Consider the following 363458-nt stretch of genomic DNA (forward strand, 5'->3'; position numbering starts at 1 on the left):
TCGAGAACGGCGAATGGAAGATCTCCCGCTGCCACGTGAAGGTGCTGTGGTCGATCCAGCGGGCTCTCACCGACGACGTGGAAGTGGTGCAGTGATGGCAGAAGCCAAGGTTGCGCTGGTCACCGGCGCGAGTCGCAGCGTGGGCAAGGGCATCGCGTGCGCGCTCGGCTCCGACGGCTGGACCGTCTACGTCACCGCGCGCGGTCCCGTCGGTGTCGACGGACCGCTCGACCACACCGCGGCGGAGGTCACCGAACGCGGCGGACGAGGTATCGCCGTGCAGTGCGACCACCGCGACGACGCACAGATTCACGAACTGTTCGGCCGGATCGCCGACGAGCAGGACTCCCGCCTCGACCTGCTCGTCAACAACGTGTGGGCGTCACCGCCGGGGTTCGCAGGTTTCTCCGAACCGTTCTGGAAACGCCCGATCGGCGACTGGGACAGACTGATCGGCGTCGGTCTCCGCGCGCACTACGTCGCCTCCGTCGAGGCCGCGCAGCTGATGGTGCCACGCAACAACGGGATGATCGTCAACATCTCGTCGTTCGGCACCCGCGGGTACCTGCATTCGGTGCTGTACGGCATCTCGAAGGCCGGCCTGGACAAGATGGCCGCCGACATGGCCGTCGAACTCAGGGGCACCGGGATGACCACCCTGTCGCTGTGGCCGGGACTGGTGAAGAACGAAGCCATGCTCGCCCGAGGCATCGACAACTTCGAGGGCTTCTCGTTGGCCAACGCCGAGACACCGGAGTTCATCGGACGGGTGATCGTCGCGCTCGCAGCCGACCCCGAGGTGAACGCGCGCAGCGGCCGCACCCTCATCACCGCCGAGACCGCACTCGACTACGGCATCGTGGACGTCGAAGGCAACCAACCCGATTCACACCGGGACATCTTCGGAGGCGGGCCGTTGTTCTGATGGGTGCACGTGGCAGGCGACCTGTCCCCCTCCTGCCACTTCGGTGACAGCCGGTCGACTCTCCCGGCACACCGGCATGACCAGTGGGCAACGGGTGCTGAAGGCGCACCCTGTCGGCGGGTTCGCCGGATCGGGCAGTTCTCCACTCAGGCGAATGCGCTCTCGGCGGCGTTGCCGTGCCGGGTCCGGGACGGGGACCGCGGACAGCAATGCTTGCGTGTACGGATGCGCCGGTTCGGTGAACAGACGTTCCGTCGGTCCCCATTCGACGATTCGCCCGAGATACATCACGGCCGTGGTGTGGGCGATGTGACGCACCACCGCCAGATCGTGCGCTATGAACAGGTAGGCGATGCCCAGTTCCGCGGAGAGCTGTTCGAGCAGCGCGATGACCTGATTCTGCGTCGAGACGTCGAGCGCGCTGACGGCCTCGTCCGCGATCACCAACTTCGGTTCCACGGCGATGGCACGCGCGATGGCGATGCGCTGGCGCTGTCCACCGGAGAACTCGTAGGGATACCGATCGGCGTGCTCCGCGCGCAAACCGACCTGCTCGAGCAGCCGACCGACCTTGCGGCGTCGGTCGTCATCGGAGAGATCGGTATGTACCTGCAGGGGCTCGGCGATCGCATCCCCGACCGTGTGCGAGGGATCCAACGAGGAATAGGGATCCTGGAAGACCATCTGCATATGGCGTCTGGCGGTGCGGAGTTCACTTCTGCTCAGTGCGGTCACGTCTACACCGTCGAGCACGACGGATCCCTGAGCGACATCGACGAGCCGCAGGATTCCACGGGCCGTCGTCGACTTGCCCGAACCCGACTCACCGACCAAGGCGAACGTTTCACCAGGGAAGATGTCGAAATCGACCCCATCCACGGCGCGTACTACCTGCTTCCGGCGCGCCGTTCGGCGACCGACGGGGAACTCCACGCGCAGCCCACGCACCGTCAGCAATGGTTGCTTCGTCTCGACGGCGGTGAGTTCGACGGTCATCGGTTTCCCTCCAGCATCAGATCGGTCACCCGTGCACAGCGAGACATGCGCTCGTTCTCCAGCACGTGGAGCGGTATCACGGCATCGCATTCGTCGCGGCGATGCGCACAGCGCGGTCCGAAGCGGCACCCCCTCGGCATCGATCCGGGTGCGGGCGGAGCACCGGGGATGGTGTGCAGATCGCTGCGACCGTCGATGGTCGGGACCGACCGCAGCAGACCTTGTGTGTACGGGTGCTTCGGAGTCGCGAACAGTTCTTCGGTGCGGGCCTTCTCCACCACCTGTCCGGCATACATGACCACCACCTCGGTGCACAGATCGGCCACCACCCCGAGATCGTGTGTCACGAACAGCACGCCCATCTCGAACCGTTCTGCCATGTCCCTGATCAGATCGAGCACCTGAGCCTGGATGGTGACGTCGAGTGCCGTTGTGGGTTCGTCCGCGATGAGGAGGGACGGTTCACACGCGAGCGCCATCGCGATCATGACCCTCTGACGCATACCGCCCGAGAACTCGTGCGGGTACTGACGCACTCGGCGGGTCGCATTCGGGATACCGACGAGGTCGAGCACCTCTACGGCGCGCGCCAGTGCCACCTTCCGGTTCACGCCTCGGTGTCGCCGCACCACTTCGGAGATCTGGTCCCCGACCGTGAAGACCGGGTTCAGACTCGTCATCGGTTCCTGGAAGATCATCGCGATGTCGTTGCCGCGTACGTCCGCGAGTTCGCGTTCCGGCATCGTCAGCAGATCACGTCCGCGGAACCGGATACCTCCGGAGACGATGCGGGACTGATTCGCCGGCAACAGTCGTAGGACGGACGAACAGGTGACAGATTTGCCGGAGCCGGATTCACCGACGAGCCCGACGAGTTCGCCGGCCGCCACATCGAAGGAGACGTCCTGCAGGACCGATGTCCAGCCGGAGCCGGTCGCAAATTCGACGCCGAGGCCGTCGACGCGCAGCAATGGTTCGGTCATCGTTCACTCCGGTTCTCGCGGCCCACCGAGTCACGGATGCCGTCACCGAGGGTGTTGCAGGCCAGAACGGCCAGGATGATCACCAGGGCCGGAATCACCACCGGCCAGGCCGTGTAGTTCCACGCTTCGCGCCCTTCTGCGAGCATGCGACCCCAACTCGCCTCGGGCGGCTGGACACCCAACCCGAGAAAACTGAGCGACGACTCGGCGAGCAACGCGAACCCGCACGCCAGGCTGATCTGGACGATCAAAGGGGACAGCGTGTGCGGGAGTACATGCATGCGCACGATCCGCGCGGTCGGAGTGCCGATACTGCGGGAGGCCTCGATGAAGGTGCTCTCACGTACTCCGATCACAGCCCCGCGTACCACGCGGAAGAATCTGGGACCGAACACAATTCCGATCGCGATCATCGCGTTGGTGAGGTTGGTGCCCATCACGCCGACGATGGCCATCGCGAGCAGCAACGGGGGGAAGCTGAGAAAGGCATCGGCGACCCGCGAGAGGATCGTGTCCCACCAGCCGCCGAGGAACCCGGCGATCAGGGCAGGCACGACACCGATGAGCAGTCCGACCGACACCGAGATGAGCGCCGCCGAGACTGCGACACGCGCACCGTAGAGCAACCGGGACAGCGTGTCACGACCCAGATTGTCGGTGCCGAGCAGATATCCGTCGGACAGTGGAGGCAGTCGGCGTGCGGTCAGCTCCTGCACGATCGGGTCGTGCGGAGCAATCAGAGGCGCAAGTAGTCCGAGAACCGCGATGAGGACGAGAAAGACGGCAGCGACCACGGCTCCCGGACGGTTCCGGAATCGGCGAAGGAACCTGTGACGTGGGGATTCGCCGACGGCTACGATCGTGTCGCCTGCCGGCTTCGTCGAGACGGTGATGTCGCTCATGCGGCGCTCCTTGTTCTCGGATTGAGGTAGCCGTAGGAGATGTCGACGAGCAGACTCATGATCACAGTGGCGAACACACCGAAGATCACGACTCCTTGAATGGCGGGCAGGTCTCCGGAGAGCACCGATTGCACCGCGAAATCTCCGAGACCCTTGAGACCGAAGACGGACTCGATGACGGCCGTACCGCCGAGCAGGAAGGCGATCTGCATGCCCAGGACGGTCGCCGTCGGGATGAAAGCGTTCTTCAGAGCGTGCTTCCACAGGACACTGCGCCGGCTCAGTCCCTTCGCTGTGGCAGTACGAACGTAGTCCTGCTGCATCACTTCGATCATGGAACTACGCAATTGGCGTGCGATCTCGGCGGCCGCGGCCAACCCCAGGGCGATCGCCGGCAACAGCAGGTGGCTGAGCCACGGCCACAACCCCTTTGCGAGCGGGGTGTATCCGGTGGCCGGGAGGGCTCGCAGGGTCAGGGAGAAGACGAGCACGAGGAGCAGACCCAGGACGAAGTTGGGTGTAGCGACGCCGAGTGTCGACCCCACGCCGGTGGCACGGTCCTGCCAACTTCCGGGCCTGCTTCCTCCGATGATTCCTGCCGGAATACCCACGAGAAGTGCCACGACCACGGCCACCATCGCCAACGAGAACGTCACCGGCAGACGATCGACGATCATCTCCAACACTGGGGCCTGGTACGTGAAACTCGTACCGAGATCGCCACGCACCAGTCCGAACAGGAAGTCGAAGTACTGCACAAGGACCGGTTGGTCGAGGCCGAGCTCCTCACGGACCGTCTCGATCTGCTGAGGTGTCGCCGACTCTCCGGCGATCCGGTGTGCCGGATCGCCGGGAATCAGGAAGATCAGACCGAAGGTGATGGCCGTGGCGATCATCAGCAACGGGACGACCGCCAGCAGCCGCTGTCCGATGAGTCGAAACATTCTGTGCTCCTTCGATTCACGATCCGTGTGCGATCACGGTCGCGAGGCTGTCCGTCGCGCCGTACGTCACGGGGCGGCCACTCCGACACCACGCCACTCGTCGACCACCCGATTGGGCTCGTAACCCGAGAGCCGATCCGATGCGACGGCACCGAGTTCGGCGAAGGCGATCGGCAGCATTGCCGCGTAATTCATCACCACGGCGTTCACCTCGCCGAGCAGCACCGAGCGCTCCTCGGGGTCGGTGGCGCGGTTGGCCGCTTCCATGGCTTCCCGGAATCCCGGAATCGCGTCACGGGAAGGATTCTGGGGCGAATCCTGACCGTAGAAGGAGGTCAGCAGTAGCGAGGGGTCCGCGCGGCCGACGAGCGTGGTGAGAATGGCATCGAGCTCACCGCGATTGAACGCGGGGTTGAGGTCAGTCGGCGTCATGGACCGGATCTCCATGGTGATACCGACGCGCGCCAGCTGCTCCTGCAGGATCTGCCCGATCATCTGGTTCTCGGGAAGATTGGAAACACCTGCTACGAAGGCGAATCCGTCCGGCACACCTGCTTCGTCGAGCAGCTGCTTCGCTTTGTCGGGATCGAAGGCGTATTGACCGTCGAGGGCCTCGTTGTGGGCGAAGTAGCCTGCCGGGAAGTTCTGGCTCGCGGGTTCACCGTGCCCCTCGAGCGCCGTCTCCACGACCGACTCCCGGTCCACTGCGTGGGCCAGCGCCTGTCGTACTTCGAGTTTGCCGAACTCGCTGCGAGTGCGGTTCAGGTTGAGCACGTAGTTGTTGAGGCTCGTCTGCACGTGCGTCTGCAGGCCCTGTTGTTCGGCAGGGTCGAGCGACATCGGTGTCGCCATGGCGGCGTCGAGCTGGTCGGAGGCGACCGCGTTCACGCGGGTCTGCGGATCGGTCATGACGACCCACTCGAATTCCGCGGCTTGTACCGCTTCCCGATCCCAGTAGTCGTCGCGGGCGGCGAAGCGGTACTGGGCACCCGGCTGGGACTGGACCACGGTGTACCGGCCGGCGCCCGCGGGGTCGAGTACGAGTGCGGCGTCCTTGTCGGGAGTTCCGAAAGCATTGGGGTTGACGATCATTCCCGGAAGGTCCGACAACGTGAGAACGAGTTGCCCGCCCGGACCGTTCAGGCGGAGCGCTACGGTGTGTGCGTCGACCGCCTCCACAGACTCGACGCCTGCGAGCATCGCGGCCGTGATCGAGTCGGGCTCCAGTGCGCGGCGCAGGTTTGCCACCACTGCAGGTGCGTCGAGCGGGGTTCCGTCCGCGAAGGTCACGTCCTGACGCAAGTTCAACGTCAGAGTGGAGCCGTCCTCGGAGAACTCCCAGGATTCAGCGAGCCCGGGCACCGGATCCGCATTTCGATCGCGATGTACCAGTCGGTCGTAGACGAGGTTCAGCATCGTCGAGTCACTGGTGATCCGGGTCTTGTGGGGATCGAACGACGACGCGCCATACGTCGTGGCATAACGCAGGGTCGCCTGCGGGTCGATCTCTGCGGTGGCGTCGGTTGCTGCCGACGTTCCGCAGCCGGCGAGAAGCAGTGCGGTCGCGAAGGCAGCAACGACCGAGGCCAGCGATCTACGAGACATGGGATTCCTTCGTTTCTGGGGTGGGCGGCCGGTCAGGAGGAAGCGATACCGACGCCACGCCATTCGTCGATCAACAGGTTCGTCTCGTATCCGACGACCTGGTCGGAGAGCGTCGATCCGAGTTCGAAGAAGACCAAGGGCACGGTGAGGACGTTGTCCATGGCGGTTTTCGAGACCTCTCCGAGCTTGTCCCCACGGGTCTGCAGGTCGGTCTCGCGGTTGGCGGAGTCGAGCGCCTCCTGGAAGCCCGGCGCAGTGGTACGGGAGGGGTTCTGAGGCGAATTCTCACCGTAGAGCGCGGACAGCAACAACGCCGGATCGGAACGACCGGTGAAGGTCGTGAGGAATGCGTCGGCGTCCCCTCGATAGAAGGTCGGTGACGCATCCGACGGGGGCAACGGTTCGAGTTTCATCTCGATGCCGACCTGTGCAAGTTGTTGTTGCACAATCTGCGCCACCTGCACGTTCTCGGGCAGATTCAGCAGGATGGCCGTGAACGAGAATCCTTCCGGCAGCCCCGCATCGGACAGCAACTGTCGTGCCCGGTCGGGATCGTACGGATAGTCGTCGGCGAGATCCGGGTCGTACGCGAAGTAGTCCTCCGGAAAATTCTGCGTGGCCGCTTCGGCGTGACCCTCCATCGCTGTGTCCGCGATGGCCTGGCGGTCGATCGCGTGAGCGATGGCTTTGCGCACGTCGAGGTTGCCGAACTCGCTGCGGTTCCGGTTGAAGTTGAGCGCCATGTGGTCGAGCCGAAGTGCTGTCTCCACCCGAAGACCCTGCTGTTCGGCTGCGTCGATCGTCAACGGCGTGGTGATTGCGACATCGATGTCCCCTGCCGACACGGCGCTCAGACGCGCCTGCGGATCGGTCATCACGGTCCAGACGAAGGTTTCGGTGCCGATCGCGTCGGGGTCCCAATAATCAGCTCTGGCGGTGAACTCGTACTCGGCACCCGGTCGGGACTCCGCGAGGACGTAGCGCCCTGCACCGGCGGGTGTGAGCGCGAGTTGGGTGTCCTTCTCCGGACTTCCGAATGCGTCCGGGTCGACGATCATCCCAGCAAGGTCGGACAACGCCAGCACGTACTGCGCGCCCGGACCGTCGAAGGTCAGCACGACCGTGCGGTCGTCCGTTGCGTCGACCCCGACCACGCCGGCCAGCATGGGTGCCGTGATCGAGTCGGGCTCGAGAGCACGTCGGAGGTTGGCGACCACAGCATCGGCGCCGAGGGCGGCGCCACTGGAGAAAGCCAGCCCGTCACGCAGGTGGAGTGTCAGCGTGGTCTCGTCGATTTCCCACGACTCGGCGAGCCCTGGGATCGGTTGGCCGGCTGCGTCACGGTGGACGAGGCGGTCGTAGACCATGTTGAGCATGGTGGCGTCGCTCGTGATCCGCGTCTTGTGCGGATCGAACGACGAGACGCCGAAGACGGTGGCGTAGTGCAGCGGAAGCGCAGGATCACCGACTCCGGAGTTCTCGGTGGCGGTCGACCCGCATGCGGTGAGCAGCACCGCACAGGTCCCGATCACTGCACCCAATGCACGGATCGGCGACCTCCTCGACACAGCAGGCATGCCGCCCCTCTCTCGAAATTGTTCGTGCGGACCGGTTTCGAGGCAGCCGTGACACGGCGACCTGGTTACGGACCGAAACTATGGGCCTGTGACGCGGCACACTCCGCAGGTCCCGCTGATCGAGATCGGCGAACCGGAAGGGAGGCTTCGGAGTCGAATCGAGGGGGAGGTTGTGTGCGTCGAATTCGCGAAAGTCGCACACAACCTCCTCTCCGATTGGGTGGCCCGGGGGAGGGGTGGTCAGAGCACCCTCGGAAGTCGTGTATGGTTGGACATGCAACGCGGGGTGGAGCAGCTCGGTAGCTCGCTGGGCTCATAACCCAGAGGTCGCAGGTTCGAATCCTGTCCCCGCTACCACTGACCGGCCCGGACTCACACGAGTCCGGGCCGGTTCTTTTGTGTCTGCCCCTCGGTCTCGGTACCGCTCCCCCCGGCAGCGCCCACCGAGTACATTTCGCCACAGAGTCTCTGCAGAGCGGAGGGTGTGATGACCAAGCGCGCAACCGTCGCCGATCGTCCACGAACTCCCCGCTGGCTCCGGCCCACGATCGTCGGTGTTCTGCTGGCCGTCGCCTTCTATCAGATGTCGGGTTGGCTCTTCCACAACCTGAAGGGCTTCCTCGGCCTGCTGTTCCTGGCGTGGTTGTTCAGCATCACCATCGAACCGATCGTCGACCGCCTCGAGCGGTTCGGGATGCGTCGCGGGGCCGGGACCGGCCTCGTGCTGTTCTCCCTGATCATGCTCACCGTCGGGTTCTTCGCGGTGTTCGGCACGCTCCTGTTCGAACAGATCGCTCAGTTGCTCACCACACTGCCGGACGCGCTCACGCGCATCACCGACTGGGCGAACCGCACCTTCGACACGAACTTCAAAACCGGGGACGAGCTGCTCAAGATCACTCCCGATACGCTTCGCGATCTCGCGCAACGCTTCACGCCCGGTGTCCTCGGTGTCCTCAGCACTCTGGTCGGTGCCCTGTTCCAGATCCTGACGATGCTGCTGTTCGTCTTCTACATGTCGGCCGAAGGGCCGAAGATGCGCCGGACGATCGCGAGCTGGTTCCCGGCCCGGCAGCAGCAGCTGATCGCGAACGTGTGGGAGACCTCGGTGGAGAAGGCCGGCGGCTACGTCGTCTCCCGATTGATCCTCGCCGCCGCCGCGTCGATCTTCACCGGAATCTTCTTCCTCATCATCGGGGTTCCGTACTGGCTGCCCCTCGCGATCTGGACCGGGGTGGTCTCGCAGTTCATCCCGACCCTCGGTACCTATCTGGCGATCGGGCTCCCCGCGCTCATCGCCGCGGTGCAGCATCCGCTCGACGGCGTGTGGGTGATCGCCTTCGGCACGGTCTATCAGCAGATCGAGAACTATGTGCTCCACCCGCGCATCACGGCCCGCACGGTGTCGATCCACCCGGCGGTGGCGTTCGGTTCGGTGATCGTCGGTGCCACACTGTTCGGCCCGGTGGGGGCGCTGGTGTCCGTGCCGGTGGTGGCGATCCTGCAGGCGCTCGCCGAGTCGTTCGGGCATCGCTACGAACTGATCCCGGAGGTGGGTGGGGAGGAACCGGAGCCCGACGCCCCGGAGCTCACGGCCGACAACGACGACTACGACTGAGGAACGAGAACGGGGCCGTACGCGAGATCTCCTCGCGCACGACCCCGTCGTCGATATCCGATCAGACGATCAGCTTCGCTGCCGTCGCTGCGACGACGTCCTCGGTGGTCACACCGGGCGCCGTCTCGACGAGCTTCAATCCCTCTTCGGTGACGTCGATGACCGCGAGGTCGGTGATGATGCGCTGCACGCATCCACGACCGGTGAGCGGCAGCGCGCACTCCTCGAGGATCTTCGGATCACCCTTCTTGGTGACGTGATCCATCATCACGATGACGCGCTTGGCGCCGTGGACGAGGTCCATCGCGCCACCCATGCCCTTGACCATCGCGCCGGGCACCATCCAGTTGGCGATGTCGCCCTTGGCGGAGACCTGCATCGCGCCGAGGACGGCGACGTCGATCTGGCCGCCGCGGATCATGCCGAACGACTGCGCCGAGTCGAAGTACGACGCACCGGGAATCGCGGTGATGGTCTCCTTGCCGGCGTTGATGAGCTCGGGGTCGAGTTCGTCCTCGGTCGGGTACGGGCCGACGCCGAGCACACCGTTCTCGGAGTGCAGGATGACCTCGACGCCGGGCTCGAGGTAGTTCGGCACGAGGGTGGGCATGCCGATTCCGAGGTTGACGTACTGGCCGTCCTCGAGTTCCTTGGCGACGCGTGCCGCCATCTCCTCGCGGGTCAGCCCCTTCTTCGTTGCCTGTGTCATGAGCGCACCGTCCGGTTCTCGATGCCGACCTCGACGGGGCCGACGTGTACGACACGCTGCACGTGGATGCCTGGCGTGTGGATTTCGTTGGGGTCGAGTTCGCCGGGTTCGACGAGGTGCTCGACCTGCGCGATCGTGATGCGACCCGAGGCGGCGGCCGGCGGGTTGAAGTTGCGGGCGCTCGCGCGGTAGACGAGGTTGCCGTGGCGGTCGCCCTTCCAGGCGTGTACGAGTGCGTAGTCGGCGACGATGCCGCGTTCGAGCACGTAGGTCTCGCCGTCGAACTCTCGGGTCTCCTTCGGCTGCGACGCGAGGGCGATGCCGCCGTGACCGTCGTAGCGCAGCGGAAGTCCACCCTCCTCGACGGCCGTGCCGACGCCGGCCGGGGTGAAGAAGGCGGGGATGCCCGCGCCACCGGCGCGCAGGCGCTCGGCGAGCGTGCCCTGCGGGGTGAGCTCGACTTCGAGTTCGCCGGCGAGGTACTGGCGTGCGAACTCCTTGTTGGAGCCGACGTACGACGAGATGGTGCGCCGGATGCGGCCCTTCTCGAGCAGCAGGCCGAGCCCGAAGCCGTCGGTACCGCAGTTGTTGCTGACGGTCTCGAGGTCGGTGGCGCCCTGTTCGAGCAACGCGTTGATGAGGATCTCGGGGATGCCGACCAGGCCGAACCCTCCGACGGCGATCGTGACGCCGTCGGGGATGTCGGCTACGGCCTCGGCGGCGGAGGCAACGACTTTGTCCATGTGTGCCACGATACCCTCAGGTGTACGTCATGTGAACTCCCGTCCGCAATGCGAACAAATCCGCGTAGGATCGTTGCGAGCGCAGAACTGCCGCACTAGCCTGTTCGCATAGCGTCCATCCGTCCACATAGCGAACGTTTCGGATCGGAGGTCCGTGTCCCCCTCATCCCCCGGCGTCGGATATCGGGGCCCGCTGTTCGATCCCGTCTTCGGCGCGGACGAACTCGGCGTCGCCCTGTCGGATCGCGCGTGGATCGGTGCCCTGCTCGACGTAGAGGTCGCACTGACCCGAGCGGCCGCCGCACTCGGCCGCGTCGAGAACACCCACGCCGACGCCGTCGCGGCAGCCGCGGCTTCCCTCGCCGAGGAACTCGATCCCGCCGACCTGGGTCGACGCTCCGCGGCGGGCGGCAACGCCGTCATCCCTCTGGTCTCCCTGTTGCGCGAGCGCGCCGACGCCCCCGCGCGGGCCGTGCACGTCGGCGCGACCAGCCAGGACGTGCTCGACACCGCGCTGATGCTGCTCGCCCGCCGCGCCGGAGGAATCGCCCTGGCAAACCTGCGCTCCGCGGCCGACGGCGCAGCCCGTCTCGCCGCCACCCATCGCGAGACACCGATGGTCGCGCGCACGCTCGGTCAGCAGGCGCTGCCCACCACCTTCGGTGCACTCGCAGCCGGCTGGCTCCTGTCCCTCGACGACGCCGTCGTCGAACTCGACCGCGTCCTGTCCACCCTGCCCGCCCAGTACGGCGGGGCCGCCGGCACGCTCGCCGCCGTCCATCCCGACGGTTTCGCGTTCGCCGACACCGTCGCCGATTTACTCGGACTCGTGCGTCCCGTCGCCCCGTGGCACACCGCCCGCACCCCCGTCACGACCCTCGCGAGCGCACTCGGTGTCGCCGCAGGCGCGGTCGCGAAGCCCGCCACCGACGTCGTACTCATGGCGAGCACCGAATTCGGTGAGGTGAGCGAGGATGCGCCCGGCGGGTCGTCGGCCATGCCGCACAAGCGCAATCCCGTCGCGGCGATCACCGCGCGTGCCGCCGCCCGGCGCGTTCCCGGTCTCGTCTCGACGATCCTGTCGTCGACCGACCACGAGTTCCAGCGCGCCGCCGGCGCCTGGCACGCCGAATGGGAGACGCTCGCCGACATCCTGCGCCTCACCGGCGGTGCCGCGCACCAGCTCTCGACGAGCCTGAACGGCCTGCACGTCCACACCGACGCGCTCGACCGCAATCTCGCCCTCACCGGCGGAGCGATCCTCGCCGAAAAGGTCACGGCCGCACTCGCCGAACACACCGACGACGCACGCTCGATCGTCACCGATGCGGCGGTCGCCGGCAGGTCGCTCGACGAGGATCCCGCCATCACCGACCATCTCGACCCGCAGGACGTGCGCGAACTTCTCGATCCCACGCGCTATCTCGGCCATGCCGCAGACATCGTCGACCGCGTTCTCGCCCGTCACGACAGCACGAACCGAACCACAGGAGATGCCCGATGACCGTCACGCTCAACTACGAACAGTACGGCGACCCCACGAAGCCGACCGTCCTGTTCCTCGGTTCGCTGGGTTCGGACCTGTCGATGTGGGGACCGCAGATCCACGCCCTGGCGACCGACTGGAACATCGTCGCGGCCGATCATCGCGGGCACGGCGCGTCCCCTGCCCCGTCCGGTCCCTACACGATCGAGGAGCTCGCCGGTGACGTCGTCGCCCTGCTCGACTCACTCGGACTCGACGCTGTGCACTACGTCGGCCTGTCGCTCGGCGGTGCCGTCGGACAATGGCTCGCCGCGCATCACCCCGAGCGCGTACACACGCTGACACTGCTGTGCACCTCGCCGGCCTTCCAGCCCGCCCAGCCCTGGTACGACCGGGCAGCATCCGTCCGCAACGACGGCTTGGCCTCCATCGCCGATTCGATCGTCTCGCGGTGGTTCACTCCCGAACTGGCCGAACACGATCCGGAGCTCGTCGCCCGCCACGTCGAGATGGTGAAGGGCACCACAGACGAGGGCTACGCCGCGTGCTGCGAGGCACTGGCGACCTGGGACGGCCGTCCCGACCTCGCCCGGATCGTCGCGCCCACGCTGGTGATCGCCGGTGAGCAGGATCCGGCCACCCCGCCGTCGACGATGCAGCAGCTGGCCGACGGGATCGCCGACTCGGACTTCCACGTCCTCTCCCCCGGCGCACACCTCGCCAATGTGGAACAGGCGGGACGGGTCACGAAGCTGATCCGCGAACACATCTCGTCGCGCGCCACGCCGTCCGCCGCGCACCGCACCGCGGTGTTCGAAGAGGGCCTGCGGGTGCGTCGTTCCGTCCTCGGCGACGCGCACGTCGACCGGTCCATCGAGTCGGCCACCGAATTCACCCGACCCTTCCAGGATTTCATCACCCGCACTGCGTGGGGCGACATCTGGGCACGCCCGGGTCTGGACCACCGCACCCGCCGGCTGCTGACCCTCGCGATCCTCACCGCGGTCGGCAACGAGCACGAACTCGACATGCACATCCGTGCCGCCCTGCGCGCCGGGATCGATCCCGACGATCTCGTCGAGGTCTTCCTGCACACCGCGGTCTACGCGGGTGTCCCCAACAGCAACCGGGCGTTCGCGCTCGGCAAGCAGGCACTCGCCGACACCGAGGGAGGCGCGGGCTCGTGAGCACTCCCGACCTCACCGCTCCCGAGGTCGTTCGCGAGAACCCTGGGGCGTCACCCGATTACGTACAATCGCTGGCGCGTGGCCTCTCGGTCATCAAGGCCTTCGGTGCGCACGCCCCGCGGCAGACGCTCTCCGACGTCGCCCGCGCGACCGGTCTCACCCGCGCCACCGCGCGTCGATTCCTGTTGACGCTCATCGAACTCGGTTACGTCCGCACCGACGGATCCCAGTTCTGGCTCACCCCACGGGTGCTCGAACTCGGCTACAGCTACCTGTCGGCATTGACGCTGCCGGAGGTCGCACGACCGCACCTCGAAGCGCTCGCCGAGAAGGTCAAGGAATCGACCTCGGTCTCGATGCTCGACGGCACCGACGTCGTCTACGTCGCGCGAGTTCCCGTCAGCCGCATCATGACCGTCACCATCACCCTCGGCACCCGCTTCCCCGCGTACGCGACCTCCATGGGACGCGTGTTGCTCGCCGGCCTCGACGACGACGAACTCGACGCCTACCTCGCACACGCCGAGTTCGCGCCCATCACCGGCAACACCGTCACCACCGCCGAGGAACTGCGTGCCGAGATCGCCACGGTGCGACGCAACGGATACTGCATCGTCGACCAGGAGCTCGAAGAGGGCCTGCGCTCGCTCGCCGCACCCATCCGCGACGCGTCGGGAACCGTTGTGGCGTCGGTGAACCTGTCGACCCACGCGGCCCGCTACCGGATGGAAACCGTGCACGACGAGCTCGTCCCGGCGTTGCTCGCCACCGCCGGAGCGATCTCCACGGATCTCGCCCGCACCCAGACCCACCAGTGAACAACCCCGATCGAGGTACATCATGACCGACGTAGTGATCTGCGAACCCCTGCGCACCCCGGTGGGCAGGTTCGGCGGTGTCCTGAAGGACATCGCACCCGAGGATCTCGCGGCCACCGTCATCCGCGAACTCGTCGCACGCACCGGCATCACCGGTTCCGACATCGACGACGTCTTCCTCGGCCAGGCCTCCCCCAACGGTGAGGCCCCCGCCCTCGGCCGCGTCGCCGCCCTCAACGCCGGTCTCGGCGTGGACGTTCCGGGCCTGCAGGTCGACCGCCGCTGCGGCTCGGGTCTGCAGGCGATCGTGCAGGCCGTCATGCAGGTGCAGACCGGCGCGAGCGACCTGATCCTCGCCGGCGGTGCCGAGTCGATGAGCCAGGCCGAGTTCTACGCCACCGGCATGCGCTGGGGCGTCAAGGGCGAAGCCGTCGCCCTGTCCGATCGTCTGGCCCGGGCCCGCGTCACCGCCGGTGGCCGTGACTTCCCCGTGCCCGGCGGCATGATCGAGACCGCCGAGAACCTGCGCGCCGAGTTCTCCATCAGCCGCGAGGACCAGGACGCCCTGGCCGTGCAGTCGCACCAGCGCGCCGTCGCCGCCCAGAAGAACGGTGTGTTCGCGCAGGAGATCGTGCCCGTCACCGTGCCGCAGCGCAAGGGCGATCCGCTCGTCGTCGACACCGACGAGCACCCCCGCGCCGACACCTCGATGGAGACCCTCGCCAAGCTGCGCCCGATCCGCGGCAAGGTCGATCCCGAGTCGACCGTCACCGCCGGCAACGCCAGCGGCCAGAACGACGGTGCCGCCCTCGCGATCGTCACCACCGCCGAGAAGGCCGCCGCGCTGGGTCTGCGTCCGCTCGCCCGCCTCGCAAGCTGGGCGGTGGCCGGTGTGCCCCCACGCACCATGGGCATCGGCCCGGTGCCCGCCAGCGAGAAGGCCCTCGGCCGCCTCGGACTGACCCTCGCCGACATGGACGTCATCGAACTCAACGAGGCGTTCGCCGCCCAGGCCCTCGCGGTCACCCGCTCGTGGGGCATCGAAGCCGACGACCAGCGCCTGAACCCCAACGGCTCCGGCATCTCGCTCGGACACCCGGTGGGCGCGACCGGCGGACGCATCCTCGCCACCCTGCTGCGCGAACTCGACCGCCGTGAGGGTCGCTACGGACTCGAGACGATGTGCATCGGCGGCGGCCAGGGGCTCGCCGCTGTGTTCGAGCGCATCGCCTGACGGCGACCGACGGCGTTCGAGCGCATCGCCTGACGGCGACCGACGCCGTTCGAACGCATCGCCTGATGTGACCTACGGTGCTCGCGACGCGATCCCCGTCGCGAGCACCGTACAGTCCGTACGCTCGTGATCATGAGCGATGTACAGATAACTCCACCGACCGAAGCCCCTGCTCCGCCCACGACACGAGCCCGGACCCTCGCGCGTTATCTGCTGGCCGCCTCACTCGTCTTCGCCGGGCTGAGCCATCTCTTCTGGGCCCGCAAGGACTTCCAGGCCCAGGTGCCCGATTGGGTGCCGATGGACAAGGACGGCGTGGTCATGGCATCCGGCGGTGTCGAGATCATGCTCGGCGCCGGACTCGCCGTGGCGAACCGGGACCGCGTCCGTGTCGGCCGCCTGGCCGCACTGTTCTTCGCCGCCGTCTTCCCGGGCAACATCGCCCAGTATCTCGGCAAGCGCAGCGCCTTCGGTCTCGATACCGACCGTAAGCGCCTGATCCGCTTGTTCTTCCAGCCGGTGCTCATCCTGTGGGCCTTGTGGTCCACCGGAATCCCCCGACGCTGACGCGGCCGGCGCCGGAGGGCGGACCGGTGTCCGTCACTCCGGCGCGACCCGCACGAGCATCTTGCCGAAGTTCTTTCCTTCGAGCATGCCGATGAACGCCTCCGGGGCGTTCTCGAGTCCGTCGACGATGTCCTCGCGGTACGCGAGCTTTCCGTCGCGGACCCATGCCGAGGCCTCACGCAGGAAGTCGCCGTACATCTCCTTCACGAACTCGCTCTGGATGAAACCGCGGATCGTGAGGCTCTTGGTGAGGATCGAATTGAACAGTCCCGGAAGACGGTCCGTGCGGTTCAGATCCGCACCGTTGTACTGCGCGACCAGCCCGCACACCGGGATCCGCGCATAGGTGTTGAGCAACGGCCACACCGCTTCCTGGACGGGACCGCCGACGTTCTCGAAGTACACGTCGATGCCGTCGGGCACCGCCTCCGCCAGCTGGTCGGGGAAGTTCGGGTCGCGGTGGTCGATCGCCGCGTCGAAACCGAACTCCTCGATCAGTGCGCGGCACTTCTCCGGTCCGCCGGCGATGCCGACCGCGCGGGCGCCCTTCAGCTTCGCGATCTGCCCCACGGCCGATCCCACCGGCCCGGTGGCGGCAGCGACGACGACGGTCTCTCCCTCCTTGGGCTGTCCGATCTTCAGGAGCCCGGAATAGGCTGTGAATCCGGGCATTCCGAGCACGCCCACCGCGGTGGAGATCGGCGCGGCCTGCGGATCGAGCTTGCGTACGGTGGAGCCGTCGAGGACGGCGTGCGACTGCCAGCCGGCTCCGGCCAGGACGTAGTCGCCCGGCTCGAGACCGTCGTACCGCGATTCGACGACCTGGCCCACCGTTCCGGCGACCATCACGTCCCCGAGTTCGACGTGCGCGGCATACGACTTCGCGGTGCTCATCCGACCGCGCATGTACGGGTCGAGGGACAGGTAGACGACGCGCAGGTGGATCTGGCCGTCGCCGACCTCCGGCAGATCCACCGTCTCGAAACGGAAGTTGTCGGCAGTGGGCGCCCCCTCCGGACGCGACGCAAGAACGATGCGGGTGCTCTGACTCGTCGTGGCTTCACTCATGCCGACAGTGTGCCGCACGCGCAGATGTCCTGAACGCTGCGCGCGGGCACTCCGGCAGGCACGATGTCAGGCCGGAGAGTCTCTCGGTCAGGCGCTGCGCTGTACCTGTCCGCGAGGCACCTGGTAGTTCGAGAACAGCTGCGAGTGGATGACCTCGGTGAAGGACGGTCCGTCCTGCTCTGTCCGGGCAGGACGGCGAGTGGACGAAGCGGTGCGCGAGGCACCCATCTGCGACGTGGAGCGGATCGCCATGTCGATCTCCTCTCGGAAGGCGGGGAGAGGTGCCACCGGCACCGTACAGAAGGTGCAAATCGGGTGAGCGACCCCTTGGGAGATACATATACCCCGTCGATGCCCGATATGCACCTGTCGATTTCGGCGCGCCACACACCGCCCCGCCGGGAGCCTCGGGAAGCTACCCCTCGACCTCGTGGCCGTCGGAGGCGGGAAGCACCCGGATCGGCACGCTCGTGGCCGAGTTCAATGCCCCCACCCGACCGATCGGCGTCGCGGCCGGATCACAGGCCCGCACGGTGATCGTGCGAGAACCTCCGGGAGGCAGGTGGAACCAGGAATCCTGCAGGTCACCGCCGGTGACGTCGAGGTGCACGTACTGCGCCGCACCCTCGGTCCGCACCTCCACGCTCCACCCATCGGGGACGGGTCGAGCGGTCGCCGTGAGACCGATTCCGCGCTCGACGGGCCGTGCCGGACCACCCACGAGATGCACCGACTCCGCCAGCACCGCACCGGCGTGATCCACCAACCGGGCGGTCGCCGCGTCGAAAGTGCGCGGCCCGAATCGATACGCAAAATTGACATCGGTGAAACCGCCCGTCACCGATGCCCACGAGGTCACCCGGGTCTCGTGCGGGGCGAGATGCAGCGGCACGGACACGTCCACCGGTACCGCACCCGAGGGGGTGTGGGCCTGCAACTGCAGCGTGACGTCGAGAACGTCGGCGGTGTCGTTGATGGCGTCCACACGCAGGCCGTCGAGGCCGTCGTCGGTGAGGAGGACGGTGACGGGCGCGAACACCCGGGCCAGCACCCACCACGGAGCCTTCGGGTTCCCGTCGGCGTCGAGCACGCCCCATCCGGCACCCGGCTGCAGGTCGCGGGCGGACAGGATCAGGGCACCGCGACATCCTGATCCGGACCGTCGCCAGTACTGCAGCACCTCGGTGAACGCTTCGCAGATCGCCGCCCGCCCGAGCGCGAGATACCGCGCGGGGTCGGACCACCGCACCTCGGCGGGGTCGACCCCGAAGAGCGTGCGCACATAGTGGTCTCGTACGTCCTCGAAGTCCCACGACGCGCCGTTGTCGCGCGGCACAACCGACTTCCACCGCGGATGGTGACCGGCGACATTCACACTGCCGAACGCAGTCTCGATCGCCGTGTCGGAGGGTGGAATCGAGAAAGCGAGGCATTCGGCGGCGAAGCGCACGCCGGCAGCGCGCACATCGGCGAGAGGACGACGGTAACCCCCGACACCGAAGTAGTGCGCCACACCCGAACCCACCGCGATCGACAGTGCGTCGCTACCCGGGGGTGCGGACGGTGACGACGACACCCACACCGTGCCCGGTAACTCGCGGTCGACGATCGCAGGCAACCAGTCGTCGAGTGCCGGGATGGATGTCTCCGTCAGACCGAGCATGGCCGGTTGCTGCTCGGTCTCGCTGCCTCCGCACATCACGACGGGTGCCGGGTTTCCGCCCCATCGGCGCGCCAGTGCACGGACCTCGTCCTCGAGCAGCGAGCGGAAGTGCGGGTCGTCGGGTGGATCGGTCGTGGCGAGCATGACGTCCTGCCACACCATGATGCCCAGTTCGGCACACGCCGAGTAGAACTCGTCGTCCTCGTAGACCATCGTGCCGGGGATGCGGATCGTGTCCACGCCCGCCGACACGCAGCGTTCGAGGATGCGCCGGGTTCCGGCCGAGTCGTTCAAGGTGATCGGGTCGGTCGGTGTCCACACCAGTCCGCGGCAGAAGATGTCGACGTCGTTGATCCGCAGGCCGAATCCGTCGCCCGAAATTTGCTCCACCGATCGGAAACCGATAGTGCCCGGTTCCATCCGATGCCCGTCCAAGAGGATGTGTGCCGCGTACAGGTTCGGGTCGCCGTAGGTATGCGGCCACCACCGCTGCACCTCGGGGAGCGTCACCTGCATCCGCACGCGCGCTGTCCCGTCGGGCCCGTATTCGGGCCGGGCGTGCGCCGCCGCCCCGCCGATCTCCACAGCGACCTCGGAGACGACGGCTCCTGCCAGCACGAGATCGACGTCGACGATCCCGTCGGATCCGCGTACACGCGTTCGTATCCCGCGTCCCAGCACGACGGGTTCGCCGGAATCGACGAGACGAACAGGGCGCCACGGTCCGACCGGTGCCGGAGCTCCCGCGTAGACCGGGGCGCGCCCGAGCATCGTGGTGCGGAACCACCGCAATCCCTGGGCCGATACGAGCGACGAGCGCCACCGTCCGCGCGGCCGACGCTTGCGGAGTGCAGCCTCGAGCGAGGCACACCGGATCGCGATCCGCGTAGTCGACGGCAGGCGGTCGAGGACGACGGTCAGCGGCGCGAACATCGATTCCGACGTCGCGACGCATGTCCCGTCGACCCATACCTCCGCGAGGGTCGCGAGCCCGTCGAAGGTCAGATGCCACGGTCCGTCGCCGGACACCTCGACGTCGGTGACGAACCACCAGTCGTCGCTGTCGGGTGACGACGCCCGGGCCGCCGCGACTCCGTCGGTCTCCCGAATCGCGCCTGCCGCCGTCCCGGGTATGCGGACCGGCAACCAACAATCGTCCTCCGGAAGGTCGCCGGGATGCTCGACCGACCCAGGAGCGATAGGGAGACACCGCCATCGCGCATCGTGCAGGAGATCCATACGAGTCGAGTCCCGTCACCGCACCCCGGCGGCGCGGACGACGGTCGCCATGGCGTCCTCCCAGGCGTCGGCCATCGCCGTCAACTGGTCGCCGGGATCGACGCTGCGGCCACGTGCCGCACGCGCCATCCGGAACTGCACGCTCTTGGCACCCTCGGCGACCGCGCGGAATCCGTCGGCTGCGGCGGCCGCACCGGGATATCCGCGACGGTCCATGTAGACGCTCACGTCCGCGGCGAGTTCGGCCGTGGCACCGCACTGGCGGAGCACCCCGAACGTCCACGGATGGAAGACGTCCATCCCGCCGGTGCGGATCGAGTCGATGTCGGCGAGCACCCGCTTCCCGAGTTCGCGCACCGGATTCGAGTCCGCACGCATGCGCAGATGCCGGAACACCATCGTGTCGAAGGCATCACGCTGCGGTTGGGCCGCGTCGAGGCGCACCTGTTCGAGATAGGGAGGCCAGGTGGGCACCGGTTCGTCGAGGCCGAACACTCCGCGGAAGTCCTCACCGGTGAGGACGTGATAGCCGCTGTTGTGGAAGTACTCGAGCGTCTCGGTGTCGCGGTCGATGACGTTGGGCACGATCGTCGTCTTCGAACGACTCTCCCGGTATCCGGTGCCCTCGGTGTCGGGCAGCCAGAAGGCGTCCACCTCGATCGTCGACAACAGACCGGCGGCGGCGTTGTCCTCGAGGTGATCCACCGGACGGCGCCAGACGTTCATCTCCGCGACGTCGATCCCGTACAGCGCCAACAGGTCCTCGGGACGGAACTTGAGGAAGGTCCACTGGGCGCCGTCGAACCGCGCCGAGAACGCGCACGCGGCCGCGGGGACCGGATCGTGGCCGAGCGAATGCAGCACCTCGACCCACAGGTCGACATAGCAGTTGGTCTCGGTCCAGATCCGGTCGGCAGCGTGCACGAAGTGCGGTGAGTACCCGTCGACGCGGACGTCGATGAGCCGATCGCTCACGGGAACAGCCTGTCGCGTACCGAAGCGGGCCAGCGGTCGACGTCGAGCCCGTGGGTCCGCAGCAGTGCCAGGGCGATCCGCTCCATGCCGAATCCGACGCACGCGCTGTGCGCGACTTCGCCGTCGGCGGTGCGGATCTCGAAGGTCTCGCCGAAGTGCTCGCGATGGCAGTTGCACGAGACCACGGCGGTGCCGTCGTCGAGGTCGCCGTAGAGCCGGACGGTCAGCTCGGTCTTGAGGTTCTCGGTGCGCTGGTTGACGGCCAGCATGCGCCCGGCCCGTCCGAAGAAAGGATCGTTGGCGGGCACGGCGGTCGCGTCGAGACCCAGAGAGCCGAGCACCTCGAGTCCTCGCTCCACCCAGGAATCACGATGCTGCGCAGCATCGTTCTCGGTGCCGATGCGCACGAACTCGTGCATGCGGAAGGCCTGCATGCGAGCGGGGTCGACGGCAGGTTCGTGCCGGAAGCAGTAACCGAGGACGTCGAGCAGTTCGCCACCCTCGCGCAGCGTGCCGGTGTACCGCGAGTAAGCGGGATGACATGCGGCGGAGACGAGCACGGTGTCGGCGGGTTCGAGCCACGGATCCCACGCCTCTCCCCGCGACCGCGCGGCGAGCAGTTCGGCGTGCTCGGCGTTGCTGCCCGCGAAGGTGTTCACCGCTCCGGTCAGGTGCGGGAAGGAGGCGATGTAGTCGGTGCGCTCGAAGCTCGTCCGCGGAAAGACCGGAGGGAAACGCAGGCGCGTGGCCGCCCGGCCCGGACCCGCCGCGACCACCACGCGGTCGATGCCGTCGACGATGTCCTCGAAGACACCCGAGCGTCCGTAGAGGCCGGGAACACCGGTCTCCACGAGCAGTTCGGCCTCGAGCAGCTGCTGCTGGAAGTCGAGGCGGGCGCGCTCGAGTTCGGACAGCTCGTCGGTTGCGGCGCTGGTAATGGCTGTACTTGTCACAGCGTCCCCCGGTAGGCGATCGACAACTGGGCCGAGTTGTTCATGATGCGGTCGTTGTTGACCATCACGGCGGCGCCGTGCGCGTCGCGCAGGTGGCGGCCGAGCGAGTACTGCGAATCCTCGCGGTATCCGGCGATCCCGCAGATGAGCATCGCGCGGTTCACCAGATCCACGACGAGCGTGGACGCGGTGACCTTGAGGTTGTTCATGGCGAGCGAGAAACCCATGCTCGACATCGATTCCTCCTGCGCCGACGCGGCTGCGTCGAACCGGGCGGCGGACCCGGCGACGAGATCGGAGAACTGCTGGTGCACGGCGGCTGCTTCGGCGAGTCGCAGCGCACCGGGCGGGGTGACCCCCGGGCTGCGGCGGGCCGCCGACCGCACGAACGAGCGGGCCTTCTCCATCGCCGCGTCGGCGATTCCGAGCCACACCGCCGACCACACACTGTGCGAGACGGGAAGCATGGTGCGCGACGAGATCTCGGCGTAGGCCGTGCCGACGACGAGATCGGCGGACGTCGTGGCAGTGAGGACGAATCCGGGACTGCAGGTGCCGCGGAGTCCGAGGGTGTCCCAGCTGCCGGTGGGTTCGAGGTTCACGTCGTCGCGTCGGCATACGACGAGCACCTGGTCGCTGGGCGGGCTGTCGGCGGTGCGACGCGCGGTCACCAGGATCGCGTCGGCGTATTCGCCGTACGAGATGACCGGTGCGTTCTTCGTCAGGGTGACGGTGTCGCCGTCGCGGGCCACGGCGCAGACGCTGCTGCGCACGTCGCCGCCGGTGCCGAGTTCGGTGGTCGCCGAAGCGATCAGGTAGTCATTCGCCACCGCTTCGGCGACGAAGGCCGCCACACCCGGGGTGGAGTGATGCACCAGCGACAGGATCTGCGTCTGGTGCATTGCGAAGATCATCGCGGTGGAGGCGCAGTACCGGCCGAGGATGCGGGCGACGGCGCACAGCTCACCGAGGGACGCTCCCTCCCCGCCCTGATCGACAGGGACGGCGCAGTTCAGCAGCTTGTGGGCGCGCAGCGCGTCGACGGCCTCGTGCGGAAAGCGTCCTTCACGATCCACCTCGGCGGCCGCGGGGCCGGCGCTCTCGCGTCCGACGAGTTCGGCACGGGCGAGCAGCGACAGCCCGGCATGCTCCGCGACGGTGAGGGGCGCGGACGGGGACGTCACGCGACGCCCAGTTCCGTCAACGCCGACCTGATGGCGCCGACGCTCGCGAAGGTGCTCTTGCGCAGCAGTTCGTCGGGGAATTCGACGTCGAAGGCGTCCTCGAGGGCGAGCATCACGTTCACGCTGGCGTGCGATGTCAGGCCGAGCTCGTAGAGGTCGGCGGCGGGATCGAGCGCCGTGCTGTCGACCGACAGCTTCGCGTGCTCACCGAGGACCTTGCGGATCACCTGTTCCGTCATGGATGTTCGCCAGTTTCTGCTTCGTCGACGCGGGTCGCCACGACCGTCGCGATGGCGTATTCGAGCTCGTGGGAAATCGAGACCTGAATGTCGGTCACCTGTTCATCTCGCGCCAGGGTGGCCGCGTTACCGGCCAGTACGACAGTGCATCCGCCCCAGTCCGCGCGGCGGATCTCGATGGCCCGCCAGGGAACTGCGTGCTCACGCGGACGCAGGACCTTCATGACGGCCTCCTTCGCGGCGAAGCGTGCCGCGAGGCGTTGGGCGCGACCCGATCCGGTGCACATCTCCAGCTCGTGCGGGGTGAACACGCGCTGCAGGTAGCGGTCGCCGAACCGGTCGATGCTCGACGCGATGTCGCGGACGGTGACGACATCGCAGCCGACGCGTGTCGTCGCGACGCGGGGGCCGCTGTCATCGTTCATGGGTCACTCCTCGGGATGCGCTGCACACGCTAGCCGCAGGTCGGCGGATCTACACCACTCGAACGTCTCTGGCTTGCAGGACATCCCGGAAATCACCCCGGCTTTCACCCGCCGGTCGCAGCAGTGCGCGCGGTGAATCGGGACTCGCTACCGCAACATGCCGCGTCGATCCCGGTTCGGCGCGCGAACGACGAAAGGCCCCGACCGGGCGGTCGGAGCCTTTCGGGGGTCTGTAGTTATGCGGACGTCCGCACGGGTTCCTTGTCGCTCTCCGGCTCGTCCTTCGCTGCCGACTCCTTCTCCACAGCGGGCACCGGGACGGTGTCCTGCGCGTAGTAGAAGTGCGGGCGACGGTGTCCGAGGAAGGAACCGCACCAGGACATGACCGCGATGTACCGGTTGCGGAATCCGACCAGGTAGACGAGGTGGACGGCGAGCCACAGCACCCAGGCGATGAAGCCGGTGAGCTCGATCTTCCCGACCCGCGTGATGGCGCGGAACCGGTTGATGATCGCCATGCTGCCCTTGTCCTTGTACTGGAACGGGGTGCCCATCGCGACCTTGCCGGTGATCATCTTCGCGACGTGGCGGCCACCCTGCATGGCGAACGGCGACTGCGCCGGCAGGTTGTCGAGGGTGACCATGTCGCCGATGGCGAAGATGTTGTCGCTGCGGCCGACGGTGAAGTCGGGGTCGACGAGCAGGCGTCCGCCGCGGACCGTCTCGCAGCCGGTGCGCTCGGCGAGCACGTCGGCGAAGTCGTTGGCCTGGATTCCGGCCGACCAGATGATGGTCTCCGCGGTGAGGCGGCGGGTCTCCTCGGTCGTGGGCGTGGTGAGCATGGCACCGTGCTCGTCGATGTCGGTGACCATCGTCCCGAGGACGACGTCGACGCCGCTCTTCTCGAGCGACTCCTTGGAGTACTCGCTGAGCTTGCCGCCGAACGGGGGCAGCACCTTGTCGGCGCCCTCGACGAGCGTGACGGTGACGTCGTCGGCGCGGATGTTGCCGATGTTCTCGGCGAAGTAGCGCTGCGCGAGTTCCTTGATCTGTCCCGCGAGCTCGACGCCCGTCGGGCCGGCACCCACGACGATGAAGCTGAGCAGATTCTTCCGGCGCTCCGCATCGGTGGTGACGTGTGCTTCCTCGAAGCACCGCACGATCTGGCGACGCAGCTTCTCGGCGTCCTCGACCGTCTTCAGCGCGTACGTCAGGTCGGCGAACTCGTCGCGTCCGAAATACGCCTGGCGCGCGCCGGTCGCGGCGACGAGGTACTTGAAGCCGAGGCGGAGACGCTGGCCGCCGGCCTCGTAGACGACCGTGTTCTCCTCGGGGAGCACGTCGACGACGCGGCCCAGGCGGACGTCGGCATTGGGGTACTCGGCCAGGATCGCACGCACGGAGGGGGCGATCTCACCGGGCGAGAGGACACCGGTCGCAACCTGGTAGAGCAGAGGCTGGAAAAGATGCTCGGTGGTCTCCGAGATGAGAACGAAGGGCGTGCCGGCCTTGGCGAGCTTCTTGGCGGTGGCCAATGCTCCGAAGCCGGAACCCACGATGACTACATCCGTCCGATCGACCAGGGTCACTGTGTCCGCATCGTCCATGCTGCCGTAAACCTCCACGTACTTGTCATCTCCGTTGATGTATGACTCCCAAGGTAGGTACGAAGGACCCTTGTTCTCCACTAACCTGGGATATTCGAAAAACTGTTATCTGTTTCGCTCATAAATGCAGATGGCACGTTCCCCGGAGGAGACATGGATTTCCGTCAGTTGCGCTACTTCTTCGCCGTCGGCGAGGAGGGCAGCTTCTCCCGTGCCGCCCAGCGCTGCTTCATCTCGCAGTCGGCGATCAGCCATCAGATCGCGAAGCTCGAGCACGAACTGGGCACCACCCTGTTCGACCGTACGACCCGCTCGGTCAAGCTCACCTCGGCCGGCCAACGCCTGATGCCGATCGCCGCCGAAGTGCTCAGTCTCGAAGCGAAGGCCCTGGAAGTGGGCCACGAACCGCGGGAGAGCATCCGCATCACGGCGAACATGAGCTTCGCGTCGCAGAGCCTCGACGCCATCTCGAGCGTCCGCGAGCGTCACCCCAAGATCGACGTGGAGTTCGTCATCAAGGACTTCACCGACCGCGTCAACGCCGTCGCGTCCGGGGATGCCGATCTCGCGCTCATCCGCGGCGACGTCGACCGCCCGGGGCTCGAGGCGATCCGTCTCGGCATCGAAGAGCTCGTCATCGTCACGTCGAGCGAGCACCCGCTGTCGGCTTTCTCCACCGTCGATCTCGGCGACCTCGCCCACTACCCGCTGCTGCTGCCGCCGCGCGGCAACCAGGTGTTGTTGCACCGCGTGGTCGAGGACGCCTTCGTCGAGGTCGGTCGTCGCGTGCGCCTCGGGCCTCCGATCGCGAGCGACCACACCGCGACTCTCGAGGTGCTCACCAACCCGAGGGCGTGGACCGTGCTCTACGCCGGCACCGCGGCCGACACACCCCGCAAGGGGCTGAAATTCATGCGCGAGATCCACCACCGGCTGCAGGTGCCGGTGTGCGGGGTGGTGCGGAGCAACGCGACGCCCAATCCCGAACTCGAGTTCCTCATGCGGGCGCTCGCGCATTCGATCGTGCCGCCGACGGACAGCACGCCGTGATCAGACCACCGACGTCGGAGCGCGAAACGGTCATCGGTGCGCGCAATTCCGCGCTCCGCTGACCAGTTCGCGCGTCGCTGCGGTCCCGGGCGACTCAGTTACGCGGCGACAGCTTGTCGAGGAGTTCGAGGCCCTGGCGTGCCCACGCGATCTCGGCCTCGCCCCGGCCGATGAGACCGTCGTACGCGAACGCCTTGAACGCGATGATCCGCTCGTGGTCCTCGGCCGGATACTTCTGCACGCGTCTCGCGATGGTCGCGTTGCTGAGGTCGAGGATCGCGTCGCGCACCGTGGTCCACTGGGCGATCTGTTCGGTGTAGTGGTCGATGTGCCGTTGCAGGCACTCGCGAGCACTGCGCGGGTCGGCCCATTCGAAGTAGGCCGCGCGCATGTGGGCGGCGTCGCGCACCGGGGCGTAGTCCAGCGGGGTGGACATCCACTCGCGGAAGGCCCGGATGCCCTCCTCGGTGATCGAGTACCGGGTCTTGGTGCTGTTGGGACCCCAGCGCACCTGTTCGCCCTCGACGAGGCCCTCGCGCTCCATCCGGCGTAGTTCGGGGTAGATCTGCGAGTCGGGTGCATGCCAGACGTGCCCGACCGACCCGCCGAACCGTTTCGCCGCGTCGTAGCCGGTCAGAGGCTCGGCGGTGAGCAATGCGAGCAGCGCGTATCGCAGGCTCATGGACCACCACCTTTCCCCGGGCGAGTATTCCACCCTTGCGAATAACTATATCGATAGATAGTCTGTGCCCCAGCTCACCAACTATCTATGTAGATAGTTATTTCACCTTCAGTGTTCGGAGGATCCGACATGACCGATCTCGGCCCCACCGGGGCGACCGCGAAGAACATGGCCTACCCGCTCGACGCTTGGTACGTCGTCGCCTGGGATCACGAGGTGGGTCGACGCGAGATCCTCGCCCGCACCATCGCCGGCAAACCGATGGCCCTCTACCGCACCGAAGAAGGCCGTCCCGTCGCCCTCGCCGACGCCTGCTGGCACCGCCTCGCGCCGCTGTCGATGGGCAAGCTCATCGGTAGCGAGGGCATCCAGTGCCCCTACCACGGTCTGCAGTACAACTCCGCAGGTCGCTGCACGCACATGCCCGCCCAGCAGACGATCAATCCGTCCGCGATGGTGGCGTCCTATCCCGTCGTCGAGCGGCACCGTTTCGTGTGGGTCTGGCCGGGCGATCCGACGCAGGCCGATCCCGATCTCGTCCCGGACATGTTCCAGATGGACTCCCCCGACTGGGCGGGCGACGGACGCACGATCGACGTGCAGGCCAACTACCAGCTCGTCCTCGACAACCTCATGGACCTCACCCACGAGGAGTTCGTACACTCGTCGTCCATCGGCCAGGACGAACTGAGCGAGTCCGACTTCGTCGTCACCCACGACGACCGCACCGTCACGGTCACCCGCTGGATGCACGACATCGACGCACCGCCGTTCTGGCTGAAGAACATGCGCGACAAGTTCCCCGGCTTCGAGGGCAAGGTCGACCGCTGGCAGATCATCGAGTTCCAGGCACCGTCCACGATCCGCATCGATGTCGGTGTGGCCAAGGCCGGAACCGGTGCCCCCGAGGGCGACCGCAGCCAGGGCGTCAACGGCTTCGTCATGAACACCATCTCGCCCGTCGACGAGCGCACTGCCCTGTATTTCTGGGCGTTCATGCGCAACTACCGTCTCGACAGCCAGCTCATCACCACGCAGCTGCGCGACGGCGTGCACGGCGTGTTCGGTGAGGACGAGGCGATGCTCACCGCGCAGCAGAAGGCCATCGAGGCGAACCCGGATCACGAGTTCTACAACCTCAACATCGACGCCGGCGGCATGTGGGTGCGACGCCTGATCCAGCGCATGGTCGAAGCGGAGCGGAACCTCACCTCGGCCACCGCCGTTCCCGAGGGAGCCCACTGACATGAGCAACAACCAGATCCGTTGGCAGCGGGCCCGAGTCGTGGGTGTCGAGCGGGCCGCCGATTCGATCGCCGAGATCACCCTCGTGGCCGACACCGCCCACCGCGTCGAACCCGGCGCCCACATCGACGTGCGTCTCCCCTCGGGCGACACGCGTTCGTACTCCCTCGCCGCGGGTGGTCCGGACGGTCGCCTCATACTCGGCGTCCACCGCTCCCCCACCTCGCGCGGTGGTTCCGAGTACATGCACTCGCTGCGCCCCGGCGACGAACTCGAGATCACCGAGCCTCTCCAGAACTTCCCGCTGCGGGTCGGCGCACCGCGATATGTCCTGCTCGCCGGTGGCATCGGCATCACCGCGGTCCGCGCGATGGGGGCCGTGCTCCGCCGCCTCGGTGCCGACTACCGCTTCGTGTATGTCGGTCGCAGTCGCTCCGCGATGGCCTTCCTGCCCGAACTCGAAGCCCTCCACGGCGACCGTCTCGACGTCCACATCGACGACGAGGGAACGGGATTGGACGTCGCCGCGCTCGTCGACGGCGTCGATCACGGCACCGAGCTGTACATGTGCGGTCCGATCCGCCTCATGGATGCCGTGCGGCGCCGGTGGCACGACCGCGACCGGCCGATGCCGAATCTCCGCTACGAGACCTTCGGCAACAGTGGATGGTTCGACGCCGAGGAGTTCACGGTCACCGTGCCCGAACTCGACGTCACCACCACCGTCGGTTCCGACGAATCGATGCTCGACGCCCTCCGGCGTGCCGGTGTCGACATGATGTTCGACTGCCGCAAGGGCGAATGCGGCCTGTGCGAGGTCTCCGTCTCCTCGCTCGACGGTCGCGTCGACCACCGCGATGTCTTCTTCAGCGAGGAGCAGAAGCGCTCCTCGCGTCGGATGTGCGCCTGCGTGTCCCGCGTGGTGCGCGATTCGGCGTCGTCCCGTTCGACGACGGGTGTCGTCACGCTCGACCTTCCCTGACCACCGCGCATTTCACACCACGAGGAAACACGATGGATCTTCGCGCACGCATCGACGCCTCGCCGATGCATCCCTACCAATGGATGGTCGTCGCCCTGTGCGTCGTGCTGAACATCCTCGACGGGTTCGACGTCATGGCCCTGGCGTTCACCGCCAAGAGCATCGGCAGCGACTTCGGCCTCGGCGGATCGGAACTCGGCGTGCTGCTCAGCGCGGGTCTGATCGGCATGGCCGTCGGTGCTCTCGCTCTCGCCCCGATGGCCGACCGGATCGGCCGACGGCCCCTGATCCTGATGTCCGTCGCGCTCGCCACCGCCGGCATGGGCCTGTCCGCGAGCGCCGGATCGGCGTGGGAACTCGGCATCTGGCGGGTCATCACCGGACTCGGCATCGGCGGCGTCCTCGCCTGCACCACCGTCATCGCGAGCGAATACTCGTCGGCCCGCTGGCGTGGTCTGGCCATCAGCATCTACACCGCCGGATACGGCGTGGGTGCCACGATCGGTGGTATGGCCGCCGTCGGTCTGCAGAGCGAATACGGTTGGCGCGCAGTCTTCGTCACCGGCGCCGTCCTCACCGGCCTGGTGCTCGCTCTCCTCGTCGTGCTGCTGCCCGAATCCCTCGATTTCCTCACCAGCCGGGGACGCTCAGGCGATCTCGACCGGGTCAACAGCATCGCGCGACGCATCGGCCAGAGCCCCGTCTCCGAGCTCACCCGCTCCGGCGACAAGGCGGCACCGCGGGCAGGACGGATCTCGGACCTGTTCTCCGGAAGCAACACCCGCTCGACGGTGCTGCTCTGGGCGGCTTTCTTCGCCACCATGTTCGGCTTCTACTTCGTCAACTCGTGGACGCCGTCGCTGCTCGAGACCGCCGGTCTCACGAAAGACCAGAGCGCCACGGCGGGCATGATGCTCACCCTCGGCGGCACCGTCGGGTCGGTGCTCTTCGGAGTGTTCGCCAGCCGATGGGCCACCCGATCGGTCCTGCTCACCTTCACCATCGCCGCCGCCGCGACCATGACCGTCTTCATCATGTCGATCTCGACCCTGATGCTGGCGTTCGCGCTCGGCATCCTGATCGGCGGACTCATCAACGGGTGCATCGCCGGTCTGTACACCCTCGCGCCGTCCCTCTACGGACCGCAGGTGCGGGCCACCGGCGTCGGTTCCGCCATCGGTATCGGCCGAGCGGGTGCCATCCTCGCACCGACCGCGGCCGGTGTGCTCCTCGATGCGGGATGGACGCCCGAACAGCTCTACTTCGGAGTGGCCGGAGTGGTCGTGTTCGCCGCGGTGGCACTGTTCGCGCTGCGCCCGGCACGCTCGGCGGACGCCTCGTCCGAGCCGGTGCCCGCCGCCGTCTCCACAGAGTCGCGGAGCTGACCGACGGCCAGGAATCAGAGCGCGAAGTGGTCATCAGAGCGCGCAATTCCGCGCTCCGATGACCACTTCGCGCGTCGCTGCGGTGGTCCCTGCGGTGAACAACTCCGCGGCACCCGGACGCTCATGTCTTCGGTCCTTTCCGGGTGCATTCCTTCGGGGCGAGCCCCAGCGCCAGGTGCGGCCAGTGGGCGATGTCGCGTCGCATCTGCCGGTCGTGGGTGGCCACGGCGACCGCGGCGTCGGTCGCCCCCAGGGCGTCGGTCAGTTCGTCGACCAGCGTGATCGACAGGTGGTTGGTGGGCTCGTCGAGCAGCAGCACGTGCGGTCGCGCGGCGAGCACCATCGCCAGGTCGAGGCGTCGTTGCTGTCCCATCGACAGGTCACGGACCCGCTTGCCGAGGTCGCGTTCGGTGAACAGTCCGAGTTCGTCGAGATCGACGGCTCCCTGGTCGGGGACGAGTCCGGCGACGATCAGTTCGCCGACGTGCGCGTCGTAGACCTGTTGCACCCGCGCCGCCGACGGTGCCGGCGATTCCTGGGCGAGCCGCCCGATCCGCACGACGGGATCGCTCTCACGGGTCCCCGACGTCGGTTCGACCTCACCGGCCAGCACTGCGAGCAGCGTCGACTTGCCGGCGCCGTTGGGTCCGGTGATGACGAGTCGCGAACCGGCGAGGACGGCCAGGCTGACCGGACGGTCGAGCCGGCCGCGCACCATGACGTCCTCGACGCGCACCAACGGTGTGTCCGGGTCGATCCCGTCGGCCTCTGCACCGAGCGCCGGCATCGAGAACTGCAGCGGCGGTACCGGTACCGCCACCGCGTGGTCGTCCAGCGCTTCCTGACGGCGGTGCACCGACTGCACGAGCGCCGGCGCACGGGTGGCACGCTGGTGCTTGCCGGTGCCCTTCTCCGGCCGCCAGCCGGTGACGAGCCGATCCTGCGCGGATTCGAGATCGGACTCCAGCCGGGCCCGCTCGGCCTGCTCCCGGGCGTATTCGCTGACCCAGCGGGCGTATTCGGCCTCGCGTCCCGTCCGGAAGCCGGCATATCCCCCGCCGTACAGGCGCGGACGACCGTCGCGGCTCGGGTTCAGGTCGAGGATCGACGTGGCGACATCGGTCAGCAGGGCGCGGTCGTGGCTGACGAGGATCACGCCGCTGCGGGTCTGCTGCAGGCGTTCGGTGAGATAGTCGAGTCCCGACGCGTCGAGATGGTTGGTCGGCTCGTCGAGCAGCAGGAAGTCGTGTTCGGCGCCGAGCAGTGCGGCCAGGCGCACGCGGTAGCGCTGCCCGACCGACATCTCCGCCAGCGATCGCGAACGGTCGGTGACGGCGCCGAGCGCTTCGAGGGCGGTGTCGACGCGACGGTCGGCATCCCACGCGTCGAGTTGCTCGGCGATCTCCAGGGCGTCGGCGTACGCGTCGGCGGCGCCCGGACGCTCGTCGGCGAGCGCTGCGGTGCTCTCGTCGAGCGCCCGCAGAGCCGCGCGGACGTGGGCCAGCTCGATGTCGACGAGATCGCCGACGGTGCGCCCCTGCGCGACGGTCATCTCCTGCTCGGCGATGCCGAACGAGCCGAACCGACGCACGGTCCCCGAGTCCGGTTCGAGGCGGCCGGCGAGGACGTGCAGCAGTGTGGATTTGCCGCGTCCGTTCTCTCCGACGACGCCGAGCCGGGACCCCGGTGTGACCGCGAGGTCGACGCCGCGCAGGACGGGATGGCCGTCACGGGCGAGGTGGACGTCGACGGCGCCGAGTTGGGCGCGGGAGCGCCGGGGCAGGGTGATGCTGATGGTCATGTGGTTTCCTCCGTGCGGAGGCGCACTCGTCCCCGGATCACGGGTGGGAGGATGCGCTCGCTGACGAACGGCCGGACACTCGGCCGCATTCGGGTACGGCTCGAACCGCGACCTCGGAGTACGTCCCGAGTCGCGGAGTGGGTGTCGTCAGTGGAAGTAGAGCGCCTGGATCATGATCTCCAGGGTACCGAGCGCCCGACCACCGTCAATCGAATTTCCGGCTGCGATCGCGGAGTGCCTCCGCGGACCGGTACTCGTGCGAGGATGCGAGGAACAGCTGTCGACGAGGCCGCAGGAGGCGCTCATGGAGCACACCGAATCGTCGTTCACCGGCGTCGGCGCGATCCCGATCGTGTACGACGTGTGGTCGCCGGAGGCTCCCACCGGCGTGCTGATCCTCAGCCACGGACTGGGTGAGCATGCGCGTCGCTACGACCACGTCGTCGCGCGGCTCACCGATCTCGGTCTCGTCGTGTACTCCCCCGACCATCGCGGTCACGGACGGTCGGGCGGCAAGCGTGTGCGCGCCCAGGAGATGCGCGAGTTCACCGACGACCTCGACAGCCTGATCGATCTGGCGACCCATGCGCATCCCGGTCTGCCGGTCTTCATGCTCGGTCACTCGATGGGCGGCGCGATCGCTCTGGCCTACGCGCTCGACCATCAGGACCGGCTCGACGCGCTCGTGTTGTCGGGGCCGGCGGTGATCGTCACGTCGGGCACACCGAAGCCGGTCGTGGAGATCGGCAAGCTGATCGGGCGTTTCCTGCCGGGTGTGCCGGTGCAGAAGCTCGACAGCAAGGCGGTCTCGCGCGATCCCGCGGTGGTCGCGGCGTACGACGCCGATCCGCTCGTGCACCACGGTCTCGTGCCCGCCGGGCTCGCGCGGGTGCTGGTGCTCAACGAGCAGAGCCTCGAGCGGCGCCTCCCGAATCTGACGCTGCCGCTGTTGATCATGCACGGAACCGCCGACGCTCTCGCCGATCCGGCCGGGGCACAGCTCATCGCCGACCACGCGGGTTCGAAGGATCTGACGCTGAAGTTGTACGACGGGCTGTACCACGAGGTGTTCAACGAGCCGGAGAAGGACCGTGTGCTCGACGATCTGACGGGTTGGTTGAAGGTCCGGCTCGACAGCTGAGAGGAGGAGTGATGTCGTCACGCATGCCGGTCGCGTTCGTCGGCCACGGCAGTCCGCTCAACGCGCTCGAATCGAATCGGTACACGCAGGCCTGGGCGGCGTTCGGGCGATCCGTGCCGACGCCCCGCGCGATCCTGGCGATCTCCGCCCACTGGTTCATCAATGCCACCGCGGTGACTGCGATGCGGTCGCCGCGCACGATCCACGACTTCTTCGGGTTCCCGCAGGAGTTGTTCGACGTCGAGTATCCGGCGCCGGGTGCTCCGGAACTGGCGGAGGAGATCGCCGATCTCGTCCATCCGACGTGGGTGGGTGCCGACGTCGACTCGTGGGGTATCGACCATGGGACCTGGTCGGTGCTCACCCACGCCTTCCCGGAGGCGGATGTCCCGGTGGTCCAGCTCAGTCTCAACGCCTACAAGTCGCTCGATTACCACGTCGAACTCGGGGCCCGTCTCGCCGGACTCCGCGACCGCGGGGTGTTGATCGTCGCGAGCGGCAACGTCGTCCACAATCTCGGCGCGATGGATCCGCGACGCCCGGCCGCGGGGTTCGATTGGGCACATCGATTCGACGAGGACGCTTTCGCCGTCCTGCGCGACCGTCCCGGTGACGCCGCGGCGCTGGGTGAGCACCCCGATTTCCGGCACGCGGTGCCGACCCCCGACCATTTCCTGCCGTTGCTGTATGTCGCGGGTCTGGCCGCCGAGTCCGGGGAGCAACCGGCGACCCTCGTCGACGGTGTCGAATACGGATCGCTGTCGATGACGTCCTACGCCGTCGGCGGAAACTGTCCGCCGCGCGACGGGGACGGCCACGGCGCCGGACTGCCCGAGAGCCCGGAGCCGCCCGACACCAACCTGTGAGCGCTCAGGCGGCGTCGTCCACGGCGACGATCGCGCGTCGCGCGAACCGGGTGCTGAGCCCGATCAGTTCCATGGCCTCGGGGATCGCGCGGGCCAGGACCGGCCACGCGTGGATCTGCCCGCGCCACAGATGTGTCTCCACGGTGCGTCCCGCCGACGCGAGTCGCTCGGTCATGATCTCCACGTCCGGCCTGGTCAGCTCGTATTCGGCGGCACACATGAACATCGGAGGGAACAGCGCCGGATCGGCGTCGACGGGGTTCCTCTCGCCCTCGATCGCCTCCTCGCCGGCGAACCAGCGCGGACTGATCTTCCCGAGTGCCTTGATGGGCAGGTAGGCGTCCCTCGCCATGTACTTCGGGTCGTGCTTGTCGAGGTCGAGGTTGAGCAGCGGCGAGTAGCCGATCACCGCGGCCGGTCGCTGGATGCCGCGACGCGCGGCGAGTTCGGCGACCTTCGCCGCGAGATAACCGCCGGCCGAGTCGCCTCCGACGACGATGCGGGTCGGGTCGTCGGCCACCTCGAGCAGAGCCGTGTACGCGTTCATCGCGTCCTGCACCGAACCTGCGATCGGCACGGCGGGCACCTGCCGGTAGTCCATCGAGTACACCGGGGCGCCGGAGTCGAGCGCGAGCTGCACGCACAGCTGACGGTGGGTGGACGGGCCGCAGAAGATGAAGCCTCCGCCGTGGAAGTAGAGGATGGTGGCGTCGTCGAGCGGGTCGTCGACCGGCTTCGGGGAGATGATCCGCTCACCGGGCACTCCGCCGAGTTCGGTCGGCGTGACATGCACGGCGCGCGGCGTGGGCGTGATCCTGTCGACCACCCACGACAGCCGGCCGAGCACGGCGATGCCGAAGTCGTTGCTCGGCCAGAGACTCAGAATCGGCTTGAAGAGGATCCGGACCACCCACAGGAGGATCAGCGCGACCCTGCTGCTGCGGTCGTGCCAGGTCACCGCATCGGTACGCATGTGCACACACTATGTGACCGATATGTTTCGGGCATCGAGAGTTCCGACACCCGGCGGCCCCGGACCTCGAACGCGTCACCCGATCCGCAGCAGCGGCACGAGCAGTTCCTCGTCGGTCAACGCCCCGTGCTGCCCGGGAAGGTTCGACATGACCTGCTCGCCGTCGCTGCGGATCACCGTCGATTCGCCGCGTCCGACGGCCACGATGTCGCCGATCCGCTTGGTCAGCGCCGGATCGGGATCGGATCCGAACAGGCACGCCGCGAACGCGTCGTCGCGGGTGCCGACCCACGCGTGGTCGCCGAGTTCGTTGCGCCAGCGTTCGAGGACCCGGTCGACGTGGTCGGTGTAGATGTGGCGGCACCGCGGTTCCCCGGCGATGACGGTGACGTCCTCACCGAGACCGGGGGTGTGGTCGAAGTCGATGCGGCGACCGCGCGAGGCGTCGACCATGCCGTGATCGGCGGTGACGAGCAGGCGGGTGCCGGCCGGCAGCGCGTCGGCGAGTTGCTCGACGAAACGATCGACCACCGTGAGTTGCGCGAGCCATGCCGCGGACTCCGGCCCGTAGACGTGCCCGAGGGTGTCGACCTCGCCGATGTAGCAGTAGACGAGACTGCGGTCGCCGGCGCTCACCGCGGCGACGACCTGGGCGAGCAGATCGCCGTAGGCGGAGACCCCGACGAAGTTGCCGCCGCGCAGCACGGCCCGGGTGAGGCCGCTGCCCTCGAAGGCCTTCGGCACGACGGTGGTGACGGTCAGGCCCGCCTCGCGGCCGCGTTCGAACACCGTCGGGTGGGGCTGCACGGTCTCGGGGACAAGATCGTCGCGCTGGTCGATCGCGGTTCCGGCGAGGGTCCAGCGGAGCCAGTTGACCGGGGCCTCGATCTCGTCGACGTACGACTGGTAGCCGGTGATGCCGTGGAGGCCGGAGGGCAGTCCCGTCCCGAGGGAGGCGAGGCTGACGGCCGTGGTCGTCGGGAAGCCGGCACGCATCGGGCTCCCCGGCGCCTGCGTCAGATACGGAGCTGCTTTCGCGTTGCGCTGCAGCAGTTCCCACCCCATTCCGTCGACGAGCAGGACGACGGTGTGATCGACGGGGGTGAGATCGAGTCGGTTGGTCTCACCGGCGACCCCCGCGGACGAGAGCACCGACGGCATCAGGTCGGCGAGGGTCGGCTCGGCGTAGACGTCGCGCAGCGGCAGGCTCATATCCCGAGTATGAGCCACGCGCCGGCGCCGAGGGTCACTTGATGTCGGAGCCGTGCTTCGTCAACGGCATGACCTCGATGTTCATGTAGGGGAACAGCGGCAGGTTCCACAGGATCTCGTGCAGTTCGTCGGCCGACTCGACGTCGAAGATCGAGATGTTGCTGTACTGGCCGACGATCCGCCAGATCTCCCGCCACTTGCCCTGGCGCTGGAGATCCTGGCTGTAGGCCTTCTCCTTCGCGACGGTCTCGGCGCGCACGTCGGGGTCGAGATCGCGGGGGATGTCGACATCCATCCGAACGTGGAACAGTGCCATGATGTTTCTCCTTCTTCTGTTCTGACGAGAGCGCGGATCAGGAACGCGCGTACTTCTTCACGACGTCCATGTCGAGTTCGACGCCGAGTCCCGGCCCCTCGGGCAGGTGCACCTGCCCCTCGGAGTAGTCGAGCGGCTTCTGCAGCAGTTCGACGGCGAACAGCTGCGGACCGAACAGTTCGGTGCCGTAGTCGATCCCCGGTTCGGCGCACGCGAAGTGGATGGACGCGGCGGTCCCGATGGGACCTTCGATGGAGGTTGCGCCGTGGCACCGCAGGCCGGCTGCCTTCGCGACGGCGACGACCTGCTTGCTGCGCTGCAGTCCGCCGCACTTGGTGGTCTTGAGCGCGACGACGTCGGCGGCGCCCAGCTTGGCCACCTCGTACGCGTCGTGCGGGGTCTGCACGGACTCGTCGGCCATCACCGGCGCCGAGACGCGTCGGTTGATCTCGGCGAGCACGTCGAGTTGATCTGCGGGAGTGGGCTGTTCGATGAGTTCGACACCGCCGTCGACGAGCTGCGGGACGTGGCGCAGCGCGGTGAAGCGGTCCCAGCGGGCGTTGACGTCGATGCTGAATCCGACCTCGCCGCCGAACGCCTCGACGATCTTGACGACACGATCGGTGTCGACTACCGGGTCGAGCGCACCCATTTTGAGCTTGAAGGAGTAGTTCAGGCGCTGCTCACGCTTGTGGGTGACCTCCTCGACGATCTCTTCGAGGGGCGCGGCGCCGAGCGCCCACCGCACGTCGACGCCGGTCCGGAAGGCGCCGCCGAGCAGCGAAGCGACCGGCACACCCAGCGCGCGTCCCCATGCGTCGTGCATCGCTACGTCGACGGCGGCCTTCGCGAATCGCGCGTTGGCGACGATGCGCTCGATATCGACCATGACGCCGCTGATCTCGTCGACTCCACGCCCGATGATGTAGGGCCCGATGTAGCGGTCGACGATCTGCTGCATCGTCTCGACCGATTCGCCGCCCCACCACGGTCCGCCCGGCACGACGCCCTCACCGTAACCGGTGACGCCGCCTTCGGTGGTCACCGCGACGAGCAGGATCGGCTGCGCTTCCGCGGTGGTGGTGGCGAACTTGTGGGGTCGGATCAGCGGTACGTCGATGATCGTCGTGGTGACGGAGGCGATCTTCAGATCGGGGTCGGACATCGGAATTGCTCACAATCGGATCGGGGTGTGACAGGGGGTAGGCCGCCGCGCATTCAGCATGAATGCCGGTGCCCCAGAGGGACACCGGCATTCACGATGCGAACCGCACTCTCATTCGGGTTGATCAGGCCGCATCCGCGGTCCGGATCACGCTTCCGGGTCGAGCACGAAGTTGTAGGTCACTTCGGCGATGCCGTCGGCGTTGGGCTGCGGGTCCAGAATGAGCTCGGGCTTGACGGCCGTTGCGACATCGTCCTCGACCCACTCGCCGCCCTGGAAGTACAGCTGGGTGGTGATGGCGCGCTTGCCGGGGGCCTTCACCATCAGGTGCAGGTGGGCGGGACGCCACGGGTGCCCGCCGTAGGACTTGATGAACCAGCCGGTCGGGCCGTCGGACGGGATCTGGTAGGGAGCCGGCTTGAGCGTGGTGATCTCGAAGTTGCCGTTCTCGTCCACCTCGACGGTGCCGCGCAGGTTCCACTCGGGGATGCCGGGGGCGAACTGCGAGTAGTAGCCCTCTTCGTCCGCGTGCCACAGCTCGACGGTGGCGCCGGGCAGACCGTTGCCCTCGAGGTCGGTGACCTGGCCCTTGAAGATCAGCGGCGGTGCGACCTTGTCCTTCTCGCGCATCGGCATCGTGCACTTCGACGGGAGCTTGGGGCTGTCCGGGACGTAGTAGGGGCCTTCGATGGAGCCCTTGGTGCCGGTGAAGCCCTTGCGGTTGTAGTGCACCTTCTCGATCTCGTGCTCGAGGAAGACGTCCAGCCACAACGGCCACTCGCCGTACTCGCCCACGTCGATGAGCCACTGCTTGAGCACGCGGTACTCGTCGTAGGTCACCTGGTGCTTGTCGACGATGCCGGCGAGCGCTTCGAGCAGGTCTTTGTAGATCGCCGACGCGCGCTCGACCGAGGTATCGGACGTGACCCGCTCGGACTTGAACTTGTCGGTCGCAGCATTGCCGGACCCGTGAGCGGTGGGGTTCTCCATGGTGGTCATGGCTCTCCTCGTGAAGGGCTGAACTATCGGAAAGTGCGGGGCCGGTGCGACACGGGGGCTGCGGTGATCACCGGTCGGTACGCTGTGCGTACTTGTGTATCGCAGTGCGTACACCACATACTGTGCGTGGTGTCACACGGCTTGTCAACACCGGATCGGGCACCATAGGCGAGTGCGCAGGTAGGAGGCGGGATGTCGAGCATCGACCTAGGTAATGGTCCTAGCAGCGAACGGGACTTCATCCAGAGCATCGAACGCGGTTTTGCGGTATTGCACGCTTTCGACGACGAGGACCCCAATCCCTCACTCGCCGAACTCGCAGCCAAGACCGAGCTGTCTCGACCGGCAGTTCGACGCATCCTGCTGACACTGCAGAGGCTCGGCTACGTCACCTCACGCGGGACACGATGGTCGCTCACCCCGCGCGTGCTCAGCATCGGTCAGCACTACACCGCGTCCCATACCCTCGTGGACTCGGCGCTCCCCAAACTCGTCGAGATCGCGGAATACGCCAACGAATCGGCGTCGCTCGGCGTGCTCGACGGCACCGAGGTGGTCTACGCGGCGCGCGTTCCGGTCCGCAGGATCATGAGCATCAACGTGTCCGTGGGCACCCGCGTCCCCGCCTACGCCACCTCGATGGGCCGGGCACTCCTGGCCTGGTCACCGCGCGAACAGGTGGATCACGTACTCGACCGGACACACTTCGAGCGACTCACGAGCGCGACGATCGACAACCCGGCCGACCTGCGCGCCGAGCTCGCCCAGGTACGCAGTCGGGGATACGCGATCACCGCCGCAGAACTCGAAGAAGGGCTCATCACGATCGCCGCACCCGTCTTCGACCCCACGGGCCACGCGGTCGGAGTGCTCGCATGTTCGACGTCGACCGGCCGGCACACTCTCGACTCGTTCCGCGATCTCACTGCGAAACGGGTGGTGGACTGCGCAGAGCGGCTCAGCAGCGAACTCGGCTACCGCCACCACTGAGAGCGGCCCACCTCATCCACGCAAGGTCGCCGACGGCGCGACCCCGTACTTGCGCTTGTAGGCCGCCGCGAACCGGCCGGTATGGGTGATGCCCCATTTGAGCGCCACATCGGTGACCGACAGTTCTGCCGCGTCACCCACCGCGAGTTCCTCGTGGATGCGCTCGAGGCGCAGGTCGAGCAGATAGTCCCGCGGACACACCCCGAGATACTCACGGAATCCCTCCTGTAGGCGCCGCACGCTGACACCGGCCACCTCCGCCATCTCGGCGGTGGTCCACGCCGAGGCGGGATCCTCGTGCAGCCGATCGAGGACGCGCTTGATGATGCGCGGACGCGCACCTCCGGTCGGATCCGCATCCTCCGGCATGACCGCGAGGATGAACGAGGTGGTCAGAGCGCCCGACAGTTGCTCCGCGACAAGCGGATTCCGCCACAGTGATTCGTCCGCTTTGAGCTGTTCCACAATCGAACGCAACAGCGTCATCCAACTCTCCCCCGCCGGGGTCGTCAGATCCACCCGGCTCGGAAGCTGCAGATCGGGACGGGCGAGGATGCGCGACATCTCGCGCTGCAGATAGTCGCGCTCGAGCTTGATCCCGACGATCTCGCAGTCGTTCGTCCACTTCTGCTCCGGAGCTGCGATGTCGGGACGGAAGACGGCGGCGTGACCGACCTCCGACACCACGCCGTTTCCGGCGGCGATCCGACCGGAGAGCGGAATGTTCACCGCGTACGCCCCGGGATGCTCGCTTCGGATCGACACCGCCGCTCCCCAGCCGATGCGCGCGAGACGGATCGGCCCGAGCGGCAGCGTGCGGAGCCGGAGCGAGGGCGCGACGTCGTCGAGCGGCGTCAGGTCGTGCTCGAAATAGGCATTCGAAACGACCTCTTCCACCTCTTCCCATTCGACCGGCCCCGGAGTCGGCTCCATTGCCATCGGCCCCTCACCTTCGTTTCCAGCTCGTCGTCGGCGTCCCGACCTGCGCATCCGTGTGATTCGAGCGCGTGCGATCCAGTGTGATGCGGAACACAGCCCCAGGCAAACAGGGCCCTTCGGCCCACTCGTCGCGCTAGGTGGATAGTGACCGCGCTCACCGGATCGCACAAGCTTCTCGACGTCCATATGGTCTGTGTCACATCGAATCGAAGTCCATCACCACGCACCGGACAGGAGGACGCAGACATGGATCAGCGCACACTCCGCAACATCTTCGGACAGTTCGCGAGCGGCGTCACCGTCATCACCTGCGCGAACAGCGACGGAGAGCCCCACGGCGCGACCGTCACCGCCTTCACCGCCGTCTCGCTCGAGCCCCGCCTGTGCCAGGTCACCCTGACCCGCACGTCCAAGGCCTGCCGGTTCCTGTCCGACGCGCCGTTCGCGGTCAACATCCTCGCCGCAAACCAGCTCGACACCGCACTGCACTTCGCGGGACGCCCCCAGTCGCCCGAGCCGGTCTGGGAGCAGGGCCCCACCGCCCCGATCCTCGCCGGCACCGCCGCGACACTGTCGTGCACGCCCTGGCGCGAATACGACGGCGGCGACCACATCATCTACATCGGCGAGATCGTCGACGCCACCTTCGACGAGACGGTCGACCCGCTCCTGTTCTACCGCAGCACTTTCCACGATCTCGGTGCGCCGAGCACGTCGACTGCGTGGAACGGCTGCCTGGACGACCCGCACAGCGGCTGGTTCGACTCCCAGACCCGTTTCGTGCCGTTCCACGCACTCGCCACCCACGCCTGAAACTTCACTCCCACCGGACAAGGAGACATTCCATGACCACCACCGAGCCCCGGCCCACCGACACCCTCGACCGTTCGAAGGTGAACGTCGCCGCTGACTCCCCGGCCAACAAGCAGCAGAACTTCGCATCGAAGCCCATGACGGGCGACGAGTACATCGCCTCCATCGACGATGGCCGCGAGATCTACCTGCACGGTGAGCGCGTCAAGGACTTCACCAACCATCCGGCCTTCCGCAACTCGATCCGGATGACCGCGCGTCTCTACGACGCCCTGCACACCGGCGAGCACGTCAACACCCTCACCACCCCGACCGACACCGGCAACGGCGGCGTGACCATGCCGTTCTTCCGGACCCCGAAGTCCGCGGACGACCTGCGGGCCGACCGCGACGCCATCGCCACCTGGGCGCGACTGACCTACGGCTGGATGGGCCGCAGCCCCGACTACAAGGCGTCCTTCCTCGGCACGCTCGGCGCGAACGACGAGTTCTACTCGCCCTTCCAGGACAACGCGAAGCGCTGGTACCGCGAATCGCAGGAGAAGGTCCTGTACTGGAACCATGCGATCATCAACCCGCCGGTCGACCGCCAGCTGCCGCCGGACCAGGTCGGCGACGTGTTCATGAAGGTCGAGAAGGAGACCGACGCCGGCCTCATCGTCTCCGGCGCCAAGGTCGTCGCGACCGGCTCGGCCATCACGAACTACAACTTCATCGCCCACTACGGTCTGCCGATCAAGAAGAAGGAATTCGCGCTGATCTGCACGGTGCCAATGGACGCACCCGGCATCAAGCTCATCTCGCGCGCCTCCTACTCGCAGAACGCGAACATCGTCGGCTCGCCGTTCGACTACCCGCTGTCGTCGCGGATGGACGAGAACGACGCGATCTTCATCTTCGACAAGGTACTCGTGCCCTGGGAGAACGTCTTCATGTACGGGGACGTCGAGAAGATCAACAACTTCCTCGGTGGTTCCGGCTTCCTCCAGCGCTTCACCCTCCAGGGCTGCACGCGACTCGCGGTCAAGCTCGACTTCATCGCCGGTCTGCTCATGAAGGCCCTCGACGCCACCGGCGCCGGTGGATTCCGGGGCGTGCAGACCCGTGTCGGTGAGGTCATCGGCTGGCGCAACCTGTTCTGGTCGCTCACCGACTCCATGGTGAACAACCCGGAGCCGTGGATCGACGGCACCGTAATCCCCAAGCTCGAATACGGCCTCACCTACCGCATGTTCGCGATGCAGGGCTACCCGCGCATCAAGGAGATCATCGAGCAGGACGTCGCCTCGGGCCTGATCTACCTGCCCTCCTCCGCCGCCGACTTCAAGAACCCGGACGTGCGTCCTTACCTCGACAAGTATGTCCGCGGCTCCGACGGCATCCAGGCGGTCGACCGCGTGAAGGTCATGAAGGCACTGTGGGATTCGATCGGCTCCGAGTTCGGTGGCCGCCACGAACTGTACGAACGGAACTATGCCGGCAACCACGAGAACGTCAAGGCCGAGCTGCTGTTCGCGGCCGAGAGCCGTGGCGACGTCGCCTCCATGAAGGGCTTCGCGGAGCAGTTCATGAGCGAATACGACCTCGACGGCTGGACCGTGCCCGACCTGATCGGCAACGCCGACGTCAGCGCGTTCTACAAGTAGAAACCCGCACTCCGCGCGCGGGCGGATGATCTCCGTTCCCCTGCCCGCCCGCGCGCGGCCCCAAACATCCACCCACCGCGAAGGAGCGTCCGAGATGACCACGACCGCTTCGAACTCCGTGTCCCATCCCCCTGCACCGGAATTCGACGCAGTGGTCCTCGGACGCTCCTTCGCCTCCCAGCGGGTCTCGGCCCGGTTGCGCGACGAACTACGGCTGGCGGTCCACGAGATCGGCACCGCGAGCGCCGTCCGCTACGACGACATCGACCATCGGTGGGAGATCCTCATCGGCGGCACCGTCGTCGGCCGAGCGAAGTTCGTCGTCGACGGACACGGCGGTCTCACACTGCAGGGCCGAGACGGCGCCGCGCTCGAGCGCGATGCCCTGACGGTGCACGGATTCCCGAACCTGTTCCGCCCCATCGTCGGTACGCGCACGGACCCCGTCGGGTACACGGTGTCCTGCATCGAGTACATGCGCAGCAACGGCCTGGACTACGTCGAGCGGCGGCTGCGGACGCCGGTCGCGGACGACGACTTCCCCGAGTTGTCGTTCGATCGGCCCACCCCGATCCTCTGGTTCGGTTGAGCAGTTCGGGGAGGACGCACGCAGGCGGGTGACGACCACGTGGTCGTCACCCGCCTGCGTGCGTCCGTGTCCGCATGCGCTCAACCCCTCAGGACCTCCGTGGGGGTGACGCCGTACCGCTTCCGGAAGGCGGCGGCGAAACGTCCCGGATGGCTGAAACCCCACCGAAAAGCTACATCTGCCACCGTTGTTCCCCCGGCAGCGAGATCCGCGTGGGCGCGATCGAGCCGGATGTCGCGCAGGCACGCGGACGGACTGCTGCCCACGTACTCGGAGAATGCCTCCTGCAACCTGCGCACACTCGTCCCGGCGATCTCCGCCATGTCGGCTGCCGTCCAGACGCGACCCGGATCCTCCTGCAGAGCGTTCAACACCCGCCGAACCATGCCCGGGCGGGGTGCCGGTGACACTTCGTCGACCGGCGCGACCGCCAGGACGAACGCCGCGGTGACCGCACCGCCGAGCTGGGCCGACACGAGAGGATTCGTGAGCAGCCGGGTCGGCCCGGCGAGCTGCTCGCTCAGCGATGCCACGAGACGGTGCCATTCCTGCGCCGAGCCGCGCAGATCGAGGCGGTCCGGGAGTTCGAGGCGCGACCGCAACGGACCACCGAGAATGCGGTCCGCTTCGCGTTCGAGATGATCTCGATCGAACTTGATTCCGAGGACCGAACATTCGGCACCCCACCTCGTGATGAGCGACGGGGTGTCCGCGCGGAAGACCGTCGCCGAGCCGGGTTCGGAGACGACAGTGCCCGAGCGCCCCTGCGATTCGAGCCGCCCGCTCAGCGGAATGTTCACCTCGTAGGCACCGGGATAGTCGCATTCGATCGCGACCTCCGCTCCCCAGCTCATCCGGCCGATCGTGACGCTTCCGAGATCGACCGAGACCAGTTCGAGCTCAGGACGATCCACCTTTCCGAGGTCCGTCAGCCGGTGCGGGAAGTACACGTCCGCCACGACGCGCGAGGCGTCGTCCCAGTCCTCGATCTCGGGCACACTCACGCCTTCGAGACTAACCGCTTCCGAGACCTGGATCACATAGTCGCGTGATTCGTCCAGGGACCGCGCAATGTGCATCGACCGGCCGGTCGGCGGACTCGTATGGTCCTGGCCACGTCAACAAAGGTCCGGCCGTCGCCGGACGGCTCCCGACCCGGAGGTACATCGATGACCAGCACCCTTTCGTGGCTCGACGAGATCACCATGGAAGAACTCGAGCGCAATCCGTACCCGGTCTACGAACGCTTGCGCGCCGAAGCTCCGATCGCCTTCGTGCCCGTCCTCGGCGCCTACGTGGCGTCCACGACCGAGGCGTGTCGTGCGGTCGCGGCCGGCGACGACTTCGACGGCATCATCACCCCCGCCGGTGGCCGCACCTTCGGTCATCCCGCGATCATCGGCGTCAACGGTGACATCCACCGCGACCTGCGGTCGATGGTCGAACCCGCCCTCCAGCCCGCCGAAGTGGACCGCTGGATCGAAGATCTCGTCCGCCCGATCGCACGACGCTACGTCGAGGCGTTCGAAGCCGACGGCAGGGCCGATCTCGTGGCCCAGTTCTGCGAGCCCGTGAGCGTGCGGTCGCTCGGGGACCTGCTCGGACTGAAGGATGTCAGTTCGGACAAACTGCGCGAATGGTTCCACAAGTTGTCGGATTCGTTCACCAACGCAGCGATGGACGAGGACGGAAACTTCCTGAGCCAGGAACGTTTCGACGAGGGCGACCGCGCCAAGGACGAGATCCGCTCCGTCGTCGATCCGCTGATCGACCACTGGATCGAGCATCCCGACGACAGCGCCATCTCGCACTGGCTGCACGACGGGATGCCCGAGGGACAGACGCGGGATCGCGACTACATCTACCCGACGCTGTACGTCTTCCTCCTCGGTGCCATGCAGGAACCGGGACATGCCATGAGTTCCACCCTGGCAGGCCTGTTCACCCGCCCCGAACAGTTCGAAGCCGTGGTGGACGAACCGGGACTCATCCCCCGCGCGATCGCCGAAGGGATGCGCTGGACCTCCCCGATCTGGTCCGGCACCGCACGTATCGCCAAGCGCGACACCGTCGTGTCGGGAATCGAGATCAGCGAGGGTTCGGTGGTGATGCTGTCCTACGGGTCGGCGAACCACGACATCGACGTGTTCGACGCCCCCAGCCGCTACGACCTGACCCGCCCGCCACTCCCCCACCTCGCCTTCGGTGCCGGCAAGCATGCCTGCGCGGGAATCTACTTCGCGAACAACGTGAGCCGCATCGGTCTCGAAGAACTGCTCGAGACCATCCCCAATCTCGAGCGGGACACCTCCGAGGACGTCGAATTCTGGGGTTGGGGTTTCCGCGGCCCGAAGACCCTGCACGCCCGGTGGGAGATCTGACCATGCCGTACACACTGACCGCGGGCACCGGTGTCGTTCCCTGCGAACCCGGCCGGACGGTGCTGGAAGCGTTCCTGCGCAACGGCAACTGGATGCCCAACTCCTGCAACCAGGGCACCTGCGGCACCTGCAAGATCAAGGTCCTCGACGGCGAACTCGATCATCGGAACTCGCCGGAGGAGACGCTCACCGCCGACGAACTCGCGGCCGGATTCGTCCTCGCATGCCAGGCCACCCCTCGCGGCGACGTCGTCTTCGAGACCCCCGCAACGGAGGAATCCGCCGGCACGCATGTGCTGCGCGACGTCGTCGCCACGGTCGCCGAGGTGCGCGACATCGCTGCCGACACGCGCAAAGTGTTGCTCACCGCCGACGAACCACTCGAGTTCTCGGCCGGGCAGTACGTGGAGGTGACGGTTCCCGGAACCGAGATCCGACGGCAGTACTCGCTCGCGAATCCGCCCTCCGAGGCCAAGCAGCTCGAACTGCACATCCGCCGGCAACCCGGTGGAGTCGCGAGCGAATGGGTCTTCGAGCGCATCGAGGTGGGTGAACGCGTGGCCGTCACCGGTCCGTACGGCGACTTCACCTTCGATCCGGACGGCACCGGCCCGATCGCCCTGCTCGGCGGTGGGACGGGCCTCGCCCCTCTCGAGGCCATCGTCCGGCAGGCGCTCTCCCTCGTCCCCGACCGGCAGATCCTGCTCTACCACGGGGTCCGTACCTGCGCGGACCTGTACGACGTCGACTTCCTCCGCGAACTGGAGACCCGCCATCCCGGCTTCCGCTACATCACCTGCGTGAGCAGGGAGAGCGGCGGAGACCACGAGGGCTACGTCACCGACGCCTTCCTCGAGGACGTCGCGTCCGCGAAGGAGTTCACCGGTTACATCTGCGGATCGGAGGCGTTCGTCGAGGCATCGGTGAAGGCGTTCAAACGTCGCCGCATGTCGCCGCGGCGCATCCGGCGTGAAAGGTTCACCCCGGCCGGCTGAATACCCTCACCCCGTACCGCTCGTGCGCCCGCGCTGCTCCGGCACCGCGATGCGCTCGAGCGGTACGGCCGTGTCGAAGGGTCTTTCCGCCTCCCGGCCCCGAGGGCCTTTCGACCCCCCCACCCAGGGGTCCTAGGTATCCCTAGGCATTTGCCTGGTGTGACCGTAGCCACAGGCTGTCATCGTGGAGATATCGCCGGACACATCGCGTCGAGCCGGACCGGAAACCCGGTCACCACGAATCTTCAGTACAGGCTCGGCCGCGTCGGACACCGCCCCGTCCGTCCCGGGAACGAAGCCGATACCTGGAGGATCCCATGACCGACATCGTGGAGCACGTGCGCACTCGCCTCGACGGCGCACTCGTCGAAGACCCGAGCACCGGGCGGTACCAGATCCGCCGCGACGTCTTCACCGACGAGGAGATCTTCGAACTCGAGATGAAGCACATCTTCGAGGGCAACTGGGTGTACCTCGCCCACGAGAGCCAGGTCCCGAACGTCGGTGACTACTTCACCACGTACATCGGCCGCCAGCCCGTCGTCATCAGCCGCGACAAGGAAGGCGAGCTGCACTGCCTGATCAACGCGTGCAGCCACCGCGGTGCGATGCTGTGCCGTCGCAAGACCGACAACCGCACCACCTTCACGTGCCCGTTCCACGGCTGGACGTTCCGCAACAACGGAAAGCTGCTGAAGGTCAAGGATCCCCGCGACGCCGGCTACCCCGAGCAGTTCAACACCGACGGCAGCCACGACCTGCGGAAGGTTGCTCGTTTCGAGAGCTACCGCGGTTTCCTGTTCGGCAGCCTGAATCCCGACGTCAAGTCGCTCGAGGATCACCTCGGCGACACCACGAAGATGATCGACATGCTGGTCGACCAGTCGCCCGAGGGCCTCGAGGTGCTGCGCGGTTCGTCCACCTATACCTACGACGGCAACTGGAAGCTGCAGGCGGAGAACGGCGCCGACGGCTACCACGTCTCGGCCACCCACTGGAACTACGCGGCGACCACCGCGCGTCGCACCGCCGGTGAGTCCAGCAACGAGACCAAGGCGATGGACGCCGGCACCTGGGGCAAGCAGGGCGGCGGCTACTACTCGTTCGACCACGGTCATCTGCTGCTGTGGATGTGGTGGGGCAACCCCGAGGACCGTCCGCTGTACCCGCGCAAGGACGAGCTGGCGAAGGAGTTCGGCGAGAAGAAGGCCGAGTTCATGGTCGGGGCGTCGCGCAACCTGTGCCTGTACCCGAACGTGTACATCATGGACCAGTTCTCTTCGCAGATCCGGCACTTCCGTCCGATCTCCGTGGACAAGACCGAGGTGACGATCTACTGCATCGCGCCGAAGGGTGAGAGCCCCGAGTCCCGCGCCAACCGGATCCGTCAGTACGAGGACTTCTTCAACGCGACCGGCATGGCCACCCCGGACGATCTCGAGGAGTTCCGCTCCTGCCAGAAGACCTACCTCGCGACCGCCGCACCCTGGAACGACATGAGCCGTGGCGCGACCCACATCCTCAACGGACCCGACGAGGTCGCGAAGGATCTCGGGATGACGAAGGTGCTGTCGAGCGGTGTCAAGACCGAGGACGAAGGCCTGTACCCGATCCAGCACGGCTACTGGCTCGAAACGATGCGCGAGGCCATCGCCGCCGAGAGCTCCGCCGCCGACCCGTCCGCGCTCTGAGAGGACCCGGAATCATGACTGCTGTACGCGAATTCACGCAGACCGACATCGAACAGTTCCTCTACCGCGAGGCCCGGTTGCTCGACGACCGCGAGTTCGAGCAGTGGCTCGAGTGCTACCACCCCGACGCCGAGTACTGGATGCCGGCCTGGGACGACGCCGGTGCTCTCACCGAGAACCCGCAGACCGAGATCTCGCTGATCTACTACCCGAACCGTGGTGGCCTCGAGGACCGGGTGTTCCGCATCCGGACCGACCGTTCGTCGGCGACCTCGTTGCCCGAACCCCGCACGGGACACAACATCACGAACGTCGAGATCCTCGAGCGTCGTGGCACCGAGATCGACCTGCGGCACAACTGGTTCTCGTTGTACTTCCGCTACAACACCACCGACACCTACTTCGGGACCACCTTCCTCACCCTCGACGTCTCGGGCGCACAGCCGGTGATCAAGAAGAAGAAGATCGTCCTGAAGAACGACTACATCCACCACATCGTCGACGTCTACGTCGTCTAGTTCCACCCCGATCACGAAAGGAGGCACGTGCCATGGCTTACCAGGTGGCATTGAGCTTCGAGGACGGGGTCACCCGCTTCATCAAGGTCAACCCGAACGAGACCGTCGCCGACGCCTCGTACAAGGCACGCATCAACATTCCGCTCGACTGCCGTGACGGTGCGTGCGGAACCTGCAAGGCCTTCTGCGAATCGGGCAGCTACGACGGCGGCGACTACATCGAGGACGCTCTCACCGACGAAGAGGCCGAGCAGGGTTACTGCCTGCCGTGCCAGATGATGCCGGAATCCGATTTGGTGGTGCAGATCGCGAGCACCTCCGATGTCGCGAAGACCGCGGCTGCGTCGTACACCGCGACCATCACGGATCTGCGCCGCTTCTCCGAGAGCGTCGTCGGGTTCACCGTCGAGATCGACAACCGCGACGATCTGGTGTTCCTGCCCGGGCAGTACGTCAACATCGGCGTGCCCGGCAGCGACGACGGCACCGGCAAGCCCGCGACCCGCTCGTACTCGTTCAGCACCGGTCCGAACGAGAATTCGCTCGCGTTCCTGGTGAAGATCACCGAGGGCGGTCTGATGTCCGAGTACCTGCGCGACCGCGCGCAGGTCGGCGACACCCTCGAGTTCACCGGCCCGTTCGGCAGTTTCTTCCTGCGCGAGCGCAAGCGCCCGTCGCTGCTGCTCGCCGGCGGCACCGGCCTGGCGCCGCTGCTGTCGATCCTGTCGAAGATCGAGGCCGACGGCTCCGACCATCCGGTGCACCTGATCTATGGCGTCACCTTCGATCACGACCTCGTCGAACTCGACAAGCTCGAGGAGTACACGAAGAAGCTTCCGAACTTCACGTTCGACTATTGCGTGGCCGACGAGTCGTCGTCCGCTCCCAACAAGGGATACGTGACGGGCCTGTTCGAGCCGTCGCATCTCAACGACGGCGATGTCGACATCTACCTGTGCGGTCCGCCGCCGATGGTGGAGGCAGTTCGTAACCACCTGTCGGACAACGGCATCAATCCGACGAACTTCTACTTCGAGAAGTTCAACACGTCCGCGACCCCGGGCGGGGCAACCGCCCCGGTGGCGACGGACGCGGAGAAGGCCGCTGCCGAGAAGGCTGCCGCCGAGACCGGCCGTCCGGTGGTGCTCGAGAACCCCGAGCCCGGCAACTACGAAATCGGTGAGGAGCATCCGCCCGTCGCCGAGTCCGACGAACAGTTCGATGCCCGTATGGCTCTCGAACTCGGCGTCGTCGAACTGACGATCGGCCGGCTCACCCCCGAGCAACTCGTCGAGTTCCGCATCCTGGCCGAGGCGTCCGGCGCCTCGGTGGAGGGTGATCACTTCACCGACGCCGCGGCGTTCACCGACACCAACGCGGCCTTCCACGAGTTCCTCTTCCGTTGCTGCACCAACCCGGTCCTGCTCGAGGCCTACAACAAGCTCGAGGTGACCCGGCTGATGAAGCAGGTTCTGCGCGACGCGCAGTGGGTCGAGGAGCACATCGTCGACGAGCACATGAAGATCGTCGAGGCGTTCGAGAAGGGCGACAAGGCCGCCGCGCGCGACCTGATCGTCGTCCACTCGCAGCACGCCAAGGAGACGATGCGCCGCGCCATCGCCAGCGGCGCCCCGGCAGGTGCCTCTTCATGACCGAGACGAAGATCTTCCCGGGCCGGTTCGACGGCCGGTGCCTGACGATCACCGGCGCCGCGCAGGGCATCGGTCTCACGGTGGCGACCCGCATCGCCGCCGAGGGCGGTGAGGTCGTGCTCGTCGACCGCGCGGACCTCGTCCACGAGGTGGCCGAGCAGCTGCGCGAGGCCGGCGGCAAGGCGCATTCGGTGACGGCGGATCTCGAGACCTTCGAGGGCGCGGAGGAGGCGATCTCCCACGCCGTCCGCACCACCGGCCGCATCGATGTGCTGATCAACGTCGTCGGCGGCACGATCTGGGCCAAGCCGTACGAGCACTATGCGCCGGAGGAGATCGAGAAGGAGATCCGGCGGTCGCTGTTCCCCACCCTGTGGACGTGCCGCGCCGCCGCTCCCCATCTGATCGAGCGACGCGCCGGCACGATCGTGAACGTCTCGTCGGTCGCGACCCGCGGCGTCAACCGCGTGCCGTATTCGGCGGCGAAGGGTGGGGTCAACGCGATCACCGCGTCGTTGGCTCTCGAACTCGCCCCCTACGGGGTCCGCGTGGTGGCGACCGCACCGGGTGGCACCGTCGCTCCCGAGCGGCGGATCGCGCGCGGTCCGTCGCCGCAGTCCGAGCAGGAGAAGGCCTGGTACCAGCAGATCGTGGACCAGACCGTCGATTCCTCCCTGCTCAAGCGGTACGGCACGCTCGACGAGCAGGCCGCCGCGATCTGTTTCCTGGCCTCCGAGGAGGCCTCCTACATCACCGGCACGGTTCTCCCCGTCGCCGGAGGCGATCTGGGCTGACCGCCCCTCGCTCGGCCTCACCGGAGGCGCCAGTCCCTCCGGTGAGGCCACTTTTCTCCCCGAATCAGCTTGTGACTCCCCTCACAGACCGGAGCAGCTCATGACCCATGCCACGCAGACCTGGGCCAGTCCACAACATCGGCGCAGCGTCGTCTGGATCGTCGCGCTCGCCACCCTCGCGATCATCTTCGACGGCTACGACCTCGTCGTGTACGGCACCGTCCTTCCCACCCTGATGGCCGATCCGACCCAGCTCGGGGAGATCTCCGCCCAGCAGGGTGGTGCCCTCGGCTCCTACGCCCTCATCGGCGTCATGGTCGGTGCACTGCTGACCGGAGCGTTCGGTGACCGCGTCGGCCGGCGCAAGATGATGTTGATCAACATCGTCTGGTTCTCCGTCGGCATGGGTGCGGCGGCCTTCTCCACGAGCATCACGATGTTCGGCGCGCTCCGCTTCTTCACCGGCATCGGCGTCGGCGGTCTCGTCGCCACCGCCGGAGCCGTGGTCGCCGAGTTCGCTCCGCCCGGCAAGCGCAACCTGTTCAACGCCATCGTCTACAGCGGTGTCCCCGCCGGCGGTGTGATGGCTTCGCTGCTCGCGATCCTGCTGCGCGACGCCATCGGCTGGCGCGGACTGTTCCTCATCGGCGCGTTGCCCCTCGTCATCCTGCTTCCACTGGCACTGATGAAGCTTCCCGAGTCGCCGGCCTGGCTGCAGTCGCGGGGACGCTCCGACGAGGCGCAGCAGGTGTGCGAGAAGTTCGGTTTCCCGCTGCCGTCCGCAGCACCTGTCGCCTCCACCGAGAAGATCGGTTTCGCGGCACTCGCGACCCGCAAGTACGCCCTCGGTACGGGACTGCTCGGCATGATGAGCTTCGCCGGTCTGCTGCTCACCTACGGCCTCAACACCTGGCTGCCGAAGATCATGGCCGACGCCGGCTACAACGCCAACGGCTCGCTCGCCTTCCTGCTCGTCCTCAACGGCGGCGCCATCATCGGCGGCCTGCTCGCGTCGAAGGTCGCCGACGGCCGCGGACCGCAGTCCGTCATCGTCACCACCTTCTTCCTCGCGGCCGTCGCCCTGGTGCTGCTGACCCTCGGTTTCCCGCTGCCGGTGCTGCTCACCGCCGTCGCGATCGCCGGTACCGGCACGATCGGCACCCAGGTGCTCATCTACGGGTTCGTGTCCAACTACTACGACACCCCGGCTCGCGCCGCAGGTGTCGCATGGTGCGCCGGCTTCGGTCGCCTGGGCGGCATCGTCGGCCCGGTCATCGGCGGTCTGCTCATCGGTGCAGGCTTCGCGAACAACGTGAACTTCTACATCTTCGCAGGTATCGCACTCGCCGGCGGTCTGGTCACCTGGTTCGTGCCCCGTCCGGCCGGCACCGTCTCGCCGGTCCGCAGTTCCGACCGCCCCGCGCCGACTACCGTGGATGTGTGACGGACAACAGTGTGCTGATCGGCCGGAACTCCGAGTTGATGCAACTCGAACGCCTCCTCGACGAAGCCCGCGCGGGTGTTCCCTCGCTGGTCCTCGTCGAGGGGGCATCCGGCGTCGGAAAATCCTCCCTCGTCTCGTATTTCGTCGCTCGCCACGACGACCTCGTCGTCCACGACGCCACCGGGGCACGCTGGGAGGCCGACCATCCCTGGTCCGTGCTCGAACAGCTGCTCGGTGAGACCGTCACGGCCGGCGACCCGGTGGAGGCGGCACGCACGCTCCTCGACCGGATCGACGACGTGACGGTGATCGTCGTCGACGACGCGCACTACGCGGATGTCGAGTCGCTGCAGTCGCTGTCGTCGTCGCTGAGGCGAGCGCACGGACGTCCCCTGCTCATGATCTGGATCGTGCCCGACGTGCTTCCCGACGACGTCGCTCCGGCGACCGCAGACCTCCTCTCGAACAGCCACCGTGTGGACACCCTCCACGTCGGCGCTTTGGCGCCACCGGATGTCGCGCAACTCGCGCTGCATCGCATCGGCGTCGATCTGTCCGCGTGGACGGCACGTCGCCTGCAGGAACACACTCTCGGTAACGCCCGCTCGATCCTGCAGCTCCTCGACGAGATCCCCCGCGACGAATGGCACCGCTGGCAGGCACGTTTCCCTGCACCGAGACAACATGCGGGGAAGGTGAGTCGCATCCTCGCCCGATGCTCACCGGACACGCGCGCCCTCGTCGAAGCGGTCGCCGTCCTGGACACCGCCGCGACGCGGGGAGCCACCGAATCGCTCGCGCTCGTCGCCGAACTCGCCGAGGTCGGTGATACGACCGGACCGCTCGACGAGGCCCACCGGCTCGGCTTGCTCACGATGCGTGAGCAACGGGGCGTGGTGTCGCTGTCGTTCCCCGATCCCATGACCCGCGCCGCCGTGGCCGACGAGATCGGCCCGGCGCGCTGGCACAGCCTGCACGAGCGCGCCGCTTCGCTCGTCGACGACGAGGGCGCCCGGTTGTTCCACCTGGTGTCCGCGACACCGACCGGCAACGAGGAACTCGCCGCCGACCTCGACGCCTACGCCCGACAGTGCGCCGCCGACGGCGCCTGGTCCCAGGCGGCCGAAGCGCTCATCACCGCGAGCCGCATCACTCTCGACCGAGAATTGCGGACCCGCAGGATGATCCGCGGTGTCGACGCGCTGACCGGTGCGGCGGATCTGCCCCAGGCACAGACGTTCGTCCCCGAGATCGAAAGTGTGCCGAGCGGGCCGATGCGCAACGCCGTACTGGGCTATCTCGCCATCCAAAGGGGGCGAGCCGCGGAAGCGCATCACCTGCTCAGCGAAGCGTGGTCGATGCTCGACGATCCGAATTCCGAACCCGAACTCGCCGCGACGATCTCCCAGCGTATGGTGCTGCACTCGCTGGCGAGGCTGCGCGGCGACGATCTCGTCCTGTGGGCCGATCGCGCGGCGGACACCCTTCCCGAGACGGCTCCGCCCGTCGTCGAGTCGCGGGCCATCCGCGGACTCGGACTGGCGATGACCGGTCGCGTCGATGACGCCGTAGAATCGTATTCTGCTCTGTCCGAAGGTATTCGGCTCGGGGCACAGAGTCAGCGCATCCGCATGGCGGAGGGGTGGCTCGCGTTGGTGCTCGACCGGCCCGATCTCGCACGGACCGAACTCGAGGCGGCCGAACCCACCACCTTCCGCGGCGGGTCACTGCGTATCTCGCTGTGGGCGCAGGCGTGGCTCGCGCGAACACAATTCGCACTCGGTGCGTGGTCCGACGCGCTGCGCACCGTCGACCGCGCGGCGGCGCAACTCGATGCGACTCAACTCGATCTGCTCCGGCCGCTCGTCCACTGGACCGGCGCCCAGGTCCAGGCGCTGCGTGGGAACTGGACCGCCGCACGTGAACACGCCCATCGTGCCCGCGCCGGGAACAACGACTATTCGCTCATGCTCGTACCGGCCTGTCTCTGCCTGGCGCAGTGCGCCGAAGTGGTATCCGACTACACGAGCGTGCTGCGTTATCTGCAACCGATCGTCACCCTGCGCGAGCGGGGAGCGGTCGACGAACCCGGTCACTGGCCGTGGCCGGATCTCTACGGCAACGCACTCGTGATCACCGGGCGCGTGGACGAGGCCGACGAATTCCTGCGGCGGCACGAGGAACTCGCCGCCGAACGCGGTCATCGGTCCGCCAAGGCGCGCCTCGGTTACGTGCGCGGCCGGATCCTCGGTGCCCGCGGCGACATCGACGCCGCCCGCGATGCGTTCGAACGGGCGCTCGACGAGATCGACACGCTGCCACTGCCCTACGACCGTGCGCGCATCAACTTCGCGTACGGCCAGACGATGCGCCGCGCGGGGCGTCGCCGCGACGCCGACGCGGTGATCCGCACCGCCCGCGAACTGTACTCGTCGCTCGGTGCCGTCTCGTACGTCGAACGTTGCGACCGGGAACTCAAGGCCGGTGGTCTTCGCACCGGCAACGGCGAGACCGAGACCCCGCGTTCGGATTTCACGACCCTCACTCCACAGGAACGCGCCGTGGCCACACTCGTCGCCTCGGGCCGCACCAACAAGGAAGTCGCCGGTGAGCTGTTCCTGTCCGTCAAGACCGTGCAGTACCACCTGACCCGCGTGTACTCGAAATTCGGCATCCGCTCGCGCAGCGAGCTCGCCGCGAAGTTCCGACAACAGGATCGAGGTTGACCATTGACCGCCGTGGACGATCGCCCCACCGACGAGACCGATCTGTTCGAACGCCCCGTGCGTCCCGTCGTCGGACCGCGCGGGATACTCCGGGATCTCGGCCCACGATACGCCGCGAACGGCTTGATCGGGCTCATCTTCTCGTGCACCGGACCGGTCGCGGTGATCCTCGCCGCCGGCGCCGCGGGCGGGCTGAGCGCACCGCAGTTGGCGTCGTGGATCTTCGGGGTGTTCGTCCTCAACGGGCTGCTCACCATCGTGATGAGCGTCGCCTACCGGCAACCGCTCGGGTTCTTCTGGACCATCCCCGGCACCGTGCTGGTCGGCGGGTCGCTCACCCATCTGAGCTGGGCGGAGGTGGTCGGCGCGTTCTTCGTGACAGCGGCCCTCGTGACGGTGCTGGGGGCGTCGGGACTGGTACGCCGAGTGATGGAAGCGTTGCCGATGCCCATCGTCATGGCGATGGTCGCGGGAGTGTTCCTGAAGTTCGGCATCGATCTGGTTTCGGCGCTCGGTTCCGACGTCGCCATCGCCGCACCGATGGTGATCGTCTTCCTCCTGCTCAGTTCCGTTGCGGTCCTCGGTAAGTGGATGCCTCCGATCCTCGGCGCTCTGCTCGCCGGGGTGGGCGCGGTCGCGCTGTCGGGCCGGTTCTCACCGTCCGGGACCGACAGCGCGGTCTTCGCCGCACCGGTGTTCACCGCGCCGCAGTTCACGTGGTCGGCGATCCTCGAACTCGTCGTGCCGCTCGCGATCACCGTGCTGGTCGTGCAGAACGGGCAGGGCATCGCGGTGTTGCGCTCGGCCGGGCACAACCCGCCCGTCAACGTCTCGGCGATCGCGTGCGGACTGTGGTCCTTCCCTGCCGCGTGCGTCGGCGCGGTGTCGACCTGTCTGACCGGACCGACCAACGCGCTGCTCGTGTCGTCGGGCGAACGGTCCCGTCAGTACACCGCGGCGATCACGTGCGGGACGCTGGCGATCGTCTTCGGACTGTTCGCACCGCTGTTCGTCCGGTGGATGATCGCCGCACCCGTCTCGTTCGTCGCGACCCTCGGCGGCCTGGCGATGCTCAAAGCGTTGCAGGGCGCCTTCGTGGCCGGGTTCGCGAGCAAGCACACCATGGGTGCGCTCGTCGCGTTCGTGGTCACCGCCTCGAACATCACCGTCTGGAACATCGGCGCGGCGTTCTGGGGGCTCGTCGCGGGTGTGGCCGTGTCGTGGCTGATGGAGCGTCCGGACTTCAGCCGCTGATCCCGACCCCGACGTACTCGGCGAGGTGCTCGCCGGTGAGCGTCGACCGCTGCTCCACCAGTTCGCTGGGGGTGCCCTCGAAGACGATGCGTCCGCCGTCGTGGCCTGCGCCGGGACCGAGGTCGATGATCCAGTCGGCGTGGGCCATCACGGCCTGGTGGTGTTCGATGACGATCACCGACTTGCCGGACTCGACGAGCCGGTCGAGCAGACCGAGCAGCTGTTCGACGTCGGCGAGGTGCAGGCCCGTGGTGGGTTCGTCGAGGATGTAGGTCTCCCCCTTCTCGGCCATCGCGGTGGCGAGCTTGAGACGCTGCCGCTCACCACCCGAGAGCGTGGTCAGGGGCTGGCCGAGCCGCAGATACCCGAGGCCGACGTCGGACAGTCGCTGCAGGATCTTCGACGCCGCCGGGGTGCGCGCCTCACCGTCGGCGAAGTACTCCTGAGCCTGGGCGACGGACATGCCGAGCACCTCGGCGATGTTCTTCCCCGCCAGGGTGTACTCGAGCACCGCGGCCTGGAAGCGCTTGCCCTCGCAGTCCTCGCAGACCGATTCGACGGTGGCCATCACCCCGAGGTCGGTGTAGACGACACCGGCACCGTTGCAGGTCGGGCAGGCGCCCTCGGAGTTGGAACTGAACAGGGCCGGCTTGACACCGTTGGCCTTCGCGAACGCCTTGCGGATGGGTTCGAGCAGACCCGTGTAGGTCGCGGGGTTGCTGCGACGCGAACCCTTGATGGGGCTCTGGTCGATCGTGACCGCGCCGTCGCGGTCGGCCACCGAACCGTGGATCAGCGAACTCTTGCCCGACCCGGCCACGCCGGTCACCACGACGAGCACGCCGAGCGGGATGTCGACGTCGACGTTCTGCAGGTTGTGCGTGTCGGCGCCGCGGACCTCCAGGGCGCCGTTCGGGGTGCGCACCGTCGGTTTCAGCGACGCCCGGTCGTCGAGGTGGCGACCGGTGAGGGTGTCGGCACGCCGCAGTTCGTCGACGGTGCCCTCGAAGACCACCTGTCCGCCCTCGGTGCCGGCGCGCGGGCCGAGATCGACGATGTGGTCGGCAATCGCGATGGCCTCGGGTTTGTGTTCGACGACGAGCACGGTGTTGCCCTTGTCGCGCAGTTGCAGCAGCAGGTTGTTCATCCGCGCGATGTCGTGCGGGTGCATGCCGATCGTCGGTTCGTCGAAGACGTACGTGATATCGGTCAGCGACGATCCGAGATGGCGGATCATCTTGATGCGCTGCGATTCTCCACCGGACAGGGTGCCGGTGGGGCGGTCCAGCGACAGATATCCCAGCCCGATGTCCGCGAAGGAGTCGAGCAGATGACGAAGGTTCTTCAGCAGCGGAGCGACCTGCGGAAGATCCAGTCCGCGCACCCATTCGGCGAGATCGCTGATCTGCATCGCGCACACGTCCGCGATGCTCCTGCCGTCGATCTTCGACGACCGCGCCTCGGGGGCGAGACGCGTCCCTTCACAGTCCGGGCATGTGGAGAAGACGACGGCCTTCTCGACGAACGCACGGATGTGCGGTTGCATCGCGTCGAGATCCTTGGCCAGGAACGACTTCTGGATCTTCGGGATCAAACCCTCGAAGGTGACGTTGACGCCCTCGACCTTGACCTTGGTGGGTTCCTTGTAGAGCAGGTCGTGGAGTTGCCGCTTGGTGAACTTCGCGATCGGCTTGTCGGGATCGAAGAAGCCGCACCCGCGGTAGATCCGGCCGTACCAGCCGTCCATGCTGTAACCGGGGATCTTCAGGGCACCCTCGTTGAGCGAGAGACCGTCGTCGTAGAGCACGGTCAGGTCGAAATCGGAGACCGACCCCTTGCCCTCACATCGCGGGCACATGCCCCCGAGCCGGTTGAAGGTCACCTTCTCGGCCTGGGTCTTCCCCGCGCCCCTGTCCACCGTCACCGCACCGCTGGCCCGCACCGACGGCACGTTGAACGAGTAGGCGTTGGGCGGACCGATGTGCGGCTCCGCAACCCGGCTGAACAGGATGCGGAGCATCGCATTGGCATCGGTGGCGGTGCCCACCGTCGAGCGCGGATTCGATCCCATCCGTTCCTGGCCGACGATGATCGCCGCGGTGATGCCGTCGAGCACGTCGACGTCCGGGCGGGCCAGGGTCGGCATGAATCCCTGCACGAACGCGCTGTACGTCTCGTTGATCAGACGCTGCGACTCGGCGGCGATCGTGCTGAACACCAGCGAACTCTTGCCCGAGCCGGACACACCGGTGAACACCGTCAACCGCCGCTTGGGGATCTCCACACTGATGTCGCGGAGGTTGTTCACGCGCGCTCCGTGGACCCGGATCGCGTCGTGGTTGTCGGCGACGTGCGCTGCGTGTGCCGGTGTGTCCTTCGTCGAGGTCATGTTCGAAGACTCCAGTGGTCGTATGGATGCGGGCGGAACGGATGCGACGATCGGAGAGTAAGGCCGATCGTGGGATCGGTCAGCGCAATTGCTGGATGCGGACCATGTTGCCCGCGGGGTCGCGGAGGGCGCAGTCGCGGACGCCGTACGGCTGGTCGGTGGGTTCCTGGACGATCTCGGTGTCGCCGGCCTGCAGTTGCTCGAACGCGCCGTCGAGATCCTTCGTCGCCAGGATGATCGACGCGAAGGTGCCCTTGGCCATCATCTCGGCGATGGTGGCGTTCTCCTCCTCCGTGATGCCGGGGTCGGCGTCCGGCGGGTACAACACCAGGGACGTACCGGGAGTGTCGCTGCGGCCGAGGGTGATCCAGCGCTTCCCGGCGTAGCCGACGTCGTTGAGGACCTCGAAGCCGAGGGTGTCGCGGTAGAACGCGAGGGACGCCTCGGGATCGGTGTGCGGAAGGAATGTCTGGTGAATGGTGATGTCCATGCCGATCACGGTATGACCGGCGGACCCGTCCGCGCTTCTCGATTCCTGATCGGTCTGGTGACATTCTTCGCCACGCACGACGGGATGCCGTTCGTCTCCTCGGCCGCCTGCTTGCGGTACACGCTCGGGGGCACGCCGACGAGTTCCGTGAACCGGGTACTGAAGGTGCCGAGCGACGAACAGCCCACCTCGAAGCACACCTCGGTGACGGTGAGGTCGCCGCGTCGCAGCAGCGTCATGGCCCGTTCGATGCGCCGGGTCATGAGATACGAGTAGGGCGACTCGCCGTACGCGAGCCGGAACTGGCGGCTGAGGTGGCCGGCCGACATGTTCACGCCGCGGGCGAGGGCCTCGACGTCGAGGGGCTGGGCGTACTCGCGGTCGATGCGGTCGCGGACGCGTCGCAGCAACGCGAGGTCGCGCAGGCGCTGATCGGTGACGGGTTTACCGGGCACGGGTCCGATCGTGCCACGATGCGCCGCCTCGATCCTGTCGTCGTGCGCTTCCACAGCACACCCGCCCCGTGCGGATCCCGGGACCACAAATCGGACCCGCCGGGACCGGAAAACTGACACTCTGTCGATACCTGCTCGTACGGACGAAAGGTCACCGATGGCTCGTGCGGTTCGCGTCGTCGTTCTCGGATCGGGATCGTGGGGAACCACGATCGCGTCGTTGGCCGCACGCAATACCCCGACGACGTTGTGGGCCCGCAACGACGACATCGCGCGCGAGATCGACACCGAGCACCGCAACCGTCGTTATCTCGGCGAACGTCCGCTACCGCAGAGCCTGCGCGCGACCTCCGATCTCGAAGAAGCCGCGCGCGAGGCCGACGTCCTGGTGGTCGGTGTGCCGTCGCACGCGGTGCGCAAGACACTCGAGCAGGTCGTCGACGAGATCCGCGCGTGGGTCCCGGTCGTCTCGCTCGTGAAGGGTCTCGAACCGGGCACCCGCCTCCGGCCCACCGAGGTGATCGCCGAATGCCTTCCGGGGCACCCCGTCGGGTTGCTCGCGGGTCCGAACATCGCCGGGGAGATCGCCGACGGCATGGCCGCCGCGTCGGTGGTCGCGATGCAGGACGAAGCCGTGAGCGCGGCGCTGCAACCGCTGTTCGCCACGTCGTTGTTCCGCGTCTATCGCAACACCGACGTTCTGGGCTGCGAACTGGGCGGGATCCTCAAGAACATTGTGGCGATCGCGGCCGGCATGGCCGAGGGGCTCAGCGTCGGCGACAACACCCGCGCGATGGTCCTTTCCCGCGGGCTGGCGGAGATGACGCGCCTCGGCGAGGCCATGGGCGCGGATCCGCGGACGTTCGCGGGCCTCACGGGGATGGGCGATCTCATCGCGACGTGCACGAGCCCGTCGTCGCGGAATCGCCGAGTCGGTGAGGCGCTGGCGCGCGGGCTCAGCATCGATGAGGCCGTCGAGGCGCTGGGGCAGGTCGCCGAAGGGGTGAAGACCGCGCCGACGGTCATGGAACTCGCCCGCGAGTACGGGGTGGAGATGCCGATCGCTGCCGAGGTCGCCGCCGTGGTGACCGGGAAGAGCACCCCCACCGACGCCTATCGGGGATTGCGGCGCGTCACTCCCGGCGACGAGAAGGACATCGTCTGACCTTCTCTACAGTTTTCTCGGGAGAATCGTAGAGAGCTGAATACTCACCTGTCGTGTGCTCGCGACCGACTGAACGAACGCTCGGTGAAGTGATGTGCCATCGTGGTGGCATGACTTCTGCCGCCGACACGCTGTCGTCCCTGCTCGACACCCGTTTCAGCTGCCGCGCGTTCCTGACGAAGCAGGTCCCGCGCGAGGACATCGAACGCATGCTGCGGATGGGTCAGCGCACCGCGTCCTGGTGCAACTCGCAGCCCTGGCAGGTGCACATCGTCAGCGGCGACGCCACCGACCGCCTGCGCGACGCCGTCTACGCGCAAGCCACCTCGGGGAACATGGACCCCGACATCCCGGGACCGGCCGAATACCGCGGTGCTTACGCCGAACGTCGCCGTGGCGCCGGCTACGCCCTGTACAACGCGCTGGGCATCGCGCGCGACGACTACCAGCGCCGCACCGAGCAGATGCTCGAGAACTACCGCTTCTTCGGCGCACCCCACGTCGCGATCATCACCTCCGACAAGGCCCTCGGCGTGTACGGCGCCGTCGACTGCGGCGGTTACGTCTCGACCTTGCTGCTCGCCGCCGAATCGCTCGGCATCGCTGCCGTCCCGCAGGCCGCCGTCGCGATGACGGCCACCGCGCTGCGACACGAACTGAACATCGGCGACGACCGCGACATCGTCTGCGCCATCTCGTTCGGCTACGCCGACGAGGCGCACCCGGCCAACGCGTGTCGCACCGATCGCGCGTCGCTCGACGAGACCGTCGAGTGGGTCGACTGAACTCTCGGTGGCTCCGGCTGGGTCAGTCGTTCTGGGCGCGCAGATAGCGCCCGAAGTGCGGAACGGTGAACCCGATGAACCCGCGCTCGGCGGAGTAGATCAGGCCCTTCTTGATCAATCCGTCGCGCGCGGGTGACAGGGAGGCAGGCTTCCGTCCGAGTTCGACGGCGATCTTCGAGGTCGCGACCGGCCCGTCGTCGCCCGACAGATCCGCCATCGCCCGCATGTATTCGCGTTCGGCGGGAGTCGCCCGTTCGTAGCGGGAGCCGAAGAAGCCGACGGCGAGTTCCTCTTCCGCCGTGGGTGCCGCGACCCGCACGTCGTCGACGGTGATCGGCGAATCCGCCGCGACGTCCCAGGTCGCCTTGCCGTAGGCCTGCACGAAATACGGGTAGCCGTCGGCGGTTTCGTACAGCAGGTCGAGGGCGTCCTGCGTGAACTCGACGTCCTCTCGTGCCGCGGGCGCGATGAGAGCGAGATCCGCTGCCGCACGGTCGAGTCGGTCGATGCGATGGTAGGTGAACAGCCGCTCGGAGTAGGACTTCGATGCCGACAGCACGGCGGGCAGGTGCGGCAGACCGGCCCCGACGACGATGAGCGGCGCGGCGTCCTGGCTCAGCTCGTGGCAGGCACCGCAGATCGCCGAGACGTCGTCGGGTCCGAGGTCCTGCATCTCGTCGATGAACAGCGCGATGCCCACGCCCACGTCGCGCGCGAGTCCTGCTGCGTCGACGAGCAGTTCGACGAGGTCGATCTCGATGTCGCCCGAATCGGCCCGCCCTTTCACGGCCGGGGCGTCGATGCCGGGCTGCCAGCGTTCGCGCATTCCCTTGTCGGCGGTGGCCCGCAGCGCGAACGACTTGAGCACGCCGAGGAAATACTCGACCGATTCCGGATCCGGATGCGCGGCGGCGATCTCGCGGACCGCCATGTGCAGCGCGGACGACAGCGGGCGTCGCAGTCCTTGATCGGGACGGGCCTCGATCTTGCCGGTGCCCCAGCTCTTCGCGATGGCGGCGGAGCGCAGATGGTTGAGAAGGACGGTCTTGCCGACACCGCGGAGTCCGGTGAGGACGACGCTGCGTTCGGGTCGTTCCCGGGCGATCCGTTCGAGGACCACCTCGAACGCGGTGAGTTGCTTCTCGCGGCCGGCGAGCTCGGGCGGGCGCTGTCCCGCGCCCGGGGCGTACGGGTTGCGGACAGGATCCATCCGTCGATGCTAACGGCGAGCTCATCGGATTCTGAGCTCATCTAGTGCGTGTCGTAGACAGCCGTATTCGCGTATGTCCGAGCCCGAAACCGCAGTTGTTGTCGACTTTTCGGCGAATTGTCGACAACAACTGCAACCTCGGCGGCCCGGAGCGGCATGCACGCATGCGCATTTCAGACTTTGACATTCATTTTCGTTAGGGGCTATTCCTTTCCCCATGACAACGCTCTCCCGCTACGGTGGCGCCGCCTTCACCGTCGTCGCTGCAACCTTCGCCGCCGCATGCGGCGGCACCACCGAAGCCGACACCACTGCGGCCGACACCATCGAGACGACGACCACCACCGCCGCTACTTCCGAAGTGGCGACGGCACAGCCGCGCCTCGCCCTGACCTACGACGGTGGCGTCCTCGTCGTCGACGAAGAAGAACTCACCGTCGTCGACGACTTCGCACTCGACGGCTTCAACCGTCTCTCCCCCGCCGGCGACGGACGCCACGTGCTGATCTCCACCGAGGGCGGATTCCGCGCCCTCGACACCGGCAGCTGGACGGAGGCCCACGGCGACCACGGTCACCACTACGCCGGCGCACCCGCCCTCACCGACCTGACGTTCGCCGCCGAGAAGCCCGGGCACGTCGTGCCGCACGCCGGGGTCACCGCCCTGTTCGACGACGGCACCGGACGCATCGACGTGTTCGACCCCGCCGACCTCGCCTCGACGACCGACCTGCCGCATCTCGACAGCCGCACACTCCCCGAGGCCCACCACGGCGTGGCCGTTCCGATGCCCGACGGCGGCATGCTCGTTACCCTCGGCGATTCCGAGGAGCGGACCGGTGTGGCACTGCTCGACGAGAACGGCACCGAGATCACGCGCACCGAACAGTGCCCGGGCGTGCACGGTGAGACGGTCGCGGCCGACGGGGTCGTCGCCTTCGGATGCGAGGACGGCATGGCGATCTTCCGCGACGGAAGGTTCACGAAGGCGTCGGTGCCCGACCCCTACGGCCGGATCGGGAACCAGGCCGGCAGCGAGGATTCGCCCGTCGTCCTCGGCGACTACAAGACCGATCCCGACGCCGAACTCGAGCGTCCCGAGCGCGTCGCGCTCGTGGACACCCGCACGGCGTCGGTGCGCCTCGTCGACCTCGGCACGAGTTACACCTTCCGTTCCCTCGGCCGCGGACCGGCGGGTGAAGCGCTCGTTCTCGGCACCGACGGCAACCTCCACGTGATCGATCCCGAGTCCGGCGAGATCCTCCGGCGGATCGAGGTGCTCGAGCCGTGGACCGAGCCCGAGGAGTGGCAGGCACCTCGACCCGCACTCGAGGTGCAGGGCGGAACGGCGTTCGTCACCGATCCCGCCACCGATTCCCTGTACGCGGTGGACGTGGCCTCAGGTGAGATCCGTACGGCCGAACTGCCGCACACCCCGAACGAGATCAGCGGTGTCGCCTGACTCCGCTACCTGAGTATTCGGCTTTCTAGCGTTACTGCTAGAAAGCCGAATACTTTCCTCACATCCACCGGATCGAGACATTTGCGCAACGTGATCCGCCTCACTCCACAAGTGCACGAAACGGAAATCTCCGTCAAAACGGTTGGGGAGACGATATTCTCGTCGCCTGATCCCGAAGACAACGATTGTGTAACGTGGCGACGCACCTGTTTCCGATCGGGAGGTACCGCCCGTGCTGTTGACCGAAGTCCGTACCCGACCTGTTCGATCCTTGTTGATCGCCATCGGGCTGACGGTCTCGGCCCTGGCAGTCGCCGGATACCTGCGCGACGCGGTGAACGAGTACCTCATGGATCTCGACGTCTTCCGCGACGCCGGCTGGGCCTTCCTGCACCACACCCCGCTGTACACCGAGGGGTTCTTCAGCCATTCCGGTTTCCGGTTCATCTACCCACCCTTCGCGGCGTTCCTCTTCGCCCCGATGGCGTTGGTGGGCAGCACCGCCCTGCAGGTGTTGTGGACGATCGGGCTCATCGCTCTCGTGTGGTGGGTGCTGAAGGTCGTCTATCAGCGACTCGACATGTCGCAGCCGAGTCTGATCGCGGCCGCGTCGCTCGGACCGGTGCTGTGGCTCGAGCCGTTCCGCTCCAACTTCACGTTCGGCCAGATCAACATCGTGCTCATGGCACTGGTGGTTGCCGACCTGCTCGGCGTGATCCCGAAGCGCTTCCGCGGTGTCGGCATCGCGCTGGCCGCCGCCATCAAGGTGACCCCGGCCGCCTTCGGCCTGATCTTCCTGCTGCGCCGCGACTGGCCGTCGGCATTCCGTGCGCTGGGCGCCTTCGCCGCGACCGTCGCGTTCGGCTACTGGCTGCGCCCCGATTCGACCGTCTACTTCTGGACCACGGAGTTCTTCGCGACCGACCGCGCCGGCGACCCGTCGTTCTTCCGCAACCAGGCGCTCACCGGTCTCATCGCCCGTTTCGACTTCTCCGACGGCACCGCCAAGGCGCTGTGGCTGGCCGGTGCCCTGGTCGTCGTGGCCGGTACCGCGTGGGCCGCGTACCGCTTCCTGCGTGCCGACGAACCCGTGGTCGCGGTGGCCCTGGTGGGCCTGGCGTCGCTGCTCGCCGCTCCGATCGCCGTCACCCACCATTGGGTGTACGCGCTGTTCCTCGTGCCGCTGCTGGTCGCGCCGGCCTACCGCCGCTGGTGGCCCGTGCTGGTGCCCGCGACCGTCGTCTTCCTCATCGGACCCAACCACCTGCTGCGTGAGGCGTCCTCCGGCGGTTGGGTCGAGCAGTTGCTCCTCGAAGTGCTCGGCACCTCGCAGTGCCTGGCCGCGATCGCGGTCTTCGTCGCCGCGATGATCGCCGCGCGCAGCCGCCGCCCCGGGGCCGAGGCTCCTATGGAGGCCCGCCCGGTGGATGCACAGGAGGCCGTCCTGGAATCCGGCGAGAGTGCCGAGACCGCTCAGGTCCAGAACGCCGACGCGAACAGGTAGAGGCCCGTCCCGACGACGGTGCTCAGCGCGGCGTTCCGTCGCCACAGGTGCACGGCGATCGTGCCCGCGAGACCGGCGGTCGCCGGGAGCCAGGTCGACTGCCCCACATCGCGCAGCGTGTACATCACGAGGATGACCATGACCCCCGCGGGCATCGTGCGGCCGAGGAAGTCGACGAAGGCGGAGTTCTTCAGTGCCGACAACGCGAGGAACGGCGCCGCGCGCAGCGCGACCGTCACGACGAACATCACCGCCAGGGCGCCGAGGACGTACGCGGCGCCGGGCACCGACTCAGGCACGGGCCACCTTGTTCCGGTAGACGAACCGCACGAACAGGCACACCACGAACAGCCCGAGGCCGACGACGAGCATCTGCTCCTTCGCGACCAGCAACGCAACGAGACCGCAGACCAGCGCGATCACCGGTGCCGGCACGTCGCGGTTGGCGCGGAAGGCATCGATGGCGAGGACCGCGAACAGCGCCGTGAGCGCGAACTCGAGCCCGGCGAGTCCCTCCGGGAGCACCGCGCCGATCAGCGCGCCGACCGTGCCCGACACCACCCACATCAGTTGGCACAGCACCTGGACCGTGAGGATGCGGGTTCCCGTCAGCTGCTCACGTGCCTTGGGCGCGACGATCGCGTACGACTCGTCGGTGAGCGCGTACACGCCGTAGAGACGCCCGAGCCTGCTGCGGATGCGGTGCAGGGGGAACGACAGGCCGTAGAAGACGTGCCGGAAGTTCACGAGCAACGTCGCCGCCGCGACCGACGCGAGCGGGGTGACCGCCGCGATGAGACCGATCGCGAGGAACTCCATCGACCCCGCGTAGATGACGGTGGAGAAGATCGGTGCCCACCACCAGTCGAACCCGCCCTGGGTGAGCACCACCCCGAACGCGAGCCCCAGCGGAATCAGTCCGAGACCGACGGCCCAGGAGTCCGCGATACCCGCGCGGATCTCGAGGGAGCGACGGTCGGGCATGCTCATCAGGCTATCGCCGGGGCAGTGGTCTCTACGCCCGGCCCTGCCGGACTCGGAGCCACCCGTGTCCGGCCCGAAGGAAGGTGATCTGTGTCCACCTCGTTCACGGAGGTCGTGTCCTCCGCGTGGCAGGCCGTGTCGACCGTCGACGAGCCCGCACCGACGATGGTCGTCGTCGGGACGGCGATCGTCGCGCTCGTGCTCGTGACCGTCCGTCCGCTGTGGTTGAAGACCCGCCATGTCATCACGCAGGCGCACGAGGGGTCGCACGCGCTGGTCGCAGCGCTCGTGGGCCGCAAACTGTCGGGTATCCGCCTGCACAGCGACACCTCGGGGGTGATGGTGTCGTCCGGCAATCCGCGCGGTCCCGGCATGGTCGCGACGACCTTCGCGGGGTACACCGGCCCGGCCGTGCTCGGTTTCGCCGCGGCGACGCTGTTGACGCTGGACCGGCCCGCCGCGGTCCTGTGGTCGATCCTCGCCGCGCTCGCCGTCCTGTTGCTGCTGATCCGCAATCTGTACGGCTTCGTCTCCGTGGTGATCGCGGGAGCGCTCGTCGGCGCGGCCGCCTATCTCGGTGATCCGGTGGTTCGGTACACCGCGGCATACCTGATCACCTGGGTGCTGCTCCTCGGCGCGACCCGCCCGGTCCTCGAACTCGCCCGCACCCATTCGCGTGGTCGCGGCCGGGGTTCGGATGCCGACCAGTTGCGCTGGCTCACCCGGCTCCCGGCCGCGGTGTGGATCGCGCTGTTCGCGATCGTCACAGCGGGTACCGCCTTCTACGGCGTCACACGGATCGTGGTGACCCAGCTGTCCTGAATCGTCAGGGCGCCGGCGACACCTCGTCGTAGCGGGCGAGCAGGGCCCGGCGCAGGATCTTGCCGCTGGGCAGTCGCGGAACCTCGCCGAACTCGATCGTGCGCGGCACCTTGAAGTGCGCGAGGCGTTCGCGGGTGTACTCGACGAGTTCGGCCGCGAGGGCGTCGTCCGCCCGCACGCCGTCCACGGGTGTGATGACGGCGTGGACGCGTTGGCCCATCTCCTCGTCGGGCAGGCCGACGACGGCGACGTCGAGGACGGCTGGGTGCACCGTCAGCACGTCCTCGGCCTCGACGGGGTAGATGTTGACGCCGCCGGACAGGATCAGATCGGCGCGCCGCGCCGAGAGGTACAGGTAACCGTCCTCGTCGACGTGCCCCAGATCGCCGAGGGTCGTCCAGCCCTTGTCGTTGTAGGCGGCGGCGGTCTTCGCCGGATCACCGTGGTACTCGAAGTCCAGGCCGTCGCCGATCCACACCTGGCCGATCTCGCCGGGCCCGAGTTCGCGGCCGGACTCGTCGCAGATGTGCACCTGACCCAGGGTCGGACGGCCGACGGAACCGCGGTGCTCGAGCCATTCCGGTGTCGTGATCATGAAGAAACCGTTGCCTTCGCTGCCCGCATAGAACTCGAGGATCTTCGGCCCGAACCACTCGATCATGCGTTCCTTGACCTCGACCGGGCACGGCGCCGCCGCGTGGACCACGACACGCAGGCTCGACACGTCGTAGCGCGTGCGGGTCGGTTCGGGGAGCTTGAGCAACCGCACGAACATCGTCGGGACGAACTGGGCATGGGTGACGCCGTACCGCTCGATGGCGTCGAGTGTGCGTTCGGCGTCGAAGGTCTCCATCACCAGCGCCGTGCCCCCGTTGCGGACGGTTCCCATCGTCCAGCCGAGCGGTGCCGCGTGGTAGAGCGGTCCGGGGCTGAGGTAGACGGAGTGCGGACCGAATCCGAAGGCGTCGCGCATCGTCGAGTCGATGGCCAGGCCCGTGCCGAACGGGGCGCCGGTGAGCGCGGGCAGGATTCCCTTCGGACGTCCCGTGGTGCCCGACGAGTACAGCATGTAGTACCCCTCGAGTTCGTCGTCGACGGGTGTATCGGGCAGGGCCGAAACAACGTCGGCGAGGATCTCGGCGCCGCTCGGCGAGCTGTCACCGGTGGTGAACCGCGCCCCGAGGACGGGGTTGCCGCCGCCGACGACCGCTCCGAGGCGGTCGAGACGTTCCGAGTGCACGAGCACACGCGCACCGCAGTTCTCGACCACGTAGGCGGCCTCGTCGTCGGACAGGTGCCAGTTGACGGGCGTGTAGAGCAGGCCGGTGCGCTGCGCCGCCCACACCACGGGGAAGACGTCGAGGCAGTTCTCCATGAGGATCGCGATGTGGTCGCCGGCCCGCAGGCCGCGCTGCCGGAACAGGTGGGCGATGCGGTTGGACGCGGATTCGAGTTCGCGGTAGGTGAGTGTTGCACCGTCCTCGACCATGACGATCGCGGGCTTGTCGCCGAAGGCGGCGGCGAGATCGGTCGGGTTCATCGACGGCATCGTCATCGGTCACTCCCTCGTGGACATCGGCGACAAGTATTACCTGTATAACGATGTGTCGGCCAGGCTTCGTCGAAAACTCTTCCGATATCGCGAGCAGTTCCGAGGGGTCCACAAACTTCGGCACACATGGTTAACTACGTTGACGACCACATCGAAGGAGCGTCATGGACTTCGCGTTGAGCGACGAACAGGTGGCCCTCGGCGAGAGCGAGCGCGCGTGGCTCACCAAGAACGACCCGATCACCGCGCGCAGACCGGGCATCGACGACGGACCCGCGCACCTCCCTACCGACGGACTCCGCCACCTCGCGCACTCGGGCTCGATCGGGCTGCTCACCACCGAGACGGGCGGCACCCACGTCGATCTGGCCGTGCTCGTCGAGGAACACGGACGGGCCGGCAGCGCGCTTCCCGTCGCTGAACTGGCAGTCGCGGCAAGTCTTCTCGAGACGATCGGTCATCCCGCGGCCGCAGCGGCGGAGAGCGGTGAGCGCGTCGTGCTGCCCGCCCTGTCGTCACCCGAGAAGTCCGGCCTGCAGGCACGATTCGACGGGGACGCACTGGTTCTGAGCGGTACGACGGCACCGATCACCGGCCTGATCGATGCGCACGACATCCTGCTGGTCGCGGTCACCGACACCGGCGCGGAGATCGCGGCGGTCGTGCCCGTGGAGACGCTCACCGTGCGACCGCTCGACGCGCTCGACCTCACACGCTCGTGGGCCGTCGCCGACCTCGACGTCACGCTTCCGCAGGATTCGTGGTTCTCCCTGCCGACCGGCATCGCGGCCTTCACCCACGACCGTCTTGCGACCTTCCGAGCGGTCGATGCTCTCGGTGCCGCTGCGCGTCTCGTCGACCTGAGCATCGACTACGTCGGTAGCAGAACACAGTTCGGCACGGTGATCGGCAGCTTCCAGGCCGTGAAGCACCACTGCGCGAACATGGCGACGACGACCGAGGCCTCCCGCGCGACACTCTGGGCCGCCGCCGTCGCACTCGACGGGGACGATCCCGTAGCACGCGCTCGGGCGGTGTCCGCCGCGGTCGCGTTCGCATGCTCCGGAGCGTCCACCACCGCCCAGACGGCTCTGCAGGTCCACGGCGGGATCGGTTTCACGTGGGAACACGACGTGCACCTGCTGCTCCGCCGCATCAAGGTCGACGAACTGCTCGACGGTTCGGTGTCGTACCACCGCCGTCGACTCGCCGTCGCCTGAGACACCGAAAAAAAGGGGGCGGGATCCATCCGGATCCCGCCCCCTTTCCTGTGCACTATCGGGCGCGGGACGATTCGATCTCGTCCACCATCTCCAGCAGCCGACGACGGTCGACCTTGAGCGACACACTGCGGGGCAGGGCATCGACCCTGTGGATCTCCACCGGGATCTCGTAGGCCGTCAACCGGGTGCGCAGGAAGGTCTTCAGTTCGTCGACGTCGACATCCTCTGCACCCTGGACGGTTTCGATCACGGCGACCGGTACGTGTCCGAGCCGCTCGTCGGGACGGCCGAAGACCGACGCATCGAGAATCGACGGGTGGGCCCGCAGTGCGTTGCAGACGGTTTCGGGCTGGATTTTGAAACCACCACGGACGATCGCGTCGTCGGCCCGGCCGTCGATGTAGAGGAAACCGTCCTCGTCGAGATGCGCGAGATCGCTGGTGCGCACCCAGTCGCCGACACCCGTGCCGGTCTGCGGTGAACTCACCTCGAGGCGACCGGTGCTCCCCTCGGGCAGCACCGCGCCGTTCTCGTCGACCGTGCGCATCCGCACCCCCGGGAAGGGCCGGCCGACGCTGCCACGTTTGTGTTCCCACCACTGCTTGATGAGGGGCTTCGTCCACCCCGCTACGGCACCACCGAATTCCGTTGCCCCGTACATGATCATGATGGGAATGCCGTACCGGTCGGTGAACTCGTCGGCCAGTTCCGGGCTGACGAAGGTGGTGCCTGCGGTGATGGCCCGGAGGGTCGCGAGCTTCTCCTTCGGCACGTCGGCGTTGAGCACCGACCGCATGGCCGCCGGCGGGAGACCCGCGACGATCATCCGGTGCTCGTAGACCGCGTCGACCCAGCCCTCGACGGTGAAACGGGGCATCAGCACGATCGGGCGTGCTTCCGACAGCGACTGGATCACGCCCCACAATCCGCCGATGTGCACCATCGACAAGGAGATCAACGCCACGGGGCCGGTGAAGGGTTCGTGATCGCCTCTCCCCTTGCCGGTGTGCCCGTGCACGGCCTCGAGGGCGGCCTCGAGTTGGCGCCAGGTCAGTGGAACCCGCTTCGGCGGGCCGGTGGTACCGGAGGTGAACATCTCGACGGCGACCGGGTCCTGCTCGTCCGGGCGGGGCGGGACGGGAGCGTCGCCGAACACGCGTGAGACGTCCGAACCGTCCACGGCGACACCGACGATGCCCGCTGCGGCGATGGGTGCGGCGAACTCCTCGTCGGCCCAGTACTCGCGCGGTGCGAGGATCACATCCGGGTGGGCCCCGACCGCGTCCTCGACGATCCGCCGCGACGGCTGGGCCGGGTTGAGGGTGAGCAGCACCCGGTCGTGTCGCAGAATCGCGATCAGGGACGCGATCGATTCGGTGCGGTTGATCAGCACGACGCCGATCCGGCTGCGTGGCCCGCACCCGAGTCGTTCGAGCTCCGCGTCGATTCGCTCGGCCGTGTCACGCACCTGCGCCCACGTGTGCCAGGTCTTGTCCTCCTGCACCATGTTCGCACTGTCGGGGGTCGACCACAGCAGGGTCAACGCCTCTCTGATGCCCGTCATCGCGGAGCCTCCTCTTCGGTCGACCCGAAGGTGTTCGTAGTGCCGGCCGGCGATCCGGCCGGGAGCGCGCCTCAGCGCGGAAGACCGAGCCCTCTCTCGGCGATCATGTTGCGCATGATCTCCGAGGTGCCGCCGGCGATGGTGTACGCGCGGGCGTACAGGAATTCGTCCTGCCACCGGCCCCCGTCGACGACCTGCGGGTCGCCCTCGACGAGGATGCCGTCCTCACCTGCGAGTTCCAGAGCGAATCGTGCGGTCTCGACGCCGATCTCGCTGAACATCAGCTTGGCCATGGCGGCGTCGTGGGGGCGTTCGGTGCCCCGCGACCAGCGGCCGATGTTCGCGTACACCAGTGCCGACAATGCTTCGACGGACGCCTGGAGTTCGCCGATCCGTTCCTGCACCGCACCGTCCTCGATCGCGGGACGTCCGTACCGGATCGTCCTGCGTGCGAGTTCCTTCAGCGCGTCGACGTCCTGCTGCAGGCGCACTGCTGCCGACGCCACGGCGCTGCGTTCGTGGGCGAGACTCGAATTCGCGATCAGCCAGCCGTTGTCGAGGTCGCCGATGAGCGCGTCGGACCCGACGGGAACGTCGTCGAGGAAGATCTCGTTGAAATCCGAGGTTCCGGTCATCTCCCGCAGCGGCCGCACGTCGACGCCCGGCGACCGCATGTCGAGCAGGAACGCGCTGATACCACGGTGTTTCGGTGCGTCGGGATTCGTCCGGGCCAGGAGGTAACCGTAGTCGGCCCAGTGTCCGTTGGTCGTCCACACCTTCTGGCCGGTGACGGTGAACCCGCCGTCGGCCGGCACTGCCTTCGTGCGCAGGGACGCGAGGTCGCTGCCGGAACCCGGCTCGCTGAACAGCTGGCAGAAGACGAGTTCGCCCGATCGGATACCGGGCAGATACTTCTCGCGCTGTTCCTCCGTGCCGAAGTCGATCAGCGCATGTGCGACCAGCAGTCCGGCTCCTTGCACCGCGGCCGGAGCCCGGCCGCGTGCCAGCTCCTCCCCGACGACGACGTCCTTCTCCGGTGAGTGTGCTGCCCCGGCACCGCCGTAGCGCTCCGGCCAGTCGGCACCGATGTACCCGGCTTCGAAGAGTGTGCGGGTCCATTCCTTCAGCACCGCGAGTTCGTCGGCGTCGTCGGCGCTGCGCACACCCGCCTTCACCGGCACGTCGGGTTTGTGGGTCTCGACGAACTCGCGTACCTCTTTGCGGAACTGCTCGAGTTCGGGTGTCAGTCCGTAGTCCATGTCAGCGCACCTCGTAGTCGCGCGTGGGGACCTGGGACCGATCGACCTGAGCCAGGCCGATGGGATTGCCGAGATCGGTGTACATCATCCCGGCGGCGAGAGCGTGTGATCGTGTGCGGTCCTTGGACTCCCAGATCGCGCGAATGCTGCCCTGGATCGCGGCCGGCGGTTTGGCGGCGATCCGTTCGGCGAGCTGCTGCGCGCGATCCCACAGCGCGTCCCGGGCGACGATCTCGCTGACGAAGCCGATCTCGTAGGCCCTCTTCGCGGACATGCGTTCGTCGAGACCGAGCAGCACCATGCGCAGCACCTCACCGATGGGGATGCGGTGTGCGAGGCCGATCGGTTCGAGTGCGGCGACCATGCCGTAGGAGACGTGCGGATCGAAGAACTGGGCGTCCTCGCTCGCGACGATGATGTCGGCCTCGTTGAGCCAGTAGAGCGCGCCGCCGGCGACCATGCCGTGGACCGCGCACACGAGCGGTTTCCAACAGTTGTTCTGTTTGGGCGACAGGTCGACACCGGGATCGCGACGGCTGAAGACGTTGTCGGACAGGAAGGTCCCCTCGTGGACATCGACGCCGGTGCTGAACGCGCGCTCACCGTTGGCCCGGAGGACGACGACGTGCACGTCGTCGGTCTCGGAGGCGTAGTGCCACAACTCCCGGAACTCGGCGCGCATCGTGTCGGTGAAGGAGTTGAGCTTGTCGGGGCGATCGAGCGTGATGGTCAGGACGTGGTCCTTCAGCTCGGCGATCACCGTGGTCGTACCGGTCAGATCCACAGGTCCTCCTCGAGCCGCTCGTTGCGCGTCGCCTCATCCTGCCCCGCTGCCGGCAGGGACGGGTGGCCTTTCACGACGCCGCCCCGTTTCCTGCCCGCCGCTCGCGGCGCAGCTCGGCGTCGCGTTCGAGCATCCGCGCTGCGAGCTGTTCGAACTCGGCGGGAGCGGCGGGCAGCGCGACCGCGCCGCCGACGCGCGACGGGAGTGCGATGGTGGCGGTGGCGGGGCAGGTGACCTCACCGCGCTGGCTGGTGCCACGCAACTCCACGTCGACGAGATGACGCCCGCCCTCGGTGCGCTTGCCGACGACCTCACCGGTGAAGGTGTGGGTGTCGCCGAGGTAGTTGAACTTGCGCATCTGACTCGACATCGATTCGAGCCAGGCGTCGTCGCCCATCCAGTCGGTGAGATAGTGGCTCAGCCAGCAGTCGCGCATCATGCCGTAGTCGTAGGCGGCCGGCAGGCCGATGGAGCGGGCGTAGCCGCTGTCCCAATGGATCCGCTGCGCGACGTCGGGCACGCCCTGCTCGTTCGGGATGTAGAACGGCGCGATGCGTTGGCGGTTCTTGTAGGCGAGGCGGCTCGCGCACGGGGTGTACGGGGCGAAACCGTATCCGCCGGAGTGGAAGACGACCATGTCGGTGGTGGTCAACGGCCCCTTGGCCATCGTGCCGAGACTCTCCCCGACCTCGACGTCCTCCCAGTAACGGGTGTTCGTGCCGCGCACCTGCTCCTGCGCGTAGATCTCGTCGATCCTCGCGATGTCGTCGGGGGTGTAGGAGGCCGGTTCGATCGAGTCGTACTTCTTGCGCTTCTTCGACTCGTGGCGCTCGGTGTGGATGGTGATGACCCGCTGGGTCTGGACCACCTCGGCGCGCTGGTTGAACTGCACCTGGAGGCCGGTGATGATGAGCGAACGCCCGGCGAACTCGGATTGCTTCTCCTCGACCTTCTCGGTGCCGTGGAAACCGTACAGGGTGTCGCCGTCGAGGACCGGCCGGTACCAGTGGGTCGTGGTGCCGGAGACGAACACGTGGATCCCTCGGAAGGAGGGTCGGCGCTGCTCTCGGGGCACGGGATCTGCCAGCAGTTCCTTGCGGACGGCGATGTTGACCATCGGGGGCGCGATCTGGCCTCCCCACCGGGTCGCGGCACCGTATTCCTCGTCGGTGAACAGCGGATTGTCGTCGCCGTAGCTACGCGCGAAGTTCCGCATGATGTCGGGTGAGGCGCGTGTGTACTGCTCCCGCTGCGTCATGGCGTGGTAGACGCCGACGAGATCTCTCGCCCGTGCAATGTCTTCATCGCGGAAGGTGTAGATCTCCGAAGGCTTCTCGGTCTTCTCCGACGTGGTCATCGACTACCTCCGTATAGGGGACGACGCTCGACGCGAGCGGCCCGTGTCACCCACAGTAGGGCAACCTAGTTATACATGTAAAGACCTGGCGAACCTCATGCCCGGCCGGACACTCCGTCGCCGGCCAGACGTTCGACGACATGCCGGCGCACCAGCTTTCCCGTCTCCGTGCGCGGCAGCTCGTCCCAATAGACGATGCGGTCGGGCGTCTTCGACCCGCGCAGCGTCTCCCGCACGAACGCGCGCAGCTCCTCCGCATCGACCGACTCGTCGGGGCGCAACACCACCACGGCCTCGATGCGTTGTCCCCATTCGTCGTCGGGTACCCCCACGACCGCGGTGTCGGTGACGGCGGGATGACGCAGGATCACGTCCTCGATCTCGGCCGGGGCGATGTTCTCGGCACCGCGGATGATGGTGTCGTCGCTGCGCCCACCGATGAACAGATAGCCGTCCTCGTCGACGAATCCGGTGTCACGTGTGTCGAAGAATCCGCGGTCGTCGACGAGCTTGCCGACTCCCGCGTATTCGGCCGAGACCTGTTCTCCGCGAACCCAGATGCGTCCGGGCACGCCGGCTTCGACGACGCGGTCGTCGGCGTCGCGGATCTCGAGGTCGATGCCGGGGACCGGCCGGCCCACCGATCCGAGGCGGGCGCGGATCCGCTCGTCGGTGCCGGTCATCGCCGCCCGGTGGTCGTCGGGGCCGAGGACGGTGATCGTCGAGCTGGTCTCGGTGAGTCCGTAGGCGTTGACGAAGTCGACCTGCGGCCAGGTCTCGAGGGCTCGTTCGACCACTCGGCGGGGCATCGGCGCACCACCACTGGCCAGGGAGCGCAACGTCGGCACCGAGGTGTCGGCACCGGAATCGAGGATGCGCGCGAGCATCGTGGGGACGACGAGAGCATTGGTGATGCCCTCCCCACGAACGGTGTCGAGCCATTCGGCGGCGGTGAACTGCTCGAGCACCACCGTCCGGCGACCTGCGTAGAGATTCGTGAGGACGTTCGCCACCGCGGCGATGTGATAGGGCGGGACGCTCACCAGCGCGGCGTCGGTGCCCTCGGCCGACGCGAACTCGACGGATCCGAGCACATACGACACGAGGTTGTGGTGATGCAGCAGAACACCTTTCGGCGCCGACGTGGTGCCGGAGGTGTAGATCACCACGGCGGGTGCGTCCGGGTCCGGATCGTCGGCTTCCACGACCTCCGACCGTCCGAGCCGGTCGAGCCGGTCGAGCCAGGTCGCGGGAGAGAGCACACCCGGTGCGTCGCCGGCGTCGTCCGCGATCACCAGGGCGTCGGGATGGTGGGACAGCAACGCCGCACCCTGCTCCGCGCCGAGCCGATAGTTGATCGGTACGAGCGGGACGCCCGCGCGCGCCGCAGCGAACAGGGCCACAGGGAAGGCGGGGCCGTTGACCGCGCGGTAGACGAGGGCATCGGCGCCCGCCTCGCGGATCACGGCGGCTCCGGCGACGGACAGATCGCGCAGGCGCCGGGCGGAGATGCCGCCGCCGCGGCGCCCCACCACGATGCGGTCCTCGAGCCCGTCCGCGGCCATATCGAGCAACATCGTGAGGTTCATGGAAGCCCCTGGTGCAGTTGTGATTCGGTGGTCGAGTCTCGGGTCAGTCGGAGGCCGGAAGCGGCTTCGCCGTCTTCAACGACAGCGGAACGCCGTCGACGGCGAGAGCGCCGGTGCCGGGTGTGGTGCACAGCAGTTCCACCGTGCCCTCGGCGTCGGTGTACCGCTTCCCCAGCGCGGTGGGGCCGTGATGCGCGTCGTCGATGGCCGCGCCGTCGCCGGTTCCCTTCTTTCCCGGCACCATCTCGGCGCCTCCGCAGGTGAGTGCGACCTCGTCGCCGGGCGCTCGGACGACGACCACCGCGGTGCCGTCGACGGTGCTGGCCCAGGATCGACCTACTTCGAGTTTCACGATTCCTCCGATCGAGCGGTACTGCGCTGTGGCTTCCCAAAGTAGCGTGCGTCACATAGTTTAGATAGTGCTACAAGTGAACCGACCCGTGCACGGCCGAGGAGACCTCCCATGCCCCTTCCCCTGACCGACGATCACCGCGCCGTTGCAGAGGCCGTCCGATCGTTCCTCGGCGGCCACGACGCCGGCAGCCTCGCCCGGCAGGTCACCGACGACCCGACCGCCGATACCGGAAAGCTGTGGAAGCAACTCGCCGACCTCGGATGGCTCGGCCTGCACCTTCCCGGTGAATTCGGAGGATCGGACGCCGGCCTGCCCGAGGTGGCGGTGGTGGCCGAGGAACTCGGGCGGCTCGTCGTCCCCGTCCCCTACCTCGCGAGTGTCGCCGTCTCCGCCGCGCTCGCCGCGAAGGGCAACGACGAACTGCGCTCCACCTGGCTCCCGAAGTTCGCGGACGGCTCGGTGCTCCCCGGTCTCGGCCTGTCCGGATCCCTGACGAGCGGCGACACGATCAGCGGTGACGTCGACCTCGTCGTGGGTGGTGCGGGCGCCACGCTCCTCGCCCTCGTCGCAGGTGACGACCTCGTTCTCGTCGATCCCGGCCACGCCTCGGTGTCGGTGACGCCCACCGGCGACCTCGACCCCACCTCCAAGACGGCGAAGGTCGCCCTCCGCGAGACACCCGTCCTGGCCGTCGTCCCGGGCGCCGGTCCCCACGCGAACCACGTCGCCCGCACACTGGCCGCAGCGGAAGCATCCGGCGGCGCCCGCGCGACCCTCGAGGCCGCCCTGGCCTACGCGAAGGTGCGCGAACAGTTCGGCCGCCCGATCGGTTCGTTCCAGGCGATCAAGCACCATCTCGCCGACATGCTCGCAACGAGCGAACTCGCGACCGGCGTGGCCTGGGACGCAGCACGCGCCGGGGCCGACGGTGAGCAGGCGCGACTCGCACTCGACGTCGCACGGGTCATCGCGTTCGACTCGTACATCGCCAATGCCCAGAAGAGCATCCAGATCCACGGCGGTATCGGTTTCACGTGGGAGCACGACTGCCATCTGTTCCTGCGCCGTGCCCACGCCCTGCGGGTCCTGTTCGGCGAACCGACCGCCGCGCTCGACTCGCTCGCCGAATCGGGAACCTCCGGGCTGCGCCGTCACTATGCCGTCGACCTTCCTCCCGAGGCTGAGGACCACCGCGTCGCCGCCCGCGACTTCGTCGCGAAGTACACCGCGACCGCCGAATCCGAGCGACGTGCACTGCTCGTCGACTCCGGCTACCTCATGCCGCACTGGCCGCCGCCGTTCGGCCGTGGGGCCTCCCCGGTGGAGCAGCTCGTGATCGACGAGGAGTTCACCGACGTCGAACCGCACGGTCTCGGTATCGGCGCGTGGATCCTGCTCACCCTCACCCAGCACGGCACGCCGGAGCAGATCGAACGGTGGATCCGTCCCGGTCTGCTCGGTGAGCAGGTCTGGTGCCAGTTGTTCTCCGAGCCCGGTGCCGGTTCCGACGCGGCTGCCGTGTCGACGCGCGGGATGAAGGTCGACGGCGGGTGGCGCGTCACCGGCCAGAAGGTGTGGACGTCGAACGCGCAGAATTCGACGCGCGGTCTCGCGACCATCCGCACCAACCGCGACGTGCCGAAGCACAAGGGCATCACCACGATGGTCATCGACCTCACCGCGCCTGGCGTGACCGTCCGCCCGCTGCGCGAGATCAGCGGCGACTCCGCCTTCAACGAGGTGTTCTTCGAGGACGTCTTCGTCCCGGACGAGGACGTGGTGGGTGCCGTCGACAACGGCTGGACCGTGGCCCGCGCGACGCTCGGGAACGAACGCGTCTCGATCGGCGGTGGCAAGACCGACGAGACCTATTCGGCGTTCGCGCTGCTCGACCTCGCCGCGAAGCACGCGCCCGGCGACGTCTCGGTCACGCGCCGGATCGCGTCACTGATCGCCCGCGAACAGGCTTTCGCGGTCCTCAATCTGAGGCAGGTCGTGCGGGCCGTCGCCGGTGGCGATTTCGGTCCGGAGGGCAGCGTGACGAAGATGCTCATCGCCGAACACACCCAGCACGTGGGCGAACTCGCGATGCACATCGCCGGTCCCGCAGCGTTCCTCGGGGATGAACCGGTGTGGACCCACTACTACCTGCTGGGCCGTGCGATGACGATTGCCGGCGGCACGTCGGAGATCAACCGCAACGTCATCGCCGAGCGGTTGCTGGGCCTACCTCGCGAGCACATCGCCAACTAGATCGCCGAAAGCAGCGGACCCGGCATCCTGCACCGGGTCCGCTGCTTCGTCCGTCACCCCGTCGATCCGCCCGCTCGGCTCGACCGCGCCAGCACCTCTCCCACCGCGCGGTCCCGCAGCACCTCCGGGCGGGCGATACGCGCCTCGTCGGCGACCGCGCGACGGAGCAGCAAGTGGGCGGGATGTTCCCACGTGAAGCCGATTCCGCCGTGGATCTGGATGCAACCCTCGGCGTTGGATACAGCGGACCGCAGCGCCGCCGCGGTCGCCAGGTGCACCGCCGCGGCCTCCTCGGGTTCCTGCGGTGAACGATCGGCGGCCGCCAGCACCAGTCCCCGCGCGCCCTCGGCTGCGACGAGCATGTCGGCGCAGCGATGCGAGATCGCCTGATACGAACCGATGGGACGGCCGAACTGTTCACGTTGGCCCGCCCAGTCCACCGCCATCGCCAGAGCCCGGTTCGCGACACCCACCGCATCAGCAGCGACCAGCAGTTCCGCGACACGGAAGGACGATTCGAGTGCGGCATCGGCGTCCACCCCCGATACGAGCACGGTCGCCGCGGCGTCCTCGAAGGAGACGATCCCCACGGTCCCGGTCGGATCGAGCGACGTCTGCACGGTGACGGATGCATCGGCCCGGTCGAGGGTGAGCAGGACGTGTTCGCCCGTCGCATCGTCCGTCGCGAGGACGACGAGTACCTCGGCGACGGGTGCACCCGCGACCCGTTCCACGCGGCCGGTCAGCCTGCCGTCCCGGAGGACGGGGAGATCGGCGGTGTCCCACCCACGATCTCCGACGGGCACGACGAACGCTGCAGGTGAACCACCGATGATCCGTCGCGCGTCCTCCTCGGCGCCGGCCGCGACGAGGACCTCCAATGCGATCGCGGTGGGGACGAGGGCGACCGGTCCGAGATGGAAGGCCACCTCCTCGACCGCCGCGCAGAGCATCCGCAGCGACCTGCCGTCACCACCGAGATGCTCGGGAGACGACAGACCCGGAAGACCGAATTCCACGAGCGTGGACCACAATCCGGCGTCGTGTTCGCCTGCGGAGTCGACGCCCACGAGCAGCGAGACGGTATCGACGCGGGCGGACAGGATGTCGCGCAGAGCCTCCCGTAGATTCGCCTCGTCCTCCGGTGGGGGCGTGAGGGGGCGCCCCGGCACCACGGCCGGTGCGCGGGTGCCCTCCCCCCGGTGCGAAGGCAGACCGAGAACGTTCTCTGCGATCGTATTGCGTTGGATCTCGGAGGTTCCGGCACCGATGGTCGCGGCGCGGGACATGAGATATCCGTACGTCCAGCGCCCCTTCTCCACCACACCTTCCGAACGGGTGCCGAGAACTGCGGCCGAGCCGGTCAATCGCAGCGCGAGCCGGTGCATGTGTTGCTCGAACTCGGCCTTCACCAACCGGTTGACCGACGCCACCCCACCCGGATCGCGTCCTGCGAGAACGGCATCCAGCGCGCGTGCGCTGTTCGCGGCGATCTGACGCACCCCGGTCTCGACGGTGGCGAGTTCCTGCCGGATCAGCGGATCGTGCGCATAACCGTGGCCGACGGCCAGGTGGAAGACCTTGTCGACGGTCGAGCGGTAGCGGAACTCGTCGGCGAGGAAGGCGGTGGCGCGCTCGTGTCCGAGCGAGGTCCGCATGATCGACCAGCCCTGCCCCTCCTCCCCCACCCGGTTGTCGACCGGCACCTCGACGTCGTCGAAGAAGACCTGGGCGAAGTGGTGCCCACCCGCGGCGTCGCGCAGGGGTCGCACCTCGATGCCGGGCGAGTTCATCGGAATGAGCAGGTAGGTGATGCCCGACGTGCTCCGTCCGGACGGACCGGTGCGCACGAGCGTGAAGATCCAGTCGGCGTGGTCGGCCATCGTCGTCCAGATCTTGCTGCCCGTCACCCGGTAGACGTCGCCGTCGCGGACCGCACGCGTGGACAGCGACGCGAGGTCGCTGCCGGCGCCGGGCTCGGAAAATCCTTGGCACCAGAACTCTTCCGCGCGCAGCAGCGGCTCGAGGAAACGTTTCTTCTGTTCGGCGGTGCCGTGGACGATAATCGTGGGCGCGACGATGAACGACAGCGGGCACGGATGCTTGGGTGCACCGGCATCGGTGATCGCGCGGTAGTAGTCGAGTTGATCCTCGAGCGAGAGTGCCATACCGCCGACCTCTTCGGGCCAGCCCGGCGCCGCCAGAGAATGGTCGACGAGTTCGGACTGCCACGCGATCGCGGCCTCGAACCGTGCGCGGGACGTCTCGGGACGGGAGCGCCGCCGGAAGTCGTCGAGCAGAGCGGACAGTCGGGGACGCCAGTCGCTACGAGCGTCGGACTCGAGCGTCACCGTGGGCTTGCCTTCCTCCACGTCACCTCCCGGGTGATGGTGCTGTAGGTGCCGGAACCCGACTGCGGCTCAGTCGGTTGTCGGAATCCGGCTGTTGCTCAGTCGGACTGCGCGCGGCGCTTCGCGTATCGGGCACCGATGTCCGCGCCGTCCGCGCGATAGGTGGCCGCCGCTTCGGATTCGAGGGCGAGGGCGTGCGCGAGCGACGTGCCCGCACCCTCCTTGAGCAACCGGAGCATCCGCCGGATCGCACCGGGATGCCCCCCGGCGATCCGTTGCGCGACGGCCACGCTGCGGTCCAGGAGTTCGTCGTGCGGAACAACCTCGTTCGCGAGGCCGATGCGCGCGGCGGTCGCGCCGTCGATGGGCTCCCCGGACAGGATGAACTGGATCGCGGCGGGTAGACCGATCATCCGCGGCAAGACGGCACTACCGCCCCAGCCGTTGAGCAGACCGATCTGCGCGTGGGTGTCGGCGAACTCGGCGCGTTCGGAGGCGATGATGAACGAACAGTTCACGGCGAGTTCGTAACCGCCCGTGTAGCAGGGGCCGTTGACCGCCGCGATGACCGGTTTCGAGATGCCACGGAGCACGTGTGTCGGGGTGGGCCCTTCGGCGGCGGGAGGCGGACCCGACAACGCCTCGGGCAGATCCACACCCGCACTGAAGGACGTGCCCGCACCCGTGAGGACGACGACGTTCACCTCGTCGTCGGCGTCGGCGCGCCACAGTTCCTTCTTCAGCGCCTTCCGCATGGCGCGGTTGATCGCGTTGCGGCGGTCGGGACGGTTGAGGGTGAGGATCGTGACGGCACCGTCGCGTTCGACGAGCACCGGCGCGTCGTCCTCCCGCACGTCCTCGGCGGTCTCGGCCTGTCGTGTCATCGGTTTCTCCTCAGGGGACGGGAACGGAGTCGACGACGATGTCTGCGGTCAGGGAGCGCAGCTTCGCCTCGGCCTCGGCGGCGATCCGCTGCACGAGCTCACCGGCCGGCGGGATGTCGCGGATGAGACCCTGCGACTGCCCCACCGTCCAGATGCCGGCCTCCGGGTCTCCGTCCTCGTAGACGGTGCGTCCCCGCGATCCGGCGACGAGGTCCTTGACGTCCTTGAACCGCCCGCCCTTGCCGAGAATGTCCACGACCTCCTCGCTCACCGAGTTCCGCGCGGTCCGCATGGTGTTGCGCAGTTGCCGGAAAATGAGCTGGGTGTCGAGTTCGCTCGCGTCGACGATCTGCTGCTTGATGCGTTCGTGGATGGGACTCTCCTGCGTGCACATGAAGCGGGTGCCCATGTTGATGCCGTCGGCACCGAGGGTGAGAGCGGCGGCGAGTCCGCGACCGTCGGCGAACCCACCCGACGCGATGAACGGGATGTCGAGGGCGTCGGCGCAGGCGGGGATCAGGACGAGCCCGGGGACGTCGTCCTCGCCAGGATGACCGGCCGCCTCGAAACCGTCGATACTCACCGCATCAGCGCCGATCCGCTGAGCTTTGAGGGCGTGCCGCACGCTCGTGCACTTGTGAATGATCTTGATGCCGTGCTCTTTCAGATGCTCGACATGCTTGGTCGGATCGGAGCCCGCGGTCTCGACGATCGTCACGCCGGAGTCGATGATCGCCTGCCGGTACTCGGCGTAGGGAGGCTGATTGATCGACAACGTGAGGGTGAGGTTGACGCCGAACGGCTTGTCGGTCAGTGCGCGGCACCGCTCGATCTCCGTGACCAGGTCTTCCGGGGTGGGCTGGGTCAGTGCGGTGATGATCCCGAGCCCGCCGCCTTCGGAGACGGCCGCGGCGAGTTCGGCGCGGCCGACCCACATCATGCCGCCCTGGACGATCGGGTGTTCGATTCCGAATTCCGCTGTGAACCGCGTGTTCAGCATGGATGCTCCTGTCCGAGGCCCGCCGGGCGATACATAGGTAACATAGTTCACTATGTGAGCATCAGCAATAGTCGTGGACTCGCCGCCTCGACCCACGGCGACCGGTTACCTGTGAGTACGATGAGGCCGGAACTTTCACCAAGTAGTCGAAGTGATCTCGGAGCAGGAGGCCGTTCCCGTGACCGACGAAGTGTTGGCGACCGGATTCGACGCGCGTTCGGGAGTCGGATTCGACACTCGCGCGGGCGGTGGCCGGGCCATTCGCACCCCCAAGACCGCAGAACTCGTCGCCCGGAAGCTCCGCCGCATGATCGTCGACGGTGAGCTGAAGGACGGCGACCACCTGCCCCACGAGGCGTCGCTCATGGAGCACTTCTCGGTGAGCCGGCCGACGTTGCGCGAGGCGGTTCGCGTCCTCGAGGCCGAACGGCTCGTCGAGGTGCGACGCGGTTCGCGCTCGGGCGCACGGATCTGCGTGCCGGGCCCCGAGGTGGTAGCGCGACCGGCGTCCCTGCTGCTCGAACTCGCCGGCGCGACCGTCGCGGATGTCTACGTCGCACGTGAGGCCGTCGAGCCCGCCGCTGCGCGACTGCTCGCGGAGAACGGCAGCGAAGAGGCCTTCGACGAACTCGAACGTCTGGTGGACGAGACGATTCCGTCGTCCTTCGCCGACGGCACCTTCGGCCAGGCCGCGGCGATGTTCCATCTGCGGATGGTCCAGCTCGCCGGCAACTCGTCACTGTCGCTCATCGCGGGCATGCTGCACGAGATCTACGAGCGGCACACCATGAACGTCACGCGCGAGAGCATGCAGCGCGACGCGGAGAAGTACGAGGACCACTACAAGGTGTTCGTCCGCTCGCAGCGCAAGCTCATCCGGCTGCTGCGCGCCCGGGACGGCGAAGGCGCCTTCACGCACTGGCAGAAGCACATGGCCGCCGCGCGCGAACTCGTCGTCGGCGGACGCGAGGACGTCGAGGTGCGCGACATCCTCGACTGACCGGACCCGTTGCCGCCGTTCAGTTCTCGATCTGCATGGCGACGGCCCGCACCGGTGCGCCGTCGATGCCGGCGAACGGGATCGGCAACAGCGAGACGAGCGGATCCGGGAAGTCGACCGCTTCGAGGTTACGCAGGTTCTCGCAGATGATCGCGCCCGCGTCGGCGAGCACGTGGTGCGCCGCGAGCGTCTCGTCGGCCGTGGGATCCACGCTCGGCGCGTCGATTCCGATTGCGCGGACGCCGCGGTCGAGCAACCACCGGCAGGCCTCGACGCTCAGGGCCGGGTGCTCGAAATAGCGTTCGGTGCCGAAATACTGCGACCAGCCGGTGAGGACGAGCGCGATATCGCCGGAGCCGATCGCGGGCTCACCCCACATATCGGGGGTGACGAGCGCACCGGCGTCGACGCGGGCGCGCACGTCGAGCACCACCCCGCGTCCGACGAAGTTCTCCGGTGGCACCGCATCGATCGCGGCGCCACCGCTGCGCACGTGTCGCGGCGCGTCGACGTGGGTGCCGGTCTGCGATCCCATGTCGATGCGCATCAGGTCGAAACCGTCGGCCTCGACGGTGGCGTGCGGCGTGAAGGTCGGTGCCGGATCTCCGGGATAGACCTGGATGTCCGGGGAGACGACGTGGGTCAGGTCGACGATCCGCCGTACACGCATGACATCACTCCTGTTCGGGTCAGCCGAAATCGACCTGCCGATGCGCATTCGCGAGCGCGGTGACCACACCGGTGCCGAACGCCCCGAGGCGGTCGAACAACACCGCCGTCCCGACCGCGATGCCCTCGCTGCTGATGTGGTTGTCGGCCTCGATACCGACCTCCGGCCCCTCCGGCAGGCGGGACAGCGCCAGGGTGACATCGGAATTGATGTAGCCGACACCCTTGTCCGACCAGTTGGTCACGAACGACGTGCCCTCACCGACGGTCGCGGTGTTGACGAACGGCGACAGTTCCTCACCGACGATGATCGGCAGCTGCCGCGACCACAGCCGCTTGCGATCGGAGTTCTGGTGCTCCGACCGCACCCGCGTCCACCCCGGACCGTCACTGCCGTACCAGGACGAGTACTCGAGCGGTCCGGGCTGCGTCTCCAGGGAACCGGGAGGGGGCGTCGGGGACTCGCCACGCAGCCATACCGATCCGGGCGGCGGGGCCGACTTGCGGAGGAAGGTGAGCGTCGCGCGCGCCGACACCTCGCCACCCTGCATCAGGTTCGCGTCCGCGACGCGGATGCGGTTGCCGTCGCGAACCCGGGTGGTGATGAAGGTGATCGGCTCGTTGCGGACCGGCCTGAAGAGATCGAGCGTGAACCGGGACGGGACGAAACCCTCGACGGCATGGTGGATCTCGAGCTCGCGTGCGACCAGACCGCTCACACACGGCCCGTTGAGCATCGTGTCCGACCACGGGCTGGTCGCGTACTTCGTGGGCAGGTAGACACCGTCGTCCTCGGTGAAGTAACCGCGGTTCTTGCGCTCGTGCATTCGGGAATTCTCCCAGCACCGGCCGCGGCGCGCTCATCGGGATGCCCCAAGATGGGATCGTGCACGTACACGAACCCGATGTTCCGGCCGCCCGTACCCGCCTGATCGTCGACGTCGACACCGGCATCGACGACGCTCTCGCCCTGCTCTATCTCGTCGCGAGTCCGGAAGCCGAGATCGTCGCCGCCCTGTGCACGGCGGGGAACGTGCCGGTGGACCAGGTCACCGCCAACACGCTGTCGTGGCTCGAGGTGTGCGGCCGGTCCGATATCGAAGTGGCTGCCGGATCGCAGGTTCCGCTGGTCGCGCCGCTGATGACCACCGAGGACACCCACGGTCCACAGGGGATCGGGTACGCAGAGCTTCCCGCTGCGTCGCGATCGCGGTCGTCGCGATCGGCCGCGCAGGCGTGGGTCGATCTCACCCGCGAGCACCCGGGAGAGCTCACCGGGCTCGTCACCGGTCCGCTCACCAACCTCGCCCTCGCCCTGCGCATCGATCCGGAACTGCCGTCGCGGTTGCGTCGCCTCGTGATCATGGGTGGGTGTTTCCACCATCCCGGTAATACGACGCCGACCTCGGAATGGAACGTCGCGGTGGATCCGGAGGCCGCCAAGGTCGTGTTCGACGCGTTCTCGATCGCGCCTCCGGACCGGCGGCCGATCGTGTGCCCGCTCGATGTCACGGAGTCGATCGAGATGCATCCCGAGCATGTCGCGCGGATCGGGGACGTCGTCGGTGTGCCCCGCTCCGGGGAACTCTCCCCGGATGCTCCGCGCGGTACGCGGTCGACGGCCGATGTCCCTCTCGTCCGCCACATCTCCGATGCACTGCGGTTCTACATGGAATTTCATCGTGACCAGGGCCTGGGCTTCCTCGCGCACGTGCACGACCCGTTCGCCGCGGCGGTCACGCTGGGCACGGTTCCCTACACCTCCCGGCCCGCGACGGTCGACGTCGAGCTCGACGGACGGCTCACCCGGGGCACGACGGTCGCCGATCTGTCCGGTATGTGGCAAAGGACGCCGAACGCGGATATCGTGGCGGGCACCCGTCCGGCAGAGTTCTTCGATCATTTCGTCGAGCGGGTGGGATCGTACATTCGCGACTTGAACCTACCCCCGAGTAAGAACTAGCGTCGACAGCGCACAGTTCGGGGACAAGGAGATAAACGTGGCACAGAAAGTGCGCGTCCAATATTTCGACGATATCGACGGCCAACCGATCATGGACGGCCTGGCGCAGTCGTTCCGCATCACGGTCGACGACGACGAGTACGAAATCGACCTGCGGCCGGCGAACGCAGACAAGTTCCTGGCGGTACTCCGCCCGTGGCTGCACGAGAAGGCACCTGAGAAGCCCGCATCGAGCACCCGCACCATCACGCCGAAGCAGACGGTGACAAAGGCCCGCACACGGACGGCGGGGACCCACAAGGTGATTCCGCCCACCCGGTCGCCGGAGCAACTGGCCGCGATCCGACACTGGGCCCGTAACAAGGGCTACGACGTCAGCTCGCGCGGCCGGATCCCGCGGCACATCCTCGAGCGGTTCGAAGCCGCTCACTCCTGAGCATCACCCCGCCGCCTTCCGCGGCGGGCCATGAACGCCACCGACGACCGGTGCCGCCTCGTCACGCGACGAGATGGTGCCGGTCGTCGCGTCGGATGGTCACCGCAGCGACGATCACGCCCACGACCACGCCGATGACGGTGTCGGCGACCCGGTTGGCGGCGAGACCCGGACCCGCGTGCTGCCCGAGGCCGGTGAGCAGCAACGCCATCGTCGTCACCCCGACCGAGGCGAGCCCGTAGTTCCGGGTCACCGTGAGTTCGGTGAGCGTCTGGAACAGCACGGCGGCCGCGACCACCGGCCAGTAGCCCAGGTCGAGCGCGAGCAGCACGGCAGCGATCAGTGCGCCGCCGACATTGCCGATCAGACGCTGGATGCCGCGCTGAACGGTGTTGCGGTAGTTCAATCCCTGCAGCGCCGCCATGGCACCCATCGCAGCCCACAGCGGATGGTCGAGCCCGATCAGTGCTGCGAACGACGCGGCGAGCAACGACGCCACGAAGATCCGGGCCGCTCCGATCAGCACGAGACGGTCGAGCAGACGACTGCATCCTTCGCGGACGAAGCCGGGCGGCGTCGGCAGCACCGGCCGACCCTCGGCATCGACACGCGGAATCTCGATGTCGCGCCGCGCCTTCCGAAGTTCCTTCTCGAACCGGGCGAAGTCGTCGCGGCGTGCGCGGGAGGTGTCGTGCGATCTGCTGTCGAGAACCGTCTCGGCCGCGTCGAGCAGGGCGACCAGTTCGTGGACATGGGCGTCCGAACGTCGCGGGGTGTTCAGTGCGACGGTCTCGCGCGCCTTCCGGATGCTCTGTCTCGCGGCGGGAACGGCGTCCGCACCGCGGATTTCGACGGCGGAGACCGCCGCGAGGGCGCGCGCGACCGCGAGGCGAGCGGGCGTATGGGGATGGGAGAGCGCGGGCAGCATCGCGATGACATATCCGAGCAGCGCACCGATGGTCGCCGCGACGGTGACCAGGCCCGCGTCACCCCATCCGTCGGAGAAACCGGCGGCGCCGGCGGCGGCGAAGATGAGGATCACCGGGCCGGGGCCCATGAGCGAGAAGGCCGTGAACACCCAGTACGCGACGGCCGAGCCCACCGAGAGCGCGACGATCTGCACCCACAGTGGGGCGCCCATCGCGCCGAGTGCAGCCCCGAAGGCGGTGTAACCGGCGATGCCGAGACCTACCCACGGAAGGCGCACCGCGAGACGCGGATACGGCTCGTATCGCAGGAAGGCACTGGTGAGTGCGCCGAGAGCGGCGAAGCCGGCGACCTGTCCGTAACCGAGCAGACCGCCGCCGACGAGAGCGAGCATCGTCGCGAATCCCACGCGCAGCGCCACGGCCACGGTCGGGTCGCCACGCCGCACTTCGAGGGCGTCCTTCCACGCGCTCGTCGAGAGCGGATGCGCGAGCGCTCCCCGGGTGTGACGGAGCTGGGGACGGTCGTCGAGTCGGCGGTCGAGCATCCGTCCACCGTATTACTTTACTAATAAAATATCTATGAAATTGTTCGTCCGATACCGTTAGACTTGCCACATGCCCTCCGAGACACCCCAGCCCGATTACGTCGATCGCGTACGTCTCGGATGGACCGCTCACTACCCCGACCTCGACCTCCGCCCCATCGACGTGATCGGCCGCATCACCCGCATCGGCTCGCTCGCGCTCACCTACTTCGATCGGGAACTCGAAGCGAGCGGCATCAGCCGCAGCGAATTCGAGGTCCTCAGCGCGCTCGCCCGCAGCGACCATCCGTTACGCGCCAGCGAGGTCACCTCGATCACGGGCATCTCCGGCGCGTCGACCACGAAGCACACCGAGCGACTCGCCAAACTCGGTCTCGTCGAACGCAAACGACTCGAACGCGACGGCCGCGTCGTGCTGCTCACCCTCACCGACGACGGGCGCGCACTCGTCGAGAAGGAATTCCCGCGACGCCTGGCGCGCGAGCGGCAGATGCTCGACGGGCTCGACGACGACGAGGTGCAGGTCCTGTCCGATCTGTTGCGCAAGGTCGTCCGCAACGTCGAGAACCACTATCCGGCCTGACCCCCGGAAGAGCTCAGGGCATCTCCTGCGTCTCGGCCCGTTCGATCTCGCTCACGGCGCGACGCAGATACGCTTCGGGAGCCACGCGGCGCGCAGCGACGAGATCGGCGACGACGAGCAGGCCCGCGGCCAGATACTGCTCGGGGCGGATCCTCGGGCGTTCGGCGTCGGGATCGGACACGCCGAGCGCACCCGTGAGCACGGCGACGACGGCCTCGGGTTCGAGCGACGGCAACCATCGCAGACCGGAGCGGACGGAGCGTTCGAGCACGGCCTGCACGTCCTCACCGGCGAGGCCGTCGGGATGCAGTTCCTCGAGCAACTCCCGGACCATGCCCGCGTGCACGGCCGTGACCTGCTCGTAGGGCAGGTCGACGAGCACCGCAACCGCCTCGTCGAAGGGCTCGGCCGACTCGCTGCGGGCAGCGGCGAGCGCATCGGCGGTGGCCGTCGCGATCTCGCGCGGCGTTCTCGGCCAGTGGTCGGGCCACACAGCGATCTCCTGTCCTTCCTCCGGACGCCCGGGTCACAGGCGTTCCTGCAACGCGAGCGCGTCGTGCGGTGCACAGCCTTTCATGTCGTTGTCGAAGTACACGTAGACGTCCCTGCCGTCGCCGAGCCACCGGCGGATCCGCTCGGCCCACACGTCGAGGACCTCGGGGGTGTACCCGCTCGCGTACAACTCCTTGTCGCCGTGCATCCGCACGTAGACGAAATCGCTCGTGACGTCGGTGAGGAACGGGAACCTGCCGGCCGTGTCGGCGACGACGAGCCCGATATCGTGCGCGCGCAGCAACTCCACGGCCTCCGGGCTCGCGAGGTCGGGGTGCCGCACCTCGACGGCGTGCCGCAGCGGACGCTCGGCATCCACCTCCACCCACACCCGGTCGTCGGCGAGTTTGTCGGTGTGCCGGCGGGCGAGTTCGCCGGCGGCCGTCGTCGTGCGGGGCAACCGGTCGAAGAAGTCCGCGAACCTGTCCTCCTCGAAACCGAGGGTCGGCGGGAGCTGCCACAGCACCGGACCGAGTTTCGGGCCGAGCGCGAGTACGCCGGAGGCGAAGAAATTGGCGAGGGCGTCGTCGACACCCGCGAGCCGCTTCATGTGGGTGACGAACCGCCCGCCCTTGACGGCATAGACGAAGTCGTCGGGTGCGGCGTCCCGCCACGCGAGATAACTGCTCGGGCGCTGCAGCGAGTAGAACGAGCCGTTGATCTCGATCGACCCGAACCGCTGGGCGGCGTATTCGAGTTCCCGGCGCTGGACGAGTCCTTCCGGATAGAAGTCTCCGCGCCAGCCCGGATAGCGCCATCCCGATATCCCGATCCTCGCCCCGGCCACGTTTCCGAGCGTAACCTCGGCTTCGATTCGGCACGCGAAGCAGCACAACCGCGCTTATCCTCGGGGCTACAAGATCACATCACACGCCAGGAGCCGTCATGTCCACGAGCTCGGTTTCTTCCAACGATCCGTTCCGATCACTGCTGAAGCAGATCTGGTGGGTGGTGCTGCTGCGCGGCATCCTCGCGGTCCTCTTCGGTGTCGTCGCGCTCGTCTGGCCCGGCATCACCGTGTGGGCGCTGGTGGTCGTCTTCGCGGCCTACGCGATCATCGACGGCATCGTGCTGGTCGTTCAATCGATCCGCGACAAGCCCGAGGGCTGGGGTTGGTGGCTCGCCATGGGCGTCGTCTCCGTCCTCGCCGGTCTCGTCGCGCTGTTCTGGCCCGGCATCACCGCACTCGCACTGCTGTACGTGATCGCGTTCTACGCCATCCTGTTCGGCATCACCGGCATCGTCGGTGGTGTCCGCTTCCGGAAGGTCCCCGAGTCCGGATGGGTGTGGTCGGTGCTCGCGGGCGTCGTCGCCGTCCTGTTCGGCATCGTGCTGCTGATCTTCCCCGGCGAGGGCATCCTGAGCCTGATCGTCCTGCTCGGCATCTACGCGATCCTGTTCGGCGTGCTGCTCGTCATCCTGGCGTTCCAGGCACGCAGCGCGGCGAAGAAGGCCGGCGTCATCTGACAGCCGGCCTTCTCCCCGATCGATCTCAGGCGTTGCGCAGACGACCCCACGCGTGCCAGCGGTCGATCTCGATCCACGCGTTGACGCGCTTGCCGTCGCGCGCGTGGTACGGCTTGCCCGTGTAGTGGCGAGCGATCCGATCGATGTCCTCCAGGGACGGATCGTCGGCGAGTTCGACGACCCGCCCCTGGAGGCTCACGTGCGTGACCCAGTCCTGCGGATCCATCGCCGACAGGCTCACCCGCGGATCGTTCCGCAGGTATTCGAGGCGCTTGCGGGTCGAATCCATGTTGACGAGGATGCGGCCGTCCTCGAAGACGTACCAGGTCGGAACGGACACCGGATGACCGTCCGGGCGCAGTGAGCTGATCGTGGCGTAATTGGGCTGGGCGAGGAATTCGGCGACGGCCTCGGGTACGGGTCGTTTCGGCACGGCACTCCCTTTCGATGCGGCGGACAGGGTCTCGATATCGAGCCTAGGCCGCGATTCCCGGCGAAACCGTCCCCGGTGACGCGGGATGGACCGACCATGGAGGTCGGGATCCTCGAAAGGAGACGATCATGCCGCGATATCTCTGGCAGGTGAACTACACCGCGGACGGCGCACGCGGGCTGCTCACGGACGGTGGTACGTCCCGACGCGACGCCATCGTCCGGATGGTCGAAAGTGTGGGCGGGACGGTCGATTCGGTGCACTTCGCGCTCGGTGGTCACGATCTGTACGTGCTCGGCGAGGTGCCCGACGAGATCGCGGCCGCGACACTCGAGCTCCGCACGATCGCCTCCGGTGCCGCGCGCTCCACGCCGATCGCCCTGCTCACCCCCGAACAGGTCGACGAGGCCGCGCGCCGCGACGCGAGTTACCGGACGCCGGGGAGCTCGGGCAACTGACCGCTCGCCTCCCGCGACGAGCTGCTGGGTATCGTCTGCTCATCCTGTTGCTTTCTCGAAGAAAGTGAATTCGTGATGAGTGTGCGCCCGGCCCAGCGCAGCGACCGCCGCCCGGCCCGGATCCACCCGGCATGGTGGGTCGCCGCGGTGGCCTTCCTCGCGTTGTTCGGCGCCGCAGGCTTCCGGGCGGCACCCGGCGCGCTCATGGTGCCGCTGCACGACGAGTTCGGCTGGTCGACGAGCGTCATGTCGCTCGCGGTGAGCATCAACCTCGTCCTGTTCGGACTCGTCGCACCGTTCGCCGCCGCCCTGATGGACCGGTTCGGCATGCGCCGGGTGATCTCGTCGGCGTTGTTCCTGGTGGCGCTCGGTGCTGCCGGCAGTGTCGCCATGACCGCCTCGTGGCAGTTGCTCGTGTTCTGGGGACTGCTCATCGGTACCGGCACGGGGTCGATGGCCCTGGTCCTGGCGGCGACCATCGCCGACCGATGGTTCGTCGAGCGTCGCGGGCTGGTGATGGGCATCCTCACTGCGGGTTCCGCGACCGGCCAACTGGTGATCCTGCCTCCCGTCGCCGCGCTCGCGGAGAACGTCGGGTGGCGGCAGGCATCGCTCGTGATCGCCGCGGCGGCGATTGTCGTCGTCCCGCTGGTGTGGGCGGTGATCCGCGATCATCCCGACGAGCGCGGTGTCCTGCCCTACGGTGCCGACCCCGAGACCTACCTGGCGCCGACGCGAGCGACCGGCGGTGCCGTCACCCGCGCTCTCGAAGGGCTGGCCTTCGCGGTGCGTCACCGGGCGTTCTGGGCGCTGGCGATCGCCTTCGCCATCTGCGGGGCCACCACCAACGGACTCGTCGGCATCCACTTCATCCCGTCGGCCCACGACCACGGCATGCCCACGACCACCGCAGCGAGCCTCATGGCCGCCGTGGGGATCTTCGACATCGTCGGCACCATCGCCTCCGGATGGCTGACCGACAAGTTCGACCCCCGCAAGCTGCTGGCCTTCTACTACACCTTCCGCGGCGTGGGTCTGCTCCTGCTGCCCTGGCTGTTGCAGGAGTCCGTGCACCCCAGCATGATCCTGTTCGTCGTGGTCTACGGTCTGGACTGGGTCGCCACCGTGCCGCCGACCGCGATGCTGTGCCGCCGGATCTTCGGCGACCGCGGAACCATCGTGTTCGGCTGGGTGTTCGCCTCCCACCAGATCGGTGCCGCGGCGGCCGCTTTCGGAGCCGGGGTCATCCGCGACAGCCTCGGAACCTACACCTACGCGTGGTGGGCCGGAGCGACCCTGTGCGCGGTCGCCGCCTCGCTGTCGATCCTCACCAGAGGCAGTGTCGCCGTGAAATGTCGCAATTGAACGAATCGGCTGTTTCCGCCTGCGCGGAGCTGTCACACTTTCGGCATGCTGATCGGACGAAAGGCTCCGGCGCTGATCTGTGCCGTCGGAATCCTGTGCGCCTGTTCGCCATCGGGTGACGATCCGACCGCCCAGGCACAGCCGACGAACAGCGCCGGGACCGACGCGATCGTGCAGATCGTCGACGAAGCCATGGCCGACCGGCACCTGCGCGCCGTCCTCGTGCGGGTCTCGCAAGGCGGCGAGGAGATCGTCACCCGTGCCTTCGGAGAGTCGATGACGGGTGTTCCGGCGACCACCGACATGCACTTCCGCAACGGTGCCGTCGCCATCTCGTACGTCGCGACCGTGCTGCTGCAACTCGTCGACGAGGGCGTGGTGGGTCTCGACGACAGGGTGTCGCAGTGGCTGCCCGATCTCGCGCACGCCGACCGCGTCACCCTCGGTCAGCTGGCGCAGATGACGTCGGGTTATCCGGATTACGTGCTCGGCAACGACGAGTTCGCCGACGCGAGCTACGCGGATCCGTTCCGCGCGTGGACCCCGGACGAACTCCTCGCGTACGCGACGTCGAAACCGTTGCTCTACGAGCCCGGCACCAACTGGAACTACGCCCACACCAACTACGTGATCCTGGGCTCGGCGCTCGAGGAGATCACCGGCCGGCCGATGGACGAACTCGTTCGGGAACGAGTGCTCGAACCCCTGGGATTGGACGGCACCGCGGCCTCGCAGACGGCCGCGATGCCCGACCCGGTACTGCACGCCTTCTCCTCCGAACGGCGCGAGTTCCTGGGTGTTCCCGCGGGCACCCCCTTCTACGAAGAGAGCACCTTCTGGAACCCGTCGTGGACCATCACCTCCGGAGCCGTGCAGACCAGCACCATCTTCGACCTGCACGACACCGCCGTGGCGATCGGCACCGGTGAACTACTGTCGGAAGAGTCGTATGCGGCCATGGTCTCGACCGATCTGCGCGGTCGCACCCATGCGCAGCCCGACTGTTCGACCTGCTTCGAGCAGTCGGAGGCGTACACCTACGGGCTCGGTGTGGTGATCACCGGGGACTGGCTGATGCAGAACCCGATGTTCGGTGGTTACTCCGCCGTCGAGGCGTATCTGCCCGAGCAGGAGGTGGCGATCGCACTCGCCGTGACCTACGAACCGGAGGCCTTCGACGACACCGGCGGATACGTGAACGAGGCAGACGCCCTGTTCCGCAGGATCGCGGCGGAGGTCGCCCCCGATCACGCACCGCCGACGCACGAGCGCCCGGCCGGCAACTGAGCCGGCCGGGCGCATCGGGTGCGTCGCGGGGTTGGTCAGGTGTTTCGGAAGTCGCGTTCGGAACCCGCCCACTCGCCGGCCCACTCGCGCAGTTCCACGGCGCGGATCTTCGATCCGTTGCCACCGACAGTGGTGGGCATCCGTTCGATGACGTGGATCGCCGTGGGCACCTTGAAGGCCGCGAGGGTCTCGCGGCACCAGGCCCGAAGGGTCCCCGAGGTCGTGTCCGCGGGTGCGTCGTCGGTGGGGACGACGAAACCGATCGCCTCGGTGTAGCCGCCGTCGCCGGTGATACCGACGACCTTGGCCGTGGCCACGCCGGGATGCTCCGCCAGACGAGTCTCGATCTCGGCGGGGTCGACGAGGAAGCCGCGCAGGCGCAGGACGTCGCCCATCCGGCAGATGTAGCGGAAGCCTCCGTCGCCGAGGTCGACGGCGAGGTCGCCGCTGCGGAACCAGCCGTCGGCCGTGAACGCGCGCGCGGCGGCGTCGGGGTTCCCGAGATAAGCGTCGACGACGTTCGGGCCGCGGAACTGCAGTTCGCCCTGCTCACCGGCCGGGAGGACCCGATCGTCGTAGGGGTCGGCGACCCGCAGTTCGATCGCCGTGTCGACCGCGCGGCCGCCACCGTTCCAACGCACCGATTCCGGATCGTCGGCATTCCACAGCATCGCGAGAGCGAACACCTCCGACGAACCGAACACACCGGAGGTGTGGGTGCCGAATTCGTCGCGCAGCCATCGGGCGATCTCGTGGGAGCGGCCGAGGAAGTCGGCGATACCGACCCAGCGCAGTGCCGACAGGTCGACGCGTTCGCCATCGTGCCAGGCGTCGTAGAGACGGCCGAACAGGTCGTCGGCGCCCACCGCGTGCGTGACCCCGACCTCCCGCATCCGGCGCAGGACCGCGCCCGGATCGAAGACCGTCTCCATGAGCAGCGCTCCCCCACCGGCGAGCGCGGCCATCGCGGTACTGAAACCGAAGACGCCCGAAACGGGGAGCACGCACAGCGCCACGTCGCCCTCGACGATCTTCATGATCGCGGCATCGGCGCGTCCGTGACGGACGACCGCGTTGCCGCGGTGCGCGGCGAGTTTGGGCACACCGGTGGAACCGGACGTCGTGAACGCCACTGCGATCCGGTCCTCGGGATCGTCGTCGATTCCCGCCGGGGTGAGTGTCGCGGTGTCGGGTGTCCCGGGTGCACTCGCGCCACGCGTGTCGCCGCTGCCGGCCGTCCACGCGCCGCCGCCGAGGTCGAAGTCGGCCGGGGACGCCGACGCGTTCGCCGGTCCGGGCACCACCGCGACCACCGGGGTGGCCACGTCGGGGACGGACGCCGCGGCCTCGGTGAGCCGGCCGAACAGGTCGAGTCCGTGGAAGGCGGCCGGCACGGCCACGACGGCAGGTCGCGCAGCAGTGAGGATGTGCGCGACCTCGCGGGTGTTGTAGCGGGTGTTGACACCGATGACATGGGCGCCGAGCGCGGAGGCTGCGAACTGCCACACGAGTGCGTCGGACCAGTTCGGCAACATCACCGCGATGCACTGGCCGGCGCGCAGGCCGATTCCGTCGAGTTCACTGCGCACGGCCTCGACCCGGTCGCGGAACTCTTCGCGGCTGCGGGCCACCGCCACGTCGTCGACGATGTCGTAGGCGATCGGGGCGTCCGCATTCGCGGCGACGAGGCCGTCGAGCAGTGCGGGCAGGGTGTCGGTGCGGGTGGTGGTCACAGCGCTGCCTCCTCGGGAACAGCGACCCGGCGCAGCTCACCGATCCAGGTGTCGGCGAGCGCGGCGAAGTCGTCGATCTCCTCCATCGGATAGTGCCCGATGCCGGCCAATGCCGTGAAGCGGGCGCGTCCGGGAAGTGCGTCGTTGATGGTCTCTGCGGCCCGGGCCACGGCGTCGGGGTCGATCCACGGGTCGTCGACGCCGGCGACGAGGTGGATCGGTGCGGTCAGGCGGTCGAGGCGGTCGCGCACGTCGTGGGTTCCCCAGCCGATCAGATCGGACGACGAGATCTCCGGGTCCTCCCGCTTGTGCATGAGCGCGATCGTGTGCGCCTTCGCCTCCGGAACCGAGCGCCCCACGGATGCAAGGGTTCCCAGATAGGTGCGCTCGGAGCGCGACGGTCCGGCGACGTCCTCGAGTTCACGGCGCAGACCGGCGACGTTGACGCGGCCCGGGCCGGGTTCGGCTTCCATCGCGACGGCCCCGGACAGCGGACGGTCCGGGCGGGTCGCGAGTTCGAGGGTGAGCTTGCCCCCGATCGAACAGCCCATGACGAACGGCCGGTCGATCCCGAGCGCGTCGAGCACCTCGCACAACCAGTCGCCGTAGGTGATCAGGCTTGTGACGGGGCCCCCGGGTGCGGGTTCGGAACGTCCGTGGCCGGGCAGGTCGGGGACGATCACCCGGTAGCCGCGGTCGGCGAGATCACGGGCCACGTGGCGCCACTGCACGCCGCTCTGGCCGGCGGTGTGGATGCACAGGACGGTGGGCAGGTCGGTCGCGTCGAGCGCGTTGCCGGATCGTGCGTCGGGAGTGACGATCTCGACGAAGCCGAGCGCTCCGCCGATCTCCAGGTAGCGGGCCTCGATCATGAGCGGGCCTTTCGGGCGAGGGCACGGGCGTGCCCGATGATCGTGTTGAGCGGCTTTGTCAGGCGCAGGTACTCGTATCCGTCTCCGGTGGAGGAGAATTCGCCGCGGATGGCGCGGCGCATGAAGTCGTTCTCCTCGGACAGGACGAGATCGGCCCAGGCGTGGTCGGGTGCGACGAAGGTGAACGTCGCGCCGTGCGGGGTGCGCCGGGTGACGTCGACGATGCGCCCCTTGTAGATACGCAGGTGCAGTTCGGTCTCGCCGCTGCGCAATCCGATGGTGCCGTCCCAGGTGGACAGCGACGAAGTGAATTCCCGGTCTTCCGAGAGGCTCTCGGTGAGCAGCGCTCCCCAGGCCGGTGCGCAGAAGTCCAGTTCGGGAACCGCCGGCTGTTCGTCGTCGAAGGTCCATGTCTCGGTGCCGGATTCACGCACCGTGCCGGTCCCGTCCACGAGCCGGATGTAGCGGCGCGCGGTCCGTCCGGATACGCGGGTGATCACGGTATCCGCAGACACGACGTCCGAGACGGAGACCGGATCGTGTGCGTTCCAGTCGAATCCGGTCGGGACGCCACCGGGAACGGGCGGGACGAGCGAGGCGACGGCCAGGGCACCGAGGACGGGTGAGTTCGGCGGTGCCACCGCACCGGAGCCGGTCAGGACATCGGCCACGGTGCGGGGTTCCGAGGAGGTGCGGTCCCCGACGGTGAGCGGGCGGGTGACGGTGTGTGCGCTCATGCCTGCTCGGGCCTTCCCAGGAGTTCGTCGGAGATGATGCGCATCTGGATCTCGCTGGTGCCTTCGAAGATCTTCGTCAGACGCGCGTCGCGCCAATGGCGTTCGACCTGGAAGTCGGTGGTGTAGCCGGCGCCGCCGTGGATCTGCACGGCCTCGCTGGTGACCTGCTCGGCCATCTCGGTGGCAACGAGCTTGCACATCGACGCCTCGAGCGAGCACCGCCGGCCGGTGTCGATGTCGGTGGCGACCGAGTACATCAGCTGACGTGCAGCCTCGATGTCGGCGGCCATCTTCGCGATCTTGAACCTCAGATGCTGGAAATCACCGATGGGACGGCCGAACTGACGGCGGGTGTGCACGTACTCGATCGAATCCTCGAGTGCGGCGCGGGCGAGACCGATGGCGCGGGCGGCGGTATGGGCGCGCCCCACCTCGAGACCGGAGACGGCGAGATAGAAGCCCTTGCCCTCCTCGCCGAGCATCTTGTCGGCCGGGATGCGGAAGTTGTCGAAAGACAACTCCCAGGTGCTCCACCCGAAGTAGCCGATCTTGCGGACCTTGGTGCCCGAGATGCCCTCGGGGAAGACGCCGCGTTCCTTCTCGACGAGGAAGGCGCTGATCCCGCGGTGTGGCTTGGCCGGGTCCTTGTTCGGATCGGTGCGGGCGAAGAGCACGAGGTAATCGGCCTCGTCGGCATAGGTGCACCACATCTTGGTGCCGTTGACGACCCACTCGTCGCCGTCACGCACGGCACGGCACGAGATGTTCGCGACGTCGGATCCGGCCTCGGCCTCGGACAGGGCGTACGCGCCGAGGTATTCACCGCGGGCGACCTTGGGCAGCAGTGCCGCCTCCTGTTCGGGGGTGAAGCCGCCGCCCATGCCGTTGCCGCGGGCGAGCAGACCCGACACGCTCATCCATGCCCGCGACAGTTCCTCGGCCACGAGGCAGTACTCGAAGACGCCGAGCCCGAGGCCGCCGTGTTCCTCGGGGATCATGATCCCGAAGAAGCCGGTCTCGGCCATCTCCTTCTTGAGGGAGTCGGGGATGGTGCCCTGGACCGGGTCGAGTTCGTTGGCGACGGGCAGCACCTTCGTCATCGCGAAGTCGCGGGCGAGGTCGCGGATCGCGAGGCGTTCCTCGGTGAGATAGCGCGGGGAATCGGTGCGCGGCTGCGAGGGGCGGTGGGTCATGGGAGGTGCACTCCTTCGATGGACCGGAGTAGGTCATTAACGCTTGTTCACCCAGTACAGCACGGCACCCATGACCCGTCAACGGTTCAGCGCGAATATCCGACCAGATTGAGCGCGTATCCAGCGAAATCATCGGCGACCTCCTGCGCCGAGAGGGGGCCGCTCTCCCGGAACCAGAGGGGGATGCCGGCGCACATCGTGAGCACCGCCGTGACCCCCTGATGCACCCGCTCGATCGTGAAAATCGCCTGCGCTACACCGTCTTCCGCGATGTCGACGAAGAGTTGCTCCTGCGCGTCGCGCGAGCCCACCACGCGCTTGCGGTCGAGCGGACCGAGATAACGCAGTTCAGAATTCGCCACCAGACACGCCCGCGGATTCCGCGCGGTGTACAGAGCGTGGGCTGCGACCGCCGCGCGCCACCGTTCGGCCGGATCGTCACCGACCTTGCGCAGGGCGTTGCGGGTCGCCGTGAACTGCTCGTCGCTCGCACGGCGGAGAATTTCCACGAGCAGTTCCGACTTGTTCTCGAAGTGGTTGTAGACGTTGGCAGCGCTGCAACCTGCGGCGTTGGCGATATTGCGCATCGTCGCCCCGTGGAATCCGCACTCGTAGAACTCGTCGAGCGCGGTCTCGAGAATCCGTTCCCGAATGGACGAGGACGCACCGTTCGACCGGCTGTTCATCCCTGCACAGTAGGCACACATCGCACGGACCAGCAAGAACCCTCCCGTTGACGACGATGCGCACCGTTGTTATGGTCCACATCACATGAACGGTTGTTAATAACCACGCACAACGGAGGATCTGCTGTGTCCAGTCCCCACCCCGAGTCGTCCCTGCTCGACCGCATCACCCGCCTCGAAGACCTCGAAGCGATCCGGAAGCTCGACGCGCAGTACTGCCGCCATCTCGACGACGGCAACTGGGACGCGCTCATGGAGCTGTTCACCGACGACGGCGAGTTCGACGGCCTGTCCCACCCTCGAGGAAAGGAGGAGATGCGCACCTTCTTCGCGGGACTCGCCGACGGCGGCCTGACCTCCTTCTGGCACTTCATCACGAACCTCGAGATCGACCTCGACGGTGACCGTGCCACGGTGCGCTCGTTCCTGTGGCAGCCGTGCGTCACCGACGGTGCACCCGCGATCGCCGCCGGTCGCTACAACGACCAGGTCGTCAAGATCGACGGCCGTTGGCTCTACAAGGTCAAGCAAGTGCGCTTCCACTTCTTCGGCCCGCTCGAGGCCGGCTGGGACGAGAACCTCTTCGCGCTCGACAGCGCCCGCGGTGCGGCGGTACGGGCATGACCGACACCGCGCACGGCACCGTTCCTGCATCCTCGACGGACGAATTCGTCTGGACGCGGATGCTCCACCTTCCCGAGATCGCGGAACTGCGTCGCCGACGTGCCCGGGTGACCAACACGCTCGGCGGCGTCACCGTCGTGCTGTTCACGTCCTTCCTCGTCGCCTTCATCGGGTTCCCCGACCGATTGGGAACCACCGTCGTCCTCGGCATCCCGCTGTCGCTGTGGGTGGTGTTCTCCCAGTTCGTCGGAACCTGGGTGCTGGTCTGGGCGTACTTCCGCCTCTCCCGCACCTACATCGGCCCCGCCGTCGACGACGCCGTCGCAGCCGTCGAACGGAACCGTCCCGCATCCGAGGAGGTCGCATCATGACCGGTGACGCCGATTATCTCGCCATCGCGATCTGCAGCGCCGTCATCTCACTGACCCTGTGGGTGACCTTCGCTGCCTCCCGCCGCGCGAAGAGCGCCGACGGATTCTTCGCCGCGGGCCGCTCGATCTCGAGCTGGCAGAACGGATTCGCCATCGCAGGTGAATTCATCTCCGCCGGCAGCTTCCTCGGCACCACCGGCCTGATCTTCTCCAAGGGTGTCGACGGCACCGTCATCCTGTTCACGTCCGTCATCTCGTTCCTGCCGGTGCTGTTCCTCCTCGCGGAGAAGATGCGCAATCTCGGCAAGTACACCCTCGCCGACGTTCTCGTCTTCCGAACCGACTCGCGGAACGTGCGGGTCGCGGTCGCGCTGAGCACGATCGCCACCGGCACCTTCGTGCTGCTCGCCCAGCTCGTCGCCGCGGGTGTGCTCCTCGAATCCGTCTCGGGCATCCCGTTCTGGCTGTCGGTGGTGGTCGCCGGATCACTCATGGGCATCTACGTCTTCGTGGGCGGCATGCTCGCCACCACCTGGGTGCAGGTCATCAAGTCGACGATCCTGTCGGTGCTCGCGATCATCGTGTGCTTCGGCATCCTGGCGCAGTTCGGGTTCGCATTCCCGAAGGTCCTCGACGCCGCGACCGACAACGCCGTCGCGGGCGACGCGATCCTGTCGCCCGGGTTGATCTTCGGCCAGACCAGCGCGATCAACCTCGTCTCCTACGCGCTCGCGTTCGCCCTGGGCACTGCCGGGATGGCACACATCCTCATCCGGTTCTTCACCGTCCCCGAGGCCACGACGGCCCGTCGCTCGCTCGGCTGGACCGTCGCGCTGTGCAGCCTGTTCTACCTGATCGTCATCGTGATGGGCTTCGGCGCCGCGGCCGTGCTCGGACCGAACGGCACCGACCTCGTCGGGCCCGGTGGCAACCTCGCGGCACCCGTGCTCGTCACCGAACTCGGTGGCGGCGCCGGCACGGTCGGTGGTTCCATCGCGCTCGCACTCGTCGCCGCGGTCGCCTTCGCGTCCATCGTCGCAGTGGTCGCCGGTGTCGTGATCTCCGCTGCCGGTACCTTCGCCCGCGATGTGTGGCCGGCGGTCACGCGGAAGGAACCGATCGAGAATCTCGACGCGGACGAGCAGGCTCGGGAGGACCAGGCCCAGGCCCGCATCGCGCGGTACGGAGCCGTATCCTTCAGCGTCCTCGCCATCGGTCTGGCCATGCTCATCGGTGACGACACGAACATCACCTTCTTCATGGGCATGGCGTTCATGGTGGCCGGCAGCGCGCATCTGCCCGCCCTCGTGCTGAGCCTGAACTGGCGACGGTTCAATGCCACAGGCGCGGTCTGGGGTGTGCTCACCGGTCTCGTCTCGACCGTCGTGAGCCTGATGTTCACCGAGGCCCTGTGGATGGGCAGCGGGCCCGCTCCCCTGACCATCCAGCTCCCGGTGATCGTCACCATGCCGCTCGGTATCGCGGCGTGTGTGATCGGGTCGATCGTCGGCGAGAAGCGTCGGGGACGAGGCCGCCTCGAGGACGAGAAGTTCGCGGAGATGCTCGTGCGTGCCGAGACCGGCATCGGCGCGGAGGTCGCCGCCACGCACTGATCCGTCAGCGATATTTCGGGTTCGCGACCTTCAGCCGGTTCGCGGCCAACCCCCTGATCACCTCGGCGACCTGCGGGTCGTCGAGGTGATCTCGTCCTGCACGCACACCGAGGGCGAGTTCGGCTTCGGAGCGGTAGCCGAGCCCGGCGAGTCGCACCCGGTAGGTTTCCCGCACCCCAGGGGCGAGGGTGGCCTCCCGCGCGGCGATGCCGAGGACGTGCGCCGCCACCCGGCTGCGGTAACGGGTCTTCGCGTCGGCGCCCGCCCCGACTTCCAGGACGAACTCGCGGACCGCCTCGAGCAACTCCTCGACGGGCGGCGCCCCGAGGAAGGGTGGAGTGGCGGGAGGAGTCTCCGTCTCCTCGTGGGGAGCGACGCCGAGCAGGTCCAGCAGGTCGTGTTCGCACTCGGCGACGCGCCGTCCGATGGCGAGCAGTTCGAGGGTGTTGTCTCCTCCCGTCGCCGCTGCGGCGGCCTGCATCCGGCAGATCACCGCCCACCGCAGCGAGCCGTAGACCTCCCACCAGTGGACGACCTCGGGGTCGGGACTCTCCCCCGATTCGTCGGCGTACCCGCGGAACAGGTCGTCGCGGGAGCCGAACCCGCCGACCGGGTGCGGCGAGCCGAAACGCCACGTCCGGGTGCACAGCCACCCGAGGTCCTCCATCGGGTCCCCGACGTGCGCCAGTTCCCAGTCGAGCACCCCACGCACGCCCTCTGCGTCGACGAGGAGGTTCCCGTTGCGGAAGTCGCCGTGTACGAACGCTTTCCCGGTCGCCGGTGGACGGTTGCGGGTGAGCCACGCGAACGCGGCCTCGAGCGCCGGCACGGGGTCGCCGTTGGTGAGGTACTCGTCGAACAGGGAGGTCAGCGGGTCGTGTTCCGGCAGGTTCGGTACGGCCTCGATGTCCATGCGGTGGATCCGGGCGAGGATGCGTCCGAGTTCGTAGGGCAGTGCGGCGCGGGCCTCGGCCAGATTCTCGTCGCGCAACAACTTCTGTGGGAGTGCTTCGCCGGGCACCTTCGACATCACGAGGTAGGCGCCGATCCCGGGGTGCGGTTCGTCGCCGCTGCGGTCGATCACGTCGGGCACGGGCACGCCGACGCGGGCGGCCTCGTCGAAGGACGCCGCTTCCATGGCGATCCTGCGCGCGTCCTCGCGTCCCGGCGGGTCGCGGCGCAGGATCAACTCCCGGGTGTCGCCGGTGGCCGACGCCGCGGTGATCGCCCACGTCTCGCGGCTCGCACCACCGGTGAGACGTTCGATGCGCCGCAGCGTCCAACTTCCGTCGAGTACCGACGAAAGACGCTTCGTCAGTTCGTTTTTCAATTCACCGCTGACGCCACCCACCGCGACCTCCCTGTTCGGTTTCCTGCGGTGGATACTCCCACGGTGATCGGCGGTGTGCGAGCACTTCCACCGCGACGTCGCGAAGTGTCAGGCCGCGAACCCCACCGCCCCGATGACCGGGATGATCGTCATGAAGACGATAGCGATGACGAAGAGCGTGATGGTGATCTTCTTGTCCCAGCGCGATCGCGTGCCCGTCGCGGCGAGCATGAAGAAGACGAACCCCACGCAGATCGATCCGATACCGATGACGACGGGTGTTTCCAACATGCCTTCCATCATCACCCATGCCGGTTCCGTCGTTCCGCCGGTCTACCGCCGATGACCGGGCTCCGGCCGGAAGGCACCGTGGAAGGTCATCGGCACGTGGTGCTGCAGGTTCACCGCCGCGACCGGCCCGTCGCCCGGTCGATCGGCGCGCAGGACGACGAGTCTGCTGGTCCTGCGCGCGGGCCGGTGCTCGAGTGTCAGCAACCAGCCGTCGCCCTCGGCGTCGCCGCCCGGCGCGAAGAGCGGTTCGCAGACGGTGTCGCCGGCGGCGGCCGTGTATCGGCTCACGGCTCCGGCGCGATGATCGATCGTGGTGACCGAGTCGGGATCGCCTCCCGGGACCGATGCCGACGCCGTGTAGCTGTAGCGATGCTCGGTGGTAGCGAACCGCTGGTCGAGCTGGGGGAACTCACATCCGTGATCGTCGAGTTCGATGGTGGTGACGTGGCGGGTCCGCCGGTCGACGGACAGCCGGGTGAGGGTGCCCCCGAAGGCCGGCCCGGCGGACTCGCGATAGTTGCGCAGGTGCCTGTTCCACCCTCCCCAGCCATCGGCGGGATCGTGTGCGACGAGTTCGACGACAGTGCGGTCCCCGTCTTCATGGGCATTGGTGACGTGGAAATGGAACAGCGCATCGTGTTCGACGGTGGTCGGCCTGCCGCCGTCGCGCGGGACCAGGACGATGGTGGTGCCGAGTTCCGGTCGATAGGACAACGCATCGTCGAAGGGACGCAGACCCAGGGCGACCGGGATCGGATTCCGGACCACCAACGGCCCGAGCACGAACACCAGGTGCCGTTCGGTCAACGCGAAGTCGTGGACGAATCCGAGTTTCGGGATCGGGACGGTCGCGAGTCCGTGGAGGCGACGGCCGCGATCGAGTCGATAGCAGCGGATCATCGGTCGCGGGAAGAAGTCGAGCCCGAAGTTGAACACCTCGCCCGTCGCGGGGACGGTCTTCGGATGCGCAGAGAACGCTCCGAGCCGTTTCAACGCGCCACCGAAGGATTCGGGTCCGTAGGTCTGCAGGGTCTCGGCGTCGAGCCGGTGCGGTCGTCCCCCTTCCCAGAGGGCGTAGAGCACGTCGTCGTGCAACAACACACTCGTGTTCGCGAGATTCTCAGGGAACCTCAGCGCGTTGGCGAGCGACCCGCCGATCCTCTGTGTACTGAATCCTTTTGCCGGACGACGTGTCTCGTTCGTCCTCGCGAAGCTCTTCGTCCGCACGTACCGATTCCGGTAGTGGACCCCCTCCGGCCCGATGTCGATGCGGGAGACCATGCCGTCACCGTCGAAGATATGACTCAGGGGATGACCGTCGACGTCGAGACGGCCGGGCCCGATCCGGTAGAGCGCGCCCCGCAGGCCCTCGGGGATCGCGCCCTCGACGTCGTCCAGGTCGTAGTCGAACTCCCGGTGCTGGGAGTCCCACGGTGACGCCCCGAGTTCCTGCGCTTGTTGTTCCGACGCCCCCGTTGCAACGGTCATATACCGACGGTCGCACAGATGAGACACATTGGGAAGAACTGTCTCATTACCGTCCGCGACATCGGCGGATCAGCGATTGAGCTGTGTGATCCGCCCGGTCAGCAGCGTGGCGAACGCCGTCCACGCCGAGTACGGAGCCAGCGCAGCCCCCGCAGTCGGATTCGCCTCGGCCGTCCGGCGCGTCAGATCCGCGGTACTCGCGGCGAGCAGTGCGGCCACCACGGTGGCCGGCATCAACCGATGCCACTTGAAGAACACCCACGACCACGACGCGTTGAGCACGAGATTCGTGGCCAGAGCCGCGATGTAGTTGCGACGACCCACATAGTCGTCGGCATCGGTGTACTCGTCGATCGCGACGGCCGAGGTGACAGCGATATCGGCATACAGCGCCGTCCAGACGATCGGGAACGCCGCGGCCGGAGGCTGGAAACCGGGCTTGCGCAACTTGCGGTACCACCGGGAGTTCGTGTCCTGGGAGGCGATCGACCCGACGATCGCGGTGGTCGTGGTGGCAGCGGCGGTCGCGAGGACGGTACTGAGTCTCATGTCTGTCGGCTCCTGTAGAAGACGGTTGATCGTCGGCTACCCGAGCCGAAGGCGCACGAAACGGACACCTCGGTAGGGTGGCGGGCCGGGAGGTCGACATGAGTGGATTGCAGCAGGTCGGCGACGGGGTCTGGGCGTTCGTGCGCACACCCGGCGGCTGGGGTGAAGCCAATACCGGGTTGGTCGTCGCGCCGGGAACGGCGTCGTTGGTCGTCGACACCGCATGGGACGTCGCATGGGCTCAGCGCATCGCCGAGGCGCAGGCACCGCTGGTCGCGGATGCTCCGATCACCGACGCGGTGAACACCCACAGCGACGGCGACCACTGGTGGGGCAACGACACGCTGCCGCCCGACGCGCGGATCACCACCAGCGCCGCCGCACTGGACGGGATGCGCGAGGATCTTCCACCGCGCGCCCTCACCGTGCTGGCCGCCACGGGCTCCCTGATCCGGCGCGTCCCCGGTCCCATCGGTGCGGCCGGTGCCTATATGGCGCGGGTGCGCGGCGGTGCCCGATTCCCGCGCCGCACCCCGCGGATGCCCGACACGACCTTCGCGACCGCCACCTCCCTGGACATCGGCGGTCGCACGATCGAACTCGAGCAACTCGGACCGTGCCACACGGCCGGCGACCTCGTCGTCCGCGTGGCCGACGCCGGGGTCGTCTTCACCGGCGACCTGCTGTTCATCGGGTCGACACCGATCCTGTGGCACGGCCCGCTCGACAACTGGCTGTCGGCGCTCGATCGGCTGCTCGACTGGGACGCCGTGGTGTACGTACCCGGCCACGGACCGACCTGCGGCGCGACGGAGATCCGAGCACTGCACGACTACTGGCTGTGGCTGGGCGACGCCGCCCGCGACCATCACCGGGCCGGACTCACCCCGCTCGAGACAGCACGGAAACTCGTGCGCACGAGAGACTTCGATGCGTGGCGCCAGTGGGAGTCGCCGGAACGCATCGCGCTGAGCCTGAGCACGCTGTTCGACCAGTGGAACGGCAACCCACCGGCACCACCCACCGTCACACGTCGCGCCGCAGCCTTCATCACGGCCGAAACACTGCTGCGTGAAGGAGCATTCGAGACGTCCTGACCGTCGATCAGGACAGGTGCTTCGGCTCCGGGGTCGTCTTGTGCGACCAGTCCGACCCCACGGGCGCGGTTCCGAGCGCGTCCGGGCACTCGTCGCGTCCAGCGGGTGCCAGGGAGATCACGATCGACTTGTAGGTGGGGCAGTTGCTCTTCAGCGCAGTCGAATCGAGCGGGACGAGAGGGTTGGTCTCCGGGTAGTAGGCGGCAGCGCTGCCCCGTGGCAGGTCGTATTCGACGATCCGGAACCTCTTGGCGCAACGGTCACGGTCGTCGCCGTCCCATCGTGTGAACAGGTCGACGAAGTCTCCGTCGTCGAAACCCAGTGCGGCGATGTCGTCCCGGTGCATGAACACCACACGGCGGCCGCCCGCGATCCCGCGATAGCGGTCGCTGAGGCCGTAGATGGTGGTGTTGAACTGGTCGTGGCTGCGCATCGTCTGCAGCAGAAGATGACCCGGCGGTACCTGAACCACCTCCACCGGCGAAACCGCGAATTCCGCCTTGCCCGAATCGGTATCGAAGGACCTGGTATCTCGGGGAGGGTGCGGCAGGATGAATCCTCCCGGACGCCGGACGTTGACCTCGTAGCCTTCACAACCCGGGACGACGCGGGAGATGCGCGATCGGATGTTCGCGTAGTCGTCGCGCATCGCCTTCCAGTCGATCCCGTAGCGGTCACCGATCGTGGCCTCGGCGATGCCCGTGATGATCGCGACCTCCGAACGCACCTGTTCGCTGGGCGGTTTCAACGGCCCTCGGGAGGCGTGGACCGCGCACGTCGTGTCCTCGACCGACACGAACTGCGGTCCGGATGCCTGGACGTCCTTGTCGGTGCGCCCGAGCGTCGGAAGAATCAATGCCGTTCTACCGCAGACCAGATGGGAACGGTTGGGTTTCGTCGAGATGTGCACCGTCATGTCGATTCCGGCTATCGCCTCGGCGGTGACGCCTGTGTCCGGCGCCGCCTGCACGAAGTTGCCACCGAGGCCGAGGAAGAACCGCACCTTGCCGTCGCGCATCGCCTTGATCGAATCGACGGTGTCGTAACCGTTCTCGCGAGGCGGATCGAAACCGAACTCCTCCTCGATCGCGTCGAGGAAGCTCTGCGGCGCGCGTTCCCAGATCCCCATCGTGCGGTCGCCCTGGACGTTCGAATGTCCGCGCACAGGCATGAGCCCGGCACCGCGCTTGCCGATGTTACCCTGCGCGAACGCGAGATTGCAGATCTCCTTGATGGTCGCGACGGCGTTGCGGTGCTGGGTGATACCCATGGCCCAGCAGAAGACCGTTGCCTGCGAGCGTCGCAGCATCTGAGCGGCTTCGGTGATCTGCTGTCGCGACAGGCCGGTCGCGGCGACCACCTCGTCCCAGTCGATGTCCCGGACATGTTCGACCCATTCTTCGAATCCCTGGGTGTACTGCTGCACGAAGTCGTGGTCGAGCGCGTCCCATTCGACGAGCAGCGACCCGAACGCCTGCAGCAGCGCGAGGTCCCCGTTGACCTTGATCGACAGATGCAGGTCGGACAGATCCGTTCCCCGCCCGAGCACGCCGCGCGGCGTCTGCGGGTTACGGAAGTTGACCAGGCCCGCCTCGCGCAGCGGGTTGATCGTCAGGATCTTCGCGCCGTTCTGCTTGGCCTCTTCCAGTGCGGTGAGCATGCGCGGATGGTTGGTGCCGGGGTTCTGTCCCTGCAGAATGATCAGCTCGGCGTTGTGCACGTCGTCGAGCGTCACGCTGGCCTTGCCGATGCCGATCGATTCCTGCAGCGCGATGCTCGTGGACTCGTGGCACATGTTGGAGCAATCGGGCAGGTTGTTGGTCCCGAACGCCCGCGCGAACAGCTGGTACACGAAAGCGGCCTCGTTCGACGCACGCCCGGAGGTGTAGAAGGTGGCCTGATCGGGACTGTCCAGCGACTTCAGCTGCTCGCCGATGAGGGAGAAGGCCTCCTCCCATTCGATCGGGGTGTAGTGCGTGGCACCGGGCCTCTTGACCATCGGATGCGTGATGCGGCCCTGCTTGCCGAGCCACAGTTCACTGTGGGCAGCGAGCTCGGCGATGCTGTACCTGGCGAAGAACTCGGGGTCGGCGCGTCGCTTGGTGCCCTCCTCGGCGACGGCCTTGGCACCGTTCTCGCAGAACTCGGCGATCTTGCGATGCCCGGGGTCCGGGTCGGGCCACGCACAGCTCGGGCAGTCGAACCCTTCGGTCTGGTTCAGCTCGAGCAGCGTCTCGGCCGAACGCACCAGTCCCATCTGTTCGAGGGATCGCTTCATCGCCACGGCAACGCCGGTGACGCCGGCGGCAGCCTTCTTGCGGTCTCCGACCTCGAGGTGGGCCTCGTCGTAGTCGGACTGCAGGTCGCTCTTCTGCATTCGCTCACCTCTCACCGAGCACAGTTCTGCGCGGCGGGTACCCGTGATGTCCACTCGGCCAAACCCGGATCGGTTCCCGCTCCGAGACCGCTGATCGGACGTACCCTCGGAGAATGGGATGGTCGAAAACGCTCGGTATCCCGGCCGCTGCGGCGGCCGCCGTCGGTGCCTACGATCTTGTGCAGAAACGACATTCGCTGCTGCGGAACTTCCCAATTCTCGGGCATGCGCGTTACGTCCTGGAGTCGTTGGGCCCCGAACTGCGGCAGTACATCACGACGAACAACGACGAGGAACGTCCGTTCAATCGCGACCAGCGCAGGTGGATCTACGCGTCGTCGAAGAACGTCACAAACACCTTCGGTTTCGGCAGCGACAACGACATCGAGTACACCGACGGGTACACGATCATCAAGCACCGCACCTTCTCGGACCTGCCGCCGTCGGCCGCTCCTCACGGTGGTGAGAAGGTCTCCATTCCGTCCGCGAAGGTCCTCGGCGCCGCGCGCGGGCGTGCCCGTGCCTTCCGTCCCGGATCGTTCGTCAACATCTCCGCGATGAGCTTCGGCTCGCTGTCCGGTGCCGCCGTGGAGGCACTCAACCGAGGTGCCGGCGCGGCCGGGTGCCTGCAGAACACCGGCGAAGGTGGTTTGACGAACTACCACCGCAACGGCGGAGAGTTGATCTTCCAGATCGGCACCGGCTACTTCGGGTGCCGCGACGAGGACGGCCACTTCGACCTCGCACGGCTGAAGCGGGTCGTCGAATCGGCACCCATCCGTGCTCTGGAGATCAAACTCAGCCAGGGCGCCAAGCCCGGACTGGGCGGACTACTCCCCGGAGCCAAGGTCACGCCGGAGATCGCCGAGGTCCGCGGAATCCCCGTCGGCAAGGATTGTGTGAGCCCGTCCCGGCACACGGAGTTCCACGACATCGACAGTCTGCTCGACTGGGTCGAACTGCTCGCCGCCGAGACGGGCCTTCCCGTCGGGATCAAGTCCGCCGTCGGCGACACGACCTTCTGGGACGAACTCACTCGGCGGATGAGCGAGACCGATCGCGGCGTCGACTTCGTCACCATCGACGGCGGCGAAGGCGGAACCGGCGCAGCACCATTGGTGTTCGCCGACGCGGTCTCCCTACCGTTCCGCAGCGGCTTCGCGCGGGTCTACGCGACGTTCGCCGAAGCCGGTCTGACCGACGACGTCACCTTCATCGGCGCCGGCAAACTCGGTCTACCCGACAACGCGGTGGTCGCGATGGCACTCGGCTGCGACATGGTCAACGTCGCACGCGAACCGATGTTCTCGATCGGATGCATCCAGGCACAGAAATGCCACACCGACCGCTGCCCCACCGGCGTCGCCACACAGAACCGCTGGCTCACCCGAGGACTCGACGTCCCGTCCAAGGCCGACCGCGTCGCCGACTACATCGGAGCCCTACGGCGCGATGTGTTCAAGATCGCGCAAGCGACCGGGGTCGTGCATCCGGGCCTGATCACCGTCGACGACATCGAGATCGCCGACGGCAACCGGCACGCGGTCACCCTACGCGAGATGTACGGCTATCGAGACGGATGGGGACTGCCGTCGCAGGCGGACCGGGAGGAGATCACGCGGCTGATGACCGCGGAAGCGGTGACGACGCCGGGTGGGACGGAGGCGTCGACGGCGACATCGTAATCACTTGTGGATCAAGCGATCGAAAGCACCCCGACGGATAAGATCTCGTTATATCAACTAGCAACTTCAAGCACGCGTATATCGACTTCTCAACAACCAATATGATGGACAATCGCGGTTATCCATGATTATCGCAATGGCGGAACTGCGCGAAGATGACCGTGTTCATCAGCGCCATCCTGTGACTTGAAGGACTCCACGTCGAGAGGCCGTCAAGCCCGCTGGGCACGTGCGAGTTGCTACCCCGCAGGAATCCTCTGGGGTCGGAGAACCCGGGTTCTGGACCACTGTGCGTGATGGTGTGACACTGCGACCCAGTGTAGGGATCCCGGCAATTCCGCCTGGCAGACTTCGACCATGGACCGGAACCGAGGCACCGGAATTCTGCACCCAACAAGGTATTTCGTTGTTGGTCAGTGGTGATGCGGAGGCCAATGTGTACGCCCCGTGAAGGTTGCCGACCCGGGCGCTGCTCTATACCGATCGGTTCGTCGACCTGAGCGCCGCCGGCTTCAGTCCCGCCACCGCGGCCGAGCACACCCTGGCCGTGCAGGTCCCGGCCGACCCGACGCTGTGGCGCACCGGCGGCGCCGACGCCGCCGAAGCGGCCGATCATGTGCTCGCCGTGGCCCAACAGAAGGCCGCCCCATGAGTGATGTGACCGAGGTGGAGATCCTCGCCGCGGCCGATGCCACCTTCCACACCGCGCTGCTCGCCCGTGGCTATCGGTTGGTGACCGGCAACCACTACGAGGCGCCCTCCGGGGACGACACTCCCCTGTCGGTGGATCTCCTGGTTCCCGGCACCGGCGGTGGCCGACTCGAACGCATCAAGTACGCCGGGCGCGGCTTCGATGTCATCCCCGGTTGACTCTCGCGCTCGCCTCCGATCCGATGCAGGTGCGGGTGCGGGCACGTCTGACGACCGGCGAGACCGTGCGTTTCGGATCTCCCCCCCGAGCAGGGGTTGACCACCATGCAGGTCCTCGAACTCGCCCGCATCACGAGACTCGATGCACCCCGTGCACCCTTCTTCGGGAGCCAGTCGATCTTCTCGACCTCGTGCGTGCTGGGCGTGCAATGCGTGCACGCACAGCACGCAGGGGGATGACTCGGTTCAACATCCCGGAATCCGAATGATTTCTGCAGGTCACCCTGCTCCGTCCGCCACCGCTCGACCCCGGGAATACCTCGTCTTCGGGTCGTGGTGTGCTGAGCGGATCGGGGGCGTCTTCGTGTCCCCCGGGCTCAACCCAGTTGCCTTCACGGATTTCCGTTCGGCTGGAACCGTGCTGCACCTTTCGCCGAGAGGCGACCGAACCCACCCGATCCTTCTTCGTTTCCACCCGGCATCGACATCCCTGCGGCGGTACAGACCGCGGGCTTGCCACCCGACTGATGTCCCCGGATTGGGACGCAAGAGACGATCGCGATTCCGCACGCCGAGGGCGTGCATGATCGTTCCCGGGATCCTTGTGCCCGGAGCCAAAGGATCCGGGCACAAGGAGGGTGCCGCTCCGAGGGGTGAGCTGAACACCCTGAAACCTGCCACCTTCACCAGATGACAAGTCCGGTGCCGTAGCCCGAGGGGGAGTGAGCTACAGCGCGACCACACCTTGCGAGGGGATGAAAGTGTGGTCGTTTACCGAGCGTACAAAACCGGCAAATCCACCTGGTTCTTCACCCGAAGCCTTCACCCCGAAATTCCCTCCTCCGAATGTCACCGGGCCAAGAGCACGGTCGACAACACCGGTTGCCACAGCGAACCGGTGTCGGAGCCGGCCGACACATCGGCGTGACGGCGATCCGGGCGTACTCGACCGAACGTGCCGTGCGGGGCAACCAGTCCTGATGGGCTACCGACCACGTCTGGACTTGCGGCCGGGTCGGTGCGGGAAGCGGCTGACGGGACAACACTCCTCAGACCCGATACGGATCCCCACGGAGGGGAACCCCGATGTCTGAAGTCAAACCGTGTACTCGCCGGTCGTGAGGGAAGTGGTGATCGTTGATGGGGTGACGTACCCCGCTGCCGGCCGGTAGCGGCACACGGTCTCGATTCGGCGCAGCGCTTCGGCCAGAACATCGTAGGAGGCCGCGAAGGACAATCGAACGCGGCCCTCACCTCCCGGACCGAAGACCTCCCCCGGCGTTACAGCGACCTGAGCCTCCTCCAGCAGCCAGGAAGCCGTGTCGACACCGGTTCCCACGCCGAGCTCTTCGACGGAAGGAAATGCGTAGAATGCCCCTTCCGGCAGGGCGCATCGAATTCCGGGAATCCTGTTGAGACCGTGCACTACAAGGTTGCGGCGCCGTTCGTATTCACGAGTCATGTCAGTGACGGCTTCTTCTGTTTCGGTAAGGGCAGCCAGCCCTCCACGCTGAACGAAGGAACTTGCACACGACACGGTGTGTTGGTGAACTTTCAGCAGTTGCTGTATGGCGAAAGAGGGTCCGGCGACATACCCGAGTCTCCACCCGGTCATGGCGTACCCCTTGGAGAATCCGTTCACAGTGAATGTGCGGGCTCCCGCCTTCGGATGCGCTGCGAGACTGCGGTGACGGTAGCCGGAGTAGATGACTTTCTCGTAGATCTCGTCGGAGATGATGAAGAGGTCGTGTCTTTCGGCGAATTCGGCGATCGTCTCGACTTCTCGGACAGTCAACACGTTCCCGGTCGGGTTGTTCGGCGTGTTCACCAGGATTGCCCGAGTTCGGGAGTTGACCGCCGCCTCCAGCGCTCCCTGGGTCACGCGGAAGGCACCGTCGCGCGCTTCCAACGGGACCTTCGCAATCGAGCCGCCGGCCAAGGACACCATGGACTCGTAGCTCACCCACCCCGGTGTCATGATCATCAGTTCGTCTCCAGGATCGAGAACGGTCATGATCGCAGCGAACAGAGCGTGTTTCGCGGAGGGGGTCACACAGATTCCGAACTCGGGATCGACGATCACCCCGTTGTCGGTGCGCAGTTTGTCGGCGATCGCGGCCCTGAGTTCGGGTACACCGCTGCTCGACGTGTAGTGGGTGAATCCGTCGCGCAGAGCTCGGACAGCTTCATCGACCACCGCCGCGGGAGTGTCGAAATCCGGCTCTCCCCCAGTGAGATCGATGATGTCGGTGCCGGACGCACGCATAGTGCGGATCCTGTCTGCCAACTCGACGGTCGATGACGACGCCAGTGCAGCAACCCTGTGCGCAACACGCATTTCAGATCCGTTCCCTTCCTCGGACGTCACGACTTCGCTCTCAGGCACCCCAACGTCTCGATGCTGCCGCGGCACTTCGGCCGGCAAGAAATCCGAAGGTCATTGCTACAGCGATCGGAGAACCACCGGACGGGTAGAGGTGTCCGAAGACACCGGCTGCCACGGTTCCTGCAGCGAACAGTCCCGGAATCGGGACACCCTCGTGTCGAAGTACTTCGCCACACGAGCTGATTCGAGGACCACCGGTGGTGGTGAGTGTTCCTGGATGAAGGCGGAGCGCGTAGTAGGGCGCCGTATCGACCGGGGCCAGGGCGCGCCGGCCGAACGTCGGGTCCATCCCGTGCTTCGCGAAGTCGTTGTACTCCGCGACCGTTGCCGTCAAGGCTGTGGCGTCGACGCCGATCCGCTGCGCGAGTGCGTCGAGATCGCTCGAAGGGTGCAGCCAGTCCGGGTCGGGCCCACCGGGGGCCGCGGACAGCACCGCGATCCGGGAACGGGCAGTGGAATCGAAGATCAGCCACGAGGCACCGAGATTGGGGAGCCCGGGCCCTCGCGTGTCGTGATTGCCGAAGACCTTCGGAAAGTCGTTGTAGCGGGTGTGTTCGTTCACGAACCGCTCACCGCGAGTATCGACGATCAGCGAGGCCGCATGGGTGCGGATCGGCAGGCCCGCCTGGGCAACCGGTTCGCCCGCCTCGGTCAGCGCCGGGTCGTATGCGACGACCGTGCCGAAATACGACCGCATGTTCGCCACCGACGCGCCGGCCTCGAGCACCATTTTCAGTCCGTCGCCGGTGTTGGTGGATGCACTGACGGGCACGACGTCGTATCCGATGAAGCCGCGCACCGATTCGGAATCCCACTCGAAACCGCCGCTGGCCAGGACGACAGCCTGCCGCGCACCGAGGTCGACGCCGCAGGATCGCACGCCGACCACGTCGTCCCCCGCGATGATCAATCCGTCGACAGGGCTGGAGGCGCGGACGACCACCCCGCGATCCAGAAGTCCCCGCAGCAGTCGTGCCACCAGTGCGACGCCCTTGACGCGCACGTCGGCGGCCGTGCGCCGCGCGATCTCCGCGGCCAGTTCGTCGGGGTCCTGCCGAGTGCGTTCCTCGGCGTGAGTCGTTCTCTCCCCCAGGATGTTCAGGGTGGACCGCACCGGTAGAGCATCGGCATGGTCGGGCAGCTCGTCCCGAACGGGAAACGGCAGTGCCTCGACCGCGCGGCCACCCGACGTTCGTCCCGGTATCTCCTCGAGGTGCAGGTAGTAGTCGGGAAAGCCCGGGATCGCCGCCATCTTCAGTGGCGTGTGCTGCTCCAGATAGTCCAGCATCTGCGGTGCCGTATCGACGAAGACGTCGATCAGTTCCGGGTCCGGCACGTCGTCACCGGCCAGGGCCTTGATGTAGGCGAGGGCATCGGCCCGGGAGTCGGTACCGCCCAATTCGCCGACGTGACCGTTGGCCGGGATCCACGCCGCTCCTCCCGACAGCGCGGTGGTTCCCCCCAAACGGGCACTCTTCTCGAGCAGCAGCACGGAGGCGCCTCCGTCGGCGGCCATGGTGGCCGCGACCAGACCCGCCGCACCACTTCCTACGACGACGACGTCGAACACCTCCTGCCACGGATGGGTCGCGGCATCGTCGATCAGTCGGTTGCGCACGAGACGGTCTCCTTCGCCGAAATCCGTGGTTGCGCAAGGGCGGCGGATGCCCCGGCGCGTCGTCCGAAGAAGGTGCAGTCGCCCAGCGATGCACCACTGACATATCCGGTGGCCGGGATACCCGACGTGATGCGACCGGCCGCGTAGAGCCCGGGCACGGGCGCACCGTCGTGGTCGAGCACCGTCCCGTCCGGGGTGGTCTTCAATCCGCCGAGCGTGAAGGTGCGGAATCGTCCGCTCGCGTCGATCGCCGCGAACGGTGATCGCAGGGGCGCGAGCCAACGCGGCGACTTTCCGAAGCGTTCGTCGTGCCCGGTTTCGGCGGCGCGGTTGTAGGCGGCCACGGTGTCGGCGAGGGCGCCGGCCGGCAGACCTGTTTCCTCGGCGAGTTCCTCGATGGTTTCGGCGACGAATCCGGGTTGGACAGGACCGCGGAATTCCTCTGCGGCGTCGAAGATCTCCTCGTCGAGGATCAACCACACCCGTCCGTCCTGACGGAACAGTCCGTGCTGTCCGACGCGGCCGAGATAGGCGTCCTCGTTGATGAAGCGCTGCCCCGAAGCGTTGACGAGTACGCCCGGTTTGACCAGAGCCGGCGGTACCGAGAACGCGGCTTCACCGGCGTCCATGCGCACCGTCGCCGCGCCCACTGCCATGGCCGCGCGGAGAACCGATCCGTCGTTGTCCTCCACGCCCAGCTTGTCGGTGCCGACCAGCGCGGGCGCGTGATCGGCGAGCAACCGTTCGTCGTAGATGAACCCACCGGCGGTGAGAACGACCCCGCGACGGGCCGCCAGCAACAGGTCCTTACCGAACCGGCGGGCGAGGACCCCCACCACCGCTCCGTCGTCGTCGACGACGAGCCGTCGCACCCGGGTGTTGTTGCTCTGCTCGACACCGAGTTCGGTGGCGCGACGCGCGAGCACCTCCATCAACAGGAAGCCTCCGGCGCTGCCGTGCCGCGACGCCGACGGCGCAGCAGGGCAGTGACCGCGAGGTGCCGGTTTCGCGAGGCCGGCGAAGGGCGCGGCGTCCTCGCCTCCGGAGAACATCAGGCCGTCGTCGTTCCACGGTTCGGCAGTGGGAGCCGACCAGAAGGACGGCTTGAACGGCACACCGCAGTCGACGAGCCAGTCGTAGTGCGCCACACTGCCTTCGCAGTAGATCCGCACCTTCTCCTCGTCGGCGTGCGGCCCGCAGGCCGCCATGAGGAAACGGGCCATCTCCTCGGGCGAGTCCTCGAATCCGCAGGCCTGTTGCAGGGCTGTGCCACCGCCGAGATAGATCAGGCCGCCGGACATCGCCGAGGTGCCGCCGGGTTCACCGGCGGCTTCCAGGGCGAGAACCTCGGCCCCCGAGACGCGGGCCTCGATCGCAGCCGAGACACCGGCGGCACCGCATCCGACGACGATGACGTCGACCTGCCGGTCCCACTCGGTGATCTCGGATGCCTTCAGAGCTGCGAAGTCGTTCACCGGACTCCTCGTGGTCGGGTCAGTCGGACGAAGGCAGCGGCTGCGGGGGACGTTCGGGCAGAACCCGATCCCCGAGACTCAGAGAGCCCGGTCCCGCCGAGGTGCACACGACCTCCAGGCCGGTCTCCTCGTCCCAGTACCGCTTCCCGATGATCGTGCCCTGGTCGTAGCCTGCGGCGGGGCCCGGACGCGAGTCCACGTCGGTGCCGGCGGCCACCATCGCCGTGCCACCGCATTTCAGGTCGATATCGGAGGACGGTCCCTTGACCACCACGATCGACGTTGCACATACCGCGCTGACGTAGCGCTGGCCGGATCGAACTTGCATCATCTACCTCCGTTTCACGCCACGGACGTGGCGACTGGGCGGGTCAGGAACTCCATGACCACGCGCTCGAACTGCTCGCGCTTCTCCGTCATCGCCCAGTGACCGCAGCCCGAGAAGACGTGCAGTTCCACTTCGCGCATCTGACGCAACGGAAGCCACGCCATCTCGAGCGGGGTCACGCGGTCGTCGCGACCCCAGGTGATCAGCGTCGGCGCAGCGATCTTCGGCACCTGCGCCCACAACGGGATCTCTTCGGTGGGGCGCTTGCTCTTGCCGCCGACGTGCGAGAAGAACAGGCGCAGCCATTCGATGGCGCCGGGTTCGGTGGCGTTGCGCCAGCGTTCCTCGATCAGTTCCTCGGTGATGAACGCCTTGTCGCTGACCATCGTCTTCATCCACGCCACCAACTTCTCGCGGGTGGGGTCCTGGGCGAATTCGACGAGGCGGCCGAGCCCCTCCGGCGGGGACGGCGACAGGATCGCCGCGCCGACGCCGCCCGGGCCCATCAGAACGAGCTTGCCGAGACGGTCGGGATGGTCGAGAGCGAAACGCGCTGCGACGCTGCCGCCCATCGAGTTACCGAGGACGTGCGCCTTCTCGATTCCCAGTTCGTCGAGCAGGGCCGCGATAGCATCCGACGAAATCCGATGGTAGGGGCGGTCCATCTCGGGACGAGGGCTCGCGCCGAAGCCGGGCTGGTCGGGAATGATCGTCCGGAAGTGTTGCGAGAACAAGGGCAGGTTCGCACCGAAGTTGCCCCACCCCGAGACACCGGGGCCCGAGCCGTGCAGCATGACGAAGGCTTCACCCTCGCCGGCGATGTGGTAGCTCAGCGGGGTGGGGCCGTCGAAGGTGCGCCGGGTTCCCTCGCGGGTGATGTCTACCGTGTCCAGCATCTGGTCTCCTATCGAGGTGGGCGGGAAGTTCAGGAAGCAGTAGGGGCTGCGTCGACGATGGGAAGCAGCACCGCCGAGGCCGCAACTCCCCCGCAACGAACGGTCTGGGTGCGCACGGCGCCGTCGATCCCCCCGACGATGGGGTGACGTGGCGAGGAGCTACCGGCGATGTGCACCCGGATGCGGTGCCCGGCCCGGAACCGCTGGGCGGTCGCGCCGAGGCTGATCCGTATCGGAGCCTCTGCCGTGGCTGCACCTGCCCGAACGTGCAGGTAGCCGTCGCAGACGTTGTAACTGCGACCGTCCGGGTGGACGTCGCTGACGGTGATCGAGTAGTCGGCATCGACCGCGCTGCCGTCCACCCACAGTTCGGCGTCGACCCAGCCGATGACGTCGAGGTCCTCGGTCAGTTCGGGGCCGGTGAATACGAGCACGTCGTCCCTCTGCTGCACCTCGGTCTGTTCGATCGGTCCGGCCGGGCAGACCGCCTCCGGGGTCATGTGGGCGCCACCGGAGGTGGGCACGGGGTCGGTGGGATCGTGCTGCCAGCTGTCGGCGACTTCCCGCTCGGGTGCATCCCACGACAGCGTCCCGTCCTGTCGGGCGGCGGTACCGTTGCCGACGAGATGCAGGCGACGCGTCTGCGCCTCTGCCGGGGGCCACTGCGAGTAGTTGCGCCAAGCGTTCTCACCCATCATGAACAACCGGACCCGCTCGGGGTACGGCCATGTCGCGGGTTCGCCTGCCAGAGCGCTGCGGAAGAATCCGATCTGGAGGTTGTCCATGTCGAACATCGCGCTCGTCCCGAAGTAGAGATCGCCGATTTTCAACTGGCCGAGCGTGCTTCCTCGGGGAACGCGGTGCGCCCACGGGCCCATCAGCAGGAACTGCTGGTCGCGTACGGATTCGGGGGCTCGGCTCGTCATTCCCTCGAAGTTGCGGAGCGTCCCCACGTGCGCCTGGTCGTACCAGGAGCTCAGGTGAAGGACCGGTACGGAGACGTTCGGGTACGACGATTCCACCGAGAGCGAGGTCCAGACCTCGGAGGTGGGATCGTCGGCGGCGGCCCAGTCGAAGAAGAACGGCGCGATGTCTCCCAGGACCGTCTCGCGCAACTTCTCGATCGGTGCGGTCCGGGCCCAGGGTGCCAGGTCGTTGACCGCTTCGCGGGCCTCCCGCGCTGCGGACGGGCGCAGCTCGCCACGCTTGATCATCCGGTGAGCGATTCCTCCGCCCAGCGCGTTGAGCGAAACACCCAGCAGCGCGCCGAGTTCGAAGGCGCCGCCGCGGTAGCTGCGTCCCTCGAAGTAGTCGCTGCTGGCCTGGAAGGGTGCCAGTGCCATCAGTCCTTCGGGGGATCGCTTGGCAGCCTGCCAGGCGGCCGCGGCCATGTACGAACTGCCGTACATGCCGATGGCACCGTTGCACCAGGGTTGCGCTCGCACCCACGCCACCGCGTCTTCACCGTCCTGGGCTTCGGCGGTGAAGGGGTAGAAGTCGCCGTCGGAGCGCCCGCGTCCCCGGACGTCCTGCACCACGACTGCGAAACCGGCGGAAGCGGCTTTGATCGGGTCGAGCACGACCCACAGGCCGGGGTTGAAGTCCTTGCTGTACGGCGTGCGCTGCAGCAGCGTCGGGAAGGGTCCTTCGCCGGCGGGTCGATAGAGATCGGCTCGCAGGATCGTGCCGTCTCGCATCGGCACTTCGACGTTCCGCTGAACGATCAATTCCGCAGTGTGCGTTCCCATGTGAGGAAACCTAAGAGTCGAAAGGCCATGCCGACAGAGGTCTGTGCCGGGGGATGGGACCGGATTCTGCTACCGACCGCATCCCCCGGACACCGTGTCCTTCGGTCAGACGTAGCCGCCGTCGAGACGCATCACTGCTCCCGTGGCGAAGCTCGATGCGTCGCTGGCGTAATACAGTGCTGCGCCGATGATCTCCTCCGGCCGGCCGCCGCGTTGCAGTGCCATGGTCCGCTGTGCGCGTTCTTCGAATTCCTCCATGTCCCATGCCTCGGATACCTCGGTCAGGAACGGGCCGCACAGGATCGCGTTGACCCGAACCTCCGGGCCGAAGGCATGGGCGAGGCCTTCGGTGATCGCGTTCAGTCCTGCCTTCGCAGCCGCATACGGAAGAGCGTGCGGACGCGGCTTGATCGACTGGGTGGAGGTGATGTTGATGATCGAACCACCGCGGCCTTCGGCCATCCTGGTCCCGGCCAGCACCGAGAGCCGGAACGGGCCTCGCAGGTTGACGCCGATCACCTTGTCGAACAGCGCCGCCTCGACCTTGTCGAGGCTCGGATACAACGGCGAGAGCCCGGCATTGTTGACCAGCACATCGAGTTGGCCGTACCGCTCGTGCACCGCGTCCATCAGGTCGTCGCATTGCGACCAGTCGCTCACGTTGCAGGCATAGGCACCGGCGTCGACGCCGTAGGTGTTGCGCAGTTCCGCCGCGGTTTCCTCACAGGCCTCGATCTTGCGGCTGGCCACGATCACGTTCGCGCCCCGTGCCGCGAAGGCGTGTGCCATCTGCAGGCCCAGGCCGCGGCTGCCCCCGGTGATCAGCACCGCCTTGTCGCGAACGTCGAACAACGGGTCGGTCTGTACGGGTGAGGAGGTCGTGGTCACGAGACGATTCTTTCTGCGCGGCGGAACAGGGCTTGGCTCATCCGGTGGAGTCGGGCGCCGACGGCCGGGTCGGCCAGTCCCGCGCACGAACGAGCGTGGGTTCCTTCGAGGATGACGCCGATCTTGAAGCAGGCGAGCACGATGTACCAGTCCACCGCGCTCACGTCGAGAGTGCTGGTGGCCCGGTACCTGTCCACGAGTTCGTCGGCCAGGGGCAGACCTTCGGTCCGGTAGATGGGGCCGGCGGTCCCGATGGGTTCCTCGGCCGACGGCCAGGTCGCGAGGAATCGGCCCAGGTCGAGTAGTGGATCGCCGATGGTTGCCATCTCCCAGTCCACCACGGCCAGGACACGTGCATCGTCCTCGGAGAAGATGAGATTGGCGAGGTGGTAGTCCCCGTGCATGATGCCGGGTCGGAAGAATGCGGGCCGGTTCTCCCCGAGCCAGGTCACGATGCGGTCGAGTCCCGGGAGTTCGACACCCTCGTAACCGTCCAGTGCGCTGAACGACTCGAGTTCCCGCAACCATCGAGGCACCTGGCGTTCCAGAAATCCTTCCGGTTTACCGAACTCTTCGAGGCCCACACTCCGGTGGTCCAGATTGCCCATCGTCGCGAGCACGTCCATCGCATGGAAGGCGAGATCGCGCCTGAGATCACGGGAATCGGCGAAACGTGGAGGAACGACGACGGCCGGATTGAACCCGTCGACCATGTCCATGACGTAGAAGACCCATCCGGTGACATTGTCGTCGGTACATGCGGCGACCAGGCCGGCATGGGGAACGTCGGTGCCGTTCAGCGCCCGGAGGATCTCGATCTCTCGCAGCAGCACCGAATTGCTGCTCTTGCGCAGATGCAGCGGTGGGCGACGAAGGACGAGGTCGCGACCCGCATGGGAGTAACGGATGAGGATGTTCTGGGTGCCGCCGGCGAGTACTTCGACGCGACTGTCCTCGTCCGGCCCGATACCACGCTCGCGGAGCCAGTCGGCGAGCCGATCCCAGTCGGCCAGACGCGGATCCTGGTCTTCACTCGAGAATCCCGCGGTGTCGGGCGACGGCAGTCCGGTCCGGTTCATGCCGCCATCCTGTTCACCATGTGTCGGGCCGCGAGATAGCCGAAGACCATGGACGAACCGATCGGGGCGCCGGGACCCGGATAGCAGGAACCCGTCCACGACGCCATGATGTTTCCGGCGGCGTACAGACCCGTGATCGGCTCGCCCGATTCGTCGAGTACGCGAGCATGCGGGTCGGCGCGTAGCCCGCCTTTGGTACCCAGATCGCTGAGCACCATCGGTAAGGCGTAGAACGGACCCTTTTCCAGTGGTGAGAGTGCAGGGTTCGGGTACACGTCGGGATCGCCGAAGAACGCATCGAACGCATTGTCGCCGCGACCGAACTCCTCGTCGACACCGGTTTCGGCGAATTTGTTGAACCGCTCCACGGTCTCGACGAAATTGTCCGCGGGTATCCCCAAGGAACTTGCGAGCTTTTCGAGCGTGTCTTCGCGATACGCGAAGCCACCCGCAAGCCACTCTTCCGGAACCGGCGCACGGGGCGGCACACCATTGAGACCGTAACGGTCCACGTACGACTGATCGACAATGAACCAGGCGGGCAGTGTCAAGGTGCCGTCGAGCACGCCGGCGCGAAACGCCCGCCCGATCCGGTCGTAGGGTAGCGATTCATTGCAGAAGCGACGTCCGTCCTGATTGACGACGATCGAGCCAGGGTGTCCACGTTCCCGGACACGGAAGGACGGACCGAGCGGAGTGTGAAAGGCCGGTGTCCACCAGGCTTCGTGCAGCAACTCGGCCCCGGCACCGATACGTCGGGCCTCGGCGAGAACTTCACCGGTACTGCCCGGAGCGCCCATCTGCCATCCCGGCTCGACCGGATGCCCCTCGCGCTTACGCATCTCGATGTCATGGTCGAAACCGCCCGCTGCCAACAGAACCCCGGCACGCGCACGTACGCGCATGTCACCGTCGCGTCCGCCCAGGCGTGCACCGACGACCGTGCCCTCCCGGGTTTCGAGCTCGAGCAAGGGCGACTCGAGTTCGATCCGAACACCGGCACGCATACAAGCCTGGATGAGGCGGCCCAGCAGGACACGTCCCCCTTCGACCGTCTTGCCGATCTTGTGGCCACCGCGGATCAGCGGAAGTTCCGGTCGGATCATCCGCATCACACCACTCAACGCGAAGGCAGGTAGCGGCTTCGGGAAGATTGCGCGTCCTTGCGGCTTGTACCCCGGGGCGTCGGGGTAATAGTCGGGGAAGGCTCGCCAGTAGAAATCCAGAGAGCGATCCTGCAGGAGGAAGTCGATCATCTCCGGCGCGGCATCGAGATACGCTTCGCGCAGGTCGGCGAAACCGGTGTCATCGGTTGTCGCGGCGACATACGCATCGACTTCCTCCCGGCTATCTGCGAAGGCCGCGGCGGAAACCTTGTTCAGTGGTAACCACAATCCGGCTCCGGCGTAAGCGGCTGTACCGCCGAGGTACTCGGTCTTCTCCGCGAGAATCACGTCGAGTCCGAGGGTCGCGGCGGTGAGAGCGCCTGTGAGTGCGCCCGCACCGCCGCCGACCACGAGGACATCGCACTCGAGCGACGATGTCATGCACTTACCTTTCTGTGCCCCCAGTAGCTGGTGGCAGTGGTTTCGTAGGTCGGTGTCCCGGGTTCGATCAGGCGCCCTTCGCATCCGACCTCGACGGTGAAACCATCGGGGGTCGTCGAATAGAACGAGACCATCCCGTCGTTGCTGTGCCGGCCCAACGAAAGGCGCTGCGGGATACCGGAGTCGAGTGCGCGGTCGTACGCACGGCCGACGTCGTCGATCGAACCGACCTCCACCATGAAGTGGATCAACTGCGCGGGCGCCGGCCGTTTCATCAGCGCCACCGTGTGATGGCGACGGTTGCAGCCGAGGAAGGTGATCCGCTCGTCACCCCGTCTACCATCCGGCCCCATCGCACGCATGGTGTTGCGGTCGACGAAGCCGAGAACGTCCCGGTAGAACGTCAAGGCGTCATCGGCCTCGGGGCCGCCGAAGACGACGTGGCCCATTCCGAGATCACCGGTGACGAACTCGCGCACATGACGGGTTTCGAGCGGATCGTGCACCAGCGAGGGCCCACTGTACAGCTCGAGCGGCATTCCGAACGGGTCCTTCACCAGCCGCACATCACGCACTCTGCGGGCGTCGCATTCCGCGGAGGTCCCGCTCCGGACCTCGAATCCGCGGCTCGTCAGATCGGCGGCGAGAAGGTCGAGCACCCCGCGGTTTTCCACTTCGAAACCGATACCGGCGACAGCGCTCGCATCTCCGGGAACGATCTCCAGGCGAGCAGCGTGCTCGTCCATCCGGAAGGCGACCCCGCCCTGGGGAGACCGTTGCGCGGTCATCCCCAGGACGTCGGTCCCGAAGCGAGTCCACGCGTCGACGTCGACCGAAGTGAGACGGAGATAGCCGAGCGAGTGGATCGTCATCGATATTTCCTTGTCACCGCGCGAGGGTCTGCATGGCGTCCTGGAACCACTCGCAGTCACGCGGGTAGTCCTCGGAGGCCAGCGGAACCCTCAGTTCCTCGACACTGGGACCGACCCGCTCGGCGATCTTGTCGAGCGCAGCGAGATCGAACCCGTAGAGGTTGGCGCAGGTCTCGCCGAGCAGACGGCGGGCGTCTGCCTCTTCCACGTCGGCCAGCGCGACACGGAGGTGCTCGCGGGTGTAAGGCGCGGTTCCCTCACGGTGCGGGTAGTCGCTGCCCCACATCACGTTTCCGGGACCGAGGCCGAGGGCCGGCTGAACCTCGCCGGGTCGGATGGTGCTGGCACCGACGAAGCAGTTGCGGGCGAAGTACTCGCTCGGGCGCAGCGTCAGCTTGTCGAACGCCTGCTTGACGAACATCTCCAACCACGGCCGATCGGAGACTGCGGAGAACTGCACCTCGAGCTTGTGCAGCGTCTCGAGGACCCACTTGACGCCCTGCTCGGTCATCGAGAACTTCAGGTTCGGGAACTTCTCGAAGACACCGCCGATGAGCATGTGCGAGAGAGTGCGGTTGGTGAACAGACCGAACTCGTAGAGCATGACGGCCGACGTGGCCGGGTCCTCCGGGTACTCGGGCTCACCGGAACCGGAGTGGGTGCCGACGACGAGACCGGTCTCCTCGACTGCGCGCCAGACCGGGTCGTAGTGGCCGGTGTAGTGCGGAAGGACGGTCGGGTGGTTCGGCGGGCTGGCGGGGATGACCACGCCACCGATGACGCCGGTCTCGGCCGCCCAGTAGATCTCCTTGACCGCGTCCTCGACCTGGTGCGGGAACACCTGGATCATGCCGCGACGCTGGACCGGGAGCTCCTTGCAGAAGTCGACGAGCCAGCGGTTGTGCGCCTGGATGCCGGCCCAGCGGCGGTCGTACTGCTCCTGCGTGGTGGGCAGCGGCACCACGTTGACGATCGACGGGAAGAAGGGCGGGATGGTGTTCGGGAAGATCACCTCGCCGACGACGCCGTCCTCTTCCATCTGCTTGCGGCGAAGTTCACTGTCCCAGTTGCGGGCGGCGGTGTCGTTGACCAGGTCGTCCCAGGGGCTCGAGTATGCCTTGGCCCACTCGTCGAACTCTTCGTGCCAGCTCGAGGCGAGGTACTGCTTGTATTCCCACAGATCTGCGCCGGCATGGGTGTCGGCCGAAACGATGGTGTAGTTCTTCTTGGTGCTCATGACTTGTCCTTCTTGCTCAGACGATCGATTCGCTCGGGCCCAGCCCCATGGCGTTGTGCGCCCAGCTGTGCAGGGTTCGTTCGTTCGTATTGATGGTGTGATGCTTGGCCGTGTGCGCGTCCCGCCAGAAACGGGCCATAGGGTGGTCTTCGCGGATCACCGCGGCACCCTGGCGGTCGTAGATGTCGTCGATGGCGGCAACACACCGAACGGTGCCGAGCACTTGATCCCGGCGTGCCGTGGAACGCTGGTCGGTTGTAGGGGTTCCACCCGCCATCAACGTCTCGTAGATGTCACCGATGTTGCCGAGCAACTGCCGCCGGCACGCATCGACGATGCTCGCGGCTCCACCGAGAGCGGCCACCGAGTAAGGGTCGGCGTCGAGCATCTTGCCGTGTGCCCGGCTGACACGAGTGCCCTGGTACTCCAGCGCGAGGTCGATGAGGCCCTTCGCCATACCGATGACGGGGCTGGTGATTGCACTGGGAAACAGTGTCGTGAACGGCATGCCGAACAGCGGTGAGGTGTTGAGCGCGCGTCCCGGTGCATCGTTGGTGTAGACCTGCGTCTTGGTCAGTGCCCGGTAATCCGGGACGAAGGCACCGTCGATGACGATGTCGTTACTGCCGGTGCCACGCAGACCCACTGTGTGCCAGACATCCTCGACGACGTAGTCGGTTCGCGGCACCACCACGTTGTAGGTGGTCGGCGGGCCGTCCTCCTGCATCTCGAGAGCTCCGAGGATGGCCCACTGGCAATGGTCGCTACCCGAGGAGAAGCTCCATCGACCCGTGAGCTCGAATCCGCCGGGCACTCGCGTCAATTTGCCACCGGGCATGTAGGACGAACTGGTCCAGGTGTCCTGGTTCTCTCCCCAGATTTCCTGCTGGAGCTTCTCGTCGTAAAGGCCGAGCTGCCAGTTGTGTACACCGACAACGCCGGTCACCCATGCGGTGGAACCGCAACGCTCGGCAATCGCAAGCACTGCTTCGTAGAACGCTACCGGGCTTGCTTCGTATCCACCGAATGCCTTGGGCTGCAGCAGACGCATCACACCGCTGTTCGCGATCTCCTTCACCGTGGCGTCCGGGAGACGACGCTCGGCATCGGCCTGAGCGGTACGCTCGCCGATCCCGGGAAGCATGCCTTCTACGGCCTCCAGCACGGTGGTTACCGCAGCCTCGTGACCGACTCCTGAACCTGGATGCGGGTCGCCTCGTCTTGGCATCTTTCCTCCTCTGTTCCGGGCTGCGCGATAGTTGGACCCTAGGCGCAGGAGGGAAGGTTGCAGGAGGGGAAAGTGCCATTGGATGAGATCCGGTTCACAGGAGTTCCGAGATCTTCCCGGTCACCGAATTCGGTTATGCAGCAATGGAAGGTCGCGGGTCAGACCCATTCGATGACGGAGTCGAGAGCCATCGCGTAGTGCGTCTCGACGTACTCGGCGAGATCGGCCATGTGCTTGACCATCAGTTCCTCGGCACGCGTTCCGTCGCCGGCGGCCACGGCCTCCGCGATGGCCCGATGCTCGGCGAGGATCTCGGGACGATCCGCCGGTTCCGTACTGGGGCCTTCCGCGCGGATGAATTCCCGATAGATCTGGCAGACAGCGCGTGCGAACAGGCTCAGCACCGGGTTCGCCACCGAGTAACTGGCGATCAGGTCGTGGAATCCGTGTGCTTGCGCACGAAAGATGGCCCCGGGTTCCGGGTTTCGGCTCGTGATGTCGAGCAGAGCCCGGCGGACTTCCGGGGCGCTGTCGGTTGCCAGCTCGCGCACCAGTATCGGCTCGAGTGCCTGCCGCGCGCCGATGATGTGGCGGTAGGTGACGCCCATGATCTGGCAGTAGAGGCGGATGACCGAGCTGAACTCCGCGCCGTCGCGATCGTTGACGACCGGTCCACCGTTGGGTCCGGGCCGGACCTTGATCAATCCGATCGATTCGAGCATGCGCAGAGCTTCGCGAACCGAGGCGTATCCCACCCCGTAGTGCTCGGCCATGGAAGCCACCGCGGGAAGCCGGTCGCCGGCGCCGAGACCCGACTCCACGATGTCGGCCACCACCTGACGCGCGGTGTACTCCGACATCTTCTGCGGGCGGCGCAGGGAGGGTACGGGACTCGATTCGCTGCGTACCGGCTTCCGCGTGGTGGGCTTGTTCGCCTCTTCGGCAGGCATCTCTCTCCTCTGATCGCATGCGCGACCAGGGTGGGAGTCAGGCCTGCAGAGAGTCGAGTACCTCTGCGGTGTGCTGTCCGAGGGTGGGTCCGGGGCCGGTCTTCCGACCGGGCGTCTCGGACAACCTCACGGTCAAGCCCACTTCCCTGATGTAACCCCAGTCCGCGTGCTCTAGGTGTTCGAAGACGTGACCCGATTCCACCGCCCATTCCTGCCAGAAGAATTCCGGCATATAGGGTGTGTCCCGCGCCACTTCGTTGGCAATACTATGCGAGTCGAGCCATTCGGTCGCGGAGGTCGTGTCCAAACCGGACAGGTGGGTCTCCAGGGCCGCACCGAGTGCTTCTTCGCCGTTCGGGCCGCCGGTATCGGCGCCCACCGAGCGCAGTGCGTCGCGCAGGCGATCCTGCGCGCGCTGCCCGACCGCTGCGACGCAGACCCAGCCGTCGCTCGTCTCGAAGAGCCGGTAGGTCGGCGAGAGCCCCAGCTGGTGTGCGTCGAGACGAGCCGTATCCAACGGCTTGTGATCGCCGTCGGTCATGTGCTCGCTGACCGCGAAGAGGCTGGCGTGCAACTGCGGGGCCAGGATGAACTGGCCTTCTCCGGTGCGGGCGCGGTGTTCGAGGGCCATCAGGATGCCGGTGGCTCCCAGGAATCCGCCGTAGTAGTCCTCGCTCGCTCGCGCCCGGCGCACGGGCTTGTTGCCGGCTCCGGAGGCAACGTACATCAGTCCGGTCAGTGCCGAGAGCAGCGGGGCGAAGCTCTTTTCCATCGCCCACGGTCCGTCGGCGCCCCAGCCGGGCTGGTAGCAGTAGATGAGGTCGGGCTTGATCTTGCGCAGTGTCTCGTAATCGACGCCGAGCTTCTCGGCCTTGCCGGGACGCTGGTTGTGGACGACGACGTCGGCGGTGTCGAGCAGACGCAGGAAGTGACTCTTGCCTTCCTCGGTCGTGAGGTCGAGGACGATGGCGCGCTTGCCTCGCTGGCAGGCCTCGAACGGGTCGGGCAGCGAGCGCATCGTATCGCCGATGGGCGGTTCGATCTTGATGACGTCCGCGCCCAGATCCGACAGATACTTCGCGCCGTAGGCAGCAGCCATGAACTGGCTGAGATCGAGGATGCGCAGGCCCGTCAGCGGATGATCGAGGTCTCGGCCCGACTCGGCCGCCTTCGGTTCGAGACCGAGCAGCTCGGACAATTTCTCCTGGTGCTGCCCGACCGCCGGGGCGGGTTCGGGAAGTTCGGGGGCGGCGGTCGAGAACTTGATCACCGGCGCGACCTGCCGCAGTGTTCCGTGTTCGTCGTCGGGCATGTCCATGACGAGGCCGGCGTGCCGCACCTGCTCGTGTTCGAGGATCTCGCCGGGACGCAGCACGGGGACGACCGCCACGTCACGAGCGCGCAGCAACTCGAGCCATTCGTCGCGAGGACGTGTCTTCCAGATCTGCGGCACCTCCTGCCGGGCGATCCGGAACTCCTCTTCGTTCAGCGGCACCGCCATCTCGACCTTGCCGGTCACCGTCTGGAAGTGCTCACCCACCCCCAGTACCTCCATGGCGGCCTTGAAGGCTCCGTTGCCGCCGGTGTGGATCATGAGGTACTCGCCGTCACCGCACTCGAACAGGTCGATGAGCACGCGGCGATGACCGAAGTGGCCTTTTTCCTCGGTGTCGAGGTAGGACTCGTCCTTCGAGGTGAACCACCAGTTCATCGGTGCCTGCCCGAGCACACCGTCGAGGATGGAGACGTCGACGCGTTGTCCTCGTCCGGTCACGCGACGGGCGCGCAGGCCGGCGAGAATGCCGATCGCTCCGAGGAATCCGGTGGTGTACCCGATACTGGGGTGCCCCAGGAAGATCGGACCCTTCCGGTGCCCGGGCTGCTCGGCCATGAATCCCATCCGGGCGGCGACCAGCGCTTCGTAACCGGGCCGGTCCTGCCACGGCCCGGACCGGCCGTATGCCGTGGTGGACAGGTGGAGCAACCTCGGGTTGAGGACACGAAGGTCCTCGTAGTCGAGGCCGAGCTCCTTGCTCCGTGCGACACCGTAGGACTCGATGAAGACATCTGCGCGGCGCAGCAGTTGCCGCAGAGTCTCGGCGTCGTCGGGGTTTTCGGGATCGAGCACGATGCTCCACTTGCCGCGATCCCACATCTTGCGTTCCGGGGCGGTGGCGTCGATACCACCGCCCGGCCGCTCGACCTTCACGACATGCGCGCCATAGTCAGCCAACAGCAGCGAGGTTATGGAGGAGGGCATCCCCCATGAAGCATCGATGACGAGCAGTCCGTCGAGCGGCCCGGGCATGTGAGTACTCCCCTCTTACTTCGAAACCAAGGTCGGAATATGGGCTTCGCGAGCCCATTCCGGGATTTCCGGGACCTTCCAGTTGAACATCTTCTCGGCGTTCTTGTAGAGGATCATCTCCGCTTCGTCGTCGGGGATGTCCGCGAAGAGTTCCTCCACCTTCGGCTGAGTTTCGTCCCAGATGCAGTTGGCGTGCGGGTAGTCGCACTCCCAGAAGATCTTGTCGAGACCGATCTCGTGGCGGTTGGCCAGGCCGTACGGCTCGTCGATCATGCAGAACCACATGTTGCGCTTGCAGATCTGCGACGGCGTCAGGCTCTGGTCCAGGTCGCCCCAGTACTTGTGAAGACCGTACTGGCGATCGGCACGCTCGAGAGTGACCGGCACCCAGCCGATTCCACCCTCGGAGTACACGAGCTTGATCTTCGGGTACTTACGAGCCACCGGGCCGTACATCATGCCGACAGCGTGGGTGATGGTCTGCGTCATGCTCAGTGCGATCTCGAGCGCCGCCGAGGACTCCGGCGGGCGGTACGCCTTCCAGCCACTGGACGCGATGTGCATGCAGACAGGAATGCCTTCGGATTCGCAGATTTCCCAGATCGGGTTCCAGTAGTCCGAGTAGTAGGACGGCAGGCCGAGGTTGCTGGTCTCCTCGGGGATGGTGATCGCCCGGAAGCCGCGCTCGAGGTTGCGCTTGATCTCCTTGACGGCAGCTTCGATGTCCCAGAGCTGGATGATCGCCATCGGCACATACATCTCGGGTGCGACGAGGTGCCAGTCGTACATGAAGTCGTTCCAGGCCTTCACGCAGTAGTCTGCGAGTTCCTTGTCCTGGAAGTTGATGAACAGGGCACCACCGAAGCGCGGAAGGGTCGGGAAGCTCAGGCTCGACATGATGCCGGCCCGCTCGAAGTCCGTCTTACGAGCAGCCGCGTCGTAGCAACCCGGGATCATGTCCTCGAATCGCATCGGCTCCCGGCCCCACTCCTCCTGCGGCTTGCCCGCAACGGCGTTGAGACCCAGGTAGGTGTGGCGAGTGTCCTCGTACATCCAGTACTCGGCACCGTTCTCGTCCTCGAGAACACGTGGGGCGCGGTCCTTGAACCGCGCGGGTACCCGCGAAGTCCAGGTGTCGCGCGGTTCGACGATATGATCGTCGACGCTGAACAATTTGCGCATTGACCTTCCTTCTTCCTTCATTGATTGCGGAACCGGTTGGCTCGTCAGATATGTGAGGCCGCGAGTTCCGTTGCCAGGTCGTGTAGTCCGAGGTCGATGAGGACATCGACGGTGTCGGCTCCGAGTTCCGGAGCCGCAGTGAGGCCCGCTCCGCGCTGTCGACGGCGTGCGGCCATCTCCTCGCTTCCGGGATGATCGCCGTCCACGGGAACGACCGCCACCGGAGTCAACGGAACGGTGTACGTCGCGTCGGGCAGCGACACCGGAACGCTCACTCCGAGATGATGAGCATGATCGGTGGCGACCGCTTCGCGGACGGTGCGGACCATCGCGGCGGGAACTCCCGCCTCGGTGAACATCTTCTCCCAGACGTGCGCGGGGCGGGCACCCAGAGCAGCTGCGATCACGGCTGTTTCGTCGTCGCGACCGGCACCGTAGTCGGCTCCGCGTTCCCACGAACCGACGGTCCGGTAGGACTCGGGCAGGCCCACGATGTCGACGAAGCGTTCCCAGTACTTGCGTTCGATGGGGCAGATGAGCAGGACCCGTCCGTCGCCACAGGGGTACATCCGGTAGCGCGAACCCATCGCCTGGAAGGAGGGGCGCGACGGCAGGTCGTTCAGGCCGGCCTGCGCCTCGCGCCACATCCAGGACAGCGCCGCCTCCCAGATGGAAACGGTGACGACCTGACCGGATGCGCCACGTAGGCGCCGGAGCAGGGCTGCCTGGATGCCCAGGGCCGCCCAGATGCCTGCGAGAGCGGTGCCGTGTGCCTGGTACGACGCGGGCACACGGGGCATCCCGTCGTGCCATTCGACCTCGACCAGTCCGGCCATGACGTCGGGCTGGAGGCCGTGGGCCGGCATCGCGGCCCAGGGACCGTCGTCGCCGTATCCCGTCACAGAGCAGTACACGAGCTCGGGATTGGCAGCCAGCAGCGTCTCGGCGTCCACGCCCCGCTTGCGGGCATCTTCGGGTCGGGCACCGACGATCACCACGTCGGCCCACCGGGCCAGGGCCGCCACGGCGGTCGGCCAGGTAGCGGAGCGCCGGTCGAGTGCGATGCTGCGCGTGCCGGCGTTGAGTGCGTGATGCACGTCGGATGTTCCCGCGAAGGGATTGCCGACCTGCCGGTTGCCGTCGCCGCCCCGCGGATTTTCGACCTTGACCACGTCGGCGCCGAAGTGGACCAGTGCCCGGCTCGCCATCGGACCACTGAAGTGGGTGGAGAAGTCGACGACGCGCGGCCAGCCGCGGCCCGAGGGGTTCGAGTGTGACACGGATGAATCGAGTTGTCCCACCATGAATCTCGCCCCCCCTTTCTCGGTTCGTGGAGATGGTGTGTATCGGTATGCATGAGTTGTATCAGCGGCGACGGTGCGGTTTCACTAGCTCCGTCCCATCTCGTGAAATCGAAGTTCGGGGATTTCGACGGAACGAGGCAGTCCCGGCCACGGAAGTGACCGGGACTGCCTCGTCGCCAGGTTCGGAGCCCTCTCGGGCGGGGTTCAGTTCTTCAGGAACGCCTTGTCGAACAACATGATCGAGTCGTTCAACGGGGTGACGCCGTACACGTTCGGTGTCCAGGCCACGAAGTTGATGCCCGCGCCCCACAGCGGCATCGGCTGGTCGACATTCATGAGCTCCTGGACCTTACCGATGGCAGTGCGCTTGGTTTCCTCGTCGGGAGCCGACAGCACCTCGTTGAGCAGTTCGTCCATCTGCGGGCTGTTGTACGCGAGGATGTTGTTGGTCGATGCGCTGTGGAGCGCACCGTAGAGCCGGATCTCCGGGTCCACGTCCGACATGCTGAAGCCACCGAAGCTCAGATCGAAATCCTTGTCCACGAAGCGGCGCTTGACCAGGTCGGTCGAGCTGCTGGCGTACTCGACCGCGGTATCGAAGCCGACAGCATTGAGCTGGGCCTGCACCGCCAGCGCCAGCTCCTGGGAGTCGGGATTGTTGACGCTGAGGAACGTGATCTTGCCGTCGTAGCCGTCGGCCTTCGCCTCGTTCAACAGTTCGGTGGCCCGCTCGGGAGAGGGGGTGATGCCGTCGACGTCGCCGTGCCATGTGGACCACGGCTGGAACATGTCGGTTCCGGGCATGCCCTTGCCTTCGCGGACTCGTTGGTCGATCACCTCGGGATCGACGGCGAAGGCGATGGCCTGACGGACGCGCGGGTCCTCACCCGGACGTCCCGGAGCGGCATTGATCTGGCCGAGAAGCTTGAGGTTGACCGGCTCGGCATATCCCGGGAACTCCGCCATCGCTGCTTCGACGGCCTCTGCGTTGCCCAGGTAGGCCATGTTGATGCCGTTGGTCCGGAGCGCTTCGATCTTGGGCTGGTCGCCGGCGATGGCGACGAACTTCAGGCCGTCGAGGTTCGGCTCTCCGCCCCAGTAGTCGGGGCGTGCCTTCAGTTGCAGCTCCTGCTGTGGTTGCAGGCCGACCACCGTGAACGGCCCTGCACCGATGGGGGTGAACGTGTCGCCCTGCTGGGACGACGGCGCGACGACCATCCCGTGGCCGTACGACAGCAGGGCCGGGAAGGTGGACCATGGGCGGTCCAGGCTGAACACCACGGTCGTCGGATCCGCAGCGGTCGTACTCGTCACGATCTCCTGGTAGAGCTGTGAGTGCGCACCGCGCCGGGTGTTGTAGCGGTCGATGCTGGCGACGACCGCGGCGGCATCGAGCGGAGTTCCGTCGCTGAACGTGACGCCTTCACGCAGCGTCATCGTCCACGTCAGTCGATCGTCGCTTTCTTCCATCGACTCGGCGAGGTGCGGCTCGAACTGTTCCGATTCGATGTCGTACCGCATCAGGACGTCGTAGACGGCGGCCATCTCGGTTCCGCCGGTCGGGCCGGTGGCCTGGGTCAGCGTCGGATCGAGGTTGGTCACCGGCGCGAGCGACGCAAAGGTGAGAGTTCCGCCCTTCACCGGCGGCCCGCCGTCACCCTGGTCGCCGATGACGCCGTGGACCACCTCCCTTTCCGATGAGGAACTTGCCGACGCTTCGTCCGATCCGCCGTTGCTCGCGCACCCGGTGAGCGCCACGGTACCGACCGCAACCGTCGCCAGTATTCGACCGAACCTTCTCGAGAACCTGCTCATGAACAACCTCCTAGAGAGAGGATCGGTCCCCACACCGACGGCGTCGCCCGACCCGCTGCGTTGCGGACTGTATGCTGCATCTCAGCTGTGCCACAAGATCTTTCGATAAAAAAGCGTTTTTCCGATATACGGAATGCCGTTGACGGACCGCACATTACGGCCGAGGCTGCAAGTGCGTCTCCCTACCGACCGTAGGGGGACGGCCCGTATGTTTCGGCCACGCGTGTGGTCACGCCCGTGATCTCGCCAATCCGTACCGCAGCATCGCCCCTTCGGACAAGACCCGACATCCCGGTTCGGGGACCTCCGGGAGCCCCTGCGGCAGAGCCGTCGGAGAGACCCGGAACAGCTCCGGCGCCCGGCGCGACATCCACACCCGTAGCCTCGCCCCTCGGTGCCGCGCCATCGGACGCGCGCGCTCGACGAGCCCGAGGCCGGCCGGGACACCGGACGGCGCAGCTCCCGAACACTGCCCTGCCGGTGTGCCGAATGGCCGATGATCGAGCCTTTGATCAGCGGTTTCACCGTTCGATGGTTCGCGCTTGGGCCATTCGTCCGAGAATCGGCCATGCCCGTCGACACCAGGCTCTCGGGTCCGGCGGCCGGGAGGTCGCCTCGCGATTCGGCCGGCGCGGGGCCGCGAAGAGCTCGCTTCTCTACGCCGCAGATACAGACCGACGGGTCCATTCCCACCATCGGCAGGCGGTCTCACGACGCCGTTCTGTCGCACCGGCAACTCGATGCCATTCAATGGGACCAGCGCTCACGGCTTCGGATGTGGCGGAGGCTACATTCGAGTCGCACCCGGTCGGGTGGTGGCCGGCAATCGGTTCGCGAGCCGCTCTCCCTCGATCCCGCATCGATGCGCATCCCAGGAGGGTGAGTATGTGATCCGCCGAAGATGCTCTTCACCACCCCGGCAGGACACGGTCCGGTGCAGTTCGCTTCCGTCATCGTCTTCCGGCACAGGTCCGGCCACGTCGGAGATCGATCGTTCACGAAAATAGGAAGGAGGCGGTGACGCGGTGGCACGAACAGTGATCGACAAGGTGATCGAACTGGTCGTCGTGCTCTTCATCGTCAGTCTCGGCACGTTCGCCCTCGTCTCGCTCATCCCCGGCGACCCATCGGTTGCTGTTCTCGGCGAAGGGCGTGCCCCGGAGGAGTACGCCCGGGTTCGCGCGGAGATGGGTCTCGACGACCCCTTCCTGACGAGGTACTGGGGCTGGCTGTCCGGGGCGCTGCAGGGCGACCTGGGGCAGTCGATGGTCCCGCCTCAGGGTGAGGTCACCGAGAGCATCGGCCTGGCACTGCCGGTCAGCTTCCAGCTGGCTCTGATGGGCCTCGTCATCGCCATCGCGGTGTCGATTCCACTCGCGATGTACTCTGCCCGGCACCAGGGCGGCTGGATCGACCGCATGATCAGCGCCGGCACGTTCGGCATCCTGTCGGTCCCCAGCTTTCTCGCCGGGCTCCTGCTCATCATGGTGATGGTCAACTATCTGGGCTGGTTCCCACGTTCGCAGTGGGTGCGCATCTCCGAGGACCTCGGCCAGAATCTGTACCACGCCTTCCTGCCGGCCCTGACCATCAGCCTGCTCGAACTGGCGATGTTCACCCGTATCCTCCGTAGCGACCTCGTGACCACGCTCAAGGAGAACTTCATCCTCGTGGCGAAGGCGAAGGGGATGTCGAACGCCCGGCTGCTCTTCAGCGATGCTCTGCGGCCGTCGTCCTTCTCCCTCATCACCATGATCGGCGTCGTGATCGGCTCGATGATCGGCAGCACCGTGATCGTCGAGACCCTGTTCTCCCTGCCGGGGATGGGCTCGCTCATCGTCCGGGCGGCGCAGCAGGGTGACATTCCGATGGTGCAGGGAGCCGTCCTCGTGATCGCGGCGATCTACGTCATCGCGAACGCGGTCATCGACCTCTCCTACGGATACCTCGACCCAAGGAGTCGGCGTGCCCATGTCTGAGACGACCATCATCGAGAACCCGACGGACACCGGTCCCCTCGCCGAGGAGACGACGTCGGAGACCGCAGTGAACCCGACCGACCGAGAGGAACTGCGCCGGCTCTATCGTGTCGGCTCGGTCCTGACGGTCGTGGGCGCGCTCGCTGCGGGCCTCGCCGCGGCGCCGTTGCTCATCGTCCCGGTTCGCGTGCTGATCTTCCTGGCCGCCCTCGTGTTGCTGTACACGGGCGTGCGGCGGCTGGGACTGGCACGCTTCGGCCCCGACTTCGATCTCACCTTCATCCTGTCCTGCACCTGGCTGGCCGTGTTGGCCGCAGCCGCGCTGCTGGCCCCGCTCCTGCCCCTGGCCGAGCACGAGGACACCGCCAAGACGCTGACCTCGCCGAGCTACGCGCAGCCGAGCCTGTTCTCCGACCACCCGCTGGGCACCAACAATTTCGGTCTCGACCTGTTGGCCCGATCGGTCTACGGGGCCCGGTACTCGCTGGTGGTCGCCATCTCCGCGGTGCTGATCGGCATGATCGTCGGCGGCGCGATCGGTGTGCTCGCCGGGTACTTCGGTGGGTGGATCGATCGGATCGTCGGTGTGCTCACCAACTCGCTCCTCGCGGTTCCCTCGTTGATCCTGCTCATCGCCCTTGCGTCGGTCCTCGAGACGAACCTGCGCAACATCTCGTTCGCGCTCGCCATCCTCGCGATTCCCAGCATGGCCCGCATTGCACGAGCCAATACGCTGGTGTTCTCGCAACGAGAGTTCGTTCTGGCAGCACGCGCGATGGGTGCCACCCGGTTGCGGGTGATGGTCCGAGAGATCGCCCCCAACGTCGTCCTTCCGCTGGCTTCGATGGGCATGGTCCTGATCTCCGCGATGATCGTCGCGGAAGCCTCGCTGAGCTTCCTCGGCCTGGGCATCCAGCCCCCCACCCCCACCTGGGGCAACATGATCGCCGAAGGTCAGGGCACCGTATTCGAGCAGTATCCGCACATCGTCTGGGTGCCCGGATTGTTCCTGTTCCTGACAGTGTTCTCGTTCAACCTCGTCGGTGAGAAGGCGCAGAAGCGCACCGGCGGTACTCGGGAGGTGAAACTGTGACCCGCAACGAACCGCTGTTGACGGTGAGCGAGGTATCCACACGGTTCCGTACCAAGCGAGGCCGGCTCAGAGCCGTCGAGAACGTGTCGCTCAGTCTGGAACCGGGTGAGACCCTGGGGTTGGTCGGTGAATCGGGCTCCGGAAAATCCGTTCTGGGCCAGACGATCATGGGGCTCGTCTCGCACGGCGGGAAGACCACCGTGACCGGCACCGTGCTCTTCGAGGGCCGGGACATGCAGAAGCTGACCCGCAAGGAACAGCAGCAGGTGTGGGGCAAGGACGTCGCGATGGTCTTCCAGGACCCGATGTCCGCCCTCAACCCGTTCAAGAAGATCGGCACGCACATCACCGAATCCCTGCGCGCCCACCTGGGCCTGGACAAGGCCCAGGCGCGTGAACGGGCCATCGAGATGCTGCGCAAGGTCCGCATTCCCGAGCCGACCCGGCGCATCGACCAATACCCCCACGAACTGTCCGGTGGTATGCGTCAGCGTGTCGTGATCGCGATGGCCCTGGCCTGCGATCCCAAGTTGGTCATCGCCGACGAACCCACCACCGCACTCGACGTGACGGTCCAGAAACAGATCCTCGAGCTGCTCGATGCACTCCGCACCGAGACCGGTATGGCGGGGATCCTCATCAGCCACGACCTCGGAGTCGTGGCAGGGCAGACCGATCGGGTTGCGGTGATGTACGCGGGCCGGATCGTCGAGACCGCGCCCACGCGGCAGTTGTTCACCTCGCCCCGGCACCCGTACACCGAGGCACTGCTCGCCGCGGTCCCCCGCATCGAGCAGGACCCGCACACCCGGCTCGAATCGATCGAGGGCGGACTGCCCGACATGACCGCCCCGCCCCAGGGCTGCGCGTTCGCGTCGCGGTGCAAGTACAGTCGGCAACAGTGCCGGGAGACGGTCCCCCATCTCGTTCCGTCCTCGGATACCGTCGGAGCCCCCCATCCCCACGAGGTGGCCTGTCATTTTCCTTTGGACGGTCGACCTGCAACCGATCTCGGTATGCCCCGCCTGGAAACACTCGATGATCGCGTGCTGGAAATGGAGGCAATCTGATGGCAGGTAGTGGAGTCGCGCACCTGCGCACGAACGACGAGCCCGTCCTCTCCGTCGAGAATCTGGTCGTCGAATTCCCGGCCGGCCGTCATCAGACGGTCTACGCGGTCTCGGACATCAGCTTCGATCTCCTGCCGGGGGAAACCCTCGGGATCGTCGGCGAATCCGGGTGCGGGAAGTCGACGGCAGGTCGGGCCGTGATGCAGCTACCGGCTCCGAAGTCCGGCAATGTCCGGATCGACGGGACAGAGTTGTCTTCGCTCAGTGCCTCTGCGCTGCGCCGGATCCGCGCGAAGATGCAGATGATCATGCAGGATCCCATTTCGTCGCTGAATCCGCGCCGCAAGGTCAAACATCTGGTGACCGAGGGGCCTCGCATGTGGGGCCGGCAGGACAAGGAAGCACTCGAGAAGCGTGGTCGGGAGCTGCTCTGGGCGGTCGGTCTCGATCCGGACATGGTGTGGGAGCGACTGCCCGGAGAGTTGTCGGGTGGTCAGTGCCAACGGGTGTGTATCGCGCGAGCGATGATGCTCGAGCCGAAGTTGCTCATCTGCGACGAGCCGGTGTCGAGTCTCGATGTCTCGGTGCAGGCGCAGATCCTCAATCTGCTCGAGCAGACGAAGGCCGAGTTCGACCTGACGATGATCTTCATCGCCCACAACATGGCCGTGGTCAAGAACATCAGCGACCGGGTCATGGTGATGTATCTGGGCAAGGTGTGCGAGATCGCACCCAGCCGGAACATGGAACATCAAGCGCGGCATCCATATACGCGTCTGCTGCTGGCTTCCATTCCGGATCCGGATATCCATCGTGAGGAGACCGAGGCCACGCCGGTGATCGAAGGCGACCTTCCGTCGCCGCTGGATCCGCCGTCCGGCTGCCGCTTCCGCACGCGTTGTCCGCTGGCGACCGAGCGCTGTGCCGCGGAGGAGCCGCTCCTCCGCGAGGTGAACGAGGGGCACTACGTAGCGTGCCATCACGTCTGATCGATTCTCCCCGGGTGGCCGGATCACCTGCCACCCGGGGGAACAGTCAGTCGCCTATGCTCACCGAATCGGCTACGGACGAGCGAACGTCGAAACGGTCCTCGAGCATCTGCAGGATCTCCCGTCGGCCGGCAAGGATCTCGCGCCGGACCACCGCGACCTGATTGTCGCGGTCGGTCGTTACCGACCATTTGTCCCACCATGTCTCCAGCGAAGGTTCGGGAGCACGTACGGCAACCGAGAACTTCAACCGGACGGCATGATCGGAGCCTTCCACCGGCCGAGTTCGCACGACGAAGTCGGACTCGGGGAACAGGACCCACATCTGATCTTCGTTGATCTCGATACGGCAGTCTTCGAGCAGGTGAGGGTGCCCGCTGAAAGCCGCGGCCAGCTGGGGGTCCAGGCCGGTGCGGACAGGTTGGGAAGGACAGGCCATGGTGGCAACCTCCGATCGAGGGGGAGAAACAGTTGTCGAACTTGTCGGGAGCGTCATTCGACGACGAACCCGGTGGTCGTGAGACAACGATTTCCGATGTCTCCGAGAGACGGGCTCACAACGCACGCATGTAATCGGCCAACTTCGCATGAGTCTGCTCGTGCAGATCTCCTGCTCGGCGGACGCCGCCGCGCCCCTTCGGGGCAGCAGGAACCAAGCGTGTGGCGATGGCTTCTGCCGTCTGCTTGACCACGCGTGCATGTGCTTGGAGTGTCGCGCGATTGGTGGTGGCCGGCCCGGTGATCGACACGGCACCGACGACGCCCGACGAGGAGAGGATCGGCGCGGCGACACACGACAGTCCGCTGATGGAATCACCGAAGTCGGTTGCGATGCCGGTGCGCCGCGCGGTCTCCAGGATCGATGTCAGGCTCGGCGCACCGGGGCGGGTGGGAATGGTCGCGATATCGACGAGGATTCGCTTCCAGGCGCTTTCCGGCTGTGCCGAGAGGAGGGCGCGCCCGATGGCCGTGCGGTGGGCGGGCAACCGGCCGCCGATGCGGGTCGGAACCTCGCTCCGAGCGGGGCCCACCTTGTCGATGTAGACGACCTCGTCGCCGTCCAGGATGCCCAGATGCACGGTTTGCGCACACTGCTGCTGTGCCTGGAAGAGCCAGGTTCCGGCCTGGGCGCGCAGTCGGGAGGCATCGGCGGCCAGACCGCCGACCTCGAAGAGGCGCAACCCGATTCGGTATCCGGCGGCTACTCGCTCGATCCATCCGACCTCGCGCAGTTGCTCGGCGAGTCGATAGACGGTGGAGCGCGGCAGGCCGGTGCGCACGGTCAGGTCGTCGAGGGAGAGCGCGCGGCCGTCGTCGAATGCATCGATCACCACCGCCGCGCGTCCGAGCACCGAGCGGTGCCCGCTCCCGCGGCGTGGAGCGGTCTCGATCTCGAAGTCTTCGGGGGTGTTCTGCAGGACGGTCATGGCCACTCCTAGACAAACATCATCATTGCTTTGATCTATGCATAGAATATTTGGAATGTGATCTGCGTCAAGTCGATTTCGGATGAAAAACGTTGACTACCAGGACTTTCGGAGATCACGCAGGGTCGGGGCGCCGCCTCCGACGTCACCCGGTCTCTTATGCGGCCGATTCGACCGCAGCGCACGATATGGGCTATCCACCTCGCGTCATCGCGTCGGACCATTCGACGAGTTCGTCGGCGAAGCGCTGGAACAACATCGCGAAGTCGAGAACCTCCTGATCGAGGAAGTCCCCCAGCCGAGCAGTGATCAAGCCGTGAAACTGTTGTTCGATCCGGCGCGCGGCCTGTTTACCCGAAGGGGTGGCCGCCAGAATCGTCACGCGGCGATCGTCGGCCGGGACGGTGCGTTCGACCAGCCCGTCACGAACGAGGCCCTCGACGAGCCGACTGGCGTGCGAGACACCGAGATTGCTGGCCATGGCCAGATCTCCGAGGCGACGCGGTCCGTGCTGGTCCAGCTCTCGGAGCATGGTGTAGGCAGGGCGCTCGAGACGAACGCCCGGAATCCCCGTATCCACGGGATACACGCCGGCAGCCGCGAAGGCGCGAGCGGCGCGCACCCATGCATCGAGCACTCCTGCTACTGCTGCCTCGCGGGCACGAATCTCGCGGGTTGTGACTGAGGTCATATGAGAAGCACACCACAATTCATTCTCATTGACAACTATTGCGGCCGGAAACTTTTGTCGTCCGGAAAATTTGTCATGCTTCCAGCGACGCATGGGTGCCGAAAACCCGACGGTGATAGACCAACGGGGACCCCTCGCAGGTCTGGACCGACACCACTCGCCCGAGAGCGATGATGTGGTCGCCACCTTCCACCAGATCGACGACATCGCAGGCCAGCCACCCGACCGAGCCCTCGAGCCGAGGAAGACCGGAGTCCGCCTGCCAGCCGATGCCGTCGAACTTTCCGACACCACGACTGGATGCGAACCGCAGAGCGGTCGGGGCCTGGGCGGCCGAGAGAATGTTGACACCGAACCGGTTCGCGGACCGGATCGCGGTGAGCAGGGTCGAGCGGTGGTCGAGGGAGACCAGGACCATGGGAGGGTCCATCGAGAGCGACGAGAACGCACTCACGGTCGCTCCGTAGTGCTCGTCCTCCCATGTGGTGGTCACCACCGACACCGGTGTTGCCACCGAGGCCATCGCCTCGCGGAAACCCCGCTGAATTCCGGTTTCGAGTTGCGCAGTCATAGCGTGCCTTCCGTGTGGTCCTCGTCGCGGCACGACGGCACCGTGCCGCATTTCCGGGAGCCGTACAGACGTTCTCCGAACGGCCCTGTCGCTCAAAACCTTTCTTCTCGTCGAGGCGCCGCGAATCGCCGGTCCTGCGGTGCCGGATCGAACTGTCAGGACACCGTGGCCCGCGGCCTGTAGAACACGGCCATCAGTCCCGCTGCCGCGAGCACCCCCACCGCAACCGAGAGACCGGCCCAGCCGAGTCCGAAGAACTCGAATCCGATCGCGTGATCGAGCGACCAGCGACCCGGACCGACGAGCGCCGGCACGACGGCCACCATGCCCACCAGCAGGGTGTACTCCCAGCCGCCCTTGAAGACGAAATAACCCTTGCCACGATGGTCGGTGAGTGCCGCGACCAGCATCAGGCCGATGAATGCGGCCGACGCGACCGGCGTGAGGAGCCCGAGCAGAAGCAGTGCGCCCGCGCCGATCTCGGTGTAGGCGGCGAGCGCGGCGTGCAGGCGACCCGGACGCAGGCCGAGGGATTCGAACCATCCCGCCGTGCCGGTCAGCCCTCCGCTACCGAAGATCTTGTTGGCGCCGTGCACGATGAGCATGCCGCCCAGCGCGATCCGCAGCACCAGCATCGCCAGGTCGAGTTCCGTATCCACTCCAGTCCTTTCACCTCGCTGCCCGCCGCAACGGTGCGGTCAGCGCCATTCGATGACCCGGTCGAGGAGTTCGGGGATCCGCTCCTCGCAGTAGTCGTTGATGTCCTGTTGGTGCTCGTGCGACAACCGATGAGCGTCCTCGGGACGGCCCTCGATGATCGCCGCCGCGATCTGACGGTGCGCATCGAAGAAGTCGTCGTGTTTCGGAGACAGGTCGATCGCCGCGAGCACCTGTTCCCGGAAGATCGCCGACATGGCACTTGCCGACGTGCTGAGCACGAGGTTGCCGCTCAGCGCGTAGACCGTCTCGTGGAACTGAGGTGTGGCGCGCCAGATTCCGCGGGGCCGAACGGCGTCGTCGATCTCGGTCTCACCCTCACCGAAGGTGGCGAAGAGCTGGTTTCGCGCCTGCTCGGGATCGGAGCGTCGGGCGGCGAGGTCGGCGAGCCACGGTTCCAGGGCGACCTTCGACTCGGCGAGTTCGCGGTAGGTCGCCCCGGCAAGCCGGTAATACAGTGCCGACGTGCGGCCCAGGTCCGAGGCGTCCACCGCGGCCATCACCGGCCCGCCGCCCCGGCCCTGCTTCACGACCACGAGTCCCTGCGCCTCGAGCAGCCTCAGCGCTTCGCGCAGGGTGGTCCGGGCGACGCCGTAGTTCGCCATCATCGTGACCTCGGAGGGCAGCACATCTCCCGGCTCGACGCCGTCCTCGATCATCGCCTCGACGATCTCGCGGGCGAGCACCTCGGCGAGTTTGAGCGGACGCATGCGAGGCGGCAGCGGCTTGAGCAACGTCCGGTTGCCCCGCTGCACGCGCTCACCTTCGACTCCGGTCGCGTGTTTCATGGGTCCACTCCTCGCCTCGAATTTCCTGGGTGCCCACCCAACGTCTCACGCGTTGAGCGCGACCTGTTCCAGGAGGTCCGTGAAATTCTTCTCGGCGTCGGCACGGCGGGTGGGCACGTGCTCGCTGGGAACCTCGCGCGGCTCGTACTCGCGCATCAGCAGCCGGGCCACGGTGACCTTGTGCACCTCGTCCGGGCCGTCGTACAGGCGGGCTGCGCGGGCGCGGCGGTACATGTATTCGAGGGGCAGGTCGGACGAGTAGCCCAGAGCGCCGTGGATCTGGATCGCCCGGTCGAGGACGTCGTAGAGCACCCGGCCGCCCCAGAACTTGATCAATCCGATGTCGAGGCGGGCATCGCTGTAGGGCCGGCCCTCGTCGTGGAGGCGATCCATCCGCCAGGCCGCCTGCAGGGTGAGCAGACGCGCCGCCTGCATCGCCGCATACGATTCTGCGACCCAGTCCTGGATCATCTGCTTGTCGCTGAGCAGCGAGCCGTGGGCCGTGCGGCTCACCGCACGCTCGCACAGCATGTCGAAGGCCCGCTGGCTCTGGCCCAGCCAACGCATCGCGTGGTGGATCCGGCCGGGTCCGAGGCGGCCCTGGGCCAGGGCGAATCCGCCACCGCGTTCACCGATCAGGTTTTCGCGGGGGACTCGGACGTCGCGGTAGATCACCTCGGCGTGTCCGCCGTAGTCGTCGTCGCGGACGTCCGGCTCGGCCATGGTCGGGATGTTGCGGACGACGTCCACGCCTGCCGTGCCCGCGGGCACCAGGATCATCGAGAATGCCTTGTGCGGACGGATGTCCTCGCCGAACTCGGTCCGGACCATCACGATGTGGAAGTCCGCCAGCGCCGCATTGGTGATGAACCACTTGTGGCCGTTGATCACCCACTCGTCGCCGTCGAGGTGGGCGGTGGCCGCCATCAGTTTGGGGTCGGCGCCGGCTCCGGGTTCGGTCATCGAGTAGCAGGAGGTCAGCTCGCCGGCCAGCAGGGGCTCGAGGTAGTCCTTGCGCTGCTGTTCGGTGGCTCCGAGGGCCAGCAGTTCCGTGTTTCCGGAGTCGGGGGCGTTGTTGCCGAAGATGTGCGGAGCGAGGTGGGACCGGCCGAGGATCTCGTGCATGAGGCCGAGTTTGACCTGGCCGAAGCCGGCACCGCCCAGCGACGGCGGCAGGTGGGCGGCGAACAGGCCCTGATCCTTGACCTGCTGCTTGAGCGGCTGGATCAGGCGGAGGTAGTCGGCTCGCCCTTCGCGGCCGCGGAAACGCTCACCGAGCGTCTCGAGGGGAAGGATTTCCTTGTCGACGAACTCTCGCATCCAAGCGAGCTTCTCTTCGAAATCCGGATCGGTCGAGAAATCCCAGGCCATAGCGCGCGGTCCTCATCGGTACGGGTGGCTGAGCGCCACAAGCAAATTCATGCCGTCCCGCTCGACGGCTGAAAACAAACGTACACAAAACCTCCAAACATGTCTATGTTTAGATAGAACCTCTTCTCCATGCGCCTTACCCGACCCATCCGGAGGCCCGAGCATGAATCTGACGACGATCCTGGACATGGCCAACGCCAGCCATCCCGACCGCAACGCCCTCGGCTCGTGGTACGGCGGTACCACCTACCTCGAACTGGGCGAGAAAGCCGCGCACGGCAGCCGCGTGCTCACCGACCTCGATGCAGGCACCGTGGTCTTCCTCGGGATCAACGGGCCGATCCTGCCTGTCCTGACCTTCTCCGCCGCCTGGGCGGGAATACCGATCGCCCCCCTCAACTACCGACTCCCCGGCGACCAGCTCCTCGCCCTCGTCGGACGACTCGAACGCCCCGTGGTCGTCGCCGACAACGACTATCTGCCCACCTTCGCCGGGAGTAGCATCACCGCGATGTCCGTCGACGAGTTCGAATCCCGGCTCGCCGCCACCGAACCTTCGGCCGCCCCCGCGGAAGTCGACGAGGATGCCGTCGCTGTCGTCCTCTTCACCAGCGGAACCACCTCGGCCCCCAAGGGCGTGCTGCTCAAGCACTCCAACCTGGTCTCCTACGTGCTGCAGACCGTCGATCTCGGCAGCGCCGAGGCGACCGACGCCGCCCTCGTGAGCACTCCCCCGTACCACATCGCCGGTATGGGAACGATCCTCACGAACGTCTATGCGGGCCGGCGCATGGTCTACCTGGCCGACTTCTCCCCCGCCGGATGGCTCGACCTGGTCCGCACCGAACGGATCACCAGCGCCATGGTCGTCCCGACCATGCTCGCGCGTATCGTCGAACACCTCGACGGAGCCCCCGCCGACACCCCCGACCTTCGTTCCGTCGCCTACGGCGGGGCCCGGATGCCGCTGCCCGTCCTCGAGCGCGCGCTGACCGCCTTCCCCGACACCGGTTTCGTCAACGCCTACGGCCTGACCGAAACCAGTTCGACGATCGCGCTTCTCGGACCCGACGATCACCGCGCCGCGATGGCCGACGACGACCCGTCCGCCCGGGCACGGCTGACCTCGGTCGGACGTCCCGTGCCCGGAATCGAAGTCCTGATCCGGGACGAGAACGGAAACGCCACCGCCCCCGGCGACACCGGTCTGCTCTGGGTCCGCGGTGCCCAGGTGTCCGGTCACTACCTGGAACAGGGCTCCGTGCTCGACGACGAAGGCTGGTTCCCCACCAACGACCGGGCTCGCCTCGACGAGGCCGGGTACCTGTTCATCGAAGGACGAGCCGACGACACGATCATCCGCGGGGGCGAGAACATCGCACCCGCAGAAGTCGAGGATGCCGTCCTCACGCACCCGGAGGTCTCCGAGGTCGCCGTGGTGGGCCTGCCCGACGACGAGTGGGGCGAACGCATCGTCGCCGCGGTGATCCGCACCCCCGGCAGCGACCTCGGTGCCGACGAGGTGCGCAGCTGGGCACGCAAGCAGGTGCGCGGATCCCGCACCCCGGATGACGTCGTCTTCGTCGACGACCTGCCGCGGACCCCGACCGGCAAGGTCGTCCGGCGACAGTTGATCGCCGAACTGACCGAGATGTCCACCGCCACGGCAGGAGCACTGTGATGTCCGGTCCGCTCAGCGGCGTGCGGGTCGTCGAACTCGCCGGTCTCGGACCCGCCCCGTTCGCAGCGATGATGCTCGCCGATCTCGGGGCCGAGGTCGTCCGCGTGGACCGGCCCGGCCGGCAACCGCACCGCCCGCACACCGACGTGCTCAACCGCAACCGCAGCCACATCGTGCTGGACCTGAAGAAACCGGAGGGCGTGACCGCCCTGCTCGACCTCGTCGACCGGGCCGATGTCCTGCTCGAAGGCTACCGGCCGGGAGTGGCCGAACGACTGGGCTTCGGGCCGGACGTCTGCCTCGACCGCAACCCCCGGCTGATCTTCGGCCGGATGACCGGATGGGGACAGAGCGGACCGCTGGCCCACACCGCCGGACACGACATCGACTACATCGCACGCACCGGGGCACTGCACGCCGTCGGCCGAGCAGATGGACCACCACAGATCCCGCTCAACAGCATCGGCGACTTCGGCGGCGGCGGAATGCTGCTGGCGTACGGCGTCGTCACCGCCCTGTTCGAGCGAACGAACTCCGGCCTCGGACAGGTGGTCGACGCCGCGATCGTCGACGGAGTCGCAGCGCTGATGGCGATGCAGTACGGCTTCATCGCCGACGACTACTGGCGCGACGAGCGAGGCGTGAACACTCTCGACTCCGGTGCTCCCTACTACGACGTCTACGAAACCTCCGACGGACGCTGGTTCGCGGTCGGCGCCGTCGAAGCCCAGTTCTACGCGCAGCTTCTCGACGCTCTCGAACTCACCGGGCTACCCGACCGCACCGACCGTGCGAACTGGCCGGTAATCCGCGAAGCCTTCGCGAAGCGCTTCGCCGAACGCACCCGCGACGAATGGACGAAGGTCTTCGAGAGCGTCGACGCATGCGGTGCACCGGTGTTGTCCCTGCTCGAAGCACCCCACGACCCGCACAACATCGCACGGGAGGTGTACCTGGACATCGACGGCGTCGTGCAAGGTGCACCGGCACCGCGGTTCTCCCGTACCCGCCCGTCCGCGGTCCGTCCGGCGGGCTCACCGGGGCGGGACACCCGGGCAGTCCTCGAAGCCTGGGGCGTAACGGATCCGGAGAAACTGATCGCGTCCGGAGCGGCGGTCGACGACTCGGCGTGACGGTTTGCGGTGCACATCACACCGCGATCCCATTGGACGGCATTTCGCCATTCCCCCTCGAACACCTCGCTGAATAGATTGCAGATCAACAGATCAGGCGACGCCGAAGCGAGGTGCTCGAGGCGATGGACACGACAACGTCCGCAGATTCGGCCGTGGTGGAGATACGCACTCTCCGAAAGAGTTTCCAGCGCAGGGACGGTGCCACGATCACGCCGGTCGACGACATCTCACTCGAGGTTCGTGCCGGTGAGTTCGTGGTGCTGCTCGGCCCGAGCGGGTGCGGCAAGACCACCCTGTTGCGCTGCGTCGCGGGGCTCGAACAACCCGACAGCGGCGAGATCGAGATCGGCGGAAAAACGGTATTCTCCTCCGCCCGCGGCATTCTCACCCCGCCCGAGCGGCGCTCGGTCAGCGTCGTCTTCCAGAGCTACGCGCTGTGGCCCCACCTGACGGTGTTCAAGAACGTCGCCTATCCCCTGCGTCGGCGTCGTCTCGGCACCGCCGCCGTCGCCGAGCGCGTCGCGCAGATGCTCGAACTGGTCGGCGTCGGACATCTGGCGCAGCAGTATCCGGGTCAGCTCAGCGGCGGTCAGCAACAGCGGGTCGCACTGGCCCGGGCGCTGGTGGCCGGCAACGACCTCGTCCTCTTCGACGAACCCCTGTCGAACGTCGATGCCAAGGTGCGCGACCAGCTTCGCGGCGACCTGCTGGAGATGCAGCAGGAACTCGGCTTCGCCGCCCTGTACGTCACCCACGATCAGACCGAGGCGATGGAACTCGGGCATCGCATCGCCACGCTCCGGGACGGCGTGGTCGAGCAGCTCGCGCCACCGCGCGAGGTCTACCTGCGACCGGCCAACCGTTACGTCGCCAACTTCGTCGGCCGGACCAACGAGTTCGACGGGCCCGTCACGCAGGTCTCCGGCGAGACCATCGAGTTCAAGTCCGCGATCGGACCGATGGTCGGCATGTCGAGCCGCGAATTCCCCGTCGGCGCACACGTGCTCGGGGTCGTTCGGCCCGAGGCGATCCGGATCACGGACACCGCCCCGGCCGCCGGGACCAACGTCCATTCCGGCACTGTGCGTTCAGTCGTCTTCGGGGGCGCTCAGGTGCGGATCCAGATCGACCTGGACGGCGCCTCGATCGAGGTGTGGCGTCCGAGTGACACCCCCGCCCCCGAACTCGGTTCCACCGTGTGGATCGACTTCGACGCCGGAAATTGCTGGCTCATGGACGGCACCGAACTGAGTCCGGCTGTCGGACAGGACGACCGGTGAGCGCCCCGTCGCCGGTTGCAGATCGTCCCGCTCCCCTATCCGGGACGGAACCCGAGACGACCGCACCGCAGCGGTATGCCCGCTGGGCACAGCAGGTTCGGCACCGGCCATTGCACGCGATCACCGCCGCGGTCACTCTCGTGCTGTGCGCCCTGTTGCTGTATCCGCTGGTCATCATGATCTGGCGGACCTTCGTACTCGACGGCGACGTGATCGGCTTCGACGAGTTCGAACGCGTCTTCACCGACCCCCGGACGCGATCGGCGATCGTCAACACCGCGATCATTCTGTTCACCGCGGGCCCGCTGGCCCTGGTCGTCGGTGGAATGCTCGCATGGTTGAACGAACGCACCGATGCGCGATTCGGTATCGTCGGCGAACTCCTGCCCATCGCCTCGCTGCTGGTGCCGCCGATCGCCGGATCGATCGCGTGGACCTTTCTGCTGTCGCCGAACAGCGGGTTCGCCAACGTACTCATCCGCGACGGCCTGTCCGTTCTCGGTATCCAACTCGAGGACGGTCCGTTCGACGTCTTCAGCTGGTACGGAGTGATTCTCGCGTACACGGCCTACATGGTTCCGTACGCCTACCTGCCGCTGGCGGCATCGCTTCGTTCCCTCGACCCGGCGCTGGAAGAGGCCGCCCGCATGGCGGGTTCGTCTCCGCTCCGGACCTTCGTCACGGTGACGCTGCCCGCCGTCAAACCGGCCGCGCTGTCCGCGGTCTTCCTCGTGACGGTCGTCGGTCTCGGAATCTATTCGGTTCCGAGCATCCTCGGCACCAGATCCGGTATCGACGTGGTGTCCACCCGCATCGTGCAGGCGATGAAGTTCTCCTATCCACCCGACACGCGCACTGCCCTGCTGCTCGGCCTTGCGATGCTCGTGGTGATCGGTGTCGTCTGGATTCTCCAGTCCCGCAGTGCCCGCAGCAGCAACTTCGCGCGGATCTCGTCGCGTGGACAGTCCGATGCTGTCGTGACACTCGGCCGGTGGCGTCCGGTCGCTCGCATCGGCATGCTCGGCTACCTGCTGATGATGTCGGTGGTGCCGTTGTCTGCGATCCTGTTCGTCTCGCTGCAGCGTTACTGGACCCCGGACGTGAAGTGGGACGAACTCGGCCTGCACAACTATCGCGCTCTCCTCGCGAGCAGCGGGCCCGCCGGCGAAGCGCTGCGCAACAGCCTGTGGCTCGGCGTGGTGGGTAGCGTCATCGGTGTTCTCGCAGCTGTTTTCGCTGCGCTGTACCTGCACCGCAGTACGGCGTGGCAGGCGCGGGTGGCCGACGGCGTCCTCAAACTGCCCGGCAACATGTCGCACATCGTTCTGGCCGTCGCATTCGTCCTCGCCTTCGCCGGTGACCCCTTCCGGCTCGGGAACACTCGCTGGCTGCTGCTGATCGCTTTCATCGCGGTGTACCTCTACCAGGCCGTGTTGCAATCGTCCGACGCGTTGTCCCGGGTCGGCAACGACCTGATGGATGCCTCGTACACCTCCGGCCACGGGGAAGGCCGCACTCTGCGTTGGGTGACGCTGCCGCTGATGGCGCCCGGGCTCGTCTCCGCCGGGATCCTGTTCTTCGTCCACATCATCGGGGATGTCAACGCTGCCGCAATCCTGGCCGGGTCCCGTAATCCCGTCGTCGGTTCGACGCTCGTCGACCTCTACGAAGGCGGCGATCACGCTCAACTCGCAGCGCTCGCAGGCATTCTCAGCCTGATCTCGGTGCTGTTCGTGCTCACCGCCCTGTCGCTCGCCCGGTTCCTCGGCCGCCGCCGATAACTCCACGCGGCCCACATCTCAGAGAGGTACAGTCCCATGCCTTCATCGATCCGACGCCGACTCCACCTCGTCGGCGCCCTCAGCACCATCGCCCTGCTTCTCGCTGCCTGCGGTGAGAGCACAGGGGAGGGCCCCACCGAAGCGATGGACTCCTTCGACGCGATCGTCGAGGCAGCGCAGGAGGAAGGCAGCGTGGTCGTCTACAGCGCCTACAACGCCGAGCTCACCCAGAGCCTGGCCGACGCGTTCGAAGACGAGTACTCCATCACCGTGCAGGTCGTCCGCCAAGCGAGCGCCGACCTCAACGCCCGGTTCGCCGCCGAATCCGAAGCCGGATCGCTCGGCGCCGACGTCCTGTGGCAACCCGACCCGGTGTTCGCCGGAGACGTCGCCGAGAAGGGGTGGCTGGCACCGCTGGATCCCGCGCAGATCCCCAATCTGGAACGGGTCGATGCGGCCGAGCAGACCGAGTACACCGTGCCGGTGCTGGAGCAGCCGTGGGGCATCGCCTACAACACCGACCTGGTCACAGGGACCCCTCCGACTTCGTGGGAGGACCTGATCACCGGTGACGCCATCGCACGCGGATTGCTGGTCGCTGCACCGCAGAACAGCGTCGCCACCGCCGGTGTCTACAACTTCTGGCTCGACACCTTCGGCGAGGAGTTCTTCACCGAACTCCAGCAGACCCAGAACTACTCCATGGGTGATTCGGTCAGCAACGCCATTCAGCAGGTCGCGGCGGGCGAGGTGGGCGCATTCGTGCCTGCTCCGCTGAGCACGGTGTCGACGGTGCAGAAGGCGGGGGCGCCCGTCGAGGTCGTCGTCCCGGACAACACCACCGGCTTCGCGATGCTTGCCTCCATCAGCGGCACCGCCCCCAATCCGAACGCGGCCCGGTTGTTCGTCGAGTTCCTCCTCTCCGATTCCGGACAGGCGATCGCGGTGGGTGATCTCGCGGTGCCGGTCGTCGAATCGGTGACCACCGGAGTGTCGCGTCCGGCCGAGTACGTTCCCACCGACAACGTGGCGACCAGTTCCCGCCTGGACGAGATCGTCGAGCTGGTCACGCCGTGACGGTGGGATCGATCACCTTCGGGGTGAAGCTTCCCAATCTCAGCCCACTCGCGTCGCGCGACGCGATCCTGACGACGGGAACGACCGCCGAGCGACTCGGATTCGACGCGGTGTGGGCCAGCGACCACGTCGTCTTCACCCCGACCACCGAACACGATCACCCGGATCGGCGTTTCCCCGTCGGGTTCGACACGCCGGCCGTGGATCCGCTGATCGCGCTGTCGCTGGTGGCCGGCGCCACCGAGCGGGTCGAACTCGGCACGTCCGTCCTGGTGCTGGCCAACCGTAATCCGGTGGTGGTGGCCAAGTCCTGGGCGTCGCTCGATCTACTCGCTCCGGGACGTGTGGTGGCCGGTATCGGTACCGGCTGGCAGGAGAACGAGTTCCAGGCTCTCGGTGCGGGTGAGAGGTTCCGTCGGCGTGGCTCGGCAACCGCGGAGTTCATCGACATTCTGCGGACCTGCTGGAGCGACCCTTCGGACGGATTCAGCGGTGAGTTCTACTCGTTCGGTCCACTGTTCTTCGAACCACGTCCCACGAAGGAGATCCCTATCCTGCTGGCAGGTCGCACCTCGCGCGGGTTGCGCCGCGTCGCGAGCCACGGCGACGGCTTCCACGGCACGAACCTGAGCCCGGAGGCAGCGCGGGAAGCGATCACGCGCATCGAGGAATACGCGGTGGAGTATGGGCGCGAACATCTCTCGCGCCGGTACACCACGCTGTGCGAACTCGACCTTCGCGACCGCCCGGTCCGTCCGGACGAGGATTACGACGGCATCCACCTGGTGGGTACACCCGAGCAGGTCGCCGAACGCGTCCGGGCGTTCGCCGCCGCAGGCATCGCACACCTGGCCCTACGGGTGCGGGCGCTGTCCGGCAGTACCCGCAAGGAGGTTTCGAACGAGCTGTCGGTCTCCGCCGGAACGGAGCAGCTCGAACGGTTCGAGGCCGAGGTCACGCCGCTCCTCGCGTGAGCTTCCGGCTTCGGCCGAGTCATCGGATCCCGATACGCACCGAGAGTGATCGCTACTGGCGACCCGTCTGCCACTTCATTCCCATCGCGGTATCGGTGCCCAGTGTGCAGCGGTGCGCCATCCGGTACCGAGCTACGGGCGACAGTTCGAACCGTTCGGAAGCGAGGTGGTGAAGAGCAGTCGTGCTGCGCGGGTGATCGTATGGCGGATGTCGGTGATGTTGGCAGGATCGGTCGTCAGGTCGAGCAAGCAGGTGGTCAGGACGTGACCGAGGACCAAGGCTCGATCGTGGTCGTCGGTCCAGTCGGGGTCGGCGAGGGCGGCGCGGACCAATTCGGTGAACAGGGGGCGCCAGACCCTGATGCCGGGTCCGTCGCCGGAGTGCACAGAGTTCATCCCGGCTTGCAGCAGATTGCGGTCTTCGGCGGCCCAGTCGATGAATTGGGAGAACGCAGCAGCAATCCGGTCGGCGGACTCGGCGCCGGGATCGACCGGTAATCGGGCGAGGCGCTCGAGGGTGCCCAGGGCCCAGTCCGCCATGAGGTACTGGATCAGGCCGTCTTTGGACCCGAAGTAGCGGTAGACGGTGACCGGAGTGGTACCGGCCTGGGCCGCGACCTCGCGGATCGTGACGCCCTTGTAGCCGTGCTGGGAGGCCATCATGCGGGCGGCCGCGGCGATCTCGGCGCGGCGCGCGCGTTCGGCGGGCCCGAAATCGCGAATCACGCGCAACGAGTCACGGGACTCACGCAGCAGGGAAGCAGTGTCATCGACCACCACTGGAGGGTATCGCAAGACCGGAACACGTTGTATAACACGTTATACAACGTGCGAAAGGACGGTGCCGCCGATGACCACTGCCGATGTGTTCTCTGCCGATGTGTTCTCTGCCGAGGCATTGCAGGACCCCTATCCGCTGTTCGAGCGATTGCGTAACGCCGGGGATGTGCATTTTCTGGCTGATCAGCAGGTGTATGTGGTGCTCGGGTTCGATGCGATCCGCACCGTGCTGGCCGATCCGCACACCTATTCGAGCAATCTGGTCGCGGTGTTGTCGGCGGCGTCGGGGTCAGCGACCGTGTCGGTGGCCGAGGCCGGGGCCGGGGTGGATGTGCTGGCGACCGCGGATCCGCCCGCGCATACGGCGCAGCGGGCGCTGGTGATGTCGCGGTTCAGCCCGCGGGCGGTGGCCGAGACGACCGAGCTGATCGATGCTGCGGTCGCTCCGGCGGTCGCCGGGCTGGTTGCTTCCGGCGGCGGTGACTGGATGACCACGGTCGCCCACCGGGTCCCGGTGCAGGTGATCGGTGAGCTGATCGGGCTCCCGCGCAAGGACCATCAGCGCCTCGCAGCCTGGTCGGACGCTGCGATCGACTTGGTGTCCGGTGTCGCCAGTCCCGAACGCGCGGGGCAGGCCGCGCTCGCGGTGCTCGAATTCGCCGGCTATCTGGGCGAGTGCCTCGACCAGGCCGGCCCGGACGCGGACGCGGGGGTATTGGGCAGCGTCGCCGCGGCGGTCGCGGCGGGAACCCTGACCCGTGATCAGGGAGCGATGCTGCTGGTGCAGCTGGTCACCGCGGGCGCGGAATCGACCACGAGCCTGCTCGGCACCGCGGTACGGCTGCTGGCCGACGACCCGCAACTGCAAGCCACCCTGCGCGCCGAACCCGACCGGATCGGTGCGCTGGTCGAGGAAGCCGTGCGCATCGAGAGTCCGTTCCGCGGCCATTTCCGCGTCACCACCGCCCCCACCCGCCTCGCCGGTGTCCGCCTCGAACCAGGCGCACGACTGATGTTGATGTGGGGCGCCTCCAACCGCGATCCACGCATCTTCGACCGCCCCGACCAGGTCGACCTCGACCGTGTCCAGCCGAAACTGCACCACAGCTTCGGCCGCGGCATCCACTTCTGCCTCGGCGCCCACCTTGCCCGCAAAGAAACCACCCAAGCCGTACGCGCACTGCTCGCCGCGACCTCCACCATCTCGCTCGACGGCACCGAACCCGTCTACGTCCCCAACCTGATGGTGCGTCGCCTGGCGCACCTGCACCTGTCGCTCACCCCGGTCGACTCCAGGCCGGGTTCGTCCTGATCCGGCTGCATTTCGGAGCACACCGACTGCGCGGACACCCGGGTGGCGTGGTCGATCTCCCTCGCGGTGAGCCGTCGGTCGAGCACGCCCGCAGGGACCGTGTACGTCTTCGCGAGCAAAGGGGGTGCACCTTCCCACCCGGCCTGGTACTACAACCTCACCACCGCCGGTCGAGCGGAGGTCGAGATCGGCACCGAGACCTTCGAAGTCACGGTAGAAGAGATCACCGGCGCCGAACGCGACCGTATCTATGCCGAACAGGCTCGCCGCTACACCGGCTTCGCCGAGTACGAGGAGAAGACCCGCGGGGTGCGCACCATTCCGGTCCTCGCTCTCCACCGAAACTGACATTCCGGTTCGACAATCGACATCCCGCCCGAGAGAACCGGACGCACACACCTCGGTGTCTTCGACCCCGCTGAGCGGGGTCGGAACCACCGAGATCCCGCCGGCACGCGCCGACGGGATCTCCGTGACCGGCCACCCGGGCCGGGACGACTTCTGGGGTAGGCCTACTTACGCCCCGCCTGCCACTGCATGCCCCACCCGAACGCGCGGTCGAGGTCGGACTGGCTGCCGTCGATGTACTGCACGAGACGCTCGACGGTGATGCCCTGCCCGGTGTTCTGCAGCATCGCGATCGCGCAGATCCGCGCGCCGTTGTTCGGCGAGTCCAGACGCACCTCGATCTGCGGCCCCGACGGCGGGGTCAGGGTGACGACGCCGTCCACGGCAGCCCAGTTCGGCGCGCCCTCGTAGATCATCGCGAAGATCAGCACACGCTTGAACAGTTCGGGGCGTTCGAGGTTGACGGACATGTTCTCGCCGCCGGTGTTCGAGCCGGTGCGGTCGTCACCGTCGAGGTGGATGTACGGCGGGGTGTTCAGCGCGCCGAAGCTGTTGCCGAGCGCCTGGATGACACCTTTCGATCCGTCGGCGAGTTCGAAGAGGCAACCGAGGTCGAGGTCCACACCACCGCTCGCGCCGGTGAGCTTGGCGAGGAAGCCCTTCTTCTGCTCACCGCGCGACCAGTTGAGGTTCACCCGCGTGACGCCCTGCCCGGACCCGGCCTTCGACAGGCTCACGGTGGGCGATTCCTTGGTGAGGTTGATCTTGCTCAGGTTGACGCCGCCGGCGTTCTGCTCGGGCTTCTTGTTGTAGTCGATGGCCATGTCGAGCCTTTCGTCGGAGTTGCTGCGCGCGGTTGCGCACGGGATGGGAAAGCGATGGGAGCCCCCGATCCGAGGTGTCGGATCGAGGGCTCCCATCGGCATGTGGTTCGAACTGTCGAGGATCAGGGGATGCTGGTCTTCACAGCATCTTCGCCTTCCCTCGCCGCGATCTTGCGGTTGCGGTAGATGCTCGAGGCGAATGCCGCACCGATCAGGGCGACACCGACGAGGCCGGTGATGACCTCGGGGACGTGGGTGCCGATCGAGTACAGCAGGATCAGTGCCAGCGCACCGATGGCCCAGTGAGCACCGTGCTCGAGGTACACGTAGTCGGACAGCGTGCCCTTGCGCACCAGGAAGATGGTGATCGAGCGGACGAACATCGCGCCGATGAAGCCGAGGCCCAGGGCGATGATGATCGGGTCGGACGTGATGGCGAAGGCGCCGATGACACCGTCGAACGAGAACGACGCGTCGAGCACCTCGAGGTAGAGGAACAGGAAGAAGCCGGCCTTACCGGTGGCCTTCGCGAGGCCGCTCGGTCCGCCGCTGGGCTCTTCGCCTTCCTCGGGGATGTGGAACATCTCGCCGAGCCCGTTGACCGCGATGTAGGTGATCATGCCGAGCGCGCCGGCGATCATGACGGTCGAGACCTTGTCCTCGGGTGCGATGACGGTGGCCGTGATGAGCAGCAGCGCGGTGGCGACGACGACCTCGAGCTGTTCGAGCTTGCCGGCCTTGGCGAGGGGACGTTCGAGCCATTCCAGCCACTTGATCTCGCGCTCTTCGAGGATGAAGTGCAGGAAGAGCATCAGCAGGAACATGCCGCCGAACGCCGCGATCTGCGGATGCGCGTCGGTGATGAGGGTCTCGTAGCTGGGGCTGCCGTCCGGGAAGTAGGCAGCTCCGTCGGCCGGCGGATTGAGCGCCAGATTCAACGCCTCGATCGGTCCGAGTCCGGACGCCACCCACACGATCGCGAGGGGGAACACCAGACGCATACCGAAGACGGCGATGAGGATGCCGATGGTGAGGAAGATCTTCTGCCAGAACTCGCTCATCCGCCGCAGCACGGTCGCGTTGATGACCGCGTTGTCGAACGACAGCGAGACTTCGAGGATGCCGAGGATCACGCAGAGGAACAGAGCTTGCGGGCCGCCGTAGAGGAAGGCGACCACGAGGGAGACGACGGTGACCGCGAAGGATGCACCGAATATTCGCAGAACCACGAAGCGTGGCCTTTCTAATCGGAATCAGGGCGTTGCAGGGTGGTTACTGCACGGAGGTTCCGGCTTCGGTACTGCGACCGAAGCCGGAACCCGGAAGAAACGAACTAGACGTTGACGCCGTAATCGCGGGCGATACCCGCGAGACCGGACGCGTAACCCTGGCCGATGGCGCGGAACTTCCACTCCGCACCGTTGCGGTACAGCTCGCCGAAGACCATGGCGGTCTCGGTCGAGGCGTCCTCGGACAGGTCGTAACGAGCGAGTTCGTTGCCGTTCGCGCGGTCGACGACGCGGATGTACGCGTTGCGGACCTGGCCGAACGACTGGCTGCGGGAATCGGCATCGTAGATCGAGACCGGGAAGAAGATGCTCTCGATGTTCGCCGGGGTGGCGGCGAGGTCGACGTTGATGACCTCGTCGTCGCCTTCGCCCTCACCCGTGCGGTTGTCGCCGGCGTGCTCGATGGCACCGTCGGGCGACTTGAGGTTGTTGAAGAAGACGAAGTGCTGGTCGGAGACGACCTTCTTGTCGGCCCCGGTGGCGATGGCGCTGGCATCGAGGTCGAAGTCGGTGCCGGTGGTGGTGCGAACGTCCCAGCCCAGGCCGACGGCCACTGCCGTCAGGTTCGGAGCTTCCTTGGTGAGGGAGACGTTTCCGCCCTTGGTCAAGCTGACGCCCATGCGGGGTCCTTTCGATCGTTCCAACGGTCGACGTACCGGTATAGGGCACGCCCGGTGTGCGTTTCTCCCCACACTAGTTGTTGCCGTGGGGTACGCCCATATCCACTATGCCCGGTCCCGCGCCTCACTTCCGTGACCCGCACGAACCACGGTTCCGACCGGCGGAAAGGTGACGGATCGGCCCGGTGGACGTGCGCCCAGTACCATTCGGTTCTGTGGCGACCCGATGGACGCGCCGCCTGTTCGGCGGGGGAAACACGGAAGATCCCGCGGCTCGTCGTGCACACGATGCGATGGTCGCGGCGTTCCTCGACATGGACAAGCGCCAGTCCGTCATCGAGGCCGGTGTGGCCGCGTCGTACGAGCTCGAACCCGAACGGCACCTGCTGCGTCAGTGGGATCCCATCCGTCAGGCGTGTTATCGCGCCGGTGAGACGTATCTCCAACTGGCAGTGACGGATCCGGAACAACCGCTCGCACCTGCTCCGGCCTACGAGCAGGCGCTGCGGCAGATAACCGAAGCAACACGAACACTTGATGAATTCTTCGGAAACAACCGGGGGCACCTCGAGCACATGACGGCCGTGGCGAACACGGTGCCCGAGTTGGCGCACCGGATGCGTACCGAAGCGCGCAACACCCTCGCCGCGACACAGACCCCGGATTTTGTTGCCTTTGCGAACTATCCGTCGGTTCGATCCGCCACCGAAGCGCTCGAGAAGGCCCTGAACAGCCTCGATGCGGCGCACGGCGTAGGCGCGACCCGCACGGCGGCCCTCCGAGTCGAAGAGGCGACCACCGCTCTGCTCGACGCCCTCGCCGCAGCACCGGGGCGCCGCGACGAGGCCGCTCGCACCCTCGCTTCGGTGACCACCAGGATCGGAGCGGTCCGGACCCGCACGGACGGTCTCGCCCCGGCCTTCTCCGCGCTGCTGCGCGAGTTCAATGCGGCCAGCTCCGCCGACCTGTCCGGGAACGAGAAACAGGCCGCCGAACTGCTCGCTCGCGCCGAGGACCAGCTCGGACGCGCACGGGCGGCGGCGAAGGACGGCCGCCCCGAGGAAGCCCTCGAGCTGGTCGCGGCGATCCGCGCCGAACTGTCGCGCGCCGAAGAACTCGTCGACGCCGTGACCGCACGACTCGCTACGCTGCGTTCCGTCCGGCAGAATCCGGGGGCCAAGGTCGACGAGGTGCGGTTCCGCCTCCGTGACGCACAACACCTGGCCGTGCAACGCGGTCTCACCGCAGAATGGGGTTCCGTTCTCGACTCGCAGTTGAGCCGGATCGACAGGGCCGTCGACGCACTCACCGGTGTGCACCCCGACTACTGGGCCTACGTCAGAGATTTGGATGCGGTGTCTACCTTCATCGCAGGAGTGGTCGATCGGATGAGAGGACGGACCGAGAACGCATGAGGGGGGCCACGCTTACCGAAGTGCGCGCCATGCAGCACTTTCGGCATCTCGACGGCGCGACGATGGAGGAGTTGTTCCTGCACCGTCCCGAGCCGTTCGGGCACAGCGACGATCGCGACCGCCTGGCGACCGCTCTCGGCGCCACGCTCTACGTACCCGCGACGCGCGGCGATCTCGTCGCGACCATCTCGAAGCGTGCGACCGAGGGTGTGACGTCGATGGTCCTCGACCTCGAGGACGCCGTCGCCGACGACGAGGTCGAGCAGGGCCTGCAGAACGCCGTCGCGACGCTCGATGCGCTCGCCGAACACGGACCGTCGCCGATGATGTTGTTCGTCCGTGTCCGCACAGCCGACGGCGTCGGACGGATCGCGTCGATGCTCGGCGCCGGCAAGGCCGTGCTGACCGGATTCGTGGTGCCCAAGTTCACCGCACACACCGGGCCCGCCTTCCTCGAGGCGGTGGCCGCGGCGTCGGATCTGCTCGGCCGTCACCTCTACGCGATGCCCGTCATCGAGTCGGCCGAGGTCGTCCACCGCGAGACCCGCGACGGCGAATTGCGTGCGATCTCCGGCATCCTCGCCGAACATCGCCACCGTGTCCTCGCCGTCCGGATCGGTGCGACCGACATGTGCGCGACCTTCGGTATCCGGCGCGACCGCGACCTGACGATCTACGACGTCCGCGTCGTCGTCGACGTGATCGCCGACATCGTCAACCACCTCGGGCGTACCGACGGAACGGGTTTCGTCATCACCGGGCCCGTCTGGGAGTACTTCGCCGATCACGAACGCATGTTCCGCCCGATGCTGCGCTCGACGCCCTTCGAGGAGCAGGACGCCGTGCTGTTCCGTCAGCAGCTCGTCAGCCGCGATCTCGACGGTCTGCTGCGCGAGATCGCCCTCGACCGCGCCAACGGTATCCAGGGCAAGACCGTCATCCATCCGTCGCATGTCGCTGCGGTACATGCCTTGTCGGCCGTGACCCACGAGGAGTTCCACGATGCGACCGACATCCTCGATCGCGACACCGGCGGTGTGCAGGCCTCGGGATACGGCAACAAGATGAACGAACGGCGACCCCACCGCACGTGGGCCGAGCAGACCCTGTTGCGCGCGTCGGTGTTCGGTGTCACCCGTAAGGGGATCACCTTCGTCGACCTGCTGACGGCGCTGGTGGACCGATGACCGATATTCTCGATATTCCTTGGGCCACCGCAGAGCTCGGATTCGCTCTCGAACATGTGGAGTCGCCGTGCGGTTACACCGTTCCCGAACTCGTCCGACCGGGGCTGCGACGCAATCCACGACGCGCGCACCTGCTCGTCTCCACGGTTCTCGGTAAGCACATCCCCACCGAGCCGGCCGCGGTGCGCGGTGCCGGTCACCGGCTCGGCCGGCTCGTCGCCGATCTCCTCGGCGATGCAACATCCGACGCTGTCGTCATGGGATTCGCCGAAACCGCAACGGGTCTCGGTCACTGCGTGGCCGACGCCCTCGACGCCGCATGCTACCTGCACTCGACGCGACGCCAGGTTCCCGGAGCGGAGGTGCTCACCGGATTCGAGGAGGGGCACTCGCACGCGACCTTCCACCTGCTCCAGCCGACCTCCGGCGCACTGTTCGCCAACGCTGCGCCGCTCGTCCTCGTCGACGACGAGATCTCCACGGGTGCAACGGCCCTCGACGCCATCCGCGCGCTGCACCGCGATCATCCGCGTGATCGTTACGTGCTCGCCTCCCTCGTCGACATGCGGTCGGAGCAGGATCGCCGCCGGACTGCGGAGGTCGCGGCGGAACTCGGCACGACCATCGAGCACGTGAGCCTGGCCGCCGGACGATCCGTCGTCCCCGACGATCTCGTCGCGCGGGTCGCGGCATTGCCCGACCCTCTCCTCAATCCGGTGGGCGATCGACGCGGCGACGTCCGGTTCCTCCACGCGGCGTGGCCGTCCCACGTGCCCGACGGTGGGCGGCACGGGATGCTGCGGGCCGACGCGGCGGCCTTCGACGCGGCGTTGTCGACACTCGCCGACGCGATCGCGGAGGTGCGCGATGCCCGGCGTCCCGCCGTCGTCGTCGGACACGAGGAACTGATGTACCTGCCGCTGCGACTCGCGGAGGCGCTCGTCGAACGCGGCACCCCCGCCCGGTTCCAGACCACGACCCGCTCCCCCGTCCACGTGATGGACGTCGACGGATATCCGTTGCGCCGCGGATTCCGTTTCACCGCCCCCGAACACATCGACAGCGAGTTCGAGAACGAGGTGCCGCGTTTCCTCTACAACGCGCAGTGGCCCACGCCGACCGAGGTCCGCGCCGAGCTGATCCTCGTCATCGATTCGCCCGCCGACACCGACCGTCTGCGCGCACCGGGAGGCGTTCTCGACGTGCTCACAGCTGCCGGCGAGGACGTCCTCGTCGTGATCGTGCCCGCCACCGATCCGACGGTGCTGCGCACCCACAGGGAGACCGTATGACCGTGCCACTGACCGGACCCGAGTTCGGCTCCTACGCGCCCGACGAGGTGACGTGGCTGCTCAAGGACCTCTCCCACGCCGACCTCGAGGGCGACATCGCCGAACGTGAGGCACGGATCCAGGCGGGTCTCGCGCACTACGCGGAGTCCCTGCCGATCGAGTACCAGCCCGACGCCGCCTACCGCGAACTGTTCGACAAGGCACTGGCCGGCACAGCGGGCCGGTTGGCGCACGCGGTGGGCACGGTCACCGAACTGCTTCTCTCCGAACGCGGAACCGACCTGACCCTCGTGTCGCTTGCGCGGGCGGGCACCCCGATCGGCATCCTGATCCGCCGGTGGGCGCTGCACCACCACGGGTTGACGCTGCCGCACTACGCCGTGTCGATCGTCCGGGGCCGCGGAATCGACTCCGCCGCCCTCGATCACATCACCGCGCGGCACGATCCCGCGTCGATCGTCTTCGTCGACGGCTGGACGGGTAAGGGCGCGATCGCGCGTGAACTGTCCGCTGCGCTCGCCGAATACACCGCGCGAGGCGGTCCCGTCCTGTCCGACGATCTCGCGGTACTCGCCGACCCCGGCCACTGCGTCCGCACCTACGGCACGCGCGACGACTTCCTCATCGCCTCGGCCTGCCTGAACTCCACCGTCTCCGGACTGGTCTCGCGGACGGTCCTCAACGACAGCCTGATCGGCCCCGGAGAGTTCCACGGCGCCAAGTTCTACGCCGAGCTGGCCGCGGACGACGTGTCGAACCATCTGCTGGACGCCGTCACCGCAGAGTTCGACACGTGCGGCGACGTCGCATCGGCTGCGCAGACAGTGCTCGAATCCGACCGCACCCCTACCTGGGCCGGCTGGGAGTCCGTCGAGCGGGTGCGGGCGCAGTACGGCATCTCGAGCGTCAACTTCGTCAAACCCGGTGTCGGAGAGACCACCCGTGTGTTGCTACGCCGCGTTCCCTGGAAGGTTCTGGTACGCGACATCACCGCCGACGAGCACGCCCACATCCGGATGCTCGCGGCCGCCCGCGACGTTCCCGTCGAGGAGGTTCCCGACCTGGCCTACTCCTGCATGGGCCTGATCAAGGACCTGCCGTGACCAGCACTGCGCCCGCCCTGGTCGCCACCGACCTCGACCGCACCCTCATCTATTCGCGCGCCGCGATGACCGGCGACCAGTTCGACACGCAGGCTCTGCTGTGCGTCGAGTACTACGAGGGCGCACCGCTGTCGTACGTCACCGACACTGCTGCACAACAGCTTCGGACGCTCGCCGACGAGGTCGCGATGGTGCCGACGACCACGCGCACACCCGAACAGTTCCGCCGCATCGACCTCCCCGGCGGTCCGTGGCGGTATGCCATCGCGAGCAACGGTGGGTCGATCATCGAGGACGGGCATCTCGACCCGCACTGGCGCAGGACCGTGGAAGCAGCGGTACGCGATGGGGGCGCGAGCCTCGACGAGGTGACGACCGAACTGCGTCGCCGCATCTCCGAGGACTGGGTGTCGAAGTTCCGCATCGCCGACGAGTTGTTCTGCTATCTCGTCGTCGACGTCGCAGCGCAACCGGTGGGATTCCTCGACGACTGGCACGAGTGGTGTTCGACGCGCGGCTGGAACGCCTCGCAGCAGGGCCGGAAGATCTACACGATGCCGAACAGCGTGTGCAAGAGCCGCGCGGTGGCCGAGGTGCACCGGCGGCTCCGCGACCGCGGGGTGCTCGCCGAGGATGCCCCCGTCTTCGCCGCGGGGGACGGTGCGCTCGATGCGGAGATGCTGAAGGCCGCCGACGCCGCGATCCGGCCTCGCCACGGCGAACTCGAACTGATGGACTGGCGCCACCCGACCGTCTCGGTGACCGCCGCCGCGGGCGTCACCGCCGGGGAGGAGATTCTCACCTGGTTCGCCCGATCCGCTCGTCTTCCGGTCGCTTCGTAGAGTAGAAGGTGCCCGGTCACCGAACACAGTGAGGACACATCTCTTGTCGACTCCGCTCTCCAAGGGTCAGAACGGACCGCTCACCGCGTCCGACGTCGTCGTCTCGCTCGAGCTGACCACGCCCGCCGATCTGTCCGCACTGCTCGTCAAGGCCGACGGCAAGGTGCGCTCCGACGCCGACTTCGTGTTCTTCAACCAGCCCACCGGGCCGGGTGTGCGTCTCGTATCCGGCGCGCCCGGACAGGCAGCATCGCTCGCCGTGTCGCTCGCGCAGGTTCCCGCCGACATCGATCAGGTACGCGCTGTGATCACCCTCGACGATGCGTCGAGCAACTTCGGTCGGTTCGCACCGCCCACCGCGCGCGTGTCCGACAGTGCGGGAACGGTGTTGTACGAGTACCGGATCGACGGACTGAGCACCGAATCCATCGTGATCGCGCTGGAGTTGTACCGGCGCCAGGGCGCGTGGAAGGTCCGCGCCGTGGGCCAGGGATATGCGGGCGGATTCGCGGCGCTGGTGACCGATCACGGCGTCAGCGTCGACGACGCACCGGCCCAACCTGCTGCCGCACCGCAGCCTGTCGCTCCCACGCCCGCTCAGGCTCCGCCCGTTCAGCAGACTCCGCCTCCGCCGGTGCAGCTGACCCCACCTCCGGCATATCCGGCGCAGCCGGCACCTCCGGCACAACCGACGGCTCCGGCACAGCCCGCGGAGGTCAGCCTCACGAAGAACCGCCCGGTGAGCCTGGTGAAGGGCCAGAAGGTCACCCTCCGCAAGGACGGCGGCGTCGCGTTGACCTTCCTGCGCATGGGGCTCGGCTGGGATCCGGTGGAGAAGCGCGGCCTGTTCGGCAACCGCTCCGCCGACATCGACCTCGACGCCTCGGCCGTGATGTTCGCCGACAACCAGATCGCCGACGTCGTGTACTACGGCCAGCTGCAGTCGAAGGACGGTTCGGTCCAGCACCAGGGCGACAACCTCACCGGTGCCGGTGAGGGCGACGACGAGGTGATGCTCGTCGACCTCACGCGGGTCCCCGCCCATGTCACGACGGTGATGTTCATCGTCACCTCCTACAAGGGCCACACCTTCGAGCAAGTGAAGAATGCGTTCTGCCGTCTCATCGACGGCACGATCGACACCGAGCTGGCCCGCTACACGCTGCAGGGTGGCATGCCGTTCACGGGCATGGTCATGGCGAAGGTCTACCGCCAGGGCAGCGAATGGAAGCTGCAGGCCATCGGCGAGGGCATGCAGGCGAAGCATCCCGGTGAGGCTGCGCCGCAATTGGGCCGGTTCCTGGCCGTCTGACCGGTGGGCGAGCTCTTCACAGCGGGGCGCAACGCCCCGCTGCCGACCCGCACGGCCCGTTTCACGGCGACCGCATCCGTCCCGCTCGACGTGTTCGCGTTCGTCGTGGACGACGGCCTGCAGGTGGCGTCCTCCGACGACGTCGTGTTCTACAACCAGCCCGGCACGCCCGGCATTCGACTCGAGGGCGAGGTGATCGTCGTCGACGTCGACTCGGTCCGTCCCGGTGCACGCGTGCTGTGCGCGGTCGGCTGCGAGCGACCCGCAGCGGTGTCGACCTCGTTGTCCGACGCGGCGGGCACCGTCCTCGCGTCGTTTCACGTGGAACCGGCGGTCGGTACCGAGACGGCGCTGCTGTGCTGGGAGATCTACCGTCGTCACGACGAATGGAAGATCCGCGCCCTCGGCCAGGGATACGCCGGTGGACTCGCCGAGATGTTCACCGCGCACGGAGTGGATGTCGAGTCACCCTCCGATGCGGAGAAGGTGGCCGCTCCCGGGGCCGATCCCGTCATCGGCCTCTCACCCCTCGAGGTGTTGTGGCGGATCTTCGAGGACGCCGCCCGGTCGGCCGCCGCGTACACGTCGAGTGTGGAGTTCGCCCAGCACCGCTTCGACGACGAACTCTCGGCAGCCGTGGCCGATCCCGCCCGGCGCATGGAGCCCGAGGCCGACCGTGCCCGGGCACGTGCGCAGCAGCGCTACGACGAGCTCGTCGGTGTCGCCGAGGCCCGCTACCGCGACGACAGTGCGGTGCTCGCCGCCGAGCTGCTCACCGTCGACGCGACGTTGCCGCCCGCACTCGCATCGTGGATCTCCCCGGCCTGGATGCACCTGCACCTGCCGAGCGACGGCGTGCGGGTGGGTGAGGTGACGGCGCCCGATCTGGGTCCACTGCGCATCCCCCTGTGTCTGCCGGCGCCGCTCACGCGACCGTTGTGGATCGACGGTGATCCGGCCGAACTCGGTCCCGTCGTGTCGTCCGTGGTCGTGCGGCTGCTCACGGCCCGGCCCGGCACCCTGTTGCACCTCGTCGATCCAGGGCGGACGCTGCCCGCACTCGAACCCCTCACCGCAGCCCGACTTGCCGGACCACCCGTCCACGACCGGTCACAGGTCTCCGCCAAACTCCGAGGGCTGGCCGACGCGGCGGACCTCGACGCGCTCGCCCGGCAGGTCGACGCGGAGACCGCCTCACCCGTGTTGCTGGTCCTCGCCGGGCTCCCCTACGGCTACGACCACGACGACCTGATCGAGATCGTCCGGATCGTGCGTACCGGCAGTGCCGGTCGGGTCTCGGTCGTCCTCGCGGGCGATCCATCGGACGATCAGGTCGCGGAGATGCTGTGGGACGAGGCGCAGAAGCTCCCCGTCGACGGGGAGCTGGCCGATCCGTGGACGGGCGGCCGGTGGACGTTCGTTCCCGACAGCCTGCCCACCGAGACCGAGCATCTGCGCGGCGCGCTGGGTGGGAGCTCGCTCCTGGAGTGATCCAATCCTCGGACGACGGGGTCAGCGCCGGTCGACGAGCGCCGTGACATCAGGCGCGTACACGGTCATCCAATGCGGATCCAGGCGGTAGTAGACCACCTCCTCGTCCCAGTCGAACGCGTCCCCGCCGTAGAACGACTGAAGGTAGGCGAGCAGTTCGGGCCAGTCGTCGGCCGGCTCACCGCCGCACGGGTTGAGAATCTCCACGTGACCGTGCGTGAACACGCCGAGGTCCTCCCCGCGTATGTGCGCCGCGCTGACTGCGGGACGTGCGGCGAGATGCCGGGCCTTGGCGGCGTTGGGGGCCGTGCCGAAGTACCACTTGCCGTGCAGGAAGTGTCCGTCCACACCGCTGATGCGCGGTTCACCGCCGGCGGTGACCGTCGCCAGCGAGAGGACGCACATGCCCGTGAGCACCTCGACGAGCTGCTCGGCCGTGAGGGTCCGCGACGCGTCGACGATCGACCTCAGATGGGATGTGGACCGGGACAGCGACGTGTCGAGGAGCACCTGGAGTTCGGCGAGTTCGGTGGGGGTTTCGTGCATGACTCCATGCTCACATCACCGAGGCCCACGGGACCCGACAGTTCTTGCTCTGTTCCACCTCGCCGCTCCATGCTCTCGGGGAGACCACCGAGCGCCGGGTCACCCGCATGGAGGACCCGCCATCCCCCGGTCGGCCGACGCGCACCGCACCCTCCGCGTCGCATGGTGAGGACCATGACGGTCACCGATCCGACGACGCGACAGCGACGCATCCTCGCCCTCGACGTGGCCCGGGGAATCGCCATCCTCGGCACCTTCGCCGCCAATGTCTGGATCTTCACCGATCCCGCCGGCATCGTCGGCTATCTCGCCTCGGTCGGCACCGATCCGTGGCCGCAACGCATCCTCATGCAGCTCACACAGGGGAAGTTCCTCGGGCTACTCACGCTGATGTTCGGGATCGGCCTGGCCGTGCAGGCGGCCTCCGCACAGCGAGCGGGGCGGCCGTGGCCCGGCGGCTACCGGGTACGCGCCGCCCTGCTCCTCGTCGACGGGCTCGTGCACTACCTGCTCGTCGCCGAGTTCGACATCCTCATGGGATATGCACTGACGTCCATGCTCGTGTGCGGGCTCGTGATCTCCTCCGGTCGTGTGCGGTTGTGGGTCGCGGGTGCGGCCGTCGCTGTGCACGCGCTGGCCGTGACCGCGCTCGTCGTGGCGCTCGCCGGTTCACCGCCGAATCCGGAGACCCCCGAGTTGACCACCGCCACCTGGTGGGACATGGTCGTCTTCCGCGTGGACAACGCCGCTGCGTTCCGCGCCGAGGTGATCTTCGTGATCCCGATGACGGTCGCGCTGTTCCTGACCGGTGCCGCACTGTATTCGACCGGTCTGTTCGACAGCAGAGGTGCGGTGCTGCGCCGACGGCTGATGGTGGTCGGCGCGATCGCGGCGCCTCTCGATCTCGCCGCAGGTCTGTTCGGTGGTGCCGCAGGTGTATTCGCAGCGCGCTACGGCATCGCACCGTTCGTCGCGCTCGGCCTGCTGGCGTGGATCGCCCATTTCTACATCGGCAGGTCCACGACCGGCACGGTCGGTACCGCCTGTGAACGCATCGGGCGGACCGCGCTGAGTTGCTACATCCTGCAGAACATCGTCGCGTCGGTGCTCTGTTACGACTGGGGATTCGGCCTGGCGAAGGCCGTGGACGCCGACATGCGGGTCCCGTTCACGATTGCGGTGTACGTTGCGGTGGGAGCGGTGATGGTGGTCGGATCCCGGTGGTGGCTCGGCCGATTCCGTCAGGGTCCGGTCGAATGGGCGTGGCGGGCGTCCTACGAGCGGCTGTCGGAACGTCGTCGACGTGTCGTCCGCTCCCGTTTCGAAGCGCGGCCGAATTCGATTCCGTACTCGCGGATCTTGCGGTAGATCGTCGCGCGCGACATCCCCAGAGCATGTGCCGCGGCGGCCTTGTCGCCGTTGTGGAGCGCGAGGGCGTCGACCACCGCGTCGCGTTCGAGCGATTCGATTCTCGTCAGGCGCCGGCGGGTGGCCGACCGGCACTCCGCGGGCAGATCGTCGAGCTCGATCGTGCCGGACCGTCGGCGCCTGAAGATGTCCTCGAGCACCGTTCGAAGATGTGTCACGTTGCCCTGCCACGACAGTCGCGCGAGCTGGTTCGCCGCGGCGCGGGACAACGTCAGGTTCTCGGCACCCATCGAATCGAGCAGGAAGCGGGACAGTTCGGGCAGATCGTCGACGTGGTGACGCAACGGGGGCACCGGCACGGTCTTGGGGAACAACCGCAACAGCGGATGCGTATCGGGCAGGCCGTCGGTCGAATCCATCGTGACCGTCACCCAGGAATCGTCCGCAATGGAGTTCGACGCCGCATCGAGCAGGAAATCGCTCACCGCATCGAGGGTGTCGCCGTCGAGTCCGTCGACGCGGCGGATCAGCAGATCCGCTCCCTCGTCCACCGCCGCCGCGATCCGCTCGAGGAGCTCGTCGACGCTCACCGTCGACGCATCCGCCGAGACGAGAAGGCGCCCGCTCCTGGCGTATTCGTGCACCGCACGGACCAGGGCCGACCTTCCGGAGCCCGGCTCGCCGTCGACGACGATCCACTCGGTCCGCGCGCAGGCGTCGAACACCTCCTCGACGGCGCGCGTCCACGTGGCGCTCGTACCGACGACGGATCGCAGAACCGGAGCGCCACCGCGACCGGCCGTCCGTGCCCGCCCGCGGCTCACCTGTTCCTTGATGTGCACGATCCCGCCTGCGAGCCTGTCGTCGACGAAGGTGGGCCGGTAGGACAACCGTGCGGTGACGCCGCTCGGCAGGTCGGCGAGGAGCGTGAACGGTTCGGACCTGCCCCGCGAGTCGCGGGTGCGGTCGATGATGGCCGCCTGGTCACGCGAATCGAACACGCGCTGCGTGAGGTCGTTCATCATGAGCACTTCGTCACCGATCGCGATGACCGGCCGGCCCGAATGCTGGCAGGCGAGGTGGTAGTCGCGCAGCAGCGCCCGGTCGAGCTCGCCGGCTTCCTCGAGGATCTGTTCCCGGATCCGCTGCGCGACCATCTTCGCGAACGACAGCAGCAGCGCATTGGTGTTCTCCGCCAGGGTGGTCAGGTCCACGGCGCCGAGCACCGCCCCGGTCACCGGATGGGTCACCGGAGCGCCCGCACACGAGAACCGGCGTAGACGTCCGTTGTAGTGCTCGTCGCCGCGGATGAGCAGGGGTGCGCCCACCTCGAGGGAGGTGCCGATGCCGTTCGTGCCGACGCTCGTCTCGGCGTACCGGAACCCGGGGGCGAGATGGACGCTGTCGAGCGCAGCGGCGAGACCGGGGTCTCCGAGGTGCCGGCGCAGCACGGTTCCGGAGGCGTCGGTGAGGATGAGCGAGACGGGTTCGCTGTCGATCTCCTGGGCCATCGCATCCAGCACCGGCGCCGCAGCGCGGGTGAGCACGGTGTCCACCGTGTCCGGGTCGACGTAGTCGGCGCCCGGCTGGTCGGCGTCGACGTTCGCCTGCGCCGATCGCAACCACGACACGCGCAGCCAGTGCCTCATCCGACCGATATCGCCCGGTGCGATCGCACTACCTCCGGCTCCGTCTCGGGATGCTGCGCGTTTCGACGCAGCACCCGGTCTGTCTGCACTCACCGTCGATCTCCCGATTGTCGGTCGCGCGGGTCGCTCTTCCGAATGTTTCGAACGCAACTTTAACGCTTCAAACTGTGATCCACGTCTCAGAATGAGACAGATTGTGTGTTTCTTCCGGGGTTGTATCGACATCACCCCCGATCTCCCGACGGCCGGCGCCAGCCGGCTCCCGATCCAGGAGGCACACATTGAGCAGGCAGAGCCTCACCAAGGCGCATGCGAAGATCACCGAACTGTCGTGGGAACCCACCTTCGCGACACCCGCGACCCGCTTCGGCACCGACTACACCTTCGAGAAGGCCCCGAAGAAGGATCCGCTCAAGCAGATCATGCGGTCGTACTTCCCGATGGAGGAGGAGAAGGACAACCGCGTCTACGGCGCCATGGACGGCGCCATCCGCGGCAACATGTTCCGTCAGGTCCAGCAACGCTGGCTCGAATGGCAGAAGTTGTTCCTGTCGATCATCCCGTTCCCCGAGATTTCCGCGGCCCGCGCGATGCCCATGGCCATCGACGCCGTGCCCAATCCCGAGATCCACAACGGGCTCGCGGTGCAGATGATCGACGAGGTTCGTCACTCGACGATTCAAATGAACCTCAAGAAGCTGTACATGAACAACTACATCGACCCGGCCGGCTTCGACATCACGGAGAAGGCGTTCGCGAACAACTACGCGGGCACCATCGGCCGGCAGTTCGGTGAAGGATTCATCACCGGCGACGCCATCACCGCCGCGAACATCTACCTGACGGTGGTCGCCGAGACCGCCTTCACCAACACGCTTTTCGTCGCGATGCCCGACGAGGCCGCCGCAAACGGCGACTACCTGCTGCCCACGGTCTTCCACTCCGTGCAGTCGGACGAGTCCCGGCACATCTCCAACGGCTACTCGATCCTGCTGATGGCCCTCGCCGACGAACGCAACCGCCCGCTCCTCGAACGCGACCTGCGGTACGCGTGGTGGAACAACCACTGCGTCGTCGACGCCGCGATCGGCACCTTCATCGAGTACGGCACGAAGGACCGCCGGAAGGACCGCGAATCCTACGCCGAGATGTGGCGACGGTGGATCTACGACGACTACTACCGCAGCTACCTGCTCCCGCTCGAGAAGTACGGGCTCACCATCCCGCACGATCCCGTCGAGGAGGCGTGGAAGCGCATCACCGAGAAGAGCTACGTGCACGAGGTGGCACGGTTCTTCGCGACCGGCTGGCCGGTGAACTACTGGCGGATCGACGCGATGACCGACGCCGACTTCGAATGGTTCGAGGAGAAGTATCCCGGCTGGTACTCGAAGTTCGGCAAGTGGTGGGAGAACTACAACCGTCTCGCCCATCCCGGACGCAACAAGCCGATCGCCTTCGAGGATGTGGGATACCAGTACCCCCACCGGTGCTGGACGTGCATGGTGCCGTGCCTCGTCCGCGAGGACATGGTGGTCGAGAAGGTCGACGACCAGTGGCGCACCTACTGCTCGGAGCCGTGCTACTGGACCGACGCGGTCGCCTTCCGCGGCGAGTACGAGGGCCGCGAGACCCCGAACATGGGTCGTCTCACCGGTTTCCGTGAATGGGAGACGCTGCACCACGACAAGGATCTCGCCGACATCGTCCAGGACCTCGGTTACGTCCGCGACGACGGGAAGACCCTCATCGGCCAGCCGCACCTCGATCTCGACCCGAAGAAGATGTGGACCCTGGACGACGTGCGGGGCAACACCTTCCAGAGCCCGAACGTGCTGCTGAACCAGATGTCGGACGCGGAACGGGAAGCGCACGTCGCGGAGTACCGCGCCGGTGCCACTCCGCTCTGACACACCCCGGTCCGGCCGGCGCGGTCACACCCCCTGCATCCGCGCCGGCCGGGTCCCCCTACCGAAGTACAGGAGGTTCCAGTGGCCGACACCCACCGCATCCACTTCGAACCCGTCGACATCGAAATGGACGTCGCCGAGGACGAGAAGATCCTCGACGCGGCCTTCCGGCAGGGCATCCACCTGATGCACGGATGTCGTGAGGGGCAATGCTCGGCCTGCAAGTCCTACGTCCTCGACGGCGACATCCAGATGGACCGCTACTCCACCTTCGCCTGCAACGACGCCGAGGTCGAGGAGGGATACGTCCTGCTCTGCCGTTCGCATTCGTTCAGCGACTGCACCATCGAACTGCTCAACTTCGACGAGGACGAATTGCTCGGCGGCGTGCCGATCCAGAACGTCCGGACCGAGGTGGTCTCGATCGAACCGGTTACCCGGGACATCGTCGCGCTCGAGGTCCGGCCGATCGAACCGGAGGTCTTCGAGTTCAAGGCCGGCCAGTACGCCGATATCACCATCCCCGGAACCGAGGATCACCGGTCGTTCTCCATGGCCACCACCCCGGCGACCACCGATCGGGTGCAGTTCCTCATCAAGAAGTATCCCGGCGGTGTCTTCTCGGGCCTGCTCGACGACGGTCTGCACGTGGGGGACGAACTGGCACTGACGGGTCCGTACGGATCGTCGACGCTCAAGGACGGTCACGTGCTGCCGATCGTCTGCATCGGTGGCGGGGCCGGGATGGCGCCCATCCTGTCGCTGTTGCGGCACATGAGCGAGACCTCCGATCCGCGCCCGGTGCGCTTCTACTACGGTGCCCGCACCGCCGCCGACCTGTTCTACCTCGGCGAGATACGAGAATTCTCGAAAAGCTTACGGGACTTCGTCTTCGTGCCATGCTTGTCGGAGAGCGCGGACTGCCTTCCCGACGATCTCACCGGGGTGGAGACGGGCATGGTTCCGGACGTGGTCGGTGCGCACGAGACCGAACTCCACCGGTGCGAGACGTATCTGTGCGGCCCGCCCCCGATGGTGGACGCCACCCTCGAGCTTCTCGAGAGCAGGAACGTCCCGAAGGACCAGATCTTCTACGACAAGTTCACCAGCCCGACCTTCGAGTGATCGAAGCTCCCCACTTCGTCCCAGCGACAGGAGAATCCACAGATGACCGCCACTGCAGAGCCCCAGAGGCGCAGTTTCCCGCGCATCGAGTTCACCGATGCCGAGGCCGGCGCACTGGAGTTCCCGAGTTCGAAGAGCCGCACCTACAACTACTACAAGCCGGCGAAGCTGCGGGCGACGACCTACGAGGACGTCACCGTCGACGTGCAACCCGACCCCGAGCGGCACCTGAGCCAGGGCTGGATCTACGGATTCGGCAACGGCCCCGGAGGCTACCCGAAGGAATGGACGGTCGCGAAATCATCGGACTGGCACCAGTTCCGGGATCCGAACGAGGAGTGGGACCAGTCGATCTACCGCAACAACGCGGCGGTCGTCCGGCAGGTGGACCTGTGCCTGAAGAACGCGAAGCGGGCACGCGCGTACGAGGTGTGGAACACCCCCTGGCTCACGTTCATCGCCCGGAACCTCGGTGCGTGGATGCACGCCGAGAACGGTCTCGGTCTGCACGTGTTCACGTCGATCCAGCGGTCGGGACCGACCAACATGATCAACACCGCGGTGGCGGTCAACGCGGCACACAAGCTGCGGTTCGCGCAGGACCTGGCGCTGTTCAATCTCGACCTCTCCGAATCCGGTGTGCCGTTCGACGGATCGGCCCACAAGGAGGTCTGGCAGTCCGCCCCCGAATGGCAGCCCACCCGCGAAGTGGTCGAACGCCTGACGGCGGTGGGCGACTGGTGCGAACTGCTCTTCGCCACCAACATCGTCTTCGAGCAGCTGGTGGGATCGCTCTTCCGGACCGAGCTGATCATGCAGATCGCCGCCCGCAACGGCGACTACATCACCCCGACGATCGTCGGCACCGGTGAACACGACTACGACCGCGACCTCTCGTACACCCGGGCTCTGTACCGAATGCTCACGCGCGACGAGGAATTCGGTGAATCCAACAAGGAACTGTTCTCGTCGTGGATGAGCACGTGGGTGCCGCGGTGCATCGACGCGGCACGGGCGTTGCAGCCGATCTGGTCGCAGCCGTCCGACAAGGCGATCACCTTCGCCTCGAGCCTCGAAACCGCCCAGTCCAAGTTCCGGTCCCTGCTCGAGGAGATCGGCCTGGAAGCACCGAAGGAGTTGGACCAGTGAGCATGAATTTCGGATCCTCCACCGAATTCTCCAACAAGTGCGGAGTGACGCTCATGAACACTCCGATCGGCCGCGTCGTCGCCGACGTCATGGGTGCGAAGGAGGGAGTGGAACTGACGGAGTACCCGTCGATGATCCGCGTCGACGGCACCAGGTTGCTCGAGTTCGACTACGACGAGCTCACCGAGGCCCTCGGCAGCGAGTTCGACGGATCGATCTTCGAGGAGATCAGCTCGACCCACTACGGACGCATGGTGCATCTCGACGACAGGACCATGTTGTTCGCCAGCCCCGAGGACGCCGCCGAGTACATCGGCTTCGACCTCACCGCGCCCTAGGAATCGAGGTACGACATGTATTCCAAGAACGACGAGAACTACTTCATCGTCGACGCTCACGTACACATCTGGGACGCACGGGCTTCCAACCTGAAGAACATCCACGGCCAGCAGTTCATCGACTGCTTCTACGACTACCACAGGAACCTCAGCCCGCAGGAGGAGGTGTGGGACTTCGACACCTACGCCTACTACGGCAGCGAGAGGTTCATGAAGGACCTGTTCGTCGACGGCTACGTCGACCACGCGATCTTCCAGGCGACGCTGCTGAGCGAGTTCTACAAGACCGGCTTCGGGCAGACCGAGGAGTGCCTCGCCCTCACCCGCAAGCATCCGGGCAAGCTCACCTACAACCACGCCTACGATCCGCGTCACGAGGAGGCCGGCCTCGAACAGTTGCGGCGCGACGCGGAAAGCATGAACCTGCAGGGCGTCAAGCTCTACACGGCCGAATGGTTCGGCGACTCCCGCGGATACAAGCTCGACGACAAGTGGTCGCGCCGTTATCTCGAGGAATGTATCGAGCTGGGCATCAAGAACATCCACGTGCACAAGGGCCCGACCATCAGGCCGCTCGACCGTGATGCCTTCGATGTCGCCGACATCGACAAGGTTGCCACCGACTACACCGACCTGCGGTTCGTCGTCGAGCACGTCGGACTGCCCCGCCTCGAGGACTTCTGCTGGATCGCGACGCAGGAATCCAACGTGTACGGCGGTCTGGCCGTGGCGATCCCGTTCATCCACACCCGCCCGCGCTATTTCGCGCAGATCATCGGCGAGCTGATGTACTGGATCGGCGAGGACAAGATCCTGTTCTCGAGCGACTACGCGCTGTGGACACCACGCTGGCTGATCGAGAAGTTCGTGGACTTCCAGATCCCCGAGGACATGACCGAATACGCACCGCTGACCACCGACCAGAAGAAGAAGATCCTCGGACTCAACGCGGCGGCGCTGTACGACATCGATGTGCCCGCGGAGTTGCGGCTTCCCGAACCGGCCGGACAGGAAGGGGTCGAGGTCGCCGCGGGAGCGCAGGAAGCGGTGTCGTCATGACGGTCGGACCGGTGACGGCCGACGACGTCCTGCGGGCGTTGTCGGACGTCACCGACCCCGAACTGGACGAGCCCATCACCGATCTCGGGTTCGTCCGGTCGGTGGTCCTCGACGACGAGGGCGTCACCGTCCACTTGCGTCTTCCCACGGCCTTCTGCTCACCCAACTTCGCGTACCTGATGGCCTCGGACGCGCAGGACGTGCTCGAGGCCGTCGAAGGGATCGGGCAGGTGCGGGTGCTGCTCGACGACCACCACGACAGCCACAAGATCAACACCGGATTGGCGGCGAACGCCGGCTACCGCGGCACCTTCGGGGTCGAGGCCGTCGACAGCCTCGAGGATCTGCGGCACACCTTCCTGCGCAAGGCCCATCTCGCGGCGCTCGAACGCTGCGTCGAGGCGCTGCTCCGCACCACCGAGCTCACTCTCGACGACCTGCCGTCGCTCACCCTGAGCGACATCCCGCCCGGCCGGTACCGGTCGGCCCTGATCCGGCGACGCCTGGCGCTCGGCCTGACGCTGTGTCCTGCGGGACGGGTCTTCGTCGACGACGACGGCAGAACGATTCCGGCCGAGAAGATTCCGATGCGACTGCGGTTCGCGAAGTCCGTGCGCATCTCCATGGAGGGCAACTCCCACTTCTGCCGGGGACTGCTCGCCACCCGCTACGCCGACGACGACGGGACCGCCGGCCCGCGGATCGTCGACGCCAGATCCACCTCGTCCGTTCCAGTCAGGAGGGTGTCATGAAGGCCGTCCAGGTCGTGGGTTACCACACGAAACTGCAGCTCACCGAGGTGCCGGAACCGAAGATCGAAGGTCCCCTCGACGTGATCGTCCGCATCGGCGGTGCCGGGGTGTGCCGCACCGACATCCACATCCTCGAAGGACAGTGGGCGGAGAAGAGCGGCGTCGAACTGCCGTACACGATCGGCCACGAGAACGCCGGATGGGTGCACGCCGTGGGGAATGCGGTCACGAACGTCGCGGTGGGCGACAAGGTGATCCTGCACCCGCTCATCACGTGCGGTCAGTGCCGCGCGTGCCGCTCCGGCGACGACGTGCACTGCGAGAACAACGCCTTCCCCGGTATCGACACCCACGGTGGCTACGCCGAATACCTGAAGACGACCTCCCGCAGCGTCGTCCGTATCGACGATTCACTCGAACCCGCGGACGTCGCTGCTCTCGCCGATGCGGGCCTGACGGCCTACCACGCAGTCGCCAAGGCAGCCAAGCTTCTTCACCCGGGCGACACCTGCGTGATGATCGGCGCGGGCGGTCTCGGCCACATCGGCATCCAGGTGCTGAAGGCGATCTCGGCGGCCACACTCGTCGTCGTCGACCGCAATCCCGACGCCGTGGAACTCGCCGCCGAGATCGGCGCCGACCACGCGATCGTCGCCGACGGCACCCACATACAGCAGGTCCTCGATCTCACCGGCGGCAACGGAGCCGAGGCCGTCGTGGACTTCGTCGGCGAAGGCGGCGCCACCAAGGAAGGCGTGGCGATGCTGCGACGCGCCGGCAACTACTACGTCGTCGGCTACGGCGAGAACATCGACGTCCCCACCATCGACATCGTCTCGACGGAGATCAACTTCATCGGCAATCTCGTCGGCTCCTACAACGACCTGCAGGACCTGATGGTCCTTGCCGCGCAGGGCAAGGTCACGCTCCACACCACGAAGTACCCGCTCGACCAGTTCCAGCAGGCCATCGACGATCTCGATGCCGGTCGCGTCCGCGGTCGCGCGATCCTCGTTCCCTGATCCCGAACCGCATCGACGAAAGGAAACCGCCATGGCCAAGGATCTGCGGTTCGAACAGGAAGCCCGCACCCTGCTCGAATACGGCGTCAACGCGCTCGCCGACGCGGTGAAGGTGACGCTCGGCCCCAAGGGACGCAACGCCGTCCTGGAGAAGCTCACCGGCCCGCCGACCATCACCAACGACGGCGTCACCATCGCCCGGGAGATCCAGCTGCGCGACCCCTTCGCGAACATGGGGGCGCAGCTGGTCAAGGAAGTCGCGATGAAGACCAACGGGACGGTCGGCGACGGCACTACCACCGCCACCGTGCTCGCGCAGGCCATGGTCCGCGAAGGGCTCCGGGCGGTCGAGGCGGGCGCCAACCCGATGCGTGTGCGTCGCGGCATCGAACGCACCGTGCCCGTCGTCGTCGACGCCGTGCGGGCCCACGCCGTGCAGATCCGCGACCGGCAGGATCTCGCCCGCATCGCGACCCTCGCCGCCAGCGACGACGACGCGATCGGTGAGGTCATCGCCGACGCCGTCGCGCATGTGGGACGCTCCGGCATCGTCACCACCGAAGAGTCCGACACGCTCGGCATGTCGGTGGACGTCGTCGACGGCATCGAGTTCGACCACGGCTACATCTCCGGCTACATGGTCACCGACCCCGAGCGCATGGAGTCGGTCCACGAGAACCCGTTGGTGCTGCTCACCAACAAGAAGATCAGCCAGGTGCAGGACATCATGCCGAGCATCGAGGCGGCCAAGCGCGCCGACCGGCCGCTGGTGGTGCTGGCGGAGGACGTCGACGGACCGGCGCTGCACCTGCTCGTCGGCGGCAACATGCACAAGACGATGCAGTCCGTCGTCGTGCGCGCCCCGGGCTTCGGGCACCGGCGGGTCGCCGAACTCGAGGATCTCGCGGTGGCGCTCGGCGGTCACGTCGTCGCCAAGGACACCGGTATCGAACTGTCCGAGGTCACGCGTGAGCACCTGGGCTCGTGCGATCGCATCACGGTCACCGAGAACGACACGACGATCGTCGGGGGTCACGGCGATCCGAATCTCGTGCAGGCCCGCATCGCGCAGCTCGAGACCCAGCTGCGGCGCGCCCGCATCGACGCCGATCAGGACGCGCTGCAACTGCGGCTGGCACGGCTGACCGGCAGTGTCGCGGTCATCAAGGTCGGTGGCGCGACCAGCGTCGAACTCAAGGAGCGGATGCTGCGGGTCGAGGACGCACTCGCCGCGACCCGCGCGGCTCTCGAGGAAGGTGTCGTCGCCGGTGGCGGCACGGCGCTCGGGCAGGCACACCGGGCACTGGCCGACCTCGACCTTCCGGGCGACGAAGCGGTCGGACGCGACGTGGTGCGGCGGGCGCTCGCCGAACCGATGCGCCGCATCGCGATCAATGCGGGCTTCGACGGCGACCAGGTCGCCGAGGTCGTCGAGGGTCTGCCGCTCGGTCACGGATTCAATGCCCTCACCGGTGAGTACGGCGATATGTTCGACGAGGGCGTGATCGACCCGTTCAAGGTCACCCGGGCGGCCTTCGAGAGCGCGGCGTCGATCGCGGCCCTGCTCATCACCACCGAGACCGCCGTGGTCGAGGAGGTCATGGGTAATCCCGGGGCGATCCCCGCGCCGGGCTTCGGCGACCTCGCCGAAGGCATGATCCGTCCCTCGAACATCTACTGACCGGAGGCGAGATGATCTTCATCGTGGTCCGTTTCAAGGTGAAGCCCGAGTACCAGGACAGCTGGCTCGAGACCACCGCGGAGTTCACCGAAGCAACCCGGGGCGAACCGGGGAACCTGTGGTTCGACTGGTCCCGCAGCGTGGACGATCCGTCCGAATTCGTTCTCGTCGAGGCGTTCCGCGACGGAGATGCCGGAACCGAGCACGTGAAGTCCGATCACTTCCGCAAGGGACTCGACGCGATGCGGCCGGCGCTGAGCGAGACCCCGCGCATCCTCAACACGGAGATCCCGGGCACCGAGTGGGCCCGGATGGGCGAACTCCGGATCGACTGATCGACCGCATCGAGACCGACGTCGTGTGCGAGATTCGTCGGGGATTTCGCACACGACGTCGGTCTCGGTGTGCGCCCATAGGTTTGTCCTAACGTTTCGTACGGCTGCAGGTCTTTGTGGCAGCAGTCACGGTCGTGATCGACTGGACCGGCGTGGACGGCATGTCCGCGCGTCGGCCGTGTCGATCAGGAGCGTGATGTGAGCGAGTTGCACCTTCCCAACCGAATCCGGCAGCTGGCAGTCGAGCATCCGGATCGTGCGGCGGTCAGCTCCGGCGGAACGACCCTCACCTACTCCGAGTTCGACGCGCTCACCAACCGCGTCGCCTCGGCACTCGCGACCGTTCCGGCGACGTCCATGCGCATCGGTGCGCTGCTGCGCATGGGCCTGCCCGGCGCGGCCTCGTTCGTCGGCTGCGCCAAGGCCGGGCTCGTCTTCACCCCGCTCAACTGGCGCCTGAATCCGGACGAGATCGCCGACATCGCCGACGACGCGCAGCTCGACGTCCTGATCGTCGAGGACGAGTTCGCCGCATCCGCCCGTGCTGCCACCGCGGTCCTGCCCGACGCACAGATCGTCGTGGTCGGCGACGCCTCCACCGTTCCCGGCGCACGCTCGTGGGACGACTTCGTCGCCTCCGGTGACGACATCGATCCCGGCTTCGGCGACGACCCACGGACCGAGGTGCTGCAGCTCTACACCTCGGGCACCACCGGTCGTCCCAAAGGTGTTGTGGCGACACATCACAACCTGTTCAACGAACCGCAGAACTTCGCGCTGTACGAGTTCACCGAGGACTCGGTGTCCCTCGACGCGCTGCCCCTGTTCCATATCGCCGGCGCCGGCTGGATGAGCACGACCCTGTCGGCGGGTCTGCACCTGGTGCTGCTCGGCGAGATGCGCCCGAACCTTGTGGCGGCAGCCATCTCCGAGCACGGCATCACCCACGCATTCCTCGTGCCGTCGGTGATCAACATGCTCGTGGAGATGCCCGACCTGTCGGACTACGACCTGTCGACGCTGCGCCTGGTGGCCTACGGCGCCTCCCCCATCACGCCCACCCAGCTCGCCCGCGCCATGGACACCCTCGGCTGCCGCTTCGTCCAGCGTTACGGCATGACCGAGACGATGGGTGCCCTCACGGCCCTGCGTGCCGACGACCACGACCCGCACGGATCCCGCTCGTACCTGCTGCGTTCGGCCGGCAGCCCGCTCCCCGGTGTCGAGGTCGAGATCCGCGACATCGCTACAGGTGAACCGCTTCCCGACGGTCAGACCGGCGAGATCGTCTGCCGGTCGCGCAACAACACGTCGGGCTACTGGCGTCGCGACGCCGAGAACGCGGCCCTGTTCACGGCCGACGGTTTCCTGCGCACCGGCGACGCCGGACACATCGACTCCGACGGCTACCTGTTCGTCACCGACCGCGTGAAAGACATGATCATCTCGGGTGGCGAGAACGTCTACCCGATCGAGGTCGAATCCGTCCTGTCCGAACACCCCGCCGTCGCGGAGGTCGCCGTCGTCGGTGTGCCCGACGACCGTTGGGGTGAGGCCGTCACCGCCGTCGTGCGGGTCGCGCCGGGCGCATCCCGCCCGACCGAGGACGAACTCCTCCAATTCACGGTGGAGCGACTCGCGTCCTACAAGAAGCCCCGGCACATCCACTTCGTCGACGAACTGCCCCGCAACGCGAGCGGAAAGATCCTCAAGCGCACACTGCGTAACGAGTTCGCTCCCGTGCAGGAGGGAACGACGCCATGATCGTCACCGAGGACCTCGGCGCCGTCCAGCGTGAAGCATGGGCCGCCGGAGTACTGCCGCCCGTCGAGGAAGTGCGTCCGGGACTGTGGTCGATCCCGGTCCCGATGCCGAAGAACCCGCTGCGGTACGTACTCTCGTACGCGCTCGCACTCGACGACGGTCTCGCTCTGATCGACCTCGGTATGGACACCGAGGAGTCGTGGGACACCCTCGTCGCCGGTGTCGCCGCGACCGGCCACCACATCACCGACGTGCGCTACGCGGCGATCACCCACCTGCATCCCGACCATTTCGGTCTGGCACCCCGCCTGAAGGAGACGACCGGCGCCGTCATCGCGATGCACGCCGCCGACGCCACCGCCCTCGGGCACTTCACCCCGGAGGATGTCGCCGCCGACAAGGAAGCATGGCGCGTGGACCTCACCGGGCTCGGCGCACCGTCCGAGGTGGTCGAAGCCGCCCGCTTCGAACTCGTGCGCTTCCCCGAAGGCGAGAGCGCCGATGTAGTTCTCGCCCACGGTGATCGACTCGATCTCCCCGGATGGAACATCGAAGCGGTGTGGACACCCGGCCACACACCCGGACATCTTGCGTTCGTCGACCGCGACCGCGACCTGCTGTTCAGCGGCGACCACATGCTCCCGCGCATCAGCCCCAACATCTCCTCGGGCCCCGGCGAACTGGGCGACCCACTGCACCGCTACCTGTTGTCGCTGCACGCGACGACGGCCCTGCCGGACTGCGAGGTACTACCGGCTCACGAGTACCGCTTCCGCGGAATCACCGAGCGTGCACGCCAACTCATGGACCACCACGAGGTCCGTCTCGACGAGATCCGCGAAGCCGTCGCCGTCCGGCCCGAATCGACGGCCTGGGAGATCACGACCCGCGTCACCTGGTCGCGCCCCATCGACGCGATGGATCCCCGGCTGCAGCGCCTCGCCGTCCGCGAGACCCAGGCCCATCTCATCGTTCTCGCCGATCGAGGCGACATCCGTTCCGACGGCGGAACTCCCGCCCGCTGGACTCTCTCCGCTCCGACCGATACGAAGGAAAACTGACATGAGCGTTGTCCTCACCGAATTCGCCGACGGCGTCGCGGTGTTCACCCTCAACCGCCCCGAGGCCAAGAACGCCGTGAACCTCGAGGTCTCGGAGGCGCTGGCCGCGGCCATCGACGAGTTCGAGGCACGTCCCGACCTGACCATCGGCATCCTCACCGGCGCCGGCGGAACGTTCTGCGCCGGAATGGACCTGAAGGCGTTCGCGCGCGGTGAGAAGCCGTCGATCCCCGGTCGGGGATTCGGTGGCATCACCGAGGCACCGCCGAGCAAGCCGCTCATCGCCGCCGTCGAGGGCTGGGCTCTGGCCGGTGGATGCGAACTCGCCCTGTCCGCCGACCTGATCGTCGCGTCGCGCGAAGCGAAGTTCGGTATCCCCGAGGTCAAGCGCGGACTCGCCGCGGCGGCCGGTGGCCTGCTGCGCCTGCCGAAGATCCTGCCCTACCCGCTCGCGATGGAGCTGGCCATCACCGGTGACCCGCTCACCGCCGAGGTCGCCCACCAGCACGGTCTGGTCAACCGCGTCACCGAGCCCGGTGAGGCACTCACCGTGGCAAAGGAACTCGCCGCCCGCGTCGCGGTGAACGGCCCCCTCGCCGTCAAGGCCACCAAGCAGGTCGTCGCGATGGCCGCCAACTACACCGACCCCGATGCCTTCGTCGCGCAGCGCAAGTTCATCGACCCGGTCTTCGCGTCGGCCGACGCCAAGGAAGGCGCTCGGGCGTTCGCCGAGAAGCGCGCACCGGTCTGGAAGGGCGAGTAGGAATGTCGGACGTGCTGGTCGCGCAGGACGGCTCGGTCGCCACGATCACGCTGAGTCGACCGGAGCGCAAGAACGCGATGACGCTCGATGCATGGCGATCGTTGCGTGAGACGTTCGGTGCGCTCCAGCACGACGACTCCGTCCGCGCAGTGATCCTCACCGGCGCCGGTGGCGACTTCTGCACCGGCGCCGACATGGAACGGCGCGACTCCACCCATCCCCTCGACCGCATGCGGGAGATCAACGCGACGGCGCTCGCCGTCGCCGAGTTCTCCAAACCGCTGGTCGCGCAGGTCGAGGGGTATGCGGTGGGCGCCGGATGGAACATGGCGCTGCTGTGCGACGTGGTCGTCGCCTCCCGGACGGCGAAGTTCAGCCAGATCTTCGCGCGGCGCGGACTGTCGGTCGACTTCGGCGGATCGTGGATCCTGCCGCGCCTCGTCGGATTGCACCAGGCGAAGCGTCTGGTCATGCTCGCCGACATCGTGAGCGCCGAGGAAGCGTACGGCCTCGGGCTGGTGACCGAGCTCGTCGAGCCCGACGCCCTCGCCGGTCGCGCCGCCGAACTGGCCGCGCGACTGGCCGCCGCCCCACCGGTCGCGGTGAGCATGTCGGCGCGGATGCTCGAGCAGGGTTCGTCGCTCACGCTCCGCGAGGCACTCGAGAACGAGGCGCGTTCGCAGGCGGTCAATCACGCCACCGACGCGCCCGACGCGATGCGCGCCTTCGTCGAGAAACGCGAGCCGTCGTTCACCGGCGGATGGCAGGTACCGCGCCCGGTCGACACCCCTTCCTGACGGTTACGTGCGGGACGATTCGGGGCGTCACCTACGATAATCGGGTGGACCTGCACCTCGTGACCTATTTCGTGGCCGTCGTCGACCACGGCGGAATCACGAAAGCTGCTCAGGCACTCTATATTTCGCAGCCATCGTTATCGCAGGCCATCCGCACCCTCGAACGACGGCTCGGCACGACCCTGTTCGACCGCACCGGCCGACGGCTCACCCTCACCGAGGACGGTCGTGTCCTCGAGGTCGCCGCGCGCCGCATCCTGGCCGACGTCGAGCGGGCGAAACAGAAGGTCGCGGCGGTGCGCGACCTCGAGGCCGGTCGCGTCGAGATCGTCACCTTCGCGACGTTCTCGATCCACCCCGTCATCGAGTTCGTCCAGCGCTTCCGTCAGCGCTACCCCAACCTGACCGTGCGGGTGAACGACGCCGAAGGGCCTCCCGGGGTCCACGCGGCGCTGCGCCGCGGCGAGGCGGAGATCGGCATCACCGACCTGTCGGTCGAGCACGCCGGCATGATCACCGTCCCCGTCCTCGAGCAGGAGATGGTGCTCGCCCTGCATCCCGACCTCGCCGCCGACGTGCCCGACCCGGTCACCCGGGCCCAGGTCCGCGACTTCCCGCTGGTCCTCGACCTCGGCTCCCGGGCAAGCGCCGCGCGGACCGGTGAACTGCTCGGCGAGCAGAACGTCGTCGTCGACTGCGCCAACCAGGCCGCCCTGTGGCAGTTCGTCGAGCGCGGCACCGCCGGGACGGTCGTTCCGCGTCGCGTCGCCGAGAAGCAGATCCCCGGTGCGGTCATCCGGCCGCTGGACCCGCCGTTCCGGCGTCCCGTCGGGTTGGTGATGCGCCCCGGCGATCTGTCCCCCGCTGCCGCCGCATTCGTGGCGACCACCACCGGCACCTCCTGGGAAGCGTGACGACATGGAGTTCCGTCAGGTCGAATACTTCCTCGCCGTCGTGGAGAACGACGGCATCAACGGCGCGGCCGCCGAGCTCGGCGTCGCCCAGCCCACCGTCTCCCAGGCACTGCGCAGCCTCGAGCGCGAGCTGGGCGTGCAACTGTTCCACCGCATCGGGCGCGGCATGGTGCTCACCGCGGCGGGCAAGGCGCTGATCGGCCCGAGCCGGCAGATCCTCCGCGATGTGAACGCGGTCGAGGAGCTGCTCACCGTGTCGACGACCGAGGTGACGGGCCGACTGGATCTGATGGTCTTCCCCGCTCTCGCGACCGGCCCGATCGTCGACCTGGTCTCCGAGTTCCGCCGCCTCCATCCCAAGGTCACCGCGCGCCTCGGTGATCTGCGTGCGGAGGAGTTCACCGCGTCGGTCATCCACGACGGACACTGCGAGTTCGTCGTCACCCACCTGCCCGTCGAGGACGAGGTGGGTCTCGAGATCATCGAACTCGGACAGACCGAATACTGGCTCGCCTATCCCCCCGGCACCGACCTGCCACCCGGGCCGCTGTCCTTGGCCGAACTCCCCGACATCCCGATGGTGTTCGTTCCCCGGGGAATGGGATCGGTGAGCGACGCGATCGACTACGCGATGCGACAGGCCGAGGTGCGCCGTCCCATCTCCGTGCTCACCGATCATCGCGAGGCCCGCCTGCCGATGGTGCTCGCGGGGCTCGGCGGGTCGTTCGTCGAACGGTCCCTCGCCGAGTCGGTCCAGGACATCGCGGTGGTCCGTCCGTGCGAGCCGGCCTTCGCGCAGTCGTACGGACTGGTGTTCGACCCGGTTTCACTGTCGAGAGCGGGACGCGCCTTCGTCGACTTCGTACGGTCGTCCGAGGAGACAGCCCCGGTCGAGTGAGTTCGTCGGGACGGTGACATCCGGAGGTCCGGGCGCGACCATAGGTGGGTACGACGTCCACTTCCGTCCTCGGGAGATGATCCGTATGTCCACTTCGACCTCCTCCCCCGTCCACCTCGACTCCGTCGACACCTACGCGCAGCGCGTCCTCGATTCCGTCCTCGGCACCATGGACACCCTCATGATCCTGATCGGCGACCGGCTCGGCTGGTACCGAAGCCTCGCCGACGACGGGCCTGCGACGGCCGACGAACTGGCCGAACGCACCGGCACGCACCCGCGGTACACCCGTGAGTGGCTCGAGCAGCAGGCCGTGACCGGTCTGCTCGACGTCGACGACGGCGATCCCCCGCGCTTCGCTCTGTCGTCGGCCGGTCGCGAAGTGCTCACCGATCCACGCAACCTGGCGTACATGGCGCCGCTCGCCCGGATGATCGTCGGCGCGACCATGCAACTACCCGGCCTGCTCGAGGCCTACCGCAACGGCGGCGGAGTGAGCTGGAGTCAGTTCGGCCGCGACGTGTGCGAGTCGCAGGCCGACGCGAACAGGCCGCTGTTCGAGAAGGCCCTGCCCGATGCCCTGCGGTCGGTACCGGAGGTCGACCGGGTGCTCGGACAACCGGGCGCGCAGATCGCCGACATCGGCTGCGGCGGAGGATGGTCGACGATCACGATCGCACGCACCTATCCGGAGGCGAAGGTGCAGGGCTTCGACATCGATGCCCCGTCGGTCGAGATGGCCCGGTCGAACCTCGCGGAGAATGCCGATGTGGCGCAACGCGTCACGTTCACGCAGTGCGACGCGTCCGAACTGCCCGGCGGAAACTTCCACGCGGCCTTCGCGTTCGAATGCGTCCACGACATGCCGCAACCGGTCGAGGTACTGGCTGCCGTGCGACGTTCGCTCGCACCCGGCGGGTTCATGATCGTCATGGACGAAGCGGTCGCCGACACCTTCACCGCACCCGGCGACGACGTCGAACGGCTCATGTACGGCTACAGCCTCACCATCTGCCTCCCCGACGGCATGAGCCACACACCGAGCGCCGGGACAGGCACCGTCATGCGTCCCGCGACCCTGCGCCGCTACGCCCTCGACGCCGGTTTCACCGAGGTCGACGTGCTCCCCATCGAGGACTTCGGCTTCTTCCGCTTCTACCTCCTCCGCACCGAATAGCGGCGCCCGCCGGAACTTCGGGGAGGTTGTGGTCGCGTTTTTCGAAATGCACGCACACAACCTCCCCGAAGTTCGGCTCAGACGGGCGCACCGGCCGCTCCCAGAGCACGCCGCACCCGTTCGACGAAGACTTCGGGGCGCCGGTAGAGGAGGTCGGCACCGACCCTGATGACCGTCCACCCCAGTTCGGGCAGCACCGCGTACCGGTCGATGTCGCGGGTCCGCTGAGTGGGGTCGGTCCAGTGCTGCACGCCGTCGTACTCCACGAGCACCCGCCACCGCTTCCATCCCATGTCGGCTCGCGCCACGAACTCGTCGCCGTCGAAGATCTCGATCTGGGTCTCCGGCGGTGGGAGACCGGCACGGACGAGAAGCAGACGCGTATGGGTCTCGGGTGGTGACGCAGCTCCACCGTCGACGAGGGCAAGTACCCGCGGCACGGCACCGATACCGTGTGCCCCCTTGCTCCTCGTCGCGAGTTCCTCGATCTCACGAACCTTCAGGCCGGTCGCGTTGCAGAGCGCGTCGATCGTTTCGACGGCCCGGTCGAGCGGCATTCGTCGGGCGAGATCGAAGGCGGTCTGCGCAGGTGTGGTCGCGACCATCCCGCCGACCACGCAGGTGTCGAGCTTCGGCGCGCGTCGGACCGAGATTCCCGGCACCGACCGGACGTGATCGGAGCGGACGAGTTCGGCCGCCGCATCAGGGTCGAGCCACCGAGTGCCGTGCACGGCAGCGGCAGAGACTCCCGCGAGGACGCCACGGCTCTGCGACCACAACCATGCCGCCTTCGCGCGCAGCAGCGGGGTCGCCGGTATCCCTCGTCGGATGTAGACGTCGCGGTGGAGGTGGACGAAGTCGCGTGCGAGCCGATGCCGCGTGACGAGGCCGGCTACGAGTGCCGCACGCCCCGAGAACGGTTCGTCGAAGTCGATCACGCGCCGAGCATGCCGGGCGCGACTCCCGTCCGGACGCCGCATCGGGGCCCGGTTGTGGACAACCCGACGTCATCCCCAGGCCGGTCATCTGCGACGAAAGAAGTTCGGGGAGGTTGTGTCCAGGTTTTTCGAAGAACCGGACACAACCTCCCCGAACCCGGGAGCTGTCTGCTTACGCGACGCGCTCGAAGATCGCTGCCAGACCCTGGCCGCCGCCGATGCACATGGTCTCGAGGCCGTAGCGGGCCTCGCGACGGTGCAGCTCGCGGGCGAGGGTGGCGAGCATGCGTCCGCCGGTCGCGCCGACCGGGTGGCCGAGCGAGATGCCGGAGCCGTGGACGTTGGTGCGCTCGAAGTCGGCCTTGCCGAACTTCCACTCGCGGGTCACGGCGAGGGCCTGCGCGGCGAACGCCTCGTTGAGTTCGATGAGGTCGACGTCGGCGAGGGTGATGCCCGCCTTGGCGAGGGCGACCTCGGTGGCCGGCACGGGACCGATGCCCATGACTTTGGGCTCGACGCCCGCCACACCCCACGAGACGAACCGCACCAGCGGGGTCAGGCCCAGCTCGGCGGCCTTCTCCGGGGTGGTGACGATCGCCATGGACGCGGCGTCGTTCTGGCCGCTGGCGTTGCCGGCGGTGACGGTGGCCTCGGGGTCCTGCTTGCCCATGATCGGCTTCAGCTTGGCGAGGGTCTCCAGGCTGATGTCGGGGCGCGGGTGCTCGTCGGTGTCGATGACCTCGTCGCCCTTACGGCTGCTGACCGTGACGGGGATGATCTCCTCGGCGAGGATGCCGTTCTTCTGGGCGTGGACGGCACGCAGGTGCGAGTTCAGGGCGAGCTCGTCCTGCTCGTCGCGGGAGATCGAGTACTCGCGACGCAGGTTCTCCGCGGTCTCGATCATGCCGCCGGGCACCGGATAGAAGCGGCCACCGGCGGTCGAGCGAGCGCGGACCAGACCGTCGTGCATCTGCACGCCGGTGCGGGCGCCGCCCCAGCGGATGTCGGTGGAGTAGAACGCGGCGTTGCTCATCGACTCGGTGCCACCGGCGACGACGAGATCGTGGTCGCCGTTACCGACCTGGAAAGCGGCCTGGATGACGGCCTGCAGGCCCGAACCACAACGGCGGTCGATGTGCATGCCGGGCACCGTGATCGGCAGACCGGCGTCGAGGGCGACGACGCGGCCGATGGCCGGGGCCTCGCTGTTGCCGTTGCAGTGGCCGAGGATGACGTCCTGAACCTGTTCGGGTGCAACACCGGTGCGCTCGAGCAGACCCTTCAGTGCCGCGACACCGAGATCGACTGCGGTGAGGGACTTGAACATTCCGCCGTAGCGGCCGATCGGGGTACGGACCGGCTCGCAGATGACTACTTCGCGCATGATGACCTTTCGGGAAGAGAGTGAGATGACGGGCGGACCGTCACATGAAGCGGCCGCCGGTGACCTCGAGGACGGTGCCGGTCATGTAGGAGGACATGTCTGACGCCAGGAACAGTGCGACGGAGGCGATCTCGTCGACCTCACCGGGGCGGCCCATGGGGATCTCGGCCATCTTCTGGTCCCACGCCTTCTGCGGCATGGCCTCGGTCATCGCCGAACGGATCAGGCCGGGCTGGATCGCGTTGACCCGGACGCCGTGGTGCGCCATTTCCTTGGCGGCGGCCTTGGTCAGGCCGACGATGCCCGCCTTGGCGGCGGAGTAGTTGGTCTGGCCGACCATGCCGACCTTGCCGGACAGCGAGGAGATGTTGACGATCGCGCCACGCTTGGCCTCACGCATGATCGCGGCGGCCTTGCGGGTGCCGTGCCAGGTGCCCTTGAGGTGCACCGAGATGACCAGGTCGAAGTCCTCTTCGGTCATCGTGCGCATGGTCGCGTCGCGGGTGATACCGGCGTTGTTGACCACCACGTCGAGCGAACCGAACCCGTCGACGGCCTCGGCGAGGAGGGTGTCCCAGTCGGCGGACTCGACGACGTTGGCACGCACGGCCCGGGCGACGTCGCGGCCACCGAGCTTCTCGGCGGCGGCGGTGGCGGCATCGAGGTCGAGGTCGCCGATCACGACGCGAGCGCCGGCGTCGACGAACTCCTGCGCGATGGCGAAGCCGATTCCCTGAGCGCCACCGGTGATCACGGCAGTGCGGTTCTCCAACAGAGACATCTACGATTCCTTTCGGCGGGGCTCGGGACGGCCCCCAGACAAGTCGATGCTCCGAATATAACGGCGATCCGGCCCGCGGAACGGTCTCGATCCATCGACAATGCCTATACGGGAATGGCGCCATTCGTATTGGACACCTCCCGGCGGCCGCACGAAGGTTGTAGACATGACACTCTCCATCCCGGCCCCCGAGGTCGACGAAGACGACTTCCGCGAGATCCTCGCGCAGACCCGCGCGTTCGTGCGCAACGTGGTCGTGCCGCGCGAGCAGGAGATCGCCGAGACCAATGCGATTCCCGAGGACATCCGCCAGGCCGCGAAGGACATGGGCCTGTTCGGATACGCCATCCCGCAGGAGTGGGGCGGCCTCGGCCTGAATCTGCAGCAGGACGCGGAACTCGCGATGGAGCTGGGTTACACGACCCTGTCGCTGCGCTCGATGTTCGGCACCAACAACGGCATCGCCGGCCAGGTGCTCGTCAACTTCGGCACCGACGAGCAGAAGAAGCAGTGGCTCGAGGGCATCGCCTCCGGCGAGGTCGTCGCCTCCTTCGCCCTCACCGAGCCGGGCGCCGGCTCGAACCCGTCGGGTCTGCGCACCAAGGCCGTGCGCGACGGTGACGACTGGGTGATCACCGGCGAGAAGCGGTTCATCACCAACGCGCCGCTGGCGAACCTGTTCGTCGTGTTCGCCCGCACCCGTCCGGCGGACGAGAACGGCACCGGCATCGCGGTCTTCCTCGTCCCCGCCGACACTCCCGGCCTGACGGTGGGCAACAAGGACGCGAAGATGGGCCAGGAAGGCGCCTGGACCGCCGACGTGCACTTCGACGGGGTGCGTGTGCCGAACTCCGCTCTCGTCGGCGGCAGCGAGGACGTCGGCTACAAGGCGGCGATGGTCTCGCTCGCCCGTGGTCGCGTGCACATCGCCGCGCTGTCGGTCGGCCAGGCCCAGCGGGCGCTCGACGAATCGGTGGCCTATGCGGCCGCGGTGACCCAGGGCGGCACTCCCATCGGCAACTTCCAGTTGGTGCAGGCGATGATCGCCGATCAGCAGACCGGTGTGATGGCCGGCCGTGCCCTCGTCCGCGACGCCGCGAAGGCGTGGGTGGAGGAGACCGACCGCCGCATCGCACCGTCGGTCGCGAAGCTGTTCTGCACCGAGATGGTCGGCAAGGTCGCCGATCTCGCGGTGCAGATCCACGGTGGCAGCGGCTACATGCGCGAGGTCGCCGTCGAGCGGATCTACCGCGACGTGCGTCTGCTGCGTCTGTACGAGGGCACCAGTGAGATCCAGCGTCTGATCATCGGCGGCGGACTCGTCAAGCAGGAACAGAAGAAGAACTCCTGATCTTTGCGGCGTGGTTCCGGAACGGGTACATCCGGAACCGCGCCCGAAGCGATTCTCTCGAATCGCCTTCCATCGCATACGAAGAAACCCCCGGCATTCGATGCCGGGGGTTTCTCGTGTGCGGGTCAGGAGATCGTCAGGCGCGATCGCAGATCGGTCTTGAGGATCTTGCCCGCGGCGGAGGTCGGCAGTGCGTCGACCACCACCACTTCACGGATCTTCTTGTACGGCAGGACCCGTTCGGCGACGTACGCCTTCAGTTCCTCCGCGTCGGGCTCCTCGCCGGCGACGGGGACGACGAAGGCGACCGGCTCCTGACCGATCGCGCCCGCCTCCCGGCCGACGACCGCCGCGGTGGACACCTTCGGGTGGGTCACCAGGATCTCCTCGAGCTCACGCGGATACACGTTGTAGCCCTTGTAGATCAACATGTCCTTCGCCCGGTCGGCGATGTACACGAATCCGTCGGCATCGCGGTAGGCGATGTCACCGGTGGCGAGCCAGCCGTCGACGTACTGCTCCGCAGTGATCTCGGGGTGTCCGAGATATCCGTCGGTGACCTGCGGTCCGCGGATCCACAGTTCGCCACGCTCCCCCTCGGGAAGGACGACGCCCGGATCGATCTGCGACCGGATCTCGAGCTCGGTGTCGAAGACCGGAAGGCCGACGCTGCCGAGGCGGTACTCCGAGTCGACGACGAGCGGCATCGCCGTGACGACGCAGGTGCCCTCGGTGAGCCCGTAGCCCTCCGCGATACGTGCGTTGGGGAAGGCGCGCTCGAGATTCTCGAGGGTCACGTGGTCGATCGGCGCGGCACCGGACGCCACGACCCGCACGCTCGACAGATCCCGAACCTCCACATCGGGGTGTTCGGCGAGCGCGTGCCACATGGCCGGGCTGCCGGTGATGTAGCTGGCCTCGTACCGCTCGATCAGCTCGAGCATGCGCCCCGGGTCGAACCGTCCCGCGAGCACCTGGGTCAGGCCGCACGCGAGAAGGAACGACGTGTTGATCAGCGCGTGCGCGTGGAAGAGCGGGGACACCACGATCGTCGATCCGTGGCCCGGAACGACGCCGGCGATCTCCAGATCGTCGATCGGCTCGAGTAAGATCCGTCCGTCGACATCAGCGACCAGTTGATGCCCGGCCCGCCACGCGCACATCTGGGTGACGTTGCCGACGACGTTACGGTGCAGTACCCGAACACCCTTCGAAATGCCGGTCGTGCCACCGGTGTACGCGATGTGCGCAATGTCGTCCGGGCCGGTCACGACCGGTTCGAATGTCGTGGGACGTTCCTCCAGAGCATCGGCGAAGTGCACCGCGCCCGCCGCGGTGACCGCCGCGTCGGAGACGACGGCGATCAACCGGACACTCGTCCCCTCCGCGGCCCGCAGCAGCGTGTCCGATTGGGCGGACTGCGTGACCGCAACCGCCGCGGAAGTCTCCTCGATCTGGCGGCGCAGGCCCGGCTCGGGCTGGAGCGGATTGACCAGCGTGACCGCCGCTCCGACGCGGAGCGCGCCGTAGTAGGCGATGTGGAACTCGACGCAGTTACCGAGGTGCAGGAGCACCACGTCGCGGGCCCGCACCCCGGCCTCGTGGAGCACGCCGGCGAACTGCGCCGAGCGTGCGTCGAGGTCGTTGTAGGTGAGCACCCGGTCGCCGTCGATCACCGCGGGACGGTCGCCGTACACGGCGGCGAGGCTCGGTGCCCACACCGCCATCGTCGTCGCCGGGTACGACAGCCTGCGCTGTGCGAGGTCGGAAGCCGAGGTCATGGTCGACGCCCGGCTCAACGCGGTGCCATACGGATGGCGCCGTCGAGGCGAATGGTCTCGCCGTTGATGTAGCCGTTCTCGAGGATGTTCGTGGCCAACTGACCGAACTCGTCGGGGCGGCCGAGACGCGACGGGTTGGGCACGGTCGCCTCGAGCGACTTTCGGACGTCCTCGCGCAGGCGGGCGAGCAGCGGGGTGTCCATGATGCCGGGGGCGATGGTGTTGACGCGGATGCCCTTGCTGGCGAGGTCGCGTGCGGCGACGATCGTCATGCCGACGATGCCGGCCTTGGACGCCGAGTAATTGATCTGTCCGATCTGGCCCTCGAAGGCCGCGACGGAAGCCGTCATGACCACGGCGCCACGCTCGTCCTCGATGAGGTCGAGTTCGGCCATGCGCTCGGCACCGAGACGCAGCGCGTTGAACGAGCCGATGAGGTTGAGGCGGATCACGAACTCGAAGTCCTCGAGCGAACCGGCCTTGCCCTCCTTGTCGAGGACACGCATCTTGCGTCCGGCGCCGGCGCAGTGCACGACACCGCGCAGGCCGCCGCGCTCGTGCGCGACGTCCAGTGCTGCCGCGAACTGCTCCGAATCGGTCACGTCGCCGGGAGCGAAGACGGCGCCGTCGCCGAGTTCCTTGGCGATCTCCTCACCGTTCGAGCCGGGAAGGTCGATGAGGGTGACGTTGCCGCCGGCAGCCAGGACGCGACGTGCCGTGGCGAGGCCGAGACCGGACGCTCCGCCGGTGACGGCAACGGACAGACCCTTGAGTTCCATGGTGTTTCCTTCGAATTCGTAGCAGCTTGGGTGATGAGCAGGATCAGAGCAGTTCGAGGATGGTCGCGTTGGCCATGCCGCCGGCCTCGCACATCGACTGCAGGCCGTAACGGATGCCGTTGTCGCGCATGTGGTGCACGAGGCGGGTCATGAGGATCGCACCGGAGCCGCCGAGCGGGTGGCCGACACCGATCGCGCCGCCGAGCGGGTTGAGGCGGTCGGGCTTCGCGCCGGTCTCGACCTGCCATGCGAGCGGCACCGGTGCGAAGGCCTCGTTGATCTCGAAGGCGCCGATGTCGTCGATGGACAGACCGGAACGCTTGATGGCCTTCTCGGTGGCGGGGATGGGGCCGGTGAGCATGACGACCGGGTCGTCGGCAGCGACGACGGCGGTGTGGATGCGTGCGAGCGGGGTCCAGCCCTGGGCCGCGGCGTATTCGCTGGTGGTGATGAGCAGGGCGCCGGCACCGTCCGAGATCTGCGAGGAGTTGCCGGCGTGGATCACGCCGTCCTCCTTGAAGACGGTCTTGAGCTTGGCGAGCGACTCGACGGTGCCGCCGCGGCGGATGCCCTCGTCGGTGGCGAAGTCGCCGACCGGGGCGATCTGGCCGGTGAACGCGCCCGCGTCGGTGGCGGCCGCGGACAGCTCGTGCGAGCGCAGCGCGTACTCGTCGAGCTGGGTGCGGGAGAAGCCCCACTTCTCGGCGATCATCTCGGCGCCGATGCCCTGGCTGAAGCCGCCGACCTCGAAGCGGTCGAGCACGTTCTGCGGGAAGTGCTGGCCGTCCTTGCTGGCGCTGCCCATGGGCACGCGGCTCATGGACTCGACACCACCGGCGATCACGACGTCGTTCTGTCCGGAGATGACGGTCGCGGCGGCGAAGGACACCGCCTGCTGGCTCGATCCGCATGCCCGGTTGATGGTGGTGGCGGGAACGGTAACCGGCCATCCGGCCGCGAACACGGCGCTGCGCGAGACGATTCCGGCCTGGTCGCCGACCTGGCTCACGCAACCCCACTGGACGTCGTCGATCGTGGCGGGATCGAGTCCGGTTCGCTCGGCCAGTGCGGTCAGCACATGGGCGGACAGGTTGACGGGGTGGATCTCGGACAGTGCACCACCGCGACGTCCGATGGGGGAACGGACGGCGTCGACGATCACGGCATCGCGCATGCGAATCGGTCCTTTGCTGTTGCGGGTCACGGTTGCCGGGCAACCGTGGTGGGAGAAAAGACGACCGGCCGGGTGGTGGTCCTCACATTCGAGGAGACCATGCACCCGGCCGGTAGGGGAAAGTCTTTCCGCGGAAGCTTCCGTTAGGCGGAAGCTATGCCGAACTGGTCAGGCCGCGGCCCGGATGAGCTTGCGATCGCGTTCCGGGTTCGCCAGGAACAGGACCAGGATCGCAGCGAGCGCACCGAGTGCACCGATGACCTGGAAGGCCGTTGCGTAGCCCTCCGCCGCGGTCGCGGCGTTGTCGACGAGGACACCCGTGCCGTAGGGGGCGACGAGGCCGCCGACGGCCATCAGGGCGAGGAAGACACCCATCGTGCCGGCGGTCTGCTGCGGCGGGCACAGCTCGGAGATCGCGGCGTTGATCAGCGGGAACGCGATGGCACCGAAGCCGTAGCCGATGGAGACGACCGCGACGGCCAGGGCCGGCGTACCGATGGACGGGAGGAAGACCAGGATGGCACCGCAGATGAGCACGCCGACGGCGGGCACGATGATCCGGACGACCCGCGAACGGTAACCCTTGGCGCTGAGACGGTCGGTGACCGTACCCGAGCTGATCATGAGGAACAGACCGATGATGGACGGCAGGGCGAACATCGAGCCGGCCTGCAGGGCGCTGTAGCCGAGGCCGACCTCGAAGTAGGACGGCAGCCAGGTCAGGACGACGGTGGTGAGCGCGTAGACGACCATGATCAGGATCGCGCAGCTGATGAACGTGCGGGTGAGGAAGATCTTGCGCCACGGCACGGACGGTTCGGTCTGTGCAGCGGACGCAGAGGTCTCGGCGCCCTTGACGGCCTTGGTGGTGTAGGGGCCTTCCTTCCAGCCGAGGAGCCAGGAGCCCATCCAGACCGCTCCGAGGATCGACAGAGAGATCAGCGCGGCACGCCATCCCCACTCGACGGTGATGAAGGTCAGAACCGGGGCGAGGGCGATCTTCGCGACGGAGGCGGAACCGGCCAGGAAGGCGCCGGGCAGGCCACGCTTGGCCGGCGGGTGCCACGAGTACGCGGCGGTGTGCATGAGGGCCGAGCTCGGTCCTTCGGCGAGACCGAGCAGCATGCGGGTGACCACCAGCATCGCGAAGCTCGCGCTGACGACGAGCGGCAGCATCACCACCGACCAGATCAGGCCGAGGGCCAGCAGGGCCCAGCGGAGGGTCAGGTACTTGTTCAGCGGCCCGGCGAAGAATCCGCCGACGGTGAATGTGACGAAGAACAGCGATCCGACCAGGCCGATCTGGGAGGAGCTCATGCCGAGCTCACGCGCCAGGGGCTGGGCGATGATGCCGAGGACGGCCTTGTCGGCGTAGTTGACGACGTAGAGGAAGATGACCAGGCCGGTCATGCTCCACGCGCGGCCGGGAGTCACGAGAGGCGCGCGACCCGTTTCAGCCGGTCCGCCCGGAGAACCCAATTTTTCGTGCACGATTTCGCCTGTAGTCACTGAGAGTCCCTTCAGAACTCGGATGGGAGTCGACGGACGAATCCCCGTGGAATGCACCGCCGGTAAAAATGTCAAGCCTGATGTCCCAGCCATTGAACGTGAGCAAGCTCACGATTGGCAAAGTGCAGGAAGTGAACGAATCGATCACCAAAACCTATGACCCCTCACAAGCCGCTCCACTCGCGGTCTGTACCCACCGGTGATATTGGTCTGCGCTAACCGTGGGATAGCCGATCGGTGCTGTTCCCGGGCGCGAGAGCTGGGGCATGCTGACAGTGCATCCTCCGATTCGGGTCACCGCTGTACCCGACGAACCGCGACGAGAACAGGCGAGCAGCATGAACTCCACCGCTTCCACCGACGAGCTGCCCTCGTCCACTGCGCCCCTCGCGGGAGTGCGCGTTGTCGAGGTGTCCAGCTTCGTGGCCGCGCCCCTGTGCGGCATGACCCTGGCCGCTCTCGGCGCCGACGTGATCCGTGTCGACCCGATCGGCGGCGCCGCCGACTACCGTCGCTGGCCGGTCACCGACGACAACGAGTCGATCTACTGGGCCGGCCTGAACAAGGGCAAGCGGTCGTTCGCAGCGGATTTCCGTAACCCGGACGCGCAGAACCTGATCCGCGACCTGATCATCGATGCGGGGGTGCTGGTCACCAACGCTGCCGGTCGCTCGTGGCTCGACTACGACGAGCTCGCCGCGATCCGCCCCGACCTGATCCACGTGCAGGTCCTCGGCCGCGCCGACGGCACCGGCGCTGTCGACTACACCGTCAACGCCGCCGCCGGTTTCCCGCAGGTCACCGGCGCCGAGAACGTCTCGACCCCGGTCAACCACGTGCTGCCCGCCTGGGACGTCTCGTGCGGCCTGTACGCCGCGTTGTCGGTCGCCTCGGCCGTCTACCGCCGCGAGATCACCGGTGCAGGAACGAAAGTCGTACTCCCCCTCGAGGACGTTGCGTTCGCGACCGTCGGCAACCTCGGCTACATCGCCGAGGCCCAGCTCGGCCGCCCCGTCCGGGAGAAGGTCGGCAACTCCGTCTACGGCACATACGGCGCCGACTTCGCCACCAGTGACGGCGCACGCTTCATGCTCGTCGCGCTCACGCCGCGGCACTTCCGCGACCTCACCGAGCTCACCGGTACCGCCGAGGCCGTGGCCGCACTCGAATCCGCCCTGGGCGTCGACTTCCGCGACGAGGGCACCCGGTTCGAACACCGCCACGTGCTGAACAGCCTGTTCGGCGCCTGGTTCTCGCGCCACACCGCCGACGAGGTCGAGACGGCGCTCGGTGGTACCTCGGTCCTGCACGAGCGCTACCGCACCTTCGCCGAACTCGCCGCCGACCCGCGCGTGACCGACAACCCGATGTTCCACAAGCTCGACCAGCCGCGCATCGGCAGCTACCACGCCCCGAGCACCCCGATGTCCTTCGACGGCTGCTACCCCGAGGTCCGCCCCGCGCCGGCCAACGGCGACGACACCGCCGAGGTGCTCACCGAACATCTCGGGCTGACCGACGACGAGGTCGACGCCCTCGCAGCTTCCGGCACCATCCGCATCTCCCAGAAAGAGCCCGCATGACCCGCCTCGCCCAGACCCTCGGTCTGACGGAATTCCAGTCCGAGATCCTCGACACGGTCCGCACCTTCGTCGACCGCGAGATCATCCCGAACGCTCAGGAACTCGAGCACTCGGACACCTACCCGCAGGCCATCGTCGACCAGATGCGCGAGATGGGGCTGTTCGGACTGATGATCCCCGAGGAGTACGGCGGACTCGGCGAGTCGCTGCTGACCTACGCGCTGTGCGTCGAGGAACTCGCCCGCGGCTGGATGAGCGTCTCCGGCGTCATCAACACGCACTTCATCGTCGCGTACATGATCCGCCAGCACGGCACCGAGGAGCAGAAACAGTACTACCTGCCGCGCATGGCCACCGGTGAGGTCCGCGGCGCGTTCTCGATGTCCGAGCCCGAACTCGGCTCCGACGTCGCCGCCATCCGCACCAAGGCCAAGCGCGACGCCGACGGCAACTACGTCATCAACGGCCAGAAGATGTGGCTGACCAACGGCGGCAGCTCCACCCTCGTCGCCGCCCTGGTCAAGACGGAGGAAGGCTCCGACAAGCCCCACAAGAACCTGACCACCTTCCTGGTGGAGAAGCCCGCCGGCTTCGGTGAGGTCGTCCCGGGTGTCACCATCCCCGGCAAGATCGACAAGATGGGGTACAAGGGCATCGACACCACCGAACTCGTCTTCGACAACTACAAGGCCTCGGCCGATTCGATCCTCGGCGGCGAGCCCGGCAAGGGCTTCTTCCAGATGATGGACGGCGTCGAGGTCGGCCGCGTCAACGTCTCGGCCCGCGCGTGCGGTGTCGCGATCCGCGCGTTCGAGCTCGCCGCCCGGTACGCCCAGCAGCGCACCACCTTCGGCAAGCCCATCGCCCAGCACCAGGCGATCTCGTTCTCCCTCGCGGAAATGGCCACCAAGGTCGAGGCCGCCCACCTGATGATGGCCAACGCCGCGCGCCTGAAGGACTCCGGCGAGCGCAACGACGTCGCCGCCGGTATGGCCAAGTACCTCACCAGCGAGTACTGCTCCGAGGTCACCCAGGCCAGCTTCCGCATCCACGGCGGCTACGGCTACTCGAAGGAGTACGAGATCGAGCGCCTCATGCGCGAGGCTCCTTTCCTGCTCATCGGTGAGGGCACCAGCGAGATCCAGAAGACGATCATCAGCAAGGGTGTGCTGCGTAGTTACGCGCTGTAAGGTCCACCCCCGCAATCACATTCATCCCTGGAAGGACAACGCGTGAAGCGCACGCTGTACAACGAGGATCACGAGGCGTTCCGGCAGACCGTCCGCGACTTCATCGCGAAGGAGGTCGTACCCGTCTACCCGGAGTGGGAAGAGTCCGGCCATCCTCCGCGCGAGTTCTACAACCGCATGGGAGAACTCGGGCTCCTCGGTATCCAGGTTCCCGAAGAGTACGGCGGAGGCGGCGAGACGTCGCTGAAGTTCAACGTGATCCTCGCCGAAGAGGCGTCGGCGGCCGGTGTGTCGTTCGGTTCGTCGTCGGTGCACTCGAACCTGATCCTGCCGTACATCATGCAGAACGCCACCGAGGAGCAGAAGCAGCGCTGGCTCCCCGGGTTCGCCTCGGGTGAGCTGATGTTCGCCATCGCGATGACCGAGCCGGGCACCGGTTCCGACCTCGCCAACATCGCGACCACCGCGAAGCTCTCGGAGGACGGCAGCCACTACGTCCTCAACGGCGCGAAGACGTTCATCACCGGCGGTGCGCTCGCCGACCGCATCCTCGTCGTGGCCCGCACCTCGCCGTACAACCCCGAGGACCGTCGCGGTGGCCTGTCGATTCTTGTGGTGGACACCAGGAGCGAGGGCTTCGCGGTCGGGCGCAAGCTCCACAAGATCGGTCTCAAGGCCTCGGACACCGCCGAGCTGGCGTTCGACGACGTGAAGGTGCCGGTCGCCGATCTGCTCGGCAAGGAGGGCGAGGCGTTCTCGTACCTGACGCAGAACCTCGCGCAGGAGCGTCTCACCATCGCGTTCGGCGCTGCCGCCACCGCGGCCGCGGCGATCCAGCACGCCATCGCATACACCAAGGACCGCAAGGTCTTCGGCAAGCCGGTCGCCGCGTTCCAGAACACCAAGTTCGTGCTCGCCGAATGCTCCGCGGAGCTGCAGGCGCTGCAGATCATGGTCGACAACGCCATCGAGCTCAACGATCGCGGTGAGCTCACCGTGCCCGACGCCGCCCGCGCGAAGCTGTTCGCGACGGAAACCGCCGGCCGCATCATCGACAAGTGCCTGCAGCTGCACGGTGGCTACGGCTACATCACCGAGTACCCCATCGCCCGCCTCTACGCCGACACCCGCGTGACCCGCATCTACGGCGGCACCAGCGAGGTCATGAAGACGATCATCGCCAAGGATCTGGGGCTGTAGATCTTCTGTCGTTCTTCGGTGGAGTGAACCCCGCTACCCGGGGTTCACTCCACCGAAGGCGTTTCCGACTATCGTTTCCCGCCATGCGGTTAGTCGTGAAGACCAAGAGGGTGATCGAAGCCCACCTGAGCAATTCGTCCGTCCGGGCCCTGTCGGGGTCGATGGTGGCGTACGAAGGGCAGGTCAGCTTCAAGTCCGCCGGATTCGGTGGTGGCGAGGGTGTTCTCTCCGGGCTGCGGCAGCGCGCGACGGGTGAGGGGCTCTCGCTCATGGAGTGCAGCGGCACGGGCGTCGTCTACTTCGCGCATCAGGCGCAGGACGTGACGGTGCTGGAGCTGAACAACGAGACCCTGCAGGTCGAGTCCGAGCAGCTGCTGGCACTGAGCGGGAACCTGAACACGAACGTGACGTTCGCGGGTCTGCGCGGCGGTATGAGCGGCCAGGGTTTGTTCACCACGACGGTGACGGGGACCGGGCAGGTCGCGCTGCTCTCGGCCGGGGGCCCGCTCATCCATCTCGAGGTGTCGCCGCAGTATCCCCTCGTCGTCGATCCCGACGCCTTCGTGTGCGCGAAGGGTCAGCTCACGCAGTCGTTCGTCACCGACGTGTCGTGGCGCTCGGCCATCGGTCAAGGTAGCGGCGAGGCGTTCTCCCTGAAGTGGGACGGCGTGGGCGTGGTCTCCATCCAGCCGGCGGAACGGTAGGAACAGATGAGCTTCACGAAGATCAACGGCAAGGTCGTGCGCGTCGACCTGCGGCAGTCCGGTTCCGTCGTGGCCCGCCGCGGCGCGATGCTGTTCTACACCGGCAACGTCCGGTTCTCCCCCCACGGCGTTCCCGGCGGCACGGGAGGCGCTCCCGGTCTCGGCGGTCTCGCCGGTATGGCGGGACGCATGCTGCAGGGTGAACACGAGGCCACGATGCTCGCGCAGGGCGACGGTGTCGTGCACTACGGCTTCCGCGGTCTCGAGACGCACATCGTCGACATGTCCGCGGGCGGTGAACTACGCGTGGAGGCGTCGCGCCTGCTCGCCCACACCACCGGTCTGCAGTCCACTGTCGTCTCGGTGGCCGCGGCCTCCGGTGGGGGCGGTGGCGGCGGGGGTCTGTTCGGGGCGCTACGCGGCGCCGCCACCGGCGCGATGACCGGCACCGGCATGTTCACCACGCAACTGACCGGCCAGGGTGCGGCGGTGCTGCTCGCCCATGGGGGCGTGTTCGAGCTTCAGGTGGGCGGCCCGACGCCGGTGGTCGTCGACCCGCAGGCGTTCGTAGCGTCCTACGGCCCGGTCCGCACCGAACTGAAATCGTCGATGAGCTGGCGGAACGTCGGTCGCACCGGCGGGGAGGCCATGCAACTCGAATGCAGCGGACAGGGCATCGTCTACGTGCAGGCATCGGAGGAGAAGCTGTGAGTACCGTTCTGAACCCGTCGAGCTTCGGCGGCAGCGACAACGTGCCGGGCAACCCCTATGCCTACTGCATCGACCTGCAGACGCCTTGGTTCCTGTCGAAGGGCGCGATGATCGCGTACTACGGCCAGGTGCAGTTCTCGGCGCTCACCCACGGACTGCAGGGACACCTGCTGCACATGGTGGCCCAGCAGTTCTCCGCTCCGCTCTATCTCGGCGACTACGTCGTGGCCGAGGGTTTCGGGAAGCTGATCATCGGCGACCGCGGATACGACATCAACTCGTACGACCTCGACGACGGCAACCTCACGATCCGGCAGGCCAATCTGCTGGCCTTCGAACCGGGCCTGTCGCTCAACCAGTCGATCGTCCCGGGTTTCCTCACCCTCATCGGTACGGGCCGTTTCCTCGCGTCGTCGAACGGGCCGGTGATGTTCGCCGAGCCGCCCCTGAGGGTCGACCCGGAGGCACTCGTCGGCTGGGCCGACTGCCCGTCCCCCAGTCACCACTACGACGAATCGTGGATCACCGGGTTCGTCTCGGCCGGGGCGCGGCGTTTCGGCGTGCAGTCGGGGGAGGAACGGCAGTTCGATTTCACCGGGGCGGGCACCGTCCTGATCCAGTCGAGCGAAAAGGTCCTCGACGATTCGTCGCTGGTGCGCACGATCGAGAACCAGATCCCGGGCCTCACCTCGCCCGGTCTGCACCGGATCAACCAGGTGGTATCGCAACACCTGCAACAGCAGTAGCTGCGGTAACACCCCCTGGGACGGACCTGGGTATAACACGGATCCGGCCCTCTCTTTGTGTGACTACGATCACAAGCTAGGCTAGCCTAAGCCGATGTAAGGTTTGGACAACCTAAGTGAGTGTTCCCTCAGTCGCAGAAAGGTGGCTCTGATGATCGTCTGCAGTTGCCACGCTCTTACCCACCACCACATCGAGGCAGAGGTGGCTGCGGGAGCACGCTGTACCCGCGAGGTGAGCGCCAAGTGCCGCGCCGGTACCGACTGCGGGAATTGTGTACGCAATATCTCGGCGATCATCCGGCAGGCCCGGCAGCGGAATGAGACCATCGAACTCGAGACCGCCGTGTAGCCAGCCCCTACCCGGCGGTAAACCTGATGGTTCACCCCGGGAGGTGCCATGAAGGGCGACAAGAAGGTCATCGAGTTGCTCAACGAACAACTCACCGCCGAGCTCACGGCGATCAACCAGTATTTCCTGCATTCGAAGATGCAGGAGAACCGCGGATGGTCGAAGCTCGCGAAGCACACGCGCGACGAGTCGTTCGACGAGATGCGTCACGCCGAGAGGCTTACCGATCGGATCCTCTACCTCGACGGACTCCCCAACTACCAGCGCCTCGGCGCACTACGTCTGGGGCAGTCCGCCAAGGAGATGCTCGAATCCGACCTGCAGGTCGAGATCGAGGCCCGCGATCGCCTCCGCAAGGGGTCGGAGTACATGCGCTCGGTCAGCGACATCACCTCGGCCAACATCTTCGAGGACATCCTCGCCGACGAGGAAGAACACATCGACTATCTCGAAACCCAGCTCGACCTGATCGAGCAGCTCGGCGAACCGCTGTATCTCGCCCAGCACATCTCACCGCCGGAATAACCCGGCACCGCAGAACGGGCCGCGGCATTGCGCCGCGGCCCGTTCTCTATGCTGTGGGACACACCCGCTTGTCGACGGTGAGAGGAAGACCATGAGCGATTCGTCCGTGACCGTGGTGCACAACGCCGAGAAGCAGAGATACGAAGTCCGCGACGACGACGCCGTCGTCGGGTACACGCAGTACCACCCCGACGACGACGGCCGCCTCGTCTTCGACCACACCGAGATCGACAAGGGCTACTCCGGTCAGGGACTCGGAGGCAAGCTCGTCGGTCACGCCCTCGACGACGTCCGCGAACGCGGCAAGCGCATCGTCGCGATCTGCTCGTACGTCGACAAGTTCATCGAGAAGCACCCGGACTACCGGGATCTGACCGACTAGACATGCACACGGGCGCGGCACGACCGGTGGGTCGTGCCGCGCCCGACGCGGCTGTTCCGGCTCGATGCGGCCGGGGATCAGTTCCCTGTGCGGTTGCGCAGGTCGAGTGCGACGTCGGTGATCATGTCCTCCTGTCCACCGACGAGGCCGCGACGACCGATCTCGACCAGGATGTCGCGGGTGTCGAGGCCGTAGATGCTCGCTGCGGTCTCGGCGTGACGCAGGAAGCTCGAGTACACGCCGGCGTAGCCGAGGGTGAGGGTTTCACGGTCGACCTGCACCGGACGGTCCTGCAGCGGGCGCACCAGATCGTCGGCGGCGTCCTGCAGACCGAACAGGTCGCACGAGTGCTTCCAGCCCTTGAGGTCGGCGACCGCGACGAACGGTTCGATCGGGCAGTTGCCCGCACCGGCACCCTGGCCGGCGAGCGACGCGTCGACGCGGATCACGCCCTCCTCGACCGCCACGACGGAGTTCGCCACCGACAGCGACAGGTTCTGGTGGGCGTGGATACCGATCTGAGTGCTCTCGTTCAGCACGTCCCGGTATGCACGGATGCGCTCGCGGACACCGTCCATCGTGAGGCGGCCACCCGAGTCGGTGACGTACACGCAGTCGGCGCCGTAGGACTCCATGAGCTTCGCCTGCTGGGCCAGGGCGTCTGCGGAAGTCATGTGCGACATCATCAGGAAGCCCGACACGTCCATGCCCAGTTCCTTCGCCGCCGCGATGTGCTGCGCGGAGACGTCGGCCTCGGTGCAGTGCGTCGCGATGCGCACCGACCGCACACCGATCTCGTAGGCGCGCTTCAGCTCGTGGACGGTTCCGATACCGGGCAGGAGCAGCGTCGTCAGGGTTGCCGAATTGATGGCTCCCGCTGCGGCTTCGAGCCACTCCCAGTCGGTGTTGCTGCCGGGACCGTAGGTCAGCGAGTGACCGGCGAGGCCGTCACCGTGCGACACCTCGATGGCGTCGACACCCGCACGGTCGAGTGCACCGGCGATCGCCGCGACGTTCTCGGGGGTGATGCGGTGACGGATGGCGTGCATGCCGTCGCGCAGGGTCACGTCCTGGATGTACAGCGCCGTTCCGTCGCTTGCGAATTCACGTGCCGTAGTGGTTGCCGCGGTCATGCCGTCACCTGATCCTTCTTGCGTGCCGCCACGGCGCGTGCGACCTGCAGCGCCGCGGAGGTCATGATGTCGAGATTGCCCGCGTACTCGGGCAGGTAGTGCGCTGCGCCCTTGACCTCGAGGAACACCGCGACCTTCCACAGGGGGCCGGTGTGGTCGGTGAGCGTCTCCATGGGCTCGGTGACCTCGGTGAACTGCACCTCCTGCTTGAGGGCGTAACCGGGCACGTATTCCTGGACCTTCGCGACCATCGCCTCGACGGACGCGACGATCTCGTCCTTGCGGTCCTCGCCGACGAGCGCGAGCACGGTGTCGCGCATGATCATCGGCGGCTCGGCCGGGTTGAGGATGATGATCGCCTTGCCGCGCGTGGCGCCACCGATCTTCTCGATGGCCTGCGAGGTGGTCTCGGTGAACTCGTCGATGTTGGCGCGGGTGCCGGGGCCGGCCGACTTCGAGGAGATCGAGGCGACGATCTCGGCCCAGTGCACCTTGGTGACCTGGGAGATGGCCGCGACGATCGGGATGGTGGCCTGGCCACCGCAGGTGACCATGTTGACGTTCGGAGCGTCGAGGTGCTCGGTGAGGTTCACCGGCGGCACCGTGTACGGGCCGATCGCGGCCGGTGTCAGGTCGATGAGCATCTTCCCGTGCGGGCGCAGGACCTTCTCGTTGTACTCGTGGGCCTTCGCCGAGGTCGCGTCGAAGACGATCTCGATCTCGTCGAAGCGCGGGTGCTCGACGAGTCCTTCGACACCGTTCGAGATGGCGTCGATGCCGAGGCGCTTCGCCCGTGCGAGACCGTCGGATTCGGGATCGATACCGACGAGGGCGACGGTCTCGAGTTCGGCGTCGGCCAGTCGCTTGATCTTGATGAGCAGGTCGGTGCCGATGTTGCCCGACCCGATGATGGCAACCTTGATGGTCATGAGTTCTCCTGTGCGGTGGAGCTTTCGGAAGAGAAACGCGCAGTGACGGTGCCGAGCGAGGAGATCTCGGCGCGGACCGTCACGCCGGGCGGCGCCGGGACCATCGGGCCGAGTGCCCCCGACAGCACGACCTGCCCTGCGCGTAGGGGCTGGCCGAACTCGCGTGCCGTGCGCGCGAGCCACAGCAGGGCGTTCAGCGGATCGCCGAGGCAGGCTGCGCCGTTGCCCTCGGAGACGAGTTCGTCGTCGACGTACATCCGCATGGTGGCGTCGATCGGCTCGAACTCGTCGAGGGTGAGCGTCTGCGAGCCGAGCACGTACAGGCCGCTGGATGCGTTGTCCGCGACCGTATCCGTGATCTTGATGTCCCAGCCGGCGACGCGGCTGTCGACGATTTCGAGAGCGGCGACCGCATGTCCCACGGCGACGCGGACGGTCGCGAGATCGAGATCGTCCGAGTCGAGGTCGGCGGAGAGGACGAAGGCGATCTCGGCCTCGGCCTTCGGCTGCAGTAGGCGCTTGCTGGGCACCTCGTCGAGATCGGTGACGTCCATGTCGTCGAAGAGGACACCGAAGTCGGGGCGGTCGACACCGAGCTGCTGCTGCACCGCCGGGGAGGTCAGGCCGATCTTGCGTCCGACGATGCGGGCACCTTCGGCGAGCCGGCGGTCGGTGAGCTGCTGCTGCACCGCGTACGCCAGGTCGATGTCGGTCTCCCCGAGCAGGTCGCGGACCGGACCGCACGGGGTGGAGCTGCGTGTGGCCTCGATGAGACGGTCGGCCGCCGCACCGGCGATGCGGGTGCGATCCGCCGCTGATGTGGTGTTGGAGCTGGTAGTCATCACGTCCTCGTCGTTCGATGGATTACGACCATCCTGGCGGCGAGGTCCGTACCCGCATAGGGGCGCGTTCCGGTGAGTGGAACGTGAGACTCAGAGGTTGCGGATGGCTTCGCGCCGGGCGTGGGTGGCAGCGATGCCCGCGGCGGCGGCCTTCACCGCGCCCTCGTGCTTCTCCGGACGGAACCGGGTGACGGGACCGGTGACGCTCACCGCCGCGATGGGACGCTCGTCCGCGTCGAAGATCGGAGCGGCGACGCAGGCGAGGCCCACCGCGGACTCCTCGAACTCGAACGCCACACCGCGCTCGACCACGGTCGCGAGATTCGCCCCGAGCCGGCCGGGTGTCGTGATGGTCCGGGGAGTCTTGCGCGCCAACCCGGCCTCGACCACACCGGCCAGCAGCTCGGGCGGGGAGAACGCGAGAAGGGCCTTGCCGATTCCGGTGCAGTACATGGGCATCCGTCCACCGATCCGGGACGGCGTGGAGGCGGGGCGATGTCCGCCGATCTTCGAGACGTAGACGACCTCCACACCTTCGGGGACGCCGAGGTGCACGGTCTCGTGGGTGCGCTCGTACAGGTCTTCCATGAACGGGATCGCGACCTCGACCAGGCCGCGCTCGAGAGAGGCGCGCAAACCCAGTTCGAAGAGCTGACCGCTCAGGCGGTATCCCGCCGGATCCTTGTCGAGCAGCCGGACGGCGACGAGATCGGTGACGATGCGGTGCAACGTCCCCTTCGGCAATCCGGTACGCCGGCCCAGTTCGGCGAGGGTGAGGACGTGGTCGTCGGCGGTGAACGCCCACAGCACGGTGACGACCTTGCCGAGCACCGTGTTCGTGTCCACCCCGTCGCCCGGCGGGCGGGCATGCACCGGCGACTCGCGCTGTCCTTCCACGTGGCTCAGGTTAGGACACCACGCACCGCACCCGGGACGGGCGCCCGCGCTGGCATCCTGGATGTGTGACCGAGCGCAAGCGGTGGGACCTGACGTTCGAGACGTGGATCGAACGGCAGATCCGCGTGGCGCAGGACCGGGGCGATTTCGACGATCTGCCCGGTTACGGCAAACCCATCCCCGACCACGGCGACGACGATCTGTGGTGGGTGAAGAGTTATCTGGCGCGTGAGGGCCTGTCGACGGAGGCGCTGCTGCCGCCCGAACTGCAGTTGCGGCGCGAGATCGAGCGGCTGCCCGGCACGGTCGGCTCGGCTCCCAGCGAGAAGGTGGTGCGCGACATCGTCTCCGATCTCAACCGGCGGATCGCCGACTGCCTGCGTTTCCCGAGCGGCCTGCCCGTACCGATCCACAAGGTCGACGCCGAGGAGATGGTGGAGGTGTGGAAGGTCGAGCGGGCACGTCGTCGCGAGGAGGCCCGCACGGCCCTGAACTCGACGCGACCCCGGCTCGAGACGGAGTCCGAGACCGGGGTCGCGCGGAGACGGTGGATCTTCCGGTGGCTCCGCAGGCGGAACCGGCCGGTCGTCAGAGAAGGGTGAGCGGCGCTCCGGTCGCGGCGCGCACCTGCTCCTCGGTGACGCCCGGGGCGCACTCGGTCAGGACGAGGCCGTCGGCGGTCACATCGATCACCGCGAGGTTGGTGATGATGCGCTGCACCACGCCCTCACCGGTGAGCGGCAGCGAGCACTCCGAGACGATCTTCGGGTTGCCCTGCTTGTCGGTGTGCTCCATGAGCACGATGACCTTGCGGGCACCGTGGACGAGATCCATCGCCCCGCCCATGCCCTTGACCATCTTGCCGGGCACCATCCAGTTGGCCAGATCGCCGGTGGCCGAGACCTCCATGCCGCCCAGCACGGCGGTGTCGATGTGGCCGCCGCGGATCATGCCGAAGCTCAGCGCCGAGTCGAAGAAGGCGGCGCCGGGGTTGACCGTCACGGTCTCCTTGCCGGCGTTGATCAGGTCCGGGTCGACCGCGTCGTCGGTGGGGTACGGCCCGGTGCCCAGGATGCCGTTCTCACTGTGCAGGGTCACGTGCACACCCTCGGGTAGGTAGTTGGGGATCAGCGTCGGCAGGCCGATACCGAGGTTGACGTACTCCCCCGGCGAGAGTTCCTGCGCGGCGCGCGCGGCCATCTGCGTGCGCGTCCAACCCTGTGTCTCGACAGCTGTGGTCATCTTCTACGCTCCCTTCGCGGCGCTGACGGTGCGCTTCTCGATCTGCTTGTCCTGGACACCGGTGTGCACGACCCGGTTCACGAAGATTCCCGGCAGGTGCACCTCACCCGGATCGATCTCGCCCGGCTCGACGAGTTCCTCGACCTGGGCGATGCACACGCGGCCGGCCATCGCGGCGAGCGGGTTGAAGTTCATCGCGGCCTTGTTGAACACCAGGTTGCCCTCGGTGTCGCCCTTGAGGGCGTGCACGAGCGAGAAGTCGGCGGTGATGGACTCCTCGAGCACGTACCGCTTGCCCCGGAACTCGCGGATCTCCTTCGCAGGGGATGCCACGGCGATCGAACCGTCGGCGTTGTACTTCCACGGCAGTCCGCCCTGCGAGATGGGCGTGCCGACGCCGGCGGGGGTGAAGAAGGCGGGGATGCCCGCACCACCGGCGCGGAGCTTCTCGGCGAGAGTGCCCTGCGGGGTCAGCTCCACCTCGAGCTCGCCGGAGAGGTACTGCCGGGCGAATTCCTTGTTCTCCCCGACGTACGATGCGGTGACCCGGCGGATGCGCTTGCTGCCCAGCAGGATTCCGAGGCCGTGGCCGTCGACGCCGCAGTTGTTGGAGAACACCTCGAGGTCGGTTGCCCCGGTGTCGGCGATAGCCTGGATCAGGATGTCGGGAATGCCGCACAGTCCGAATCCGCCCACCGCGAGCGTCGCACCGTCACGGATGTCGGCGACGGCCTCCGCCGCCGTCTCGAACACTTTCGCTGCCAACTCTCACCTCTCGGATTCCGGGGGGCCGCCTGGGCTCCGCTGGACGAATCACGTCCACTGGATGAACGCGGTCACATTCTCGGCTTCTACTAAAGATCCTGCAGGTGGCGAACACAAGTGCCCGTCCGAATCTCTCTGAAATTGGTCGTTCATCGAACGGAGACGCCATATGCGTTCACTGAGTGGACGTAGAATCGAGGCATGTCGTCCGATGCACGGGGTCAACTGGTCACGCGGATCGCCGCTCTGCTGCGCACCGTCTCGTCGCACGAACCGAAAGGGGTGACGACCTCGGAGGTCGCCCGCAGCACCGATCTCGCCCGGCCCACGGTGCATCGGCTGCTCAGCTCGCTCGCCGACGAGGGGCTCGTCGACCGGGATCCGGCGTCGGGACGGTGGGCCCTCGGACCCGAGCTCTACCTGCTGGGATCGCTCGCCTCGGTGCGCTACGACATCACCGATCTCGCGGGCGACGTGCTGCGCGATCTGGCGCGCGCGACCGGCGAGAGCGCCTTCCTCTCCGCGCGACGGGGCGACGAGACCGTGTGTCTGGCGATGGAGGAGGGCAGCTTCCCGCTGCGTTCGCACGTGCTCCACATCGGGATCCGGTTCCCGCTCGGGGTGGCGTCGGCGGGGCTGGCGATCCTCGCGCACATGCCCGACCAGGAGATCGAGGCGTATCTGTCGCGGGCGGATCTCACGGAGAACTGGGGGCCGGACCATGCGCGACCCGCACTGGAGAAGCGCATCGAGGCGACACGGCTGGCCGGCTACGCCGTCAATCCGGCGCTGATCGTCGAGGGCAGTTGGGGAATGGGCGCCGCGGTGTTCGATCACCGCGGCGCCCCGACCTGGGCGTTGAGTCTGACCGGCGTGGAGAGCCGGTTCCGGCCCGATCGTGTGCCCGAACTCGGTGAGGCGCTGCTCGACAGCGCCCACCGTCTCACTCAGTTGTTGCGTCACCGTCCCCGGTGACGCGCGGTCATGCCGAGGCGGCAGCCGACGCGCGCTGCAGCACGCGCTCGGCGTGACGCAGCACCGGGGCGTCGACCATCTTCCCTTCGAAGTCGAAGACGCCGCGCTCCGATTCGGCGGCCTCGAGGACACGTCGCGCCCACGCCTCCTCCTCGGGGGTGGGCGCGTACGCCCGGCGGACGACGTCGACCTGGCTCGGGTGGATCGACACCTTGATGTCGAATCCGACCGCCACGGCGTCGAGGGCCTCCTCGTGGAGACCGTCGGTGTCCTTGATGTTCAGGTACACCGAGTCGAGCGCCCAGCGGGCGTGACCCTTCGCGGCGAGCAGGGTCACCGACCGGGCGTGTTGCGCGACCGCGCGGTACGTCCCGTCGGCGCGGCGGCTCGCGTTGCCACCGAGTCCGGCGACGAGATCCTCGGCACCCCACATCATTCCGAGTGTGTTCTCGGCGACGGCGATGTCTTCGACCGCGAGCACCCCGAGGGGCGACTCGATGAGCGCGACCACCTCGAGCGGTGCGAGCGAGCGCACCTCGTCGCCGCTCTCGCATTTGGGCAGCATGACCCGCGTGTACGACGTGCGGCGCAGCGCCTCGAGATCGGCCTCGTGGTCGGCCGTGCCCACCGGGTTGACCCGCACCACGGTGCGTTCGGGGTCGAGCGGCGTGGCGATCAGCGCCTCACGGGCGGCCTGCTTGTCGGCCGGTGCGACGGCATCCTCGAGGTCGATGATCACCACGTCGGAACGTTCGGCGGCCTTGGCGTAGCGCTCCGGGCGATCGGCGGGACAGAAAAGCCATGCGGGGCCGGGGAGTTCCCAGGTCATGTCGTGGGCCTCTTCTGGACGAGGGTCTTGCGCACGGCGACGGCGACGACATCGCCGTGCTGGTTGCGACCGGTGTGCTCGAGGGTGACGATGCCCTCCCCCGGCCGGCTCTTCGACTCGCGCTTGTCGACGATCTTCGTCTCGGCGTAGAGCGTGTCGCCGTGGAAGAGCGGCTTGGGGAAGGAGATCTCGGAGAATCCGAGGTTCGCGACGATCGTGCCCTGCGTGAGCTGGGCGACCGACAGTCCCACGATCGTCGAGAGCGTGAACATCGAATTGACCAGACGCTCACCGAAACTGGTCTCGGCGGCGTAGGCGGCGTCGAGGTGCAGCGCCTGCGTGTTCATCGTCTGCGTCGTGAACAGCGTGTTGTCGGCCTCGGTGATCGTGCGGCCGGGGCGGTGCTCGTAGATCGCGCCGAGTTCGAATTCCTCGAACCACAGGCCGCGCTGGACGATCCGCTTCTCCACGGTGGTGTCGGTTTCGCTCACAGTCCCAGCTCCCGTCCGATGAGCATGAGCTGCACCTCGGTGGTGCCCTCACCGATCTCGAGGATCTTGCTGTCGCGGTAGTGGCGCGCCACGGCGTATTCGTTCATGAAGCCGTAGCCGCCGTGGATCTGCGTCGCGTCACGCGCGTTGTCCATCGCGGCCTCGGACGCGACGAGCTTGGCGACCGCGGCCTGCTTCTTGAACGGCTTGCCGGCGAGCATCGCGGCGGCGGCGTCGTAGTAGGCGGTGCGTGCTGCGTGCGCACGTGCCTCCATGCGGGCGATCTTGAAGGCGATGGCCTGGTTGTTGCCGATCGGGCTGCCGAATGCCTCGCGTTCCTTGGCGTACTTCACCGATTCGTCGACGCAGCCCTGCGCGGCGCCGGTCGACAGCGCGGCGATCGCGATGCGGCCCTCGTCGAGGATGCGCAGGAAGTTGGCGTAGCCGCGGCCCCGCTCGCCGAGGAGGTTCTCCTCGGGCACCCGCACGTCGGCGAAGGTGAGCGGATGTGTGTCGGAGGCGTTCCAGCCGACCTTGTTGTAGGCGGGTTCGGCGGTGAAGCCCGGCGTGGAGGTCGGCACGAGGATCGTGGAGATCTCCTTCTTGCCGTTCTCCCGCACACCGGTGACGGCGGTGACGGTCACCAGCGAGGTGATGTCGGTGCCGGAGTTGGTGATGAACTGCTTGTTGCCGTTGATGATCCACTCGCCGTTCTCGAGCTTGGCGGTGGTCTTCGTGCCTCCGGCGTCGCTGCCCGCACCCGGCTCGGTGAGACCGAAGGCGGCGAGGTTGCGACCGCTCGCGAGCTGCGGCAGCCACTCCTGTTTCTGCTTCTCGTTGCCGAAGCGGTAGATCGGCATCGCACCGAGCGAGACACCGGCCTCGAGGGTGATGGCGACGGACTGGTCGACCTTGCCGAGTTCCTCGAGTGCGAGGCACAGCGCGAAGTAGTCGCCGCCCATGCCGCCGTATTCCTCGGGGAACGGCAGGCCGAACAGGCCCATCTCGGCCATGCCCTGCACGACCTCGTAGGGGAACGAATGCTCGGCATCGTGCTTGGCCGCGACCGGCGCGACCACCGTGCGGGCGAAGTCCGCGACGGTCTTGCGCAGCTGCTCGTACTCGTCGGGAAGTTGGCCGGTGGCCAGGTATTCCGTCATGACTGTGCCTCTTCCGTGTCGGCGTGCGGGGTGACCCGCGCGAGAAGTTGATCGACCTTGACCTGCTCACCGGCGGCCGCGAACAGTTCGACGGTGCCGTCGATGGGGGCGGTGAGCGAATGTTCCATCTTCATGGCCTCGACGACGACGAGCGTCTGCCCGGCCGTGACGGTGTCGCCGGATGCGACGGACACCGCGATGACGGCGCCGGGCATCGGGCTGGTGATGTCGGCGTCGCCGGCGTGCGCGTCGTCGCCGCGCACCGATGCCTCGCGCACCTCGCGGACGGCGACGCTGCCGTGGCCGTCGGAAAGCCAGACCACACCGTCGGATTCGCCGACGCGGTAGCTGTGACGCCGGCCGTCGAGCACGACCGCCAGATCGGAGCCGTGCAGCACGGCGCTGAACCGGTAGGTCTCGCCGTCCTCGACCTCGGCGACACCGGCCGCCGGGGTTCCGGTCAGGCGCACGTGTGCGGTGCGGTCGCCGGAGGTGAGCCGCGACGTGACGGGGCGGTGGGCACCGACGCGCCATCCGTCGGGCACGGCCCACGGATCGGTGGTGTCGCCCGCCCAGCGGTCGAGCCACCGCAGGATCGCCGCGGCGACGAGCGTGGAATCGGCGGTCGTGGGGGCGGTGTAGTCGCCGACCCGGCGGTCGAGGAGTCCGGTGTCGAGCGCACCGGCCACGACGTCGTCGTCGGCGAGCAGGAACCGCACGAAGTCGACGTTGGTGACGACGCCGAGCACGGCGGTCTGTGCGAGCGCCCGGTCGAGGCGTCGCAGCGCTCCGGCGCGGTCGTCGGCGTGGGCGATGACCTTGGCGAGCATCGGGTCGTAGTCGCTGCCGACCACGGTGCCGGCGCGGATGCCGGAGTCGACGCGCACGCCGGGACCGGTGGGTTCGACGACGTCGGCGATCTCACCGCCGGTCGGGAGGAAGCCGCGGGCCGGATCCTCGGCGTAGACGCGGGCCTCGATCGCGTGGCCGGTGAGGGTGATGTCGTCCTGGGTGAAGCCGAGCGGCTCGCCGGCGGCGATGCGCACCTGCCACTCGACGAGATCGAGGCCGGTGACCATCTCGGTGACCGGATGCTCGACCTGCAGTCGGGTGTTCATCTCCATGAAGAAGAACTCGTCGGGCTTGTCGGCTGAGACGATGAACTCGACGGTGCCGGCGCCGGTGTAGTCGACGCTGCGCGCGGTGTTGCACGCGGCCTCACCGATGCGGGCGCGGGTGGCCTCGTCGAGCAGCGGCGAAGGTGCTTCCTCGATGACCTTCTGGTGCCGTCGCTGGAGGCTGCACTCGCGCTCGCCGAGGTGGACGACGTTGCCGTGCGCATCCGCGAGGACCTGGACCTCGATGTGCCGGGGGCGCTGCACGAACCGTTCGAGGAAGAGGGTGTCGTCGCCGAACGCCGACGCCGCTTCGCGACGGGCGGATTCGAGCGCGGCGGGCAGATCCTTCGGGTCCTCGACGAGGCGCATGCCCTTGCCGCCACCACCGGCGGAGGGCTTGACGAGCACGGGATAGCCGACTTCCTCGGCGCCCGCGATCAGTTCGTCGTCGCTCAGTCCGGGCCGGGAGATGCCGGGCACGACGGGAACGCCGAACTCCGACACCGCGGCCTTGGCGGTGATCTTGTCGCCCATGGTCTCGATCGCGTGGGCGGACGGGCCGAGGAAGGCGATACCGGCGGTGGCGCATGCGGCGGCGAAAGCCGAGTTCTCCGAGAGGAATCCGTAGCCGGGGTGGATGCCCTGCGCGCCGGTGGCGAGCGCCGCGTCGATGACCTTGTCGATCACCAGGTAGCTCTCGCGCGCCGCCGCGGGTCCGAGCAGCACCGCGGTGTCGGCCTCCTGCACGTGGCGGGCGTCGCGGTCGGCCTCGCTGAACACGGCGACCGAGCGGATGCCCATCGCCTTCAGGGTGCGGATGACGCGCACCGCGATCTCGCCGCGGTTGGCGACCAACACCGTGTCGATCCGAGTCGTATCAGTCATGGGTGCACTCACATCCGGAAGACGCCGTAGGAGACCGGCTCGAGCGGGGCGTTGGCGCACACCGACAGTGCCAGTCCGAGAACTTTTCTGGTGTCTGCGGGATCGATGATGCCGTCGTCCCACAGGCGCGCGGTCGAGTAGTAGGGGTTGCCCTGCTCCTCGTACTGGGCGCGGATCGGAGCCTTGAACTCCTCCTCCTGCTCGGCCGTCCAGGGCTTACCCGAGGCGTCGAGCTGGTCGGAGCGCACCGTGGCCAGCACCGAGGCGGCCTGCTCGCCACCCATGACGGAGATGCGGGCGTTGGGCCACATCCACAGGAAGCGAGGCGAATACGCGCGACCGCACATCGAGTAGTTGCCGGCGCCGTACGAGCCGCCGATGACGACGGTCAGCTTCGGCACCCGCGCGCACGCGACCGCGGTGACCATCTTCGCGCCGTGCTTGGCGATGCCGCCGGCCTCGTAGTCGCGGCCGACCATGAAGCCGGAGATGTTCTGCAGGAACACCAGCGGGATCGAACGCTTGTCGCACAGTTCGATGAAATGCGCTCCCTTGACGGCGGATTCGCCGAAGAGCACGCCGTTGTTCGCGATGATGCCGACCGGGTGACCGTGGATGCGCGCGAAGCCGGTGACGAGCGTTTTGCCGTATTCGGCCTTGAACTCGTGGAAGCTGGATCCGTCGACCACACGGTCGATGACCTCGTGCACGTCGTAGGGGATGCGCGAGTCGGTGGGCACCACGTCGTACAGCTCGGTGGGGTCGGCCTCGGGCGGGGTGGTGGGTTCGACGTCCCACGGGCGCGGGGTGCGCGGACCGAAGGTGGAGACGATGTCGCGCACGATGCGCAGCGCGTCGCGGTCGTCCTCGGCCAGGTGGTCGGTGACGCCGGAGACCTTCGAGTGCAGGTCGCCGCCACCGAGTTCCTCTGCGGTGACGACCTCGCCGGTCGCGGCCTTCACCAGCGGCGGGCCACCGAGGAAGATGGTGCCCTGGTTGCGGACGATGACGGCCTCGTCGCTCATGGCGGGGACGTAGGCGCCGCCGGCGGTGCACGAGCCCATGACCGCGGCGATCTGCGGAATCCCCTTGGCGCTCATGGTGGCCTGGTTGTAGAAGATGCGGCCGAAATGCTCGCGGTCGGGGAAGACCTCGTCCTGCCGCGGCAGGAAGGCGCCGCCGGAGTCGACGAGGTACAGGCACGGCAGGTTGTTCTGCAGCGCGACTTCCTGCGCCCGCAGATGCTTCTTGACCGTGATCGGGTAGTAGGTGCCGCCCTTGACGGTGGCGTCGTTCGCGACGATCACGCACTCGCGGCCGGCGACGCGGCCGATGCCGGCGATCATGCCGGCGCCGGGGCACTCGTCGTCGTACATGCCGTCGGCGGCGAGGGGCGACAGTTCGAGGAACGGGCTGCCCGTGTCGAGCAGTTCGTCGACGCGGTCGCGGGGAAGCAGCTTGCCGCGCGCGACATGCCGCTCCCGGGCTTTCTCGCTGCCGCCCAGTGCTGCGGCAGCGAGCTTGTCTCGGAGCTCTCCGACCAGCTGTTCATGCTGGTCGCGGCTGGTTGTCGAGGCCGTCTCAGCGGTTGTCACGCACACCATCCTCGGTAGATCGACTAATCGCCATTAACTGAAATCTAGGTTAGTTATGATTAACCGAGTTGTCCAGACCACACCGAGCGGAGATTTTCATGACCGAGTCCGCGATCGACGTCTCGACCGCATCGGGACGCCCGACGCGGCGTAGCCTCGCCAAGGCGGAACGCCGACGGGACCTCCTGCGTGCCGCGGCGCACCTGATCGCCGAACGCGGATTCCCCGGGGTCCGCCTCGAGGATCTCGGTGCGGCCGTGGGGATCAGCGGACCCGCCGTGTATCGGCACTTCCCCAACAAGGACGCCCTGCTCGTCGAGATCCTCGTCGAGATCAGCCGCCGCCTCCTCGCAGGTGGCACGCAGGTCGCCGAGACGACGCCCGACCCGCGCGACGCCCTCGAGGGGCTGGTCGACTTCCATCTCGACTTCGCGCTGGGCGAGCCCGATCTCATCCGCGTGCAGGACCGCGAGTTCACGTCCCTCCCCGACGAGGGGCAGCGGGAGGTGAGGGTGACCCAGCGGCGCTACGTCGAGATCTGGGTCGACGTCCTGCGCCGCATCGACCCCGCACTGCCCGAATCCGACGCGCGCACGATGGCGCACGCGACCTTCGGACTCATCAACTCGACACCGCACAGTGCCGACCCGCGTTCCCCCGAAGGCACCCGCGCGGTGCTGCGACGCATGGCACTGGCAGCTCTCGCCACGACCCCCTCGGCTCTCGCGGCAGAGCCGGCACGAACGGAGACCGCATGAGCTACTTCGAACGACTCGGCCCGACCTCCTTCCGCGCCACCGAACACGTCGGTGGGGCGTGGAACGAGGCGGAGCAGCACATCGCGCCCGCCCTCGGGCTGATCGCCCACGTCGTCGAATGCGACCGCGACGCGCGGCGCGACGACGACCTCGCGATCGGACGCCTGTCGTACGACATCCTCGGCACCGTGCCCGTCGGTCCCGTCGTCACGACCGTCGAGGTCCTGCGGCCCGGACGCACCATCGAACTCGTGGAAGCGACACTCGCCTACGACGGGCGCGCGATCGTGCGTGCGCGCGCGTGGCTGATGCAGACCGGCCCCACCGCGGAGATCGCCGGCACCACGCTGCAGCCGATCCCGTCGCCCGAGGACTGCGAACCCTGGGACCCGACGACGCTGTGGCCGGGAGGATTCATCGACTCGGTGGAGGTGCGTCGCGTCTCGACCGCACCCGGACGGGCCTCGTTCTGGGTGCGTACCGATCTTCCGCTCGTGGAGGGCGAGAAGGTCAGCGATCTCGCCGCCACGGCCGGCCTGTTCGACATCGCCAACGGCATGGCGGTGCGTGCCGATCCGAGGACGGTCGCCTTCCCCAACCTCGATCTGACCGTGCACCTGTTCGCCGAACCCCGCGGTGAATGGGTCGGCTTCGATACGTCGGTCTCGTTCGGCGCCGACGGCATCGGCCTGACGAGCACGGTGCTGCACGATGCGACCGGCCCGATCGGCACGATGTCCCAGATCCTCACGGTGCGGCCGATCTGAGCGGCCGCACCGGTCCGGAGGTCTCGGAGTCCGGTGACCTCGAGGTTCGGTGACCTCGGGGTGCGGCGCCCTCGGGGTTCGGTGGCCTCAGCTCAGCAGCGCGGACGCGAGCTGCCGGTAGCCCTCGCTCGGGAAGGTGAACGGATCCGCGGTGAGCACCTGGATGGCCACCTCGTCGGCACCGGCGGCGTAGTGCTTCTCGATGCCGGCGACGACGCTGTCGAGATCACCCCACGGGATGAGCACGTCCATCAAGGCGTCGCTGCCACCGTCGGCGAGGTCCTCGTCGGTGTACCCGAGACGACGCAGGTTGTTCGAGTAGTTCGGCAGCGCGAGATAACCGCGCATGTACTCGCGGGCGATGCCGCGCGCGACGGTCTCGTCGGTTTCGAGGACGACGGCCACCTCGGGCGCGAGCAACGGCTCCGAGCCGAGGGCCTCACGCGCGACCGCCGTGTGCTCGGGCGGAACGAAGTACGGATGGGCTCCTGCCGCGCGCTCGGCGGACAGCTTCAGCATGCGCGGGCCGAGCGCCGCGAGGACCCTACGATCGGTGGGCACCGGCGTCGACGCCGCATCGAGACCGTCGAGGTACTCGACCATCCGGCTGTAGGGCTTGGTGTAGCTGGTGTTCTCCCGCGCGTCGACGACGGGAGCGTGACTCGTTCCGACTCCCAGCAGGAAACGACCGGGATACCGCGACTCCAGATCGGCGACCGCAGCGGCCGTGGTCTCCGGGTCGGCGTGCCAGATGCTGATGATGCCGCTCGCCAGCTCGAGCGTCGTCGTCGCCGCGAGCAGTTCCCCGTAGACGGACGGGAAACCGTCCCGGAATCCGCCGGACGTCCACAACCGGGAGTACCCGAGCTCCTCCAGTTCGCGGGCAGCGCCGAGCGCCTGCTCGCGAACCTTCCGACCGAGCCAGAACGCGCCACCCCACACACTCACTCGTCGTGTCATGCGACCGACCCTAGTCGCGTTCCGGCACTCGGTGCAGCCGCTTCGGCCCGTGGCCGGATCGGGACGGCTCCACCGGTCGGCTACAGTTCGCATTCGGGTTCAACAGACAGCCCGACCATACGTGTGTTCGCAGACCGACAGGTCCGGGACCGCACCGCCGTCGGGATTCGTCGCCCGTAGGCGCGAATCGGGCACGGACCGGGAAGCTGGGGTGGATGTGATCGGTTTCGTGCGTTCCGCCGAAGTCGGAGCGACGGTGCAGCGATGAGGGATCCTTCGGTTCCCGAACCGCGTATCGAGCGCATCTCCTCGCGGCTGGCCGTGCAGAGCTGGTTCCAGTTGGCGTTCGCGCTCCTCGCGGTGTTCGCCGTCGTCGGTTCGATCGTGGGCGGGATCTTCATCCAGCGCACCGTGCAGATCACCGACGAGGTGACCGAGCGGATCCAGCCGGCGATGACGCAGGCCTTCAACTTGCAGACCGCTCTGCTCGATCAACAGACCGCGGTCCGCGGGTACGCGCTCACGACCGAACCCGTCTTCCTCGGGCCGTACCGTGCGGGTCAGGAGAACCAGCAGGTCGCGCTCGATCGTCTTCGCGTGCTCCTCGCCGGGCATCCGGATCTGCTCGCCGACATCGACACGATCGAGGCCGCCGCTGCGCAGTGGCGGACGCAGTACGCAGAGCCGATCATCGAGACCGTCGTTCCCGGGGAGCCTCGTCCCGTCGATCCGGCCCTGGCCGAGCAGGACCGGCTGGCCTTCGGTGAGATCCGGTCGATGTTCGCCCAGGAGAACAACGCTCTCTCCGATGTCCTGGCGGAGGACCTCGACGAACTCGCGGAGTCCCGCACCATCCGCAATTCGGTGTTGATCGCGATGGTGATCACGTTCATCCTCACCGGTCTCGCCACGGTGGTTCTCGTCCACAACCTCGTCGCCGTGCCGCTCGCAAGGCTTCGCCGGGCCAGCCGCCGGGTCGCGCTGGAGGAGAACTTCTACCAGCACATCTACCCCCAGGGACCGAAGGACATCCGGGCACTCGCCCTCGATGTCGAGACGATGCGCGGTCGTATCGCGGACGCGTTGGCGGACTCCCGGAAGCAGCAGACCCTGCTCGCGAAACAGACCGAGGATCTCGATTCCCAGGCCGAGGAACTCCGCCGCTCGAACACCGAACTCGAGCAGTTCGCCTACGTCGCATCGCACGACCTGCAGGAACCGCTGCGGAAGGTCGCGTCCTTCTGCCAGTTGCTCGAGAAGCGGTACGGCGACGTCCTCGATGATCGGGGACGGCAGTACGTGGAGTATGCCGTCGACGGCGCGAAGCGGATGCAGGTGCTGATCAGCGATCTGCTCGCCTTCTCCCGGGTCGGACGCGTTCACGACGCCTACGTCCGGGTCGACCTCGGCCGACCGCTCGAGAAGGCGTTGTTCAACCTCTCTGCCTCCATCGAGGAGTCACAGGCGCAGATCGAACGCCCCGACGACCTCCCCGAGCTCACCGGCGACCCCACTCTGCTGACGATGCTGTGGCAGAACCTGGTCGGCAACGCCATCAAGTTCCAACATCCCGATCGCACCCCGGTGATCAGGATCGAGTGCGAAAAAGTCGAGGACGAGTCGGACGGTCCGCAGTGGCACTTCTGCGTCACCGACAACGGCATCGGGATCGACAGCGAGTACGCCGAGAAGGTGTTCGTCATCTTCCAGCGGCTGCATCCTCGCGACGATTACCAGGGCACCGGTATCGGACTGGCGCTGTGCAAGAAAATCGTCGAGTATCACGCGGGAAGAATCTGGATCGACACCGAGTACGGCGATACTCATACCGAGGGCACTCGAATCTGCTTCACCCTCGGAACCGCATCACGCCCCGTCGAGCAGAAGCAGGGGACCACGGCCTGAGGAGCACGATCGTGACATATCCCCCTGCCCGACCGGTGGACGTCCTGTTGGTCGAGGACGATCCCGGCGACGAGCTGATGACCCGTGAAGCATTCGAGGACAACAAGATCGGCAACGCCCTCCACGTCGTCCGCGACGGGGCGGAAGCACTCGACTTCCTGTACCGCCGGGGCGACCACGAGGGCGCGCCGCGCCCGGATCTGATCCTGCTCGATCTGAACCTGCCGAAGTACGACGGCCGGCAGGTGCTGACGAAGATCAAGTCCGATCCGGAACTGTCCGACATCCCGATCGTGGTGCTCACGACCTCGTCGGCCGAGGAGGACATTCTCCGCAGCTACAAGCTGCACGCCAACGCGTACGTCACCAAGCCGGTCGATCTCGACCAGTTCATCGGTGCCGTGAAGCAGATCGACGAATTCTTCGTGCAGGTCGTGCGGCTACCGCGTCGCGGACGCTGACGAGAAGCTCCGCGGCGCGGCTCCGGCCGAACCGTCAGGACAGGATGCCGAAGATCGCGACCACGAAGATGATCACGATCACCGCGACGGCGAGCAGCGTGAGCCACCCGCTGATGGGGAACCGCTTCCTCGTGTCGGGTTCCGGGGCGGACAGCCCGGACGTCGTCCCCGAATCGGGGGGCGTCGATCCGGGCGCTACGCCACCGCCGGGTTCCAGATCCGGGGTACGTGCAGGGTCGGGATCCTGGTTTCCATGATGTTCGGGGTCCGACGTGGTCACCTGACCTCCTTCTGTGCGGCTGCGCTCCCGTGGAGCGGCCGCAGACGTGTGTCGCGGTGAATTCGGTTCTACGGCGACATACCTCTCCCCCGCACTCCGCAAACCCCGCACTCCGCAAACCTGCCTTCTGCGGCAGGCGACCTCTTCCGGTCCGGCGTTTGCCCGCTCCGAGCGCGGGTAGGCATCGAGGGACACGTGCCGGGTACGACCCGACATTCCTGCACCCGAGGAGCCGAGGAGCGACATGAAGGCAGTGACATGGCAGGGGCGCCGCAACGTGAGCGTCGATACGGTGCCCGATCCGACGATCCAGGAGGCCGGTGACGCCGTCATCCGCGTCACCACCACCAACATCTGCGGCTCTGACCTGCACCTGTACGAGGTGTTGGGAGCCTTCATGACTCCTGGCGACATCCTCGGTCACGAACCGATGGGCATCGTCGAGGAGGTCGGCTCCGGCGTCACGAAACTGAAGCCCGGCGACCGGGTGGTGATTCCCTTCCAGGTGTGTTGCGGCCAGTGCTTCATGTGTTCCCACGGCCTGCATTCGCAGTGCGAGACCACGCAGGTCCGTGAGGAGGGCACCGGTGCCGCGCTGTTCGGCTACTCGAAGCTCTACGGCAGCGTGCCCGGCGGGCAGGCCGAATACCTGCGCGTCCCCCATGCCGACGCCACCCACATCAAGGTCCCGGAAGGGCCGGCCGACGACCGTTTCGTCTACCTCTCCGACGTGTTGCCCACCGCGTGGCAGGCCGTCGAATACGCGGAGATCCCCGACGGTGGGAGTGTCACGGTGCTCGGCCTCGGCCCCATCGGTGAGATGGCCGCGCGCATCGCGGCGCACAAGGGTGCCCGCGTGATCGGCGTGGACATGGTCCCCGAGCGACTGGCCCGCGCGGCCTCCCGCGGCATCGAGGTCGTCGATCTGCGCGAGGTCGACAACAACCCCGGCGACATGATCCGTGACATGACGAACGGGCGCGGTACCGATTCGGTGATCGACGCCGTGGGTATGGAGGCGCACGGCTCACCCGTCGCGAAGCTCGCCCAGAGTGCCGCCGGTTTCCTGCCGTCGGCGATCGCCGAGCCGTTCATGGAGAAGGCCGGAGTGGACCGTCTCCACGCGCTGTACACCGCGATCGACGTCGTGCGGCGTGGTGGTGCGGTCTCGCTGAGCGGCGTGTACGGCGGGGCGGCGGATCCGATGCCGATGCTCACCCTGTTCGACAAGCAGATTCGTCTCCACATGGGTCAAGCCAACGTGTTGAACTGGGTCCCGGAGATCCTGCCGCTCCTGACCGACGAGGATCCGCTGGGGGTCGACGACTTCGCGACCCACCGCCTCCCGCTCGACGACGCACCGCACGCGTACGAGATCTTCCAGAAGAAGCAGGACGGCGCCATCAAGATCTGTCTGAAACCGTAGTGGACGCAGCCGAACCGGGCCCGGGAATCACCCCGGACCCGGTTCGTCGTAGCGGTTCACTTCTCGATCGCGGCCTGTCCGTTGCTTTCCGCGTCGATCACGGAGATCTTGCGGGGCTTCGCCTTCTCTGCGACCGGAATCGTCAGGCGCAGAACACCACCGCGATACTGTGCTTCGATCCGATCGGTGTCGAGAGTGTCACCGAGGAACAGCCGACGAGTGAAGACGCCTCGCGGCCTCTCGGTGGAGACGAATTCCTTGTCCCGGTCGACTTCCGGACGTTCCGCGCGCACAGTGAGCACGTTGCGTTCGACATCGAGGTCGATCGAGTCGGCGTCGACGCCCGGAAGGTCGAACTCGGCGACGAAACGGTCGCCTTCTCGCCATGCATCGAGCGGCATCACCGCGGGCCGTGCCATGGTGCCGAGCACCTGCTGCGTGAAGCGATCGATATCGCGGAAGGGGTCGGTGCGCATCAACATCGGTCTGTCACCTCCGACTGTCCGGCCGTTCGTGACGGCCACACTCTGTTTGATTATCTGTGTCTGTAGACACAGATTTATTATGGCCCTGTGATAAGGTTCGGTCAAGACCGCGGGTGACCGCGGCGCGACCCGAGAACACCGACTCCGGAGGAAACGATGACGCCAGATCCGTTACGCGCCCGGCGCGGGGTCTACGGCATCTCGGTGGCCGCCGAACTGTCAGGACTCGACCCGCAGACCCTGCGCCTGTACGAACGCCGAGGGCTGCTGAACCCCGAACGCACGGCAGGCGGAACGCGCCGCTACAGCGACAACGATCTCGAGATCGTCCAACGGATCGTCGAACTGGTGGGCTCCGGAATCAATATCGCCGGAATCGCCCGGATCCTCGAACTCGAGGCGAACAACGCGGCCCTCAGGGAGGACAACGACCGTCTGCGCTCCACTCTGGACAGCAGACCCCCTCCCCCGCCGCATACTTCCTAGACCTCCTCTACCTGCGCAAACAGCAGAAAGACCGGGCCGGTTCAGGAGAACCGGGCTAAGATTCAAGAACGCCTCAGAGGTGCGTAGGAGTGCGTCCGCCAAGTGACGCACCGATAGCAATAAGGGGTGACCTCAGTGCGCAATGCACAGCACGATTCACCGAATATCGGACAGGGACAGCAGGACACGGTATTCCGGCCTAATCACATCGCAGACGACACGATCCGCTGGCCCGATCCGAGCCCGTTGGACGGATGGTGGGCCCGCGTCATGGGCAAGTCGGTTCCCTGAGAGGAACCGGCACGATCCGACCATTCCACGACATCGATTCGCGGATACCGAGTTATTGACCGAGTTATTGATATCGAGGTGGACATGATGCCGCACCGCGACCCGCTCTCCGGTGGCCGGTGGGTCTTCCGTTGCGACCATTGCGATCACTGCTACCGCACTGCCGCACAGAGCAAGCTGCAGGCAGAGCTCTATGCCCAGATGAACGGCTGGGCCACCCATCCGACGACGTTGTGCCCCGGATGCGCAACACTGTTCACCGGCGAGTTCGCGCCGCTCGCGCACGCCGACGGTTGAGCCGATAGTTGTCGCAGTCGCCGGTCGGGAGGCGGGTGAGCATCTAGGCTCGCTTCATGACCGGCGACGCGACGCGTATCGATTCACCCGAGAAACTCTCGGCTGCTCTCGAGACCACGGGATATCTCGCCGACGACGGACTGGCGACCGTCGTCTTCCTTGCGATGCGTATGGGCCGGCCGCTCTTCTGCGAAGGCGAACCCGGAACCGGGAAGACTTCGCTCGCAGCGGCTCTCGCTCAGGCCCTGGATCTGCCGATGGTCCGGTTGCAGTGCCACGAGGGCATCGACGCCTCGCAAGCCCTCTACGACTGGGATTTTCCCCGGCAGTTGCTCCATCTGCGCTCGCTCGAAGCAGCGAGCGACGGTGTGCTCGATGCGGATACCGCCGAGCGTTCCCTCTACACGGAGCGTTACCTCCTCGTCCGCCCGTTGCTGCAGGCGCTCACCGACTCGCCGTGCGTGCTGCTCGTCGACGAGATAGACCGCGCCGACGACGAGTTCGAGGCCTTCCTGCTCCAGCTGCTCGACGAGAACGCGGTGACGATCCCCGAACTGGGCGAGATCCGCGCGGAGGTCCCACCGCTGGTGGTGCTCACCTCCAACCGGACCCGCGAGGTGCACGACGCGCTCAAGCGCCGCTGTCTGTACCACTGGGTGGAGCATCCCGATCTCGAACGCGAAGTCGCGATCCTGCAGCGGCGGTTGCCCGGTCTGGGGCACCCGCTCGCCGAGCAGATCGCCCACGCGGTGCGCTCGCTCCGCGAACAGGACCTCCTGAAGCCACCGGGGATCGCCGAATCCCTCGACTGGGCGCGCGCACTGATCGCCCTCGACCGCGACGTCCTCGACGCGGCGACCGCTGCGGCGACACTCGGTGCCGTACTGAAGTACCGCGAGGACATCGACCGGGTCACCCGCGCCGGACTCGACCTCTCGAGCGCCGGATGACGACCGCCCCCGGTCCGGTCGTCGGGCTGGCCGGCTTCTGCCGCGCCCTCGCTGCCGCCGGTCTGCCCGTCGCCCTCGATGCCACCGCTACCTATCTCGACGCCCTCGCACACGTCGACGTCGGGGATCCCGTCCAGGTCTACTGGGCGGGCCGCGCGACGCTGTGCCGCACCCCGGACGACACGGCCCGCTACGACGCGACCTTCGTCCACTGGTTCGGCGACACCGTCCCCACCGGCTCGCGCACCCACGGGCAACGCACCCGCACCGCACGGATCGCGGCGCTGTCCCGCGGCGAGGGCGCCGACGGCGACTCCGGCGACGACGCGCCACGACTGCAGGTCGCGGCGGACGACACCGACGTCCTCCGGCACCGCGACGTGGCCGAACTGACGACCGCGGAACGCGCCCACCTCGCCGAACTGCTCGCGCGGCTTGAGCCCCGTCCGCCGACGCGTCGGGGATTGCGGTCGAAGCCCTCCCGCCGCGGACCGGTGGACCCGCGGCACACCCTGCGCGACATGCTGGCGAGCGGAGGCGAACCCGTCCGACCACGGCATCGTGCACGGGCGACGAGACCGCGCCGGGTGGTGTTGCTGATCGACGTGTCCGGCTCGATGACTCCCTACGCCGACGCGCTCCTGCGGTTCGCGCACGTCGTCACGCGTGCCGCACCGTCGTCCACCGAGGTGTTCTCCCTCGGCACGCGGCTGACCCGCCTGTCGCGGGCGCTGCGTGCCCGCGACCCGCAGATCGCGCTCGCCGGGGCCTCGCGTGCGGTTCCCGACTGGGCGGGTGGGACACGTCTCGGCGACACGCTCGGTGCGTTCCTGGACCGTTGGGGGCGAAGGGGTTTCGCGCGCGGCGCGGTGGTCGTGATCTTCTCCGACGGCTGGGAGCGCGGCGACGCCTCGCTACTCGGGGAACGCATGGCGCAGCTGCATCGCCTCGCGCACCGCGTGCTGTGGGTGAACCCGCACGCCGGCAGCGCCGGATACGAACCGATCCAGTCGGGTATCTCCGCGGCCCTGCCGCACATCGATCGTCTGCTCGCGGGACACAGCCTCGCGACACTGGAAGAACTTCTCGAGGAGGTTCGGCGTGCGTGAAATTCTGGACGAGCTCGACCGGCGGTACCGGGACGGAGAGGCCGTCGCGGTGGGCACCGTGGTCTCGACCTTCCGTTCGGCGCCCCGGGGACCGGGTGCATCGATGCTGGTCGCGCAGGACGGCACCGTCACCGGCAGCGTCTCGGGTGGGTGCGTCGAAGGCGACGTCTACGAACTCGGCCGGTCCGTCATCGACAGCGGGCTGCCGGTGCTGCAGCGCTACGGGGTCTCCGACGACGACGCCTTCTCCGTCGGCCTGACCTGCGGCGGCATCATCGACGTCTTCGTCGAACGGATCGACGCCGCGTCCTTCCCCGCCTTCACCGACCTGCTCGGCTCCGTCCGCGCGGGCGAACCCGTCGCGCTCGCGACCGTCACCGCCCATCCCGACCCGGCGGTACGGGGACGACGGATGGTCGTGTGGCGCGACCGCGCCGACGGCCGGCTCGCCTCGTCCCGCATGCACGACGCCGTCGTCGACGACGCGCGCGGCCTGCTCGAGGTGGGACGCTCGGGCACCCTCCACTACGGCACCGACGGTGAGCGTCGCGGCGAGGGGATGTCGGTGTTCGTCAACGTCTTCCAGCCCCCACCGCGGCTGATCGTGTTCGGGGCGATCGACTTCGCGTCGGCGATGGCCCGGCTCGGCTCGTTCCTGGGTTACACGGTGACCGTGTGCGACGCGCGTGGAGTGTTCGCCACCGAGGCCCGCTTCCCCGGCGCCCACGAGGTGATCGTCGACTGGCCGCACCGCTATCTCGCCGCCGAGGCCGAGGCCGGACGCGTGGACGCCCGCACAGTCATCACGGTGCTCACCCACGACCCGAAGTTCGACGTACCGCTCCTCGAGGTCGCGCTACGGCTCGACGTGGCCTACGTGGGAGCGATGGGGTCGCGCCGCACGCACGACGACCGGATGGAGCGTCTGCGGGAGACGGGACTGACCGAGGAGGAACTGGCACGCCTGTCGTCGCCGATCGGCCTGGACCTCGGGGCCCGCACCCCGGAGGAGACGGCGGTGTCGATCGCCGCCGAGATCATCGCGCTGCGCTGGGGTGGAGGCGGCGGCCGCCTCGCGGAGACACGCGGACCGATCCATGCCCACGAGGAGCACATCGGCGCTCAGAAGTACTGAGCACCACCGTCGATCGCGAAGCTCTGGGCGGTGACGAAGGCGGACTCGTCGGACGCGAGGAAGGCGACCATGTTCGCGATCTCGTCCGCCTCGGCCATGTACTTGTTCAGGAAGGGCATGGTCATGCCGCCGAGCCGGGGGTTGCTCTCGGCCGTCTGCGCGATGCGTTCGCGCATCGAACCCGATCCCATGGGCGTGTTCACCGCGCCCGGATGGATGCTGTTGACCCGGATGTCGTGCTGTCCGAGTTCGGCGGCGAAGGCCCGCGCCATCCCGACGAGGGCGTGCTTGCTGGTCGTGTAATGCACCATGAACGGCTGCAGCTTCACGCCGGCGAGCGAGCTGGTCACGACGATCGAACCGCCGCCGCGGGCAATGAGGTGTGGGGCGGCCGCGGTGATCGTGTTCCACACCCCGGTGACGTTGATGTCGAGGGTGTCGCGGAAGCTCTCGGGGGTGATCTCGTCCCACGTCTGCGGGATGCAGATCCCCGCGTTGGCGACCACGACGTCGAGACCGCCGAACTGCGCGACACCCTCTTCGAGCACCGCCTTCGTACCGTCGAGATCGCGGACGTCGCACTGCACCAGATGCGCCTTCGCGCCCTCCGCCTCGACCAGCCGGCGCGTCTCGTCGAGGTCATCGACCGTGGGGGAATCGTAGGGAACACCCGGCAGCGGACCGGCGAGATCGATACCGACGATCTGCGCGCCCTCCTGCGCGAGCCGGACCGCGTGGGCGCGGCCCTGACCACGCGCGACTCCGGTGATGAAGGCGACCTTGTCCTCGAGGCGACGGGTCATGCGGTTCCTCTCGTGGCGGCTTCCGCCTCCGATCGACGCGAGCACGAAGGCGATTTCGGCGATTCGGGTCCTTTCTACGCGCGATATGCAGCAGAGTGTCAGTGATCTGTATCACTGCGCTACGCGAGGTACTTGGAGGACCGATGCGCATCACTGTCACCGTAGACGGAACGCAGTACACGGACGACGTGGAACCGCGACTGCTTCTCGTCCACTACCTCAGAGATCGACTCGGGAAGGTGGGCACGGTGGTCGGCTGCGACACGAGCAACTGCGGCGCCTGCACCGTGTTGCTCGACGACCACAGCGTCAAGTCGTGCTCGATGCTCGCGGTACAGGCCGACGGACACGCGGTCACCACCGTCGAAGGGCTCTCCACGAACGGCAGCCTGCATCCGGTCCAGGAGGCGTTCCGCGAGAAGCACGCCCTGCAGTGCGGCTTCTGTACGCCCGGGATGATCATGGCGACCATCGACCTGCTCTCCGAGAACTCCGATCCGAGCGACGAGGACGTCCGGCACGGCCTCGAAGGAAATCTGTGCCGCTGCACCGGATACCAGAACATCGTGGCCGCTGCGCGTGACGCCGCCCAGCGACTGCGCGAGAACCCGGCCGCCACGCAGGAGGTATGACGATGACGAGCACCGTGGATCCCACCACCGACGAGGGAACCGGCGAATCCGAACTCGGCCGGGCACGCCGCCGCAAGGAGGACGAACACCTCATCACCGGCCGCACACGCTGGACCGACAACATCGTGCTCCCCGGGATGCTGCACGCCGCGATCCTGCGCAGCCCGGTCGCGCACGCCCGCATCACCGGCCTCGACGTCTCCGAGGCCCGGGGCAAGCCGGGGGTCGTCGCCGTCTACACGGGTGCCGACCTCGCCGAGGAGCAGGGCAGCCTGCCGTGCGCGTGGCCGATCACCGAGGACATGAAGACCCCGAACGCCCCGGCCCTCGCAGTCGACACCGTGCACTTCGCGGGTGAAGCCGTCGCAGTCGTGGTGGCCCGCAGCGCATACGAGGCCCACGACGCCCTCGATGCGATCGATGTGGACTACGAGGACCTGCCGGTCGTGCTCGATCTCGAGAGCGCGGCGCAGGACGGCGATCTCGTCCACCCCGATCTCGGCACCAACGTCAGCGCGACGTGGGTGTTCGACTCCGCCGAGGCCGGTAGCGGTGGCAACGTCGAGGACGCGATCCGCGACGCGGAGGTGATCGTCGAACGGACCTTCCGGCAGCAGCGGCTCATCCCCGCTTTCATGGAACCGCGGTCGGTCGTCGTCGACCCCACCGCCTCGCAGATCACCATGTGGTCGGCCACCCAGGTCCCACACGTGCTGAAGCTGATGCTCGCGATGACACTCGGTCTCCCCGAGCACAAACTGCGCGTCATCGCCCCCGACGTGGGCGGCGGTTTCGGTGGCAAGCTGCAGGTCACCCCGGAGGAGGTGCTCACGCTCCTCATCGCGCGTCGCCTGCACAAGCCCGTCAAGTACACCGAGACGCGCAGCGAGTCGATGCTCGCCGCGCACCACGGCCGCGACCAGGTCCAGAAGCTGACCCTCGCCGCGCGCCGCGACGGCACCGTCACCGGCCTGAAAGTGGAACTGCTCGCCGACATGGGCGCCTATCTGCGTCTCGTCACCCCGGGTGTGCCGATCCTCGGCGCATTCATGTTCAACGGCATCTACAAGTTCGACTCGTACCGGTTCGCGTGCACCAACGTGTTCACCAACAAGGTGCCCACCGACGCCTACCGCGGCGCCGGACGCCCCGAAGCCACCTTCGCGATCGAACGCATCATGGACGAGCTCGCCGTCGAACTGTCCATGGATCCCCTCGAGCTCCGCGAGAAGAACTGGATCAAGCACGAGGAGTTCCCGTTCGACACCGTCGCGGGTCTGACCTACGACTCGGGCAACTACGAGGCCGCGACCGCCAAGGCACGAGAGTTGTTCGACTACGACGCATTACGACGCGAACAGGCCGAACGACGCGAGCGCAACGACCCGGTGCAGCTCGGTCTCGGGGTCTCCACGTTCACGGAGATGTGCGGCCTGGCCCCGTCGCGGGTGCTCGGTTCGCTCTCCTACGGCGCCGGCGGCTGGGAGCACGCCGCGATCCGCATGCTCCCGACCGGCAAGGTGGAGGTCGTCACCGGTTCGTCCGCCCACGGTCAGGGCCACGAAACGGCGTGGAGTCAGATCGTCGCCGACCGGCTCGGAATCCCGTTCGAGGACATCGAGATCCTGCACGGCGACACGCAGAGTTCACCGCGCGGTCTCGACACCTACGGTTCCCGCTCACTCGCCGTCGGCGGCATCGCGGTCGTGAAGGCCGCCGAGAAGGTGGTCGCCAAGGCCCGGCCGATCGCCGCACACCTGCTCGAATGTTCCGAGGACGATCTGGATTTCGAGGCAGGACAGTTCCGTGTGAAGGGCACCTCGAAGTCCGTCGGGCTCACCGACGTCGCGCTCGCGGTGTTCGCCGCGCACGACCTGCCCGACGGTGTCGAACCGAACCTCGACTCCGAGGCGACCTACGATCCCGACAACTTCTCGTTCCCGCACGGCACCCACCTGTGCGCGATCGAGGTCGACACCGAGACGGGGCACGCGCGAATCCGCAAGTACGTGTGCGTCGACGACGTCGGCCACGTCGTGAACCCGCTCATCGTCGAGGGTCAGGTGCACGGCGGACTCGCCCAGGGCATTGCCCAGGCCCTGTACGAGGAGGCGGTGCACGACGAGTCGGGCACGTTGCTGAGTTCGTCGTTCGCGGAGTATCTGCTGCCCACCGCGGTGGATCTGCCGCCCTTCGTCACCGATCGCACCGACACCCCGGCACCCGGTAATCCGCTGGGTGTCAAGGGTGTCGGCGAGGCAGGAACCATCGCCTCCACCCCGGCCGTCGTCAATGCCGTACTCGATGCGGTCCGGCCGTTCGGCGTCACCGACGTCGAGATGCCCTGTACACCGATGCGGATCTGGAACGCGCTCCGCGACGCCCGAGGAGGCACGAAATGATTCCGGCTCCGTTCGACTACGTCGCCCCCTCGAGCGTCGACGAAGCGGTCGCCGCGTTGACGGAGGCCGGTGAGGACGCGAAGGTCATCGCCGGTGGGCAGAGCCTCATGCCCGTCCTGCGACTGCGGATGGCGGCACCGACCGTGCTCGTCGACCTCGGCAGGATCCCCGAACTGCGGGGCATCCGCGACGACGGCGACGCCCTGGTGATCGGCGCGACCACCACCCACCACGACGTGCTGCACGACCCGCTCGTCGCGGAGCACGCACGGTTGCTGGCCGAGGCGACGGCGACCGTCGCCGATCCTCAGATCCGGCACCGCGGCACGTTCGGCGGGGCGCTCGTGCACGCCGATCCGGCCGGAGATCTCGCCGCGCCGGCCGTGGCGCTCGAGGCGACCTTCACCGTGGCGGGTCCGTCAGGGCGTCGCACCATCGCGACGGACGACTTCTTCCAGGACTACTTCACGACCGCGGTCGAACCCGGAGAGATCCTCGTCGAGGTCCGGATTCCCAAGCACACGGGCTGGTCGGCGCGCTACGAGAAGTTCCATCGCGCGGCCCAGCAGTGGTCGATCGTCGGAGTCGCGGCGACCCTGCAGGCGTCCGGCGGCACCATCGAGCGGGCGAGGATCGCGCTCACGAACATGGCGGCCGTCCCGGTCCGGGCACGCGGCGTCGAGGAATCGCTGGTCGGCAAACCCGCGACGGCAGAGACGATCCGCGAGGCCGCCGAGCTCGCCACCGACGGCACGGCTCCCATGACCGACGGGAATGCCGACGCCGAGTATCGGAGCCACCTCGCCCGGGTACTCACCCGACGAGCGGTCACCACTGCCTCCGGGGTCTAGGCGTTTCCACGCCGAACACCGAGATCCCGGACCACTTGTTCGGAAAGGACCTCATGCAACTCGAACACACACTGTCCGTTCCCGCCCCGGTCGACGAGGTGTGGACCGCCCTGCTGAATCCGGAGAAGGTTGCGCCGTGCATGCCGGGCGCGACGCTCACCGGGGTCGACGGCGACACGTTCACCGGGACCGTCAAGGTGAAGCTCGGACCGGTGGCGCTCACGTTCAAGGGCACCGGCGTGTACGTCGAGAAGGACGAGAGCGCCCGCCGGGCGGTCATCGAAGCCAATGCGAAGGACACCCGGGGCAACGGCACGGTGGCCGCGACCATCACCGTCACCCTCACCGGCGACGGCGACCGCACCGACGGCATCGTGAACACCGACATGAAGATCACCGGCAAGCCCGCCCAGTTCGGACGAGGGATGATCTCGGATGTCGGTGGGAAGATCCTCGAACAGTTCGCGGACTGCCTGTCGAAGAAGCTCGGACCCGAAGCGGCGGCCTCCTCCACGTCCTCCTCCGCGGCGACCGCTGAGGCAGCCGAGTCGCAGCCCAACGAATCCGTGCCGGCGAGCCCGCCGCTCACCGCCGCAGGTTCGGGCGACGAGCCTGCCGGTGGAGCATTCGTCGGGCCCGGCGCCGGGGACGACGACTCCGCGCAGGCGCGGCCGAACGAGTCGGTGCCGCCCAGCCCGGTGAGCGCCTCACCGGCACCGACAATGACCTCGACGCCTCCCACGCCGTCGACGACTCCCTCCCCGGCCGCGCCCCCGCAGCCCGAGGCCGAACCGCTCGACCTCATGCAGTACGCGAAGGGATCGGTCGCGACGCGGGTCGCGCCGGTGGGAGTGATCGCGATTCTCGTCGTGGTCATCGCGGTGATCCTCCAGCGTCGATCGGGACGCTGACCCACGCCGGATCCACTCGAACGCTGCGGATCGGACCCGTCGAACGGGCCGGTTCGCAGCGTTCGTCGCTGTCAGCCCGCCTGTGCTGCGACGCGGCGACGCCCGACCGGATCGAGCTGCGCGCGGAGCCAGGCGTGCGCGGGATCCGCATCGCGCTCGGCGTGCCACACCGCGAATTCGCGCAGGGGCGGCAGCTGGAAGGTCGGTTCCAGGATGCGCAGGGACGCCGCCTCGGCGACGTGCCGGGCCATGCGCTCGGGCAGGAAGGTGATCATGCGGGTGTTCTCCAGGGCATACGGGAGAACCGCGAGGTTGCCGCTGGTTGCGCCGATCCGGGCCACCACTCCTGCACGCAGCAGCGCGCGGCCGAGGTTGGTGTCGTCGGAATACTGCGCGTAGGACAGCAGCGGGTAGCGGCCGAGCACTTCGCGTGTGAGCTTGGTGCCGGTGTACGGGTGGCCGGACCAGACCGCCCCGACGAATCTGTCGGTCAGCACGACCTGCCTCCGGCAGGTCTCGAACTCCGGGGATTCGAGGACGTATCCCGGCAGCACCGCGAGGTCGATCTCGAACCGGCGGAAGGCATCGAGACCGGCACCGTTGAACGGCAGCAGATCGAAACGGATATTGGCCGGGGTGCTCCCCCGCACCAGCATGCGCAGAAGGGTGATCTCCGCGTAGTCGCCGGTCATGATCGTGAAGGTGCGCGAATCCGTCGCGGGGTCGAAACCGGGTGCGGCCAGCACCGAACGCTCGAGGGTCCGCAGCACCTCGCGGAGCGGTTCGACGATCGCCTGCGCCCGCGCGGTGGGACGCAGTGTGCGGCCGCTCTTCACCAGAAGCGGATCGTCGAATTGCTTGCGCAACCGGGCGAGAGCCGTACTCGTGGCCGGCTGCGACATGTTCAGTCGCCGCGCCGCCCGCGTGACATTGCGTTCGGAGAGCAGGACATCGAGGACGACGAGCAGGTTGAGATCGACCCGTCGCAGATCCATGCGCCCCCCTGACATCGAAACCCGGCGGAACGGAAAATTCCGGCGGCATCGTAGCGCACGACCGTGATGTATACGCAAGGCCGAATACCAGCTATCGGACTTGGACGGCGATCTTGTGAGCGCAACGAAGTACTACCTACTCTGACCCACGTCCTGACGGCAGCGAACCGTGATTCGCCCTGGCCCGAATTTCGAAGGCGAAATTCTTTACTTGCCGAAGTCCAGTTTCGGCCGGCCGCCGACTCAGGCAGGTAGAGAGGTTCGGGGGCGAAACGTTGTGAGTCTCATGAAGAAATTCCGGCAGCACACGCCGGACAACTGGCGTCTGTGGCGCAGGATGACCGCGGTCGTCGCCGTCCCCCTCGTCGCCGCGACCCTGTACGGCTCGCTCCGCGTCTACGACCTCTACCAGGAGAACGACACCTACAGCGCCGCCGCCGAGAACGTCTCCATCCTGCCGACCCTCGCCGACTACGCCACCAGTGTCACCGGCGCCGCCGCAGCGACGATCCTGTCACTGCCCGTCGACAACGGTGCCCAGGTCGCCCGCGAATCCGCCGCGACGCTGCGCGACCACATCGACGCCAAGGATCTCGATCCGCAGATCGCGGCGATGATCAACCGCATGCTCGCCGAGGGCGAGAGCCTGCTCGACAGCGCGTCGTCGGGAACCCTGGCGCCGACCGTGGCCAGCGAGCGCGCCGAAGGATTCGTCAGCCGCGCCCAGGCTGCCTACCGCGCCATCACCACCACCACGGACGACCCCACCGTCCAGCGCGAGAGCGCGACACTTCTCGACCTGTGGGACACCCAGTGGTCCCTGCTCGACCAGGTCCTCGCATACTCCGCGCTGAGCGCCGGAACCGACGGTGCCCTGCTGATGTGGAACAACGCCCTCGGTGTCGAGTCCGCGCGGCTGGCCGTCCTCCGCGACACCTTCGTCGAGAACGAGGCCGCCGACGCCTCCCGGGTCGACGGTCTGATGACCCAGCTCGAGAACCGCCGCAGCATCACGGCCAACCTCGACAACGAAGCGGGCAACGTCGCCGCCCTGCGCGGGTCGATCTTCGAGAGCCTCATGATCTACCAGGAGGAGGTCGCCGGTTCCGCGACCCGAGCCGTGACCGCCCTCGACGACCTCGCGGCCGAAGCACGCACCGAAGCCCTCAAGAACGCCATCGGTGTCGCGATCATCCTCCTGCTCGCCCTCACCCTGGCGATCGTGATCGCGATGTCGCTCGTCCGGCCGTTGCGCCGACTGCGCGACGACACCCTGCGCACCGCCGAACAGGATCTGCCCGCCGCACTCGCTGCGATCAAGGACGGCGCCGAGATCGAATCCGTCACACTGGATCCGATCCGCGTCCACACCCGCGAGGAGATCGGCGAGGTGGCGCGCGCCGTCGACAGCATGAACGAAGGTGCCCTACGCCTGGCCGGCGAACAGGCCCAGCTGCGCCGCCAGGTCAACGAGATGCTCGAAACGCTCGCCCGCCGCAACAAAACGCTCGTGGAACAGCAACTGGCGCTGATCGATTCGCTCGAACACGAAGAGCGCGACCCGACGCGTCTGCAGAACCTGTTCGCGCTCGACCACCTCGCCGCCCGCATGCGGCGCACGGGCGACTCGCTGCTCGTCCTCGCCGGTACCCGCCAGCGCCTCGGCCGCGTCCCCGACACACCGCTCGTCGACGTCCTGCGCGCATCCGTCTCGCAGGTCGAGAACTACCAGCGCGTGAACATCGGAAATGCGCCGGACGGCAATCTGGTCGGCAGCGCCGTCACCGACGTCGTCCACATGATCGCCGAGCTCCTCGACAACTCGCTGCGCGCCTCACCGCCCGAGAGCACCGTGGCGTTCGCGTTCTCCCGCGCCGTCGACGGCGGCCTCCTCCTCGAGATCGCCGACCGCGGAATCGGTATTCCCGCAGACGAACTCGCCGACATCAACATGCGGCTGGGTTCGGACGGCGAAGCCGGATCCGGTGCCGCACGGCGAATGGGTCTGTTCGTGGTCGCGCGCCTCGCCGATCGTCACGGCATCACGGTGCGTCTGCGTCCGACCTTCGACTCGTCCACCAACGCCGGCATCACCGCGAGCATCTACCTGCCGACCAGCCTGCTCAAGGGAACCGGCAGGAACCACGACGATCCGTACCGGATCGATCGGCCGCGCCGCCTGCCCGATCCCCCTTCGGAGTACGGCGAGCAGTTCCACGCCGACCCGGCATCCGGATCGCAGCCGGCGGTCGGAAGCCGTCACTCGGCACCCACCCCCGCTCTCGCGACGCCCGGGACGAGTCCGGGCATCCGACGCGGACAGCTGCACGAACGATGGGTCCCCCGCGGCGCGGGACAGTAGGCGACGCAGGCAGTGGGCGGGGCGGTCTGTCATCCTGACGGCATGACCGCTCCCCGCGTCGACGTCCACCAGCACGTCTGGCCGGCACCGTTCGTCGCGGCATTGCGGGCACGCACCCGTGCGCCGCGGCTCGTCGGATGGACGTTGTACCTCGACGGTGAGCCCCCGTACGAGGTGCGACCCGAGGATCATTCGATCGCCCGGCGGGCCGAGCTCGCGGCGCAGGACGGCATCGACCTGGCGCTGGTGTCGTTGTCGAGCCCGCTGGGGATCGAAACGCTTCCCGCGGCCGACGCCGCCGGCCTGCTCGACGCCTACCACGAGGGAGTGCTCGCGCTGCCGCACCCGTTCGGGGCATGGGCGGCGGCGTCGATCGACGATCCCGATCCCGCGGCGCTGCGCGCGGTGCTCGGGGCGGGCTGCGTCGGCCTCCAACTTCCCGCCACCGAGTTGGCGGATGCCGACGGCTACGCGCGGTGCGCCCCACTCCTCGACGAACTCGACCGCGTCGGCGCTCCCCTCTTCGTGCATCCTGGGCCCGCCGCGGCCGACCCGTCGGCTCCGCCGTGGTGGCCGGCGATGGTGTCGTACGTGGCGCAGATGCACACCGCGTGGTTCGCCTGGCACGAGTACGGGGCCCCTCGCCTCCCCGGACTGCGCGTGGGGTTCGCGATGCTCGCCGGGCTCGCTCCGCTGCACGCCGACCGGATGGCCGCGCGCGGCGGACCGGCGACGATCCCGTCGGCCGGAGTGTTCGTCGACACCTCGTCGTACGGTCCCGAGATCGTCGAGGCCGTGGCGGCCGGGCTCGGCCGCGACCGCGTCGTGCTCGGGTCGGACCGTCCGTACGCTGCACCGTTGCTGTTCGGCGACGAGCGCGACGAGCCCGTACGGCGACGCAATCCGGCCCGGTGGTTCCGAACGTCACACGAGTGAAAACCTTGACAGCGCCGCATCCGGCCGCTGAAGTGATCGGCATGCATCTTCCGGCGACCCTGCGGCATCGCAGGCTACATGTGGACTACGTCCGCATCGCCGGTGGTTTCTGTGGTTGTCGCGCCTGTCGTTGATCCCGGCCCGACCCCACTTCTTCTGCCCGGACGACCCTTCGGCCCCGTCCGGCTCCCGTTTCGAGGAACCACGATGCCTGCTGCTCTTCTGTCCACCTCCGTGCGCGTCGATCTCACCGAGATCGTCCGTGACATCGCCGCGGACGTCTCCCGCTGGCGGCCGCTCGTCCGTTTCGACGAGACCGAACGCTGGTACACCCGGCTCGCCGTTGCCGACGACTACGAAGTGTGGTTGCTGAGCTGGCTTCCCGGGCAGCGCACCGGGATTCACGATCACGGTGGGAGCGCCGGTGCGTTCGCCGTGGCACAGGGACGGGTCCGGGAGGACACCGTCGACCAGCCGTGGTCGGAAGACCTTCCCGGGCAACGCGTGACACTCTCCCGCACCCGTCTGTCGACGGGTGCCACGCGTCGATTCGACGGTCGGCACGTGCACGAGGTCGTCAACGACGGTCCCGTCCCGGCGGTGACCGTGCACGCCTATGCCCCCGCACTGGACTCGATGAGCCGATACCGCCTCGAGAGCGGCATCCTCACCCTCGCGACCTCGGAGCGTGCCGGCGACGACTGGTGATCCACTCGTGACAAATCCGGCACAGTGGGTATCCGCCGGGATAGAGTCGAAAACCGACCGTGCCGCATCCGAGGGAGCAACCCGTGAAACGCTTCGCACGCACCACCGCACTTCTCGCCGTGTACGCATTCGCCCTGGCCGCCTGTTCCGGCGGTGGAGACGAGGATCCCCTCGCCGGGGATACAGCGGACGGAGGCGCGATCGTCGTCGGTTCGGCGAACTTCCCGGAGAACGTCCTGCTCGCGGAAATCTACTCGCAGGCACTCGAGAGCGCAGGCTCCGAGGTCACCCGCCAGTTCAACATCGGCAGCCGCGAGATCTACTACGACCAGGTCGCCTCGGGTGCCATCACACTCGTCCCGGAGTACAACGGCGCACTGCTCGCCCGGGTCGATCCCGACAGCACCGCCTCGACGACCGAGGACGTCAATGAGGCCCTGTCCGAAGCCCTTCCGGACGGACTCGAGATCCTGGCCTCCGCACCCGGCGAGAACAAGGACGCCCTCGTCGTCACCGAGGAGACCGCGCAGCGCTACAACCTGGTGAGCATCGCCGATCTCGCGCCGGTCGCCGGCGAACTCGCCCTCGGCGGACCGCCGGAATTCGAGACGCGCCGGCAGGGTGTCGTGGGTCTGCGCGAGGTGTACGGGGTCGAGTTCCGCGAATTCGTCCCCACCGACACCGGTGGCCCCATCACCATCCGCGCGCTCTCGGACGGCACCGTGCAGGCCGCGAACATCTTCACCACCGATCCGTCGCTGAGCACCGAACCATTTGTGGCGCTGGAGGACCCGGAATCGATCTTCGGAGCCCAGAACGTCACCCCACTGGTGCACCGCGCCGATCTCGACGACGACGACGTCGCGAAGATCGACGCCGTGTCCGACAAGCTCACCACCGACACCCTCGTCGTCCTGGTCGGACAGGTGGTCACCGACGGCCGCGACATCGACGTCGTCGCCGAGGAGTGGCTGCAGCAGAACGATCTGAACTGACGGAAGTCGGTGCCGCGTGATCATATTCGACAACGTCGAGAAGCGATATCCCGACGGGACCGTCGCCGTCGACGGACTCTCGCTGGAGGTCCCGACGGGCACCCTGACGGTGTTCGTCGGACCGTCGGGCTGCGGGAAGACCACCTCGTTGCGCATGATCAACCGGATGGTCGAACCCTCGGGCGGGCGTGTGCTCGTCGGGGGCCGCGACGTCCGGGACGAGGATCCCCGGATCCTGCGCCGCGGCATCGGATACGTGATCCAGCACGCCGGACTGTTCCCCCATCGCACGGTGGTCGACAATGTCGCCACCGTGCCCCGACTGCTCGGCGCGAGCCGTAAGGAGGCCCGCGCGACCGCGATGGACGTGCTCACCCGGGTCGGACTCGGAAAGGAACTGGCGCAACGCTATCCGTCTCAGCTGTCCGGCGGGCAGCAGCAGCGTGTCGGTGTGGCCCGCGCGCTGGCGGCCGATCCTCCGATCCTGTTGATGGACGAGCCGTTCTCCGCGGTCGATCCCGTGGTCCGCAAGGATCTGCAGGACGAACTCCTGCGCCTGCAATCGGTGCTGGCCAAGACGATCGTGCTCGTCACCCACGACATCGACGAGGCGATCAAACTGGGCGACCGCGTGGCCGTCCTGCGACCGGGCGGGGTGCTCGCCCAGTACGCGACACCGGAGGAGCTTCTCACCTCCCCCGCCGACGATTTCGTCGCCGGATTCCTCGGCGTCGATCGCGGTGTGCGGCTCATGTCGTTCTTCTCGTCCGCCGACCTGCCGCTGCGCACCGACCCGATCGTCACCCGCGATGCCGCCGAACTCGCCGTCGGCGACGGCTGGCTTCTCGTCGTCGACGACGACGGACGCCCGACGGGGTGGCACGACGGCAGTGCCGATACGGAATTCCTGCCGGCCGGAAGGCCGTTCGTTCCCGGGCGGGATCCGCTGCGCGCCGTGCTCGACGCGGCCGTGCTCTCACCGTCGGGTCATGCCGTGGCGGTGGACGACGACGGACGTGCGCTCGGGGTGATCAGCAGCGAAGAGGTGGCCGCGGCGGTCCGCGCAGCGCACAACCACAGAGAGGCCGGCACCCCGTCTCCGCTCGAGATGCGGAAGTCGCGGTGAGCCTGCGGATTCCCGGCTATCTCGGGACGTTCTGGGAACTGCTCGGCGATCATCTCGTCATGGCGCTCGGCGCGTCGCTGCTCGGCCTCGTCCTCGCCCTGCCGCTGGGCCTCGCGTGCGTGCGGTGGCCGCGGGTGTACGCCCCGGTGCTCGCGGTCTGCAGCGTCCTGTACTCGATTCCGTCGCTTGCCTTCTTCGTCCTGCTCATCGCGTTCACCGGGATCAGCCGGACCACGGTGATTCTTCCGCTGGCCGTCTACGCCCTGGCGGGCCTCGTCCCGAACGTCGTCGACGGATTGCGTGCCGTGCCCGACAGTGTCCGCCAGTCGGCGGTGGCGATGGGATTCTCGACGCCGCGCCGGTTGCTCACCGTCGACCTGCCGCTGGCGATCCCCGCGGTCGTCGCGGGGTTGCGCGTCGCGACCGTCGCGAACATCAGCATGGTGAGCGTCGGAGCGCTCATCGGCATGGGTGCCTTCGGGGCATTGTTCACCGCGTCGGTGCAACTCGACCGGCTCGATCTGGCGATCATCGGCATCATCGCGACCGTCGTGATGGCACTGGTCGTCGACGCGGTGCTCGTGCTCGTCCAGCGTCTCACCACGCCGTGGATGCGCCGCACCTCGAAGGTGCGCCGATGACGACGCTGCTGAACTATCTGGCCGAGTACTTCGGCGACTCCGCGAACTGGTCGGGCGCGTCCGGGATCCCGACGCGACTGGCCCAGCACTTCGGCTACACCCTGCTCGCGTTCGTGATCTCCGTGCTCCTCGCGTTGCCGCTCGGTCTGTGGACGGGTCACACGGGCCGCGGCGGCGTGTTCGTGTCCCTCACGGCGAACGCCGCACGCGCCCTTCCCACCTACGGCCTGCTCGTGTTGCTGGTCGTGCTGTACGGGATCGGGCTGGTTCCGGTGATGGTGCCGCTGGTGGCACTCGCGATCCCACCCATCCTGTTGAACTCCTACGAAGGGATCCGCGGGGTCGACCCGGCGCTGACCGACGCCGCCCGCGGGATGGGGATGACCTCGTCCCAGATCCTGCTGCGGGCCCAGCTCCCGGTGGCTCTGCCGCTGATCCTCGTCGGCCTGCGCACCGCCGCAGTGCAGATCGTCGCGACCGCGACCATCGCCGCCGCGGTGAGCTTCGGCGGGGTGGGAAGGCCCATCGTGGACGGTCTCGCGCGCAGCGACTACGCCCTGGTCGTGGGCGGTGCCGCCCTCGCCGGGATCTGCTCGCTGGTGATCCTCGCGCTCTTCGCGGTCCTCGGCCGACTGCTCGTCTCACCCGGCGTTCGGGCCTCGCGCGACTAGCTCGTACGACCCCTCGGAACGCCTCCTTCGGGGCTGCAGAACGTGTCGGTGGCCCGGAGCACACTGGAGGTAGAGACGAAGTCCTATCGAGGAGGCGCAGGTGCGATGTATGCGCAACGCGAAACCTACTTCGGCTGGACGTCTCGGCGTGTACCCCTGTACGCAGCCGCGCAGCCCACGGCATCCCCGGCCACACCGGCCGCATCCGGTCCGAGCATCCGTCCCGAGGACGAGAGCGTTCCCTCGGGTGTGACGCTCGACCGCATCCTGCCCGAGTCCGTGCTGCACGGCCGTCTGGTCGCGTATCACGACGCGGACGAGGACAGGGACTACGTGGCCGTGGCGGTCGGCGCGGTGGCGGGCGAGAACGATGTACCGGTCCGGGTGGCCGAGGAGGAGACACTCGTCGTGTCCGCGGCCCGCAACGTGATCAACGGGATCCTCGTCGGCACGGAGGACGACGACCTCGACGAGCTGGAGGTCGCCCGGCAGCTCCGCTTCGGCGGACCGGTCCGCGACCTGCTGGAATACATCGGCGCACGGTCGGTCGTCGTCGACTGGAGTCCCGCTGTGGCGTGATCCGACAGCGCCGTGGCGTGATGTGACCGAGCCCCGTGATCGCGGATGTGTGACGCGCCGACACACACATCTGCAACGACTCGGCGTTCAGGTGGTACGGTCGTAGGTGTCCCCGTGACCAAACCGTAATAATCCGGGGATTATCGCAGCCCTCAGGTGGGTATCCGACCGCTCGGGTTCCACTGGGAGGGTGACCGGAAGTGGCGATGCCGGACTGATAGCTACGCCCGTCGGGGGCAGCCCGACATCGCCACTTTCGACCCAGTTCTTCGTGACCCGGTTCTTCCGAGTCCCGGGCCTCAGCCCTCCGTTACCGATGCAGCAGCGGCCATGGACGCCAGAGCTGCCGGCGTCTCGACCGCGAGGAGATGACCCGCCTCGGGAAGCGTCACGAAATGCGCGCCCATGTCGTCTGCCAGCTTGTTCAGCGCGTCGACCTGCACGAGGGGATCCTTGCTACCCACGACGACCTCGACCGGACGCCCACGCCAGCGGCGCAGCACGGCCCGATCGATGCGGGGCATGTTCGTCAGCGACGTGCAATACGCGCCGACGCGGCAGGACCACCGCAGGGTCTGTTCGTCGGGCCGGTAGTCGCATCCGGCGAGTGCCCGGAGGTACCGCTCGGTGTTCTCGAGGTTGGGCTCGTTGCGCCACTGCAGGCCGGGGATGAGGGCGCGGTTCCACCGGACGCGCGGGACGAGCCCCAGCGGGGCGGCGATCACCAGCTTCTCGATCCGGTCGGGATCCTCCACCGCAGCAGCTACCGATGCCGACCAGCCGAGCCCGATCACGGGAACCCGCTCGACGCCCAGCGCATCGAGCACCTCGACCAGCCAGTGGCCGTAGACGGCGTGGATCCGGCTGTCGGGCCGGCTGCCCGCGCTCGCACCGGGAAGGCCCGGGACGTCCACGAGCACCACCCGGTGGTGCTCGCCGAACTGCTCGGCGAGCAGACGCAGCCCCGCCGCAGGGAGGTCGCCACCCGCGAGCACCACGATCGGCGGTGCGGTGGCAGGACCTGTAGTGAGCACATAGGTGTCGCCCAGCGAAGTGCGGGCGACGTGCTCCTCGACGGGACGCTTCCAGTAGGTCAGCAGTCCTGCGCACGCCTGATGGATCACACTGCCGTCTCCGGGGCAGCGATAGGGCGAACGTGTGAGCAACGCCATCATCCTCCTACCCGGACGGTTCCGGGGACGACGAGGGATTCACGGAACGGCATGAATGGATCTTCTTTCGTGGGGTACGAGCGTCTTTCGCCGCCGGCCTCAGGCACACCGCACGACACCGTAGCCCAGTGCTCGGCGTGAACGCCACCCGTGGTGCCGGAAAGTTTCACAGCCGTCCCTCACGTCACTTTCGTGCCGAATGCCCTTTCACCTCTGCGCCTCCAGGTCTTCCCACGAGGCGTGGACCTGCGGCCGGAAGCCGTAGCCGGTGTCGGGATCGGGCAGATGCCCTTCGGGGTCGATCACGACGACCTCCACACCGTCCCGATGGAGCCGACCGATCATCTCCAGCAACATCCTTCGGCCCACAGGCAGGACCGTGCGGACGAGGGAAAGGTCGAAGACCAGGCGTTTCGTCTTCACCGGATCGTCGACCACGGCCGTCACGAGACCCTCGGCACTGGTGAACTGGAGGTCGCCCTGCAGCTCCAGAAGAGTGAGAGACTCGTCACCCTCACCGATGACATGTCTTCTGCGCAACACCGAGTGCGCGACCATCGGCGCGTCCATCAGATGCAGGCTCATGTCACGGGAGAGACGACCGAAGGCCGCGACGCCCTGGACGCTGGTGCCGTGCTCGTCGAGGCGCGGTGAGTACGCCGCAATACCCAACTGTCCCGGTAGGATTCCTATGATTCCTCCGGACACGCCGCTCTTGGCGGGGATACCGACGGTGGAGAGCCAGTCCCCCGCCGCGTCGTACATCCCACAGGTCGCCATCACCGACAACACCTGACGCACCACGTCGCGCGAGAAGATCTCCTCGCACGTCACGGGTTGCACACCGCCCGCCGCGAGTGTCGCGGCCATCATCGCGAGGTCCTTGGTCGTGACCGTCACCGAGCACTGCCGGATGTACCCCTCGACGATCTCGTCGGGATCGTCCTCGAAAACCTCGTACCCCCGAAGAAGATTGGCGATGGCGACATTGCGATAGGAGTTCTCGAGTTCCGAGGCCGCGACCTTCTCGTCGATCGCCAGGTCGCGACCGGCCAGGGACGACAGCAGGGAGCGGATGTCCTCCACCGAGTCCTCGACCGGCCTGTCGTCGAGCACCAGGGCGTGTGCGGCGAGCGCACCCGCATTGATCATCGGGTTCAGCGGACGGCCCGTGTTGCGTTCGAGGGAGACCTCGTTGAACGCCTCCCCGGAAGGTTCGACGTCGATCACGTCGAGTACGGCGTCGAAGCCTCTCTGTTGCAGTGCGAGACCGTAGACGAAGGGCTTCGAGATCGACTGGATCGTGAACTCGGTGTCGTCGTCGCCCACGGAGTACATCGCGCCCTCGGCGGTCACGAGGGTGAGTGCGAACCGGTCCGGGTCGGCTCTCGCCAGTTCGGGGATGTAGTCGGCGAGTGTGCCCGAACTGTCGGCACATCCTCGGAGGACTTCGGTCAGATAGTCCGGCAACGGTGAACGCATGCATTCCATCGTGACCGACTCGGACGCTGCCGGGGTAGGGAGTGACGAACGCGATTGAACCGACAGACCGACGGGTATGCCATCCCCATGACTGCTCTGTCGTCGGCGCTGTCCGTGCCGTTCCGAGTGGGATCCGCGCTGCGCGGAGCACGCGTGTTCCATCCCCGCGGCGAGACCTTCGAAGGGATGGCCGAACTCGAGTCGTCCTGGTGGCCGCAGCAGATCCCCCGCCCCACCCCGGTGATCGCCCGGGTGTCGCGAGGCATCGGCACGCCGGACGGGATGCCGGACGTGCTCGGTCTCGCGGTGCGCTTCGCCTCGAAGACCGGCCCGTGGGACGTCCTGCTCGCATCGGCCTACCTGCCGGGCCGGGTGACGTTGGTGCCGGCCCGCTCGTGGTCGACTGCCCGCTACAGCACACTCATGGCCTATCGGACCGACAGCGATCCCACGCCGCGGTGGATCACTGCCGTTCCGCGCGGGCAGCATCCGTCCTCGACGACCTCGGTGCAGGCACTCGAGGTGCCGCTCGAATTCTCGCTCCTGGTGGGTTCCGCCCGCGGCCCTCTCGAAGCGGCGGGACGCCTGACGCTGAGTCGCCGCCTGCCCGAGAAGGATTCGGAACAGCCGTCCTTCGATCCGACCGTCCACTGCCCCGGATTCGTCGATCCGTGGCCGGGCTGGCTCGTCGAGACACGGCGCGACGCCTACCGGGCGAGCCGGGCCGGACGAGGCGCCTCCCTCGCCCGGCCGCAGCACACCGTCAGCTGATCACCGCGTCGATCGTCTTCTTCAGCGCGGACGGCTGTGCCGGTGACCGCGGGGCGTCCTTCTTCATCTCGAGCATACGAGCACCGATGTCCTGCAATTGCTTACGGCCGAGCGCCTCGCGCACCTTGGGGAACCACTCGTCCTCCTCCTCGTCGATGTGATGCTCGACGTTCTCGATCAGGACCGTCGTCTTCGCGTCGAAACGCTCTGCGTCGGGCTTCATCCCGGCCAGTTCGACGACGAGCACATCGGCGACGTGGTGTTCCTCGTACGACTCGAGGATGTCGTCCTCGAGATCGGGAAGCAGGGAGCGTATCTCGGGGTACATGCACTCGTTCTCGAGATAGGTGTGCACGGTGAGGGCTTCGATGATCCTGTCGACGATCTTGCCCTTCTCCTTCTCCCCCTCGGCCTTCCGGAAGTCGCGGAAGAGTTTCTTGATCTCCTTGTGGTCTTCCTTCAGCAACACGATCGCGTCTGTGGACACGGTTCCTCCTGCGGCGGAGAAATGCCGCCCCCAGCGGGCGTGACACAGGAATACCCATCCGCGACACCGTCACACGCGCACGCGATCCGCATTCGCGAGGATGGCCGCCCGCAGTGCCGCCTCCGGACCGCTGAGTACGGAACGGCGCGCCATGAGCACGAACTCGATCTCACCCGCATCGGGAAGCAATCGTCGGGGATCGCGCACCGGGACGAGACCGGGTGGTGGAAGCCGCTCGGCGTGCAGCACCACGCCCAGTCCGGCGAGCGCCGCGGCGCGCAGGCCGTTGAGACTGTCGGTCGTGCACGCGACGCGCACACCGCGCCCGCTGCGCTGGAGGACCTCGAGCGCGATGTCGCGGGTCAGGGCCGGCGATGGATAGGACACCAGCGGTGTCGGCTCGTCCGGGTCGAGGACGTAATCGGGGGCAGAGAGGAAGACGAGGCGCTCGCGAAAGATCATCTCGCCGTGGCGGCTGCCCGGTCGGCGCTTGCCGAAGACCAGATCGAGTTCGTTGTCGTCGAGCCGGCGCTGCAGATCCTCGCTCAGATCCACGGTGAGTTCGAGATCGACGCGGGGATGACTGCGCCGGAACTCGGCGAGGATCGACGGCAGCTCGTAGAGCACCAGGTCCTCGGAGACCCCGAAACGCAGCCGGCCGCTGAGCGGTGACTCCGAGAAGTGCCTGCGGGCGGCATCGTGGCGATCGAGGATCTCGCGGGCGAAGGCGACCATATCGGCGCCGTCCGCCGTGAGCTCGACGTGGTGCGTGTCGCGTACGAACAGGCGCCGCCCGATCTCCTTCTCGAGTCGCGCGACGTGCTGACTGACCGTCGACTGCCGCAGGCCGAGCCGCTGGGCGGCCGCGGTGAAGCCGCGCTCCCGCTCGACGGCGAGGAAGCTCCGTAGGTGTACCGGATCGAACACGACCTCCATTTCATCATGAATCACGATTGCAGAAAACGTGGTGACCGTCTTCTGTAATGGCCTCAGGCTGCCGTACGGTCGATTCGTGCTCTCCAAGATCCCCGTGCTCGGACGACTCGACCCGTTCCTGCTCGCCATCCTCGCCACCGTCGCCGTCGCTGCTCTGCTGCCCGCCGACGGGGTCGTACTCGACGGCGTGAACTGGGCCGCCAAGATCGCCATCGGGTTGCTGTTCTTCCTGTACGGCGCGCGCCTGTCCACGCAGGAGGCCATCGAGGGTCTCAAGCACTGGCGTCTGCACCTGACGATCCTCGCCACGACCTTCGTCGTCTTCCCACTGCTCGGCCTGGCCGCGAAGGTGCTCGTGCCGTCGATCCTGAGCGACCCTCTCTATCTCGGCGTCCTGTACCTGTGCCTGCTGCCGTCCACGGTGCAGTCCGCCATCGCGCTCGTCTCGGTGGCGCGCGGCAACATCCCCGGTTCGATCGTCTCGGCCAGCGCCTCGAGTCTCATCGGAATCTTCGCGACGCCGCTGCTGGTCGCGCTGACGATGTCCACCCAGGGCGTCACCTTCAGCGGGTCGGCCGTGCTCGACATCGTGCTGATGTTGCTCGTGCCGTTCGTCGTAGGTCAGCTCCTGCGGCGCTGGATCGGTGGCTGGGTGAAGGCCCACGGCAAGCCGCTCAAGCTCGTCGACCGCGGATCGATCATGCTCGTCGTGTACGTGGCGTTCAGCCGCGGCATGAACGAGGGCATCTGGTCGATGATGTCGGTCGGTCGCCTGCTCGCCCTCGTCGGTGTGTGCGCGGTGCTGCTCGCGATCGTGCTCGCACTCACCTGGTACTCGTCACGCGGACTCGGTTTCGAATACCAGGACCGTGTCGCGATCCTCTTCTGCGGCTCCACGAAGTCCCTGGCCACCGGCCTTCCCATGGCGATCGTGCTCTTCCCCGGCCAGCCCATCGGCCTGATCGTGCTGCCGCTCATGCTGTTCCACCAGATGCAGCTCCTGGTGTGCGCGGCCCTCGCCGGACGCCTGGCGAAGAAGGCACCGGACGGGCTCGTAGCCGTATAGGAGAGCGAAGCGGAAGCTCCTGTTCGACGAAATCGAGGGTGAAATCCGCTGATTCCGGTAGCGGTGACGTCGTCGTGCCGTCACCGTGCAGGGAGAACCCCGATTCGCGAACCTCGGCTCGAAGGAGCACCGGCATGGGTCTGCTCTTCCACGATCATCTGCACGACGAGTTCGGAACCTGGCCATTGGCCTACATCCCCTACGGTGGTGCCGACTTCGGTGAGATCGCCGCAGTGGCCCGGCAGGTGGGGGACGGTGACGACGCGGACTTCTACGGGGCATGGGTCGAGGCCGGGGACCGTCTCGTCGCCGAAGCGGAGACCTGTGCGGCCGCCGGGCACGACGACTCGGCCCGCGAGTTGTTCCTGCGGGCGAGCGCCTACTACGCGACCGCCTATCACCCGCTGTACGGATCCCCGGTCGACCCGCGTCTGATCGCTGCCTTCGACAAGCAGGTCGCGGCCTTCGATGCCGGGCTGGCGATCGGGGACACACCCGTGAAGGCTGCCAGGATTCCGTTCGAGGACACCACGTTGCCGGGCTACCTGATCCCCGCACCCGGTCACGAGAGCAACGTGCGGCCGCTCATCGTCTTCACCAACGGATACGACGCCACGATCACCGACATGTTCTTCGCGTCGGCGGTGGCGGCACTGCGACGCGGCTACCACTGTCTCCTGTTCGACGGACCGGGTCAGGGCGAGATGCTCTACAAGCAGAACATGCCGATGCGCCCGGACTGGGAAGTGGTCGTGCGCGCGGTGATCGATCATGCGACGGCCTCCCCCATCGTGGACCCCGAACGCATCGTCCTGAGCGGATGGAGTCTCGGGGGGTATCTCGCGCCGCGCGCAGCGTCCGGTGAGCATCGCCTGGCAGCGGTGGTCGCCGATCCCGGTCAGTGGAGCGTCGCGGCCGGCACCCGGGCCCTCGGGGCAGCATTCGGCCTGTCCCCCGAGGTCCTGGACGATCCTCTCTCGATGCACACGCAGGACGCCGACGCGATCATGGCTGCGGTGCAGGCGGATCCGTCGCTGCGCTGGAAACTCGTCTCGCGCGGATTCTGGGTCAACGGAGTCTCGGACATCCGGGAACTGTTCGCGGCACTGAACGAGTACACGCTCGACGAGGTCGGGGAACGCATCTCGTGCCCGGTCGTGGTGACGGCGGCCGAGAGCGATGCCCTCGCACGCGGTGCGGGAACATTCGGAGATCGGCTCGGCGACACGGTGACTCTCATCCCGTTCACCGACGCCGAGGGTGCGGGTGGGCATTGCGAGATGGGCAACCGCACCCTCCTCAACAGGCGGGTTCTCGATCGGCTCGACGAACTCCTGGCCCGCACGCCCTGACGATCAGCGGTCGGGCCAGCCCGTGTACGCCTCCGCGAGATACTGCTGCCCGTACCGGGAACCGACGACCCCGGCGAGTTCACCCAGCGCCCGCTTGTTCTCGAACGACGTTGCGTCCTCACGGGTGTGGAGCATCGAGGTCATCCAGTACGAGAAGTTCTGCGCCTTCCACACGCGCTGCAGCGCCGTGTCGCTGTAGGCGTCGAGCAGGTCGGACGAGCCGGTGGAGAAGAACGAGTCGAGCGCGCGGAAGAGCACCCGGACGTCGGCCAGGGCGAGGTTGAGTCCCTTGGCACCGGTCGGCGGAACGGTGTGGCCGGCATCGCCTGCCAGGAAGAGGTTTCCGTGCCGCATCGGTTCGCACACGTACGAACGGAAGGGCAGGACCATCTGCTCGAAGATCCGGCCGCGCTTCAGTTCGAAACCGTCGGGGCCGTCGACACGCCGCTGCAGTTCGTCCCAGATCCGGTCCTCGCTCCACGCCGACGCGTCCTCGGACGGATCGCACTGGAAGTACATCCGCTGCACCGACTCGTTGCGCTGGCTGATGAGGGCGAATCCGTGATCCGAACGCGCATAGATCAACTCGGGCGCACTCGGCGGAGCCTCGGTGAGGATCCCGAACCATGCGAAGGGGTACTCGATGAAGTGATCGGTACGGACGTCCCCCGGAATCGCCTTGCGGCAGATGCTCTGTGATCCGTCGGCTCCGACGAGGAATCGGCACCGGATCTCGACCGGCGTGCCGTCGGATTCGGTGAACCGGATCTTGGGTGTGTCGGTGGTGATGTCGAGAACCTCTGTGTCGCAGACGCTGTAGCGCACATCGCCACCGTCGCGTTCGCGCGAGGCGGCCAGGTCGACGAAAACCTCGTTCTGCGGATACAACCACACCGACTCACCCACGAGGTCCCGGAAATCGATGCGGTGGCTCTCGCCTCCGAAGCGCAGATCGATGCCGTCGTGGCGGTGCCCTTCGTTCAGGACACGGGTGTCGACTCCGCTCTCGGTGAGCAGCGACACCGAGCCGTGCTCGAGGATGCCCGCACGGTGGGTGGTCCGGATGGTCTCGTGATCACGCTTCTCGACGACGATATTGTCGATTCCCGCCTTCGCGAGGAGGTGGGAGAGCATGAGACCTGCCGGGCCGCCGCCGACGATGCCGACCTCGGTGGTGACGACCGTACGGGTTGCGTTCATGTGTTCGTCCTTCGCTGCGCGTATCCGATTCGCGTCCCGTCGAGTGTCGTGCGCCTCACCCACCGCACACGCCGACTTCTCGTTCAATGAGAAAACGATCGGGTCAGTCCGGGGGACGCTCGCCGACTCCGCGCGCGATTCCGCGGGCAGCGGCCATGAGGACGGGCACGACGGCCTGCTGCCGGGACGCACCGGTGGGCACCACCACGCCGAGCGCCGCCATGGCATGACCCGACCGTGCGAGGACGGGCACCGCGATGCCCGTGGTGCCCTCGTCGAGCACACCGTCGAAGCGCGCATAACCCCGTCGACGGACCTCCGCGAGCGCGCGACGGAAATCCCTCGTCGTCGCAGCGAACCGCTTCTCCACCTCGGGATGTCGTCGCCGATAGGTTTCCTGCACCTCCGCAGGTGAGAACGCGAGCATCGACATGCCCAGCGACGTGTCGTGGACGGGGAGCCGACGCGCGACCGAGGCCTGGTTGACCACCGAATCGGACGCCGACAGCCGCTCGAGGACGAGGACCTCGTCGTCCTGCAGGACCGCGAGCTGGGTGTGCTGGTGCACCACCGACTGCACGTCCTGCAGGAAGGGCAGCGCCGCCTCCCGCAGATCCCGTGCGGGTGCACTGCGCGCGACGAGTTCCCACAGGCGCAGACCGAGCCGTACCCGGCCGTCGTCGTCCCGGGTGAGCAGACCGTGTTGCACCAGCTCGCCGACGAGCCGGTAGGTCGTGGCCTGCGGGATGCCGGACCTGCGGGCGAGACTCCCGACCGTCAGGCGGGGTTGGGTGTCGTCGAACGACTCGAGGATGCGGACGACGCGGTCGAGCATCGAGTCACCGGACGGCGAGTTGGCCATGTCGCCATTGTTCCGTGTCCGATCCGGGCAGCTTCACCATCCGGATCCGTCCGTAGATTCGACATCTGTCAATATAGACATGTGTCGAATCAAGATCTCGCGGGTGACGACGCCTGCTGCTCTCCGCTCGTGCGCCAACCCCTGACGGGCGATCGCGCCGTCGACCTCGCCCGGATGTTCAAAGCCCTCGGCGATCCGGTGCGTCTGCGGTTGCTGTCGCTCGTCGCGAGCCATGCCGGCGGTGAGGCGTGCGTGTGCGACATCTCGGGATCGTTCGATCTGTCCCAACCGACGATCTCGCACCATCTCAGAGTTCTGCGCGAGGCAGGCCTGCTCGAGTGCGAGCGTCGCGGAACGTGGGTGTACTACTGGGTGGTTCCGGCTGCATTACGGCAACTCTCCGAGGTGCTCGGGATCGAGTCGACCGAGGTACCCGCATGAGTGAGCGCACCGCGGTGGACACTCCCGTGATGGGCAGGATGTCGACACTCGACCGCTTCCTTCCCGTGTGGATCGGCACCGCCATCGTCGTGGGCCTGCTGCTCGGCCGCATGATTCCCGGACTCGGGGAAGCCCTGAGTTTCATCGAGATCGACGGAATCTCGCTGCCGATCGCCCTCGGTCTGCTGATCATGATGTACCCGGTGCTGGCGAAGGTGCGCTACGACCGTCTCGACACGGTCACCGGCGACCGCACCCTGTTGATCTCGTCGCTGATCCTCAACTGGATCGTCGGTCCCGCACTGATGTTCGCGCTCGCGTGGCTGATGCTGCCGGATCTGCCCGAATACCGCACCGGTCTGATCATCGTCGGCCTCGCGCGCTGCATCGCGATGGTGATCATCTGGAACGACCTGGCGTGTGGCGACCGGGAAGCCGCAGCCGTGCTGGTCGCGATCAACTCGGTCTTCCAGGTGATCATGTTCGCCGCTCTCGGCTGGTTCTACCTGTCGGTGCTGCCCGGATGGCTCGGCCTCGAGCAGACCGGTCTCGACGTCTCCCCGTGGGAAATCGCGAAATCCGTGCTGATCTTCCTCGGAATCCCGCTCGTCGCCGGTTTCCTCACTCGTCGATTCGGCGAGAAGGCCAAGGGCCGCAGCTGGTACGAGCAGACCTTCCTGCCGCGCATCGGACCGTGGGCGCTGTACGGACTGCTGTTCACCATCGTGATCCTGTTCGCGCTGCAAGGCGAACAGATCACCTCGCGACCACTCGACGTCGTACGCATCGCGCTGCCCCTGCTGGCGTACTTCGCGATCATGTGGGGGAGCGGGTATCTGTTCGGCGCTGCAGTAGGACTCGGCTACGAACGCACCACCACACTCGCCTTCACCGCCGCGGGCAACAATTTCGAACTCGCCATCGCCGTCGCGATCGGCACGTTCGGCGTCGCGTCCGGGCAGGCCCTGGCTGGAGTCGTCGGACCACTCATCGAAGTGCCCGTCCTCGTCGCACTCGTGTACGTGGCTCTGGCTCTGCGTACACGTTTCGCCGCACGCGCCGGAGGTGCGTCGTGACCACGGTCCCGTCGGTGTTGTTCGTGTGCGTGCACAATGCCGGTCGGTCCCAGATGGCCGCCGGGTTCCTGAGTCATCTCGCGGGGGACCGCATCACAGTCCGTTCCGCCGGGTCCGCACCCGCCCCCGAGGTGAACCCTGCTGCGGTCGCAGCGATGGCCGAGGTCGGCATCGACATCTCCGGCGAGAACCCGAAGATCCTCACCGCCGACGCCGTGCAGGCCTCCGACGTCGTGATCACGATGGGCTGCGGCGACACCTGCCCGGTGTTCCCCGGTACGTCCTACCGGGACTGGGTGCTCGACGACCCGGCCGGACGAGGAATCGACGCCGTGCGTCCGATCCGTGACGAGATACGGACGAAGGTCGAGGCGCTGATCGCCGAACTGACGTCGCCGGCATGATCGAGTTCGGCAACCGCATCCATCGGGTACCCACAGATCTGTCACGCCGGGCGTCCGCGTAGGGCGCCCGGTGTGGACGAAGTCGTCCCCGACATGCTCCGGACACCGCGTTGCACGTCATCGCAGGTCCGGTAGCGTTCTGAGACGACTCGTAATCGCGTGTCGGTCGATCGGCTCGGTGCAGCCGAACTGTGGGAGGTTCCCGTGGCTGGTGGTCTCGTCGCCCTTCTGGACGACGTCGCGGTACTTGCGAAGGCAGCCGCGGCATCCATAGACGACATCGGCGCCGCAGCCGGCAGGGCGAGCGTCAAGGCAGCGGGCGTGGTCGTCGACGACACGGCCGTCACCCCTCGCTACGTGCACGGGTTCACCCCCGATCGCGAACTGCCGATCATCCGCAAGATCGCGATCGGGTCGATCCGCAACAAGCTCCTGATCATCCTGCCGGTCGCGATGATCCTGAGTCAGTTCCTCCCGCAGGCCCTGCCGTATCTGCTCATCGCCGGTGGTCTGTTCCTCTGCTACGAGGGTGCCGAGAAGGTCTACGAAGCGCTCACCGGCGGCCACCACGAAGAAGAGGCCACCGCGGCGGAGAAGGGCCCCGAGTTCGAGAAGGCCATGATCGGCGGCGCGATCCGCACCGACCTGATCCTGTCGGCCGAGATCATGGTGATCTCGCTGGCCACGGTCGAGGACGAACCCTTCCTGACCCGACTGCTCGTCCTCCTCGTCGTCGCCGTCCTCATCACCGTCCTGGTCTACGGCGTGGTCGCCCTGATCGTGAAGATGGACGATGTCGGCCTGGCGCTCGCGAAACGGAAATCGACCTTCGCTCAGCGCGTCGGTCGCGGTCTCGTGACGGCGATGCCGAAGCTGATGACCGTTCTCACCGTGGTCGGGATCGCCGCCATGCTGTGGGTCGGTGGGCACATCCTGCTCGTCAACGTCGGCGAGGCCGGATTCCATTGGCCTGCCGATCGTCTCCACGATCTCGAGCACTGGTTCGGCGAGCTCGTGCACGGCGGATTCGGCGGCGTGCTGTCGTGGACCGCGGGGACCGTGGCATCCGCTCTGGTGGGCCTGATCGTGGGCGCGATCGTCGTGCTGATCATGCACCTGATCCCGCGGCGGAAGAAGGCCGACGCCACGCACTGACGCCGCCGGATCCCCCGGACGGGTCACTCCGGGGCGCTTCTCCGGACCGCCTGCGCGAACGCCCGCATGAGACCGGGATCCTTGACGCCGCGTTCGGCCTCGATGCCGCTGGAGACGTCGACACCCCACGCCCCGGACGCGGCAAGCGCCCTCTCGACATTGTCGGGGTTCAGCCCGCCCGCGAGGACCCACCGACCGGACGGCAGGGCACTGCGGTCCTGCCAGTCCCACGTCTTCCCGGCACCGGCGACGGCACCGTCGACGAGCAGCAGGTCGGCCCCGTAGTCCTCCGACAGCGCCTCGGCTCCTCCGGTGTTGACGGCACGGATCACCGTGAATCCAGCGTCGTGCAGCACGCGCACGTCGTCGGTCGACCGAAGGTCGTGCACCTGGACGTGATCGAGATTCGCGGCCCGCGCCGTCGCGATGATCTCGTCGAGGGGCATCTTCACGTAGACGCCGACGGCGAGTGTTTCCGCCGGCACGCGGGGGCGGAGCGTCGCGGCCCGGTCGGGGGAGATGCGACGAGGACTCTCGGCAAGGACGAAACCGACCGCGTCGACGCCCAGTTCGACGGCGAGATCGACCGTCGCCTCGTCCTGCAGCCCGCACATCTTGATGAACGTCATCACTACCTTCCTCGCCGTTTCTCCACCTCGAGGATATGTCTGCGACCGTCAGCGGCAGCAGTTCGGATCCAGGACGACCCTGAGCGCCTCGAGGGACTCGGAGCGGGCACGGTGATAGACGTTCATCCCGCGCCGCTCGGATTCGACCATGCCCGCCTTGCGCAGTTGTCCGAGGTGATGGCTCACCGTGGATTCCGCGAGATCGACACCGGTTGCAAGATCACATGTGCACACCGCACCTTCGTCTGCAGTGAGCAGGATCGACATGAGCTTGATGCGCACCGGGTCGGCCAGGGCCTTCAACCTCAACGCGACTTCGAGGGCGGCATCGTCACTCATCGGCGCAGCCGATACCGGCGCACAGCAGATCGGGGCGCGGACATCGATCACGGGTAGAGCTTTCGGCATGATTCGAGCCTAACCACCTTCTTGACATATGTCGAAATATAGGAGCATCCTGTGAGCGTTAATTCGATATATGTCACACAGGTGGAGGTTGTCATGTCACGCATCCAGTTCGCCCTCAACGTCGACGACCTGCCCGAAGCGGTCGCCTTCTACTCGACACTGTTCGGTACCGAACCGGCCAAGCTCGAACCGGGCTACGCCAACTTCGCGATCGCCGATCCACCGTTGAAGCTGGTGCTGTTCGAGAACCCGGGCAAGGGCGGCACGATCAACCATCTCGGGGTCGAGGTCGACTCGTCCGAGAAGGTGCACACCGAGATCGCCCGATTGACCGAAGCGGGCCTGTTCGCCGACGAGGAGATGGGCACGACCTGTTGCTACGCCACGCAGGACAAGGCGTGGGTGACGGGTCCGGCAGGGGAGAAGTGGGAGGTGTACACCGTCCTGGCCGATTCGGAGACCTTCGGGTCGAGCCCGCAGCATCTCGACGGCCCGCGAGAGACCGACGACGTGGCGTGCTGCACCGCGAACACGGCAGACGAGCGCCAGAACCAGCCTTCGACGACAGGAGCCGCACCTACCTGCTGCTGAACGTCTTTCGCCGAAGGTTCACGTCCTCGGGACACGATCTGTCGCCCCGGCCGCCGGGCGGGGCGACGACTCGTATCAGCCTCGCGCCATGTCCACGAACCGCGACAGGTGCAGCTGGTGCGCAACGGTGATGGTCGCGGTCGGGCCGTTACGGTGCTTGCCGACGATGAGGTCGGCCTCGCCACCACGCGGGTCGTCGCGCTCGAACGCGTCGGGGCGGTGCAGCAGGATGACCATGTCGGCGTCCTGCTCGAGGCTGTTGTGCACCGCGATGCCGTCGGCGACGAAATTGTGTGTGCCGGGCACTGTTCCGTCGTAGACGTCCTGCTCGCCGAGACTCGTGACGGAGACGATCTCGTCCCAGAACACGTTGTTGGTGGCGACCATGTCGATGTCGGCCGTGTCGAGGACATCGGCAACCCGGGCGAGCCGCGAGCGTGCACCCTCGGTGTTCCGCGGGATGGCGGACGCGACCGGCCCGATCGGGGCGAGCTGTTCGACGGCGAGAAGTTCGCCGAGCTCGGCTTCGATCTCGGGGGTGACGGTGTCGGGGCTGTGCTTGACGAGCTTCGGTCCCAGTTGCGCCAGGACCCACTGCGCCGCGGTTCCGTGCTTGCCCACGTCGTGGAGGAAGACCGCCTGGTTCTCCGCTCCGGTGACCGTGAGGTCCCAGCTCTCGCCGGCATCGGTGATCCGCGCGAACACGCCGATACGCAGGAGCAGGCGCGCGAGGTCGTCGGCGAGACGACGATCCGCCGACCGGTAGCGGACGACGGCGCGGGCAGCGCCTGCATCCCATGCGACCTCACCGCTGTCTTCCCAGATGTGGCAGACGAGTTCGGCGACCTGTTCCTTGGGGAGCGAGAACGCGCGGGTGGGGATGAGTCGGCCGGCCACGGCAGTGTCCGCGAGAGCGGCCACCTCGTCGTCGGATGCGGGTATCACGTCGAGGGGTGCGGGCACCGCACGTGGCACTGCGACACGCTCACCGGCAACCAACTCGCCCAACGGCATCCAGCCGTCGATGGTGAGGAAGGGATGGTTCGCGGTGGCTTCGACACGACGCCCCGAGGCCAGCTCCAACCGGAAGACTTCCTTACGGCCGCTGGGGAAGACCTTCACCATCGGCCGGACGACCATCCGCATGCGTTCGTCGAGCGACCACACGAGGGGCTGTTCGCCCGACTCGAGCAGCTCGCCGAGCGTGACCTCGGCACCGGTGTCGGCGCGCATGATGCGCGTGGACGCCGGCAGGCAGCCCGACTCACGGAGGTCGGAGACCTGCGGCCGCTTGTCGGTGCGCTGCTCGGGACCACGGTTGAGCTGACACACCGCGACGACCGGAACCTCGAGTTCCTTCGCGAGAAGCTTGAGGCTACGCGAGAATTCGGAGACCTCCTGCTGACGCGACTCGACCTTCTTGCCGGACGACATGAGCTGCAGGTAGTCGATGACGATGAGACGGATGTCGTGTTTCTGCTTGAGCCGCCGCGCTTTTGCGCGGATCTCCATCATCGTGAGGTTCGGCGAGTCGTCGATGAACAACGGCGCCTCGCTGATCTCGCTCATGCGACGGGCGAGACGCGTCCAGTCGTCGTCGGTCATGCGTCCGGATCGCATGTCGCCGAGCTTGATCTTCGCCTCCGCGGACAGCAGACGCATGACGATCTCGGTCTTGCCCATCTCGAGAGAGAAGATGACCGAGGCCATGCCGTGCTTGATGGAGCACGACCGCATGAAGTCCATGCTCAGCGTGGAATTGTGCGTGGGCACCATCGCGCGACCCGCGAGGTACATGTGGTCGCCGTCGACCTCGACACACCGCACCGGGACCGAGGGAACCGGGCGGACGGCGACGATACGGCGCTCCCGCGACGCTGCGGCACGGCATTCCTTGTGCCGCACGGCCTTACTGGGCAGGACGAAGACATCGTCGTCGGCGAAGAAGGAGATCTCGGTGCCGTCGAGCACCGGTGCGTAACCGAGGCCCGACAGGAGTTCGGCGACGCCCTGCGCCAGACGCTCGGACGAGCCGACGAACCGGATGGTGCCGTCGTCGTCGATCTCTCCACCGGCGTCGAGCAGGCCCGCGAGGAGTTCGCGACGCTGCGGTTCGGATGCCCGCTGGTACTCGGCAGGGATGTGTGCGCCGAGCGCGACGAGGGCGCTCGTGAAACCACCTTCGCCGTCGATACGCATGTGCAGTTCGGGATCGGACGACGGGCCGCCCAGCCACGCACCGAGCGTGAAGGGGGAGACGGGCAGCTCGGCTGCCGGGAACGACAGTGCCTCGGTGTTCGCGACGGTGTGCCCGGCGTCGGCGGAGGCGGCGAGTTCGCCCGTGGTGCGGATCGCGCCGTCGCCGGTGCGCCACTGGTGCTGCTCGTCGGCGACGATCACGGTGCCGTCGGAGAACACGACGTCGAAGCACGGACGGCCGTGCATGACCTCGGTGGCGGCGAGGACGCGGGTGGGGCGGCCGTCGGCACCGAGGAGTTCGTCGCCCACACCGACCTCGCCCATCGTGGTCCAGCCGGTGGGGGTAGGCAGGGGAGTGTCGAGGGCGAGCGCCTTACCCACACCGGGACGCGCGGCGACGATGATCATCTGGCCGGCGTGCAACCCGTTGGTGAGCTCGTCGAGTTCGGCGAAGCCGGTGGGCACGCCGAGGGAGATACCGCCGCGGCTGGCGATGGAGTCGATCTCGTCCATCGTGGGCTGCAGGAGCTCTTCGAGCGGCACGAAGTCTTCGGTGGTGCGTCGTTCGGCGACCTCGAAGACCTCGGCCTGCGCGCGGTCGACGATCTCGGCGACGTCCTGGCCGTCGGCGCCGGCGTAGCCGTACTGGACGATGCGGGTGCCCGCCTCGACGAGACGGCGCAGGACGGCCTTCTCGGCGACGATCTCGGCGTAGTAGCCGGCGTTGGCCGCGGTGGGGACGGTCTGGGTGAGCGTGACGAGGTAGGCGGCTCCGCCGAGACGCTTGAGTTCGCCGCGCCGGTCGAGTTCGGCCGACACGGTGACCGGGTCGGCGGGTTCGCCGCGGCTGTAGAGATCGAGGATCGCGTCGTACACGGCCTGGTGGGCCGGGCGGTAGAAGTCGCCGGGCCTCAGCACTTCGAGGACGTCGGCGATGGCGTCCTTGCTCAGCAGCATGCCGCCGAGCACGGACTGCTCGGCTACGAGATCCTGAGGGGGCTGTCGACCGAAGTCTCCACTCGGTTCCTCGGGAGGTCCCGAATATTCGGGATTTCCACGATCGTCAACGACGGCCACTGCAGTGCCTGCCTTCCTCCACATGTCCCCGTCCGGCGCGCCGTGCTCCGGCGGATACCTGCACGCACTCCCGGTGTCGGTACCCGGGGTTTCGTGTCCGGTTCTACTCGCCCCTACCGACATCCTGTGTGTGGAGTCGTGCGCCCGACGTTAGGGATCGGGATGACCCTCCACAACTCGGGTTGTGCACACAGTTGGGGATGAATTGTGGAAAGAGGAGGACAGCCTTGTGCACCGGATGTGCACAACCTGGGGACAACACATCTCACATCTCCCATAACTGCAGGTAGGAGCGGAAAAACGCCTGTTCACACCTGTGGAGAAAAAGAATTTCGGCGTGTCGGAGGGCCGGGCGTGTTCACCCATTCGTTCCCCGAACGACATTCCGAGGAGTCACAACGGTGTGGTTTACCCCCCGGTTTATCCACAGGCTGTGCACAGACGACGAGGAGCCCCACGCCGACCAGGCGCGGGGCTCCTCGAGGGGCCGGAATCAGGCAGCCACGACGTTCAGCGTGAACTTCGCGGTGACATCCGGGTGCAGCTTCACGACGATCTGGTGCTTACCGGTCGCCTTGATGTGAGCCTTGGGCAGCTCGACGATGCGCTTGTCGACAACCGGGCCACCGGCAGCCTTGAGAGCACCGGCGACATCGGCAGCGGTGACCGAGCCGAACAGCTTGCCCGAGTCGCTCGAGGTCTTGACGCTCAGCGAGACGTCCTCGAGGCCCTCGATGGCGGCCTTGAGCTCCTGGGCGTGCTCGAGGCCACGCACGGCGCGAGCCTCCTGAGCACGGCGGATGCCCTCGACCTGCTTCTGGGCACCACGGGTGGCGACGATCGCCAGGCCGCGGGGCAGCAGGTAGTTGCGGCCGTAGCCGTCCTTGACCTCAACGGTGTCGCCAGGCGCACCGAGGTTGTCCACGTCAGCAGTAAGGATGAGCTTCATCGTGTCCCTCCCTTTCCTCAGCGAGTCGTCGAGACGTAAGGGAGCAGAGCCACCTCACGAGAGTTCTTGACAGCAACAGCGACGTCGCGCTGGTGCTGCACGCAGTTGCCGGTGACGCGGCGAGCGCGGATCTTGCCGCGATCGCTGACGTACTTGCGCAGCAGCGTCGTGTCCTTGTAATCGATCTGCACGTTCTTTTCCTTGCAGAAGGTGCAGACCTTCTTCTTCAAAACCTTCTCGCGCGCGGGCGACTTAGGCATGGTCGTTCTCCGTAATTTTGGATGTTCCGATCGAGGTCGGATCAGAACGGAGGCTCGTCGTCCCCGGAACCACCGAAGGAGCCCGACTGCGGGGCGTCGCCCCACGGGTCGTCTCCGCCGACGTTCGTGTTCTGAGCGGGACGGCCACCGCCCGATCCACCGGAGGAACCACCGAAGCCTCCGCCACCGCGACCGGCCTTGGTGACCTTGGCCGTGGCGTAACGGAGCGAGGGGCCGATCTCGTCGACCTCGAGCTCCACGACAGTGCGCTTCTCACCTTCACGCGTCTCGTAGCTGCGCTGCTTGAGCCGGCCCTGCACGATCACACGCGAGCCGCGAGTCAAGCTCTCGGCCACGTTCTCCGCTGCCTCACGCCAGATGTTGCAGCGCAGGAACAGAGCCTCGCCGTCCTTCCATTCGTTGGACTGACGGTCGAACACGCGGGGCGTGGATGCAACGGTGAAGTTCGCAACCGCAGCACCCGCGGGGGTGAAACGCAGTTCGGGGTCGGCGGTCAGATTGCCGACCACGGTGATGACGGTGTCGCCTGCCATGTGGTTCCTCCTGCAGTGTGGGGAGTCCTGATGCGCCAGAGCCTACGGCCCGGCGCCGACAGGCTCACTTGCCGTGGCGCAGAACCTTGGTGCGGAGCACCGACTCGTTCAGGCCGAGCTGGCGATCCAGCTCTGCAACGGCAGCAGGCGTCGCGCTGATGTCGATCACCGCGTAGATGCCTTCGCTGTTCTTGGCGATCTCGTAGGCGAGACGGCGCTTACCCCACACGTCGACCTTGTCGACCTTGCCGCCTTCCTGGCGAATGACGTTGAGGAACGTCTCCAGCGAGGGAGCGACGGTGCGCTCGTCCAGGCTGGGGTCCAGGATGATCATCAATTCGTAATGACGCATAAGACCTCATCACCTCCTATGGACTGTGAACGGTCACGGACGTTCCGTGACAGGAGGGTCGTTGCGTCAGCAACCCATGAAGGGTACACGACGGCCCGGCGACCAGCGAAATCGCCGACCGTCGCGGGCAGGGGTTTTGTCCTAGGGTGAGGACATGCGCACGAGCTCCGGGACCGTCTCGCTCGTCGCCGTCCTGACGTGCGCGGTGATGATGTGGTTCGGCTACCTGAACAAGGCCCGGTGCGCCGGCCCCACCTTCGACGCCGAGGGCCGCACGCTGCGGTTCGAGGACATCAAGGACGCGGACGTCTGTTATTCCGACATCCAGCAGTTGTGGATCGGCCGCGGCATCAACCTCCACCTCTTCCCCTTCGTCGACGGGGGCATCACCTCGTCGGGAGCGCTGACCGGGGGCACCGTCGAATATCCCGTGCTCAGCGGGGTGCTCATGTGGATCGGGGCGATCGGTGCCCACACCGATGCGGAGTTCCTCCTGCAGTCGGCGTGGTTGCTCGCCCCCTTCGGACTGATCACCGCGTGGTTGCTCGCCCGGATGGCGGGGTGGGCAGCGCTGACGTGGTCGCTCACGCCGCCGCTCGTGCTCTACGCCTTCCTCAACTGGGACCTGCCGGTCGTGGCGGTCACCGTCGCCGCCGTCGCGGTGCTGACGATCGAACGCTGGTCGCTGCGGACTCGCGGAGTGGTCGCGGCCGTGCTGCTGGGCGTGGGCTTCTGTCTCAAGCTCTATCCGGGCATCTTCGTGCTGCCGCTCATCGCCTACGTCCTCACCGGCGGGAGCTCACCCGACCGGAAGCGGGACGTCCCCGGCGCCCTCGCCGTCGCGGGCACGGCGGCAGCGACGGTCGCCGCGATCAACCTGCCCTTCGCGATCCTCGGCTACGAGGGCTGGCGGGCGTCGTTCGCCTTCCAGCAGAACCGGGAAGCGGACGGGACCAGCAACTCCATCTGGTACTGGGGTCTGCGGCCGTTGATGGGCGGCTACCAGGAATACGAGAACACTCCCCAGTACAACGAGCTGGTGGCCCAGTTGTCGCCGACGCTGGTCGCGCTGTCGTTCGCGCTCGCCCTGTGGCTCGGATGGCGCCGATACCTCCGCGACGGCGTCTATCCGTGGCTCGGGACCGGGGCCGCGATGCTGTGCGGCTTCATGCTCTTCCACAAGGTGCACTCACCGCAGTACACGCTGTGGCTGCTGCCACTGCTGATCCTGCTGCGCGTGCCGTGGGGTCTCGTCGCCGCTTATCTCCTCGCCGACCTCGCCATCGGCATCGGCATCTTCCGGTGGTTCGCCGCGACCGCCGGCGAAACGGACATGGCCCTGCCGCTCACGCTCGTCCACATCGGAGTGTGGGGACGCGCGGTCCTGCTGGTCGTGCTGTTCTTCGTCTTCCTGCGCGTCGCGCCCCGAACTCCGTGGCAGCAGACGGAACGAACGGACTACGCTCGCCGTCCGACGACGACCGGGAGAACGTGATGAACGACAGTTGGACGGAACATCCCCTCCTCGAGGGTCCCCGTATCCGGCTCGAGCCCCTCACCGACGCGTACGCCGAAGGGTTGCTGGAAGCCGCCGACGATCCCGACACGATTTTCGCCTGGGCGCACCTCGTGATCCGCGACCTCGACGACGCGCGCACCTTCGTGCGCGAGGCGGTGGCCGATCCGTCCCGGTTGCCCTACGCGATCGTCGACAGGACGACCGGTGAGGTGCTGGGATCGACGTCCTACTACCTGCTCGAACCGGCCCACCGCACATTGGTGATCGGGTACACCTGGTTGTCGACGCGAGTGCAGCGCACCCACGTGAACAGCGAGTCGAAACTGCTTCTGCTGCAGCGCGCATTCGACGACCTCGGGGCCGTGCGCGTGACGTGGCACGCCGACGAACGCAACACCCGTTCGCGCGACGCTCTGCGCCGGCTCGGCGCCACCGAGGAGGGTCTGCTCCGCAAGCACCGCAGGCGCCGTGACGGCAGCTGGCGGACCACCGCCCTGTTCTCCCTCACGGACGACGAATGGCCCGGGGTGCGCGCCCGGCTCGAGGAGCGCACGGTGCGATGAGGACGAGGCGCGCGCTCGCAGCCCCCATGGCGATCGTCGTGGGTGCGGTCGCGGTGTGCGCAGCGGTGGCGTGGGCCGACCCGACCACGCCGGGTGGGGTCATCCCGCCGTGCCCCACCTATTCACTGTTCGGAATCCTGTGTCCCGGTTGCGGTTCGTCACGGATGTTGTACTCACTCGTCCATCTCGACGTACCGGCAGCGTTGCACTACAACGCCCTCGGTCTCGTCGCGCTGGCCGTGCTCACCGCGGTCTTCGGTCTGTGGACGTGGGGCCGGGTGCGGGGCACACCGATGCCGCGATGGACGCGATACCGGTGGACCCCGCACCTCGTGCTGGCCCTGACGGCGGTGTGGTTCGTCGTGCGCAACATCCCGGTCGCGCCGTTCACCGCCCTACGGATCTGACCGTCAGAGGATCGGGCAGTTGACCAGGTAGTCCCAGTCCGTCCCGGGATCACCGGTCACTCGGACGAGAACCGAGGTCGCGCTCCCGGCCGGCACGTTCACCACTGCCGATCCGGTGCCTTCGTTGATGCTGTCACCGATACGACCGGTGTCGTAGATCTGGGAACCCCCGTAGAACACCTGGATCCGGTCGGGAACGTCGTAGGTCTCCCAGTCGAGCAGGAACGACGTGGGACCGCTGCGACCCAACTCGTGGTAGGTGCTGGTGACACCTTCCCCTCCCGACTGCCGCGACTGGTTGCACTGCTGTGTCGTCGGCAGCGACGATCCGTTCTCCAGGATCACGCTGCCCAGATCGATCGCACGGGCCCCCAGATCCATCACGCTGCCGGGCAGTTCGGACACACTGCCGGGCAGATCGGCGACACTGCCCGGCAGATCGTTGCTGCCGGCGCTGCCGGTGGGAGCGGCCGAAGCGGCAACGGGCGCACCGAATGCGACCGCCGCCACCGTGACCGCCGTCAGAACCGCGCGCAGACCCGACCTGCGAATACGAGACATGCTTCCTCCGATGATCGATGCGTTGAATCCCCCATGAGGGACGTTCCCACACCGCGCGGCCTGGGCGTATCCTGCAATCGGATGAATCCGGCTCGGTCGGAACATCTTCCGTCCCTTCCGATTCACGCCGTGTCGCCGCACGGCGGCCGGAAGGGAACACCCGGCAGATGCCGTTCCCATTCGTCCTCGGTCACCGGAGTGCCGACGGTGGAACACAGTGTCGCCTCGACGGTCTCGGGGTCGAGTTGCCACAGCCGCACGGAACGGTCCGGACCGCCTCCGACGAGCACCGCTCCGTTGTGCGCGAAGGTGGCGTCGTAGACCCGGCTTCCGTAGGCGGCGAGCACCGCGTGGGTGGTGGGGGAGTCCGGCCGGGTGACGTCCCAGATCCACGCCGACCCGTCGCCGACGCCGGCCGCGAGACGATTCCCGTCGGGGGAGAAGTGCAGCGAATACACCGCGTCCGCAGGCCCGGTGATCCGCGCCAGTTCGCGCGGGGCGGCAGGGTCCGCGACATCCCACAGGCGCACACTGCGGTCGGCGCTCGCGGCGGCGAGGACCGTTCCATCGCCACCGAACGCGACCGTCTGCGCCTGACTCTCGAACCCGGAGAGTTCGGAGATCCGCGTCGGGTCGGCGGGATCGGAGAGATCCCACAGTTCGACGAGGCCACCGGCGCTCGCCGCGGCCACGATGTCGGCAGTGGGATGCCACGACAGCATGTACGGATAGTCGTCGGCCTCGAAGGTGCCGACAACGCGCGGAGCAACCGGATCGGAGGCGTCGACGATCGCGACCTTCGCGTCCTCCGTCGCCGTTACCGCCACGACGGGTCGGTCGGGAGCGAACTCGACCACTCCGACGACGCCCGCGACGACGCCCTCGGCGGTCCCGGCGAACTGCGGCGCCGCGGGGTCCGTCAGATCCCACAGGTGCACGGATCCGCCGGATGTTCCCGCTGCAGCGAGTGATCCGGTCTTCGACAGCGCTGCGGCACCACTGAACCGGTCCTCGACGGGCGGACTCAGGGACGGTTGTTCCGCCGCCGCACCGGGATCGGCGATGTTCCACAGCGGCAGGGCATTCGACCGTCCCTGACCGAAGAGGACGAGGGTGCCGTCCGCATCGACGGGAGTGACGTAGACGGCTTCGTCCGCGGGCAGGACCGGGCCGGGCACCGGCCACCATCCCACCGAACCGTCCAGTGCCGCGGTGAGCACTGCGCGACCCTCGTCGGTGAAGACGACCGAGGTCACGGGATTCGAACCGGGCAGTGTCGTGGTCGATTCGGCGGCGTCGGGAGTCGTTCCGTCCGCCCAGATGCGGACGGTGTTGTCGGAGCTGCCCGCGACCAGGCGACGACCGTCCGGAGCGAACGCGACGGTGTTGACATAGCTGGTGAATCCTTCGAGGGTGGCCAGGGGCACGGGTACCGCGGGATCGGCCATGTCCCAACGCAGTACGTGGCGGCCGGTGGTGCCGGCCGCGACCGTGCGACCGTCGGGCGAGAACGCCACCGACAGAAGATGTTCGGTGCCGCCGTCCGGCGGTGTCTCGAACACCGGTCGGGTGCCGGCGTCCTGCGTTTGCGCGTCCCACACCCGCAGCGACATCTGCCTGCCGGCCACGACGAGCCATCGGTTGTCGGGCGAGAAGGCCGGGTACACAGCACCTTCGGCCGGATGGTCGAGTGAGGGCAGTTCTCTCACCTCGTCGGCATTCGTGTTCCATCGCAGCACTGTGCCGGAGCCCGTCCCTGCCACGAGTTGCCTTCCGTCCGGCGAGAATTCGAGGGAATATGCCGTGTGGTCGGAGTTCGCGAGCACCGCCCGCTGCTGCGGCGAGGTGCGATCGCGGATGTCCCAGAGCCAGATTCCGCCCTGCCCGCCCACCGCGACGGAGTCACCGTCCGGCGACACGGCGAGCGCATAGAGTTCGCCGGCGCCGTCCCCCGCACCGAATTCCGCGGTCGGGGTGATCGACGGTCCGGTCTCACCCACCGCCCACAACCGCACCGTGCCGTCGGATGCGGCACTGACCACAGTGCTCCCGTCGGGTGTGCTGCGTGCCTGGAGGGGGCCTGCCGGTCCCGTCAGACGCACGGGGGTACGCACACCGGTGGTGTCCAACAGCGCCGAGCGCGCTTCCACGGTGTCGGCGACGCGGTAGCCGGCCAGCGCGAACTGGGCGGCAAGGGCGGGTTCGGTGGCCGACAACTGCGACGAGACGGTCGCGATCTGGCGCGACATCGCGTCGTCGCGTGCGCGCTGGGCGTCGGCGCGTTCGGTGCGCGCGCTGATTCCGGCTGTGGTGGCGACGACCACCAGTACGAGGGCGATCACCGCCGTCACGGTGAGGGCGCCGACGAGCCGCCGGAGCATCCTGGTCCGGCGGCGCTCCGTCTCGACTTCGGCGTCCCGGTGCGCGAGGCTCCGGGCGAGGAACTCCCGTTCGGTGTCGTTGAGCGCGTCGGCGTTGTCGTCGACGCGACTCCAGTCGTCGTGGAGGACGAGCCGGCCACCGCCGAGCAGGGTGGTGTCGTCGCGGTCGCTGTCCTCCCACACCTGCGCGGCGCGGGTGAGTTCGCGATGGACCGCGAGGCCCGCCCGGTCGGCGTCGATCCATCCGCGCAGCCGGTCCCACGCGATGAGGAGGACTTCGTGGCTCAGCTGGACGGAATCCTCGTCGACCGTCAGGAGCCGGGCGTCGGCGAAACGGTCGACGATCTCGTCCACGGCGTCGACGTCCCCGAACGCCAGTTCGCTGCGGGGAGTGCGTCGTCGTGTCTGGGTGTCGTCGTCGACGTTGACGAGACGCAGGAACACCCGGCGCGTGAGTCGCTGCTGTTCGGGGGTCAATTCCGAGTACAACTCCTCGGCGGTCTGCTGGACCGCGCCGGAGATACCGCCGACCGCGGTGTAATCGGCGACGGTGAGCGTCCGGCGCTCGGCCCGCTGCCACAGCCGCAGCAACGCGTGGGACAGCAAGGGGAGTGTGCCGGGCTCGTCCTTCGTCCGCGACGCGCGGGGAGAGAGATCGGTCAACAGCACCTTCACCAGCTCCGGTGGAACGGTCACCCCCGCCTTGGCCGCCGGTTGCACGATGACGGATTCGAGTTCGGCAGCCGACATGGGACCGACGACGACGGGCCCGGACTCCAGGATCGGTACGAGGTGCGGTTCCCGAGCGGCGAGCCCGTAGAAGTCGGCCCGGAGCCCGAGGACGACGACGATGTCGTCGGACGGCTGCGCGAGGTGTTCGAGAAAGTCGTGGCGGTCTTCTTCCTCCCCGGAGGTCCACAATTCCTCGAACTGGTCGACGACGAGAACGGTCGGGTGATCGACGTCGAGAATGCCGGCGAGTTTGTCCGGTCCTGCCGACGCGGGGGTCAGGACGACAGGTTTCCAGTCGCGGAGATCGGTCTCGTCGGAACCGACGGCGGCCGCGACACCGGCCCGCAGCAGAGACGACTTGCCCGCACCGGAGGGACCGACGACGAGGATCACCCTCGGACCCTGCCCGGCGACCGCGGCGCGGATCCGGCGGAGAACGTCCTCGGTGATGTCGTCGCGGCCGAAGAACCACTCGGCGTCCTCCGCCTCGAAAGAGGACAGACCGCGATAGGGGATCGGGCCGGTGTCCCGGCGCTTGGTCCGTGCCTGCCGGGCGCGACGCGCAGCCGCGATCCAGGTGTCCGCCTCGATCTCGTCGGCGACCCCGCACGCCGCGAGCACCGCGCGGAAGGCGGGCTCGCTGGCGCGGGTCGGCAGGTGCTGTCCGGAGAACCATCCGGCGACCGTGCCGTGCAATGCGCCGGACGCGTCGACGACATCGCGGATCGACAGTCCTGCTCGGGTTCGCAAGGCGGTCAGGGCCCGGCCGAACTCGGCCCGGGAGGTGATGGAGGTCGGATCGGCCGCCTCCACGGTTGTTTCCGTCATCTACGGTTCCCTCGGGAAGAATCTGCGTTTCCGCAGGTCAACGATGTATGGCTGTACGGATTTCGTACGGGATCACGCGCGGGCGTAGGTCTTCGCACCGACGGCGACGAGGATTCGAGGTGGCGCATTCGCGCCGGCTCCCCAGACTCTTCGTCAGCCGAGAGGCGGTTCGCCGTGAACGCTCAGCACCGTTCGTCCTCGTTCCACGACACGCGTGTCGGCGGCCTCGTGCGGCCTCTGCTCAGCGCCCGCGAGAAGGAAGTTCTGCTCACCTGGCTGGCAGCGGACTCGAAGACCGAAGCGGCGAGGCGGCTGTTCATCTCGGTGGGCACGCTGAACACTCATCTGCAGCGGATCCGCCTCAAGTACGCGGCAGCCGGACGAGATGCCTCGACGAAGGCGAGTCTGCTGGCACGCGCGCTCCAGGACGGTCTGACGACGCTGGACGAATGGTGACACCGCACGAAGGTGACGCCGCGCGCACGGTGACGCGCCGGCGCGCGTGAGGTCAGGGATCGTCGGAAGTGCAGGGCACGGCGAACCTCCAAGGCGCGGTCGACAGGTCCCCGACAGTCCCGTAGCAACGAAGTTGACGAATCGGATATTAGCGACAAAACGCCCGAAGATGCGGGGTTCGTCCATTTACCCGTCGATGTGGACTCCGTCCACGCAGGTTCAGGCCGCGCGCAGGGAACTCAGCGCCGCGTGCTGCTCGATACCGACCCGCCCCGGCGCCACGGCGAGAGCCACCGCGGTCTGCCGCGAGTCGAGGCCCACGATGGTGCGCAGGATGAGAATCTCCTGCTGGAGTCGGGTCAGCGGGAAGGCCCGCGGGCTCGCGAACTCGGCATCGGCCGCGTCGGCGACCAGCGTGTAGGCCAACCGCAGGAAAGGCCGGTCGGCTCCGGACGGCGCGGTGAGCTCGGCGAGAATGGCACGGCAGGCGGCCAGGGCGAGACGATCGGCGTCGGCGAAGGTACCTCCGGCGGCTTTCGCACGGGCCCGGAAGTAGGCGATCACGAGCGGATGCAGGTCGCGCAGGAGCCGTGGGATCGCGGTGGCGTCGCCGGCCGCGACCGTCCACGCCAACTCACACGTCGTGAACTGTGATGCGGTGACATCCGTCCCCGCTCCGAATCCCCGTCCGCCGCTCGCCATTCTCCCCCCTCGTGCTCGTTCCCGAGCCTAGGGGGCCGACGAAGTCTCCGACATCCATCGTTCGGATGATTCTTCTCTCGTGACCCGATGGTGAGCAGGTCGCAACCTGGCGGGCAGCCATCGCGGCGGACGGTCGGGAGCCTGGTCGAGCACACCACCGACGGGATCGTCGACGAAGCCGTACCGCACGGGATCCCGCACCGGACGCCGGATCTGCCACAGCACGACCGCGCACAGTGCCACGACGGCGACATCGCGCAGGAAGACCGTGGCGGTGAACCACTGCTCCGGCAGCCCCTTCCGATCGGGACCGAGGTAGTAGTACATGCGCGGAACCCACACCAGCGCATCGATCGTCATCCAGGCGACCAGCGCGCGCCGGTGGGGCACGGCCAGCACGGCGAGCGGCACGAGCCACAGCGAATACTGCGGACTCCACACCTTGTTCGTGAGCAGGAAGGCCGCAACGAGGAGGAAACACAGCTGCGCGAGGCGGGGGCGGCGCGGCGCGGTGAGCCCGATCCACCCGATCGCGGCGCAGGCCGCGGCGAACAACACGAGCGAGACCCCGTTGAAGGTCGAGGCCGACCAGGCCGGCCAGCCCACGAACGAGTGCAGCACGTTGTAGATCGAATCCGGATCCGCTCCGCGATCGGAGTTGAGCCGGAAGAACTCCGCCCATCCGCGCGGGTACAGCACCATGATCGGCAGATTCACGACCAGCCATGCCGCGGCGGCCGCTCCCGCGGTGCGGGCGAACGACCGCAGGTGGCCGGTCCGCAGGCACAGCACCAGCAGCGGACCGAGCAACAGCAAGGGATACAACTTCGTCGCGGCACCGAGGCCGAGCAGGACACCGGCGAGAACCGGTCGACGACGTGCCCACGCCAGCAGGCCACCGGCGGCGAAGGCCGTGGCCAGGGCATCGAAGTTCGTGAAGGCGTGCACCACGACCAGCGGTGACGCCGCGACGAGTGCAGCGTCCCAGATCCTGCGACCCGCCGACATCGCGGTGGCCCACACCGTGACGAGCCAGGCGAGCGCGAGACCGAGTGCGACGACGGCGAAATAGATCGCGACCTGCAGCGCATCGGGGAGCCACGGTGTGGCGTCCCACGCCTTCGCGATGCGCATCGAGCCGTACTGGTAGAGCCCCGCGAGCACCGGATACTCCATGTACCGGGTCTGCATCTGCCCGTCGGGGCCGGGTTCCTCCCACGACGTCCGGTACGGGAAGGCGCCCTCGGCGAGCCGTTCGGCACCGTAGAGCGGAACGATGTCGGAATAACACATCGCCACGTACTGCCGGTTGCCGCTCCAGTCCAGGCCGAGCGCGCCATCGGGACCGACGGGTCCCTGCTGGACACAGGCCGCCTTCGTGAACCAGCCGAAGGCGAGGAAGACGACCGCGAGCAGCAACATCGCCCGCAGGGGAGTGAAGAAGCGGGTGCGCCCGAGCACGGCGTGCCGGCCCACCGGACCGCCGATGACGGCGGTCAGGCGCGACACCGTCGGGTCGGTACGCCCGGGGGTGTCGCGCCAGTCCAGGGAACGACGATCCTCGGCCGGTGGTGCAGCGGACACCACAGGCCGGGCGTCGGATCCCCGGTCGTCGCTCACGCGGCGAGGCTACCCGGCCGGAGCGTATTCGAACGCGTCCTGGGGGCTACCGCCCTGCGCGCCCTGGAATCCGCCTCCCTGCGCGCCCGGGATCGCGGGGCTCTCGAGTCCCGGGATGCGGTTCTGCGGAGGCGATCCACCCTCGTCGGAGTCGTCGCCGGTACCACCGCCGCCGGTTCCGCCGCCGGTGTCCTCGCTCTCCTCCTGCTGACCGCCGGTGCCGGGACGGGAGGGCGCGTTCTGGGTGGTCGTCTGCGGGGCGACACCCGGAACGGGAATCGTGACGCCGGGGAAGATCTCCACGTTCTGCGTGGTGATCTCCGGAACCTCCGGAAGACTCGGCACGACACGCGAGGTGGTGGTCTGCTCACGGGTGGCCGGAGCCGTCGTCGACGCGGTCCACGCCGGCACGCCGGAGACACCGGCGATCGGTTCCGGCTTCGGGAACGACTCGACCTCGGTGCCCTCGAGAGCGCCGTCCATCGTGTCCTTCCAGATGTCCGACGGGATACCCGAGCCGTAGATCATGCCGCCCCAGCTGTTCTCGAGGGGCAGGCCCTCCTCGGTGCCGACCCACACAGCGGTCGACAACGACGGGGTGTAACCGACCATCCACGCGTCCTTGTTGGAGCCGGTGTCGCCGAGCTGAGCGGTACCGGTCTTCGACGCGGACGGACGGCCACCGGCCAGGGCGTGGCCGTTCGAGTACGCGGCGATCGGGGTCATCGCGGAAGTGGTGTTGTCGGCCACCGCCGCGTCGACGACCTGCTCACCGGCAGGGGTGCCACGGTCGAGGAGCACCTCGCCGTCGGACGTCACGACCTTCTGCACGAAATACGGCTCGTGATAACGGCCGGACGCCGCGAGCGTGGCGTACGCCGACGCCATGTCGAGCACGCGCGACTGGTACTGGCCCAGCACGATGCCGTAGTTGGGGCCGATGCCGCCCGGCTCGGTGAGCGTCTCACCGATGCCCGGCAGCTCCTTCGCGACACCCAGCTTGTGCGCCATGTCGGCGATGGCCTGCGGGCCGTTGTCCATCTCGAGCATCATCCGGTAGAAGCTCGTGTTCAACGACCGCTTGAGCGCTTCTGCGATGGTGCACTGCCCGCACGACTCACCCTCGACGTTACCGATCTTGATGCCGTTGACCGTCAGCGGACCGCTGTCGTAGGTCTGCGACAACGGCACGCCCTGGTCGAGGTTGGCGGCCAGGCCGAACACCTTGAACGACGAACCCGTCTGCAAACCGGACTGGGCGAAGTCGTAACCGACACCGCTCTCACCGCCGTAGTAGGCGCGGATCGCCCCGGACCGGGGATCGACCGACACCACCGCGGTACGCAACTCCTCGGGTTCGCCCTCGAGATTGCTCTGCGCCGCCTCGACCGCCGACTGCTGGGCCTGGGGGTCGATCGTCGTGGTGATCTGGAGACCGGCTGTGTTGAGAAGGTTCTCGTCGATGCCCTCGCGGGACAGCTCGGCGAGCACCTGGTTCTTGATCAGACCTTCGGGGCCGGACGACTGGTCGCCGTTGTCGAGCTCAGCAATCGGCACGTAGGCCGGGTACTTCATACCCGACCGTTCGGCGGCATCGAGCGTGCCCGCGGAGACCATGCCGTCGAGCACGTAGTTCCAGCGCGCCTCCGCACCCTCGGGGTTCTGCTCGGGATCGAGCAGCGACGGCAACTGGATCGACGACGCGAGCACGGCGCCCTCCTCGACGGTGAGCTCACCGACGGGCTTGCCGAAATACGCGTTCGACGCCGCGGCGATGCCGTAGGCACCACGACCGAAGTAGATGGTGTTGAGGTAGGCCGCGAGGATGTCGTCCTTGGCCCACTGGTTCGCCATCTTCGTCGACAGCACCAGCTCCTTGAGCTTTCGCGTCAACGTCCGCTCGGAACCGACGACGGCGACCTTCACGTACTGCTGGGTGATGGTCGAACCACCACCGGCGCTGTCGCGGCCGAGCACGTTGTCGCGGGCGGCACGCGCGAAGCCGGTGACCGAGAAGCCGGGATTGCTGTAGAAGTCGCGGTCCTCGGCGGCGAGCACGGCATTGCGGACGTGCACGGGGATCGCGTCGAGTTCGACCTCGGTGCGGTTGCCCTCCGGCGGGATCACCTTCGTGATGACACCCTGGCCGTCGGAGTTGAAGATGGTCGCGGCCTGGTTCGTCTGCAGCTCACCGGGGCGCGGCACGTCCTGGACGATGTACGCCAGCATGAACATGAGGATCGGGACGAGGATGCCGGCGGCGACCACGCCGTAACCGATCCGGCGGATCGTGCGCCAGCGGTTGTTCTTGCCGTCGCCCTTTCCACCCCCGGCGCCGCCACCCGAACCGCCACCGGGCGGAACGGTGGGAGGTCCGCCTGCGGGCGGGCCGCCGGCGACGCGTGTCGTGGGTGCATCGTTCGCAGCACTCGCACCTACTGCAGCACCCGCTGCAGCGCTCGCACCCATCGCAGCGGAGACCCGCTGCGTCGGCGCGTCCGCTCCGGGACGCTGTGCACCTGGCGCGTCCGCTCCGGGACGCTGTGCACCTGGCGCGTCCGCTCCGGGACGCTGCGCAGCCGCGTCCGCTCCGGAACGCATGGCGACGGTCGGATCGGCCTGCGGCGTGCGCTGGACGGGAGGCACCGCGCCGGGCGGCAACGTGCCGGGACGCGGCGGCATCGGCTGGTTGGGATTGCGCGGCTGGTTCGCGCCCGGGGCGGGCACCGGTCCGCGCGGCGGGTACGGCTGTCCCGGCCGGCCCTGCTGGGGGGCCGGTCCCTGCCCCTGACCGGGAGCCGGGGGACGTTGTCCCTGGACGGGACCCTGAGGGCGCTGCCCCTGGCCGGGGGCTCGAGGACGTTGCCCCTGCCCGGGGGCTTGAGGATGCTGCCCCTGACCGGGAGCCTGGGGCGGGTACGGCGGCCGGCCGCCGGGGCGCGGCGGTTGCTGACCTGCGGGACCACCGGGCTGTCCGCCCGGTCGGCCCGGCTGTCCCTGAACACCCGGCTGACCCTGTGCTCCCGGCTGACCCTGTGCTCCCGGCTGACCCTGCGGGCGCGGTTGCGGCGGCAACGGACGACCCTGCACCGGTCCCTGGACAGGGCGCTGCTGTCCCGGACCGGGCTGTCCCTGACCGGCACCGGCAGGAGGACCGGGACGTTGCTGCCCGGGCTGCGGTCCTGCGGGACCGCTGCGCTGGGGCGGGACGGCCTTGTTGTCCTCGGGTTCGTTGTCGGGGGAACTCACGTACTCATCTCCAACTGTTCTCGCGACGCATCACGCCGCGGCCTCGACACTGCTCCACGAAGAGCCGATCGGCGATGCCGGCGGACGGCAGCCGATCGACGATGTGCGCAGCGGACGACGCGACGATCAGGTCGTGCGGGTCGGACCCAGGAGCGAACTCCACGAGAAAGCGTACGGGCACGTTGCCGGTACCCCTTCACTCGCTGGCGGTACGACGGCTCGATCCCGTCGACCGGCGACGCGGGCTCTTGGGGGCGGGTTGCGATCCCAGGACGTACGACTGCACCAGGTGATTCCAGCTGCAGGTACGGCACACCTCGACCACGTGAACCGAGAATTCCTCCTGGCTGGCGGCCAGACGCACCAACTCTTCGGGGGTGCGCGCCGACCCGGACACCGGACCGAGTTTGTCGCCGAAGACCCACGAGACGAGGGTCAACTGCTCCTTACGGCAGATGGGGCACATCACATCGCTGCCCCGTCCGTGAAACTTCGCCGCCCGCAGCAGATAGGGGCTCGCGTCGCAGACCTCGCTGACTCCGCGTCGCCCCGAGTAGACCTCGGCGAGCAGCGAGCGCCGCTGCAACGCGTAGTCCACCACCTGCCGCTGAATTCGCACGGCTTCCAGAGTACGTGCGGGCGATGCGGCGATGGGCGAGGAGTGGCCCACCGGACATCGAAGACGGGTGGTCGTGGCGGCACCGATGCATTTCCGATCGGGTCCGGAGACGGGTGCCTGCCCGCAACCGGACGTGACACGAACCGTGTGGGGCGTATCGTCGTATATATCGGCGCGATATAGTTCCGTGTCGTATCAATCGGTTGGTTCGAACGGAAACAGGAGGTGACCCGTGCTGGAACTGGCGATACTCGGGCTCCTCCTCGAATCGCCCATGCACGGCTACGAGCTGCGCAAGCGTCTGACCGGGCTTCTCGGAGCCTTCCGCGCCTTCTCCTACGGGTCGCTCTATCCGACTCTGCGGAGAATGCAGGCGGACGGCCTCATCGAAGAGGATCCGGGAACTCCCGGTCCCGTGAAACGACGTGCCCGCCGCGTCTACCAGCTCACCCCGAAGGGTCGAGAACGCTTCACCGAGCTGGTCGCCGACACGGGACCGCAGAACTACACCGATGACGGATTCGGCGTGCACCTCGCCTTCTTCGGTCGCACTCCCGCCGAAGCGCGGATGCGAATTCTCGAAGGCAGGCGCCGCCAGGTCGAGGAGCGCAGAGAAGCGCTCCGCGATGCGATCGGACGGGCCAGCGGCACACTCGATCGTTACACCCGTCAGCTCCATCAGCTCGGCCTCGAGTCCAGCGAGCGCGAAGTGCGCTGGCTCAACGAACTCATCGCCGCCGAGCAGTCGTCAGCAGCACGCAACAAAGAAGGAGAACCCGACCATGGGTGAGAACAGCACCGCGGTGCGCGTGGCCATTGTGGGCGTGGGGAACTGTGCCTCTTCCCTGGTCCAGGGCGTCGAGTACTACAAGGATGCGGACGCCGAGACCACCGTCCCCGGCCTGATGCACGTCGAATTCGGTCCCTACCACGTGCGCGACGTCCAGTTCGTCGCCGCGTTCGACGTGGATGCCAAGAAGGTCGGCTTCGACCTGTCCGAGGCGATCCTCGCGAGCGAGAACAACACCATCAAGATCGCCGACGTGCCGCCGCTCGGCGTGCCCGTGCAGCGCGGTCACACGCTCGACGGCATCGGCAAGTACTACTCCGAGACCATCGAGCTGTCCGACGCCGAGCCCGTCGACGTGGTTCAGGCGCTCGAGGATGCCCAGGTCGACGTTCTCGTCTCCTACCTCCCCGTGGGTTCCGAAGAGGCCGACAAGTTCTACGCGCAGTGCGCCATCGACGCGGGCGTCGCCTTCGTCAACGCTCTCCCCGTGTTCATCGCCTCCGACCCCGAGTGGGCGCAGAAGTTCACCGACGCCGGTGTCCCGATCGTCGGCGACGACATCAAGTCGCAGGTCGGCGCCACCATCACCCACCGCGTGATGGCGAAGCTGTTCGAGGACCGCGGTGTCGTGCTCGACCGCACGTACCAGCTCAACGTCGGCGGCAACATGGACTTCAAGAACATGCTCGAGCGCGAGCGTCTGGAGTCGAAGAAGGTCTCCAAGACCCAGGCCGTCACGTCGAACCTCAACGGCCCCCTCGCCGGCAAGGTCCACGACCGCGACGTGCACATCGGCCCCTCCGACTACGTGCAGTGGCTCGACGACCGCAAGTGGGCGTACGTCCGCCTCGAGGGTCGCGCCTTCGGTGACGCCCCGCTGAACCTCGAGTACAAGCTCGAGGTGTGGGACTCCCCGAACTCGGCCGGCATCATCATCGACGCCATCCGCGCGGCGAAGATCGCCAAGGACCGCGGCATCGGCGGCCCGATCCTCCCGGCTTCGGCATACCTGATGAAGTCCCCGCCGGTCCAGATGGCCGACGATTCCGCCCGCGCCCAGCTCGAGGCGTTCATCATCGGAGCCGACGCGTAAGTCGTTCTCCGGCAGGATTTCCGACAAAGGCCGCATCCCTCACGTGGGATGCGGCCTTCGTCGTTGCTGTTGCGGGTGACGGACCGGCCTATGCCATCTTCCGGATCACAGACAGCGGCAGCACCTTCATCGCGTAGCCGAGCGGAATCCACGGCCAGCCCGGCACGTACGCCTTGGCGGGTTCCTTCTCGATCGCAGCCGCCAGTGCACGACAACCTGTTTCGGTGTCGACGATGAACGGGACCTTCTTCACCTTCTCGTTGATCTCCGACCGGATGTATCCGGGGAAGATCGTGCTCACCGAGATGTCGGTGTCCGCCAGGTCGGCCCGCATCCCCTCACCGAGCGAGGCGACGGCGGCCTTCGACGCGGCGTAGGTCGTCAGGTTGCGCGGCATGCCCCGCACCGCGCTCATGGACGAGATGAGGACGACGTGCCCGCGCCCACGGGGTCGCATGAGCTCGAGGGCCGCTTCGCTCTGCGCCAGCGCACCGAGGAAGTTGGTGTTCGCGGTCTGGGCGTTCGCGCGGAAGTATCCGGTACCGAGGGGTTGTCCCTTGCCGAGGCCGGCGTTGACGATCACCCGGTCGAGACCGCCGAGCTCCTCGTCGAACTCGCGGAAGACGGTGAACACGTCGTCGTGCCGGTTCACGTCGAGGGCGCGCACGCTCACGGTGATGCCCGGATGCGCGGCGAGCAATTCGTCCCGCAGCTCCTCGAGCCGTTCGACGCGACGGGCAGCGAGCGCGAGATTCCTTCCTCGCGCGGCGAATTCACGCGCCATACCGGCACCGAGCCCGGAACTCGCACCGGTGATGAGGATGTTCCGTCGCTGCGGGCGGCTCATCGGTTCTCCTTCTCGTATCGATCGATCAATGCACTGCAACGGGATTCGAGGTAGCCGACCACGACCCAGAAGTCCTTGAAGGCCGGGTTGGTGGTGTGGCCGTGGTGGTAGCGGTAGTAGATCTGCTGGGCGATCACGGCGAGGCGGAACAGTCCGAACACCTCGTAGAATCCCCAGCCGTCCACCGGCAGTCCGGTCCGCTCGGAATAGTATTCGACGATCTCCCGCCGGGTGAGCATGCCGGGGAGATCGGACGGCTGCCGCTTCGTCAGCAGCAGCATGTCGTCGTCGTCCGCCTGGACCCAGTAGGCGAGCGACGAGCCGAGGTCCATCAGGGGGTCGCCGATGGTGGCCAGCTCCCAGTCGAGCACCGCGACCGGCTTCAGCGGATCGTTCTCGTCGAGGACGATGTTGTCGAGCCGGAAGTCGCCGTGGATCACGGTCTGCGCGACGTCCTGCGGCTGCCGCGCCGCCAGCCACTCGGTGACGCGGGCGAAGTCGGGGACGTTGTCGGTGCGGGCCTTGGCGTAGCGCGACGTCCAGCCCGCGACCTGCCGTGCGACGTAACCGGATCCGCGCCCCAGTTCGGACAGTCCCGCGGACTCCGGGTCGATGCCGTGCAGTTCGACGAGCAGGTCGACGATGCGCAGGCACAGGGTGCGGGTGTCCGCTTCGGAGAGGTCGAGTTGCGTGGGTGGATTCGTGCGCAGGATGGTGCCGGGAACGCGGTTCATGACGTAGAAGTCGCTGCCGAGCACGCTGTGATCGGTGCACAGGCCGACCATGGTGGGCACGTAGGGGTAGACCGGTGCGAGCATCGACTGGATGCGGTACTCACGTGCCATGTCGTGGCCCGACGACGGCTTCGCCCCGGCCGGCGGACGGCGCAGCACGAGATCGCGATCCGGATAGCGCAGCAGATAGGTGAGATTGGATGCGCCGCCGGAGAACTGGCGTACCTCCGGCACTCCGGAGATGCCGGCGTTCTCGGCGAGCCAGGCCGCGACCGCGTCGACGTCGAAGGCGTCCTCCTCACGAACGGTGCGGGCGTTGTCGGGAAGTGTGGTCATCGTCGGAAACTCCCTCTCACGCGTACTTGCCGAGTTCGAACCGGGCGACGAGCCCCTGGTGCACCTCGTCGGGTCCGTCGGCGAGACGCAGTGCTCGCGCGGCCGTCCACGCACCGGCGAGGGGGAAGTCGTCGGAAAGCCCGCCACCACCGTGGATCTGGATGGCGAAGTCGACGATCTGCTGGGTGACGCGCGGTGCGACGACCTTGATCTCCGAGACCGCCGAGCGCGCTCCGGCGAGTCCCTGCGTGTCGAGCAGCCAGGCCGCGTGCAGGACGAGCAGCCGCAGTTGATTGATCGCGATGCGGGCGTCGGCGATGCGTTCGCGGTTGCCGCCGAGGTTGATGATCGGCTTGCCGAAGGCGGTGCGCTCGAGACCGCGGCGACACGCGAGTTCGAGGGCGTGCTCGGCCAGCCCGACGAGGCGCATGCAGTGGTGGATGCGGCCGGGACCGAGCCGGCCCTGGGCGATCTCGAATCCTCGTCCGGGACCGGCGATGACGGCATCGAGCGGCAGTCGCGCGTCGGTGAAGGATACCTCGCCGTGGCCACTGGGCTCGTCGAAGAAGCCCATCGTCGGGAGCATGCGCTCGACCTTCACACCGGGGGTGTCGAAGGGCACGAGGACCATCGAATGTCGCTGGTGCTTGTGGGCTTCCGGGTCGGTCAGGCCCATGAAGATGAGCACCTTGCAGTCGGGATGGCCGACGCCGGTGCTCCACCACTTGCGGCCGTTGAGCACGATCTCGTCGCCCTCGACCACGGCGGTCGCGGCCATGTTCGTCGCGTCCGACGACGCGACCTCGGGTTCGGTCATGCAGAAGGCCGAACGGATCTCACCGTCGAGGAGCGGGCGCAGCCACTGTTCCTTCTGCGCCTCGCTGCCGTAGTGGTAGAGGACCTCCATGTTGCCGGTGTCGGGGGCGTCGCAGTTGAACACTGCGGAGGCGAACTGCGAGCGGCCCATCTCCTCGGCGAGCGGGGCGTATTCGACGTTCGACAGTCCGGCACCGAGTTCGGCGTCGGGCAGGAAGAGGTTCCACAGCCCCTCGGCACGGGCCTTGCGCTGCAGCTCGCGGAATTCGGGGGAGACGGCCCACCTCTCGGCAGCGTCGATGTCGCGTCGTCCCTCGCCCGCGGTGCGTCGCTCGGCCCGCAGTCGCTGTTCGACGGGCGTGACCTCGGCGGCGATGAACGCTCGGAGGCGTTCGAGATAGTCGCGACTGCGCTCGGACTGTGCGAAATCCATCGGGTGCCTTCCGTCGAGTTCGACCGGGAATCTGCCCGGTCGGGCGGTCGTAACTGAGCGATGCTCAGTTAGGCTATCGGCGTGAGCACCCCGCGACAAGAGGCGTCCAAGGGACGGCGTCGTCTGCCGCCCGAGGAACGTCGACGGCAACTCGTGGCGATCGGGCTGCAGGAGCTGTCGACGCGCCCGATCCACGCCCTGTCGATCGACCGCGTCGCCGAGATCGCCGGCATCTCCCGCGGTCTGCTGTTCCGCTACTTCCCCACGAAGCAGGACTTCTACGTCGCCGTCGTCGGCGCCGCGTCACGCCGGTTGCTCCGCGCGGCGGACCCCGATCCGGACGAGCAGGATCCCCTCCGGGCGGTGCTGCACCCGTTCGTGTCGTTCATCGATCGTCACGGCGACAACTATCAGGCGTTCTTCCACAGCGGCGTCGGTTCGGACCCCCAGATCCGCGACATCCACGACTCGATGCGCGACACCATGGTCGAGCGGGTCGTCGCGGCGCTGGGCTGCGACGACACCCCCGTCACCCGTATGCGGCTGCGGGGGTGGTGGGCGCTCGTGGAGTCGCTGGCGATCGACCGGTTCCGCGAAGGCACACCGAGCGTCGACGAGGTCGTCGATTATTCGGCCGCGCTGCTGCCGACGGTGCTGGCCGGGCCGTAGACCCGAACCGCCTCGACAACGAAGGGGAGGTCGTGTGCGTCCCCGGGCGGGAAAACGCACACAACCTCTCCCTCGATGGGTGGAGTACGGATCTACAAGCCGGGGATCTGGATCGTCACGCCGGGGAACACCTCGATCTGCGAGGGCACCGGGACGGGCAGATCGACCGGCGGCGCGGGAATCGTGATCGGCGGCAGGTTCGACAGGTCGGGCAGCTGGAAGGTCGGCGCCGGGGGAGCGGTGGTGGTCTCGATACCGGCGTCCTTCGGGACACCTGCCTGACCACCGATCGGCGCCGGCCACGGGAAGCTCTCGACGGGCGTGCCCTCGAGCGCGCCGTCCATCGTTCCCTTCCAGATGTCCGACGGCAGTCCGGAACCGTAGATCGACCCGCCCCAGCTGTTGGTGATCGCCCCGGCATCGGGAGTGCCCATCCACACGGCCGTCGACAGCGACGGCGTGTACCCGACCATCCAGGCGTCCTTGTTCAACCCGGTGTCGCCGAGCTGCGTGGTGCCGGTCTTCGACGCCGACGGCCGCCCACCGGCGAGCGCGTGCCCGCGCGAATAGGCGGCGATCGGCATCATGGCCTGGGTCGCGTTGTCGGCGACCGCGGCGTCGAAGCGCTGCTCGCCGGGTGACGGCGGACGATCGAGGAGCACGACACCGTCGGCCGTGACGACCTTCTGCACGAAGTACGGCTCGTGGAAGACACCGGACGCGGCGATCGTCGCGTAGGCGGAGGCCATGTCGATGACCCGTGCCTGGTACTGGCCGAGGACGATCCCACCCTCCGGCGGACCACCGTTCTCGCTCAGCGTCTGCCCCTCGACCCCGGGGATCGTCAGCGGGATCCCCGCTGCGTGCGCGGCGTCGGCGATCTTCTGCGGGCCGTTCGACATGGACATCATGAGCCGGTAGAAGCTCGTGTTCAGCGACCGCTTGAGCGCCTCGGCGATCGTGCAGCGTCCGCACGACTCGCCCTCGACGTTGCCGATGCGGATGTTGCCCACCGTGAGCGGGGAGCTGTCGAAGCGCGCGTTGAGGCCGATCCCGTCGTCGAGCGCGGCGAGCAGGCCGAACACCTTGAACGCCGAACCGGTCTGGACGGGGGCCTGCGCGAAGTCGAAACCGGCGCCGTCCTCACCGCCGTAGTAGGCGCGCACGGCACCGGAGCGGGGGTCGACCGAGACCACCGCGGTGCGCAGTTCTCCGGGTTCGCCGGACAGCGTGGACCGGGCCGCGTCGATCGCCGCCTGCTGGGCCTTCAGGTCGATGGTGGTGGTGATGCGCAGACCTTCGGTGTTGAGGGCCTGTTCGCTGATCCCCGCCGCGGACAGCTCGCGCAACACCTGGGTACGGATGTGGCCTTCCGGTCCGGTCGCCTCGGTGGCCAGCACGAGGGTGTCCGACGGCACCGTCGGAGGGAACACCTGGTCCGACCGCTCGGCCGGGTCGAGGACCTTCATCTCGACCATGCCGTCGAGCACGTAGTTCCAGCGTTCCTCGATGGCGGGCAGGTTGTACTCGGGGTCGAGCGACGACGGCGTCCGGATCACCCCGGCCAGGACGGCGCCCTCGGAGACCGACAGCTCCTCGACGGGCTTGCCGAAGTAGGCCTGGGACGCCGCGCCGATGCCGTAGGCGCCGCGACCGAAGTAGATGGTGTTGAGATACGCCTCGAGGATCTCGTCCTTCGACCACTGCCGCGCCATCTTGGTGGAGATGACGAGCTCGCGCATCTTGCGTTCGAGCGTGCGATCGGAACCGACGAGCACGTTCTTGACGTACTGCTGGGTGATCGTGGAACCACCGCCGGCGGTGTCCTTGCCCATGACGTTGTCGCGGGCCGCGCGCGCGAAACCGGTGATCGAGAAACCCGGGTTGCTGTAGAAGTTGCGGTCCTCCGCCGACAGCACGGCGTTGCGGACGTGCTCGGGGATCTGCGCGATCCCGACCTCGACACGGTTGCCCTCCGGCGGGACCACCCGGGTGATCTCGGTGGCGTCGTCGGACGCGTAGACGCGCGCGAGCTGGTTCGTCTTCATGTCCGCCGGGGTCGGCACGTCCGCCGAGTAGTAGGCGGTGGCGAAGATCCCGAGCGGGACGAGCACGGCGAGAACGAACGCGACGAGTACGGCGTAGCGAACGATGCGTCCCCTGCGCTTCTTCGCTGCGGCCGCGGCGGCGCGCGAGGATGTCGACCTTTTGGGGCTCGTCACTCGTTCCACTTTCTCGGTACCGGAAATCCGGACGGGAGGGTCTCCCGCCCACCGTATGGTACGGAAACGACCACGGGACGCGTCCGGAACACCGGTACGGTGCTCCTTCTCACGTCACGGGAAGGTCAGCCGGATCGGCGCCACGCGCGGAACGCGAACCCCCACATCACGACGAATGCGAGCAGCACGAGGGACGGCACGATGCCGGGTTGCGGCGACGTCAGCTCGGCGACCGCGGAGATCACCGCCATCACCGTGAACACCGTGAGCAGGCCGAGCAGCATCTCGAGTCGGTTCCGGCGTGGAACCTTCCTCACGACTTGACGCCGCCCGCGGTCAGACCCGAGATGATGCGGCGCTGGAAGAGCAGCACCATCACCACGAGCGGCACCATGACGAGCGTGCCGCCGGCCATGATCGACGCGTACGGGGTGACGTACGGGTCGGTGCCGGTGAACCGTGCCATCGCGACCGTCACCGGGGCCGTGCTCTCGCTCGACAGCTGCGACATCAGCAGGTACTCGTTGACGGTCGCGATGAAGGCGAGGATCGCCGTGGTGAACAGCGCGGGTGCCGCGAGCGGCAGCATGACCAGGCGGAACGCCTGCCCGCGCGTCGCGCCGTCCATGCGGGCGGCCTCCTCGAGTTCCCACGGCAGTTCGGAGAAGAACGAGGTGAGCGTGTAGACCGTCAGCGGCAGCACGAACGAGATGTTCGGGATGATCAGCGCCTGGTACTTGCCGATCCAGCCGATGTCGGTGAACAGCTGGAACAGCGGCGTCACGAGCGCGACGACCGGGAACATCGACGCGCCGAGGATGATGCCGGTGACGAAGTACTTGCCGCGGAACTCGAAGCGCGACAGCGCGTAGGCGGTGAACACGCCGAGCAGCAGCGCGACCGCCGTGGTGGCGCCGGCGATGATGACGCTGTTGAGCAGCGCCCGCGAGAAGTTGACCTTGGCGTCGGGGTCGAGCGCGTCGGCGAAGTTCTGCAGGGTCGGGTTCGACGGCCACAGGGTCGTGCTGAACGTCTCCGACGGGTCGCGCAGGGCCGTGACGATCATCCAGTAGCAGGGGGCCAGGCCCCACACGACGATCAGCGCGACACCCAGATAGGTGCCGACGGTGCTCATCCTGCGCTTGAACGGCACCTTGCGGGTCTGCACCGGCGTGGGCTCCGGCCGGCTCCGGGGAATCTCGGTGGTGACGGTCATACGACCTCCCCCTTACGCTGCTTCTCCTGCGTACTCACCGCGTTGGCGCCGAGGAACCGCACCAGCACGAAGGCGACGGCGAAGATGAGCAGGAAGGTGATCGTCGACAGGGCGGACGCGGAGTTCGAACCCTGCCGCATCTGGTCGACGACGAGCACCGAGATCGTGGACGTCGCGGGATTGGACCCCATCATGATCGCGGGCAGGTCGTACATGCGCAGCGCGTCCATGGTGCGGAACAGGATCGCCACCATGAGAGCGGGCTTCACCAGCGGCAGCGTGATCATCTTGAACCGCTGCCAGGCGTTCGCGCCGTCGACCTTCGCGGCCTCGTAGACGTCCTGCGGGATCATCTGCAGGCCGGCGAGGATGAGCAGCGCCATGAACGGCGCCGTCTTCCACACGTCGGCGACGATGATCGCGAAGCGCGCGGGCCACGGGTCGGCGGTCCACAGATAGTCGGTGCCGAGCAGTTTGTTGGCGGCACCGTCGTTGGCGAAGATGAAGAACCACAGCTTGGCGGTGACGGCGGTGGGGATCGCCCACGGCACGAGCACGGAGGCGCGCAGCAGGCCGCGACCCCGGAACGACTTGGCCATCACGACCGCCATCGCGAAACCGATCACCGTCTCGAGCGAGACCGTGACGACGGTGAAGAAGAAGGTGTTGAAGATCGACTGCCAGAACTGGGAGCCGAGGGTGCCCGGAGGGCACGGGATCGAACCGGTGGCGGTGTTGCAGGTCTGGGTGATCCAGCGCGTGTAGTTCTCGATCCCTACGAAACCGCCGGTGACGAACCGGCCCGTCTCGGGGTCGAGTCGCTTCGAGTCACCGTGCAGCGACATCCACACCGCTCGTCCGAGCGGGTACAGGATGATCACGGCCAGGACGAGCATCGACGGGGCGACGAACATCCATACCGGGACCTTGCGCCGCGTCTTCACCGCCGTGACGGGAGGTGCGGGCACGCGGTGACGTCCGCCGACACGTCCGCGGTCGGGACCGGGCACGGTCCCGACCGCGGGGGCGTGTGGCGGATCCGCGGGATTGTCGACCTGCGGGTCAGCCATGTACTGCTCCTAGAGCATCAGTTGCCGGCGGTCTCGATGCCGGCCTGGGTGTCGTCCAGCGCCTGCTGGACGGTCTTCTCGCCACGGATCGCAGCGTAGGCGTTGTCGGCGATCGCCTTGGACACGGCCGAGTAGTAGGGCGACGCCGGACGCGGCTCGGCTGCCTCGAGGGCCTCCTTCAGCGTCGAGAAGTAGGGGTACTGCTCGAGGATCGAGGCGTCGTCGTAGACCTCGGCGAGAACCGGGGCGCCGCCCGCTTCCGCGTAGTACATCTGTGCCTGGCGGGTCTGCATGAACTCGAGGAAGTCGCGCGCGGTGGCGGGAGCATCCGAGAACGCGCTGATGCCGACGTTGTAGCCGCCGAGCGTCGAGACGCCGGGGCCGTCGACGCCGGGCAGGACGGCGATGCCGTAGTTGCCGGCGACCGATGAGCTCTCACCGTCGGTGTAGAAGCCGGGCCACGTGCGCAGGAACAGTGCCTCGCCGTTGCCGAAAGCGGTCTGCGACTCGCCCTCGGTGTAGGTCTGCGCGGCGGCCGGGATGATGCCGTCCTCGAAGTTGTCGACGATGAACTGCAGGCCTTCGGCCGTCTTGTCGTCGACTGCCGGGGTCAGGCCGTCCTCGGCGACGAAGGAGCCACCGAAGGCGTTGACGATCTCGGTGACGTTGACCGTCAAGCCCTCGTAGTTCTTGAACTGACCGATGTAGCAGGCGATACCCGCTTCCTCGGCCTTCGGGCACTCGGCCTTCAGGTCGTCCCAGGTCGCGGGGGCCTCGTCGACGAGATCGGTGCGGTAGTAGAGGAACGCGCCGTTGGTGTTCTTCGGGGCGGCGTACAGGGTGCCGTTGTAGGTGCCCGACTCGACGGTCGCGGGCAGCAGGCCCTCGGTGTCGATCGCCAGGTCGTCCTCGAGGGGGAGCAGCCAGCCGTTCGCGGCGAACTCCGCCGTGTTGGTGACGTCCACGGCGATGAGGTCGTACTCGTCGCTGCGGGCCTGCATCCGCTGGGCGATGTCGTCGTACTGGTCGTTGGCCTCCTTGGCCAGCGGCTTGAACGTCACCTGCTCGTCGGGATGCTCGGCGTTCCAGTCGGCGATGATGCTCTCGAGCGCCGCGTTCAGGGGATCCTGCCCCTCGACGATCGTGATCGGGCCACGGCCCTCACCGGAAGCAGCGGTACCCTCGCCGCCGGTCGAGGTGTCGTCGCCACCGTTGTCCGACGAGCAGCCCGCGAGAACGAGCGCGGTCGCGGCCGTCGCGGCGATCGCAGCCCTCCGCATCGCCTTCGTATTCAGAACCATCAACAACTCCCCATTTCGAGGTCGGAAAACACACGTCGGTGACCCAGGTGCACCGACACCGGCCACTACTGTGGCACGCAGCACCGGTAAAAGTCGGCATTCCGCCCATCCTGAATCGGTCGAGTGTCGACTCCGCAGACCGATCCCGGAGCGATGATCAGCCGATCCGCTTCCCGTCGGACGTTCCGAAGACGTGCACGTGTTCGGGGTCGAAGCGCAGGTACAGCCGGTCGCCCTTCTGCGGAGGGTTGCGCCAGTCGCTGCGGGCGACGATCTGCTGGACGATCCCGCCGACGTCGGCCCGGCCGTAGACGTAGGCCTCCGAGCCGAGCTCCTCGACCACGTCGACATCCATGGCCAGACCCTCGTTCGAGATCTCGAGGTGTTCGGGCCGGATCCCGAGCACGACCTCCTTCTCGGTGACCTGACCGACCACGTCGCGCGGCACCGGTACGTGGGTGTCGCCGATCATCGCGCCGCGGTCGAAGACCGGGAGGCGGAACAGGTTCATCGCGGGCGAGCCCATGAAACCGGCGACGAAGACGTTCGCCGGCTTGTTGTAGAGCACGCGCGGCGACGCGCACTGCTGCAGGATGCCCTTCTCGAGCACCGCGACGCGGTCACCCATCGTCATGGCCTCGACCTGGTCGTGGGTGACGTAGACGGTGGTGGTGCCGAGGCGGCGCTGCAGCTGCGCGATCTGCGTACGGGTCTGCACGCGGAGCTTGGCGTCGAGGTTCGACAGCGGCTCGTCCATGAGGAAGACCTGCGGCTGGCGGACGATGGCGCGGCCCATCGCGACGCGCTGACGCTGACCGCCGGACAGCGCCTTGGGCTTGCGGTCGAGGAACTGCTCGAGGTCGAGCATCTTCGCGACCTCGACGACCCGCTCGCGGATCTCGTTCTTCGGTGTCTTGGCCAGCTTCAGCGCGAAGCCCATGTTCTCCGCGACCGACATGTGCGGGTAGAGGGCGTAGTTCTGGAACACCATCGCGATGTCGCGTTCCTTCGGATCCTGCCCGGTGACGTCCTGGTCGCCGATGAGGATGCGCCCGCTGTGCACCTCCTCGAGACCGGCGAGCATGCGCAGCGAGGTCGACTTGCCGCAGCCCGACGGTCCGACCAGGACCAGGAACTCGCCGTCCTCGATCTCGAGGTCGAGCGCGTCGACCGCGGGCGTACTCGAGCCGGGGAACAGGCACGTGGCCTTGTCGAAGGTCACCGACGCCATCTCGAAGATCCTTTCCGAAGCGGTACACGCTCGTGCGGTAGGGGAATCTACCGTGCGTCGCTCGATCGGCTCTCGACCGGCGTGACGTCGTCGTCGTTCCACACCTGGATTCCGCGGACGCCCGGGACGTCACCGGCGCGGAAGACGGGGTCGCGACCCTGCTTGCGTTGCGCGCTGTAGTGATGGAACAACGCGTAGGCGATACCCGACAGCGGGATCAGGGCGATGAGGTTGACGGTGGCCATGATCCCCATGGCGAGGTCGGCCAGCGCCCACACCAGCGGCAGCGAGCCGATCGCCCCGAGGAAGACGCACAGCACGACCGCCGAGCGCAGATAGGGCAGGATGCGGCGCGATCCGGTGAGGAACTCCATGTTGGATTCGCTGTAGTAGTAGTTGCCGATCACCGAGGTGAACGCGAGGAAGAAGATCAGCACGGCGAGGAAGTGCACCGTCCAGTCGCCGAGCTGCAGCGCGAGCGCGTTCTGCGTCAGAGCGGCGCCCTCGAGACCGCTGCCGAATTCGGGCTCGGACAACAGGATGATGAAGGCCGTGATCGAGCAGACCAGCAGGGTGTCGAAGTAGACGCCGAGGCTCTGGACCAGGCCCTGCTTGACCGGGTGGGAGACCGCGGCGGCGGCGCCGGCGTTGGGTGCCGAGCCCATGCCGGCCTCGTTCGAGAAGAGACCTCGGCGGATGCCGTTCATGAAGGCGGCACCGAAACCACCACCGACGACCTCCTCGAGACCGAAGGCGTTCTCGACGATGAGGCGGAACATGGTCGGAACCTCGCCGATGTTGAGGACCACGACGATGATGCCGATGACCAGGTAGACGAACGCCAGGACCGGCACGACGATCTGGGAGACACCGGAGATGCGGCGGATACCGCCGAAGATCACCACGCCGACGATGAGGGCGACGACCAGGCCCACGATCACTTGGAGGGTCATGGTCTTCTCGCCGACGGAACTCGAGACGGCGTCGACGATCGAATTGGTCTGCACCGCGTTGAACACGAATCCGTAGGTGATGGTGATGATGACCGCGAAGATCATGCCCATCCAGCGTTTCCGTAGCCCGTACTGCATGTAGTAGGCGGGGCCGCCGCGGAAGGTGCCGTCCTCGTCGCGCACCTTGTACAGCTGGGCGAGGGTGGACTCGAGGAAGGCGGTCGCCGCACCGACCAAGGCCATCGCCCACATCCAGAACACCGCGCCGGGACCACCGAGGCTGATCGCGATCGCGACACCGGCGACGTTGCCCGTTCCCACGCGGGAGGCGGCCGAGACGGAGAAGGCCCGGAAGGCGGACAGGCCCGGTTCTCCGTTGGGTTGCCTCTCGGGTTTCTCCACGATGGAACGCAGCATGTCGGGCAGGAGCCGGATCTGGATGAACCGGGAGCGGATCGTGTAGTACAGGCCCGAACCGATGAGCAGTGCGATCACCGCGTACCAGAACGTGTCGTTGATATCGGTGACGAAATCGACCGCAGTGTCCATCTGCACGATCTTGGTGGGTCGCGGACGGTTTCGCAGGAATTTCGTGCGTGTTCCCGGTCTCGTGGGCGGAGTCGGTGCCGGGCTCTACGCTCGCTGGGTGAGTTCGGACAAGATGTTGAGTCGTATCGGCGGGTTGCTCCGCCAGGCGGAGTCCACCGACAACCCTCACGAGGCCGACGCCTTCCTCGCCGCGGCGCAGCGGCTCGCGACGTCCTCCTCGATCGATCTGGCGGTCGCGCGCAGCCACACGGCGGCGAAGGAACGCCGCGCGACTCCCGTGCAGCGACTGATCACCATCGGCGAGACGGGCAAGAAGGGACTGCGCACCTACGCCCAGTTGTTCATCGCGATCGCGGGAGCCAACGACGTGCAGTGCGACATCACCGCGAACTCCACCGTCATCTACGCCTACGGCTTCGCCGACGACATCGACGTGTGCGAGGCGCTGTATTCCTCTCTGCTCGTGCAGATGGTGCGGGCGTCCGACGCGTATCTGCGCGAGGGCACCTACCGGAACGAGACCACGGTGCGCACCGTCGTCGAGGAACGCGGCGGTCGCCGGGTGCGCACACGTGTGCGCAAGCCCGTTGCCGCGGTGACGGCCCGGCTGAACTTCCAGTCGGCGTTCGCCGCGCGCATCGGTGCCCGGCTGGCCGAGGCGAAGCAGGAGATCGAACGCGAGGTGGAAACATCCGCGCCCGGTACGGCGTTGGTGTTGCGTGGGAAGAGTCTGGAACTCCAGGACTTCTACCGCAGTACGTCGCAGGCACGGGGCAGTTGGCGGGGAAACCGGGCACCGTCGGCGCGCTCGGCCGATGCCCGGCGCGCGGGCGACCGCGCCGGACGCGCGGCCCGACTGGGAACGGCACCCGAACTGCCGTCGGCTTCGAGGAGGCTGGAACGGTGACCAAGGTGCGCGATACCCGCAGAACCGCTGTGTACGAAGCGGAGTCGATCGTACGGAAGATGCTCGACCGCGCCGACGAGCGCGGTCTGCGGACCGTCGAGGTCGCCGGTTCCCACGTCACACTCCCGGTGGAGAGACGGTTCGCCTCCATCGCCTCGGTCCAGGACTACATCGACGCCGTGCTCGCCCTCGACTGGGTACGCGCCCGGTGGGAGCGCGCCGCCGTGCCGGTGCGCGTGCGGGCCCGTGCGGGCAACGCAGCCGCACACTACGAACGCGACTGCGCGACGATCGCTCTTCCCGAGCACCGGGCGAACACCGCGTGGGCGTTCCGCGAGATGGTGGTGTTGCACGAACTCGCGCACCATCTCGATCCGCAGGATCCCGACGACGCCACCGAGGGAGCCCACGGGCCGGCCTTCGTCGAACGTTTCCTTGCCCTCGTGGGCGAAATCATCGGCCCGGAAGCAGCATTCGCGTTGCAGGCGACAGGGATCGCCGCCCCGGTGCATCCGCGTCGATAGCCTCCGGTTTCCGAAACCCTTACCGGCTCGAGAACCTTTCTTTGGCATGCCCGCGGACGGCCGGGCGAGATCTGTAGCAAATATCGTATCCTGCTGCATAACATACTGATTGGTACTTTCCGAGCCCGTCGTTCACTCCGGGATCCGCATGCCGACGAAGCATGCGAATCACGGTCTCGAGTGACGTACTGTGGTTTGCATCACACAAAGACGCGCGTCGGCTGCGTACCGTACCGAGACTTCCCCGGCCCCTTCCGAGCACGCCACACGACGCGCGGCATACGAAGGAGAACGGTGATGAAACCCGGAGCACGAGTCGCCCTCGGTGTGGGCATCGGATATTTCCTCGGCCGTACCAAGAAGATGCGGGTGGCCATGATGCTCGCCGGTGCCGGAATGACCGGCAAACTGCCCAGCAATCCGCAGGAACTCTTGCAGCGCAGCGCCTCGATGCTCGGCTCGTCTCCCGAGATCAACAAGATCACCGAATCCGTTCGCGGAGAACTCATGCATGCGGCTCGTGCCGCTGCCGTGACCGCGGCCAGCAACCGGATCGACGCCCTCAACGAACGTCTGCAATCCCGTGCGAGCGGTGGCGGCGGAGGGTCGGAGGAACCCGAGGACGCCGAATACGAGGACGAATACGACGAACCACGCGACGAGCAGGAAGGTCGCGGCAGCAAGCGTCGCGGCAACCGGAGTCGCAACGAGGAGCCGGATTACGACGAGACGGACGAAGAGGGTTCCGACGAGGAGGATTCGGGCGACGAAGAGGAGCCGGAGCCCGAGCGTCCCACACCGCGGCGCCGCGCAGCTCGGGCCACATCCCGTCCGCGGACTTCCCGCAGCAAGAAGACGGCCGACAGCGAAGACTCGGACGACTCGGAGGAGGCACCTCCGAAGCCGCGCAAGCGCGCAGCGCGTAGCACTGCGTCGTCCTCCTCCTCCGGTCGTGCGCCCGTACGTCGAACGAAGCGGTGAGAACGATGGCCAGGTTGAGCGATGTATCGGGCGGAGTCGCCGACGCGGTGGGCAAGGCCGGGAAGACCGCGACCGATACCGCCGGTAAGGCCGGCCGCACCGCCACGGACACGGCGGGGAAGGCCACGGGAGGATTGACCGGCGGGTTGCAACAGTCGTTGCAGGGTCTCGCGGGAACGGTCGCCCAGAACGCGTTGTCGAGCCTGTCCGACAGGGTCACCGGCACAACTGGACGATTACAGGATTACTCCGAGGGCAAGGGCGGGAATCTGGCCAGTGCGCTGACCGGTGTCGACAAGCTTGCCGAGGGCGAGTCGCCGTTGAAGGCAGCGGCGAGCTCAGGATTCGAGAATCTGAAGAACACCGCCAAGGACAAGTTCCAGGACGTCAAGGAGGCCGTCACCGGCGGCGGCGGAGGCAAGGGCGGGGGTGGCAAGAAGCTCAAGCTCACCAACATCGTCGAGAGCATCGACGTGGGCGTGCCGATCGACCTCGCCTACGACCTGTGGACCCAGTTCGCCGACTGGCCGAAGTTCATGAAGAAGGTCGAACAGGTCGAACAGGTCGAGGACGAGAAGCTCAATTGGACCGGCAAGGTGTTCTGGTCGCGCCGGAACTGGGAGTCCACGATCCTCGAACAGGTGCCGTTCGAACGGATCGTGTGGCGTTCCAAGGGCGGCAAGGGTTACATCGACGGCGCGGTGACCTTCCACGAGCTCACACCCGATCTCACCCGGATCCTCATGGTCCTCGAGTACCACCCCCGGGGCCTGTTCGAGCGCACCGCGAATCTGTGGCGGGCGGTCGGTCGCCGGTCCCGCCTGGAACTCAAACATTTCCGGCGCTACGCCATGACCGAGGCCGTACTGCATCCCGACGACATCGTCGGCTGGCACGGCGAGATCCGTGAGAGCGAGGTCGTCAAGGACGACGAGACCGCGCGTCAGGAGGAAGAGGAGCGGGAGCAGGAGGACGCCCGCGAGAACGGCGAGGAGGGGGACGAGGGGGAGACCGACACCTCCGGTGACGAGGACGAGATCCGCGACGAGGACGAGGATTTCGAGGAGGGTGAACCGTCCGAAGACGAATACGAAGAGGAGTCACCCGAGGAGGAGGATCTGCGGGAGGAGGACGAAGGGGACGAGGAGCCGGCCGAGGATGAGGAGGATCTCGAGGACGAGTATCCCGAAGAGGAGGACGAGACCGAGGAGGACGAGTCCTCCGACGAAGAACCCGACGACGAAGAGGACGAGCCCGAACCGCCTCGGAAACGTGCGCCCGCCAAGCGGACCCGGGCGACGAAGAGCACCGGTACGCGCTCGTCCCGCTCGAGAGGATCCCGGTCATGACCATCCAACCTGCAGGGGGCGGCGGGGGCGGCGGCGGGGGCGGTATGGCCCGTCCCAACTCGTCCGGCCTCGCCGACGTCATCGACACCATCCTCGACAAGGGCCTCGTCATCGACGCGTTCGTGCGTGTCTCGCTCGTCGGTATCGAACTGCTCACCATCGACGCCCGCGTCGTCGTGGCCAGTGTCGACACCTATCTGCGTTTCGCGGAAGCGGTGAACCGGCTCGAGATCTCCGACAACGAGCCGAAGGGCCTTCCGGATCTCGTCGGCGACATCACCTCCGGCGGTTCCAAGCACAAGACGAAGGGCGCGCTCGAGGCTGCGGGGGAGAAGGTCAGCGAGTTCCTCGGGGATGTCCAGGAGCAGCGGCAGCCCGCTCGACGATCACGCAGGGGTGAGGACTGATGTCGACCGAACAGACCGAACGACCCGAGCAGGGCGACAGCGACGAAACCGCCACGACCACTGCGGTCTATGTCTACGGCATCGTCCCGTCGGATGTGGAACCGGAGGAGCATGCGGAAGGGGTGGGCAATCCGCCGGCCGAGGTGTCGGTGGTCAAGTCCGGTCGCATTGCTGCGCTGGTGAGCGAGATCCCGACCGATCGCGCTCTCGGCACACCGGACGATCTCAAGGCGCACGCCGCGTTGCTCGACGGGACCGTGGCGGTCGCCCCCGTGCTCCCGCTGAGATTCGGTGCCGTCCTCACCGACCGGGATGCGGTGGCCGCGGAGTTGCTCGAGGGGAACGAGGACGAACTCGCCTCGGCCCTCGACCAACTCGACGGTCTCGCACAGTTCGTCGTGAAGGGACGGTACGACGAGAGGGCGATCCTGCAGGAGATCCTCGAGGAGAACTCCGAGGCGGCGCAGTTGCGGGAGCAGATCCGCGGCCAGTCCGAGGACGCGACCCGCGAGGCCCGGATGGCGCTCGGGGAGATCATCAACGCGACGATCGAGGCCAAACGGAACGAGGACACGCGCCGCACGGTCGAGGCTCTGTCCTCTCTCGACCCGATGGTCAACGAGCGGCAACCCACGCACGAGCAGGATGCCGTGCACATCGCCGTCCTCGTCGAACTCGAGCGGCAGGACGAACTCGAACAGGCCCTGCAGGAATTGGGCCGGGAATGGGAGGACCGGGTCGAGATCTCGTTGCTCGGCCCGATGGCGGCCTACGACTTCGTGGCGAAATCCGATCCCGGCGAAGGAGGTTGACGATGGGTCTGCTGACCTCCCTGCTCACGTTGCCCCTCGCTCCCGTCAAGGGAGTGATGTGGCTCGGAGAGATCATCCAGGAGCAGGTCGAACAGCAACTGCACGATCCCGCCAACGTGCGGCGCGAACTCGAGCAGATCGAGGAAGCGGCGGAGGCGGGCGAGCTGACGCCCGAGGAGAAGGACGAGGCGCAGCAGGCCGTGCTGAACCGGATGATCTCCCGGGGTGGATCCGGCCCCGCCGAGGGAAAGGAGTGATCCCGTGGCGCAGGACACCGGTCCGCCCGCGATCTCGGCGGCCGAGGCCGCATCGGCGGCTCTCACACATCTGAAGGAACTGACCTCGAAGGAGGTTCAGGGGGTCACCTCCGTCGAACCCACCGAGGACGGATGGGTCGTCGAGGTGGAGGTCGTGGAGGACAGACGGATTCCGTCGTCGGCCGACATGCTCGCGCTCTACGAGGTGGAGGTCGATCTGGACGGGAATTTGCTTGCGTACCGGAGGACCCGGCGTTACGGACGCGGCAGCAGCGACATCGGTGCGAGGACCGGGTCATGACGGTGGTCGGTGGGGGTGGCGGCACGTCGTCGCCGCAGCCCTACGGGGGTGGAGGACGGTCGACCAATCTCGGCGACATCCTCGAGCGTGTCCTCGACAAGGGTTTGGTCATCGCCGGCGACATCCAGGTGAATCTGCTCGACATCGAACTGCTCACGATCAAGCTCCGCCTCGTCATCGCATCGCTCGAGACGGCCAAGGCCGTCGGGATCGACTGGTGGGAGAGCGATCCGTGGTTGACGAGCAAGGCTCGAGCACCCGAGGTCGATTCGAGCCGGGCAGAACTCGAGCTGGAGAATCGGCAGCTGCGCGAGCGGTTGGCTGCACTCGAGGCCCGAGCGGAGGAACTGGAGCCGGAAACGGCGGAGATCGTGGACGAGGAGGACCGTGACTGACACGACCGGAATCTGGATGTACGCCGTGACCGACGGGACGCTCGTCGGCCACGAGACCGAGGGCGCCTCCGGTGTCGCTGGTGAGCAGGTCCGCACGGTGCAGGAGGGCGGACTGACCGCCGTGGTCGGAACGGTGCCCCTGGACGATTTCGGCGAGGCCGCGCTGGCACGCAATCTCGAGGACCTGGACTGGCTGGAAAGAGTGGCCCGCGCCCATGATTCGGTCGTCGCCGGATTGGCGCGTCACGTCTCCGTGGTACCCCTGCGACTCGCGACCGTCTGCCTCGACGACGAGCGGGTCCGTGCCCTGCTCACCGAGCACCGGGAGCAGTTCTCGTCTGCACTCGCGCTCGTGACGGGTCGAACCGAATGGGGGGTCAAGGCGTTCGCCGATCGCAAGGCGCTGACCGCGGCCGCCGCCGAAGCGCAAGCGGAGGGAGCGGGTTCCGGCACGGGCACGGCCTATCTACTGCGCCGGCGTGCGCAACTGGCAGCACAGGAGAGTGTCGAACGCGATGCGGCCGAACGCGCCGCCGATATCCACGAGCGGTTGCTGCGCGTGTCGGCCGCGGGTCGCCGGAGCGCGCCGACCGATCCGGCACTGAGCGGCAGCCACGAGTGGATGCTGCTCAACGGGACGTATCTCGTCGATGACGACCGGACGGACGAATTCCGCTCCGAGGTCGAGGAACTCGGGTCGCTGAATCAGGGGATCAAGCTCGAGACGAGTGGTCCGTGGCCGCCCTACTCGTTCGCCGGAGCAGAACGGATCTCGCCGTGAGGTACGCCGACGGATCGGTGGACGAGGAACGGCGGATCGCTCTGATCGATCTGCTGGATCGGGTGTTGTCCGGCGGCGTGGTCATCACCGGCGACATCACGCTGTCGATCGCGGAGATCGATCTGGTGCGGATCTCGTTGCGCGCGTTGATCTCGTCGATCAGTACCCTGTCGCTACCCGGGATCGACGTCCCCGTCCCGCGTGGGGCCCGGGAGGGTTCGTGAGCGAGCCGGTGAACTTCCCGTCGCGTATCGACGCCGATCCCGAATCCGTGGAGCGGGGTCTGGTGACGCTGGTGCTCACGCTCGTCGAACTGCTCCGGCAGCTGATGGAGCGTCAGGCCCTGCACCGCATGGATGCAGGGGATCTCAGCGACGAGCAGATCGAACGGCTCGGCACGACACTGATGCTGCTCGAGCAGCGCATGGGCGAACTGCGCGACCATTTCGGGCTCACCCCCGAGGATCTCAACATCGATCTCGGTCCGCTGGGGACACTGCTGCCCCGGGAGTGAGCCCGATCGGTCACATTCCGGCGATCTCCACGAGCTCGTAGTCCTTCACGCCACCGGCGAGCACCCGCAGGTGGTCGTCCATGGTGCCGAGGGTGTGCTCGATCGCGGTCAGGCGGCTCAGGTAGTGGCCGATGGAGTGCTCGGCGGTGACACCGATACCGCCGTGCATCTGCACGGACTCCTGGCCGATCTTCCGAGCGGACCGGCCGACCTGCAGCTTGGCGCGCGAGGCGATGGTCGGGTCGACGATGCCGTCGGCGAGGGCCATGGTCGCGTACAGGCTCATGCTCGACGCCAGCTCGTACAGCACGTACATGTCGGCCGCGCGGTGGGTGAGCGCCTGGAACATCGACAGCGGCACACCGAACTGCTTGCGCTGCTTGAGATAGCCCGTCGTCAGCTGCACCGAGGAGTCGAGGGCACCGACCGCCTCGGCGCACAGTGCCGCCTGTGCGTGCACCTGCGCCGCGGTGATGGCGGCGGACGCGTCGGCCGCCTCACCGAGCGGGGTGGCCGCGACGTCGTCAAGTACGAGCTGCGCACCGCGACGCTCGTCGTGGGTGCGGTACGGCGTGCGGACCAGACCGTCGGCCGATGCGTCGACGACGAACAGTCCGACGCCACCCTCCGGGAGCTTCGCGGAGACGATGAAGGTGTCGGCGCAATCACCGTGCAGCACAGGGTTCTTGCGACCGGAGACGGTCCAGGAGTCGCCGTCGCGCGCCGCGGTGGTGGCCACCTCGGTGTGCGGCCAGCGGCTGCCCGGCTCGTCGTGCGCGAACGCGAGGAGCACGGTGCCCTCGGACAGCCGCGGCAGGATGTCGGAGCGCTGCGCGTCGGTACCGACCTCTGCGACGAGCCGACCGGGCAGGTAGACGCAGTCGAGCACGGGCTCGGGTGCAAGGGCGCGGCCGATCTCGGTCATGACGGCCATGACCTCCACGGGCCCGGCTCCCATGCCGCCGTGTTCCTCCGTGAAGGGCAGGCCGAGCACGCCGAGTTCGGCAAGCTGCTTCCACACGTCGCGATTCCAGCCCAGGTCACTTTCGGCCACCCGGTTGCGCGACTCGACGTCGTACGCGCCGGAGAGCAGGTCGCGGACGGTCGCGCGGAGCATGTCCTGTTCGGTGTCGAGTTCGAAATTCATGTCCGGGGCCTCACAGTCCGAGAATCGAGGAAGCGATGATCGAACGCTGTACCTCGTTCGACCCGCCGTAGATGGTGACCTTGCGGTTGTTGAGGTAGGTCGGCATCGTCAGCTGCGCCCAGTCGGGCGAGTCGATACCGGCCTCGCCGGCGGGCAGCGAATCGGGGCCGGCGATGTCGACGAGCAGTTCGGTCGCGGCCTGCTGCAACTCGGAGCCGCGCATCTTGAGCAGCGACGATGCCGGGTTGGGCTTGCCGTCGGCCGAGCCGGCGACGACGCGCAGCTGGGTGAGCTCGAGAGCGAGCAGCTCGTTCTCGAGTTCGGCCAGGCGTGCCGCGAAGATCGGGTCGTCGAGCAGCGAGCCGCTGCCGTAGCGGGTCTCGGCCGCGAGGGACTTCGCCCGCGCGAGCTTGACCTTGGTGGCGCCGACCCGGGCGATGCCGGTGCGCTCGTTGCCGAGCAGGAACTTCGCCTGAGTCCAGCCGGTGTTCTCCTCACCGACGAGGTTCTCGGCGGGAACGCGCACGTCCTCGAAGAAGACCTCGTTGACCTCGTAGCCACCGTCGATCAGCTTGATCGGACGGCGGGTGACGCCCGGGGTGTCCATCGGGAAGAGCAGCATCGAGATGCCGGCCTGCTTCTTCGCGTTCGGATCGGTGCGGACGAGGCAGAAGATCCAGTCGGCGTGCTGCGCGAGCGTCGTCCACGTCTTCTGCCCGTTGACGATGTAGTCGTCACCGTCGCGGACGGCGCGGGTCTTGAGGGACGCGAGGTCGGAGCCGGCCTCGGGCTCGGAGAATCCCTGGCACCACCAGATGTCGAGGTTGGCGGTGGCGGGGAGGAAGCGTTCCTTCATCTCCTGCGAACCGAACTGCGCGATGACCGGGCCGATCATGGAGGCGTTGAACGGCAGCGGGTCGGGCACCGACGCGAGCTGCAGCTCGCTGAGCCAGATGTTGCGCTGCATCGGCGTCCAGTCCTGACCGCCCCATTCGACGGGCCAGTTGGGAACGGCGAGGCCGCGCGAATGCAGGATGCGCTGGACAGCGACGTAGTCGTCCTTGCCCAGCGGGGTGCCGGAGGCGGTCTTCGCACGCACTTCGGCGGGGATCTCGGTGGTGAAGAAGGTGCGCAGTTCGTCGCGGAACGCACGCTCCTCCTCGGTGAGCTTCAGGTTCATGGAGGGGCCTTCCAGGGATGCCGGCGCCGTAGCGCTTCTCGCGATTCCAAACTAACCTTACATTGTTAGCTCGTCCAGGCCGGGCCGGAAGGAGGACGATGGATGGCGCGCCCGCGCACGCCGCTGCTCAGCCGTGAACTCATCCGCGACGTCACGCTGCGACTCGTCGACGAGCACGGCCTCGACGCCGTCTCGATGCGTCGGATCGCCGCCGAACTGGGTGTTCGCGCCCCGTCGCTGTACAGTCACTACGCCACCAAGGAGGAACTCCTCGACGACATCGCCGACGCCATCGGCGAATCGGTCGACGTCAGCGGGTTCGCCGAGGACGACTGGCAGGAAGCACTCCGACGTTGGGCCCGCACCTACCGGGACGCGCTCGCCGCGCACCCGAACATGGTGCCCTTCCTCGCCGCGAGCCCGGGTACCCGGCCCGTCTCCCTCCAGGCGTCCGACGCCATCCACGGCGGCCTCACCCGCGCCGGCTGGCCGCCCCGCTTCGCGACGATGATCGGTGCCTCGATCAAGTACATCGTCATCGGCTCCGCGATCACCTCGTTCGCGGGCGGATTCGACGATCACATCGACACCTACAACGAGCGGTATCCGCATCTGTCGCAGGCGCATCGGCTCCGTGAGTACGCGGCCGAGATCGACGCCGAGAGCTTCGACCTCGTTCTCGAGTCCTTCCTGCGGGAACTCGGGCGACGATACGAGATGTTGCCTTAACGTGGATCCCATGACGCGCCCCCTTCGCATCGGACTCCAACTACAGCCCCAGCAGCAACCCGATTACGGGGTCATCCGCGACACCGTGCTCCGCGCCGAGGATGCCGGCGCCGACATCGTGTTCAACTGGGACCACTTCTACCCCCTCTACGGCGATCCCGACGGCGCGCACTTCGAATGCTGGACGATGCTCGGCGCATGGGCCGAACAGACCGAACAGGTGGAGATCGGCGCACTCGTCACCGGCGGCGGGTACCGAAACCCCGATCTGCTCGCCGACATGGCCCGCACCGTCGACCACATCAGCGGCGGCCGGCTCATCCTCGGCATCGGCGCGGGCTGGTTCGAGCGGGACTACGACGAGTACGGTTACGAATTCGGCACCAAGGGCTCCCGGCTCGCCCTGCTTGCCGAGTACATGCCTCGCATCGTCAACCGACTGGGCAAGCTGAACCCGCAGCCCACCCGGCACATTCCCATCCTCATCGGTGGCGGCGGCCCGAAGAAGACACTGCCGATGGTCGCGAAGTACGCCGACATCTGGCACAGCTTCGGTGAGCTGGAGACCCACGCCGAGAAGTCCGGGATCCTCGCGCAGCGCTGCGCCGAAACCGGTCGTCGCCCCGAGGACATCGAACGCTCCACCTCGTGGCCCGGTGCCGAGGCCGCACCGTCCTATGTCGATCTCGGTATCACGCAGTTCACTGTGGGTGTCGGTGGTCCCGACTACGACCTCACCGAACTGCGTGAAGCGATCGCATGGCGCGACGAGAACTCCGCACCGCCGCTGACAGGGCTCAGCTGATCATCGTCAGTATCATCGGTGGTGCATGTCGAACGCACCATGGTTACCGCCCTGCACCGCCGACGACTGGGACGACGGTCGTCGGCGGCGACGTCTCCGCGACACCCGCACCGGTCATCACTGGGTGCGGTTCGGCCGGTTCCGACGAGTCCTCGCGCGCACGGCCGTCGCGGCGCTCCCGCTCGTCGCCCTGTTCACCCAGTACTGGGCGTGGGACGTCGCGCCGGTCCGTGAGCGACTCGCTCTCACGCAGCCGCAACTACATCCGATCCACGACGCGGCGGCGCGGGAGGACCGCGACACGGCGGTCGTCGACCTCGTGGGCCTGGGCAATCTCGACGCGACCGAGACCGCCACGGCACTGCCCGCACTGAGCGAACTCGGGCAGGTGTGGGCGGTCGAGTACGACAACAGCGGTCTCGACACCGCCGTCGTCAGCCGGCTGATCCACGAACGTGCGGCATGGTCCGGGATCGAGAACATCGTGCTCACCGGGCACAGTATGGGTGGGATCATCGCTCTCGAGGTCGCCCAGCACCTGTATCAGGACACCCCACTCGAGGTCACCGGCGTCATTCTGGACTGCACTCCGCTGGACCTGCACGCCGTCCGGGCCGACGCGCGTGACGCCGGCGAGGACCTGTTGCGTTGGATCGGCTGGCTGCCCGGCGCGCGGGAGAGCCGCAGCATGCGCATGCTCGTCGAGGTCGTCGCCCGCATGGACCGTTTCGTGCTCCCTTCGGACCGGTGGTACCGCCGTATCGACACCGAAGAGTTGCGCGACGTCGCGGTCGAGGTGCTCAACGACAAGATCTTCTCCACCGACGCCGCGAGCAACGGGCTGATCGAGTCGCAGTTCCGGGCGATCGTCGCCTCCGGTGCGATCGACAACCTGCGGGCGCTCGCCGACGAACGCGACGACAAGATCCGTCCCGCCATAGCGTTCCTCCGGCCACGGAATGCCATGGCCGACAACGTCGTCGACGTCGAGTACAGCCACCGCATCCTGATCGACCAGTCCGGCGGTGTCGACGGCACGCTGCTGGTGTCGAAACTCGATCGCACCGGACACGCCAATCCCATCCAGGCCCCTGCGGAATACAACACGGCGATCACGAACCGGGTGGTGCCCTTCGTCGACGGCAGGCCCGGCCGGGTCGAGGACGACGAGGAGGCGCCACCGGACGACGAGTTCTTCGATGACGACCGTCCCGAGGTCCGGCCGATCGTGGATCTCGACCGCATCGCTCCGGGCTGACCTCGGCCCGTTCTGTGACCGCCGTCTCACGGCCGCCGAATGCTCATCGGGTGTTCACCTTCTCGTTCCGTCCGACTCGCCTGACGCTCCTACGGTTCCGGCGTCGAACCGATTTCCGAGGAGAACGTTGTGGCCCGTAGAGTCCTGCCCTTGTTCGTCACGCACGACGGCATATCGTCGCGCTCGAACATCACGTGCAAGTACAAGTGCGGGGATGCCTGTTCGCACGCCGTCCCGAACACCTCCCGCGGTGAATATTTCGGCGACATCGTGCGCGCGGCCGTCTCGCGTCGCGGGGTCCTGCGGGGCGGTGCCATGGCCGTGCTCGCCGTCGGCGCCGGTGGCGTTCTGACGGCCTGTGCGGACGATTCCGCCGCGGCCGCCGGTAGTGACGCGGGGGCGGCAGGCGATCTCGGGCCGGTGCCCGACGGCACGAACTTCACAGCGGTCGCGCCGAACACCGATGACGCGGTGACGGTTCCGGAAGGATACGAGAACGACGTCGTCATCCGGTGGGGCGATCCGGTGCTGCCCGATGCACCGGCCTTCGACATCGGCAACCAGACGGCGACCGCGCAGGAGAAGCAGTTCGGGTTCAACAACGACTTCGCCGGTCTGCTCCCGGTGGACGGCCGACCCGACACCTACCTGCTCGTCGTCAATCACGAATACACCACCGAGCCCTTCATGTTCGCCGACTACGACGCGGACGACCCCACCGAGGAACAGGTACGCATCGGCATCGCCGGTCACGGACTGTCGGTCGTCCAGGTGAAGGGCGAGACCGGGACCGGCCGCCTGACACCGGAATTCGGCGAGTACAACCGTCGTATCACCGGAACCACCGAGTTCCTCCTCACCGGTCCGGCCGCGGGCAGCGACCTGCTGAAGACCACCGCCGACCCGACGGGCACGCGGGTCGCGGGGACGTTCAACAACTGCGCCGGCGGGCTCACGCCGTGGGGCACCGTGCTGTCGGGCGAGGAGAACTTCAACCAGTACTTCGCCAACGCCGAGAGTGTGACCGACCCGGTCGTCGCCGAACGTCTCGCCCGGTACGGACTCGAGGGCGCGGAAACCGAACGGAAGTGGGAACGATTCGACCGGCGCTTCGACATCGCCGCGGAACCCAACGAGGTCAACCGGTTCGGGTGGATCGTCGAGATCGATCCGTGGGACCCGAATTCGGTGCCCGTCAAGCACACCGCACTGGGACGGTTCAAGCACGAGGCGGCCACCGTCCACATCACCGACGACGGCACTGTCGTGTCGTACAGTGGTGACGACGAACGCTTCGACTACATGTACAAGTTCGTCTCGTCGCGGAAGATGCAACCCGGGAACTCGCGAGCGGCGGTGCGGCACAACATGACCCTGCTCGACGCCGGCACGCTCTATGTCGCGAAGCTCAGTGGCGACCATCCGGACGAGATCGACGGATCCGGAACGCTTCCCGAGTCCGGCGAGTTCCGCGGCAGCGGCGAGTGGATCCCGCTGCTGCGCGCGAACGAGGACGGCAGCGCCGAGTCGCTGGTCGACGGCATGAGCGCCGAGGAGGTCGCGGTGTTCACCCGCCTCGCGGGCGACCGGGTGGGGGCGACGAAGATGGATCGCCCCGAGGACTTCGAACCGAATCCGGTCACCGGCAAGGTCTACATCGCACTCACCAACAACACCAAGCGCGGCGTCGACGGCGCCGCCCCGGCCGACGAGGCGAATCCACGCGAGAACAACAAGAACGGTCAGGTCCTCGAGATCGACGACGACCACGCGGGTACGTCCTTCACGTGGACGCTGCTGCTCGTGTGCGGGGACCCGAACGAGGCCGACACCTACTTCGGCGGCTTCGACAAGTCGCAGGTCAGTCCGATCTCGTGCCCCGACAACCTGGCCTTCGATTCGTACGGCAACCTGTGGATCTCCACCGACGGCAATGCACTCGGCTCCAACGACGGATTGTTCAGCGTCGTCCTCGACGGACCGCGCCGCGGTGAGACGAAGCAGTTCCTCACCGTGCCGATCGGCGCCGAGACGTGCGGGCCGATCGTGCAGGACGGCCGGGTCGTGGTGTGCGTGCAGCATCCCGGGGAGACGGACGACGCGTCGTGGGCATCGCCGGCCTCGCACTGGCCCGACGGCGGCGACTCCCAGCCGCGTCCCGCCGTGGTCGCGGCGTGGAAGTCCGACGGCGGACGTATCGGGGTCTGACACCTCGGGCGTGGTTCCGGTGGCGCTCGCTACGGCGCTCGCTACCGGAACCACGCACAGGTCATCCGAGCCAGTCCAATACCGCTGCGGCGGTCCACGACTGCTGCATGCTGCCGAGCGGGTCGCCGGTGAACGGCTCGTAGTACTCGGCGAAGGTGCCGTCGCTCGCCTGCCTGAGTCCTTCCGCACGAAGCACGTTCGCGCGTTCGGCCCAGCCGCGACGGGCGAACGCCCACGAGAACAGCCACGTCATCACGGGCCACACCGGTCCGCGCCAGTACTCGCGGGGACGGAAGTCGCCCGAGACGGGAGACGTCGACGGCGGTACCGCATAGCGAAGATCCGGATGCCCGCAGAACTTCGGCCCTTCGAAGGTGCGCAGCAGCGCCCGCTCGGCCTGCCGGTCGAGGCCACCGCACAGCAGCGGAGCGAACATCGCGAGAGTGTCGGTGGCGACCCACTTCCCGCTGCGCAGGTCGAAATCCTTCGCCGCGCCCGTCCGCGGATCGGTCGTGGCGATCACGCCCTTCCGGAACCGTTCGGCCCACGAATACAGCTCGCGCACATCCGCGTTGGGACGGGAATGCTCCTCACCGATGGTCGCGAGCACCTCGCACGACAGCGAGAACACCGCGCTGACGAAGACGTCCTCGACCGCGAAGCTCATGGCCTTCGCGAGCACGCCGTCCTCGTAGCGCGCCGTCTTCATCTCCTCGAGCAACCACAGATAACGCGCGTATTCGCGGTCGGTGGGTCGCTGGGTGGCGTCGGCGACGTGCTCGAGATCCTCGCGATGGAAGGGCGGCACCGGACCGGCGATGACGTTGGCGTACGCCGTATCCCAGCGCGGGGAGTTGTCCATGCCCGACTCCCACCCGTGGTACAGCGCGATGCGGCCGTTGCCGTCGAGATCGCGCGCGTGCGCGAGCCAGCGGTGCCAGCGCACCAGATCCGCCCACCGGCGATCCAGGAACTCCTCGGCGACAGCACGTGTCGAGCGGCCGTGCCGTCGCGAATGCTCGAGGATGCGCTGCACGGCGATGGCGTGCACGGGAGGCTGGGTGATGCCCGAGGTCTGCACCTGCGCCGGTGCGTGCGCGGCCAGCTCGGAGACCGCCCAGCGCGCCGGGCCGGGGAAGTAGCCGTCGACACCGTTGGCGAAGACGATGTGCGGGATCATCCCGTTCTTCCACTGCGCCGAGAGCAGGGTGTCGAGTTCGACCACCGCCCGTTCGACACTGAGCGGCGCGAGCCCCACGGCGACGAACGCCGCATCCCAACTCCACATGTGTGGATAAAGCTTGGGAGCGGCACTCGTCATGGTGCCCAGGTCGTTCCCACGCAACAGGTACGCCGCGCGTGCGGCGAGCTGTGTGGACGTGAATCCTCGGTCCGGCATGGCCCCATTCTCTGTGCTGCGGACGGATCCGCACGACGAGGGCCGCAGCTGTAACAGCGCCGACACATTTCGTGCCGGCGCTGTGTCGAGCTGACGGATGGTGGTCAGTGAGCCGAGGGCAGGAAGGCCGTCGAACCCGACAGGTCGCCCGCTCGACGGGAGGCCGGTGCGAGCAGGCCACGACGCTCGAGGATCGGGCGCACGCCCTCACCGAAGCGGTAGGCCTCCTCGAGATGCGGGTAGCCCGACAGCACGAAGTGGTCGAGACCGATCTCGGCGTACTCGGCGATACGGTCTGCGACCTCCTCGTGGGAACCCACGAGCGCGGTGCCCGCGCCACCACGGACCAGACCGACACCCGCCCACAGGTTGGGGGCGACCTCGAGGCTGCGGGCGTCCTTGCTCGCGGCGTAGGCGCTGCCGCCACCGTGCAACTCGACCATCCGTCGCTGACCTTCGGAACCGGAACGGGCCAGACTCTGCTGGGCCTTCTCGATCGTCGCGGGGTCGAGCGCGGAGAGCAGGCGACCGGCCTCGGCCCAGGCCTCCTCGGAGGTGTCCCGGCTGATGACGTGCAGGCGGATGCCGTAGTCCAGAGTGCGGCCCTGGATGTCGGCGAGGCCGCGGATCCACGCGATCTTGTCGGCGACGGCGGCCGGCGGCTCACCCCACGTGAGGTAGGTGTCGCAGAACTGCGACGCGACGGTGCCCGCGGCGGGAGAGGACCCGCCGAAGAAGAGCGGCGGCACCGGATCGGGGATGCGCTGGAGTTGGGCGTTCCGAACCTGGATGTATTCGCCCTCGAAGTCGACCGGGCCGTCGCCCGCCCACAGGCGCTTGATCACGTCGAGGTATTCGCCGCAGCGCGCGTAGCGCTGATTCTTGTCGAGGAAGTCGCCGAAGGTGCGCTGTTCGTGGTCCTCTCCGCCGGTGACGACGTTGAGGAGCAGGCGTCCCTGCGACTGCCACTGGAAGGTCGCGGCCATCTGCGCGGCCAGCGTGGGGCTGATGAGCCCGGGGCGCAGTGCGACGAGGAACTTGAGGGTCTCGGTGGTGTCGATGAGCATCGCCGTCGTCAGCCACGCGTCCTCGCACCACGCGCCGGTGGGGGTGAGGACCGATTCGAAGCCGCTCGACTCCGCAGCAGCGGCGATCTGGTTCAGGTAGCGCAGCGTCGCCGGACGATCGCCCGACATCGAACTGCCGTGGCCTCCTGCCATGAGGTTTCGCGAGTCGCCGTAAGTAGGCAGGAACCAGTGCATATGCAGAGACAAGACGAAGTCCTCGAGTCGACGACAGGCAAGCGTGATGTCCAGGAGAACAGCCCCGGAGGGTGCCCGGCAACATTTGCGATCAGCATGATCGGAACCCGTGCGTGAAGGCGGCGGGCGTGGTTAGCGTCGCCGGGTTGCACGCTGTCCACCACCGGGAATCGAGTCCATGACCACGCTGTCACAGCCCAGTTCCGCACCCGAGTCCGATCTCGATCGCCGCAAGAGACTACGCACCGTGGTCGCGGCGAGTCTGCTCGGTACGACGGTCGAGTGGTACGACTTCTTCCTGTACGCGACGGCCGCGAGCCTGGTGTTCAACCAGCTGTTCTTCCCCGACCAGAGTTCGTTCGTCGGCACGATGCTGGCCTTCGCGACCTTCGCCGTGGGTTTCGTGGTCCGCCCCATCGGCGGTGTCGTCTTCGGCCACATCGGTGACCGGATCGGACGCAAGAAGACCCTCGCGCTGACGATGTTCATCATGGGCGCCGCCACCGCGCTGATGGGCATCCTGCCCACGTATGCGCAGGTGGGCGTGGTCGCGCCGATCCTGCTGCTCCTGCTGCGCATCCTGCAGGGCTTCGCTCTCGGTGGTGAATGGGCCGGGGCCGTCCTGCTCGCCGTCGAGCACAGCCCGGAGAAGAAGCGCGGCTTGTTCGGCAGCATCCCGCAGGTGGGCCTCGCGCTCGGTCTCGCGTTGGGCACCGCGGTCTTCGCGGCCCTGCAGGTGATCTTCGACGAGCAGCAGTTCCTGTCGTACGGCTGGCGGATCGCATTCCTGCTCAGCCTGGTCCTCGTCGCCGTCGGTTTCGTCGTGCGTCTGAAGGTCGACGAGACCCCTGCCTTCCGCGAGGTGCAGGAACTCGCGAAGAAGTCGTCGGCTCCGCTCGTGGACGTCTTCCGGCCCGGCGTGCGTCGCAGCACCGTCCTCGGTCTGCTGTCGCGGTGGGGTGAGGGCGCGGCGTTCAACACGTGGGGTGTCTTCGCCATCACCTACGCCACCAACGACCTCGACTTCGCCAAGGTGCCGGTGCTCCTCGTCGTCACCCTCGCCGCGCTGGTCATGGCCGCGCTGCTCCCGGTGTCGGGCATGCTGGTCGACCGGTTCGGCGCGAAGCAGATCTACACCGTCGGCATCGCCGCCTACGGCATCGCGGTGTTCCCGACCTTCGCGCTGTTCGGCACGAACAACCTGTTCTGGTTCGCCGCCGCGATGATCCTCGTGTTCGGCATCGTCCACGCCCTGTTCTACGGCGCGCAGGGAACGTTGTACGCGAGCCTGTACCCGGCGGAGATCCGCTACACGGGCCTGTCGGTCGTCTACCAGTTCTCCGGCATCTACGCGTCGGGCATCACCCCGATGATCCTCACCGCGCTCATCGCCGTGGCCGGCGGTCCCTGGCTCGCCTGCGGTTATCTCGTCCTCACCTCCGTGATCAGCGTCGTGGCCACCTCGATGATGCGCAAGGAGGACCTCCGCCTCTGATCGGACACCAGGTGGCCGGTACTAGGCTCGTCGTATGAGCAGGCAACGAGGTGGCCGCGCCGCATCGTCGCCGCGCAAGGAGAAGACGGGTGCACCGGGCGGCCCGGTCGAGGGGTTGTACGACATCGACACGGGTACGTGCGAGCTCGTCAAGGACCGCTATCTCGCCGACGGATGGGTACTCGAGATCAACGGGGTGCCCAGTTCGCACATCGACCTGAGCGATCCGGCCCTGCTCGAGTTCGAGTACATGCGGTGGATCGCGATGCTCGTCGAGAGCAGGTTCGAACGCGACTCGAGATTGCGCGTGCTGCACCTCGGTGGGGGTGCGTGCACGATGGCGCGCTACTTCGCCGCGGTCTACCCCGACGCTCGGCAGGTCGTCGTCGAGATCGACGGTCGCCTCGCCGAACTCGTCCGCCACTGGTTCGATCTGCCCCGCGCCCCGTTGCTGCGCATCCGGGTGGGGGAGGCCCGCCAGGTCCTCACCTCGCTCTCCGACGCGAGCCGCGACGTGATCGTGCGGGATGTCTTCGCCTACAACCGCACTCCCGTCGCACTCACGACCCTCCAGTTCACTCAGCACGCCCGGCGTGTGCTCGCACCCGGCGGTGTCTACGTCGTCAATTGCGGCGACTTCCGCGACCTGACCGTCGCGAAACGCGAGGCCGCGACGATCGGTGAGGTCTTCGAACACACCGTGATCATCGCCGACCCCGCGATGCTCAAGGGACGTCGCTACGGCAACGTCGTCATCGCCGGCAGCGACCTGCCGCTCGGTGACTCCCCGGCCCTGGCCCGCGACCTGCTCGGCGGGGCCGTCCCCGCGCAGATCCGACTGGGGGACCAGATCGAGAAGTTCGCTGCCGGGGCGCGCGTGCTCGACGACAGCGAGGCCATCACACCGCCCGGAACAAAGAGCACGGGCACGGAGTTGCACGGGTCATGACGTCAGCAGCCCCTACTCCGGTACTCCAGGTCTTCCGGCTCGGTATGCCCTGGCAGACGATCGATCCCTTCCTGTTCGTCGCACACCACGTCGACGCGTATCCGGCGGGCAACGACGAACTCGGACCCGACGCGTCGCTCGACGGCCGCCCGCTCGGCCAGGACTTCGGCAACCCCGCGGGCTGGAGCATGTACCACGGCACCACCGTCCCGGGATTCCCCGGCCACCCGCACCGCGGCTTCGAGACGGTCACCTTCGTCCGCTCGGGGTTCGTCGACCACTCCGATTCCGTGGGTGCGGCGGCGCGTTTCGGTGAGGGCGACACGCAGTGGCTCACCGCCGGCAACGGAGTTGTCCACAGCGAGATGTTCCCTCTGCTGAACGAGGATTCGGACAATCCCCTCGAACTGTTCCAGATCTGGCTGAACCTGCCCGCCGAGTCGAAGACCGTCGACCCGCACTTCTCGATGCTGTGGAACGAGGACACCCCCACCGTGACGGTCGCGGACGAGGACGGGCACACCACCTCCGTCCGCGTCATCGCCGGTGAACTCGACGACGCGACTCCGCCGCCACCCCCGCCGAATTCGTGGGCGTCCCGACCCGGCACCGACGTGGCGATCTGGAACATCGACCTGTCGTCCGGTGCGCGCTGGGAACTGCCGGTCGCGCGCGGTGAGCAGACGCAGCGGGTCCTGTACGTGTACAACGGTTCCCCCGTGCGGATCGGCGATCGGACGATCGAGTCCGGGCACGGGGTCGTCGTCGACGCGTCGGTACCGGTGCACCTCACCGGCGGCGACGAGGGCACGCAGATCCTGATGCTGCAGGGTCGCCCGATCGGCGAACCCGTCGTCTCGTACGGCCCGTTCGTGCTCAACGACGAGGCGGGCGTCCGGCAGGCGTTCGAGGACTACCGCCGCACCGGATTCGGTGGATGGCCCTGGGACAGCGACGGTCCCGTGCACGAGCGCCACGCCGGCCGGTTCGCGCGGTATCCCGACGAGAAGCTCGAGCAACGCTGACCGCGTGCGCAGATCCTGTCGAGCTCCGGCGGGATCTGCGACGAGAACTACTCGTTCGACGACAGCACATCCGGGACGAGGTATTCGGAGACCTCCATCGACCGAATCTCCCGGGCCTGATCGTCGCCGGGTCCGCTACCGCGGAAGTCGTCGAGCTGCGCCCGTGACTCCCACCGTTCGTAGATGCAGACGCGGTCGGGTTCGATCAGGTCCGCGGTGACAGCGAAGTCGAGGCAGCCCGGCGCTCTGCGGGCGGCCTCGACGACGGACCTGCAGGTCGCCAGATAGAACTCACGCCTGTCGGCGTCGACGGTGAGATGTCCTGCGACGATGATCATGAATCCCCTCCCGTGGTCACTGCCTCGTGGTGGGTAGGACCTGCGAACGGGGTCGAACTCATCGCGACACCGTCGTACCATGCCGAAGTGACCCAGCCCGGATACGATGCCCTCGCGGATCTGTACGTCGAGCTGTTCCCCGATCCGTACCTGACGCCCCTCGAACGCCACACCGTCGCCGCCTTCGCCGAGATGGTGCGGCAGAGCCCGGTGCAGGGTGTCGTGCTGGATGTGGGCTGCGGACCCGGATACGTGGCCGCGGACCTCGCCGAACGCGGACTCGACGTGATCGGCCTCGATCCCAGCACCGAGATGCTGCGCATCGCGCGAGGCGCACACTCCGCGCTGCGATTCGTCCGGGACGATGCACGACTCGGGTCCGACGAACTCCGCGAAGTGGTTCCGAGCGCGATCATCGCGCGGTGCAGCCTCATCCATGTTCCGCCGTCCGAGATCCCCGGGATCCTCGACGGGTGGGCGGAGAGGATTCCGTCCGGCGGCGTGGTGCTCGTCGCGGGCCAGACCACCGACACCCCCGGCGAAGTGATCGAGTTCGATCACGCGGTGGCGCCGGCGTGGCGATGGCACCCGGATCGTCTCGCAACGGCGTTGTCCGATGCCGGATTCGACGAGGTGTGGCGGACGGTCAGCCGCCCCGACGCCGACCATCGCTTCCCCGACGTCCACCTGGCGGCGCGCCGGCGCTGACGGTCAGGGCGTGAACTGCATCGATCCGTCGATACGCCCGAACCGCATGGTGGGCAGGTCGAGGAGATAGTTCTGCCGCATCAGCCACGGACTGCGCGAACCCTGCTTGGGCAGAGCACCTTCCGCGCGGTGGATGTACCCGGCGTCGAGACCGAGCAGCGGACGGGTACGTCCGTCGCCCGAATATCTCGGCACCGCCGAACGGTAACCGTTGCGGTGCATGTACCGCAGCAACCGGCACACGTAGAGGGACGCGAGATCGGCGCGCAGGGTCCACGACGCGTTGGTGTAGCCGAGACACATCGCGGCATTGGGCAGACCGTCGAGCATCATGCCGCGGTAGATGAACCGGGTCGAGAGGTCGACCTTCTCCCCGTCGACGACGAACTCGATTCCGCCGGCAGGAACCAGTTGCAGACCCGTTGCAGGAATCAGGATCTCGGCCTCGAGTTCGCGGCCGGACTCGAGGCGGACGCTCTTCTCGGTGACGGTGTCGATCCGGTCGGTGACGATCTCGGCCTTCCCGGCGCGCAGGGTGCGGAACAGGTCGGAGTCGGGGACCACGCACAGTCGCTGATCCCACGGGTCGTAACGCGGTGAGAAGTGGGGATCGACCGGGATCCTGCCGCGCAGGCGACGTTCGGTGAGGGTGCGCAGCACGCGTTTCGCGGCCGAGGGGAACCGCCGGCAGAACTGGTAGAAGCCGAGATTGACCACGACGTTCTTCGTCCGCACCGCGCGGTGGGCCACCCTGTCCGGCAACAGGCGTCGAATCCGCGTCGCGATCGGGTCTCGCGCGGGCAGCGACATCACGTAGGTGGGGGAGCGCTGCAGCATCGTCACGTGCTCGGCCTTCTCCGCGAGCGCAGGCACGAGCGTGACGGCCGTGGCGCCACTGCCGATCACCACGATCTTCTTTCCCTCGTAGTCGAGGTTCTCGGGCCAGAACTGCGGATGCACGACCGTGCCCGCGAAGTCCTGCAGGCCGGGGATGTCGGGGAGATAACCCGACTCGTAGCTGTAGTAGCCGCTGCAGAGATAGAGGAAGGAACAGGACACCTCGACGGTGCCCTGCCCGGTCGAGGCACGCACCGTCCACCGGGCATCCTCCGACGACCACGAAGCATCGATCACCTTGTGACCGAATCGGATCCGACGATCGATACCGAATTCGGCGGCGGTGTCGCGGATGTACTGCAGGATGTCGGGACCGTCGGCGATGGATTTCTCGCCCCGCCACGGGCGGAACGGGAAGCCGAGCGTGTACATGTCGCTGTCCGACCGGATTCCCGGATAGCGGAACAGATCCCACGTACCACCGATCGCGTCGCGACTCTCGAGGATGGCGTACCCGAGACCCGGGCACTGTGTCTGCAACCGGTAACCGGCACCGATGCCGGACAGTCCGGCTCCCACGATCAGTACGTCGATGTGTTCCACACGCATCCCCTACCTGTCGGTCCACGCCAGCAGGTCGTCGAGCTCCCAGGTGTTGATCACCTGTTCGGGTTCGACACCCCGCTCGACGGCACGTTCGCAACCGTACCCGAGCCAGTCGAGCTGCCCGGGTGCGTGCGCATCGGTGTCGATGGAGAACAAGCAGTCCGTCTCGAGCGCGAGGTCGATGAGACGTGACGGCGGGTCGCGGCGTTCGGGCCGGCAGTTGATCTCGACGGCGGTGTCGTGGTCGCGACACGCGGCGAAGACCTTCTCGGCGTCGAACTTCGACTCGGGACGGCTTCCGCGACCCCCGGCGACGAGCCGGCCGGTGCAGTGCCCGAGGACGTCGACGTGGGGATTCGCCGCCGCGCGCAGCATGCGTTTCGTCATCGCCGACCGGTCGGCCCGCAGGTTCGAGTGCACGCTCGCGACGACGACGTCGAGTTCGGCGAGCAGCCCTTCGTCCTGGTCGAGCGACCCGTCATCGAGGATGTCGACCTCGATACCCGTGAGAATCCGTGCACCACTGCTGTTCTCGTTGATCTCCGCGACGATGGCGAGCTGCGAGCGCAGCCGCTCCGCGGTGAGGCCGTTCGCGACCTTCAGGCGAGGGGAGTGGTCGGTGAGGGCGAAGTACTCGTGCCCGATCATCGTCGACGCGACACGGTGCATCTCGTCGATGGGGCTGCCGCCGTCGGACCAGTTCGAGTGGGTGTGCAGGTCGCCGCGCAGGGACTCGAGCAGATCGCGGCCGCCGCGTCCGATCGGGTCGGCCTCCTCGCGCAACTGCTCGAGATAGGCGGGTACTCCGTCGAACGACTCGCGGATGACGGTCGCGGTCTTCTTCCCGACGCCCGGCAGATCGGTCCACGAGTCGGTCTTCCGCAGCACCTCCCGCTTGGGGTCGCTCACCTCGGCGAGCACCTCCGCCGCGCGTCGATAGGCCTGCACACGGTAGGTGTCGGCGTGTTCACGTTCGAGCCAGAAGGCGACTTCGCGGAGTGCGTCGACGGGGTCCACCCCTCCATTGTGGCCGCCGGGCGTCCGTAATCTGGGACGCATGCTCGAATCCGTCCGGTCGTCGTCCCCCCTCGGTGCGGTCTCCGCACTGGTCGTCGGTGCGGTGTCCGCGCTGACACTCGTCTCCGCCCGCGTTGCGTCGGAGGCGAAGGACCTCATGTACGAGGTGGACGACGCGCCGCCCGCCCCGGTGGTGATCGTGCCGGGCGCGCGGGTGCACGAGGGCCGTCCGATGCGGGTGCTCCGTAGCCGCCTCGACGTCGCGGTCGCGTTGATGGAACGGGGACGGGTGCAGGCCGTGCTCGTCTCGGGCGACGGGGCCGGAACCTCGGGCGACGAGATCGAGGCGATGATCGCGTATCTCGTCGAGCAGGGTGTGAACCGGGAACGGATCGTCGCCGATCCGTACGGTCTCGACACCTACGACACCGCCCGGCGCGCCGTGGCCACCTACGGCGTGCGGCAGGCACTGATCACGACCCAGGGCTTCCACCTTCCGCGCGCGGTGGCGTTGTGCCGGCGGGCGGGCATCGACATCGCCGGAGTCCGCGCCGCGAACGACGTGCGGCTGCGCACGCGGCTGAGGAATCTGGCGCGCGAGTACGTGCTGTCGCGACCCAAGGCGTTCCTCGAACTCCGGTTCCCGCGCGACCCGGCGGTGGAGACCCCACCGGACGACCGGCTCGCCGAGATCCTGGCCGGTCTCGAGCACGGTGCGGTGGCCGCCCCACCGTCTGCTTCCTAGGCTCGTGATCATGCGCCCCACAGCTCTCGTCACCGGAGGGGGTCGCGGTCTCGGCGCCGCGATCGCCCACGAACTCGCTCCCACCCACGATCTGCTCCTCGGCGGCCGACGTCGCGAGTCGCTCGATGCGATCCTCGAGGAACTGCCCGACGCCACACCGTGGCCCGTGGACCTGCTCGATCACGACGCCGTCGCCGCGGCCGCCGCCGACATCGACCGGCTCGACGTCCTCGTCCACAACGCCGGTGTCGCCGAACTGGGCACGATCGCCGACAGCGAGCCCCGGCAGTGGCGCGAGACGTTCGAGGCGAACGTCGTCGCCGTCGTCGCCCTGACGCAGGTGTTGCTGCCGGCCCTACGGGCCGCGAACGGCCACGTGGTGCTCATCAACTCGGGGGCGGGTCTGCGTGTTCGCCCCGGCTGGGGTGCCTATGCCGCGAGCAAGTTCGCACTGCGGGCGTTCGGCGACGCGCTGCGCGAGGAGGAACCCGCGCTGCGGGTCACCTCGATCCACCCGGGCCGGATCGACACCGACATGCAGCGCGCGATCGTCGCGTCGGAAGGTCGTGAGTACGACCCGTCGCAGTTCCTCAGCCCCGGCACAGTGGCGCGTGCGGTGCGGCAGGTCGTCGAGGCGCCGGTCGACGCCCACCCCACCGAGGTCGTTCTGCGTCCTCGCTGACAACTCGAAAGAGCTGACGGCTCGGAACGGCCGACGACTCAGAAGGGCAGCGGAATCACCACCGGGGGAGCGCCCGGGATCTGGATCTGGATCTGCGGAGGCGGCGGCGCAGGAGCTCGCGGCGCCGGCGGAGGTGCCGGTGCCGGAGCCGGAGCCGGAGCCGGAGCGGGTTCCGGAGCCGGCGGCGGTGGCGGTGGCTCCGGAGCGGGCGGAGGCGGAGGCGGCGGTTCCGGGGGCGGAGGCGGTGGTGCCGCGGCTTCCGGCACCGGAGCACGCCGCGGTGCGGGAACGGGTGCCTGCAGTGCCTCGGTCTCCGGGAGGGTTTCCTCCGTGGTCTCCGGTGCGGCCGGAGCCGTGGTCTTCGGCAGAGCCTCACCCACCGGCACGGGGACCATCGCGCCGGTCGTGATGTCGACGACCTCCAGCTCCCGCACGGCAGTCGCGGCGGGCTGGACGACGAACATCCGCTCGGCGTTCAGACCGGGCCATTTCGGGCCTTCGAGTTCGTCGTTGCCGGTGAGCACCGGCGCGGACAGGGGATTGCCGCGCACGCACCGCACGCGCGGAACACCGAGTTCGTCGACGAGGACGATCGTGCCGCGCTCGAGCAGCGACTGCACGGGCCGCGCGGCACCGTCGCGGTACTCGTGCATGGTCACCCGGGTGTCGGCGCGCAACAGGACCGCCGTGAGGGTGTCGGTGTAGCCGCGGATGTCGGGCACGCCGAGGACACCGCGCCACGCTTCGGCCTTGGCGGGATCCTCCTCCAGATGAAGGATGAGTGCTTCGCGGTCGCACAGGGGCCGGTCGAGACTGCCCCCGTAGAGGGCCGGCCGATCACCGGGAACGGCCGGAGCCCCGGCGGTGGCGGTGACCGGGTCGCCGCCGTCCTCGACGACTTCGGGGGGTGGGGGCGGCACCGCGACCGGCACCTGCGGCGGCACCAGACGCGGCGTCCACGGGTCGTCCTGCGCGGTCGCGACATGCAGTTGCACGGGCGTCGTCGTCTCGACCGAACCGCCCGACGAGCAGGCACCCGCCACCAGTGCCGTCAGGGCGAGTGCCAGACCGAATCCACGAACCGTGTCGCTGGCCACGCCGCCATGCTAGGTCGATGATCGCCGGTGAAAGTGCTGTTCGACGGTTCTCGTCGGTATCCGGATCCCGGAGAGGAAACGCAGGAGAAGGTCGTTCACCTCGTCGCGACGTTCCATCTGCACGAAATGCCCCGCGTCCTCGAGCAGGTGGACACCGCGCAGATCGGGGACGAAGGCACGCATCCGTTCGAGCGCCGACGACCCCGACATCGCGACGACGGGATCCCGGTCGCCCGCCACGAACAGCGTCGGTACCTGCACCTTCGCGCCCTCGTAGGGACGCGACGCCTCCCAGTTGGCGTCGTAGGCGCGGTACCAGGACAGACCTCCACCGAATCCGGTGCGGGCGAACTCGGCCGCGTAGTACGCGAGTTCGTCGTCGCCGAGCCAGTCCCACGGCAGCTCGGGAGCGGTGGGCAGCACGTCGAGATATCCGCGTCCCTCGGACGGATGCGACCACACGTCGAGATAGCGGTATCCGCCCGACAGCGCGAAGAACAATCGCTGCAGGAATTCGCGCGGGCGCGGATCGAGTTCCGCCTCCGCGACTCCCGGTTCCTGGAAGTAGTGGAGGTGGAGGAAGTGCTTGTCGGCGAGACCGCGGAAGATCTCGCTGGGTCGCGCGGGCATCCGGTCCGGCGAGTAGGGCACGGCGAGCAGGACGAGACCGGCGACGCGATCCGGATGTCGCAGCGCCGTCGTCCACGCGACGGGCGCACCGAAGTCGTGACCGACGACGACCGCGCTGTCGATCCCGAGGACGTCGAGCAGTCGGACGAGGCGATCGGCGACCGCGACGTTCGTGTACTCCTCGACCTTCCGCGGCCGGTCGGTCCGGCCGTAGCCGGGCATGTCGGGGGCGACGGCACGGTAGCCGGCGTCGACGAGCGGCGCGAACTGGTGCCGGTAGCTGTACCCCAGGCCGGGGAATCCGTGGCACATGACGACCGCGGGTCCGTCGCCCCGATCGTCGATGTTCCACGTGAAACCATCGACCTCGACGATGCGGCCGTCCATCAGGAGGCGGGGACGGTCTGCATGTCCTCCTGGCTCCAGAACGCCCTCATGCTCGTGATCCTCGCGTCGTCGTCGAAGGTCATCACGTCGACGACCTCCATGATCAGATCCTGCTCACCCAGGTGCGTGACCAGACGGAACACGAAAGCGGCGTTGCTCTCCGCGATCTTGAGGGTGATCAGCTCACCGGTCTGCGCGAGCGGTTCGACCACGCCGTAGAACTCGCGGATCTCGGCCTCGGTGGCGCGGACCGGCGTGCCGACCGGATCCTCGACCGTCGCGCCCGGCGCGTACAGGGCGAGGACATCGTCGACGGTGCCCGAGGCCACGGACTTCACATAGTTCTCGACGGTGGCGCGGATCGCGTCCCGACTCGGTGCCATGAGATCTCCTTCGTTCGAATCTGGAACACGTTTCAATTCGACGGTAGTGGGCCGGATCCGTGGATGCACTCGCGATTCCCACTCGGAAGACCCCGCGGCGGAGGACGATGACATCGCCATCACCCGGAACGATCGGAGACCCGATGATCGACGCTGTCGCCTTCACCCTCGACGGACACGCCGGCGCCCTCGCGGCCCGCACGTGGGTCGGTGAGACCCCGCGCTACGTGGTGCTGTTGTGCCACGGCTACGGCGAGCACTGCGGACGCTACGAGTACGTGGCCGCGCGCCTCGTCGCCGACGGCGCCGCCGTCTACGCGGTGGACCACATCGGTCACGGTCTCAGCGACGGCGAGCGCGTCCTCATCGACGACTTCGAGAAGGTGGTCGACGACTTCCGTCTGCTCGATCTCACGGCGCGCCGCGAGCATCCCGACCTGCCGGTCGTGCTCGTCGGACACTCGATGGGCGGCATGATCGCCGCCCGGTACGCGCAGCGATACGGCTCGGAACTGGCCGCGGTGGTTCTGTCCGGCCCGGTCCTCGGCAGGTGGGCGGCCGTCGACGCCCTGCTCACGGCCGAGGAGATCCCCGATACCCCCATCGATCCGTCCACCCTCTCCCGCGATCCCGAGGTGGGTCGCGCCTATGTGGCCGACCCGCTCGTCTGGCACGGCCCGTTCAAGCGCACCACCGTGCAGGCACTGAAGACCTGCATCGACACGATCACCGCCGCAGGTGCCATCGACGACGTGCCCGTGCTGTGGTTGCACGGCGAGGACGATCGACTGGTTCCCCTCGACGGCACCGCCACCGGATGGTCGTCGCTGGCAGGTCGCGGGTCGTCGTCGAAGACCTATCCCGAGGCACGGCACGAGATCTTCAACGAGACGAACCGGGACGAGGTCCTGGGCGATGTCGTCGACTTCGTCGGCGCGCACATCCGCCCTCTCGAGACTCTCGAGGATTGAAGCCGACCGCGTCTGGCTACCCCAAGCCATGGGGCCGTCCCCTTCGTGTCCCGTACGGAAGGAGATGACCGTGGTCGAAGACAGCCCATCCGACAGGGCTCGCCCTGGTCCGGCCGACAAGGCACGCCTCGGGTTGAAGCAGACCGTGTTCGGCAAGGCGAAGGAGGTCGCCGGCGCTCTGACCGGCAACGACTCCCTCACCACCGAAGGCCGTCTCGAGCAGGAGCAGGCCCGGCAGACCAGGAAGGCCGACACCCTCTCGCACATGGCCGAGGCCGAGAGCGACGAGGCGGTCGAGCAGCTCGACGCCGTCCGCGAGGCCGGACAGCAGGAGCGCGAGGCCGTGCAGCAGCGGACCGACGCCGTCGAGTCGCAGGCCGAGCGGGAGGCACGGGTCCGCAAACAGGCCGCCGAGCTCGAACAAGAGGAGAACATCGTCCGAGGGCGATCCGACGCCGCCCGCGAGGTCACGGCCGCGGAACAGCGGGCACGCCGTGAGGAGAACGAGCAGGTCACGGATGCCGCCGCAGCGGTCGCGGCCGCCGACGAGGACCACCGACGCGCCTCCCACGACGCCGAACGTGCACGCCTCCAGGCCGAGGAGGAACGTCGCAAGGCCGAAGCCCTCGAACGCACGCTGACCGACGAGCCGGATCACTGACGAACACCACCGACATTCCCTACCGGAGCTGTACCCCCATCGAAGTTGGAGATGCGCCCATGAACCTCGCCACTCTGCCCAAGAGCGTTCTGCGACTGCAGTACAAGATCGCCCGCTTCCCGCTGGGATTGATCGAGCAGCAGTTGCGGTTCCTGCCCACCGACGCCCCGCCGCGCCTGATGTACGAGCGGGGGCTGGGCATGCTGGACGGCATCGTCGGCAGCGTGCTCGACGACCAGGAGATCGCCACGCGCGGGGCACTCGCCACCGAACGTGCCGACGCGGTGAAGCGCGCGGAGAAGCTCGACGCTCAGGCCGCGGCCGAGAAGCGGGCGGCGGACGCCGAACTCCGCCGGACGCGTGAGCGGGCCGAGGCCGAGCAGGAAGCCGCACGACGCGACCGCGAGAAGGAGGTCCAGCAGGCCCGCGAACGCGCGCAGGAACGCGCGAAGCAGGCGGAGAAGGAAGCCGAGCAGAAGAAGGCCGCCGAGACCGCGAAGGCCGATCAGGAGGCCGCCGCGAAGCGCCGTGCCGCCGAGACGGCGAAGAAGAAGGACGAGGAGCGCATCCGCAAGGCCGAGGAGGAGGCCGCCGAGCCCGCCAAGATCTCCCTCAAGGATGCCGTCGCCAAGCAGCTCGAGGCGAAGGAGGCGGAGGAGCGCGCACACGATGCGGGCGAGGTCGCCGAGTTCGAGAAGATCGAACACAAGAACCCCTGAGCGAGAAGCACTCTCGGTGAAATCCGAGCGCACAGCACAGACGACGAGACCCCGGTGCATCCGGTGCACCGGGGTCTCGGCCGTCGGAAGTGTTGCTACTTCACGACATTGACCATCTTGCCGGGAACCACGATCACCTTGCGTGGTGCGGCACCGCCGAGCAGGTCGGCGATCTTCTCGTCCGCGAGCGCAGCGGCCTCGATCGCGTCGGGCGTGGCGTCGGCGGGGACGGTGATGCGGCTGCGCACCTTGCCGTTGACCTGGATCGGGTACTCGACGCTGTCCTCGACGAGCCACTTCTCGTCGGCGACCGGGAACGGGCCGTGTGCAAGCGATTCGGTGTGTCCGAGACGCGACCAGATCTCCTCGGCGAGGTGCGGGGCGACCGGGCCGAGCATGAGCACGAGCGGTTCGACGGCGCTGCGCGGCGCACCCGACGGGTACTGCTTCGTCAGGTGGTTCGTGTACTCGATGAGCTTGGCGATCGCCGTGTTGTCGCGCAGGTGGGTGAAGTCGTCGGACACACCCGCGACCGTCTTGTTGAGCGCCCGCAGCGTGTCGTCGCCGGGGGTGTCGTCGGTGACGCGCAGCGCGCCGCTCTCCTCCTCGACGACCAGACGCCACACGCGCTGCAGGAAGCGGTGCGCGCCGACGACGTCCTTGGTCGCCCACGGACGCGACTGGTCGAGCGGACCCATCGACATCTCGTAGACGCGCAGGGTGTCGGCGCCGTACTCGTCGAAGATCTGGTCGGGGCTGACGGAGTTCTTGAGCGACTTGCCCATCTTCCCGTACTCGCGAGCGACCTCCTGCTCACCGTCCGGGCCGGTCCAGTAGAACGTGCCGTCGCGCTCGACGACCTCCTCGGCCGGCACGTACACACCGCGCGAGTCGGTGTAGGCGTAGGCCTGGATGTAGCCCTGGTTGAACAGGCGACGGTACGGCTCCGAGGAGGTGACGTAGCCGAGGTCGAAGAGCACCTTGTGCCAGAACCGCGCGTACAGCAGGTGCAGCACCGCATGCTCGACACCGCCGACGTAGAGATCGACGCCACCCGGGTCGTTCGGGCCGTGCAGTTCCGGCCGCGGGCCGGTCCAGTACGCCTCGTTCTCCTTGTCGCAGAAGGCTTCCGAGTTGGTGGGGTCGATGTAGCGCAGCTGGTACCACGAGCTGCCGGCCCACTGCGGCATCACGTTGGTGTCGCGCGTGTAGCGCTTCAGGCCGTCGCCGAGATCGAGCTCGACGTTCATCCAGTCGACCGCCTTCGCGAGCGGCGGGGACGGTTCGGAATCGGCATCGTCCGGATCGAACGAGACCGGCGCGTAGTCCTCGACCTCCGGAAGTTCCACGGGCAGAGCGGATTCGGGCAGCGCATGGGCGCGTCCCTGCTCGTCGTAGACGATCGGGAAGGGCTCGCCCCAGTACCGCTGCCGCGCGAACAACCAGTCGCGCAGCTTGTACTGGATGGTGCCGCGTCCGGCGCCGTCCTCTTCGAGTTTCGCGACGATCGTCTTCTTCGCCTCGGCGACGTCGAGACCGTCGAGCAGGCCGGAGTTCACCAGCACGCCGTCGCCGGTGTACGCCTCGGCGGTGACGTCGCCGCCGGAGATGACCTCGCGGACGGGCAGGCCGAAGGCGGTCGCGAACTCCCAGTCGCGCTGGTCGTGGCCGGGAACGGCCATGATCGCGCCGGTACCGTAGCCGGTGAGGACGTAGTCGGCGATGAAGATCGGCAGTCGCTCACCGTTGACCGGGTTCACGGCGTAGGCGCCGAGGAACACACCGGTCTTCTCCTTCGACTCCTGCCGCTCGAGATCGGACTTCGCGGCGATCGACGCGCGGTAGGCCGCGACCGCGGCAGCCGGATCGGCGGCGCCGCCGGTCCAGCGCTCGTCGACACCCTCGGGCCAGGACGCACCGACGATCCGGTCGACGAGTTCGTGCTCGGGAGCGAGGGTCACGTAGCTGGCACCGAACAGGGTGTCGGGCCGGGTCGTGAACACCTCGATCGCCGAATCGTGGTCGGCGACGGCGAACTTCACCTGAGCGCCGTGCGAGCGCCCGATCCAGTTGCGCTGCATGGACTTGACCTTGTCGGTCCAGTCCAGGTGCTCGAGATCGTCGATCAGGCGGTCGGAGTAGGCGGTGATCCGCATCATCCACTGGCGCAGGTTCTTCCGGAAGACCGGGAAGTTGCCGCGCTCGGAGCGGCCGTCGGCCGTGACCTCCTCGTTGGCGAGCACCGTGCCCAGGCCCGGGCACCAGTTGACGAGCGAATCCGACCGGTAGACCAGGCGGTACGAGTCGATGACGTCGGCGCGCTCACCCTCCGACAGCGACGCCCAGTCGCGTCCGTCCTCGAGCCGACGCGTGCCGTCGGCGAATTCGGCCTCGAGTTCGGAGATGCGACGTGCCCGGCCGGCCTCGCGGTCGTACCAGGCGTTGTAGATCGTCAGGAAGATCCACTGCGTCCAGCGGTAGAAGTCGACGTCGGTCGTCGCGACCGAGCGACGCTCGTCGTGCCCGAGACCGAGCCGGGAGAGCTGCCGCTTCATGTTCCCGATGTTGGCCTCGGTGGTCGTGCGCGGGTGCGTGCCCGTCTGCACGGCGTACTGCTCGGCCGGCAGGCCGAAGGCGTCGTAACCGAGGGTGTGCAGCACGTTGCGGCCCTGCATGCGGTTGAAGCGCGCGTACACGTCGGTGGCGATGTACCCGAGCGGGTGCCCCACGTGCAGGCCCGAACCCGAGGGGTACGGGAACATGTCCTGCACGAACAGCTTGTCGGAGGGCACCTCGCCCGCGAGATCGCCCACCGGATTGGGAGCGTGGAAGGTGCCGCGCTCGCGCCAGAGCTCCTGCCAGCGCTGCTCGATCCGCCCCGCGAGCTCGGCGGTGTACCGATGCTGCGGAGTGCTGCCGGGTTCGTGCTGGGAGGTCTGTTCGGGACGGGTCACGGTGATCACTATCTACTCGGCCGGGCGTGTGAGTGCTCCCACCAGGGTAGAACGTGCCCGCACCCGCGCAGACCGGTGGCACCACCGGCCGCGTATCCTGGTCGGGTGCTCATCGTCGCTGTCCTGCTCTTCGTGCTCGCTCTCGTCGTCGGCGCGGTGGGTGTCGCGGCACTGACCGGCAAGCTCCCGCGCAACCGCTGGGCCGGTGTGCGCACCCCCGACGCACTGCGTGACGACGAGGCGTTCGCCCTCGCCAACAAGGTCGCCGCACCCAGCATGCTCGGGTCCGCGGTGCTCCTCGCCCTCGGTGGAGTCGCGTCGCTGACGCTGCCCACCGTCGCCGGGATCATCGCGGTCGTCGTCACCGTGGTGGCCGCCCTGATCACCGCCGGAGCCGGCGGATCCGTCGCAGCGCGCGTCGCTGCGGCGACCAAGCCGGAGGAGACGGCCGGCTGCGGTACCTCGTGCGGCGCGTGCAGCCTGCGTGGGGCATGCGAGCCGACCGCCTGACGGTCCTCCCACCGGCAGTCCTCACGCCCAGCGGCGCTCCCGTGCGTAGCGCGGTGTCCACCAGAACCGGTTGAGCACCCGCACCGGTACCGGGAGACTCTTCAGCACTGTGGCCACGCTGTCCTTCGGCGCTCCCTCGAAGAGATAGGGCAGCATTTCGGAGACCTCGCGTTTGTCCAGTTGCCCGAACGCCCGCATCGAGATGTCGTGCCATTCCTCCTTGGTGATGGATTGTTCGATCAAGGGGAAAGCGTCCCGCTCCTCGTGCGCGAGATGAGCACCCAGCGACGTCACGAGACCGTCGAGCAGACCGCCGAGCCGCTCGGTCGCCGTCTCCCGGTCGTCGAGCACGGCCTCGATCTCCGCCAACGCCGGATCGATCACGGCGTGTTCGGCCTCCATCGCATCGAGCACCTCCATCGCCCCCGCATCGTGTGCGAGGCGTGGCCGCATGAACGGCCAGACGTAGGCGTCCTCGATGGAGTGGTGCGTGTGCAGTTCGGTGCTGAATCCGTGCCAGCCGAGGAGCAGCGCATCGTGCGTGCCGGGGTCGGCGGTCCGCCACTTCTGCGCGAAGTCGGCGAGACGTTCGGTGTCCCGGCGTAGAGCGGAGTGGATCAGATGCACGACCTCCAGATCCTCGGCGGACAACGGCGTGGCGTGAGTGGTGGTCATGGCGGGTACCTCGACTTCCGTTTGAATGTCCCCGTGTCCATGGAGCCTCGTCGCCGCGCGAAGTGTTCTCAATCCCACATTCGAGGGGGATACTGCGAAATATGCGCTCTGCGCAGCGATTGAGGGCAGGCATCCACGACGCAGTATCCGCGGCTGCGGACGGCACGCAGTTCCGCGAGAACGTGATGGACGTACTCGGCGCCTTCGTTCCGTACGACGGTGGTTGCCTGGCGCCCGTCGACCCTGCCGTCGTGGTCCCCACCGGCTTCACCACCCGTGGTCTCGACGACCCGATCGAGGTCCTCAGGTTGTCGATCGAGATCGAGTACGGCCCGGACCCCGATCCGGACAGTCTCTATGTGCTCCTCCATCGCCCATCCGGGATACGCCGCGTCGGGGAACCGGACGGTGACGGGACAGGACAGGGAAACCGCCGCTATCTCGAACTCGTGTCGCAACTGGGCATGGGACACGAGCTGCAGTTGGTCTTCCGGGACGGCGATCGTCGGTGCTGGGGTGTCGGAGAGCTGATGCGCGAACCGGGACGTGGCTTCACCGACGCCGAACTCGCGATGCTCGACGACGTGCTCGGCGACATCGCGAACGGCTTCCGCACCACACTCATCCGGGACGCATCGGCGCAGGCACTGATGCGGGACGCATCGGCGCGGGTGCGACACTCGGAGGTCGCGGATGGGTGTCCGGGTCCGGCCGTGGTCGTGATCGGGGCGGACGACGACTTCGATTCCGTGACCGCCGCGGCGGCGGTCTGGTTCGAGCGGCTCGGCTGGGGCAGTCCCGTCCGGGGCCGGCCCGGGCCGGCACACGTGGTCGCCCGCCAGGTCCGCAGGACACGCCCCACCCCCGCGACGGTGCGCCTGCGCACCCTCGACGGCGAATGGGTGGTGCTGCGCGCCGCGATCTTGGACGGGACCGGTCGCGTCGTCATGACCTTCGAGCGCGCACGTCTACCCGAGATCGTCACCCTGGTGACCGCCGCCTACGGCCTCACGCCACGCGAATCGGAAGTGCTCGTCGAAGTGCTCGCCGGACGGTCCCGTAACGAGATCGCAAGCCGATTGTTCATCAGCCCGTACACGGTGCAGGACCACCTGAAGAACATCTTCACCAAGACCGGTGTGAACAGTCGGCGCAGCCTCGTCTCGCGACTCGCGTGTACCGAGTACATGCCCCGGTTCGGTGGCGACCTGCGACCCGACGGATGGTTCGACGAGAGCGGAACGAGGACGGCGCCGGTGGAGGCCCGCACCCTAGGCTGACCCCATGACGACGCGTCAGGTCGACCCCGTGGGTGCGCTGCTCGGACTGGTCGTTCCGTTGCTGTGTGCCGTGGCCGTACTCGTGCTCACCCGCTCGTGGATCCCACGATTGCCCGGGGAGATCGCCACGCACTGGTCGGGCACGACACCCGATGCGTTCGGCTCGCCTATGACCTCGGCGTGGACCGCCGCCCTGCTGATCGTGCTCGTCGGGGGCGGATGCTGCGCGATCGCCGCGCTCGCGCAGGCGCAACTGCTCATGCGCCGCTACATGCTCGCGATCGGTCTCGGGGTCACCGGCACTATCACCGCGCTGTTCCTGGCCGGTCTCGCGGGGCAGCTCGACACGACCGACGCCACGCAGGCCGCGTTGGAGGGTTGGCCGGCGGTGCTCGGCATGTGGGCGGGTATCGCGGTGGGCTGGTTCGGGGGACGGCTCCTGCGCGACGGCCGGGAACGGAAGGCAGCGACAGCTGCTCCGGATCCGGCGCTGCCGCGCGGTCGCGCCGAGCTGCCCATCGTCGAGCAGGTGGGCACCGGTGCGGGCACGACGGCGGGACTGTCGCTGCTCGTCCTGATCCCCGCGCTCGTCGTGTGCGGTGCGACGCAGAGCTGGTGGCCGTTGGGTTTGATCGCGCCCGTCGCTCTGCTCGTGCTGGGTCTGCTGCGCTACACCGTGGTGGTCGACGCGGACGGGATCCGGGTGTCGAATCTGGCCACCGACGCGCTCGGATACGACCTCGACGAGATCGTCGGCGCGAAGGTCACCGAGACCCGCCCGTTCCAGGACTGGGGTGGCTGGGGGCTGCGGGCCAAGGGTGGCAAGCGGTACGGCCTGGTCACGCGCACCGGACCTGCCGTCGTGGTGACCACCGCCTCGGGACACGAATTCACCGTGACCGCAACGAGGGCCGAGGAGATGGCCGGCGCGCTCAACACTCTTGCCGACGCCCGCTGACCGGTCCCGGTCGCCCGAGGGGGCTCAGTTGCGTTCGACCTCGATGGGGTGGGTCGCGAGCAACGCCATCGGCAGTGGTTGCCGGCGCAGCACCCTCGCCCACACGTCGAGGTGCGCGGGGGCGAGCACATCGGTGGGCAGGGCCGAAACCACCATCCAGTCGTCATTGCGTAGTTCGCCGTCGAGCTGACCTGCGCTCCACCCCGCGTATCCCGCGAAGATCCGCACACCCTCGACGTAGTGGGCGATGTGCCCGGGATCGGCATCGAGGTCGATCATCACCACTCGGCCGTCGACGTGGCGGATGCCGGGGACGTCGGTGATGTCGGCACCCACCCGCAGCGTGCCGAGGCACAGTGCCGAACTGCGGTGGACGGGACCGCCGACGAACAGGGTCTTCGGTTCGGCGGCGAGCCACGACCATTGCGACAGCATCGCGTCGACGGAGGTGTCGCTGATGCGATTCAGGACGACACCGAAGCTGCCCGCATCGGTGTGCTCGATGATGTAGACGACGGTGCGGCGGAAGGTCGGCTCGGTGAGATCGGTGGCGGAGACGAGCAGGCTGCCGGCCCGCACCCTGGGTGTCGAGGGTGCGGTGCGGTCCTCGGGTTCGTCCTGATGCTGCGCCACATCAGCCATTCTGTCACCGCCGTCACCGGCGCGTGGGGTGGAACCCGACGGTCTGCGCCAACAAGGCGAGATGATGTTCGAACAGGACCTCGCGGTCCGGAAAAGTGTCGGGGCCGTACTGCCCGAAGACCTCGAAGCTCACGGACCCGAACAACGACGGCCACACCCAGAGACCGCGTGCCAGTACGGAATCCGGGGCGGTGAGGGAGAACTCGTCCCGGATCCGGCCCAGCGGTTCCCCCAGGCTCTCCGGAGGTGAGGCAGCGGCCGTGTCGTCCAATACACCCGCGGCGTGGGCCTCGTCCACGATCCGGGCCAGTCGCAGGACCACGCGGATACCGGGTGCGGTGGTGCGCTCGGCGGGGGCGGCGTAGCCGGGGACCGGGCTGCCGTACAGCAGCCCGTAGCGGGCCGGTTCGGCCAGCGCCCACGAGCGCACGGCACGGCCGAGGGTGAGGAACCGTTCGCGGTGGTCGGAGGGGTCGGCCGCGTCGACGGCACGGTCGACACTGTCGCCGAGTTCGTCGTAGGCGTCGACGACGAGCAGGGTGAGCAGCTCGTCGCGGCTCGAAACGTAGCGGTAGACGGCGGAGGAGACGACGCCCAGATCGCGGGCGACGGCACGCAGCGACAGCGCCGCCGCTCCGTGGGTGCCGAGATGCTCGCGGCCGATCCGGAGGATGTCGGCCATCGTCTGTGCGCGTGCGCGCGCCCGTGGTGTCGTCACCGGGCCATTCTGCCGTCGAACAGAGAGCACCGTCAACAAACGAGAGCACCGCTCTTGACAATCCCGGCTGCACGGAGGATCGTCGAAGCCATCAGAGAGCAGTGCTCACTCTTTCCGAATCGAGGAACCATGTCGCATCTCCAGGTGGTCGCAGGAGCCGGACCCGTCGGCTGGACCGTCGCCGAACAACTTGCCGCACAAGGACATCGCGTGCGTGTCCTGACCCGATCGGGCAGCGGACCGGAAGGTGCGGGCATCGAACGCCTGCGTGTCGACGTCACGGATCCCGAGGCCGTGGCCGCAGCACTCGTCGACGAAGACGGACTAGTTGCCGACGCGGTGTACATGTGCGTCCACGGGTCGGCCTACCGCGCCGACGTATGGGCACGCGAACTCCCCATCGCCGAGCGGGTCGTTCTCGACGCCGCCGCGAACCTGTCGGAGAAGACGGTCGTCGTCTTCCCCGAGAGCCTCTACTCGTACAGCGAACCCGACCGGGTCATGACCGAGGACTCGCCCCGCGAGGCCGACACCGGCAAGCGCGGCATCCGGCGGCAGCTCCTCGCCGCCCGCGCCGCCCACCGTGCCCCGACGGTGAGCGTCGTGGCATCGGACTTCTTCGGTCCACGGGCACTGAACGCGATGGCCGGCGAACGCATGGTGCCCACCGTGCTCGCCGGCAACAAGGTGCGGGTACTCGGCTCGGCCGACCTCCCGCATTCGTTCACCTACGTTCCCGACCTGGCGGCGGCGATGATCGCGTCGGCGGGGGAGCCGGCCGTGTGGAACACCGTGATCCACGCACCCACCGGACCGGCCGTGACACAGCGTGAGATCGCCACCGCCTTCACGCGGGCGGCCGGCCTGCCCGCGCCCGCGGTGGGGACGATCCCGTCCTGGCTGGTGCGGGCCGGCGGCCACGTGAACCGGGACATGAAGGAACTCGCCGAGATGCTCTACCAGTTCGATGCCCCGTTCGTCATGGACTCGACCCGCACCGAACAGGTACTCGGCCTGTCGCCCACCCCGCTCGACGAGGCGGCCGCCCGCACGGTCGAATGGTGGCGGAGCCGATAGTGTCGTGCTTGTGCGAGACTCCGGGCAGCAGTCCAGGCAGCGGGCGTGGCGATCGACCGCGACCGCCCTGCGGAACTCGCCGGGTCTCGTACGACTGACGGGGGTGCGGTTCGCGAGCCAGTTCGGCGACGGACTGTTCCAGGCCGCACTCGGCGGGGCGATCCTGTTCAACCCCGAACGTCACACCGACCCGGTGACGATCGCGGCAGGCTTCGCGGTGCTGCTGTTGCCGTACTCGGTGATCGGTCCGTTCGCCGGCGCCCTGCTCGACCGGTGGGACCGACGCCTCGTCCTCGTCTGGGCCAACGTGCTCCGCGGAGTGTTCATCGCGGCAGCCGCGGCCGTGTTGCTCCTCGGGGGACCGCAGACCCCGCTCATGCTGCTCGCGCTCGCCGCCGTCGGCGTGAGCAGATTCGTCCTGGCAGGCGTCTCGGCCTCGCTCCCACACGTGGTGGCCCAGTCGTGGCTCGTCCCGGTCAATTCCGTTCTGGCGACGGTCGGTTCGGGCGTCTCGGCGGTCGGGGCCGCCACGGCGGTCGCGACCATCGGATTCGTGGGCGCGGGCGACACCGGTTCCGGGACGGCCGTCCTTCTCGGCGTGAGCGGCTCGCTCGTCGGCGCGTTCGCCGCAGCGGGATTCGCCGCGAATGCGCTCGGCCCCGAGGGAATACGTCCCCGGACCGTGATCCGCACCGTTCTGGCGGGTCTGCGGACCGGTGCGGGAGCCGTCCTCGAAGCGCCGGGTGTGACGATCGCGATGCTCGGAATCGGCGCGCACCGCATCGTGTTCGGCATCGACACGCTCATCATGGTGCTCGTCCTGCGTGCCGAGGAGAATGGCTCCGACCTGCTCGCGGGATTCTCCGGATTCGGTGTCGCGGTCGCCTGCACCGCCGCCGGCATGCTCCTCGCAGCGGTGCTCGCACCGATCCTGATCCCGCGGCTGGGCCGGCCGCGCACCGTCACCGTCGGGTTGATCGCCGCCGCGATCGTGCAGTTCGCGTTCGTCACCACCGTGTCGGCCGGACCGTTGCTCGTCGCGGCCTTCCTGCTCGGCCTCGCCGGTCAGACCATCAAACTCACCGGCGACGCCGCGATGCAGATCGATATCGACGACGCGCGCCGAGGTCAGGTCTTCGCACTGCAGGACACCGTCTTCAACATCGCCTTCCTCGGCGCGATCGTCGTGGCGGCCTTCGTCATCGACCCGGACGGACGCACGCCCGAACTGGCCGTCGCCGGTGGGGTCGTCTACCTGGTCGGTCTCGTCGCCGTGCTCGTCGTGCGCCACACGCGGCAGTAACGATCACGCGCTCAGCGCGGCCGGGTGGATCCCCACCTCCGTGGCCTTGACGACGAACCACACGGAGTCGCCCGGATGGAGGTCGAGGTCGGTGAGTGCCGCCGTCGTGATCTCCGCGGCGATACCCGTATCCGACCACACGAGCACCGTCGACCCCTGCGCCTCGAGTTCCGCGATCCTCACCCGCAGGGCGTTGCGCGGGCTCCCGTGCGGGGCTTCGGTGTAGACGGCGACCGCCGACGGCGCGAAGACGGCGACGGCGGCCCTGCCCGGGACGCAGTTGTCGTGGACCCGGCCGTGGACGAGACCGCCCGCGGATTCCAGCGCCTCCTGCCGCACGGTTCCGGTGACGAGATTGGTCCCCGCGATACGGGCGGCGAAGGCGCTGCGCGGTCGCGTCAGCACCCGGCGTACCGGCCCGTCCTCGACGATCCGACCGGCCTCGATCACGATCACCCGATCTGCGAGTGCGAGCACGTCCAGCGGGTCGTGGGTGACGAGCAGGGCCGTGCGCCCGCTGTCGCGCAGGACGCGTCGCAGCAACGACCGCAGCACCGGTGTCGCGGTGACGTCGAGCGCGGCCATCGGCTCGTCGAGCAGCAGCAGGTGCGGTTCGGCCGCGAGGGCACGCGCGAGTGCGACCCGCTGCGCCTGTCCACCCGATAATTCGTGCGGACGACGATCGGCGAGTTCTGCGGCATCGACCTCCCGCAGCCACCTGTCGGCGCGCGCACGGGCCTCACGCCGGCCCGCACCCGCACTGCGTGGTGCGAACTCGACGTTGCCCGCGACCGTCAGGTGCGGGAAGAGCAGCGCCTGCTGGGCGAGCAGCACCACCGATCGGTCGTGCGGAGCCACGGCGACGCCCGTCGCAGTGTCGGTGAGGACGCGACCGGCGAGTTCCACGCGACCCGCGTCGGGGCGCAGCAGACCGGACACCACACCCAGCAGCGTCGACTTGCCGGCTCCGTTGGGGCCGAGCACCGCGACGATCTCACCCTGCGCGACCTCGAGATCGACGTCGACGTCGCGTGCGGCGACCCGGGCCCGCACCGTCAGGCTCACAGCGGCCGGTCCTTCCGCCGCGAGTACACGGCCACGACGATCACGACGGCCACCAGGATCAGCACGAGCGACAGCGCGACGGCCGCGTCGGGATCGGTTTCCCGCTGCAGGTAGATCTCGAGCGGCAGCGTGCGCGTCACGCCCTGCAGGCTGCCGGCGAAGGTGAGGGTCGCGCCGAATTCACCCAGGGCACGGGCGAATGCGAGTACCGATCCGGAGACCAGGCCGGGCAGCACGAGGGGCAGGGTGATGCGCCGGAAGACCGTCGTGGGGCGCGCACCGAGTGTCGCCGCAACGTCCTCGTAGCGTGAACCCGCACTGCGCAGCGCGCCTTCGAGACTCGTGACGAGGAAAGGCAGTGCGACGAAGGTCTGCGCGAGCACGACCGCCGTGGTGGTGAAGGCGATGTGGATCCCGAGCGCGTCGAGGTGCTCTCCGATCAGTCCGCGACGGCCGAAGGTGTAGAGCAGGGCGATGCCACCAACGACCGGGGGGAGCACGAGTGGCAGCAGGACGAACCCGCGGACCACCGATATCCACCGGAAGCTACTGCGTGCCAGCACCATTGCGAGCGGTACGCCGAGCAGGATGCACAGGATCGTGGCGGCCGCGGAGGTGCGCAGGCTCAGGACGAGCGCGTCGAGGGACGCCGGGGATGTCACGAGCGAGGGGAAGGTCGTCCAGTCGACGGTGAGCAGCATCGACACCAGGGGCACGACGACGAACAGCAACCCGAGTGCCGCGGGGGCGAACAACCACCGGGGCAGTCCCGTCGCGGTCATGGTGCACCGAATCCTGCGTCGGCCAGGACGGCACGACCGTCCGTGCCGGTGACGAAGCGCACGAAGGTATCGGCGCGATCGGCATCGTAGGAATTCGACAATGCTGCAACGGGATAGATGTTGACGATCTTCGCGGCTTCCGGGACGGGGACGACGGAGACCTTCGCACCGGCCCCCATCGCGTCCGTGACGTAGACCAGACCGGCGTCGGCCTGACCGGAGGTGACCTTGCCGAGCACGTCGGTCACCGACGACTCCTCGGACACCGGCGCAAGTTCGACACCGGTGGTCTCCTCGAGCCGCTCGGTGGCCGCCCCGCACGGCACCTGGGGTGCGCACACGACCACCGAGAGACCGTCGCCGGTGAGATCGTCGAACGAGGTGATGTCCTTCGGGTTCCCCGGTTCGGTGACGATCGTGAGCGTGTTGGTCGCGAACGGGATCGGCTCACCGGCAACGAGTCCGGCGCCGACAGCGGCGTCCATCGTCCGGGTATCGGCGGAGGCGAAGACGTCGGCCGGTGCACCCTGCTCGAGTTGGGTCTCGAGATCGGACGAACCGGCGAACGAGAATTCCACCGACACTCCGGGGTTCGCCGCCTCGAATCGTTCGGCGATCTCGGTGAACGGCGCCCGAAGCGAGGCCGCCGCATAGACGGTGAGGACATCCGAGCCGCCACCGCCGGTGCCGCACGATGTCAGTGCCGCAGCGGTGAGACCGGCAGCGAGCGCTGCGAGCGCCCGGCGCCTCATTCGGCCGCTCCGGGTGTCTCGACGATGACGGTGGTCGCCTTGACGACGGCCACCCCGACACTGCCCGGCTCGAGACCGAGTTCGTTCACGGCCTCGGTGCTCATGAGCGAGACGATGCGGTGGGGGCCGCACTGCATCTCCACCTGCGACATGACGGTGTCGGAGACGACGCGCGTGACCAGCCCGACGAAGCGGTTGCGGGCGGAACTGCCCACGCCGAGCGGATCGGGACCGGCATCGGCCTGAGCGCGGGCGAACTCCGCCAGCTCACGACCGTCGACGGTCTTGCGTCCGGCGGAGTCCTTGCCGGCGCGCAGCAGCCCCTGGTCGATCCAGCGACGGACCGTGTCGTCGCTGACCCCCAGCAACGACGCGGCGTCGCGGATCCGGAGCGAGGTCACGCGTGTCTCCGCAGATACGTCATGAACGACACGTTATATCCGCATCTGCGGACCGACAAGCAGATCAGTAGACGTCGCGAACGTATCGCTTGTCGGCGGCCATCTGCTCGACGTACGCCGCGGCGGCGTCGCGGTCGAGCCGTCCGTGCGCCTGCACCACCTCGCGCAGGGCTGCATCGACGTCCTTCGCCATACGTCCGGCGTCGCCGCACACGTAGAAATGGGCACCGTTCTGCAGCCACTTCCACACCTGTGCGCCGTGCTCGCGCATCCGGTCCTGCACGTAGATCTTCTGCCGCTGGTCGCGCGAGAAGGCCAGTCCCAGTTCGGTGAGGAAGCCGTCGGCGTGCATCGACTCGATCTCGTCGCGGTAGAGATAGTCGGTCTCGGATCGCTGGTCGCCGAAGAACAACCAGTTGCGGCCCGTGTGCCCGGCCTCGCGACGGTCGTGGAGAAAACCGCGGAACGGTGCGATGCCCGTACCGGGGCCGACCATGATCATGTCGGTCTCGGGTGCCGGTGGCCGGAAGTGCTCGTTGCGCTGCACGAAGATCGGGATGTCCACGCCCTTGCTGTGATCGGCGAGGAACGACGAGCACACACCCGCCCGGGAGCGACCCTCGAATTCGTAGCGCACCACCGACACCGTCAGCTGCACCTCGCGCGGGTTCGTCTTCGGGCTCGACGAGATCGAGTACAGACGCGGACGCAGACGGCCGAGGAGATCCTTCCATTCGTCCCAGGGCGCCTTGAACGGGTACTCGGCGATGACGTCCATCGCCTGCCGCCCGTACAGCCACTGCTGCAGCTCGATCTTGTTTCCCGGTCGCAGCAGCTTCGCGAGTTCGGCACTGCCGCTCTGCTTCTGCACGAACCGGAGCAGTTCCGGTGTCACCCGGGTGATGTCGAGGTGCCGGGTCGCGGCCTCGCGCAGCGGCACGGTGGGACGGTTGCCGAGTTCGACGGCGGTCTCCGGGTCGAGAGCGGTGACCTGCAACCATTCGTCGACGGCCTCCGGGCCGTTCGTCGGCATCACCCCGAGGGCGTCGCCGGCCTCGTATTCGAATGCGGGATCGAAGATCTCGAATCCGAACTGGCGCACGTCCTTCGCCGAACCCGCGCCGCTCAGTGCGATGTTGCGGGTGATCCGCGTGACGAGCGGCGAGTTGCGGGTGTAGGCGGGGGCCGCGGGGGCCGGCGCGGCCGATGCGACCGGGGTCGTCGAGCCTCCCAACAGCGGTACGAGCGCGTCGAGCCAGCTCTGCGCGCGCTCGTCCTCTCCGGGTTCGCAGTCGACACGTTCGGTCAGGCGGGTTGCGCCGAGAGTGCTCAGACGGTCGTCGACACGGCGCCCGAAGCCGCAGAAATCGTCGTAACTCGAGTCACCGAAAGCCAGTACCGCGTAACGCGTTCCGTGCAGTTCGGGTGCGGTGTCCGCCGCGAGCGACCGCCAGAACGACCCGCCGTTGTCGGGTGGGTCGCCGTCGCCGAAGGTGCTCGTGACGACCACGAGGTCGTCGATGTCGGTCAGGGCGGTGACGTCGAGTTCGTTCAGTCCCGTCAGTCGCACGGCCCGACCGGCATCGCGGAGCCGTTGTGCGCAACTCGCCGCGAAGGATTCGGCATTACCCGTCTGCGATGCCCAGGCCACGACGACGGCCGGCCCGTCCGGCACCGCCTCGGTGGGCGTCGCGCCGGGAACCGGGGCCGAGTGCGCGTACATCCCGGCGAGCAGGCCGTCGACCCATGACCGCTTGTCGGCCGGGAACGGCGCGGTCGGCGGAAGGGTCGGCGCGGCAGTGATGTCCGCCGTCCTGAGTCCGGCGAGAAGGCCTGCGAGATAACCGCGTTCGATGTCGTCGAAGGTGGGTACGGGAATCGTCTCGAGTCCCAGCGCGGACTCGAGGCGGTCGAGCACCGAACCGCTCTCGAGCACCGGTTCGACCGCACCCGCGACCTTCTCCACCGACACGGCGCAGACCTTGAATTCGGGCTGCAGGGATGCCGGGTCGACGGCGTCGTTCGTCACGGCGTTGATGGCGAGATCGTCGCCGAAGAGGTCGTTCCAGTGGAAGGGCGCGAAGCAGTTCCCGGGCAGCACCCGGTCGGTGACGACGGCCGGCAGCACGGCCCGGCCGCGCCGCGATGCGATCTCCACCCGGTCGCCGTCGACGATCGACAGTCGCTGCGCATCATCGGGATTGATCTCGACGAACGGTCCGGGATTCAGTTTGGTGAGTTTCTCGACCTTCCCGGTCTTGGTGAGAGTGTGCCACTGGTGCTGGACGCGTCCGGTGTTCAGGACGAAGGGGTGGTCGTCGTCCGGCATCTCCGCGGCAGGCATGTGCGGGCGCGGGAAGAAGCGGGCGCGGCCGTCGGGGGTCGCGAACGCCAGTCGCGGACGGGAACCGTCCTCGCGCGCCACCGGGGTCCGGCTCGTCCCGTCGTTGAGATAGCGGACGGGGTGCCGTGTCTCGGCCGACTCCGGCGGGCACGGCCACTGCACCGGACCTTCGCGCAGTCGGTCGTAGGTCATGCCGCGCAGGTCGTATCCGGTCTGCGGATTCGCGAATCCGGTGATCTCCTCGAAGATCTCCTGGGCACTCGAATAGTCGAAGGCGTCGCCGAAACCCATCTCCTGCGCGACCCGCGCGATGATCTCCCAGTCGGGCAGCGACTCGCCGACGGGGTCGACGGCCTGCTGCAGGAGGTTGACGGTGCGGTCGGATCCGACGGTGACGTACTCGGATTCAGCCCAGAGGGCAGCGGGGAAAAGAACGTCTGCGTACGAAGCGGTTTCGGTCTCGCGGTAGACGTCCTGCACGATCACCAGCTCGGCCTTCTCGAGTGCCTCGAGAACGGTGGACCGATTCGCGATCGACGCGACGGGATTGGTGCAGATGATCCAGCACGCCTTGATCTCTCCGGCGGCCATCCGCTCGAACATGTCGACGGTGCCGGCGCCACCTTCGGTACGCAGCGTGCCGCGCGGCAGCGACCAGCGATCCTCGACGAACGCGCGGTCGTCGTCGGAGAGGACACTGCGCTGACCGGGCAGACCCGGTCCCATGTATCCCATCTCACGGCCACCCATCGCGTTGGGCTGGCCGGTGAGGGAGAACGGCCCGCTGCCGGTGCGGGAGATCGCCCCGGTCGCGAGGTGCAGATTGCAGATCGCGTTGGTGTTCCACGTGCCGTGGGTGCTCTGGTTGAGCCCCATCGTCCAGCAGCTCATCCACTCGCCGGCCTCGCCGATCCACTGCGCCGCGGTGCGGATGTCGGCCTCGGCCAGACCGGTGACCTCGGCGACGACATGCGGTGGGTAGTCGGCGAGGAAGGACTCCATCGCGTCCCAGCCGTCGGTGTGCTCCTCGACGAAGACGCGGTCGACGTGCCCGTTCTCGACGATCAGGTGCAGCAGACCGTTGAGCAGTGCCAGGTCGGTGCCCGGAGTGATCTGCAGGAACAGGTCGGCCTTGTCGGCCGTCGCGCTGCGCCGCGGATCGACGACGATCAGCCGCGCTCCCGCCTTGACCCGATCCATCATGCGCAGGAACAGGATGGGATGGCAGTCGGCCATGTTGGAACCCGACACGAAGAAGACGTCGGCGTGGTCGAAGTCCTCGTACGAGCCGGGCGGGCCGTCGGAGCCGAGCGACTGCTTGTAGCCGGTCGCGGCGCCGGCCATGCACAGTCTCGAATTCGACTCCATGTGCGAGGTGCGCAGATATCCCTTCGCGAGTTTCGTCGCGACGTACTGGGCCTCGAGCGACATCTGTCCCGAGACGTAGAGGGCCACCGCGTCGGGGCCGTGGGCCGCGACGATGTCGCTCAGGCGCCGCGCGGTCTCGGCGATCGCCTCGTCGAGGGGGAGCGGGGCGACCTCGGCCGCCCGCTCGGAACGCATCCACGCCGTATCGAGCCGGCCCCCGGCCGCGAGCATCTCGGCACTCGTCGCGCCCTTCGTGCACAACCGACCCCTGTTGGTCGGATGATCCTTGTCTCCGTATGTCCTCACCACGCGTCGGTCGCCCGTCTCCGGGTCGACGGCGACGTCGAGGAGCATCCCGCATCCCACACCGCAGTAGGAGCAGGTGGATTTCACCGTGGTGATCTCGTCCTGCATCCCGCAACTCCTAGACACCGTCTCGACTACGCCGGTGTCCATGCTGGAGAAGCGGTGTTGCGGTCGCGTCACCCGCGGTGAGCACGCGGTGACATCTGGCTCACGCCGCCGTCACGGCGATGTGAGATCGGACGTTCGGAGTCAGGCCTTCTGCTGCTGCGCCCACCACTCGAGCAGCGCGGCCTCGGCCTCGTCGCGCTCGAGTGGGCCACGGTCGAGCCGCAGTTCCTTGAGGAAGTTCCACGCCTTGCCGACCGACGGACCTGCGGGAATACCCAGAAGTTCCATGATCGCGTTGCCGTCGAGGTCGGGCCGGACCTTGGCGAGATCCTCCTCGGCGGCGATCCGCTCGATCCGTTCCTCGAGACCGTCGTAGGTGGCCTGCAGTGCGGCGGCACGACGCTTGTTGCGGGTCGTGCAGTCGGCGCGCACCAGCTTGTGGAGTTTCGGCAGCAGCGGCCCGGCGTCGTGCACGTAACGGCGCACGGCCGAATCCGTCCACTGTCCCTTGCCGTAGCCGTGGAAGCGCAGGTGCAGGAAGACCAGGCGGCTGACGTCCTCGATCATCTGCTTCGAGTACTTGAGCGCGCGCATGCGCTTGCGCACGAGCTTCGCCCCGACCACCTCGTGGTGATGGAAGCTGACGCCGCCCTGCGGCTCGTTGCGTTTGGTGTCGGGCTTGCCGATGTCGTGCAGCAGCGCGGCCCACCGCAGGACGAGATCGGGATCGCCGTCCTCGAGGTCGATGGCCTGCTTCAGGACGGTCAGCGAGTGCCAGTACACGTCCTTGTGCTGGTGGTGCTCGTCGATCTCGAGCTTCATCGCGGGGATCTCGGGGATCACCCGCTGCGCGAGACCGGTCTCGACCATCGTGTCGATGCCCTCGATCGGATAGTCGCCGAGGATCAGCTTGTCGAGCTCGGCCTGCACCCGCTCCGCGCTGATCCGCAGGATCTCGTCGGCCATCGAGACGATCGCGGTGTGTACGCGCTCGGTGAGGGCGAAGCCGAGCTGGGAGACGAACCGCGCCGCGCGCAGCATGCGCAGCGGATCGTCGTGGAAGGAGTCCTCGGGCTTGGCCGGGGTGTCGAGCACGCCGGCGAGCAGGGAGTCCATGCCGCCGAGCGGGTCGACGAACTCGCCCGCACCGTCCGGTCCGATCCGCACGGCCATCGCGTTGACGGTGAAGTCGCGGCGCACGAAATCGTCCTCGAGACTCGTGCCGTACTTCACGATGGGGTGACGCGTGACACGGTCGTAGGCGTCGCTGCGGAAGGTGGTGATCTCGAGTTGCTCGAGTCCCTTCACCGCACTGATCGTCCCGAAGTCGATGCCGGTGTCCCACTGGTGGTCGACGAATCCGCGCAGCAGTTCCTGCACGACCTCCGGACGCGCGTCGGTGGTGAAGTCGAGGTCGGTGCCGAGGCGACCGAGCACCGCGTCGCGCACGCTGCCCCCGACGAGATACAGCTCGTGTCCGGCTTCGGCGAATCGCGCCCCCAGCGGGGCGAGGATGTCGGACAGATCGCGCAGAGTGGCCTCGGCTCCGGCGAGCAGCCGGGTGCGACGGTCGGTGTCCGCGGTGGGGGAGTTCACGTCTTTGCACCTTACCGAGCAGCACGTTCGTGTGGTTGAGCCGGGACCGACCTCGGTCCATCTACTATCTATGAGGTGTCGCCCGCCGAACGTGCCAACCGTAACCGCCGCAGCTCGCGGCGGCGTGGCGCGGGCGCAAAGAAGACCGCGCACGGCGCTTCGCCCGGATCGTCCGCTTCGCCCGGACCTCGCATGCGGACCGTCCGCGAGACCTCCGCGGGAGGTCTGGTGGTCGACGGACTCGGTGGTCCGCCCGAGAAGCTCTGCGCAGCCCTGATCGGCCGCACCGATCGGCGGGGCCGCCTGCTGTGGTCGTTGCCGAAGGGCCACATCGAGCAGGGTGAGACCGCCGAGGAAACCGCGATGCGCGAGGTCCGCGAGGAGACCGGAGTGCGCAGCTCGGTGCTCGCCGAGCTGGGCAGCATCGACTACTGGTTCGTCACCGAGGGCCGCCGGGTCCACAAGACCGTGCACCACTATCTGCTGCGTTATCTCGGCGGAGAACTCTCCGACGCGGACGTCGAGGTCACCGAGGTGGCGTGGGTGCCGCTGCGCGAACTGCGGACCCGCCTGGCGTACGCCGACGAACGCAAGCTCGCCGACATCGCCGATCAGCTCATCGCCGAGATGGACCACACACGACTCCCCGATGCCGACGAACCGGGGGCCCCACGCGGATGACGGTGGTGGTGTCCCGGGCGGGCGCCGCGGTGCTCGCCGTGCTCGTACTCGTCCTCACAACGGCAGGCGTGACGCCTCTTCTGCCGACGACTCTTCTCCAGACGGCCTCGGCGAACCCGGCCGCAGCCCAGACCGACCCCGACGAGCCGCGCTTCCTCGAGCTGAGCATCGACGAGGTGACGCCGCAGACGGTGACCCTCACGAGCGAGTCCGTCGTCACGGTCCGCGGCACGGTGGCGAACATCGGCGATCGGGACGTCGAGGACGTCTGGGTGCGGCTGCAGCGTGCGCCGGTGGTCTCCGACTCCGCAGCGCTGCGCACCTCGCTGTCCCTCGACCAGGCCGGATTCGACACGGTCGGTGAGTTCGAGGAGGTCGCCGACCGGCTGGGGCAGGGCGAACGTGCCGACTTCGAACTCGAACTGCCGCTGCGCTCCGATCTCGTGCCGTCGCTCGACATCGACACTCCCGGCGTCTACCCGCTGCTGGTGAACGTCAACGGTGTCCCCGAGTACGGCGGCGCGGCCCGTCTCGACGACGCACGCTTCCTGCTGCCCGTGCTCGCGCTTCCCGCGAGCGACGAGGTCACCGACGGCACGGAGCTCACCGAGGAAAGCGGGACGGGCAGCGGCGGGTCGCGGGGCACGACCCGCTCGTCCGACGACGGCCTGCTCGACAGCGAGGAGAAGGCGTTCCCCGCCGTAGCGCCCGACGTGTCCCGTCCCGCCGCGGTCACGATGCTGTGGCCGCTGGCCGATCGGCCGAGGCTCGCCGCCGGCGTGGCCGGTTCCGGCACCGAACCGGTCCGCCTGGTCGACGACGACCTCGCGGTCTCGCTCGCCGAGGGCGGGAGGCTGGACGGTCTGCTGCGCGCCGTCGAGGACACCGCCCGCACCGAACCCCGCGTGCTCGAGGGATTGTGCCTGGCGATCGACCCGGATCTGCTCGTGACCGTCGCGAACATGACGCGCGACTATCTCGTCGTCGAGGATCCGAACGAACCGACCGGCGACGCGCGGCCCGGTTCGGGCACCGATGCCGCGGTCGCCTGGCTCGAGCGGTTGCGTGCCCTCGCGGCGACGACCTGCACGATGGCCGTGCCGTTCGCGCAGGTCGACCTGACCGCGCTCGGCGACCTCGCCGACTCGTCCCTGACCGACTCCGCGCTGGAATCACCGGCGGCCATCGTCGACTCCATCCTCGGCGTCACCTCCACCCCGGGCGTGATGTGGCCCGACTCCGGCGTACTCACCGAGAAGACCGGGTCGATGCTCGCCGCCGACGGCCCGGTGACCGCTCTGGTGTCCGACAACGCCGTCGAGGGCGGACGCGCCCTGCTCGCGGGCACGTCGTCGACGCCGTCCACCGCGCCGGGCGGCAACGGCTTCCGGATCTCCGGGGTGTCCGGCCTCACCGCCGCCCTGTTCGACTCGTCCGCGTCCGCGGCATTGGCCGGGATGGGTACCGACCCGCAGACGCCGTCCTTCGTCCCCTCCTCGGCGCGCTACGACCTCTCCCGCGACTCCTCGACGGCCCGCCTGCAGGACGCCCTCGGCGCGCTGGCCTGGCCGGCCATGGTGCCGACGGTCAGCGAGGTCACCGGGTCGGCACTGCCGGCGGCGGGCCGATCGGTACTGTTCGCGCCGCCGCAGAACTGGTCGGCATCGCCCGACGACGCCGCCTCCGTGCTGTCGATGCTCTCCACGCTCGTCCGCTCGGGCCTGACCACGCCGCGACCGCTCACCGCGCTCGTCGATGCGGCCGCGAACACCGCGAACGACCCGACCGCGTCGCTGCTGGTCTATCCCGAACAGGCGATCACCGACGGAGCCTCCGCCGCGGTCGTGTCCGAGGCCGAGGAACAGATCGGCCGCCTCGACGCGATCCAGACGGCGCTGGTCGAGGACCCGCAGGCCCAGCTCACCCCGCAGCAGTTCACCGCCCCGCTGCGCGAGGACCTGCTGCGCGCCATGAGTCTGGCCGGTCGTCGCGGTGCCGACGCCGACGGTGCCTACGCGACCGGAGAACACCGCGCCGCCGAGGTGCGCGAGGCCGTCGACGCCATCTACGACGCCGTGACGGTCATCTCGACCGGCGGTGTCTACACCCTGACGTCCGAACAGAGTCCGCTGCTGCTCACCGCGCGCAACGACCTGCCCGTGGGCATCACCGTGCGACTGCAGGTGGACGCACCCGACACGGTGGACATCACCGACATCGGACCGACCCAGCTCCCGCCGCGCGGCAGCCGCACTCTCACGGTGCCGGCACAGATCAGCGACTCGCGGAACCTCCGGTTGGAGTTCGCACTCACCACCGAGTCCGGCCTGCCTCTCGGCAGCTCGACGACGGTGACGGTACGTTCCAATGCGTACGGCCAGATCCTCGCCGTCGTCACGGGATGTGCAGGAGCACTCCTGCTGTTCCTGGCGGGCAGACGACTTCTGCACCGGTTCCGGGGAGAGCCGGATCCAGCCGACGAAGGGTATGAGAAATGACCGGGAACTCCACACGGGACGACGTGGAGACACACCCGAACCCGGGACCGTCGGACTCTCCCACCACCTCGCCGGACATCACGGGCGTCGCGTCCGGCCGCAGGAAGCCGCAGAGCCTGCTCGCGGCGACCGGCTCCATCGCCGTGGCGACCCTGGTCAGCCGCATCACCGGCTTCCTCAAGCAGCTGCTCATCCTGACCCTGCTCGGTGCGAGCGTCGCATCGTCGTTCACCGTCGCGCACCAGATCCCCAACATGATCTCCGAGCTGGTGCTCGGCGCCGTCCTGACCTCGATCGTCGTCCCGGTGCTGGTGCGAGCCGAGCGGGAGGACCCCGACGGCGGTGAGGCCTTCGTCCGGCGACTGTTCACCGCGGCGCTGGTGCTGCTCGGCACCGCGACCGTTCTCGCGGTCGCCGCGGCCCCGGTCCTGACCACCCACGTCTTCCTCGACGAGTCCGGCAAGGTCTCGACGTCGCTGACCACGGCGCTGTCGTACCTGCTCCTGCCCGCGATCATGTTCTACGGTCTGTCGGGCCTGTTCACGGGCATCCTCAACACCCGTCAGGTGTTCAAGCCGGGCGCCTGGGCCCCGGTGTGCAACAACCTCGTGGTCCTCACCGTGCTGGTGATCTACTACCTGATGCCGGGCGAGATCACCCTCGATCCGGTGCGGATGAGCGATCCGAAACTGCTCGTCCTCGGCATCGGTGTGCTGCTCGGCGTCATCACGCAGGCGATGTGCCTGGTACCGGCCCTGCGCCGCGAGGGCATCAACCTCAGGCCGCTGTGGGGTCTCGACGACCGGCTCCGGCAGTTCGGTGGCATGGCCGCCGCGATCGTGCTGTACGTGCTGATCAGCCAGGCCGGCATGGTCTTCGCCACACGCGTGTCGTCGGGGGCCGACGAGGCCGGACCGGCGATCTACAACAACGCATGGCTGTTGCTGCAGCTGCCCTACGGCGTCCTCGGTGTCACCGTGCTCACCGCGATCATGCCGCGCCTGAGCCGCAACGCCGCCGCGGACGACACCCCGGCCGTCGTCGACGACCTGTCCGTCGCAACCCGCCTGACCATGATCTCGCTCATCCCGATCGTCACCTTCCTGACGATCGCGGGTTCGCAGGTCGGCGCCGCGCTGTACGGCTACGGCAACTTCGGCGGCAGCAACGCCGAACGCCTCGGCCAGGCGGTGAGCTGGTCGGCGTTCACGCTCATCCCGTACGCCCTGGTGCTCATCCACCTGCGCGTGTTCTACGCCCGGGAACAGGCCTGGACGCCCACCTGGATCATCCTCGGCATCACCGCCGTCAAGATCGGCCTGTCCGCGCTGGCGCCCGTCGTCGCGGCGAACGACGAGCAGGTGGTGCTGCTCCTCGGCGCGGCCACCGGTGTCGCGTTCGCCGTCGGAGCGTTCATCGGCGGCTATCTGCTGCACCGCACGCTCGGCAACCTGCAGATGGCGAACGTCGGACGCACCGTCTGGCACGTCGTGCTCGCGTCGCTCGCCGCGGCGGTCGTCGTGCTCGTCACCGACCGTCTCCTGCAACTCGACGTCCTCGCCGACCGCTTCGGGGGCATCGGATCGCTCGTGCGGGTCGGGCTCAACGGTGTGCTGATGGTGCTCGTCGCGCTGGTCGGGATGTACCTGCTCAAGGTGCCCGAGATCCTCGCGATCGAGGCGGCCGTGCGACGGAAGGTCGCGGCACTGCGCGGCACCGCCCCGGTCGAGGAGGCCCCCTCCGAGCCCGAGACCGGAACCACCTCCGCCGCGGCACCGGTTCCCGCCCCCGTCCCACGTCCGCGCTACGCCGAATCGGATGCCGAGAAGACCGTCATCCTGCCGCGTATCGACTACGGCGACTACGGCGTCGGACCTTATGACGCCATCACGGAGGTCATGCCCGCCATCAGGGACGTCCCCGGTCGCAGCAATGCGCACGGACAACTCCCGTACCCTGATCAGCAGCAGGTACGGTCCGGGAGCCGTCGACCACGGTTCTTCGCGGCCCCCAGCGGCGACCCGCGTCTGCACACCGGAAGTGGACGAGTCGACAACGAAGGAGTGAGGGTGAGCGACGACCACGCTGCCGGCAAGTCCACCATCGATGCCGCCGCACGGCAGAAGTCTGCCGACAAGGACGGCAAGCGCCCGCCGCGCGATCCGAACCTCGACACGGGTGTCATCCCGGTCGGATCCCCGCAGCTCCCGCCGGTGCGTGTCGCAGGTCCGGCCTCCCAGCCGCGCCGTCCGATGCGCGGCCCCGATCTCATCGCCGGTGCCTCGGTCGCCGGTGGTCGCTACCGTCTGCTCGCCCCGCACGGTGGCGCGCGCGGCCTGCGCTTCTGGCAGGCGCTCGACGTCAAGCTCGATCGCGAGGTCGCGCTGACCTTCGTCGACGCGGAACAGCGCGCGGCCGACGGCACCGGCCCCGACTCGCCGCAGGCCGTGCTCTCGCGCACCCTGCGCCTCGGTCGTATCAATTCGCCCGGACTCGCCCGCGTCCTCGACGTGGTGCGCGGCAGCTCGGGCGGCATCGTCGTCTCGGAGTGGACCCCCGGCCGGTCGCTGAAGGAGATGTCCACCACCGAGCCGTCGCCGATCGGTGCGGCACGCGCGATCCGCGCGCTCGCGGCCGCGGCCGAGGCGTCGCACCGTGCGGGCAGTGCCCTGTCGATCGACCATCCCGATCGCATCCGCATCAGTGTGGCAGGCGACGCCGTGCTGGCCTTCCCCGCGACGTTCTCCGATTCCGATGCGATGTCCGACGTGCGCGGTCTCGGCGCGAGCCTGTACGGACTCATCACCGGACGGTGGCCGCTCGGCGAGCCGTCGGCTCCGGGCGGTGCTCCCGTCCCGCACCACAGCGGTGCCACCGTCGGCGGGATGCCGGAGCCCGACCGCAAGGACGGTGTGCCGGTGGAGCCGCGCGTCCTGCGTCCCGACGTGCCGTTCGAGATCTCGGCGGTCGCGGTGCGTGCCCTGTCCGAGGACGGCGGTATCCGGACCGCCGCGACCGTGCAGCACATCCTCGACCAGGCGTCGGTCGTCGACCAGAAGACCGAGATGATCCCAGCACTGCGGATCGGGCAGCGCGCTGCCGCCGCGGAGACGCACGCACTCGCGGATCCCGAAGCGCTGGAACAGAAGAAGAAGCATTCGCAGCGGATGCTCATCGCCCTGGCCGCGCTCGGTGCCACGACCGTGCTGCTGCTCGCGCTCATCGGGTGGTGGATCGCGAACCTGCTCGCAGGCGACGCCAACGATGCCCCGCTGACGAGCCAGGAGTTCGGCCTGACCCCCACCGCCGAGGCACCCGCCGAGGACGGGGCGGGCGACGAGCAGGCCGAGGCCGCGCCGCCGCGACCGGCGGCGAGCGCTCCGGTCTCCGCGACCTCCGTGTCGGTGTTCTCACCTCAGGGCACACCCGATTCGCCCGCCACCGCGTCGCAGGCGATCGACGGTGATCCGTCCACCTCGTGGAGCACCGATGCCTACTTCGATCCGTTCCCGTCGCTGAAGAACGGTGTCGGGCTTCTGTTCACGCTCGCCGACGCGTCGGAGCTGTCCGCGGTGAAGGTCACCACCGACACCCCCGGCACGGTCGTCGAGGTGCGCAGCGCACCGTCCGAGTCGACGTCGCTCGATCAGACGCAGGTGATCGGTTCGGGCACACTGGCTTCCGGCGAGACCACGATCCCGGTCGAGGCGGACGGCCAGACCTCGCACGTGCTGGTGTGGATCACCGATCTGAGCTCGAGCGGCGGAAGCAACAAGAGTTCCCTCTCCGAAGTGGAATTCGAAGCCGCACGCTGACCGCGGACAGCCGGGCGGAATCGTCCGGATCGGCTACCATCCGCGCGTGCGAATTTTCGGGGGGATCGCAAAAATCGCCGTGCCCGACGGGGGTGTCGACGACGGCGGGAGTGTGTCGGGCGGGGTGGCGTCCGATGGGGCGGTGTCGGATGCCGAACTGCTCGCAGCACACGTCGCAGGCGATCGGCATGCCTTCTCCGCCTTGCTGGCACGACACCACGACCATCTGTGGCAGGTCGCGCGGCGGACGAGTTACTCGAACGAGGACGCTGCCGACGCGCTGCAGGAGGCACTGCTCTCGGCGCACCGAAGGGCATCGGGTTTCCGGGAGGACGCCGCGGTCCGCAGCTGGTTGCACTCGATCGTCGTCAACGCGTGCCTCGATCGCATCCGCCGCAATCGTGTCCGCGTGACCGTCCCACTGTTCGAGGACGATTCGCACGACCTGCGTACCCCGCGCGATCCCATCCACGACACCGAGATCGCCCTCGACATCGAATCCGCCCTCTTCGCACTGCCACCCGGCCAGCGAGCGGCCGTCGTCGCGGTGGATGTGGAAGGTTTCTCCGTCCGGGAGGCGGCGCAACGACTCGGTGTTCCGGAGGGAACGGTGAAGAGCCGCTGTGCCCGCGCGCGGAGCAGGCTCGCAGTTCTTCTCGACGACCTTCGCTCCGAGGGGAACCGATCGTGACCCTCCTCCGTCTTACTCTGGTGAGGGATGCCGAGCCGCGGAGGAGAGTCGCGCATGAACGAGGACGAGATGCGTCCGTCGAACTCCGCCGAGATGCGTCCGCCGTACTCCGCGGAGTTGCTCGCCGATCTGCATGCCGGGGCGCTCGACGAGGAGCTCGCCGCCCGCTTGTGGCCGCGCGTGCGCCGCGATCCCGAGGCCGTCGCGTATCTGGCGCGGCTCGACGCGACGCAGGCGCGGTTGTCGGCCCTGCGCGACGCTCCACCGAAGGAATCGATTCCGCCCGAGATCGCCGCACGTATCGGAGCCGCACTCGCGGAGGGTCGGTCCGACGACCGGTCCGACGTCCGGCCCGTGCCGTCCCCGATCGCACGGCGTCGCCGGTGGGCGGTTGCCGGTGCCGCGGTCGCGGCCGCAGTGGCGGTGATGCTCGTGGTGGTCGTGCGTGGGACGGCTTTCGGTGGCGACGACCCGACCGGTGTTCCCGTCGCGGCAGCGGAGGACGAGGCTTTGCTCGAACCCTCCACCTTGCGGGCGATGATCGGCGACACCGATCCCGGTCTCCTCGGCGGAGCAGATCGTCTCCGGGAATGCCTGGACGCGAACGGTTTCGAGGGACGATCCCCGATCGGCTCACGCGCCGTACGGTACGCCGACGACGATGCCGTACTCGTCCTGATGAGCGGGCCGGACACACCGGCGCTCACCGCACTGGTGGTCGGAACAGACTGCGACGCAAACGATCCCGCAACACTGGCCCGGAAGACGATCGGCTGACCCTCCGTCGCTCGGGGTTCGTCGCTACGCCACGGTCGACAACAGTTCCAGGATCCGTGCGCGCAGCGCGGGTGTGTCGTCCTCCGCGGCGATGAGGCCGGCGAACAACGCCGACCCCGCTGCCATCACGAGCACCGCCTTGGCGTCGATCTCGACGTCCGAACCGTCGCCGTCGGCGAACAGGGCGGTGCTGGGTCCGCTGAACGTGCGCCAGAGCGTGTTGCGGAGGTCGTCGTGGTCCCGCAGTGCCGCGAGGAGGCCCGGGAGCGCAGCACGGACCTCCGGCCGGGAGAACAACTCGATGCTCCCGGTGACCACCCATTCGATCCAGCCCTTGCGATCGATGCCGTCGTAGGGCGTCAGATCGGGTGCGGACCCGAGCAGTGCGTCGAGCACCAGGTGGGCCTTGGTCGGCCACCGACGCGTGAGTGCGGCGCGGCCGACGCCGGCGCGGGCGGCGACCGCCCGCAGGCTCAGCCCGTCCCAGCCGTGGGAGCGGAGCATCTCGCGGGTGGCGGTGAGGACGTCGTTGTCTATTCGGGGGTCGCGGGGGCGCCCCGGAGCGGTGCTGGGCATGGGATCCGTGATGTCGGGACCGAGTGGGAATCGATCTGGCGTGGAGTGTGACGAGCGTTATAGTCGAAGCGCAATTACGGTACCACTGGCATCGAAAGTAGGGGCATGTCTTCGCCGCGACCCACCGTGTTCGAACCGGCCCGACTCGGGCCGCTCACCCTCCGCAACCGCATCGTCAAGGCGGCGACCTTCGAAGGCGTCATGCCAAGGGGAGCCGTCAGCGACGAACTCGTCGAATTCCACGCCGAGGTCGCCCGCGGCGGCACCGCCCTCACCACCGTCGCATACTGCTCGGTCTCACACGACGGCCGCGTCCACCGCGACACCCTCGTGCTCGACGCCGACTCCGTCCCCGGCCTGACCCGGCTCACCGACGCCGTGCACGCCGCCGGTGGTCTGGCATCCGCGCAGATCGGCCACGCCGGACTCGTCGCCAACCAGATCTCCAACAAGATGAAGACGCTCGCGCCGTCCACTCGCATCAGCGCCCCCGCCATGGGGCTCGTCCGCGGCGCGACACTCGAGCAGCTCGATCGGGTGGTCGAGGACTACGCACGCGCCGCGCGCTTCGCCGTCGAAGCCGGATTCGACGCCGTCGAGGTCCACCTCGGGCACAACTATCTGCTCAGCTCCTTCATGAGCCCGAATCTCAACAAGCGCTCCGACAAGTACGGCGGCAGCATCGCCAACCGCACCGCCTTCCCGCGTCGCGTGCTCGAGGCCGTCCGCACGGCAGTGGGGGAGGGGGTGGCCGTCATCGCGAAGTTCAACATGACCGACGGCGTGCCCCAAGGTCTGTGGCTCGACGAGTCGCTACCCATGGCCAAGCTCATCGAGTCCGACGGCACCATCCATGCCATGCAGCTCACCGGCGGGAGCTCGCTGCTGAACGGGATGTACTTCTTCCGCGGCGATGTGCCGATGAAGGAGTTCCAGGCGTCGCAGCCGAAGGTCGTCGGCTGGGGACTGAAGGTCTACGGGCCGAAGATCTTCCCGAAGCTCCCGTTCGAGGAGGCCTTCTTCCTGCCCATGGCACGGCAGTTCCGGGAGGAACTGAAGATCCCGCTGATCCTGCTCGGCGGCATCAACCGGCTCGACACCATCGAGACGGCGCTCGACGAAGGCTTCGAGTTCGTCGCCATGGGTCGCGCGCTGCTGCGTGATCCGTATCTCGTGCGCAAGTTCGAGGAGAAGACCGCACACGAAGGTCTGTGCATCCACTGCAACAAGTGCATGCCGACCATCTACACGGGCACGCGTTGTGTGATCCGCGAGACGCTGCGGGATGTGCCCGGCGCGGTCTGAGACCCTTCCGGTTCGCATCGGGGACGGGCCGGCCGGGCGACCGACCGGTCCGTACAGGGCGTCTGTGGCGGGACGCACGGCGGGAGGGGAACAACACCGTTTACCCTGGTGTTGACAGTATCTGTAGGCTGCCGTCCGGTTTCGGCCGGATCGCCCGCAGTCCTCGCGCCCCCGATCACCCAACCGGAAGGCTCCGCCGCATGACGACCTCGCCCACGATTCACGACCTCATCATCGTCGGTTCGGGACCGGCCGGATACACCGCCGCGATCTACGCGGCCCGCGCCGAACTCACACCGCTCGTCTTCGAGGGAACGCAGTTCGGTGGCGAGCTCATGACCACCACCGAGGTCGAGAACTTCCCGGGGTTCAAGGACGGGATCATGGGCCCGGAGCTCATGGATCAGATGCGCGAGCAGGCACTGCGTTTCGGCGCCGATCTGCGCACCGAGGATGTCGACGAGATGGACCTCACGGGCGCGGTCAAGACGGTCGTCGCCAACGGCGAGACCTACCGCAGCCACGCCGTCATCCTCGCGATGGGCGCCGAGCCGCGTTACCTCGGTGTGCCCGGTGAGTCGCAGCTTCTCGGCCGCGGCGTCTCCGCCTGCGCGACCTGCGACGGCTTCTTCTTCCGCGACCAGGACATCGCCGTCGTCGGCGGTGGCGACTCCGCGATGGAGGAAGCGACCTTCCTGACGCGCTTCGCGCGCAGCGTCACCCTCATCCACCGCCGCGAGGAGTTCCGCGCCTCGAAGATCATGCTCGAGCGCGCCCGTGCCAACGAGAAGATCCGCTTCGTCACCAACGCGAAGGTCGCCGAGGTGCAGGGCGAGAACAGCGTCACCAACCTCGTCCTCGAGGACACCGTCACCGGCGAGCGCAGCGACCTTCCGGTCACCGGCCTGTTCGTCGCCGTCGGCCACGACCCCCGCAGCTCGCTCGTCAAGGGTCAGGTCGACCTCGACGACGAGGGTTACGTGAAGGTCTCGGCGCCGTCCACCGCGACCTCCGTGCCGGGTGTCTTCGCCGCGGGCGACCTCGTCGACCACACCTACCGCCAGGCGATCACCGCCGCCGGCACCGGATGCTCGGCGTCCATCGACGCGGAGCGGTGGCTCGTCGCGAACCGCGAGGTCGAGGCGCCCACGCTCGCCGAGGCCTGATCCACCACCCCGTTCCACATTCCATCCCGAGATTCAGGAGACATCCGTGGCCGACAAGAACACCGTCACCATCACCGACTCGTCGTTCGTCGAGGACGTACTGCAATCCGAGAAGCCCGTCCTCGTCGACTTCTGGGCCACCTGGTGCGGTCCGTGCAAGATGGTGGCTCCGGTTCTCGAGGAGATCGCGGCCGAGCACGGCGACAAGCTGACCGTCGCCAAGCTCGACATCGACGCCAATCCGTCGGCCGCACGCGACTACCAGGTCATGTCGATTCCCACGATGATCCTCTTCTCCGGTGGCAAGCCGACGAAGACGATCGTGGGGGCCAAGGGCAAGGCGGCGTTGCTTCGGGATCTCGCGGACGTCCTGTAGTACCGTCCCAGGATCAACCTCTCGGATGTGCCCGTGAGCCCGTATTCACGGGCACATCCTTCATCCAACCCCCGTTCGATGCTGCCCAGCCCTCACGCCGGGCACCGATCCGGTCAGCACGGAAAGGCCCGATACATGCGCCCTCTTCGTCACGGCGACCACGGTCCGGCGGTCGCCGAGATCCGGAGCACCTTGGCCGGCCTGGGCTTCCTGCACAACGAGCCCGAGGAGTCGGGCGACTGGATGGGATCGGACGTCCCCTTCGATCGTGAACTCGACGGAGCCGTGCGCGCCTTCCAGCAGCAGCGCGGTCTGCTCGTCGACGGGATCGTAGGCCCCGCGACCTACCGTTCCCTGAAGGAAGCGTCGTACAAGCTCGGTGCGCGCACCCTGATGTATCAGCTCTCCGCTCCGCTCTACGGCGACGACGTCGCGGCCCTGCAGACCCGTCTGCAGGATCTCGGCTTCTACGTCGACCGCGTGGACGGCTACTTCGGTCCGAAGACCCACGAGGGTCTGTGCTCCTTCCAGCGCGAGATCGGACTCGCCTCCGACGGCATCTGCGGTGCCGAGACACTGCGCTCGCTCGAACTGCTCGGCACGCGTGTGTCGGGCGGGTCGCCCCACGCGATCTCCGAGGAGGAGATCGTGCGCCGCTCCGGTCCGCAGCTCAGCGGCAAGCGCATCGTCATCGACCCGGGTCTCGGCGGCAACACCCACGGCATCATCGTGCCGAGCCCCCACGGCCCGATCTCCGAGGCCGACATCCTGTGGGATCTCGCGCGCCGGCTCGAGGGCCGGATGGCGGCGACGGGCATGGAGACCTTCCTGTCGCGGCCGTACCACGTGAATCCGACCGACGTCGAACGCGCGGGTACGTCCAACGCGTTCGGTGCCGACCTCATGATCTCGCTGCGGTGCGACGCGAGCCGCAGCCCCGCCGCGAACGGCATCGCGAGCTTCCACTACGGCAACTCGCACGGCTCCGAGTCGATGATCGGTCAAGTGCTCTCCGGCTACATCCAGCGCGAGATCGTCGCCCGCACGAACCTGCAGGACTGCCGTAGCCACGGCCGCACCTGGGACCTGCTGCGCCTGACGAACATGCCCACGGTGCAGATCGATCTCGGTTACCTCACCAACGAGCAGGACGCCGCGCTGCTCGCCGATCCGCGCAGCCGCGACATCATCGCCGAGGCGATCCTCATCGCGGTGAAGCGGCTGTACCTGCTCGGCCAGGACGACCAGCCGACCGGCACGTACACCTTCGCCGAGTTGCTCGCCGAGGAGCTGTCCATCTCCGACAGCCGCTAACCGGCCCGTAGACGAGAAAAGGACCGCCCCCGCAGAGTCTGCGGGGGCGGTCCTTTTTCGTCGGTGTCCGGTGGACGTATCGGTTCAGTGAGCGCCGACGGCCGAACCCGCGGTCAGGTCCGCGACGGTGAGAGAGGACTCCTCGAGAAGCCGGTCGAGTGCGGCCTCCACGGCGAGTTTCCACTCGTGGTCGCGGTCGAGCTCGAGACGCAGGCGCGGGTACCGGTAGTGCGGTGCGACGACCTCGAAACCCATGTCCTCGAGGAAGTCGGCGTCGATCATGCACTCCGTGTCGGAGCATCCGAGTGCGGCCGTCGCGTGCGGCACATCGCTCACCTCCGACTCGGCGGTGCGCCGAATCCCGAAGGCCTCGATGGCACGGACGTTGCGGCGGACGAGGTCGGCGACGACACCGCGGATGAGGTCCGCTCCGACGTCCAGATCGACCGCGTGGGGTTCCGTCCGCATGGACGTCAGCAGGATCGCGTCGGCGCTGACGGGTGCGGTGGGGAAGGCCAGCGCGCGGGGCACCATGCCCGGGGGAGCGTAGAGCGCGCACCCGGCGGCCTTGTCGCCGATCGTCGCGATCTGGCCGCACGACCCCCATTCGAGAAGGACCATGGAGAGCCATGCTTCCTTCTCGAACTCGGGGTCGGCGAACTGCTGAACGTCGGGCGCCGCGGTGGGATCCAACTCCCAGAACACGCACCGTCGCGCATGAGCAGGCAACTGCTCGATCCCACTCAGCGTGAGCGGTGATACTCGAGTCGACACGGGATAGCTCGCCTCCACGTCTTTCGTCTACAGACTGTTGTCCTGCTCCGACGAGGAGTCAAGAAAGGTCCGTCTGAGACTCCATCATCTTCACGATGCGTTCGAGATCGTCGACCGAACCGAACTCCACCACGATCTTGCCCTTGCGCTTGCCGAGGCTCACGGTCACGCGCGTGTCGAAGGAGTTCGACAGGCGCTCCGCGACGTCCTGCAGCCCGGGCATCTGGATGGGCTTCCGACGCTTCTGCTGCGGAGCGTCGGGCGTGTCGTTGCGGTTGGCGAGCACGACGGCTTCTTCCGTCGCCCGCACGGACAGGCCCTCGGCGACGATGCGTGCGGCGAGTGCCTCCTGAGCGTCGGCACCGGCCTCGAGCGCCAACAGGGCACGCGCGTGCCCGGCCGACAGCACTCCGGCCGCCACGCGTCGTTGCACCGCGACCGGCAACTTGAGCAGCCGGATCATGTTCGTGATGACCGGCCGCGACCGTCCGAGCCGACTCGCGAGTTCCTCGTGGGTGACCTCGAACTCTTCGAGCAACTGCTGATAGGCCGCTGCCTCTTCGAGGGGGTTGAGCTGCACCCGGTGGATGTTCTCGAGCAGCGCGTCGCGCAGCAGCGATTCGTCCTCGGTGTCGCGAACGATCGCGGGGATCGTGTCGAGGCCCGCCTCCTGGACGGCACGCCAGCGACGCTCACCCATCACGAGCTGGAAGCGGTCGCCGTCGAGACGGCGGACCACGACCGGCTGCATGAGCCCGAACTCGCGGACGGAGTGGACGAGCTCGGCGAGCGCTTCCTCGTCGAAGACCTGACGCGGCTGCTTCGGGTTGGGCTCGATCCGGCCGATCGGGATCTCGAGGTACACCGCTCCGGTGGGGGAGGGGAGGGGTTCGCTCTCGGGCGTCGATCCGGACGCCCGTGCCGCTTCGTCTTCGACAGGCTCCGCCGGGGACGCGGGCGTCGGCGTCCGGCCGTCGCCGATGATGAGGTCGGCGGCTGCCGTGCCCAGACCGGAGGACGGGAGGTTCAGGACCGACGAGCCCGGGCGACGCGACGTGGCCGACTTGGACTGCCCGCCCGAAGCCGGCTTCGACGGTGCACCCGCGGCCGGTGCGGACTTGGCCGGCGCAGGAGCGGCCGGAGCCGCGGACTTCGTAGGAGCGGTGGCCGTGGGAGCGGTAGCTGTGGGAGCGGTAGCTGTGGGAGCGGTGGCCGTGGAACTCGGGGCGGTCGCAGGCTTCTGCTCTGCGTCCACCGGAGGGCCGGTGGGGATGAGTGCTGCCAGACCTCGACCGAGCCCGCCTTTACGTGTCGCGCTCATCCGTTCCCCTGATTCTCGTGTACCCCGCGTGCCGCCAACTCGCGCCCCGCGTCGAGGTAGCTCATCGCGCCGCGCGATCCAGGATCGTAGTCGAGAACCGTCATCCCGTAACCGGGAGCTTCGGAAACCTTCACGCTGCGGGGGATGACCGAACGCAGCACCGCGCTGCCGAAGTGCGCACGCACTTCTGCGGCGACCTGATCGGCCAGCTTGGTGCGACCGTCGTACATCGTCAGGAGGACGGTCGAGACATGCAGTTCGGGGTTGAGATGCGACTGGACGAGCTCGATGTTGCGCAGGAGTTGCCCGACACCTTCGAGTGCGTAGTACTCGCACTGGATGGGGATGAGGACTTCCTTCGCCGCGACGAGCGCGTTGACCGTGAGCAGACCGAGCGACGGCGGGCAGTCGATGATCACGTAGTCGAACTCGCGGTCGCCGAGCGCCTCCTTGGTGAGGGCGTTCCGGAGGCGGTTCTCGCGCGCGACCATCGAGACGAGTTCGATCTCGGCACCCGCGAGATCGATCGTGGCGGGGATGCAGAAGAGACGTTCATTGTGCGGGCTCTGCTGCACGGCCTCGGCGGCGTTGATCTCGCCGAGGAGGATCTCGTAGCTCGAGGGCACACCGGAGTAGTGCGGCACACCCAGGGCGGTGCTCGCGTTGCCCTGCGGGTCGAGGTCGACCACGAGGACCGACAATCCCTGCACGGCGAGCGCGGAGGCGATGTTCACCGCCGTGGTGGTCTTACCGACCCCACCCTTCTGGTTGGCGATCGTGAAGACGCGGCGCTCGCGCGGCTTGGGCAGCGCGTTGGCGTCGCTCGGATGCAGAACCTGAGTGGCGCGATGAGCAGCCGCGCCGATCGGGGTGTCTACAGTGGAGAAACCGTCGAAGGGCACGGGGGAGAAGTCGTCCTCGACGCCTCCGGTTTCACGTGAAACAGCGGATTCAGATCCACCCGTCATAGAACACTCCTTACACGTAGATCCGCTCGGTTCGCACGCTACATCCTCGTCGCTTCCCGGTCGCGACTTCGAAGACCGGGTCGAGGCGCCGAAGGGAGAATGCGAGTCCCGGGCCCGGAGTTGTCCCCGGTCTCCCGACCACGCGCACGCATTCTCGGTTGGTTCAGTATCCCATCCGCATTCTAGGTTCCGTCGGCGACATGGCCGGGTGACGTTTCACGTGAAACGACGCGCGAAGTTGTTTCACGTGAAACAGGCACATGAGGGATCTCAGCGGTTTCACGTGAAACAATGCCGACCCGCAAGAGGTGCAGTCGAGGACAGCAACTGTTCAGACAGAAATGCTTTGCACCACAACTGAATTCACATGTTGCAATGCCAATTGCATTGCGCAGGAAAGTAATTAGCGATATTCAAATACCATGACTCCTGAATCATCACAGTGACGAAACTCTCTGGGGTGATTGGGTCTGGTGTGACAACGCCCGAATCAACCGTTTCGAACCGGAAAAGTACTCGAGTAGATTCCTCAAGTCGAAAAAGATGTCTCGGAAACGACAACACCCTCCCGACCCGGCAGGGGAGGGGAGGGGAGGGGAGGGTGTCAGGGCGATCGTCGCGCCAGGCGATTCGGTCAGCGCTTCTTGCGACGCCGTGCCGGCCGCGGAATCCGCTCGGCCTTCACGACGATCGTGGGCGTCGGAAGGAGATCGCCTCCGCACTCGAGCACCTCGAGATTGCCGGCACCGAGGCGGGCGAGTTCGTCGTGATCGCGGTCGATTTCTTCTCGAGCGGACGTACCCTTCAACGCCAGCATCCGGCCTCCCTCGTGGACGAGGGGGAGCGACCACTTGGCGAGCTTGGCGAGAGGTGCGACGGCACGGGAGGTCACGACGTCTGCGCCGCCCGCCTCCTGCAGGACGCTCGGCTGCTCGGCACGGCCCCGGACCACGAGAATGTTCTCGATCCCGTGGGATTCGACGAACTCCGCCAGATAGACGGTGCGGCGTAGTAGCGGCTCGACGAGCGTGACCTGGAGGTCGGGGCGGGCAAGTGCGAGAGGAATACCCGGCAGACCTGCGCCGCTGCCCACGTCGACGACCGTCTCACCCTCCTGGATGAGTTCGCCCACCACGGCGCAATTGAGAATGTGTCGCTCCCACAGGCGCGGCACCTCACGCGGTCCGATGAGCCCCCGCTCGACACCTGCCGTCGACAACGAATGGTGGTACCGCTCGGCAAGTTCGGTCCGATCCCCGAATACCCGCTGCGCGACCGCCGACAGTTCCGCCTCGTGCTGTTCCACGTGAAACATCCTTTCCTGTCGGCTCACCCGAAACAACATCGGGACCCACAGCATCAGTTACGAAAAGGCGAAGAGGGACCCTGACGACGCAGAGTCCCTCTTCGGTCGGCACGGCCGACTCAATCCTTGACGATCACCACACGGCGGTGCGGCTCCGCGCCCTCGCTCTCGCTGGACACACCGTCGATCTTCGCGACGGCGTCGTGCACGATCTTGCGCTCGAACGGCGTCATCGGCTCGAGTTCTTCGCGCTTGCCGGTCTCGAGCACGCGCTTCGCGGCCGACGTGCCGAGCGAGGAGAGCTCGGCGCGCTTGCCCGCACGCCACCCGGCGATGTCGAGCATGAGCTTGCTGCGCTCGCCGGTCGCCTGCTGCACGGCAAGGCGGGTGAGCTCCTGCAGAGCGTCGAGCACTTCACCGTTGCGACCCACCAGCTTGGTCAGATCCTTGCCACCGTCGATGCTCACAACTGCGCGGTCGCCCTCGACGTCGAGGTCGATGTCGCCGTCGAAATCGAGAACGTCGAGCAACTGCTCCAGGTAGTCGCCGGCGATCTCGCCTTCTTCGATGAGGTAGTCGTCGTCATCGAGATCGGTGTCCGCCGCAGCGTCGCTCTCCTCGGGTGCCACCGCGAGGTCCTCTTCCACCTTGTCCAGGTCACTGGCCATGTTCAGCTCTCTTCTACTTCGGTCAGCGCCGCTTGCGCTTGGAGTTCTTGGGACGGCTGCCCGGCTTGGGAGCGGACGCACCGGACTTCGAAGCCGCGGGGGAGCCGTCGCCGGCCGCGGCGTCCTTCTGCAGCGACACCTCGCCGGTCTCGTCGACCGTGGCGTCGACGGCGTCGGACGCTGCCGCTGCGGCCGAGCCCTTCTTCTTGGACTTGTCGGGGCGAGCACCCGGCTTCGGTGCGTTCTCGTTCCGGCGGGCCAGAGCCGCAGCCTTCTTCTCCTCTTCCTCCTTGTCGATACGGCGGAAGACGAGGTGCTGCTGTGCGTAGGTCCAGATGTTGTTGCTGACCCAGTAGATGATGACGGCGATCGGCAGGAACGGACCACCGACGATGACGCCGAGCGGGAAGACGTACAGGGCCAGCTTGTTCATGATCGCGGCCTGCGGGTTGGCAGCGGCCTGCGCGCTCTGGCGGGCGACGGATGCACGTGCGTTGAAGTGCGTCGCAACGCCGGCGATGATCATCAGCGGCACGGCGACGGCCGCGATCTCCCAGCGAGTGGGGAGTTCGGCGCCACCGACTGCGAAAGCCTGGAGCGATTCCATCGGCTGCGTGATCCACGCCGAGATGGGGGCACCGAACAGCCGCGCGTCGAGGAAGGACTGGACGTCCTCCGGGCTGAACGCGTAGTTGCCGATCTCGCGGTTCTCGTAGGGATCGAGACCGAGCTGACCGAAGCCCGAGCCGGTGCGGTTGAACGAGCGCAGCACGTGGAACAGGCCGATGAACACCGGGACCTGCAGGAGGACCGGCAGGCACCCCATCAGGGGGTTGAAGCCGTGCTCCTTCTGGAGCTTCTGCATCTCGAGTGCTTGGCGCTGCCGGTCCTTGGCGTACTTCTTCTGGAGCGCCTTGATCTGCGGCTGCAGTTCCTGCATCTGGCGGGTCGTGCGGACCTGCTTGACGAAGGGCTTGTAGAGAATCGCACGGAGGGTGAACACGAGGAACACCACCGACAGTGCCCAGGTCCAACCGCTGTCGGGTCCCAGGAACGGGATCGCGGCGAAGACTTTGTGCCAGACCCAGAGGATCCAGGACACGGGATAATAGATGAAGTCGAGCACGGCTCTATGTACTCCTCTGGTCGTCCATGATCGCCACGAAGAGGCGTCGGTCTCGGGTCTCGGCTCCGGTCAGGTACCCACTGGGGACGACCGATGTTTCCGTTCGGGTACCGGATCCCACCCACCAGGGTGCCAGGGGCCACACTTGAGCAGTCTCACCGATGCCAGGACCGAACCGACGACGACACCCCGCGTGCGCAGCGCCTCCACGGCGTACTCGCTACAGGTCGGAGTGAATCGGCAGGTCGGCATCCGTGTGGGCGACACATAGGTGCGATAGAGCTCGATACAGAAGATCAATGCCCGGGCCGGGGCGGACCGCAGGGACCGCCACCACGACCTCCGCTCGGGCTCGTTCATGCGCGAGCACTCCCACGCGAGGCGGGAGCACCGGCGTCGAGCAGTCCGAGACGGGTGAGACCCGACCGCACCTGCTTGTCGAGCTCGCGGGAATCCGCGGTGGCAGCGCCGGGTAGTGCGCGCAGCACGATGTCGGTCTCGGAGGGCAGAGCCTCGACGAGACCTGCACAGATATGACGAAGCCGGCGTGCGACTCGATGTCGAATCACCGCCGGCCCGACAGCCTTGCTCACGACCAGTCCGAAACGCGGACCGCCGACACTCACCAAGGACTCGGTGCGATCGCGTTCGAGAACGTGAACGACCAGATCCCGCCGCCCCTGACGACGCCCTCGGCGGACGGTGTCCGAGAAATCCGAGTGGCGCCGCAGTCGATACGGCTCAGGTAGCACCCCGAGCTCCCGTTAGGGAATCAGGCGGTGAGAGAAGCGCGGCCCTTACGGCGACGCGCCGAAACGATTGCGCGACCCGCACGGGTGCGCATCCGGAGACGGAAGCCGTGAACGCGCGCGCGGCGTCGGTTGTTCGGCTGGAACGTCCGCTTGCCCTTGGCCACGGTCGACACTCCTCGATAATTCTGCGACGGCGCGGCAAGCACCGTCGTCCAACGTGTACGTGAATTCGCAGGATTCGTATTGCCCGACTCGAGCAGGACGAACCCGTCACCTCGGTATGAGTGACTGTTCGAGGCTACTCGGACGCGGGCGCGAAATCAAACCGCGACGAACAGCGGCGATCAACGCGACACGCCGGACGTGTTCGGTGAAAACTATTCGCCCAGAAGATATGTGATCCAGGGCACAGCTCGGGTACGCTTTTGGCCATGTCTTCGACGGCGCATCGCGACTACCTGTGCAGTCCCGCGTCACGCTCCGTCCGTCGACGATGTGCCGGCCGGTGACGGCCTGCTGCCCCGCGCCTCTTCGGGCGTCGTCGCGCAGCTTCTCCGGGCGCGTTCACCGAACACGGAGTCGGATCGCGTCGCACCGTGTGTCACACTGATCCCCGCAGACCGCCCGGGCCACGAGCCCCGCTGAGCGAATACAGACCTCCCATCCACACATCCACCGGGTGATTCCCCCGGTTGTCCACACCT

The 363458-nt window shown here is 67.4% G+C and carries 343 protein-coding genes, 1 tRNA gene and 1 pseudogene (1 of these 345 cut by a window edge); 174 read left to right on the forward strand and 171 right to left on the reverse strand.

The window, feature by feature from the left end; all coding sequences use genetic code 11:
* Window positions 1–95 carry the 3' portion of a nuclear transport factor 2 family protein gene (locus tag C6Y44_RS23275; RefSeq protein ID WP_016695862.1) on the forward strand. Its footprint begins 388 nt before the window's first position, so 95 of the gene's 483 nt are visible here — the last part of the coding sequence; the start codon falls outside the window, past its left edge; its stop codon occupies window positions 93–95.
* Window positions 95–925: an SDR family NAD(P)-dependent oxidoreductase gene (locus C6Y44_RS23280; RefSeq protein ID WP_159417286.1), complete on the forward strand. Its 831-nt coding sequence runs from the start codon at window positions 95–97 to the stop codon at window positions 923–925. Before C6Y44_RS23275 ends, C6Y44_RS23280 begins: the two co-directional genes overlap by 1 nt.
* Here C6Y44_RS23280 and C6Y44_RS23285 read toward each other — a convergent pair.
* The 6 genes from C6Y44_RS23285 to C6Y44_RS23310 all read right to left on the reverse strand — a co-directional run bounded on the left by C6Y44_RS23285 (window position 887) and on the right by C6Y44_RS23310 (window position 7932).
* Window positions 887–1921: an ABC transporter ATP-binding protein gene (locus C6Y44_RS23285; RefSeq protein ID WP_159417285.1), complete on the reverse strand. Its 1035-nt coding sequence runs from the start codon at window positions 1919–1921 to the stop codon at window positions 887–889. The genes C6Y44_RS23280 and C6Y44_RS23285 overlap by 39 nt on opposite strands.
* On the reverse strand, window positions 1918–2904 hold the full coding sequence (locus C6Y44_RS23290; RefSeq protein ID WP_159417284.1) for an ABC transporter ATP-binding protein: 987 nt from the start codon (window positions 2902–2904) through the stop codon (window positions 1918–1920). Before C6Y44_RS23290 ends, C6Y44_RS23285 begins: the two co-directional genes overlap by 4 nt.
* On the reverse strand, window positions 2901–3806 hold the full coding sequence (locus C6Y44_RS23295; RefSeq protein ID WP_159417283.1) for an ABC transporter permease: 906 nt from the start codon (window positions 3804–3806) through the stop codon (window positions 2901–2903). The genes C6Y44_RS23290 and C6Y44_RS23295 overlap by 4 nt, the downstream gene beginning before the upstream one ends.
* Entirely contained in the window at window positions 3803–4750 is a 948-nt protein-coding gene (locus C6Y44_RS23300) for an ABC transporter permease (protein ID WP_016695867.1), read from the reverse strand. The genes C6Y44_RS23295 and C6Y44_RS23300 overlap by 4 nt, the downstream gene beginning before the upstream one ends.
* A 66-nt stretch (window positions 4751–4816) precedes the next feature.
* The gene (locus C6Y44_RS23305; RefSeq protein ID WP_174246972.1) at window positions 4817–6355 is read right to left on the reverse strand and encodes an ABC transporter substrate-binding protein; all 1539 of its coding nucleotides are present in this window, start codon (window positions 6353–6355) and stop codon (window positions 4817–4819) included.
* 32 nt (window positions 6356–6387) lie between these two features.
* Window positions 6388–7932, reverse strand: coding sequence for an ABC transporter substrate-binding protein (locus C6Y44_RS23310; protein WP_037192294.1), 1545 nt, complete (start codon window positions 7930–7932; stop codon window positions 6388–6390).
* 280 nt (window positions 7933–8212) lie between these two features.
* On the opposite strand from C6Y44_RS23310, the gene C6Y44_RS23315 reads away from it, so the two are divergent.
* Both C6Y44_RS23315 and C6Y44_RS23320 read left to right on the forward strand, forming a co-directional pair.
* A tRNA-Met gene (locus C6Y44_RS23315) sits at window positions 8213–8289 on the forward strand.
* A 130-nt stretch (window positions 8290–8419) separates the two neighbouring features.
* A complete protein-coding gene (locus tag C6Y44_RS23320; protein WP_159417282.1) occupies window positions 8420–9550 on the forward strand; it encodes an AI-2E family transporter in 1131 nt (376 codons plus the stop codon).
* Between the two features lie 61 nt (window positions 9551–9611).
* Here C6Y44_RS23320 and C6Y44_RS23325 read toward each other — a convergent pair whose 3' ends face one another.
* Together C6Y44_RS23325 and C6Y44_RS23330 are read right to left on the reverse strand one after the other, a co-directional pair.
* Window positions 9612–10259: a CoA transferase subunit B gene (locus tag C6Y44_RS23325; protein ID WP_159417281.1), complete on the reverse strand. Its 648-nt coding sequence runs from the start codon at window positions 10257–10259 to the stop codon at window positions 9612–9614.
* Window positions 10256–11002 carry a CoA transferase subunit A gene (locus tag C6Y44_RS23330; protein WP_016695872.1) on the reverse strand — a complete coding sequence of 249 codons (747 nt, stop codon included), beginning with the start codon at window positions 11000–11002 and terminating at the stop codon, window positions 10256–10258. Before C6Y44_RS23330 ends, C6Y44_RS23325 begins: the two co-directional genes overlap by 4 nt.
* Before the next feature lie 154 nt (window positions 11003–11156).
* Here C6Y44_RS23330 and pcaB point away from each other — a divergent pair, with 154 nt between their 5' ends.
* The 5 genes from pcaB (at window position 11157) to C6Y44_RS23355 (ending at window position 16294) form a co-directional block, all read left to right on the forward strand.
* Entirely contained in the window at window positions 11157–12506 is a 1350-nt protein-coding gene (pcaB, locus tag C6Y44_RS23335) for a 3-carboxy-cis,cis-muconate cycloisomerase (protein WP_159417280.1), read from the forward strand.
* The gene (gene pcaDC / locus C6Y44_RS23340) at window positions 12503–13675 is read left to right on the forward strand and encodes a bifunctional 3-oxoadipate enol-lactonase/4-carboxymuconolactone decarboxylase PcaDC (RefSeq protein WP_159417279.1); all 1173 of its coding nucleotides are present in this window, start codon (window positions 12503–12505) and stop codon (window positions 13673–13675) included. Before pcaB ends, pcaDC begins: the two co-directional genes overlap by 4 nt.
* On the forward strand, window positions 13672–14493 hold the full coding sequence (locus C6Y44_RS23345) for an IclR family transcriptional regulator (RefSeq protein WP_159417278.1): 822 nt from the start codon (window positions 13672–13674) through the stop codon (window positions 14491–14493). Before pcaDC ends, C6Y44_RS23345 begins: the two co-directional genes overlap by 4 nt.
* A 22-nt stretch (window positions 14494–14515) precedes the next feature.
* A complete protein-coding gene (locus C6Y44_RS23350) occupies window positions 14516–15727 on the forward strand; it encodes an acetyl-CoA C-acetyltransferase (RefSeq protein WP_159417277.1) in 1212 nt (403 codons plus the stop codon).
* Between the two features lie 132 nt (window positions 15728–15859).
* Window positions 15860–16294: a DoxX family protein gene (locus C6Y44_RS23355; RefSeq protein ID WP_174246971.1), complete on the forward strand. Its 435-nt coding sequence runs from the start codon at window positions 15860–15862 to the stop codon at window positions 16292–16294.
* A gap of 33 nt (window positions 16295–16327) precedes the next feature.
* Here C6Y44_RS23355 and C6Y44_RS23360 read toward each other — a convergent pair whose 3' ends face one another.
* The 9 genes from C6Y44_RS23360 to C6Y44_RS23400 form a co-directional block, all read right to left on the reverse strand.
* Window positions 16328–17362 carry an NADP-dependent oxidoreductase gene (locus tag C6Y44_RS23360; protein ID WP_159417276.1) on the reverse strand — a complete coding sequence of 345 codons (1035 nt, stop codon included), beginning with the start codon at window positions 17360–17362 and terminating at the stop codon, window positions 16328–16330.
* 87 nt (window positions 17363–17449) lie between these two features.
* The gene (locus C6Y44_RS23365; RefSeq protein WP_174246970.1) at window positions 17450–17614 is read right to left on the reverse strand and encodes a hypothetical protein; all 165 of its coding nucleotides are present in this window, start codon (window positions 17612–17614) and stop codon (window positions 17450–17452) included.
* 163 nt (window positions 17615–17777) lie between these two features.
* Window positions 17778–20264: a glycoside hydrolase family 2 protein gene (locus C6Y44_RS23370; RefSeq protein WP_159417275.1), complete on the reverse strand. Its 2487-nt coding sequence runs from the start codon at window positions 20262–20264 to the stop codon at window positions 17778–17780.
* Window positions 20265–20279: 15 nt separating this feature from the next.
* On the reverse strand, window positions 20280–21239 hold the full coding sequence (locus C6Y44_RS23375) for a DUF1839 family protein (protein ID WP_120280729.1): 960 nt from the start codon (window positions 21237–21239) through the stop codon (window positions 20280–20282).
* The gene (locus tag C6Y44_RS23380) at window positions 21236–22192 is read right to left on the reverse strand and encodes an amino acid--[acyl-carrier-protein] ligase (RefSeq protein WP_120280730.1); all 957 of its coding nucleotides are present in this window, start codon (window positions 22190–22192) and stop codon (window positions 21236–21238) included. The genes C6Y44_RS23375 and C6Y44_RS23380 overlap by 4 nt, the downstream gene beginning before the upstream one ends.
* Window positions 22189–23376, reverse strand: coding sequence for an acyl-CoA dehydrogenase family protein (locus C6Y44_RS23385; RefSeq protein ID WP_120280731.1), 1188 nt, complete (start codon window positions 23374–23376; stop codon window positions 22189–22191). Before C6Y44_RS23385 ends, C6Y44_RS23380 begins: the two co-directional genes overlap by 4 nt.
* On the reverse strand, window positions 23373–23615 hold the full coding sequence (locus tag C6Y44_RS23390) for an acyl carrier protein (RefSeq protein WP_024102340.1): 243 nt from the start codon (window positions 23613–23615) through the stop codon (window positions 23373–23375). Before C6Y44_RS23390 ends, C6Y44_RS23385 begins: the two co-directional genes overlap by 4 nt.
* The gene (acpS, locus tag C6Y44_RS23395; RefSeq protein WP_120280732.1) at window positions 23612–24040 is read right to left on the reverse strand and encodes a holo-ACP synthase; all 429 of its coding nucleotides are present in this window, start codon (window positions 24038–24040) and stop codon (window positions 23612–23614) included. Before acpS ends, C6Y44_RS23390 begins: the two co-directional genes overlap by 4 nt.
* 236 nt (window positions 24041–24276) lie before the next feature.
* Window positions 24277–25647, reverse strand: coding sequence for an NAD(P)/FAD-dependent oxidoreductase (locus C6Y44_RS23400; protein ID WP_159417274.1), 1371 nt, complete (start codon window positions 25645–25647; stop codon window positions 24277–24279).
* A gap of 153 nt (window positions 25648–25800) precedes the next feature.
* Between C6Y44_RS23400 and C6Y44_RS23405 the strand changes: the two genes are divergently transcribed.
* The gene (locus tag C6Y44_RS23405; protein ID WP_159417273.1) at window positions 25801–26697 is read left to right on the forward strand and encodes a LysR family transcriptional regulator; all 897 of its coding nucleotides are present in this window, start codon (window positions 25801–25803) and stop codon (window positions 26695–26697) included.
* A 94-nt stretch (window positions 26698–26791) separates the two neighbouring features.
* On the opposite strand, the gene C6Y44_RS23410 is transcribed toward C6Y44_RS23405, so the two are convergent.
* Window positions 26792–27379, reverse strand: a complete 588-nt coding sequence (locus tag C6Y44_RS23410; protein ID WP_120280735.1) for a PadR family transcriptional regulator — start codon at window positions 27377–27379, stop codon at window positions 26792–26794.
* 129 nt (window positions 27380–27508) lie between these two features.
* On the opposite strand from C6Y44_RS23410, the gene C6Y44_RS23415 reads away from it, so the two are divergent.
* Genes C6Y44_RS23415 through C6Y44_RS23425 form a run of 3 tightly spaced genes read left to right on the forward strand, consistent with a single transcriptional unit; the run spans window position 27509 to window position 30991 of the window.
* On the forward strand, window positions 27509–28624 hold the full coding sequence (locus tag C6Y44_RS23415; RefSeq protein WP_120280736.1) for an aromatic ring-hydroxylating dioxygenase subunit alpha: 1116 nt from the start codon (window positions 27509–27511) through the stop codon (window positions 28622–28624).
* A 1-nt stretch (window position 28625) separates the two neighbouring features.
* A complete protein-coding gene (locus C6Y44_RS23420) occupies window positions 28626–29606 on the forward strand; it encodes a PDR/VanB family oxidoreductase (RefSeq protein ID WP_159417272.1) in 981 nt (326 codons plus the stop codon).
* A 32-nt stretch (window positions 29607–29638) separates the two neighbouring features.
* Entirely contained in the window at window positions 29639–30991 is a 1353-nt protein-coding gene (locus tag C6Y44_RS23425) for an MFS transporter (RefSeq protein ID WP_159417271.1), read from the forward strand.
* Between the two features lie 121 nt (window positions 30992–31112).
* Here C6Y44_RS23425 and C6Y44_RS23430 read toward each other — a convergent pair whose 3' ends face one another.
* Window positions 31113–32792, reverse strand: coding sequence for an ABC-F family ATP-binding cassette domain-containing protein (locus C6Y44_RS23430; RefSeq protein WP_159417270.1), 1680 nt, complete (start codon window positions 32790–32792; stop codon window positions 31113–31115).
* Between the two features lie 304 nt (window positions 32793–33096).
* On the opposite strand from C6Y44_RS23430, the gene C6Y44_RS23435 reads away from it, so the two are divergent.
* Both C6Y44_RS23435 and ygiD read left to right on the forward strand, forming a co-directional pair.
* On the forward strand, window positions 33097–33933 hold the full coding sequence (locus tag C6Y44_RS23435) for an alpha/beta hydrolase (protein ID WP_159417269.1): 837 nt from the start codon (window positions 33097–33099) through the stop codon (window positions 33931–33933).
* Window positions 33934–33956: 23 nt separating this feature from the next.
* On the forward strand, window positions 33957–34799 hold the full coding sequence (ygiD, locus tag C6Y44_RS23440; RefSeq protein WP_159419094.1) for a 4,5-DOPA-extradiol-dioxygenase: 843 nt from the start codon (window positions 33957–33959) through the stop codon (window positions 34797–34799).
* Window positions 34800–34803: 4 nt separating this feature from the next.
* Here the strand turns inward: ygiD and C6Y44_RS23445 are convergent, their stop codons facing one another.
* The 5 genes from C6Y44_RS23445 to catA form a co-directional block, all read right to left on the reverse strand.
* Window positions 34804–35772: an alpha/beta hydrolase gene (locus C6Y44_RS23445; RefSeq protein ID WP_016691169.1), complete on the reverse strand. Its 969-nt coding sequence runs from the start codon at window positions 35770–35772 to the stop codon at window positions 34804–34806.
* Between the two features lie 75 nt (window positions 35773–35847).
* Window positions 35848–36984, reverse strand: a complete 1137-nt coding sequence (locus C6Y44_RS23450) for an alkaline phosphatase family protein (protein ID WP_016691168.1) — start codon at window positions 36982–36984, stop codon at window positions 35848–35850.
* A 34-nt stretch (window positions 36985–37018) separates the two neighbouring features.
* Window positions 37019–37300: a muconolactone Delta-isomerase gene (gene catC, locus C6Y44_RS23455; protein WP_006553167.1), complete on the reverse strand. Its 282-nt coding sequence runs from the start codon at window positions 37298–37300 to the stop codon at window positions 37019–37021.
* A gap of 37 nt (window positions 37301–37337) precedes the next feature.
* Entirely contained in the window at window positions 37338–38465 is a 1128-nt protein-coding gene (locus tag C6Y44_RS23460) for a muconate/chloromuconate family cycloisomerase (RefSeq protein WP_120280740.1), read from the reverse strand.
* Window positions 38466–38612: 147 nt separating this feature from the next.
* Window positions 38613–39464, reverse strand: a complete 852-nt coding sequence (gene catA / locus C6Y44_RS23465) for a catechol 1,2-dioxygenase (protein ID WP_016691166.1) — start codon at window positions 39462–39464, stop codon at window positions 38613–38615.
* Window positions 39465–39656: 192 nt separating this feature from the next.
* Between catA and C6Y44_RS23470 the strand changes: the two genes are divergently transcribed.
* Window positions 39657–40454: an IclR family transcriptional regulator domain-containing protein gene (locus tag C6Y44_RS23470; RefSeq protein ID WP_037189706.1), complete on the forward strand. Its 798-nt coding sequence runs from the start codon at window positions 39657–39659 to the stop codon at window positions 40452–40454.
* 12 nt (window positions 40455–40466) lie between these two features.
* Here C6Y44_RS23470 and C6Y44_RS23475 read toward each other — a convergent pair whose 3' ends face one another.
* A complete protein-coding gene (locus tag C6Y44_RS23475) occupies window positions 40467–41387 on the reverse strand; it encodes an AraC family transcriptional regulator (protein ID WP_120280741.1) in 921 nt (306 codons plus the stop codon).
* A 252-nt stretch (window positions 41388–41639) separates the two neighbouring features.
* On the opposite strand from C6Y44_RS23475, the gene C6Y44_RS23480 reads away from it, so the two are divergent.
* The 3 genes from C6Y44_RS23480 to C6Y44_RS23490 all read left to right on the forward strand — a co-directional run bounded on the left by C6Y44_RS23480 (window position 41640) and on the right by C6Y44_RS23490 (window position 44441).
* The gene (locus C6Y44_RS23480; RefSeq protein WP_159417267.1) at window positions 41640–42206 is read left to right on the forward strand and encodes a flavin reductase family protein; all 567 of its coding nucleotides are present in this window, start codon (window positions 41640–41642) and stop codon (window positions 42204–42206) included.
* A gap of 32 nt (window positions 42207–42238) precedes the next feature.
* The gene (locus C6Y44_RS23485) at window positions 42239–43852 is read left to right on the forward strand and encodes a 4-hydroxyphenylacetate 3-hydroxylase family protein (RefSeq protein ID WP_159417266.1); all 1614 of its coding nucleotides are present in this window, start codon (window positions 42239–42241) and stop codon (window positions 43850–43852) included.
* Window positions 43853–43946: 94 nt separating this feature from the next.
* The gene (locus tag C6Y44_RS23490; RefSeq protein ID WP_159417265.1) at window positions 43947–44441 is read left to right on the forward strand and encodes a hypothetical protein; all 495 of its coding nucleotides are present in this window, start codon (window positions 43947–43949) and stop codon (window positions 44439–44441) included.
* A gap of 80 nt (window positions 44442–44521) precedes the next feature.
* Here the strand turns inward: C6Y44_RS23490 and C6Y44_RS23495 are convergent, their stop codons facing one another.
* On the reverse strand, window positions 44522–45445 hold the full coding sequence (locus C6Y44_RS23495) for a helix-turn-helix transcriptional regulator (protein ID WP_159417264.1): 924 nt from the start codon (window positions 45443–45445) through the stop codon (window positions 44522–44524).
* A 165-nt stretch (window positions 45446–45610) separates the two neighbouring features.
* Here C6Y44_RS23495 and C6Y44_RS23500 point away from each other — a divergent pair, with 165 nt between their 5' ends.
* The 9 genes from C6Y44_RS23500 (at window position 45611) to C6Y44_RS23540 (ending at window position 57896) form a co-directional block, all read left to right on the forward strand.
* On the forward strand, window positions 45611–46822 hold the full coding sequence (locus C6Y44_RS23500; RefSeq protein ID WP_159417263.1) for a cytochrome P450: 1212 nt from the start codon (window positions 45611–45613) through the stop codon (window positions 46820–46822).
* Between the two features lie 2 nt (window positions 46823–46824).
* Window positions 46825–47817 carry a 2Fe-2S iron-sulfur cluster-binding protein gene (locus C6Y44_RS23505; RefSeq protein ID WP_174246969.1) on the forward strand — a complete coding sequence of 331 codons (993 nt, stop codon included), beginning with the start codon at window positions 46825–46827 and terminating at the stop codon, window positions 47815–47817.
* A gap of 317 nt (window positions 47818–48134) precedes the next feature.
* The gene (gene benA / locus C6Y44_RS23510) at window positions 48135–49508 is read left to right on the forward strand and encodes a benzoate 1,2-dioxygenase large subunit (RefSeq protein WP_159417261.1); all 1374 of its coding nucleotides are present in this window, start codon (window positions 48135–48137) and stop codon (window positions 49506–49508) included.
* 14 nt (window positions 49509–49522) lie between these two features.
* A complete protein-coding gene (gene benB / locus C6Y44_RS23515) occupies window positions 49523–50026 on the forward strand; it encodes a benzoate 1,2-dioxygenase small subunit (protein ID WP_159417260.1) in 504 nt (167 codons plus the stop codon).
* 32 nt (window positions 50027–50058) lie between these two features.
* Window positions 50059–51678: a benzoate 1,2-dioxygenase electron transfer component BenC gene (benC, locus tag C6Y44_RS23520; RefSeq protein WP_016691753.1), complete on the forward strand. Its 1620-nt coding sequence runs from the start codon at window positions 50059–50061 to the stop codon at window positions 51676–51678.
* The gene (locus C6Y44_RS23525) at window positions 51675–52472 is read left to right on the forward strand and encodes a 1,6-dihydroxycyclohexa-2,4-diene-1-carboxylate dehydrogenase (protein ID WP_016691752.1); all 798 of its coding nucleotides are present in this window, start codon (window positions 51675–51677) and stop codon (window positions 52470–52472) included. Before benC ends, C6Y44_RS23525 begins: the two co-directional genes overlap by 4 nt.
* A gap of 100 nt (window positions 52473–52572) precedes the next feature.
* Window positions 52573–53916 (forward strand): MFS transporter, encoded by a 1344-nt coding sequence (locus tag C6Y44_RS23530; protein ID WP_016691751.1) that lies wholly within the window; start codon window positions 52573–52575, stop codon window positions 53914–53916.
* Complete coding sequence (locus tag C6Y44_RS23535; protein WP_120280750.1) at window positions 53913–56642, forward strand: helix-turn-helix domain-containing protein; 2730 nt, start codon at window positions 53913–53915, stop codon at window positions 56640–56642. The genes C6Y44_RS23530 and C6Y44_RS23535 overlap by 4 nt, the downstream gene beginning before the upstream one ends.
* 12 nt (window positions 56643–56654) lie before the next feature.
* On the forward strand, window positions 56655–57896 hold the full coding sequence (locus C6Y44_RS23540; protein ID WP_159419093.1) for a benzoate/H(+) symporter BenE family transporter: 1242 nt from the start codon (window positions 56655–56657) through the stop codon (window positions 57894–57896).
* Here the strand turns inward: C6Y44_RS23540 and C6Y44_RS23545 are convergent.
* The 3 genes from C6Y44_RS23545 to C6Y44_RS23555 all read right to left on the reverse strand — a co-directional run bounded on the left by C6Y44_RS23545 (window position 57886) and on the right by C6Y44_RS23555 (window position 61230).
* Window positions 57886–60285 carry an ATP-binding cassette domain-containing protein gene (locus C6Y44_RS23545; protein ID WP_159417259.1) on the reverse strand — a complete coding sequence of 800 codons (2400 nt, stop codon included), beginning with the start codon at window positions 60283–60285 and terminating at the stop codon, window positions 57886–57888. The genes C6Y44_RS23540 and C6Y44_RS23545 overlap by 11 nt on opposite strands.
* 79 nt (window positions 60286–60364) lie before the next feature.
* Complete coding sequence (locus C6Y44_RS23550; protein ID WP_026061047.1) at window positions 60365–60775, reverse strand: VOC family protein; 411 nt, start codon at window positions 60773–60775, stop codon at window positions 60365–60367.
* Window positions 60776–60780: 5 nt separating this feature from the next.
* Window positions 60781–61230, reverse strand: coding sequence for a helix-turn-helix transcriptional regulator (locus tag C6Y44_RS23555; RefSeq protein ID WP_026061046.1), 450 nt, complete (start codon window positions 61228–61230; stop codon window positions 60781–60783).
* Window positions 61231–61387: 157 nt separating this feature from the next.
* Here C6Y44_RS23555 and C6Y44_RS23560 point away from each other — a divergent pair, with 157 nt between their 5' ends.
* Window positions 61388–62395, forward strand: coding sequence for an NAD(P)H-dependent glycerol-3-phosphate dehydrogenase (locus C6Y44_RS23560; protein ID WP_016691745.1), 1008 nt, complete (start codon window positions 61388–61390; stop codon window positions 62393–62395).
* A gap of 110 nt (window positions 62396–62505) precedes the next feature.
* Window positions 62506–63180 (forward strand): nitroreductase, encoded by a 675-nt coding sequence (locus tag C6Y44_RS23565; protein WP_159417258.1) that lies wholly within the window; start codon window positions 62506–62508, stop codon window positions 63178–63180.
* Window positions 63181–63202: 22 nt separating this feature from the next.
* Here C6Y44_RS23565 and C6Y44_RS23570 read toward each other — a convergent pair whose 3' ends face one another.
* On the reverse strand, window positions 63203–64390 hold the full coding sequence (locus tag C6Y44_RS23570; protein ID WP_016691742.1) for an AAA family ATPase: 1188 nt from the start codon (window positions 64388–64390) through the stop codon (window positions 63203–63205).
* Window positions 64391–64607: 217 nt separating this feature from the next.
* Here C6Y44_RS23570 and aztD point away from each other — a divergent pair, with 217 nt between their 5' ends.
* The gene (gene aztD, locus C6Y44_RS23575; RefSeq protein WP_159417257.1) at window positions 64608–65852 is read left to right on the forward strand and encodes a zinc metallochaperone AztD; all 1245 of its coding nucleotides are present in this window, start codon (window positions 64608–64610) and stop codon (window positions 65850–65852) included.
* A 232-nt stretch (window positions 65853–66084) separates the two neighbouring features.
* A complete protein-coding gene (locus tag C6Y44_RS23580) occupies window positions 66085–67356 on the forward strand; it encodes a glycosyltransferase 87 family protein (RefSeq protein ID WP_225623670.1) in 1272 nt (423 codons plus the stop codon).
* On the opposite strand, the gene C6Y44_RS23585 is transcribed toward C6Y44_RS23580, so the two are convergent.
* Complete coding sequence (locus C6Y44_RS23585; RefSeq protein ID WP_016691739.1) at window positions 67326–67655, reverse strand: branched-chain amino acid transporter permease; 330 nt, start codon at window positions 67653–67655, stop codon at window positions 67326–67328. The genes C6Y44_RS23580 and C6Y44_RS23585 overlap by 31 nt on opposite strands.
* Entirely contained in the window at window positions 67648–68346 is a 699-nt protein-coding gene (locus C6Y44_RS23590) for an AzlC family ABC transporter permease (protein WP_016691738.1), read from the reverse strand. The genes C6Y44_RS23585 and C6Y44_RS23590 overlap by 8 nt, the downstream gene beginning before the upstream one ends.
* An 84-nt stretch (window positions 68347–68430) precedes the next feature.
* Here C6Y44_RS23590 and C6Y44_RS23595 point away from each other — a divergent pair, with 84 nt between their 5' ends.
* Complete coding sequence (locus C6Y44_RS23595; RefSeq protein WP_016691737.1) at window positions 68431–69162, forward strand: M50 family metallopeptidase; 732 nt, start codon at window positions 68431–68433, stop codon at window positions 69160–69162.
* Window positions 69163–69166: 4 nt separating this feature from the next.
* On the opposite strand, the gene C6Y44_RS23600 is transcribed toward C6Y44_RS23595, so the two are convergent.
* The gene (locus C6Y44_RS23600) at window positions 69167–70717 is read right to left on the reverse strand and encodes an acyl-CoA synthetase (RefSeq protein WP_159417256.1); all 1551 of its coding nucleotides are present in this window, start codon (window positions 70715–70717) and stop codon (window positions 69167–69169) included.
* A 161-nt stretch (window positions 70718–70878) separates the two neighbouring features.
* Here C6Y44_RS23600 and C6Y44_RS23605 point away from each other — a divergent pair, with 161 nt between their 5' ends.
* Window positions 70879–71934, forward strand: a complete 1056-nt coding sequence (locus C6Y44_RS23605) for an acyl-CoA dehydrogenase family protein (RefSeq protein ID WP_159417255.1) — start codon at window positions 70879–70881, stop codon at window positions 71932–71934.
* Between the two features lie 55 nt (window positions 71935–71989).
* Here C6Y44_RS23605 and C6Y44_RS23610 read toward each other — a convergent pair whose 3' ends face one another.
* From C6Y44_RS23610 to C6Y44_RS23635, 6 genes are all read right to left on the reverse strand, one after another.
* Entirely contained in the window at window positions 71990–73501 is a 1512-nt protein-coding gene (locus C6Y44_RS23610) for a class I adenylate-forming enzyme family protein (protein ID WP_159417254.1), read from the reverse strand.
* Window positions 73502–73572: 71 nt separating this feature from the next.
* The gene (locus C6Y44_RS23615) at window positions 73573–74760 is read right to left on the reverse strand and encodes an acyl-CoA dehydrogenase family protein (RefSeq protein WP_016695641.1); all 1188 of its coding nucleotides are present in this window, start codon (window positions 74758–74760) and stop codon (window positions 73573–73575) included.
* A gap of 1 nt (window position 74761) precedes the next feature.
* Window positions 74762–75544, reverse strand: a complete 783-nt coding sequence (locus C6Y44_RS23620) for an enoyl-CoA hydratase/isomerase family protein (protein WP_085469976.1) — start codon at window positions 75542–75544, stop codon at window positions 74762–74764.
* Between the two features lie 70 nt (window positions 75545–75614).
* Window positions 75615–76901 (reverse strand): FAS1-like dehydratase domain-containing protein, encoded by a 1287-nt coding sequence (locus C6Y44_RS23625; protein ID WP_085469977.1) that lies wholly within the window; start codon window positions 76899–76901, stop codon window positions 75615–75617.
* Between the two features lie 95 nt (window positions 76902–76996).
* Window positions 76997–78490 (reverse strand): class I adenylate-forming enzyme family protein, encoded by a 1494-nt coding sequence (locus C6Y44_RS23630; protein ID WP_159417253.1) that lies wholly within the window; start codon window positions 78488–78490, stop codon window positions 76997–76999.
* Window positions 78491–78533: 43 nt separating this feature from the next.
* Window positions 78534–78842, reverse strand: a complete 309-nt coding sequence (locus C6Y44_RS23635) for a hypothetical protein (RefSeq protein WP_016695637.1) — start codon at window positions 78840–78842, stop codon at window positions 78534–78536.
* Between the two features lie 111 nt (window positions 78843–78953).
* Between C6Y44_RS23635 and C6Y44_RS23640 the strand changes: the two genes are divergently transcribed.
* Window positions 78954–81098 carry an acyl-CoA dehydrogenase gene (locus tag C6Y44_RS23640; protein WP_159417252.1) on the forward strand — a complete coding sequence of 715 codons (2145 nt, stop codon included), beginning with the start codon at window positions 78954–78956 and terminating at the stop codon, window positions 81096–81098.
* A gap of 53 nt (window positions 81099–81151) precedes the next feature.
* On the opposite strand, the gene C6Y44_RS23645 is transcribed toward C6Y44_RS23640, so the two are convergent.
* The 3 genes from C6Y44_RS23645 to C6Y44_RS23655 form a co-directional block, all read right to left on the reverse strand.
* Window positions 81152–83470: an acyl-CoA dehydrogenase family protein gene (locus tag C6Y44_RS23645; RefSeq protein WP_159417251.1), complete on the reverse strand. Its 2319-nt coding sequence runs from the start codon at window positions 83468–83470 to the stop codon at window positions 81152–81154.
* A gap of 77 nt (window positions 83471–83547) precedes the next feature.
* Complete coding sequence (locus C6Y44_RS23650; protein ID WP_016692608.1) at window positions 83548–84333, reverse strand: enoyl-CoA hydratase-related protein; 786 nt, start codon at window positions 84331–84333, stop codon at window positions 83548–83550.
* Window positions 84334–84343: 10 nt separating this feature from the next.
* Window positions 84344–85333, reverse strand: a complete 990-nt coding sequence (locus C6Y44_RS23655) for an NAD(P)H-dependent flavin oxidoreductase (protein ID WP_016692607.1) — start codon at window positions 85331–85333, stop codon at window positions 84344–84346.
* A 178-nt stretch (window positions 85334–85511) separates the two neighbouring features.
* Between C6Y44_RS23655 and C6Y44_RS23660 the strand changes: the two genes are divergently transcribed.
* Window positions 85512–86333 (forward strand): FadR/GntR family transcriptional regulator, encoded by an 822-nt coding sequence (locus C6Y44_RS23660; protein ID WP_100226116.1) that lies wholly within the window; start codon window positions 85512–85514, stop codon window positions 86331–86333.
* 19 nt (window positions 86334–86352) lie between these two features.
* On the opposite strand, the gene C6Y44_RS23665 is transcribed toward C6Y44_RS23660, so the two are convergent.
* Window positions 86353–87003, reverse strand: a complete 651-nt coding sequence (locus tag C6Y44_RS23665; RefSeq protein ID WP_120280766.1) for a cyclase family protein — start codon at window positions 87001–87003, stop codon at window positions 86353–86355.
* 19 nt (window positions 87004–87022) lie between these two features.
* Window positions 87023–87829: an acyl-CoA thioesterase domain-containing protein gene (locus C6Y44_RS23670; protein ID WP_016692604.1), complete on the reverse strand. Its 807-nt coding sequence runs from the start codon at window positions 87827–87829 to the stop codon at window positions 87023–87025.
* 41 nt (window positions 87830–87870) lie between these two features.
* Here C6Y44_RS23670 and C6Y44_RS23675 point away from each other — a divergent pair, with 41 nt between their 5' ends.
* Together C6Y44_RS23675 and C6Y44_RS23680 are read left to right on the forward strand one after the other, a co-directional pair.
* Complete coding sequence (locus C6Y44_RS23675) at window positions 87871–88965, forward strand: nucleoside hydrolase (protein WP_225623671.1); 1095 nt, start codon at window positions 87871–87873, stop codon at window positions 88963–88965.
* Window positions 88966–89002: 37 nt separating this feature from the next.
* Window positions 89003–89401 (forward strand): histone-like nucleoid-structuring protein Lsr2, encoded by a 399-nt coding sequence (locus C6Y44_RS23680; protein ID WP_016692602.1) that lies wholly within the window; start codon window positions 89003–89005, stop codon window positions 89399–89401.
* Between the two features lie 61 nt (window positions 89402–89462).
* On the opposite strand, the gene C6Y44_RS23685 is transcribed toward C6Y44_RS23680, so the two are convergent.
* Window positions 89463–90875, reverse strand: coding sequence for an FUSC family protein (locus tag C6Y44_RS23685; protein WP_159417249.1), 1413 nt, complete (start codon window positions 90873–90875; stop codon window positions 89463–89465).
* 70 nt (window positions 90876–90945) lie between these two features.
* On the opposite strand from C6Y44_RS23685, the gene C6Y44_RS23690 reads away from it, so the two are divergent.
* Window positions 90946–91458: a MarR family winged helix-turn-helix transcriptional regulator gene (locus C6Y44_RS23690; RefSeq protein ID WP_016692600.1), complete on the forward strand. Its 513-nt coding sequence runs from the start codon at window positions 90946–90948 to the stop codon at window positions 91456–91458.
* 13 nt (window positions 91459–91471) lie between these two features.
* Here C6Y44_RS23690 and C6Y44_RS23695 read toward each other — a convergent pair whose 3' ends face one another.
* On the reverse strand, window positions 91472–91951 hold the full coding sequence (locus C6Y44_RS23695) for a hypothetical protein (RefSeq protein WP_016692599.1): 480 nt from the start codon (window positions 91949–91951) through the stop codon (window positions 91472–91474).
* Window positions 91952–91984: 33 nt separating this feature from the next.
* Window positions 91985–92797 (reverse strand): DUF72 domain-containing protein, encoded by an 813-nt coding sequence (locus C6Y44_RS23700; RefSeq protein WP_120280769.1) that lies wholly within the window; start codon window positions 92795–92797, stop codon window positions 91985–91987.
* 98 nt (window positions 92798–92895) lie between these two features.
* On the opposite strand from C6Y44_RS23700, the gene C6Y44_RS23705 reads away from it, so the two are divergent.
* Window positions 92896–93477, forward strand: coding sequence for an HdeD family acid-resistance protein (locus tag C6Y44_RS23705; RefSeq protein WP_016692597.1), 582 nt, complete (start codon window positions 92896–92898; stop codon window positions 93475–93477).
* Window positions 93478–93502: 25 nt separating this feature from the next.
* Here C6Y44_RS23705 and C6Y44_RS23710 read toward each other — a convergent pair whose 3' ends face one another.
* Window positions 93503–93910, reverse strand: a complete 408-nt coding sequence (locus tag C6Y44_RS23710) for a TIGR03618 family F420-dependent PPOX class oxidoreductase (RefSeq protein WP_016692596.1) — start codon at window positions 93908–93910, stop codon at window positions 93503–93505.
* Between the two features lie 128 nt (window positions 93911–94038).
* Here C6Y44_RS23710 and C6Y44_RS23715 point away from each other — a divergent pair, with 128 nt between their 5' ends.
* The 3 genes from C6Y44_RS23715 to C6Y44_RS23725 all read left to right on the forward strand — a co-directional run bounded on the left by C6Y44_RS23715 (window position 94039) and on the right by C6Y44_RS23725 (window position 97020).
* Window positions 94039–94368 carry a GYD domain-containing protein gene (locus C6Y44_RS23715; RefSeq protein WP_120280770.1) on the forward strand — a complete coding sequence of 110 codons (330 nt, stop codon included), beginning with the start codon at window positions 94039–94041 and terminating at the stop codon, window positions 94366–94368.
* 75 nt (window positions 94369–94443) lie between these two features.
* Window positions 94444–95733, forward strand: a complete 1290-nt coding sequence (locus tag C6Y44_RS23720) for an MFS transporter (RefSeq protein ID WP_016692594.1) — start codon at window positions 94444–94446, stop codon at window positions 95731–95733.
* 45 nt (window positions 95734–95778) lie between these two features.
* Window positions 95779–97020: a serine hydrolase domain-containing protein gene (locus tag C6Y44_RS23725; RefSeq protein ID WP_016692593.1), complete on the forward strand. Its 1242-nt coding sequence runs from the start codon at window positions 95779–95781 to the stop codon at window positions 97018–97020.
* Between the two features lie 35 nt (window positions 97021–97055).
* Here the strand turns inward: C6Y44_RS23725 and C6Y44_RS23730 are convergent, their stop codons facing one another.
* The 5 genes from C6Y44_RS23730 to C6Y44_RS23750 form a co-directional block, all read right to left on the reverse strand.
* Entirely contained in the window at window positions 97056–98753 is a 1698-nt protein-coding gene (locus C6Y44_RS23730) for an AMP-binding protein (protein WP_159417248.1), read from the reverse strand.
* Window positions 98750–99625: an alpha/beta fold hydrolase gene (locus C6Y44_RS23735; protein ID WP_159417247.1), complete on the reverse strand. Its 876-nt coding sequence runs from the start codon at window positions 99623–99625 to the stop codon at window positions 98750–98752. Before C6Y44_RS23735 ends, C6Y44_RS23730 begins: the two co-directional genes overlap by 4 nt.
* Window positions 99622–100362 carry a hotdog fold domain-containing protein gene (locus C6Y44_RS23740; RefSeq protein ID WP_159417246.1) on the reverse strand — a complete coding sequence of 247 codons (741 nt, stop codon included), beginning with the start codon at window positions 100360–100362 and terminating at the stop codon, window positions 99622–99624. The genes C6Y44_RS23735 and C6Y44_RS23740 overlap by 4 nt, the downstream gene beginning before the upstream one ends.
* Window positions 100359–101555 carry an acyl-CoA dehydrogenase family protein gene (locus C6Y44_RS23745; RefSeq protein ID WP_016692589.1) on the reverse strand — a complete coding sequence of 399 codons (1197 nt, stop codon included), beginning with the start codon at window positions 101553–101555 and terminating at the stop codon, window positions 100359–100361. Before C6Y44_RS23745 ends, C6Y44_RS23740 begins: the two co-directional genes overlap by 4 nt.
* Window positions 101556–101641: 86 nt before the next feature.
* The gene (locus tag C6Y44_RS23750; RefSeq protein ID WP_159417245.1) at window positions 101642–102241 is read right to left on the reverse strand and encodes a TetR family transcriptional regulator; all 600 of its coding nucleotides are present in this window, start codon (window positions 102239–102241) and stop codon (window positions 101642–101644) included.
* 126 nt (window positions 102242–102367) lie between these two features.
* Between C6Y44_RS23750 and C6Y44_RS23755 the strand changes: the two genes are divergently transcribed.
* The 3 genes from C6Y44_RS23755 to C6Y44_RS23765 are packed head-to-tail and all read left to right on the forward strand — an operon-like array spanning window position 102368 to window position 104849.
* The gene (locus C6Y44_RS23755) at window positions 102368–102865 is read left to right on the forward strand and encodes a nuclear transport factor 2 family protein (protein WP_159417244.1); all 498 of its coding nucleotides are present in this window, start codon (window positions 102368–102370) and stop codon (window positions 102863–102865) included.
* A complete protein-coding gene (locus C6Y44_RS23760) occupies window positions 102862–103236 on the forward strand; it encodes a DUF485 domain-containing protein (protein ID WP_016692585.1) in 375 nt (124 codons plus the stop codon). The genes C6Y44_RS23755 and C6Y44_RS23760 overlap by 4 nt, the downstream gene beginning before the upstream one ends.
* Complete coding sequence (locus tag C6Y44_RS23765) at window positions 103233–104849, forward strand: solute symporter family protein (RefSeq protein ID WP_016692584.1); 1617 nt, start codon at window positions 103233–103235, stop codon at window positions 104847–104849. The genes C6Y44_RS23760 and C6Y44_RS23765 overlap by 4 nt, the downstream gene beginning before the upstream one ends.
* Before the next feature lie 4 nt (window positions 104850–104853).
* Here the strand turns inward: C6Y44_RS23765 and C6Y44_RS23770 are convergent, their stop codons facing one another.
* From C6Y44_RS23770 to C6Y44_RS23785, 4 genes are all read right to left on the reverse strand, one after another.
* Window positions 104854–106200 carry a phosphotransferase family protein gene (locus tag C6Y44_RS23770; protein ID WP_159417243.1) on the reverse strand — a complete coding sequence of 449 codons (1347 nt, stop codon included), beginning with the start codon at window positions 106198–106200 and terminating at the stop codon, window positions 104854–104856.
* Between the two features lie 87 nt (window positions 106201–106287).
* A complete protein-coding gene (locus tag C6Y44_RS23775) occupies window positions 106288–106470 on the reverse strand; it encodes a hypothetical protein (RefSeq protein ID WP_120280779.1) in 183 nt (60 codons plus the stop codon).
* Between the two features lie 42 nt (window positions 106471–106512).
* Entirely contained in the window at window positions 106513–107958 is a 1446-nt protein-coding gene (locus tag C6Y44_RS23780) for a carotenoid oxygenase family protein (RefSeq protein ID WP_159417242.1), read from the reverse strand.
* 69 nt (window positions 107959–108027) lie between these two features.
* Window positions 108028–108507, reverse strand: coding sequence for a TspO/MBR family protein (locus C6Y44_RS23785; RefSeq protein WP_120280781.1), 480 nt, complete (start codon window positions 108505–108507; stop codon window positions 108028–108030).
* A 98-nt stretch (window positions 108508–108605) separates the two neighbouring features.
* On the opposite strand from C6Y44_RS23785, the gene C6Y44_RS23790 reads away from it, so the two are divergent.
* Entirely contained in the window at window positions 108606–109604 is a 999-nt protein-coding gene (locus C6Y44_RS23790) for an MBL fold metallo-hydrolase (RefSeq protein ID WP_174246968.1), read from the forward strand.
* Window positions 109605–109611: 7 nt separating this feature from the next.
* Here C6Y44_RS23790 and C6Y44_RS23795 read toward each other — a convergent pair whose 3' ends face one another.
* Window positions 109612–111981, reverse strand: coding sequence for an FdhF/YdeP family oxidoreductase (locus tag C6Y44_RS23795; RefSeq protein ID WP_159417240.1), 2370 nt, complete (start codon window positions 111979–111981; stop codon window positions 109612–109614).
* Between the two features lie 113 nt (window positions 111982–112094).
* Here C6Y44_RS23795 and C6Y44_RS23800 point away from each other — a divergent pair, with 113 nt between their 5' ends.
* From C6Y44_RS23800 to C6Y44_RS23810, 3 genes are all read left to right on the forward strand, one after another.
* A complete protein-coding gene (locus tag C6Y44_RS23800; RefSeq protein ID WP_159417239.1) occupies window positions 112095–113666 on the forward strand; it encodes an FMN-binding glutamate synthase family protein in 1572 nt (523 codons plus the stop codon).
* A gap of 454 nt (window positions 113667–114120) precedes the next feature.
* Window positions 114121–114318, forward strand: a complete 198-nt coding sequence (locus C6Y44_RS23805; RefSeq protein ID WP_159417238.1) for a hypothetical protein — start codon at window positions 114121–114123, stop codon at window positions 114316–114318.
* Window positions 114315–114536 carry a hypothetical protein gene (locus C6Y44_RS23810; protein ID WP_147414371.1) on the forward strand — a complete coding sequence of 74 codons (222 nt, stop codon included), beginning with the start codon at window positions 114315–114317 and terminating at the stop codon, window positions 114534–114536. Before C6Y44_RS23805 ends, C6Y44_RS23810 begins: the two co-directional genes overlap by 4 nt.
* Before the next feature lie 1096 nt (window positions 114537–115632).
* Here C6Y44_RS23810 and C6Y44_RS23815 read toward each other — a convergent pair.
* The 17 genes from C6Y44_RS23815 to C6Y44_RS23895 form a co-directional block, all read right to left on the reverse strand.
* On the reverse strand, window positions 115633–116874 hold the full coding sequence (locus C6Y44_RS23815; protein ID WP_159417237.1) for a pyridoxal phosphate-dependent aminotransferase: 1242 nt from the start codon (window positions 116872–116874) through the stop codon (window positions 115633–115635).
* A gap of 40 nt (window positions 116875–116914) precedes the next feature.
* Entirely contained in the window at window positions 116915–118540 is a 1626-nt protein-coding gene (locus tag C6Y44_RS23820; RefSeq protein ID WP_159417236.1) for an FAD-dependent oxidoreductase, read from the reverse strand.
* Window positions 118525–120015, reverse strand: a complete 1491-nt coding sequence (locus C6Y44_RS23825; RefSeq protein ID WP_159417235.1) for an FAD-dependent oxidoreductase — start codon at window positions 120013–120015, stop codon at window positions 118525–118527. Before C6Y44_RS23825 ends, C6Y44_RS23820 begins: the two co-directional genes overlap by 16 nt.
* A 19-nt stretch (window positions 120016–120034) precedes the next feature.
* Window positions 120035–120346 (reverse strand): hypothetical protein, encoded by a 312-nt coding sequence (locus C6Y44_RS23830; protein ID WP_120280789.1) that lies wholly within the window; start codon window positions 120344–120346, stop codon window positions 120035–120037.
* Window positions 120347–120357: 11 nt separating this feature from the next.
* Window positions 120358–121239, reverse strand: coding sequence for an alpha/beta fold hydrolase (locus C6Y44_RS23835; protein WP_183070608.1), 882 nt, complete (start codon window positions 121237–121239; stop codon window positions 120358–120360).
* A 29-nt stretch (window positions 121240–121268) separates the two neighbouring features.
* Complete coding sequence (locus C6Y44_RS23840) at window positions 121269–122987, reverse strand: CocE/NonD family hydrolase (RefSeq protein WP_120280790.1); 1719 nt, start codon at window positions 122985–122987, stop codon at window positions 121269–121271.
* Window positions 122988–123092: 105 nt separating this feature from the next.
* Window positions 123093–123875: an SDR family NAD(P)-dependent oxidoreductase gene (locus C6Y44_RS23845; protein WP_225623672.1), complete on the reverse strand. Its 783-nt coding sequence runs from the start codon at window positions 123873–123875 to the stop codon at window positions 123093–123095.
* On the reverse strand, window positions 123872–124954 hold the full coding sequence (locus C6Y44_RS23850; RefSeq protein ID WP_120280791.1) for a phosphotransferase family protein: 1083 nt from the start codon (window positions 124952–124954) through the stop codon (window positions 123872–123874). The genes C6Y44_RS23845 and C6Y44_RS23850 overlap by 4 nt, the downstream gene beginning before the upstream one ends.
* Complete coding sequence (locus C6Y44_RS23855; RefSeq protein ID WP_183070609.1) at window positions 124951–126501, reverse strand: FAD-dependent oxidoreductase; 1551 nt, start codon at window positions 126499–126501, stop codon at window positions 124951–124953. The genes C6Y44_RS23850 and C6Y44_RS23855 overlap by 4 nt, the downstream gene beginning before the upstream one ends.
* The gene (locus C6Y44_RS23860; protein WP_120280793.1) at window positions 126498–127373 is read right to left on the reverse strand and encodes a VOC family protein; all 876 of its coding nucleotides are present in this window, start codon (window positions 127371–127373) and stop codon (window positions 126498–126500) included. The genes C6Y44_RS23855 and C6Y44_RS23860 overlap by 4 nt, the downstream gene beginning before the upstream one ends.
* A 13-nt stretch (window positions 127374–127386) precedes the next feature.
* Entirely contained in the window at window positions 127387–128610 is a 1224-nt protein-coding gene (locus C6Y44_RS23865) for an amidohydrolase family protein (protein WP_120280794.1), read from the reverse strand.
* Between the two features lie 16 nt (window positions 128611–128626).
* Window positions 128627–129775, reverse strand: a complete 1149-nt coding sequence (hsaA, locus tag C6Y44_RS23870) for a 3-hydroxy-9,10-secoandrosta-1,3,5(10)-triene-9,17-dione monooxygenase oxygenase subunit (RefSeq protein WP_159417233.1) — start codon at window positions 129773–129775, stop codon at window positions 128627–128629.
* 221 nt (window positions 129776–129996) lie between these two features.
* Window positions 129997–130788, reverse strand: coding sequence for a FadR/GntR family transcriptional regulator (locus tag C6Y44_RS23875; protein ID WP_159417232.1), 792 nt, complete (start codon window positions 130786–130788; stop codon window positions 129997–129999).
* Window positions 130789–130825: 37 nt separating this feature from the next.
* Entirely contained in the window at window positions 130826–133096 is a 2271-nt protein-coding gene (locus C6Y44_RS23880; RefSeq protein ID WP_159417231.1) for a CaiB/BaiF CoA transferase family protein, read from the reverse strand.
* Window positions 133097–133111: 15 nt separating this feature from the next.
* Window positions 133112–134278 carry an amidohydrolase family protein gene (locus tag C6Y44_RS23885; RefSeq protein ID WP_120280798.1) on the reverse strand — a complete coding sequence of 389 codons (1167 nt, stop codon included), beginning with the start codon at window positions 134276–134278 and terminating at the stop codon, window positions 133112–133114.
* Window positions 134279–134322: 44 nt separating this feature from the next.
* Window positions 134323–135558 (reverse strand): CaiB/BaiF CoA transferase family protein, encoded by a 1236-nt coding sequence (locus C6Y44_RS23890; protein WP_159417230.1) that lies wholly within the window; start codon window positions 135556–135558, stop codon window positions 134323–134325.
* Between the two features lie 228 nt (window positions 135559–135786).
* Window positions 135787–137430: an ABC transporter substrate-binding protein gene (locus tag C6Y44_RS23895; RefSeq protein ID WP_225623673.1), complete on the reverse strand. Its 1644-nt coding sequence runs from the start codon at window positions 137428–137430 to the stop codon at window positions 135787–135789.
* A gap of 992 nt (window positions 137431–138422) precedes the next feature.
* Here C6Y44_RS23895 and C6Y44_RS23900 point away from each other — a divergent pair.
* Genes C6Y44_RS23900 through C6Y44_RS23915 form a run of 4 tightly spaced genes read left to right on the forward strand, consistent with a single transcriptional unit; the run spans window position 138423 to window position 142528 of the window.
* Entirely contained in the window at window positions 138423–139376 is a 954-nt protein-coding gene (locus C6Y44_RS23900) for an ABC transporter permease (RefSeq protein WP_120280801.1), read from the forward strand.
* Complete coding sequence (locus C6Y44_RS23905; protein ID WP_120280802.1) at window positions 139369–140469, forward strand: ABC transporter permease; 1101 nt, start codon at window positions 139369–139371, stop codon at window positions 140467–140469. Before C6Y44_RS23900 ends, C6Y44_RS23905 begins: the two co-directional genes overlap by 8 nt.
* Window positions 140466–141539: an ABC transporter ATP-binding protein gene (locus C6Y44_RS23910; RefSeq protein WP_120280803.1), complete on the forward strand. Its 1074-nt coding sequence runs from the start codon at window positions 140466–140468 to the stop codon at window positions 141537–141539. Before C6Y44_RS23905 ends, C6Y44_RS23910 begins: the two co-directional genes overlap by 4 nt.
* Window positions 141539–142528: an ABC transporter ATP-binding protein gene (locus C6Y44_RS23915; RefSeq protein ID WP_120280804.1), complete on the forward strand. Its 990-nt coding sequence runs from the start codon at window positions 141539–141541 to the stop codon at window positions 142526–142528. The genes C6Y44_RS23910 and C6Y44_RS23915 overlap by 1 nt, the downstream gene beginning before the upstream one ends.
* Before the next feature lie 46 nt (window positions 142529–142574).
* Here the strand turns inward: C6Y44_RS23915 and C6Y44_RS23920 are convergent, their stop codons facing one another.
* From C6Y44_RS23920 to C6Y44_RS23950, 7 genes are all read right to left on the reverse strand, one after another.
* A complete protein-coding gene (locus tag C6Y44_RS23920) occupies window positions 142575–142967 on the reverse strand; it encodes a hypothetical protein (protein WP_120280805.1) in 393 nt (130 codons plus the stop codon).
* Window positions 142968–143082: 115 nt separating this feature from the next.
* Entirely contained in the window at window positions 143083–143955 is an 873-nt protein-coding gene (locus tag C6Y44_RS23925) for an IclR family transcriptional regulator (RefSeq protein ID WP_120280806.1), read from the reverse strand.
* A 193-nt stretch (window positions 143956–144148) separates the two neighbouring features.
* On the reverse strand, window positions 144149–144646 hold the full coding sequence (locus C6Y44_RS23930) for a MarR family winged helix-turn-helix transcriptional regulator (protein WP_159417228.1): 498 nt from the start codon (window positions 144644–144646) through the stop codon (window positions 144149–144151).
* A 73-nt stretch (window positions 144647–144719) separates the two neighbouring features.
* A complete protein-coding gene (locus C6Y44_RS23935; protein WP_159417227.1) occupies window positions 144720–145217 on the reverse strand; it encodes a flavin reductase family protein in 498 nt (165 codons plus the stop codon).
* A 155-nt stretch (window positions 145218–145372) separates the two neighbouring features.
* On the reverse strand, window positions 145373–145876 hold the full coding sequence (locus C6Y44_RS23940; protein WP_225623674.1) for a DoxX family protein: 504 nt from the start codon (window positions 145874–145876) through the stop codon (window positions 145373–145375).
* Between the two features lie 39 nt (window positions 145877–145915).
* Window positions 145916–146722, reverse strand: a complete 807-nt coding sequence (locus C6Y44_RS23945; protein WP_120280809.1) for a FadR/GntR family transcriptional regulator — start codon at window positions 146720–146722, stop codon at window positions 145916–145918.
* A 45-nt stretch (window positions 146723–146767) separates the two neighbouring features.
* Window positions 146768–148093 (reverse strand): acyl-CoA dehydrogenase family protein, encoded by a 1326-nt coding sequence (locus C6Y44_RS23950; RefSeq protein ID WP_159417226.1) that lies wholly within the window; start codon window positions 148091–148093, stop codon window positions 146768–146770.
* A gap of 163 nt (window positions 148094–148256) precedes the next feature.
* Between C6Y44_RS23950 and C6Y44_RS23955 the strand changes: the two genes are divergently transcribed.
* The 6 genes from C6Y44_RS23955 (at window position 148257) to C6Y44_RS23980 (ending at window position 156022) form a co-directional block, all read left to right on the forward strand.
* Entirely contained in the window at window positions 148257–149774 is a 1518-nt protein-coding gene (locus C6Y44_RS23955) for a class I adenylate-forming enzyme family protein (protein ID WP_159417225.1), read from the forward strand.
* On the forward strand, window positions 149774–150907 hold the full coding sequence (locus C6Y44_RS23960; protein WP_159417224.1) for a CaiB/BaiF CoA transferase family protein: 1134 nt from the start codon (window positions 149774–149776) through the stop codon (window positions 150905–150907). Before C6Y44_RS23955 ends, C6Y44_RS23960 begins: the two co-directional genes overlap by 1 nt.
* A 125-nt stretch (window positions 150908–151032) precedes the next feature.
* Window positions 151033–152190, forward strand: a complete 1158-nt coding sequence (locus C6Y44_RS23965) for an ABC transporter ATP-binding protein (protein ID WP_159417223.1) — start codon at window positions 151033–151035, stop codon at window positions 152188–152190.
* A complete protein-coding gene (locus tag C6Y44_RS23970) occupies window positions 152187–153971 on the forward strand; it encodes an ABC transporter permease (RefSeq protein ID WP_159417222.1) in 1785 nt (594 codons plus the stop codon). The genes C6Y44_RS23965 and C6Y44_RS23970 overlap by 4 nt, the downstream gene beginning before the upstream one ends.
* A 36-nt stretch (window positions 153972–154007) precedes the next feature.
* A complete protein-coding gene (locus C6Y44_RS23975) occupies window positions 154008–155048 on the forward strand; it encodes an ABC transporter substrate-binding protein (RefSeq protein ID WP_159417221.1) in 1041 nt (346 codons plus the stop codon).
* The gene (locus tag C6Y44_RS23980; protein ID WP_159417220.1) at window positions 155045–156022 is read left to right on the forward strand and encodes a TIGR03619 family F420-dependent LLM class oxidoreductase; all 978 of its coding nucleotides are present in this window, start codon (window positions 155045–155047) and stop codon (window positions 156020–156022) included. Before C6Y44_RS23975 ends, C6Y44_RS23980 begins: the two co-directional genes overlap by 4 nt.
* Before the next feature lie 132 nt (window positions 156023–156154).
* Here the strand turns inward: C6Y44_RS23980 and C6Y44_RS23985 are convergent, their stop codons facing one another.
* Window positions 156155–156799, reverse strand: coding sequence for a TetR/AcrR family transcriptional regulator (locus tag C6Y44_RS23985; RefSeq protein ID WP_159417219.1), 645 nt, complete (start codon window positions 156797–156799; stop codon window positions 156155–156157).
* On the opposite strand from C6Y44_RS23985, the gene C6Y44_RS23990 reads away from it, so the two are divergent.
* Window positions 156786–158114: a cytochrome P450 gene (locus C6Y44_RS23990; protein ID WP_192378593.1), complete on the forward strand. Its 1329-nt coding sequence runs from the start codon at window positions 156786–156788 to the stop codon at window positions 158112–158114. The two genes, C6Y44_RS23985 and C6Y44_RS23990, sit on opposite strands and share 14 nt — an antisense overlap.
* Window positions 158115–158210: 96 nt before the next feature.
* Window positions 158211–158462: pseudogene (locus C6Y44_RS23995) on the forward strand (nitroreductase/quinone reductase family protein); the annotation flags it as partial.
* A gap of 164 nt (window positions 158463–158626) precedes the next feature.
* On the opposite strand, the gene C6Y44_RS24000 reads toward C6Y44_RS23995, so the two are convergent.
* The 3 genes from C6Y44_RS24000 to C6Y44_RS24010 all read right to left on the reverse strand — a co-directional run bounded on the left by C6Y44_RS24000 (window position 158627) and on the right by C6Y44_RS24010 (window position 161195).
* A complete protein-coding gene (locus tag C6Y44_RS24000; protein WP_120283782.1) occupies window positions 158627–159286 on the reverse strand; it encodes a TerD family protein in 660 nt (219 codons plus the stop codon).
* A 122-nt stretch (window positions 159287–159408) separates the two neighbouring features.
* Window positions 159409–160515 (reverse strand): DUF475 domain-containing protein, encoded by a 1107-nt coding sequence (locus C6Y44_RS24005; protein WP_120280819.1) that lies wholly within the window; start codon window positions 160513–160515, stop codon window positions 159409–159411.
* A 104-nt stretch (window positions 160516–160619) separates the two neighbouring features.
* A complete protein-coding gene (locus tag C6Y44_RS24010; RefSeq protein ID WP_006550710.1) occupies window positions 160620–161195 on the reverse strand; it encodes a TerD family protein in 576 nt (191 codons plus the stop codon).
* 293 nt (window positions 161196–161488) lie between these two features.
* Here C6Y44_RS24010 and C6Y44_RS24015 point away from each other — a divergent pair, with 293 nt between their 5' ends.
* The 7 genes from C6Y44_RS24015 to C6Y44_RS24045 all read left to right on the forward strand — a co-directional run bounded on the left by C6Y44_RS24015 (window position 161489) and on the right by C6Y44_RS24045 (window position 169837).
* Complete coding sequence (locus C6Y44_RS24015) at window positions 161489–162610, forward strand: serine/threonine-protein kinase (protein ID WP_159419090.1); 1122 nt, start codon at window positions 161489–161491, stop codon at window positions 162608–162610.
* 29 nt (window positions 162611–162639) lie between these two features.
* Entirely contained in the window at window positions 162640–163797 is a 1158-nt protein-coding gene (locus tag C6Y44_RS24020) for an HpcH/HpaI aldolase/citrate lyase family protein (protein WP_159417217.1), read from the forward strand.
* A complete protein-coding gene (locus tag C6Y44_RS24025) occupies window positions 163794–165089 on the forward strand; it encodes a phosphoribosyltransferase family protein (protein ID WP_159417216.1) in 1296 nt (431 codons plus the stop codon). The genes C6Y44_RS24020 and C6Y44_RS24025 overlap by 4 nt, the downstream gene beginning before the upstream one ends.
* Window positions 165086–166192 carry a cysteine protease StiP family protein gene (locus C6Y44_RS24030; RefSeq protein ID WP_159417215.1) on the forward strand — a complete coding sequence of 369 codons (1107 nt, stop codon included), beginning with the start codon at window positions 165086–165088 and terminating at the stop codon, window positions 166190–166192. The genes C6Y44_RS24025 and C6Y44_RS24030 overlap by 4 nt, the downstream gene beginning before the upstream one ends.
* Window positions 166193–166257: 65 nt before the next feature.
* Entirely contained in the window at window positions 166258–167034 is a 777-nt protein-coding gene (locus tag C6Y44_RS24035; RefSeq protein WP_404817808.1) for an HAD family hydrolase, read from the forward strand.
* 43 nt (window positions 167035–167077) lie between these two features.
* On the forward strand, window positions 167078–168346 hold the full coding sequence (locus C6Y44_RS24040) for a TerD family protein (RefSeq protein ID WP_159417213.1): 1269 nt from the start codon (window positions 167078–167080) through the stop codon (window positions 168344–168346).
* A 3-nt stretch (window positions 168347–168349) separates the two neighbouring features.
* Window positions 168350–169837 carry a TerD family protein gene (locus tag C6Y44_RS24045; protein ID WP_159417212.1) on the forward strand — a complete coding sequence of 496 codons (1488 nt, stop codon included), beginning with the start codon at window positions 168350–168352 and terminating at the stop codon, window positions 169835–169837.
* Window positions 169838–169858: 21 nt separating this feature from the next.
* Here C6Y44_RS24045 and C6Y44_RS24050 read toward each other — a convergent pair whose 3' ends face one another.
* Entirely contained in the window at window positions 169859–170383 is a 525-nt protein-coding gene (locus C6Y44_RS24050; protein WP_159417211.1) for a pyridoxamine 5'-phosphate oxidase family protein, read from the reverse strand.
* Between the two features lie 174 nt (window positions 170384–170557).
* Here C6Y44_RS24050 and C6Y44_RS24055 point away from each other — a divergent pair, with 174 nt between their 5' ends.
* Window positions 170558–171751 (forward strand): DUF418 domain-containing protein, encoded by a 1194-nt coding sequence (locus C6Y44_RS24055; protein ID WP_225623675.1) that lies wholly within the window; start codon window positions 170558–170560, stop codon window positions 171749–171751.
* On the opposite strand, the gene C6Y44_RS24060 is transcribed toward C6Y44_RS24055, so the two are convergent.
* On the reverse strand, window positions 171658–173400 hold the full coding sequence (locus C6Y44_RS24060; protein WP_159417210.1) for a sigma-54-dependent Fis family transcriptional regulator: 1743 nt from the start codon (window positions 173398–173400) through the stop codon (window positions 171658–171660). The two genes, C6Y44_RS24055 and C6Y44_RS24060, sit on opposite strands and share 94 nt — an antisense overlap.
* 281 nt (window positions 173401–173681) lie before the next feature.
* Between C6Y44_RS24060 and C6Y44_RS24065 the strand changes: the two genes are divergently transcribed.
* From C6Y44_RS24065 to C6Y44_RS24140, 16 genes are all read left to right on the forward strand, one after another.
* Entirely contained in the window at window positions 173682–175310 is a 1629-nt protein-coding gene (locus tag C6Y44_RS24065; protein ID WP_192378594.1) for a ferritin family protein, read from the forward strand.
* Between the two features lie 81 nt (window positions 175311–175391).
* Window positions 175392–176435, forward strand: a complete 1044-nt coding sequence (locus tag C6Y44_RS24070) for a 2Fe-2S iron-sulfur cluster-binding protein (protein WP_159417209.1) — start codon at window positions 175392–175394, stop codon at window positions 176433–176435.
* A gap of 42 nt (window positions 176436–176477) precedes the next feature.
* On the forward strand, window positions 176478–177584 hold the full coding sequence (locus C6Y44_RS24075) for an aromatic/alkene monooxygenase hydroxylase subunit beta (RefSeq protein WP_145690506.1): 1107 nt from the start codon (window positions 176478–176480) through the stop codon (window positions 177582–177584).
* Window positions 177581–177922: a propane 2-monooxygenase effector subunit MimD gene (mimD, locus tag C6Y44_RS24080; protein WP_174246967.1), complete on the forward strand. Its 342-nt coding sequence runs from the start codon at window positions 177581–177583 to the stop codon at window positions 177920–177922. The genes C6Y44_RS24075 and mimD overlap by 4 nt, the downstream gene beginning before the upstream one ends.
* 15 nt (window positions 177923–177937) lie before the next feature.
* Window positions 177938–178981 (forward strand): amidohydrolase family protein, encoded by a 1044-nt coding sequence (locus C6Y44_RS24085; RefSeq protein ID WP_016692546.1) that lies wholly within the window; start codon window positions 177938–177940, stop codon window positions 178979–178981.
* Window positions 178978–179733 carry an iron-sulfur cluster assembly protein gene (locus C6Y44_RS24090; protein WP_159417208.1) on the forward strand — a complete coding sequence of 252 codons (756 nt, stop codon included), beginning with the start codon at window positions 178978–178980 and terminating at the stop codon, window positions 179731–179733. Before C6Y44_RS24085 ends, C6Y44_RS24090 begins: the two co-directional genes overlap by 4 nt.
* Window positions 179730–180755: an NAD(P)-dependent alcohol dehydrogenase gene (locus C6Y44_RS24095; protein WP_120280837.1), complete on the forward strand. Its 1026-nt coding sequence runs from the start codon at window positions 179730–179732 to the stop codon at window positions 180753–180755. Before C6Y44_RS24090 ends, C6Y44_RS24095 begins: the two co-directional genes overlap by 4 nt.
* A gap of 31 nt (window positions 180756–180786) precedes the next feature.
* Window positions 180787–182436: a chaperonin GroEL gene (groL, locus tag C6Y44_RS24100; RefSeq protein WP_159417207.1), complete on the forward strand. Its 1650-nt coding sequence runs from the start codon at window positions 180787–180789 to the stop codon at window positions 182434–182436.
* Between the two features lie 11 nt (window positions 182437–182447).
* Entirely contained in the window at window positions 182448–182771 is a 324-nt protein-coding gene (locus tag C6Y44_RS24105) for a putative quinol monooxygenase (RefSeq protein WP_159417206.1), read from the forward strand.
* A gap of 198 nt (window positions 182772–182969) precedes the next feature.
* Complete coding sequence (locus C6Y44_RS24110; RefSeq protein ID WP_159417205.1) at window positions 182970–184535, forward strand: long-chain-fatty-acid--CoA ligase; 1566 nt, start codon at window positions 182970–182972, stop codon at window positions 184533–184535.
* Window positions 184532–185596, forward strand: coding sequence for an MBL fold metallo-hydrolase (locus tag C6Y44_RS24115; protein WP_159417204.1), 1065 nt, complete (start codon window positions 184532–184534; stop codon window positions 185594–185596). Before C6Y44_RS24110 ends, C6Y44_RS24115 begins: the two co-directional genes overlap by 4 nt.
* A 1-nt stretch (window position 185597) precedes the next feature.
* Window positions 185598–186359 carry a crotonase/enoyl-CoA hydratase family protein gene (locus C6Y44_RS24120; protein WP_159417203.1) on the forward strand — a complete coding sequence of 254 codons (762 nt, stop codon included), beginning with the start codon at window positions 185598–185600 and terminating at the stop codon, window positions 186357–186359.
* A gap of 2 nt (window positions 186360–186361) precedes the next feature.
* Entirely contained in the window at window positions 186362–187156 is a 795-nt protein-coding gene (locus tag C6Y44_RS24125) for an enoyl-CoA hydratase/isomerase family protein (RefSeq protein WP_120280840.1), read from the forward strand.
* A gap of 44 nt (window positions 187157–187200) precedes the next feature.
* A complete protein-coding gene (locus tag C6Y44_RS24130; protein WP_120280841.1) occupies window positions 187201–188070 on the forward strand; it encodes a LysR family transcriptional regulator in 870 nt (289 codons plus the stop codon).
* 4 nt (window positions 188071–188074) lie between these two features.
* Window positions 188075–188968 (forward strand): LysR family transcriptional regulator, encoded by an 894-nt coding sequence (locus C6Y44_RS24135; RefSeq protein WP_120280842.1) that lies wholly within the window; start codon window positions 188075–188077, stop codon window positions 188966–188968.
* Between the two features lie 76 nt (window positions 188969–189044).
* A complete protein-coding gene (locus tag C6Y44_RS24140) occupies window positions 189045–190145 on the forward strand; it encodes a class I SAM-dependent methyltransferase (RefSeq protein WP_404817780.1) in 1101 nt (366 codons plus the stop codon).
* A gap of 77 nt (window positions 190146–190222) precedes the next feature.
* On the opposite strand, the gene C6Y44_RS24145 is transcribed toward C6Y44_RS24140, so the two are convergent.
* The 3 genes from C6Y44_RS24145 to fabG form a co-directional block, all read right to left on the reverse strand.
* Entirely contained in the window at window positions 190223–191083 is an 861-nt protein-coding gene (locus C6Y44_RS24145) for an endonuclease domain-containing protein (RefSeq protein ID WP_159417201.1), read from the reverse strand.
* Window positions 191084–191255: 172 nt separating this feature from the next.
* Complete coding sequence (locus tag C6Y44_RS24150; RefSeq protein ID WP_159417200.1) at window positions 191256–192467, reverse strand: acetyl-CoA C-acetyltransferase; 1212 nt, start codon at window positions 192465–192467, stop codon at window positions 191256–191258.
* Window positions 192468–192507: 40 nt separating this feature from the next.
* On the reverse strand, window positions 192508–193248 hold the full coding sequence (fabG, locus tag C6Y44_RS24155) for a 3-oxoacyl-ACP reductase FabG (RefSeq protein WP_016695803.1): 741 nt from the start codon (window positions 193246–193248) through the stop codon (window positions 192508–192510).
* A gap of 166 nt (window positions 193249–193414) precedes the next feature.
* Here fabG and C6Y44_RS24160 point away from each other — a divergent pair, with 166 nt between their 5' ends.
* Complete coding sequence (locus tag C6Y44_RS24160; RefSeq protein WP_059384416.1) at window positions 193415–194599, forward strand: acyl-CoA dehydrogenase family protein; 1185 nt, start codon at window positions 193415–193417, stop codon at window positions 194597–194599.
* Between the two features lie 125 nt (window positions 194600–194724).
* Here the strand turns inward: C6Y44_RS24160 and C6Y44_RS24165 are convergent, their stop codons facing one another.
* The 4 genes from C6Y44_RS24165 to C6Y44_RS24180 form a co-directional block, all read right to left on the reverse strand.
* Entirely contained in the window at window positions 194725–196380 is a 1656-nt protein-coding gene (locus C6Y44_RS24165; protein WP_159417199.1) for a class I adenylate-forming enzyme family protein, read from the reverse strand.
* A 14-nt stretch (window positions 196381–196394) separates the two neighbouring features.
* Complete coding sequence (locus C6Y44_RS24170; RefSeq protein WP_016695806.1) at window positions 196395–197159, reverse strand: SDR family NAD(P)-dependent oxidoreductase; 765 nt, start codon at window positions 197157–197159, stop codon at window positions 196395–196397.
* Window positions 197160–197202: 43 nt separating this feature from the next.
* On the reverse strand, window positions 197203–198333 hold the full coding sequence (locus C6Y44_RS24175; RefSeq protein ID WP_159417198.1) for a thiolase family protein: 1131 nt from the start codon (window positions 198331–198333) through the stop codon (window positions 197203–197205).
* A gap of 168 nt (window positions 198334–198501) precedes the next feature.
* Window positions 198502–199842 carry an MFS transporter gene (locus C6Y44_RS24180; RefSeq protein ID WP_120280848.1) on the reverse strand — a complete coding sequence of 447 codons (1341 nt, stop codon included), beginning with the start codon at window positions 199840–199842 and terminating at the stop codon, window positions 198502–198504.
* A 338-nt stretch (window positions 199843–200180) separates the two neighbouring features.
* On the opposite strand from C6Y44_RS24180, the gene C6Y44_RS24185 reads away from it, so the two are divergent.
* From C6Y44_RS24185 to C6Y44_RS24225, 9 genes are all read left to right on the forward strand, one after another.
* Window positions 200181–201425 (forward strand): CoA transferase, encoded by a 1245-nt coding sequence (locus C6Y44_RS24185; RefSeq protein ID WP_120283788.1) that lies wholly within the window; start codon window positions 200181–200183, stop codon window positions 201423–201425.
* Window positions 201422–202615, forward strand: coding sequence for an acyl-CoA dehydrogenase family protein (locus C6Y44_RS24190; protein ID WP_192378595.1), 1194 nt, complete (start codon window positions 201422–201424; stop codon window positions 202613–202615). Before C6Y44_RS24185 ends, C6Y44_RS24190 begins: the two co-directional genes overlap by 4 nt.
* A gap of 42 nt (window positions 202616–202657) precedes the next feature.
* Complete coding sequence (locus C6Y44_RS24195) at window positions 202658–203815, forward strand: acyl-CoA dehydrogenase family protein (RefSeq protein WP_159417196.1); 1158 nt, start codon at window positions 202658–202660, stop codon at window positions 203813–203815.
* Window positions 203816–203898: 83 nt separating this feature from the next.
* Complete coding sequence (locus C6Y44_RS24200; RefSeq protein ID WP_064852038.1) at window positions 203899–204519, forward strand: AIM24 family protein; 621 nt, start codon at window positions 203899–203901, stop codon at window positions 204517–204519.
* A 6-nt stretch (window positions 204520–204525) separates the two neighbouring features.
* Window positions 204526–205230 carry an AIM24 family protein gene (locus C6Y44_RS24205; RefSeq protein WP_064852039.1) on the forward strand — a complete coding sequence of 235 codons (705 nt, stop codon included), beginning with the start codon at window positions 204526–204528 and terminating at the stop codon, window positions 205228–205230.
* Window positions 205227–205976 carry an AIM24 family protein gene (locus C6Y44_RS24210; RefSeq protein WP_016693090.1) on the forward strand — a complete coding sequence of 250 codons (750 nt, stop codon included), beginning with the start codon at window positions 205227–205229 and terminating at the stop codon, window positions 205974–205976. The genes C6Y44_RS24205 and C6Y44_RS24210 overlap by 4 nt, the downstream gene beginning before the upstream one ends.
* Before the next feature lie 151 nt (window positions 205977–206127).
* Window positions 206128–206325: a (2Fe-2S)-binding protein gene (locus C6Y44_RS24215; RefSeq protein ID WP_006550741.1), complete on the forward strand. Its 198-nt coding sequence runs from the start codon at window positions 206128–206130 to the stop codon at window positions 206323–206325.
* A gap of 48 nt (window positions 206326–206373) precedes the next feature.
* Window positions 206374–206850 (forward strand): bacterioferritin, encoded by a 477-nt coding sequence (gene bfr, locus C6Y44_RS24220; protein WP_006550742.1) that lies wholly within the window; start codon window positions 206374–206376, stop codon window positions 206848–206850.
* 91 nt (window positions 206851–206941) lie between these two features.
* Window positions 206942–207232 (forward strand): GNAT family N-acetyltransferase, encoded by a 291-nt coding sequence (locus C6Y44_RS24225; RefSeq protein ID WP_159417195.1) that lies wholly within the window; start codon window positions 206942–206944, stop codon window positions 207230–207232.
* 77 nt (window positions 207233–207309) lie between these two features.
* On the opposite strand, the gene dmpG is transcribed toward C6Y44_RS24225, so the two are convergent.
* From dmpG to C6Y44_RS24245, 4 genes are all read right to left on the reverse strand, one after another.
* Window positions 207310–208365 carry a 4-hydroxy-2-oxovalerate aldolase gene (dmpG, locus tag C6Y44_RS24230; RefSeq protein WP_006550744.1) on the reverse strand — a complete coding sequence of 352 codons (1056 nt, stop codon included), beginning with the start codon at window positions 208363–208365 and terminating at the stop codon, window positions 207310–207312.
* On the reverse strand, window positions 208362–209294 hold the full coding sequence (locus tag C6Y44_RS24235; RefSeq protein WP_159417194.1) for an acetaldehyde dehydrogenase (acetylating): 933 nt from the start codon (window positions 209292–209294) through the stop codon (window positions 208362–208364). Before C6Y44_RS24235 ends, dmpG begins: the two co-directional genes overlap by 4 nt.
* On the reverse strand, window positions 209291–210136 hold the full coding sequence (locus tag C6Y44_RS24240; RefSeq protein ID WP_159417193.1) for a 2-keto-4-pentenoate hydratase: 846 nt from the start codon (window positions 210134–210136) through the stop codon (window positions 209291–209293). Before C6Y44_RS24240 ends, C6Y44_RS24235 begins: the two co-directional genes overlap by 4 nt.
* 90 nt (window positions 210137–210226) lie before the next feature.
* The gene (locus C6Y44_RS24245) at window positions 210227–210982 is read right to left on the reverse strand and encodes an IclR family transcriptional regulator (protein ID WP_016696328.1); all 756 of its coding nucleotides are present in this window, start codon (window positions 210980–210982) and stop codon (window positions 210227–210229) included.
* Between the two features lie 116 nt (window positions 210983–211098).
* Between C6Y44_RS24245 and C6Y44_RS24250 the strand changes: the two genes are divergently transcribed.
* Window positions 211099–211635, forward strand: coding sequence for a DnaJ family domain-containing protein (locus tag C6Y44_RS24250; RefSeq protein ID WP_006550748.1), 537 nt, complete (start codon window positions 211099–211101; stop codon window positions 211633–211635).
* Here the strand turns inward: C6Y44_RS24250 and C6Y44_RS24255 are convergent.
* Together C6Y44_RS24255 and C6Y44_RS24260 are read right to left on the reverse strand one after the other, a co-directional pair.
* Complete coding sequence (locus tag C6Y44_RS24255) at window positions 211622–212275, reverse strand: CoA transferase subunit B (RefSeq protein WP_006550749.1); 654 nt, start codon at window positions 212273–212275, stop codon at window positions 211622–211624. The two genes, C6Y44_RS24250 and C6Y44_RS24255, sit on opposite strands and share 14 nt — an antisense overlap.
* Before the next feature lie 3 nt (window positions 212276–212278).
* Window positions 212279–213040 (reverse strand): CoA transferase subunit A, encoded by a 762-nt coding sequence (locus C6Y44_RS24260; RefSeq protein ID WP_159417192.1) that lies wholly within the window; start codon window positions 213038–213040, stop codon window positions 212279–212281.
* 201 nt (window positions 213041–213241) lie between these two features.
* On the opposite strand from C6Y44_RS24260, the gene C6Y44_RS24265 reads away from it, so the two are divergent.
* Window positions 213242–214015: an IclR family transcriptional regulator gene (locus tag C6Y44_RS24265; RefSeq protein ID WP_006550750.1), complete on the forward strand. Its 774-nt coding sequence runs from the start codon at window positions 213242–213244 to the stop codon at window positions 214013–214015.
* Between the two features lie 7 nt (window positions 214016–214022).
* On the opposite strand, the gene C6Y44_RS24270 is transcribed toward C6Y44_RS24265, so the two are convergent.
* The 5 genes from C6Y44_RS24270 to C6Y44_RS24290 are packed head-to-tail and all read right to left on the reverse strand — an operon-like array spanning window position 214023 to window position 220102.
* Window positions 214023–214844 (reverse strand): HpcH/HpaI aldolase/citrate lyase family protein, encoded by an 822-nt coding sequence (locus C6Y44_RS24270; protein WP_006550751.1) that lies wholly within the window; start codon window positions 214842–214844, stop codon window positions 214023–214025.
* Complete coding sequence (locus C6Y44_RS24275; RefSeq protein WP_006550752.1) at window positions 214841–215335, reverse strand: MaoC family dehydratase; 495 nt, start codon at window positions 215333–215335, stop codon at window positions 214841–214843. Before C6Y44_RS24275 ends, C6Y44_RS24270 begins: the two co-directional genes overlap by 4 nt.
* Complete coding sequence (locus tag C6Y44_RS24280; RefSeq protein ID WP_006550753.1) at window positions 215332–216495, reverse strand: acyl-CoA dehydrogenase family protein; 1164 nt, start codon at window positions 216493–216495, stop codon at window positions 215332–215334. Before C6Y44_RS24280 ends, C6Y44_RS24275 begins: the two co-directional genes overlap by 4 nt.
* Window positions 216492–218498: an acetyl-CoA carboxylase biotin carboxylase subunit gene (locus C6Y44_RS24285; protein WP_159417191.1), complete on the reverse strand. Its 2007-nt coding sequence runs from the start codon at window positions 218496–218498 to the stop codon at window positions 216492–216494. The genes C6Y44_RS24280 and C6Y44_RS24285 overlap by 4 nt, the downstream gene beginning before the upstream one ends.
* Window positions 218499–218506: 8 nt before the next feature.
* The gene (locus C6Y44_RS24290) at window positions 218507–220102 is read right to left on the reverse strand and encodes a carboxyl transferase domain-containing protein (RefSeq protein WP_088899517.1); all 1596 of its coding nucleotides are present in this window, start codon (window positions 220100–220102) and stop codon (window positions 218507–218509) included.
* An 89-nt stretch (window positions 220103–220191) separates the two neighbouring features.
* On the opposite strand from C6Y44_RS24290, the gene C6Y44_RS24295 reads away from it, so the two are divergent.
* Window positions 220192–220851: an SACE_7040 family transcriptional regulator gene (locus C6Y44_RS24295; protein WP_016693261.1), complete on the forward strand. Its 660-nt coding sequence runs from the start codon at window positions 220192–220194 to the stop codon at window positions 220849–220851.
* Window positions 220848–221618 (forward strand): thioesterase family protein, encoded by a 771-nt coding sequence (locus C6Y44_RS24300; protein WP_016693262.1) that lies wholly within the window; start codon window positions 220848–220850, stop codon window positions 221616–221618. The genes C6Y44_RS24295 and C6Y44_RS24300 overlap by 4 nt, the downstream gene beginning before the upstream one ends.
* Before the next feature lie 87 nt (window positions 221619–221705).
* On the opposite strand, the gene C6Y44_RS24305 is transcribed toward C6Y44_RS24300, so the two are convergent.
* Window positions 221706–222578: an LLM class F420-dependent oxidoreductase gene (locus C6Y44_RS24305; protein ID WP_216850664.1), complete on the reverse strand. Its 873-nt coding sequence runs from the start codon at window positions 222576–222578 to the stop codon at window positions 221706–221708.
* A 264-nt stretch (window positions 222579–222842) separates the two neighbouring features.
* Between C6Y44_RS24305 and C6Y44_RS24310 the strand changes: the two genes are divergently transcribed.
* A complete protein-coding gene (locus C6Y44_RS24310; protein ID WP_088899515.1) occupies window positions 222843–224483 on the forward strand; it encodes a sensor histidine kinase in 1641 nt (546 codons plus the stop codon).
* Between the two features lie 11 nt (window positions 224484–224494).
* Window positions 224495–224944 (forward strand): response regulator, encoded by a 450-nt coding sequence (locus tag C6Y44_RS24315; RefSeq protein WP_172415070.1) that lies wholly within the window; start codon window positions 224495–224497, stop codon window positions 224942–224944.
* Between the two features lie 34 nt (window positions 224945–224978).
* Here the strand turns inward: C6Y44_RS24315 and C6Y44_RS24320 are convergent, their stop codons facing one another.
* A complete protein-coding gene (locus C6Y44_RS24320) occupies window positions 224979–225224 on the reverse strand; it encodes a DUF6480 family protein (RefSeq protein ID WP_024102438.1) in 246 nt (81 codons plus the stop codon).
* A 244-nt stretch (window positions 225225–225468) separates the two neighbouring features.
* On the opposite strand from C6Y44_RS24320, the gene C6Y44_RS24325 reads away from it, so the two are divergent.
* Window positions 225469–226650: a zinc-dependent alcohol dehydrogenase gene (locus C6Y44_RS24325; RefSeq protein WP_016693267.1), complete on the forward strand. Its 1182-nt coding sequence runs from the start codon at window positions 225469–225471 to the stop codon at window positions 226648–226650.
* A gap of 56 nt (window positions 226651–226706) precedes the next feature.
* On the opposite strand, the gene C6Y44_RS24330 is transcribed toward C6Y44_RS24325, so the two are convergent.
* A complete protein-coding gene (locus C6Y44_RS24330) occupies window positions 226707–227132 on the reverse strand; it encodes an Hsp20/alpha crystallin family protein (protein ID WP_145690456.1) in 426 nt (141 codons plus the stop codon).
* A 159-nt stretch (window positions 227133–227291) separates the two neighbouring features.
* On the opposite strand from C6Y44_RS24330, the gene C6Y44_RS24335 reads away from it, so the two are divergent.
* The 5 genes from C6Y44_RS24335 (at window position 227292) to C6Y44_RS24355 (ending at window position 231403) form a co-directional block, all read left to right on the forward strand.
* Window positions 227292–227621 (forward strand): MerR family transcriptional regulator, encoded by a 330-nt coding sequence (locus C6Y44_RS24335; RefSeq protein WP_026061371.1) that lies wholly within the window; start codon window positions 227292–227294, stop codon window positions 227619–227621.
* Window positions 227622–227996: 375 nt separating this feature from the next.
* On the forward strand, window positions 227997–228209 hold the full coding sequence (locus tag C6Y44_RS24340) for a hypothetical protein (protein WP_037190626.1): 213 nt from the start codon (window positions 227997–227999) through the stop codon (window positions 228207–228209).
* 56 nt (window positions 228210–228265) lie between these two features.
* Window positions 228266–229159, forward strand: a complete 894-nt coding sequence (locus tag C6Y44_RS24345) for an AAA family ATPase (protein WP_159417189.1) — start codon at window positions 228266–228268, stop codon at window positions 229157–229159.
* On the forward strand, window positions 229156–230268 hold the full coding sequence (locus C6Y44_RS24350; protein WP_159417188.1) for a vWA domain-containing protein: 1113 nt from the start codon (window positions 229156–229158) through the stop codon (window positions 230266–230268). The genes C6Y44_RS24345 and C6Y44_RS24350 overlap by 4 nt, the downstream gene beginning before the upstream one ends.
* A complete protein-coding gene (locus tag C6Y44_RS24355; RefSeq protein ID WP_159417187.1) occupies window positions 230261–231403 on the forward strand; it encodes an XdhC family protein in 1143 nt (380 codons plus the stop codon). The genes C6Y44_RS24350 and C6Y44_RS24355 overlap by 8 nt, the downstream gene beginning before the upstream one ends.
* Here the strand turns inward: C6Y44_RS24355 and C6Y44_RS24360 are convergent.
* A complete protein-coding gene (locus C6Y44_RS24360; protein WP_026061372.1) occupies window positions 231391–232206 on the reverse strand; it encodes a mycofactocin-coupled SDR family oxidoreductase in 816 nt (271 codons plus the stop codon). The two genes, C6Y44_RS24355 and C6Y44_RS24360, sit on opposite strands and share 13 nt — an antisense overlap.
* Before the next feature lie 143 nt (window positions 232207–232349).
* On the opposite strand from C6Y44_RS24360, the gene C6Y44_RS24365 reads away from it, so the two are divergent.
* The 4 genes from C6Y44_RS24365 to C6Y44_RS24380 are packed head-to-tail and all read left to right on the forward strand — an operon-like array spanning window position 232350 to window position 237002.
* A complete protein-coding gene (locus tag C6Y44_RS24365) occupies window positions 232350–232838 on the forward strand; it encodes a (2Fe-2S)-binding protein (RefSeq protein WP_026061373.1) in 489 nt (162 codons plus the stop codon).
* A gap of 2 nt (window positions 232839–232840) precedes the next feature.
* A complete protein-coding gene (locus C6Y44_RS24370) occupies window positions 232841–235240 on the forward strand; it encodes a xanthine dehydrogenase family protein molybdopterin-binding subunit (protein WP_174246966.1) in 2400 nt (799 codons plus the stop codon).
* Entirely contained in the window at window positions 235237–236091 is an 855-nt protein-coding gene (locus C6Y44_RS24375; RefSeq protein ID WP_016693278.1) for an FAD binding domain-containing protein, read from the forward strand. The genes C6Y44_RS24370 and C6Y44_RS24375 overlap by 4 nt, the downstream gene beginning before the upstream one ends.
* Window positions 236092–236144: 53 nt before the next feature.
* Complete coding sequence (locus tag C6Y44_RS24380) at window positions 236145–237002, forward strand: SRPBCC family protein (RefSeq protein ID WP_159417185.1); 858 nt, start codon at window positions 236145–236147, stop codon at window positions 237000–237002.
* 71 nt (window positions 237003–237073) lie between these two features.
* Here C6Y44_RS24380 and C6Y44_RS24385 read toward each other — a convergent pair whose 3' ends face one another.
* On the reverse strand, window positions 237074–237997 hold the full coding sequence (locus C6Y44_RS24385; protein ID WP_120280857.1) for a LysR family transcriptional regulator: 924 nt from the start codon (window positions 237995–237997) through the stop codon (window positions 237074–237076).
* A gap of 286 nt (window positions 237998–238283) precedes the next feature.
* Between C6Y44_RS24385 and C6Y44_RS24390 the strand changes: the two genes are divergently transcribed.
* From C6Y44_RS24390 to C6Y44_RS24425, 8 genes are all read left to right on the forward strand, one after another.
* Window positions 238284–240359 carry a sensor histidine kinase gene (locus tag C6Y44_RS24390; protein ID WP_159417184.1) on the forward strand — a complete coding sequence of 692 codons (2076 nt, stop codon included), beginning with the start codon at window positions 238284–238286 and terminating at the stop codon, window positions 240357–240359.
* 42 nt (window positions 240360–240401) lie between these two features.
* Window positions 240402–241295: an amidohydrolase family protein gene (locus C6Y44_RS24395; protein WP_159417183.1), complete on the forward strand. Its 894-nt coding sequence runs from the start codon at window positions 240402–240404 to the stop codon at window positions 241293–241295.
* Window positions 241296–241502: 207 nt separating this feature from the next.
* On the forward strand, window positions 241503–242003 hold the full coding sequence (locus tag C6Y44_RS24400; protein ID WP_159417182.1) for a cysteine dioxygenase: 501 nt from the start codon (window positions 241503–241505) through the stop codon (window positions 242001–242003).
* An 83-nt stretch (window positions 242004–242086) separates the two neighbouring features.
* Window positions 242087–242998: an ABC transporter substrate-binding protein gene (locus C6Y44_RS24405; RefSeq protein WP_192378596.1), complete on the forward strand. Its 912-nt coding sequence runs from the start codon at window positions 242087–242089 to the stop codon at window positions 242996–242998.
* A gap of 16 nt (window positions 242999–243014) precedes the next feature.
* A complete protein-coding gene (locus tag C6Y44_RS24410) occupies window positions 243015–244124 on the forward strand; it encodes an ABC transporter ATP-binding protein (RefSeq protein WP_159417180.1) in 1110 nt (369 codons plus the stop codon).
* Window positions 244121–244765: an ABC transporter permease gene (locus tag C6Y44_RS24415; RefSeq protein WP_159417179.1), complete on the forward strand. Its 645-nt coding sequence runs from the start codon at window positions 244121–244123 to the stop codon at window positions 244763–244765. The genes C6Y44_RS24410 and C6Y44_RS24415 overlap by 4 nt, the downstream gene beginning before the upstream one ends.
* Window positions 244762–245436, forward strand: coding sequence for an ABC transporter permease (locus tag C6Y44_RS24420; RefSeq protein ID WP_174246965.1), 675 nt, complete (start codon window positions 244762–244764; stop codon window positions 245434–245436). Before C6Y44_RS24415 ends, C6Y44_RS24420 begins: the two co-directional genes overlap by 4 nt.
* A 105-nt stretch (window positions 245437–245541) precedes the next feature.
* Complete coding sequence (locus C6Y44_RS24425) at window positions 245542–246015, forward strand: hypothetical protein (RefSeq protein ID WP_159417177.1); 474 nt, start codon at window positions 245542–245544, stop codon at window positions 246013–246015.
* A gap of 299 nt (window positions 246016–246314) precedes the next feature.
* Here the strand turns inward: C6Y44_RS24425 and C6Y44_RS24430 are convergent, their stop codons facing one another.
* Window positions 246315–247187 carry an alpha/beta fold hydrolase gene (locus C6Y44_RS24430; protein ID WP_159417176.1) on the reverse strand — a complete coding sequence of 291 codons (873 nt, stop codon included), beginning with the start codon at window positions 247185–247187 and terminating at the stop codon, window positions 246315–246317.
* Window positions 247188–247394: 207 nt separating this feature from the next.
* Complete coding sequence (locus tag C6Y44_RS24435) at window positions 247395–248669, reverse strand: glutaminase (RefSeq protein ID WP_159417175.1); 1275 nt, start codon at window positions 248667–248669, stop codon at window positions 247395–247397.
* Between the two features lie 87 nt (window positions 248670–248756).
* Between C6Y44_RS24435 and C6Y44_RS24440 the strand changes: the two genes are divergently transcribed.
* Window positions 248757–249440, forward strand: a complete 684-nt coding sequence (locus C6Y44_RS24440; RefSeq protein ID WP_159417174.1) for a phosphodiesterase — start codon at window positions 248757–248759, stop codon at window positions 249438–249440.
* On the opposite strand, the gene C6Y44_RS24445 is transcribed toward C6Y44_RS24440, so the two are convergent.
* Window positions 249433–249927 carry a hemerythrin domain-containing protein gene (locus C6Y44_RS24445; protein WP_159417173.1) on the reverse strand — a complete coding sequence of 165 codons (495 nt, stop codon included), beginning with the start codon at window positions 249925–249927 and terminating at the stop codon, window positions 249433–249435. The two genes, C6Y44_RS24440 and C6Y44_RS24445, sit on opposite strands and share 8 nt — an antisense overlap.
* Window positions 249928–249996: 69 nt before the next feature.
* Complete coding sequence (locus tag C6Y44_RS24450; protein WP_174247102.1) at window positions 249997–250863, reverse strand: LysR family transcriptional regulator; 867 nt, start codon at window positions 250861–250863, stop codon at window positions 249997–249999.
* Between the two features lie 76 nt (window positions 250864–250939).
* On the opposite strand from C6Y44_RS24450, the gene C6Y44_RS24455 reads away from it, so the two are divergent.
* Window positions 250940–251929, forward strand: coding sequence for a bile acid:sodium symporter family protein (locus C6Y44_RS24455; RefSeq protein ID WP_159417172.1), 990 nt, complete (start codon window positions 250940–250942; stop codon window positions 251927–251929).
* 134 nt (window positions 251930–252063) lie between these two features.
* A complete protein-coding gene (locus tag C6Y44_RS24460) occupies window positions 252064–253281 on the forward strand; it encodes an alpha/beta hydrolase (RefSeq protein WP_159417171.1) in 1218 nt (405 codons plus the stop codon).
* A 3-nt stretch (window positions 253282–253284) separates the two neighbouring features.
* Here the strand turns inward: C6Y44_RS24460 and C6Y44_RS24465 are convergent, their stop codons facing one another.
* Together C6Y44_RS24465 and C6Y44_RS24470 are read right to left on the reverse strand one after the other, a co-directional pair.
* Window positions 253285–254481, reverse strand: coding sequence for a 4-hydroxybenzoate 3-monooxygenase (locus C6Y44_RS24465; RefSeq protein ID WP_120283800.1), 1197 nt, complete (start codon window positions 254479–254481; stop codon window positions 253285–253287).
* Window positions 254482–254584: 103 nt separating this feature from the next.
* Entirely contained in the window at window positions 254585–255343 is a 759-nt protein-coding gene (locus C6Y44_RS24470; RefSeq protein WP_159417170.1) for an IclR family transcriptional regulator, read from the reverse strand.
* Between the two features lie 81 nt (window positions 255344–255424).
* Here C6Y44_RS24470 and C6Y44_RS24475 point away from each other — a divergent pair, with 81 nt between their 5' ends.
* The 4 genes from C6Y44_RS24475 to C6Y44_RS24490 all read left to right on the forward strand — a co-directional run bounded on the left by C6Y44_RS24475 (window position 255425) and on the right by C6Y44_RS24490 (window position 258419).
* Window positions 255425–255784 (forward strand): ArsR/SmtB family transcription factor, encoded by a 360-nt coding sequence (locus tag C6Y44_RS24475; protein WP_159417169.1) that lies wholly within the window; start codon window positions 255425–255427, stop codon window positions 255782–255784.
* Window positions 255781–256860, forward strand: coding sequence for an ACR3 family arsenite efflux transporter (gene arsB, locus C6Y44_RS24480; RefSeq protein ID WP_159417168.1), 1080 nt, complete (start codon window positions 255781–255783; stop codon window positions 256858–256860). The genes C6Y44_RS24475 and arsB overlap by 4 nt, the downstream gene beginning before the upstream one ends.
* Window positions 256857–257264 (forward strand): arsenate reductase ArsC, encoded by a 408-nt coding sequence (locus C6Y44_RS24485; RefSeq protein ID WP_120280870.1) that lies wholly within the window; start codon window positions 256857–256859, stop codon window positions 257262–257264. The genes arsB and C6Y44_RS24485 overlap by 4 nt, the downstream gene beginning before the upstream one ends.
* Before the next feature lie 204 nt (window positions 257265–257468).
* On the forward strand, window positions 257469–258419 hold the full coding sequence (locus C6Y44_RS24490; protein ID WP_174247100.1) for a DUF808 domain-containing protein: 951 nt from the start codon (window positions 257469–257471) through the stop codon (window positions 258417–258419).
* A gap of 23 nt (window positions 258420–258442) precedes the next feature.
* Here C6Y44_RS24490 and C6Y44_RS24495 read toward each other — a convergent pair whose 3' ends face one another.
* Entirely contained in the window at window positions 258443–259048 is a 606-nt protein-coding gene (locus tag C6Y44_RS24495) for a phosphoribosylanthranilate isomerase (RefSeq protein ID WP_192378597.1), read from the reverse strand.
* Window positions 259049–259096: 48 nt separating this feature from the next.
* Window positions 259097–259456: an Rv2640c family ArsR-like transcriptional regulator gene (locus C6Y44_RS24500; protein WP_159417166.1), complete on the reverse strand. Its 360-nt coding sequence runs from the start codon at window positions 259454–259456 to the stop codon at window positions 259097–259099.
* A 93-nt stretch (window positions 259457–259549) separates the two neighbouring features.
* Between C6Y44_RS24500 and C6Y44_RS24505 the strand changes: the two genes are divergently transcribed.
* Entirely contained in the window at window positions 259550–260047 is a 498-nt protein-coding gene (locus C6Y44_RS24505) for an ArsI/CadI family heavy metal resistance metalloenzyme (protein WP_159417165.1), read from the forward strand.
* Window positions 260048–260122: 75 nt separating this feature from the next.
* Here the strand turns inward: C6Y44_RS24505 and dnaB are convergent, their stop codons facing one another.
* From dnaB to rpsF, 5 genes are all read right to left on the reverse strand, one after another.
* Complete coding sequence (gene dnaB / locus C6Y44_RS24510; protein WP_174246963.1) at window positions 260123–263323, reverse strand: replicative DNA helicase; 3201 nt, start codon at window positions 263321–263323, stop codon at window positions 260123–260125.
* 493 nt (window positions 263324–263816) lie between these two features.
* On the reverse strand, window positions 263817–264272 hold the full coding sequence (rplI, locus tag C6Y44_RS24515; protein ID WP_026061132.1) for a 50S ribosomal protein L9: 456 nt from the start codon (window positions 264270–264272) through the stop codon (window positions 263817–263819).
* A 17-nt stretch (window positions 264273–264289) separates the two neighbouring features.
* A complete protein-coding gene (gene rpsR / locus C6Y44_RS24520; RefSeq protein ID WP_006550800.1) occupies window positions 264290–264532 on the reverse strand; it encodes a 30S ribosomal protein S18 in 243 nt (80 codons plus the stop codon).
* 41 nt (window positions 264533–264573) lie between these two features.
* Window positions 264574–265086 carry a single-stranded DNA-binding protein gene (locus C6Y44_RS24525; protein WP_138845153.1) on the reverse strand — a complete coding sequence of 171 codons (513 nt, stop codon included), beginning with the start codon at window positions 265084–265086 and terminating at the stop codon, window positions 264574–264576.
* A 64-nt stretch (window positions 265087–265150) separates the two neighbouring features.
* Complete coding sequence (gene rpsF / locus C6Y44_RS24530) at window positions 265151–265438, reverse strand: 30S ribosomal protein S6 (protein WP_006550802.1); 288 nt, start codon at window positions 265436–265438, stop codon at window positions 265151–265153.
* A gap of 154 nt (window positions 265439–265592) precedes the next feature.
* Between rpsF and C6Y44_RS24535 the strand changes: the two genes are divergently transcribed.
* From C6Y44_RS24535 to C6Y44_RS24545, 3 genes are read left to right on the forward strand one after another with little or no spacing between them, the layout of a single operon-like run.
* The gene (locus C6Y44_RS24535) at window positions 265593–266933 is read left to right on the forward strand and encodes a glycosyltransferase 87 family protein (RefSeq protein WP_159417163.1); all 1341 of its coding nucleotides are present in this window, start codon (window positions 265593–265595) and stop codon (window positions 266931–266933) included.
* A complete protein-coding gene (locus tag C6Y44_RS24540; protein ID WP_159417162.1) occupies window positions 266933–267520 on the forward strand; it encodes a GNAT family N-acetyltransferase in 588 nt (195 codons plus the stop codon). The genes C6Y44_RS24535 and C6Y44_RS24540 overlap by 1 nt, the downstream gene beginning before the upstream one ends.
* Before the next feature lie 26 nt (window positions 267521–267546).
* Complete coding sequence (locus tag C6Y44_RS24545) at window positions 267547–267927, forward strand: DUF2752 domain-containing protein (RefSeq protein ID WP_159419087.1); 381 nt, start codon at window positions 267547–267549, stop codon at window positions 267925–267927.
* 3 nt (window positions 267928–267930) lie between these two features.
* On the opposite strand, the gene C6Y44_RS24550 is transcribed toward C6Y44_RS24545, so the two are convergent.
* Both C6Y44_RS24550 and C6Y44_RS24555 read right to left on the reverse strand, forming a co-directional pair.
* Window positions 267931–268488 (reverse strand): hypothetical protein, encoded by a 558-nt coding sequence (locus C6Y44_RS24550; protein WP_159417161.1) that lies wholly within the window; start codon window positions 268486–268488, stop codon window positions 267931–267933.
* 122 nt (window positions 268489–268610) lie between these two features.
* Window positions 268611–272429: an nSTAND1 domain-containing NTPase gene (locus C6Y44_RS24555; RefSeq protein WP_225623677.1), complete on the reverse strand. Its 3819-nt coding sequence runs from the start codon at window positions 272427–272429 to the stop codon at window positions 268611–268613.
* A 174-nt stretch (window positions 272430–272603) separates the two neighbouring features.
* Here C6Y44_RS24555 and C6Y44_RS24560 point away from each other — a divergent pair, with 174 nt between their 5' ends.
* A complete protein-coding gene (locus C6Y44_RS24560) occupies window positions 272604–272885 on the forward strand; it encodes a response regulator transcription factor (RefSeq protein ID WP_159417160.1) in 282 nt (93 codons plus the stop codon).
* 219 nt (window positions 272886–273104) lie between these two features.
* On the opposite strand, the gene C6Y44_RS24565 is transcribed toward C6Y44_RS24560, so the two are convergent.
* The 5 genes from C6Y44_RS24565 to C6Y44_RS24585 all read right to left on the reverse strand — a co-directional run bounded on the left by C6Y44_RS24565 (window position 273105) and on the right by C6Y44_RS24585 (window position 279075).
* Window positions 273105–273587, reverse strand: coding sequence for an RNA polymerase subunit sigma-24 (locus C6Y44_RS24565; protein ID WP_159417159.1), 483 nt, complete (start codon window positions 273585–273587; stop codon window positions 273105–273107).
* Window positions 273588–273614: 27 nt separating this feature from the next.
* Window positions 273615–275207 (reverse strand): glycosyltransferase family 87 protein, encoded by a 1593-nt coding sequence (locus tag C6Y44_RS24570; protein WP_159417158.1) that lies wholly within the window; start codon window positions 275205–275207, stop codon window positions 273615–273617.
* Between the two features lie 9 nt (window positions 275208–275216).
* On the reverse strand, window positions 275217–277889 hold the full coding sequence (locus C6Y44_RS24575; protein WP_159417157.1) for a transglycosylase domain-containing protein: 2673 nt from the start codon (window positions 277887–277889) through the stop codon (window positions 275217–275219).
* 571 nt (window positions 277890–278460) lie between these two features.
* The gene (locus C6Y44_RS24580) at window positions 278461–278637 is read right to left on the reverse strand and encodes a hypothetical protein (protein ID WP_159417156.1); all 177 of its coding nucleotides are present in this window, start codon (window positions 278635–278637) and stop codon (window positions 278461–278463) included.
* Window positions 278638–278652: 15 nt separating this feature from the next.
* Window positions 278653–279075, reverse strand: a complete 423-nt coding sequence (locus tag C6Y44_RS24585) for a DUF5318 domain-containing protein (protein ID WP_172414849.1) — start codon at window positions 279073–279075, stop codon at window positions 278653–278655.
* A 232-nt stretch (window positions 279076–279307) separates the two neighbouring features.
* Between C6Y44_RS24585 and C6Y44_RS24590 the strand changes: the two genes are divergently transcribed.
* Entirely contained in the window at window positions 279308–279865 is a 558-nt protein-coding gene (locus tag C6Y44_RS24590) for a PadR family transcriptional regulator (RefSeq protein ID WP_016694961.1), read from the forward strand.
* Entirely contained in the window at window positions 279858–280958 is a 1101-nt protein-coding gene (locus C6Y44_RS24595; RefSeq protein WP_120280883.1) for an inositol-3-phosphate synthase, read from the forward strand. Before C6Y44_RS24590 ends, C6Y44_RS24595 begins: the two co-directional genes overlap by 8 nt.
* An 88-nt stretch (window positions 280959–281046) precedes the next feature.
* Here C6Y44_RS24595 and C6Y44_RS24600 read toward each other — a convergent pair whose 3' ends face one another.
* Genes C6Y44_RS24600 through C6Y44_RS24610 form a run of 3 tightly spaced genes read right to left on the reverse strand, consistent with a single transcriptional unit; the run spans window position 281047 to window position 284124 of the window.
* Window positions 281047–281805, reverse strand: a complete 759-nt coding sequence (locus C6Y44_RS24600; RefSeq protein WP_120280884.1) for an SDR family oxidoreductase — start codon at window positions 281803–281805, stop codon at window positions 281047–281049.
* Window positions 281802–282875: a phosphotransferase family protein gene (locus C6Y44_RS24605; RefSeq protein ID WP_159417155.1), complete on the reverse strand. Its 1074-nt coding sequence runs from the start codon at window positions 282873–282875 to the stop codon at window positions 281802–281804. Before C6Y44_RS24605 ends, C6Y44_RS24600 begins: the two co-directional genes overlap by 4 nt.
* A 16-nt stretch (window positions 282876–282891) precedes the next feature.
* A complete protein-coding gene (locus C6Y44_RS24610; protein WP_159417154.1) occupies window positions 282892–284124 on the reverse strand; it encodes an acyl-CoA dehydrogenase family protein in 1233 nt (410 codons plus the stop codon).
* Window positions 284125–284277: 153 nt separating this feature from the next.
* Here C6Y44_RS24610 and C6Y44_RS24615 point away from each other — a divergent pair, with 153 nt between their 5' ends.
* The gene (locus C6Y44_RS24615; protein WP_174247099.1) at window positions 284278–284793 is read left to right on the forward strand and encodes a TetR/AcrR family transcriptional regulator; all 516 of its coding nucleotides are present in this window, start codon (window positions 284278–284280) and stop codon (window positions 284791–284793) included.
* A 92-nt stretch (window positions 284794–284885) separates the two neighbouring features.
* On the opposite strand, the gene C6Y44_RS24620 is transcribed toward C6Y44_RS24615, so the two are convergent.
* The 7 genes from C6Y44_RS24620 to C6Y44_RS24650 form a co-directional block, all read right to left on the reverse strand.
* Window positions 284886–287015, reverse strand: coding sequence for a transglycosylase domain-containing protein (locus C6Y44_RS24620; RefSeq protein ID WP_159417152.1), 2130 nt, complete (start codon window positions 287013–287015; stop codon window positions 284886–284888).
* Window positions 287016–287140: 125 nt separating this feature from the next.
* Window positions 287141–287332, reverse strand: coding sequence for a hypothetical protein (locus tag C6Y44_RS24625; protein WP_006550829.1), 192 nt, complete (start codon window positions 287330–287332; stop codon window positions 287141–287143).
* Window positions 287329–288150: a carbohydrate ABC transporter permease gene (locus C6Y44_RS24630; RefSeq protein ID WP_033098494.1), complete on the reverse strand. Its 822-nt coding sequence runs from the start codon at window positions 288148–288150 to the stop codon at window positions 287329–287331. The genes C6Y44_RS24625 and C6Y44_RS24630 overlap by 4 nt, the downstream gene beginning before the upstream one ends.
* Before the next feature lie 77 nt (window positions 288151–288227).
* Entirely contained in the window at window positions 288228–289301 is a 1074-nt protein-coding gene (locus C6Y44_RS24635) for a carbohydrate ABC transporter permease (protein ID WP_120280889.1), read from the reverse strand.
* Between the two features lie 17 nt (window positions 289302–289318).
* Window positions 289319–290602: an ABC transporter substrate-binding protein gene (locus C6Y44_RS24640; RefSeq protein WP_120280890.1), complete on the reverse strand. Its 1284-nt coding sequence runs from the start codon at window positions 290600–290602 to the stop codon at window positions 289319–289321.
* Window positions 290603–290759: 157 nt separating this feature from the next.
* Window positions 290760–291833 (reverse strand): ABC transporter ATP-binding protein, encoded by a 1074-nt coding sequence (locus C6Y44_RS24645; RefSeq protein ID WP_060652503.1) that lies wholly within the window; start codon window positions 291831–291833, stop codon window positions 290760–290762.
* Between the two features lie 47 nt (window positions 291834–291880).
* Window positions 291881–293335 carry an alanine/glycine:cation symporter family protein gene (locus tag C6Y44_RS24650; protein ID WP_120280891.1) on the reverse strand — a complete coding sequence of 485 codons (1455 nt, stop codon included), beginning with the start codon at window positions 293333–293335 and terminating at the stop codon, window positions 291881–291883.
* A gap of 97 nt (window positions 293336–293432) precedes the next feature.
* Here C6Y44_RS24650 and C6Y44_RS24655 point away from each other — a divergent pair, with 97 nt between their 5' ends.
* The 12 genes from C6Y44_RS24655 to C6Y44_RS24710 all read left to right on the forward strand — a co-directional run bounded on the left by C6Y44_RS24655 (window position 293433) and on the right by C6Y44_RS24710 (window position 300563).
* A complete protein-coding gene (locus C6Y44_RS24655) occupies window positions 293433–294242 on the forward strand; it encodes a DUF2786 domain-containing protein (RefSeq protein ID WP_159417150.1) in 810 nt (269 codons plus the stop codon).
* A complete protein-coding gene (locus C6Y44_RS24660; RefSeq protein ID WP_120280892.1) occupies window positions 294239–294766 on the forward strand; it encodes a TIGR04338 family metallohydrolase in 528 nt (175 codons plus the stop codon). The genes C6Y44_RS24655 and C6Y44_RS24660 overlap by 4 nt, the downstream gene beginning before the upstream one ends.
* A 297-nt stretch (window positions 294767–295063) precedes the next feature.
* Window positions 295064–295747: a hypothetical protein gene (locus tag C6Y44_RS24665; protein ID WP_120280893.1), complete on the forward strand. Its 684-nt coding sequence runs from the start codon at window positions 295064–295066 to the stop codon at window positions 295745–295747.
* A gap of 5 nt (window positions 295748–295752) precedes the next feature.
* Window positions 295753–297096, forward strand: a complete 1344-nt coding sequence (locus tag C6Y44_RS24670; RefSeq protein WP_159417149.1) for an SRPBCC family protein — start codon at window positions 295753–295755, stop codon at window positions 297094–297096.
* On the forward strand, window positions 297093–297503 hold the full coding sequence (gvpJ, locus tag C6Y44_RS24675) for a gas vesicle protein GvpJ (protein ID WP_024102484.1): 411 nt from the start codon (window positions 297093–297095) through the stop codon (window positions 297501–297503). Before C6Y44_RS24670 ends, gvpJ (C6Y44_RS24675) begins: the two co-directional genes overlap by 4 nt.
* Window positions 297503–298315, forward strand: a complete 813-nt coding sequence (locus tag C6Y44_RS24680) for a GvpL/GvpF family gas vesicle protein (RefSeq protein WP_120280895.1) — start codon at window positions 297503–297505, stop codon at window positions 298313–298315. Before gvpJ (C6Y44_RS24675) ends, C6Y44_RS24680 begins: the two co-directional genes overlap by 1 nt.
* Window positions 298316–298317: 2 nt before the next feature.
* Complete coding sequence (locus C6Y44_RS24685) at window positions 298318–298572, forward strand: gas vesicle protein GvpG (protein WP_016693989.1); 255 nt, start codon at window positions 298318–298320, stop codon at window positions 298570–298572.
* 4 nt (window positions 298573–298576) lie between these two features.
* The gene (gene gvpO / locus C6Y44_RS24690; RefSeq protein WP_016693990.1) at window positions 298577–298873 is read left to right on the forward strand and encodes a gas vesicle protein GvpO; all 297 of its coding nucleotides are present in this window, start codon (window positions 298577–298579) and stop codon (window positions 298871–298873) included.
* Window positions 298870–299268 carry a gas vesicle protein GvpJ gene (gene gvpJ / locus C6Y44_RS24695; RefSeq protein ID WP_016693991.1) on the forward strand — a complete coding sequence of 133 codons (399 nt, stop codon included), beginning with the start codon at window positions 298870–298872 and terminating at the stop codon, window positions 299266–299268. The genes gvpO and gvpJ (C6Y44_RS24695) overlap by 4 nt, the downstream gene beginning before the upstream one ends.
* Window positions 299261–300049, forward strand: coding sequence for a GvpL/GvpF family gas vesicle protein (locus C6Y44_RS24700; RefSeq protein ID WP_016693992.1), 789 nt, complete (start codon window positions 299261–299263; stop codon window positions 300047–300049). Before gvpJ (C6Y44_RS24695) ends, C6Y44_RS24700 begins: the two co-directional genes overlap by 8 nt.
* On the forward strand, window positions 300046–300273 hold the full coding sequence (locus tag C6Y44_RS24705) for a gas vesicle protein (protein WP_016693993.1): 228 nt from the start codon (window positions 300046–300048) through the stop codon (window positions 300271–300273). The genes C6Y44_RS24700 and C6Y44_RS24705 overlap by 4 nt, the downstream gene beginning before the upstream one ends.
* On the forward strand, window positions 300270–300563 hold the full coding sequence (locus C6Y44_RS24710; RefSeq protein WP_016693994.1) for a gas vesicle protein K: 294 nt from the start codon (window positions 300270–300272) through the stop codon (window positions 300561–300563). Before C6Y44_RS24705 ends, C6Y44_RS24710 begins: the two co-directional genes overlap by 4 nt.
* Before the next feature lie 10 nt (window positions 300564–300573).
* Here C6Y44_RS24710 and C6Y44_RS24715 read toward each other — a convergent pair whose 3' ends face one another.
* Together C6Y44_RS24715 and C6Y44_RS24720 are read right to left on the reverse strand one after the other, a co-directional pair.
* Entirely contained in the window at window positions 300574–301710 is a 1137-nt protein-coding gene (locus C6Y44_RS24715) for an acyl-CoA dehydrogenase family protein (protein WP_159417148.1), read from the reverse strand.
* A gap of 10 nt (window positions 301711–301720) precedes the next feature.
* Window positions 301721–302890 (reverse strand): acyl-CoA dehydrogenase family protein, encoded by a 1170-nt coding sequence (locus C6Y44_RS24720; protein ID WP_016693996.1) that lies wholly within the window; start codon window positions 302888–302890, stop codon window positions 301721–301723.
* A gap of 102 nt (window positions 302891–302992) precedes the next feature.
* Between C6Y44_RS24720 and C6Y44_RS24725 the strand changes: the two genes are divergently transcribed.
* The 4 genes from C6Y44_RS24725 to C6Y44_RS24740 all read left to right on the forward strand — a co-directional run bounded on the left by C6Y44_RS24725 (window position 302993) and on the right by C6Y44_RS24740 (window position 307890).
* Window positions 302993–303619, forward strand: coding sequence for a TetR/AcrR family transcriptional regulator (locus C6Y44_RS24725; RefSeq protein ID WP_159417147.1), 627 nt, complete (start codon window positions 302993–302995; stop codon window positions 303617–303619).
* A gap of 10 nt (window positions 303620–303629) precedes the next feature.
* On the forward strand, window positions 303630–304424 hold the full coding sequence (locus tag C6Y44_RS24730; RefSeq protein ID WP_159417146.1) for an LLM class F420-dependent oxidoreductase: 795 nt from the start codon (window positions 303630–303632) through the stop codon (window positions 304422–304424).
* A 25-nt stretch (window positions 304425–304449) separates the two neighbouring features.
* Window positions 304450–305682, forward strand: coding sequence for an alpha/beta fold hydrolase (locus C6Y44_RS24735; protein WP_159417145.1), 1233 nt, complete (start codon window positions 304450–304452; stop codon window positions 305680–305682).
* A gap of 129 nt (window positions 305683–305811) precedes the next feature.
* On the forward strand, window positions 305812–307890 hold the full coding sequence (locus C6Y44_RS24740) for a PhoX family protein (RefSeq protein WP_159417144.1): 2079 nt from the start codon (window positions 305812–305814) through the stop codon (window positions 307888–307890).
* 61 nt (window positions 307891–307951) lie between these two features.
* Here C6Y44_RS24740 and ggh read toward each other — a convergent pair whose 3' ends face one another.
* Together ggh and C6Y44_RS24750 are read right to left on the reverse strand one after the other, a co-directional pair.
* Complete coding sequence (gene ggh / locus C6Y44_RS24745; RefSeq protein ID WP_016694013.1) at window positions 307952–309289, reverse strand: glucosylglycerate hydrolase; 1338 nt, start codon at window positions 309287–309289, stop codon at window positions 307952–307954.
* 104 nt (window positions 309290–309393) lie between these two features.
* The gene (locus tag C6Y44_RS24750; protein ID WP_159417143.1) at window positions 309394–310563 is read right to left on the reverse strand and encodes an LLM class flavin-dependent oxidoreductase; all 1170 of its coding nucleotides are present in this window, start codon (window positions 310561–310563) and stop codon (window positions 309394–309396) included.
* A gap of 166 nt (window positions 310564–310729) precedes the next feature.
* Between C6Y44_RS24750 and C6Y44_RS24755 the strand changes: the two genes are divergently transcribed.
* Genes C6Y44_RS24755 through C6Y44_RS24765 form a run of 3 tightly spaced genes read left to right on the forward strand, consistent with a single transcriptional unit; the run spans window position 310730 to window position 314020 of the window.
* Complete coding sequence (locus C6Y44_RS24755; protein WP_159417142.1) at window positions 310730–312046, forward strand: MFS transporter; 1317 nt, start codon at window positions 310730–310732, stop codon at window positions 312044–312046.
* Between the two features lie 34 nt (window positions 312047–312080).
* The gene (locus tag C6Y44_RS24760) at window positions 312081–312995 is read left to right on the forward strand and encodes a spermidine synthase (protein ID WP_159417141.1); all 915 of its coding nucleotides are present in this window, start codon (window positions 312081–312083) and stop codon (window positions 312993–312995) included.
* Window positions 312996–313039: 44 nt separating this feature from the next.
* Window positions 313040–314020: a pirin family protein gene (locus tag C6Y44_RS24765; RefSeq protein WP_159419085.1), complete on the forward strand. Its 981-nt coding sequence runs from the start codon at window positions 313040–313042 to the stop codon at window positions 314018–314020.
* Window positions 314021–314067: 47 nt separating this feature from the next.
* Here the strand turns inward: C6Y44_RS24765 and C6Y44_RS24770 are convergent, their stop codons facing one another.
* The gene (locus C6Y44_RS24770; RefSeq protein ID WP_159417140.1) at window positions 314068–314358 is read right to left on the reverse strand and encodes a putative quinol monooxygenase; all 291 of its coding nucleotides are present in this window, start codon (window positions 314356–314358) and stop codon (window positions 314068–314070) included.
* A gap of 87 nt (window positions 314359–314445) precedes the next feature.
* Between C6Y44_RS24770 and C6Y44_RS24775 the strand changes: the two genes are divergently transcribed.
* Window positions 314446–315066 (forward strand): class I SAM-dependent methyltransferase, encoded by a 621-nt coding sequence (locus tag C6Y44_RS24775; RefSeq protein ID WP_026061529.1) that lies wholly within the window; start codon window positions 314446–314448, stop codon window positions 315064–315066.
* A gap of 3 nt (window positions 315067–315069) precedes the next feature.
* Here C6Y44_RS24775 and C6Y44_RS24780 read toward each other — a convergent pair whose 3' ends face one another.
* Window positions 315070–316512: a flavin-containing monooxygenase gene (locus C6Y44_RS24780; RefSeq protein ID WP_159417139.1), complete on the reverse strand. Its 1443-nt coding sequence runs from the start codon at window positions 316510–316512 to the stop codon at window positions 315070–315072.
* A 3-nt stretch (window positions 316513–316515) separates the two neighbouring features.
* Window positions 316516–317526, reverse strand: coding sequence for a PHP domain-containing protein (locus tag C6Y44_RS24785; protein WP_159417138.1), 1011 nt, complete (start codon window positions 317524–317526; stop codon window positions 316516–316518).
* A gap of 40 nt (window positions 317527–317566) precedes the next feature.
* Between C6Y44_RS24785 and C6Y44_RS24790 the strand changes: the two genes are divergently transcribed.
* Together C6Y44_RS24790 and C6Y44_RS24795 are read left to right on the forward strand one after the other, a co-directional pair.
* Window positions 317567–318271: a SanA/YdcF family protein gene (locus C6Y44_RS24790; protein ID WP_159417137.1), complete on the forward strand. Its 705-nt coding sequence runs from the start codon at window positions 317567–317569 to the stop codon at window positions 318269–318271.
* A 10-nt stretch (window positions 318272–318281) separates the two neighbouring features.
* Window positions 318282–318953, forward strand: coding sequence for an SDR family oxidoreductase (locus tag C6Y44_RS24795; RefSeq protein ID WP_120283808.1), 672 nt, complete (start codon window positions 318282–318284; stop codon window positions 318951–318953).
* A gap of 38 nt (window positions 318954–318991) precedes the next feature.
* On the opposite strand, the gene C6Y44_RS24800 is transcribed toward C6Y44_RS24795, so the two are convergent.
* Genes C6Y44_RS24800 through C6Y44_RS24810 form a run of 3 tightly spaced genes read right to left on the reverse strand, consistent with a single transcriptional unit; the run spans window position 318992 to window position 321450 of the window.
* The gene (locus C6Y44_RS24800; protein WP_159417136.1) at window positions 318992–320050 is read right to left on the reverse strand and encodes a DUF6777 domain-containing protein; all 1059 of its coding nucleotides are present in this window, start codon (window positions 320048–320050) and stop codon (window positions 318992–318994) included.
* A gap of 9 nt (window positions 320051–320059) precedes the next feature.
* Window positions 320060–321067: an alpha/beta fold hydrolase gene (locus tag C6Y44_RS24805; protein ID WP_159417135.1), complete on the reverse strand. Its 1008-nt coding sequence runs from the start codon at window positions 321065–321067 to the stop codon at window positions 320060–320062.
* Window positions 321067–321450 (reverse strand): nuclear transport factor 2 family protein, encoded by a 384-nt coding sequence (locus tag C6Y44_RS24810; protein ID WP_159417134.1) that lies wholly within the window; start codon window positions 321448–321450, stop codon window positions 321067–321069. Before C6Y44_RS24810 ends, C6Y44_RS24805 begins: the two co-directional genes overlap by 1 nt.
* Window positions 321451–321593: 143 nt before the next feature.
* Between C6Y44_RS24810 and C6Y44_RS24815 the strand changes: the two genes are divergently transcribed.
* The 3 genes from C6Y44_RS24815 to C6Y44_RS24825 all read left to right on the forward strand — a co-directional run bounded on the left by C6Y44_RS24815 (window position 321594) and on the right by C6Y44_RS24825 (window position 323801).
* Window positions 321594–322421 carry an alpha/beta hydrolase gene (locus tag C6Y44_RS24815; RefSeq protein ID WP_159417133.1) on the forward strand — a complete coding sequence of 276 codons (828 nt, stop codon included), beginning with the start codon at window positions 321594–321596 and terminating at the stop codon, window positions 322419–322421.
* A gap of 64 nt (window positions 322422–322485) precedes the next feature.
* Complete coding sequence (locus C6Y44_RS24820; RefSeq protein WP_159417132.1) at window positions 322486–323082, forward strand: CsbD family protein; 597 nt, start codon at window positions 322486–322488, stop codon at window positions 323080–323082.
* 59 nt (window positions 323083–323141) lie between these two features.
* Window positions 323142–323801 carry an IF2 family translation initiation factor gene (locus tag C6Y44_RS24825; protein WP_159417131.1) on the forward strand — a complete coding sequence of 220 codons (660 nt, stop codon included), beginning with the start codon at window positions 323142–323144 and terminating at the stop codon, window positions 323799–323801.
* Window positions 323802–323896: 95 nt separating this feature from the next.
* On the opposite strand, the gene leuS is transcribed toward C6Y44_RS24825, so the two are convergent.
* Window positions 323897–326764 carry a leucine--tRNA ligase gene (gene leuS / locus C6Y44_RS24830; protein WP_159417130.1) on the reverse strand — a complete coding sequence of 956 codons (2868 nt, stop codon included), beginning with the start codon at window positions 326762–326764 and terminating at the stop codon, window positions 323897–323899.
* Between the two features lie 96 nt (window positions 326765–326860).
* Here leuS and C6Y44_RS24835 point away from each other — a divergent pair, with 96 nt between their 5' ends.
* Window positions 326861–327265 carry an SdpI family protein gene (locus tag C6Y44_RS24835; protein ID WP_016691037.1) on the forward strand — a complete coding sequence of 135 codons (405 nt, stop codon included), beginning with the start codon at window positions 326861–326863 and terminating at the stop codon, window positions 327263–327265.
* Window positions 327266–327286: 21 nt separating this feature from the next.
* Here the strand turns inward: C6Y44_RS24835 and C6Y44_RS24840 are convergent, their stop codons facing one another.
* On the reverse strand, window positions 327287–327940 hold the full coding sequence (locus C6Y44_RS24840; RefSeq protein WP_120280919.1) for a hemerythrin domain-containing protein: 654 nt from the start codon (window positions 327938–327940) through the stop codon (window positions 327287–327289).
* A gap of 101 nt (window positions 327941–328041) precedes the next feature.
* Here C6Y44_RS24840 and C6Y44_RS24845 point away from each other — a divergent pair, with 101 nt between their 5' ends.
* Window positions 328042–329220, forward strand: a complete 1179-nt coding sequence (locus C6Y44_RS24845; protein ID WP_159417129.1) for a helix-turn-helix transcriptional regulator — start codon at window positions 328042–328044, stop codon at window positions 329218–329220.
* A gap of 4 nt (window positions 329221–329224) precedes the next feature.
* Window positions 329225–330178, forward strand: coding sequence for a DUF1648 domain-containing protein (locus C6Y44_RS24850; RefSeq protein ID WP_159417128.1), 954 nt, complete (start codon window positions 329225–329227; stop codon window positions 330176–330178).
* A gap of 24 nt (window positions 330179–330202) precedes the next feature.
* Here C6Y44_RS24850 and C6Y44_RS24855 read toward each other — a convergent pair whose 3' ends face one another.
* Both C6Y44_RS24855 and C6Y44_RS24860 read right to left on the reverse strand, forming a co-directional pair.
* Window positions 330203–330820: a YqgE/AlgH family protein gene (locus C6Y44_RS24855; protein ID WP_174246962.1), complete on the reverse strand. Its 618-nt coding sequence runs from the start codon at window positions 330818–330820 to the stop codon at window positions 330203–330205.
* Between the two features lie 13 nt (window positions 330821–330833).
* Complete coding sequence (locus C6Y44_RS24860) at window positions 330834–331502, reverse strand: TetR/AcrR family transcriptional regulator (protein WP_159419084.1); 669 nt, start codon at window positions 331500–331502, stop codon at window positions 330834–330836.
* A gap of 165 nt (window positions 331503–331667) precedes the next feature.
* On the opposite strand from C6Y44_RS24860, the gene C6Y44_RS24865 reads away from it, so the two are divergent.
* Together C6Y44_RS24865 and C6Y44_RS24870 are read left to right on the forward strand one after the other, a co-directional pair.
* Window positions 331668–332615 carry an NAD-dependent epimerase/dehydratase family protein gene (locus tag C6Y44_RS24865; RefSeq protein WP_159417126.1) on the forward strand — a complete coding sequence of 316 codons (948 nt, stop codon included), beginning with the start codon at window positions 331668–331670 and terminating at the stop codon, window positions 332613–332615.
* Between the two features lie 10 nt (window positions 332616–332625).
* Window positions 332626–333918 carry an MFS transporter gene (locus C6Y44_RS24870; protein ID WP_159417125.1) on the forward strand — a complete coding sequence of 431 codons (1293 nt, stop codon included), beginning with the start codon at window positions 332626–332628 and terminating at the stop codon, window positions 333916–333918.
* Between the two features lie 3 nt (window positions 333919–333921).
* On the opposite strand, the gene C6Y44_RS24875 is transcribed toward C6Y44_RS24870, so the two are convergent.
* The 6 genes from C6Y44_RS24875 to C6Y44_RS24900 all read right to left on the reverse strand — a co-directional run bounded on the left by C6Y44_RS24875 (window position 333922) and on the right by C6Y44_RS24900 (window position 342640).
* Window positions 333922–334983, reverse strand: a complete 1062-nt coding sequence (locus C6Y44_RS24875) for a sulfate/molybdate ABC transporter ATP-binding protein (protein WP_159417124.1) — start codon at window positions 334981–334983, stop codon at window positions 333922–333924.
* Window positions 334980–335765, reverse strand: a complete 786-nt coding sequence (locus tag C6Y44_RS24880; protein WP_159417123.1) for an ABC transporter permease — start codon at window positions 335763–335765, stop codon at window positions 334980–334982. The genes C6Y44_RS24875 and C6Y44_RS24880 overlap by 4 nt, the downstream gene beginning before the upstream one ends.
* Window positions 335762–336517: a molybdate ABC transporter substrate-binding protein gene (gene modA / locus C6Y44_RS24885; RefSeq protein WP_159417122.1), complete on the reverse strand. Its 756-nt coding sequence runs from the start codon at window positions 336515–336517 to the stop codon at window positions 335762–335764. Before modA ends, C6Y44_RS24880 begins: the two co-directional genes overlap by 4 nt.
* Complete coding sequence (locus C6Y44_RS24890) at window positions 336514–336918, reverse strand: TOBE domain-containing protein (RefSeq protein WP_159417121.1); 405 nt, start codon at window positions 336916–336918, stop codon at window positions 336514–336516. Before C6Y44_RS24890 ends, modA begins: the two co-directional genes overlap by 4 nt.
* Before the next feature lie 64 nt (window positions 336919–336982).
* Window positions 336983–341044 (reverse strand): bifunctional nitrate reductase/sulfite reductase flavoprotein subunit alpha, encoded by a 4062-nt coding sequence (locus C6Y44_RS24895; protein WP_159417120.1) that lies wholly within the window; start codon window positions 341042–341044, stop codon window positions 336983–336985.
* 141 nt (window positions 341045–341185) lie between these two features.
* Window positions 341186–342640: a CCA tRNA nucleotidyltransferase gene (locus C6Y44_RS24900; protein WP_192378598.1), complete on the reverse strand. Its 1455-nt coding sequence runs from the start codon at window positions 342638–342640 to the stop codon at window positions 341186–341188.
* A 75-nt stretch (window positions 342641–342715) separates the two neighbouring features.
* Between C6Y44_RS24900 and C6Y44_RS24905 the strand changes: the two genes are divergently transcribed.
* The 5 genes from C6Y44_RS24905 (at window position 342716) to C6Y44_RS24925 (ending at window position 351102) form a co-directional block, all read left to right on the forward strand.
* Window positions 342716–343321 (forward strand): NUDIX hydrolase, encoded by a 606-nt coding sequence (locus tag C6Y44_RS24905; RefSeq protein WP_033098068.1) that lies wholly within the window; start codon window positions 342716–342718, stop codon window positions 343319–343321.
* Window positions 343318–345819, forward strand: a complete 2502-nt coding sequence (locus C6Y44_RS24910) for a DUF6049 family protein (protein WP_159417119.1) — start codon at window positions 343318–343320, stop codon at window positions 345817–345819. The genes C6Y44_RS24905 and C6Y44_RS24910 overlap by 4 nt, the downstream gene beginning before the upstream one ends.
* Window positions 345816–349634, forward strand: coding sequence for a murein biosynthesis integral membrane protein MurJ (murJ, locus tag C6Y44_RS24915; protein WP_159417118.1), 3819 nt, complete (start codon window positions 345816–345818; stop codon window positions 349632–349634). Before C6Y44_RS24910 ends, murJ begins: the two co-directional genes overlap by 4 nt.
* A 142-nt stretch (window positions 349635–349776) precedes the next feature.
* Window positions 349777–350325 carry an RNA polymerase sigma factor SigM gene (sigM, locus tag C6Y44_RS24920; RefSeq protein ID WP_120283815.1) on the forward strand — a complete coding sequence of 183 codons (549 nt, stop codon included), beginning with the start codon at window positions 349777–349779 and terminating at the stop codon, window positions 350323–350325.
* 54 nt (window positions 350326–350379) lie between these two features.
* Window positions 350380–351102: a serine/threonine-protein kinase gene (locus tag C6Y44_RS24925; RefSeq protein ID WP_225623678.1), complete on the forward strand. Its 723-nt coding sequence runs from the start codon at window positions 350380–350382 to the stop codon at window positions 351100–351102.
* Window positions 351103–351126: 24 nt separating this feature from the next.
* On the opposite strand, the gene C6Y44_RS24930 is transcribed toward C6Y44_RS24925, so the two are convergent.
* Window positions 351127–351678 carry a TetR family transcriptional regulator gene (locus C6Y44_RS24930; protein WP_006550897.1) on the reverse strand — a complete coding sequence of 184 codons (552 nt, stop codon included), beginning with the start codon at window positions 351676–351678 and terminating at the stop codon, window positions 351127–351129.
* A gap of 105 nt (window positions 351679–351783) precedes the next feature.
* Here C6Y44_RS24930 and C6Y44_RS24935 point away from each other — a divergent pair, with 105 nt between their 5' ends.
* The 4 genes from C6Y44_RS24935 to C6Y44_RS24950 all read left to right on the forward strand — a co-directional run bounded on the left by C6Y44_RS24935 (window position 351784) and on the right by C6Y44_RS24950 (window position 355839).
* Window positions 351784–352983, forward strand: coding sequence for an NADH:flavin oxidoreductase (locus tag C6Y44_RS24935; protein ID WP_120280934.1), 1200 nt, complete (start codon window positions 351784–351786; stop codon window positions 352981–352983).
* Between the two features lie 200 nt (window positions 352984–353183).
* On the forward strand, window positions 353184–354149 hold the full coding sequence (gene trxB / locus C6Y44_RS24940) for a thioredoxin-disulfide reductase (protein ID WP_120280935.1): 966 nt from the start codon (window positions 353184–353186) through the stop codon (window positions 354147–354149).
* A 46-nt stretch (window positions 354150–354195) separates the two neighbouring features.
* Window positions 354196–354525: a thioredoxin gene (trxA, locus tag C6Y44_RS24945; RefSeq protein ID WP_006550900.1), complete on the forward strand. Its 330-nt coding sequence runs from the start codon at window positions 354196–354198 to the stop codon at window positions 354523–354525.
* A 135-nt stretch (window positions 354526–354660) separates the two neighbouring features.
* Window positions 354661–355839, forward strand: coding sequence for an N-acetylmuramoyl-L-alanine amidase (locus C6Y44_RS24950; protein WP_060652419.1), 1179 nt, complete (start codon window positions 354661–354663; stop codon window positions 355837–355839).
* Window positions 355840–355923: 84 nt separating this feature from the next.
* Here the strand turns inward: C6Y44_RS24950 and C6Y44_RS24955 are convergent, their stop codons facing one another.
* From C6Y44_RS24955 to rpmH, 9 genes are all read right to left on the reverse strand, one after another.
* On the reverse strand, window positions 355924–356613 hold the full coding sequence (locus C6Y44_RS24955; protein ID WP_174246961.1) for a GNAT family N-acetyltransferase: 690 nt from the start codon (window positions 356611–356613) through the stop codon (window positions 355924–355926).
* A gap of 58 nt (window positions 356614–356671) precedes the next feature.
* Entirely contained in the window at window positions 356672–357934 is a 1263-nt protein-coding gene (locus tag C6Y44_RS24960) for a ParB/RepB/Spo0J family partition protein (protein ID WP_192378599.1), read from the reverse strand.
* Complete coding sequence (locus C6Y44_RS24965) at window positions 357931–358902, reverse strand: ParA family protein (protein ID WP_016691064.1); 972 nt, start codon at window positions 358900–358902, stop codon at window positions 357931–357933. Before C6Y44_RS24965 ends, C6Y44_RS24960 begins: the two co-directional genes overlap by 4 nt.
* 634 nt (window positions 358903–359536) lie before the next feature.
* Window positions 359537–360217, reverse strand: a complete 681-nt coding sequence (gene rsmG / locus C6Y44_RS24970) for a 16S rRNA (guanine(527)-N(7))-methyltransferase RsmG (RefSeq protein ID WP_174246960.1) — start codon at window positions 360215–360217, stop codon at window positions 359537–359539.
* Window positions 360218–360327: 110 nt separating this feature from the next.
* Window positions 360328–360876: a Jag family protein gene (locus C6Y44_RS24975; RefSeq protein ID WP_120280938.1), complete on the reverse strand. Its 549-nt coding sequence runs from the start codon at window positions 360874–360876 to the stop codon at window positions 360328–360330.
* A 22-nt stretch (window positions 360877–360898) separates the two neighbouring features.
* Window positions 360899–362002: a membrane protein insertase YidC gene (gene yidC, locus C6Y44_RS24980; protein WP_159417113.1), complete on the reverse strand. Its 1104-nt coding sequence runs from the start codon at window positions 362000–362002 to the stop codon at window positions 360899–360901.
* A 69-nt stretch (window positions 362003–362071) separates the two neighbouring features.
* Window positions 362072–362362, reverse strand: a complete 291-nt coding sequence (gene yidD / locus C6Y44_RS24985) for a membrane protein insertion efficiency factor YidD (protein WP_120280940.1) — start codon at window positions 362360–362362, stop codon at window positions 362072–362074.
* Complete coding sequence (gene rnpA / locus C6Y44_RS24990; RefSeq protein WP_159417112.1) at window positions 362359–362754, reverse strand: ribonuclease P protein component; 396 nt, start codon at window positions 362752–362754, stop codon at window positions 362359–362361. The genes yidD and rnpA overlap by 4 nt, the downstream gene beginning before the upstream one ends.
* Window positions 362755–362774: 20 nt before the next feature.
* Window positions 362775–362918, reverse strand: coding sequence for a 50S ribosomal protein L34 (rpmH, locus tag C6Y44_RS24995; protein WP_006550910.1), 144 nt, complete (start codon window positions 362916–362918; stop codon window positions 362775–362777).
* Between the last annotated feature and the right edge of the window lie 540 nt (window positions 362919–363458).

The sequence above is a fragment of the Rhodococcus rhodochrous genome (assembly GCF_014854695.1).
Taxonomy (GTDB): domain Bacteria; phylum Actinomycetota; class Actinomycetes; order Mycobacteriales; family Mycobacteriaceae; genus Rhodococcus.

Bases quoted from the DNA above. Each gene is read 5' to 3' on its own strand.
- C6Y44_RS23280 (WP_159417286.1), top strand. From the start codon at position 95: ATGGCAGAAGCCAAGGTTGCGCTGGTCACCGGCGCGAGTCGCAGCGTG.
- C6Y44_RS23285 (WP_159417285.1), bottom strand. From the start codon at position 1,921: ATGACCGTCGAACTCACCGCCGTCGAGACGAAGCAACCATTGCTGACG.
- C6Y44_RS23290 (WP_159417284.1), bottom strand. From the start codon at position 2,904: ATGACCGAACCATTGCTGCGCGTCGACGGCCTCGGCGTCGAATTTGCG.
- C6Y44_RS23295 (WP_159417283.1), bottom strand. From the start codon at position 3,806: ATGAGCGACATCACCGTCTCGACGAAGCCGGCAGGCGACACGATCGTA.
- C6Y44_RS23300 (WP_016695867.1), bottom strand. From the start codon at position 4,750: ATGTTTCGACTCATCGGACAGCGGCTGCTGGCGGTCGTCCCGTTGCTG.
- C6Y44_RS23305 (WP_174246972.1), bottom strand. From the start codon at position 6,355: ATGTCTCGTAGATCGCTGGCCTCGGTCGTTGCTGCCTTCGCGACCGCA.
- C6Y44_RS23310 (WP_037192294.1), bottom strand. From the start codon at position 7,932: ATGCCTGCTGTGTCGAGGAGGTCGCCGATCCGTGCATTGGGTGCAGTG.
- C6Y44_RS23320 (WP_159417282.1), top strand. From the start codon at position 8,420: ATGACCAAGCGCGCAACCGTCGCCGATCGTCCACGAACTCCCCGCTGG.
- C6Y44_RS23325 (WP_159417281.1), bottom strand. From the start codon at position 10,259: ATGACACAGGCAACGAAGAAGGGGCTGACCCGCGAGGAGATGGCGGCA.
- C6Y44_RS23330 (WP_016695872.1), bottom strand. From the start codon at position 11,002: ATGGACAAAGTCGTTGCCTCCGCCGCCGAGGCCGTAGCCGACATCCCC.
- pcaDC (WP_159417279.1), top strand. From the start codon at position 12,503: ATGACCGTCACGCTCAACTACGAACAGTACGGCGACCCCACGAAGCCG.
- C6Y44_RS23350 (WP_159417277.1), top strand. From the start codon at position 14,516: ATGACCGACGTAGTGATCTGCGAACCCCTGCGCACCCCGGTGGGCAGG.
- C6Y44_RS23355 (WP_174246971.1), top strand. From the start codon at position 15,860: ATGAGCGATGTACAGATAACTCCACCGACCGAAGCCCCTGCTCCGCCC.
- C6Y44_RS23360 (WP_159417276.1), bottom strand. From the start codon at position 17,362: ATGAGTGAAGCCACGACGAGTCAGAGCACCCGCATCGTTCTTGCGTCG.
- C6Y44_RS23365 (WP_174246970.1), bottom strand. From the start codon at position 17,614: ATGGCGATCCGCTCCACGTCGCAGATGGGTGCCTCGCGCACCGCTTCG.
- C6Y44_RS23370 (WP_159417275.1), bottom strand. From the start codon at position 20,264: ATGGATCTCCTGCACGATGCGCGATGGCGGTGTCTCCCTATCGCTCCT.
- C6Y44_RS23390 (WP_024102340.1), bottom strand. From the start codon at position 23,615: ATGACGGAACAGGTGATCCGCAAGGTCCTCGGTGAGCACGCGAAGCTG.
- acpS (WP_120280732.1), bottom strand. From the start codon at position 24,040: ATGAACGATGACAGCGGCCCCCGCGTCGCGACGACACGCGTCGGCTGC.
- C6Y44_RS23400 (WP_159417274.1), bottom strand. From the start codon at position 25,647: ATGGACGATGCGGACACAGTGACCCTGGTCGATCGGACGGATGTAGTC.
- C6Y44_RS23405 (WP_159417273.1), top strand. From the start codon at position 25,801: ATGGATTTCCGTCAGTTGCGCTACTTCTTCGCCGTCGGCGAGGAGGGC.
- C6Y44_RS23410 (WP_120280735.1), bottom strand. From the start codon at position 27,379: ATGAGCCTGCGATACGCGCTGCTCGCATTGCTCACCGCCGAGCCTCTG.
- C6Y44_RS23415 (WP_120280736.1), top strand. From the start codon at position 27,509: ATGACCGATCTCGGCCCCACCGGGGCGACCGCGAAGAACATGGCCTAC.
- C6Y44_RS23420 (WP_159417272.1), top strand. From the start codon at position 28,626: ATGAGCAACAACCAGATCCGTTGGCAGCGGGCCCGAGTCGTGGGTGTC.
- C6Y44_RS23425 (WP_159417271.1), top strand. From the start codon at position 29,639: ATGGATCTTCGCGCACGCATCGACGCCTCGCCGATGCATCCCTACCAA.
- C6Y44_RS23430 (WP_159417270.1), bottom strand. From the start codon at position 32,792: ATGACCATCAGCATCACCCTGCCCCGGCGCTCCCGCGCCCAACTCGGC.
- C6Y44_RS23435 (WP_159417269.1), top strand. From the start codon at position 33,097: ATGGAGCACACCGAATCGTCGTTCACCGGCGTCGGCGCGATCCCGATC.
- ygiD (WP_159419094.1), top strand. From the start codon at position 33,957: ATGCCGGTCGCGTTCGTCGGCCACGGCAGTCCGCTCAACGCGCTCGAA.
- C6Y44_RS23445 (WP_016691169.1), bottom strand. From the start codon at position 35,772: ATGCGTACCGATGCGGTGACCTGGCACGACCGCAGCAGCAGGGTCGCG.
- C6Y44_RS23450 (WP_016691168.1), bottom strand. From the start codon at position 36,984: ATGAGCCTGCCGCTGCGCGACGTCTACGCCGAGCCGACCCTCGCCGAC.
- catC (WP_006553167.1), bottom strand. From the start codon at position 37,300: ATGGCACTGTTCCACGTTCGGATGGATGTCGACATCCCCCGCGATCTC.
- C6Y44_RS23460 (WP_120280740.1), bottom strand. From the start codon at position 38,465: ATGTCCGACCCCGATCTGAAGATCGCCTCCGTCACCACGACGATCATC.
- catA (WP_016691166.1), bottom strand. From the start codon at position 39,464: ATGACCACCATGGAGAACCCCACCGCTCACGGGTCCGGCAATGCTGCG.
- C6Y44_RS23470 (WP_037189706.1), top strand. From the start codon at position 39,657: ATGTCGAGCATCGACCTAGGTAATGGTCCTAGCAGCGAACGGGACTTC.
- C6Y44_RS23475 (WP_120280741.1), bottom strand. From the start codon at position 41,387: ATGGAGCCGACTCCGGGGCCGGTCGAATGGGAAGAGGTGGAAGAGGTC.
- C6Y44_RS23480 (WP_159417267.1), top strand. From the start codon at position 41,640: ATGGATCAGCGCACACTCCGCAACATCTTCGGACAGTTCGCGAGCGGC.
- C6Y44_RS23485 (WP_159417266.1), top strand. From the start codon at position 42,239: ATGACCACCACCGAGCCCCGGCCCACCGACACCCTCGACCGTTCGAAG.
- C6Y44_RS23490 (WP_159417265.1), top strand. From the start codon at position 43,947: ATGACCACGACCGCTTCGAACTCCGTGTCCCATCCCCCTGCACCGGAA.
- C6Y44_RS23500 (WP_159417263.1), top strand. From the start codon at position 45,611: ATGACCAGCACCCTTTCGTGGCTCGACGAGATCACCATGGAAGAACTC.
- C6Y44_RS23505 (WP_174246969.1), top strand. From the start codon at position 46,825: ATGCCGTACACACTGACCGCGGGCACCGGTGTCGTTCCCTGCGAACCC.
- benA (WP_159417261.1), top strand. From the start codon at position 48,135: ATGACCGACATCGTGGAGCACGTGCGCACTCGCCTCGACGGCGCACTC.
- benB (WP_159417260.1), top strand. From the start codon at position 49,523: ATGACTGCTGTACGCGAATTCACGCAGACCGACATCGAACAGTTCCTC.
- benC (WP_016691753.1), top strand. From the start codon at position 50,059: ATGGCTTACCAGGTGGCATTGAGCTTCGAGGACGGGGTCACCCGCTTC.
- C6Y44_RS23525 (WP_016691752.1), top strand. From the start codon at position 51,675: ATGACCGAGACGAAGATCTTCCCGGGCCGGTTCGACGGCCGGTGCCTG.
- C6Y44_RS23530 (WP_016691751.1), top strand. From the start codon at position 52,573: ATGACCCATGCCACGCAGACCTGGGCCAGTCCACAACATCGGCGCAGC.
- C6Y44_RS23545 (WP_159417259.1), bottom strand. From the start codon at position 60,285: ATGACCTCGACGAAGGACACACCGGCACACGCAGCGCACGTCGCCGAC.
- C6Y44_RS23550 (WP_026061047.1), bottom strand. From the start codon at position 60,775: ATGGACATCACCATTCACCAGACATTCCTTCCGCACACCGATCCCGAG.
- C6Y44_RS23560 (WP_016691745.1), top strand. From the start codon at position 61,388: ATGGCTCGTGCGGTTCGCGTCGTCGTTCTCGGATCGGGATCGTGGGGA.
- C6Y44_RS23565 (WP_159417258.1), top strand. From the start codon at position 62,506: ATGACTTCTGCCGCCGACACGCTGTCGTCCCTGCTCGACACCCGTTTC.
- C6Y44_RS23570 (WP_016691742.1), bottom strand. From the start codon at position 64,390: ATGGATCCTGTCCGCAACCCGTACGCCCCGGGCGCGGGACAGCGCCCG.
- aztD (WP_159417257.1), top strand. From the start codon at position 64,608: ATGACAACGCTCTCCCGCTACGGTGGCGCCGCCTTCACCGTCGTCGCT.
- C6Y44_RS23590 (WP_016691738.1), bottom strand. From the start codon at position 68,346: ATGAGCATGCCCGACCGTCGCTCCCTCGAGATCCGCGCGGGTATCGCG.
- C6Y44_RS23600 (WP_159417256.1), bottom strand. From the start codon at position 70,717: ATGACGATGCCGTCGATGAACCCGACCGATCTCGCCGCCGCCTTCGGC.
- C6Y44_RS23605 (WP_159417255.1), top strand. From the start codon at position 70,879: ATGGACTTCGCGTTGAGCGACGAACAGGTGGCCCTCGGCGAGAGCGAG.
- C6Y44_RS23610 (WP_159417254.1), bottom strand. From the start codon at position 73,501: ATGACGGGCATCAGAGAGGCGTTGACCCTGCTGTGGTCGACCCCCGAC.
- C6Y44_RS23615 (WP_016695641.1), bottom strand. From the start codon at position 74,760: ATGGACTACGGACTGACACCCGAACTCGAGCAGTTCCGCAAAGAGGTA.
- C6Y44_RS23625 (WP_085469977.1), bottom strand. From the start codon at position 76,901: ATGACCACGTCGGAGAAGACCGAGAAGCCTTCGGAGATCTACACCTTC.
- C6Y44_RS23630 (WP_159417253.1), bottom strand. From the start codon at position 78,490: ATGAACCTCACGATGTTGCTCGATATGGCCGCGGACGGGCTCGAGGAC.
- C6Y44_RS23640 (WP_159417252.1), top strand. From the start codon at position 78,954: ATGCCCCTTCCCCTGACCGACGATCACCGCGCCGTTGCAGAGGCCGTC.
- C6Y44_RS23650 (WP_016692608.1), bottom strand. From the start codon at position 84,333: ATGACACGACAGGCCGAGACCGCCGAGGACGTGCGGGAGGACGACGCG.
- C6Y44_RS23655 (WP_016692607.1), bottom strand. From the start codon at position 85,333: ATGCTGAACACGCGGTTCACAGCGGAATTCGGAATCGAACACCCGATC.
- C6Y44_RS23665 (WP_120280766.1), bottom strand. From the start codon at position 87,003: ATGCGTGTACGGCGGATCGTCGACCTGACCCACGTCGTCTCCCCGGAC.
- C6Y44_RS23670 (WP_016692604.1), bottom strand. From the start codon at position 87,829: ATGCACGAGCGCAAGAACCGCGGTTACTTCACCGAGGACGACGGTGTC.
- C6Y44_RS23675 (WP_225623671.1), top strand. From the start codon at position 87,871: ATGCCCCAAGATGGGATCGTGCACGTACACGAACCCGATGTTCCGGCC.
- C6Y44_RS23685 (WP_159417249.1), bottom strand. From the start codon at position 90,875: ATGCTCGACCGCCGACTCGACGACCGTCCCCAGCTCCGTCACACCCGG.
- C6Y44_RS23690 (WP_016692600.1), top strand. From the start codon at position 90,946: ATGCCCTCCGAGACACCCCAGCCCGATTACGTCGATCGCGTACGTCTC.
- C6Y44_RS23705 (WP_016692597.1), top strand. From the start codon at position 92,896: ATGTCCACGAGCTCGGTTTCTTCCAACGATCCGTTCCGATCACTGCTG.
- C6Y44_RS23715 (WP_120280770.1), top strand. From the start codon at position 94,039: ATGCCGCGATATCTCTGGCAGGTGAACTACACCGCGGACGGCGCACGC.
- C6Y44_RS23720 (WP_016692594.1), top strand. From the start codon at position 94,444: ATGAGTGTGCGCCCGGCCCAGCGCAGCGACCGCCGCCCGGCCCGGATC.
- C6Y44_RS23725 (WP_016692593.1), top strand. From the start codon at position 95,779: ATGCTGATCGGACGAAAGGCTCCGGCGCTGATCTGTGCCGTCGGAATC.
- C6Y44_RS23735 (WP_159417247.1), bottom strand. From the start codon at position 99,625: ATGATCGAGGCCCGCTACCTGGAGATCGGCGGAGCGCTCGGCTTCGTC.
- C6Y44_RS23740 (WP_159417246.1), bottom strand. From the start codon at position 100,362: ATGAGCGCACACACCGTCACCCGCCCGCTCACCGTCGGGGACCGCACC.
- C6Y44_RS23745 (WP_016692589.1), bottom strand. From the start codon at position 101,555: ATGACCCACCGCCCCTCGCAGCCGCGCACCGATTCCCCGCGCTATCTC.
- C6Y44_RS23750 (WP_159417245.1), bottom strand. From the start codon at position 102,241: ATGAACAGCCGGTCGAACGGTGCGTCCTCGTCCATTCGGGAACGGATT.
- C6Y44_RS23760 (WP_016692585.1), top strand. From the start codon at position 102,862: ATGACCGACACCGCGCACGGCACCGTTCCTGCATCCTCGACGGACGAA.
- C6Y44_RS23765 (WP_016692584.1), top strand. From the start codon at position 103,233: ATGACCGGTGACGCCGATTATCTCGCCATCGCGATCTGCAGCGCCGTC.
- C6Y44_RS23775 (WP_120280779.1), bottom strand. From the start codon at position 106,470: ATGTTGGAAACACCCGTCGTCATCGGTATCGGATCGATCTGCGTGGGG.
- C6Y44_RS23780 (WP_159417242.1), bottom strand. From the start codon at position 107,958: ATGACCGTTGCAACGGGGGCGTCGGAACAACAAGCGCAGGAACTCGGG.
- C6Y44_RS23785 (WP_120280781.1), bottom strand. From the start codon at position 108,507: ATGAGACTCAGTACCGTCCTCGCGACCGCCGCTGCCACCACGACCACC.
- C6Y44_RS23790 (WP_174246968.1), top strand. From the start codon at position 108,606: ATGAGTGGATTGCAGCAGGTCGGCGACGGGGTCTGGGCGTTCGTGCGC.
- C6Y44_RS23795 (WP_159417240.1), bottom strand. From the start codon at position 111,981: ATGCAGAAGAGCGACCTGCAGTCCGACTACGACGAGGCCCACCTCGAG.
- C6Y44_RS23800 (WP_159417239.1), top strand. From the start codon at position 112,095: ATGGGATGGTCGAAAACGCTCGGTATCCCGGCCGCTGCGGCGGCCGCC.
- C6Y44_RS23810 (WP_147414371.1), top strand. From the start codon at position 114,315: ATGAGTGATGTGACCGAGGTGGAGATCCTCGCCGCGGCCGATGCCACC.
- C6Y44_RS23815 (WP_159417237.1), bottom strand. From the start codon at position 116,874: ATGCGTGTTGCGCACAGGGTTGCTGCACTGGCGTCGTCATCGACCGTC.
- C6Y44_RS23830 (WP_120280789.1), bottom strand. From the start codon at position 120,346: ATGATGCAAGTTCGATCCGGCCAGCGCTACGTCAGCGCGGTATGTGCA.
- C6Y44_RS23835 (WP_183070608.1), bottom strand. From the start codon at position 121,239: ATGCTGGACACGGTAGACATCACCCGCGAGGGAACCCGGCGCACCTTC.
- C6Y44_RS23840 (WP_120280790.1), bottom strand. From the start codon at position 122,987: ATGGGAACGCACACTGCGGAATTGATCGTTCAGCGGAACGTCGAAGTG.
- C6Y44_RS23850 (WP_120280791.1), bottom strand. From the start codon at position 124,954: ATGAACCGGACCGGACTGCCGTCGCCCGACACCGCGGGATTCTCGAGT.
- C6Y44_RS23855 (WP_183070609.1), bottom strand. From the start codon at position 126,501: ATGACATCGTCGCTCGAGTGCGATGTCCTCGTGGTCGGCGGCGGTGCG.
- C6Y44_RS23860 (WP_120280793.1), bottom strand. From the start codon at position 127,373: ATGACGATCCACTCGCTCGGCTATCTCCGTCTCACTTCGGTCGACGTC.
- C6Y44_RS23865 (WP_120280794.1), bottom strand. From the start codon at position 128,610: ATGAGCACCAAGAAGAACTACACCATCGTTTCGGCCGACACCCATGCC.
- C6Y44_RS23875 (WP_159417232.1), bottom strand. From the start codon at position 130,788: ATGCCTGCCGAAGAGGCGAACAAGCCCACCACGCGGAAGCCGGTACGC.
- C6Y44_RS23880 (WP_159417231.1), bottom strand. From the start codon at position 133,096: ATGCCCGGGCCGCTCGACGGACTGCTCGTCATCGATGCTTCATGGGGG.
- C6Y44_RS23885 (WP_120280798.1), bottom strand. From the start codon at position 134,278: ATGCGCAAATTGTTCAGCGTCGACGATCATATCGTCGAACCGCGCGAC.
- C6Y44_RS23905 (WP_120280802.1), top strand. From the start codon at position 139,369: ATGTCTGAGACGACCATCATCGAGAACCCGACGGACACCGGTCCCCTC.
- C6Y44_RS23915 (WP_120280804.1), top strand. From the start codon at position 141,539: ATGGCAGGTAGTGGAGTCGCGCACCTGCGCACGAACGACGAGCCCGTC.
- C6Y44_RS23920 (WP_120280805.1), bottom strand. From the start codon at position 142,967: ATGGCCTGTCCTTCCCAACCTGTCCGCACCGGCCTGGACCCCCAGCTG.
- C6Y44_RS23925 (WP_120280806.1), bottom strand. From the start codon at position 143,955: ATGACCGTCCTGCAGAACACCCCCGAAGACTTCGAGATCGAGACCGCT.
- C6Y44_RS23930 (WP_159417228.1), bottom strand. From the start codon at position 144,646: ATGACCTCAGTCACAACCCGCGAGATTCGTGCCCGCGAGGCAGCAGTA.
- C6Y44_RS23935 (WP_159417227.1), bottom strand. From the start codon at position 145,217: ATGACTGCGCAACTCGAAACCGGAATTCAGCGGGGTTTCCGCGAGGCG.
- C6Y44_RS23945 (WP_120280809.1), bottom strand. From the start codon at position 146,722: ATGAAACACGCGACCGGAGTCGAAGGTGAGCGCGTGCAGCGGGGCAAC.
- C6Y44_RS23950 (WP_159417226.1), bottom strand. From the start codon at position 148,093: ATGGCCTGGGATTTCTCGACCGATCCGGATTTCGAAGAGAAGCTCGCT.
- C6Y44_RS23955 (WP_159417225.1), top strand. From the start codon at position 148,257: ATGAATCTGACGACGATCCTGGACATGGCCAACGCCAGCCATCCCGAC.
- C6Y44_RS23960 (WP_159417224.1), top strand. From the start codon at position 149,774: ATGTCCGGTCCGCTCAGCGGCGTGCGGGTCGTCGAACTCGCCGGTCTC.
- C6Y44_RS23965 (WP_159417223.1), top strand. From the start codon at position 151,033: ATGGACACGACAACGTCCGCAGATTCGGCCGTGGTGGAGATACGCACT.
- C6Y44_RS23975 (WP_159417221.1), top strand. From the start codon at position 154,008: ATGCCTTCATCGATCCGACGCCGACTCCACCTCGTCGGCGCCCTCAGC.
- C6Y44_RS24000 (WP_120283782.1), bottom strand. From the start codon at position 159,286: ATGGCCATCGACTACAACAAGAAGCCCGAGCAGAACGCCGGCGGCGTC.
- C6Y44_RS24010 (WP_006550710.1), bottom strand. From the start codon at position 161,195: ATGGGCGTCAGCTTGACCAAGGGCGGAAACGTCTCCCTCACCAAGGAA.
- C6Y44_RS24015 (WP_159419090.1), top strand. From the start codon at position 161,489: ATGGTCGCGGCGTTCCTCGACATGGACAAGCGCCAGTCCGTCATCGAG.
- C6Y44_RS24020 (WP_159417217.1), top strand. From the start codon at position 162,640: ATGCAGCACTTTCGGCATCTCGACGGCGCGACGATGGAGGAGTTGTTC.
- C6Y44_RS24025 (WP_159417216.1), top strand. From the start codon at position 163,794: ATGACCGATATTCTCGATATTCCTTGGGCCACCGCAGAGCTCGGATTC.
- C6Y44_RS24030 (WP_159417215.1), top strand. From the start codon at position 165,086: ATGACCGTGCCACTGACCGGACCCGAGTTCGGCTCCTACGCGCCCGAC.
- C6Y44_RS24035 (WP_404817808.1), top strand. From the start codon at position 166,258: ATGACCGGCGACCAGTTCGACACGCAGGCTCTGCTGTGCGTCGAGTAC.
- C6Y44_RS24050 (WP_159417211.1), bottom strand. From the start codon at position 170,383: ATGCACGAAACCCCCACCGAACTCGCCGAACTCCAGGTGCTCCTCGAC.
- C6Y44_RS24055 (WP_225623675.1), top strand. From the start codon at position 170,558: ATGACGGTCACCGATCCGACGACGCGACAGCGACGCATCCTCGCCCTC.
- C6Y44_RS24060 (WP_159417210.1), bottom strand. From the start codon at position 173,400: ATGAGGCACTGGCTGCGCGTGTCGTGGTTGCGATCGGCGCAGGCGAAC.
- C6Y44_RS24075 (WP_145690506.1), top strand. From the start codon at position 176,478: ATGACCGCCACTGCAGAGCCCCAGAGGCGCAGTTTCCCGCGCATCGAG.
- C6Y44_RS24085 (WP_016692546.1), top strand. From the start codon at position 177,938: ATGTATTCCAAGAACGACGAGAACTACTTCATCGTCGACGCTCACGTA.
- C6Y44_RS24090 (WP_159417208.1), top strand. From the start codon at position 178,978: ATGACGGTCGGACCGGTGACGGCCGACGACGTCCTGCGGGCGTTGTCG.
- C6Y44_RS24095 (WP_120280837.1), top strand. From the start codon at position 179,730: ATGAAGGCCGTCCAGGTCGTGGGTTACCACACGAAACTGCAGCTCACC.
- groL (WP_159417207.1), top strand. From the start codon at position 180,787: ATGGCCAAGGATCTGCGGTTCGAACAGGAAGCCCGCACCCTGCTCGAA.
- C6Y44_RS24105 (WP_159417206.1), top strand. From the start codon at position 182,448: ATGATCTTCATCGTGGTCCGTTTCAAGGTGAAGCCCGAGTACCAGGAC.
- C6Y44_RS24115 (WP_159417204.1), top strand. From the start codon at position 184,532: ATGATCGTCACCGAGGACCTCGGCGCCGTCCAGCGTGAAGCATGGGCC.
- C6Y44_RS24120 (WP_159417203.1), top strand. From the start codon at position 185,598: ATGAGCGTTGTCCTCACCGAATTCGCCGACGGCGTCGCGGTGTTCACC.
- C6Y44_RS24125 (WP_120280840.1), top strand. From the start codon at position 186,362: ATGTCGGACGTGCTGGTCGCGCAGGACGGCTCGGTCGCCACGATCACG.
- C6Y44_RS24135 (WP_120280842.1), top strand. From the start codon at position 188,075: ATGGAGTTCCGTCAGGTCGAATACTTCCTCGCCGTCGTGGAGAACGAC.
- C6Y44_RS24140 (WP_404817780.1), top strand. From the start codon at position 189,045: ATGATCCGTATGTCCACTTCGACCTCCTCCCCCGTCCACCTCGACTCC.
- C6Y44_RS24150 (WP_159417200.1), bottom strand. From the start codon at position 192,467: ATGCGCGAAGTAGTCATCTGCGAGCCGGTCCGTACCCCGATCGGCCGC.
- fabG (WP_016695803.1), bottom strand. From the start codon at position 193,248: ATGTCTCTGTTGGAGAACCGCACTGCCGTGATCACCGGTGGCGCTCAG.
- C6Y44_RS24160 (WP_059384416.1), top strand. From the start codon at position 193,415: ATGACACTCTCCATCCCGGCCCCCGAGGTCGACGAAGACGACTTCCGC.
- C6Y44_RS24165 (WP_159417199.1), bottom strand. From the start codon at position 196,380: ATGACCTCGGCTTCCGACCTCGCACAGCGCAGGCTGTCGTACCCGGCG.
- C6Y44_RS24170 (WP_016695806.1), bottom strand. From the start codon at position 197,159: ATGGAACTCAAGGGTCTGTCCGTTGCCGTCACCGGCGGAGCGTCCGGT.
- C6Y44_RS24175 (WP_159417198.1), bottom strand. From the start codon at position 198,333: ATGCGCGATGCCGTGATCGTCGACGCCGTCCGTTCCCCCATCGGACGT.
- C6Y44_RS24185 (WP_120283788.1), top strand. From the start codon at position 200,181: ATGAACTCCACCGCTTCCACCGACGAGCTGCCCTCGTCCACTGCGCCC.
- C6Y44_RS24190 (WP_192378595.1), top strand. From the start codon at position 201,422: ATGACCCGCCTCGCCCAGACCCTCGGTCTGACGGAATTCCAGTCCGAG.
- C6Y44_RS24200 (WP_064852038.1), top strand. From the start codon at position 203,899: ATGCGGTTAGTCGTGAAGACCAAGAGGGTGATCGAAGCCCACCTGAGC.
- C6Y44_RS24205 (WP_064852039.1), top strand. From the start codon at position 204,526: ATGAGCTTCACGAAGATCAACGGCAAGGTCGTGCGCGTCGACCTGCGG.
- C6Y44_RS24215 (WP_006550741.1), top strand. From the start codon at position 206,128: ATGATCGTCTGCAGTTGCCACGCTCTTACCCACCACCACATCGAGGCA.
- bfr (WP_006550742.1), top strand. From the start codon at position 206,374: ATGAAGGGCGACAAGAAGGTCATCGAGTTGCTCAACGAACAACTCACC.
- C6Y44_RS24225 (WP_159417195.1), top strand. From the start codon at position 206,942: ATGAGCGATTCGTCCGTGACCGTGGTGCACAACGCCGAGAAGCAGAGA.
- dmpG (WP_006550744.1), bottom strand. From the start codon at position 208,365: ATGACCGCGGCAACCACTACGGCACGTGAATTCGCAAGCGACGGAACG.
- C6Y44_RS24235 (WP_159417194.1), bottom strand. From the start codon at position 209,294: ATGACCATCAAGGTTGCCATCATCGGGTCGGGCAACATCGGCACCGAC.
- C6Y44_RS24240 (WP_159417193.1), bottom strand. From the start codon at position 210,136: ATGACTACCAGCTCCAACACCACATCAGCGGCGGATCGCACCCGCATC.
- C6Y44_RS24255 (WP_006550749.1), bottom strand. From the start codon at position 212,275: ATGACCACAGCTGTCGAGACACAGGGTTGGACGCGCACGCAGATGGCC.
- C6Y44_RS24265 (WP_006550750.1), top strand. From the start codon at position 213,242: ATGTCGTCCGATGCACGGGGTCAACTGGTCACGCGGATCGCCGCTCTG.
- C6Y44_RS24270 (WP_006550751.1), bottom strand. From the start codon at position 214,844: ATGACCTGGGAACTCCCCGGCCCCGCATGGCTTTTCTGTCCCGCCGAT.
- C6Y44_RS24280 (WP_006550753.1), bottom strand. From the start codon at position 216,495: ATGACGGAATACCTGGCCACCGGCCAACTTCCCGACGAGTACGAGCAG.
- C6Y44_RS24285 (WP_159417191.1), bottom strand. From the start codon at position 218,498: ATGACTGATACGACTCGGATCGACACGGTGTTGGTCGCCAACCGCGGC.
- C6Y44_RS24290 (WP_088899517.1), bottom strand. From the start codon at position 220,102: ATGGTGTGCGTGACAACCGCTGAGACGGCCTCGACAACCAGCCGCGAC.
- C6Y44_RS24295 (WP_016693261.1), top strand. From the start codon at position 220,192: ATGACCGAGTCCGCGATCGACGTCTCGACCGCATCGGGACGCCCGACG.
- C6Y44_RS24300 (WP_016693262.1), top strand. From the start codon at position 220,848: ATGAGCTACTTCGAACGACTCGGCCCGACCTCCTTCCGCGCCACCGAA.
- C6Y44_RS24305 (WP_216850664.1), bottom strand. From the start codon at position 222,578: ATGACACGACGAGTGAGTGTGTGGGGTGGCGCGTTCTGGCTCGGTCGG.
- C6Y44_RS24310 (WP_088899515.1), top strand. From the start codon at position 222,843: ATGAGGGATCCTTCGGTTCCCGAACCGCGTATCGAGCGCATCTCCTCG.
- C6Y44_RS24325 (WP_016693267.1), top strand. From the start codon at position 225,469: ATGAAGGCAGTGACATGGCAGGGGCGCCGCAACGTGAGCGTCGATACG.
- C6Y44_RS24330 (WP_145690456.1), bottom strand. From the start codon at position 227,132: ATGTTGATGCGCACCGACCCCTTCCGCGATATCGATCGCTTCACGCAG.
- C6Y44_RS24335 (WP_026061371.1), top strand. From the start codon at position 227,292: ATGACGCCAGATCCGTTACGCGCCCGGCGCGGGGTCTACGGCATCTCG.
- C6Y44_RS24340 (WP_037190626.1), top strand. From the start codon at position 227,997: ATGATGCCGCACCGCGACCCGCTCTCCGGTGGCCGGTGGGTCTTCCGT.
- C6Y44_RS24345 (WP_159417189.1), top strand. From the start codon at position 228,266: ATGACCGGCGACGCGACGCGTATCGATTCACCCGAGAAACTCTCGGCT.
- C6Y44_RS24350 (WP_159417188.1), top strand. From the start codon at position 229,156: ATGACGACCGCCCCCGGTCCGGTCGTCGGGCTGGCCGGCTTCTGCCGC.
- C6Y44_RS24360 (WP_026061372.1), bottom strand. From the start codon at position 232,206: ATGACCCGTCGCCTCGAGGACAAGGTCGCCTTCATCACCGGAGTCGCG.
- C6Y44_RS24365 (WP_026061373.1), top strand. From the start codon at position 232,350: ATGCGCATCACTGTCACCGTAGACGGAACGCAGTACACGGACGACGTG.
- C6Y44_RS24370 (WP_174246966.1), top strand. From the start codon at position 232,841: ATGACGAGCACCGTGGATCCCACCACCGACGAGGGAACCGGCGAATCC.
- C6Y44_RS24375 (WP_016693278.1), top strand. From the start codon at position 235,237: ATGATTCCGGCTCCGTTCGACTACGTCGCCCCCTCGAGCGTCGACGAA.
- C6Y44_RS24380 (WP_159417185.1), top strand. From the start codon at position 236,145: ATGCAACTCGAACACACACTGTCCGTTCCCGCCCCGGTCGACGAGGTG.
- C6Y44_RS24385 (WP_120280857.1), bottom strand. From the start codon at position 237,997: ATGGATCTGCGACGGGTCGATCTCAACCTGCTCGTCGTCCTCGATGTC.
- C6Y44_RS24390 (WP_159417184.1), top strand. From the start codon at position 238,284: ATGAAGAAATTCCGGCAGCACACGCCGGACAACTGGCGTCTGTGGCGC.
- C6Y44_RS24395 (WP_159417183.1), top strand. From the start codon at position 240,402: ATGACCGCTCCCCGCGTCGACGTCCACCAGCACGTCTGGCCGGCACCG.
- C6Y44_RS24400 (WP_159417182.1), top strand. From the start codon at position 241,503: ATGCCTGCTGCTCTTCTGTCCACCTCCGTGCGCGTCGATCTCACCGAG.
- C6Y44_RS24420 (WP_174246965.1), top strand. From the start codon at position 244,762: ATGACGACGCTGCTGAACTATCTGGCCGAGTACTTCGGCGACTCCGCG.
- C6Y44_RS24425 (WP_159417177.1), top strand. From the start codon at position 245,542: ATGTATGCGCAACGCGAAACCTACTTCGGCTGGACGTCTCGGCGTGTA.
- C6Y44_RS24430 (WP_159417176.1), bottom strand. From the start codon at position 247,187: ATGGCGTTGCTCACACGTTCGCCCTATCGCTGCCCCGGAGACGGCAGT.
- C6Y44_RS24435 (WP_159417175.1), bottom strand. From the start codon at position 248,669: ATGCGTTCACCGTTGCCGGACTATCTGACCGAAGTCCTCCGAGGATGT.
- C6Y44_RS24440 (WP_159417174.1), top strand. From the start codon at position 248,757: ATGACTGCTCTGTCGTCGGCGCTGTCCGTGCCGTTCCGAGTGGGATCC.
- C6Y44_RS24450 (WP_174247102.1), bottom strand. From the start codon at position 250,863: ATGGAGGTCGTGTTCGATCCGGTACACCTACGGAGCTTCCTCGCCGTC.
- C6Y44_RS24460 (WP_159417171.1), top strand. From the start codon at position 252,064: ATGGGTCTGCTCTTCCACGATCATCTGCACGACGAGTTCGGAACCTGG.
- C6Y44_RS24465 (WP_120283800.1), bottom strand. From the start codon at position 254,481: ATGAACGCAACCCGTACGGTCGTCACCACCGAGGTCGGCATCGTCGGC.
- C6Y44_RS24470 (WP_159417170.1), bottom strand. From the start codon at position 255,343: ATGGCCAACTCGCCGTCCGGTGACTCGATGCTCGACCGCGTCGTCCGC.
- arsB (WP_159417168.1), top strand. From the start codon at position 255,781: ATGAGTGAGCGCACCGCGGTGGACACTCCCGTGATGGGCAGGATGTCG.
- C6Y44_RS24495 (WP_192378597.1), bottom strand. From the start codon at position 259,048: ATGACGTTCATCAAGATGTGCGGGCTGCAGGACGAGGCGACGGTCGAT.
- C6Y44_RS24500 (WP_159417166.1), bottom strand. From the start codon at position 259,456: ATGCCGAAAGCTCTACCCGTGATCGATGTCCGCGCCCCGATCTGCTGT.
- C6Y44_RS24505 (WP_159417165.1), top strand. From the start codon at position 259,550: ATGTCACGCATCCAGTTCGCCCTCAACGTCGACGACCTGCCCGAAGCG.
- rplI (WP_026061132.1), bottom strand. From the start codon at position 264,272: ATGAAGCTCATCCTTACTGCTGACGTGGACAACCTCGGTGCGCCTGGC.
- rpsR (WP_006550800.1), bottom strand. From the start codon at position 264,532: ATGCCTAAGTCGCCCGCGCGCGAGAAGGTTTTGAAGAAGAAGGTCTGC.
- C6Y44_RS24525 (WP_138845153.1), bottom strand. From the start codon at position 265,086: ATGGCAGGCGACACCGTCATCACCGTGGTCGGCAATCTGACCGCCGAC.
- rpsF (WP_006550802.1), bottom strand. From the start codon at position 265,438: ATGCGTCATTACGAATTGATGATCATCCTGGACCCCAGCCTGGACGAG.
- C6Y44_RS24535 (WP_159417163.1), top strand. From the start codon at position 265,593: ATGCGCACGAGCTCCGGGACCGTCTCGCTCGTCGCCGTCCTGACGTGC.
- C6Y44_RS24540 (WP_159417162.1), top strand. From the start codon at position 266,933: ATGAACGACAGTTGGACGGAACATCCCCTCCTCGAGGGTCCCCGTATC.
- C6Y44_RS24545 (WP_159419087.1), top strand. From the start codon at position 267,547: ATGGCGATCGTCGTGGGTGCGGTCGCGGTGTGCGCAGCGGTGGCGTGG.
- C6Y44_RS24550 (WP_159417161.1), bottom strand. From the start codon at position 268,488: ATGTCTCGTATTCGCAGGTCGGGTCTGCGCGCGGTTCTGACGGCGGTC.
- C6Y44_RS24555 (WP_225623677.1), bottom strand. From the start codon at position 272,429: ATGACGGAAACAACCGTGGAGGCGGCCGATCCGACCTCCATCACCTCC.
- C6Y44_RS24565 (WP_159417159.1), bottom strand. From the start codon at position 273,587: ATGGCGAGCGGCGGACGGGGATTCGGAGCGGGGACGGATGTCACCGCA.
- C6Y44_RS24575 (WP_159417157.1), bottom strand. From the start codon at position 277,889: ATGCCGCCGCGTCCCGGCACGTTGCCGCCCGGCGCGGTGCCTCCCGTC.
- C6Y44_RS24595 (WP_120280883.1), top strand. From the start codon at position 279,858: ATGGGTGAGAACAGCACCGCGGTGCGCGTGGCCATTGTGGGCGTGGGG.
- C6Y44_RS24600 (WP_120280884.1), bottom strand. From the start codon at position 281,805: ATGAGCCGCCCGCAGCGACGGAACATCCTCATCACCGGTGCGAGTTCC.
- C6Y44_RS24605 (WP_159417155.1), bottom strand. From the start codon at position 282,875: ATGACCACACTTCCCGACAACGCCCGCACCGTTCGTGAGGAGGACGCC.
- C6Y44_RS24610 (WP_159417154.1), bottom strand. From the start codon at position 284,124: ATGGATTTCGCACAGTCCGAGCGCAGTCGCGACTATCTCGAACGCCTC.
- C6Y44_RS24630 (WP_033098494.1), bottom strand. From the start codon at position 288,150: ATGAGCACCGTCGGCACCTATCTGGGTGTCGCGCTGATCGTCGTGTGG.
- C6Y44_RS24635 (WP_120280889.1), bottom strand. From the start codon at position 289,301: ATGGCTGACCCGCAGGTCGACAATCCCGCGGATCCGCCACACGCCCCC.
- C6Y44_RS24640 (WP_120280890.1), bottom strand. From the start codon at position 290,602: ATGGTTCTGAATACGAAGGCGATGCGGAGGGCTGCGATCGCCGCGACG.
- C6Y44_RS24645 (WP_060652503.1), bottom strand. From the start codon at position 291,833: ATGGCGTCGGTGACCTTCGACAAGGCCACGTGCCTGTTCCCCGGCTCG.
- C6Y44_RS24650 (WP_120280891.1), bottom strand. From the start codon at position 293,335: ATGGACACTGCGGTCGATTTCGTCACCGATATCAACGACACGTTCTGG.
- C6Y44_RS24665 (WP_120280893.1), top strand. From the start codon at position 295,064: ATGAAACCCGGAGCACGAGTCGCCCTCGGTGTGGGCATCGGATATTTC.
- C6Y44_RS24670 (WP_159417149.1), top strand. From the start codon at position 295,753: ATGGCCAGGTTGAGCGATGTATCGGGCGGAGTCGCCGACGCGGTGGGC.
- gvpJ (WP_024102484.1), top strand. From the start codon at position 297,093: ATGACCATCCAACCTGCAGGGGGCGGCGGGGGCGGCGGCGGGGGCGGT.
- C6Y44_RS24680 (WP_120280895.1), top strand. From the start codon at position 297,503: ATGTCGACCGAACAGACCGAACGACCCGAGCAGGGCGACAGCGACGAA.
- C6Y44_RS24685 (WP_016693989.1), top strand. From the start codon at position 298,318: ATGGGTCTGCTGACCTCCCTGCTCACGTTGCCCCTCGCTCCCGTCAAG.
- gvpJ (WP_016693991.1), top strand. From the start codon at position 298,870: ATGACGGTGGTCGGTGGGGGTGGCGGCACGTCGTCGCCGCAGCCCTAC.
- C6Y44_RS24715 (WP_159417148.1), bottom strand. From the start codon at position 301,710: ATGAATTTCGAACTCGACACCGAACAGGACATGCTCCGCGCGACCGTC.
- C6Y44_RS24720 (WP_016693996.1), bottom strand. From the start codon at position 302,890: ATGAACCTGAAGCTCACCGAGGAGGAGCGTGCGTTCCGCGACGAACTG.
- C6Y44_RS24725 (WP_159417147.1), top strand. From the start codon at position 302,993: ATGGCGCGCCCGCGCACGCCGCTGCTCAGCCGTGAACTCATCCGCGAC.
- C6Y44_RS24730 (WP_159417146.1), top strand. From the start codon at position 303,630: ATGACGCGCCCCCTTCGCATCGGACTCCAACTACAGCCCCAGCAGCAA.
- C6Y44_RS24735 (WP_159417145.1), top strand. From the start codon at position 304,450: ATGTCGAACGCACCATGGTTACCGCCCTGCACCGCCGACGACTGGGAC.
- ggh (WP_016694013.1), bottom strand. From the start codon at position 309,289: ATGCCGGACCGAGGATTCACGTCCACACAGCTCGCCGCACGCGCGGCG.
- C6Y44_RS24755 (WP_159417142.1), top strand. From the start codon at position 310,730: ATGACCACGCTGTCACAGCCCAGTTCCGCACCCGAGTCCGATCTCGAT.
- C6Y44_RS24760 (WP_159417141.1), top strand. From the start codon at position 312,081: ATGAGCAGGCAACGAGGTGGCCGCGCCGCATCGTCGCCGCGCAAGGAG.
- C6Y44_RS24765 (WP_159419085.1), top strand. From the start codon at position 313,040: ATGCCCTGGCAGACGATCGATCCCTTCCTGTTCGTCGCACACCACGTC.
- C6Y44_RS24770 (WP_159417140.1), bottom strand. From the start codon at position 314,358: ATGATCATCGTCGCAGGACATCTCACCGTCGACGCCGACAGGCGTGAG.
- C6Y44_RS24780 (WP_159417139.1), bottom strand. From the start codon at position 316,512: ATGCGTGTGGAACACATCGACGTACTGATCGTGGGAGCCGGACTGTCC.
- C6Y44_RS24790 (WP_159417137.1), top strand. From the start codon at position 317,567: ATGCTCGAATCCGTCCGGTCGTCGTCCCCCCTCGGTGCGGTCTCCGCA.
- C6Y44_RS24795 (WP_120283808.1), top strand. From the start codon at position 318,282: ATGCGCCCCACAGCTCTCGTCACCGGAGGGGGTCGCGGTCTCGGCGCC.
- C6Y44_RS24805 (WP_159417135.1), bottom strand. From the start codon at position 321,067: ATGGACGGCCGCATCGTCGAGGTCGATGGTTTCACGTGGAACATCGAC.
- C6Y44_RS24810 (WP_159417134.1), bottom strand. From the start codon at position 321,450: ATGGCACCGAGTCGGGACGCGATCCGCGCCACCGTCGAGAACTATGTG.
- C6Y44_RS24815 (WP_159417133.1), top strand. From the start codon at position 321,594: ATGATCGACGCTGTCGCCTTCACCCTCGACGGACACGCCGGCGCCCTC.
- C6Y44_RS24820 (WP_159417132.1), top strand. From the start codon at position 322,486: ATGACCGTGGTCGAAGACAGCCCATCCGACAGGGCTCGCCCTGGTCCG.
- C6Y44_RS24825 (WP_159417131.1), top strand. From the start codon at position 323,142: ATGAACCTCGCCACTCTGCCCAAGAGCGTTCTGCGACTGCAGTACAAG.
- C6Y44_RS24840 (WP_120280919.1), bottom strand. From the start codon at position 327,940: ATGACCACCACTCACGCCACGCCGTTGTCCGCCGAGGATCTGGAGGTC.
- C6Y44_RS24845 (WP_159417129.1), top strand. From the start codon at position 328,042: ATGCGCTCTGCGCAGCGATTGAGGGCAGGCATCCACGACGCAGTATCC.
- C6Y44_RS24850 (WP_159417128.1), top strand. From the start codon at position 329,225: ATGACGACGCGTCAGGTCGACCCCGTGGGTGCGCTGCTCGGACTGGTC.
- C6Y44_RS24855 (WP_174246962.1), bottom strand. From the start codon at position 330,820: ATGGCTGATGTGGCGCAGCATCAGGACGAACCCGAGGACCGCACCGCA.
- C6Y44_RS24860 (WP_159419084.1), bottom strand. From the start codon at position 331,502: ATGGCCGACATCCTCCGGATCGGCCGCGAGCATCTCGGCACCCACGGA.
- C6Y44_RS24865 (WP_159417126.1), top strand. From the start codon at position 331,668: ATGTCGCATCTCCAGGTGGTCGCAGGAGCCGGACCCGTCGGCTGGACC.
- C6Y44_RS24880 (WP_159417123.1), bottom strand. From the start codon at position 335,765: ATGACCGCGACGGGACTGCCCCGGTGGTTGTTCGCCCCCGCGGCACTC.
- modA (WP_159417122.1), bottom strand. From the start codon at position 336,517: ATGAGGCGCCGGGCGCTCGCAGCGCTCGCTGCCGGTCTCACCGCTGCG.
- C6Y44_RS24895 (WP_159417120.1), bottom strand. From the start codon at position 341,044: ATGCAGGACGAGATCACCACGGTGAAATCCACCTGCTCCTACTGCGGT.
- C6Y44_RS24910 (WP_159417119.1), top strand. From the start codon at position 343,318: ATGACGGTGGTGGTGTCCCGGGCGGGCGCCGCGGTGCTCGCCGTGCTC.
- murJ (WP_159417118.1), top strand. From the start codon at position 345,816: ATGACCGGGAACTCCACACGGGACGACGTGGAGACACACCCGAACCCG.
- C6Y44_RS24925 (WP_225623678.1), top strand. From the start codon at position 350,380: ATGAACGAGGACGAGATGCGTCCGTCGAACTCCGCCGAGATGCGTCCG.
- C6Y44_RS24930 (WP_006550897.1), bottom strand. From the start codon at position 351,678: ATGCCCAGCACCGCTCCGGGGCGCCCCCGCGACCCCCGAATAGACAAC.
- C6Y44_RS24935 (WP_120280934.1), top strand. From the start codon at position 351,784: ATGTCTTCGCCGCGACCCACCGTGTTCGAACCGGCCCGACTCGGGCCG.
- trxB (WP_120280935.1), top strand. From the start codon at position 353,184: ATGACGACCTCGCCCACGATTCACGACCTCATCATCGTCGGTTCGGGA.
- C6Y44_RS24950 (WP_060652419.1), top strand. From the start codon at position 354,661: ATGCGCCCTCTTCGTCACGGCGACCACGGTCCGGCGGTCGCCGAGATC.
- C6Y44_RS24960 (WP_192378599.1), bottom strand. From the start codon at position 357,934: ATGAGCGCGACACGTAAAGGCGGGCTCGGTCGAGGTCTGGCAGCACTC.
- C6Y44_RS24965 (WP_016691064.1), bottom strand. From the start codon at position 358,902: ATGACGGGTGGATCTGAATCCGCTGTTTCACGTGAAACCGGAGGCGTC.
- rsmG (WP_174246960.1), bottom strand. From the start codon at position 360,217: ATGTTTCACGTGGAACAGCACGAGGCGGAACTGTCGGCGGTCGCGCAG.
- C6Y44_RS24975 (WP_120280938.1), bottom strand. From the start codon at position 360,876: ATGGCCAGTGACCTGGACAAGGTGGAAGAGGACCTCGCGGTGGCACCC.
- yidD (WP_120280940.1), bottom strand. From the start codon at position 362,362: ATGAACGAGCCCGAGCGGAGGTCGTGGTGGCGGTCCCTGCGGTCCGCC.